The organism is Paenibacillus cymbidii, assembly GCF_004764705.1.
Lineage (GTDB): Bacteria > Bacillota > Bacilli > Paenibacillales > NBRC-103111 > Paenibacillus_AN > Paenibacillus_AN cymbidii.
This window is the reverse complement of sequence record NZ_SHLX01000001.1, coordinates 115,344-576,716: the sequence shown is the minus strand read 5'-3', so window position 1 is coordinate 576,716 and position 461,373 is coordinate 115,344. Positions and strand designations below refer to the sequence as shown.

The following is a 461,373-nucleotide window of genomic DNA, read 5'->3' as shown; positions in this document are numbered from 1 at the left end:
GCGGATGCGGCCGACGAACGTTTCGGTTCGGCCCGCCGCTTCGGTTGCCAGCGGGTAGCGCTGTTCGGACGGATCGTCGACCAGCACGATACCCGGTGCCTCGGCGAGCAGCCGTTTCACTTCTTCGACGTCGAAATCGCGCTTCAGCTCGACATAAACGGACTCGGAGTGGCCGTAAACGACCGGAATCCGCACGCACGTAGCCGTCACTTCGATCGTGTCGTCGCCCATAATTTTTTTCGTTTCGTTGATCATTTTCATTTCTTCATTCGTGAACCCGTTATCGAGGAACTTGTCGATTTGCGGGATCGCGTTGAACGCGATCGGATGTTTCACCGGCAACGACGAAACCGGCAACAGATCCGGCTTCACCTCCCGACCTGCGAGCACATCGGCGGTTTGCCGCTTCATCTCCTCGATCGCGCGGCTGCCGGCGCCGGACACGGCCTGGTACGTGGAGACGATAATACGCGACATGCCGAAACGGTCGTAAAGCGGTTTAAGCGCGGCGACCATCTGGATCGTCGAGCAGTTCGGGTTGGCGATGATGCCTTTGTTCTCATTGATGCCGTCCACGTTGACTTCGGGCACGACGAGCGGCACGTCCGGGTCCATCCGGTACGCGCTCGTGTTGTCGATACAGATCGCACCGGCAGCGACCGCATGCGGCACAAGCGCCTTGCTCACGTCTCCGCCCGCGCTGAAGAAGGCGATCTCCACGCCTTCGAAGCTTGCCGGCGTCGCTTCCTCGACGGTAATGTCCTCGCCGCGGAAACGCACTTTCCGTCCGGCCGAACGCGCTGAAGCCAGCAGCTTCAACTGCCGGATCGGAAACCCTCGTTCATCCAGCAAACGGACGATCTGTTCTCCTACCGCTCCCGTTACGCCGACAACCGCCACATGAAACTGCTTCTGATTCGGCAACACGAGTCTCTCCCTTGCTCAGGTGAAATGAAGAAGAAAGCTTCTTGCGAAGCTTGGGGCCGTATTACGGATGCCCTTAACCGATTCGGCATGCTGCCTGCGCCAAATCGTATCAGTACTGAAACCGCTCGATAATCATCGGCTGCAGTTGTCTGCCTTCCAGCGACGCTTCGCACGTTTCCATAATCAGGTCCATACGCGCCACAAGCGAGTTGGGCTTGGCGAACGGCGCATCCTGACCGTAGGGAACGAAGTAAATGTTCTTCGCGGTCTGCAGCCTGGCGATGTTGAATGCGTTCAAGCCGAGCCCGTCATTGGTGGAAATCGCCAGCACCAGCGGCCGGCCGTTGCGCATTTGCGCTTTGGCCGCCATCAGCACGGCGCTTTCCGTCAATGCGTTGGCAAGCTTGCTTGTCGTATTGCCCGTGCACGGAGCAATCACGAGCACGTTGAAACGTTTGGAAGGGCCGAGCGGCTCCGCATCCACGATTGAAGAAATAATATCATTCCCGGTTATATCTTTCAACTGTTTTTGCCAACTTTCCGATGTGCCGAACCGCGTGTCGGTCGTCATCAGCGTCTGCGACGCAACCGGCACGACGGTAGCTCCCGCGTCGACGAACCGCTTGATTTGCGGCATTACTTCCTCGAACGTGCAATGCGACCCCGTTAGCGCAAAGCCGACTGTCACCCCATGCCAATCCATTACGGATTCCTCCCGTTTCGTTCGTCTTCCTGCAACAATTCGGCCAAAGTCTGCGCGATGATGCGTCCTGCCGTTTTGGGAGCGACGATACCGGGCAACCCGGGGGCCAGCAGCGCCTTGACGCCCCGCTTCTCGGCGAACCGGAAATCCGTCCCCCCGGGCTTCGAAGCGAGATCGATGATCAGGGCGCGATGCGGGATGTTCGCAATGATTTGCGCCGTTACGACCATGGCGGGAATCGTATTGAACAGCAGATCCACCCCCGCCGCGTGTTCTTGCAAATCGCGCAGGTAGAACGGCGTGAACCCCATCTCCGCCGCCCGGGCGTAGTGTTCCGGCTTTCGCACTCCCGTCTTCACCTTCGCGCCGAGCCCTTGCAGCGTGCGGGCCAGCGTCAGCCCTGTCCGTCCAATCCCGAGCACCATGCTTTGCGAACCGTGTATCGTAAAATCGGTGTTCTGGATCGCCATCATAATGGCGCCCTCCGCGGTAGGGATCGAATTGTAAATTGCTACGTCGTCGCGCTCGAACAGCTCGATTAGCGTAATGGCGTGGTTCGCGCAAATTGACTTCAAATACGCTTTGGCCATCCCGGTATATACTTTGGCGTGCTTCGGGAGCGCTGCGATATGGTCATCCGTCAACACGAGCTCTTCGGACGTGAAGATCGACTCCACCTTCCCGCTGTCATCGCTGCCGACGGCCGGCAAAATGACGGCGTCCGCCTGGCTGAACCCTTCGGGCGAAAACGCGGTTTTGACGACACCGCCGAGCGGATGCTGCAAGTTGTCGAAACCCATTAACCGAACGGCGGCATCGAGCTCGGACAATTTCTGGATGACTTCCAGTTGCCGCGCGTCCCCGCCGACGAATGCAATTTGAATGCCGGTCAGCACAAGACTCCCCTCCTTTCCAAGCTTGCGTTTGGGATATTATATGCATCTGCCCAAGGGGGGGTTCCAGCCCCGGGCACGGGCGGATGCCACGGCCGGCGACAGTTGGTTGGATAAGCGGAGGGGCATAATCGACGAGGCTGGGACGCATAAAAAAAGCCCCGCTCTTAGCCCGCGGGGCACAACAAACCATATTTACTTCGAACCCGTATGTCCAAACCCGCCGCCGCCGCGCTCCGTATCGGACAGCTCGTCCACTTCCGTCAGCGCGATTTCCGGCACAAGCTGGAACACCATTTGCGCAATCCGTTCGCCGCGCTCGATCGTAAACGGCGCTTGTCCGTGATTGATGAGCAGCACCTTCACTTCGCCGCGGTAGTCGGCGTCAATCGTGCCCGGCGTGTTCAGCGACGTGATGCCGTGCTTGAGCGCCAGCCCGCTGCGCGGGCGAATCTGCGCTTCCAGCCCGGCCGGCATACTCATCGCGAAGCCGGTCGGGATCAGCATTCGTTCCCCCGGATGCAGCACTACCGGCCCCTCCACAGCCGCGTGAATATCGAAGCCGCTGGCAAGTAGCGACATTTTTCGCGGCAACGGCACATCCTCATTGCCCGGCAGTCGTTTCAGTTGAACGCCGTACGACAAGCTGATCCCTCCCAAACGATTGAATGGCTTTGTCCGATTGCCCGACCATGGCGAGAGCAAACGGCTGTGCGAACAGCTCGTTCGTTAATGCCTTGATGTCTTCCATGCGAATCGCCTCGATGCGTTCGATAATTTCGTCCATCGTGTTGTGCTTGCCGAGCATCAGCTCGTTTTTGCCGATGCGGTTCATCCGGCTGCTCGTGCTTTCCAGGCCGAGGATCAAGCTGCCTTTCAGTTGCTCCTTGCCCCGGCGCAGTTCGGCGTCCAGCACGCCCTGGCCGATCACATCGCCGATGACGTCCATCGACACCTTGAGCACTTCCTCCGTTTGTTTCGGCGCCGTGCCGATGTAGACGGTGAACAGACCGCTGTCGAGATGGGCCGAATGATACGAATAAACCGAATACGCCATGCCGCGCTTCTCGCGAATTTCCTGGAACAGACGCGAGCTCATTCCGCCGCCGATGACGTTGTTGAGCAGAATCATTCCGTATAACCGCTCGTCGCCGATCGAACAGCCCGGCCACGAAAAACAAATATGGTTTTGCTCCGTCTTCTTCGAATGGAACAACGAGTCGCCGACGAAGCCCGGCGGGTCGCAGGAGAACGGCTCGCCGACATTGGCGAATCCGGAGAAATGCCGCTCCAGCAGCTCGAGCAAATCGTCGCCGTAATTGCCGGCCACGCCGATGACGAAATTGCCGACCGAATAATGGCGGTCCATGTAGTCGCGCAGCTCGTAAGCAGAGAGCGAGCGCAAATTCGGTTCCGTGCCGAGAATCGTCAAGCCGAGCGGATGGTCGCCGTAAGCCGCTTTGGCCAACAAATCGTGAACGAGGTCGTCGGGTGTATCGTCATACATCGCGATTTCCTCGAGAATGACGTTGCGTTCCTTCTCCAGTTCTTCCGTATCCAGCCGCGAATGAAACACCATGTCGGCCAGCACGTCGACGGCGATATGCAAATGTTCGTCCAGCACCTTGGCGTAGTAGCACGTATACTCCTTCGTCGTGAACGCGTTGACGTTGCCGCCGATCCCGTCGAAGACGTCGGCGATATCTTTGGCCGAATAACGGTCCGTTCCCTTAAACAGCATGTGTTCGATAAAATGGGAAACGCCGTTCAGCGGAAGCGGCTCGTTGCGCGAGCCCGTCTTTACCCAAATGCCGAATGAAACCGAGCGGCAGGTTGGAATTTTCTCCATCACAACGCGCATGCCGTTGGATAAGTGGTGTTTGATCAAGTCAGGTCCTCCTAAACGGGTTGCCGCAGCTTCGGCACTTTTGGGCAACCGTTACAGATGAATGTAGCACGAACACAAGCTAAATTCAAATAGACGGCGCCTACTCCGCCGCATTCATCTATATGAGCCGGGCGTCCGGAATAGACCGATTGGCGACTTTCGCCAGAAAAAGCAAAAAGAGTCAGACATTCGCTGGCTCTTTCGGTAAAATGGATTTATACGGCTCGCTTCGCTACTCTTCGAACCGGGCCGGAAAACCGGTCAACATCCGTTAGGAAGTGACCGGCTTCTGCTCCAGCGTCGCTTTGCGGGACAGGTTGACTCTGCCTTGCTGATCGATTTCGGTCACTTTGACCGTAATTTTGTCGCCCAGGCTGACGACATCCTCCACTTTCGCTACCCGTTCGTTAGCCAGCTGCGAAATGTGGACGAGCCCTTCCTTGCCCGGCAGCACTTCGACAAAAGCGCCGAATTTTTCGATCCGTTTGACGGTGCCAAGGTATACTTCGCCGACGACCACTTCGCGCACGATGCCTTCGATGATCGAACGGGCCTTTTCGTTCATCGTTTCGTCGGAAGAGGCGATAAACACCTTGCCGTCCTGTTCGATATCGATTTTGACGCCGGTTTCGTCGATGATTTTGTTGATGATTTTGCCGCCGGCGCCGATGACGTCGCGGATTTTGTCCGGATGGATTTGCATGATGATGATCTTTGGCGCGTAAGGAGAAAGCGACTTCTTCGGCGCGGCGATGTGGGCCAGCATTTTGCCCAGAATGAACATGCGGCCTTCCTTCGCCTGCTGCAGCGCCTCAGCCAAAATTTCGCGGCTGATGCCGGCGATTTTGATGTCCATCTGAATGGCCGTTACGCCCGTTGCGGTTCCCGCCACTTTGAAGTCCATATCGCCGAGATGGTCTTCCATCCCTTGAATGTCGGTCAGAATCGACACGTGGTCGCCGTCCTTGATCAGCCCCATCGCGATGCCCGCTACCGGCGCCTTAATCGGCACGCCCGCGTCCATCAGCGCCATCGTGCCCGCGCAAATGCTCGCCTGCGAAGTCGAACCGTTCGATTCCAGCACCTCGGAGACGACGCGAATCGTATACGGAAACACGGATTCGTCCGGGATAACCATCTCGAGCGCCCGTTCGCCAAGCGCACCGTGGCCGATTTCGCGGCGTCCCGGCGGACGAAGCGGCCGCGCTTCCCCGACGCTGAACGGCGGGAAATTGTAATGGTGCATGAACCGTTTGCTTTCCTCGAGATCGATGCCGTCCAAAATTTGCACGTCGCCGAGCGCGCCAAGCGTACAAACGCTAAGCGCCTGCGTTTGCCCGCGGGTGAACAGCCCCGTGCCGTGCGTACGCGCAAGCAGTCCCGTGTCGCATTCGATCGGGCGAATTTCGTTCAAGGCGCGGCCGTCCGGACGAACCTTGTCGTGCGTAATCAGGCGGCGCACTTCTTCCTTGACGATATCGTGCAGCACTTCCTTCACATCGGCGATGCGGCCCGGCGTTTCGGCATATTGCTGCTTGAACAGTTCGACCGTTTCGCTTTCGATCGCGTCGATTGCATCCTGCCGCGCATGCTTCTCTGCGATGCGCACCGCTTCGACGAGACGGGCTTCCGCATAGTCGCGCACGGCGCGGTTCACTTCGGCATCGACCGTATGCAGCTGTACTTCCATCTTCGGCTTGCCGACTTCCGCGACGAATTGTTCGATGGCGGCGACGATCGTTTTGATCGCTTCGTGGCCGAACATGATCGCTTCGAGCATGATTTCTTCCGGCACCTCGTGCGCTTCCGCTTCAACCATCATGATCGCGTCTTTCGTGCCCGCCACCACGAGATACAGTTCGCTGACGGCCGCTTGCGCCACCGTCGGGTTGATGACGAACTGCCCGTCCACCCGGCCGACGACAACGCCGCCGATCGGACCGTCGAACGGCACGTCGGAAATGGCGAGCGACGCGGAAGTGCCGATCATGGCCGTAATTTCCGGCGAGTTGTCCTGCTCCACGCTCATGACCAGGTTCACGATCTGCACGTCGTTGCGGAACCCTTCCGCGAACAGCGGCCGGATCGGACGGTCAGTCAGCCGGCTGGCGAGAATCGCCTTCTGCGAAGGACGCCCTTCGCGTTTCACGTACCCGCCGGGAATTTTGCCGACGGCGTACATCCGTTCCTCATAGTTCACGGTCAGCGGAAAAAAATCAAGGTCCTTCGGATCCTTCGATGCCGTTACGGTGCAAAGTACGGCGGTGTCGCCGTAACGGGCCATTACCGCCCCGTTCGCCTGTTTGGCCAAACGCCCGCTTTCGAGAATAAGCGGCCGGCCGCCTAGGTCGATTTGTATCTTCTTCTCCATCGTTTCCCTCCTTAAAGTGGTCGTTCAAATACAAGTGAACGACCTTACGACGTTATGTAAATCTCATATATGTTCAACATGCTTACTAGTATTTCCTGCTTTGATCGTGAAATAAACGGGGAGAGCGGGAACAAAAATAAAAGCAACCCGGTTCCCGCAGCCGGCTGTCCGGTACGGTAACACGCGGTTGCTTAATGTCATTAGCGGCGAAGCCCGAGTTTCTCGATCAGCGCGCTGTAACGTCTCACGTCTTTGTTCTTCAAGTACGCGAGCAGTTTGCGGCGTTGTCCGACCATCTTGAGCAATCCGCGGCGCGAATGATGATCCTTCTTGTGCGTGCGCAAATGATCCGTCAGGTTGACAATGTTTTCGGTCAGAATCGCGATCTGAACTTCGGGAGAACCGGTGTCCGTTTCGTGGACCTTGTGCTCCTGAATCAGCTGCTGTTTACGACCTTCAGCAAGTGCCATACCGTTCACCTCCTTCATCGATTGAATGATCCCCTTCAGCCCAGAAGCCGCCGGTGAGAGCGCGCATCCATGCCGAGGTTTAGCGGAGCGAATCCGCCCATGGTCTTGTTCTTGCACGACCGAACAACAGTATAGCATGAATGATAGCGGTGAAGCAACCGGCATTTCCGCGCGGCTCGCCGGAGCGCGGTCTATCCGATGTTGATGCCCGGCGGCCGTTCGGCCAGCAGCCGCCTCGCCTCGTCGGAATCCCGGCCGATCTGGGCGATCAGGTCGCTGACGGCAGGAAATTTGCGTTCGCCGCGCAGCATGCGCACGAACGAAACGGCTATCGTTTCGCCGTAAATATCACGGTCAAAATCGAACAAGTGCGCCTCGAGCGACACGCTGCTGTCGCCGTCCTTGAATGTCGGCCGCAAGCCGATGTTCATGACGCCGCCATATGTGTGGCCGCCTACGTGCGCATGAACGGCGTACACGCCGTTTGGCGGCATCACGTACAGTTCATGCGGCGCGATGTTGGCGGTCGGAAAACCGATGGTGCGCCCTCTGGCATGACCGTGAACAACCGTCCCCTGGATGCAGTACGGTCGCCCGAGCAACTCGGCCGCCCGGTCCACCTGGCCGGATTCCACGTATTCGCGGATGACCGTGCTGCCGACCTTGATCTCGTGCAGGTGATACGGCCGCACCACTTCGACCGTAAACCGGCCGTGCGCCAGATCGGTCAACGAATCGGCGGTGCCGGCGCCCAAATGGCCGAACGTGAAGTCGAAGCCGACGATCGCCGTATTGACGCCGAGCGGCGTTAATACTTCCTCGACGAATTGCGCCGGGCTCAGCGCGGCGAACGTACGGTCGAACGTCACGACGTAGATGCAGTCGATCCCCATGTCCCGCAGCAGCTCCAGCTTGTCCGGCAGCGGCGTCAGCGACTGCTCGTATTTGCTCTGACCGAGCACGGCGCGCGGATGCGGATCGAAGGTCATGACCGTCGCCGGCAAACCAAGCGAACGCGCGGTCCGAAGCGCGCGGCCGATCACCTCGCGGTGGCCGAGATGCATGCCGTCGAAGTCGCCAAGCGCCACGACGTGCGCTGACGGCATCCCCGGCTGCGGCAACGGCTGCGGCCACGTCAGTTCGTAAATATGCATGCAATGCGACCCCCTGGCTTCAATCTGCGAGGCAACTTAATTCCATACCTTCACCGGCACGAGCAGGCCGCGCGCAAGATCCGGCGCGAACAGCCCGACGAAGTCGCCCTTCGCCGCATAGACGCGCCAAACCGGCTGCGTTTCGCCCGGTTCCGCGGCGTCTTCGCCGAATGCCGGAACCTCCGATCGGGCCGATACCGGCAGGTTGATTTTTTGCCCTTGCTGCGCACGCAACGCGTCGGCATCGGCGACCGTGCACGCAGGCAAATGACCGATCGCCCGATCGGCCGGTATGAGCCGCGGCGCCAGATCGCCGGTTTGCGCCAGCCGCTCGATCTCCTCGAGCGTCAGACACATCGGCAGCGTCATCGAACCCGAAGACGTGCGCACCAGCGACGCCATCGCAGCGGGAACGCCCAGCTTGCGGCCGATATCCGCGCACAGCGTGCGGATGTATGTTCCCTTGGAGCAATCAACGGCAAAACGAATCAGCGGATAATCCCGCTCCAATTCCAGTTGAGTGATTTCGATCCGATAAATCGTGACGGAGCGAGGCTTGCGTTCGACTTCCCGTCCTTGACGGGCAAGCTCGTACAACCGTTTGCCGTCCACCTTGACCGCCGAATACATCGGCGGGATCTGATCGATCGTGCCGACAAACGACAACACGGCTTCCCGGACCTGCGCCTCCGTCAGCTTTACGCCCGGCAAACGCATCACCGGTTCGCCAGTCAAATCTTCCGTGTCGGTGGCGATGCCGATCGCCAGTTCCGCCTCGTACGATTTCGGCAAGTCCTGGATATACTCGACGACGCGCGTCGCTTTGCCGATGCAAAGCGGCAGCACGCCGGTCACTTTCGGATCGAGCGTGCCCGTATGGCCGATCCGCTTGACGCCGATCAGGCGCCGCACTTTGGCCACCACGTCGTGCGAGGTGAAGTCGACCGGTTTCAGCACCGGCAGTACACCGTCAAGCGTCATGACAGCTCCTTGGCGACTGCCGTCACGACCCGCTCGACGATTTCCGGCAGTTCGCCGACAAGCGTGCAGCCGGCTGCCCGGACATGGCCGCCGCCGCCAAACGACTTCGCAATCGCCGAAACGTCAACAAGCCCGGCCGAACGCATGCTCACCTTGTAGCGGTCGGGGACGACCTGCTTGAACAGCAGTCCGACCTCCACCCCTTCGATATTGCGCGGATAATTGACGAGTCCTTCCAAATCTTCGTTCGACGCCTGCGCTTCTTCAATATCCGCCGCCGAAACCCGAACCCAGGCGATCCGCTTGTCGTCCGTAAATGCCAGACTCGTCAGTGCCTTGCGCAGCAAAGCGACGTGCGAGTAGCTGAGCTTCTCCAGCAGATGATCGGCCAGTTCGTTGCCGTTGACGCCGTACTGCAGCATTTCCGAAGCGATCTGCAGCACTTTCGGCGTCGTGTTCGCGTATCGGAAGCCTCCGGTATCCGTGAGCAGGCCGGTATAAATGCAATCGCTCAATTCCTTTGTCCAACGGGCGCCGATAACGCACGCCAGATCGTACAAAATTTCTGCCGTGGCCGCCGCGTCGAACCGAAGCAGGTTCGCCGAGCCGAACGCGTCGTTCGTCGGATGGTGGTCGATGTTCAGCAGCGACACTTCGTCCGCGAACAGCTTGCTGACGGTGCCGACGCGCTTGAAGTCCGCGCAATCGACGCTGATAACGTTTGCGAACGTTCGATCCACGGCGGTCGCGCTGTAATTCACGATCGATTCGTAACCGGACAAATAGTCGAATTTGCGCGGCGAATTTCCTTCGTTGATCATCACGTACCGCTTGCCGAGCTGCTGCAGCATCAGCCCCGCGGCAAGCGTCGAGCTGACGGCGTCGCCGTCCGGCGTCACGTGCGACACGACGAGATAATCGTCGTGATCGCGCAAGAACCGTGCCGCTTCCGCCAGCTGCTCGCGATAAGGCGTCGTAGCTTCCGAACTCATAGCTCCGCTTTCCCCTCGTTCAATTGCGCAAGCAGCGCTTCGATTTTACTTCCGTAAGCGATCGAGCTGTCGAACACGAAAATTAGCTTCGGCACGACCCGCAGACGAATCCGCTTGCCAAGCTCGGAGCGCAAATAGCCGTTTCCTTTGGCAAGCGCCTTGAGCGTGTCTTTCTTCTGCTGATCCGTACCTAGCACGCTCAAATACACTTTCGCCTGGGACAAATCGTTGGTCGCTTCCACGCCGGTTATCGTCAGGAATCCAAGACGCGGATCCTTGAATTCGAATTGCAAAATTTGGCTCAATTCTTTTTTGATCTGCTCGCCTACGCGGCCGGTTCGCACTTTGGCCAATTCAATCACCTCTCAACCGATTCCATGACAAACGCTTCAATAATATCCCCTTCTTTGAGATCATTGAACCGTTCGAGCGTGATGCCGCACTCGTAGCCTTGCGCGACTTCCTTCGCGTCGTCCTTGAACCGTTTGAGCGAATCGATCTTGCCCTCGTGCACAACGATACCGCTGCGAATGACGCGCGCTTCGGCGTTGCGGCTGACTTTGCCGGAAATGACCATACAGCCTGCGATCGTGCCGACTTTCGTCACTTTGAACAGGTTGCGCACTTCCGCCTGGCCGATGACGACTTCCTTGAACACCGGATCCAGCATGCCCTTCATCGCCTGTTCGATTTCCTCGATGGCGCTGTAAATGACGCGGTGCAGACGGATGTCCACCTTCTCCTGCTCGGCGGTCGTTTTGGCGGTCGGTTCCGGCCGCACGTTGAAGCCGATGACGATCGCATTCGAAGCGGTCGCCAGCGTAACGTCGGATTCCGTAATGGCGCCGACGCCGGCATGCAGGATTTTGACCCGCGCGCCTTCGACCTCGATCTTCTCGAGCGAGCCTTTAAGCGCTTCGACGGAGCCCTGCACGTCGCCCTTGATGATGACGAACAGGTCTTTGATGTCGCCTTCCTTGATGTGTTTGTACAAATCGTCCAGCGTGACGCGGGTGTTCGCGGTAATCTCCGATTGACGCAGCGTCGTGGCGCGGCGGTCGGCGATTTCGCGCGCCTTGCGCTCGTCCTCGTACACGAGGAACGGATCGCCGGCGAGCGGCACTTCCGTCAAACCGGTAATTTCGACCGGAGTCGACGGCCCCGCTTCCTTGAGCCGTTTGCCCTTGTCGCTGACCATGGCGCGCACGCGTCCGAAACAGACGCCCGCCACGAAGCTGTCGCCCACCCGCAGTGTCCCATGCTGGATCAGCACGCGGGCTACCGGGCCTTTGCCTTTGTCGAGCTCGGCTTCGAGCACCGTGCCTCTGGCGCGTTTGTTCGGGTTCGCCTTCAGCTCCTGCACTTCCGCCACCAGCAAAATCATATCGAGCAGCTGATCGAGGTTGATGCGCTGCTTCGCCGACACATTGACGAAAATCGTATCGCCGCCCCATTCTTCCGGTACGAGCGCGTATTCGGTCAATTCCTGCTTGATGCGGTCCGGATTGGCGTCCGGTTTGTCAATTTTGTTGACGGCAATAATAATCGGCACGTTCGCCGCTTTGGCATGGTTGATCGCTTCCACCGTTTGCGGCATGACGCCGTCGTCGGCCGCCACCACGATAATCGTAATGTCGGTCACTTGCGCGCCGCGGGCACGCATCGAAGTAAACGCTTCGTGGCCCGGCGTATCGAGGAAAGTGATCTTCTTGCCGTGCGTTTCGACCTGGTAAGCGCCGATATGCTGGGTGATGCCGCCCGCTTCGCCTTCCGAAACGTTCGTGGAACGGATGGCGTCGAGCAGCGTCGTTTTGCCATGGTCGACGTGACCCATAATCGTCACCACCGGCGCGCGCTCCAGCAAATCTTCCGCTTCGTCTTTCTCTTCGATCAATTCGAAATTGTCCTCGTCGACACGGATCTTAAGCTCGATCTCCACGCCAAACTCCGTTGCGACCAACTGGATCGCATCCAGATCAAGCTCCTGGTTGATCGTTGCCATCGTGCCGAGGAACAACAGTTTTTTGATAACTTCCGATACGTCCTTATGCAGCAGCTTCGACAGTTCGCCGACGGTCATCGCGCCGCGCACGATAATTTTTTTCGGCGTGTTGTCGATTTTTTCCTTGCGCACCTGCACCTGCTGCCTGCCGCCTCTGCCTTTGCCGCCGCGTCCGCCTCTGTTGTCGTCAAATCGTTTGGCGCCGCCGGGCTTTCTGGCGCTGCGGCGATTCTCGTCGTCACCGTCATTGATGGACGGTACCGGAGCAGCCGGACGCGAAGGACGGGAATCGGCATACCGGTTCTGGCCTTGTTGGCCCGGCCCGCGGCCGCCTGCCGCACCGCCGCCTCTGTTGCCTCCGAAGCCGCCACCCTGGCCGCCGCCGCTGAACCCGCCGCCGGCACCGCCTGGGCCACCCGGACGCGCCTGGCCGCCCGGACGACCCGCGGCGCCGCCTGCGGGACGCTGTCCGCCCATGGCCGGACGGTCGCCTTGCGGACGGTTGAATCCGCCCTGACCTTGCGGACGGTTAAACCCGCCGCCCTGGCCTTGCGGACGATCGCCTTGCGGACGATTGAACCCGCCGCCTTGGCCCTGCGGACGGTCGCCTTGCGGACGATTGCCTTGATAGCCGCCGCCTTGACCTTGCGGACGGTCGCCACGGTTGCCTTGGTAGCCGCCGCCTTGGCCTTGCGGACGGTCGCCTTGCGGACGATTGCCTTGATAGCCGCCGCCTTGACCTTGCGGACGATCGCCGCGGTTGCCTTGGTAGCCGCCGCCTTGACCTTGCGGACGGTCGCCGCGGTTGCCTTGGTAGCCGCCGCCTTGACCTTGCGGACGGTCGCCGCGGTTGCCCTGGTAGCCGCCGCCTTGACCTTGCGGACGGTCGCCGCGGTTGCCTTGGTAGCCGCCGCCTTGACCTTGCGGACGGTCGCCCTGCGGACGATCCCCTTGCGGGCGGTCGCCGCGATCGCGGTTGCCTTGATACCCGCCTTGGCCTTGCGGACGGTCACCTTGCGGGCGGTCGCCTTGCGGGCGGTCGCCCTGCGGACGATCCCCTTGCGGGCGGTCGCCGCGGTTGCCCTGGAACCCGCCTTGGCCTTGCGGGCGGTCGCCTTGCGGACGATCCCCTTGGCGCTGCGATTCGCCGCCGTGTCCGCCTTGGCCCGATTGGCCTTGCGGGCGCTGGCCGCCGCTTTGCTGCTGCGGGCGCGGTTGCGTGCCCGTCGCCGATTGGCCGCCACGGTTCGACGCCGCTCCCGAGTTGGCCGCATTTTCCGCCGCTGCCCGCTTCGCCGCCGCATTTGCCTTCACGTCGCGGAAAAACTTCTCGACCGATTCGACCGCATCGTTTTCCATGACGCTCATATGGTTATTGACCGGCTTATCCAACCGTTTCAAAATCGTAATGATCTCTTTGCTGCTCATATTGAGCGACTTCGCGTATTCATACACGCGCAGTTTATCCTTATTGTCTTGTTTATCCAAAATTACTCCACCTCCGCAGGGATTACCTGGCACCTTGCAATCAGCTTCGCGAATCCCGAATCCGTGACCGCGAAAACGACACGCTCCTCTTTGCCGGTGCTGGCGCCAAGTTCGCTTCGGCTGCCGAATACGAGCAGCGGTACGTCATAATGATTGCATTTGTCTGTTATTTTTTTGCGTGTATTGTCCGAGGCGTCTTCCGCCAGCACGACCAGCTTCGCTTCGCCGCCGCGAATCGCGTCAAGCACCGCGCCGTCGCCGCTGGCCAGTTTGCCGGCCCTCGTCGCCAATCCGAGATAAGAAAACAGTTTCGCTTTATTGTCCATGGGCATCGTCCGCATCGTCGTAGAGCTCGTCGCGCGTCGCCAAATACTCGTCCTCCACGCGAACGAAATCGGCTTCCAGCCGATCGTATATGTCAATGCCGACCGGCAGCTTGAGCGCGCGGTCAAGCGCTTTGCTCTTCTTGGCCAGCTTGAAACAGGACAACTTGCCGCACAGGTAGGCGCCACGTCCCGACTTCTTGCCGGAAAGATCGATCGCGATTTGGCCGTCGGGCGTCCTAACGACGCGGATCAGCTCCCGTTTGGCCATCATTTGCTGGCAGGCAACGCATTTCCGAAGCGGCACCTTGCGCTGTTTCATCCTGTTCACCCACTTTATCGGCAGTCCCGTTAAAACCCGGGCGCCGTTATTCGATGCTGACCGAATCCTGCTGCATTTCGCCGGTCGACGACTTCGGCCGGCCGTATTCCTGCTCGGCTTGCGTTTCGCTTTTGATGTCGATTTTCCAGCCGGTCAGCTTGGCGGCGAGTCGCGCATTTTGACCCTTGATGCCGATCGCAAGCGACAGCTGGTAATCCGGCACGATAACGCGGCACATCTTTTCGCTTTCGAATACGTTCACTTCGAGCACCTTCGACGGGCTGAGCGCATTGGCCACATACTCGTCGACCTGCTCTGACCAGCTGACAATATCGATCTTCTCGCCGCGCAGCTCGCTGACAATCGTCTGCACGCGCATCCCTTTCGGACCGACGCACGAACCGACAGGGTCGACTTCCGGATTGCGCGAGTGGACGGCGATTTTCGAGCGGAACCCGGCTTCGCGCGCGACGGAGCGAATTTCGACGACACCGTCGAAAATTTCCGGCACTTCCAGCTCGAACAATCGCTTGAGCAGCCCCGGATGCGTCCGGGACAAAATGATCTGCGGCCCCTTCGTCGTATTCTCCACCTTGGTGATGTAAGCTTTGACGCGATCGCCGTGCTTGAACTTCTCGTTCGGCATCAGCTCGGCGAGCGGCAGCACCGCCTCGACCTTGCCCAGATCGATAAAGATGCTGCGCGTGTCCTGGCGCTGAACGATGCCGGTGACGATATCTTCTTCTTTCTCGATAAACGCGTTGTAAATGAGCCCGCGCTCCGCCTCGCGAATGCGCTGCGTGACGACCTGCTTCGCCGTCTGGGCGGCGATGCGGCCGAAGTCGCGCGGCGTCACTTCGATTTCGACGATGTCGCCTTCCTGGTAAAGCGCGTTGATTTGGCGCGCCGCTTCAATCGATATGTCGAGCCGCGGATCGAGCACTTCCTCCGTCACCGTCTTGCGCGCATATACTTTGATCAGGCCGGTTTGCCGGTTGATGTCGACGCGAACGTTCTGCGCGGTGTTGAAATTGCGCTTATACCCGGAAATCAGGGCGGCTTCGATCGCTTCGAGCAAAATATCCTTGCTGATTCCTTTCGTCGATTCGATTTCGTGCAGCGCTTCAATAAAATCTGTATTCATTTGCCTGGGGCTCCCCCTTTCATTATTACCGTACTTATTTGGTTAAAACACGATGGCAAGCCGCGCGCCGGCTACTTTATCGGTTGGCAGCGTATGCGTCTTTTTGCCGATAGCGATAGACAAGCTGGCTTCGTCATACGAGACCAGCTTGCCTTCGAACTCTTTCAATCCGCCGATCGGCTCGTAGGTTGTGATCAGCACCTGCTTGCCGACGGCCTTGCGGAAATCGTCCGCCTTCTTCAGCGGCCGCTCGGCGCCGGGCGAAGACACTTCAAGAAAATAAGCGTCCGGCACCGGGTCGTTCTCGTCCAGCTTCGCACTTAAATATTCGCTGATCCTGCTGCAATCGTCGATATCGATGCCGCCTTCCTTGTCGACATATACGCGAAGAAACCAGTTGCTGCCTTCCTTGACGTATTCGACATCGACGAGTTCGAACTGATGCTCCGCCAGAAACGGCGTCACCATCGCTTCGACGACGGATTTGATTTTAACGCTCACGAATGTTGTTACCCCCTTGCCGCGTAACCGCAATTGACTCCAGACAAAACGTAAAGAGTGGGTTTCCCCACTCTCCTCAGCATCATCGTATCACAAGCTTACCAAAAGAATTATAGCACAGGTAATTGTTGCTGCGCAAGCGGTAAATTCGTCGTTCGGGTTCATTCCGGTGATGTCCGCACGCGCCGTCGCAAGCGGCAAAAACTTGCGCATTCGCCCTGAAACCGGGCGGATGTGCAGGTCAATTCGCCCGCATCGCCATATACTGGTACTGTATTCATTCCCAAAGGAGATGATCTCGAGTGTCCAGTCTGTCTCATGCGCACCATCATCAGGAACAATGTCCGCAATGCCCGACCGAAACGGTCTATGATCCGCCTGCGCGCGTATACGAGGATTACTTCCACCCGCAAGTTGTGCAGATCGTGCATCATGTCGAGGTCGTCCGCAGGCATCACTGCGTGCCGGTGCCGTGCCACATCTACACGTATTCGTCGCGCGACGAATATTGCCCGCCGTTCCCGCAGGCGCGGAAGTAGCGGACGGTTCAAGCGAAAGCCTTCCTGAGTCGCAAAGCGGCGCTGGAAGGCTTGTTCGCATGACGGCTATTGTGAATCCCCTTGAAAAATATGGTGCAGTACATAAATTTTCTCCTTCAGTTCTGCCGCGACTTCCCCGGATTTGACTTCGTTTTCCGTAAAACCAAATGCATCGTTGTCGCACGATTTGCAGTAACGTTGCGACGATTTGTTCGTTTTGCCGCACGCACAGGTCCATTTTTCGCCGTCATTGGCCTGTGACTTGTCGGGAAACATCGTCCGGCGGGGAGGTCGGTTCGACGGACAACGAGCTTGCGGTGGCTGCCGTACCTGTCGCGGTGACGAAAAACATTTGTTTGTTGCGACCCGATATTTCATTATGATCGACCTTCAGTCCGAGCACCAGGTTGGCGCCAAGTTTTGCCGCTTCCTCGGAAAGCAATACGATCGCTTCGTCGTATATGCTTTTTAATTGTTTCTGGTAGGTCACGGACTTTCCGCCAAACACATCGCTGAAATCCGCCATAATATCGGAAAAAATATTCGTCGCGGCAACGACCCGCGCAGAAACGACCCCATGATAGCGTTCGATGTCGATTCCATCGACGATGGATGTCGTCGTGATCAATTTAACCTTCGATTGCACAAGCTTACCTCCGATACCGGTATGTACGGCACAAAGAATCGTTTTGGTTTTCCAGTATGAGGATGGCCGCCTAAAACACATCGTACCGGTCCGGTCGCCGGCGGTCAAGATAAAGTTTGTCTGAATTTGTCAACAAAAAGCACCCTTGACCAATCAGTTCAACAACATAATTTTCAGCTCAAATGGCAAAACAAGTCGCTTAACACATAATCGGATGATACACTTTGGCCAGGAGGTACTTCCGATGAAAAAACTCGTGTTACCCGTTGCATCGATGTTTTTGGCACTCTCCATCTTGACTGCCTGCAAACATAAGCAGAAAGAACTCATTGATTCCAGCATCGACATCGTTTCCTTAAGCAAAAACCAACTCGTGAATATCGCGGATGCAATCATCGAGGGAATAGTGATATCGCAGGAAGTACAAAACGACTTTCGCGGGCTGCCTGCAACCGATACGACGATAAAAGTGACCAAGGTGTATAAAGGCAATCCGGGGGAACAAATTAAAGTTCGCGTAGACGGCGGGGAAACGGACGATAAGATCTATACCTCCGATGAAACCATGCTGCCGAAATTCACCAAAAAGGAATCGGTCGTATTATTTGTTACCGCCAACAAAGGGCAGCGTCCGGATAAAAACGATTTTGACTATTATGTCGTGGGGCAGTTTCAAGGAAAATTCGAGATCAAAGACGGGAAAATAATCAACCGCACCTTTTCCTTCGATCGAAACAACTTCGTCAATGAACTTCAGACCATCGAAAACGAAAATAAGATGAACCCGCCGGCGAAACTATAAATATAGGCCATTAAAAATGGCTTATTCACCTCATTTCGCCCGCCTCATTAAAAATAGCCAGTGAAATCACTGGTTATTTCGGCCAAACCGCCTCAATTCGGGCAGATAAACACGAATAGCCAGTGAAATCACTGGCTATTTTGAGGCGACGGCCCGTTTTAGAGGGAATAGGCCATTAAACATGGCCTATTTGACAACATCCCGCGCCCCCACTACAAAAAATCCCCCATGCCGCCTGACAGCGACACGGGGGATTTGCACCTTAAAACAACGACAACTGATTCGACTCCGGCAACCCGCGGAAGCAGCCGAGCTGCGCCAGCAGCTCGATGACGGTCTTCGACGCCTTGGCGCGCTGCTGGAAATCTTCGACGGAGAGGAAGTCCCCCTCATCCTTAGCGGCGGCGATTTGCTTCGCTGCGTTTTCGCCGATGCCGGCCAGCGCCGAAAACGGCGGGATGAGCGCATCGCCGTCGACCTGGAACTTCGTCGCATGCGAGCGGTACAAGTCGATCGGCTTGAACGTGAAGCCTCGTGCCGTCATTTCGAGCGCCATCTCGAGGATGGAAATCATCGCCTTCTCCTTCGGCAGCGCCTGGAAGCCTTTCTCCTCGATTTCAATCAGCTTGCGCAAGATGGCGTCGTAGCCTTGGCAGAACAACTCGACGTCGAAATCTTCGGCACGAACGGTAAAATAAGTCGCGTAATAAGCGATCGGATGATACACCTTGAAATATGCGGTGCGGACGGCCGAGGTGACGTAGGCGGCGGCATGCGCCCGCGGAAACATGTATTCGATCTTCTCGCACGAGTCGATGTACCACGCCGGCACCCCGTGCTCCTTCATCACTTGTTTCCAATCGTCGGTCAACCCTTTGCCCTTCCGCACGCTCTCCGTAATTTTGAACGCCAGCGCCTTGTCCAGCCCCGCCTTGTAAATCAAATACAGCATGATGTCGTCGCGGCAACCGATGACCGTTTTGATCGTGCAAATGTTTTTGCGAATCAGCTCCTGCGCGTTGCCAAGCCAAACGCCGGTGCCGTGCGACAAGCCGGAAATTTGCAGCAGGTCGGCGAAGCTCGACGGCCGCGTCTCTTCGAGCATCTGGCGCACGAACTTCGTGCCCATCTCCGGCACGCCGTACGTGGCGACAGGCGTTCGAATCTGATCCGGCCTTACGCCCAGCGCGTCGGTCGAGCTGAAGATGCTCATCGCCTTCGTGTCGTTCATCGGGATTTGGCCCGGCTCGACGCCGGTCAAATCCTGCAGCATCCGCATCATCGTCGGATCGTCGTGCCCGAGAATATCGAGCTTGAGCAGATTCTCGTCGAAGGCGTGATAATCGAAGTGCGTCGTTTTCCATTCGGCGCTCGTATCGTCGGCCGGATACTGCACCGGCGTAATGTCTTCGACGTCGATGTAGTCCGGCACAACGACGATGCCGCCCGGGTGCTGGCCGGTGCTGCGCTTGACGCCGGTGCAGCCGGCGGCGAGCCGGCCGACTTCGGCGCCGCGCCATGTCTTTCCTTTTTCTTCCTCGAACTTTTTGACGAAGCCGTAGGCCGTCTTCTCGGCGACCGTGCCGATCGTGCCGGCACGGAACACGTTCTCCGGCCCGAACATCACTTTCGTGAAATTATGTGCCTGCGGCTGGTATTCGCCGGAGAAGTTCAAGTCGATATCGGGCACCTTCTCGCCGGTGAAGCCCATGAACGTTTCCGCCGGAATGTCCTGTCCTTCGCCGCGCATCGTTGCGCCACAATTCGGACACGGCTTGTCCTGCAAGTCAAAGCCCGAACCGATCGAGCCGTCGGTGAAAAATTCGCTATGCTGGCACGACAGGCACAAGTAATGCGGCGGCAGCGGATTTACTTCGGAAATGCCCAGCATGTTGGCGACGAACAGCGATCCGACCGATCCCCGCGAACCGACGATATAGCCGTCCGAATTCGACTTTTTGACCAGCCGCTCGGAAATAAGCACGTTCGCCGAAAAGCCGTTTTCAATGATCGGCTTCAGCTCCCGCTTCAGTCTTTCTTCGATCAGCTCCGGCATCGGATCGCCGTAAAGCTCTTTCGCCCGCGCATAACACTTCGTTTCGATCTCTTCTTCCGCGCCTTCGATAATCGGCGAATACAGCTTCTTCGGAAACAGCTGGATTTCCTCGAACCGGTCGGCCAACTCGTTCGTGGCTGTGACGACGACTTCAAACGCCTTCTCTTCGCCGAGGAAACGGAACTCGTGCAGCATTTCGTCGGTCGTGCGGAAATGCACGTCCGGCTTGCGCTGTTCCTTGAGCGGGCTAAAGCCGGTGATGCCGTGGATCGTGATGTCGCGGCATATTTTGTCGCGCGGCTGCAAGTAGTGCACGTTGCCGGTGGCGATGACCGGTTTGCCCAGCTTCGCGCCGATCGCACATATGCGGCGAACCGCCTGCTCCAGTTCGTCGCGGCTGCCGACGAGTCCTTTCTCCACCAGGTGCATGTAACAGTCGAGCGGCTGGATTTCGAGCGCGTCGTAAAACTCGGCTACCTGCTCGGCCTCCTCCTGCGACTTGTTCAGCACGGTTTCGAAAAACTCGCCTTTTTCGCAGCCGGATACGAGCAGCAGCCCTTCGCGCAGAAGGACCACCTTGCTTCGCGGCATGCAGGCGACACGTTTATAGTATTCCGTATGCGATAGCGAAATCAGCTTGTACAAGTTTTTTTTGCCGACCTGGTTCAGCGCGTAGATGTTGCAGTGGAACGGCCGCGCATTGGACAAGTCTTTCCCGGAAAAGCTGTCCAGCTTCGCCAAACTATCAATCTCTCTACCGGCTGCTTCATTAATAAGGCCATAGAGCACATGGCCGAGCGCCACGGAGTCGTCGATCGCGCGGTGATGGTTTTCGAGGCTGACTTTGAATTTATCGGCCAATGTGTTCAGCCGGTGGTTCTTGAGCGACGGGAACAACAGCCGCGCCATCTCCAGCGTATCGAGCACCGTATTGGGCACGGGCGGCAAGCCAAGCCGCTTGGCATTCTCCTGAATGAAGCCGATATCGAATCTTGCATTATGCGCTACCAGCACCGCATCGCCGACAAAAGCGAGAAATTCCGGCAGCTTCTCGGCAAGCTCCGGCGCCCCTCTCACCATGTCGTCGGTAATATTCGTCAATTGGCTGATGTGGTACGGAATCCGTTCGTGCGGGTCGATAAATGTGGCGAACCGGTCGATTTCTTTGCCGTCCTTCATTTTGACGCCGGCCAGCTCGATAATTTTGTTGTTCAGCACCGAAAGCCCCGTCGTTTCGATGTCGAACACGACGTAAGTCGCATCTTTCATGATTCGCTCATCCGGGTGAATTACAATCGGCACCCCGTCGTCGACCACGTTCGCTTCGACGCCGTAAATCATTTTGATCCCGTTCTTTTTGGCCGCCTTGCCCGCATCCGGGAAACATTGCACATTGCCGTGGTCGGATACCGCAATCGCCTTGTGCCCCCATTTGGCTGCCATTTTGACATACTGGTCGATCGGCGTAATGCCGTCCATCGTGCTCATCGCCGTATGCAGATGGAACTCGACCCGCTTCTCCGCCGCCTTGTCGTTGCGTTCCGGTGGTGCCGATACTTCGCTGACGTCCTGCGGGACGAACATCAGTTCCGGCGGATTCGTGAACCGGTCGTATTCGACTTTGCCTCGGGCGCGGATCCATTTGCCGTTCTCGAGCAGGCCGTATGTTTTGATGTCTTCCTTGTTTTTGGCGAACGCCTTGACCATGAGCGAATCGGTAAAATCGGTAATGTTGAACAGAAACAAGGTGGAGCCGTTTTTCAGTTCCTTCGATTCAAGGCCGAACACGGTGCCCTGGATCGTCACGCGCTTCTCTTCTTCGCGAATTTCCTGCAGCGGCACGGGCGCGTCCTTGATGTCGATGCCGATGAACAGCTTGGTCGGCGCTTCGCCCGAATCGGCGACGGCTACTTCTTCTTTTTCGATGGCGACCATCATTTCCTGCGTAACCGATTTGCCTTCCTGCTCGATCAGCTTGGCGAACTGCTCGTACGCCTCGTCGCGCGTTTCGCGCGATTCGCTGACGGTAAACCGGATTTGCAGCTCCAGCGCAAACCGCTCGCGGAAAAATCGCTGCACATAACCGTCCACCTGTTTCTTCTTCGCCATATCAAGGCCAATCTGGTCCAGCATCTTCAGCGTTACCGTACGATCGGTCACTTCCACCTGCGCTTTGCTCATCCAGCCGTTGATCGAAGCGACTTCGCGCTGCAGCCACTCCAGCATCAATCCCCAATATGCGTCAACGACGGCGGCAGCGCTGACCGCTGCCGGATCGTAGCGAAACACGAATTTGACGTCGGCCAAATGGGCCAGCCGGTCGCGCACGATTTTGCAGAACGAGAGGAAAATATCGCGCGGCACCAGCGTTTGTTTCGCCAGCGTAATCGTCCAACTGCGGTTCGCCCGGCTAACCTCTACCTGCTCGATATACCCGTCGCCGAAAAAAGCGGCTATCGTCTCGACGGGCACGTCAACTTGTTTCATCAACAGTTCAAACCGTTGTCTTCGTTCGTCCAAATAAGCCACTTCCTTTCCAAAGTAACCCCACAAACGGGGCCGCGGAAAAAAGAAAGAGCAAAGCCGCGTACTCTCTTTGCTCTTCTATCTTCTGCGCATGGAACCAACCCAATTAGTATGCCCGACCGAATACGACCGTATGTTCCGCTCCCTCGCCGCATACGAGGCAAGTCGTCTTGCGAACGGTCGGCTCGAACGGAATGTTCCGGCTCGTGGCGCCGGTTTCTTCCTTCACTTGAGCTTCGCAAGCGGCGGAGCCGCACCAGCCGGCGAGTACGAAGCCGCGCTGCTGCTCGAGGAACGCCTGCATCTCCGCCATCGTGTCGACAGCCGTCAAATGTTCGTCGCGGAACGTTTTGGCCCTTTCGTACATCATCCGGTGCGTATCCGTCAACAGCTGCTGTACTTCCTCGACAATCCGCTCCAGCGGCACCGGCTTCTTTTCGCCGCTGACGCGCGAAACGAGCACGACTTGCCCGTTCTCCATGTCGCGCGGTCCCAGTTCGATGCGGATCGGAATGCCGCGCATTTCGTATTCGTTGAACTTCCAGCCGGGGCTCTGGTTCGGGTCGTCGTCGACCTTCACTCGTACCCCCGCCGCCTTCAGCTGCGCCTGCAGTTCGTACACTTTGGCCACAACCGGCTCGCGCGACTTCGGCGGCCCGATCGGGATGATGACCGCTTGCGTCGGTGCTACTTTCGGCGGAACGACAAGGCCGCGGTCGTCGCCATGCACCATGATCAGCGCGCCGATCAGCCGGGTGCTGACGCCCCACGACGTTGTATGCGCAAAGGTATGCGTATTCTCCCGGTCCAGATACTTGATATCGAACGCTACGGCGAAGTTCGTGCCGAGGTAATGCGACGTCCCGGCTTGCACCGCTTTGCCGTCTTTCATCATCGCTTCGATCGAATACGTATCGACCGCTCCGGCAAACTTCTCCGAAGGCGTCTTCTGCCCGACAATAACCGGAATCGCCAGCACCTCTTCGGCAAATTCGCGGTAAATGTCAAGCATCTGCATCGTTTCGCGGCGGGCGTCCGCCTCATCCTCATGCGCCGTATGGCCTTCCTGCCACAAAAACTCGCTCGTCCGCAGAAACGGCTGCGTCCGTTTCTCCCAGCGGACGACGTTGGCCCACTGGTTGATAAGCAGCGGCAGGTCGCGGTACGAATTGATCCATTCCGCGTACATGTGGCCGATCATCGTTTCCGACGTCGGACGAATCGCCAGCCGTTCCTCCAGCTTCTCGCCGCCCGCTTCGGTCACCCACGGCAGCTCCGGATTGAAGCCTTCGACGTGCTCCTTCTCCTTCTGGAAGAAGCTCTCGGGGATGAACAGCGGGAAGTAGGCGTTGCGGTGGCCCGTCTCCTTGAATCGGGCGTCCAGCTGCCGCTGGATCAGCTCCCAAATTTCGTAGCTGTCCGGCTTGAACACGATGCAGCCGCGCACCGGCGAATAACTCATCAAGTCCGCCTTGCGAATGACATCCAGGTACCACTTGGAGAAGTCAACGCTTTGCGGCGTAATTTCTTTCACGAACTGCTTGTCCTGCTTGTCCTGCTTGTCCTGCTTGTCGCCCGCCATCGCCTGATCTCTACCCCTTTACGAGTCGTAAAATATCGTTGTACGTCACCGCAAGCATGACCAGCATAAGCAGCGCGAAGCCGATGAAATGCACCATGCTCTCCCGCTGCGGATCGACCGGCCGGCCGCGAACCGCCTCGTAGCCGAGAAACACGAGCCGGCTGCCGTCAAGCGCCGGAATCGGCAACAAGTTGAAGATGCCCAGATACAAGCTGAGCGAGCCGGAAAATGCGATCATGTATTTCAGCCCAAGATCGGCAAATTCGTTGGACACTTCGACAATCCGGATCGGTCCGCCGAGATCGTCAAGCTTGAAGTTGCCGGTGACGATCATCTTGAACCCGAGAAAAATGTTCTTCGTCGTGCCGACCATGCTGTCCCACGCGCCGGTTACTCCTTCGCCGAACGTGGCTTTGCGGTTGATCGAATCCATCCGGATCCCGACAATCAGCGCGCCGTCTTTCAACATCGGCGTCATTTGCACCTGGCGCTGTTCGCCGCCGCGTTCGATGATCCAGCGCATCGACCGGTCGGCCGATTTCTGGATTTCGGTGACGATTTTGCCGGAGTCGGCGCCGATCTCGACATCGTTGATTTCCTTGATGATATCGCCTGCCTTCAGCCCCGCCTGCTCCGCTGGCGATCCGGCCGACACGCTGTCCAGCTTGATCTGCTGCGGAATGCCGTGCATGAACATGGCGATCAGGAACAGCACAAAGGCGAGCAGGAAATTCATCACCGGACCGGCAAATATCGCCAGCGCTCGCTGACCGACCGTCTTGCTGCCGAACTGGCGGTCGAGCGGCGCAATTTGCGTTTCGCGCCCTTTGGTCACCATCAGCGCCTGCGGATGAACCGGGTAACGAATCGCTTCGCCGTCGACGTCGAGGCTGACGTGAAGCTCGCGTTCCAGATCAAGCTGGCGCACTTCGCCGATGACGACATTCGAGCGCAAGTCGAGCTGATCGAGATACAGATGCGACACGACGCCCGAACGGTCGAGCTGCAGCGCTACCGTCTGACCGGGCGACACTTGCACGATTTCCGGGTCTTCGCCGGCCATGCGCACGAACCCGCCGATCGGCAGCAGGCGCAGCGTGTAGCGGGTTTCCCCTTTTTTATACGAAAACAGCTTCGGCCCGAAGCCGATCGCAAATTCGCGAACCAATATCCCCGCCCGTTTGGCGAAGTAATAATGTCCCCACTCGTGCAACGTTACGAGCACGAAAAACATGAGCACAATCTGAATCACATTTTGCAGCGAAAACAAGGGCTGTACCTCCTAAACCGGATGAGCATGCTTTTTCGCCGGTAGCGAAAACTCGGGGACGGTCATCATTAAGCTTACCATTTTTTCGGCTCCTTGCACAAGCAAGCCTGACCCGACCTCATGCCGATGCTAGTATGAAGGTATATGCCACGCAGCGCCGATTATGCCGTATACAGCGACGCGGCCAGCTCGCGCGCCCAATTGTCGGCGTACGCGATCTGCTCGAGGTCCGGATCGGCCAGCCGCTCGTGCCGCTCCAGCGCCGTTTCGATGATCGCTTCGATCGCCAGAAACTCGATCTCTCCGCCCAGGAATCGCGCCACCGCCACTTCGTTCGCCGCGCTGTAAACGGTCGGCAGCGTGCCGCCGCCCTTGCCGCATTCGAACGCGAGGCGCAGGCAAGGAAACCGCACCATATCCATCGGGGCAAAATGAAGCCGGCCCGCAGCGGCCAAATCGAGCCGTTTCGTCGGCGTCGGGAATCGCTGCGGATAGGTGAGCGCGTATTGGATCGGCACCCGCATGTCGGGGTTGCCAAGCTGCGCGATGACGCTGTTGTCGACAAACTCGACCATGGAGTGAATGATGCTTTCGGGGTGCAGCAGCACGTCGATTTGTTCGTACGGCATATCGAAGAGCCAGTGCGCTTCGATCACTTCCAGCCCTTTGTTGACCATCGTGGCGGAATCGATCGTAATTTTGGCGCCCATCGACCAGTTCGGGTGGCGCAGCGCCTCCGCTACCGTTACACCGGCGAGCTGCTCCCGCGTGCGGTCGCGGAACGAACCGCCGGAAGCGGTGATCGTAAGGCGGGCCACATCGTCGCGCGATTCGCCGTTCAAACATTGAAATATCGCCGAATGCTCGCTGTCGATCGGCAGCAGGCAAACGCCGCGGCGCTTGGCCGCCGCCGTGACCAGATGACCGGCGCTGATGAGCGTTTCCTTGTTCGCCAGGCCGATCGTAATGCCCGCTTCGATGGCCGCCAGCGCCGGCTTCAATCCGCGGCTGCCCATCACCGCCGTCACTACCATATCGGCGCCGGTACCGGCCGCCACTTCGGCGGCTCCTTCGTCGCCGTACAACACGCGCGTGCCGGCGGGAAGCAACGGCCGCAGCTCATCGGCCAGCTCCTTCGTTGCCACCGACACAACACCCGGGCGGAACTGTTTGACCTGCTCCAGCAGCAGCGCTACGTTTGTGCCTGCGGACAAGCCAACGACGTCGTACCGCTCCGGGTCGTGCGCAATCACATCCAGCGTTTGGGTGCCGATCGAGCCCGTCGAGCCGAGCAGCGCAATGCGTTTCGCCATCCCCGTAACCTCCGTTTGCCGCAGCCGGCCCATCAGTGGGGCAGCAGCGCAACCATATGTAAAAACGGAAACACAATAATCCAACTATCCGTCCGGTCCAGGACGCCGCCGTGGCCGGGCATGAGGCTGCCGGAATCTTTGATGCCTTTGACCCGCTTGTAAGCCGATTGCATCAAATCGCCGAACTGCCCGACAATGCCGATCGCGCCGCCAAGCACAATCGCCTGCGGGATCGACAGCAGATCGTCCCGGGTAATGGCGAAAATGAGCGCCACAACGATCGACAGCACCAGCCCGCCGATGGCGCCTTCCACCGTTTTGTTCGGGCTGATCGCCGGCCACAGCTTCGTTCTGCCGAACGCGTAGCCGGTGAAGTAGGCGCCCGAATCGGTAATCCAGATGCAAAAAAACACGAGCAGCGTCCAGAACAGCCCGTCCGGCTCCAGCACACGCGTCTCGGCCATATAGTGAAAGCCGAACCCGACGTACAGGATGCCCAGCAGCACATAACCGGCCTGGTCGATCGTGACCGCATTTTTGGTGATGACCGTCAGCGCCAGCAGCACAAACAGCGCCAGCCAAACAAACGCCATGACGGATAATTCGTCCCACAGCGGAATGACAGGCGCCGTGAGCATGATGACGCCGGCAAAGCCGGCCAGCGAAACGAGCGAGCCGCGGGCAAGTCCGTTCATTTTGCGGTATTCGTCGAAGCCGATGACCGCGAGCGCGAACATGAGCCACTCAAACCAGGCGCCGCCCAGTATGAGCAGCGTAATAAAAACCGCCGCCGCAATAACACCCGATACAATGCGCTGCTTCAAATCCGCTTCCTCCCAACTACAAACCGCCGTAGCGCCGCGCGCGGCGCTGGTACTCGCGAACCGCGTCGTAGAACATTTCTTCGCTGAATTCCGGCCAATATTTTTCCGTAAACCAAAACTCCGAATAAGCGAGCTGCCACAGCATAAAATTGCTCAGCCGAAGCTCGCCGCTCGTGCGAATCAGCAGATCGGGATCGGGAAGCCCCGCCGTCTGCAAATAGCTGTCGAACAGCCGTTCGTCGATCGCGTTCGGATCGAGCGAACCGCGCTGCACATCGGCCATCATCGCTTTGATGCCGTCGATCATCTCTTTGCGGCTGCCATAATTGAGCGCAAAATTGAGAATAAGTCCGGTATTGTGCTTCGTCTTCTCGACGGCCTGTTCGACCGCCCGCAGCGTATGCTCGGGCAGCTCTTCGCGCCAGCCGGTCATCCGCACCTGGACGTTTTTTTCGATCAACTCGTCGAGCTCGATCGACAGAAACTCCTGCGGCAGCTTCATCAGGAAATCGACTTCTTCGCGCGGCCGCTTCCAATTTTCCGTCGAGAACGCATACATGGTTAACACGTCGACGCCGATCCGGTCGGCGGCGATCGTAATTTTTTTCACTGTTTTCATGCCGGCATGGTGGCCGGCGATGCGCGGCAACCCGCGCTTCTTAGCCCAGCGGCCGTTGCCGTCCATAATGATGGCGATATGCTTCGGCACATTATCCGCAATCGGCAGCCCGGGAGCTACCTTTGCCCTGTTCCCAAACCATTTCATCGTACGCTCATCCCACAATCCCCCACATCCGATTCGTCTGTCGGAAAAAGATAAGCCCCCTTGCGCGCAAGCCTTCGGCCGTCCGGCAAAGGGTCGCAGCTTAAACACCGCACCCGCTGCCGAACGGCCCATGCGCCCTCGGGGGCTGCCGGGACCGTTATACTTCCATAATCTCTTTCTCTTTGGCGGCCAGCGTCTTGTCCACTTCCGCAATAAATTTGTCCGTCGCCTTCTGGATGTCGTCCTGATGGCGGCGCGACTCGTCTTCGGACAAGCCGGCGGATTTCTCCAGCTTCTTGATTTCGTCGTTGGCGTCGCGGCGAACGTTGCGCACGGCAACCTTCGCTTCTTCGCCAAACTTGCGCGTCATCTTCACCAGATCGGAACGGCGCTCTTCGGTGAGCGCAGGAATGACAATCCGGATCGTGCTGCCGTCGTTCGAAGGCGTCAGCCCGAGATCGGATTTCATAATCGCCTTTTCGATCGCGCTCATCGACGATTTGTCCCATGGCTGAATCATCAGCGTGCGCGAGTCGGGCGTGTTGATATTGGCGAGCTGGTTGACCGGCGTCATCGCGCCGTAGTATTCCACTTGCACCCGATCGAGCAACGACGGCGTCGCACGGCCGGCGCGCAGCGTCGCCAGCTCCCTCTTCAGTGCGGACAACGCTTTGTCCATCCGGTCTTCTGCACTTCGTTTCACCGATTGCGGCATCGCTTACGCTCCTCCTTTGACGACGATCGTGCCGATTTTTTCACCAAGCACGGCGCGTTTGATATTGCCTTGCTCTGTAATCGAAAATACAAGCAGCGGGATATTGTTGTCCATGCAAAGCGACGATGCGGTCGAATCCATCACGCCGAGGTTTTTATTGAGCACGTCCATATACGTGAGCGTTTCATACTTGACGGCGGTTGCGTCTTTGAACGGATCGGCGGAATACACGCCGTCGACTTTGTTCTTCGCCATCAGGATCACTTCCGCTTCGATTTCCGCGGCGCGCAGCGCAGCGGTCGTATCCGTCGAGAAGTAAGGATTGCCCGTTCCCGCGGCGAAAATGACGACGCGCCCTTTCTCCAGATGGCGAATGGCGCGGCGGCGAATGTACGGCTCGGCCACTTGCTGCATCGTGATCGACGACTGCACGCGAGTCGGCACGCCGACGTTCTCCAACGCATCCTGAAGCGCAAGCGAATTCATTACGGTTGCGAGCATGCCCATATAATCGGCGGTTGCCCGATCGATCCCTTTGGCGCTGCCGGCGATGCCGCGCCAAATGTTGCCGCCGCCGACTACGATCGCCACCTCGACATTCAGTTCGTGCACCGCCTTCACTTGCTCGGCGATCGAAACGATCGTTTGCGAATCGATGCCGTATCCAACCGCGCCCGACAACGCTTCCCCGCTTAACTTGAGTACGATGCGCTTATAGCGTGGCTGCTCCAATGATAACCCTCCCGGATGATGCGAGTCATGATCTAAAAAAGAGGGAACACATAGGTGTTCCCGGCTGTTCGTATGGGGCGATTTACATTTTGGCTTGCGCCATAACTTCTTCGACGAAGTTGTCGACTTTCTTCTCCAACCCTTCGCCAAGCTCGAAACGAACGAAGCGGCGGATCGAAATGTTTTCGCCGATGGTGGCGATTTTTTCATTCACAAGCTGGGCGATCGTTTTGTCCGGATCCTTGATGAACGGCTGCTCCAGCAAACAGAACTCTTCGTAATATTTGCCGAGGCGGCCTTCGACCATCTTCTCGACGATTTTCTCCGGTTTGCCTTCGGCCAGCGCTTGCGCCTTCAAAATTTCGCGCTCGTGGTCGAGCTCGGCTTGCGGCACTTCCTCGCGGCGCACGTATTTCGGGCTGGAAGCCGAAATTTGCATCGCGATGTCTTTCACGAAATCTTTGAATTGATCCGTTTTGGCCACGAAGTCGGTTTCGCAGTTGACTTCCACCAGCACGCCGATTCGTCCGCCTGCATGGATGTAAGAGCCAACCGCACCTTCCGTTGCGATGCGGCCCGCTTTATTCGCGGCTGCCGCCAACCCTTTTTCCCGCAAAATGTCGGTTGCTTTCGCCAGATCGCCGTCCGCGGACTCCAGCGCTTTTTTGCAATCGAGCATGCCGGCACCCGTTTTTTCGCGCAATTCTTTAACCATACCTGCCGTTACTGCTGCCATATTCGCATTCCTCCTCGGAAATATTGTCCTTTTCGCCGCTTAAGTAAAGGTCGTAAACTTCAAAAAAAGGGCGGGAGGATCGGTAATCAACCCTTCCACCCACCCTTTGGACTAGCAAGCATTAAGCTGTCGTTTGTTCGCCCTGATGAGCTTCCACGATAGCGTCGGCCATCTTGGCAGTGAGCAATTTAACGGCGCGGATGGCGTCATCGTTGCCGGGAATGACGTAGTCGATTTCGTCCGGATCGCAGTTCGTGTCGACGATGCCGACGATCGGGATGTTCAGCTTGCGCGCTTCGGCGACGGCGATGCGTTCTTTGCGCGGATCGATGACGAACAGCGCGCTCGGGAGACGCTTCATGTTTTTGATGCCGCCGAGGAATTTCTCCAGACGCTCCTTCTCCTTGCGGAGAATGATGACTTCTTTCTTCGGGAGAACGGCGAATGTGCCGTCTTCTTCCCAACGCTCCAGCGTGTGGAGACGATCGATCCGCTTCTGGATCGTTTGGAAGTTGGTCAGCGTACCGCCGAGCCAGCGTTGGTTGATGTAGTGCATGCCGCAGCGCGCTGCTTCTTCGGCTACGGAATCTTGCGCTTGTTTCTTCGTGCCGACGAACAGGAACGTGCCGTTCTCTGCCGCGACCGATTTCACGAAGTTGTACGCCTCTTCGACCTTCTTCACAGTCTTCTGCAGGTCGATAATGTAAATGCCGTTTCTTTCGGTGAAGATGTATTTGTCCATTTTCGGGTTCCAGCGGCGGGTTTGGTGACCGAAGTGCACCCCTGCCTCGAGCAACTGTTTCATGGAAATAACTGCCATCTTCACACACCTCCTCTACCGTTGTGGTTTTTGTGTTACCCTCCGCCGTTCGCATCTTCAAACGCGAAACTTGCCGAACGGCAAGCACCCTCGCGCGAATTAAACGGTCGTGTGTTTTTAACACCGTCATCTACTATACCACATCTGCCTTTTGCCGCGCAACTGCCGTCAGCGACAAGAAATACAAAAAACGAACAGTCTCTGGAAAAGACTGTCCGTTCAGCGGGTCGTCAGCATGTCGACGATTTGTTCGACGCTGGTGTTCGGCGCAAAAGAGTAGGTGCCGCTGTAAATTTTGGTCGTCAGCTCCCGCTTGCGAATCGCTTCGTCAAGCTGCGCGCCGTCGACGACGACGCCGGCCTGCTGCAGCAGCGCGACGATTTCGGCCGAGATCAGCCCCTCCCGAATCGTTACCGAAATGGGCGTCGGCGACGCTTGTGCGGTTGCCGGTGCGGACGGCGCGCTTATGCCAGGCGTTGCTGCAACCGATCCGGCGGGCGTTGCCGCAGGAGCGGGGCTCGCGGCAACCGCTGTTGCTCCGGCGGCTGGCGCGGACGGTTTCGCCGCGGCGACGGCGCTTGGCGAAGCGGCCGAGCTTGGCGCGGCCGCTGCCGATGCGTTTGGCGTAGCGGGCGTTGACGCTTTGGGCGTGGCCGTGGGAGTAGAAGCGGGGGAAGCCGCAGGAGACGAAGACGGCAATACGGTCGGTGCAGCCGATGCTTTCGTCCCGTCGCCGGTTTTGCGCATCGCTTCCACTTCGGCCTCGGTAAACAACTTGTCGCTGGCCTGATGCACCTGCAAGCCGTGCGCTTCCGCCTGCCGCATAAATTCCTTCTCGTCCCAATCGGCGCTGCTGCCTGCCCCAACCTCGAATAGCTTCAGCAAGATGGCGCCGGCCATCAGCCCGATGCCAACGCCGGTCATCAGCGTGCGGTTTTTAAACACGTCCTTGCTCCTCCTGCTTCGCCAGTTGCACGATCAAGCTGACTTCGCCTTTGTTCAGGCCCAGCTTCTTGGCAATGTACTCCGTCGATTTGCCTTGGTCGTACATATCGAACAAGCCGCGGAACCGGTCCCTCAGATTCGACGAAACAGCCGCTTCATGCTCCGGCGACGTTGGCGCGGCGGGCACATTCGCCTGAACCGGCGCCGCAGGCGCTTCCGGCTTCGGCTGCGGCCGTTCCGACTGGACTGCTGCCGCTTGCATCGCGGCGGCAACCGGTGCTTCGTTCAGTTTGCTGATCATCAGGTTTTTCCATTCCTGCGACAGATCGTAACTCATCTTCTCTAGTTGCTCGATTTTGCCGCTGAGCTTGCTTACTTGTTGTTCGTGCTCCTGCTTCATCTTCGCGACAGAGTGCAGCAGCTGCTTGTTTTCTTCTTCCAACTCCGCGGCGAAATGCTCCATCGTTTCTTCGATTTCTTTCACCATGCCGGTGGAAGCCGAACGATCCCGGGCCGGCAGCAATCGCGCGTACACGATGAACACGAGGCCAAGCACAACCACATATACCCAGGGCTGCAAACGAATCACCCACTCGCTTTCCATTTCGCCAATCGGCGGGTTACCCCGCCCATCACAACGACAAATCGATATGTCGGCCTTTGTACGGATGGTCGGCGGGCAGTTCCGTCTTGTCCGCCGCTTTCGCCGGGGTTCCGGCTTTACCGCGCGGCTTCCCGTCCCGGCCTTGGCCGTTATTGGAAGAACCGTCCTCGCGCACCTTCAGTCCGGTGAGATCGCCCACCTTGGCGCTGCGCTGGCGGCTGCGCTCCGCCTGCTTGGCGCTTGCTTCCCCGGCCATTTCCTGGTCGAGCACCGGCTTGTGCAGAAGCTGGCTTTGGCGAATCGAAGCTTCATTATTCTTTTGCACCGCCAGCTGCATGTCAATCGATTTGAGGCTCATCGTATCACTCCCTTGCTTACTCTACATTACAGCGTAAACATAGTGATATCGCCTTCGAACAAACGGAATTTAACGCGCGGCGTCGTATCCTTGATGAAACGGGTATAACGGCCGATCACGATTTTCGTGCCGCCGTAAATGACCGAATGAATTTCGACCGAAGCTTTCTCCGTATCCTCCAGCGATTTTTCAATTTCGAGGATGCGTTCCTTCATTAACGTTTGCTCTTCCTGCGCCTGTTTTTTCGTATGCGACAGTTTGATGCGCATCGCGATTTTGTCCGGCGTCAGTTGGCCCGCCGCGGCCAACTGGTCGAGCAGCGTCAGCGCCTTCTCCGTCTTGTCGAGGCTCTCCATCTGGGCGCGCATTTGCTGGCGCAGCTGCTGCAGCTCGATGCGCAGGTTCGGCAGCACGCCGACTTCAATGACCGTATTCGTGGACATCGAGTTGCCGCATGTGCGTGCCGTTACTTTTTCCCCGGCCTGCACGACGCCGCCGACAATAAGCCCTTTCGTTCCGTAACAGGTGACATTGCGGCCGGCGCGAATGCTCGAATGCATAATGCTTTGCGTGACGATCACGTCTTCGCCCGCTTCGACATTGGCGTCCTGAATGAACGAGCTTCTTACATTTTGCCCCGCCTTGACGAGCCCTTTGTTCTGCCCGAGAATGCCGGCGCTGATGTCGATCGAGCCGCCGGCGTCGAGTTCGGCCGCCTCCACGCTGCCGGTCACGCGAATGTCGCCGGACGCTTTGATTTTGAACCCGCTCAGCACACTTCCGCGCACGATGACACTGCCGATAAAGTCGATATTGCCGACATTAAAATCGATGTCGCCATTCACTTCGAAGATCGGAAACACATTGATTTTATCGCGGTCCGTCTTCACGATCATGCCGTCAATCGCCGCGTACAGCTTCATCCCGTCGCCGTCGGTCACTACGTTTTTGCCGATCTTGAACCGCGCTTCCTTGCCCGCTTTGGCCGGAAGATCTTCTCCGGTGACGGCTTTGCCCGACGTCCCGGCTTCGGCGAGGAAACGCTCCGCAATCATTTCGCCTTTGCGAACATTGCTGAGCGACGTGACTTCCTTGTAGTCGACCGTACCGTCCTCCAGCTCCATCGGCCGTTTGCCGTCCTTGCGGTCCAGATCGAAGATGAGCCGGATGGCGCCGTTTGCGCCGTCCGCCGGCTTGTCGCCGCTCGCAACCAACGTGACGGAGGCGAAATAGTCTTTCGGATTTGTGGCAATTTGGGCCAGCTTGTCATGGTGAATGCCGTATACGATTCGCTGCGCTTTCAATACGGCTTCCAGTTGTTCGACCGTGCATGAAAACGTATCCTCAATGTTCGCGAAGCTGATATGGGCCATCAGTTTATCACTGGAGACGGTTACTTTGACAAAATGGTCGATCGTATGCAGCGACTCGTTCATCATAATCCCTCCTTCATGGCTACTCGTGAAACAGCTGCGATTTGAATCGGCCCAAAGAACCGCGCAGCCGCAGTATCGCTTTGGAATGAAGCTGGGAAATGCGGGATGGCGACAACGACATCACCTCCGCGATTTCGCTGAGCGACAAGTCGTCGTAATAAAATAGCGAAACCACTGTCCGTTCTTTTTCCGTCAACCGTTCGATCGCTTTGGCCAGCGATTCTTTCAGAAAAAATTCGTTTACTTTGTATTCCGGGTTTTTTGCTTTTTCATCTATGAGCAGTGAAAGACGCGTTTCCGAATCTTCTTCGCGGATCGGATCGTCGATCGAACAAATCGACGTGACGGCGATATCCTGCAGCATTTGCTGAAATTCGTTTTCGGAAATCTGCAGGTAGGAGCTGATTTCGCTGTCGGTCACCGAGCGCAAATAGTGTTGTTCGAGCTTCTGGTAGGCGTCTTCAATTTTTTTCGCTTTTTCGCGGACCGACCGGGGAACCCAGTCGCCCTGTCTCAAACCGTCGATGATGGCGCCACGAATGCGCCAGGATGCATATGTTTCAAACTGCAAACCGCGCTTGTAATCAAACTTGTCGATGGCGTCGATCAAGCCCATAATGCCGAAGCTGCTCAAATCGTCCTTGGCGACGTTTTTCGGCAGTCCGATCGCCAGCCGTCCCGTCACGAAATCGACCAGCGGCAAATAAAACTCGATCAGCTCTTTTTTGGCCTGGACCAGCTGGTCTTCTTTCCATTGCTTCCATAGCTCCACATTGGACAGATGCGATTCTTTATGCTCGATCATGATGCGCGTTCACCACCCTTACTTTTCAGACATTTGACGAAGCGCGCGGGTAAGTTCCTCCGGCGTGCCGTTTTTGACTTTGCTGACCAATTTCGGCGGGTTGAGCGGAGTAAACGGCGAATCGTCCGAATCGTCGAGGGTGCCTTTGGACAAGCCGCCCCGCAATTCCGTGTCCGCCGGCGTCGTCAAATCGATTGTCGTGCCTTTGGCCGGCTCCTGTTGTTCCTCCCCCTGCATGTCCTCCTTCTGCTTGCCCGGGTCCATCAGTACGCCGAGCACAAAGCGGAAGCCGAACATGCAAACGAACATAATGATCATGCTGTAGAAACTGTTCTTGAGCGTGACCGACAGCACATTGTTCGGGTACGAGATGAGAAACGTCAAGATGAATCCGATGATGCCCGTTGCGATGTTCCAGCGAATCGTACCGAGCATCATAGGTTACAGTTCCTTGATCCCTTGCTGCACGCTGCGGATGAGCAGCTTGCCGGTTGCGCAGTCAAACTCGATCGTTCTCCCGTAGTTGCCACCGGTATCCTCTCCTTTGATCGGGATCGCATATTTTCCCAGCATCGCCTTGCACGAATCGACGTTGCGCGGCCCGATGCGCATCGTGTCGGAAGCCTGCGAGAAGGCAAACATCTGCGCGCCGCCCGCCAGCTTCGCCTCCATCCGGGCCACGCTGGCGCCAAGCGCTTCCATGCGGCGAATCATATCCGGCAGCGCGGTGTCCGCATATTTGGATATGTTCAGATTGCCCTCCTTGGCAATTTCGGAAGACGGCAGCATCACGTGCGCCATGCCGGCCACCTTCGTCCTCGCATCGAACAGCGTCACGCCAACGCAGGAACCAAGACCGGTCGTCTTCAGCAACCCTACCAACTGCGCTACTTTAAGATCGGCCATGCCGACTTTGATCACAAGCTCTTCCGTCATCATTCCGCTACCCCTAGCGCCGCAAAAATTTTGTCGAACGATTCGGGATCGGGAATGAGAAAGAAGTGCCCTTCAATCGCGTCGCCGCCGTCCAAAAACGTTGTATCGATGAGCAGCGCATGATCGCCCATTTGGCCGTATTGCAGCAAACCGTAGCTGAGAATGGCGCCCGCCATGTCGATGGCGAGTCCCGGAACGGTCGGCACCATGTGCAGATGGGTAAAATCGGCCAGCGACGTCAAATAGGAGCCTGCCAAAATGTTGCCGATCTCGTTCAGGGCGGAGAGTTCCATTTCCGTGTAGCTTTCGTCATTTTCCACTTCGATGCCGACCAGGCTGTGGAGCAGCATTTTGGCCGAACGCTGGGACAGAATGAAAAACATATTGCCCGGCGTTTCCCCTTCCACGCGCAGGAAGATGGCCACGACCACATTTTCCGATCCGCCGACGCTTGCGGAAATTTCTTCGAATTCCACCATGCGGACTTTGGGCACCAGCATGTCGACCGGCTTGTCCAGAAGCCGGGACAATGCGGTGGCGGCGTGTCCCGCCCCGATGTTTCCTACTTCCTTGAGTACGTCCATATGAAAATCGGGAAACGGTTGAAATTCGCTCACGTGATCGTTACTCCTCCATTTGCTCTAATTGCACGATTTCGCTTTTGTTCAGCACTTCTTCCAGGTTCAGCAAAACGAGCAGTCGGCTGTCGCCGATCTGGGCGATGCCGCGCAAATATTTGGCTTTGATGCCGCCGACGATTTCCGGCGGGTTCTCAATGTTGTCCGTATCGACATCGATGACGTCATTGGCGGAGTCGACGATCATGCCGACTTCGATCGCGCCGACGGCAACGATGATGATGCGCGTGTTATCGGTATAGGCCGCCGTTTCCAGGCTGAACCGGCCGCGCAGGTCGATTACCGGAATGACGACGCCGCGCAAATTGATGACTCCCTTGACGAACGGAGGCGTTTTCGGCACGCGCGTCATCGGCATCATCCGTTCGATCGTGCGCACCTTTTCCACTTCGACGCCGTATTCCTCGTTCGCGAGCGCAAACACGATGACTTTCACTTCTTCTCCCATGGCAATCCCTCCAACAAGGTTATTTGATGAGCGCGTTCGTATCGATGATCAGCGCGACCTGGCCGTCGCCGAGAATGGTGGCGCCAGAGATGGCGAATGTGTGTTGCAAATATTTGCCCAGCGTCTTGAGCACGATTTCTTGTTGGCCGATAAATTCGTCGACGGCGAGCGCCGCAAGTTTGTCGCCTTTGCGGATGACCACGATTTCGGTTTCGCCCCGCAGCGCCGAATCGCCGGTCGGCGGCACCTCGAACACTTTGGCCAGCGTCACGAGCGGGATCACATTTTTGCGGAATTCGATCATTTTGTTGCCGTGCACATGGCGGATTTTGTCCGTCGAGACGGCTGCCGTTTCCACGATGGAGGAAAGCGGAATCGCATATTTCTCCGCGCCGACGCGCACCAGCATGGCGGAAATGATCGACAGCGTAAGCGGCAGCTGCACGGAAAACTTCGTGCCGCGCCCCAGCTTCGATTCGACGTTGACGTGGCCTCCAAGCGATTCGATTTTCGTTTTGACGACGTCAAGTCCAACGCCGCGGCCGGAAATGTCGGAAATTTTATCGGCGGTGCTGAATCCGGATGCGAACAGCAGCTGGTACACTTGCTCGTCGGTCATTTTGGCGGCCGCTTCCTGCGTAACGACGCTGTTCTTGATCGCGGTCTTGAGCACTTTGTCGCGGTTGATGCCGCGGCCGTCGTCTTCGATTTCGATGAAGACGTGGTTGCCGCTATGGAAGGCGCGCAAGTACACGGTGCCGTTCTCGCTTTTTCCTTCCGCCAGCCGGTCGGCAACGGGCTCAATGCCGTGGTCGGCCGAGTTGCGAAGCAGGTGGACGAGCGGATCGCCAATCTCTTCGATGACGGTGCGGTCCAGTTCGGTATCGGCGCCGGAGATCACAAGATCGACTTTTTTGCCGAGCGACTTGGCAATGTCGCGGATCATGCGCGGGAACCGGTTGAACACCGTATCGACCGGCACCATCCGCAGCTTCAGCACGATATTCTGCAAGTCGCTGCTGACGCGCGCCATATGCTCGACCGTTTCGATCAAGTCGCTGCGGCGCACTTCGCTGGCAAGCTGCTCGAGACGGACGCGGTCAATGAGCAGTTCGCTGAATAAATTCATCAGCGTATCGAGCCGTTCGATGTCGACGCGAATCGTTCGGCTCGCCGTCGCGGCCGTCGCTGCCGGGGCTGCTGCCGCCGGCTTGTCGCCCGCCGCCGGAGCCGGCGCTGCCGGTGCCGGAGCGGATGCGGCCGCTGCGGTTTGGGCGTGGGCTTCCTGGATCGACTCGTGGCGCGGACGGCCGATTTGGGCCAGCGTCTCGCTGTCGAGCACGATGATGCGGGCCGATTCGATTTCGGAAACGCCGGTGACGAGCGCTTCGAGTTCATTTGCTTTTACTTTCGATATGTAAAATACGGAGAAGCTTCGGTCGAATTTCTCCTGCTCCAGCTCTTGGACGGAAGGCGTCGATTTGACGACTTCGCCGTTATGTTCGAAGATGTCGAATACCATGTACGCCCGGGCGGCTTTCAGCACGCAGTCGCTGCGCAGCGTCACTTCGACGTAGAAGACGTCGTGACCGGCCGCGATCGAATGCTCCAGCACGGAATATTGGTACTGATCGATTTGCATGGATGCGGAAACGCCAGCGGTCGCATCTGCACCGCTCGGCCCGGAACTGCCGGACGCCGCTTGCTGCTGCGAAAAGTCGCCCTTGACGATGGCGCCGAGCGTCGCGACGATCTGTTTGACATCGGCTTGTCCGGTGCCGCCCTGGATAATATCCTGCACCATCGACTCCAGCGCGTCCGCGCTCTTGAACAGGCAGTCGAAAATCGCGGCGTTCATGTCCAGCTTGGCGTTGCGCACGAGATCGAGCACATTCTCCATCTCGTGCGTCAACGAAGCGATGTCCTCGAAGCCCATCGTCGCCGACATGCCTTTCAGCGTATGCGCGGAGCGGAAAATGACGTGCACGATGCTGATATCGTTCGGGCGTTGTTCCAAGCTGAGCAAATTATCGTTTAACGCTTGCAGATGCTCTTTCGCTTCGTCGATAAAAACCGACAAATACTGGTTCAATTCCACATCCATCCACCTCCATGGGGTTGTTCGGAGCCGCCCTGCTATTTCATGATTTGCTCGATCAGCTTTTCGGATATTTCCTGCTGCGGCAGCACATATCCGGCGCATCCCAGCTCAACCGCGGACCGGGGCATGCCGTATACGACGCACGTCTCTTCCGCTTCCGCAATCGTCGTTGCCGCGCCGGCTTCCCGCAGCGACTTCATCCCTTTGGCGCCGTCGCTGCCCATGCCGGTCATCAGCACGATGTGCCGCTTCAGTTCGCCGAACGGAACCAGCGAATCGAACAGCGTATCGACCGAAGGGCGATGGCCCGAACGCGGTTCGTCCTTGGACAAGCGAATCCGGTACCCGTCGCCGGCTTTGGCCGCAAGCGTCATGTGATACCCTCCCGGTGCTATGTACGCCGTTCCTTTCATCAGCGGCATCGCCTCTTCGGCTTCTACGACGCGGATGCTGCATAGCGAGTCGAGCCGATTTGCCAACGATTTGGTAAAATTCGGCGGCATGTGCTGCACGACCAGAATCGGTGCCGGAAACGTCGCCGGCAGCTGGCGCAGCACTTGTTGCAGCGCTTTCGGCCCCCCGGTGGAAGTGCCGATGGCTACGATATGTTCAAACCTCATCAGGGACGAGGCGACGTTTCGATCGGTAACGCTCGGCAGCGGTTGTCTGGCTGCCGGAAGCGGTATGGGGGCCGGCGGCGGTGTCGGCTTCGGAACCGGCGGCGGCGGGGCCGCCTTGGAAAGGCGCGATTTGGCCGCGATGGTCAGCTTCTCGTGGAGCAGCAGCTTCACCTTGTACAAGTCGAGCGAGATGGAGCCCGACGGCTTGCGAACGAAGTCGATCGCGCCGGCTTCCAGCGCCTGAATCGTTACTTCGGCGCCTTCCACAGTCAAACTGCTGAGCATGATGACGGGTGTCGGCTGTTCCGCCATAATCCGCACCAAAGCGTCAAGGCCGTTCATTTCCGGCATCTCGACGTCCATCGTAATGACATCCGGCTTCAGTTGCTTCGTTAGAGCGATCGCTTCTTTCCCGTTCTTGGCGGTGCCGATGACGGCAAACGCCGGATTGTCGACTATCAAGTCGGTAATGATTCTGCGCATAAACATGGAGTCGTCGACGACCAGCACTTGAACCGGACGCATGCGAATCCCTCCAATCGGTTGGCTTTTGATCACGAAGCTTATCAGGAAGCGTATTCGGCATCGAATCTTGCGTTCACCCTCGAAATCCGTTGCTCATTTAGGTTTTGCCTAAACTCCGCTACTCCTTCTTCAGGTTCTCGCAACCTTCTCGGTGCTGAAAAGCCAACTCTTTGAACTTGCATTGTAAAGATCAATTATTTCAGCAATTGGATCATTTTGTTCAGGAACCCTTTGACTCCGCTGGCCGTTTGCTCCTTCGCCGTCTGACCGGACAAAAACTGGTCGGCTAAAATATGAATGCTTTTGGAAGCGCTGCAATACGGATATGCGATCGTAAACGGCACTTGCCGTTTGACCGCTTTCGATACGTTGGCGTCGTCGTAGACATAGCCAAGCGTCGGGATGTCGAGATGCAGAAATTGTTTGGCCACGAGACTGATTTTGTCGGCCGTTTGTTTGCCTTCGCGGTCGTCGGCGACACGATTGACGACGAGCCGGAATCGCACGTCATGCTCCATGTTGTAAACCATCTTGATGATGGCGTAAGCGTCGGTGATCGAAGTAGGCTCGGGCGTTGTCACGACGATCGCCTCGTGTGCGGCCAAAATGAATTTGAGCGTTTCCTTGGACAAGCCGGCCCCCGTGTCAAAGATGATGAAGTCGGTATGGCCGCTTAGCTCTCCGATCTGCTGGGCGAAATAATCCAGATCCTGCTCGGACAGCCGGATCAAATCGCTGAACCCCGAACCGCCGGCGATAAATTGCAAATCGCGGTAGCCGCGGTGGACAATTTCCCAAATCGTTTTTTCCTTTTTCAGCAGATGGTACAAATTGTATTTCGGCGAAATGCCCATCAGCACATCGATGTTGGCCAGACCGATGTCGGCGTCGAACACGAGCACCCGGTACCCTTTCGCCTGCAGCGTCAGCGCAAAGTTGAGCGTAAAATTGGACTTGCCCACGCCGCCCTTGCCGCTGGTGACGGTAATGACTTTCGTATCGGCGACCCGTTCCGCGGTTTCGCGGGATCGCATCAGGTTGCGCAAGCTTTGCGCCTGGTCACTCATCGTCCGTCTCCTCCAATAAGCGCTCGATGATGAGTCGTTCTTCGGCCAAGCGCAAATCGTCGGGCACGTTTTGGCCGTTCGTGACATAAGACAAGCGCAGCGGGAACTCGGACAGCAGATTGACGATCGATCCGTAGGAATCGGTTTCGTCCAGCTTCGTAAACAGCACCTTGTCCAGCTTGAACCGGCTGAAGTTGCCGGTGATCGCCTTCATGTCCTTGTACTTTGTCGTCAGGCTGAGCACAAGGAACGTTTCGCTCTTGCCTTTCGTCTGCAGCAGGGCGTTCAGCTCGGACACGTACATCTCGTTGCGAAAGTTGCGGCCGGCCGTGTCCATGAAGATGATATCCCGGTCGCCGAGCTGCTCGAACGCTTTGGTCAGATCGAGCGGCGAAAACACTACTTCCAGCGGGATATTCAATATAGTCGCATATGTCTTCAATTGTTCGACAGCGGCTATCCGGTAGGTGTCCGACGTAATCAGCCCGACCTTGCGGTGGTATTTGAGCGTTTGCTCGGCGGCCAGCTTGGCGATCGTCGTCGTTTTGCCGACGCCGGTCGGACCGACGAAGTGGGCGATTTTCGTATCGGCGGCGATTTGTTTGTCCGCGTGTTCGCCCAGCAGCCCGCCAAGCTCGCGGCGCAGCACTTCCTTCACGCGGCCGGGCGCGAGCGGCGTTTCCGCTGTTTCGGCGTCTTCGCTTACTTTGGCCAGCAGCTCGGCGATCAAGTCCGGATGCAGCTCCTGATCGGCCAGCCGCCGCTGCCAGCGGGCCAGCAGCGGGTCGGGTTCCGGCGCCTGCGCGGCGGCTCCGGCGTTCGACAACCGCAACATCATCGCCTTCATCTGGCGAATTTCCTCGAACAGCTTCTCTTCGTTCGACTTCGTCGCCGCTTGCGCGGGCGCTGTCCGCGTCGGCTCCGCGGCAGGCAACGCCACGCGCGGCGGCGGGGCCGACTCGGCGCTGCGCGACGCTGCCGCTTCTTCGAGCGGCGGCTGCATCTTCGCGGCGCCTCCGGTCAGGCTGGCAGCGCCGGCATACGCTTCTCGCTGCTGAGGCAGCACGAAGCGCGCTTGCGCGCGCGCTGTTGGCGAATCCGCCGCGGCCGGCTGCTCCGGCGGCGCGCTCTTGTCGAAGATGACGTCCGGCACATGCGGCATCGGTTCGTCAAGCACGGCTGTCTTGCCCGTGCGCTGCTGATGTTTGGCCGCGGCTGCCGCCACTTGCGACAGCGCCGCCTTCAGCTCTGTCTGGCCGCCTGCCTTGGCGGCCGGAGCCGCCGACTGATCGGTGGCGGCGATCACTTCAATCTTCTTCTTGCCGAACAAGCCGAGGAAACCGCCGGAGCGAACTTCCTTCGTGTTCAAGATGATGGCGTCCTTGCCGAGGTCCGAGCGGATTCGTTCCAAAGCGGCGGGCATCGAATCGACGACGTATCGTTTCACTCTCATAAGTTCACGACCCCCATACTCTGGATTTCCACGCTCGGTTCAAGCTCGCTGTAGGACAGCACCGGAATATCCTGCATCGTGCGCTCGAGCAGCTGGCGCAAGTACATGCGGATCGTCGGCGACGTCAGAATGACGGGCTGCTGCCCGGACTGGATCGCCTTCGTCACCTGCTCGCTGACGCGGGAATAGATCGCTTGCGAAGAATTCGGGTCGAGCGCCAAATACGAGCCTTGCTCCGTCTGCTGGACGGCTTCGGCAATTTTTTTCTCGACGGCGGGGCCGACGGTGATGACTTTAAGCAACGAGTCGGACGATGTCGAATATTGGTGCGTAATTTGCCGCGACAGCGCCTGACGGACATATTCCGTCAAAATATCCGGATCTTTCGTATAAGACCCGTAGTCGGCCAACGTTTCGAGAATCGTCACGAGGTCGCGCACCGAAATTTTTTCCCGCAACAGCTTGGACAGCACTTTCTGCACGTCGCCATACGACAGCACGCTCGGGATCAAATCGTCCACAAGCGCCGGATACGATTCCTTGACGTTTTCGATCAGCAGCTTCGTCTCCTGGCGGCCGACCAGTTCGTGCGCGTGGCGCTTGATAATTTCGGTCAAATGCGTGGCGACGACGGATGGCGGGTCAACGACCGTATAACCGGCGATTTCCGCCCGTTCCTTCGTCGTTTCGTCGATCCAGATGGCCGGCAAGCCGAACGCCGGTTCCGTCGTTTCGATGCCGGATACCGATTCGTCTTCAATGCCGGGACTCATCGCCAAGTAGTGATTTAATAATAATTCACCGCGAGCGACGTGATTTCCTTTAATTTTAATGACGTATTCGTTCGGTTTTAGTTGAATATTGTCGCGAATGCGAATAACTGGCACCACAATGCCGAGCTCCAATGCGCATTGGCGACGGATCAGGATGATCCGGTCAAGCAAATCCCCGCCTTGCTGCGTGTCGGCAAGCGGAATAAGCCCATAGCCGAATTCGAACTCGATCGGATCGACCTGGAGCAGGCTGATGACGCTTTCGGGCGAACGCACTTCCTCGATCTGCTGTTCTTCTTCGATTTGTTGCTCCTGGGCTTGCTGCTTCTCCATGTTCTTCTGCATGCGATAGGCGGCAAACGTCAGCACCAGCGCAATCGGGAACGTCGTGATGAGCGGGATCGGCGTAAAGATGCCAAGCATCAGAATCGTGCCGCTGACAATATAGAGCAATCGGGGATGTTTGGCGATTTGGCCGGAAATGTCGGAAGCCAGATTGCCTTCGGAGTTGGCTCTGGTGACAATAAGGCCGGCTGCGGTAGAAATGAGCAGCGCCGGAATTTGGCTGACGAGTCCGTCGCCGATCGTCAGGCGCGAGAACGTGGCCGCCGATTCCGCGAACGACATGTCGTGGTAAACCATACCGATGATAAGTCCGCCGATGATGTTGATGAGCAAAATAATAATGCCTGCGATCGCATCGCCTTTGACGAACTTGCTGGCGCCGTCCATCGCGCCGTAGAAGTCGGCTTCCGCTTCAATCTTGCGGCGGCGTTCCCTCGCCTGCTGCTCGTTGATCATGCCGGCGTTGAGGTCGGCGTCGATGCTCATCTGTTTGCCGGGCATCGCGTCGAGCGTAAACCGTGCCGCCACTTCCGCCACGCGCTCGGAGCCTTTGGTGATGACGATGAACTGAACGACGACCAAAATGAGGAAAACGACGAAGCCAACCACCAGATTGCCTTGGGCGACGAACCCGCCGAACGTATCGACAACGTGCCCGGCTTCCGCATGCGCCAAAATGTTGCGCGTGGTGGAGACGTTGAGCGCCAGCCGGAATAACGTCGTGACAAGCAGCATGGAAGGGAAAATCGCGAACTGCAGCGCTTCCTGCGTATTCATCGAGATCAGCAAAATCATCAGCGCGACCGATATATTTACAATGAGGAGCACGTCCAGCAGCCAGATCGGAATCGGCACGACCATCATCAGAACGATGCCGATAATGCCGATCAGAATGAACAAATCGCGCATTTTTTTCAATCTCATGTTTACTGGCGCCTCCTTTCGTCGTTACTTCACCTTCGTTTTGCCTTTCAGCTTGTATACATATGCCAATACTTCAGCCACAGCCTGGAACAGCTCCGCGGGAATCGTCTGCCCGATTTCCACTTGCGCGTACAGCGCTCTGGCGAGCGGTTTGTTTTCCATCGTCATGACTCCATGCTCTTTGGCGATTTCCCGAATACGCAGCGCGACATAGTCGGTGCCCTTCGCCAGCACTTTCGGCGCTTCCATCTTGGTGCCGTCGTACTGTACCGCTACCGCAAAGTGCGTCGGGTTCGTAATGATGACGTCCGCCTTCGGTACATCCTGCATCATCCGCTGCAAGGCCAGCCGCCGCTGCCTCTCCTTGATTTTCCCTTTGATGAGCGGATCGCCTTCCATCTTCTTGTACTCGTCCTTGATGTCCTGCTTGGACATCCGCAGCCCTTTCTCATGCTCGTAGCGTTGATAGAAATAATCCAGCACGGCCAAAACGACCAGCACGGCCCCGATGCTGAGACCAAGTCGCAACGTAATTTGACACACGTAGACAAATGCGCTTTCGAGCGGCACGTGCGCCAGGCTGAGCAGCTTTTCTTTCTGCCCGATGAGAATGATGTAGACGACGACGCCAACGACGGTCACTTTCAGCAGCGTCTTCGCAAATTCCACCAGCGCGCGCAGCGCAAATACCCGCTTGGCGCCTTCGATCGGATTCAGCTTGCTGAATTTCATCTTCAGCGGTTCGCCGGTAAACAGCAGACCAAATTGCAAATAGTTGCCGAGAAACGCGATCAGAACCGAAGTTGCAAAAATCGGCAACAGCAGCACAAGCGAATCGACCATCAGTTTGCCGAACATATTCGTCACATTGGCGATGGTTACGTCCATCAGCATGTAGCTATAGAACGTTTCCGAAAAGACGCCTATGATACGCGCTTTGTAAAATCCCCCCAGCATCGCAAAAGATAAAAAACCGAACAGCAAAATAAAAGAGCTAGGAATTTCTCCGCTTTTGGCGACTTGCCCTTTCTTGCGGGCTTCCGATCGTTTCTTCGGTGTAGCGGGTTCGGTTTTCTCCTGGGCGAACAATTGCAGATCGAGCGACAAACGAAAGCGGGACACGCTCCTCTTGCACCTCCGTCGGTTCGTGTTGCAGCGGGCTCAAGGCGCCGCGGCAGATCCGGCCAGTATGTTCAAGACGTCCTCGATATGCCCGAACATCGTCTCGAACAGGTCGAAAAAGAGCGAGATGAAGCCCGGAAACAGCAACGTCAGCATCAGCAAGCCAAGCAGCACTTTGAGCGGCAAGCCGATGACGAACAAGTTGAATTGCGGCGCCGTTTTGGCCAGAATGCCAAGTCCGATGTCGACCAGAAACAACGCGGCCACAATCGGGGCAGCCATCTGGAACGCAAGCACGAACGACGTTGCAAACGACTTCACCAGAAATTCGGTCAATTGCCCGTCCGCGATGCGGGCGAACCAGTCATAAGACAACGGCACCCACTCGTAGCTGTCCATGACGGCGCGAATGAGCATCTGATGACCGCCGAACGTGACGAACAGCAGCGTCGCAAGCACGAATTTCAAGTTGCCGATGATCGGACTTTGCGTGCCGGTCATCGGGTCGATAATGTTGGCCATGCTGAACCCGATTTGCATATCGATGAACGAACCGGCCACTTGCACGATCGTAAAAAAAATGTAGGCGACAAATCCGAGCACTAGCCCTACCAACGTTTCGCGCACGATCAACAGCACATAAGGACCGTCGAACGACACCGGATCGCCCGGCACGACGCCGAATACGAGCAGCGCCACACAGAAGGAAAACCCGATTTTGAAATGCGCCGGTACGTTTCGCGCCGAAAAGACAGGCGCCACGACAAAAAAAGCGGTAATCCGACAAAAAATGAGCAGCAGGTTAGGAAAGTTCAGCAGCAAGAACTCCATATGGACGTCCTAACCGATGTACTTGTACATATTTTCGAGCATATTGCGGGTAAAATCGACCAAGGTCGTTAATATCCACGGCCCGAAAAACAAAACGGCGAGCAGCACGGCAACGATTTTCGGAACGAACGCCAACGTTTGCTCCTGAATTTGGGTCGTGGCCTGAAAGATGCTGACGACCAGACCGACGACGAGTGCGATAATCAGCATCGGAGCGCTCGCTTTCAGCACGGTGTACACTGCTTCTCCGGCGAGCTGTATGATGAAATCCGAACTCATCGGTTGTCTTTCTCCTTTCGCCGATCGCGGGCTTGTCACGTGTTGAAACTGAGCAACAGCGACTTGACGACCAAATACCAACCGTCCACCAATACGAACAATAATATTTTGAACGGCAGCGAAATCATGACCGGCGGCAGCATCATCATCCCCATGGCCATCAGCGTACTGGAAATAATCATGTCGATGACGAGAAACGGAATGAAGATCATGAAGCCCATCTTGAACGCTGTCACCAGTTCGCTGATGGCATAGGCGGGAATAAGCACCGTAAGCGGCGTATCCTCGATGCCTGTCGGTTTCGGAGCGTTGGAATAATCAAGAAACAGCTTCAAATCTTTTTCGCGCGTCTGTTTGCCCATGAACTGTTTCATCGGAATCGCCGCCTGCTCCAGCGCTTGCGTCTGGGTCAGCTCGCCTTTCAAATACGGCTGCAGCGCCACTTGGTTGATTTCGCCGATCGTCGGCGACATGACAAACAACGTCAGGAACAAGGCGAGACCGATCAGCACCTGGTTTGGCGGCATCTGCTGCGTCGCCAGCGACGTTCTTACGAAGCCGAGCACGATGACGATTCGGGTGAACGACGTCATCAGCACCAGGATGGCGGGCGCCAAGCTCAGGACGGTAATGAGCAGTATAATCGAAATCGTGCTCGATCCGCCCGTTGTCGCATCTTCTCCGCCAATGGTGATCCCGATGTTCGGAATCGGATCGGCGGCAAACGCCCCGGCAGCCGGCAGCAAAGACAACCCAAGCAGCAACACGAAAACGAAGGGCAGCTTTCTTATCATCACTTATCATTCAACCGATCATCAAGATTTTGTTCCCCGATTAAATCGTCGATCTGCTTCTTCCGACCGGTTACGCCTTGCATCTTCTGCTGGAACACATGCTGGAACGAGGCGGACAGTTCCTCCTCTTCATCCGGCTTGCTTCGCAGCGATTTCACCCATTTGCCGAGCGAGCCCAGCTTGGCGAAATCCGCCGTTACCCTCGCATGAATATTTTCTTTGATATAAGCAATTTCTTCGGGGTCTTCGATTTTGCCAAGCAATTGCACGTCGTTGCCGACACCCAGCACAAACAAGTGGCTGCCGATTTCGACGACCTGCACCGACTTGTTCTGCCCGAGCGGCACGCCGCCGATCGATTTGACCGACCGTGCCGACAAATACGTTTTGTTTTTTTGCGAAATTACCTTCACGATCAGAAAGAAGATACCGATAATAAGGATAAGATAAAAGGCGACTTGTCCGAATATTTTGAATCCGCTATAGCTGAATTGGCTTTCCATCTCTCCCGAATCGGCGAAACAACTGGGGATCCAGGGCCACAGGGCGGAACAAACGAGCGCCGTCCCAAGTGCGAATCCGCTTTTGCCAGTACGCAAATCTCCCCGTCCCTTCCCCTTGCGTTCGACCATCTCAATGCCGATTAGCCGAGCGTCTTCTTGATCGCTTCAATAACGCGGTCCGCCTGGAACGGCTTGACGATAAAGTCTTTCGCTCCCGCCTGAATCGCATCGATTACCATGGCTTGCTGCCCCATTGCGGAACACATGATGACTTTGGCGTTCGGATCGAGTTTCTTGATTTCCTTCAGGGCATGGATGCCGTCCATCTCCGGCATGGTGATGTCCATCGTAATCAGATCGGGTCTGACTTCCTTGAATTTCTCGATCGCTTGCGCGCCATCGTTCGCTTCGCCACACACCTCATAGCCGTTTTTGATCAGAATATCACGAATCATCATGCGCATGAATGCTGCGTCGTCTACGATCAAAATGCGGTTAGCCATTGGAACAAATCCTCCCAGTATATGTTATTGTAACTTTTGAATGCGATCCCATTGGTTGATAATATCTGTTACACGCACACCGAAGTTTTCATCGATAACGACGACTTCCCCTTTGGCGATCAGCTTGTTATTGACCAAGATGTCGACCGGTTCGCCGGCGAGCTTGTCGAGCTCGATGATCGAGCCTTGCGACAAGTCGAGAATATCCTTGATCACCTTCTGCGTTCTTCCAAGCTCGACCGTCACTTTAAGCGGGATATCCAGCAGCAGGTTCAAATTAGTATCGTCGGTCTGCATCATCGCGCCTTGGCCGAAGCTGGCGAATTGCGCCGGCTGCACATTGACGTTGCGGTTCGGCATCGAGCCGTACGTGGCCGGAGCCTGCGGCATCATCGGCGGCTGCTGATACATCGGTTGCTGATACATCGGCTGTTGGTACATCGGTTGCTCATACATTGGTTGTTGCGGCATCATGGGCTGCTGCGGCATCATCGGCGGCTGCTGATACATCGGCTGCTGCACAGGCGGAGCCGGTGGAGCGGACGGTGCCGGTGGTGCCGGCGGCGCGGACGGTGCCGGCGGTTCGGTAAGGAAGCTGAGTTCGTCCTGCTGCATGCCCATATCGTCTCCGCCCATCAGGATGGAAACCATATCTTTGGCGAAGCTGACCGTCAGCAGCTGCATAATCGACGAATCGATCAAATCGCCGATCGTTAATCGGAACGAAATTTTGACGAAGACGGAATCGGGGGGAATATTCTCTGTCCCTGTGCCGTCGGCCAAACTCATAATGTCGATGCCCGGCGGCGAAATGTTGACCATCCGGTTGAAAATCGTGGACATCGATGTCGCCGACGAACCCATCATCTGGTTCATGGCTTCCTGAACGGCGCTGATATGTATGTCGCTCAGATCGGAGAACGGGCCGGTCCCCGTCCCGCCCATCATCAGATCGGCGATGACCTGGGCGTCCGACGTCTTGATCACGAGCAGGTTGATGCCGTGAAACCCGTCCACGTAATTGACATGTACGGCAACATGCGGCTTCGGAAATTGTTGCTTCAGCTCTTCGCGGGTAATCATCGACACTTGCGGCGTCGTGATGTCGACTTTCTTGCCGAGCAGCGTGGAAAGAGCCGTCGCCGCACTGCCGAACGTAATGTTGCCGATTTCCCCCAGCGCATCCTGTTCCAGCGACGACAAGTACTGGTCGACGGTTGGAGTCGAGAGCGATTCCCCGGCATCGTCGGAAGTTTGCCTGAGCAGCGCGTCGATCTCCTCTTGCGACAAATAATCCTTGTTATTCGTCATACTCTTCCACCCCTTCATTGACGATATCCGTAATTTGCACCGCTACTTTCCCTTTGACCGTGCCCGGGCTGCCGATATATTTGAGCTTTTCGCCCACTTTGATTTGCAGTCCTTCGTCCACCTGCTTCGTGAGCGCAATCACGTCGCCGACGGCAAGTCCCAGAAATTCGCGAACGGATATTTGCGATTCGCCCAACTCGGCGATGATCGGCAGCTTCGCTTTGCTGACCCTTGCTTGCAGCGCCTCGGATTCTTCGGACGACTTCATCCGCTTGTGCGTCACGAACATGTGATGCACCGACAGCCTCGGCATTACCGGCTCGATAACAACGTGCGGAATACACAAGTTGATCATCCCGGTCGTGTCGCCGATCTTCGTGCTGAGCGAGATCAGCGCGATCGTATCGTTGGCCGAAGCGATCTGCATAAACTGCGGATTCGTTTCGAGCGCTTCGAGTCGCGGATACAAGTCGAGCACCGTTTTCCACGCTTCTTGCAGCGTATCGAGCGCCCGGCTGAATATTTTCTCCATGATAATCGTTTCAATTTCCGTCAAGGCGTTGATTTTGGCCGGCGAAGCGCCGACACCTCCGAGCAGTCGGTCCAGCATCGCATACGCGACGTTCGGATGCACTTCCAGCACCATGCGTCCTTCGAGCGGCTCCGCTTCGAAAATGTTCAAAATCGTCATCTTCGGAATCGAACGAATGAATTCGTCGTAAGGCAATTGCTCCACTTGAACGACCGTGATCTGGACGAATGTGCGCAATTGCGTTGAAAAATAAGTGGTCAGAAAACGCGCGAAGTTCTCATGGATGCGCGTCAAGCTGCGCAGGTGATCTTTGGAAAAACGTGTCGCCCGCTTGAAATCGTACGATCTGACCCGTTTCTGCGTCTCTTCCTTCTTGAGTTCCTCGGCATCCATTTCGCCGGAGGACAAGGCGGCAAGCAACGCATCTATCTCGTTCTGCGAGAGAACGTCAACCATAGAGTCACCTCCTTATTGCAGGATCCAGTCGGTTATGTAGATTTGTTTCAATTTTCCTTCCGATAAGATCGGGTTGATCTTGTTCATCAGCGTGGCCAGCATGGCATCCTGCCCTTTGGCGCCCTTGATTTGGTCGACCGTGCTGTCGGCCAGCGTTTGGATAATGATGTTTTTCACTTTAAAGGAAAGATGCTCGAACTCTTTTTTCGTTTTGGAATTTTCCAACTCGAAGCTGAAGCTTACCCGGACCACCTTGTCCTTGTCGGCCAAATTCGTGGTCAATTCCTTTACTTCGACAGTAAGCGCCTCGATTTGTTCGGCGGTTTTCTTCTTCTCTTTGACATCGGCTACCGAGCTTTGCGCTTTCTGGTTCGGATCGGTCGACGCGTTATCTTTCTCCCCCATATAATTCCACAGGAGCAACGATGCGGACAAGATCAATGCAATGACGATCAACATCGAAATCGAGATCAAAAACAGCTTGTTCTTGAGCAACTAAAACCCCTCCGACTCCACACTTTTAATGGATCCCCCAAGCGTTCCGATCTGCTGGAGATAGGTTTGCACTAAGCTTACCACATCCGGGACCTTTTCGAGAACCATAATTTTTTTCCCCGTCGTCAGCGAGATGACGGTATCCGGAGTCTCTTCAATGGTTTCGATCAGCAGTGCGTTGAGCGTTATCCGACTGCCGTTCAGACGAGTCACCGTTATCACTGCAATCCCTCCGTCAGCGGAACCGCCGGGGGCGAAGTTAGTCGCCCCCTAGCGCTCCGAGCTTAAACTACCGTTTCAGGTTGACAATTTCCTGCAGCACTTCGTCGGAAGTCGTAATGATTTTGGAGTTCGCCTGGAAACCGCGCTGGGCCACGATCATTTCGGTAAATTCCGACGTCAAATCGACATTCGACATTTCCAACTGGCCGGCAACGATGGCGCCCGAACCGGCTTCAAGGCTGTTCGGCGCCACCAGATTAAAGGCTCCTTCCGGATTCGCGTTCTGCGTCATCCGGTACAGGTTGCCGCCAATCTTCTCCAGGCCCGCCGGGTTGGTCACTTTGATCAGCCCGATCTGCGTGTCGGAATCGATCGTGCCGTCGTTCAGCTTCTTGTTGATCCGGCCGTCCAGGCCAACGCTGAATTGCACGACAGTCGTCGTATCGATGACGATCGGCTCGCCGCCGACGTCGCAAACGAGCATGCCGTCGGAATTGACGAGATTGCCGCTCGCGTCAAGCTTGAAATCGCCGGCGCGGGTCATGTACCAGTCGGCCTGATCGGCGCCGTTCTTCACGGCGAAAAATCCGTCGCCGTCAACGCGCAAATCCGTCGGCACATTCGTCGTCATGGCGCTGCCTGTCGTATGAATCGTATCGATGGCGCCAAGCGCCACGCCGAGACCGACTTGTTTGGCATTGACGCCGCCGTTGTCGTTGCCGTTCGGCGCCGTTTCGCCGGCTACCGTCTGGCTGAGAATATCTTTGAACATCACGCGTCCGGCTTTGAACCCGGCCGTATTGACGTTGGCAATATTATTGCCGATCACGTCGAGCTTCGTTTGAAAGCCGCGCATCCCGGAAACGCCCGAATAAAGCGATCTAAGCATAGGTGGTGCTCCTCCTTTGTCTTATGGACGATTGCAGGCGTTCGGCTGCTTCATGCGATCCGCAGCCGGGGCTTCCTGATCGGGCCGGCCCTTGACACCTAGTGGTTTACGAAATGATGACCGCACTGTCGATCTGCGTAAAGACGTTGTCTTTCATCGCGTTGCCGTCCATAGCGGTAACGATCGTCCGGTTCTTGACATTGACAATCAATGCCATATCGCCAAGCAGCATAAGCGAATCTTTGGCTCCTTTGGCCGATGCGTTGTCGATTGCGGTCTTTATTTTGGCCAACTGCTCGGGTTTCAGTTCGATCCCCCGCTGCTGCAGCCGGACTTCGGCATGATGGCTGAATTTCACCATCTGCTGGCCTAACACATCCTGAAACGTTGCCTTGTTTGCCGTTCCCGCCGCGCTGCCGGCCGACTGATGCGACTGCCGCATCCGGACCGACGGATGCACCGCTCCCGGAAACAATTGCCCCGCTGTTACATGATCCGCCATAGGGCTCGGTTACTCCGGACGTTCGATGCTTGTGATCTGATCCAGAGTAATCTCCGCTCCTCCCTCCACGCGGGCGTATTGTTTGCCGTCCTTGAAGGTGAGCGCCGAGACGATGCCGCTGTTTTCGATTTGGTTGCCGGCGTCGTCAAACGCGGTCCAGGTGACCGATTGTCCGAGCAATCCCGGCGCCATGCCGAGCGATTGGCGCAGCAGCTTCATTTCGCCGGCCATGTTGGTCATTTGCTCGACCGATGAAAACTGCGCCATCTGAGCGATAAAATCTTTATCCTCGAGCGGCTGCGTCGGATCCTGATTGCTGAGCTGGGTCATCAGGATTTTGAGAAAGTCATCCTTGCCCAGCGTATTGCCGGCTTTGGTGCTCGCCGCGCTCGTATTGCCTTGCGCATAATAAGGCCACACATTTTTCGTACCGACGATATTCGAATCGGCCATTTCCGTTCCCTCCCTTCGGACCCTTCCTGATGATCTCGCTTAAGCCGTTACGTCAAACACGCTTCCATTCGATTCGCCGTTGCGCGCCTCCGCCACTTGCGTCAGTTCCTGCGCAAATTCGGCCGCTCCCGTGTCGATCTCGGAATGGGAAGATTTGCTCTGGCCGCCCGGCTGCTGCGACGATTGCTGGCGCTGTTGATCCTGGAACATGCCCGACTGCAGATTGTTCTGCTGCATCACTTCCAGCCGCTCTACGTGAATGCCCTGATTCTGCAGCGTTGTTCGGAGCTGTGCGAGCTGGCCTTCGATCATCTCCTTGCCAAGCGCCGTCTGCGCATGGAATTGGGCGACGAGTTGGCCGGCCTGCATCGTGATCTTCACTTCGACGTGGCCGAGGCTTTCCGGCGTCAGCGACAATCTCGCTTCCGAGAAGCCGTTCAGCGGATTGACCTTGATCGCCTTGATCATGAATTGACTCATGTCTTGCACGAACGATTGGCTGCCGATCGTCTCTCCCGCCGGCTTCGCTGCGAAACCTTGCTGCAAGGAGCGAATCAGGTCGCCGGTTTGAAGCGGCATCAACGTGGGTAAAGATGCTGCATCGGCATTCGATTCCGCTGCTGCAGATTCGGTTGGCGCCTGCGCCGCCAGCATCATGCGCTGCATCGCGTGTTTGGCCGACAGCAAGTCGAGCTTGGTCGTTTGCACGTGAGCGACAAGCTGCTGCAGCTGTTGCGGAAGCTCCGCTTTCTCTGCACCCGCGTGTTGCTGCGATACGATTTGGACCGGTGCTGATGACAGCGCGTTCGCCTTGGCCGTTTCTTTCGTTCGACCGTTCGCAACGGGCGGGTTAGCTGTGCTGGTTGCCGCGGCGTTATTCGCCGTGGCGGTGCCGATCGCAGCTTCTTGCTGCAACAGCGATTGCGCGAACGTTTCGCCGAAGCTTTGCGCGAGCTGCTGGAACAAGATGCTGTCCGGGTGCTGCTTCATCGCGCCGGCGAATGCCGCCATAATTTGCTGCGCCTGCGCACTGTTCAAAGCGGCTGCGCCCGCGTTGCCCGCAGCGCCGGACTCGCCTTGCAAAGCGGCGACGCCGGTATCGACTCCGGAAGCTTGCAGCAATTCGTTCGCCTGTTGCAACCACTGCTGGAAGCCGGGGTTTGCCAGCAATTGCGCCAGAAGCTCGGGATTCGCGGCAATGGCGTCGAGCAACTGAGCCGTCGCCGATTCGCTGCCGGTGTCCTGAAGCTGTGGCAGCAACAAGGCGAGCAGCGCCGGCGACAATCCTTGCAGCAGCGCGTTCAGCGACAAGCTCGTTTCGTCCGCCTTGGCGCCGTTCTGCCCTTGACCGCCGATGATCGCCACCAGCGCGCCGGCAAAGTTCGATTTGCCCGTTTCACCGGATGTTTGGCCGCCGTTCCCGGTCGCTTGTCCCGCTCCCGCCGTCGTTACAGCAGCTTTCACAGTCATCATTGGGATCTCCATTTGTTTTCACCTCCTTTCAAAGGTAGTTCAAAGGCTGACATACGTTTACTGACTGAGCCGGGCTGCAATTTTGGCTGCGGCTGCCGCACCTTCCTTGGACAATCCGGCCATTGCCGCCAAAATGCCGGATCTCGCCGAACTATCCATACTGCTCAAAATTTCGTTTACCTTCGTCGCGTTGAAGCCTTCCATGTCGAGAAGGATTTGCGCCGCGCTTTTTGGCGTCATGGTGGAGAAGGTGGTGCCGATATCGGTTTTGCTGATTTTTTGCGCCGACTTGGCATCTTCCACCAGGGCGGCGCGTTCCTGCAACGCCGCGATTTCGCGGTCTTTTGCCGGGGAGATGTCCTTCAAATAAATCGACGCTTCCGCCGCTTTCTTCGGGTCCATCTTCTCCAGCACTTTCACCCGCGCGTCGTTTTTCATCTCGCTCAAGATCAGCACGCGCTCCATCGTCGTGAAATTTTCCATGATCGGCGCCGCTTTGCTTGGGCTCATGCCGGCGAACATCGCCGCCGTTTGCTGCACTTGCGCCAAATATTCTTCATCGGTTTTCGTTTTTGTTTTGAGCTGGTCTTCCAGCGCGGATACTTTGGCCTGCAAGTCCTTGATCGTCGCATCCTTCTGCTGGGATCCCGCGTCCGTCTGCTTCAGCTGCGCGTCCTTGTCGCTCAGCTTCTTGTTGAAATCGGCCGTCAGTTGCTCGAACGCCTTCTTGTCGAACACGCCTTCGGCGTCGTCCGTTTTGGGCGTTGTCGTCGTTTCCTTCGGATCCGGGACGACGCTGCCGACAAGCGGAATTTTGTTCGCGGCCTTGAGCAGCTCGTTCTTCACGTCGTAATCGAACAACGACAGGAAAACGAGCGTACAGACGATCGTAAACACGATGGGAATAAAAAACCAATACAGGAAGCGTTCAAAGGTGCTCAGTTCGGCTCTTTCCAACTCTGCGTTCACCGCTTCCCCTCCTTTCCCGTTCCGTTCCGCTCTTCTGCGCCTGCCCGCGGTCGCGGTCGCGCCATGCTCCGCTTCCTATTAATAAGACAGCCGCTTGCTCCGCATCGTCGCCATTTCGTCAATGGCGCCTTGCTCCTTGCGCTGCTCCGCATGAACGAACAACCGTTTCGCCTTGTCCCGGGCCGTCGTCCACACTTTCTCTTCCACCATCTTTGCGGTGAGCTGCTGCCGCTCGTGGTTGACGCGCTGCTGCGCGCTGCGCACATCGGCGTCTTTCTGCGAAATGCGCCGGTCGATGTGGTTCAGATACGTCTGGTAGTGCATCAGATCGGATACCGTGACCGTCTCCTGCGTGGCGCTCGACAAGTTCGTCTGCAACTCCGACTTTTCGGAATGCAGCCCGGACAACATCTGCTCCTCCACCTGCAGTTTGCCTACCGCGTGCGACAGTTCCCATTCCGCCTGCGTTTTTTCGCTGGCCTTCAAATCGACGATTTTCTGGAACGCATACCGAAACCGCATGTTTCGCTCAGCCTCCGTGGAATTGTTCGATCAATTGCTGCTGCGCTTCTTCGTAGTTGACTTTTTCGTTTACCTTCTGCCGGGTAAAAGCCGTGATCTGGTCGATGTATTGCAGCGACAAGTCAATTTGCGGGTTTGAGCCGCGCTGGTACGCCCCGATATTGATCAAGTCTTCCGAATCTTTATAAATAGCCAGCAGCCGTTTCAGCATATCGGCGGCTTCCTGCTGCTCATCCGGCACAATTTCCTTCATGACGCGACTGACGCTGGCCAGCACGTCGATTGCCGGATAGTGCCCGCGATGGGCCAGGTTTCGGTCGAGCACGATGTGGCCGTCCAGAATGCCGCGAACCGCATCCGCAATCGGCTCGTTCATATCGTCGCCATCGACAAGCACTGTATAGAACGCGGTAATCGAGCCTTTCGTGCCGGTGCCCGAACGTTCCAGCAGCTTCGGCAGCGCAGCGAACACCGATGGCGTGTAGCCTCTTGTTGCCGGCGGCTCGCCAACGGCAAGGCCAACCTCACGCTGCGCCATTGCGAAGCGGGTGACGGAGTCCATCATCAACATCACGTTCAGCCCTTTATCGCGAAAATATTCGGCGATGCTCGTCGCGATCATGGCTCCCTTGATCCGGATGAGCGCCGGCTGATCGCTGGTCGCCACGATGACGACCGAACGCGCCAGCCCTTCCGGGCCCAAATCGCGTTCGATAAAATCGAGCACCTCGCGGCCGCGTTCGCCGATCAGCGCGATCACATTGACATCGGCCGCCGTATTGCGGGCAACCATGCCGAGCAGCGTGCTTTTGCCGACGCCGGATCCGGCGAAGATGCCGACGCGCTGGCCATTGCCGATCGTCAGCAGCCCGTCGATGCAGCGGACGCCGACACTGATCGGCTGTAATACGCGCGGCCGGCGAAGCGGATTGTTCGGCGCGTTGTGCGTCGAGTAGTGAGTCATGCGCGAAGGCAGGAACGATCCGTCGAGCGGCTGTCCAAGACCGTCCAGCACTTTGCCCAGCAGCTCGTGGCCGACTTGCACCGTAAGCGGCCGTCCGGTACTGACGACTTCGCAGCCGGGACCGATGGAATGCAAGTCGCCGAGCGGCATCAGAATGACCCGGTTGTTGCGGAAGCCGACGACCTCCGCCTTCAGCGGCGTATTCGACTTGAACGGGTAAATGAGGCACACGTCGCCGACGCTGGCATCGGGCCCTTCGGACTCGACGGTCAGGCCGATGACCTGGATCACTTTGCCGTTGACGAGCACCGGATCGATCTGGCGCAAATGTTCAATATACTTGCCTGCCGTCGGCACCTTCATCATGTCGCGTCCGCCTCCTCGCCCCGCAAGGCGATTTGTCGCAGCGCCGCTTTAATTTCGGTGAGCTGGGTATCGATGCGGGCGTCGATGCTGCCAAAAGCGGAACGAACGACACAACCGTGATCGGTGACCGAAGCGTCCGGAATAATTTGCAATTCGGCTTGCGAATCGATCGAGAGCAAAAATTCCTCGCGAGCGTCCTGCAAATAAGCGAAATGAGCCGGCGCTACGCAAAGGGTAATCGTGCCTTTCTCCCGCCTGCGCGCAAGCACGTCTTGCGTCATCTTGACAATCCATTCGGGATCTATGGTCAGTTGGCGATCGATAATTTTTTCGGCGATGGCGGTGCTTAATTCAATCAGGAACGGCTCCGCTTCCAGAATGATCCGCTGCTTGAGCTCGTAGGCTTGCTCCAGCACCGCCTGCGCTTCCTTCAGCGTATCGTGATACTGCTCCCGGACCGCGGTTTCCGCCTGCACAGCGCCTTCACGAAACCCTTGCTCCAGGCCGGACAGCCTTGCTTCTTCGGTTACCTGTTCGTCTTGCAGCCTGCGTTCGCTCCACCATTGGTCGATTTCCTGCTGCGTTTGTTCGCGTATGGCGTTCGTTTCGGCCACCGTATCGTGCAGCATCTGATCGGCGGATTGTTCGGCATCGAGCAGGATCCGCTCTTTCATCGCTTTCAGTTCCAGCAGCTCGAGTTTTTCCTCTTCGTCGACTCCGTCTTCCGGAGCCGCTCCCGGCGCTTGCGGGAGACGAGCGCCTTCCACCGTCTTGAAATCGTCAAGCGTCGTGTAGAACAGCGGCTTGATTACGTTAGACAATGATATCATCCCCTCCGCCGCGAGCGATGATGATTTCTCCGGATTCTTCCAGACGGCGGATCGTTGCTACGATGCGCGTTTGCGCTTCTTCGACGTCGCGCAGCCGCACGGGGCCCATATACTCCATTTCCTCGCGGAACGTCTCGGACATCCGTTTCGACATGTTGCGAAAAATCGCTTCGCGCACTTCTTCGCTCGCCACCTTGAGGGCAAGCTGCAAATCGGCGTTTTCGATGTCGCGGATAATACGCTGGATCGAACGATTGTCGATATTGACGATGTCTTCGAACACGAACATCCGCTTCTTGATTTCTTCGGCCAACTCCGGATCCTGAATTTCGAGCGCATCGAGAATGGTACGTTCCGTACCGCGATCGACGCCGTTCAAAATTTGCACGATCGCTTCGATGCCGCCCGCCGACGAATAGTCCTGCGTGACGGTGGCCGACAGCTTCTGCTCGAGCACGCGCTCCACCTGGCTGATGACTTCCGGCGACGTGCTGTCCATCAGAGCGATCCGTTTGGCTACTTCCGCCTGCTTGTCTTGCGGCAACGCGGACAAAATCATCGACGATTGTTCGGCCTGCAAATACGACAGCACGAGCGCGATCGTCTGCGAATTCTCGTTCTGAATAAAGTTCAAAATTTGCGCGGGGTCCGCCTTGCGGGCAAAATCGAACGGCCTGACCTGAAGCGTGGCCGTCAATCGATTGATAATGTCAAGTGCCTTCTGCGATCCGAGCGCCTTCTCCAGAATATCTTTGGCGTACGAAATACCGCCCTGCGTTATGTATTCCTGCGCCATGCAGATTTGATGGAATTCGGACAAAATCGCTTCCTTCTCCGTCGTGTCCACCTTGCGTACATTGGCGATCTCCAGCGTCAACTGCTCTATCTCTTCATCGCGCAAATGCTTGAAAATTTGCGCCGAAACTTCTGGTCCCAGACTGATCAGCAGGATTGCCGCTTTTTGTCTGCCCGTTAAACCGTGTTGAACTCCCTTTGCCACTGATTTACACCTCTATTCATCTACGAGCCATGTACGAAGCAGGTTGACGAAATCTTCGGGCTTTCGTTTCGCCAACGTTTCCAATTGCTTGCGCGCCTGGTTCTCGTTCGTGACATTATCGAAATCGATTGTCGGGAATTCAACTTTCGTAGCTGCGGCTGCCGCCGCTTCCTCCATCGCCAGCTGCGCTTTCCGCCTGCGGCGGGAAATTGCGTATCCTGTCGCCCCGGCAAGCAGCAAGGCAAGCGCGCCTCCGCCGTAAAGCAGCCAGTTCGTTTTGTTCGTGGCGCCTGCAACGTCTTTCTGGGCAAAGTTGTGATCGAACACGATAACTTTGCTCGTCAGTTCATCGGCGGTGAACGTTCTGCCGCTATTCGCCAAAGCGGCGGTAACGACATTCACCAGAATGCGCTGAATCGCATCTTTCGTTTGCTGCGTCAGCGTCGTCGGATCGTTAGTATCCGGCGGCTCGACGCCGACGCTGATCGTCAAATCGGTGACGGTATACGGGCTCGATACGATTTCGTTCGTAATCCGGTTGATTTCGCTATTGACCGTTTTTTGCACTTCTTCGGACGTCGTTTTGCCGCTGCCGGTGCTACCCGGATAACCGGGAACGTCGGTGTCGCCGGTTCCGGCTACCCCGCCGGCTGCCGATCCGCTGTCGGACGTGTACGACTTGCTGATTTCCTGCATGCTGATAGCGATGCCCTGATTGTCGACGACCGGCGTAACGAGCTGCTGGTTCGACTTCTTCTGGTCGAAATTCATCGTCGACATGACCATCGGGATGACTTTGTCCGTCCCGAGCACACCGCCGAGAATCGTCATGACTTTTTTCTGAATATCCTGTTCGAACGCCTTCTGGATTTGGAATTGCTGCGTCACCGCATTGGCCGTATTAAGCTGCGAGCTTCCCGATTTGGAATAAGGAAGTTCGTCGCCGTTCTGATCGGAAATCGTAATGTTGTCGAGCGTCAAATTCGGTACGCTGTGCGCAACGGAACGGTAAAGCGTGTCGATCTGCTGCTGGTCGGGACGGTATCCCGGCTTCAGCTTGACGACAACCGCCGCGGAAGCTTGCTCCCTTACCCCGTTTTTCGGCAGAAATACCGATTGTTCCGGCAGCGTAATAAGCACTTTCGAGCTGAGCACGGATTCGTTCGCGTTAATGAGTTGCTGGATTTCGCCTTGCAGCGCGTCAAGATGTTTGATCTGAAATTCCGCGTCTGTCGTGCCGAAAGCGCTGCTGTCGCGGAATGCGCTGTAACCGATCGATCCGTTCTTGTTGAGACCTTGCGATTCCACGTCCAGCTTGACGTTGGTCGCTTCTTTCGTCGGCACTTCGATCACTTTGCCGTCGGCGCTGATCCGGTACGGAATTTTGGCGCCGTCCAAATATTGTTTGATGGCGGCGGCATCGCTGGGCTGCAAATCGCGATAGGCAACCGAATATTGCGTTTTGGACAAATTATAAGAGACCAAGGTAACGGTGAGAACGAGTATGGCTACTGTTGCGATTAGTGTAATTTTTTGTGTTCTGGTATATTTGTTCCAATATTGCTTGGCCCGATTCCAATATTGGAGTACTGTTTCGTTCACTTTGTCACCCCATCCGATTGCTGTTGCCTATGAGATTACAGTTGCATTCTCATAATGTCTTGATAAGCCTCGATCACTTTATTGCGCACTTGCACGGTGAGTTCGAGCCCTAACGAAGCTTTCTCGGCAGCAATCATCACTTGGTGCGTGTCGGCCAATTCGCCCATGACAAATTGCTCGCCCAGCTTGTCGACTTCCACTTGCTGAGCGTTCAGTTTGGCAAGCGAGTCATTGAGCAACGAGCTGAAGGATTGGGTGACATCTACGGCTCCCGTTTCCGTTTTCGATTTTTGCAGCTGCAGGACTGCAGCCGGCTTTAACGAAATATTGTCGATCAATCCCAATTCCCCCTCAAAATGTTAAGCCGGCATTATTTGCCGATTTCAAGCGCCTTCGTCACAAATGCCTTCGAAGCGTTAAGCGCCGTTACGTTCGCTTCGTATGATCGTGTGGCCGATATCATGTCGACCATTTCTTTAAGGATGTCGACGTTCGGCATCATCACGAAGCCGTTCTCGTCCGCATCGGGATGAGTCGGATTGTACACTTGCTTGAACGGCGCCGAATCTTCGCCGATCTTCGTCACTTTGACCCCTTCGCCGAACCCGCCGCTTGCGCCGTTCATGGCGCCTTGCAGCACGCTGGAGAATGGAGCCTGCTCCTTCGGTTCGATGGTAACGATTTTGCGTGTGTACGGCACCCACTTGCCGTTTACCATCTTCGTGCGCGTCGTATCGGCATTGGCGATATTCGAAGATATGACATCCATCCGCAGCCGCTGCGCGGTTAATGCCGAAGAGCTAATATCGAAGCCGTTGGTCAACCTCATCTGTTATTTCCCTCCATTGATGGCGGTTCTCATCATCTTGATGTCGTGGTTCACTTCTTGCACCATGACATTATAGCGCAGCTGGTTTTTGGCCAAAAGCGACATTTCGGAATCGATATCGACGTTGTTCAAATTGTTGTTCATGACCGCACGCTCGTCCGTCTGAATTTGCGGTCCCGACTGGCTGCCGCTGCTTATGTAAAAATGTCTGCGATCCGACCGGCTGCCGACAATGCCTCGCGGAGAGGACATTTCATTCTGCAGCAATTCCTCGAAGACGACGTCGGATCGTTTGAATTTGGGCGTGTCGACATTGGCGATATTGTTGGCGACAACTTTTTGCCTCAGTGCGGCAGCGTCCAGTGAACGAGAGAGCAGGTTGAAGCTCGGTTTATCTAGTAAGGACATGCGGCTACCACCTTTTTATAGCAATATTGAATACTAATATTCAACAATCGAAAGCCAAACTCCTTCTTGATTCGACATTAATATTTCGAAAAATATTGCGAACCCTGTACGGATTCCCCCGAAAAATGTCGGATCTTGCAGAATTTCAAACTATCATTTATCTTGTAGATAATTACATTAATGCACAATATGAAAAAAGCCCTATCTTTTTCAGAAAGGGACTTTTCGCCTGTTTATTTTGTGAACTGCGTCACACTTTTGGAGGGAATTACAGCTTGACTTGCTCCAAGCCGACGAACAGCTGCTCGTTTAATATTTTGATGTAGGTGCCTTTCATGCCGAGCGACCTCGTTTCGATGACGCCAGCGCTCTCCAGCTTGCGCAGCGCGTTGACGATGACGGAGCGGGTGATGCCGACACGATCGGCGATTTTGCTGGCGACGAGCAGCCCTTCCTTGCCTTTCAACTCTTCAAAAATATGCTCAAGCGCTTCCAGCTCGCTGAATGAAAGCGACCCGACGGCCACTTGCACGATCGCCTTGCTGCGCGATTCCTCTTCGCTTTCTTCGGCGCGGACGCGCAATATTTCCATGCCGACAATCGTGGCGCCGTATTCGGCGAGAATCAGGTCGTCGTCGACGAATGCCAGCGCATCCCGCGTCAGTACAAGCGTGCCAAGCCGATTGCCGCCCCCGAGAATCGGGACAAGCGTCGTTTGCGCCTGGCCGAACGCCTCTTCCCAGCCGCCGGTCCCCCCTGCCGCCGATTGCGACGACGTCTCTTCAATGCTCAGCAGCAGCGCATTCGTTTCTTCGGAAAGCCGCCTATCCTCCAGCAGCTGTCGGTTGCCGCGATCCGGCCAGGCCGCATCGGCGAACGCAAATCCAAGCAGCTTGCCTTTGCGGCTGACGACGTAGACGCTCGCATCAATCGTCTCCCGCAGCACTTCGGCCATCTCCATAAAATTGACTGCATTTCCGGCTGCCTGTTGCAGCAATTTGTTCAATCTTCTTGTCTTGGCTAGCAAAGCCATCTTGTATGAAACCTCCTGTTACCCCATCCGGCCGCCGCCATTGCCTGGCGACCCGCCGGATCATAAAATATAATGGCTCAAATCGCGATTCTGCGCGATATCGGCCAGCTTCTCCCGGACGTATTCCGGCGTAATCGGAAATTCGTCCAGCGTAATGTCGGGCGCCTCGAATGACAAGTCTTCCAGCAGCTTCTCCAGAATCGTATGCAGACGGCGGGCGCCGATATTGTCGGTATTTTGGTTGACCGTAACGGCGATGCGGGCGATCTCTTCGATCGCAGCGTCCGTAAACGTCACTTCGATGCCCTCGGTTTGCAGCAGGGCCGTATACTGCTTCGTCAGCGCGTTGCGCGGTTCTTTCAGGATGCGCACGAAATCGTCGTGGGTCAAACTGCCAAGCTCGACGCGGATCGGGAATCTTCCCTGCAGTTCGGGAATCAAATCCGACGGCTTCGACATATGAAACGCTCCGGCGGCGATGAACAGCATGTAATCGGTTTTGACCGGACCGTACTTGGTCATCACCGTCGAACCTTCGACAATGGGCAGGATGTCGCGCTGCACGCCTTCCCGCGAAACGTCGGGACCGCCGCTGCCGCTGCCGCGGCCGCCGCCGGCAATTTTATCGATTTCGTCGAGAAAAATAATGCCGGACTGCTCCGCGCGCCGAACGGATTCCTGGATCACTTCGTCCATATCCATCAGCTTGTTCGCTTCTTCCTGCACGAGCACCTTGCGCGCGTCCTTCACGGGAAGCTTGCGTTTCTTCGAACGCTTCGGCAGCATGTTGCCGAGCATTTCCTGGAAGTTCATGCCCATCTGTTCGTTGCCCGGCTGCCCGCCGCCCAGCATGTCGAGCATCGAAGGCGAGTTGTCTTCGACTTCGATTTCGATCGTTTCGTTCTCGAGCTCGCCCTTGGCCAGCTTCGAACGAATCGCGATCCGCTTCTCGGCGATATCCGAGGACGGCTCATCGTCGTCGTCGTCGCTTTGCTGGTTCTGCTGGCCGAACAGCATCTCCAGCGGATTGCGCGTCTGCTTGCGGCGGCTCGGACCGGGAGCCAGAATCGATACGATGCGTTCGTCCGCAAGCTTGGTGGCGCGGTCCTGCAGTTGCTCCGTACGCTCCTGCTTCACCATGCGGATCGACGTTTCGACGAGGTCGCGCACCATCGATTCGACGTCGCGGCCGACGTAGCCGACTTCGGTGAACTTGGTCGCTTCAAGCTTCACGAACGGCGCCTGCACGAGCTTGGCGAGCCGGCGCGCGATTTCCGTTTTGCCGACGCCGGTCGGACCGATCATCAGGATGTTTTTCGGGATGATTTCATCCCGCATCGTGTCGTCCAGCCGGCTGCGCCGGTACCGGTTGCGCAGGGCGACGGCGACCGACTTCTTCGCTTTGTTCTGGCCGATGATATATTTATCAAGCTCGGCGACAATTTGCCGCGGCGTGAGGGCTTGGGACATAAGGTGCCTCCTTAAAGTTAATGCGAAACTTCGTGTTACGCTTCCCGCGAGCATTAACTCGCTTCGGAAGCATCTGCTAAGTTAATGCGAAACTTCGTGATACGCTTCCCGCGAGCATTAACTCGCTTCGGAAGCATCTGCTAAGTTAATGCGAAACTTCGTGATATGCTTCCCGCGAGCATTAACTTGCTTCGGAAGCATCCGCCAATTAATGGAAAATTTACGGATATGCTAAAAAAGCCGGATAAGCTGACGTCCGCCCCGTCTATTCGATGACTTCCACAATAATGTTGCGGTTCGTGAACACGCAGATATCCGCCGCCGTCTCCAGCGCGGCGCGGGCAATGTCCGGCGCGCTCATATGCGCCGCATGGCGGTGCAAGGCGCGGCCCGCCGCCAGCGCGAAGCTGCCGCCCGAGCCGATGGCAAGAATGCCGTCGTCCGGCTCGATTATTTCGCCGTTGCCCGAGATCAGCAGCAAGCCGCTCGCATCCATCACGATCATCATCGCTTCGAGCCGACGCAAGACGCGGTCGGAGCGCCAATCTTTGGCCAGTTCGACAGCGGCCCGGGTCAAATTGCCGTGATGCTCCTCCAGCTTGCCTTCGAACTTCTCGAACAGCGTCACCGCATCGGCGACCGAGCCGGCGAACCCGGCGGCAACCTGGCCGCGGTACAACCGCCTCACTTTTTTGGCCTGACTCTTCATCACCATGCTGTTGCCGAAGGTGACCTGGCCGTCGCCGGCGATCGCCCCTTTGCCTTGATGGCGAATGCCGAATATCGTCGTAGCGTGAAAATCGCCCATGCTTTCACTCCTTGAGATAACCCCGCCGAGCGGGGCTTATGCTTCGTTGCCTCGGCCGCAAACGGCCGCTTATGGGGACTAGGCGCGCGGATGCGCCTTGTTGTAGATCGATTGCAAGTGATCTTTCGTCACATGCGTATAAATTTGCGTCGTCGACAGGTCGACATGCCCGAGCAGTTCCTGCACGACGCGCAGGTCGGCGCCGGCTTCGAGCATGTGAGTGGCGAACGTGTGGCGGAACGTGTGCGGACTGACGTCGCTGGCCAGCGCCAGCTGTTCGACGTACTTGTCGACGATGCGCCGGACGCTTCGGTCGGAAAGCCGCGTACCGCGGTAGTTAAGGAACAGCGGGAGCGCCTCCTTGCCTTCCAGCAGCTCGTTGCGGGCGTCGTCCATGTAGCTGCGAAGCGCATCGACCGCCAGCTCGCCCAGCGGCACGTACCGCTCCTTGGCGCCTTTGCCGAACACAAGCGCAATGCCGTTGTCGAGGTCGATCGACGACACGTCAAGTCCGACCAACTCGCTGACGCGCATGCCGCTGGCGTACAGGCACTCCATCAGCGCCCGGTCGCGCACGCCGAGCGGCGTCGACAGGTCGGGCGCCTCCAGCAGCGCCAGCGTCTGCTCCAGATACAGAAACCGCGGCAGCTTCTTCTCCAGCTTCGGCGTGCGGACATAGCTGAGCGGGCTGACGGCGACAGCGCCCTCCCTCAGCAAATACTGATAGAACGAGCGCAGTGCCGACAGCTTGCGCGAAATCGAACGTTTGGCGTAATCGTCGGCCCCCAGCTTGGCAAGAAACATGCGGACGTGCAAATACGTCACCGTTTCGAAGCCGTCGATCCGCTGCTCTTCCAGATGTGCGGTAAATTGCTGCAAATCGGACGCATAATGCCGGACTGTATACACCGAGGCGTTTTTTTCGATTTCCAGATAACGCAGAAAGTCGTCAATATAGTGGCCGTTTTTCATCCGGTTCTCCTCATGGTACCATAGCGAAGCTTTTACATACAAGAAAACAAGCTTTCATTTTGCGAAAAATTCTGAATTGCGTGAATTGCGCGTTCAGCAAGCTTTTCGTTTTTCAGCTTCTTTCCTTTTAATCGTTCGTCCAGCGGCGGGAACAAGCCAAAATTGGCGTTCATCGGTTGAAAATGTTTGGCATCGGCCGACGTAATGTAATTCGCCATACTGCCGAGCGTCGTATCCGCAGGCAATGTCACGCAGGCCAGCCCGCGCGCCAGCCGTCCGGCATTGAGGCCCGCAATCAGGCCGGAAGCCGCCGACTCCACGTACCCTTCCACCCCGGTCATCTGCCCGGCAAAAAACAGCGACTCGCGCCCTTTGAACTGGTACGTCGGCAGCAGCAGCTTCGGCGAATTGATGAACGTGTTGCGGTGCATGACGCCAAAGCGGACGAATTCCGCCTGCTCCAGCCCCGGGATGAGCGAAAATACCCGCTTCTGCTCGCCCCACTTGAGATGCGTCTGGAAGCCGACCAAATTGTACAGCGTACCTGCCGCGTTGTCCTGCCGCAGTTGAACGACCGCGTACGGCAGCTTGCCTGTGCGCGGATCGATCAGCCCTACCGGCTTCATCGGGCCGAACAACACCGTCTGCCGGCCGCGCTGGGCCATCACTTCGATCGGCATGCAGCCTTCGAAATAAATTTCTTTCTCAAACTCCTTGACGGGTGCCGTTTCGGCGGTCGTAAGCGCTTCATAAAACGTTTGAAACTCGGCTTCCGACATCGGACAGTTCAGGTAAGCCGCTTCGCCCTTGTCGTACCGGGAGGCGAGGTACACCTTGTCCATGTCGATGGAGTCTTTCTCCACAATCGGCGCCGCGGCGTCGTAGAAGTACAAATATTCTTCGCCGAACAACGTTTGCAGCTGCGCCGACAACTCCGGCGACGTGAGCGGGCCGGTAGCGACGACCGTAATTCCTTCCTCCGGAAGCTTCGTCACTTCTTCATTGCGCACGTCGATCAGCGGATGGCTGCGCAGCGTGTCGGTCACTTCCCCCGCAAACAAATCGCGATCGACCGCAAGCGCCCCGCCCGCCGGTACCGCATGTTTGTCCGCCGCCGCCAGAATGAGCGACTGCAGCTGCCGCATCTCTTCTTTCAGCACGCCTACCGCATTGGTCAAGCCGTTCGCCCGCAGCGAATTGCTGCAGACGAGTTCGGCGAATTTGTCGCTGATGTGGGCGGGCGTCTTGCGCACCGGACGCATTTCGTACAGCGTAACCGGCACGCCTTGCCTGGCAATTTGCCAAGCTGCTTCACTCCCGGCCAGCCCCGCGCCGATGACGGTTACTTTCATTGGTGTCGTCAATCCGTTCCCCTCCTATAAACCGGCCCCGCCTTCCCGGCGTCACGCCGCAAATCGTCCAATCGCGACGAAAGTCCCGGCGGCGAATGCCGCGGAACTTCGTCTTGTCCTTGTATGGAACGTCAGAGCCGCTTGCGCCGCGCCTGACGTAATGGTCAGCTTTCAGTCGGCGATTTCGGTTTCGGTTTCCGCCGCTTCTTCCTTGAATTCGCACTGCGTGCATTGCACCGTCTGGCCGCTGCGGCTGTTCTTGATCACGAGCAGCGAGCCGCAAGCCGGGCAGGGTTCTTCCACCGGTCGGTCCCACGACACGAAATCGCACTCCGGATACTTGTCGCAGCCGAAAAAGACGCGGCCCTTCTTGCTTCTCCGTTCGACAACCCGCCCTTCCTTGCACTTCGGACAGGTGACGCCGATATCCTTGACGATCGGCTTCGTATTGCGGCAGTCCGGGAAGCCCGAGCAAGCGAGGAACTTGCCGAAGCGGCCCATCTTGTACACCATCGGGCTCCCGCACTTCTCGCACACTTCGTCGGACACTTCGTCCTGGATTTCGACTTCCTTCATCTCTTCTTCGGCGAATTCCAGCCGCTTCTCGAACGAAGTGTAGAACGAGTCGAGCACCTTGACCCAATCTTCCTTGCCTTCTTCGACGTTGTCGAGCTCTTCTTCCATCTGCGCCGTAAATTCGATATTGAGAATTTCCGGGAAAAATTCCTCCATCAGCTGGATGACCAACTCGCCAAGCTCGGTCGGGATGAACTTCTTCTCCTCAAGCGCCACGTAACCGCGCTTCTGCACCGTCTCCAGCGTCGGCGCGTACGTGCTTGGCCGTCCGATGCCAAGTTCCTCCAGCGCCCGCACGAGTCGCGACTCGCTGTAGCGCGGCGGCGGCTGGGTGAAATGCTGCTTCGGCTCGATTTCCTCCGCCTTCAGCTTGTCGCCCTGCGCCAGCGGCGGCAGCATCTTCTCTTCTTCGGTCGTGCCGTCGTCGTTGCCTTCCACGTATACTTTCGTGAAGCCGGCGAACTTCATTTTCTGTCCGGTTGCACGGAACGTCGCATCGCCGGCGGCAATATCGACGGACATCGTATCCAGCACCGCGGACGACATCTGGCTGGCGACGAAACGCTCCCAGATCAGCTTGTACAACCGCAGTTGGTCGCGGCTGAGAAATTCCTTCAGGCTGTCCGGCTCGCGCTGCACCGAACTCGGACGAACCGCTTCGTGCGCATCCTGCGCGTTCGTCGCTTTCTTCGTATAGACGCGCGGCGTTTCCGGCACGTAATCGGCGCCGTATTTGCCGAGAATGTATTCTTTCGCTTCGTCCTGCGCGACCGGCGAGATGCGCGTCGAGTCCGTTCTCATGTACGTGATGAGACCGACGGTGCCCTCGCTGCCGATATCGATGCCTTCGTACAGCTGCTGCGCGACGGACATCGTCTTGGAAGCGCGGAAATTGAGCTTGCGCGCCGCTTCCTGCTGCAGCGTACTGGTGATGAACGGCGCGGACGGATTGCGCTGGCGTTCCTTCTCCTTCACGTCCGCCACGATAAACGCGGTCTTCGCCCCGATTGCCGCCAACACTTCGTTCACTTCGGCTTCGTTCTTAAGCTCGCGTTTGTCGCCGCCGCTGCCGTAATACTTCGCTTCGAACGTCGATTTGCCGGACGTCAGCCGGACCGTGATCGACCAGTATTCCTCCGGCACGAATTCCTTGATTTCGTTCTCGCGGTCGTTGATCAGCTTGACGGCTACCGATTGCACGCGCCCGGCGGACAAGCCTTTCTTCACTTTCTTCCACAGCAGCGGACTGATCTTGTAGCCGACCAGCCGGTCGAGAATACGCCGGGCCTGCTGCGCGTTGACCAGATCGAGATTGATCGGCCGCGGCGTCTTGAACGCGTCCTTGACCGCCTGCTTCGTAATTTCGTTGAAGACGACGCGGCAAGGCTCGGTTTGCTCCAGCTCCAGATAATGCGCCAAATGCCAGGCGATCGCTTCCCCTTCGCGGTCAGGGTCAGCCGCCAGATAAATATGTTTGACGCGTTTGCTGGCGTCCTTCAGTTCCTTGAGCACGGAACCTTTGCCGCGGATCGTAATATATTTCGGTTCGAAATTATGTTTGACTTCAACGCCGATCTGGCTTTTCGGGAGGTCCCGAATATGGCCCATGGACGCTTTTACAATATACTTGTTGCCGAGATATTTGCCGATCGTTTTCGCTTTTGCAGGTGATTCCACGATGACGAGCGAGTCTGCCATAGCGTACATTCCCCCTTCCAAACAATCATGGGCTAACCGATTGCTCTATATCACGATATAGGATGAACCGGGTAACTGGGCGATCCTTTTTTTCAAAGTTAAAGATAACAGAATTGCATGCAAATGTCCAAAATTTGTTTGACTCGCTTCCAGCAGCCGGTCGATGGTCGTCGGTTCAAACGAAAGCAGCCGGTAAATGCGCGCTTCGTCCGGACTCAGCGGCATCCGCTCCAGCTCGGCGATTTCGCTGTCCTTCTCCCCTGCCGGACCGTTCTTGTCCTCCCTATCGTTTACCGCCGGCCGCCGTTTGTATACGCTTATAATGTCTACCGCCGAAATGGCGATCATCGCTTCCCCGTCACGCAGCAGCTGCAACGTGCCCTTGCTCTTCGGCGACGTAATCGGACCGGGCACGGCGTACACTTCCCGTCCTTCTTCGACCGCCTTGCGCGCCGTAATCAACGAACCGCTTTTTTCGGAGCCTTCAATCACAAGCGTTGCCGGGCACAGGCCGGCGATAATGCGGTTGCGGAGCGGGAATAATCCGGCCTGCGGCGGCGTGCCGTACGGGTATTCCGACACAATCAACCCGCGCTGCTCCACTTCGCGGTAGAGCGACGCGTTCTCCGGCGGATAAATGCGGTCGATGCCGCAGCCCAGCACGGCGATCGTGCCGCCGTCTTCCTGCAGCGCGCTGCGATGCGCCGAACTGTCAATGCCGCGCGCGATGCCGCTGACGATGCAAAGCCCGGCCGCGGAAAATTGCCGCGCCATGTCGCCGGCCACCTTGTGGCCGTACACCGTTGGCGTTCGCGTACCGACGACGCCGACAAGCGGTCGGGCAAGCAATTCCCGGCGGCCTTTCAAATAAAGCACCCAGGGAGGCGTCGTCGTCCGCTCGAGCAAAAACGGATAATCGTCGTCGGCAATCGTCATAATGTCTACCCCGGCGGCGCGGTAACGTTCCAGCTTTGGCGCCAGCCACCCGGCGTTCAGGCAAGATCGAATCGTTGCCGCCGTATCGGCACGTACGCCGAGTTGCACCAATTGTTCCGCCGATTGATCCTGCACGGTCGCCCAATCGGTCAAATGGCCAAGCACCCGCAGCAACGTCATCCAGCCTACTCCCTCCATCTCGTGCAAAGCAATCAGCACACTGCGCGCATCCAAACGTTCCATCATCAATCTCTCCTTTGTTTTATAAAATAAAAACAACCTCCCAGCTCCAAAGTGGAGTTGAAAGGTTGCTTACCTTTTCGGGCCTTGCTTATGCGATTACTTCTTGGTAATGCACTTTTCGAGCAAGCCTTTGTCTTCGAGTACGCTGACGAGCGTCGAGCCCATTTCCGACGGGGTTGGCGCAACTTTGACGCCGCAAGCCTCAAGCGTTGCCACTTTCTCTGCCGCCGTGCCTTTGCCGCCGGAGATGATCGCGCCGGCATGGCCCATGCGTTTGCCCGGAGGCGCCGTTTGGCCGCCGATGAAACCGACGACAGGCTTCGTCATGTTCGCCTTGATCCACTCTGCCGCTTCTTCTTCGGCCGAACCGCCGATTTCGCCGATCATAATGACCGCGTACGTATCCGGATCTTCGTTAAACAGCTTCAAAATATCGATAAATTCCGAGCCCTTGACCGGGTCGCCGCCGATGCCGACTGCCGACGATTGGCCGATGCCGCGTGTCGAAAGCTGGTGAACCGCCTCGTACGTGAGCGTTCCGCTGCGCGAAACGACGCCGACATGGCCCGGCATATGGATGTAGCCCGGCATGATGCCGATTTTGCACTCGCCCGGCGTTATGACGCCCGGACAGTTCGGTCCGATCAGCACGGTACGTTTGCCTTCCATGTAGCGCGACACTTTCACCATATCGAGCACCGGAATGCCTTCCGTGATACAAATGACAAGATCGAGGTCGGCGTCGACCGCCTCCATGATCGAGTCTGCAGCCGCTGCCGGCGGAACGTAAATGACCGATGCCGTCGCGCCTGTCGCTTTGACGGCTTCCACTACCGTATTGTAAACGGGAAGCGTCTTGGTCGTGCCGTCCTCGAGCTGAAAGTCGACGTTCATGCCGCCTTTGCCCGGCGTCACGCCCGCTACCATTTGCGTGCCGTAGTCGAGCCCGCCTTTTGTATGAAACATGCCGGTTTTGCCGGTCATATTTTGTGTGATGACTTTCGTATCCTTGTTGACCAAAATACTCATCGTTTATTCACACCCTTATCTGGTTTAGGCTTGTTTTACTTTCGCGACGATTTTTTGCGCGCCGTCCGCCATCGAATCGGCGGCGATGATATCGAGGCCGGATTCGTTCAATATTTTTTTGCCGAGCTCCACGTTCGTGCCTTCCAGACGAACCACCAGCGGACGGGTCAGGCCGAGCTGACGGGCCGCTTCGACAACGCCGTTGGCAATAACGTCGCAGCGCATGATACCGCCGAAAATGTTGACAAAAATGCCTTTGACCGCTTCGTCGGACAAAATGATTTTGAACGCTTCGGTTACTTTCTCCGTCGTCGCGCCGCCGCCTACGTCAAGGAAGTTGGCCGGTTCGCCGCCGTAATATTTGATGATGTCCATCGTCGCCATCGCCAGACCTGCGCCGTTGACCATGCAACCGATGTTGCCGTCGAGCGCGATGTAGCTGAGGTCGAATTTGGATGCCGCAATTTCCTTCTCGTCTTCTTCGTCCAGGTCGCGCAGCGCGACAATATCTTTATGGCGGAACAGCGCATTGGAATCGAAATTGAGCTTGGCGTCAAGCGCCATTACATTGCCGTCGCCGGTAACGACGAGCGGATTGATTTCGGCAATGGAGCAGTCCTTGTCAACGAAAGCCGTGTACAGCGCGGTCATGAACTGAACCGCCTTGTTTACGAGCTCGCCTGGAATGTTAATGGCATAAGCAAGCTTGCGCGCCTGAAATGGCTGCAGCCCGATTGCCGGGTCGATCACTTCTTTGAAAATTTTCTCCGGCGTATGAGCGGCCACTTCTTCGATTTCCGTGCCGCCTTCTTCCGAAGCCATCATGACGACCCGGCCCGTGCCGCGGTCCACGACGACGCCGACATAATATTCCTTCTTGATATCGCAGCCTTGTTCGATCAGCAGCCGTTTCACTTCTTTGCCTTCCGGACCGGTTTGGTGCGTGACGAGCGTTTTGCCGAGGATGTCGCTGGCGTATGTACGCACCTCGTCCAAACTTTTCGCCACTTTCACGCCGCCCGCTTTGCCGCGGCCGCCGGCATGAATTTGCGCTTTGACTACCACTACCTTCGTTCCGAGCTCCTTCGCCGCTTCTACTGCTTCCTCCACGGTGAAAGCGACTTTCCCTTCCGGTACCGCAACGCCGTATTGACGCAGAACTTCCTTGCCTTGATATTCATGGATGTTCATTGAATGTGCTTCCTCCTATCTTCATGTACGAACCGATCCGAAATACCGCAACGCCGGTGGGGCTGACCGCCAGCCAACCGGTTGCGCCGCGTATGGACGAGTCCACGTCGAATCGTGGCCCGAACGTACCGCCCATGCAAACCTTCATCATTGTACCACTTTTTTTCGCCCGTTTCCTCCCTTTTTCGTCGAAAACGAACATCAATTTTAGCAGAAATCGTTCGAAAATCGAGAACGATGGCGACTAATCTCATTGTCCGGGAAATGAATTTGAACGGAGGGCCGCCCGTTGCGCGGAGCGCGTTCGTTCGCATGCAACCTGCGCAACGGACGGTGGCGGGTCAAAACAACGTTGACGTCGTAGGCGTCTGTACGCGCGGTTCCTTCTCCGCCTGCTTCAAAAACCGCTGCTCATTTCCGGCAAACCCGCACACCCGGCATTGAATCGTCGGCTCCGCATCGCTGACGGGGACGGTGTCGCCCGTTTCCACGATCGCTCCCGTGATGGCATTTTTCATCAGCGGTTGCGTGTACGTGGTCACGAGTTGAAACTTGACCCGGTTCGACCGGCAATTCGGGCAAAAATACGGCTGCTCCAGCATACGATCACCTCGAACATCAGTATTGCCAAATTCGGCCACATTCAACAGCGCGGCAAGCGGAAACGAGCCTATATATAATGAAGCAACACGTCGAAATGGGGCCAAATTTCCGGCGCGTTTCACGGATCCGTTCGGCGGCAAACGACCGAATCGACCCGCCCGGTTGCCGCTTCAAAACGAATCGAGACGGTGACGCCGAACTCTTTCCCGCCTTGCCGCATCCAGAAATGGAACGATTCCTGCGTTACCGTTGCCGAAACTTGCTCCGCACCCAGGTGCCGGTAGTCAATCAACTCGCCGGCATAACACTTCTGCGCTTCCGCCATGGCCATCCGCCCCCCACTTGGCGTATGCCGGTTCGGCAGCATGAGAGTATGCCCCCGGCGCGAGCGCAAGCAGCAAGGCGAGAACCAACCATTTTCGGATCATGATAAGCCTCCCGTGTCGCTTTATGTCGTTGTTTCCGTAACATTTGCCTTCCTGTTTCCGTTTATACGGCTTTATGCGGCAGGAATTCGGGGACGGATGGCGAAGAATAAGGACATGGGCAAAAAATAATACTGATTCGAATCGGTTTGGTCATAAGGAAGCACCTTTTTCCAAGCGAACGGAACAGACGGTGAAGCCGTTTGTTTACGATGCGGAAGGAGCGTGTTTTTTTGTGTTCGGAAAAGTGTACAGCGCATGTGTGCAAGGAATCGAAGGCAGGCTGATTACCGTCGAAGTCGATATCGCCAGCGGGCTGCCGCAGTTCGCCATCGTCGGTTTGCCCGACTCGGCCATCCGCGAATCGATGGAGCGGGTACGCGCCGCAATCAAAAATTGCGGCTTCTCCTTCCCGATGCAGCGCATCACGGTCAATTTGGCACCGGCCGATGTGCGCAAGGAAGGAGCTTCGTTCGATTTGGCGATTGCAGCCGCCATTCTGGTCACGAGCGGACAAGTGCCGGCGGAGGCGATAGCGGAGACGCTGCTGATCGGCGAGCTGGCGCTGGACGGTGCGCTGCGGCCGGTCGCGGGGGTGTTGTCGATGGTTGACGAAGCGCGACGCTCGGCGCTGTCCAGCGTCACGCTGCCGGCGCTTAACGCGCGGGAGGCGTCGCTGATCGGCGGCATTCGCGTGCGGCCGCTGCGCCATTTGCTCGAGCTGACCGGCGAAGAGGCGGTGCCGGCTGACGAACGCGCTTTCCGCGCGGCGGACGGGGATGTCGCGGCCGCGGCGGCGTCGGGAGCCGGATTCGGCGAAGCTGCGCTCGATTACGCCGACGTGTTCGGCCAACTGCATGCGAAGCGCGCATTGACGATCGCGGCTGCCGGCATGCACAATATCATGCTCGTCGGCCCGCCGGGCACGGGCAAAACGATGCTCGTCCGCCGGCTGCCGACCATTCTGCCGGAACTCGATGATGAGGAGGCGCTTGAAGTAACGAAGCTGTACAGCGTTGCCGGCAAGCTCGGCGGCCGTTCGGGTTTGCTTCGGCAGCGCCCGTTCCGCGCGCCGCATCATACGATATCGGCGGCGGGGCTTGTCGGCGGCGGTTCCGTGCCGAAGCCAGGGGAATGCAGCCTGGCGCATCGCGGCGTGCTGTTTCTTGATGAAATGCCAGAGTTTTCGCGGCAGTCGCTCGAAGTGCTGCGCCAGCCGCTCGAGGATCGCCATATCACGATCGGGCGGGCGCGAGCCGTGTTCACCTTCCCGTCGCACGTGCTGCTTGCCGCTTCGATGAATCCGTGTCCCTGCGGTTATTACGGCGCCGAAACGCCGGAACGAAGCTGCAGCTGCAGCCCGCATAAAGTGGCTCACTATTTGTCTCGCTTGTCCGGTCCGCTGCTCGACCGCATCGACATGCAGGTCGATGTGCCGCGCATCGGCTTGGACGATTTGGCTGCCGTTTCGCACGGGCATACGTCGCTGTCTTCGGCGGAGATGCGCGCACGCGTCGAGGCGGCCCGCGCCATGCAGCGCATGCGCTATGGCAGCGGCTTGCTGCCGTTCAACGGCGAGCTCGGCGGCCGTCAGTTGCGTCGCCATTGCAAGCTGGAGCCGGGCGTGGAGAAAATGCTGCAGTTGGCGTTCCAGACGCTGGCGCTGAGCGTTCGGGCACACGAGCGCATTCTCAAAATCGCCCGCACGATCGCCGATTTGGAAGGCAGCGACATCATTCGAATGCCGCATGTGGCGGAAGCGCTGCAATACCGCAGCCTGGATCGCAAGCCGCTGCTGTGAATGAGGCGCGCGTAAGCGCGTGGTAATCAGAACGCCATCTTCACATGGCGCAGCTCGGCCACCTCGCCGTTGTCGCCAAGCGTGACGGCAATGACGTCGAAACGGACCGCACATCCGTGCTTGCCGTTAAGATGAAGATACGCAAGCGCCGTATCCCGCACCTGCCTGATTTTGCGCGCGTCGACGGACTCCAGCGGCGTGCCGAATGTACCTATCCGCCGCCGCGTGCGCACCTCGACGAACACAAGCGTATCGCCGTCCTCCGCCACGATATCGATTTCGCCGGTGCGGCAGCGCCAGTTGCGATGCAGCGTCTTGTAACCGAGCCGCTCGAGATGGCGCGCCGCCGCCGCTTCGCCGCTCGCGCCGGTGCGCTTGCGGGCATCGCGAACCGCCGGTTTGGCGGTGCGTCCGCGTTCGTTCATGGTTCGTTCCTCCTCGCCGACAAGCGTTGATCGGAACGGTAAATGAACGATAAAATTTCCGCCACCAGGTTGTACAGCTCCGGCGGAATTTCCTGATCGATGTCAAGCTTGGACAACACTTCGACCAGCGATGCGTCCTCTTGCACCGGGATGCCGTGTTCTTGCGCCTTTTTGACGATGGCGTCGGCGACGATTCCTTTGCCTTTGGCGACGACGACCGGCGCCGTGTTGCGTTCCGGCGTATAGCGCAGCGCTACAGCCTGTTTTGGCGTCTGGTGCTGCGGTTGCGACTGCTGCGTCGGCAGCGATGCGGTCGGTGAAATGGACGGAGCAGCCTCGGTCTTGCGGGAGCTGCCGCGACGGTCGCGATCGTTCATATGCGCATATCCACACCTTTATAAGGCTTTGAACGGTACAAGGAGCGATCGACGACCGGCGGAACGGCGACGGTATCAGCATCGACATCGGTGGGGTCCGGTTCCGGAAACGGCGAACATTTCAGCGACAAAAATTGAAACCCCGCTCCGGCCAATCCGCTCGTAATTTCTTGGCGATGCGATTCGAGCAGCTCGCCGGCAAGCGGATGGTCATTATGCACGTGCAAGGTGACGATCCGATTGTACACATGGACGTCGACGAGCGTTTGGCCGAGCGCCTTCATCCGCAGGTCGAACAACAGCCGGCAATTGTCGGCGTCAAGCTCGCCGCGTTTTCCTTTGCGCGTCTGGATGTGCACCGCTGCCGCCTGTTCTCCCGTCGCCGTATCGTAGAACGGGATCGACAGCGTTACATGCGCCAGCATGCCGTTGCGGTCGCCGGTCAGCAGCAGCTGCTGGCCGGTGATGTGCTGCAGCGCCTGCTGGGCGCTCTCCTTGATCGTCTCCGGCACGCCGTCGGTTGCGGCCAACACGAGCAGCGCCGATTTCAGCGAATCGCTTGCGGCCTGGGCATGCTGCGGCGTGCTGCCGGAGGCTTGCTGCGCTTGCGGTGATTGCGGCGCATCCTGTTCGCCGGGCGCGCCCGGCAGCAGCGACTGCGGCAATCGTGCGGCCGGCGCGTCGTCCGGCAGGCGCACGAGCTGCCGCTCATGGCCAACGCCAAGCGCCTTCAGCAGCTTGCCGATCCACGCGCCGCCCGCTTCCGCTTCGGCGGGAGCCGCCGGCAGCGCAGCAGGTGCCGCTTGCGGCGGCGCTTCGCCGCTGCGCTGCGCGACTGCCGCCCCCGGCTCCGCCTGCGGTGCCGTTGCCGGCGATGCCGGCGCTTGCGGCATGCCAGCGGCCCCTGCCGCAGGAGCCCCCTGCGGCAGTTGCGCCGGAGACGTGCCTGACTGCAGCGGCTGTGCGGCGACCGCCGGAGAAGCGGCCCCGGCTGCCGTTGCTTGTGGCGCAGCCGCTGTCGCAGGAGCCGGCGACTGCGACGGCTCGTTCGGCTGCGCCGCCGCCGTGAGCTGCTGCTGCGCTTGCGCTGTCAGGCGCAGCACGCCTTGTGCCTGCTGCGCCGCTTGCTGCAGCGCTTCGCGCGCTTGTTGCGGCAGCTGCGGCGCCGTTTCGTCCTGGCGGAGGGCGTTTGCCGCCAGCTGAACGAATTCGCCGAGCTGCTTGGGCAGCGGCTCGCCGAACAAGACGCGGTGCAGCGCCGCCGTCGTTTCGGCCGTGAGCGGCAGCCCCCGGCGAACCGCGGTAAGTGCAGACTCCCGCCAAGCGGCCGGATCAATGCCGGCAGGTGCTCCTGCCGCAAGCTTGACGAAGCTTTCTACCGTTTCCTTCGTGGGCGCGACACCTTCCCGGTGCAGCTGCTGCAGAAGCTGGCGGTGCTCCGGTTGGTCTTTCATCCCGAAGCTTCGCAGCAACTGGGTGACGGTATCGCCATCGATCGGCGTATCGGCCGCATCCAGCGGCTTCATCACGATATGCTCGGGCGAAGATTGCGGCTGCACTTGCAGCAGTGTCGACTGCCCTTGCCGCAGCGGCGTCTCCAGCTTCGCTTTTACGTGCACGCCGCCGATGTTCAGCAATGCCTCCTGATCGCTTAGCAGCTGCAGCACGATGCCTTTGACAATTTGCCCCACTTTCAGCTCCAGCGCTTTCCCTTCGTCAAGCGGCTTGGTTTCGCCGACCAATCCGCGCAGCAGTTGCCCGATATTCATCGCTATTTCCCTCCTTTGCGGTCAATCTCTTCCATATCTTAGAAGAGTTCCTGCTGTTCGTACACGATGTTGCCCAGAAACGAACGCCGGTGCATCGGCGACGGGCCGAGCGAAGCGATGCGTTCGCGGTGCAGTTTGGTTGCGTAGCCTTTATGTATCGCAATGCCGTATTCCGGATAAGTGAGATCCCATTCCAGACATTTGCGGTCGCGCGTCACTTTGGCGACGATGGATGCCGCTGCAATCGACTGGCTGAGCGCATCGCCATGAATAACAGCCAACTGCGGCAGCGGACTGTCCACCTTCTCGGCGTCGACAAGCAAGTAGTCCGGCTGCGGCGACAATTGCGCCAGCGCCTGCTTCATCGCCAGCCGCGCCGCTTGTTTGATATTGATCCGGTCAATGGTTGCGCTGTCGACAAAGGCAATGCCAACGCCGAGTGCAACTTCCATGATTTCATCGTACAGCCTGTCCCGCTTCTTCTCCGATAGCTTCTTGGAGTCGTCGATCTCCTCCATCACAAGCCCCTGCGGCATAATAACCGCTGCGGCCACCACATCGCCGAACAAACAGCCGCGGCCGACTTCGTCGATTCCGGCGATGCTGCACACACCTTGTTCCCATAACTTGCTTTCGTAATCCAGCATCCTGTCCCTTCCTCTCGTGCCCCCATTATACCCCACCTCCGACAAACGGAGCCAGCACAAAATGGCCGGGGCCCTCGCGAAGTGTATTCGAGACAGTCAAGTCGCCAACCGGAATAAAAAAACACATCAATTTGAACGTTCCCGTAATGATGGTTTATATCTCGAGCCAGCGAACCGCAGAAGCTAATGTGGAGATCGCACGAACAGGAAAAAATAGGCCATAAAAAATGGCTTATTCCCCCTATTTCAGGAACTGCAACGAAAATAGCCAGTGAAAACACTGGTTATTTCGCGCAAATAACCCCAATCGGGGCAGGTGGACGCGAATACCCAGTGAAATCACTGGCTATTTTCCGGCGGCGGCCCATTTTAGAGCAGATAGGCAATAAAAAATGGCCTATTTCGCAATCTCCTTCCCGTTCCGCGTTTTCCGCCCTGAAACTTACCATCAAACAAAAACAAAAAACGCCCGCCCGACTTAACGGGAGGACGCCTGTACCCTACTATCCTTCACTCGCCCGGACGCTCGAAGCTGATCCGGCCCAACTTGCCGGCTCGAAGCTCGCGCAGCAGCAGCGTCGACGTTTTGCCCAAATCGACTCGCCCGCCCGACAACAAGCAGCCGCGCTTGCGCCCGATCGCCTCCATAACGGCAACGACCTCTTCGGCGCCCCTGTCAGGCCCCGGCAGCTCTTCCAGCGCGAACCGCTCCTTCATCGTTGCACCGTAATGCAGCGACATGTACTTCACGGCATAAAAAGCGATCTCTTCGATTTGCAAAATTTCTTCCTTGATCGCCCCTGTCGCCGCCAGCCGGTAACCGACCATCTGGTCCTCGAACTTCGGCCACAGAATGCCCGGCGTATCCAGCAGCTCGGCTTCACCGCCGATTTTGATCCACTGCTGCGCTTTAGTCACGCCCGGTTTGTCGCCGGTTGCGGCAATTTTGCGCCCGGCCAGCCGATTGATTAACGTCGACTTGCCGACGTTGGGGATGCCGACAATCAGCGCGCGAATCGCCCGTGGCGTAATACCCTTGCGCACCTGGGCGGCGATTTTGTCCTCAAGCAGCGTGCGGCACTGGGGTACGATCTGGTTGATCTGATGTCCGCTTACCGCATCGATCGGCAAGGCAGCCAGCCCTTGCTCGCGAAAAAAAGCGACCCAAGCGGCAGTCGCGCCCGGATCGGCCAGATCGGATTTATTGAGCAGCACGAGCCGCGGCTTGTGCCGGAGGATGTCGTCGATCATCGGGTTGCGGCTGGATAGTGGGATACGTGCATCGAGCAATTCGATCGTCACATCGATCAGCTTCAGCTTCTCTTCGATTTGCCGGCGGGCTTTGGTCATGTGCCCGGGAAACCATTGAATGCTCATCCGTACCACCTCATGCATGGCGCCGCATCCAATTGCAACGTATGCTAACTGTGATGCTTCACCAATTTTATTTTGTCGAGCGGCCAGAAAATCAGATCGGCGCGGCCGACGATTTTGCCGTACGGGACCGGACCTACCGTATCGAGCACACGGCTGTCCGAACTGTCCGGCCGGTTGTCGCCCATCGCGAAGATGGTGCCTTCCGGCACTTTGTAATCGCTGAACGGACCGTTGTACACGCCGCCGCCCTTCTTGCTGTATTCCTCGACGGCTTCCTTTATGTAGGGCTCATCCAACTCTTGGTTGTTGATATACACTTTGTTGCCCGCGATTTTGATCGTTTCGCCAGGCAGCGCAATGACGCGCTTGATATAGTCTTTCCCTGTTTTGGCGTGGAATACGATCACTTCGCCGCGGTGCGGCTTGCGGAATTCGTACACGAGTTTATTGACGATGAGTCGTTCGCCCGTATAAAAGTTCGGCTGCATCGACGGTCCGTCTACGATGAACGGCGCAAACACGAAATAGCGGATAATGAATACCAGCGCGGCCGCAATGGCGATCGCTTTGACCCATTCCCAAATTTCGTTCTGCGCAGAGCTTTTTGGCGTCACGGATTGATCTTGTTCCATAAACTTCGTCATCGCCTTTCTGTTCCTAGGACGAACCGACCCGAATAAACCAGTACGAAAAAGGGGCTTGATACGCAAGCCCCTCGCTGATGCTTATCGAATTTCTTGAATTCTTGCCGCTTTGCCGCGCAAGTTGCGCAGGTAGTAGAGCTTCGCACGGCGAACTTTACCTCGGCGAGCCACTTCGATTTTATCGATTTTCGGCGAATGCAGCGGGAACGTTCTTTCCACGCCGACGCCGTATGAAATTTTACGAACGGTGAACGTTTCGCTGATTCCGCCGCCACGACGCTTGATAACTACGCCTTCGAACAACTGAATCCGTTCGCGCGAACCCTCGATAACTTTCACGTAAACTTTCAGCGTGTCGCCTGGGCGAAAACTCGGAATGTCTTGGCGAAGCTGTTCCTTCGTAATTTCTTGAATGATATTCATCGGGACTCCCTCCTTCCACTCGGGTGTTCATGCGCGTAATGGGCCGCGTGCGTGCGGGCCGGATGCGTAGAGGACCACCGAAATAACATAAAATGAACACAACAGAAAGAACTATACCATATCTCGCCTGCAAAAACAAGAGTCGGTTACTCGGAGTCCGACCCGGCATCCTGTTCGCGCAGGCGGTCCCATTCCGCGATCAGCTTGCGTTCCTTGTCGGTAAGCGGCGCATCTTTCAGCAGCTCCGGCCGGCGCGAATGCGTGCGGGCCAGCGACTCCTGACGACGCCACTTCTCGATATTGTCGTGATGCCCCGAAAGCAAGATGTCCGGCACGGGCCAGTCACGGAATATGGCGGGGCGCGTGTAGTGCGGATGCTCCAGCAAGCCGGTGCTGAACGAGTCCGCAACGGCCGATTGCTCGTTGCCGAGCACGCCGGGCAACAGCCGCACAACGCTGTCGATGACGACCATGGCCGGCAGCTCGCCGCCGGTCAGCACGTAATCGCCGATCGACAGCTCGTCGGTCACGAGAAACTGGCGAATCCGCTCGTCGTAGCCTTCATAATGCCCGCAAATGAACACCAGATGCTCGGCGCCGGCCAGTTCCTCCGCTTTGCGCTGCGTGAACGGTTCGCCTTGCGGGCACATCAGGATGACGCGCCTGCCGCCATCCGCCGAATGTTCCGCGGCCAAGTCGCCCGCACCCGCTGTTTCCGGCTTTTCTCGCTCGTCCCGGGACGTTTCAGCCTGCTCCAGCACATGCTCCACCGCGGCAAAAATCGGTTCCGGCTTCAGCACCATGCCGCCTCCGCCGCCGTAAGGCGCATCGTCGACCGTGTTGTGCTTGCCCACCGCAAACTCGCGGAAATTGAGCGTATGCAGCGACACGATGCCTTTGTCGCGGGCTTTGCCGAGAATGCTGGCGGCGAACACGCCGTCGAACATGTCCGGAAACAGCGTCAGCACATCAATCCTCATCCGTCGATCAAACCTTCCATCAACCGAACCGTCACCGTTTTGGCCGCGATGTCGACCGAAATCAGCACGTCGTCAATGACGGGCAGCAGCACCGGTTTGCCTTTCGGCCGCTCGACGACCCAGACGTCGTTGGCGCCCGGGGACAATATTTCCGTAATCGTGCCCAGCTTCTCGCCGTCTTCGGTGACAACGTCGCAGCCAACGATCTCGTGATAGTAATACTCGTCTTCTTCAAGCTCGAGCAAATCTTCTTCCTTCACCTTGAGCAGCCAGCCTTTGTAAGGCTCCACCAAATTAATGTCGTCGATCCCGGCGAAATGCACAAAAAACATGTCCTTGTGCTCGCGCGCCGTCTCCACCGTCACTTCCACCTGGCGGGTCAACGATGGATCCACCAGCACGAGGCGACTGCCTTTGGCGAAGCGCACATCCGGGAAATCCGTCTGCGAAATGATTTTGACATCGCCGCGAACCCCGTGCGTATTGACGAGTTTGCCGACGTTGTACAATTTGCCGCTCATTATGTACCTCCTCCTGACAAACAAGACAACCCCACATCGTGGGGCAAACCTGAGCAACGTGCACAAAAGGGCCAGGATTCCTCCCGCCCCTTGTGCTTGTTCGTTCCGTTACGACATGATGTCGACGGAGACGCGTTTACTTTCGTTCTTGACGGCAGCAGACGTGACGACCGTGCGCAGCGCCTTGGCGATGCGGCCCTGTTTGCCGATGACTTTGCCGACATCCGACGGATGTACGGTAAGCTCATAGGTCACGACCTGTTCATCTTCCCTGACGTTCACGCGGACGTCTTCCGGATGATCGACCAACGCTTTCGCAATAACGGTTACGAGATCTTTCATACCTACCTCCGCTCACAGAAATTACTTCTGTTGTCTGAGCTCATGGAATTTCGTCATGATGCCGGCTTTGCTGAACAAACTGCGAACCGTGTCGGAAGCTTGCGCTCCCGTTTGCAGCCATTTCAACGCTTTCTCTTCGTCGATGCGTACTTCAGCCGGTTGTGCAACCGGGTTGTACGTGCCGATTTCCTCGATAAAACGCCCGTCGCGCGGGGAACGGGAATCGGAAACGACCAGACGGTAAAATGGAGCTTTGTGAGCGCCCATACGTTTCAAACGAATGCGAACTGCCATTGATTTCACCTCCCGTATCGAATTTCAGCTTGAGGACCGCTGTTTCATGAGGCTAATGCTGCCGCGGTCCGACCCCAACTCAGCCGAACGGAAACTTGAAGCCTTTGCCCATTTTGCCGAGCAGGCCTTTGCCGCCGCCCTTGAGCCCTTTCGGACCAAGCATGCCGGAAAATTGCTTCATCATCTTGCGCATTTCCTCGAACTGCTTGATCAGCCGGTTCACTTCCTGCAGATTCGTGCCGCTGCCCGCCGCGATCCGCTTCCGCCGGCTCTGGTTGATGATTTCCGGCTTGCGCTTCTCTTCGATCGTCATCGACTTGATGATCGCCGTCACGCGGCCCATCTGCTTGTCGTCGACCTTCATGTCCTTGACGCCCTTCATCTTGTTCATGCCGGGCATCATGTCGAGCAGTTGGTCGAGCGGACCGAGCTTCTTCACCTGCTCCATCTGCTCAAGGAAATCCTCGAACGTAAACTCCGCCGTGCGCAGCTTGCGCTCCATCTCTTTCGCCTTGTCGGCGTCAATCGTTTCCTGCGCCTTCTCAATCAGCGTCAGCATGTCGCCCATACCGAGAATGCGCGATGCCATCCGCTCCGGATGGAACGGCTCCAGCGCGTCGGTCTTCTCGCCGGTCGCCGCGAACTTGATCGGGCAGCCGGTGACCGCCTTGACCGACAGCGCGGCGCCGCCGCGGGTGTCGCCGTCGAGCTTCGTCAGCACGACGCCGGTCAGCTCCATCTGCTTGTTGAAGCTGTCGGCTACGTTGACCGCATCTTGGCCGGTCATCGCGTCGACGACAAGCAGCACTTCGTCCGGATCCGTTTCGGCACGAATCCTCTTCAGTTCGTCCATCAGCGCTTCGTCGATATGCAGCCGGCCCGCCGTATCGATGATGACGTAGTCGTTGCCATGCTCCTTGGCGTGCGCCAGCCCTTGCTTCGCGATGTCGACGGGATTCACCTTGTCGCCAAGGGCGAACACCGGCGCCTTGATTTGCTCGCCGAGCACCTGCAGCTGCTTGATCGCCGCCGGCCGGTAAATGTCGCAGGCGACGAGCAGCGGGCGGTGATTTTGCTTGAGCAGCATCTTCGCGAGTTTGCCGGATGTCGTCGTTTTGCCCGCGCCTTGCAAACCGACCATCATGATGACCGTCGGCGGCCGGTTCGAGCGCGCCAGCTTGCTCTGCGTGCCGCCCATGAGCGCCGTCAGCTCTTTGTTGACGATGTCGACGACGACCATGCCGGGGGTGAAGCTCTTCATGACTTCCTGCCCGATCGCGCGCTCCTTGATCTTGGCGACGAAATCCTTCACGACCTTAAAGTTTACGTCCGCCTCCAGCAGCGCGAGCCGCACTTCACGCAGCGCCTCGTTTACGTCGTCTTCGGACAGCTTGCCTTTGCCGCGCAGCTTGCCGAACACATTCTGCAGCCGATTGGCCAAACTTTCGAACGCCGCCATATCCGCTTCACCTCCGGTGGAATTACTCGATGCCGCGAAGCTGCACGATCCACTCCCGGACCTTGGCCGGCAGCGTCGTCGCGTCCGCCGACTCCATCTCCCGATAAATATGCCCGCGCCGTTCATGCTTCTGCAGCAGCTGCAGCTTCGTTTCGTATTCTTCGAGCGCTTGTTCCGCTCGTTTGATATGCTCGGAAACCGCCTGCCGGCTGATGCCGAACACGTCCGCGATTTCGCCGAGCGAGAAGTCGTCGTGAAAGTAGTACGTCAGAAACGTCATTTGTTTATCTGTCAGCAGCTTCCCGTAAAAATCGTACAACAAGTTGATCCGATTCGTCTTGGCGAGCACCAGATCGTGTTCTGCTTGTTCCGCCACGATTCTCACATCCCTGTAAGAGGTCGTTCAAAAAGTCGTCTTTTGATCACGAAGCTTAATCGGGAAGCGTATTCGGCATCGAATCTTGCGTTCACCTTCGAAGTCCGTTGCTCATTTAGGATCTGCCTAAACTCCGCTACTCCTTCTTCAGGTTCTCGCAACCTTCTCGGTGCTGAAAAGCCAACTTTTTGAACACACACTGTAAAGGAAAAATGCTTGACACTCGCATTAGTCTAGAACAGTTTACCCGATCGAATCGGGGATGTCAAGCGTCGGAGGTTGACAGCTGTTGCCCGGACTTCTTTCCCCATTCGACGAAAATCCGTCCCGCGACCTCCGCCGCTATCGGCCTGGACGCCAATCGCAGCTTACTCCGTGCCCGAAGGCTGCTCCGATTCTTCCGTGATGAGCCCGGCGAACAATGCGTGCACGAACTGCTCCGAATCGAACACTTCGAGATCGTCCATCTTCTCGCCCAAACCTACGAACTTGACCGGCAAGTTCAGCTCCTGGCGAATCGCCACGACAATGCCGCCTTTGGCCGTGCCGTCAAGCTTCGTCAGTACAATGCCGGTCAAACCCGCCTTGTCGCCGAACAGCTTCGCTTGGCTGAGCGCATTCTGGCCGGTCGTCGCATCGAGCACGAGCAGCGCTTCGTGCGGCGCGTCGGGAATTTCGCGGCGAATGACGCGGTATATTTTGTTCAGCTCTTCCATCAGATTCACTTTGTTCTGCAGCCGGCCCGCCGTGTCGCACAGCAGCACGTCGACGCCGCGCGTCTTCGCCGCTTGCAGCGCGTCGTACATGACCGCCGCCGGATCGGAGCCCGCTTGCTGCTTGATCACGTCGACGCCGACGCGCTGGCCCCATACCTCAAGCTGCTCGATTGCGCCCGCGCGGAACGTATCCCCCGCCGCCATCAACACCGACTTGCCCTGCTGCTTGAAGCGGTGCGCCATTTTGCCGATCGTCGTCGTTTTGCCGACGCCGTTGACGCCGACGAACAGAATCACGGTCAACCCTTCCGGCGCCAGACGCAGCCCGTTGTTTTCGTCGCTCTTCAGCAGCAGCGTCAGCTTCTCGGACAACACCGGCCGCAGCTCGGCGGCGTCCTCGATCCGACGCTTGCGCACCTCCGCGCGTAAATCTTCGATCAGCTTCATAACCGTCGTCACGCCGACGTCCGAAGCGATCAAAATTTCTTCCAACTCCTCGTAAAACTCGTCGTCGATTTTTTTGCGCCGCAGAATGAGCGACTCGACCCGTTCGACGAGCGCGTCGCGTGTTTTGCTCAGCCCGTCCTTGAACTTGTTCGTCACCGCCTCGGTCTTGCTGGCGATGCTATCTTTCAGCCGTTTGAAAAAACTCATGGGCCCCTCCGACTCGTTCTATAATTAACCACGCGAATAATTAACCTTATGCAGAAACGGGCTCGTTCTCCTCCGCTTCGTCCAACCGCACCGACACCAGCTTCGATACGCCGCCTTCCTCCATCGTGACCCCGTACAGCACATCGGCTTCTTCCATCGTACCTTTGCGGTGCGTAACGACGATGAACTGCGTCTGATGCGAAAATTCGCGCAAATATTCGGCGAACCGCGACACGTTCGCTTCGTCCAGCGCCGCTTCGACTTCGTCGAGGACGCAGAACGGCACCGGCTTGACGAGCAGAATCGCGAACAGCAGCGCGATCGCCGTCAGCGCCCGTTCGCCGCCGGAGAGCAGCTGCAGGTTTTGCAGCTTCTTGCCGGGCGGCTGGGCGACGATGTCGATGCCCGTCTCGAGCGGGATGTCCGGCTCGGACATGATCAGATCGGCGCGCCCGCCGCCGAACAGCTTGGCGAATACAACGACGAAGTGCGAACGGATGGCGTCGAACGTCGTTTTGAACCGGCGCGACATCTCGTCGTCCATCTCGCGGATAACTTGATACAACGAAGCCTTGGCCTCGAGCAAATCCTGCTTCTGCGTCGACAGAAACTCGAAGCGTTCGCTGACGCGGGCGAACTCCTCGATGGCGCCGAGATTGACGCTGCCAAGCGAAGCGATTTCGCGCCTCAGCTCGCGTACCGACGCCTGCGCCGCCGGCACGTCCTCCGGCACCGGATACCTCTCCTTCGCCAGCTCGAAGCTGAGCTCGTACTCTTCCCCCAGCTTGCGCAGCACGTTGTCGAGCTCGACGTCGAGCCGGCCGAGCCGCACTTCCGTCTGGTGCAGCGCCTCCTCGACCGCCTTCAGCGCCACGCGCTGCTCGCGGGTTTCGTTCTCTTCCTCTTCGAGCTTGCGCACCCATTGCGCCCGTTCGGCGCGTTTCAGCTCCGTTTGTTCGGCGCAGCTCGCCTTTTTCAGCTTCAAATCGTTCAGTTGCTCGATTTGTTTCACCGTGTCGCGTTCATTGGCGGCCGCTTCCCGCTCCAGCTGCGCGTACAGGCGTTCGCTCGCCGTCAACTCCTCGACCAGCACGCCGTGCTCCGCGCGGAACCGCTCCTGCTGCTCGGCAAGCGACGCTTTCTCCTGGGCGGCGGCGGCGATTTTCACCTTGAGGCCGGTGAGCTGCTCCTGCAGCTCGTCCCGCGCCGCTTCGCTCGCCTTGCGCGCGTTTTCCGCCGCGCGGATGGCGCGCTGCTGCTCCTTCTCCTCGGCGGCAAGCCGTTCCAGCGTTTCCGCCGCCGCCGCCTTTTTCGCTGCCAGCGCTTCCGCTTCCCGCTTCAGCTCGTCGCCGTCCTGCGAAGCGAGCTCAAGCTGTTCGCGCATCGTGTTCATCTCGCTCTCGAGCGGTGCGAGCGACGCCGCATACTGCTGCTCCTCGATACGCTTGCGTTCGCCTTCCTGGCGCAGCTCCTCCTGCTTCGCCTGAATCGCGATCAGTTCTTCCTTGAGAGCGGCAAGTGTCTTCCGCAGTTCGCCCAGCTGCTGCTTCGACGAAGCGATCTCCTTGTCCAGCTCCTCGATTTGCCGCTGCCGGCCAAGCAGGTTGGCCGACTTCTTCGTCTGGCTGCCGCCGGTCATCGAACCGCCGGCATTGACGATATCGCCTTCGAGCGTAACGACGCGATATCGGTATTGGCACTTGGCCGCGATCCGGTTCGCGTCTTCGAGCGTCTTTGCCACGATGACGTTGCCGAGCAAACTGCCGGCAATGTCGCGATACCGCGAGTCGAAGCGAATGAGATCGACCGCTACGCCGACGAACCCTTCCGCGGACGACACCGACCTGCGTTCGCTTTCGGACAAGCTGCGGCCGCGAATGACGTCGAGCGGCAGGAACGTCGCCCGTCCCAGTTGCCGCTTCTTGAGGAACGCGATCGCCGCCCGGCCGTCGGCTTCGTTCTCGACGACGACGTGCTGCAGCGCGCCGCCAAGCGCTGTCTCCAGCGCCGTTTCCACTTCGGCCGGCACCTGGATCAGCTCGGCAACCGCGCCGTGAATGCCGCGCAAGCCGTCGGCGCGGTTTTTGGCCTTCAGCACTTCGCGTACGCCGAATTGAAAGCCTTCGTAATCGTTCTGCAAATCTTTCATCGTATCGCGCCGCGACACCGTCGCTTCCAACTTCTGCTCCCAGCGGCGAACAGCAGCGCTCGTATCTTCCAGCAGCGCCTGCTTATCCTTCGCTTTTGCCGACAGCGCGATATACGCTTCGCGCACTTGCTCGATGTCGCGTGCGGCTTGCTTAAGCTTGCGATCGAGCTCGACTTTTCGCTTCTCCAGCTTGTCCCGCTGCTCGTCCCACTTGATATGCTCGTCGCGCACCCGCTCGCCGCGCCGCTGCAGCGTCTCCAGCTGCTGCTCGGCATACCGGATCTCGTTGCGGCTTTGCGCCATCTTGCTCAGCGTTTCCAGCAGGTCGCCGCGCAGTCGTTCCTCCGCTTCTGCGCTGATGCCGCCGCTGACACCGAGGAGCCGCTCCTCCTCCGCGCGCAGCTCGCGCTCGAACGCCGCAAGCTGCTCGGCCACGGCCGCCATTTTGCCGATGAACGCTTCCCTGTCGTTTTCCTTGTCCGCCACCCGCTTTCGCTGCGCCGCGATCGTCGTCTCGAGTTGGGCGATGTTGGCCGTCGTATTGCGGCTGCGCTCCTTCAGCACTTCGCCCAGGCCTTCGCATTTCTCGAACTCTTCGCTAAACGTCAGCAGCAGTTGCTGCAGCTTCTCAAGCTCGTCCTCGAGCCGGCGCGTCTCCCAGCGGTGCGTCTCGAGCTGGGCGTCGTGCTGGCCGACGATCGTCGCCAGCTCCAGCTGCCGCTGCTTTTGCGTCTCCGACAGCGTCGTCGCATCCGTCCATTGCCGATGAAACTGCTCGATCTGGTGCACATACATCGAAATTTCGACGCGCTTGAGCTGCTCTTTGAGCTCCTTGAATCGATGCGCCTTGTCGGCTTGCTCGCGCAGCGGCTCGACCTGGTCTTCCAGCTCGGAGACTAGGTCGTGGATTCGCAGCAAATTTTGCTCCGTTTCGGCGAGCCGCTTCTCCGCTTCCTTCTTGCGCGACTTGTATTTGACGATGCCGGAAGCTTCCTCAAAAATGCCGCGCCTGTCCTCCGACTTCGTACTGAGAATTTCCTCGATGCGTCCTTGCCCGATGATCGAATACGCTTCCTTGCCGATCCCGGTGTCCATGAACAGTTCGGTAATATCTTTCAGGCGGCATGCCTGTTTATTGATGAAATATTCGCTCTCTCCGCTTCGGTGCACACGGCGGGTGACGGTTACTTCATGAAAATCAAGCGGCAGCGATTGCGACGTATTGTCGAGCGTCAGCGACACTTCGCCGAAGTTGACCGGCTTGCGCGCGTCGCTCCCGGCAAAAATAACGTCCTGCATGTTGCCGCCGCGCAGCGACTTTGCGCTCTGCTCGCCAAGCACCCAACGGATGCCGTCGGAAATATTGCTCTTGCCGCTGCCGTTCGGACCGACGACCGCCGTAATGCCTTTGACGAACTCGAGCTCCGTCCGATCCGCAAACGATTTAAATCCCGCCAGTTCGATACGCTTCAGAAACAACCGTCTCACCTCCCCGCTATTGTAACATATTTTCATGGACAAGTTGAGACGGCCCCAAGTCGCCTTTTTGCCCCGCCCCGAGGCGGAAAAAGCGTGAATTCGCTCGAATGCCGGCTCCGCTCCCGCCCCTCGCCCTGTTTGAAACATCGCCAATCGCGGCATTCTCCTCTTCACAGCTAACCCATTTCCTTCCGTGCCACTCCGATCAATCGTCTTGAAAAATAGGCCATGTTTTATTGCCTATTTCGCCTTAAACGGGAAAATAAGCCATTTTTCATGGGCTATTACGTTGCGGCGGTGCCCTCGAAAAAAAGCGGCCGCCGGGTCGATAGCCAATCCCCCCGACAGCCGCCGTAACAAACTTACTGCGCCTTCGCCGCCGCCAGCCACTTGGCAACGACTTCAGCCAACTTCTCCCTGCTGTCCTCCACCTCGCGCCGGCTCGCAAATGCGATGGTCGCCCGGTCCGCGGCTGCCCACTGCAGCAGCCCGGTTTCGTCCTTGAACAGCGGTTGCTTCCCTGCCCGCTTGGCCGCCTTGGCGCCGCAATGAAACACAAGCCGGAACATCCCGGCTCCATGCAAGTTGAACGTCACCCGGTCGTCGTCTTCATACCGAAAGCTCGGCGCATTCCATTTGATATGTTCCGTAATGGCCGGGTCGACGCTCAGAATGATGCGCCGCACTTCTTCGATTTCTTCCTTTAAAGGATGCTCCAGCCGACGCAAAAATTCGAGTACTTGATCTTGACCGGTTGTTGGCGACGGTTTGCCGGCCGACGCCGCCGGCTTTTTGCTTGCTGCCACCTTGGCCACTCCTTTCGCAGGTTATTGCGGCGTGTGACACTTTGCGGCCACTAGGAAAAATCGGTGTCCCCGGCTTGTAACGACTCCGTCCCGATCGACTTTCGCCTGCAGCTTATACAACTTGTCCAAACACGTCTGCACCGAAAAACCGGGAAACTCCCACTCCATCACTTTGGCAAAATAGACCAGTGCGCCAACATCATAAAACGACAGCGTCGGGTAGTATTCTTGCGCTTCCGTCAGCTGGAAACCGGCGCTCCGCAGCTGCCCGCCCACCTTGGCGAGATTGAAGTCGAGATCGACAACGGCCGGTTCGCGGCCCAACAGCCAGGCTGCCAATTCCCGATTGTTTTGCCCGCCTACTTGCTGCGTAATCAGCGTGCCTCCCGGCTTGAGGATGCGAAATACTTCCCGCGGCGCAAACGCCCCGTGACGATTGAAGACCAGATCGAAATAGCGATCCTCGAAAGGCAGCTCGTCGTCGCAACCTACTTGCCGTACGTCGATGCCGTGCGGGGGAAGTGTCCTGAGGCATCGTTCGACGTTGGGAGGGTACGACTCCGTAGCGTACGTTCGTCCCCGGGGCGGATCCAGCGACAAGAGGAATTCCCCGCCTCCCGTGCACATATCCAATACAATGGACGACGGTTGCATATAACGTTTCACGGTCGACCGGTAGTCCCACGGAAGCGGTTCCTCCGCGGTTCGTTTGGCGATGGCGGAAAAATCCCATCCGGCGAACGTTTTCGCCTGTTCCTCCAACCATATTTCTTTCCACTGTTCGAAGCTCATCCTGCATCCTTCTCCCCATGAATAGTAACCGGGCGTTCAGGCGCAGTTGACCGATAACAAATTACGAATCAAGAGCCCGGTACAATCTGTTATTCGATGCTGTCAACCGCACCGGGCCGATACCGAATTGCGTCATACGCCACCTCGCAATGGGAAAGGGGAAATTTTCTTTCATTATACATGGTATCTTGCAAAAAAACGGCTCTTTCCCCTGGATAGGGAAAGAACCGTGTCGTCGACTACGGCTGCAGCCGGTTCAGCGCATCCGCCGCCGCTTGCTGCTCCGCTTCCTTCTTCGAACGTCCGCTGCCGCTGCCAAGCTGCCGGTCGTCGAGCCACACTTCCGCCGCGAACTCCTTGTCGTGCGCAGGCCCGCTTTCGGCGACGATCCGGTATTCCGGCGTTCCAACGCTCGCCTGTTGAATGTACTCCTGCAGCTGCGTCTTGAAGTCGGTGACCGGCTTCTTGCCTTCGCGCGGAATGTGCGGGAAGAAGTGCCGGTCCATAAACGCCTGCACCGCTTCCAGCCCACAGTCGAGGTACAGCGCGCCGATGAACGATTCGAACACGTCCGCGAGCAGCGCCGGACGCGTGCGGCCGCCGGTCATCTCTTCGCCGCGGCCGAGCAGCACGTACGAGCCGAAGTCGAGCCGTTCGGCGAACGTCACGAGCGACGGCTCGCACACAATCGAGGCGCGCAGCTTCGTCAGTTCGCCTTCGGCGTAGTCCGGATAGAGCGCATACAAGTAATCGGAAACCGTAAGCTCCAGCACCGCATCGCCCAAAAATTCAAGCCGCTCGTTGTCGCTGCCGCCGGCGCCCCGGTTTTCGTTGACGTAGGAGGAGTGGGTGAACGCTTGCCGCAGCAGATTCGATTCGCGGAACGACACGCCGAGCAGCGTCTGCAGTTGCTTGAAATTCGGGGTCCCTTTGCTCACGGCAGCCTACGCCTCGTATTTCCGCAAAATGATCGTCGCGTTATGGCCGCCGAAGCCAAACGAATTGGACATGGCCACGTTCACATTGGCTTGACGCGCCACGTTCGGCACATAGTCGAGATCGCATTCCGGATCCTGGTTGTCAAGATTGATCGTCGGCGCAATCATGCCGTTCTGCAGCGTCAAAGCGCAAATGATCGCTTCCACGCCGCCGGCGGCGCCGAGCATGTGTCCGGTCATCGATTTCGTCGAACTGACCGCCACTTTGTACGCGTGGTCGCCGAGCGCCTTCTTGATTGCGATCGTCTCCGACTTGTCGCCGACCGGGGTCGACGTTCCGTGCGTGTTGATGTAATCGATCGCTTCCGGCTCGATTGCCGCGTCTTTCATCGCCCGGGCCATGCAGCGCGCCGCGCCGTCCGGATCGGGGTCGGTCATGTGATGCGCGTCGCCGCTGCGGCCGTAACCGATCACTTCGGCGTAAATATGAGCGCCGCGCTTCTGCGCATGCTCAAGCGATTCCAGGATGAGCACGCCTGCGCCTTCGCCCATGACGAAGCCGTCGCGGTCGATATCGTACGGGCGGCTCGCCTTCTCCGGCTCTTCGTTGCGCGTCGACATCGCACGCATGGCGCAGAAGCCGGCCAAGCCGATCGGGTAAATCGTCGATTCCGCGCCGCCGCAAATCATCACGTCGGCTTCGCCGTGCATAATGAGCCGCATCGAATCGCCGATCGTGTGCGAACCGGTTGCGCAAGCGGTAACCGTCGTGCTGTTCGGCCCCTTGGCGCCGGTCAGAATCGACAGCTGGCCCGAGGCCATGTTCGCGATCATCATCGGGATAAAAAACGGGCTGACACGGCGCGGCCCCTTCTCCAGGAGGATGGTATGCTGCTCTTCCCAGGTGCCGAGCCCGCCGATGCCGGACCCTATGTAGACGCCGATCGATTCCGGGTCCACGTTCTCGCCGATCGTAATCCCCGCATCCTTAAGCGCCATCAATCCTGCCGCGCAGCCGAACTGCACGAACCGGTCCATCCGGCGCGCTTCCTTGCGGTCAAAATAGTCTTCCGGATTAAAATCTTTTATCGAAGCCGCTATGCGGGTCGTATATTCGCTTACATCAAAACTTTCGATCACGGAAACGCCAGACTTGCCCGCCATCAGATTGGACCAGAATGTGTCCAAATCTTTGCCGAGCGACGTCATGACGCCCATGCCAGTAATCACGACTCGTTGTGACATCCGTCCACCTCTATCGATAACAGCGTTAAAGTTGATGTTCCCGTGTGTTAATGAGGAGAAGTCCCGTTATGGGAGTAACGGGACTTGCCTTTCGCTTTACGTATGAGATTGTATATAAGAAACAACTTCTCCTACGGTCGTAATCTTCTCAGCATCCTCATCGGATATTTCAAGATCGAATTCGTCTTCAAGCTCCATCACTAATTCCACCACATCAAGAGAATCAGCGCCTAGGTCATCTTTAAACGATGCTTCCAGGGTAACTTCCGCTTCCTCAACCCCCAAGCGATCGATGACAATTCGTTTTACACGTTCCAAAACGTCGGACATCCGGTTCACCTCCTCTTTGGTATTATACGAGAATTGTTTTCAAATTACCAGTCTGTCCTGACGCCTTTACATGACCATGCCGCCGTCCACGTGAATCGTCTGTCCGGTCATATAAGAAGCGTCGTCGGACGCGAGAAAACGGACCGCTTTGGCGATGTCTTCCGGCTGACCTAGACGGGCGAGCGGAATTTGCTCCATGAGCTTGCCCTTCATTTCTTCGGGCAATTGCTCCGTCATATCAGTGACGATATAACCCGGCGCCACCGCGTTGACGGTGATGCCGCGCGAGGCCAATTCGCGCGCCGCCGACTTCGTCAGGCCGATGACGCCCGCCTTGGCGGCGACGTAGTTCGCCTGGCCGGCGTTGCCAAGCACGCCGACGACGGACGAAATGTTGATGATCCGCCCGGAACGCTGCTTCATCATCGGACGCGTCACCGCCTTCAGGCAGTTGAACACGCCTTTCAGATTCGTCTGGATGACCTGGTCGAACTCCTCTTCCTTCATGCGCATAAGTAGATTATCTCTTGTAATGCCGGCATTATTCACCAAAATGTCAACCTTGCCGAACGCTTCCAGCGTCGTCTTCACCAGCTCTTCCGCCTCTGCGGCAACGCCGATATTGGCGCGTTGCTTGATCGCCCGGCGGCCGAGCGCTTCGATGGCGGCGACGACGTCGGCCGCCGCCTGCTCGCTGCCGGCGTAATTGACGACAACGTCGGCGCCGGCTTGCGCCAGCTCGAGCGCAATCGCCCGGCCGATGCCGCGGGATGCGCCGGTCACGATCGCCACTTTACCGTTAAGCATAGATCAGCTCTCCTTTGCGTTAACATTGCGCTTTGCTCCACCGGCCGAATCGGCAGCCTCTTACGCCTGGCCGCCCGCCAAATAAGCGTCAACCGCCGCCATGCTGTTGATGGAAACGACGTTGACCGATTTGTCGATTTTGCGAATCAGCCCGGCCAGCACCGTACCCGAACCGATCTCGATAAACGTGTCGACGCCTAGCGCGATCAGCGCGGCGATGCTGTCTTCCCACAGCACCGGCGAATACACCTGGCGGACGAGCAGGTCGCGAACAACCGCCGGATCCTGCACCGTCTCCGCGGTAACGTTCGCCACTACCGGCACCACAGCCGGCTGCATGGCTACCTCCGCCAGCGCAGCGGCCAGCCGTTCGGCGGCAGGCTTCATCAGCGAAGAGTGGAACGGTCCGCTCACCTCGAGCGGAATGACCCGCTTCGCCCCCGCTTCCTTGCCGCGCTCCGCCAGCGCCGCGACACCTTCCTTGCTGCCGGAGACGACGATCTGGCCCGGGCAATTCAGGTTGGCCGGCTCCACGACGCCGACGCTTGCGCTGATGTCCGCGCAAAGCGCCGTCAGCTGGCCGCGGTCCGCGCCGAGCGTCGCCGCCATTGCGCCGCGCCCGCCCGGCACCGCTTGCTCCATATATTCGCCGCGCAGGCGAACCGTGCGCACCGCATCCTCGAACCCGAGCACGCCGGCGACGACAAGCGCGCTGTATTCGCCCAGGCTGTGGCCGGCGACATAGTCCGGCTGCACGCCCGCAGCGCGAAACGCCTCGAACAGCGCGATGCTTGTCGTCAGCAGCGCCGGTTGGGTGTGGTACGTTTTTTTCAGTTCCTCTTCGGGGCCTTCGAACACGATTTGCGACAGCGCAAACCCGAGCGCCGCGTCCGCTTGCTCGAACCGTTCGCGCGAAGCGTCCACCCGGTCGCAAGCGTCCTTGCCCATGCCGACCGCCTGGGAGCCCTGGCCGGGAAATACAAAAGCGATTTTGCCCACGTTCGTTGCCCTCTCCTTCCGTCCCTCGCTCCGGCCGATAAGCGCGCCGTCCGAAGGAAACCTTTTACCAGATCAATACCGATGCTCCCCAAGTGAGGCCGCCGCCGAAGCCGACCAGCACAACACAGTCGCCTTCCTTGAGTCGGCCTTCTTCGGCCGCTTCCGCCAGCGCAATCGGGATCGACGCCGCGGAGACGTTGCCGTACTTGTGCAGGTTAATCATGCACTTCTCTTCCGGCAGATCGAGCCGGTTCAGCGCCGATTGGATAATGCGGATATTCGCCTGGTGCGGCACGAGCAAATCGATTCGCTCCTTGCCCATGCCGGCTTTGCGCAGTGCCTCTTCGGCCGCGCCGCCCATGATGCGCACCGCGAATTTGAACACTTCCGCGCCGGCCATGTAGATGTAGTGGCGCTTCTGTTCGATGCTGGAAGGCGATGACGGGTGGCGCGAGCCGCCGCCTTCGATTTTGAGCAGCTCGCCGCCCGAACCGTCCGCACCCAGCTCGAACGAGCGGAAGCCCCGTCCTTCGGCCACCGGGCCGAGCACGACGGCTCCCGCGCCGTCGCCGAACAGGATGCACGTGTTGCGGTCGGTATAATCCGTGATGCGGGATAAACATTCCGCGCCGATAACGAGCGCGTATTTATAAGTGCCGAGCGCAATAAAATTGGACACGTTCGCCAGTCCGTAAATAAAGCCCGAACAAGCCGCCGACAAGTCGAACGCCGCCGCTTTGCGCGCGCCGAGCTTGTGCTGCAGCACGCAAGCCGTCGAAGGGAACGACATGTCCGGCGTGATCGTGGCGACGACAATCAGGTCGAGGTCTTCCGCCGCAATGCCGGCGTTCCGTAGGGCGATCAGCGACGCTTCATAGGCCAGATCGGAAGAAGCTTGCTCCGGAGCCGCGATGCGCCGTTCCTTCATGCCGGTGCGCGTGACGATCCACTCGTCGTTCGTTTCGACCATTTGCTCCAAATCATGATTCGTCAAAATTCGTTCGGGCACGTATTTGCCCGTACCCAGAATGCCAACCGGCTGCACGTTCATGCCACACACTCACTTCCCGCTGCTGATTTCGCTTGCGATCGATCGGATCAAATCGTTTTTAATGTCGTTTCTCGCCTGGCGCACCGCGTTTTTGATCGCGTTGGCGTCGGAGGAGCCGTGGCTTTTCAGGCACAGGCCGTCAAGCCCGAGAAGCGGCGTGCCGCCCGCCTCCGAATAGTCCATCTTTTTGCGGAAATTGCGCAAGCCGGGGCGAAGCACGGCGCCGGCCAGCTTCGTAATCAGCGAGCTCGAGAACTCCTTGCGCAGCTGACTGAAAATCGCCCCCGCCGCTCCTTCCAGCGACTTCAGCATAATATTGCCGGCGAAGCCGTCGCACACGAGCACGTCGCAGTTGCCGTACAGCACGTCGCGCGCTTCCACATTGCCGATAAAATGAATCGGCGCCTGCTGCAGCAGCGGAAACGCCGCCTTCGTCAGCTCGTTGCCCTTATTCTCTTCGGTGCCGACGTTGAGCAAACCGACGCGCGGCTGCGCCAGGCCGTGCACCTTCTTGCGGTATATGCTGCCCATGAGGGCATATTGCAATAAGTTTTCCGGCGTCGCATCCGGATTCGCGCCCAGATCGAGGCCCAGCACGCCGTGCCCTTCCATCGTCGGCAGCATCGGCGCCAGCGCCGGCCGTTCGATGCCGGCCAGCCGGCCGACGACGAGCAAGCCGGTCACGACGAGCGCCCCCGTATTGCCGGCGGAAATCATCGCGTCCGCCTGTTTCTCGCGCACAAGCCGGCCGGCGACGACCATCGACGCATCCTTCTTCCGTCGCACCGCCTTCACGGGCTCGTCGTCCGGGAGGATGACGTCCTCTGCATGATGGACGCTCAGGTTCGCCGGCCGCTGCGGAAGCAGCGGTTCCAGCTTGTCTTGGTGGCCGACGAGCACGATTTCGGTATCCGGCCATTCCTTGGCCGCCTGCAGCGCGCCTTCCACGTTGATTCCCGGCGCTTTGTCGCCGCCCATCGCGTCAATCGCTATTCGCATGAGCGCTCCCTCCTTCGCCGCGCAGTTCTTTTTTGGAATGGTAGATCAGAAAATTGCCTTGAAACACCAGTTCATCGTTTACATATGTAAACACTTCGACCTTCGCCTTGCCGCGCGAAAGCGAACGAACATAGGCTTTGGCGATGCACTTCTCGCCGAGCTTGATCGAACGGATGAACCGGATATCGGCCGACGCCGTGAGGGCGACGGGATCGTTGATGACCGCAACGGCGAGCGAATTCGCCTGGGAGAAGACGTGGTGGCCGCGGGCGATTTTCGTGCGCGAGAAGACGTGTTCGGCGGCGATTTCGAACATGGAGATGCCGCTTTTGTCCAGTTGGAGGTCGATGACGTCGCCGATGACTTCGTGCAGCGGCAGCGAGCGCACCTGGTCGTAGCTTTTTTCCGCCATCATTTTGATGCGTTCGCGCAGCTCCGGAATGCCCAGCTCCAGCCGGTCCAGCCGGATCGTCTGGATGCTGACCTGGAACGTGCGCATCAGCTCTTCGTCCGTGACGAACGGATTGTCGTCGATCACTTTGGCCAGTTGCTGCTGGCGTTGACGTTTAGGCAGCTTGTCGATCGTTTGCACCCCCGTTCGCCCCTTGTCGGTTCGATTGGCTCATTTGCTTGGCTATTTCCGACGAGATGAGCAATGCGGTCGCCCATCCTCGATAGTAGTTATTCATATTACCTAGTACTAAATTGTAGTATATAAAATAATCGCCGAAAAAGAAAGCGCCGTTCCGCCGAATGACCTCGCCATCCGCCGCCGCGCAAAAAAATAGCACCTCACAGAACCCGTGAAGTGCGTGCGGACGAAGCCGGAAACTATTGCTTGACGATTTCTCTTCCTTTGTAGTTGCCGCAAACTTTGCATACGTGGTGCGAAAGCTTCAATTCGCCGCATTGGTCGCATTTTACCATGCCCGGTACTGTCAATTTAAAGTGAGTACGGCGCTTATCGCGACGAGTTTTGGACGTTCTTCTTTGTGGTACTGCCATATTCCCACCTCCTTAACCTAATTCACCCGACTACTCTTTGAAAAAATCGGCCAACCCCGCCAGCCGGGGATCGCGCTTCTGTTCGTGGCACGCGCACGGCCGCTCGTTGCGGTTCGTCCCGCAATCGGGACACAAGCCCAGGCAATCCTCGCGGCAAACCGGCGCGTACGGAAGCGCAAGCCATACGGCTTCCTCCAAGTACGGCGTCAGTTCGACCTTCGCGTCGGCGACGATGTGCGTGTTCTCTTCGTCTTCCTCGCGAACAAGTTCGGCCTGCTGGGTGAACCGTTCGTGGAACGGGATGACCAGTTCCTCTTCCAGCGGCGTCAGACAACGCGAACACAACAACTGCAGCGGAAGTTTCAGCTCTCCGTCAATCCGGGCAATGCCAGAAACGCCGCGAGCCTCAAGCTTCACGTCAAGCGGCCCGCTCCCGGTTACGTCCTGATGACCGGCCAACATATTCGACAAATCAACACGCATTGAAATCGCCATTTGCCGTTCCTTTGCGGTCAACTCTTTGATGTTCAGCTGCATCCTACCATCACCCCAAACACACAAATTCTATTATAGCGACAACGTTTCTATTTTGTCAACATTTTGGCATTTGATTCCGGCCCTCGCGCCATCCTTCCCGTAACGTCGAGAAAACCCCGTTTCACTCGGAAACTTATCCTTCTTATGTGGTAAAATAAGCCGTACCGGCAAGGAGGCACCTTCATGAAAACCGTCGGCGTCATCGTCGAATACAATCCATTGCATAACGGTCACGTTTATCACTTCGAGCAGTCCCGGCGCGCGGCCGGCGCGGATGCCGTCGTTGCCGTCATGAGCGGCCATTTCCTGCAGCGGGGCGAGCCCGCCGTCGCCGGCAAATGGGCGCGCGCCGAAATGGCGCTGCACATGGGCGCCGACATCGTGATCGAGCTTCCCGTCGCCTACTCATCGCACGCCGCGGAATGGTTCGCCTACGGCGCCGTTTCGCTGCTTGACGCCACCGGCGTCGTCGACAGCGTCTGCTTCGGCAGCGAAAGCGGCGACATCGCCAAGCTGTCGGCCGCCGCGCAGCTCGTCTGGCGCGAAGACGACGCCTTTCGCGCGCTCGTTCGCCGCGAGCTTGCCGGCGGCGGCAACTACCCGGCGGCTTACAGCGCCGCCGCCGAACGAACGTTGGCCGCCGCCGGCATCGACGGCATCGATATGCGCCAGCCGAACAATACGCTCGGCCTGTTTTATTTGATCGCGCTGCTCCGGCTCGGCAGCACGATCGAACCGCTGACGATCGCCCGCACCAAAGCGGGCTACAACGATCAAACGATTACCGACCGGCGCATCGCCAGCGCCACCGCCTTGCGCGGACTCATCTTCGGCGATACGCCGGACTCTGGCCAGTTGCAGAACATCGCGCCTTATGTACCGCCCTATACGCTGAGCATCTTGCAGCGCGAAGCGCAAGCCGGGCGCGCGCCGGTCAGTTGGGCAAACTATTCGCGCCCGCTGCTGCATCGGCTGCTCGTCGAGCCGGCGACGGAGCTCGCGCAATACGCGGAAGTGACCGAAGGGCTGGAGCACCGGATCAAACGCGCGCTGCCCGAGCTGCGGCTCGCGGAAGGCGAAGCGGCGGCGGAAGCGCTGCTGCTGCTGCTGAAGACAAAGCGCTACACGCGCACGAAGCTGCAGCGCACCTTGTTGCGGCTGCTTCTCGGCCACCGCAAGGATGAGCTTGCGCCTGAGCTGCTGCGCAGCGGCGCCGCCTACTTGCGTGTGCTCGGCTTTTCGCCGCGAGGACGGCAGTTGCTCGCCCGCATGCGCACCGCCGCCAAAGTGCCGGTCGTCACCAAAGTGACGGATGCCGACTGGCCCTATTTGGCCATGGACATCCGCGCCACTTCCGCATACGCGCTCGGCTTTGCCCGCTGCGATTCGCGCGAGCTGTTCCGCGACTACTACGAGCCGCCCATCCAGCGGTCGGAAGAGGCGCGCTCCGACACTTAAGACGCTTTCGAGGGCAATGCCTTCAAATAGGCGAGCGCATCCTCCATCGTGTCGACCGGAACGATTTTCATCTTCGTATGGATTTCTTCGGCTCGTTTCTGCGCATCGGGGGCATTGCCTTTCGGAGCAAAGAAATATTCCGCCTTCTCCCGGTCGGCCGCCACAATCTTATGCTGGATGCCGCCAATATCGCCGACATGCCCCGCCGCGTCGATCGTTCCGGTGCCGGCCACGCGGTACCCTTTGGTCAAATCGTCGCTCGACAACTGATTGTAGATTTCCAGCGAAAACATCAGTCCGGCCGAAGGGCCGCCGATTTCGCCCGCTTTGATTTCCACTTGTTTGGCAGTGTCATCCGGCTTGACGGAAATGTACTCCGCCAGCGAAATGCCAAGACCGGCCCTTGCGGGCTGCCCGCCTTCCGCCGGCAGCTCGGCCAACGTTATCGTTTCGCTCCGCTTCTCCGCCCCGCGTTCGAAATCGATCGTTACCGTGTCGTTCGGCTTTTTGCTCTGCAGCTTGGCGCGCAGCTCGTCGCTCGTCGCGACCGCCTGCCCATCCACCGCCTTGATCTTGTCGCCCGAGCGCAATACAGCCGCAGCCGGAACCCCGGTGTTCACGTGAATGACCACAATGGCGTCGGTCGCCATTTGAAACTTGATGCCGAGTTTATTATAAGCCGCCTGGATAGCGCTGCTCTGCGAAGACATCATATTGTACGTTTGCCGCTCCGAATATTCCTTCTCCGATTCGTCCGGCTGACGAATCGCCGCCTTGTCGATCAGCTCGTAGTTTTTGCTGAATTGCGCCGCGATATAGCTGGCGACATTGGCGCTGCTGACGCCTACCGTCGTCAGCATGAAGGTGCCGGCTTCCGCCTTTTTGCCTTGCTGGACGCTGACCATCGGCCGAAGCTCTTCCGCCGAACCGGGCATATATACGTAATAGGGCAATTGCAGAAAAAAGAGTACATACCCGATAAAAGCGGCCAGCAGCACCGCAAGCCCAACTCGCGTGCCCAGCCTCAGCCGGTTGCGCATGGGAGCGATGCTTCTGTTTCCGAATCGATTGTTCATCCCGATCTCCCTTTCGGACGTTGGCTGACTTGCCTGCAGCCTTTTGACAGCCGGAACCGCTCTTGCATCCTGTTGGTTTGCCCCGATCCTTCTCCGCCTATACCGCTTCAGACCGTGCTCCGCCGATCCGCCGCCCGCTGGTCTAATCGCTTCCGGCGGCGCGTACACTGTACAAGCTGGTAGGAACGGTTCCATCGATATTCGAACGGGGTGGTCGGAATGGGTTCCCGCACTTTGTCGCGCCGGGCGGGCAGCCGCGGCTTTACGCTGCTGCTTGGTTTGGCTTCCGCGCTGCTGGTCGGCGCGATCATCGTTTTTCCCGATCGGGCGTTTGCCGCTTCGCTCGGCGGATTGCGGCTGTGGTGGACGTTTGTGTTTCCGGCGCTGCTGCCGTTTCTTATCGTCTCCGAGCTCGCTTTCGGCTTCGGGCTTATTCACGGCGCCGGCCGGCTGATGGAGCCGTTCATGCGGCTGCTGCTTCGCGTGCCCGGTATCGGCGGTTGGCCGCTCGCCGCCGCTTTCGCCGGCGGTTACCCGGCGGCCGGCGATTTCGTCGGCAAACTGCGCCGGCAAGGGCTTCTGCGCCGCGGCGAGGCCGAACGGCTGGCTGCCGCCACTCATCTGTGCAACCCGATGACGATGATCGCCGTGATCGGGGCCGGCTTTTTGCATAGCGTGAAGCTCGGTTTCATTATCGCAACGGCGCATTACTTGGCCGCCGTCCTGGTCATGCTGCTGATGCGCGGCCATGAAGCGCCGGAAGCCGAGGAGTCGCAGACGCCGGCGCCACTTGTCGAGAGTGCTCCGCGCACTTCGATCGGCCTGCTCGCCCAGTCGCTCGCCGACATTCGCGCCGCACGCGCGGCGGACGGGCGCAGCTTCGGCAAGCTGCTTGGTGATGCCGTTTCCTCCGCGATTCAGAAGCTGATGCTGATCGGCGGCTTCATTATGCTGTTTGCCGTTATTCAGGCGCTTGCCGAGCTTGCGTTTCCCCTGGCTTTGGACACCGTTTCCGCGTCGTTCGCGCTTCCGGCGCTGCTGGAGCCGCACCTGGGCGCTTTTGCCGCCGCCCGCATCCCCGGCGCCGCCGACATGTGGCGCGCCGCCTGGATCGGCGCCTTGCTCGGCTGGAGCGGACTGTCGCTGCACGCGCAAGTGCGCGGCTTGCTGTTCGGCACCGATGTTCGTTATGCGCCGTTCCTGCGCGCCCGGCTGTGGCATGCCTGCCTTGCGTTCGGCATCACGCTGATGGCATGGAAGCCGCTGACCGCACTTGCCTCCCGTTTGCCCGTTGCGCCCCTGCCTTCGCTGCCGCAGCCGCAATTTCCCGCAAAAGCAACGGACGCTTCGTTACCCGCAGGCGCGCTGCCGCAATGGGCGGCCGATGCAGGCGGCATGGACGGCTGGCCGCTGGCCTTTGCCCAGTTCGCACTGCTCGGCGGTGCCGCCATGGCAGCTTTACTGCTGCTGTCGCTGCTGCTGCGCGGGTTGAAACAAGCCCGCCGGTGACATGCGGCAGGTTTTCCGTTATTCCGGTGTCGCCAGCACCGTATACTTGCGGTGCAGCGCACGTTCCACTTCCTCCGGGACCAAATCGCCGATCGGTCCGTGGAAACGGGCGATCTGCTTGACGATGCTGGAGCTGAGATAAGAGTATTGCGTGCTCGACATCATAAAAAACGTTTCGATCTCGTCGCTCAGTTTGCGGTTAAGCGACGCCATTTGCAGTTCGTATTCGAAGTCGGACACCGCGCGCAAGCCTTTTACGATCACATGCGCCTTTTTCTTATTAATGTAGTTCACCAACAAATCGTCGAAACTGTCCACTTCCACATTCGGGATATCGGCCGTCACCTTAAGCAGCAGCTCTTTCCGCTCCTCGATCGTAAACAGCGGCTGTTTATTCGTATTGAGCAGGACCGCCACAATGACACGATCGAATATTTTGGCGGCGCGGTGAATAATGTCCAAATGCCCGTATGTGACCGGGTCGAAACTGCCCGGACAAACGGCGATCGTCGAACGATGACTGCTTTCCTTCACTCGGTTTCCATCCCTTCTGTCATGGCAACGGCAGGCGCGGCTTCGGCAAGCGTCGAGGCGCCTTGCAGCCGATAGACCGTGATTGCCGTTTCCCCGTATACGCTTCGGCGCACGCAAACGAGCCCGCCTACCGTATCGCTGTATGTCGTTTCCGTATCGTGCTCCGCCACCACGCAGGCGTTAGTCGCCAGAAGATCCGCTTCTTGCAGCTTCTGCATCAGTTGGTCGAGCGTTCTCAGCTTATAGGGCGGGTCGAGAAACACCAGGTCGAACCGGATTTCGCGCTTGGCCAGCGCGGCAATGGCGCGGGACGCCTCGTTGCGGTATACTTCCGCCCGCTGCTCCAGCCCCGTCGCTTGCAAATTATGGCGGATGACCCCGATGCTCGTTTTTTCGATGTCGATGAACACGGCCCGCTCCATGCCTCTGCTGAGCGCCTCGATGCCAAGCCCGCCGGTCCCCGCGAACAAATCGAGCGTTTGGCCGCCATCGAAATACGGCCCAATCATGCTGAAGACGGCCTCCTTCACCTTGTCGGTCGTCGGCCGTGTGCCCATGCCGGGAACCGCTTTCAGCGGCCTGCCCTTCGCTGTGCCGGATATTACCCTCATGCTGCTCACCTGTTTCCCTTACTCGTCGTTGCTATCGTACCACAAGTGACAAGTTTTTCACACTTTTTGCTAGTTGCTCTCGATTGACCCCGTCGGCGATTCAGCGCCCCATGGAAAAATTTTTTCCGCTGCATGTATATTTTTCCGTTTGCCTGCCCATTATAAAAGTATCGACATCACGTATGTCGTAGACAACCGCGGAGAAGGCTTACGTTTCCCCATAAGCTCTTCGTCCGGTTTCTCCTCTCCCATGAGAGCGTCCCGAAAGGGGCGCTCGAAGCAAACAACACCGCGATCCCTTGGGGGACGCGGTTTTTTTATGTTGTCTCCTTGTTGCTTTTGCTACAGTAGATGGCCGAAATGCAAGCACATAGAACGGCTTGCAAGGGCGGTCGGCTAATCTCCCGGAAGGGAGGTGATGCCTGTGGAGGTTAAAGACGCTTTGACGCTTATGATCGGATTCGGCACGTCGCTGATTGCGCTGCTGGCGCTGGTTGTGACTATCGTCTTGGCGAATAACCGCGACACAAAGAAATAGACCGCCCTGGTCAAAGGTGACGGTCTATCTCTACCGGAAATCTTTCCAACAAGCCAACCGCCCTTAAAAGCGGCTATCGTGCCGGGGAGACGTGTTAGCGCACGGCTCCTCTTTATTTTTAAGTATAAACGCATCCAACTATCCATGCAACACCGAAAAAAACCACCTTCCCCGTGCGTCGCAGTTGCTCAGTCCCCTCACCCGCTCCGCTTCCGCTGCACGGCCAAAATTTGCTCCGCCCGAAGCAGTCGCGGCGCACGCCGCTCAAGGCAATAGACGGCGAGCACGCCGTCTTTCACCGATTGAATGCGCACCGTACGCTGCGTCATTCTCCCTTGGCGGTCCATATAAATCACTTCCACGATGTTGCCGACATATCGGCTCCAGTCCGTCACACTCCCGCCTCCTTATCATCCGCACGCCAAAATAAGAACGTTTGTTCTTATTATATAGCAAACATATGTTCGCAATCCATAGCAAAAGAGGCGCTTTTTCCTGCCAATTTATACTTGTCCGGGTATCGGTTCTTGCATGCGGCATCCATTTTCTTTTGGCGATCGATTGGCTATACTGGAAAGAAAGGCGGAGGCGCTTGGGAAGAGGGGCCGAATATGTGCGGACGCTACACGATTATCGTGTCGATCGACGAGTTGATCATGCGGTATTTTATCGAAGAGGAAATGTCGGTTCCGTTCCACAGACCGCGCTATAACGTAGCGCCGGGGCAAATGGTAATGGCGGTGATCAACGACGGAAGCCGCAACCGGATCGGCGAGTTGAAATGGGGACTCGTGCCCTCGTGGGCCAAGGACGAAAAGATCGGCTACATGATGATTAACGCGCGCGCCGAAACGCTGACCGAAAAACCGGCGTTCCGCAAGCTGATCGCGCGCAAGCGGGCGATCATTCCGGCGGACAGCTTCTACGAGTGGAAGCGCGCCGCGGACGGCAGCAAACAACCGATGCGCATCATGCTGAAGAACGAAACGACGTTCTCCATGGCGGCGTTGTATGATACCTGGCAAAGTCCGGATGGTCGCAAAATCAGCACATGCACGATTATCACCACGTCGCCGAACGAGTTGATGCAAAACATCCATGACCGGATGCCGGTCATTTTGAAGCCGGAGGACGAGGCAGCATGGCTGAACCGGAACGAACCGGAAATCGGCGATTTGCTCGAGATGCTGAAGGCCTATCCGGCCGAAGAAATGAAAGCCTACCCGGTCTCGCCCCTGGTCGGCAATGTCAAAAACGATAACGAAGCGTGCATCGCCGACGTTTCGCTTGAATGACGCAACAACCCGCAGACCGGTCGAACGGCCTACGGGTTGCTCTTGTTCTCTGCCCGCCTTACGCCTTGGACCGAGTAAGCAAGTACAGAAAATACGGCGCGCCTAGCACGGCGACGACGATCCCCGTCGGAATTTCGGAAGGCTGCACGATCCAGCGCCCTACCGTGTCGGACGCAATAACAAGCAGCGATCCGGTCAGCGCAGACGCCGGCAGCAGCAACTGGTGCTTGGAGCCGACAAGCCGCCGCGCCAAATGCGGGCAGATCAGTCCGATGAAGCCGATGCCTCCGCTCACCGCAACGCAGCTGCCGGCAAGGCCAACCGCGGCGGCGAGCAGCAGCAGCTGTTCCCGCTGCACAGGAGCGCCAAGCCCCGTCGCCGTCTGATCGCCCAGATTGAGCACGTTCAACACCGACGCTTTGTAAAAAACGAACGGCAGCAGCACCACCAGGAACGGCAGCAGCGCCAGCACGAAGCTCCAGTTCGAACCCCAAATGCTCCCCGCCAGCCAAGTCGCCACAAATTGATACTTTTCCGGACTTAAGCGGATCGTCACCACGATCATCGCCGCGCTGATCCCCGCCGCAACGGCGACGCCGGTCAGCAGCAGCCGCGTCGGCGACAGTCCGACATGACGCTTGTAGGAAAGCGCGAATATAAGCGCCGCGGTCAACCCCGCGCCGACCCAGGCCAGAATCGGCAGCAGAAATACCGGGGCGGCGCCGGTCGTCGGGTAGAAGGAAATGAACAGCATCACGACAAGCCCCGCCCCCGCGTTGATGCCGAGAATGCCGGGGTCGGCCAGCGCATTGCGTGAAATGCCCTGCATGATGCAGCCCGATACGGCGAGTCCGGTGCCGATCAGCAGCGAAATGACGATGCGCGGCAGCCGGAAGTCGAACAGAATGAGATGTTCCTTGTGCGTCCCCATGCCGAACAGCGTGCGCAGCACGTCCAGGGGAGCCAGGCGGATCACGCCGATATTCATGCTGACAAGAAAACAAATCACGATCAGTGCGGCAAGCACTGCAATCACCAGCGTGTTGCGGCTGCGTCTACGCGCTTGGGGCTGCATAGCGGCATGTTGGCTTTCCACCTACAGCTCCCTCCTTTCTTTGCGCGCCAAATAAAGGAAGAACGGGACGCCGATCAACGCGACGATGGCGCCAAGCGGCGTTTCGCTCGGCGGGTTCACCATTCGGGCGGCCAAGTCCGCCAGCACGACCAGCAAACTGCCGAGTATGGCAGAGCACGGAATGATCCAGCGGTAATCGACACCGACGAGACGCCGGGTGACGTGCGGAATAAGCAGGCCGACGAAACCGACGGCGCCGACGACAGCAACGGCAGATCCGGCCAACACAAGCACAACGATCGTTCCTGTCAGCTTGACAAGCCCCGACCGTTGGCCGAGCCCCCTGGCAACATCTTCGCCCAGACTCAGCATGGTGATCGAACGCGACAGCACTTCGGCGACGAGCAATGCAGCACCTACAAACGGCAGCATGATCTTCAATTGCACCCACTTCGTCCCGGCTACTCCCCCGGCGTACCAGAACGCAAGGTCCTGGCCGACGCGAAAATAGAGGGCAATGCCTTCGCTGAGTGCGACCAGCAGCGCGCTCAGTGCCGCACCGGCCAGCACCAGGCGCACCGGCGTCAACCCGCCCTTGGCCAGCGAGCCGAGGCCGTAGACGAGTCCCGCTCCGATCCCGGCGCCGATGAAGGAAAACAGGATGATGTACAGGAAAGGCAGGCCCGGCCAAAAGGCGAACAGCATGGCCAACACGAAGCCCGAGCCGGCATTGATGCCAAGCAGGCCGGAATCGACGAGCGGGTTGCGCGTCATCCCCTGCATAATCGCGCCGGCAACGGCGAAACAAGCGCCGACCATCGCGCCGCCAAGAATACGCGGAAGCCGGATTTCGTGGATGATTTGATGCGCCGTTACGTCAGCCTGAAAATGAAAAATCGCTTGCCACACAACGGCAATGCCGATGTCCGCCGCTCCGAACGAAGCCGAAACGGCCACGCCGAGCGCCAGCGCCGCTACGCCAAGCGTCAGCACAAGCGTTGCCGCCAGCGGACGCGAACGCAGCTGCACGGAGCCTGCCGCATTGGATTTAACTGCCAACTCTTCTTGCTTCATACCCAAACTCCTCTGTCATGGCTTTGTTGCCTTCCAACCCGCCCTCGGCGAACAACTGCGGCGCGTCCTGCATGAAACGCCCAAACGGATAAGCCGAATAATTGTTCCACGGCGCTTCCAGCCCGTCATATCCGAACGTCGCATGCACCCGCTGCTGCCGGACGGCGGGCATTTGCCCCCATTCCTCCGAACGAAGCAGCTTGCGCCATGTCGACATGGACGCCGAGTCCGCGGAAACGTTCAACAACACCCGGTCCGCTTGAAAATCGGCCAACTGACCGGCCGTTGCCGGCCGCGTCCAGTCGAAGCTCGCGACTCCTTCCGGAGGCGCCAGGCGCAAGTCGTCGTACAGCGCAGTCCCGGCTCTGCGGCCCCACACGAGAAGCTGGTCGCGGAACACATTCACGATGAGCACGGTATCGTCCTTGACGATTCGCCGAACCGCTTCCCGCGTTTCCGCCGCCTTCTGTTCGTATTCGTGCAGCCAGCTTTCGGCGGCATCCGTTCGGCTCAGGAAACTCGCCGTCATGCGCAAATGCTCGCGCCAGTCGGCCTCCCACGGCAAAAACAGCGTCGGCGCGATCCCACGCAAGCGCATCTGCTCCTGCTCGTCGATCAGCAGGTCGATCGCCACGATAAAATTCGGCTGCGCCTTGCGCAGCGCCTCGCGGTTGAACTCGTATTGGTGGCTCAGCGGAACCGCCACATCACGCCCGAATTTGCTGCGGTAGTAGTCGGTCCAGTAATGATCCATCGGAGCGGCATACGGAATCGTTTGGAGCGCAAGCAGTTGGCCGATATTGACCCAACTGTAGGCGGCCACTTTAATCCGGCTGTTCTTCACATAAATGGCGGGGGCCATGCCGGTTTGTTTCTTGAAGAGGCGGCTGAAATACGTTTCGTTCTTGTAGCCGACCTGGAAAGCGATATCGCGCAGCGACAGGTTTGCCTGCTCCGTCATCAGCCGTTTGGCATCCGCCAGCCGGAGCTCGGTGATGTACTCCGTCACCCCTTTGCCGAACTTCAGCTTAAACAGCCGCATGAAATGGAAGCGGCTCAGCCCCGCCGTCTCCGCCAGCTGTTCGACGGTCATTTCTTCGCGGTACTGGCGGTCGAGCATCGCTTTCACTTCGTCGATCGCTTGCTCCGTACGATGCTCCGGGTTGTCGAGCGCCATGCCGAGCAGCTCGAGCAGCCCGGCTTCGCACCGCAACCGGGCGGAAGCGGTGCGCTGCAGCCAGCGTTCGCGCATCGCTTCGCACAGCGGAACGACAACGGACGGCGGCAGCTCCCGTTTGCCGGACAGCCCGGGCGACGATTGCGCTTCCCGCTCATCCGCATCCGCCGGCGAATCGCCGGCATCCGGCGCTGCTACCTTGAATCGCAGCACATACAGCCCTTTGGCCCGACTGCTTAATCCGGGCTCGATCAGCTGACCGGGCGTGCAGACGACCGTGGTCCCGGGGCGAAGCGCAACAAACCGGCCATCCACAACCAAATGGCCGTCGCCTGTCGCCGACACGATCAAAACGTGCGTATCGGAAACGATAAAATCCCGATCCTTCGGCCAACTCAACTGTGCGGCGAGCAGTTGCCCCACGTCCGTCAGCTTGAACCATCGATCGGCAAGGGAATCGCCGTCCTTGGCGGCTTTTTCCCGATCCCGCACTTCCAACCCGCTCACCATCCCCGCCGTTCGTGATACGCACAGCCAAAGGACGGGGGCGCTCCCCGTCCTTTGCAGTACTATTTGGCCACAAATTTCATGATATCGTCCAAAATCAATTGGTTCGCCGTCACGTTCTGGTTGAACCAGTGCCCGGAATCGACTTCGAACACATTGCCTTTCTTGACGGCGGGCAGCGCCTGCCACAGCGGATTGTCGACCGGCGGCTTCGGCCGTCCCGTCCCGGACAATACGAAGATGTAGTCAACGTCGTCCAGTTGGGCCAGCGTTTCGAGCGAATACGTTTCATAGTCGCCTTTCAGCAATTTCGGCTGCTTGAACCCGATGCCCTGGTACAGCATGACGCCGCTGTAGAAATTCGGGCCGAACAGCTTGAAGCCTTTCTCCGCCGCCGACTGGAACAATACCGCCGACTTGTCGCCAACCTTCGCCTTCACGCTCGCCTTCACCGACGCCACTTTGTCGTCGTAGCTTTTCAGCGCCTGCTCCGCTTCCGCGGTCTTGCCGAGCACCTGGCCGAGCTTGGTAAAATTGCCGCGCCAATCGTTTTCGTCGTTCGACAGGATGTAGGTCGGCGCGATTTTGGCAAAATCCTCGTACTTGCCGGCGCTAAGGTAAGTAGGCGCCATCAGGATAATCAAGTCGGGCGTGTAGCTCAGCGTTTCTTCCGGCTTGAGTCCGCCCATCATGTTCAGTGCGGGAATGCCGTTCAGCTTGTTTTGCAAATATTGCTGCGGCACGCCGTTCGCGGCCCATTGCGCCACCGGCTTCACGCCGAGCGCCGCCATCCCGTCCTCGAGGAACGGGGCAATGATGCGTTGTGGGTTGGCCGGAATTTTCACACTGTGTCCGGCGGCGTCGGTCAGCGTTCGTTCGGTTGCCGGCTTCGCGGAAGCGGCAGGGCTTGGACTTGCGCTGGCGGACGGACTTGCGGCTGCGGACGGACTCGCCGAGCCGGCAGCGCCTTCCTTCTTCCCGTCCTTCGCACCACAAGCGGCAAGCAGGAGCGAAAGCAGCAGGACAGCAATCAACGTGACATAAAACGGTTTCGAAGCATAACGCACAACCATTCCCCCATCTTCATAAATGATATTGATTCTCATTATTGATAGATTGAGTATAGTGGATCATGCTTCGCTTGTGAATGAACAATGATGCTGATTTTGCCGGAATCAACCGCACTATTGTGTCACCCGGTTATTGACGCCGGAAAATCGGTTTTGGCTCCTGCTGTCCTGCGGCTCTTCTGTAGTTCTCGCCGAGACTCGGCCGTGAAGCTCCAGCAAGGATGGCGGCTGGCAAGCCGAGCCGTCTTCGTCCGGCCCGCCAACAGCGACGATGTGCCCCGCCTCGTGCCTTTCGGCATATTTTTCCTGAAGCGACTGGCATATTTCATATAAGAGTCCCGTTGCGATCACCTCGTTAGCTTATGTACGACGAATCGGTCAGGCAACATACTCATTCTATTTGATAATAATTATCATTGTCAATGTACAATTTTTGTAGCAGCTGCGAGTTCGTCTCATCGGCGATTCTGCTCCATCCAGCGCACGGCAAAATCGATCAGTTCCCGCTGAGGCATCAACCGGATCGTCGCTTCGCCGATCTTGACCGAACGCACGGCGCCGCTTTCCCGTTCGAACGCCTCCCCGACGGCAAGGAAATCGTCGGTACAAAAATCGACATCGTCAAACGTCGCCCATTGCCTGCCGGTTGCCGTGACAATCGGAGCGCCGCAGACGATCTGCCGCTTGCCGGGGTACGCCGCCCGGTATTCCGCCAAATGCAGGGACGTGTTGCGATCGTAGCCGACGCCGACTAGCAATACCCATGCCCCACAGTCGTACAGTCTGGCGAGCGGCGAACGTTCCCCGAGACAGTCGGCCAACGAATGGTTGTCCGTTATCGCGGCCGCGCCGGGCCCTTTGGCGGCGAAGGAAACTTGCGGATGCCCGCTGCGAAGCGCGCCGCTACGCTTGCGGAAGCATTCCGCTACTGCCCCCATCGACCGCGTCGGCGTTAAATCCGGCTCGTATGCGGGCATCCGCTCCCGAATTGCCGGCCACCATGCTTCCGGCACTGGCGGATTCGACCACATCGCCGGGTCTGACAAGTCGCCGCTGTGCGCCGGCATGACCAGTGTGCCCGTTTCGCCAAGCGTCTGTTCGAGCGCAAGCACAACGGCGGCCGGACCGCCGATGATCCAGCGGCCGAACGATTTCAGCGAGGAATGGACGAGCATCGTCATCCCCGGCTCCACCCCCGCCTTCGTCAATCCCACCGTCAAATCGTCGATCGAAAGCGGCCAATCCGCATCCTGGAACGCCATATCCCCACATCCCCACTTCGCTTATCATTACTCCCCTCTACCATATACCCGCTTCGTGCCGTGGAACAGGGGCAATATCATTTTCGGTCATTTTTTCTCTCCGACCTCCAGACGCCCCCTTCCGATGCCCCAACTCACTCCTTTTCCAAATGCCCCCTTTTACGCGCCCGCTTCTTCTGCCCGCTATCCCTTTGAGTCAGGCTCGAACGCTAGTTTGAAGGAGCTATCTTCGCTGGCTCGCCATATCCTCTCTGCCACGTATCCCTTTGACTCGGACCTGAACGAAATGTCTTCCCCGGAATCCTCTTCTGCCCGCTATCCCCCCTACTCAGACTGGAACGGGGCTGTCCTCTCCGTAAATTCCTTTCTGTCGGGTATCCCCTCGACTCAATCTCAAGCTTCAACAACCTTTATCCCCTTTCAAGAGAACGGTTGACTTATGGCCACTTCCCCCCTCTCTGCGCACGCTCACCGCCGAACCCTGTCTGAGCCGACGGGATAACCAACAGACACGTGCTGCCGATGACTACTCACCTGTTCCCTCTCTCCCTGCACGCTCACCGCCGAACCCTGTCTGAGCCGACGGGATAACCAGCAGACACGTGCTGCTACCGAATCATCGCTACGCCAACTCGCGACAATGAGATAACAAGCAAACACATACTGCGGTTGACTTATGGTCACTACGCCCTCTCCCTGCGCACCGCACCAGTCTGAGCCAATGGGATAACCAGCAGACGCGTGCTGCCGATAACCACTCACTCGTTCTCTCTCCCTACACTTTCACCGCCGAACTCGTCTGAGCCGACGGGATAACCAGCAGACACGAACTGCTACCGATTATATGCACGCACGCCGCCACGCCAGCCTGAATCAATGGGATAACCAGCAAACACGTGGAGACTGGACGAAGGCTGGGTGGAAAGTGGTGAATGAAGCTGGGTGAAGGCTGGGTGAAAGCTAGTTTAAAATTGTTTGAGACAACTAGTTTGAGGCCAATTTCGAAGCTAGCTGGGAGGCCGGATAGAGGCTGAGTGAAGACTAAATTGGAGGCTGTTGGGAGGCTGTTGGGAGACTGCTGGGAGGCTGAGCGAAGACTGGGTGACATCCACTTGCGGCGGTTGGGCAGTGTGGAATGAGAGAAAGCCATACAATCGACGGCCAGATCAGCCCCGGCATTCCAAAATAAGCAATAAAAATTGGCTTATTGGCAGTAAATTCCCCCTTCGATTGAAAATAGCCTGTGTTTTCGCTGGTTATTTGGACCAGACTACCCTCAAATCGACCAATTCCAAGAAATAGCCAGTGATTTCACTGGTTATTTCGTTGCGCCCGTCCATTTAGGGCGAAATAGCCAACTAAACATGGCTTATTTCGCCAGAAGCCCGCGGCTGACCCGCGGTCAGGCCCCCCCTCTGCCAGCAACAAAGCAGGCTGCCGTAACCGGCAGCCTGCTTGGCGTTCACCCGGCGGTTCTCAGGAACCGAAGCGGATGAGGTAGTAGTTCTTTTTGCCGCGGCGAAGCACGACGTATTTGCCGTGCAGCCGGTGCTCCGCCGTGATGGCGGCATCGATCGCGGTTTGCTTCTGCCCGTTGACGGACACCGCGCCGCTTTCGATATCCTGCTTTGCCTGGCGGCGCGATGGCGCCGCGCCGGCGGCGACAAGCAGATCGATCAGCCCGCTCTCCGCCGCTTCGTCGACGACGGCGCTCGGCATATCCTGCAGCGCTTCAACCAGTTCCGCTTCGCTCAGCTGAGTGACATCGCCCGAGAACAGCGCTTGCGTGATGTTCTCCGCGCTGTCGACGGCTTCCTGCCCGTGCACGAGCCGGGTCACTTCGCGGGCAAGCTCGCGCTGAGCGGCGCGTTTCTCCGGGCTGGCGGCCAACTCGGCTTCCAGTGCGGCGATTTGCTCCCGCGACAGGAACGTGAAGTATTTCAGGAACTTGACGACATCGTTGTCGTCGGTGTTGATCCAGAACTGGTAAAACGCGTACGCTCCCGTTTTGTTCCGGTCGAGCCAGACGGCGCCCGATTCGGACTTGCCGAACTTTTTGCCGTCGCTCTTCGTGACAAGCGGCATCGTCAAGCCGAATGCGCCGCTGCCGCCCATTTTGCCGATCAGGTCGAGTCCGGCCGTAATGTTGCCCCACTGGTCGCTGCCGCCGATCTGCAGCGTGCAGCCGTGCGACCGGTTCAGCTCGTAGAAGTCGTACGACTGCAAAATCATGTAGCTGAACTCGGTGAACGAAATGCCGTTCGCCAGTCGCGAGTCGACGGAATCTTTGGCCAGCATGTAGTTGACGGTAAAATGTTTGCCGACATCGCGCAGGAACGTGATGACGTCGAGCGGCGCCAGCCAGTCGTAATTGCTGACGAGCCTGGCCGGATTCGCGCTTGTCTCAAAGTCGAGGAAGCGGGACAACTGCCCTTTCAAGCTTTCCGTCCAAAGCGCAACTGTGTCCGACGTGTTGAGCGAACGTTCCGTCGACCGGCCGCTCGGGTCGCCGATCAGGCCGGTGCCGCCGCCGACAAGCGCAATCGAGTTGTGGCCGGCCAGTTGGAACCGGCGGAGCAGCAGCACCGGCAGCAAATGGCCGATGTGCAGGCTGTCGGCGGTCGGGTCGAAGCCGCTGTACAGCGTGACGCTTCCTTCATTCAGCTTCTTCGCCAGCCCTTCGCGGTCGGTCACTTGATGAATCAGGCCGCGGTATTCGAGATCGTCCAGCAATTCATTGATCGTATGCGGTGCTGCCGTTTCCGTCATTCGGTATCGCTCCTTCATTTGGATTGGGATGGAACAAAAAAGACCCGTCCTGTCTGCAGACAGGGACGAGTCATCGCGGTACCACCCTAGTTGAAGACGCCTTGCGGCATCCTCCTCTTCAATCGGATAACGGCCGATCGCCGTCTTGCCCTTCTGCGCCGGCGCAGGTTTGAGTCAAGATGCTCCGGGACGTAATTCGCATTCGGTTGCGTACCGGCTTGCACCACCCGCCGGCTCTCTGCATCGCATCTCTCGAACGCTACTGATTCCCATCTTCGCTTTCATGCATGAGGTTTGATACTGTTTATACCACTTTCGCAAACAGGTGTCAACCCTGCGCAGCGGCCGCCATTTCCAGTACGAACTGCAAGTAAACGCCGGCGGACTTCTCGAGTTCGGCGGTTTCGACGTATTCGACGCTGGCGTGAGCCGTCTTCTGGTCCGGGCCGTGACACAGCACCGGCACACCAAGCGCGCCCGCAAGTATGCCGGCGTCCGTCACCAGCTTCTTGCCCGCCGTCGGCAGCTTGATGCCGCGCACCTTGCCCGCTGCGCGTTGCAACGCGGCAACGGCAGCGCTATCCTTGGCGATGCGGTAGCCGTCGCGCACCTTGCGCAGGTCGAGTTCGATGCGCACGCAGTGTGAGGCGGCGAGCGCCGCCAGCCCTTCCCGCATGAACCGCTCCACTTCGGCGAACGGCTCCGCCGGATCGTAGCGGCGAACGCCGGTCAATGTCGCCCGGTTGGTCAGTTGGTTGTAAAACTCCCCGCTCTGCACCGCTCCAATAAAATAAGACCCGTACCCGATATCCTCGATAAACTTCGTTTCCAATTCCGCGTTCCATTCGTCCAGCTGGCGAACGACGTCAGCGAGCACCGTGATCGGATGAGGCGTGCCCGGCGGCGTATACAGCTGATGGCTCGGCTCGCCGTCGCGTTCGATCGTAATGTCGAACGTCGCCGAACCGAGTTGGGCGATCGTGCAGTCGGTCACCGCGCCTTCCATGACGATCGCGGCATCGACCTTGAGCGGCACTTGCTCCGTCAAGGCGATCAAATCTTCGCCGCGGCCTCCGGGGCTTTCGTGCAAACTGTTGGCCACAACGACGATCGTGCCGTCGAACGCGGCGGTCGCTCTCAGCACGCGAAGCACCTCAAGGATGCAGGCGAGCGAGCCTTTCATGTCGTTCGCGCCGCGGGCGTACAAGCGGCCGTCCTTGATTTCCGGCGCGGCATGGCCAAGCGTCACGACGTCCATATGGCCGTTGAACAACAGCGTCGTCGCGTTGTCCCCAAATCGGAATGTGGCGACCAGCGTCGGATTGTCCGGAATAAATTCATAACGCGTCACTTCGCCACCGGCTTCGCGCAGCAAACGCTCATAAGCCGCCGCCATCGCCACCGTGTTGCCCGTTGCGCTCGGGATGCTCACCAGCGCCAGCGCATCCTGAACAATACGGTTCGTATCGATTCGTTTCCACAGCTCGGTCATGTTCGTTCCTTCTCCTCGTTTTACTCTGGATGAATCAACGTGTTATCCCCTGCCGACGATCGGCGGCACGAACGCCGCTTCCTCCTTGTTCGCCGGGCGCAGTACGTCCAGATCGCAGCCTTCGTGCGCCTGCTGCGCATGTTCGGCGAACAGCCGCGGATAGCCGCGTTTGTGCCGCGACGCGGGACGCCGCCAGGCGGCCAGCCGGTTTGCCAGCTCGTTCTCGTCCAAGTCCAGATGGAGCGTGCCCGCTTCCATGTCCACTTCGATCCAGTCGCCGTCCCGCACGACGGCAAGCGGACCGCCAACGGCCGCTTCCGGCGACACATGCAGAATAACGGCGCCATAACTCGTGCCGCTCATACGCCCGTCGCTGATGCGAACCATGTCGCGTACGCCCTGGCGCAGCAGCTTGGCCGGAATCGGAATCGAGCCCCATTCCGGCATGCCCATGGCTACCGGGCCGCAATGTTTTAGCACGAGCACGCTCGAGGCATCGGCTTCCAGCTCGTCCGTGTCGATGCGCGCCAGCATGTCCTCGTAGTCCTCGAACACGACAGCCTTGCCGCGATGCCGCATCAGATCGGGCGACAGCGCCGACGGCTTGACGACGGCGCCGTTCGGCGCCAGGTTGCCGCGAAGTACCGCCAAGCCGGAGCGCCGCTTGAACGGTTCGGCCAATGTGCCGATCACATCGTCCTCATAAGCGGCGTACAAGTCGCCGCCGTAGATGCGTCCGATCGTTTCGCCGGTAGCGCCGAGGCAATCAGTTTCGAGCTGCGGCAACAAGTTGTGGATGACGCGGCGCAAGCCCCCGGCTTTGTGAAAATCGTCCATGCTGTGCGTTCCGCTCGGCTGCAGATTGACGATGAGCGGCACCTCGCGCGACAGATCGTCGTACCGCTGCAGCGGGATGTCGATGCCGAGCCGGCCGGCGATTGCGGTAAGATGGATCGCCGCATTCGTCGAGCCGCCGATTGCGGCAAGCAGCCGGATCGTGTTGCGGAAAGCCGCTTCCGTCATCAGCTTCGACGGCGTCAGCTCCTCCCGCACCATTTCGACAATACGCTTGCCCGTGTGCTCCGCCGCCAGCTTGCGGCGCGCGTCAGTCGCCGGAATGCTCGACGTGCCGGGCAGCATCATGCCAAGCATCTCCGACATGCTCTTCATCGTCGATGCCGTACCCATGACCGGGCAGCCGCCCAGGCTGCACGAAATCGACTTCTCCAGCTCCTGCCACTCTTCTTCGGTCAGCAGGCCGGCCTTGTAGTCGTCCGAGTATTTCCACAGATCGGTGCCGTAATTGACCGTGCGGCCGCGGAAGCTGCCCGAGCTGCGGTGGCCGGCAGCCAGCTGCAGCGTCGGCAAATCGCAGCTGGCGGCGCCCATCAGTTGGCCAGGCACCGACTTGTCGCATTCGCACAGCAAAACGACGCCGTCGATCGGCTGCGAACGGACGCTTTCCTCGACGTCCATCGAGAGCAGGTTGCGATACGGCAAGTCGGACGGCTTCATAAAATCGGCAGGCGTCGAAATCGTATTCATTTCGATCGGATAACCGCCGGCAAGCAGCACGCCCCGTTTGACATACTCGACCAATTCCTTGTGCGGAGCGTTGCAGCTGTTGAAATCATTAAGTGCATTAAATATGCCGATAATCGGCTTGCCGACGAACGAATTCGGGTCGTGGCCCATCGCCCGCATCGCCGTGCGGTGTTGGAACCGCAGCTCCGCATTGTCGTTTTCGAACCATTCGCTGCTGCGCAGTTTCACGTCCATGCCCCCATATCGTTCGTCCCTTTAATTGGTTCAATTTGTTGAATATGAATCACTATATTGATTCTATCACGATTTTATCCCAATCACACTCGGGGGTCAATTCGTTTTTCCAAAGCAAAAAAGAAAAAAGTCCCTTCACAAGGAAGGGACTTCAACAGGCAAACTATTATTCCATCCATTGAAAATGGAACGTACCCTCGCGGTCGACACGCTGGAACGTATGCGCGCCGAAGTAATCGCGCTGTGCCTGCAGCAGGTTCGCCGGCAGCCGTTCGGTGCGATAGCTGTCGTAATACGCCAGCGCCGAAGCGAAGCACGGCACCGGGACACCGCGGGAAACGGCGACGGACACGACTTCGCGCCAGGCGTCCTGATAGCCGGTGACTACGTTCTTGAAATAGTCGTCAAGCAGCAGGTTGCGCAGCTCCGGGTTGCGGTCGTAAGCGTCCTTGATGTTCTGCAGGAAGCGGGCGCGGATGATGCAGCCGCCGCGGAAAATCATCGCGATATTGCCGTACTTGAGATCCCAGCCGTACTGCACCGAAGCCGCGCGCATTTGCGCGAAGCCTTGCGCGTATGAGCAAATTTTGCTCGCGTACAGCGCCTTGCGCACCGCTTCGATGAACGCCGCGCGGTCGCCGTCAAACGGCTTCGCCTGCGGGCCGCCGAGCAGCTTGCTCGCTTGCACGCGTTCTTCCTTCATCGCCGAGATGAAGCGCGCGAATACCGACTCCGTAATGATCGACAGCGGCACGCCGAGATCGAGCGCGCTTTGGCTTGTCCACTTGCCGGTGCCCTTCTGGCCGGCCGAATCGAGAATGACGTCGACCATCGGCTTGCCGGTTTCCGGATCTTTTTTGGCGAAAATGTCGGTGGTGATTTCGATCAGGTAGCTGTCAAGCTCGCCCTTGTTCCATTCGCCGAATATTTGATGCAGCTCTTCGCTGTCCACGCCGAGCACGTCTTTCAGCAGTTGGTACGCTTCGCAGATGAGCTGCATGTCGCCGTATTCGATGCCGTTGTGCACCATCTTCACGTAGTGGCCGGCGCCGTCCGGTCCGATGTACGTGCAGCACGGATCGTCGCCGACTTTGGCGGAAATCGCCGTCAGCATCGGCTCGACCAGCTTGTAGGCGTCTTCCTGGCCGCCCGGCATGATCGCCGGCCCTTTCAGCGCGCCTTCTTCGCCGCCGGAAACGCCGGTGCCGATGAAGCGGATGCCCTTATCCTCGAGCGCCTTGTTGCGGCGCTGCGTATCCGGGAAATAGGCGTTGCCGCCGTCGATCAGAATGTCGCCCTTCGCCAGATGCGGCACGATTTGATCGATCATCGCGTCGGTAGGTTCGCCCGCCTTGACCATAATCAAAATTTTGCGCGGCACTTCCAGGGAACCGACAAACTCTTCCATACTGAACGTGCCGATCAGCCGTTTGCCCGGATTTTCATTCAAAATTTCATGCGTTTTCTCCGGCGAACGGTTGAACACCGATACGTGGAAACCTCTGCTTTCCAAGTTGAGCGCCAAGTTTTTGCCCATTACCGCAAGCCCGACGACACCGATTTGCCCTTTAGCCATGTTGCTGAACTCCACTCCTTCGAACGAATTCATTTGTCCATAACGACCATTACCGCATTGGGCCGCTTCCCAGGTCCAATCGGCATTGATTTTCACCGCTTGCGCCGAGCCTTCCTCGCTGATTTGCTTCGAAAATAAAATCATTATAACGCGATTGCGGCGTTTCTGCCAAATGAAACCTGATGCGGCGATTAGATGGTGATCGAGCCAAAACCGCCGTCGACGCGCAGCAGCGTGCCGGTCACGAAGCCGGAAGCGCGGCCGGAGGCCAAATAAACCGCCGCCCCTTGCAGCTCCGACGCTTCGCCGAACCGCCCCATCGGGGTGTGGCGCATGATGCTTTCCACCCGCTCCGGCGACAAAATTTTGCGGTTCTGCTCCGCCGGGAAGAAACCCGGAATGATCGCGTTGACGCGCACCCGGTCGGGAGCAAATTCGCGCGCAAGGTATTTGGTCACGTTGTTGACCGCGGCCTTCGACGCCGAATACGTAAACACGCGGGACAGCGGCGGGTCGGACGACACCGACGAAATGTTGATGATGCTGCCGCCTTCGCCCTGCTCGATCATCCGTTTGCCGAATACCTGGCAGGCGAGCACAACGCTCTTCAGGTTGACGTCCATGATGCGGTCCCATTCTTCCATTGTCAGCTCGAAGAACGGCGTGGCGCTGTTTGTGCCCGGGCAGTTCATCAGAATATCGACGCGTCCGGTCCAGGTGAGCACGTCGGCCAGCAGCGCGCGCAAATCTTCCTCTTTCGTCGCCTCGGCAAAAAACGCTTTGGCCGTCCCCCCTGCCTGCGCGATTTCCGCTACGACCGCTTCGCATTTCTCCATGTTGCGGCCGACGATCGCCACGCTGGCGCCGTAAGCGCCGAGCGCCGCCGCCATCGAACCGCCCAGCGTGCTGTTGCCGCCGATGACGACTGCCGTTTGACCGGTCAAATCGAATAAATTGTGCATCCGTTTCTCCTCCATGATCGTCAAAAATGTCAATGCCGCTGCTGAAACGCCGCAATGGCGTCAAAATCGCCGCGCAACTGCTGATAGACGTTCGCATAAATCGCGGTAAGCTCCGTATACACCGCATGGTTGGCCGTGTCCGGCTCATGCCTCGTGCCCGTGCGTACCCAATCGTGCACGCCGGCAAAATCGGCGATTTCGCCCATGGCGAGCAGCCCGAGCTGGGCCGCGCCGAGCCCCGAGCTTTCGATTGCGTCCGGCACCGTCACCGGCGTGCCGGTCACGTCCGCCATCATCTGGCGCCACAGCACCGAACGGGCAAAGCCGCCGGAAGCGCGAATTTCCCGCGCCGATCCGGACAGTTCCGCCAGCGCCGCGGCAACTGAATGGATGCGGTACACGACGCCTTCGAGCACGGCGCGGATCATGTGCCGCTTCTCGTGCACGAGCGACAGCCCGAAAAACACGCCGCGCGCATTGGCGTTCCAATAAGGCGCCCGTTCGCCGGCCAGCAGCGGCATAAAAATGAGCCCGTTCGATCCCGCGTCGACGCCGGCAGCAATTTGCGCCAGATGGTCGTACGGATCGACGCCCATCCGCCGCGCTTCTTCGGCTTCCAGCGTCGCCAGCTGGTCGCGCACCCAGCGGAACATGATGCCGCCGTTGTTGATCGCGCCGCCGATCACCCAGAACTTGTCCGTCAGCGCATAGCAGAACAGCCGGCCCTGCGGGTCGGTGAGCGGCTTGTCCACCACGCCGCGCACGGCGCCGCTCGTGCCGATCGACACGGCGAACACGCCCGGCTCGAAGGCGCCGGAGCCGAGGCTCGCCAGCACGCCGTCAGAGGCGCCGAGCACGAACGGCGTGTCCGCAGCCAGCCCCATCGCCGCAGCGAGGTCCGGACGCAGCCCTGCCATCCGGTGCGTCGTCGGCACCGGGCGCGACAACCGCTCGGCGTCGATGCCGGCAAGCGCCAGCGCGTTCGCGTCCCAGTCAAGCGCCTGAAGGTTGAACAAGCCGGTGCAGCTGGCCAGCGAATAATCGATCGCGTATTCGCCGAACAGCTTGGCAAAAACAAATTCCTTAATGCCGATAAATTTATATGCCGCTAAGAAAATTGCCGGATCGTGCTCTTTCATCCACATCAGCTTGAGCAGCGGCGACATCGGATGAATCGGCGTGCCGGTCGCCATGTAGATCGCCCGACCGTTCCGCTCGCGGTTGACGAGGTCGGCGTACGCCGCGCTGCGGTTGTCCGCCCACGTGATGCACGGCGTCAGCGGTTCGCCGGCCGCGTCAACCGCGATCAGGCTGTGCATCGCCGAGCTGAACGATACGCACAGCACCTGGGACGGCAGCACCGCCGCTTTGCGCACGACGGCGCCGATGCCTTCCACGACAGCCTCGTACAGCTGCCGCGGGTCCTGCTCGGCGCGGTCCGGCTTCGGCGTATGCAGCGGGTATTCGATCGCATGCGAGGCGAGCACGCGGCCTTCGCGATCGATGACAAGCGTTTTCGTGCTGGTCGTGCCGATATCGGCGGCAACGACGTATGGCTTGCTTCCGTTCATGCAAACAAATTCCCTTCGCTGTCGAATGGTAAGTCGTACGGCTCCGTCAAAATCTCGATCTGCCCGTGCTGCCGGGCTTCCTCCAGCATGTTGACGGAAATTTCGATTTCGCCGAGATGCAGCGTGTCCTTGATCCGCACCAGCCGGCATTTCGTATAGTCGAGAATGTTGCACGTCTTGATAGCCGCTTGGAACGCGTATTGCTGGTTTTCGAGCACGGTGGCCAGCTTCGTCGGCGCGCAGACGGTCGATGTCAGGCCGTTGGCGTACATGACCGCGAAGTCGGTTTTGTCCGCCAGCCGCTGCGTCGTAAAATCGGCGGTGCCGACGCCGTTGGCGTTGCCTTTCGTTTCTTTGGTCAAGTCGAGCACGACCATCTTGGACACGTCGGGTCCGCCGTGCGCGTAAGGCGTCGGAAAGCGGCCGGTAATGTTCGGATCCATGCCGTCGCCGCTGATGTTTTTGCCGATGTAATCGATCACGAGCACGTCGATTTGCGGGAACAAAATTTGCGGCAGCCGCGCTTTCGCTTCATCCAGCAGCTCGCGCTCCCTCGCCTCGATGCGGTCCGGCAGCAACACTTCTACGCGACACGTTTCGTCGTAGGCGTTTTCGACCAGCGCGATGCCGTAGACGATCGGCAGCTTCGCCAGCATAATGCGCGCCATCGCCGGCACGTTTTCGGCCATGTATTTGAAACCGAGCTGGTGGCACGCTTCCGCGCCCTTCTGTTTGCCGAGGCCGATGGCGATCATTTTCATCACGCCGCTTTCGACCGGCCCGCGAAATGCCGTATGCGGCTTGACGCGGTTGATTACGACGATCGCGTCGGCTTCCGACGCGAGCTTGTCGACGTATACCGGCAGCCCGTTCGGCAGTTCGTCAAGCTTCACCACTTCCATGGAAGAGCGAATCGGCGCGCCAACCGTTTCTTCCGTTACGCCCAGATGGTGCAGCACCTCGCGCTGCCCTTCCGCTGTCGCTCCGCCATGGCTGCCCATGCAAGGCACGATGAACGGCTCGCCGCCGGCCGCCTTCACCGCATCGACCGTCGTTTTCGTGAAGGCGGCGATATTCGCCACGCCCCGACTGCCGACGGCAATCGCCACGCTTTGGCCCGGCTTGATGCTGCCGGCCACTTCCGGCTTCCGCAGCTCCTTCGCCAGTTCGCCTGCCGGATCAGCCAATTTGTCCGCGTCGAACCGCTGGCGGATGCGCACCATCTGCGGGATCGGAATGTCCTGCAGCAATGTCCGCAAAATGCTCATTACGATTGCCTCCCTGTTCTCTTGTTATCGCCCGCTGTAAGTCTTTACCGACTCGCGGAGCACCAGTTCCGTCTCCAAATAAATCGCCGTATCGGCCGCATGCTTGCGCTCGATCAGCTCCAACAGACAAGCGGCGCCCTGCTGGCTGATGGCGCGGATCGGGCGGCGCACCGTCGTCAGCGCCGGCGACAGGTAGCCGGAGAAGACATTATCGTCAAAGCCCGCGACCGACATGTCGTCCGGCAGCTTAAGCCCCGCTTCCTGCGCCGCGCGCATCGCCCCGACGGCCATTTCGTCGTTGGCGCAGAACACGGCCGTCGGCAGCGGGCTGGCCGCCAGCAGCTTGCGCATCGCCAAGTAGCCGCTTTCCGGATCGTACCGGCCCTGCTGGCGGTAGTCCGGCGGCGCGGTCAAGCCATGGGCGGCAAGCGCCTGCAAATAGCCGGCTTTCCGCTCCTGCGACGATTGGAAGCCTTCGCGGCCTTCAATAATAGCGATGCGCTTGTGCCCGCAGCCGATCAGATGCTCGACCAGGCGAAACGCTCCTTCCTTGTCGTCGGAAAGCACGTTGACCGTGCCTTTCGCCCGGCCAAGCCGGCGGTTGAGCACCGCATGCGGGATGTGCGCTTCGCGCAAATAGCGAATGAAAGCGTCGTCCGCCGCGCTTTGGCTCATGATGATGACGCCGTCGAAGCTTTTTTTCGTGATCGCGCCGTAATCGCCGTAATCGTCGATCGCCCGCACGACCAGGTTGTAGCTGTCCTTGATGACCGCGTTTACGCCGCCGACCGTCTCATAGAAAAAAGCCGGCGACGTCGAATTGCCGAGCGTCGTAAAAAACAGGCCGATGTTGTACGTGCGGCCTTTCACCAAACTTTTGGCGCGAATGTTCGGGATGTAGTGCAAACTGCTGGCGATCGAGCGGATGCGTTCCTTCGTTTCCGGATTGATCAGCGGACTATCGTTCAGCGCCCGCGACACCGTCGTATGCGACACGTTCGCCTGGCGGGCAATATCTTTGATCGTCACGCTCATCTCGTTCACCTCGGCATCATCATACCACAGCTTTGCACACGTTAACAATGCAGCTTTCTCCGAATGATCCCCTTCTATTTCGCCGCCGGCAACAAAAAAACCTCCCCGGCCGAGGAGGTCCGCATGTTCAATTATTCGGCACGCTACAGTTCGAGCTTGAGCATTTCCTGGCGCAGTTCTTCGAGCTTCGCCTTGCTGGCCGCGATGTCGGCCGCGCTTCCGCTGCGCATCGCTTCATGCAGCGTGGCCAGCTCGTAGTCCAGCTCCATCCGCAGCACCGGAATCCGCTCTTCGATCCGCTTCGCCTTCAGCGCGCGCATAATTTCTTCCGTCGTAAAAACCGGCTCCCGCTGGAACAATATTTTGTGCTCGACGCCGGAAATTTCCACCATGCGGATAATTTCGCCGAACATAATGTTTTCGATCAGAATCTGTCTGTCGCGAAACCTCTTGACGACGGCGTGGCCGCGCGTGTCGCCGATCATCTTCTCCATCAGCTCTGCCAGCTTCTCGTCCTTGAAGGAGTAATTGCCGATAATTTTGAACCGGTCGCCGATCCGTTGAAACTTTAATTTCACCAGCTTGCGGCCGGTGCGCACGGAAATGATGAATTGTTGGTCGCTTTCATTCCAATAAAGGGAAAAGCCTTCCTGAATCAAAATTTTGATGAATTGTCGGATTAGCCGGCGGTCGAACCGCAGCTCCAGGTTGCAATATTCCACTTCATGACTTTTGCTCACGGCGATCCCTCCTTGAAACATGTGACCGGGCATATTTACTGAATGTTCAGACAACTTATTTTACTCCTATCTTATTATGAATCATATGTTTTCGCAACTTGGATTATGGATTATTTTTAGCAAATTGTGCTCCCGCGGCCGCCTGCAGGTCAAGCGTTCGTCCGACAGCCCGGCTTGTCTGCGCCAACCTCCCGCAACTGCTTGCAGACGGCTTATTCCCATGGTTAAACTATGTTATAATTCGGTAATCGAAGTCAAAATAATGTTGCAATCCCCCTGCGAAACAGGGAACAGGAAAGAGGAACGTTGGCATGAGCGTACAAGGATTTGCCCCGCAGGATTTTGCCGTTTTTACGATCGACGGCCTGGCGCCCCGCATGGAAGCGTTGCGCGAACGGATCCAGCCGAAATTCCGCCTGCTCGGCGACGAGCTGCGCGCCGATCTGTCCGCCCAGGCCGGCCACGAGCTGCATGTCCATATCGCGCAGCATTTGCGCCGCACGACGAATCCGCCGAAAGACACCTGGATGGCATTCGCCCCCGGCAAACGCGGCTACAAGATGCTGCCCCACTTCCAGATCGGTTTGTTCGACGACCACTTGTTCCTCTGGTTCGCGCTCATTTACGAGCTGCCGGAGAAAGCGGCGATCGCCGGACGCCTGCTGCGCGGCGTGCGCAAGCTGAAGGCGCTTGTGCCGGACGATTACGTCATTTCGCTTGACCATACGAAAAAAGACCATTATCGAGCCGGCGACTGGAAAGAGCGCGACTGGCGCGCCGCGCTGGAACGACTGCGCGATGTGCGCAGCGCCGAATTTCTCGTCGGCCGTCATCTGCAGCCGGACGATCCGCGCGTTGCCGACGGGCAGTCGCTGGCCGAGCTTGCGCGGGAGACATTTGCCGTGCTGATGCCGTTCTACGAAACGGCCGTTGCCGCCCGTTAATTTCTAATCTCTTTTTAAGGAAACAATTACTAAAAATCGTTGTTGCGGTGCACACTAAACGGGACTCTTGGAAAAGGATGGTGTTTCCGTTGAAATCCCGCACGTACCGTACATTGGCCACGCTTTACCTCGCCGCATCGCTTGCGATCGGCATCCCGTCCGCTATCGGCTCCGTATTTGCAGATGACGCGGCGCAAGGCCCAAGCGTTGGCAAGGAAAAAACGAAAGAAGTGCGCCGCTTCACCTTTATTGAAGACGCTGCCGGCATTATCGGCGTCAAGCCGGGCGAACTGCGCGCGGCGCTGGACGCCGGCAAAAGCGTCGGCGAAGTGGCGGAAAGCAAAGGCGTGAAACAAGCCGATCTTGTCGCCAAGCTCGTCGCGATGAAAGAGAAACGGCTTGATGCCGCCGTCTCCAAAGGCAAGCTCGACGCGGACAAGGCAGCCCGCATCAAGAAGCATTTGCCGGAGCGGCTCGCGAAGCTGGTCGCGCACCAAGGACCGCTGCCGGACGTCAAGCCGGGCGACAAGTTCGGCCACCACTACGGCGCGGCGATGCTGCCGCCGCAAAGACTGGCCGAGCTGATCGGCATCAGCCAGGAGCAGCTGCAAAGCGAACTCAAGTCCGGCAAGTCGCTGGCCGAAATCGCCGCCGCGCGCGGCATCGACAAGCAGCAGCTGGTCGCCAAGCTGAAGGACGAGCTCACGCCCATGCTGGAGAAAGCGGTCGAACGCAAGCGCGACTTGCGGGAATCGTAAGCCGGCCGCTCGGACCGAAGATTTGCATCACGTGTCGACAGGCTGCTTCGCCAAGGCGAAGCAGCTTTGTCGCGAAATGCGGAGGGGAAACGCATGATGGAGCCGAACCGGATCTTGATTATCGAAGACGAAGCGCCTCTGGCGCGCTTCCTGCAGTTGGAGCTGGAGCACGAAGGCTTCCATGTGACGGTTGTCCATGACGGCGAACGAGGCCTGGAGCTGGCGCTGGCCGAACGGTTCGACACGATCGTACTTGACCGGATGCTGCCGCGCATGGATGGTGTCGAAGTATGCCGGCGGCTGCGCCGCGACAAAACGACGCCGGTCATTATGCTGACCGCGCGCGCGTCCGTGAGAGATCGCGTCGAAGGGCTCGATTGCGGCGCCGACGACTACGTGACCAAACCTTTTGCAATCGAGGAAGTGATCGCGCGCATTCGATCGATCCAGCGGCGGACCGCGGAAACGGTCAAAACCGTGTTCCGCATTCACGACCTCGAGTTGGACCCGGATGCGCATCTCGTCACGCGTGCCGGCCAAACGATCGAACTGTCGACCCGGGAATACGATTTGCTGAAATATATGTTCGAGCACCGCGAAGTGGTATTGAACCGGGAGACGCTGCTGCAGCATGTTTGGGGCTTTTCGTTTGCCGGCGGCACGAACGTCGTCGACGTATACATCCGTTATTTGCGCGCCAAAATCGACGATCCGCACGAGGTCAAGCTGATCCACACCGTGCGCGGATACGGTTATGTGCTGCGTGACAAGTCATGATCCGCTTCTCCCGGCAATCGTTCAAATGGCGGACAACGCTGCTGATCGCGGCGGCAATTTCGATCATCTTGCTGCTGGCGCTCAGTTTTGTTTACTTTACGTTCAAGGGCATGGAAGAACGCAACGAGAAACAGCTGCTCAAGCTGCGCATCGAGCAATTCGTCGACAGCCTGCGCAAAGACCCGCGGCGGGCGATCGCCTCCTTCGCCGAAGACCTCGAACGCGACCAATATATCCGCATCCGCGACGGCACAGGCCGCATCCTGTACGAGAAAGGGTTTCATTTTCCTGCCGAATGGCTGCCGACCGTCGATCCGACAACGCTGCGCAAGGAAGACGGCTCCCAGGAGGACGAGTACCGCTCCAATGGCAAACGCATCTTTTTTGCCGTCGTCCAGGGGAAGAACGTCAGCCAGGGCCAGCCGATGCTGATGATCGAGCTATACGAAAATGCGCAGAAGCTGATGCAATTGACCAAATTTATGCGCAACCTGCTGTTGTTCAGCGGCATTGGCGGCATCGTGTTTGCGGCGGCGATCTCGTATTTTGTGGCGAGCGCGTCGATTCGGCCGGTTGGCAACATTACCCGGCGCATTCGCGAAATGGACGTGAATGCCTTGCACCAGCGCATCCCGCTGCCCAAATCGAAAGACGAGCTGTTCGAAATGACGGTAACGCTGAACGGCTTGCTGAACCGGATCGATCACGGCTTCCAGCAGCAGAAGCAGTTCGTCGCCGACGCTTCGCACGAGCTGCGAACGCCGCTGACGATCATCGAAGGCCATGCCAACATGATTCGTCGCTGGGGCCGCACGTCGCCGGCTGTCATCGACGAGTCGCTGGCCTATATTTTGCAGGAATCGAATCGGCTCCGCCTGCTTACCGACCAATTGCTGCAGGTGGCGATGCTCGATGAAGGCGACAATCCTTCCGATCCGGGCGAAATCGAACCGCCGGTTGCCGACGCCGTCGAGGTCGTCCAATCGGTCACCAAGCAGGCCGGCTTGCTGCACAGCGGCATCCCGGTGCGCGAGCTTTTCGGCGATACGCCGGTGCCGGTGCGCATTTCCGAAGCGGATCTGCGCCAAGCCGTGCTGAACGTCGTGCATAATGCGATCAAATTTACGCCGGTAGGCGGCGAAGTGCTGGTGACGCTTGCCGTCGATGCGGACCATGCGAATCTGGAAGTTCGCGATACCGGCATCGGCATTGCGGAGGACGAACTGCCGCATTTGTTCGAACGCTTCTACCGCGCGGACCGATCGCGCAACCGCGAATCCGGAGGCTCCGGGCTTGGCCTTGCGATCACGAAACAACTTGTCGAACGAGCCGGCGGCACCATCAACATCGACAGCGAGCCAGGCGTCGGCACGACGGTCACGATCCGTTTGCTGCTCTCCCCCGCTTCGGACTTACCCAACGCTTGACCGCATGCGCAAGAAAAACCTCTTTCCGGCGAAACCGGCTCCCGCTGCGCGCGAGGGTTGGTATTCCGATCGCTTCTTGTTTTCCGGATTCCTTTAAACAATCAAGATCGGGAAGGGAATCCGGAAAACAAAGGCGAACGCTGCATAGGTTTCCGAAGCCGCTTTCTTGCAGAAATCGCTCAGCTTCTCCCTCCCCCTCCGCCCCAATGTTATCAGGATACGCGACAGTAACTGCCCCCCTTCTGACCTTCCAGGCCATGCTAAAGCGGCCATCTGAATTACGTGTTTGCAGGTTGTCCTAATGACTCTGGTTGGCGCGGCGGCGAATGTGCATATATTCGGCAGCATGGGGAGAAAAGAGGAGTGAGGGGACGGTAGTCAACTGAAGGATGTGTTTGCTGGCTATCCCGTCGGCTCAAGTTGGAGTTTATATGCATCGAGTTAGTTTGATGCTATACCTGAATGGTGTCCGTGCATAGTAGAGGATACCTTGCTTAGGATGGGAGAAAAGTTGTTGATGCTTAAGATTGAGTCAAGGGGATAACGGGCAGAAAGGAAGTTCCGGGGAGGGCCACCCCCGTTCCAGTCTGAGCGAAGGGGATAGCGAGCAGAAAGGGATTCCGGAGAAGACATTTCCTTCAGGCTGAGTCAAAGGGATAGTGGGCAGAAGAGGCAGACACGTTGCACAAAGCGCAGCATCCATCACTCTCCTCCACCTACTAACAAATTCGCTTTTGTGCCGCTCCGACGAAGCATCTTGTAAAAATAGGCCATGTTTTCACTGGCTATTTCCGACGAGGTACCCCAAATCCAGCAAATAAACCATTTTTTATGGGCTATATTCATTTTTCGGCCCCATTCAGCTTGCCGTTTGTCCTCCGCTTGCTTGCACATGATGACGATCGAGTGCCGCAAAACGCTGCACAAGCCATACCGCCGCCACGCACAGCGCGCCCCCGGCGATAAACGGCCAGGAATGGCCGCCTTTGAACAACGCCATGCCGAGCAGCGGCCCAAGAATGCGGCCGAGGCTGTCCATCGACGAGCTCAGCCCCGACGCTACCCCTTGCCCTACCGTAGTGCGCGTCGTAATCAGCGACGTGACGCAAGGACGAATCAGCGCGTTGCCGGCGCCGAAGACGGCCAAATAAATCGCCGCGGTCCAGACGCTGCTCGAAAACAAAATAAGGATGAAGCCCGCCGCCGACAGCGCCAGCCCGAGCATGACCGCACGCGCTTCGCCGCCCTTTTTGATCCGCTTGCGCACGACGCTGCCCTGGATCCAGGCGCCAACGACGCCGCTTACGAGAAACATCATGCCGATGTCGAACGGCTTGGCGCCGATTTTGTCCATTTGGTAATATTGGAACGTTGTTTCCAGCCCCGCGAGTGTAAACGATACGAAGAAGCTGAGCACGTACAAATATTTCAGCCGGCCGGCAAACGCCTTCCAGCGCGACTGCTTGACCGTCGTTCGTCTCTCCGCCCGTTTGGCAGGCGTGAGCGATTCCGTCAGCATGCTGCCGGCGAGCAGCAAAGCGATCAGGGCCAGAATCGATGCCGCGAAGAACGGCGCGCCATTGCTGATAAGGCTGAGCAAGCCGCCGACGCCCGGCCCGATGATGAAGCCGCCGCCGATGGCCATGCCGACGAGCCCCATGCCTTTGGTCCGCGTTTCTTCCGTCGTAATGTCAGCCACGTACGCAACCGCACAAGCCGTCACCGCGCCGGAGAACAGACCGCCGACGATGCGCGCCACATACATGAGCCACAAGTGATGCTCCGCCATCCCGAAAACGAAAAAGCTGACGCAGAAGCCGGCCAGACCGGTCAAAATAATCGGCTTGCGGCCGATGCGGTCGGACAGCGCCCCCCAGAACGGCGACATCAGAAACGAAGCGGCCGAATACAACGAAAGCAGCAGGGCGAGGTGGAACTCTTCGCCGCCGCTGTCGACAACGATGGCAGGCAATGCGGGAATAATGATGCCGAAACCGATAAATACCGTCATGATGAGCATAACGATGATGCCGAGCTGCTTGTTCATTTCTTTTCCTCCAAACCTGGTGGCCGGTTGCCCGGCATTCGTGTCTTGGCGCGGGAGCGGCCGTCACGCGGCCGCCCGCCGGCGATGATTGTCGATTGTCATGAACCAGTGGGCAAAAAACAGCAGCCCCAGCACGATGCCGCTCGTCACGAACGGCGCGTGCGGATTGATCCGGTCCCAGAGCAGGCCCGAGCAGATCGGACCGATCGTCGTTCCCGCTCCTTCGATCGTCAGGAAGAACCCCCACACTGCGCCGCGTTTATCCGGCGGAATCGCCTGGGCGATCAGCGCATTCCACGCCGGAATGAGCAATGCGTAACCGATGCCGAGCAAGCCGACGAGTACGAACAGCGTCTCAAGCGAACGGGCGTGGGTGAACAGCACGAGCACAACGGAGCTGAGCGCGAAGCCGACGTGCAGAAACCATGTCGTCCCCCAGCGGTCGACGAGTCGGCCGACCGGGATCATGAACAGCACTGTCACGGCGCCGCCCGCGAGCAGGAACAGCCGAAACTGGCTGCCGGTGAGCATCAGCTCTTTCGTCGCATACAACGTCAACACCGGCGTCAGCAAGCCAAGCGCAAACGTCTGTGCGAACATGGCCGGAAACAGCACCGGACTGACCGTTAGCGATTGCCGCACTTCGGCCAAATAACGGCGTGTCCGTTGCGCCACCGTAAGGGCGACGGTTTGCGCCTTGCGGCTCGCCCGCTCGTGCGCCGGTCGGCTCGCCTCGCGCGTCCGTTCGGCATGGCGACGGCCGGGCAATAAGAAGGCGACGGCGACGACGGCAATCATCAAAACGGTCAGCAGGCGAAACGCCGAATCGAAGGCGCCGTGCATGAAATACGTCGTCACGAACGGCCCGAGTCCGACACCCGTCAACCACGCCATATAGACCACGCTCATGACGGTGCCGCTCGACTTCTCGCCGGCCCTCTCGGTCGCGCCGGTGATGACACACGGCCATAGCGGCGCAGTCCCGGCGCCAAGCAGCGCACAGGCGACGATAATCCAGATCATGTCGGTCGAAATCGAGATGACTACGACCGCGAGCAGCGTCATCAGGACTCCCGTCAGCATCGTCAGCCGGTAGCCGATGCGATCGATCACCCAGCCGATCGGCGTGCGCAGCGCGTTGTCGCCGATATACTGCACCGCCATCGTCCATCCGATGACGAACTTCGTCGCATGCAGCGCCGAGTCCATATACACCGGCAGGAAAGTGATGAGCAGCCCGCCTTTTACGAACTGCACGACGAACATGATGAACAGCAATTGGATGACGAAGGGGGACAGCACATGTCTCCCCAGCACCGCGGATAAGACGTTCGAACGCATGTTTCACCGCCATCTGTTGTGGAAAAAAAAGCTGCCGAGCATGCGTAGGAACGGCCGGAGATGCAAAAAATTAACTTGCATCCCCCCCTTTTTCTGCTATACTCAGCTTGTTTGCGAATTTTGCCTATTCTGGTCGATTTCAGGCCAAACGCGAGTAAAGGAGAGATGTCTGATGGATCACAGACAAGCCCCGCTGTTCGATGCGCTTGTCCGGCACGCGAATGCGAGCCCTGTCCAGTTTCATATCCCGGGCCACAAGAAAGGCGTGGGCATGGATCCGGAATTTCGCCGCTTCGTCGGCGACAACGTGTTGTCCATCGATCTTATCAATATAGCACCGCTCGACGATCTGCACCAGCCGACCGGCGTGATCGCCGAAGCGCAGAAGCTGGCGGCGGACGCATTCCATGCCGATTATACCTTTTTTTCCATTCAGGGAACAAGCGGCGGAATTATGACAATGATCCTGTCCGTCGTATCCGAAGGCGACAAGATCATCGTGCCGCGAAACGTGCACAAGTCGATCATGTCCGCGATCATTTTCGCCGGCGCCAAGCCGGTATTCCTGTCGCCGGTGCGGGACATGAACCTCGGCATCGACCACGGCGTGACGACCAGCTCGGTCCGCCGCGCGCTGGAGAAGCACCCCGACGCCAAGGCCGTGCTCGTCATTAACCCGACGTATTACGGCGTATGCGCCCATTTGCAGGAAATCGTCGAGCTCGTCCACAGCTACGACATTCCCGTGCTCGTCGACGAAGCGCATGGCGTGCTCATCCACTTCCACGACCGGTTGCCGATGTCGGCGATGGCGGCCGGCGCCGATATGGCGGCGACCAGCGTGCACAAGCTCGGCGGCTCGATGACGCAGAGCTCGGTGCTGAACGTGCAGGGTCCGCGCATCAACATGAAGCGCATCCAGACGATCCAGAGCATGCTGACGACAACCTCGACGTCGTATCCGCTGCTCGCTTCGCTCGATGCCGCGCGCCGGCATCTCAAGCTGAATGGCTACGAGCTGGCGCAAACCGCCATCGACCTTGCCCAGCACGCGCGCCGCAGCATCAACGCCATTCCCGGGCTGTATTCGTTTGGCGAAGACATCCTCGGCACGGAAGCGACGTACGACTACGATCCGACCAAGGTGTGCATCCATGTGCGCAAGCTTGGCCTGACCGGCTACGACGCCGAAAACTGGCTGCGCGACCGCTACAACCTGGAAGTCGAGCTCAGCGACATGTACAACATCCTGTGCCTGGTGACGCCCGGCGATACCCGCGAGTCGATAGAGACGCTGATCGAAGCGCTGCGCGCGCTCGCCGCCGAGCATCACAACGTGCGTGAGGAGAACGAACTGGTCATCACGATTCCGGACATTCCGCAGCTGTCGCTTTCGCCGCGGGACGCCTTCTACGGCGATACGGAAGTGATTCCGTTCAAGCAGTCGGCCGGACGCATCATCGCCGAATTCATTTACGTCTACCCTCCGGGCATTCCGATTCTGCTGCCGGGCGAAGTGATTTCGCAGCACAACATCGACTACATTACCGACCATGTCGAAGTCGGTTTGCCGGTCAAAGGTCCGGAAGACCGTACCGTGCAGCAAGTGAAAGTGATCGTCGAAACGACCGCCATTTCGTGACCGGCCCTTGCGCCGGTCTCTTGATTAGTATGGTCCGTTTTGCCAGCGCCCAGACATCCGGCGAACCTTTCCACGTTGTAATCCCCCATTGATAGTGCTATGATTGGAAAAGAATAACGATATCGGGGCAGGTGTCGCATCGATGGCGCAAAGCGCTTTCATCAAATTCGTAGAAGGCTCCTCCGTCGCTTCCATGACGCTGGAGGAATTGCAGGACCGGCTTCATCATTACCAGGAGCAGCTCGCGCTTACCGGCAAACAGCTGTCGTGGGAGTACGACGACGCAGGCTTTCCGTATTCGTTCGAATCGAAGCCGGAAGGCAAGGATCGCTGGTTTTATTTGAAGGGAACGAATCCGCTTTACAACTATATTTTGTTCGGCGTCGGCACCGACGACGGCCAGGAGCCCTCGCGGCACTATATCCAGGTCGTGCTGCCGGATGGCTCCACACACGGCGACAAGGCGAAGGCCAACGAGTATTGCAAACACCTCGGCAAACAGCTGCAAGCCGAGCTTCATCTGTTCAACGGCCGGGTCATGTACTTCAACCCGCGCAAATAACGCTCGCGTTTCCCCCGGTCCCCCGCCGCCTGCGGTGGTGCCGGGGGTTTTTTATTCGCCAGCCGCTCGCACCGCTTGCATGTGGCGTTCTCCCCGTTATTTGCGCATCAGCACGAACAGGAAATACGGCGCGCCGATGGCCGCCACTACAACGCCGACCGGAATTTCCACCGGCTGTGCGATCGTTCGGCCGATCGTGTCGGCCAGCAGCACCAGAATCGCGCCGGCCAGCGCGGATGCCGGCAGCAACGCCCGATAGTCGGCGCGGCACGCCATGCGCGCCCAATGGGGAGCGAGCAGACCAACGAAGCCGATGCTTCCGGCGACAGCGACGCAGGAACCGGCCAAACCGACGGCAATTGCCAACAGGAGCACCCGTTCGCGCCGTACGGGCATGCCCAGACCGGCGGCAGTTTGTTCTCCGAGCGTCAGCAGGTTGATCCGGTACCCGCGAAGCACGGCCAGCGGCAGCAGCACGGCAATCCAGACGGCGATGGCTCGCACGTACGTCCAGTTGGTGCCCCAAATGCTGCCCGTCATCCATACTTTGACAAAGGTATAATTATAGGCATTCATGCGATAAGTCAAAAACAGCATGGCCGCGCCGATTCCGGCCGTCAAGGCGATGCCGACCAGCAGCAGCCGCATCGGCACGACCGCGCCATTGCGATGGGCCAGCGCAACGACCAGCGCAGCCGCAAACGCCGCGCCGACGAACGCCACTGCGGGCAATGCGTAGACGGGCGCGTATTGCAGCTTGCCGTAGAAATACGCGACATAAAGCACAACCGCAAGGCCGGCGCCGGCGTTGACGCCAAGAATGCCGGGATCGGCCAGTGCGTTGCGCGAGATGCCTTGCATGATCGCGCCCGCCACGGCCAAACCGGCGCCGACCAACATGGCAAGAACGATCCGGGGCAGACGGATATCGAACAGGATAAGCTCCGCATCGGGCGAACCGTAGCCAAACAAGGTGCGCATCGTCTCGGCAGGACGCAAGCCGACCGGCCCCGAATGGACGGCGAACAGTCCGTCGGCAACCAGCAGCAGCCCCAGCACCACCCATAACCGATGCTTAGGTAACCGTCTCATAACAGCCCCTTCCCCTCCCTCCTGGCCAAATACAGAAAGAAGGGCACGCCGATCAGCGCGGTCAACACGCCGACCGGAGTTTCTTGCGGCGGATTGACCAGCCTGGCCGCAGTATCGGCGGCAAGCAGCAGCAAGCCGCCAAGCACCGCGGAGCAGGGTATGACCCAACGATAGTCGATGCCGACAAGGAATCGCGTCAAATGCGGCACGACAAGGCCGATGAAGCCGATCGGACCGGCAATCGCCACGGCCGATCCGGTCAGCGCAAATACGGCCAGCGCGCCGAGCAGCTTCGTTCGCCTCACCCGCAAGCCGAGGCCTGCCGCGGTGTCTTCGCCCAAACCAAGCAGCGTAATGCTCCCGGACAGCAGCATGGCAACCGCCATCCCGGCCGCCAACCAGGGCAGTATCGTTTGCACCTGCGCCCATTTGACGCCGGATATGCCGGCCGCGTACCAGAACATCGTGTCCTGGGCGATCCCGAAGTAAAGCTGGATGCCTTCCGACAAGGCGCCGAACAATGCGCTTACCGCCGCCCCTGCAAGCGCCAGCTTCACCCGCGCATATTGGGCCGACCCAAGGTGCGCCGCCAGCGCCCCCGCTCCGTAAACGATGGCGGCCCCAATGGCCGCACCGCTCATCGAAACGACGATCATCGCGTGATACGATAACACCGGCCACCAGACAAAGGCAACCACAACCGCAAAGGCCGATCCGGCGGATACGCCCATAATGCCCGGACTGGCCAGCGGATTGCGCGTAATCCCCTGCATGATGGCGCCGGAGACGGCCAGTGCGCTGCCGACGGCAATGGCAACGATCGCGCGGGGCAGCCGCACCGACAGGATGGTGTAATGCTGAACCGATGCGCCATCGTAGTCGAACAACGCGTCGATTACAGTCGACAGCGGAATGGATGCGGCGCCGGTGGAAACGGATACGGCCAAGAGGACAAGCGTTCCGGCCAAAGCCAGGCAAAGCAAAAAGGATGGGCGCAGCCTTCCTTTGCGGGATTGCGCGGCCGCGGGCCGCGCTGTTGGCATCAGGGGAGAACCTGTCATTGTCCGAGCAAAGCTTTCTGCACTTCGTCGACGAACAAACCATGCATCACAAGCCCAAAGCCGGTTTTCGTCGCGCGCAGCGGCACCATGTAGACGTGCTTGTTTTTAACGGCGTTCAGGCTTTGCCAGATTGGCGTCTTCATTGCCTCATTCAATTTGTCGACGTAATCCGGTACGTTCACATCCATCACGAAAATATGATCCGGGTTCATTTCCGGCAGCTTTTCGATCGCAATCTTGATTTCGCCTTCGCCGTCAGGCAATCCTTGCGGCGCCTTCAGGCCGAGTTGCTCATACGCGATTTTGCCGAGCGGGCTGTTCTTGCTCAGCACCCGCGCGTCTTTGTCGGTCATTTTGAAGAAAACGACTGTCTCGTTGCCCAGCTTGGCGGCCAGCTTCTCCTTCAGCGCCTTCGTGCGATCTTCGAACGCCTTCAGCTTCGCTTTGCCTTCGTCTTTTTTGCCGACGGCGGCCGCTACTTTAAGGAATACTCCCGCCCAGTCCTGCTCCATCTCCTTGTCCGTAAAAATCAGAGTCGGCGCCGTCTTCTGCAGCGTTTCATACGCCTTCGAATGGTCCTTCTCAACGGCCAGAATCAAATCCGGCTTGAGTGTGACCAGCTTCTCCAGGCTCGGGGCGGACTGCTGGCCAAGCGATTCGGTCCCTTTCAGCTGTGCCGCCAAATACGGTTCGAAGTCGCCCGCTTCGCGCGATACGGAGGCGATCGGCGTAATGCCGAGCGCTACGAGATGGTCGGCAAAATGCGGCGTCAACGACGCCACGCGGCTCACTTTGGCAGGAACCTCCGTTTGGCCCAGCGCGTGAGTGATCGTTCGTTTCGCCGGAGCGGCCGATGCGCTGGCGCTTGGCTGAACCGACGGCGAAGCGGTTGGCGCAACGCTGGCGGAAGGGATTGCCGCAGCCGGGGAGGCGCCTTGTGCCGCCTGATTGTTGTTCGATCCGCATGCGCTGATCGCCAAAACGATCAAGCCTGCGAACAGCGAAACGAATACAGTGCGAATACGGGTCATTTCTTGACTCTCCTTATATATGCATTATTTGATAATGATTATCATTGTCATTATAGAAACGTTTTCCATCTCCGTCAACCTTTTTTTTTCGCGCAAAAAAACCGAGCGCATTCCTTGGCGGGAACGCTCTCGGTTATCGCTTGCAATAAACCGGGAATTATGCTTTTGCTTCCGAATCCGTTTCCGATGCCGCAATTTCGTTGTAAATCGCTACGACGCGGTCCCACTCTTCATCGTCTTCGATCGTCACCAGATACGCTTCGTCGTTCTCTTCCTCGATGCGGAAAATAACGCCGTCCGCCTCCGGATCGTTGCGGTCGATCAGCACCGCATATCCTTGTTCCTTCGACTCAAACGTATATACCATCACCATCTCGCGTTCGATGCCGTCCGCATCCGTCACCAGAAATACGTCGTCTTCGTGCTCATGATCGTGATCGTGGTCATGTCCGCAGCCGCAGCCGTCGTCGTGATTATGCACGTTTACCCCTCTTTTCTTTCGCTTCATAGTAGTGCCGTTCCCTCGTATGGTATCATGCCGCGCGTGGGAGGTCAATCAGCCGAAGCGAATCACAAAACAACCCCACAAAGTGGGGTTTCTGCATCGAAGTCAGGAGCCTTGCGTCATGATAAGCGTGTCAATCTTCTGCAGCCGGATGTATTCCGTTTTCTTCAGGTCTTTGCGGAAGTAGGCGTATAAATAAGCTGCTTCGATGAACGACAGCGACGGATAACAGGAAATGCCTTCGTTCGTAAACGGGTTGTCCATAATAATCTGCCATTCCCCGTCTCTGCGCTCCGGCGCAATTTCCCGCAGCACTTCTTCTTTCACTCGCAATACCGCATCGTATTCGTCCCAAATCCGCTCCCACGACGGACTGATGAGCACGGGTTCGGGTACAAGTTCGCGAGCTTGGCGCAGCAAGATCCGTACGTATTCCAACCGATTCTCTTCGCAACTCATGATTTCCTGCTTCAAATCCGTCAGCAGCGAGCTGAACTGGGAATAACCGCCGTTCAACAACCGGGATGCCAATTCCTGTCTTTCGTCCGGCGTTTGCTCCGCCGTGAGCAACTCGATGGTGCGTTGCTGCAACTTCATGCCACTCCACCTATTCGTCTTATTCCGAAATGATTGTTTTTGTCGCGATCGGCGTGTAATTGCCGTCATCGCCGGGCAAACAAAATTTTACTACGTAATTGCCCGCATAGGCAAACTTTACTTTAAACGATGCGGTGAACCAGAAGTTGTCCGCCGCGTCGCCCATCGGCACGTCGATCGAATCGACCGGCTCGCCGAACGGATCGTTGACCGAAATGCGGAAATTCGTGAAGCCGCCTTTGAAATTGTCGACCTGCACGTTGGCGGCGAACGAAATCGTATCTCCTTTCGTCACCTTGCTGAAGGTGCCGTCGATCGACTTGCCGTCTTTGCTTACTTTCGTTGCCGTAATGATATGTACGTTGGGCTTGTACAAGCTCGCGGTCTTGGTGGCACTGTCCCACTTGATCGCGGCGCCCATGGCATCGGCAATCGGACGAATCGGCAGCACCGTGCTGCCGTTGATGACGAATGCCGGGGCGGAACTGCCTTCTATAGTAACATCGCTGTCGTTCGCTTTTACTTTGACGATGGGATACCCCTCATATGACCCCCAGAGCGAATCCGCGTATACAGACGCGGCAAACACCGTGGAGAAAATCGTTATGAGCAGCAGCAATCGTTTGGCTTTCATCGTCAACTGACCTCCAGTAAGGTTTCGAATGTTTATGTCTCTTTATACTCGAAACCGTTTCAAGAGTTGCGACAGCCGTTTGCATTATTTATAGGCTTTGCCGCGCGTTAGCACACAGGGCACGCCAAACCCGATTGCGCCTTGCCCGCTCATCTTGTCCATGTAGGCGATACCGCGTTTGCACTGTTGTTTGCACACTTCGCAAACGTCCGACGTAACGATTTTCATATTGAATTGATTGCGGTCGAGCTGCGACAAATGATTTTTTTTCGCGTTCGCTTTCCCTTTTCCCGCCACTGTAGTTTCCCCGCTTCCGCCGATTCCGAGATACGATACCTTATGTCGTTCGAACGGTTGCGGCTACCGGAAAAAGAAATTTATTTTGATTTGATGAAATTTTGATCGCAATTTTTGACAATATTCTTTTCAATTTGTCATCAGGATGATAGATTAATAGAAGGTTCGTCTTTCTATGGCTATTATCGTCTTCGTTATTATAGGGGGAAAGCATGGAGCTATCGTTGATGATGTTGGGCACGGGCAGCGCCTTTGCCAAAAAGTACTACAATACGAGCGCCCTGATTGCGTGCGGCGATTACAACCTGATGCTCGATTGCGGCCATACGGTGCCGCGGTCGCTGTACGACATGAACATTTCGCTTGGCGCGATTAACGGCATTTTTATTTCGCATTTGCATGAGGATCATATCGGCGGCCTGGAAGAAGTCGCCTTCCGCATGATGTACGAGTTCCGCCGCAAAATGCCGCTGTTTGTTCCGGAGGCGCTCATGCCGATATTGTGGGAGAACAGCTTGCGCGGCAATTTGGAGAATACGGCGGATGGCATTCATTCGCTGGACGATTATTTCGATGTTGTGGTCCTGCAAGATGGGATGCGCACGCCAATTATCCCCGGCCTGACGATCGAAACGCTGCATACGATCCACGTCAAGGGCAAACCGAGCTACGGCGCGATCATCAATGATTTCCTTTATTTCAGCGCCGATTCCGTGTTCGACCGCAAACGGATCGAAGCCGTGCTGGACCGCGGCTGCACCGTCATCCTGCACGATTGCCAGCTAAACGGACCCGGCATCATTCACGCGACGCTCAGCGAATTGCTCACGCTGCCGGACGATATACAACGGAACATTCGGCTGATGCATTACGGGGACGCCATGGAAGATTATATCGGCAAGTCGGGCCACATGGAGTTTTTGCAGCAACACCATTCCTACCAATTCCGACCATAGCCTGGCGCCGAAGCCCCGTTCGGGTTTCGGCGCTTTTCTTCTCATCGCCGCAGAGGCATCGGAAGTATCGCCAAATAGAATTTACCTTTCCCGTTGCAACCGGAAACTTTTAAATTCTATTGTGGTAAAATGAATCTGGGAAAGGACCACCAACAAAGGAGCTTTCGACATGAATATCGCTTTTTTCCTGCTGCCCAAGCACGAGGTTGCCAGCGTCACCTTGCATTCCACCCTCAGGCAAACACTCGAAAAAATGGAGTTTCACCGGTATACCTCCATACCTATCGTCAAAGAAGACGGCACTTACGCCGGCACCGTTACGGAAGGAGATTTGCTCTGGTTTTTCAAGAACAACGAAGAACTCAGCTTCGATAACGCCCATCGGCGGCTGCTGGCGGAAATCCCGCTGCGCCTGCAAATCAAGCCGGTGCGCATCGATGCCGACATGAACGATTTAATCAGCTTGGCGAAAGCGCAAAACTTTGTACCGGTCGTGGACGACACGGAAAAATTCATCGGCATCGTACGCAGAAGCGACATCATCGAATATTGCACCCGGCAATTGTTTCGCGCGGAAGCCAAATAAGGGTTCCGCTTCCCGGCTGCGGCCGGCAACTTTGACAGTGAGGTGAGCACTTGAAAGACAATAATGTATTGTATCAACGCAATAAATTGATGGTCAATGTCATCATTGGCATGCTGATTCTTGGCATCGCCGTCCAATTTTTGACCGCGGCCGCGATGGATTCCATCGTGATGCTCATCATCGTCGGCGCGATTACCTGCGGTATTGCCGCTGCGATGACATACGCCCATTTTCTCGAACAATACACCATGTATGTCATCAGCGCTTCCATAACGGTGCTGACCTATTTGCTCGTCACGACAGGCACCGAACCGGTAATAACGACGTATTTGCTCGTGTATGTCAATCTTGCCGTCATGACGCTGTACAACAACTACCGCCCGATTCTGTTCTCGGGCTTGCTTTCGATCGGACTTACCGTCTATCTCGTTTCCGATCCGTACTACCGCGAGCCGATGTTTGGCAAGAACGACCCGATGACGCTTTATTTGTTCATCGTGCTGGTGACTGGCGCCTTGATCGCTTCCATGCGTTTCGGCGAACGTTTGCAGCGCGACGTCTTCGAGAAGCAGAAAGCAGCCGAACAAGCGCGGCAGCGGGCGGAATCGCTGTTGGAGCACATTTCCTCCACGGTTCAGGTGCTTACCCGGTTCAGCGAACAAATGAAAGTGAACGTCACCGATACCGGCAGCATTTCGCGCGAAGTGACGTATGCCTTCCAGGACATTTCATCCAGCATCGAAACCCAGACGCGCAGCGTGGGCGATATTAGCGAATCGACGCGTACGGTTGACGAATCGGTCGCCTCCGTTGCCGAAGGTGCTGCACTCATGCAAGGGTTGTCTTCGCGGACAGCCGAGCTGACCCATACGGCTCGTGAGCAAGCGTTGCTGCTCGGGGGCGGCATGGAGAACGTACATACGATCGTGCAATCGACAGTTGCCTTGATGGAAGAACTGAATGCGAGCAACCAGCGTATCGGCGACATGGTGTCGACCATTGGCGATATCGCCAACCAAACGAACCTGCTCGCGCTGAATGCGGCGATCGAAGCTGCGCGCGCCGGCGAACACGGCCGCGGCTTCGCTGTCGTCTCCGGCGAAGTGCGCAAGCTGGCGGAGCATTCCGGCGAAGCGGCCGTGCACATTACGACGATGCTGGAATCCATCCAGTCGAAAACAGCGGAAATGGGCGGCCAGATCGAACTGGGCCGGGATGCGATCGAAAAGAGCCGCCAAGCCGCCATCCGGCTGGATGCGATGATCGCGGAGATGGCCGGCAACGCCGATGCGGTCGACCGGCAATCCCGGCTGATGGCCGGCTCATCCTCGGGCCTGCGTACCGCTTATGGAACCATCTCCGATGAGATGCTCACCATCGCCGGCATCACGGAGCAGAATATGGCTTCGGTGCAGGAAGTCGCCGCCAGTCTGGAAACGCAGGACAGCAAAATCAAACACATCGAACAAGGCTTTGAAGAACTGGACGCGCTTGTGCTCAAACTGAAACAAATGACGACCGAGTCTTGAGCGATGGGCAGGCTGCGCTTCCGTTTGAATGGATGCGAGGAGCGGATAATGAGCACCTCCGACGGGCATATTACCCGCCAAGGAGGTGCTTTTTCATGGATCGCGAAGAAATCGAAGCGCTGGAGCCCAAATATACCGGCAACGAGAAGCATTTGACGGAAGGCGAGGCGGCCGGCATCGTCAACGATCCGGCCAACCAGCTGGCTGACGAAGAAGACAATGCATTCGGCGTGTTGGCCGCGGCGGGACTGTACGTCGCCAATTGGAAAGACGTGCCGAACAAGCCATAACGCATGGCAGCTAAACCGACACCGCCCCTCGCCCCTGTTTGCACCATCGCCAAGCAGACACGTTGCACGAAGAGCGGCATTCTCTCCTCTGCCAACTAACCAAATTGCTTTTTGTGCCGCTTCGATCAAGCAGCTTTACAGAATAGGCCATGCTTTATTGCCTATTTCGTCTTAAACGGGCAGCAGCACTGAAATAGCCAGTGAAATCACTGGCTATTTCAGCTAAAAAGCCAAATTCGGGCTCTGTCGAAGCATATAAGCCATGTTTTCACTGGCTATTTCCGACGAGGCGGGCCAAATCGGGCAAATAAGCCATTTTTCATGGGCTATTTCCGTTACCCGGACCGGCATGATGCCGTGGACGCAGTGTGAAGCGATACTTCCTATAGCGTTTGGTTGCAGCGAAGCGGCATGGAAGTCTGATATACAAAAAAGCTCCCTGGCGGGAGCTTTCCTTTATGACCCGACGTTGTCGGGGAATGGATGATGAAATGGTGCCGACGAGAGGACTTGAACCCCCAACCTGCTGATTACGATTCAGCTGCTCTACCTGTTGAGCTACGGCGGCATAGTATCGATTGTTGTCTGTCAGACCGCTCATTCAGCGGCGACAAAAACGATTATACCACCGCTATAGCCGGATTTGCAATCCCTTTTTTCAACTTTTTTCGGATTGTTGTTACGTTGTCGCTCCGGCCTGGCAGCTCCCGCAAATACCGTAAATTTCGAAGCGATGGTTGACGATTTTATAGTCGCCCGGCAATTCGCTCAGCTTATCCATCGGGCAATATTCGAACGTAAGCGTTTTTTCGCACTGGATGCAGATCAGATGGTGATGGTGGTGCGACAGACAGTTCGCTTTAAATTTCAGCCCGCCCTCCATAAAATAAAACTGCTCCAAAATGCCCATTTCGCTCAGCATGCGCAAATTGCGATAAACGGTATCGAAGCTGACGCCCGGATAGTGGACGCACATCTGGTCATAGACGTCCTTGGGGGACAAATAACCGTCATGACTGGCGAAAATATGGGCCAATGTCTTGCGCTGGTCGGTAATGCGCCAGCCGTTGTTCGCCATCATGGTCAGCATCTCGTGGACCGTGCCGCTCTCTCCCACCAATAATCGCTTCCTTTCCGCCCGCACCTTGTGTCGGATCCCCTGCTTATTTGTAACCACTTTATCAAAAATTGACGTCGCCGCCAAGTCGATGTCGGCCGCTCTTCTATCATCGCTGCTGAGCCGCCATCTTTTTTATAAAAAATAGGTTTGACAACATGTCCGAATCTTGGTATTATAACACTTGTCGCTGCAAACAAGACCTGATAGCTCAGCCGGGAGAGCGCCATCTTGACAGGGTGGAGGTCGTGGGTTCGATCCCCGCTCAGGTCACCATTAAACAAGCATGAAACCCTTGATTATCAAGGGTTTTTCTTATTTTCATTATCACTTTGACATACTCAAATGTGGTCGCTCTGGTCTGTTGTTGACGGATTGTTGACGAAATTCTTCGTGATACTTCCTATTAATTCGGATTGGATCAAAAAGAGTACGGTTTTCATTTGTTATCGCGGAATACTTGAACAGCATATTGCCCCAACTTAACACCGATCCTCGCTCGCATGATGTCACGGGTCATCCCAAACCGCTCATTATAACCGCGGGCGTATATGCGATAATAGATAACGAAATCCTCGCTCTCTTCTTCTTTCATGCTAATATTCCGCTGTCGCATGTTGCGCTTGACCTCATTCCAGTGCGTGGATATATTCTGAAGCAAAAGGTTCAGCGCGGATGACAATAGATGCTGAAGAAACTTGTTTCGAACCGTCGCATTCACTTCCCCGATATACTTCTCCATCATTTCTATCATGTGCTTGTGCAGGATAGCATCGAGTGCAATCTCAATCTCCTCATTAGTCACTGGCTGCGCAGGCTTTGTCTGACGCTCTTGGTTGTATTGCTCAACATGCTCGCCCAAAATAAATTTGGATTTCCAGCGCTCGTTTCCGTCGAGTTTGCTCAACGCCAGTGCCCTCCAATCTGTGCTGCCCGTTCGTGTGCTTGTGCTGTGTCCAACAATGACGATGCCCGGATCAACGCCGTGGCACCGAATCGGTCCCGGATCGAATCCGTTGTTTTGGCTAAGGTAATTTGCTTGTGGCGATCCTCAAACAGATCAAGCTGCACCACGTCTTCACCTGTTAGGCCGGTCAACGTGACAAAGATACGCGAAAGCGGCCGTTGTTGCCAGTATGTCGTAAATAGAGTAAGCACACCCGGCATCATTTCATGTTCAAGATAGGTTGGCCGGTACAGTGTTAGCTGTCGGCCGAATCCAGATGATCCGGCCTCGTCTTCTTCGTATGCTCCAACTCCGACTACGCGGCCTTGCTTATTGATTCGCCGCGCATAATAGCAAACCTCGATGACAAGCTCAATCAACAAAGGCTCGATCTGCTCAAGCGTCCGGTAACGCCCCCACTTCAAGGCGCGGCCGCGGTTGATCGCTTTAACCTCCGTTCGGATCCCCGGCACAACGGGGCTCGGGTCGATGCCGTTTGCCGTTTGCCAATAATACTCCGCTTGGATATCGCTTTGTTTGCCCATTCGCGCACGTAACCGTCGTTTGAAGTCGACAAGCTCAAGGCGAGCGATGTCGCCGATCGTGAGCAGTCCCATGCGAACAAAATGTGCGGTCATTCGTCCGGCGACCATGAACATTTTGTTTACGGGCAGCGGCCACAGGTCACGTTCGATATTTTCCTCGTTCAAAGTAAAAATTCCGTCGGGGCGTTTTTTTGCAAAATTGTCCGTGGCTGTTTTAGCCAGTATCTTAGTCGGCCCTATCCCTACTCGGACTCGCACTCCGGTCGCGAGCATGACGCGCTGCTGGATGGTCTGTGCGATCTTCTCCGGGCCACCATATAAAGCCATTGACCCCGAGATGTCCAAGAACTGTTCATCGCACGAATAGGGTTCGACGAGTGGCGTAAACGCCTCATACAACGACGTGATGAGCAATGACACCGTTATATAGGTCTGCATGCGCGGGCGTATAATAACCAGGTCAGGGCATATCGCCATTGCTTCGGATGCTCGGCTTGCCGTCGTAACGCCGCGCGCCTTAGCTATTGGACATGCGGCCAGTACGATGCTCGAGCGGCGCTCTGGATCAGATACAACAACAGGGCGATCCTTAAGATCAGGGCGTCCTGCTTTTTCAACCGAAGCGTAAAAAGACTGGCAGTCGATGAGCATGATTGTGCGTTTCTTCTCCGTCATGAAAAGCCGCCTCCAGACAAATAAGCCCTCAAGGTTGCTGCCGCTCGAGCGCGGGCATAAGCCCATGTCATTGGGCACTGGCAAACACGCCCGCGGCAAGAATAAATGGTTTCGACGCCGTCTGCAGTCCGTGTCTGTTTGGTAATATGAATCCCCGCCAACAATAATTGATCACGGAGCACTTCGGTATCCGCTACGATTTGCTTTCGTATTGCATTAAATTGTCCCAAATATACTTCGGATAGCTTCAACCTAATCGATTCGATTCGCGTAATATCCCTGTCCAACGCATCATAGGTGAGCTGCAGAACAGTATGATCCTTAACCGACTCCATATCGATCATGTCCTGCAAGCCAGCAACTGTTGACACACCCTCACCCCATAAACAAGAACGTTCGTTCGTAATTATATCCATTTTACGAACATATATTCGTTTTTGTCTATAGGCGGTCACTGGAAAAGAAAAAAATCCTCCCATAGTAGGAGGATTCCGTTCGACGAATTTACCGCAATGATGCTCTAAAACCGGCAGCATCGGCTTCCTGAGCAATACAAAACATTTGCTCGGCAAAGAAAAAGCACCGGCTAAGGTGCTTTTGAATAATCCTTATATAAAACTATAACGGTTGTGTAACCGTCAGACCTGGCAGCTTTCATATCCACATATTGTCCGATTGGTAGGCTGATTAAGAACTCATTAACTTTATCTTCAAGAGCGCTGATGTTATTACTTTGGAGCACTTTTACTTGCAGGTTACCGTTTTCCACTTTCCCACCTCCTCCCACGCTAACACATTTCGACAATATGCAGGATTCCCCTGCAATACCGTCGAATTCGGGAACCACAAAAAAAGCACCGGCTTCTCTTCCGGTTCCATTGTGCTCCTCCAGTTCGGGGAGCTTAGCCCCATGAATAATTCGAATTATTTCCAGCCAAGCTACGGAAAAAGGAGTGATACCGATGAAAGAAAAAAATGAAAATCACGATGAGCCCACGATTGCCGTTGGTATGAACACGCATGACCCGCTGGAAGAAAAAGCAACCGACGATGAGGTCGAAGAAGGCGAATCGACCACCGTAACCCGGCTTTATGTTGACCGAACGCCGGAGGATTGAACCGACTTCATCCAGCGTACTTTCGGTCCGGTCGCAAAACGCAAAAAAACGCCCCTCGGCAACCGGGACACCCGGCCGCTTCGAGAAGGCGTTTGTGGGAACATCAGCGAAGCGCCAGCGGAGTAGTTTCGCTCTTCAGGTCGAGCCAGGCGACTTCTTCCGGCGTTAGCTTGATGCGGATCGCTTCCATGCTGGAATGCATTTCGTCGATCGTCTGCGGGCCGATGAGGGCACATGCCGGGAACGATTGGTGCAGCACGTAGGCACAGGCGATCTGGATCGCCGATACGCCCTTCTGCTCGGCCAAAGCAACCGCGCGGTCATATCGTTTCCAGTTGGCTTCGCTATAGTAGACGCGCACCGTTTCCGGATCGTCCAGCTTGTCGGGAGCGAAACGGCCGGAGAAAAAACCTCCCGCTTGCGACGACCACGACAGCAGCGGCATTTGCGTGCGCTCATGCCATTCGATCATCGCATCGTCCGCCGATACGCAGCCCGGCCAGCGCGGCTCGTTCGGCTTGGCCAGGCTCAGGTTCGGGCTGTTGAACGTAAAGCCGACGAGGCCGTGCGCGGCTGCGTATTCATTCGCTTCCTGCAGGCGCTCGTGCGTCCAGTTGGAGCCGCCGATCGTACGGATCCGGCCCGCTGCAATATGTTCGTTCAACGCCTCGATAATGACGCTCACCGGTGTATTCGGATCGTCGCGATGGAGCGCATACATATCGATCGTATCGACTTTGAGCCGTTCGAGGCTGTCTTTCAGATCGCTTGCAATGCAAGCCGGCGTCACGCGCGGCCCGTCCTTGTCATGATGAGCGCCCTTGGTCAAAATGACGACATCGTCGCTTCTCCCCCGCTTCTCCAGCCACAAGCCGATCGCCTGCTCGCTTTCGCCGCCGCAATAAATATGCGCCGTATCGAGCGTGTTGCCGCCGGCTGCCACGTATGCATCCAGCATGTCGCACGTAAAATCGATGTTCGAAGGGCGAAAATAAATCGTGCCCATGACGAGCTCGGATACCTGTTTGTCCAGACCTGGAATGGAAATGTGTTTCATCTGCGTTCTCCTCCTGTACTAGTTCGGAATGACGATTCTGGTATGCTCGCGTGCCGACTGCAGCACCGCATCGATGACTCGCATATTGCGGATGGCATCTTCCGGCTCGAAAGCCGGTTTCTGGCCGTGCAGCACCGTCCGGGCGAACGCATCCGCTTGCAGTGCGTATTGATTGCGGATCGGAACCTCGACTTTGCGTCGTTCGGTTTTGGTAAACACTTCGAAATGGGAATTGTCCGGCGGCGCGACAAATGCAGACGGCACTTCGATCCGGCCGAGCGTCCCGACAACCTCCAGATTGTTGCGTCCCGCCGCCCACATGCCGCAATCGAACGTCAGCGCCACGCCGTTCGCGAATTCCAGCAAACCGGCCGCCATCATGTCGACGTTGTCATGCGCCGCGGAGAAAAAGGCATGGGCCGTCGCAGCCGTCGGCTCATCGCCAAGCAGCAGCCGCGCCGCGCTGATCGGGTAGCAGCCGACGTCGTATACCGAGCCGCCGCCCCAATCGTTGCGGTAGCGCACATTGTTCGCATCCGCTGCATTATTGAAGGAAAACGCGCCGCGGATGCCGCGAATGTCGCCGATTTCGCCGGAACGGATCACGTCTGCGATCAGCCCGTAGCGCGGATGGTGCCGATACATGAACGCTTCCGCCAAGTGGACGCCGGCCTTGCGGCAAGCCGCCGCCATTTCTTCGGCTTCCGCGGCATTCAGCGCAATCGGCTTCTCGCATAACACATGTTTGCCAGCTTCGGCGGCGCGAATCGTCCACTCCTTATGCAGATGATTCGGCAGCGGAATGTAGACGGCATCGATCTGCGGATCGGCAAGCAGTGCCTCGTAACTGCCGTAAGCGAACGGAATGTCCAGCTCTTGTGCTTTTTCCTTCGCCTTCTCAACATCCCGACTGGCAATCGCAACCACCTCGCCGAGTTCGGACAGCTTGATTCCCGGAATCACGGCACGAACGGCAATGTTCGCGCATCCCATGATCCCCCATCGCAATTTGGAGCCGCTCATGATTTCTTCTCCTTGTGATAGATATGACTCAATATTGCCAGTATAGTGCACGATGAATAAAATGAATATAACAACATTTTGATGAGGATAACATGATATTGCGATAAGGGAGAATGGCGAAATGATCCAGCAATACTTGCTGCCAAGGCTGACCGACTACCCGTTTATGTGTTTGCCCGAAGCTGTCGGCAATTTGCATGATGATCCGAACCACAGCGTTTATCGCGCCGTCCATTCGCTGGACAACTTCAACATGCATGTCGTCATCGCAGGCAAAGGCTTCGTGGAAATGGACGACGGCGTCTATACGCTGCAGAAGGGCGACGCCTTCCTCTATTTTCCGATGGAGCAACAGCGGTATTACAGCAGCACAAACGATCCGTGGCAAATGCGGTTCATGCATTTTTACGGGCACCGGTTGAAGGAATATTTTACGGAACGGGGGTTTCATCGCGCTACGCTGTGGACGTTAAAGCAGCTGAAACCGATCGAAACGGCCTTCCAGGAACTGCAGGACGAAGCGGAAAACAACAAAATCGTGCAACTGCCCCGCTTGTCCACGCTCACGTACAGTGTGCTCGCCGAGTTCATGGCACATGCAATGCCGCTTACGGCGAACAAGGGCCAGGAAGCGACTGAGCGGCTTGCGGCGCTGTTGCCGCTGATCCAGCAGCGGGCCAGCGAGCCGTTCGTGCTCGAGGAATGGGCCAGAACGGCTGAGGTCAGTCCTTACTATTTTTGTCGTCTGTTCCGCAAGGCGGCACAAATGACGCCGATGGAATTCGTTACCTTGTGCCGAATTCAAGCCGCCAAGCAGTTGCTGCTGGAGAAGCCGGAATGGACCGTCAAACAAGTGGCGCTCGAATCGGGGTACCAAAGCGCGAGCTATTTTAACAAACGATTTCTGGAACAGGAAGGGCTGACGCCAACCGAATACAGGGAGCGGATGGGACGAACGGCGAACGGCTAGTCGATGCACAAGGAATTTGATGCAACCTTTGGAGGATGGATAACGTTAGTAAAGACGAGGTGATCGACGATGAAAAGAAGAGGATTTCTGACGACGCTTGTAGTACTGCTTGTCCTGCTGCTCGCTCCGAATGTATGGGCATTTTCCGATACGAAGGGGCATCCGGCAGAAACTGCAATCGACCAACTGCGTCAAGCAGGTGTTGTCAGCGGATATGACGGCGACTCGTTCCAGCCGGAGGGAACGCTTACTTACGCGCAAGCGGTGCATCTGATGGTCAAAGGATTCGGACTCAACATCGACAACATTCGGTTCATCAAAGAACCGAAAGCAAGCGATTCGTTCGCGAATGTCAAAGACGATGCCTGGTATGCCGGCGACTTTATCATCGCGCCGCTGAACGGTCTCGACATTCCGCGCGACATTGACCCGGAACGGGCCATAACGCGAGAGGAATTTACCTCATTGCTTCATGCCGGCGTGTCGGCGAAAGGCGATTTCCCCATCATCGAGCTGTGGGTCATAATAGCGGACGAGCAAGACATCGACGCGGCCAAAATGAACAGCGTACAATTCGCGCTTATCACCAAGCTGGCGCAATTGGACGAGAAACAGCGGTTCCTGCCGAAAGCGGCGCTCAAGCGCGGCGAAGCGGCCGACATGCTGTGGAAAGCGATGCAGTTCGTCGCCTCGCATTCGACTGCCGAAACGCCACAGCCGTCGGCGGATCCGGGTTACCCGGCGGGCGGCACGGCGTCGACGAACGATGTTGTTGCCGTTACGGTGGAGAAGGTGGACGACGAAGTGAACCGGGTGACCTTGTCGTGGGGCGAAAAGCCGAATCCCGGCTACCGGCTGACAATCGACGGCATCTCCTTCACGGATCAAGGTGAAGCGCGTATCTCCTATACGCTGCATAAGCCGGTGCCGGGACAAATGTACGCCCAAGTGATTACGGAAGCCAAAGCGTCAACCTATGTAGCCGCAACCTACAAATCGGTTGCCGTACCTTCCGGCCGTTAAGCCGCACACCGAACACGAAAAACCGGCTCCGCCGCTCTTTGCGGGGGCCGGTTTTTTTGTCGCGCTGGCCACATAGTTTCCGGTTCGCCGCTCACAATAAGACGGTTGACATCACCCGGTCAGTCGCCATCCTATGCGAAGAAGGAGCTCGGTACGATGCATTCGTTCATCATGCTGCCACTAGCCGCCGCGCTGCTGCTGGCTCCGGACCAGGCTGCTGTAGGTGCGCCTCCCCCAAGCCGTATCGCGGACGCCGGCATCGCCGATGAAGAGCAAAACGGCTTGCGAGCGAAACCGCGGCCCCCTGGCGCCATCCGGATCATCGTCACCACCTCGCCGGAATCGGAGCTGCAGTCGGTGTTGGACATATTCGACGAATCGCTGGTGCGCGGCCTGGAATCGGCAGGGGTGCGCTCCTGGAGCGAAACCGAGGGCGCCGCGGCGCAAGACGACGTGGCGGTGGCGATCGTCCGCGGCGAGACCGTTCGTACGTTCCGACTGGCCGCAAACGGCTGGCTTGTCGATGCCCCCAATCGGCAAATGCTGTTGCTGCCGGAGCGTATTGCGCGCCAGCTGAACGAATGGGCCGATTATGTCCGCGTCAACCACTATGCCAAGCTGGTGCCGTGGGATGAGGCCAAAACGCTCGTACCGCGCAAAGCGGTGGTGACGGTAGTCGATTTGGAAACGGGCCAACGCTTTCGCGCCCAGCGCCGCGCCGGCAGCGATCATGCGGACATGCAGCCGGTCACCAAGGAAGATTCGCATGTCATGCATCAAATTTATGGAGGAACCTGGAGCTGGGACCGGCGCGCAGTCGTCGTCATCGCCGGCCGCCACCGGCTGGCCGCATCGATGAACGGCATGCCGCATGGGGGCGACGGCATCCCGGACAACGATTTCAGCGGCCATTTCTGTATCCACTTCCTCGGCAGCCGCACGCACGGCAGCCATTCGCTCGATCTCGCCCATCAGACGATGGTGCACAAGGCGGCCGGCAAACTCGGGCCGCATTTGCTAACCTTGACGCCCGAGCAACTAGCCGAGCTGTACATCGTCGCCATCGATCAGAAAGACGGCAAGCTGCGGCGACTGATCGATCCGCACCCGGAGCCGGCGCCCGGAGCGCTTGACTGGCGCGACTCGCAAGTGGAATCGCTTCGCCTGCTCTCTCCGCCCCGCGTCGTCGGCGACGATTCGCCGCAGGAACGTCATGTGCAACTGGCGGTTAGCGTGCAGCGGCAAGGCGGAATTCCCGTGAAGCGCAAGCTTGCGATCGTTTTCCGGCGGGAAGCGGAAACGGCGCCTTGGCGGATCGATACGGTTCAGGTCCAGGAATGACAACAAGCCGCGAATCTTGATCGCGGCTTTGTTTGTTGTATCGAGGCAGGCAAGCTCAGGTGCCGAGCACCTTTTTGCCGCGTGGTTCGTTGCCGTTCGGGTCCGGCTCGAGCGTAATGCCGATCGCTTCGAATGCCGGCAGTTCGCCCTTCTTCGCCCGGAAAGTTAGGACGCCGTTCCCTTGCGCATCCACATTAAACGTGCCGGCATTGCTTCGTTCGCCATTGTTCAGCAACCATACCTGGTACGTTTGTTTGCCTTCGTTGCGGGGCATGTGGTAGAAGCACATCACCAGATTGGATTCGTCGCCGTGCGTGGCAACCCAGGCTTTGCCGTTTGCTTCCGGACTCGACACGTCCACCGAACGCAAGCTGTACATTTGTTCGACTTGAGATGGAACGGCGTACGACTGAGTGCCCGCTGCTTGCCGGGCCGTCAATTCGGGCATCCGCCCAATCACGATTCCGGCGAGAAACGCAACAGCCAATGCAACGATCCATTTGCCGCGCGCCCTGCTCTTTCGGGGTAAAATAACTTCCCGTCGTATTGCCGGTTTGCCGGCATCTTCAGTTGTGCCGAAGATCTCGTTCATCACATCGGACTTGAGCGTGGCCGGAGGCTCCGCTTCGTCCGCCGCATAAGGAAGCTGCCGCCACACCTCGCGAATGTCGGATAATTCGCGCATACATTCGCCGCAGGTTGACAAATGCTGTTCAAACCTTATTTTCTCCGCATCGTCAAGATCGCCGGTTACATATTCGATCACACGTTCGCAGGGATTGAATTGCGGTTCGTTCATGCCTCATCGCCCCCCTCCGGTCCAAGGTATCGCCGCAATCGCTTCAACGTCTGGTGCAGCCGACTCTTGATCGTACCGAGCGGCTCCCGCTTCATTTCGGCAATTTGACCCAATGTGTAGCCTTGCCAATATACTTGTTCGATCAACTCGATCTGGTTCTCCGATAAATGCGCGTACGCCATCTCGATCTTCTCTTTGAACATCCGGCGGTCAACCAACGTTTCCGGATCGTCCTTCGGATCGGGGATCATTTCCCACATCTGCGGCTCGATCGACACCGATGCGCCGTGCTTGCGTTCGCGCCGGATATAGTCAATCGTAATATTCCGCGTCACCGTCAGCAGCCAGCTGACGAACCGGCCTTTCTGCGCATTATAGCCGCGTTCCGTTGTCCACAATCGTGCAAAAACAAGCTGCACCACATCGCGCGCGGCTTGTTCGTCCCGAGTCGACTTGAGGGCATACGAATAGACGAGCCGTACGTATCGGTCGTAGAGCTGCTCGAATGCCGCGCGGTTCTTGCCGACAATGTCCTGCATCAATTGTTCGTCTGACACCATGTGCACGTTCCGACTCTCCCGCGTCGTTGCCCGAACGACTTCAATCTATATCAACGCAGCCAATGGCAATTCGGATTGAGGATTCATTGAAAAACTCCTCGCCCATATGCAACATAAAGCAGCAGATAGGCGGGAGTCGTTCGTTTCCGTCGCTTCCGCGATCCGTATTCCCATTGTAAACGAAAAATAGAGGGACGCACAAGATGCCTCCTGCGCCTCGCCGGCTATTGGACCGGCTGCCCGCTTGCCTTGCGCAGCTCGTTGGCGAGCCGATTAAACTCGGTCTGCGCAGCCGGAATGTCGGTAGCCGACCGGGCGGCCGACAAGAAGCCGATCACGGAATTCGCATCTTTCACCGATAGCGGGTATTCCGTCTCTTGTTTCAAGCTCCACCAGCCTTCGGAGCCGTACGATTCGTTGCGGTCGATCTTGATGCCGTTGCTATCGACGTCGTTCTGGTATTGGTAAATTTGCGCCCTTGCCGATCGCTTGCCGCCGCTCCAGGCGTACGTTTGCCAGCCGCGCGAGCAGGCGCCGGCCTGAATAACCGCTTCGACAACGGAATAAGAACCGTACACGCCGGTCGTATACGCCGGAGTCGCTTCGCTCGCCGCGGCGATATAAGCAATGATGCTGGGCATTTGCGCTGCCGTGGCGTCGAAGTCGACGGCGAAATAAATGCAGCTGCCTTCCGGCTGCCCCACCGCAGCCGCCACTTTCAGCGCCGTCGCCGCATCGGCCAACCCGGCGGCGCGCCCCCCCAACGCCCGGTCGGCCGTTGTTTCGAACACGCTGACCAATTGCAGCCCGGCATCGCCGATCAGCTTGGCTTCCGCCGGGGTCAACGCCTTCCATCCAGACGGCACGAGATATCGGCACACAAACTCCATCCCGTCCCGGCGAAACGCAGCGGCTGTCGCCGACGTAAGCGGAGTCGCACAGTCAAATCCTTTTGCCATCCTGCCTCATCCTTTCCTGGGTAATATGGAATGGAAAGCCGATCTATTATCGCGGGAATTCTTTTGTTCTCTTAAATAAACCAGATCCGCGTCGTGTCGTTTGAGTCGCAGCCTTCCACTTTCATTGTATGCGCTTAAGGCGCAAACGGCCGCGGCTAGTAAACCGCTCTATGAGAATATCATAACGGCGGAGGCGCAAGCGGCCGGTTTACGGTCATTTCGGAACGCGGACAAACAGGAATAAGCCTTCCCATGGTCGAATAATCGAAGAAGGGAGGCGAATTGAAATGGCTATGCATCAAACGCAAGTTGCTCTGAATCTCACTGTTGCCATTATTGGTAAAATAGAAATGCCCGCTGACCCGGAAGCTGCGGCCAAACAAGCGGTTACTATGTACCGCATCATCTTGGAAGGGTTGCCGGAACCGCCGGAGAAACCGATTCGAAGGCTGCCGTTATAATAGAACGATTATTGGGACCGATTGCTCAGCCGCGATAAGATTTCCGTTACGCATGCCGCCGCTCCAGCACCTGTTCGAGCTGCATCATGTAGTTGCTTATAATCGCGGCAGTCTCCGATTGCGCCGTTGTGGCCGGCAACTGGATGGCCCGCTCCGCCCCGTTCCGACGGATGCGGTAAACGGAATGCGTGGCCGCCTTCGGGCCCGACTCGACCGAAAAGCCGCGGCGGCGGAGCTCGTGCGACACATCGGCAAAATCAAGCACGAGCCGGTCATGCATGACCTCCGACGCCTTGATAAACAGCGTCTTGACTGGCCCGGCACTCTTGATTTGCTGCAAGCTTTGACGCACGACGTTGATCGCGGCCGGCAACAAGATGTACACCCGAATCAGCTCTTTATTCGGAAGGCTTGCCACGTTATCCATTCCCCACACCTACTTTACGAACGTTTGTTCTTATTATACAATTGTTGGTTGCATAAATCAAGCCCTGCTCCCGAAGAAAATCCGGAAGCTGACATCTGCGACCACGTCCGGAACTTTGGCTGGTATGCCACAGGAAAGCCGCGGTTACAATCTTTTGTCGTCCGCCTCATCCTTGACTTGCAATTGCGTCAATCGTTTCTCGAGTTCCTGGGGAATCTTCACGCCGAGCGAGCCGAAATTTTCAACGACGCTTAAGCCCTCGCGACCGATATAATAGTATAGCGCCAACGTTCGGAAGATCGGCGCCTCGTTGCCGCTTAACTGATCGAATTGGATCGCCAGCAGAATGACCGCCAACACGACCCCTTTGCGTACGCCTCCCCAGAACATGACGTCGCTGTTGATCGATTTCTTTTTTAAAGCGCTCATGATCCCACTGACGTAATCCAGCAGCATCAAAGTCAACAACAGCTTGATCGCGATGTCCCATCCTCCAAAACATACGCTTATTGCTGTTCCCGCCGCAGCAATGAGGCTGCCGTATCCGGCTTCTTTACCGGTTTCTCCGGCAATCGCCTGCAGCAACAACGTACCGATAATTCTGGCCTGCATGTGTTCCCCCTTCTTTCGCTATGAAATTGAAAACGGAGCCTTCCGTATAAAACACGGAAGGCCCCGCACGAATGAACATCAAATTCGATGTCGGGACACGACATAGGTAGCGCCGGCGAACTTGGGGGGAGTTGAACCCTCAACCGCATTCTGATTAACAATGCCGTCGGCTGAATAGAGGCTCGAAGATTCGCAAACTCGGAATTTGGCCTCTTCCAGTACTTCGTACCCTTTACTGATCAGGACATTGCGAATAATTTCATTCACATCGTCCGCCGACAGCTTCAGCGTGATTTTTTCCTTATCGGTCATCCCCTTCTCCCCGCCGGTCCATTTCTCCCGGACAACTTCCGAGCGCTCCAAACATTTCACCAGTTCGTATAAAACCAGAAACTCGTCTTTCTCCAGCACAACGTCATGCTTCGTACTATAACTCAGTTCCAGTACACGCATAATCGCCTGATACAACGCATCGGCTTGTTCAAGATCCAAACTCATGTGACATTTCGTTTGTTTCGTCAAAGTCAACAATCGGCCCGCTCTCTCCTTTCGTTACGCTTCGATCAGTTGGACGAATTTCACTTGGCGCGAGTCGCCATAAAATCGGTTCTTCTCCCAAATTGCCAACCACATGACATGGGCATCAGCATAATAACGGGTCACCACACGATCCGTTCGTTTATCAGCCAACTGCTCTTTGATCGGGCGAATCACAGCCTCAACCCGCTCCATCTGACCGAAGTAATATTCCTGCCTCTCCCTGGTCGAAACGAACCCGATCGCATAAGCATCCTTCATTGTTCATTCACCTTGTCTACCTTATTCCGTCCGACAAAATACGAACTTTTGTTCGCTTTTTGTTCTTTTATTATATATCGACGTACAAAATTAGACAAGAAAAACTTTCCAAACATATGGCATCACAAAATACCTTCAATCGGTAAAGGAAGCTATGGGCTGTTGCGGGTATGAACATCAGAATTCATTTCCTTACTATTCAAGATGTAACTGGTCGTTGTAGGTCATGTAGCAGCACCAAATTTGTGCAACACACAACCGAATCAAATAATTGAACGGACATGACCAGCACGAGCAGTCGGATGATCGTCCTCGCTGTCGGCTTGTCGATGTAGTTGACGCGCTCCGGTTACAGCCGGGTCTTCGCTTGTTTGAGCATCACTCGCATACGATTCTCCATGATCATGCAACGAAGGACGCGAAATACAGCAGGCAACTGAGCGCTTCGATACATTTCGACATTTTCAAGAACAGTGCTTCTTGAGGAATTAAAGGTGCAATTTCAGGTAGCTTTGCTCCTTGTACTCCTAGAGCACCTCCAAAGTAAAGAATTACGCCGTATCTCTCACATTTGTCGCCAGCAAACAAAATAACCCAGCCGCTATACATGCACCGCGATCTGCTCGGGCGGGATGTTCCGGACTTCAATGCTGGGCCGGTAACCCATCTCCATCACTACTTCTTCCTCTTTGTCGGGACGGCCGTGCTGCTAGCGTATGACTTGCCTTGTGATCGCTTCGCCTGCTCGGTATCTTTTTGGAAGGAATATGTTTCCATTGGCTTCCTTTGCCACTCCTGCTACTGACGGTGCGACGAAGGACAACACTAAGACGCAAGTTGTGCTCATGGAACGATTGACACACTTCGCAGATACGATACATGTTGGCCTTCTTCTGCATGCTGAAGGAGCCGGCATTGATAAAGTGGTTATGCCTCAGCGCCGCTTCGATCGCCAGTCCAATTATGTTCTGGCTTCATTCTAGTTTCTTTTTTCTTCTGTTCATGAACAGTAGGAAGCCTGTTTGATCTGGCTTCTCTACGTTATTCTTGGATTTATTTTTTCAACAGAAGATGGTACTTGCCAATTTACTTTTGAAACCATGATGTGTTTCCGCTGATGATCCGTTACACTGGAAGGATTCCATGTCACAGTTATAGGGACTTCAATCTTCTTCAAAGATATCTCCCCCTAATTAGCCGAGTTTCTGATAGTTCTGTGCGGCTACTGTAAGGACATTCCGATAATCAGCACCATAATTATTTGCTTTATTAACATCATCCATCGCTCTAGCAATCTTTTCACATAGTCCTGCCATATAAATTCATTGATATTCGCTTGGTGCATCTGGACTAGCATTAAGTGTTCCACTTACAAATGTTGTTATACCAATACTATAATACCGAACAATACCTGTAATCCCTGCTTGTGTTGGTGCTGGAGTCAATGTAATGACTTGTGTGGAATCATTAAACGTAAAATAATTTTGACTAGGTTGTACAGGATCAAAGAGAAGTGATTTATATATTGCGTGGCGTAAATGTTGCTGCTTTCGGAATCTTCACAATATCGAAAAACTCCTGATTGATCATATTCAGCCATGTTACCTTGTCCGCGTTTGAATATGGATTCGGGACTAGAACTCCGCTTCGTTTATGATTTCTTGTAGTGTTAATGCCATTGTAATTCCTCCTGTTAATAATATTATTTTGTTTATTTGCTAGTTTTCAGATGTAACCTATAACCGAAATGCTGGTCTTAAAAACCCTCATATGCGTTAGTTAGACAATTGCGGAGGAAGTCATCACTCTATTTCCTGATCCAGAAGTTGCTACTGCTACATACATCCAATTACCATAACAAACTGAGTTCCAGTTGACACTAGCCCCCGTAGGTGTTGATCGGATAGTCCAGTTGATTCCATCTGAAGATGTCATTGCGGGCCCATCATAAGCGACTGCGACAAACAGACCATTGGCATAACAAACAGAGTACCAATAGAATCCCCCTGCACTTCGGATAGTCCAGTTTATTCCATCAGGGCTTGTCATAGCCCTATTAGTCCCATTGACAGATACCGCTACAAACAGGCCATAGCCATAACAAACAGAGGCCCATTGATTATCTGCTGCGCTTGTTCTTATAGTCCAGTTAATGCCGTCAGGACTTGTCATGACTCTGTTGTTTGTTCCAGAAACAGATACAGCTACAAATAATCCATTACCATAACAAACTGACATCCATTGATTATCTGCAGCACTACTTCTTATAGTCCAGTTAATACCTTCTGGACTCGTCATAACGCGGTTTCCCGTACCATCAGAGGATACGGCTACGAACAACCCATTGCCGTAACAAAGTGATTGCCATGTATTATCTGCTGCGCTTGTTCTTATAGTCCAGTTAATGCCGTCAGGACTTGTCATGACACGGTTTCCTGTTCCAGAAGTTGCTACCGCTACAAATAACCCATTGCCATAACAAACTGAGTTCCAATTGTTATCAGCAGCACTACTTCTTATGGTCCAGTTTATACCGTCTGGACTCGTCATAACGCGGTTTCCCGTACCAGATTGAGCTACAGCTACGAACAATCCATTACCGTAACAGATTGAACGCCATGTATTATCTGCTGCGCTTGTACGATTTGTCCACATCACTCCCGCACGTAAGGCAGGTAATGCATTAATCTTCTCCGCTAATGTTTGTAATGTATCTCCCTGAGATGCAGATGAACCGCCACGTGCAATAATTGATTGTATGATAGCGTCTTTTTCACTACTTACTGTACCTAGATAAGTGCCAAGCTGTCCTGATATACCCGAAGTCATCACGAGGTTCCCTGGTCCATTTGTAGCTACCGCGACGAATGTACCATTACCATAACAGACTGAATTCCAGTTATTATCCGCAGTACTTGTTTGTATAGTCCACGTCTCACCATCGGGGCTTGTCATAACGCGATTGCCTGTTCCCGATGCACCTACAGCTACATGCAGACCATTCCCATAGCCAATTCCATACCAGCTATTATTAGCAGCACTTGTACGGATTGTCCAGTTAATACCATCTGGTGAAGTCATAACTCGATTTCCAGTTCCATTGGTTGAAACGGCAACGAACAAGCCATTCCCATAACATACAGAGACCCAAGCATTGTCAGCAGCACTTGTTCTGCTTGTCCAGTTAATACCATCCGTACTTGTCATAACTCTATTTCCAGTTCCTGTACCTGACACGGCAACAAATAGCCCATTTCCATAACAAACGGAGAGCCAGTAATTATTAGCAGCACTCGTTCGAGAAGTCCAGTTGATGCCATCCGGTGAAGTCATGACTCTATTACCACTGCCTGTACCTGCTACAGCGACAAATAAACCATTGCCGTAACAAACGGACTGCCACCAGTTGTCATTTGCGCTTGTTCTGGCAGTCCAAGTAGTTCCATTTGGACTTGTCATTACTTGGTTGTTAGAACTATCAAAGGAAACAGCAACGAACAAACCATTGCCGTAACAAATTGAATTCCAATAATTGTTTACTGGGGTAGTTCTTTCTGTCCAAGTGATTCCGTCAGGTGAAGTCATCACTTGATTTCCTGTACCTGAATTTGCTATAGCTACAAAGAGTCCATTACCGTAGCACACTGATTGCCAATTATTATTATTGGCCTGTGTTCTAGAAGTCCACTTTATTCCTGGTAGTACTGCGGTTTCAATTGTTCCAATTTTTGTTGCCATCGTAGTAAGGGAGTCCGAGGAAGAAGTTGAAACTCCTTGATTCGTAATGGCCGCGGCAATGAGAGACTTTCCATCAGTATAGTCTTCGAATAAGACAGGTAGTTCTGGGGCTAACATTTCACCTGAGGTTATAACACTATTTTCGCTAACGTCGCTAGTCTTTGTCGCTACAAAGATACCATTTCCGTAACAAACAGAACTCCAGTTTTTACTTGCTATACCTGCCCTTAGAGTCCAGCTCATGCCATCTAAACTTGTCATCACTCGGTCTGTACCAGAGCGTCCTACTGCCACAAATAATCCATTTCCATAACAAACGGAATACCAACTTAATGACACATCAAAAGTGATTAGCTCCCAGTCAATACCATCTGGAGAAATCATTACGGATTCATTGGTCAGTACTGGGAATTTACCGCCTGTATGGGAAGGGTTCACAGCAACGAATAGACCATTCCCGTAGCAAACGGAGTTCCACATATGGTCAGCAGCACTTGTTCGGCTAGTCCAGTTGATACCATCTGGAGAGGTCATGACTCTATTGCCTGTTCCAGTAGATGCAACAGCTACAAATAGTCCATTGCCATGACAGACAGACTGCCACGATTGAATGGGACTCGTTCTAGAAGTCCAGTTAACGCCATCGGGAGAGGTTATCACGCGAGTTTCTACACCGCTAGTTGCATCTGATACTGCAACGAAGAGCCCATCACCATAACAAACTGATTGCCATATAGTATCAGCATCACTACTTCTTGCAGTCCAATTAATACCATCAGGTGAAGTCATGATCCGAGCACCTGTACCGACAGTATTTGATACTGCTACAAATAAGCCGTTTCCATAGCAGACAGAGTTCCAAGAGTTACTATCCGCAGGTGTTCTAGCAGTCCAGCTTATTCCGTCAGGAGAGGTCGCTACAAGGCTTCCAGTAAGAGTACTAGTAGGAGCTGCCACGGCTACAAATAAACCATTCCCGTAGCAAACACACCTACAATCATAGTTTATTACACTTGTCCGTGAAGTCCAATTTATACCTGGCATAACCTTTGTATCAGCGATATCTGAAGCCAAGGTAGCAAAGGAATCTATACTAGTCGCTGGTACTCCAGCGCCAGTTAGAGCATTAGCGATCAATCCTTTGCCTATATCCGTATCATTCTTCGTCTTACGATTGTTTATCTTTAGATCATTGATATTCGGCATAATTAGCTTACCTCTTTACCACTGATGTAGTACGTGATCGCAGATCCTGCGCTAGCAAGTCCTTCAATCAATTCCGTTGCATTTAAAATCTGATCAAAGAAAACAGCAAGGCTATTGTTCGCTTCAATAGCTTGACCATTTAGAATCTCGGTTCCTGCAAATTTTAACGTAACCGTTGCACTACTGCCCGATATGTTGCAGATATTGACTGCCTTAATGTACGTCGTTGTACTGTTTGGTACAGTGTAAAGTGTTGCATTACTCGTTGTTAGTGTACCCTTGCCCAAACGCTTATCTACCACTCCCATTAGAACGCCCCCCAATTTGATTTCATTGAATTAAGATCATTTGCCAGCGTGCTCAATCTATTTTTAAGAAGTAAATTATTTGTCATCACGCGATTACCAGTACCAGATTGCGCAACGGCGACAAACATTCCATTGCCATAACAAACTGAACGCCATTGGTTATCAGCAGCACTAGAACGACTCGTCCAGTTAATGCCATCAGGAGAACTCATAACATACTTGCCATTAGTACCAGTCCATGCTACCGCTACGAATAATCCATTAGCATAACAAACTGAAAGCCAGCCGTTATCAATAGGATACGTCCTTGCAGTCCAAGTAATTCCATCAGCAGATGTCATTACTCGATTACCAGTGCCAGTAGCTGCTACGGCCACAAATAATCCATTGCCATAGCATACCGACTGCCATTCATTGTCAGCAGCACTGGTTCTAGAGGTCCAAGTAATTCCATCAGGGGATGTCATTACCCGATTACCAGTACCAGTCCATGATACTGCCACAAACAATCCATTTCCGTAGCAAACCGAAAGCCAGTCATTATTGGCAGCACTACTTCTAATAGTCCAGTTAATACCATTGGTAGATGTCATTACTCGATTACCAGTACCAGTATATGCTACGGCTACAAACATTCCATTGCCATAGCAAACCGAACGCCATGCATTATCTGCTGCACTAGAACGACTCGTCCAGTTAATTCCATCAGGAGATGTCATAACATACTTGCCACTAGTACCTGATTGCGCAACGGCGACAAACATTCCATTACCATAACAAACTGAATTCCAGCTATTATCAGCAGCAGGAATTCTAGTAGTCCAGTTAATACCATCAGGAGATGTCATAACGCGGTTGCCACTAGTACCTGATTGCGCAACGGCGACAAACATTCCATTACCATAACAAACTGACATCCATGCATTATCAGCAGCACTACTTCTAATAGTCCAAGTATCTTCTAATCCAATATTAACATCTCCAGAAAGGCTCATAATTCCTTCCCATGATAGCTCCAACGCATTAGAACGAGCAGAATCACTTGTACCCTTGCCAACAATCAATGCCAAATCCGAAGATGAAAGTGATTCTGAATGTCCTTGAGGGCTATTAAATTTACCGATAACAGTCTGGCTTTTACCAGCTGCAATAGTTCTTTCATTTTGGGCATGTGAATAATCGCCAGATGCAGTTGTTTGATATCCTTCAGCATGGGAATAGTCACCAGATGCCTCTGTTCCTAGTCCCTCAGCATGAGAAGAAGAACCAGATGCAGTTGTGTTACTACCCTCAGCATGGGAACTCTCTCCAGATGCAATTGTGTAACTACCTTCAGAATGGGCGTAATTATTAGATGCAGTTGTGCCAGATCCTTCAGCATGAGACGCAGAACCTGATGCTTCTGTGGACCATCCCTCAGCGTGTGCAGCTATAAAAGTAGCTTTTGTATGCATCCCTTCAGCATGACCACCCATTCCCGTCACTAGGGTATCGTATCCCTCAGCATGGCCTGCATAAGGAATCATTTCATCGTAATTTTCGAGTGTTAAGTCAGGGTTTATACTTAGATTTCCACCCTCAACGTCGGTGTAAGTTATATTGACTCTGGTGAATTGACCTTCAGTGTGGGCACCGCGACTTTCTGCAACTGTATATCCTCCCTCTGCATGGGCGTAATACCCAGTTGCAACCGTCCCACGTCCGCCAAGAGTGTCTTGAACATAACGTTTCGAAGCGAATTCGCTCAAGTCCGTAACTGTTTTTCCAGACGTCATGATACTTCCTTCTGCACCATTTTGAGCTGTGGCTACGAATACACCATTCCCATAGCAGACTCCATACCATTCATCCGTTTCTGTCGTCCTACCAGTCCAATTAATTCCATCTGGGGAAGTCATGACTAGATTGGTTGCAGAGGAACCCGAGTATCCAACAGCAACGAACAGCCCATCCCCGTAATAAACTGATTGCCAGTAATGATCAGCCGCACTATTACGAAGTGTCCATGTCTCGCCATCGGGGCTTGTCATAACACGGTCGCCTGTTCCACTCGTACCTACGACGACAAACAGACCATCTCCATAGCAGACAGCCTCCCAGTGTCTATCAGATGTCGTGTAATCAGTCCAAGTGATTCCGTCAGGGGAGGTCATCACATATTTGCCCCCTGAGTCATAATCAGATACAGCTACAAATATCCCATTGCCATAACAAATGGATCTCCAATCACTGGATGGTGTCGAATGCGTAGTCCAGTTAATTCCATCTGGTGAAGTCATGACCTGATTGATACTACTATTATTATTCACAGCTACAAAAAGACCATTGCCATAACATATCGAAGTGTAATCACCAGGAGCCGAACTTCGTTTTGTCCAGCTTATTCCGTCTGAGGATGAAAGAACGTATCCTGTTCCATTTTCAGTTGGAACAACTACAAACATACCATTGCCAAAACAAATAGCATTCCATCCCGTTCCATCGGGAGCTACCCTACCAGTCCAATTGATACCGTCTGGACTAGTGATAACAGACCATAGGCCATTTATACTTCCACCAATAGCAACGAATAGACCATTGCCATAGCAGACAGAGTTCCACCAGCCGATAATCTCATTTGAACTGTGTGTCCACACTTTTCCTGTAGTATCCGAGTCAGCCAACTGATTTAATTGTGTTTGAATCGGACTAGAAACACCATCGAGATATCCCAATTCAGTCGCTGATACATTTCCAATTGATGTTGTGCTTGGTAGTACAACTGTCCCAGTGAAATTTGGAGATGCCAAAGGAGCAGCGCCAGATACATCTCCAACGGTTATTGATGTCCAAGATTCACTTCCGGCAGTTGCTCCAGCTTTCAGAAACTTTCCATTATTGCTTGTTCCAGTTGCAGGGACATGATGATTTCCCTCACCCGCCGGATGTGAGTAAACATTCTTGGTTACACCATCGATCTCAATATTTCCACTACCTACTGATGTAACAGTTGTCTTCGTTGCTTGAGATGATATCCCGTCTATCTTTGATTTATAAGTAGTCGTAAAACTCTCCGTGGTCGCATCTAATACAGCTTTATTGGAATGAGAATGTTTTTTGCTAACCGCATCATCGATATCAGATACAATTGAGGTTGGCTTATTGGTTACATTCGACCAGTCAGGAGTAATACTTGTTGGGATCGCTGTTAGCGGTAGTTTCCCACTGCCATCTAATTTGACAATCTGATTTGCCCCTGTACCTGAATTGAGTGTTAGCGTAGGAGTGCTCGTACCATTCGCAACAGTAATATCGCTATTTGCTGATGTTACATTTGTAACTGTTCCTGATCCTGCCCCATCTGCACCTTTGGCAGCGACTATGGACCAATAAGTTGTGTTAGTTGGTGCGTTACCAGTAGAAGCTAGGATACATATGTATGAACTACCATTAAAAGAAACAACATCATCAACTAAATAAGCCGTTGCCCCGTTGTATGCGCCTCTCCATTGGCTACCTTTCGGTCCCTGTACCCCCTGATTACCTTGAATTCCCTGATCGCCTTTTTGGGAGACCAACTGCCATTTTGAAGTATCTGTTGGTAAGATTCCAGTACAGGCGACGATGTTCATATAAGAAGATCCATTGTAGGAAACAACATTATTGGGTACATAAGCGATTGAACCATTATAGGCTCCTAAATGTTTTGTGGCATTAGCAACCGCATTGACATTATTTATTGCATTCGTTGTATTTGTTTGACGTGTGGTTTCCTGCGACTGTCTAGTCGATTCATTTGACTGCCTTGCCGTTTCGTTACTCCCTCTAGTTGTTTCAGCCGAAACTCGACCACTTTCCGCTGTGACTCTTCCTGACTCAGCAGATGCTCTTACCGTTTCTGCGTTTCCACGATTGGTTTCATTTGTTTGCCTTGTTGATTCATTGGATTGTCGAGTAGTTTCATTCGTACCACGTGTTGTTTCTGCCGAGTCTCTGCCAGATTCAGCGGTCACCCTGCTCGATTCTGCTGATACCCGCCCACTTTCCGCAGTTACACGAGACGTCTCTGCATTCACACGGCCCGTCTCTGCTGTTACACGCCCACTTTCTGCTGTAACTCGGGCAGACTCTGCATTTGTAACATTGGTATTAGTAGTATTGAGTGTTGCAATAGTACTTGCAGCAGAAACAAGAAGTTGCCATTTTGCAGTAATCGATAGTGCATTATTCAAATTGGAATCTGCAATCGAGATATAAACATTCTGATTAATACTATCAACAACACAGTCACCATACATGTATGTCGTCGAAGTTGAATATGTGCCGAGCCAGTTAAAGTTATTCAGCTTCTTCCAATACGCGGAAGCCGAGCCTGGCGCATTGCCCGTCGTATTGGCCACACACATGTACGCGGTGCCGTTGTACTGGACGATATTGTTCGGCACGTACGCCGTCGCGGCACTGTACAACCCTTTATGCGCCAGCGCTGCAGCCGCATTGTTGGCGCTGGTGATGGCAGCTGCCGTATTCGTCTGGCGCGCCGTTTCTTGCGTTTGGCGAGTCGACTCGTTCGACTGCCGGGTCGTTTCGTTGCCGGCTCTAGCCGTTTCCGCGTTCGCCCTGCTTGTTTCTGCCGTTACCCGGCCCGATTCGGCCGTCACCCGGGCGCTTTCCGCTGTCGACCTGGTCGTTTCGGCGGTCCCCCGGTTCGTTTCATTCGTTTGCCGGTTCGTTTCATTCGTTTGCCTTGTTGTTTCCGCCGATCCGCGAGCGGTTTCCGCACTGGCACGCCCGCCCTCTGCCGTGCTGCGGCTTGTTTCCGCAGTGGCACGCGCCGATTCCGCGTTGACTCGGCCCGTCTCTGCCGTAACGCGTGCAGTTTCGGCCGCTACCCGCCCGGACTCGGCGCTGGAAATGTTCGTATTCGTCGTTGTGAGTGATGCAATCGCGTTCGCCGCCGAAACGAGCAATTGCCATTTTGCCGTCACCGTCAGCGCATTGTTCAGATTCGCGTCGGCAATGGACATATACACATTCTGGTTGACGCTGTCGACGACACAATCGCCGAACATGTATGTCGTAGCGGACGAGTAGGTGCCGAGCCAGTTGAAGTTGTTCAGCTTCTTCCAATACGCGGAAGCGGAGCTTGGCGTATTGCCCGTCGTGTTGGCCACGCACATATACGCGGTGCCGTTGTACTGGACGATATTGTTCGGGACGTAGGCCGTCGCGGCACTGTACGTCCCTTTATGCGCCAGCGCTGCAGCCGCATTGTTGGCGCTGTTGATGGCTGCCGTCGTATTCGTCTGGCGCGCCGTCTCTTGCGTTTGGCGTATCGACTCGTTCGACTGCCGGGTCGTTTCGTTGCCGGCTCTCGTCGTTTCCGCGCTCACCCTGCTTGTTTCTGCCGTTACCCGGCCCGATTCGGCCGTAGCCCGACCGGTCTCCGCAGTCGCCCGCGATGTTTCAGCTGCTGTGCGCGACGTCTCGGCAGTCGCTCTTGTTGTCTCCGCTGCCTGGATGGCAGCGTTCGCGCTCTCCAGATCCGTCAAAGCCGATTGCGCATCATTCACCGCTTCCTGTGCCTCGGCCACCGCTTCCGTCAATTCGGCCATACCTTCCAAGGCCTCGGTTCCTGCAACGATCATATCCTCCAACGTTTGCGTCACTTCGCCATTCTCGTACTGCGTCCAGACACGCGCCGCGGAAACATAATGATTGCCCCGCCCTTTGTAGACGAAAGAGCGGGTACTACCTTCCGCATTCTCATGAAAATGAACGATGCCTTCCTGATAATCGACCAGGAATTGAGTCGGTTCCAGTTCACCGTCCAATTCCGAAACTTCCGTAAATCCCTCTACGACAACACGGTGGAAATGGTTCGGAATTTCGCTGAGCTGGGCCCGATTGCGAATGATTTTTTGAGTTTCGTTGATGTCGATGTACGGATCGTCAATCGTACCCGCTCGATATTTCGTAATCGTACTGAGCTTATAGTCAAAAGCCGACATGTTGGAAACGCTCCTTTCGAGAACAGATTAGGGGATAGAATTGAGAGACAGCACCATATTTGTGAACAAAGAGGCTTGAATCGAATCGCCGGTATTCTTTTCGGGCGGAATGGCGTTCGTCCCCATATAACCGGCCAAACCGCTCAAACCGTTCACCGCTTGATTAAAAATCCATGCATAAACGGGCGTATTCGGCGTAATTGTAGTAAATCCGTAAGCATTCAACCCTTTATATTGCCGAAACAAATCAATCCGCGCTGTAAATTGATTCCATTCATAAGCGGTCAAACTGAAGCTTTCGCCCGACGTTTTCGGCGATAACCATTCAAAATTTTGCGGTCTTGCATACTTGGTTTTCCCGTAAATTTTGGTGATGCCCGTTTCGGGGGAAAGGAGATTCACCTGATCGACTGCTCGGACGTCAAGTGTATATGTATGGTTGGGCGTTAAATCTTTGTACGTAAAATAGACCCCGCCGGATCCTACGGTTTTGCCCCGATAACTGCCGTCTTGGTAAAACCGATATTCTGCAATCCCCGAACCCGAATCGTTTCCGCTTGAGTAAACAGTTATTTCATTAGCTAATTCTTCCGTAACAAAAAAAGTGTTGATGCTCGGAGCAGTTTCATCCAACGACCAAACGGTTTTGCTGTCAGGTGTGCCCGAGCCACTGCTATTCTGTGGCGTCACTTTGATCGTATATTGCTTGTATTCGGCATCGACCTGGAAGCTTACGCTCGTGCTGGCCGTGTTGTCGGCCGTTGTTTCGGTTATACCGGTTCTTTGGTAAGTAACCTTGTAATTGGTGGCATACGTAACGGCCGTCCATGACGCATTGATTGTTCGATTGGAAGATGCGGATAACGAGACAAATGGCGTTCCACTCGGAAGCGGAATGCTAACGAAAATTCCATTCGTCGTTTGACTGCCGCCGCTTCCGCTTGCGTTAATGGGAGTAACCGTAAAATAGTAGGTACCGCCGAAAACAATCGTATCTACAATATCCGCGCTCGATTGCGCACCGACAGAAGCGCTTCCGCTATACGTTCCTGTCCAAGTAATAGAATATTGGGTGGCGCCGTTCGCTTGCGCCCAACTTAATCGAACATACGGGTTGCCATTCGAGACTCCGCTATAACCGCTTAATCCCGTCAGGTTGGGAGGCTTCGTGCGAAATGAAACGGAACCGGCATTGTACCACGAACCGTTCGCCGCTTGTGCATACCCGTAACCATTGTAAAGGTTGCCCGCAGTAAATCCCGTCGCATCGCCCCAACTGGTCGTGTAAGAAGTGCCAAGAGTCGGCGGATAGACAGCAGCAGCTCCCCCGCTGTAAATCGGAGGATCGTTTGTTTGCCCATTCGTTATCATGCTGCTGCCCATTGCAGCTTTTTTATAGTTACTGCTATTCCACGGCGAGCCAAGATCGGAAATATAAAATTGTACCGCCGTCTGCCCGATACTGGTCACATTAAGCGTCGCCAAACTAGCCACCTCCTGTTCGCTTGGGATTGGCGCATATTTATTATTTACCTACTGAAGCATGAATGGTACAATATGGATCGAAATGAAAATCGGAGGAACGCAAACATGCGAAAATATTTGATTGGTGCTCTTGCAGGCGCCGCATTAATGGTTTCTGTTCAAGTGATGGCCGAAGATGGTTTACAAAAAATCGAGGCTTACTTACGGCCTGGTTTGCCCATCACTTTGGATGGACAGAAAGTGACTTTCGAAAGCTCACCTGTTATGGTGGATGGCAGTACTTATTTGAAGCTGCGCGATGTTGCCACAATAACCGGTTTGGGTGTGGAATGGAACGACACCACTCAAACGGTGGAAATGTCGACAACACCAAAGGTAGATTCGAAAAACGAAAATACGACCAAGGATGAATCTGAAGTTACAAGAGAATCTCCAGAGTTCGTCGCGTTTGTAAATTCCAGAGAGCATCATGTTGTTTATGATCGCGATAAGAATGTTGCTTTCTATTACATGACCGACAATGATTACGATTTGTACAAGAGGATAAAACAGAAAGATATGCAACTTACTTTTTGTAATTCTGTTGAAAAATCTGCTGCCGATTTATTGCTTCAATTAACAACTGAAGAGATGCTTCGATTGCGATTTGATTTCATCTATAACCAATCTGTCGTCATGACATTCAGAGATTTGGGAATCAACACCGAAAATCAAGATCTGAACCTAAGGACTCCCTAATCTATGCAAACATTGCTGTTATACCGCTTACAGAACCTGTAAACTCCCAACGACCGTTAGCTTTAACTGAAGCAGCAGTACCCGGTGTAATTTCAATTGCACCGTATGCATTTGAAGATTCTGCCCTAATGATCAGATCCGCACCGCTTGTTGGAGTTCCTTTTGTTGTAAGAAATACTGCATTCGCTGCCTGGGAAATTCCGCCTCTGTTTGTTCCTCGATAATAAAAATCGATGTTGGTGAAATTTCCGCTGCTGATGACCAGACCATTCAGTTCCTCAAATTCGTTAAAAGAACGTATCCCGTTAGTGTCAAGCTGCATCCTTTTTCCGGAGGATGCAGTTTTTATGGTTCCACCAACGAACGTACCACCGGTAATAGTTGCTTCACTCAAAATACTACCGGTGAATTTGCCTGAAGTTGCGTTGATTTCCCCGCTAATCGTGGCCTGACTTGCAAATAATCTGCCGTCCTGCAAGACTCTAAACGGAGCAGTTGAGGAACTGGCAAACGTATTTCCCGCCCAGAATCGAACGCTCGTTGAGGCCGTGCCGGAACCGTTGATCCCCGCATTCACCGAACCATATGCGCCTGTGCCAACCTCCAGTCTGCCGGTCGTTACCAAACCATTATTAATCGTCGTTTCCGTCCGATCCGCATTATCGGCCGGTTTTCCCGATCCGGAAATATCCGCGCTCCAATTTACGGCACTCTTCGTGGCCAAACTGCCCAGTCCATTCACCTGCGTGGTCGAAATCTTTAAGTTGGTTGCCGTTACCGCACCCGCTAATGAAACGGAGAATGGCGCGGTTGCAAACGAATTGCTTCCCAGCCAAATGCCGTTCGTTTTATCGATTTTCAGAACGGAGCCGTTGCTTCCCACCGTAATATCCGGATCGGTCAGCGTAATCGAATTGGCTACCGCATCGCCACTCAAATTCACCTTGAATTTTGCCGTGGCAGGAGTGCTCCCCCCCATGTACAACCCGTCGCCGTCAACCTTGAACAGGCTGGCGCCGCTGCCGGTTTGAAAATGGCCGGTCATGAGCAAATTGCCTTCTGAATCGGCGGCGAGACGATCGGTCCAGATCGGACTCACAGTACCGGTGTTGGCCTGCAGCCGCAAGCCGTTAAGCGGGTCGAGCAAAATCCGGCTCTTGTTGCCGCTTCTTGTAATCGACAAGCTCATGTCTTGGATGACAACGCCGTCGCTGTCGACTGTAAAGTTGCCGGCGGCGTTGGTGATGGTCAACTGGGTAGAAGCTGTCAAGGTGCCGAACAGCTTCTCCGCCACTATCCCTCTTCCCGTAATGCCGGTCTTGAAGCTGTTGCCGCCGTCGCTGCTCATGGCGATCACGCCGTTGGTCATGCGCAGGATGTTGTTCACCGTCTGCGGATCGGTCAGCGTAATGCCGCGCTTGTCGATGACAACGCTATTGTCGGCGTCGCCGGTAACGGCCCGTTTGGCGGCATCCCACTCCCGGTTCAATACTTGGCTTACCGCATCATTGGCCTCTTTGGCCAGGCCCCATACATCTTTGTTAAAATCGACTGTCGCGCTGGTGGAAGCAATCGATTTGACAAGATCGCCGAATTTGAGAAACCCGCTTTTGATTTGTTTGTAATTGGCGATTGTGAGTGTTATCTCATAACCGTCCAAATCATGCTCGATCGTGATGACCTTCGCCTTCAGCTGCTTGGCCGGCGTTTGATTTCTCTTCTGTTTGGCTTTCACTTTTGCGTTGATGCCGAAGGGCGCATACTGGACAGTAACGACGGAGCCGATCGGCAACCGATCCCAATCGTGCGGCGTATTGATTGCACTCAGAAAGTCAACGGAAGATATACTGTATGTCAGAATCGGCTGCGACACGGATGCCAGACGCCGAATTCCTTCTTCGTACAAATCTTGTGCATCGATATACTTGCTGTCTGACCATACTTTTTCTTTGATGAACCGGTTGCGCTCGACAATCTGTTCGGCGGTAAAGTTATTCGGAACGGCAAGCTGACGCTTGATCGCCGCCATCTGATTATCAACGCCGCGATCGGAAACGGTGCTGGTCACAGCTACGCCTGTCGCTGCAGCATCGGTAAACAGAACCGGACAATCGTTTGCCTCCGCCGCCGTAAAATAAGTGATAGCAACTACGGCGCCGCTGATCGTCGCCGTGAACGTAGGCCGCAGCAGCACATAACGTTCATTGGCATACGTCGGATACAAGGCGGCAACAGCGGCGTACAGCTTGCCGGCTACAACGGCGACCGAATCGCCGGCCGATACCGTCGCTTCAATTGGCAGTTCGCTGCCAATATGCAAGCGAATCGTTCCCGCCGCGGTCGCCGCATGTGTAATCGTAATGTCAATCGTGACGGAACCGATGTCCGCTGTCGCTTCGTCGATTTCGCGCTGCTTGGCTTTAAGCGCATCCAGTTTGACGACCTTCTGCGCATTCAAGACGGTCAAATCGAGATTGCTGCGAATGTTTACATTGATATTGGCATTGATCGTGTCAAGATCCGCAGTCAAGGAAAACAACTGGACATTCAGCGGGCCCTGTTGTTCGACCAGCCCTGCCCTTGCTACTAACAGATTGTGCAAACTGTTACGGTGAGATTCTACCGTTTCCCGGTAAGCAAGCAACGCCCGGCACAAACTATCGCTCATAAACTGCGAATGGCGCAGTACATTTCCTTCGTCGTCTTGTTCGAACGGATACATGTAATAGGAAAAATCTTCGATATACTCCGCACCGGTGGGATTGACCGCTGCGAATGAGAGCCGTTCCTTGCCGTACCCGTACAACCGGGTGACGATGTCTTCGTGGTTTTCCTGCTCTTCGATGCTTTTCAAATACCGTTCGTCGATAACAAGCCCCTTATCGGAGCCGTAATCTTCTTCCCGGTAAAAGGAGACGCGGCGCTGGATCGTATCAAAAACGGGAATCACATTGTACGTCTCCGCCACCTGGAACAAAAAATCGAGCATCGTCATTTGCGACACATCGAATTGACGCTGCTTCACCGCCGCCTGCGCATCGCAATAATCTACCGTCCATTCGGTCAACCGCAGAAGCGTATCATGCAAAACACTGTTGGTGCCGATGAAATCGTACAGCATTTTCTGCTCGGCGTAGATCGGAACAATTTTGTTGCGCAACTCGTACGGCAATGACTGGCATTCCACTTCCATTGCCTGTTTGCCGTCGCTCAACGTATTGTGGTATTTGGAGATGACGAAATACGTCGGGTCGCCGTTCTGCTCCAGCCGAATCAAATAATCGCCGTTGATCAGATCGACATCCGGATTGCGCACAAACTTCATGTCCGCTTTCACCCGGTATGGCAGTGAAAAGACGAGCTGATCGATCCCCCCATAATGCTTCGTATGAGTGCGGCGATACGCCGACTGCAATTCCGCGATCGTCGTTTGGTCCGGCAAACAGAGGAACAGCCGTACCTGCTCCGGCGTTTGCTGGAAATTTACGCTGTTCAGCATGTTAGATTTCCTCCGTTACCCTTTGAATGCATAACGATAATGCCACTCCAGGCTGCAAGAACCCGTGATAAGCAAATGATTGACACCGTAAACGAGTTTTAAATAATTGCCGTTGAATGCATCGTATCGGTACGTATTCGGCAACGAAGTGACAATACGGCGAACGTCGTTCTCGACAACGAGCGTCTCCCCGTCGGTCAAACCCGTAAATTTGAATTCCCTGCCGCCGTCGCTATTATTCAGAACGGACACGTTGCCGGCGCCGAACTTCCGGATGGTCAACGATTGTGGATACAACTCCGCATTCCCTTTGTTATCGAACGTAAATGCCACGGGTGACGAAATCGCGGAAAAATCGTTGAATCGATACTGCACCGGCGAATACGTATAAGGAGAAATGTTGCGGAACTGCACTTCGACATAACCTTCCTGCGAGCCGTTGGTCGTCAAGTCGATGCCGCCTTCGTAGAGCAGGAAGAAGCGCTTGTCCTCTTGATCCGCTGTATAAAATTCGGCGAACGCCCCGCTGTCAAGCCAAGCCGCAACTTCCCGTCGTTTCTCGAACGTCCAGAACGCAGAATCGACGCTTGCCAGCACAAGCGACAGCTTCAGCGGCGTCCGCTTCAAGCCGTAAAAATACGGCGTATCGACGCCAGGCACAGTTTCACCGATAATTTCCTGTTCGGCGAGAAACGGCGACTTGTACATGCCCCCTCCCAACTTGACCAAATAGACGCCCATCGTTTCCGAATGAATCCCATTGTAGGTAAAATGAATCGAATCGATGCTGCACACCTGCTTTCCGTAATAGATTAAAACGTAACCGTGCCGATTTTGGCTCAAACCACGGCGCATGACGTGGAACGTTTACCGCCGTCGTTTGAGACAAAATGTCGGAATCAGGGCGGGAGCAATGCTCCTGCCCTTCCGATTCTTGATTCGTGCGCAAATCAGGAAAGCTGCGATTCGTCGTAGACGGTGATCGTCCACATATCGTTGCCGCTGATCGGCTTCAAAACATCCAGTTCAATGTCGAGCATTGTCGGATCGCCCGTGGAGGCCATGCTGAATTTGAAATTGTCGAGCAGCTTGGCGTTATTGATGACGATTTGCGCGGCATAGTCCTGCTTCGTGTAAGCATCGCGCACGAGGCAATCGAGCACGATTTTGAACGAGCCGGCGAATTTGTCGGACGAAACGGTGATCGAACTGGCGTCTTGGCCGGTTTCGGTCTTATAGTAGGCGACCACTTTCGCCCCGTCGGCGATTTCGCTGGCGAAGAAGCTAAGCGTCTTGCCGCTGATGGCATATTTGCCGGACGAAACCGTCAAGGCTGTATAAGTGAGTTCCGTGCCATGAGTACCGTCGGCATTCAGCTTGTACACGCTGATTAGGCTGCCGGTTGCCGCAGGGGTGAATTTCAACGAAGCCGCATTGGTATGAACGACCAATTCGTCGCGTTGGTAAATATTTGCCGAAGCGACGGCAACGTTGCTCGACGTCAGCATGGCCAGCACTTCGTTTGTAATCAGCGCATCCTGCAGCTTTACCTTCGTTTCGCGGTTGGAAGAAAACCCGACAATTTTGGCATTGCCGCGGCCGCCGCGGGCATAAACCGTTTCGGCGCTGTTCTCCAAACCCGACGTTTTCAGATTTTGCAGTTGAACGCGGGCCTTGCCCGTTTTGATATCGTAGAAAGTGGCGAGTGCAACCTCGCGAACGGCATATTGTTGTGGTGCTGCCATAATTCATCATCTCCTGTTTGTTTTTAATAGGATTCAAGGTTCCATCCGGCTTGTTGACGCCTATTCATCGGAATTCAATTCCTGCGGCGGACTCGATAGCCCTTATGTATTTCTTATTTATTTTATTTATATTCTGGTCAAAAAAATAGGATCGCTCGTCGATTCGAAAACAGAGGATCCGATCCATAACGGCCCGATTCGTCCAATCCGCCGCAGGAGACGAAACGTCATGGAGCGAAGGAGGTTTGCTTCCGCCATACGCCGCACGCCGTTCCGCAGCGACGCTTCCGTTCCATTTGTCGGATACCCGGTAGCGCCTGAGCTTGGGCGATATGGTATACCGGGTCCCATGAAACGTAAAACAGCCTTCGGTATCGATCACGCACCACTGGGCAACGTAAGGTTGCCGGATTCCGACGATGCCTTTGTGACCGCCGACGGTGACAGTTCTGACATCGACGACCGGTTGGCTGAATACGTTCCGTTCTTCCCCCACCTGATCGACAACATAGGTTGTCGTTTTCGGCGTCGAATAAAGCTTGGCCATGCGCCATGCGCGCGATTGGACGTATCGTCTGCGCTGATTTTGGGAAGCATGGCGTTGCCTGTCTTGCTCCTGTTTCCTCAGATGATAGATGGACCGTTGAAACCGGTCGCCCGCATCCCCTTGAGCCGCATGGCGGGCATTGTCCGCATGGACGCCGTCGTTGTCGCCGAAGCTGTCCGAGGCTTGATCGCTGCTGCGCAACGAGCTCAGTGTCAGCTCTCGCATGCGTACTTGTTCGATTTTGCGGGGAGTTAGGGTTGTACCGCCGTTCGTATCCTTGATCAAGTAATTGGCGCAATCGCTCAAGAGCCTGCGAGCCAATGACGAATGCTTATGCTGCAGCAGCCATTCCTCGAAGGGTTGGTAGATGACCGTCAACCAAAGCTCCATTCGCTCTTCCTCGGACATGAATCGATTCGTGACCAGCGTTTTGTTGCCGGCCGGCGTTCGAAACGTATAGCGCATTAGTTTCACCTCCTTCACTTTCTCCAATATACTGCGCGCTCCCCCGAATTTGTGCCGCTGATTGCGTCACCGCCCGCACCTCCTGCATTTGCCGTAATAACCGTCCCCTTTGCCGTCCGAACGTTTGCGGTAGAAATCTTCATGCCTTGGCCATTCGTTCCCGCAGCCGGAGCAGCGTTTTGTCCCCGAATTCATCCTTACATAGTGAATGAACACAAATTCGTGTTTCCACATCAAATCGTTCTCCCGCTTGATCTTGTCGCAAGCCGTATCGAGCATGGCATAAATACGATTGACCCTTTGCCTGAAAAGCGTTGCGATCTCATCTTCATGCCAGCCATCCATCAATCGTTCGAGAATGAATTGCTGCTTGTTCGACAATCGGCTTCTGGCAATCAGCTTGTCCAGATCGGCATACAGGCACACAAGCTCCGTATTGAACGCTGACGCCGATGCAGCGTCCCATGGCGAGTCGTTCCTGCTCTCACGAAGAATATCCAGCGAGCTGCGCAGCTTGATCAAGCCTTTGATGCAATCCGTATCGCTGAACGTCGCGTTTCGATACTTGCCTTCGGCGCGTTGCAGTTCGGCATAAGGATCGGACATTAGGATCACCTCGTTTATTTTATTTTTAATATTGACGTAGGGCCGATTCAAAATTATACTATGGCTATCAACGGGCAATACGATTGCGAATTCGTATGCCCGAAATTTGTGCGACCTTTCCCGTAAGGCAATAACTTGACAATCGGAGCGTGCCAACTTATGGCAAATGTCATTTATCAGCACGGATTTTACAACGAAACGGTGAAGAACGACTATCTGCTTTCCTTTCAACCTGCCACAAGCCGAACCTTCTCGCGCTTGTTTAAGGCATCTCAAGCGCTTGAAGCCGAAATTGGCAAAGACTTGTATGATTTCGACGAGGAACAACTATGCCGTCTGCTACGCTCGCTTGCTCCGGCCAAGCGGAACGCCAGCAGGCAAAACGGATCCACTTTGGCCAACTATCTCGATTGGGCGTTGCAACGCAACCTTCGCCGCACGAACAATCCGCTGCATCATGTTGCGCCCGCCTGGTACGATCAATTCGTCGACGGCAGCCGGAAACAATATTTTACCGAAGACGAATTGGAAACGATCGTAGCCGGCTGCCGCAACGCGCAAGACGCCGTACTGATCAAGCTGCTGATGGAAGGCGTCGGCGGCGACGGCAACAGCGAATTGCTGAACTTGACGATTCACGACATTCATCCGTCCACGAACGAACTGACGCTGCGAAGCGCCGACGGTTGCACCCGCAAGCTGACGGTAAGCAAGGCATGCATTGCGCTCTGTTTGCGAGCCCATGCACAGTCGACTTATTTGCGCCGCAACGGCCAAGTGAGCAAACGGGCGAAAGTCACGACCGCCAACCTGGTGGTGAACGATTTTATCATTCGTTCCTCCGTAACACAGACCGGCCATCTGCAGCATGCGCAGAAAAATATCGTGCATCGGCGCATGAGCGTACTGGCAGAATTGTTCGGCTTCCCGGGACTCATTCCGAAAAATATCGCCTATTCCGGCATGCTGATTCTGGCCAGAGATTTGCTCGAGCGCGACGGCAAGCTGGAGAAGCCGCAGTACGACACGATTTGCGAAGTGTTTAACGTTAGCCAGTCCCACGCAGAAGGCAAAGCAGGGTATCAATACTACCGCCTGAAAAACGAGTTTCTCCATCGGGACAAAGTCATCGAACTGTACGGCGACGTCATAACCAAACGAATGGAATCTCGCAAGAATGACTGAACTGCATCACCTGTTATCGCGATCTTCGAGCCTGCTTCCATCATACCCAATCCGTCGGCAAACGATCTGCCTTTTTCCGGCCAATGTTCTGCCAATGGGCCTAGTGATCGACGTACAGTCCGTGCGATCGTCCCGATGAGTAACCCGTTCCGCTACAATAGAGAATTCATGCTGACTCGCAATCTAATAACCATCCCCATCAGGGTCGATGGCTCCCCTTCCCTTGTTGTATTAGCACAAACTTGCTACGGCGGCAACAGTTGCCATATTGGCAATTGTAAATCCATATTAAATTACCATTTTGGTATTTGTCAACAGCTACTTGCCAATTCGGCAATATAAGTTGATAATAGAATCGGCAATGCTATGATGAATCCATCCGAAACTTTCGTCGAAACGAGGAGTCCTATGTCTCAACTGGGAGAAAGAATCCGCCAGCTCCGCGAGCGAAAACAAATGACACAGAAAGAATTGGCCTCCGAATCGAAGCTTACCATTGTTCAATTGTCACGTTACGAAACCAACCATCGCAAACCGGATCCGGACGCCTTATCCAAAATCGCCGATGCTCTGGAAACAACGACTGACTATTTGCTGGGGAGATCTTCCAGTCCGATTCAGGAGGGAGACACCGGCCGCGCTTATTATGGGGGCTCCGAACAGTTGACTCCGGAAGAAATTATGGTAGCGGAAGCTGCTATTGACGCGTATCGAAAAGCATTAAAGGTGCAGCGAAATCAATAAGCGTCGCCAGATCCCGCGAAGAAAGGAGGGAATTGCTGGATGAATCTTGGCTTCTATCAGCCGAACGGCTTGGAGCGCCGGATCGAAAGCCATTACCGCGAATGCGGTTTTCGTTTCGCTTCCGATCTCGATGTCGAAACCGTCGCCGCCAGCTTTGGCATTGATGTGCGGTACTACGAAGGTCCGCCGTTTGCGGAGTGGTGCGAAGAATATGCCGTCATCTTTTTAAACGCACTCGATTCGAAAGAACAGCGCAGGGCGACATTCTTTCATGAAATTTGCCATCCGCTGCTGCACGTGGGGTTTCAAGGGCGCAACGTGCCGAAGCAGTTCGAGTATAATCAGGAAAGGCAAGCGGGACGATTCCAGCTATACGCTGCGCTCCCTGTTTATATGCTCCTTGAATTGGAAGAGCTTTCGAATGCGAACAACGCCGAAAAAATGATTGCGGAAGAGTTTTGTTTGCCGCGCGCTCTCGTGGCAAAACGATTGGAGCAGATTGCTGCCCGGTTGCAGCAACTTAAACTGGACGCACGATTGCGACGATGGCCCCGTTCGGCCCTGCTCCCGTAACAGCACTTCCACCTGCTAAAACTCCCCTTAAAATGCAAAAAAACCTTGCCAGTAGCAGGTTTTCCAGTGGTGGGCCCTGAGGGACTCGAACCCCCGACCAATCGGTTATGAGCCGACCGCTCTAACCAACTGAGCTAAGGGCCCGGCATGTACGGTAGTAAAATTGGTTGCGGGGGCAGGATTTGAACCTGCGGCCTTCGGGTTATGAGCCCGACGAGCTACCGGGCTGCTCCACCCCGCGATAGCGTTAACGCTCGAATTGAATTCGATAGCGACAAAAACTAATATACACCACGAACAAGTATCTTGTCAACCCATGTTTTTCCGAAATGCGGATTTCAGCCTAAAGAATATAACGAACGCCGAATTTACCTTTTTTGGAGCGGTACACTTCTACCGTTTGCGGGCATTCGTAGCCGTAGATCCACCAGTCCTCCTCCATCCGTTTGGCGAGGCAACCGGCTTGAAATTTGCTGTCGTATAATTTGGCCCAATACACATAGCTCATTTCGAGATCACCTCCTTGCGGTTGGTCGGTCGATTCCTTTCCCCTTTAGCATAACCAGTTTCGTTCATTTTGTTACCATCTCGCACGGAACCGGCAGCCGAATCGATGGGCCTGCACGCAAAAAAAGCTCCCAACATTAGGGAGCTCCTGATACCGAAACGTCAACTTGCGCTTTCTTCCATGCGATCCGCTTCCGCTTCATCAACGTCGCGCTGCCGATGGGCGAGCCGGCTCGATGCCGCCGCGGCGATGCTGGCCACCAAATCGTCAAGAAACGTGTGGACCATGCCGCTCGTTTTGTTGTCCAGCTTCTGGATGATACCGATTTTGTGCTTGTCCAGATGGCCGAAAGTAGTAACGCCTATGCTGCCGTAACCGAGCACGGACCCTAACGCCAACGTTTCGTCGCAGCCGAACAGCCCTTCGTCCGCTTGAACGATCGATTGCAGCGGTTCGGACAGCATTCCCTTCTCTGCCAGCACATCGAGCTCGATGCCGACCAGGAGGGCATGCTGCAGTTCGCGCTTTCGCAGAACGGCGTGAACGCTTTCCATGCAAGTTTGCATCTGCAGACGCGGATTATAAGGGGACTGCATTTCATAAACGATAGCGGCGACATCCTCGAGCGTAACACCGCGTTCGCCGAGTTTGCGCAAGACGGCCGATTTGACTTCGTCGCTATGAACCTGACGCACCATGGCACTCTCTCCTTCCGGATGTAGAACCATTATAGCACGTGCGTCAAGAGGAAACCTCTAGCCGAATGGCGTCAAAATACAGCTGCAGCGCTTCCTCGTAACGGCCCTGCGATTCCGCTGCCACCGCCTGCTCGATCAATGCCCGATCCAGCTCCGGCGCCAGCTTCATCGCCGTCTTCATATGCGCCATGGCGGAGGGTACATCCATCTTGTGCAGTTGGAACCAGCCAAGCTGCTGATGCGTCTTGGCCAACATCGTCGCCCCGGCGTCGATCGCCTGCAGCTTCCGCAGCACTTCGTCCGCCCGGTCGATCGCTTCCTGCACGAAGCCTTGACCGAAGCGGCACTGCGCGATCAAGAGCGAAATATCTTCCCGCAGGTAATCGTCCTGCGGCGCTTCCCGGTATTGCTCGCGCACTTGCCAGAGCAGCGGTTCCGCTTCATCGTACTTGTACTGGTCCATGTACAAATCGGCCAATTCGATCTTCGCGCGTTGCCGCGCCGATTCGCGCTCGGCCGCCTCTCCGGCAACCGGCGGCGAACCGGCCATGCTGGCCAGCAGCGCCTGCGCCGGCTGCTCGTGTCCGGAATCGCGCAACGCTGCGGCGATGGCAAGCCGCGCCGCCCAATCGTGCCTGGCCGAATCGACCAAAAACATTGTATCGCGATCGAACCAGGGGCGAATGTAGGTCAACAGTTCTTGAATATCGTTCTCGTCAGGCGTAGCGTTCGACATGCTGCATCTTCTCCCTTGGCATTTCTACTGCACCTATTATACCAGAGAAGATCGCGACGTGCCGGTTCAGTTGCCTAGGTTGTACCAGGAGAAGCTTTGCGCGGCCAGCGCTCGCCGGTAGCCTTGCAGTTCGTCGTAAACGGTCAGCGTATACTGTTGCGCCAGACTGACTTTGTTGTAGAAGAGCGGATCGAGATCGGTTTTGGAAAAGCTGTACGTCCCGTTGCCAAGCACCAGCCCGTCTGCCGGCACAGTCGTGTCGAGACTGATTTTTTGTTCGTACTTGTGGCCCTGCGAATCGGTGAGAACAAGCACCAGCTTATGCTGCTTATCGGCCGGAAGCTCCGGTACGAGCGCCGTCCCTTTGGACAACGTATAATCGAACGAGAACGTAAATCCATTGGCGATGCCGCCGGGAAGCGACTTGATATTGGAAATAACGAGCGAGTACGGCGACAGCGTAAGCGTCGAAAACGACTGCGATGCAGGCGCAGCGGGGGTCAGCCCCATCTCGACCGCACGAATATAGGCATCCGGCTGCGCTCCTGCCGCGGCGCCAATAATCGCTTCGCCTGCGAGCAGTTCCATACCGGCCGTCTGGGTTCCTTTGGGCACGGTTCCCCAAACGGCCAACACAGCTTCGGCCCCCGGATTGAGTTTGCCGGACAACGTAGAAATCGTTACCGGATAATAAGTGCCATCGGGCGCCTTCCAATAACCGACCAGCTTGCCGGCGGATACGATCCGCTTCTCCAGATTGCGTTGCTTCAGTTCCGTATAAAGCAGGTCGTCGTTCGCTCCTTCATAGACGCGAATGTCCGAAGCGCTCCATTCGGACTGTTTGCCCACGCTGGCTACCCGGTACGGCTCGCCCGGGGCGGTGACGGGAATCGCCATCAGATCGGCATTGTGCCGGAATTCCGCCAATGTTGTCGGCGCGGCAGCCGTTGCCTGCTCCTGCAGCACAAGCTTGATATCGGCGAATGCCGTCGTATAAGGCACTTTCGCATACAGCATCGTATGGATGCTTCCGCCGGTAGGAACGGCAATGCTGTTGTCGAGTTGCTTCAGCTGCGCATCGACGCGAATGCTGCCGTCAAGCAGGAAGTAACCGCTCAAGGAAGGCACCTGCAAGGCAGCCGCACCCGGATTGGCGACAGTAAGCTCGGCGGCAATAATATCCTGATCGTCCCAGGGCAAACGCTGAATCCCGTTCAATGTAGCGGCATACGAATCTCCCGCTTGCGAGGTGAAAGGATACGGCGTCCCGATCGACACCAGGCTGGCGTTCGCCTGCGGAACCGCAAATACGGCAACCGGGTAGCCGAAGCCGTTTCCGCCGCCGCTGCCGTTTCCGTTGCCGGCGTTCCCATCCGCGGGCTGGCGCATGCTGAGCTGCAAGTCGGCGACCGAAACGGCAAGCGGCATCGTCACGGTCAATTGCACTTCCTTGCTCATCTGCGGCTGCAGAACCAATCCGTTCATCCCGGCGGCTGTCGCCGGATAGGCAAACCCTTCCTTCGTCAGCATGGCGAACGAATACGAAGGGACGGTAACGGGCTTCGCCCCTTTGTTCGCAAAAGTCAGGAACACGTTGACGATCGACTCGGTATCGTTGCGGCTGACCGAGGACCGTTTCACGGCAGCTTCGATCGTGCCGCCGGCCACTTCGATGCGCTCCGCGGCTGCGCCTGTTGTCCCCGTTCCGCTTGCAAACGCGGGCAGCCCGTAAGCGGCTACCGGCAGCGCCGTTTGTCCGCCGGCCCCTGATGGCAGCGTGACGACGAGCGACCAGCCGTCCAGGGGCTGCTTGAGCGGAACCGTGCCCGTCAGTTGCAACTCTTTCGTCTCGCGCGGCGCAATCGTCACTTCTTTGGCTCCTGCGGCGACAAGCGGATAAGTATAACCGTCCGGCGTTTGCAGCGCATAGGAATAGTTCGGCAGGACCGCACTTTTAAAACCGGTATTTTCGACGGCAAACACGATTGTGGCCGCGTAAGCGTCGGCGTTCTCCTGCACGGCGGCCAGCTTGACCGATGTGTCGATCGACGTGCCCGATTGTTTCAGTTGAATTGCGCGGTGCACGTTAGCCGGCGCGGCGGCGGTCGGCTTCGTCGCTTCCGGCAGCGTCAGCGCAACAATCGGTACGTCGGCTTTCAGCGACTCGTCGCGCTGCGACGCGACCAACTGCGCGCCTTGCAGCGCGGCGTCGTTCGGCAGCGTGCCGCTCAGCTGCAGCACATTGCCGATGCGCGGGCCAAGCTCGATTTCGGAGGCGTTGAGCACTGCCAGCGGATAACTCAGCCCGTCGGCAGTCACTAGCGTATAGCTGTAACCGGGCAGTGCGATACTGCGCATGCCCGTATTGGCAAGCGAAACCGATACGAGCGCCGTCGTCTTGTCTCCGCTGCTGCCTACCTGCAGTCCCCCGGGCGATAGGGACCACTGCAGGTTCGTGCCGGAAACGAACGTCGTCCGGGCCGAACCGACTGCCACCGCAGCGCCGTAATCGGACGGGATCGCAATCGTTCCGAGCCTCCGTTCGTAATCCGGCGCGCCAAAATCCCATTGGATGAACTGAACGGCCAAGTCGGACAACGCCTGGCTTTCGTCGATGGAGGCGTATACATGCTGCGTCAATTGGCCGTACGCCGGAATCCTCGTCTTGTCCTTGTCCTGCGCCATCGTTTTGACGGTGAGCCGCTCTCCCCCGCTTCCCGTCACCCGCACCCAGTAATCGAGCATGGATCGATCGGTGCCGCCGTCATTATGGAACGTCAACGTAAAAAAAGCCAATCTCCCGTTATCGGACGGGCCGATAGCCGCCTCATCCAGCGTAACGTACATGCCGTTCCCGATCGTTACCGATCCGATCGGGCCCGATAGATCGATCGTAGCCTGGGCATATGCCGAACCGCCGTCATCGGCGAATGCCGTTGCCGGCACGATCGTACCGGCCGTGCTGATCGCCAGCCATAACGCGGCGGCCAACCGTTTGTTTGAGCGCATGGTCATGGAACCGCTCCTTCCGCAATTTGAACGCATCCTGCCAAAAACAGGCGAAAGAATACGCCGTTAGGCTACATCGTAACCGATCTTCCAGTTGCCGGAAAGACAAGTTTTGTTGGCCCTTGGTGTTCATTTGTTCGGTTGGCATTAGCGTAACAGCCGATCGTTAGAATTGTTTTTGAAGGGAGCGGGGGGCGAGCGCAAAAAAGCCCCCTGCCAGCCGTTGCCGAAGCAACAACAGACAAGGGGCGGTTCCCGATTCGCGATCAGTTGCCGTAAGCCGACGGATTCGCCCGCCACGCTTGAAGCAGCTCCACCTGCTCCGGCGCAATGCGGCCGGTGCGGGCTGCCACTTCGAGCAGCGACGTGTAACCGGACAACGTGCGCAGCGGAATATTCTGCTCGGCGAAGGCGGCTGCCGCCTTTTCGAACTCGTAGCTGAAGATCGCCAGCACGCCGAGCATTTCGCCGCCCGCTTCGCGCACGGCCATCGCCGCTTTAAGCGAACTGCCGCCGGTGGAGATCAGATCTTCGATCGCCACCACTTTTTGCCCCGGCCGCAGCACGCCTTCGATCTGATTCTGCTTGCCATGGCCCTTCGGCTTATCGCGTATGTACACCATCGGCAAGCCCAGCTTCTGCGCCACCCAGGCGCCATGCGGAATGCCGCCGGTTGCGATGCCGGCGATCACCTCGGCGTCCGGATGAAGCTCGCGCACGAGCGCGGCGAAGCCTTCGGCGATCATTTCCCGCACGTCCGGATGCGAAATCGTAATCCGGTTATCGCAATAAATCGGCGACTTGATGCCCGACGTCCACGTGAACGGCTCGTCCGGCCGCAGCGCAACGGCCTCCACGCGCAGCAGCGCTTCGGCAATTTGGGCGGATAATGGAGTCGTCGTACTCATGCTTCGCTCATCTCCTCGAGTATATGTTCCAGCGCTTCGCGCGGGTCGGGCGCAGCCGTAATGGGCCGGCCGATCACCAAGTAATCGGTGCCGATCGCCAGCGCCTCCTTCGGTGTCATGACGCGAGACTGGTCGCCAATGGCGCTACCCGCCGGGCGAATGCCGGGCGTTACGGTTACAAAGCCCGCGCCGTTCGCTGCTTTCAGGCCCGTCACTTCGCGTGCCGAGGCGACTACGCCGTCAAGCCCGGCTTGTTTGGTCAGCGCGGCGTACCGCAGTACCGCATCGTCGATCGCGCCGGGGATGCCGATTTCGTCGTTCAGCACCGACTGGCTCGTGCTTGTCAGCTGCGTCACGCCAATGACGAGCGGCCGTTTCTGACCGGGGGCGAGCGCCTTGTCAACGCCCTCCAGCCCCGCTTCCAGCATGGCCTTTCCGCCGGCAGCGTGCAAATTGAACATGTCGACCCCAAGCCGGGTGACGGAAGCCGAACCGCCTTTGACGGTATTCGGAATGTCGTGCAGTTTCAGGTCAAGGAATACATGGAAGCCGCGTTCCTTCAAATACACCACGAACGCCGGTCCGGCAGCGTAAAACAATTCCATCCCGACTTTCATCCAGACGGGAATGCCGTCCAGCCGGTTCAGCAACTGGCGTGCCGCCGTTTCGTCCGGGTAATCGAGCGCCACGATGACGCGTTCGGCCGTTTGCGTTGGATTTACCATTGCCCCAAATGCCCCCCTTCCCGCAAGAACACCTCACTCCGGCCCTCCACGAGAGCGGGAATGAAGTGTTCCCGGGTCATTTTACAATTTGCTGCTTGCCAGTGTCGGCATCGGCCGCGAAGAGAAGTTGATCGCTTCAAGCATCCGCAGCAGCGCGCGGACCGTATCGAGCGACGTCATGCAGACGACGCCGTTCTCGACCGCCTCGCGGCGGATGCGGAAGCCGTCGCGTTCCGGCGTTTTGCCTTTCGTCAGCGTGTTGACGACGAAGTGCGCTTCGCCGCCGCGGATCAGATCGAGAATATTCGGCGAGCCTTCGCTCAGCTTGTTCACCGTCTGCACCCGCAGGCCGGCGTTTTGCAGCGCCTTGGCCGTGCCGCCGGTGGCGATGATCTTGTAGCCAAGCTCGTCGAAGCCGCGCAAAATATCGATCGCTTCGTCCTTGTCCTTGTCGGCAACAGTGGCGATAATCGCGCCGGCCGGCGGAATTTTCATGCCCGAGCCGATCAGCCCTTTATACAGCGCCTTGGCATAGTTCATGTCGCGGCCCATTACTTCGCCGGTCGATTTCATTTCCGGGCCGAGCGTCGTGTCGACGCGGCGCAGCTTGGCGAAGGAGAATACCGGCACTTTGACCGACACATAATCGTCTTCCGGCCACAGGCCTTCCGTATAGCCCATATCTTTCAGCGTTTCGCCCATGATGATGCGGGTCGCGACGTTCGCCATCGGGATGTTGGTCACCTTGCTGAGGAACGGCACCGTCCGCGACGAACGCGGGTTCACTTCGATCACGTACACCTGGTCCTGATGGATGACGAACTGGATGTTGACGAGACCGACCACATTCAGCCCTTTGGCGATTTTGATCGTAATGTCGATCAGTTGCTGCTTGATGTCTTCACTGAGCGATTGCGGCGGATATACCGCAATCGAGTCGCCGGAGTGGACGCCGGCGCGCTCGACATGCTCCATGATGCCCGGAATGAGCACCGTTTCCTTATCGCAGATCGCGTCGACTTCGACTTCTTTGCCTAGCATGTAGCGATCGATCAGCACCGGATGCTCCGGATTGATTTTCACCGCGTATTCCATGTAACTCAGCAGCTCCGAATCGGAGTAGACGATTTCCATCGCCCGGCCGCCAAGTACGTACGAAGGACGCACGAGCACCGGATAGCCGAACTGCGCCGCGGTTCCGACGGCGTCGTCAACCGATGTCACCGTGCCGCCCGGCGGCTGCGCGATCGACAGGCTCCGCAGCAGCGCTTCGAACTTCTTGCGGTCTTCCGCCGCATCGATGCTCGCCAGGTCGGTGCCGAGAATGCGCACGCCCGCCTTCGCCAGCGGCGCCGCAAGGTTGATTGCCGTTTGGCCGCCGAATTGCACGATGACGCCGATCGGCTGCTCGCGTTCGATGACGTTCATGACATCCTCGAAGAACAGCGGCTCGAAGTACAGGCGATCCGACGTATTGAAGTCCGTCGACACCGTCTCCGGGTTGTTGTTGATGATGACCGCCTCGTAGCCGGCCGCTTGAATCGCCCATACCGCGTGAACGGTCGAGTAGTCGAACTCGATGCCTTGGCCGATGCGGATCGGACCGGAGCCGAGCACGACAACTTTCTGCTTGTCCGTCGCCATCACTTCGTCTTCGGTTTCGTACGTCGAGTAGTAGTAAGGCGTTGTCGCTTCGAACTCGGCCGCGCACGTGTCGACCATTTTGTACACCGGCTTCAGGTTCTGGCTCAGGCGCAGCTTGCGGACGTCCGCTTCGTGCGTATACGCCCAATCCGGCCCGACGCCTCGGCGCAGCTCGGCGATCGCGCGATCGGTGAAGCCTTTGCGCTTCGCTTCGTAGAGCAACTCCGGCGTCAGCTCCGGCTGCTGCAGCTTCGCTTCGAACTGGACCATCCCTTGCAGCTTCGTAAGAAACCACCAGTCGATGCGCGTCAGCTCCTGCACCCGCTCCACCGTATACCCGCGGCGGTACGCTTCGGCGATCAGGAACATGCGCTCGTCGTCGGGCTTGGCCAGACGCAATTCGAGGGTGTCGGCGTCGAGCAGCTCGGCATCTTTCAAATAAAGCCGGTGCGCGCCGATCTCGAGCGAACGGATCGCCTTGTGGATCGACTCTTCGAACGTGCGGCCGATCGCCATCACTTCGCCGGTCGCTTTCATCTGTGTGCCGAGCTTGCGGTTCGCCGCCGTGAACTTGTCGAACGGCCAGCGCGGAATTTTGGAAACGATGTAGTCGAGCGTCGGCTCGAAGCAGGCATATGTTTGGCCCGTTACCGGGTTGACGATTTCGTCGAGCGTGTAGCCGATGGCGATTTTGGCCGCCATCTTGGCGATCGGATAGCCGGTCGCCTTCGAAGCGAGCGCCGAGGAGCGGCTGACCCGCGGGTTTACTTCGATGACATAATATTGATAGCTGTAAGGATCAAGCGCGAATTGCACGTTGCAGCCGCCTTCGATGTTGAGGGCGCGGATAATTTTGAGCGAAGCCGAACGAAGCATCTGGTACTCGCGGTCGGACAGCGTCTGGCTCGGTGCGACGACGATCGAATCGCCGGTGTGCACGCCGACCGGGTCGAAGTTTTCCATGTTGCAGACAACGATACAGTTGTCGTTCGCGTCGCGCATGACTTCGTATTCGACTTCCTTCATGCCGGCGATGCTTTTTTCGACCAGGCATTGCCCGATCGGGCTATAACGAATGCCCGAGCTTACCGTTTCGAGCAGTTCGTCAAGGTTGGCGCAAATGCCGCCGCCCGTTCCGCCGAGCGTATAGGCAGGACGAACGATGATCGGGAAGCCGATCTCTTCGGAGAACGTCACCGCTTCCGCCACCGACGTAACGATGACGCTGTCCGGCACCGGCTGCTCCAGCTCGCGCATCAGCTCGCGGAACAAGTCGCGGTCTTCCGCCTTTTCGATCGCCGTCAGCTGCGTGCCGAGCAGCTTCACGTTTTCGCGCTCCAGCACGCCGTGGCGCGCCAGTTCGACGGCCATGTTCAGGCCGGTTTGGCCGCCAAGCGTCGGCAGCAAGCCGTCCGGACGTTCCTGGCGAATGATTTGCGTGACGAAATCAAGTGTGATCGGCTCGATGTACACTTTGTCCGCCATGTTCGTGTCGGTCATGATCGTCGCCGGGTTGCTGTTGATCAGCACGACTTCCATGCCTTCTTCTTTCAGCGCCTGGCACGCTTGCGTACCGGCATAGTCGAACTCCGCCGCCTGGCCGATTACGATCGGGCCGGAGCCGATGACGAGAATTTTGCGCAGCGATTTATTTTTGGGCATAGGTCAAATCTCCTTTCGGCGCCGCATCGGAAGCGGAAGCTTGCTTCTTCTGCTTGGCCTCGGCAAACATAACCGCCTGCCGCGACGGCTGCGGACGGTCTTCCTTGAACTTGCGGATCGAGGCGATGAAATCGTCGAACAAGTAGCTGGAGTCGAACGGCCCCGGCGCCGCTTCCGGATGGTATTGCACCGAAAAAGCAGGCAGCGTGCGGTGGCGCAGTCCTTCGATCGTGCGGTCGTTGTTGTTGATGTGCGTCACTTCGAGCGGCGTGCCGGCGATCGATTCTTCGGTCACCGTGTAGCCGTGGTTTTGCGAGGTGATGTAGCAGCGGCCGGTGAGCAAATCTTTCACCGGATGGTTGCCGCCGCGGTGGCCGAATTTCAGCCGCGTCGTGTCTGCGCCGCAAGCAAGCGCCAGCAGCTGATGACCGAGGCAGATGCCGAATATCGGGAATTCGCCGAGCAGCGCCTCGATCGTACGCACCGCGTGAGGCACGTCCTTCGGATCCCCGGGGCCGTTCGACAGCATGATGCCGTCCGGCGCCAGTCGGCGAATCGTGTCGGCGGTCGTGTCGTGCGGCACGACGATGACGTCGCAGCCGCGTTTGGCGAGGTCGCGGATAATGCCGCCCTTGGAGCCGTAGTCGAGCACTACGACGCGCTCCCGGTCCCCCGGGCAAACGAACACGCTGCGCGTCGACACGCGGGCGACCTGGTCGCGCATGAGCGTCATGGCGCCAAGCTGCTCCTGCAATTCGCCGAGCGGCTTGTTCGACGTAGTCAGCAAGCCTTTCATCGTGCCGTGGTGGCGCAGGATGCGCGTCAGCATGCGCGTGTCGATGTCGCTGATGCCGACGATGCCGTATTCCTTGAGCAAGCTGTCGATCGTATATTGCGCGCGCCAGTTGCTTGGCACTTCTTCATGATGGCGCACGACGAAACCGTGGATGTACGGGCGCACCGACTCGAAGTCGTCGCGCGTAATGCCGTAGTTGCCGATGAGCGGGTAAGTCATCGTGACGATTTGCCCGCAGTAGGACGGATCGGAGAGCACCTCCTGATAGCCTGTGATGCCTGTGTTGAACACGACCTCGCCGGTAGATTCGCCGTCGCTGCCGAACGCTTTCCCCGTAAACAGCGTGCCGTCTTCGAGCAGTAGTCTCGCCTGCATGCTCTTCGCTCCTTTTCTCTTCCCGTTTATTCCTTGCTGGCCTGGGGCGTGTCAGAAAACCCACTCACGGGCATCTTTCACCGCCTTTTCGCTCCCTGCGGCGTTACTTTTGCTTGACGTACCCCCGGTACGCCTGCACAAAACTGCCTTGCATGGAACGAAAATTCGGCAAAATCTGCTACCCTCGGAGTTTTCAGACACGCCCAGGCGTCAGTCCGCCCAAACGACCTTGCCCGCCACCATCGTCAGCACCGGCCAGCCTTGCAGCTTCCAGCCGATGAACGGCGTGTTATGGCTCTTGGACAAAAACTTCGCCGGATCGACTTCCTTCTCCGTATCCAGATCGATAACCGTCAGATCCGCTTCCGCGCCTTCTTCCACTGTTCCCCACGGCAGTCCGAACACTTCTGCCGGTTTGACCGTCATCTTGTCGAGCAGGAAACGCAGCGTCCACCTGCCGGTTTTGACGAACTTCGTATAGAGCAGCGGGAACGCGGTCTCGAAGCCGACGATGCCGAACGGCGCGAGCTGCATGCCCTTCGCCTTCTCCTCCGCGCTGTGCGGGGCATGGTCGGTGACGATCATGTCGATCGTGCCGTCCTCCAGCCCTTCGATCACCGCTTGCACGTCGCGCGGCGTACGCAGCGGCGGGTTCATTTTCCAGTTGGCGTCGAGGCCCGGAATGTCTTCGTCCGACAGCAGCAGGTGATGCGGACACACTTCCGAGGTGACGTTGACGCCGATCTGTTTGCCGTGGCGGATGAGCCGCACCGACATTTCCGTGCTGACGTGGCACACGTGGTAGTGAACTCCCGTCGCCTCCGCCAGCAAAATATCGCGCCCGACATGAATCGCTTCGGACTCGTTCGGGATGCCTTTCAAGCCGTGTTTCTTCGCGAATTCGCCTTCCGACACCGGTGCGCCTTCGACCAGCGTGTTGTCTTCGCAGTGAGCGATGATCGGCAACCCGATCGACTTGGCCAGCGCCATGGCGTCTTTCATCATTTGCGCGCTTTGCACCCCGACACCGTCGTCCGTGTAGCCGATGACGCCCGCTTTCTTCAGCGCGGCGAAATCGGTCAACTCGCGGCCGAGCTCGTTCTTCGTGATGCAGCCGTAAGGCAGCACGCGCGAGCGGCCGGCCGCTTCGGCCTTGTCCAGCACATAGCGAACCGTGTCCGCGGTGTCAATTACCGGGCGCGTGTTCGGCATGCACGCGATCGTCGTGAAGCCGCCGCGCGCTGCCGACGCGGTGCCGGTCGCTATCGTTTCCTTGTGCTCGAAGCCCGGCTCGCGGAGATGCACGTGCATGTCGATCAAACCGGCGGAAACGAGCTTGCCGCTCGCGTCGATTACCTCGTGGCCGGTCGTGTCCGGCGCCGTATCGCCTTTGACGATGCGGGCGATCCGCCCGTTGTCGATGAAAAGATGCGCCGTTTCCAAAGTGTTGTTAGCATTCGCGAGAATGCCGCCTGTCATCCAAATCCCCACTGTACGGCCTCCCCTTGGGCAGTTGACGTACTTGCCCGGATTGCTGTTTGATCAACGTGTGCCCGCTAGGCCAGCGCCCGTTCCACGACAGCCATGCGAATCGGCACGCCGTTGGCCATTTGCGCGAAAATCCGCGACTTCTCGTGCTCGACGAGCTCGTCGTCGATTTCGACGCCGCGGTTGATCGGCGCCGGATGCATGATGATCGTGTGCGGCGCAAGCTTGAGCGCGCGCTCCACAGTCATCCCGTAATGCTCGCGGTATTCCTCCGGCGTGCTGATCAGCCCGTGCTCGTGGCGCTCCAGCTGCACGCGCAGCATCATGACGACGTCGGCGTCCAGCGCCTCGTCGATCGACACGTAAGGCGCGTAATCCGCGAGTTCCGGCGCCCGCATGTTCTCCGGCGCACACAGCCGCACCTTGGCGCCCATCGCCTGCAGCGCCCACAAGTTCGAGCGCGCCACCCGGCTGTGTTCGATGTCGCCGATGATCGACACCGACAGGCCGCGAATCGCGCCAAACTGTTTGCGCATCGTGTACAGGTCGAGCAGCGCCTGCGTCGGGTGCTCGTTGCTGCCGTCGCCCGCATTGATCAGCGGGATGCGGACATGGTTCGCCAGGTGCTGCAGCACCCCGTTCGGCTTGAGCCGGATGATGCCGGCGTCGATGCCCATCGACTCCAGCGTTTTGACCGTATCGTATATGGATTCGCCCTTCTGCACGCTCGATACGGCGGCCGCGAAGTTCAGCACCTGCGCGCCCAGCCGTTTCTCCGCCACTTCGAACGAGAAGCGCGTTCGCGTGCTGTTCTCGAAGAACATGTTTGCAATGAATTTGCCTGTCAAGAGCGGCGTCACTTTCTCGGGAGCATGCTCCCAATAGGCGGCCCGGTCCAGAATCGACGCGAGTTCCGTTTCGCTCATGCCTTTCAGTCCGAGCAGATGTTTGCCTGTTTGCACCGTCGCTTGCGTCATTGCGCACTCCCCCTCGTTTGGGCTATGACGACCCGGTCTGTTCCATCCACTTCGTCCAGCGACACTTGAATTTCTTCCGCCTTCGACGTTGGCACGTTCTTGCCGACGTAATCCGGCCGGATCGGCAGCTCGCGGTGGCCGCGGTCGACCAGCACCGCCAGTTGAATCATTTGCGGCCGGCCGAGATCCATCAGCGCATCCATCGCCGCCCTCACCGTGCGTCCCGTGTACAGCACGTCGTCGCACAAAATCAGCTTGCGCCCCTGCACCGGCAGCGGCTTCGTCTGCCGCTTGTCATCCGACCGGTTGACGACATCGTCGCGATAACACGTGACGTCGATTTCTTCCACGGCGATCGGCGTCTGCTCGATTTCGTGAATCCGCTCTGCAATGCGTCTGGCGATGTAGATGCCGCGCGTGCGAATGCCGACCAGCATGCAGTTTTCGACGCCTTTATTTTTTTCCAGAATCTCGTGGGCGATGCGCGTCAGCGCCCGCCGCATGGCCGTTTCGTCCATAATCATGTGCACGTCCCGGGTTACCATCACGCCAGCTGCCTCCTCCGATTCCGCTTTCGCGTTTGCGCGGACATCCGGATGAACTTGGTGATTCCAAAGCGCTCCAATCGACAAAAAAAAACCTTTGCCCATGCGGCAAAGGTCAGGATGCGGCGAATCGGCGCACACAACAACGGTCATCTTGTCCGGATCACGTTCAAGATGCCCTTCGGCTGCGGTACCATTCGTTTGTTATCGCTCACCTTGCCAGTCTCACGGGACTGCCAATTAAAGGTGCTGCACAATTACAAGCATTATCCCATTTTCGACACGCGCTGTCAAGCGAACGGAACAAAAAACGAATCGTGGTCCGAGCCGCGGCTTGTCGCTCTTTTGTTGCCCGATAGCCCCCTTGTATGCTATAAAGATTGTAGTTTATTTATCCGCGTGAAGGAGCTGGGATTCGACAATGTCTGACATGAATACCATGGAAATCATCAACTTTATCAAAAACAGCACCAAAAAAACGCCGGTGAAAGTATACGTCAAAGGCGACCTCACCGGCATCGATTTCGGCGCGGACATCCAGACGTTCCTCTCCGGCGACAGCGGCGTCATTTTCGGCGACTGGGCGGTCGTGCAAGCGGCGCTCGACGCGAACAAAAGCCGCATCGCCGACTTCGTAGTCGAAGCGGACCGCCGCAACTCGGCCGTGCCGCTGCTTGACCTGAAAGGCATCAACGCACGCATCGAGCCGGGCGCGACCATTCGCGACAAAGTGACGATCGGCGACAACGCCATCATCATGATGGGCGCGGTCATCAACATCGGCGCTTCGATTGGCAAAGGCACGATGATCGATATGGGCGTCGTCATCGGCGGCCGCGTGCAAGTCGGCGAAATGTGCCACATCGGCGCAGGCGCCGTCCTTGCCGGCGTCATCGAACCGCCATCGGCGCAGCCGGTCGTCATCGAAGACAACGTGCTTGTCGGCGCCAACGCCGTTATTCTCGAAGGCGTGCGCATCGGCCAAGGCTCCGTGGTGGCTGCAGGAGCCGTCGTCACGCAGGACGTGGCGGAGTATACGGTCGTTGCCGGAACGCCCGCGCGAGTCATTAAGAAAGTCGACGACAAAACGAAGTCGAAGACGGAAATTTTGCAAGAACTGCGCCAACTTTAATAACCATTGCGTCTTACCGAAACAAGGCCCAGCGATTCGTTCGCCGGGCCTTGCCTCGCGAAACGGGACCGATTCGAAAGGAGTTATCGCCCCATGTCCACCTCCATGGCCGCTGCCGACACGTTCGTCGACATTCGCCGCCGGCTCCACCGCATTCCCGAGCCCGGCTTCCAGGAGTTCAAAACACAGCGCCTCCTGCTCGACTATATCGCTGCGCTGCCGCAGGACCGGCTGGAAGTGCGCACCTGGCGCACCGGCATCCTCGCGAGCGTCAAAGGAACACAGCCAAGCCGCCGTTTCGGCTACCGCGCCGATATGGACGGCCTGCCGATCGAAGAAAATACGTCGTACCCGTTCCGTTCGGAGCATCCCGGGTACATGCATGCTTGCGGGCACGACATGCATATGGCGATCGGCCTCGGCGTGCTGACCCATTTTGCGCTGCATCCGATTGCCGACGATGTGACGATCATATTCCAGCCGGCCGAAGAAGGGCCCGGCGGCGCGCTGCCGATGCTGGCCAGCGACGAGCTCCGCGAGTGGCTGCCGGACTCGATCGTGGCGCTGCACGTGGCGCCCGAATACCCGGTCGGCACGATCGCCACCCGGCCCGGCATTTTGTTTGCCAACACGTCCGAGCTGTTCATCGACTTGACCGGCACCGGGGGCCATGCGGCTTATCCGCACCGGGCGAACGACATGGTTGTCGCGGCCGCCAATCTCGTCGGGCAGCTGCAGTCGATCGTCGCCCGCAACGTTAATCCGCTCGACGCCGCCGTAGTGACGATCGGCAAAATCGAAGGCGGCACGAAACAAAACATCATCGCCGAAACGGCGCGGCTCGAAGGCACGATCCGCACGTTGTCGGCCGAAACGATGGCGCTGGTCAAGTCGCGCATCGAAGCGCTCGTGGCCGGGCTGGAAACGGCGTATGGCTGCAAGGCGGCGATCGATTACGGCGCCAACTACCGCTGCGTGAACAACGATGCGGCGCTGGCCGCCGCTTTCATGGAACGCGTACGCAGCCAGGGCAGCGCCACGGTGATCGAATGCGGCGAAGCGATGACCGGCGAAGATTTTGGCTACTTTCTGGAGCGCATCCCCGGCTTCATGTTCTGGCTTGGCGTCGATACGCCTTACGGGCTGCATCATGCGAAGATCGAACCGAACGACGCCGCCATCGAACCGGCGATCCGGATCGTTACCGATTATATCGCCTGGCAATCGGGGCAATAGCCGCCCTTTCAGCAAACAAGGTGCCGCCGGGAATCCCCGACGACACCTTGTTTCATTCGTTCAGCTTGCCCAGCATTTTCGTCAGCATCTCCTGCCAGCTTGCGGACAGCGCATCGACTGCCAGCAGCCGGCGAATGCCCGCCGCATCGCCGCGGCCGCGATGGACAATGCCAATCCCGTAAGCGACCGTCACTTCCAGCGGGTGACGTTCGATCAGCTCAACCGAATCGCCCGCCTGCAGGTGTCCCGGCTCGACCACGCGAAAGTAAAAGCCGGAATAGCCGGTGTCCAGCACCATTTCCGGCAAATCCGGCACGCCGTGCTTGTTGCCGAGCTTGAAGCACGGGTAGCGCGGCTGGCTGATCTGCACGACGGCCGTGCCGATCCGGTAAATGTCGCCGATGCATGCCTGCGTTTCGATCAAACCGGCGATCGTCGCATTTTCGCCGAAGGCGGCGTACCCGAGCTTGCGCTGCAGCTCCCGCTCCCAGTACGGATAGTGGTCGAACGGATAAGCGCAGACGGCTTTGTCCGGCCCGCCGTGGTTTTTCAAGTCGGCCTGGCCGTCGCCGTCCAGTTGTTCGGCCCCCAGATACACCGGTCCGGTTGCGGCCGCCTTGTTGATGCCCGTCATCAGCTCGCGGCCCTGGTACGGCACGGCTGCCGGTTTGCCCACATTGATCGAAACGACCGTCGCGCTCATCCGGTTCCCTCCTTCTCCCTTTACAACGAAGCGGCGAAATCCGCCAATCGTTCCATCGCCTGCTCCAGCACCGGCATCGCATAGGCGTACGAGAGGCGAATGTATCCTTCGCCCAGACTGGAGAAGGCATCGCCCGGCACAACGGCGACCCGCTTCTCCTCCAGCAGCCTCATCGTAAACTCCTGCGACGACAAACCGAACCGCCGAATCGACGGAAACACATAAAACGCCCCGTCCGGCTTGACGAATTCGAACCCGGCGGCTCCCAGCCGCTCGCAGACGAAATCGCGCCGCTTCGCGTATTCCCGCTTCATCGGCTCCGCGTCGTCGCTGCCGTTCGTCAGCGCTTCGAGCGCCGCGTATTGGCTGATCGAGCTGGCGCACGTCACATTGTATTGATGCACCTTGACCATATGCCTCGCAATCGCCGCCGGCGCAAAAGCGAAACCGATGCGCCAGCCGGTCATCGAATGCGATTTGGACAACCCGTTGATGACGATCGTTTGCTCGCGCATATTTCCGATCGTTGCGATGGAGCGGTGGGACGCGCCGAATACGAGTTCGCTGTAGATTTCGTCGGAAATGACGAAGATCGGTTTGCCCTCCAGCAGCGCCGCTACCGCCTCCAGTTCCTCCTGCGTCATGACGCAGCCGGTCGGATTGGACGGGTAACACAGGATGACGCAGCGGGTGCGCGGCGTGATATACCGTTCAAGCATTGCCGCGGTCAGCTTGAAGCCGGTCGCGGTCGTATCGGCATACACCGGCGTCATGCCGCACATGCGAATCAGAGGCTCGTATCCCGGGTAAATCGGTCCCGGCAAGATCACTTCCGAACCAACGTCTGCAATCGTACGCAGCGTAATGTCGAGCGCTTCGCTGGCGCCGCAAGTGACGATCGTTTCGTCCGCGGCATTGTAGGCCAAACCGTATTTGTTCCGAACAAAATCGCAAGCCGCCTGCCGGAGCTCCAGCAGCCCCGGATTCGGGGTATACACCGTTCTATGCTGTGCCAGCGCCCGTTGCCCCGCTTCGACGATGTGCGCCGGCGTGGGAAAGTCGGGCTGGCCGATCGTCAGCGTCAGCGCGTCCGGGTAGCCTGCGACAAGGTTGGCGATTTTGCGAATGCCTGAAATTTCGATTTGTCTGACGCTTGCGTTGAGTAAATGCTCCATGGCCCGATTCCGTCCTCGTCCTTATCGATTTCTGATCGCATGCAGCACATGCTCCATATCGGCCGGCAGCGCTGCGCGAAACTCCAAATATTCGTTTGTCCGCGGATGCTGAAAGCCTAGCACTGCCGCATGCAGCGCCTGACCGGCCATTTCCAGATTTCCTTTGCTGCGCCCGTATGCGGGATCGCCGACAATCGGGTGGCCGATAAATTTGAGATGAACGCGGATTTGGTGGGTGCGTCCGGTTTCCAGCTTCAGCTCGAGCAGCGAATAATCGTCCCACCGCTCCAGCATGGCAAAATGAGTCACGGCATGTTTGCTGTTGCGTTCGGTAACGGCGAACAGCTTGCGGTCGTGCACGTCGCGGCCGATCGGCGCGTCGATCGTGCCGTTGTCGTGAGCCAGCTTGCCGTGCGCGAGCGCGATATAGCGGCGCGTCACCGTGTGCGCCTTCAGCTGCGCGGCGAGCGACGCATGGGCGCCGTCGTTTTTGGCCGCCATCAGCAGGCCGGACGTATCTTTATCGATGCGGTGCACGATGCCCGGCCGTTTGACGCCGCCGATGCCGGCAAGATCGCCGCAATGATGCAGCAGCGCGCCGACCAGCGTGCCGGTTCTGTGCCCCGGAGCGGGGTGAACGACCATGCCGCGAGGTTTGTTGACGACAATGACATCGCCGTCCTCGTATATGATATCGAGCGGAATGTTTTCCGGCTCGATCGCAAGCGGCTCCGGCTCCGGCACAACGGCCAACACGTTGTCGCCTTCCTGCACTTTATAACTGGCTTTGACGGGGGCTCCTCCCACCGTCACATCGCCGTTTTTGAGCCATGTCTGAATTTGCGAACGCGAATAGGCTTCTTCGCATTTATCGGCGATCACCTTGTCGATGCGCTGGCCGGCATCCGCCGCGCCGATCGTCCATTCGAGCGGCTCCGCCAGCTCTTCTGTCGCCATGTCCACGGGATCGTCTCTCCTTCTGCCCGGTTTATTCCCTGCCGCCCGAAGTGTCATGCTCGGCAGGCACTGTGGCCGGTTCGGCGGCTGCCGCGGCAGCTGCCTTCTTCTCTTTGGCCCAAACGATAATGGAATCGAGGAAAATGAGCGCGACGCCAATGCTTATGGCCGCGTCTGCGACATTAAAAATGGCAAACGTATAGTCGACCGGGTGGCCGAACCAATCGAAACGAAAGCGGAATTTCAGGAAGTCGACGACTTCGCCGGTCCGCGCCCGATCGAGGAAGTTGCCAAGCGCTCCGCCAAGCACAAGCCCAAGCGCGCTGGAGAGCAGCGCCTGCCGGCGGCCGATCGTTTTGCGCATGTACCAGAGCAGGCCGGATACGACAATAACGGTAATGATGATAAAAAAGATCCGCTGTTCCTGCAAAATGCTGAACGCCGCGCCGCGGTTGCGATGCGACGTAATTTCGAAAAAGCCGCCGATCACCGAGTGGGATTCGCCGATTTCCAAACTGTTCGCGACAAGCCGTTTCGTCACTTGATCGATCGCGATCACAATGAGCGCAATCAGGTAATAAATCATCGAAATTCCTCCTGGCAGCAAACGCATGGGTAAGTGTCGAAAAGAGGCCATACAAACAATTTCCTAAGTAAAGGGCCCTGATCTTGCAAACAATACCGAACAGGGACGCAGCGGCGCATGCGCTGTGCGGTCGACAAGGAAGGGGTTTCGCCATGAACTCGGAACAAACCGCAGCGCTCAGGCAGCTGCTGCTCAGCGAGAAGACGGCTTTGCAAAACCGCATTGAACAAAGCGGTCATTTCGGCTTGCACGATTCGCTTCGCGAATCGTCGGGCGACTTGTCCGCACTCGACAACCACCCCGCCGACAGCGCCACCGAAACGTATGAACGCGGCAAGGACGTTGCCTTGAACGAACAAGCCGAGCATGCGCTGCTGGATGTCGAAGCGGCGCTGTCGCGGCTGGAGCAGGGCGAAGGCTACGGCATCTGTGAAACGTGCGGAACGGAAATCCCGTTCGAACGGCTGCTCGTAGTGCCGGCGACACGGTTCTGCGTTCATCATGTGCCCGATGCCCATGTATCGGAGCGCCGACCGGTCGAAGAATCGTTCCTCGCCCCGCCGTTCGGTCGCACCAGTCTGGACGAGCGTCAGGATCAGAACGGCTTCGATGGCGAAGACGCCTGGCAAATCGTCGAAAGCTGGGGCAGCTCGAACACTCCGGCGATGGCCGAGGATCCGGATATCGACTCCTACAACAATATGCAAATCGAAGCCGACGAGCATGACGGCTACGTCGAGCCGTTCGAAAGCTTCGTCGCCACCGACCTGTACGGCCGCGAGTTCTACATCGTGCGCAACCGGGCGTACGACGATTATATGCATGGAGCGGAAGGCGAACCGCTGCTCGAGCCGAATCCGTCCGAGGAAGACGGAGCGGTTTAATACCGCTTCGTTTCCAGTTGGTACTGCACATGCTCGACCAGGTCGGCAATAAAATCGCCAACGATCGGCAAGTTCAAGGCGCCGAGCGCTTTCAGCAAATAGACGATGACGGACGTAAAAATCGTCAACCCGATGGCGATGCCTACGCCGCGCGCGATGCCGCCGACCATGTTCCGCCAGATCAGCTTGCGCGGATTGGCCAGCAGCTGCACATAATCGGCAATATGCGCCCGTTCCATATTGACGGACAACTCGGCGACCTGCCGCTGAATATCCGCGAGCAGACCATACTCCACTGTCGCAGCTTGCCCCTGCTTCTGCTTCGAACCGCTCATCTGAGATTTCCTCCCGTTCGGCTAAACCGCACCACCTTAAGTTTGGCCGGATGAACGGGTTCTCATACTGCCGTCGCCGCTTGCAAGCTTGGCGGGGGCCCGGAAACTTTGAAGCCTCCCGTCCCCGAAGGACGAGAGGCTTTGCCATGGGCGGGTCGCCCTACACGACTCTTTCCTTGCGATCCGGCTCGTTTCCTTCGAGCGTATCCCAGCTGTCGTTCTTGAGCAGTTCCAGTTGCGCTTCGAGCAGCGTGCGGAACCGCGTGCGATAAATCGACGCCTGTTTTTTCAGCTCGTCGATTTCGAGCGAAATTTTGCCGGTCTTGACTAGCGCCTCGTTCACGATCCGGTCGGCGTTTTTCTCTGCCTCGCGAATAATCAGCTGCGCTTCCTTCTTCGCATTGCCTTTCACTTCGTCAGCCGCTTCCTGGGCCACGATAATCGTCTTGCTGAGCGTTTCTTCGATCGAAGCGAAATGCCCCAGCTTCTCTTGCATCGTTTCCATCTGGTGCTGCATTTCCTTGTTCTCGCGAATCAACGCTTCGTAGTCCTTGATCACCTGATCGAGAAACTCGTTCACTTCATCTTCGTCGTAACCGCGAAAGCCGCGGCGAAATTCTTTGTTATGTATGTCGAGCGGTGTTAAAGCCATTCCGGCACCTCCACAAAAAGTTCGTCTCTCCTCACCGTATGCCCGATGAATTCGACATCGATCCCGGGAATTCCTGCAAACGGCGACAGTTCCGCTCAATATTTGCCGATACGCACGCGCAACCGGTCTTTTTTGGAGACGCCGATCAGTTCCAGCACCTTGAATCGGCCGAAGCCCTGCATCGAGACGATATCGCCTTCGCGCAGCGGCGTACTCGGATCGTCTTCCGCCTTCCAGTTGACCCGACACTTGCCGGCCTTGATCGGCAAAAGCACTTTCGCCCGGCTCAGGCGAAACACATCGCTGGCAATGCCGTCCAGCCGCATGGAAGCGACGGATAACGTCATCTCTTCAAGCGTTTCTGCGGATCGGACGAGCCGGTCCGGCGGGAGGATGTCCGCACTTACCGCAACGCGGTGCACCTGCGTCAGCTGCAAACGAAAAAAATCGGCAATTTCCGCCGCGACGAGTGTATGACAGCCCCCCGCGTCGTGGACATGAATGTCGCCGATCTTCTCCCGTTTCACGCCAAGGCCGAGAATGGCGCCCATGTAGTCGCCGTGTTCGAGCGACGAAATTCTGCTGTCATCCGATGTCACAGCCAACACCTGCACGGCGAAATCTTCCGGCTGCGGATCCCGGTAAGCCGGGGCAATGATCGCCCGCTTCCGCTCCGCTTCGTCGTAACCGCCGAATTGGCGGACGACGACGCTGTCGTCCTTGGCCGCCAGTGTGGCCACGATAAATTGCTGCCTCGGGTCGAGGAAGTCGGTCAGCTTCACGGCATGCTGCTGCCCGGCCCGTTCCATCCACTCCAGCGCTTTATCGACGAACCGATGCTCATCCGGATGAAAATGCGCATAGACGGAAGCTTTCATCGTCAGAACCATCCGGCTACGTATGCGATCACTTCTTTAATCCCGAGGACAACGAAGCGAAGCGCAAACAGCGCAATGATCGGCGAAATATCAAGCATTCCGCCGATCGGCGGTATAATTTTGCGGAAGGGCGTCAAGTACGGCTCCACCACTTTGCCCAGCAGTTCGCCGATAAAGCTTTCGCGCACGTTGGGCAGCCAGGACAACAGGACGTAGGCGATGATCAGCAAGTAGTAAATATATTGCAGCGTGTCGATTAGCGCGAAAACAGCGTCCAAACTTTTCACCTCGATGTGTTGTAATCCGCCTCGTCGTGGAGCAGCTCCGAAATGGTGCCTTGCAGTTCAACCGATTCCGGCGTGCAGATGAAAATGTTCGGCCCGATCTTCGATATCGATCCTCCGAGCGCATATACGGTGCCGCTCAGAAAATCGACGATGCGCATCGCCTGATCGTTCCTGACCCGCTGCAGGTTGACGACGACCGGCCGGCGGGAGCGAAGATGATCGGCGATATCCTGCGTTTCGTCGTAGGAGCGCGGTTCGCACAGGACGACACGAACATTTTTCTGCGAATGGATGCTGACGACATTGCTTCTAGTTTTACGTTGCTCGAACGGATTGGTTTCAGCTTCCTCCGCCGGTTCGCGCCCTTCCGTCGGACGCTCGCGTTCCAATATTTCTTCCTCTTCGTTCAAACCGATAAAGTTCATGAATTTGTTCATCACGCTCATTGTGGTGTTCCTCCTTGGTCTCGTGTGAGTTCTTGTATCTTATTGATGCCCGACCAGAACCGAGCCTAACCGGATCCAGGTCGCGCCTTCTTCGACGGCCACCTCGAAATCGTTCGACATGCCCATCGACAATTCGCTCGCTATGTAAGGCAAAATGTTGCGCGCATTCAGTTCGTCCCGCAGCCGGCGCAGCTCGCGAAAGACGGGTCTTGTCGCTTCGGCTTGCGCTTCGTGGGGGGCCATCGTCATCAAACCGACGACACGAATCCCGGGCTTGTCCGCCAATCGTTCGGCGAAGCGGAACAGCTCGTCCGGCGGCAGGCCGTACTTGCTTTCTTCGCCCGACACGTTGACCTGGACGAACGCATTGACGCAGATGCCAAGCGCTACCGCCTTGCGATTCATTTCGTCCGCCAGCGAATCCCGGTCCAGCGAATGGATGTAAGGGAATTTCCCGATGACATCTTTGACTTTGTTCGTTTGCAAGTGACCGATGAAATGCCAGACGGCGTCGCCGATCGTTTCCCACTTGAGCTTCGCATCCTGCCAGCGATTCTCGCCCAGATGGCGCAAGCCGCTATCGAACGCTTCGCGCGCCGTTCCAATCTCGACATATTTCGTCACGGCCACCAAGTTGACTTCTTCCGGCCGCCGGCCGGCGCGCTGGCAAGCCGCCTCGATTCGCCGATTGACTTCCAGCAGGCGATCCTTGATGGACATTGCGCGGTCTCCCTTCCTTCGCCGGCGCACAGGCGCGGTTCCGGGCCGCAATGCCCGCGCTATCGTTCCCAGCCGATCCAGGCGATCATTCTGCCGGTTCGGCCTTGCTCCTTGCGGTGCGAGAAGAACCGATCGACGTTGCAGCTTGTGCACCATTTGCTTATTTCGATACGATGCGGCAAAATTCCTGCTTTTATCATAATTTGTCGATTGCATTCTTGCAAGTTCAGCTTGTATTTGCCGGATCCGAGCGTTATGAAGGCGGCGCTATCGTCGCTCAAACCGAACGATTCGATCAGCGGCACCATGTTCTCCATCACGGCGTCGTCCACTTCGTAACAGCAGACGCCGACCGACGGCCCGATGGCGGCATACAGATCGCCCGGCACCGAGCCGAACGCGCCTGACATTGCCTGCACCGTCGCTTCCGCGATGCGTTGCATCGTTCCTTTCCAGCCGGCATGGGCAAGCCCAACCGCATGATGCACCGGATCGACAAAATAAAGCGGCACGCAGTCCGCATACATCGCGGCCAAACCCAATCCCCGTTCGTTCGTTGCGAACGCGTCCGTGTCCGCCAGCGCATCCTCGCGCGACACCGTGCCTTTGCCCCGGTCCGCCGAGGTCACGACAGCGACGCTGCGGCCGTGCACCTGTTCGCCGTATACCCAGTCGGCAAACGGAATGCCCGTTTGTTCGGCGACGAGCCTGCGGTTGGCGATGACGACATTCGTTTCGTCATTAACGTGCAGGCCGCAATTCAGCTGCGCGAACGGTTCCGCGCTGAAGCCGCCGCGCCGAGTCGTAAAGCCGGCCGTCAGTTCGGGAAACCGCTGCGGCCAATCGGCAATCGTCAGCGTTTGCGCAGGCCCGCGCTTGTCCGGTCGAAACGGTTCCATTCGGTCCTCTCCCCGCTTCACTATTACATACCCCGTTGTCGCTTAGTTTACCACAGGTCCGGCGGCGGTTCCAATCGGCTTCCGATTCACCGGCGTGCGGCCGTCTACCGCTCCCGATAAGATCGGTTGCCGTTTGCGGCCGCACCATAGTCCTGCTCCTCCTCCGGAGCCCGGTAAACCCGCGCATCGTCCAGCTTCACCAGCACGACGTCCATGCCGATTTTGACGATATTGCGCCACGGTATGACGACATCGGCGCCGCCGCCGGAGAACCAGCCGAACAGCCGCTGCGCGCTCGGCACGACGATCGATTCGATTCTTCCCTGCCGCAGGTCCAGCTCCAGGTCGCTGATTTGCCCCAGCTTTTTGCCGTCCACGATATTGATGACGTCCTTGGATTGGAAATCGGAAATTTTCATGGCTTCCTCCGCCTGGCCATCGAATGGTAAACCCGCATCATCCCTCTCCTAACTATATGTCCGCCCCGGGCAAAATGTCCTCCGATGAGAAAAAGAAAAGGCCCCGGAGCATTCCGGAGCCGCAGCCGATTCCCTCATTACGTTTTGACGTGCTTCTGCATCTGCTGAATCGCCGATTTTTCGAGCCGGGACACCTGGGCTTGCGAAATGCCGATTTCATCGGCCACTTCCATCTGCGTTTTGCCTTCGAAGAAGCGCATCGACAGAATCATTTTCTCCCGATCGTTCAGCTTGCGCATTCCTTCCCGCAGCGCGATGCCTTCGATCCAGGAGATGTCCTTGTTGCGGTCGTCGCTGATCTGGTCCATCACATAGATCGGATCGCCGCCGTCATGGTAGATCGGCTCGAACAGCGACACCGGATCCTGGATCGCGTCAAGCGCGAACACGACGTCTTCCTTCGGCACGCCGAGCACTTCGGAAATTTCATAGATCGTCGGCTCGCGCGAGTTTTTGTTCGTCAGGCTGTCTCTGACCTGCAACGCCCGGTACGCGATGTCGCGCAAGGAGCGCGAGACCCGGATCGGGTTGTTGTCGCGCAAGTAACGGCGTATTTCGCCGATAATCATCGGTACCGCATAAGTGGAAAATTTCACGTTCTGACTGAGATCGAAATTGTCGATCGCTTTCATTAACCCGATACAACCGACTTGAAACAGGTCGTCGACGAACTCCCCGCGATTGTTGAACCGTTGAATGACGCTAAGCACGAGTCTCAAATTGCCGTTGACGAGCTTCTCTCTCGCCGATCGTTCCCCTTTGGTCTGCAGTTCCACGAACAGCTCGCGCATTTCCGCGTTGGTTAGGACAGGCAGTTTTGCGGTATCGACACCACAAATTTCGACTTTGTTCCGGGTCACCGTGAATCCCTCCTGTTACCCTCCATTATCTCCGCGGACCCGGTTTTTATGCGTACCGCTCCCCTGCCGGTTTCGCCTCAAAAACGCGCAAAACGGCTTGTCTCAAGGACAAAGCCGTCTGCCGCGTGCGCAAATTTTTTTTGTGAAACCGCTGTCTAAGGCTCATACCATTTTGTTGAATTCCTTGCGCAGCCGTTTGATGATGCGTTTCTCCAGCCGGGATATGTACGATTGCGAAATGCCGAGCATGTCGGCGACGTCTTTCTGCGTTTTCTCCTGCCCGTCCTGCAGCCCGAATCGGAGCTCCATGATGACGCGCTCGCGATCGGACAGCTTGTCGAGCGCCTTGTGCAGCAGCTTGCGGTCCACTTGCTCCTCGATGTTGCGGTAAATCGTGTCGTTCTCCGTGCCGAGCACATCGGAGAGCAGCAGCTCGTTGCCGTCCCAGTCGATGTTAAGCGGTTCGTCGAACGATACTTCGGTGCGGATTTTGCTGTTGCGGCGCAAATGCATCAAAATTTCGTTTTCGATGCAGCGCGATGCGTAGGTGGCGAGTTTGATTTTTTTGTCCGGATCGAACGTGTTTACCGCCTTGATCAGGCCGATCGCGCCGATCGATACGAGATCCTCGATGTTGATCCCCGTATTCTCGAACTTGCGGGCGATGTACACGACAAGCCGCAAATTGCGTTCGATCAGCACGGCGCGGATGGCGGCGTCGCCGCTTGGCAGCTTCTGCAGCAAATACTCTTCCTCTTCGCGGGTAAGCGGCGGAGGCAGCGCTTCGCTGCCGCCGATATAATGAATCTCATCTCCCTTGACTCCGATCAGCATCAGCAGCCTGTAGTAAGTAAGTTGCATCGATAACCTCCACTTGACCAACATGTCCAGTCCCCCTCCCACCGAAAGTCCCGCATCCCGTGGCGATGTTCGGGCAGGCGAAATTCGTTGATAATTAGGTTTCCATCAGCATAGGATGGATTATGGCTTGATACGAACCGTCGGAGCTAAGCGCGCCGGCGTCGAAACCGATCAGTACGCGATCCGAGGCGATCGTCCGGTCCGCTTGCGTCACGATCACTTCGTCGGGCCGGATGGCCAGCATGAACTGCATCGAACGACCTACGCCGCGATAAGGCACAAGCCTCAGCCGATCTCTCCAGCGGAACGCTTCCGTTTCCGGTGCGCTCAGGATCAGATCGGGCTCCGCCCGGCGAATGAGCGGCAGCCACGACGCCGGCACCCATTCCTTCCACAGCGACGTTTCCATTACCATAACCGGCGTTTTCGTCAGCGGGTCATACAGATGGTTGCCCGTGTCGACCAGCCCGGTGCACGATAGCTTGCAATCGCCGAGCGTGACGCTTACTTGCGCCGTATGGCGGAGCAGCCGCTCGCGTTCCTTGACACTGCGCGCGCTTCTGACGACGGCAAAGAGCACGGCCGCCATTGCGGCCAGCACGAACACGATGCCAACCGGAAGCGAGTAGGCAATCCCTCCGGAATGGGTAAGCCAAATGCCGTTCATGATCCCGCCTGACGAAAAGAAAGCATGCAGCCCGTAGATGCCGCCGGCGGCAACAAAGCCGATCAAATAAAACGAACCCAGGTTTCGCCAAAATGTTTTGCGCCCGCCGTAACCGAATGCCGTCAGCAGCATGAGCGCCGAAAAGGCAAACTTGAACACGAACGTTTGCATGCCGGACAAAGCGGGGAGAAGCAGCATAACGACGTAGGCGCCACCGATTGCGGCTGCCGCGCATAACCGCCACAGGCGGAAGCGAATGCGGCGAATGCGGGCTGTCGCGTAAAGCAAAGCCCCGTCAATCAGCACATTGACGAGGAACAGCAGATCGACATAGACGATCACATCCTCGTCCTCCCGCAGCCGGATGAACCCAGTATAGCGGTTTCGATTTTCGATGTCTGTCAAACCGAGTCGCCGCCGGCGTTGTTTTTTTGTCGAATCGGCCGCTGTTGGCGCACATGGGATAAGCCTCTTTCTTTCCCGGCAAATAAAAGCCCTGCCAAAGCACATGACGCGTGCCTTCGCAGGGCTGATTCTTGTTCTTCATTCAGTTCACATGAGCGAGCAGCCCATCGTAATCGTCCGCCTGCAGCGAATACGCCGTTTGCGACTCCTTCAGCAAGCCGGTCAATTCCGCGGTGGAGCGTCCTTCGAACACGCGATTCAGGCTGGCCTTGACGAGTTCGGCTTTGCCTTCGTCTTTCAGCTGCTGCATGATTTCGAAATCGCGGATGCCCCGCTGCAGCCATTTGTACCGCAGCGACAGGAGCGGCTTGCCCGTTCGGCCCGGGTAGACGAAGTTCGTGTCGCCCGCTTTCCAATGGGGGCTGCGGTAGCTCACCGTGCGCAGCGGGTCGTCCGGCCAGACGGTGTAGTTCCAGCGGAGAAAGCCGTCGAAGCCGAGCCGTTCGGCCAGCCAGGCGATCAGCCGGCTCTCCAGCGCCGGCGAGTCGATGAACGTATTCGGCCGATCGGGATGACAGCAGACGTAGTACAGCAGCTTGCCGGCGATCGTCGGCCGCAGTTCCTCAAGGCGCTCGTGCTCGGACGCTGCGCCGGTGAGAATCGGCACATAGTCGTACATGCCTTCGACCTGTTCGCGAATAAACTCGACGTGGTTGATCGCGACCTTGTATTTGAACTTTGGCGCCATATCGCGCAGCGCTTCCAGCCGGCGGGCGAACAGCACCGTGTCGCTCGGCTCGTCGGCGATGATGCGGACGCGGTCGATCCAGCCGCGCTCGACAAAGTGTCGCTCCAGCGCCGAAACGTAGGCCGTCAGGTCTTCCTGGCTGCGGATGAATTTATAAGCCGCGTCCGCTTCGTCGTAATAGCGCACCCGTACGCCGTCCGGCGAACCTTCCACGATGGCGCCGTAGCCGGCGACAGGGTCTTGCCAAATGTTCAGCAAGCCGAACACTTCGATTTCCTCGCGAATGCCGTGTTTCTCCGCCAGCTCGATATAGCGGTCGAGCGCGTCAAAATCGTAAGCGAACCCGCCCTCCTTCGATTTGACGACGCCGACGATGCTGTATTCGAACAAGTCGGACGGCTCGCGGTCGCGGTGTGTAAATTGCCCCGACCAAGGACATTCCGAAACGATGACGGTCGCCGCTTTTTGCCCGAGCTGTCCAAGGCTCGCCAAATAAGCATCGAGGATTCGGAAATGCTCGTCCGTCCACAACGCGACATCGTATTTGCGCGCAATGTTCGAGCTGTGCTGCCACAAGTCGAGGTAGAAGCGGTAGTCGCCCGGTTCGGGCAGCGTATGGTGCTTCACTTCGAGCGCAAACGTCAACACCTTCAGCAGTGTTTCGTCCTCGAACAACGTATGCGCATACACACGAACCGTGCCCGTATAACGTCCCGGCGCCGCGTTTGCCGCTGCGGTGAATTCCACCCACACCGGCTGCACCATACGCTCCGGCACATATAACGCCGTTTGGTCGAGCAGCAGATCCGCCTTTTCCCTGCCATCGTCGTCTTTCGTGAAACCAACAAGGTTGATCTGCAGCGTCAGCCCTGGGAGCGACTCGTTCAACTTCGCTTCGACGCGCACCATGTTCGCCGGCCCTTTTTTCCATAACTGCGGGTCTTGCCCTGTCGACAGCACAAACTCCGTTCGATCGCTCAGCACGATCTGGAAAGCCGCACTGTCCCTGCGGCAGGCGGCCAGTTCCAGATGGCTGACGCGGGCCGCCTCTTCTCCTTCCGTCCAGGAGTTATTGCCGCGTATTGCCTTGTAGCTCATTGCCTGCAAGCCGATATTCATTGGTTTCAAGCACCTCCGCGATTGGTTCGCCGGGCCCTGTGCAAAGCCCGGTGCGCCGTTTGCTTCCCTATGCTACAATGGGTCGCAAGGGCTTATTCCTTTTCACTATACGATGTGCCGCACCGGAAGGAAATGAACGATATGGCCACCTTCATGGATTATACAATCAGTCCGCTGCCGCTGCGCATCGTCGATTTGCTGGCCGACGAATCGCAGCTTCGCGTTCGCAGCCTGCGCGTCACGCAGGTCGGCCATTTGCCTGGACGCACGCTGCAGCGCGAACGAATTGCCTTCGGCCATTGGGCGGTGCTCTATATCGTCGGTGGCGAAGGCGGCTACCGCGTCGACGACGGCGGCTTGCAGCCGGTCGGCTCCGGCGATCTGATGACGATGCGGCCGGGCGCTCACTTTTCGTTCGGGCCGACGCCCGGACGGTATTGGGACGAATATTACATCAGCTTCGCGGGCGAACGAATCGAGGAATGGCTGGCGGCGGGACTGCTGCAGCCGGATATCGTGCGCCGCGTGGGTGTTGACGACACGTGGGTGCAGCGCATCGAACGCATGATGAAGCTGCTCGAGAACGGCATCCCGGCAGACGCCGACCGGGCGGCGCTGGCGTTCGAGTCGCTGCTGTATGAGTTTGCGCAAGCCGGCGACGGCGGGGCCGAAGGGGCGCGGAACGGGTTGTTTCACAAGCTGTACGAGATGCTTGCCGGCGATTTGTACCGCGAGCATGACGCGGCGGCGGTGGCGGCGTTGTTTCATATCTCCGAATCGACGCTGCGGAGGCTGGTGAAGAAGACGACCGGCTATTCGTTCGGCGAGTACGTGCACCGGCTGAAGATGGCGGAAGCGAAGAAGCTGCTGCTGAACACCGAGATGAAAAGCAAAGAAATCGCCGGCCTGCTCGGCTACAGCGACGAGTTTTATTTCTCGCGCACATTCAAGCGCATCGCCGGCATGGCGCCGGGCCGGCTGCGCAGCGAATACGAGCCCGGCCGCGCCCCGGGGGCGGAATTCACGTGATCGCTGGCTGCCAACTCCCTCGTTGCAAAACACACGCGCGAAAAGTGGGAATTGTTGTACTATGTACAACAATAAGCCTGCCAATCACGATGAACCAGTGAATTGTTGTATTTCTTGCAACATTTTGCGCACCACTCCCGCCAAAACAGCGTTTTAGTGAAAAAATTGTTGCAGAAAATACAACAAGTAAGAATTTCAGCCCATTTATCATTCAAATTGTTGTAGAAAATGCAACAATTTGCGATAAGGATCTGGTCGGCTCATGTTCGTCCTATAGCAGCTTGTGCAAACCTTCCGTCGGCTCGTAATAACACATATAAGCCCCCTGCTTTCCACTCGCGACCCCGCGCATCATGCCTTTTTCGACCAAACTTTGCAGCCATTTGCGCGCCGTACGAAAATTGACGGCATAATGCTCGGCGATATCTTTTGGCCGAACCGGTTTCCCCCATTGCCAAGCCAACCGCAGTACATCTTTTTCCGTCGGTGAAACCGTCAAGCCGGACGGTTGGCGCATCAACGTCGGTCCAATCGCCAGTTGCTGCAGCATACGGCACACTTCCGGACGATGCTGAATATCGTCGAATGAAAAATGAAGCATTTTCCATCCGAGCCCGGTCAAGAACGTATCCCGATTGAGCGCATAGCTGAATGATTCTCTGTCCATATCTTTCACGTGACTTTGAAATCCGTCGCATTCAATCCCGAAACGATCGCCCGTTAAAGGGAGGGGGATAAACACATAGTCGATAAACTGCGATTTGCGATTCCAATCATAGATTTCGTACTCCGGGTGCAAGTTGTCCAACGTACCGCATAACGGCCACCAGACTTGCTGCGCAAACAACGTTTCGGCGTAGCGATTCCCCCGCAGCAGCCTTCCTCTCCGCTCACCCGATCGCGCCGCCACATGCCGCTCCATAAATTGTTGATAAGCTTGTTGAAACTCCATATATGCTCCCACCCCTCCGTTCATTTGTTTGAAACGTTGTCGGTCTGCAACTTCTCGCTGCTTCCGACTCTTCCCCTCCAAAACGCAAAAACGCCCCAATGCCCCAAGGGGCAACAGGACGTTCTTCGTCTGAAGGCATCGCCAACGCGCTGAAATCAGTCATTGTTGTTGTTCTTGCGATTGCGCAGAAATGCAGGAATGTCGAGATGATCGCTGCCGGAAGACGGCATGTTCTGAGGAGCGTTGCCGGTGTTGCCGCCGCTGAACGGGCGCAAGTTCGGCACTCGCGGCTCCTGCGGCTCCGGATGATGCGACGTCGGCTGCGTTCTGCGGATCGGCGGCGCCTGCACCAGCGGACGGTGCTCGAAACCGGTGGCGATAACCGTCACTTTGATTTCTTCTTTCAGCGACTCGTCGATAATGGCGCCGAAAATGACTTCCACTTCCGGGTCGGAGGCCGCAGTGACGATTTCCGCCGCTTCGTTGACTTCGTACAAGCTGAGGTTGACTCCGCCGGTAATGTTCATGATGACGCCGCGCGCCCCATCGATCGACGTTTCCAGCAGCGGGCTCTGGATCGCCTTGCGCGCCGCTTCGGCCGCACGATTCTCGCCGGTGCCCGTACCGATGCCCATCAGCGCGGATCCGCGCTGGGACATGATCGTTTTGATGTCGGCGAAGTCGAGGTTAATCAACCCCGGCACCATAATCAAGTCGGAAATGCCTTGCACCCCTTGGCGCAGCACGTTGTCCGCTTCGCGGAACGCTTCCACCATCGGCGTCTTTTTGTCGACGATTTCGAGCAAGCGGTCATTCGGGATCACGATGAGCGTATCGACTTTTTCTTTAAGCGCCGCAATGCCCTGCTCGGCTTGCGCGGCCCGCTTGCGCCCTTCGAACGTGAACGGGCGAGTGACGACGCCAACCGTCAGCGCTCCGCATTCTTTGGCAATCTCGGCGATGACCGGCGCGGCTCCCGTGCCGGTGCCGCCGCCCATGCCCGCCGTAACGAACACGAGATCGGCCCCTTTGATATGCTGAATGATCGCTTCGCGCGATTCTTCCGCCGCCTTCTTGCCCACTTCCGGATTGGCGCCCGCCCCGAGACCGCGGGTCAGCTTTTCCCCGATCTTGAGCTTCGTTTCCGATTTGGCCAAATTGAGCGCCTGCGCATCCGTATTGACCGTCATGAAATCGACGCCCAGAATGCCGTTGGCGATCATTCGATTCACGGCATTGCTGCCGCCGCCGCCGACACCGATTACTTTTATCGTTGCCAACTGGTCTGTGTCCAGATCAAATTCCATCATCGACTGTAATCCCCCTCGCACCTGTGCGCGTTAAATGAATTCGCTGAAAAAGTTTTTCACTTTTTCGAACCAGCCCGTTTTCTCCGCGGCTACTGCCGCCGTTTGCTTGACTGCCGCTTGCTTGGGGCGGGCGTTCGTAACGCGACCGCGAAGCGACTTGGAAACGAACTGGATAATGCCGACGCCGCCGACGAACGACGGGTCTCTGACGCCGATATAATCAGGTGTCGCGGTGCGAACCGACACGCCTAGCTCAAGCTGGGCAATCGTCAGCATGCCGGGCAGCGACATGGAACCGCCGGCAAGCACGTAGCCGCCCGGAGCGTCGCCATAGCCCATCCGGTACACTTCCGCGCGCACAAGCTGAAAAATTTCCTGCACCCGAGGCTCGATAATGTTGGCCAAATCGACCTGGGAAAATTGCTTCTCCACGTTGCTGCCGATGCGCGGCACGCGGAACTGCTGCTCTTCCGCCGCATCCTCGATGACCGCGCAGCCGTACTTGAGCTTCACTTTCTCCGCGTTGTCCGACTGCGTATGCAGCCCGTACGCGATGTCGCTGGTGATAAAATCGCCGCCGATCGGCAGCGTGGAAGTCGCCGCGATCGTACCGTTCTCGAAGACGGAAATCGTCGTTGCGCCGGCGCCGATGTCGACCAGAATCGTGCCGATCGACTTCTCGTCCTTGGAGAGCGCCATATGACCGGATGCCAGCGACATAAGCACAAGATCGGCGCAACGCAAACCGGCCTTGTCCACCACGCGGCGCAAATTATGTATCCCCGTCTTCGCCCCAGTGATGATGATCGCTTCCACTTCCAGCCTGACGCCGATCATGCCCCGCGGATCGTGAATGCCTTCCAGCCCGTCCACCACATATTGCTTCGGCACAACGTCGATAATTTCCCGTTCCGGCGGAAGTGCGATCACTTTGGCCGCCTGCAGCACGCGCACGATGTCGTCTTCCCCGATTTCCCTGTCTTCGTTCGATACCGCAACAACGCCATGGCTGGATTGCAAGGAAATGTGATTGCCCGAGATGCCGACGTAAACATCGGAAATTTGAATGCCGACCATGCGTTCCGCATGATCGATCGCACTGCGGATGGACTGCACCGTCTGGTCGATATCGACGATGGAGCCTTTGCGAATCCCTTCGGAATCGGCCGAACCGACGCCGATTATATTAATGGTACCACCTGACAGTTCGCCGATAATCGCACGAACCTTGGACGTACCGATGTCGAGACTAACTATGGTGTCACTACTGCTCAACCGATGGCACCCCCTGCAACTTAATCGCTTATTGAAACCGTATGCGTTCAAAAAGAAACGGTCGACGGCGCCATGATCCGTTCCGCTGCCGTTTCGCTGTGCGTTCCGTAGGCCGCCCATCGCGGCTGTTGTACTTATTCCACATGCGGGCGGTTTTCCCTCTTTTTTTTCATCATATTTTCATATAGAAAAATATGCCACGATCCGCAAGATAACATAACAAACATTTTAACATTTCTTTCTACTTTTGAGTAGTCTCTTTTGACCTATCCATGACTTATCCGTGGCGATGCAGCCTTTCATCCGATGGCGTTCGGCTTGCCTCCGGGCGTCGGCGTAGGCGTCGCTTTAGTGCCTGAAGTCGGGGTCGACGTCGGCTTCTTCGTCGGGGTTGGCGCCTTGTTCTGGCTTGTCTTCGACGACTGGCCGGCCGTCGATTTCGGCGACGTTCCGGCGCCTGCGCCCGACTTGGCCGCTTCGCCGTCCTGCGTATCCGTCCCGGCGCTCAACTCCGTCGCAAAATCGCCGGCACGCGTCTGCTCCATCATGCGAATGACGCCTTCGTTCGTATCCTTCTCTTTCATCTGATTCACGATGACGCCGAGGTACGGAATCCGGTCGGGCAGCCAGCCGATCGTGGTGATCACTTCGAAGTGCGAGCGGGTGAACATCCGGATCTTGTCCTCGTAAGCGGCGCTCGGCTCCGGTTTGATTTCGGAAATGTCCGACAGCAGCGCCGGAGCGATCGTTGCCAGCGTCCGACACAGCTTCAGCTTGAGCGGGTCGTCGTCCCGCCAGCCGGTCAAGATCGGCCGGTCGAGCGGCACGCTGCGCCCGTCTGCCGGCACGACGCTGCCGTCCGCCAGCACGATGCTGTTGCTGCCGTCGTCGCCGAGCTGGAAGGCGACGCGTTTGTACTCTTCGACGGCAATCGTGATTTGACCGGGAAAATGTTTGCTCACCTTGACCGTATCGACAATGCCGAGTTCTTTGATGCGTGCGGCCGCCTTGCCGGGATCGACGCCAAAAAACTGGTCGCCGGCAGCGATGCCGGAAGCTTGTCCGATCCGTTCGGCCGGCATCAAGTCATTGCCGACGATGCGGATTTCGTTTACTTTGCTAAGGGAAGAACGGAAAAAGACGACGGCCAGCACAACGAGAAAAAAAACGACGAGCAATGCGATAATTTTGCGGCTTACCCGTCTCTTCTTCTCCGGTGTCGGTTCGGGAGCCAAAACCGGCATCTGCATATCCGCGGACAAATAAACACCTTCTTCGCAATCGGTATGTATACGCGAGAACCCTTCCCGGACGGGAAGGGACGCGTGGATTACGGCTTTCGTTACCTCTTTCACAACGTTACCGCTCTGGCGCCGTTAAACGCATGACGTTCGACTTTGGCGCCCAGCCGGGCCAGCATCGTTTCTATTCTATCATACCCTCTGTCAATATGATGAATCTGCTCGACCACCGTCGTGCCGCGCGCCGCCAAACCGGCAATGACCAGCGCCGCTCCTGCCCGGAGGTCGGTCGCTTCCACCGTCGCTCCATACAGTCTCGGCACGCCGCGTATAAAGGCGGAGCTGAGATCGACGCGAATGTCGGCGCCCATGCGCACCAATTCGTCGACGTGCTTGAACCGGCCTTCGAACACGGTTTCTTTCATTATACTAAATCCGTCCGCGAGCGATAAGAGCACCATGACCTGCGCCTGAAGGTCGGTCGGGAACGCCGGGTGCGGCGAGGTGACGACTCGTTCCACCGGTTTCGGCCGCCCGTGGCAGCTGACGTGAATGACGTCTCCGTCCACTACAACTTGCACGCCGGCGCGCCGCAGCACATGGATGACGGAGGTCAGATGGGCCGGACACACGCGCTCCAGCGTTACATTCCCGCGCGTCGCCGCCGCCGCCACCATAAAGGTGCCGGTGACGATCCGGTCGGGGATGATCCGGTACGTGCAGGGAGCAAGCTCGGCTACGCCTTCGATCGTGATCGTATCGGTGCCGGCGCCATAGATGCGGGCGCCCATGGCGCACAGGAAATGCTGCAGATCCTGAATTTCCGGCTCGCGCGCGGCATTGTGGATCGTTGTCGAGCCTTCCGCCTTGACGGCGGCCATCATAATGTTTTCCGTGGCGCCAACGCTCGGAAAATCGAGATAAATGTCGGCCCCGGTCAGCTTCTCCGCGCGGCAGGCGAGCATATTGCCCGATTCCTCAAACTTCGCGCCAAGCGCTTCAAGCCCGAGCAAGTGCAAATTGATTCTGCGTTCGCCGATCGCGCAGCCCCCCGGCTGGTAGATGTGGGCGCTGCCGCATCGCGCCAGCAGCGGCCCCATCAGAAAAATCGACGAACGCATCTGGGTCATCAGTTCTTCCGGAATGTGCGAGGAAAACAGGCTCGTCGTATTCACCGTCACGGTCTCGCCCCGGTGCTCGGCCGTACAGCCGAGCGCGCGCAATATGTGGAGCATGACCTGAATGTCGAGCAGGTCGGGTACGTTGTGAATGACATGAGTGCCTTTCGCCAGCACGCTGGCGGCGAGGATCGGCAAGGCTGCGTTTTTTGCGCCGTGGATGCGAATGGTTCCCGAGAGTGGTTTCCCGCCTTCGATCACCAACTTCTCCAAACTTCCACCTCAATTCTGAACATCCGTCAAGTTGTCTCCATGCCGCTTTCCGCGGGAAAACCGGCGTCCCACGCCCCCGATCACCGTTCTCCCGCCATCAGCACCTCCGGAACGAGCGATATGCCGGTCCGTTCGCGAATCGTCGCCTGCACGCGTTCGATCAGCGCCAGCACGTCGGCCGCCTTCGCAGCGCCGGTATTGACGATGAAATTGGCATGCTGCGCGGACACTTCCGCCCCGCCGACGCGTAAGCCCTTCAGCCCCGCTTCTTCGATGAGCTTCGCCGCAAACGTTCCTTCCGGATTGCGAAACACGCTTCCCGCGCAAGGCAGCTGCAGCGGCTGCGTCCGCTGGCGGCGATCCTGGTAAGCGGCCATCGCCGCCGCAATTTCGCCCCTGTCGCCGTATGCCAGTTCGAACGTCGCCTCCAGCACGATCCCTTTGTCCTCGTGCAGCACGGAATGGCGGTATGCATAGTGCAGCTCATCATTCCGCAGCATGGCCGTTTCGCCCGAAGGCAGCAAAATTTCGGCCGCCTTCAGCACGCGCGATACATCCGAACCGTGCGCTCCTGCGTTCATATACACAGCGCCGCCGACGCTGCCCGGAATGCCCCCCGCAAATTCCAGGCCGGTCAGCCCTTCTTTGCTGGCGCGCCGCGACAGCTTCATGAACGAGCAGGCCCCCCCTGCCACGCAGCCGGTACCTTCGAAACGGATGTAATCGAGCGCAGGCCCTAGCTTGAGCACAACGCCGCGAATGCCCTTGTCGGTCACGAGCAAGTTTGAGCCGCGTCCGATGACGAACCAGGGCGTCCCGTGCCGGGCAAGCAAACGAATCGTTTCCTGCAATTGCTCCTTCGAGTGCGGGATCACAAGCGCATCCGCAGGACCGCCGATTTTCCACGTCGTATAAGGAGCCATCGGTTCGTTCGCAAGAACGTCGCCGATTCCGGCCGTCTGCAATTCGGCAATGACCTGCAGCATGCTTTTTTCCTCCTTCGCGTGTTTCGCGCCGTATGAGCGGAAATCGGTCACGGATATAGTGTAGTCTATGTAAATCGGCCGGGAGTGTGACAAACGCCCAGCTACTTTTGCAAGCTTCCGATCCTCGCGGCGCTGATTCATAGAGTTTACACCGGCACAAAACAAGGCGTTATTGCCGCGCCGTCCGCACGATCAGCTCGACGATCGTTTGCGTCGCGTCCGCCTGCGCCTGGGCGGTCAACGCGCGCGCATGCGCCTCCCGATCCGCCCACAGCGCCGCAAGCTCGCGCGCCAGCGACGCCGCGTCAAGCTGTTCGTCGGGCAGCTTGCGGGCGAAGCCGGCCTTGACGAACGAGTCGGCGTTCAGCAGCTGATCGCCCCGGCTCTGCGCCAGCGACAGCGGTACAAGCAGCATCGGCTTGCGCAGCGCGAGAAATTCGTAAATCGACGTCGCCCCCGCGCGCGATACGACCATGTCGGCCGCCGCCAGCAGATCCGGCAGCTCCTTCGACACGTATTCGTATTGCCTATACCCTTGAATCCCGTTCAGCGAATCGTCGAGATTGCCTTTGCCGCACAAATGTACGATCTGGTACGAGGTGAGCAGCCCGCGCAAGTTGGCGCGAACGGCGTCGTTGATCGTGCGCGCGCCGAGGCTGCCGCCCATGACGAGCACGACCGGCCGCGTGCCGGCGAAGTCGCACAGCGCCCGCCCCCGCTCCGGCTTGCCGGCGAGCAGGCCGCTGCGGATCGGCAGCCCGGTTACGACCGCCTTGCCGCCCGGCACGTGCGGCGCCGTTTCCGGGAACGTGACGCATACGTGGCGAGCGAACGGAACGGACAGCTTGTTGGCCAGGCCCGGGGTATAATCGGATTCGTGAATGAGCACGGGAATGCGGCGCAGCCAGGCGGCGATAACAACGGGAACCGAAACGAAACCGCCCTTGGAAAAGACGACGTCCGGCTTCAGCCTGCGCAGAAGCCGGAACGCGTCGAACACGCCCTTGACCACCTTGAACGGGTCTTTGGCGTTCTTCAAATCAAAATAACGGCGCAGCTTGCCGGAGGAGATGGCATGAAACGGGACGCCCGTTTCGGCGATAATCCCTTTTTCGATGCCGGCGGCGGAGCCGATGTAATGCATGGTCCAGTTCTGGCGGCGGAAGGCGTCGATCAGCGCGACGTTGGGCGTCACGTGCCCCGCCGAACCGCCGCCGGTAAATACGATCGTGCGCACGGGCGATTCACCTCGCGTATCGCGATATGTTGAGCAGGATGCCGATGGCGGTCAGCATCAGCGTCAGCGACGAGCCGCCGGCGCTGATAAGCGGCAGCGTAATGCCCGTTACCGGGAACATGCCGATGACGACGCCGATGTTGATGATGACCTGCACCGCTATGATGCCGACGATGCCGGCGGCGAGCAGGCCGCCGAATGCGTCCGGCGCCGTAATCGCCGTGCGCATGCCGCGCCAGACGACAAGCGCGAACAGCCCCAGCACGAAGGCGCCGCCGATAAAGCCGAGCTCCTCGCCGACGATGGCGAAGATAAAATCGGTTTGCGGTTCGGGCAAATAGCTGTATTTCTGCCGGCTCATGCCGAGCCCCAGGCCGACAAGCCCGCCGGGACCGATGGCGTATAACGATTGAATGATTTGATAGCCGGTGCCGAGCGGGTCGGACCACGGATTGAGGAAACCGGTAATGCGCTGCAGCCGGTACGGCGCCGCCGCAATCAGCCCCACGAAGCCGGCAAGCCCAAGGGCGCCGAGTCCGGCCAAATGCGGCAGCCTGGCGCCGGCGGCGAACAGGATCAGCATGGCGGCGCCGACCATCACGACGCCGGTGCCGAGATCCGGCTGCAGCATAATCAGCCCAAACGCGGCGCCGACGATCCCGAGCGGCGGCAGCAACCCTTTGAAAAACCGGCTTAAGCTCCACTCCTCGGACAAGAGCTTGGCCAAATAAACGACAATCCCCATCTTCATGAACTCCGACGGCTGAATGCCGAACGAGCCAATGCCAAGCCAGCTGCGCGCGCCCCCGCGGACGACGCCGATGCCGGGGATCAGCACGATGACCAGCAGGGCGAAGCAGACGATCAGGGCCAGTTTGGCGTATTTCTTCCATACCCAATAGTCGACGTTCATCGTCGTGATCATCGCGGCGACGCCGAGACCGGCGAACAGCAGCTGGCGTTTCAGGTAATAAAAATAATCGCCGAAATCGTGATAAGCCAGCACCGCGCTGGCGCTGTACACCATCACCACGCCGATGGCCAGCAGCATCAGCGTCGCCGCCATCAGCACGAAATCGGGCGCGGAACGCGCTTTGCCCATAAGTCCGTCACCTCGAGCCCCGATAGTGGGCAAGCTTGGGTGTGTCTGGAAACCCGCTCAGGTGCATCTTGCACCGCCTTTTCGCCCCCTGCTGCGTCACTTTTGCTTGACTTACCCCCGGTAAGCCTGCGCAAAACTTCCTTGCATGGAACGAAAATTCGGCACAATCTGCTGTCTTCGGGGCTTCCAGACACACCCCAGGAGCGGGCAATGAGCCGCCGCTTGTCCCCTATTTACAGGTTATGCACGGACTGTTTAAACATGCTACCCCGCTCCTCGTAAGAGGCGAACATGTCCCAGCTGGCACATGCGGGGGAGAACAGCACAACGTCGCCCGGGCCCGCGGCTTCGCGAGCCGATCGCACGGCGATCGCCATCGTGTCGCGCGGACTGTTAGCATTATCGACCAGGACTACCGATCTGATTCCTGCATCCCGGGCGACGCGGGCGATTTTTTCCTTCGTTTCGCCGATGGCGATAACGGCTTTCACCCGCGAGCGGAAATACGGCAGCAAATCGTCGTACTCCATACGCCGCTCCTGCCCGCCGGCGATCAATACGATCGGCTGCGCGTACGACTCGATATCCTTGATCGTCGCCGCCGGATTGGTCGCCTTCGAACCGTTGATGAACGTGACGCCGCCTTGCTGCGCCACGAATTCGAGCCGGTGCTCGACGCCGTGAAATTCGCGCAGCGCCTTGGCGATCGCCGTGACCGGCGCTCCGACGGCGAGCGCTGCCGCAGTGGCGGCCAGCGCATTCTCAATGTTGTGCGCACCGGGAATTCCAATTTCTTCCACCGGCAGTACCGGATGAGCGAAGCCGACGGCGTCGCGATAAACGATGCGGCCGTCCGCGACGAAAACGCCGAACTCCAGCTGCTGCGTGCGCGAGAACGGCAGCTTGCGCGCCGCCAATCCCGGCGCTATGGCGCGGCAGACGGCATCGTCGGCGTTCAGCACGGCAAAGTCGTCCTCCGTCTGGTTCGCAAACAGCTTCAGCTTGGAAGCGACGTAATCGTCCATGCCGTCGTGATAGTCCAGATGCGTCTCATATACATTGAGCAGGCAAGCGATATGCGGCCGGAACGACGACGTGCCTTTCAATTGAAAGCTGCTCAGTTCGACGACCATCCGGTTCTGTTCCGTCGCGTCGCGGGCGGCGTCGCAAAACGCGCGGCCGATGTTGCCGGCGACGATCGGAGCCATCTCCGCTTCCTCGAGCATGCGGCCGATCCACGTCGTGGTTGTCGTTTTGCCATTCGAGCCGGTGATGCCGATGATCGGCGCGGCGCAAATATGCGACGCCACTTCCACTTCGGTCACCACTTCGATGCCAAGCTCGAGCGCCCGGGCTACAGGCGGCGACGAATAAAAAATGCCGGGGTTTTTCACCACCAGCGCTACTTGTTCATCGATCAAAGACAACGGATGCCCGCCGCACACGACGTCGATGCCAAGCGCTTCCAGTTCGCCGGCTTCCGGGCACGCGTCCCGTTCTTTCCTGTCGTTGACGGTGACGATCGCGCCGCACTCGTGAAACAGCTTGGCCACCGCGATGCCGCTGCGCGCCAGGCCGAGCACGACGACCCGCTTGCCTTTGTAGCGATCAGGATGCAACATGGATTAAAACACCTCGTTTATATAAAGTCCGATGCCCGCAAGCACGATGCCCGCCGCCCAGAACGTCGTGACGACACGCCACTCCGACCAGCCGACCAGCTCGAAATGATGGTGGATCGGGCTCATTTTGAATATGCGTTTGCCCCGCGTCTTGAACGATGTCACCTGAATCATGACCGACAGCACTTCAACGACGAACACGCCGCCAATAATGACGAGCAGCAGTTCCGCCTTCGTCAGCACGGCGACGGCAGCCAATCCGCCGCCGATGCCGAGCGAACCGGTGTCGCCCATGAACACTTTGGCCGGATGGGCGTTAAAGACGAGGAAGCCGAGCACCGCGCCGACCATCGCTGCCGAGAACACGGCCGATTCCGGCTGGTGCGCCTGCATGGCGATAATGATGTAGGCGCCGAACGCGATGGCGCTCGTCCCCGACAGCAGCCCGTCGAGCCCGTCGGTGAAATTGACGCCGTTCGTCGTCGCCAGCATCATGAACACCACAAACGGGTAATAAAACCAGCCGAGCGACAGCGACACGTCCGTGAACGGGATGGCGATATCGGTCGAATGCCCCATCTGGTGCAAATAATAACAGACGACAGCGGAAATGATCAGCTGTCCGAGCAGCTTCTGCCGGGCGGTCAGCCCCAGCGAGCGTTTGAACAATATCTTGATGTAATCGTCGAGAAAGCCGATCAGGCCAAAACCGAGCGCGGCGACCAGCAGCACCGTCAGCGACTCGTTCTTGTCGGCGAAGCGGAGCGTTGCGACCGCCAGCGCCAGCATGATGATTGTGCCGCCCATCGTCGGCGTGCCGGCTTTCTTCAAATGTCCTTGCGGCCCGTCCGTGCGGATCTGCTGCCCGAACTTGAGCCGGCGCAGCAGCGGAATGAGCAGCGGCGCGGCGATGATCGCAAGCAAAAACGCCGCCCCCAGCGGAAACAAAATCTCTTTATAGCCGATCATCGATTATTCCCCCATCTCCTCAAGCGGCCAGGAGCGCCTGCACGACTTCTTCCAGTTTCATGCCGCGCGAAGCCTTGACGAGCACTGCGTCTCCCGCGCCGACCGTTTCGCGCAACTGCGCGATCAGCCGCACCTTGTCCGCGAAAACGTGCACGCGCGACGCGGGGTATCGCGTCAGCGCCGCTTCGCCGATCTGCCGGCCTAGCGTGCCGTACACGTACACTTCCTGCACTTCCGCCGGATCGATCAGTTCGCCGATTTCGCGGTGGAATTCGACTTCGTCCGGGCCGAGTTCAAGCATGTCGCCAAGCACGGCGATTTTGCGGTGATAGCCGCGCAGTTCGTTCAGCAGCGTCACCGCCGCGCGCATCGAAGTCGGACTGGCATTGTACGCGTCGTTCAAAATCGTGGCGCCGCTGGCGGCCGCAAGCTTCTCGATGCGCATGCTTGTCGCCTCGAAGGAACGCAGTCCCCGGGCGATGTCTGCGCTCGTCACGCCCATGTATTTGCCGGCGGCGATGGCGGCCAGCGCATTGATGACGTTGTGGCGGCCCAGCAGCGGAATGTAGTAATTCGGCGAATCGGGCAAATTCGTCTGAAAAAACGTGCCGTTTTCGTCCTGGATCATCGCGGTCGGATACAGGTCGTTGTCCGCTCCCGCCCCGAACCGCAGCGTCAGCATCGATTCCGGGCGCTCCGCCGTTGCCAGCGCGGCTTCAAGCAAAGGCTCGTCGCCGTTGTAGATGAACAAGCCCCCGATCGTGAGACCGGACAAGATTTCCGTCTTCGCTTCCGCTATTGCCTGCCGGGAGCCAAGCTGCATCAGGTGCGATTCGCCGATATTCGTGACGATCGCCGTTTCCGGCCGCGCCAGCTTCGTCAGCAGCTCGATTTCGCCCCGTCCGCTCATGCCCATTTCGATCACGGCCATCTCCGTATCTTCCGCCAGTTGCAGCAGCGTCAGCGGCAATCCGATATGGTTGTTCAAATTGCCTTTCGTTTTGTGCACTTTGTAGGTCGTTTCCAGAATCGAAGCGATCATGTCCTTCGTTGTCGTTTTGCCGTTGCTGCCCGTGACGCCGACGATGCGCACGCCCAGTTCGCTGCGGTAAGATCGGGCCAACTGCTGCAGCGCAGCCAGCGTGTCGCGCACCAGAATAAGCGGCACGCCTGCCGGCGCGTTCGGCCGGTCCTCCTGCCACAGCGCTGCCGCCGCTCCTTTGGCGAAGGCGCCGGCGACATAATCGTGGCCGTCGTATCGTTCGCCGACGAGCGGCACGAACAAATTGCCGGCGCGCAATGTGCGGGTGTCTGTCGACACGCCGGTTATGACAACGCCTTCCGGGCCTTTGCCGCCGGTTTCGCCGGCGACGGCCGTCAAGCCGCCCGCCATTGCGGCCGCTTGCTCCCATGTTTTATTAATCAACCGATTCGTCCCCTTAACGCGATTCTCGCTTCTTCCCGATCGTCGAAATGATGCGTGGTGCCTTGCACGATCTGTACCGTTTCATGACCTTTTCCCGCAATCAATACTACATCGCCGGGGCTTGCCATTTCAACTGCTTTTTCAATCGCGGCTCGCCGGTCGGCAACAAGCGTGTAACGGTCCGGCGTTTCGCCGCCGCCTCTGCGCACGCCCGGCTCGATCTCGCGCAATATCGCTTCCGGGTCTTCCGTGCGCGGATTGTCCGACGTCACAATGACGTAATCGCTGTAGGAAGCGGCGATGGCGCCCATGATCGGCCGCTTCGCCCGGTCGCGGTCGCCGCCGCAGCCAAACACCGTAATGATGCGTCGGTCGGCGAAGCCGCGAATGGTGGCGAGCGCATTCTCCAGGCTGTCCGGCGTATGGCTGTAATCGACGAGAACGGCAAACGGCTGGCCTTCGTCCACCGGCTCCATCCGGCCCTCGACGATCGCCATCCGCTCCAGGCTCTTCGCGATCTGTGCCAGCGGCACGCCTTCCAGCCAGACGGCCGCAACCGCCGCAAGCGCGTTGGAAACGTTAAAAGCGCCGACCAGCGGAAGCTTCACTTCCGCTTCGCCGGCAACGCCGCTGATGTGAAACGTCGTCCCGCGCGACGTGATGGCGATGTCGGTTGCGCGGATATCGGCTTGCTCCCTGATCCCGTAGGTGACGACTTGCGCTGCTGTCAGCTCGCGATATTCGCGCGACGCGTCGTCATCCGCGTTGAGCACGGCGTACTTGGCGTCGCCGGAGGTCGGCCCGAACGCGTTGCCAAGGCGCGAGAAGAGCAACCCTTTGGCGGCGCGGTAACGCTCCATCGTCAGATGGAAATCAAGATGGTCCTGCGTCAGGTTCGTAAACACGCCGGTGCCGAAGTTCGTGCCCAGCACGCGCCCGAGCGCCAGCCCGTGCGACGACACTTCCATGATGCAGTAATCGGCGCCGGCGTCGGCGATGCTCCGGAAACTGCGCTGCAGCTCGCAGCTTTCCTGCGTGTTCCAATCCGATGCGCTCGTGACGCCGCCGATTTTGAGCCCAAAATTGCCCATCATGCCTGCCCTGCGTCCGCTGCTTTCGAGCAAATGCTCGATGATATGCGACGTTGTCGTTTTGCCGTTCGTGCCCGTCACCCCGATGACGCGAAGCGACAGGCTCGGATAACCGTACAACCGGCAAGCGGCGTACGCCATCGCATATCGCGCGTCGCGCACGAGCAGCGTCGGCGCCGCGACATCGAGCTCGCGCTCGGCGAGGACTGCGGACGCCCCGCGTCTTACCGCGTCGGCGGCAAACTGATGGCTGTCCCTGAATTTCAAATGCGGCACTTCCGGCACACAGACGAACAGCTCGCCGGGTCCCACCTGACGCGAATCCATGCGCAGCCGCCCGATTTCGGTATCGCCGTCGCCGATCATTCGGTGCCCGATCAGCCCTTCCGCCAGCTCCCGCAGCTTCATCCGATCGCCTCCCGTTAATGTGTGAAATGTGGATTTCAAATCCGGTTATTTCCATTATAGACGGAGAACCGATTAATTATCGCTTTCCGCAAGCGCCGCATCCGCCTCGGCCTCGGCCGCCGCCACCGCGCCGGGCGCGTCCGAAAGAAAAATGCGGATCGTCGACCCTTTTTCCAGCCGTGTCCCCGGCCGCGGCGCCTGGCTGACGACGGTATTGCCGCTGCCGGCTTTGGCCAGCACGAAGTCGCTGCTCATGTCTTCGTAAATATCCGCCACCGTGCGTCCGACAAGCTGCGGCACTTCCACGATTTGGGTTTCGCCGTAGCGGTATTCTTTTTCGATCTGCTCCTTGCTCTGCGGCACGTTCATGTAGCGCAGCACGTCGCCCATGATGTTCTTGACGATCGGCGCGGCGATCAAGCCGCCGAACTGAATGCCTTGCGGATTGTCGACCGCAATGTAAATGACGATCCGCGGCCGGTCCGCCGGCGCAAAGCCGACAAACGACACGATGTGCTCGTTCGGCGAATAACGACCGCCGACCACTTTCTGCGCGGTGCCCGTTTTGCCGCCGACTCGGTAGCCGTCGAGGAAAGCGTTGCGCCCCGTGCCTTTGGCGACGACGCTTTCGAGCGCTTCGCGCACCTGGCGAGACGTGTTTTCGCTGATGACGGTTCGCACCAGCTTCGGCTCGACCGAATCGACGCGTTCGCCGGTGTCGGGGTTGTACCACGCCCGCGCTACGTGCGGCTCGAACAGCTTGCCGCCGTTGACGGCGGCCGAAACGGCGGCGATCTGCTGAATCGGCGTCACCGACACCCCTTGGCCGAACGACGTCGTCGCCAACTCTACCGGCCCCACCTTGGACGGCTTGAACAAGATGCCGTTTTCTTCGCCGCCGATGTCGATGCCGGTCTTTTTGCCGAAACCGAATTTGTTGATGAACTCGAACAGCTTGTCTTTGCCGAGCCGCTGCCCCATCACGACGAAACCGGGATTGCACGAGTTTTCCACGACCTGCAGGAACGTTTCGCTGCCGTGGCCGCCTTTTTTCCAGCAGCGCAGCCGCGCCCCCGCCACCTCGATCGCGCCCGGATCGTGAAAATATTCGCCGGTCAGGTTCACTTTCTTTTCTTCCAGCGCGGCGGCGAGCGTAATGATTTTGAACGTTGAGCCCGGCTCGTATGTCATCCAGATCGGCAAATTGCGGTTGAATACTTCGGATGGATAATCGCGGAAATGCGACGGGTCGAATGTCGGCCGGCCGGCCATCGCCAGCACTTCGCCGGTGTTCGGGTCCATCGCGATGCCGATGACGTGATCCGCCTGATATTGCGCCATGGCGAGATCGAGCTCGCGCTCCATGACCGATTGGATATAGCTGTCGATCGTCAGCTGCAGCGTCATGCCGTCCGTCGGCTTGCGGTATTCGTCGGTCGAGTTCGGCATTTCCCTGCCCGCCCCGTCAGCCAGAAACGAGATGCTGCCGGCGAGCCCCGTCAGTTGCTTGTCGTACTTCGCCTCCACGCCGGTGAGTCCCTGGTTGTCGATCCCGGTGACGCCGAGAATGTGCGAAGCAAGCGAACCGAACGGGTAATAACGCTTGTTGTCTTCGGTGACGACGATGCCGGGCAAATTCATTTGGCGAATTTCCTCCGCCTTTTCGGCCGTAATTTTGCGGCCGGACGGTTTGATGTAGACGATTATTTCGCGCTGCGTGATCTGCTTGTACACCGTTTCTTCCGAAGCTTGCAGCGCGGCGGCCAGTTTGGCGGCCGTTTCTTGCGGGTTTTTCACTTGCGCGGGGATCGCCATCACGGTAGGCGAACTGATATTGTAAGCGAGCTTGACGCCGCCGCGATCCCAAATTTCGCCCCGCTTCGGCGCGAACGGAATGTTGCGCCGCCACGAGTCCTCCGCCCGCGCAGCCAGCTCGGACCCTTTCCACAGCTGCAAATACCCGAGCCTTGCAATCATCGCGCCAAACAGGATGCCCGCGGCAAGCATGGCGTACCACAGCCTGCGGCGAACGGTCGCACCCGACATTCTCATGCCCTATCCCTCCAAGCCGGCACCTTCGTCCAGATCGTTTCATATCCAGACTATTCGCCGGTCTTGCCGGTTAGAACAAGCTCCCCTCCGCATGTCCGAAGGGGAGGCTTGTTAAGGCTTTTTCGCGTTCGACGGTGTGTCCGTCTTGTTGCCGGTCGTTTTCGCCGCATTGCCGGCCGGCGCGTTGTACGTTTCGCTGAGCGGCTGCAGCGTGAGTTCGACCGATTTGCCGCCGTCGCCGTCCGTCGCCGTTTGGCCGGTGACATAGCCGGTGCCGTTCGTTTTGCAGGCAAGCTGCAGGAAGGAGCACACTTCCAGCGCCTCGCGCAGCGATTTGCCGGCGAGCTCCGGCAGCGGGATCGTGTCGTTATCCGCTAGCGTCGCATACACGCGCTGCGTCATCGACACTTCTGTGCCTGGAGCGGGATATTGCCGCAGCACGGCGTTTCCTTTGCCGTACGTTTCCAGCTGCAGCCCGGCCTGAGCCAGTTTCGTTTTGGCCGTTGCGGACGTCATCGTCTGCACGTCGGGCACAACCGTCATCGATTCGGCGGTTGTCGACTTGACTTGCGCGGCGCTCGCCTTGACTTCGAGGTGGCGCAGCGTCTGCTGCATGATTTCTTTGAACGGCGGACCCGTTACGTTGCCGCCTTCATGATAATCGCCTTTCAAATCGGGCTGGTCGGCGACGATCGCCACCAGCACGCGCGGATTGTCGACCGGCGCGTAGCCGATGAACGAGACTACCCACGTGTCGGTGGAATACGTCTTTTCGCCCGCCCTGACGACTTGCGCCGTACCGGTTTTGCCTGCCACGCGATAACCGTCGATGTAGGCGCGCCAGCCGGTGCCGCCGCCTTCCTTGTTGGCGACGACTTGCTCCAGGTCGAGCCCCGCTTGTTTGGCCGTATCTTCCGTCACGACCTGGCGAACGAATTTCGGCTCGAACTTCTGGATCGCTTCGCCCGTCTCCGAGTCGCTGATCTGTTTGAGAACGTGCGGCCACATCAGCTTGCCGCCGTTGGCGATGGCGCCGTATGCCGCCACCTGCTGGATGACCGTCGCCGTCAAGCCCTGGCCGTACGTGGCGGTTGCGTACTCGACCGGGTATCTCATGCCCACTTGCCCGGCTGCTTCCTGCGGCAAATCGATGCCCGTTTTAGCGCCGAAACCGAACTTGTCGATGTAGCTTCGCAGCTTCTCCATGCCCAGCTTTTCGTACCCCAGTTTAACAAAAGCGACGTTACTGGATCTAAGCAAACCTTCCAAAAAAGTAATTTTACCCCATCCACCGATTTGATGGTCGTTTAACCGTTGGCCGGTTACCATAATTTGTCCCGACTGATACGTATCGTTCGGATTAAACAATCCTTCTTCGATCGTGCCGGCCAGCGTGACCAGCTTGAACGTCGAACCGGGCTCGTATTGCGACGAAATCGCATCGTTCTTAAAATCTTCCGGACCGCCTATTTCCCAATACCGGTTCGGGTTAAAATCGGGCGCGTTCGCCATGGCGAGAATTTCCATCGTTTTCGGATCTGCGACGACCGCCGTCATCGATTTCGGATGATACTTGTCCATCATCTTCTGAATGGCCTGCTCGGTAATATACTGGATCTCTTCGTCGATCGTCAGCATGATGTCGTTGCCGTTGACGGCCGGCGTCAGCGACACTTTGGAATCCGGCAGCTCGATTCCCATCCGATCCTGCTGGCGACTCAACTTGCCCGGCGTCCCTTTGAGCAAGTCGTTGTACATCGACTCGACGCCGTATTTCGCGTTGCCTTCCTTGTCCACATAACCAAGCACTTGCGAAGCAAGACGGCTGTACGGATAGTAGCGCATCGACGTTTCTTTCAAATAGATGCCGGTGGCGCTTTTTTTTCGCAGCGATTTCGATTTGGCCAGTTCTTCAATGAACGCGTCGACCTTCTGCTTCGTTTCCCCGTCGATTTTCCAGCCTTCGTTGCGCACTTCCACTTCCTGCAGCAGCTTGTCGCTGTCGGCCCGTTTTTTCGTGGCCATGGCGTAAATTTTGTTTTCGAGCTCCCCGACATTCCCGCCCGCTCCGGCCAAAATTTGCGCCAGCCCGCGCGCCACTTCGCGCTCCACATGGGACTCGGCGATGATCGTCGGGTTCAGCGCAACCGTGTAGGCGACCGTATCTTCCGCCAGAGGCCTGCCGTCGCGGTCGGTAATCGTTCCTCGTTTGGCGCGAATGATTTCGTTGTCCTGCCAGCGAACTTCCGCCTTCCCCTGCAGCCACGCGGCATCCACCACCTGCACCCAATACATGCGGGCGATGAGCGCCCCGAACAGCAGGCTGAACACGACCCCGATCAGCAGCGACCGCAGCTTCATTTTTTTATGCATTCGTTCATCCGCTCCGTTACGGCTTCACCGCCAGTTTCTCGCTCCCCTTGAGCGTCGCTTTGTCCGGCACGATGACGGTTTGCCCCTCGCCCACTTGCGACAGCCCGCTCTTCTGGGCGTCGTTCTTCAGCTTCTCGGGGTCGTTGATTTTGTTGACCATCTGTTTGAGCGTGCTGTTCTCCGCTTCCAATTGTTTGATCGTTTGCTGGATTTGTTCGATCTTCGCATTCATTTCGTAAATTTGCGCATAACGCCAAATGATGACGCCGGCGACAATGACGCACAGGAAGACGGTGAACAAATAGATCAGCTTCTCCTGCACCGGCATCACGCGCTTGCGCCGTACTGTCCGTTGTTGTTGCTGCTGCTTCTGCTTCTGTTGAACCGCAGATTCGACCATGCGCCTTTCTTCAACCGCCAAACTCCCGTGCATGTAAGCTGCCATCCTCGTCTCCACTCCCTTTTTCGTCGTTCGTGCCCGGCGTGTTGTACCGTTAGTAACGCTGGCTCAACCTTTTTCCGCCACCCTCAGCTTGGCCGAACGGGCCCGCGGGTTCGCCTCGATTTCCGCTGCGCTTGGCTCGGTCGGCTTGCGGCCGATCAGGCGCAAAACCGACTTCTTCTGACAGACGCAGACCGGAAAATCGGGCGGACATGTGCAGGTTTCAACAAATTTCGAGAACAAACGCTTGCAAAGCCTGTCCTCCAGCGAATGAAACGTGATGACCGCAATTCGTCCGCCGGAAGCGAGGCAATCGATCGATTGCAGCAAAGCGTCTTCCATTGCGCCAAGCTCGTCGTTGACCGCGATGCGCAGCGCCTGGAACGACCTTCGCGCCGGATGCGGGCCGGTTCTGCGCGCCGCCGCCGGGATGCCTTCCTTGACGAGCTCGGCCAGTTGGCCGGTCGTTTCGATCGGCGCCTTCGCTCTTGCTTCCACGATGCGCGAGGCGATGCGCCGGGCAAACTTCTCTTCGCCGTATTCGAACAGGATGCGTGCGAGCTCCTGCTCGGACCAGGTGTTGACGATATCGCGTCCGCTCATGCCGGTCGTGCGGTCCATCCGCATGTCGATCGGGGCGTCGTGGTTGTAGCTGAACCCGCGCTCCGCCTCGTCGAATTGCGGCGACGACACGCCAAGATCGAACAGGATGCCGTCTACCTGCGGCTTGCCATCCGCCATCGGCACGTCCAGCTCGGCGAGCCGGCTTGACAAGTGGCGGAAGTTGCTGCGCACCAGCGTCACGCGATCCCCGTACGGGGCGAGCTTCGCTTTGGCATTGTCGAGCGCGGCATCGTCCTGGTCGAAAGCGATCAGCCGGCCGCCGGCGCCGAGCCGCGACGCGATCAGCGCGCTGTGCCCGGCGCCGCCGAGCGTGCAGTCGACGTAGATGCCGTCCGGCTTGACGGCGAGGCCGTTTACCGCTTCTTCCTTCAAAACTGTGATATGCTCAAACATGCTGCATACATTCCTTTTTACAAATCGAAATTAAAATCGACCAGCTTCTCGGCAATTTCGTTAAAGGACGATTCCGATTGTAGCGAATAGTCGCTCCACGCTTCCTTGCTCCATATTTCCACGCGGTTCGAAACGCCGATGACGACACAATCCTTCTGCAGCTTGGCATGTTCCACCAAATTATTGGGTATGTTTACCCTTCCCTGTTTGTCCAGCTCGCATTCCGTCGCCCCGGAGAAAAAAAAGCGCGTAAACGCCCGCGCATCCGCCTTCATGAGCGGCAGCGATTTGAGCTTCTGCTCCAGCACGCTCCATTCCTGCAGCGGATAAACGAACAAACATTGGTCAAGACCGCGGGTAACAACAAAAGTGGAGCCCAGCGCGTCGCGGAATTTGGCGGGAACGATCATACGACCTTTGTCGTCGATGCTGTGTTGATATTCCCCCATAAACATCCCGCTGCTCGCCCCTTTCCCCCACTTCGCCCCACTTTTCACCACTCCAGTATACTAATTCTCCACCACAAAAAAAAGTCCTGCCGCAAGGGCAAGACTTTTTGAAAATAGGTTGTCGGTCCTAGTTCATTCCGGGGGATAGGCATTATCCGACCGGAAGCGGGTATTGCACGTTGTTGTATCCGAGTTGAATCACGTTATGGTCCGTGTCTTCGACCCCGGTTACGGAGAGCACGATCGTTTCGCCAGACATCAGCGTCTCGTACCAGCCGCCGACGTCGAGCTCCACTTCGGTCCCGGACGACAGCAGCGTCGCCGTCGTTGGCGTGTGGGGCGGAGCCATCATATTGAGCATCAGGCTAAGCGAATAATTCGCAGCCGTTTCCGCCGTCGTTTCGTCCACCGGCATGTTGAACGTTACCTTCAATGCGTTGTTTGCATACACCAGCCCGGTTACGGTCAGCGCCTGGATCGGCGTCGCAACGTCAACCTTGGCGGGCGACGACGCATTGCCGGCCGTATCCTTTACAACGACATACACATCGTATGCGGTATTGTGCGCCGGAAGCGCCGCCGTAACGAAGCTCTTCTCCACATTGGCAACGATTGTGTCGTTGCCGGATGCGAGCGCCGGCAAGTCGTCGCTGCCATGCCCCGCCATCACCTGAAGCTCGCTCGGCGCCGGCGCATTGTCGGCAACGACGACATAGTAGGCGGTGCCCGCTTCATCGGCCTGCACGAGGACCTGCACCGTTTTGCTGTTTGCCGTCTGCGTCGTGCCTGCCATTGGATAAGTAGCGGCAAAGCTCGGCGCCGTCGTATCTGCAATCGTGTACGTTTCGCTCATTACCGGGCTATCGATCATACCCAGCTTCGTTGCGATCGCTTTGACCGTCGTCGTTTGCGTCAGCACAAGCGGCGTATAATTATAGTACACGGCACTGCTGACAGTAGGCGTGCTGCCGTCGATCGTGTAATGGATCGTGGCGCCCACAGTCGAGGTGGCCAGCGAAACTTGCGTGCCGACCGCTACGGTGCCGCCCGGCGGATTGGCCGAAGGGGCCGCCGCTGTTGGCGTCGGTGTCGGCGTCGGGTCGTACGACGGCGGCGGGGTCGATGGCGATGCAGTCGGCGTTGGCGTTGGCGCAACCGTCGGCTTCGGCGTTGCCGTTGGCGACGGCGATGGCGTCACATTCGGCGAGGCCGAAGGCGATGGGGACGGCGATGACGAGGAAGCGATCTTCTCATAGACTTGCTGCCCGCCATAAGAGCCAATCACCAAATCCGATCTTGTCGCCAATTTAGCGCCGTCCGTATCTTCCGGCAACACCTTTTTGTCAATCGCTTGTTTGACGGCATCCGCGTACCAAGGGGTGCCCGTCATATCCGGTTTCACGCCGAGTCCTTTGACAATTGCGGTAGCAAACTCTCCCAAGGTAGTATTGGCGCCCGGATCGAAAGTGGTGTCCGACTTGCCGTCGATCAGCCCGGCTTTTTTTGCCGCTTCGATGTACTTGATCGCCCACCCGTTCGCGGCATCGTCGGCGCGCACGTCGGCAAACGACGAAGTAGTCACGGAGTCGTCGACCTTCACCCCGTATATGAGCGTCAATACTTTGGCGAACTGGGCGCGGGTCGCATTTTCGTCAATGCCGAAACTGTCGTCGCTGACGCCTTCGAAAACGCCCTTGGACAGCAGGGCGTCGATTTTGGTTTTCAACGCCGCGTCAATGCCCTGCAAATCTTGAAAATCAGCCGAAGTTTTCGTTGCCGGCACCTCCGCCGCGGCTAAACCGGGCAGCATTAAGTGCGTACCGATTGCAACAATGGCGAGCAATCGGGCAATTCGACTTCTCATTCGCACACACCTCCCGATGAATCTGGTCAAGCCACCTTTTATTTTAGTGGGGGCGACCAGCGGAGGATAGTGACATTTGTCATAAATTGTCCCGTCGACGTGAATTTCTAATGCTCCGTCCAGCTGTCGAGATACGACTTTTGCTCGTCCGACAGCTTGTCGATGCCGAGGCCAAGCGATTCCAGCTTGAAGCGGGCAACTTGTTCGTCAAGCTCGTAAGGGACGTTGACGACTTGGTTGCCGATCGACTGGTAGTTGTCGTTCACATACTTGAGCGACAGCGCCTGCAGCGCAAACGTCATGTCCATGATTTCCGCCGGATGGCCGTCGCCTGCGGCCAGATTGACGAGGCGTCCTTCCGCCAGCAAATAAAACTTCCGTCCGTCCGCCAATTGGTATTCCTCGATATTGCGGCGCACCGTACGTTTGGATACGGCCAACGCTTCCAACTCCGGCTTATTGACTTCCACGTCGAAGTGGCCGGCGTTGGACAGCACGGCGCCGTCCTTCATCACTTTGTAGTGTTCGCCGCGGATGACGTCGCGGTTGCCGGTAACGGTGACGAAGAAATCGCCGACTTTGGCCGCTTCCAGCATCGGCATCACGGCGAACCCGTCCATGTACGCTTCGACCGCCTTGATCGCGTCGATTTCGGTTACGATGACGTTGGCGCCGAGCCCTTTGGCCCTCATCGCCACCCCTTTGCCGCACCAGCCGTAGCCGACGACGACGACGGTTTTGCCGGCAACGACCAGGTTGGTCGTGCGGTTGATGCCGTCCCACACCGATTGGCCGGTGCCGTAGCGGTTGTCGAACAAATATTTGCAGAATGCGTCGTTGACAGCCACCATCGGAAACTTCAGTTCGCCTTCCTTCTCCATCGCTTTCAGACGAAGAATGCCGGTCGTCGTTTCTTCGGCGCCGCCGCGCACGTTTTTGCGCAGGTCGGGACGTTCGGAATGAAGCAGCGACACGAGGTCGCCGCCGTCGTCGATGATCAGATCCGGTTCGGTTTCCAGCGTCTTGATCAGCAGCGCCTTGTATTCTTCCGGCGACGGATTGTATTTGGCAAATACCGTAATGCCGTCTTCAACAAGCGCGGCGCAAACGTCGTCCTGTGTCGACAGCGGATTGCTGCCGGTAATCGCCACGTCCGCCCCGCCGGCCGCCACCACTTTGGCGAGATAGGCGGTTTTGGCCTCAAGATGCAGCGAAATGGCCACTTTCAACCCTTTAAACGGCTGTTCCTTGGCAAATTGCTCCTTGATCCGGTTCAGCACCGGCATATGCGCGTCCACCCAATCGATCTTCAAATGCCCTTCCGGCGCCAGCGCCATATCCGTAACGATGCTTTTGACAGTGCTCGAACTTGTCATTAAGAAATCGCCTCCTGATTCTAATCGATGAACCATGTTATTGATGAATCGTGTAATGCCGTGCCGGCTCTACGGTTGCGGCAGTAAGCGCGTCAAGCCAATCCGGCCCGTATTTGGTCAAATAGGCGAATACGTTGTACACCCGTTCCTGCGGCTTGCCATGCGGCAGCAGCGACTGGCGAATACGCTCCCAGTGGCGGTGCGCCGCCTCAACTTGCGACAATTGGGCTTCCAGCGCGCGCGTCTTCAGAAAGTCGATCTGCTCGGCGATTTTGCCGGCGTTCGTTTCGCCCAGCTTGCCAAGCCCCGGATTGATGCCGGCGATCGTGCGCAGCAGCGGATCGTACATCGCCCGGAATTGCTCCCGCACGGCGTCGAACCGTTCCTCGAGCCCGAGTTTGTCTTGCTCGTGCTGCCAGGCGGTCTTGCGCTCCTCGAACCGATCGGCCACGTCTTCCAGCGTCAACGCGAATTTCTCCATCTGTCTGCCGATCGTGCCTTCCACGATTGTATACCCGCAACGCGGCAGCACGATCGGCTGCTGCAGCCCCGCCGCGGCAAACGCCGCTTTCGTCAGCGCCCAGTAGTTGATTTCGCCCGGCCCCAGCACTACATACAGCACAGGCAGCAAAAAATCCTGCATCAGCGGCCGCGTCATCACGTTATTGCTGAACCGCTCCGGGTTCGTCTCCGCCAGCGCGAGCAGTTCGTCCCTAGCGTATGTACGCGAACCTTTCTTGTCGCTGAGCATATCGCCTTTTCCGTGGAGCAGCTTCCGTTCCCCGTCTTCGCCGAACAGAAATAAATTGGCGGCATCGTCCGGCGCATCGGCCTGCGGCCTGGTCCCGAGCGAAGCCACTTCGGCATGCGCGGCGACAACGGCGGCGTTGATCGTTTCGTAACGCTCCAGCAGCAGCCGGAACATGCCGCTTTCCAGCCGGCGCACCTCCGGGTCGTCGGCATCGATCAGAATGAGACCGTGTTTGCCGAACAACCACGCCATGATGCGGCCGAACAACTCCGTCAGCGTCACCGACTGCCCAGCGAACGAACGCAGCCGTTCCATCAGCGCCGGCTTGAATTCCGTCGGCATCAGCAAGTCGTCGAGCTGCTGCAGCGCCTCGCTCCAGTCGGCAATCGCCGTACGGCTGACGGCGCCGCGCGCCCCGCCCGGATGATCGACTTTGATTTTGCGAATCGCCAGTTGCCCATCCAGCACATGAATATGGTTCGCTTCTTCAAAATCGTGATCCTCGCCCGCAATCCAGAACACCGGCACCACCGGCCGGCCCAGGCGACGTTCGGCTTGCTGCGCGGCTTGCACGATCGAAATCGCCTTATAGACCACTAGCAGCGGGCCGGTAAACAACACTGCCTGTTGGCCGCCCGCTACGCATAACGTCCGATTGTCCCGCAGCCGTTCGATCGTGGCGAGCGTCTCCGGCGAACCGCCCAGCTTCTCATTATAAGAGCGAAGCGCATCCGCCAGCCGTCCGCGATCGGCTGCGGTGCGAGGACCGTCGAGCCAGCGGGCGCGTATTTCCAGAGCCGAGTCGTCGGCATAATGATACTCGAACATGGAGCGAACTGCCGTTTCCCCTGCGTCATAGCGCGCGGCTACGGACGGTTTCGCCGCCGCGTCGTAATGTTCCAATCTCATCTGCCAGCCCTCCCCGTTCCTGTTGCGCACAAGCAAATGCTGTAATTGATTGTACACACCGGGAGAAGCGGAGTCAAAAGAAACGGGCAGTCGGATCGCAAGTCCGGCGGCACGGAAAGGAGCGGCCGCAACAGCAGGCGGTCGCAAGGCAGCAGGGAATCGGCCTGCATCAGGTGGAGGCAACGACCGACTGGACGATGCCGACGAGCAGCAGCAGCACGTAGAGCAGCGCCAGCACAAAAAAACCAAAACGGACGACCACGGTCAACAGCCGGCGGACATTCACCTGCCCGCGCACCTTGTTCTGCTGTCGGCCGATGAAACCGGCAAATAGCAAAAGCAGCAGCACAACGACCCAGAATCCGGCCGTCGAACCGGTTACTTTGCGGAACAATATCGATACCGAACCGATCAAAAACAGCGTCGTCACGTCCATCGCGAGCCGCATGGCGCGGCGTTTGTCCCGCTTGCGCCAATAAACGATCGCATAAACCGCGATAAAAGGCACAAAAGGCAACAAGGCCATCGCCGCATAAACGTGCGCCAATCCGTTCCAAAGTGCGTGCAACCCGTTCACCGCTTTCCGTCCGCTTCGGGTGCCGGTTCAAGGCGTGTCCGAGAACCCCGAGGACAGCAGATTTGGCCGAATTTTCGTTCCATGCAGGCAGTTTTGCAGGCGTACCGGAGGTGCATCAAACCAAAGCAACGAAGCTGGGGGCAAAAAGGCGGTGAAAGATGCCACTAAGCGGGTTTTCTGTCACTCCCTGGGCGCCGGCCGCGCTTCCAACGCCTTGACGAGCCGGTATATCGTGCGCAGCGCCGGGACGGCTTCGCCGCGCGCCTCCGCTTCGCGGAGCAATTCGCCGACGATCCAATCGATTTCCGTCGCTCTTCCTTCCTCTATGTCGCGCAGCATCGACGAACGGTTGTCCGCCGTACGCCGGCATACGTCCAGCAGCCGCTCCCACGCATCGGGAGCCGGCTCGTAGCCGCAAGCCCGCATTACTGCCGAAGCTTCGGCATGCAGCGTTCGCATCAGTTCCTCCGCATGCGGCAGTTGCGGCAATTGCCCGTTGGTGACGCCGAGTATGGCGGTAAGCGGATTGATAACGGCGCTGACAAGCAATTTATTCCATAGGATAACATGAATAGGGTTCGACACGGCGGCGTCGAATCCTGCCGAATGCAGCGCGGAAACAAGCTTTTTTTCCGCCTCTTCCGCTTGTGGCGCCCCGTCCGCAGCCGGCGTTTCGGCAGCCGCACGACCGAACAGCGTCACGCCGCTGCCGGTATGCCGCACCTCCGTCGCCGACAGCCGGCGCGCGCCTTCCGTTGTCGTAGCGGCGTACAGCCGCGATGGCGGCACGCTGGCGGACAACCGCTCCAGATGGCCGATGCCGTTCTGCAGGCAGAGCACCCGCGTCTGTGCGCCGAGCATACCGCCAATCAACGCGGCAAACGCGGCGTCGATATCGCCTTGTTTAACGGCCAGCAGCAGCCAGTCCGGCTTGTCCGCTTGCGCCGCCGCTTCTTCCGGCGTCAGAGCCGCCAGTCCGGCGGGTCCGCCGCCTTGAACGGTAATGCCGGCTTGCGCCAACGCATCGCGCTGCTCCCGCGATCGCGCAACAATCGCGCAGCGCAAGCCGTCGCTCACTGCCGCCAGCTTGCCGGCAAACAGCAGGCCGATCGAACCGCCGCCGACGATTTGGATGAACAAGCCGCTTCCTCCTCCGTTGCCAACGTTTGGATCAATAAAAAGCATTATAACATACCGCGCAACGTAAAAACCCGAGTCGGATCGCTCCGCGCTCGGGTTTTGCCTTTTGCAGCTATTCGATTCGCTCCAAATTGCCGTTCGCATCCATTTTGAACCGCGACCGCGTTTCCTCATCCTCTTCTACCAGAAACGCCAATTTGCGGGCACGATCCATAATTTGAATCAGCGCCTTGTAATCGTCATTGACGACACGGTAGTCCGTTTCCACGTCGTTCACCTGGCGGCTCAGCCGCTCGTTTTCCCGCCGTGCCCGCTCCAGATCCTCGCGCGTCTCCGTCAGTTCCCGTTCGAGGTTGCGCGACTGCCGCGACAAGTCTTGTACCGTCATTTTCCATTGTCTTAAATACCGGATCACGCCGTCGATGGACAGCGCGTCTTCCATAACGCTGTCGCCGCGGAACGCGCCATTCTCGCCGAGATCGACCGTCGCCACCGACGCGATGCCTTGGCCTGACGATGCGGTCGTTTTTTTCAACTGGCTCCGCTTCTGCCGCTGTGCCTTGGCAATCTGAATCGCCGCTTCGTACCGCTTGCGCACGCAGCTGTTCCAGCGGAATCCGCAAGCCGCGGCGGTTCTCCCTATTCTTTCCCCTACCTCTTCGAAAGCGGATAACTGCGTGCTCCCATCGCGAATATGCCGAAGCGTAACCTCCGCCAAAATGAGATCATCATCGTCCGTCCAAGCGTCTTGCCTTACTGCCGACATTGCATTACCTCCCGCTACATAATGGAAAAGTTGGACATACGATTATGGGGCGCCCTGCGCGCGTACGTGTATGGTCGCCTTTTCTTCATTTTTATGCCCATACTAGAGTTCATAGAATATATTGGCTACTAATCGGTATTGCCATTTTTTCATGCGCTCATACATGTTCGAACCGGTTTCGGGAAAAACTAGCGTGCGAGGGGCAGCGAGCGGGAAAAGTTTTCGATTTCGTCACAAGTTGCACCGTTTACATGCCTTTCGCCAGACGGTATAATGAACGTTATAATGCAAGGTGGAAGATAAAAGCAACATTCGAGAGAGGGGGACACGGCCATGGCGCGTATGTATCGCGTGCTCGGGTTCTGGACGTTAATGATCGGCTTGATGGCGCTTGCGGGCGGCTTTGTGCCGATGGCGCTGTTATTCTTCTTCCAGACGGCGCTGTTCGGGCTGCTCGGTTACATGAAATTGTCGGAACGCACGTATATCGTGATGTTCTGGGGTTATATGCTGCTGGCGTTTACCGGCTTCACGTACTGGTCCTTCTTCCAGATGGACATCGTGTAAGCAACACAGAAGAGCCGTCCCGACTTCCGTCGGGGCGGCTTTTTTTCGTACTAAAACATTCATATAGGCGAAAAATCATACAGAATGAGTAGCTTCCGCACCCCATCCATCGTTTATGCTCGAAAAATCATCCATAATGAGTAGCCCCTGCCCCCAACCCAACGATTATGTTCGAAAAATTATATAGAATGAGTCGCGCCGCACCCATAAGCGCGTCATTCCCCCCGCTTCTTTTGAATCAGCACCTTAAACGATTCGCTCATCCGGTCGCTGAGCAGCAATTGCCGGATCGCACGATTGCGCCGCGCCGCCGGGCTGAACGGGTCGCGCCCGTCGTGATCCCGCAGTAAGTCGAGCAGTCCGCCGCCTTCGAGGAACGCGCGCTGCGTCTGCAGCGTCCACTCGTCAACGCCGGCGTCGATGCCGGCGGCAACGCACGCCGTAAAATCGACATGGGCGGTCATGTCCTGTTCACCAGGCGCAACATAAGGATCGTCGTGCGCCAGATGCCGGCGATAGCAAAGCAGCGTGCCGTTCATCCGGTGCGGCGCGTACAGCTCGTCCGCCGTATCGCCGTAATCGATCGTCACGAGATGGCCGCAGGCGATGCGCCCGAGCACCGCCTCGATCCATGCCGGCGCCGCCAGGTTGATGTCGGCCGTCTGGCCGTCGGCCAGCGCGATACCGTGACGCTCGAGATAACGCGGCAGCCGCTCGTCCTCGCACGGCAACTCGCGCTCCGCGAAGCGGCCGTCCGCTTCGTCCCAACCGACATACAGCTCGCAGAGCGTGTCGCCGCGGCGGCGGACGCGATGCACGGGGAACGCGTCCAGCAATTCGTTGGCGTATACGATCGTGCGCATGCCGTCGCGCTCCCGTTGCCACTCGCCGCCGTCCGCAAAACGCAGCTTGGCCGCATGGCGCTCAAGCTGTGCCAACATCACGCTGCGATGCGTAGGGCTCGACTCGATCGCCGTAAACGATAGCCGCCCATACACATCGCCATAACCGGTTTGCAGCGCATCCAGCGTCTGTGCCGCCAGCGCGCCGGTGCCGCCTCCCCATTCCACGAGCGACAGCGGCTCGTTTCCGTCGCCGGCCAGCCGGGCGATCCAGGCGGCCAACGCCAGCCCCATCACCCCGCCGACCGAAGCGCTCGTATAAAAATCGCCCTCTTTGCCGATCTTGACGGCGGGTCGATTGTAGTAGCCAATCTCCGGCTCGTACAAACAGCGCTGCATATAGTCGCGAAATGGTATCGCTTGCCGCGGGCTGTCTGCCATTTCTCGCTTCAACAAAGCCGTTAGCGGCGCTTCCGCCGCATGCCCACTGCGCATGGTACCCTCCCTTTCCCATGAAAACGCGCTTGAAAACGCGTCGAAACGCGGAAGACAAACAACGGGGAACACGTTATAATAGAGCATACGCCATTGACATGTCGGAACGCAATAAAGGAGCTTCGAGTATCTTATGAACAAATCGATCGTGCTTGCCGCCGTTTTGGCCGTTTCTTTGCTGGCCGGCTGCCGGAACGGCGATGGAACCGCCAAGCAGGATGTGTTGTCGGCGCTTGGCCGCCAAGCGGAAATGAACAACTATCGCTTCTCCGGCGATGCCGAGTTGAAACTGGGCAACCTGCCGCAGCAAAACGGGCTGAACGCGGTAACGACGAGCCTGATGACCATGTTTCTCGGCGGCAAGCTGGAATGGAACGGGGTAACCGGCGATTCGCCGCTGCGCCTCGAAGCGACCGTCAAATCGACTCCGGCCGGAAGTTCGACCGCCTTGGAGCTGCCGATCCTTTTTCAGGACAACAAGCTTTATGTCAACATACCGCTGTTGAACAAAAAGGACGAATACTACGTCCTTGGGGCCGATCAGCTTGGCTCCGCGGGGGCGGGCGCGCTGCAAAGCTTGCCGAGAATCGCCGCCGACGCCTCGCGCCTGCTCGCGGACGCCATCGACGCGAAGTCGTTCAAGGAAGCGAAGGAACAGGTCACGCTTAAGGATGGCACGCAAGCGAAACGGGTAACGCTCGACATCACCGCCAAAAACAAGGACGCCGTATCGACGGCCGTTTCCGCCAAGTGGCCGGCGTTCGTCGATTCGCTGAAGAGCGGAGGGCTGCTGACAAACGCGCAGGCCGATCAGCTCAAGGCGGAAGCGAACGTGCAATTGGCCGCGGGCGATCAACTGGCGGCAACCATCGATGCGGACGGTTTTATTCGCGAACTGCTCGTGAAGGTCGCCTTTTCGACGGCTCAGGCGGGCGGAACGCCGCAATCGCGCGAAATTAACCTGCATGCCTACTACGATCAAATCAACCGGAACCCGGCGTTCGAAAAAGAGGTCCCGAAAACGACGAAACCGTTTGACGATGTGCTGAAGGCGCTGAAGCCGCAAGCCAAATGACGGCAACCGGCCATCATCCGTTCGCGGGACAGTCATGTTCGCTTTTGTTGTCCCATATGCTTAGCATAGACGAATTTTCCATACAAGGAGCAGGCCGATCATGAAAAGAGTCGCGCGTGTTGCGCTCGTTTGCCTGTCCGCATGCCTGCTTCTAATCGCCGGAGCGTCATGGGGGGCGGCGGACTCCTCCCTAGAAGAAACGAAACAGCTGCTGCAAAAAGGGCTTACGCTCGCGCAAATCGATCAGGAAATCGACCGGCTGACCCAGCAGGAAACGCAAGTCGCCGCCCAACTGGATCGCGCCGGTACACAAATCGCCGAAAAGGACGTTCAGGTCGCGGACACCCGCGAACACGCCGGCAAAGTGCTTCGCGCCTATTACATGGGCGACCGCCCGTCGATGTGGACGCTCGTCTTCTCTTCCAAATCGTTTGCCGACGCGATCGCCGTCATCCAGTACATGAGCATGGTCATCGAAAACGACCAGCGCACGTTGGGGGCTTATCAGACTTCTTATCAGGAGCTGAAGCAACTGCAGGCGAAACTGCTCGCCACGCAAACCGAGCTGAAGAGCGTCAAAGCCGAATTTATCGCCCAGCGCGACCGCCAAGTCGCGTTGCAGCAGGAGTTGGAAGCCCAACTGGCGGCGCAGCCGGAAGTGAAGGAGCAGATCGACAAGCTGACGAACGATTGGAAAACGATCGGCGTCCCGATGTTCCGCAAATACTTTCAGGGCATTTCGGAAGCGATGGGGAGCTTGCCGGTCTTGAACTACTTGAAACTGAATTCGCTGACGAAGTATACCTTCCAAATTACCGATCAGCAGTTGGGCGACTTTTTCCGCTCGCAGAACGCGATTTTCAACAATGTTGCGTTCCGCTTCGACCACAACCGGTTTATCGTTTCCGGGGCGGACAACGGCACGAAACTGGCAATCGAAGGCCATTACGAAGTGATTGAATCGCCGAACCGGCTCAAGTTCGTTGTCGACCAACTCGGCTTCAACGACCTGACGCTCGACTATACGTTCAACCGTTCGCTTGAAGAAGAATTCGATCTCGGTTTCAATCCGGAGAAATATTTGGCCGGCGCCAAAGCGACCGCCGTGACTATGCAGGACGGCAAGCTGACGATCGACATCGAGTATTCGAAACCCAAACCGACCCCAACGCCAAGCGTCACACTAAATACTCCCAACAAGCCTTGACCGGCTTGTCGGGCGTTTTATTGTTGCTGACTCTTGATTGAAATATATATTCATGCTCACCGCTCCGCATCCAAACGGCCGATTTGCTCCAGCGTCAATCCGGTCATCTCCGCCACAAAATCGTGGTTCATCCCGCTTTTCAGCAGCTTGACGGCGATTTCCGTTTTGCCTTCCTCCCGGCCTTCCTTCCGGCTGCCTGCCATCGAAGAATTCCAATCGCGGATCGCCCGCTCCCGCGCCTCCGCCAGCTCCCTTGCCAGCGGATCGTCGCTCAGTTGCTCCAGCCTCGCTTCCGTCTTTTCGATCATGCTGTCCATTGCCATCAGCTCCTTCAACTCGTCTTCGCCCAACTGGTCATCCATGAACATCAGCCAGCGATGGAGCGGGTTGCGCTTGTCCTTCGGCGTCTGTTCAAACTTCGGAAATTCGATGAAATGCAGCTCCATGACGTCAGTCAACAGCGCATGCGGCGTCACGTCGTCCCGCAAATGAAACGTATGATGAAAACGATCCGATGATGCGAGCAGCCGGAAATTAAGCAAATTGATCGCGATCGTTTTGCGCAGCACCTCGTAGTCCTGGCCCGCTTTGATGGAGCGGGTAAATAGCTTAGCTGCATAAAAGATCGTCCGCGGAATCATGTTGTACGGGTTCGCTACCTGCATTTCGACGTTCACCTGCTCGCCGCTTGCAAGCTCGGCCAAAATATCGAGACTGCCCAGCTTATCCTCCGGCCGCCAGCGATCCAGCGTCCGGTTCTCGATCACGACAATCTCCGCAATCGGTTCCCGGCCGTCCTGCCGCAGAATCGCGTTGAGCAAAGCTTTCAAGCTGTCGCGGGAATCGGGTTCCCCGAACAACTTGCCAAATACAAAATCGTTTTTCGGTTTTAAACTTCCTCTCGCCGACAGCTACTTGACGCTCGGCTTCGCACTGGCGCTGGCGCCAACGCCGGGCAGCTTTCCCGGCGTGCTGCCGGCCGATGGCGTAGGCGTCGGCGACGCCGACGATCCGGACGGCTCTGAACTGCCGCCGGGAGTAGGCGTGGCCGTGTTTTTGTCCACTGCCGCCGTCCACAGCTTGGCCGCGCGCTCGCCGAACGTTTTGACGTCCGTTTCGCCCTTGTGCAGCCGCTCCAGCTCCGATTGCAGGGTGCTCAGCTTCTTCGCGTTTTCGGTATCGAACGGCAGCGATTTGCCGTTGCTGATTAGCCAATCGTACGAATGGAAATGCTCGTCGCCTCGCATGAGCGGCGTATTGTACACGGACAGTTGCGTCGGCAGCTTCTTCGTTTCGGTCCAGAGTTTCAGCTCGGCATCCGGCGACGTCACTTCCTTGATCCATTCGATCGCCGCCTTGGCGTCCGTGGAACGCGCGGCAATCGAGTAGCTGCGGCCGCCTAGCCAGACGCCTTTCAGCGGTCCTCCGCCTTGCGGCAGAGACGCGATCGCCACGCCGACGTTCTTGTGGCGGCCGTACTCGGAAATGGTCGTCACCATCGCGGCCATTTTGCCCGTCGCGAGCAAATCCCATGGCTGCCACACCGGTCCGTTCGCTGCCTGTGGAGCCGCTTGAAGCGCGGGATAATTCAGCGCATACTGCTTGGCGTCCCAGGCCGCATCCTGAGGCTCGAAGAACGACTCCATCGTCTTGACCGAAGCCGCTTCGCCCGCCTTCATCGTCGGCATCGCCGCTTCGCCCATCGTGCCGCCGAGCGCCGACAGCAGCGCCAGCATGGCGTTCGGATCGGTCGGATCGACGTAAATCCCGTACGTTCCCTGCTCCGGCTTCATCCAGCGCTTGTTCCAGCTCAGCATCTCCTCCGCCGTTGCCGGACCGCTGTCCGTCTTCAGCTCTTCGGCCGCCTTCTTGTTCCAAACGAGTATGTATGGGTCGACATCCTTCGGCACCCCCCACATATAACCGTTCCATTTCACCTGATTCATCACTTTTTCGATGCGCTGCGACGATTTTTCGCCGGTATAATATTCGTCTACGGGCTGCAGGAACCCGAGCGCCGCAAACTCGCTGATCCACGCGTTGTCGAGCAGCATCAGGTCGGGCGCCTCGCCGAGTTGGCTCGCCTTCTTCAGCCGCGCGTACGCTTCCTTCGCCGGCAGATTGTTCATTTGAACGGTGATGTCCGTGTGCGTTTCCATATATTTATCCGACAGCCTCTGCAGCGTGGCGAATTCGTCCGCCGCCATCGAAACGGCGATCGTCAGCGACTGGCCGGTGCTGCCCGGCGAGCGTTCGTTCGTCTTCTGCGTGCCTGCCGTTTTGTCCTCGCCGTCACCCGCTACTTGCTGGCTGCCCGATCCGGTGCATTGCGAGAGCAAAATCAGAGACAAGCCCAATATCGAAAAAAGCGCCAAAAAGCTTTTTTTCCTCGTCACGATCATGAGCACTCCTCTGTCCCCATATCGGCCCAGTCCAAAGAACCTCTTCCTACTATACCAAATATGAAGCGCTTTCGTCCTGCTATTTTTGTGAAATAACACACAAAATTGGCGAAACCCGCTTCCGCGCCGGGACGCGAAACGGGTTTCCACATGTCGTTACAAGATAATGCCAACCATGGCCAGCTGGAAGCGGGTGCCCTTGCTGTTGTCGCGGTTGCCGTGTACCACTTCGAGCTCCAAACGATGCTCGCCCGGGGCAAGCTGTTCGTTCAGCGTGCGCATCACGAACCAGCCGGAGTCGCCGCACCAGGCCGGCCTGTCGCTTTCGTACAAGGTCCATTCGCCGCCGTCGATGCGGTAGCGAAAATCGGCGGCAGTGTGGCCGAAATCGAGCCCGAGCGTAACGCCGCGTCCGGTAAAGGAGAAAGCGAGCCGAGCTCCGAGCGCCGACGTATCCAGACACTGATCGATCCATTCCAAATGCGGCCAGCGTCGCAGCACCCACGGTCCCTGGCGTTCCAGCCGCGCCAAATCGAGCCATTCCGTCCGCTCCCACGCTCCTTCGTGAAGCGGCGCGGGCAAGCGATCCGGCCATTCCCCGCCGACACTGTCCCGGTCGAGCTCGTCCGCCAAATAGCCGATCACGCTTTGGCCGTAGCTCAAGCTGCCGCGGCTTGTCGGGTGGAGGCCGTCGGGCAGCCATTCCTCCCAGCGCATCAATCCGCGCTGCACTTCGCGCAGCGCATGCATCCCCATCCAGACGGAACCGATGCCGTAATGGTCCGCAAGCAGTTCGAAATCGGCGATCGACTGCGGCACACGGCCATTCGTCATATCGTCGTACATCGGCTGGTTGTACGTATAAACGATCACGACGTCACGCTTGCCTTCCGCCAGCAGCTTGCGCAGCAAACCTTCGCGGGTACGCGCCCTTCGCCCGGCTTCCACACCGTAATCATTCACAGCATATTCCACGAAAACGAGGTCGCAGTCCCGGGCCATAATGTCGCGCTCCACCCGATACACGGCGGATTCGCTGCCGGTAGCGCCGATAGCGGCGTTCTCCACTTGAATAAGCGCGTCCGGGTAACGGTCCGCTAGCCAGGCGATAACCGGCTCGGGCCAGTTGTGGCGAGGGCGCGCGTCCGTAATCGAGCCGCCGAGGAATCCGACGGTAAGCTTGCCTTGCGCCAGCTTGCGGCACGTGACCGACAATGGGGTACGATGGTTGACGATATCCAAGCGAATGGACACTCCTTCATGGGAAATTAGAGGCTCTCCCGCTACTTTAACCGATCCGGTACGACCTGCCAATACCCTGCGCCGCAATTGACGCGCATTAGCCCCGCGCTTGCAACGGCCGGCCGGTTGGCGTAAGCTGGATTCGAATGGAATGGGAAAAAGGGAAAGGACGTCCTCACATGGAACGCAAAATCGGACTCGACATGCAGCTGCCGGAAGGCAAACAACCGGGCTTCTACGCCCAGATCGTCAAGGGACTGGCCGACAAAACGATGCTGTTCGACCGCGACAAGGAGTTGCTCGTCGTAGGCGACGAGCGGGAATACGATGCTGCGCTTGAGGTGCTGCAGCATTACAAGGTACCGGCGGATCGCCTTGAACTGCTGCTGTTGCCGGAGGGAGCGCAGCTGTACGGCTTGTTCGCCGATTACGGCTTCTCCAGCCGCTCCGAACGCCACTACCTGTACGAACACCTCGTATGGCCGTTTGCACTCGTGGTGCCGGATCGCGCCGCTTCCGCGGAGCCGAAACAGGCGCTCCTCCAGATGGAAGAGCACCTGATCGCTTCCTATGACGGCAGCAACGGCCAAACGGTGCTGGTGACGGATCGCGAATTCACCGAGTTGATGGAACGAATCGCCCGCGCTTACGGCTGCGGCGTCGCGACGCCGGCCTAATCGGCCAGGGGAAACGCCGCACCCGCCGCAAGCCTTTACAGCAGATCGGCCGCCAATTGCGCCAGCTTCGACCGTTCCCCTTTCTCCAGCGTAATGTGCCCGCTAATGCCTTGCTCCTTGAACCGCTCGACAACATACGTCAATCCGTTGCTCGAGGCGTCCAGATACGGATGATCGATTTGCTCCGGATCGCCCATCAGCACAATTTTGCTTCCTTCGCCGACGCGAGAAACGATCGTTTTAACTTCATGGCGAGACAAGTTTTGCGCTTCGTCGATAATGATGAATTGGCCCGGGATCGACCGCCCGCGAATATAAGTGAGCGCCTCGACTTGAATGCTGCCGAGACCGGCCAATATTTTATCGATGTCGCCCGGCTTTTTCGTATCGAAGAGGAACTCAAGGTTGTCGTAGATCGGCTGCATCCACGGCCGCAGCTTCTCCTCCTTCTCCCCCGGCAAATAACCGATATCTTTGCCCATCGGCACGACAGGTCTTGCAATCAGCAGCTTTTTGTACTTGTGCTCGTCTTCGATTTTCATCAGACCTGCCGCCAGCGCCAGCAGAGTTTTGCCCGTGCCCGCTTTGCCCGTCATGGTCACGAGCGGAATATCGTCGTTCAGCAGCAGCTCCAGCGCCATCCGCTGCTGTGCGTTGCGCGCTCCGATGCCCCAAATCGGTTCGTTGCTGAGGAAGAGCGGCTCCAGCCGTTTGCCGTCCGCGCTCACCTTGAGCAGCGCCGACTTGGAGGTGCCAAGCTCGTCGCGCAGAATCACGAACTCGTGCGGGTGCAGCTTGTAGCCGAGATGCAGGCTGTTCGTGCCGAGAAAGCGGTACGAATAAAATTCGTCGATGATGCCCGGGTGCACCTGCAGCGTTACGCAGCCCCCGTACAGATCCGGGAGCGACACGACCCGGTCGTTCATATAGTCTTGCGCCGTAATACCGAGCACGTCGGCCTTGATGCGGACCAGCGTATCTTTGCTGACCAGGATGACAGGTCTCGGCTCCGGTTTGTCCTGCTCTTCGTTGACATAATTAAGCGCCACCGCCAGGATCCGGTTGTCGTTCGTCATTTCCCCGAACACGTCCTGCATGCGGACGAAACTGCGATGGTTGAGCTCCACCTTGATATGCCCGCCATTTTCCAGCTCCACGCCGTCCTGCAGCTTGCCTTGCGCGCGGAAGCCGTCCAGCAGCCGCGAGACGTAACGGGCGTTGCGGCCGATTTCGTCCGCCAGCCGTTTTTTCGAATCGATCTCCTCCAGCACAATCGCCGGAATGACCACGTCATTGTCTTCAAACGCATAAACGGCATTCGGGTCCTGCAGCAGCACATTCGTATCCAGCACATATATTTTTTTCATCCCAAGGTCCCCTCCACGTCAGATGTCGCTTGCGCAGCGGCTATACATAGCGAATGAAATGTCAGGATAAACTAGGGTCATGCCACGGTTCGGTTCCGCAGCAACGGAACGGACCGGAAAGGAGAGTCGCGATGAAGCTTCTTGTTTGGATCGCCGCCGCCGCGCTGCTGTTAGCCTCATGCGGCAAATCGGCTCATAACGGCACTTCTCCCTCCACTCGCGCCCAGCAATACGGAGGGCAAGTCAAAGTGCAGCAAACGATGCCCGATACGAGCGGCCGGCCGGATCAAGTCGCCGCGCATCTGGAGGCGCTCGCCGCCAGCATTCCGCAAGTGGAAAGCGCGCATTGCGTAATGTTCGGCAACTACGCCGTCGTTGGCATCAACGTTGCGCCGAACGCGGATCGCGCACGCGTCGACACGATCAAATATTCCGTCGCCGAGGCGCTGCGCAAAGATCCCGACGGCGCGAACGCCATCGTCACCGCAGACATGGACCTGGATCGCCGGATCGCGCAAATCGCCGAACATGTTCGCGCCGGGCATCCCGTTTCGGGTTTTGCCGACGAAATGGGCAAAATCATCGGCCGCATCATCCCGCAGCTGCCGAAAGACGTCGTACCGCGCAACGAGCAGGCGCCGGCGCAGACGGAGAATCAACAAAATTACACCAGCCAGAACCTGTGAGATCCGGCGAGATCCGGCGAGGCGAATCGCCCGCAAAAAACGGCAAAAGCCTAATCTGCATCGCAGACTTAGGCTTTTTTCATCGCTTCGAACACTTGTCCGTCCAATTTCTCGGCGGCGCGTTTGTCGTATGTCTTCTCATATTCGGGGGTGACGCTGATGCGCGAACCGTAGAACATGGCGTCGCGTACCGCATCCACTTCAATGTCGACGCATGCGAGCTTGAACGGCACGCCGTCCATCGCATCGGTTACGATCGAAGCACGGCCGTACACGGCATGTACGGAGCCGGCGCCGAAGAACGCCACGTTGACGAGCGGATTGTTGCGGACGTTCGTCAAAATCCGCGAACGCTGGTCGATTGCAAACCGCAGCTTGGACGGGCTGTCCGCATACACCCACGAAATCGCGCTCGTGCTCGGAGAGCCGGATTCCGCGTCGACGGTGCTCAGCAGCACGAACGCTTCCTTCTGCAAAACCGCGATGAGCTGCTCAGGTAAAGCTGTTATGGTTTCCGCCATCCAACCTTGGCCTCCTCGCCTTGATGACCTGCTTGCTCTTTCATTACCGCATTGGGCCGTTCTCAGGTCCAATCGGCAATGAAGTTTACCTCTTGCGTCGAGCCTGCTACGCTGATTTGCATCGATCATAACTTCATTATACCATACGCTCGCAACCGGATAAAGGCCGGGCCTTCATTTGAGCGTGGCGGCCAGCGCCTTCTGCGCTTCGGCAAGCTCGCCTGCCGGCACGTAAATGTACGGGCTGCGCCAGTCCCCGCCCAAATGAATATATTGTATGTTATCGCTGGAAATGCCCGCATATGTCTTCAGGAAATTGACGAGCTGCGATTTGGGAATGTCCGTCTCGACGTTGTCCCCCGCCGCGTCGATGACGCCGCCCAGCCGCATAATGCCCGACGCCGACTGCAGCTTGCCGATGATGGCGGAAACAATCGCTTGCTGACGGCTGTTGCGTTCCAGATCGCTCGACTCGGCCGTGCCTTGGTTCGACTTGCGGTAACGAACGAAATCGAGCGCCTGTTTGCCGCTAAGCTTCTGTTCGCCCGGCTGCAGGTCGATGTTCGTGCCGTCGGCTTTGTCCACGTAGCGCATTGCCATATCGACATTCGCACGGACGCCGCCGAGCGCGTCGACCACATCTTCGAACCCGCGGAAATCGATCGTCGCCATATAAGCGATCGGAATGTTCAGCCAGGCGCCGAACGCGCCTTTGACCGCTTCGCCCGACGTTTTGCCGCCCTTGGTCGCCGCGGCGTACCAGGCGTTAGCTTTGCCGGCGGGCAGCCCTTTGGCCGCCTTGACGTACGTATCCCGCGGCACGGAAACGACAACGGCCGATTTGCGCTGCGGGTTGAGCGCCGCGACCATGATCACGTCCGTGTTCAAGCTGCCCGTTTCCGGCCGCGTATCGAGGCCGAGCAGCAGCAGCGCGTATGGCTTGCGGCTCGCCTGATCGGCGGAAGCGACGGTCTGGTCCGTGCCGATTCGATCCAGCATCGGATCCAGCTTGAAGAAATATAAATAGGCCGCATAGGCGGCCGAAGCGACAAGCAACAGCAGCACGATCCACAGCAGCGGCTTGACGAACCGCCGCCATACAACCGACCTGGAACGGCTGCGCCCCGTCCGGCCCGACTGCGGCTGCAGCCCCGGCGGGGTCAATCCCGGCTCCGTCATGTTCGCTCACCTGGTTTCACTCGTTGTATTTGGGATTGCTGCGAATATCCGCAAGCAGTTGTTCCGCCGCTTCGCGGGGAAACTGCCTGGACACCGCCTGACCTTCCTGCATGAATTGCACCGTAATGAGCGATTCGTCCAAGCCGGCGATACGGACATTGCTCAAGTGATGGTCTTCCTCCAAAATTTGCGCAAAAAAAGCAAGCGTGTCTTTCGCCGCGTTATCGTCCGGCCGCCCTTCGGCGACGATCCTGATTTGCAGCCAGTTGTACAGCGCGTCCTGCAGATTCATTCCGCTTCCTCCTGCCGACTAGTCTTGTAACACGATGACGGCGCTGCCCGCTTTCAGCCACTCTACAATCGTCTGCGCCAGATGCCGCTCGTCAGATGAGGCGCCGGACGACTCGAGCCGCTCCAGCACCTGCAGCGACTGCGCGGGCGAAAGCAGCCGGTCGAAGAAAGACAGCGCGCAATGGGAAGCCGGAAGGCCGCCAGCGCCGAGCAGGATCGATTCGCCGTCGTCCAGCCGCAAATCGATGGCAGCAGCGCCGCAGCTGTCGTCGGCGTCCGCTTCATCGCCAAGCAGCATGTTCGCTTTGAACAGCGGCACGAGCCGCGGATGCAGCTGCTGCAGCTTGCCGCGCAGCGTCCCCCACGGTTCGCCGCCGCCCAGCCGGATGCGCTCGCCTCCGAGCGAAATCGTGCCCGCAGCCCCCGTTTCCTTGACCGGCGTCAGCCATAAATCCGCCACCCGCGTCCCCTCCCGCTTACGGCTTCGATTTCGTTTGGCCCCGCTTTTCATTATAATAGCGAATCCGCACGAGCAGCATCAGAAATACCGCCACCGCCAGACAATAGACGATCGGCAAGCCAAGGTCGTGCTGGAACAGCAGCAGGATGAAGGCGCCGACGCCAACAAGCAAATAAATGAGCGCATCCTTGAGCAGAGGCAGCTTGCGGACGCGAAACACGTTGTTATACACATAGACAAGAAAAATGTAAATGATGAGATACGTAATCACCGGATGTCGGTACAACCAGTCGGTAATATGCTGCATGGCCGAGCCTCCCGAAATACGCTTGATAGATCCGTGATACGACTAAGCCCCTCCCGGCCGGGGAGGGGCGATTAGCCGGGATCGATTTATTGAACGCCCGCTTCCGCCGTTTTGCGGTGCTTTTCGCTCCGTTCGCGTTCGCTTTTGTTCAAAATTTTCTTCCGCAGCCGAATCGACTTCGGCGTTATTTCGCAATATTCGTCGTCGTTCAAATATTCCAGCGCCTGCTCGAGGCTGAACAGCCGCGGCACTTTCATTTTGACCGTGTCGTCCTTGCCCGCCGAACGAATGTTGGTCAATTGCTTCTCCTTGCAGATGTTGACGACAATGTCGTTGTCGCGCGTATGTTCGCCGACGATCATGCCTTCGTACACTTCCGTTTGCGGCTGCACGAACAGGATGCCGCGGTCTTCGACGGAAAGAATGCCGTACAGCGTCGAAACGCCGTTCTCCATCGAAACAAGCACGCCCTGGTGACGGCCGCCGACGCCGGCGCCGTAATACGGGCCGTAGCTGTCGAAGGCGTGGTTCATGACGCCGTAACCGCGCGTCAGCGTCAGGAAGTGCGTGCGGTAGCCGATCAGGCCGCGCGCCGGAATAAGAAACTCAAGCCGTACCTGGCCGGTGCCGTTGTTGATCATATTGACCATTTCCGCCTTGCGCGTGCCAAGGCTTTCCATGACGGCGCCCATGGTTTCTTCCGGCACGTCGATGAGCAGCCGCTCCACCGGCTCCATCTTCTGCCCGTCGATATGGCGGATGATGACTTCCGGCTTCGACACTTGCATTTCGAAGCCTTCCCGGCGCATATTTTCGATCAGGATGCCAAGATGAAGTTCGCCGCGTCCGGAGACGACAAAAGCGTCAGGGCTGTCCGTATCTTCCACTCGCAAACTAACATCGGTTTCCAGTTCGTTGTACAGCCGCTCGCGCAGCTTGCGCGAGGTGACCCACTTGCCTTCGCGTCCGGCGAACGGGCTGTTGTTGACGAGGAACGTCATCTGCAGCGTCGGCTCGTCGATCTTCAGTACCGGCAGCGCCTCCGGCTTCGCCGGATCGGCGATCGTTTCGCCGATATTGATTTCCTTGATGCCGGCAATGGCGATAATGTCGCCGCCGCCCGCTTGTTCAATTTCGATCCGCTTGAGACCCTGGAAGCCGAACAGCTTCTCGATGCGCGCCTGCTTGACGCCGCCTTCGCGGGTCATAACCGCCACAGGCTGGCCTTGGCGAATAATGCCGCGGTTGACGCGGCCGATGGCAATGCGGCCCATATATTCATTGTAGTCCATCAGCGTAACGAGGAACTGCAACGGCAGCGACGTATCTTCCGTCGGATGCGGGATGTGCGCCACGATCGTTTCGTACAGCGCGTGCATACTGCTGTCCTGCTGTTCGGGGTCGAGGCTCGACGTGCCTTGCAGCGCCGATGCGTAAACGACTTGAAAATCGAGCTGCTCGTCGCTCGCGCCGAGCTCGATGAACAGATCGAGCACTTCGTCGACGACTTCCGCCGGACGCGCGTTCGGCCGATCGATTTTGTTCAGCACGACAATCGGTTTCAGGTTCTGTTCCAGCGCCTTGCGCAGCACGAATTTCGTCTGCGGCATGCAGCCTTCGAACGCATCAACGACGAGCAGCACGCCGTCGACCATTTTCATGATCCGTTCCACTTCGCCGCCAAAGTCGGCATGGCCCGGGGTATCGACGATATTGATCAAATAATCCTTGTAGTTGATCGCCGTATTTTTTGCCAAAATGGTAATGCCGCGTTCCCGTTCCAAATCGTTCGAGTCCATCGCCCGCTCCTGCACCGCCTCGTTGTCGCGGAACGTGCCGGATTGCTGCAGCAGCTTGTCGACGAGCGTCGTTTTGCCGTGGTCGACGTGCGCGATGATCGCGATATTGCGAATTTTATCTCTGGAATGCATGGTTTCCTACCTCTCCTATGGCTCTCTCATCACAAAATAAGCGCCGGCTGAATTCCGACGCTTGACACATACATTCTATTGTAACCGAGAGACAGGCAAAAATCAAGTGAGAAAACCTCTATCGAAGCCATTCGAAGATGAGCGACCGCGTTCAGAGGTAGGTTTTATCGCCAATTAGAATTTGACATTCCGCCTCATCCGGAAACTAATAAATTCTAATGTGGTAAAATCACCACGAACGCGGCCGTCTGCGCAGCACCATAACAACGCCGATCGCGACGAGCAGCAGGACAATGACATAAATCGAAAGCGAGAACAGCAGAGACAGCGCAAACAACGCGGCAGCTACAATGCCGATGACGAGCGCGGCGGTAATCGTGCCTCTCGGCGCATTGCGGTCGAACAGTTGAAGCTCGTACAACCCTACCGCAACACCGAACAGGAAACCGGGCCATAAGTACGACATCGAATGCCAGCCGAACAAATTGCAATAAAAGAACATCACGGAATACGTCACCAGAATGCCGCCCGGCACAAGCACACCCGAAGGAAGAATACGGCCGAAATAAAGAAAATGAAGCAGAAGCCCCGGCGCCAAAACGAGAAGCGGCCACAGCATTTTGCCCAGGAAGGCAAACACGCCGAGCTTGCCAAGCAGCAGCACGATCGCGATGCCGATCAACACGATGCCAATCGAATACCGGTTTCTTGCCATTACCGAACCCTCCCCCACCCAAAATACGACAATCGTTACCTTTAGTTTAGCCCAATTCGACGGAAAATACTAGCGGCTCGAAGCGCCTGCGTATGCCGACAAAAAACGCCGCAATGGCGTTTGCGGCGGCGGTTTCGGCAGGATCAACCCATTTTGGCGCGTTTGACCAGCTTGTTCAGCAGTCCGGCGGCTATGACGACAATCGTCAACGCGATCGGAATCATCCAATGGATGGCGTCCCCGTGCAGGTATTGGCTCATTTTTTCGTCCTTGAGGAACATCTCGCCCGCGGTATAACCGAGGATGCCGGCTCCCAAGTAGACGAGAATCGGGAAACGTTGCAGCAGGTTCATGACCATCGTGCTGCCCCAGATGATGATCGGGATGCTGAGGCCAATCCCGAGAATGATGACGGTGATGTCGTTCTGCGCTTTGGCCGCGATCGCCAGCACATTGTCCAGACTCATGACGAAGTCGGCCAATATGATCGTCCAGATCGCTTTGCCGAGCGTCGACGCTTCCTTCACATGCGTTTCGCCCGAATCGTCGATAAGCAGCTTGATGGCGATGTAGAGCAGCAGCAGCGAGCCGATCGCCTGAATGTAGGCGACTTGCAGCACGCTCACCGCCACGATGGTGAGAACAAGCCGCAGCCCGATGGCGCCGAACGCCCCCCACCAGATCGCCTGTTTCCGCTGGGAAACCGGCAGGTTTTTGCTGGCGAGGGCGATTACAACGGCATTGTCCCCGCTGAGCACGATGTTGATCAGCATAATTTGCAAAAATAGCAAAAACCAGTCCATCACGATTGTCCCCCAATTGGCGGCTTGCCCGCGACCGGAAATAATCCGCACGCATGTAAGCCCTTTCTGATACAATACATATAGATTCATCCAGTACAATCATTCGAACGAAAGGTGGTTAGGAAGATGAGCAAATTGTCTCCGGAACAGGTTGCCGTCTATTTGCACAAGCTCCCGAATTGGCGCTTTGAAAGCGATGCCTTGCACCGAACGTACCGGCTTGACGGATTCCAGGGGGCGATTGCCTTCGTGAATCGGATCGCCGAGTTGGCGAATGCCGCCAATCATCATCCCGACATCGCAATCAAATATAATCAGGTGACCGTATCGCTGACGACCCACGACAGCCGCGGCGTGACGGGCAAAGATTTCTCCCTGGCGCAGTCCATCGAAAGCGACGCGTTAAGGGCCAAAGCGTAATACGTACGACAACCCGATCCGGTTTCAATCCATCGTCTAAAAATAAGCGTCAAACGCCGTCTGCGATTCGGCTCCCGGCTGCATCGATTCGGTCGCGCCAACCGCCCGGTCCAACGCTTCGTCCAGCCAATCGAGCCGGCTTGCCACACTTTCGATCAGGCGCAGGCTCGGATTCGTGCTCGGCGACTTCGGCATGAACAGCGTGCAGCAATCTTCGTACGGCAGGATCGACGTTTCGTAGGTGCCGATCGCAAGCGCCTTGTCGATGATTTCCTGCTTGTCGCTCGTAATCAGCGGTCGGAGGATGGGCAACGAGCCGGCGCTGCCGATGACATGCAAGTTCGACAGCGTCTGGCTCGCCACTTGTCCCAGGCTTTCGCCGGTCACGACGGCCAGCGCGCGGTTTCGTTCGGCCAACCGCTCGGTCAGTTGCAGCATCGCCCGTTTCATGAACGTAATCAGCAGGTTGTCCGGCACGTCGTCCCGCAGCCGCACCTGAATGTCGGTGAACGGTACGAGGTGAAGCTTCATGCCGTCCGGCGTAAAGTCGGACAACCGGCGAACGAGCTCGATCACTTTAAGTTTGGCCCTTTCGCTTGTATAAGGATAGCTGTGAAAGTGCACCGCCTCCAGCGCAAGCCCGCGCCGCATCGCCATCCAGCCGGCCACCGGCGAATCGATGCCGCCGGACAGCATCAGCATCGCTTTGCCGTTGCTGCCGTGCGGGAAGCCGCCGGACGACGCGATCGTCTCGGCGAATACGTAGGTGCCTTGTCCCCGCACGTCGACACGAATGTCCGCATCGGGCCGGCGAACGTCCACAACCAGTGGCGTCTCGCCGGTCTTCTCGCGTTCGGCGTTGATCGCTTGCAGCACGTAGCCGCCGATGTCGCCGGCCAGCTGCTGGGAATCGAGCGGAAACGATTTGTCGGCGCGTTTGGCCGTTATGCGGAACGAGCGCGGCGGCACGGCCAGTCCCTTGAAGACAGCAAGCGCCGTTTCCCGCATCAGCGCCATTTCGCTTGCAATCGCCGCCGCCGGACTGTAAGAGGAAATGCCGAAGACGGTGCGCAGGCTTGCCGCTATCTGCCCGTAGTTTTCCCCGTTCAATGCGATATACACGCGGGCGAATTCCGTCGTCACCGCCACTTGGCGATAAGGCGCCAATGCTTTATGGATATGCCTCATGATCGATTTTTCGAACTTGTGGCGATTTTTCCCTTTGAGCGTCAATTCTCCCAACCTTACAATAACCGCGTCCGGTTTCACGATTCGCCCCCCTTCCTCCGTGCCATTGCGCCGGCCACTTGTTCGATCGCATCGCCTGCCGCATCGATATCGGCCTCGGTATGCGCTTCGCCGAAGCTGACGCGCAAGCCCGATTCCGCCAGTTCGCGCGTCAGCCCCATCGCAAGCAGCACCCGGCTCGGCTCCGGCTTGCCCGACGAGCAAGCCGAACGGCTCGAGATGCAGATGCCGCGCTGTTCGAGCGCATGCAGCGCCGCCTCCGCCGGCATGCCGGGGAACAGGAAGTGCACCATGTGCGGCGCCACGCCGTCCAGCTCCTCCGGCAACGTCAGCCGCAGCGCCGGGATGCCGGCGATGCGGCGGGCTAGCCGGCGGCGCAGCCGGTGGAGGTGCGCCGCCGCTTGCTCGCTCCGCTCGAACGCGATGCGCACCGCCTTGGCCATGCCGACGGCGAGCGGCACGTTGGGCGTGCCGGAGCGCAAGCCGAACTCCTGGCCGCCGCCGACGAACAGCGGCTTCAGCGCCAGTCCGCGGCGCCGGTACAGGAAGCCGGCGCCTTTCGGTCCGCGCAGCTTGTGCGCGGAGACGCTGAGCAAGTCGATCCCGTGCGCGGCCGGGTCGAGCGGAAGTTTGCCGGCGCTTTGCACGGCGTCGACGTGGAAGACGATGCGCGGATAGGCGCGCAGCAATTCGCCCGCTTCTTCTACCGGCTGAATGCGGCCGGTTTCATTGTTGACATGCATGAGACTGACCAGAATCGTCTCGCTCGTGATGGCTTCGCGCAATTCGTCCACGCTCACCCGGCCGGTCGCGTCGACCGGCAGTACGGTCACGCGAAAGCCTTCGCTTTCGAGCGCGCGGAAGCATTCCAGTACGGACGGGTGCTCCACCGCGCTGGTAATCAGATGGTTGCCGCGGCTGGCGAATTGACCGGCAACGCCGCGAATGGCCAACTGGTTGCTTTCCGTGCCACCCGACGTCAGAATGATTTCGTCCGGCTTCGCCGACAGCGTGGCGGCGATGACCGCGCGGGCTTGCCCGAGCAGCCGCTCGGCGTCCAGCCCGAACCGATGCAGCGACGACGGATTGCCGTAATGTTTCTTCATCACGTCGGCAATCGTATCGACCACTTCGTCCAGAGGCGGCGTTGTGGCGCAATAATCCAAATAAAGCATAGCCTGCCTCCCATTTGCTTCAAAAAAAGAAAAAGACCGGCATCGATCTTTTCCCGAATGTGAATATGTAGCTTACGGCAGTTCGGTTTCGTAGCGGTTTTTCAGCGCTTGCACTTTGGCGACGTAGTTGCGCGTCTCCTGCGGCAACGAGTCGAGCTTCGCATTCAACTGCTCGTCGGTTGCGATGCCGAGCCGGTCGATCCGGTTCGAGCCCGCATTGTACGCGGCCAGCGCCACCGCTTCATTGCCTTTGTACTTGCGCAGCAGATCGGACAGGTACCGGGTGCCGCCATTGACATTCTGCTCCGGATCGAAGGAGTTCAGCACGCCGAGACTGGCCGCCGTGCCGTCCATCAGCTGCATCAACCCTTTCGCCCCGGCCGACGATACGGCATTGGACTGAAACGACGATTCGGCATTGATGACCGCCTTGATGAGCGAATCGTCGACGCCGTTGCGGGCAGCCGCACGATCGATCAGGGCATCGTAAGCAGAGGCATCGCCGCCGGAACTACCCGCATAAGCGCTGTAGGACCGAAGCGCCATCATCGTCGCCAACGACGTGTTCGACATGGAAGCGGAAATCGCCGCATCGGCGTCATCCGTTTCCGAATCTCCGCCGAGCAGGACGCCGAGCAAATCGGCGAACGTCGAATCGCTGCCGGGCTGGTTGTTCGCGACCTTGGACAACAAATCGATTTTGCTGCGGAACTGCATTTGCAGCAGTTGCTGCAAGATGCGCGGATCGATACTCATCAAAAGTCACCTCGTGCGCTGGACATGCTCTTTCGCTATTGTACACGTTTTTGGCGGAATCATCCAGAGGGAATTGCCTGGCATCCTCAAATCTCCGTCTCGGGCGAAGCAAAACGCGCCAACCGGCCACAAGCTCCGATCGGGCGCGCCGCTTTTTCCCGCTGAATCAACGTTCTTTAACTGTAATAAGGGATAATGAAAAAATGCGCCACAACGGCAAGCAAACCGAGTCCGGTCGCCCACCCGCCCAACGCCCGACTGCCGCCGACGAACGCCAGAACGCCGAATAATACGGCCGCCGCTCCGAACAACAGCGGAAAATAAAACATCGCCACGACCGAAAGCGCAAGCGCCGTCCAGCCGACAATGCGGCTGAGCGAACCATAAGAATCGAAGGAATAGTCTTCCTCCCCCGCGTTACGCCGAAGCTCATGCGTGCGAAACGATGCCGGATGAGGGGCAAGTTCGGCCGCCGCCTCGGTGTCGGCAACGCGATCCGGTGCAGGGTCGCCCGCTTCCTGACGAAACTCCTGCTGCTGGAACAGGGCGGCGGTTTCCTTCACATCGTGACGAGGCACAGGCTCAAGCTTCGGCTGGAACGTATGGCAGCATGTGCCCGCGACGGAAGACGCCTGGTCTTCGTGGCTGGAGCCGAAATCGGAAGCGAATTCGGCATCGCCCGATGTCGCTTTGGCATGCTCGTCGATGTCGATCTGAATTGAATTGGCGCTGCATTCATTTCCTTCTGCCCAGAAGCTGCAATTGGCTACGCTGCATTTTACCGCTGGCATAATGATCGCCACCTCCGCACTCATTTTGCCCCGGGCGGCGGCCTGTATCCGAGCAAATTAAAGGGATGCCGTATCGCTTGCGGCACCCCTGGCATTCATGTATTAAACTTTTTCGCCTTGCATCCGGCGCTGGGTAATATAGTCGGTTTCGTAATAAGCCAGTTCCTCGCGCAGTTCTTCGAAAATTTTGGACAGGGTGATCGTCAAATCGCGCGCGTCGCGGGTCGGCTTCTTGCGGAACCGGATCGCGTCCTGGCCGGTGTAAGCGTAACGTCCGTCTTCGGAGTAACATTCGTTTTTCGGGTAAAAGAAGCTGTTGACGCAATTGTGATAAGTTTCGTAAAGCGCCTTCTCCGCATATTCTGCGTTGAACGTCGGGCGGCGCAGGGCGACGCCGAGTTTCTCGTAGGCCACTTCGCAGTGGACCAGCAGAAATCTCATATCGGACAAATAAGCGCGGTAAAATTCATCCATCGCCGCATCGCCTTCGCTGCTCAGCTGGGCCAATGCATGCGTATTCAAAAATAGTTCCAACTGGGCTATCGCATCGGATAAGGCCGCTTTCGACGTTTCGCACAGTTCTTTTACATTTTTCACTGTCATGGGCGCAATCTCCTCCATACGTTGACGATCATCCGCGATCGTTTGCACATATTCTTCTTCATCGTACCACAAATCGGCCATGTTAGGCTATATCCAAAAAGCTGCAAAACCCGCCCCAGCAACTCCCGTTCATAATCGCCGCTTCGGTTCCACACGCTAAACTATCGACTCGCGCGGGATTGCCGTGCGCCAATCGGACTCGATCTCAAGGAGGATGCCACATGAAACGAAGCGTCGTTGCCGGAGCCGCGATCGCCGGACTTGTTTTGCTGCTGCTGCCCTCGAATTCGCACCGCGGCGGCGGAGGCGCGGAACAATCGTCCGATCAGCCTTCGGAGCGTACATTGACCGCCGCGCAGGAGCTGGCCGCCAAACAATCGCTCGTAAGCGGCGATGTGGAGCGGACCGACGGGTTATGCCGCAACCAGTGCCGGCTCGACTTGCGCCAGACGCTGGCCGCGATCCGGACATCGGGGGACCCGGCGACGGCGGTGCGGCAGCTGCGGAGCGAACGCGCCCATATGGCGCACGTCATGTACTTGCGCAGCGGCGAAACGCCGAATGCCGGCGTTGTGGCGGGCGAGCTGTCGCCGGAAGCGCAAGCGGCGGCGGCGCCTTATATCGCTGAAGCGCGCCAGAAGGCGGCGGCCGCCCAAGCTTACGAGTCGCCCAAGCTTGACGTGCGCGGCGACGCCCTGTTCGTGCTTGCCGAACCGGCGGAAGGCGGCAACGAAGCGCTGATTGCCGTCGTCAGGCAAGATATTTTGCGCCAGGTGCATGCGCACCAAATGAAAAATTTGCGTGTCGTCCCCTATCCGCCCGACAACAACTGGACAATTGAATCGGTCGATTCCGATACGCTGAGAGACGTCAAGGTCGAACATCCGGAGGAAAACGAGGGCACGAGCCATTATCACAAAAACGAGGTCGTGGTCAAATTCAGAACCGCGCCTACAGATGCCGAACTGCGCCAGATGCAGGCCGACACCGGCGCTTCTTCGGTGCGCAAATTGGGCTACACGTATGTGTTCCGGTCGGGCACGATGGAAGCGAAGCAACTGATGGCGTATTTTCAAACCAAAAACGTCGAATACGCCGAACCGCATTTTTTGTACATGACGAACAGCCTCGGTTCGGGCTCCGGCCGAGCCGCCGCCGGGTCGTCCCCTTCGCCCGCGGCGGACAAAGCGTCCGGCCCGAACGACGTGCTGTATGCGAAATACCAATGGAACTTGCCGATCATCGATACGCTGTCGGGCTGGGATGTCGGCAAAGGCAGCTCCGAAGTGACCGTGGCGGTCATCGATACCGGCGTCGATCTGGCGCATCCGGATTTGCAAGGCCATCTGGCATCCGGACTGAATGTCATCCATGAGGATGCCGATCCGATCGACGATGTCGGGCACGGCACGCATGTCGCGGGCGTCATCTCCGCGCTCGTCAACAACGGCGAAGGCGTTGCCGGCATGACGTGGTACAATCCGGTGATGCCGGTCAAGGTGCTTGACGAAACCGGCGCGGGCAATACGTACGCCGTGTCGCAAGGCATCATTTGGGCGGCGGATCACGGGGCCAAGGTGATTAACCTGAGCCTCGGCAATTACGCCGAAGCAAGCTTCCTTCACGACGCGATCAAATACGCCTACGACAAGGACGTGGTCATCGTGGCGGCCAGCGGCAACGACAATACCGACGAGCCGGGTTATCCGGCCGCGTATCCGGAAGTGCTCGCCGTTGCGGCGATCGACGCCAACCAGCGCAAAGCCGCCTTCTCCAACTACGGCGATTATATCGACGTTGCGGCTCCCGGCGTCAGCATTGCCAGCACGTACATGCACAAGCAATATGCGGCGCTCTCCGGCACTTCGATGGCAAGCCCGCACGCAGCGGCACTTGCGGCGCTGATCCGCTCCGTCAATCCTCAGCTGAAAAACACGGAAGTGATGGACATCATGAAACAAACCGCCATCGACCTCGGTCCGGCGGGCAAGGACGATTATTTCGGCTATGGCCAGATCGACGTCGCCAAGGCGCTCGAATGGGCCAAAAACGGCACAACGGCAAGCAGCGCCCGTTCGGCCGACAAGCCGGCGGATGCGGCGCCGACATGGTGGCGGCGGCTTGTCGGCGGTGCGGTGGAGTGAAGGAACGAAATCAACTGCCAGCCGCCAGCCCGTGCAGCAAAGCCCCGAGCGCCCCCGAATATTCACCTTGCCGGGCAAACACGGGTTCGGCGCCGCGCAGTACCGTATAGCGGCTGATGACTGTTCGTAGCCACTCGTTGCCGACCAGCGTCGAACCGATGTACACGACAACCGGCACCTGATGGCTGCGGGCGGCAAGCACGCTGCAGGTGGCGACAGTTTCCCCCACCAGCCCGGCTACGGAAGCCAGACGATCCTCGGTCGATACATCGTCCAGGCTGTGCAGCGCCGAAGCGGCACGGCCGTAATTGCTGGCCGTCAAATCGCCCGGAATCGGCGGCACCGCCCCTTCGTAAATATGGCCGACCTGCAGATCGATCCGGTCGCGCGAGCCTTGCGCCGCGAGACGGACGATCGTGTCGTATTCCGCAATGCCGGTCAACAGCCGCGATAAGCCGATCAGTGTGCCGCCTCCGACCCCGGTGCCGCCGATGCGCTCGTGTTTGTCGCCGTCGACGTTATGGATGGACGTGCCCGTACCGACATTGGTCAAAATATAGCGTCGCAGATGCGGCTGCCGATCGGCGAGCAAATGCTGGACGCCGCGGCAGGTCGCATCGAATTCGGGGATGACGGACGGCTCCCGCGTCAACTGCGCGGCGAACATCGCGGCTTTGCCGCCGGTAATCCATAACTCGGCGCCGTTAGCCGCATTCATCTCCGCCGCTACCTCCTGCAAGGAGGCTACGGGATATTTGCGGCAAACGATCGTTCCTTGCTCCATGACGGCTACTTTGATCAAGCTGCCGCCGGCGTCGATTCCGACGATCATGCGTATGTACTCCCTTCGATCTGCAGCCGATCCGGACGGACCGGCGGCGATGCAAATGCGGCTGCCCCAAGGACAGCCGCAACAAGTCAGCAACTATAAAGGTAGTTCAAAGGAAGGAAAGTTTGCCGTAAGCCGGGTTCTGTTCTTCCGGTGGTGCGAACGGACGCTCAAGCGCCCTCCCACCATTGAAGCGACAATCATCTATCTAGGCCGAACATTACTGAACGGCTCCAGCGACCAACCCGAACGCACCTCGGGCTAAGGCTGCGGACTCTGGGTCCGCTGCGTTCCATTAGGTCTTGCTCCAGATGGGGTTTACCAGGAACGAAGTCGCCAGCGCTCCTCGTGGTCTCTTACACCACGGTTCCATCCTTGCCTGTGCGTCCCATGCGGCGGGTTGCCCGTACCGCACTTCACGAACGCCATCGGCGGTCCATTTCTGTGGCCCTATCCTTCGGCTCGCGCCGACTGGACGTTATCCAGCATCCTGCCCTGTGGAGCCCGGACTTTCCTCTCGCGGCGGTTTGACCCGCGCGCCAGCGATTGTCTGTCAAACTTTCGATACCTGCACTAGTATAACGAACAAACACGCGAAACACAACTACGGAAATCTGGATTCTGCCGGCTCGTACCGAACTCGCCGGATAAGTCCGCCGCCCTTACCTCACGCGAAACACTTCCGTATCGATTTGCGAAGCCGCGGCGACTGTCAACGCTTTGCGCTCCTGCAGTTTGCACTGCAAAAAGCCGGCGACATGCTCTTTGAGCAGCTTCTCGGCATTGTGGCCGGGATCGATCAGCAGGAGCCCCGCGGCGAGCGCGTCGTGCGCCGTATGGTAGTCGATATCCCCGGTGATGTAAACGTCCGCGCCGGCGAATTGGGCGCTCTTCCAGAACCGGCCTCCCGAGCCGCCAAGCACCGCAACCTTGACCACCTTGCGCTGCGGGTCGCCAACCGTTCGTACGAAAGGAACGCCGAACGCCGTTTTGACTTGCTCCGCAAGCTCCGCCATTGTGACCGGCTCCGGAAGCGCGCCAACGCGGCCAAACCCGAACGTGCGGCCCTTCAAATCCATCGTATACAGATCGTAAGCCACTTCTTCGTACGGATGCGACCTCAGCATCGCCTGTACGACGGCCCGTTCTTTGCTTGCGGGCACGACGGTTTCCAGCCGGATTTCTTCCGCCTGCTCCAGCTTGCCCGCCTCGCCGATGAACGGCTTAGCGCCTTCCTCGCCGCGAAACGTGCCGATCCCGGCAATATTGAAGCTGCAGTGGCTGTAATTGCCGATCCAGCCGGCGCCGGCCGCGAACACGGCATCGCGCACCGCTTCGTGATGCGTCTTCGGCACGAAGACGACAAGCTTCTTCAGTTGCTCCGAATGCGCATTCGTGAGCGGCTTGCGGGCGGCCAGCCCCAGCGCGTCCGCCATCATGTCGCCCACGCCGCCTTCCGCCGTATCCAGGTTCGTATGGGCGATATAAACGGCGATATCGTGTTTAATCAGCTTCTCGTACAGCCGCCCGGCGGGAGTGTCCGTCACGATGCCGGTCAGCGGCCGATAAATGATTGCATGATGCGCGATGATGAGTCCGGCCTCTTCGCGAATCGCTTCGTCGACCACTTCCGGCGTCACGTCGAGCGCGACGAGCACCTTCGTCAGCGGCTTCGCCAGCGAGCCGAGCTGCAGCCCGATCTTGTCGTCCTGTTCGGCCAAATGTTTTGGCGCCAGCTGCTCCATCAGTTGCACGACCGTATGCCCGTTAGCCAGCATCCGCTTCACTTCCCTTTCTCCATGATGACCGCAACCAATCGCCGCAAGCGGTCGATATCCGCCAGCATCGCGCCGCGTTTGGCCGCTGCCTGCTCGTGCTGCGATTCCGCCATTTGTTTCGCGATCGACTCGAGTTTGGCGATTTCGCCCTGCCACTTGCGCACGAAAGGCTCTGCCGGCTGACGGACAAGACGCGGTCCGAACCGCAGCAAATCGTCGGCGCCAAGCTCCAGATCGCCGATCCGGCAAGGCCGGTACAGCTCTTCGTTCCATCGTTCCGCATCCGCGAGTCGTACCGCACACAGCACTTCGTATATTTTGCCGTCTTCCTCGAGAATATCCTCTTCCCGCAGCAGCCAGCCTTCCTGAAGCAGCCAGCGCCGCACGAGCTCTTCGCCGACGTTCGGCTGCAGCACGAGCCAATTGACGCCCGCCAGCTGCGGTTTGCCCGCCGTCAAAATGTTGACGATCAAACCGCCGCCCATGCCGGCGATCGTCACCGTATCCGCTTCGCCCGGCTTCAGCACGGACAAGCCGTCCCCCCGGCGCACGTCGATCCGGCGCTCAAGCCCGGCTTCCCGCACTTGCTTGCGCGCCGCTTCGAACGGTCCCGGGTTCAGCTCGCCGGCAATCGCCGTCCGCACTACTCCCTGCTGCGCCAAAAAAACGGGGAGCAGCGCATGGTCGGAGCCGATGTCCGCCAATCTGCTTCCCCGCTCGATTTTATTGGCAATTGTTTGCAATCTGCTCGACAATCGAATCATCAGGCTACCCACTCAATCCAATTTTTTCGCCAGACGAACAGCGCAATGCCGGCTGCCGCCATTTTGGCGAGAAATAACAACTGCAGCGATTCCGCCGCGATATCCGTCAGTATCATACCATAAATTTCGGGCACGAACCAAACGAGAAGCCCCACAACCAGCATGACGAGCCCCACCTGCTTGTTGTTGTGGTGAAACAGCCAGCCAAGCCACAGCAGCACGGCGGACAGCGGAATCCAGCTCATCTCCACGCCGATCCAGTCGAAATTCGAGATGTGCTCGTGCAGAAACCAGGCGTAAAGCAGCATCAGCACGATCCACCCGGCCAAATGGAACAGCGGCAGCCGCGCAAGCACGCCGGTCACCATCCAGACCACACTGCAGCCGGCAATGTAGAGCGCGATGAACGATGAGCCATGCGTCCCGTGCGCCTGCCAATAAATGCCGAGGTAAAGCAGCAGCAACGAGCCTACCCCGAACGTCAGTTGCGACACGAGCGGCTGCTTGTTGCGCTGCACGGCGCCCAGCATGTAGCATGTCGCCACGAACAGCAGCGAGACGCCGATTTGCATCGGCGGCGAAAAAGCGTTAAAATTGAGAAGGAACATGGAAATAAGCCCAACGCTTCCAAATATAAACACCCATATGCGCCAATGGCTGTTCAAGATGGACGAGGACGAGAAGCCGTTCCAGGAGAATTTCTCCCGCGGGGTATCTTCATCCAGATACAAGTTCAGCAGAAAGTCGCAATACTGTTCGGGCAGCAGCTTGCTTCTGCGCCAACGATCGATTTCTTGCACAATGACTTTGCGTTTATCCGCGTCCAATTGATTCACCTCGGTGTAGCGTCACGAACGGTATTCCTTATACATCATTATCGGCTGCGTCCATGGATTCATTTAGCGCTTTCAGACGCGCACGAAAGAAAAGGACCTACCGCATTAAAGAAGTAGGTCCGCCCATTCGTTATTCAAGAAAGTCTTTGAGTCGTTTGCTGCGGCTCGGATGGCGGAGTTTGCGCAGCGCCTTCGCCTCGATTTGGCGGATGCGTTCGCGTGTGACTCCGAACACTTTGCCCACTTCTTCGAGGGTACGCGTTCTGCCGTCATCCAGACCGAAACGCAGCCGAAGCACATTTTCCTCCCGCTCGGTGAGCGTATCGAGCACGTCTTCCAGCTGCTCCTTCAGCAGCTCGTAAGCAGCCGCGTCGGCGGGGGCGAGCGCTTCCTGATCTTCGATGAAGTCGCCCAAGTGCGAATCGTCTTCTTCGCCGATCGGCGTTTCCAGCGATACAGGCTCCTGAGCAATTTTCATAATCTCGCGCACTTTTTCGGTGCTGAGGTCCATCTCCTTGGCAATTTCCTCCGGGCTCGGCTCGCGGCCCAGCTCCTGGAGCAGCTGACGGGAGACACGAATCAGCTTGTTGATCGTCTCCACCATGTGCACCGGAATCCGGATCGTTCTTGCCTGGTCGGCGATCGCCCGCGTAATCGCTTGGCGAATCCACCAGGTAGCGTATGTGCTGAACTTGTAGCCTTTCGTGTGGTCGAACTTCTCGACCGCCTTGATCAATCCCATGTTGCCTTCCTGGATCAAATCGAGGAACAGCATGCCGCGGCCGACATACCGCTTGGCGATGCTGACCACAAGCCGCAAGTTCGCTTCCGCCAGCCGACGCTTCGCTTCTTCGTCGCCGAGCTCGATCCGCTTCGCCAGACCGACTTCGTCTTCCGCCGAAAGCAGCGGCACGCGGCCGATTTCCTTCAAATACATGCGGACCGGATCGTTGATCTTGATGCCGGGCGGCAGCGCCAGGTCATCGTCGAAATGGAACTCGTCGCCGTCCTGATCGTCTCCTCCGCCGTGACGCATGCGCATATCGTCATCTTCGGATTCATTGTTCACGTCTATGCCAAGCTCGGACAGTTGTTCGAAAAATTCGTCGATCTGTTCCGGATCCTGATCAAACGGAGCGAGGCGCTCCATGATATCTTTGTAGGTAAGGGACAGCCTTTTTTTGCCGAGATCGATCAGCTGCTGCCTCACCTGTTCAAGAGTCAGTTCGGTCTCGATTTCCGTATGTTGATCATTCGCCATCGTTCCTGCTCCCTCCTCCCTGAATCCGCTCCGTTCCTATCGGCTGCTAGATCGACTTGAGCTGCTTCTCCAGGGTAATAATCTCAATCGCGATCTGCGCGGCCAAAATAACTTCTCCCGACCGTTCAGCGCGTACTCTCTCTTCGTTCTTCCGCTTGATTTCCTGTTGCAGCGGGTGCGACTGCTTGCGAATTTCGCGGATGCAATCGCCTATCGCCTGGTTGTTGACGGCTTCGCTTGTTTCAAGCATCAGAATGGAGCTGGCCGCCCTCTCCAGCTTCTCGTCGTGCAGCGTGGCGATGTACTTGCTGGCGTCCGGCTCGTATCCGTGCGCATAATAAGCATATAAATAAGCAGCCAGCGCTGCATGAGCTTCCACGTTGAACGCATCCCCGATTTGCTTCTCGACCTCTTGCGCGACTTCGCGGTCGTGCATCATGGCGGCGAGCAGCATCCGCTCGGCCTTGTGATAGGCCGGGTAGTGCACGGTGGGCATGGCTTCGCTTGTTCCCTCATTATTCATTACATTATTCCACGAATTGGGTTTATTATCCCCGACCGATCGTTTTTTTAGATGCTGCTGGCGAAATTCATTCATCTGCTGCCGAATCGGCTCCGCCGTCATCGAAAATTCCGCCGCCAGTTCGCGGATATAATGATCCCGGTCAACCGGCGAGGCCAGTTGGCCGATTATTTTGACCGCGGTATCGATATACCGCAGCCGATCGTCCACATCCTGCAGCTGAAAATTCCGCTTCGCGTACAGCAGGCGGAATTGCACGGCAGGTATAGCTTCTTGCAGCACTTCGCTCCGAAACCGTTCCCCCCCGTATGTCTTCACATAATCGTCCGGATCCATTCCCGCCGGCAACACGGCCAACTTCACATGCATACCGGCTTGTTCCAGTATGGCGATGCTTTTGTAAGCGGCGGCCTGGCCTGCATTGTCCCCGTCATAACACACGGTAATATGTTCGGCGTTGCGCCGCAGCACTTCGGCGTGCTGTTCGGTCAGCGCCGTTCCCATTGTTGCGACGCCGTTCGAAACGCCCGCTTCCCATGTCTGTACCACATCGACGTACCCTTCAAACAACACGGCATGCTGCGCTTTGCGAATGGATGCGCGGGCGCGATGGAAATTGTACAGCAGCCTGCTTTTGTTGAAGATCGGCGATTCCGGGCTGTTTAAATATTTCGGCTGCACGTCGCCCATCGCACGGCCGCCGAACGCTACTACGCGGCCTTTCCAGTCGTGGATCGGGAACATGATCCGGTCGCGAAACTTGTCGAAATAGCCGCCATCCGAACGTGCCGAGAGCAGTCCCCCCTGCTCCAAGAGCGCAAGCGGCATTTCCCGCTTCTCCATAAATTGGGCCAGCTTCTCCCACATCGGCGGGGCATATCCGATCTGAAACGCGTCGATCATCTTGTCGTTCACGCCGCGCGTGCGCAAGTATTGCATCGCCGCCTTGCCTTGCTCCGTGTTGCGCAAGACGTAATGATACCATTTGGCCGACAGCTCGTAAGCTTCCAGCAGTTTGTTTGCCGTCCGTTGCTGCTCCGTTTGCTCCGGACTCGCCGCTTCGAGATCGACGGCGATCCCCGCTTCCTCCGCCATATGCCGAACCGCTTCGCCAAAATGATAGCCTTCGATCTCCATCAAGAAGTGAATGGCATTGCCTCCGGCATGGCAGCCGTAGCAATAATAAATTTGCTTCTCCGGCGTAACGGTGAAGGAGGGCGATTTCTCGGAGTGAAACGGACACAGCCCTTTCATGTAATGCCCCGACTTGGTCAAATGCACGTACTTGCCCACCGTATCGACGATATCGTGAGCTTTCAGCACGGCCTCGATGACTTCATCCGGTATGCGTCCATGTTTCATGAAGGCCACCCATTCCTGACACGTATAACCTAATTCGCTGCATGCTCCATTATTCCTGCATGGAGGCCAAAACTTTTGTCAAACGGTGTAGAAAATTCGCACGGTCTTCCTCGGTGAACGCCCGCGGCCCTTTGCCGTATTTGCCGCTGCGGCGCTGCTTCGCCTGCTCGTGCCGGCGTTCGAGCAGGAAGTCGATCGTCCGGTCGGTGTACATTTGCCCCCGGACCGACAAGGCGATCGCGCGCCTGGCGAGTACGATCGTAGCCAGTCCGAAATCCTGTGTGACCACAATATCGCCGGGCGCCGCTTTGTTGGCGATATACAGATCGACCGACTGGTCGGAGCGGTCCACCTGAACGACGATAACCCCTTCCCGGGGCTGCAGGCGGTGGTCGTACGAGGCGACCATCAGCACCGGGACGCGGAATTCCGTCGCCGCTTGGACGATTTCGGACTTCACCGGACAGGCGTCCGCATCCACGATGATTTTCGGCTTATCGGTATTGGCGGTCATCCGTATCTCCCGTACCGCTTACGCGCGGTTAGCTCGTAGTATTATATACGCGGGCCGAGCAAAAAATCCTGCTTACCGCTCGGCAAAAAGCTATTCCCTGCGCCCGAATGTGGCGAGTATGTGGCTTGCGGTTTCTTCGACGGCCTTGTTGGACACGTCGATTACCATGCAGCCGAGACGGGCGTGAATCGATGCCGCGTATACCAGCTCTTGTTCGATGCGCTGCACGTTGGCGTACGACGCGTTGTCGGGAAGCCCGATCGCCTTGACCCGTTCCACCCGGATCTCGTTCAGCTTGGACACGCTGATCTTGAGGCCTACGATTTTGGCGGCGGATATGGCAAACAACTCCCGAGGCGGGGACAGTTCGGGCACAAGCGGCACATTCGCCACCTTGAACCCTTTATGCGCCAAATACATCGACAGCGGCGTCTTCGATGTCCGCGAAACGCCGACTAGCACGATATCCGCCTTCAATAACCCGCGCGCGTCTTTGCCGTCGTCGTATTTGACCGCAAACTCCACTGCCTCTACCTTGCGGAAATATTCGTCGTCGAGCTTGTGGATCAAGCCCGGTTCGTGACGGGACGGTTTGTTCAGCGCCTTCTCGAGGCTGGCGATGACAGGGCCAAGCAAGTCGATAGTAACGACCTGATGCCGAAACGCCATCTCGATCAAATAATCGCGCAGCTCGGGCACAACGAACGTAAAGACGATCACGCCGCCGTCGGCATGCGCCGCTTCGACCGCCTCGTCGATGCGCGAACGCTCATGGATGAACGGCAAGCGGCGAACTTCGACGACGTTCGGATAGAACTGGATCGCTGCCGCCCGGACGACGGCTTCGCCCGTTTCTCCGGCGGCGTCGGATAACATGTAAACGATCGGCGTGCGAATGCCGGGTTCCATGGATCGGCCTCCTTATCGGTACGGTCACTCATAAAATATGGCCTATTTCACATCGAGCCTGTTCTTGCTCGAAAAAAACTCTCGTCCCCGTCGTTTCAACACAGGGCGAGAGCGATTGGCAAAAGTGGGGCTTCGAGCCGCATAATTCTTCCTGCATCATGACAAGTGTTCCATATCATAACAAACGGGACGTTCAAAGTCAAACTCGACCCGATTCAGTCGCGAATGGCAAAAGTGCCGGCGCTACAAATCGTACTTGGCCATCTGGTCCAGAAAGCTGCGCGATTTCCAGCGCACGTCAATATATGTGTCCATAAAGCTGCGCATCGTTCGCGCCAGCTGCCCTTTCGTTTCCTCGCCGACATTCACATCGCCGAGCCGGCGCAGGTCGATGCGGCGAAACAGCCTCAGCAGCTTGAGCGCCGGCTGGCCGAGCGGCACGGCCGCCGGATCCTTGCGCCGGCAGTCGGCGCAAAGCAGGCCGCCCTGGCCGGCACTCGCCGCCATCGGCCCGTCTTGCCGACCGCAGGAGACGCAGCTTTCCGTCTCCGGCATATAACCGGCGGCCGCTAGCATCTTCATCTCCATGATGTGGGTGACGATGACGGCATCCTTGCCTTCCTCCAGCGCGGTGAACGCCGCAAGCAGCTGCTCGAACGCCATGCCGCCGCCCTCCCCGTCCGCAAACAGCCTATCCGTCATTTCGGCGATGTAAGCGGCGTACGCGGCCGCATGCAGCTGCTCGCGCACATGGCGATGGGACGCGATCAGCTCCGCGCTGTTCAGCGTCCCCATTTGGCCGGATTTATAAATGCTGTAGTCGCCGTAAGTAAACGGCTGGGTCGCCGCCGCGTGGCGGCTCTGCACCTTGCGGGCGCCGCGGGCCATCACGCTCAGCTTGCCCATTTGCCTCGTCGCCAAGGTGACGATTTTGTTGCCTTCCCCGTAGTCCGCGGCGCGGATAACAATTCCTTCCACACGGGCGATCATCGCCTTGCTCCCTCTTCCCGGGCGGTGCCGGACCATACGCCCTCAGCCGACTCCCGTCAGTTCAAGGCGCTGCCGTACGTTTCCTCCGCCTCGTCTTCATCCCAATAATCGTCCTCGTATTCCGCCTGCATTGGTTTGGTTTCCATCTGTTTGAACAGCATATAAGCATCGACATCACCGGTCATTGAAAAATAGTTCCACGAGAAGTCTCTCATCTGTACCATCCTCTCCGAGTCAAGATGATTGATGCTATTGTTAGCATGCACGCCGGACAAGCCGCATATCCCTTGCAATTACTGGTCGCTGCGCCTTCATGCCATTATATACCCTTCCTCCGGATTGTTGAAACCTCCACCCTCTTTGCGGACCGTCCTATTCGAGCCGGAAGCCGAAGTCTTTCAGCATCCGGTCCTGGTTGCGCCAATCCTTCTTCACCTTCACCCACAGCTCGAGAAACGTCTTCGAACCGAGCAGCGCCTCGATATCGGCTCGCGCCAGCCGGCCGACTTCCTTCAACAACGCGCCTTGCTTGCCGATCACGATCCCTTTCTGCGAGTCGCGCTCCACATAAATGACTGCCGACACATGAACGACGCCGTTCGGTTCGGCTTTCATGTCCTCGATGACAACGGCGATCGAATGCGGAATTTCCTCGCGCGTCAGATGCAATATTTTCTCCCGGATGAGTTCGGCGATAACGAATTGCTCCGGATGGTCGGTCACCTGATCGGCCGGGTAATACTGCGGACCTTCCGGCAAATAACGTACCGTCTGCTCCAGCAGCGTGGTCACGTTATTGCCGTTTTTGGCGGAAATCGGCACGATTTCGGCGAATGGATACAAATCCTTGTACGCGACAATCACGGGAAGCAGCGCTTCCGGGTGAACGAGGTCGATTTTGTTCAGCACGAGGATGACGGGCGTGTCGATGCCTTTCAGCCGCTCGATAATGAAGCGGTCGCCGCCGCCGATGCCGGCTTCCACATCGACCAGCAGCAGGATTGCGTCCACTTCGCGGAACGTGCTCTCCGACACTTTGAGCATGTAGTCGCCGAGCTTCGATTGCGGCTTGTGTATGCCGGGTGTGTCGAGGAACACAATTTGCGCTTGTTCCGTCGTATAAACGCCGTGTATTTTGTTTCGGGTCGTTTGAGGCTTGTCCGACATGATCGCCACCTTCTGGCCGATCACTTCGTTCATCAGCGTCGACTTGCCGACATTCGGCCGGCCGATGATGGCGACGAAGCCGGAACGGTATTTGTTGTTCATCGAATTCCTCCGTATGGGTCTTGCTATGTAGTATGCCCGCCGGGCAAATGAAATGCACCGGGGAGCAGCGCGGCGACGGTCGTCTGCCGCATCTCGCCGGACACGTTAGCCAGGATGACCGGCATGTCCGGCGCGCACAGCTCCAGCATCACTTGGCGGCAGACGCCGCAAGGCGCGATCGGCTCCGGCGTTTCGCCGACGATGGCCAGCGCCGCGAACGATCCCGGCGCATGACCGTCGCTGATGGCGCGAAACAGCGCCGTCCGTTCGGCGCAATTCGTCGGGCCGTACGCTGCGTTCTCGACGTTGCATCCGTACAGCACGCTGCCATCCGCAGCTAGCAGCGCACTGCCGACGCGAAACGACGAATACGGCGCATAAGCCCGCTCGCGCGCCGCAAGCGCGTGGCGGATCAAGTCTTCAGCATCAATCGCGGGCATCGGCATCGGCTTCCTCCTGTATGTACCGATTTATTGGTTTAAATAAAAAGCGAGCAGCGTGATAACGATGCCGACAACGGCGCCGAACAGCAGCATCAACAGCGATCGATTGCGGCGCTCGTACAGGATGAACAGAAACACGACCGACAGACTGTAAGCGAGCAGCGCAACGATCGTCACCGGCACGATCATCGCAATCAACGTCGACATGGAGAAGGCAATCGCCATCCATAGGCTTGGCTTGACCACCTTGCTGTGGGAAAAACGCGTCTGCATCACGATCACCGTCAGCGCGACAAGCGCAAAATACAACCAGAGCGAATCCGGCGTAATCGGATTCGCCGCCTGCTGCTCGCGCCGCAGCCAGCGGTCGATCGGCTCGTAAAAAATGATCGCGCCGACCACCACGGCGTAAGCGGCTGCGACAAGCACCGCGGCGGCGGCCGTATCTTTGGCGATTTTGGCGATCGGATGCCGCTCCGGCATTGCCAGATCGACCGCCTTTTCGATCGCCGTGTTAATCAACTCGGTAACGATGACCAGCGCCACGGCGGAGAAGATAAATAAAATATCCGACTTGGGCAGATGGAAAAACAGCGCCGAGACGAGCACGACGATCGAAGCAAAAAAGTGGAACTTCATGTTCGGCTGCGTCGAAAGCGCGTACTTGATGCCTTCGTAGGCGAAGCGGAAGCTGCGAAGCCACCTCAGCCACGGGTTCACCGCGTCAGTCCCGCCTGATGCAAAATAAGCTCCTGACGGCTGAACATTTCCTTCTCTTCCTCCGCTGTGCCGTGATCGTAGCCGATCAGATGCAGGAAGCCGTGCACGAACAGGAAACCGAGCTCGCGTTCGGCGGAATGGCCGTATTCCTCGCTCTGCGCGATCGCCCGCTCGACGGAAATGACGATATCGCCAAGGGGCTCGCCATCTTCCTCTTCCGCGTCATCTTCCTGATCCGCTTCGCCTTCCCAATCGGCGTCCTCCGCTTCTTCCAGATCGCCGTAATCGATGTCCGGCTCGCCTTCGCCGTCTTCCTGCATGGCAAACGACAGCACATCCGTCGCCCTGTCGATGCTCCGGTATTGCCGGTTCAACTCGCGAATGGCCGCGTCGTCGACAAAGCTGAGCGCCACAACCCCATCCGTCACGTCCTCGTGTTCCCCTGCCAGTTGCAACAGCTGCTCCAATCTGGCGATTAGCGTATCGCCGATTGCCATCTTTTCCTGCTCGTTGTTCCAGTAAAGGCGCAATGCCATAATCGTTCCGACCTCCGCTTGTTCAGTTCGGACTACTTCGCTCCCGGGCCGTTCTTCAGCCGGAGCGGCTTGCCTCCGTCCTGTACTTCCTCCGCCGGCTTCGGCTGCACATCGGCGGGATACTCGATGCGGGAGTGAAAAATGCCAAGCAGCGATTCCTTCAACGCTTTGCCAACTGTGTCCAGCTCCCGCAGCGTCAAGTCGCATTCGTTGTACTGCCCGTCGTCCAGCCGGTTTTTGATAATCGACTTCACCATCGAATCGATCTGCGCGACCGTCGGGTTGCGCATCGAGCGGACGGCCGCCTCCACGCAGTCGGCGATGCCGACAATCGCCGCTTCCTTGGACTGCGCCTTCGGACCGGGATAACGAAACTCCTCTTCCGTCGGCGGCTCCTTGCCTTCCTCTTCGGCCATCTTGGCCGCCTTGTGGTAAAAAAACTTGAGCAGCGTCGAGCCGTGATGCTGTTCGGCGATATCGCGAATTTGCTTCGGCAGCCCGGCGTCCTTCAGCATTTCGACGCCTTCGCGCACATGCGCGACGATAATCGACTTGCTCAGCGCCGGTTCGATTTCGTCGTGCGGATTTTCCATGTTCATCTGGTTCTCGATAAAATAGCTCGGCCTGCGCGTCTTGCCGATATCGTGGTAATACGAACCGACGCGGCAAAGCAGGCCGTTGGCGCCGATCGATTCGGCGGCCGCCTCGGATAAATTGCCGACCATGACGCTGTGATGGTACGTGCCCGGCGTCTCTGTCAGCAGCTTGCGCAGCAGCGGCAAGTTCGGGTTGGACAGCTCGACGAGCTTGAGCGGCGACAAAATGCCGAACGCCGTTTCGAAGAACGGCATCAGCCCGATGACGAACACGGCCGACAGCAAGCCGCTCGCCAGCACGAAGCCGAGCGCAAACGCCGTGGTGTGCAAGTCGGGATGGTCCTCCAGCAGCTCCAACGCCACAATCGCCGCCGCTCCGAGAAGGGCGGACATGATCCCGGCTTTCAGAATCGTCGAACGCTGGCTCGCTTGTCCGAGCGCGAAAACGGCGGCGAAACAAGCGAAGAAGCCAACCAATCCATAGCGGAAATCGAACAATTGGTCGCTACCGGCATTAAAAATAATGCTGGATGCGATCCCGAACAACAGCGATGAAATATAGGCAAGCTGCGTATGCAGCAAAATCGCGATCAACACGCTGCCCATCGCCACCGGCGCAAGGAAGCCGATTTGCGGATAATCGAGCCCTTGGCCGAGCGCAACGATGCGCATCGCCAGCATTGTCACCACGAAGATGGCGACAAGCATCAGCAGCTGCGCGTTATTGGCCATCAGCGTCAGCCGGCTTTGGCGGATGAAGACGAACAGCAGCAGGACGAATAGGCACGACAGCAGCGCCAGCCCGGCCTGCGGCCGGTACGTGGCCTTGTCCTTGAGCAAGTCGAGCGAGCCCAGCCGCTTGTACAGCTCGTCGGTAATCATTTCGCCTTGCGTCACGACGACGTCGCCTTTGCTGATGACGACCGGCTTCGTATTTTCCTTGGCCGCGGCACGCGCTTCGTCCGTCCCTTTGACGTCGGCGAACTTGTTCGGCGTAATCGCGAACCGGGCGATTTCCTGGACGAGCTCGCGGTTCGTGCTTTTGGCCAGATTGGACGAGTTGACCAGCTCCGTCACTTTCGCCCGCGCCGACTGCGCGTCGATGATCTGCTCGTTCATCAGCTTGGAGACGATATCTTTCGTCACCTGTTCCATCTCGGCGATGTCTTCCTTGGTCAGCCTTGGCAGCTTGTAGTAAGCTTCTTCCGGCAGCTTGTACTGCTGGTCGAGCAGCTGCTTGCGCATTTCCGTGAGCAGCGTGTCGTTGAATTGCCCTGTCGTTCTGGCCGAGCCCACAAGCCGATCGACCTGTTCGGCGAAAACGGACGGGAACAAGTTGCGGTACAAGCTCACTTTGACGTCGAACGACATTTCCTGATCGGCGTTGTTTTGCTCCAGCTTGTCGTACAGCGTTTCGATCAGCAGCTCGTTTTTGGCCGACATGATTTTGTAAACGGGCTGCACTTTGGCGGCCGCTTCCTCGCGCGCCTGCTCCGTTGCGATGAAATTTTCGATCTGGCGTGGCGCGAGAATCGTCTTTTCACTCGGCGCGTTCGGCCGGATGTCGTATGTTTTGGGGACGAGTTTAAACGCCAGAGAAAAATAAAAAAGCAGCGCCAGAGCCGCAAAAAGCACGAATCTCACCCAGGCGCTGCTCCTCCAGTTCGGCAGCTGGTAACGGTTTTTCCCTTTGTCGTCGGTTGTGTAACCAGTCATGTAATCCCAGCCTCTCCGTTATTCGCGTTTCTCCGAATCTGCGGTATAGGCGACGATGATCTTCTGCACCAAGGAATGACGGACGACGTCCTGCTCGGAAAAATGAATAAAGCCGATTTCGTCGATGCCGCGCAAAATGCGCAGCGACTCGACAAGACCGCTCGACTTGCCGCGGGGCAGATCGATTTGCGTAATGTCGCCGGTAATGACCATCTTCGAGCCGAAGCCCATGCGGGTCAAAAACATTTTCATTTGCTCGGGCGTTGTGTTCTGCGCCTCGTCGAGAATGACGAACGAGTCTTCCAGCGTGCGGCCGCGCATGTAAGCGAGCGGCGCGATTTCGATCAGGCCGCGTTCCAGCGATTTGGCCACTTGTTCGGGGCCGAGGACGTCATTAAGAGCATCATACAACGGCCGCAAATAGGGGTCAACTTTTTCCTGCAGGTCGCCGGGCAGGAAGCCCAGGCTTTCCCCCGCTTCGACGGCGGGCCGCGTCAGCACGATGCGCCGCACCTTCGCTTCCTTGAGCGCAGCCACCGCCAGCACGACGGCAAGGTACGTTTTGCCGGTTCCCGCGGGTCCGATGCCGAAGACGATGTCCTTCTTGCGGATTTCGCTAACGTACTGCTTCTGGCCGATCGTTTTGACCTTGATCGGCTTGCCGCGGAACGTGACGGCAATTTCCCCCTTGAACAGGTCAAGCAGCTGGTCGGCTTTCATCTGCCCGGCCAGCTCCAACGCGTATGCGATATCACGCTCCGAGAGCGGGTACGATTTGCGGATCAGCTCCAGCAGAACGGTAAACAGCTGGTGCAGCTGCGCGACTTCCTGGGCGTTGCCCTGGATGACGAGCTCCTCTTCGCGCGAATAAATGCGGGCTTCCGTCCGCTCTTCGATATAGTGGAGAAACTTATCCTGCGGACCGAACAAGGACAATGCCTCGGCGGTGTTGTGCAGCGGAATTTTTGCCATATTCGCGTTTTCGATCAAACGGCCTCAGTCTCCTCATGTCGAACAGGATCGGAATATAACTTATCCAGCCGTGCGAACGGCCTATAGTTCGAATTGTATCCTACTTCGGCCCTCTTTCGCAAACGCCGGTTATGGCGCAGGCGCCAACGATTGTTCGATGCCGATCGACTGCTCGACTTCAAACAGCACGTTAAGCGTCACCTCGCCGTTCTCCGCCGACCGCTTTAACACCGACTTGCCGATCACGGCCGCCTCCGCCCCGGCGCCTTTCAGCACCTGCTCCTCCGCATAACGCAAACCCGCTTGTTCGGCCTCTGCGGCCGCAACCTCGCGTGTCGTCGTTTCGGTTTCGCGGACCGTGTCCTTCAGCCATCCGATCGGCAGCATAATGCCGTGAAATTGCACGATTTTGCGCTCCTGCTCCACGGTTTGCTGTTCGTAGACGGGGCTGCCGTAGCCGGCAGTCTTCATCGCCCGTCCGCCCATCACCAGATAACGCCGGGTAAACGATTCCCCCGTGTAGGTTCGATAAGTCGTCTGCAGCGGCACGCTGGCCGTCGTGCGGTACCAGACGATCCCTTTCACTTTCCCGGTCGCCGCAACCAGATCGGTGCCAATGACGCCGGAGATGAGCACGTCGCCTTTGCGCACGTATTTGTTCGGCTGGGCGAGCGGTTTGCCTTTCTCCGCGTAAATCGCCGTGACCAGCGCGTCGTGCGCCGCCACAATATCGCGCGGCCCGCGCAGCTCGCGCGCATCCGGCTTGGTCGTTTCGACGATTTTGATGACGACCCGGGTGCCGTACACTTCGATCGTCACCCACGATGCTTCCGGCAGCTTGCTTTGCAGCTCGCGGGACAACGTATCGGCATCGCGCAACCGAAACTTCCATTGCATCCGGTAAATGCCTTCGTCCTTCGCGATCTGCAGCACGCGGTCCTTGTCGATCGCTGTGGCGCCTTCCACCTTGACGTCCCATACGAGCGAAGACAGCATGTACAATCCGATGACAAACAAAAGCCCGCCCAGCACAAACGCCTTGCGGCGCCACAGCTTGGCCAGCAGGAACGGCAGCCCGTGCCGGCCTGTCGTCCGCATCCGGCAGCCTGTCCGCTTCAGCAGCGGGCGCAGCCGGAAATAATCGCGCAGGGAAACATTCATGCGCGTCACGCCTTGCGCATTGCGGCGGATGTCCCACGCATCCATGCGTTTCCCGTACGCGGCATTGATCAGCGCTTCAATGCCGGCGCCGCGCACGTCGATTGCGGCGTACCCTCGAATCCATCGTAACCAGAGCGGCTGCACAGCGCCCTCCTCCTTACCCGTTGATGTATTTGATCTCGCGAATGACGCCTTCGATAAACACTTCCTCGTTCCAGATGGCGCGGATCGTCAGCTCCTGGCCCATCACTTCGAGCTTGCCGTTCGTCAGCGCCAGCAGCAGCCGATCATCGGAGAAATGGAGCACGCCGTTATGATTTTCGATATACAGCTGCCGATTGCCGATCATCGTCGTCCTGGGCAGATCGAGCGTGACATCCTGCGGCAATTCGAGCAGTTTGGCGGTATAAGCGCCCATTTTGCGTCGTAAGCGGCGCATGCCGTCCCTCCCCTTCGCGGCAACGGGGTGCGTTGCGGCATCCCTATGGCCGCACGATGCTTCTACCACCCTATGCGGCGGCGGGCGCAATTATGCTGGGGCGGCGCGGGAGCGAAAGACTTGCGCGCAATGCAAAAAGAACCGTTCGATCCCGCTTGACGGGGATTGAACGGTCCTTTATGTGCAGCGGCGGCGCGCCTCACTCCCAAGGCAGCTTCGTGCCGAACAACTCGGCCAGGCGCTTGCTCTCTTGCCGCCGCGCCCGCCGCGCATCCGCACGGGCCGGCGCGGAATCGTGCAGCAGCTTCTCCTCCGGCGACTCCGGCGTCACCTTCGGCACCAGCGCCGGCTTGCCGTCGTCGCCAATAGCCACGAACGTCAAAAACGCTGTCGCGCAGACGATCCGTTCGCCGGTCAGCAAATCTTCCGATACCACCTTGACGAACACTTCCATCGACGTTTTGTGCGTCCAAGTGACGTACGATTCCAGGCTGACTTCGTAATTCGGCCGGATCGGGTGCAGGAAGTCGACCGAGTCGGTCGACGCGGTGACGACCAGGCTGCGCGCATGGCGCATCGCCGACAGCGCGGCATTGTCGTCGATGTAGGCCATCAGCTTGCCGCCGAACAGCGTGTTGTGGTTGTTCGTATCCTGCGGCATCACATGGCTCGATTTGATAACGCGGGAATCCCTTACGGTTTTGGACCCCGGAGCCGACCATTCGGCGCCTGCGTTGGACTCGTTCATGACTACAACCCTCTCAAAGCGCGAACTTGAAAAAACACTCCGCAAGCGGAGTGTTTTTTCTGTATGCGATCAGGTCAACGATTGTTGTACAAGCCGGTTGACCAGCTTGCCATCTGCGCGCCCTTTTACTTTCGGCATCAATGCCGCCATCACTTTGCCCATGTCCGCTTTGGAAGAAGCGCCGGTTTCTTGGATAGTCGATTGTACGATGGCTGTCACTTCTTCTTCAGTCAGTTGCTGCGGCAAATATTCGCCGATGATGGCAATTTCCGCCTTTACGGACTCCGCAAGATCGTCCCGACCGGCTTTTTCGAAATCCTGGAGGGAATCCCTGCGCTGTTTGATCTCACGACTTAGAATATCAAGCACTTCGTTGTCATCCAATGTTTTCCGTTGATCGATTTCTATATTCTTAATCGCCGAACGAACCATTCGGATTACAGAGAGTCGGAATTTGTCCTGGCTTTTCATTGCCTGCTTCATATCTTCGTTCAATCGTTCGCTTAAACTCATCAGACGAGGGACCTCCTAGAACTTCCGCTTGCGGGCTGCCTCAGACTTCTTCTTGCGTTTCACGCTCGGTTTCTCATAGTGCTTGCGCTTCTTGACCTCCGCAAGAACACCATCCTTCGCAATGGAACGCTTAAAACGACGAAGCGCAGCATCAATGGTTTCATTTTTACGAACTTTTGTTTCCGACACCAGATTTCCCTCCCTCCGAACAAACCGTCCAAGACGAATAACTCGAGGTTATCAAACTTCATTATAGGCGAAAACGAAAGTTGGTGTCAACTGCCCGAAACAATCGTTGGTCGCCACAAGCAATGTCATTGCATTTCCCGCGCATTGAGCGGTCCCAGCTTGCCGCCGCCCAGCAGATGGTAATGAATGTGAAACACCACTTGCCCGCCGTCCGCCCCGCAGTTGTTGATCAGCCGGTAGCCGGTTCCTTCCACGCCAAGCTCGCGGGCCACCAGCTGCGCAGCACGATGAACTTCGCCAATCAGCGCCCAGTCCTCCGGTCCGGCGTCGTTCATGGTTGGGATATGCTTTTTGGGAATGATAAGGGCATGAACGGGCGCAAGAGGCTGAATGTCGTGAAACGCGAGCACATGTTCGTCTTCGTAAATTTTGCGGGACGGTATGGTGCCTTGAACGATGCGGCAAAAAATGCAATCCATTACAGCGATCCTCCCTCAAGGTTGTTCGAAAAGCCGGCCTTTTTTGAACGCGACATAATCGGAATTTCACAATAATTACGAACTTGTGAAGACTGCACGAAGGAATATTGTGGTACAATCCATCATATCGAAAAATCACGATCAAGTCCAATCGCACATCGAACCGGCATTGGAAGAAGGGGGACTTATGCAGGAAACCAAATCGCTTGGAGGCAAAAGCTTCATCGTCCGCGTCGAGCTGCAGACGGCCGTCATCAAATTTGGCCAAGTAGCCGCGGCCATCTCGGAATCGGGCGGCGACATGATCGCAATCGACGTCATCCAGACGAGCCGCGACCATACGGTACGCGACTTGACCGTTACGGTAGCCGATGCGGTGCAAATCGACGATATCGTCAAAGCGCTTCGGCAATTGGCCGGCATCCGTGTCGTCAATGTGTCCGACCGTACATTCCTTCTCCACCTCGGCGGCAAAATTGAAATGAAGCCAAAAACGCCCATCCAAAATCGCGACGACTTGTCGCGCGTCTATACGCCCGATGTGGCGCGCGTTTGTATGGCGATCCACGATCAGCCGGAAAAGGCGTTTACGTTGACCATCAAGCGCAATACGGTCGCCGTTGTCTCCGACGGTTCCGCGGTGCTCGGGCTAGGCAATATCGGCTCGCGAGCGGCAATGCCGGTAATGGAAGGCAAGGCAATGCTGTTCAAGCAGTTTGCCGAAGTCGACGCGTTCCCGATTTGCCTGGACACACAAGATACGGAAGAAATCATACGTACGGTCAAAGCGATTGCGCCGGCATTCGGCGGCATCAACCTCGAGGACATTTCGTCGCCGCGCTGCTTCGAAATCGAGCAGCGGCTGCGGGACGAGCTCGACATCCCGGTATTCCACGACGATCAGCACGGGACTGCCGTCGTCATGTACGCCGGACTGATCAGCGCGCTGAAAGTGGTGGGCAAATCGCTGCCGGAATCCAAGGTAGTCATCTGCGGCATCGGCGCGGCCGGCATGGCCTGCAGCAAAATATTGCTTGCCGCCGGGGTCAAAAACTTGATCGGCGTCGACCGGGAAGGCGCTTTGGTGGCAGGCAATCGCTACGACAACCCGTCCTGGCAATGGTTTGCCGACAACACCAACCCGGAGCGGATCGGCGGTTCGTTATCCGACGCACTGGTCGGCGCCGACGTGTTTATCGGCGTTTCCAAAGGCAATATTCTTACTCGGGCGGATATCGAGCGGATGAATCCCGACCCGATCGTATTCGCGATGGCCAATCCGACGCCGGAAATCGCGCCGGAGCTGATCGAGGACATCGTCGGCGTCATGGCGACCGGGCGCTCCGACTATCCGAACCAGATCAACAACGTGCTCTGCTTCCCCGGGATGTTCCGCGGCGCGCTCGACTGCCGGGCGACGACGATCAACGAAGAGATGAAGCTTGCCGCCGCCGAAGCGATCGCCGAAACGATCAGCGACGAGGAGCGCAGCCGCATTTATATTATTCCCAGCGTGTTCAACCAGCAGATCGTGCCGACCATCCGCAACAAAGTCGTCGAAGCGGCCGTGCGCACCGGCGTCGCGCGCAGAATTCCGCGCGAATTCCGGCAGTAACTGCATGGAATGAACCATGATAAAGGCCGGGCCTTCGTGCACGAAGGCCCGGCCTTTTGATTTACCCAATGCGGAACCTTGCCGCGGATTCGCGCAGTTCGCGCGACATGCCGCTCAAGTCGACGGCCGCGCGGGCTATCGTTTCAACGTCCGTACGCTGCCGGTCCGTGTTCTCCGCCACCTGGCGGGCGATGGCGGACGATTGCGCGGCGACGTTCGCCGACTCGACGACCGATGCCGTCACTTCCTCCGAGCCGGCCGACATCTCCTCCGCTACCGCCGATACCTCCTGAATCTGGTCGGCGACACGCTCCACCGAACGGACAATATGGCGGAACCGCTCTCCCGCCTCCCGCATCACGGCTTTGCCTTTGTCGACCTCCACCGTACCCGCTTCCATCGCGGCTGTCGCTTCCTTCATATCGTGCTGGATTTGCCCGATCATACCGGCAATTTGGCCGGCAGAAACGCGCGACTGCTCCGCCAGCTTGCGAACCTGCGACGCCACAACGGCGAAGCCGCGGCCCGATTCGCCGGCGCGCGCCGCCTCGATTGCGGCGTTCAGCGCGAGCAAATTCGTTTGCTCGGCAATTTCCGTAATTGTGGCGACAATGCCGCCTATCTCCGCCGACTGCGCTTCGAGACGCAACAGCGCCTGCGCCACCCGCTCGGCCGAAGCGCCGATCGCTTCCATTTGCCGGGCCGCTTCGCCGATCGTACGCTCGCCGCCCTGCGCCTGCAACGACGTGTCGTGCGACAGCTCGGCAACCACGGTCGACGTCTCCGCGATGCGGCCGATGCCGACCGCCATCTCTTCCATCGCCCGGGCGCTATCCTGCGATGCTTGCCCTTGCGCTTCCGCGCCTGCGGCCACCTTGCGCACCGCAGCGGCAATTTCTTCGGTTGCCGTCAGCGTCGTCCCGGCCACCGCCGACAGCCGCTCCGACGAAACGGCCACTTCGCCGGCGTTGCCGCTTACGCTGCCGATGACGCGGCGCAGCTGCTCCGTCATCGCCGCGAAGCTGGAAGTGAGCCGGCCGATTTCGTCGCGGCTGTCGCTTTCCGTCACCCGCGTCAAATCGCCTCGCGCGATCGTTTCGGCGGCATCCATAAGCCGTCTGACCGGCCGCGACATGTAAGCGCCCAGCGCATAGGCGATTGCCAGTCCGATGAGAACGGCGAACAAGCTGGACCAGATGATAAGCCGCAAATTCCGGTCGATCGTAGCCGTCAGTTCGCTGCGGTCGGCGGTCAGCTCTTCGTCGACGGAATGCAGGAACGAATCGGCAAGCTCAAAGATGCGCAATTTGAACTGATCGCTGTTGCCGTCAAGTGTTTTGTATTGCTGGCGCAATTGCTCCGCGGGCAACGTTTGCCGCTTGTTCCAGGCTTCAACGACCGCATCGAAGGCAGCGACGTAGCTTTGCGCCTGCTGCTTCAGTTCGTCGGCGAATCGGCGTTCATCGTCCGATCGGGCGAATCCCGCCATGGCATTCACCTTTTCCAGAAAAGGCACCGATTCTTTCTTGAATTCATTGATCCCTTCCGCGCTGTCATTAATGATAAGATCGGCCTGGCTGCTGTAGAGAACGCCAACAGACGCCTTTATATCGTAGGCCGTTTTTTCGGCTTCGACGCGCTCCGACTCCCGGTCATTAATGGAACGAACGACCGTAAGCTCGGAGTAAATAAACGTCAGCGCGGCGATAAAAATCAGCATGACGACGCACATGCCGGCCATCAGCTTCGTACGAAGCGACCAATGTCTCATAATCCCGGCCCCCTATAATGCGTATAATGTTACCTATATATCGACATTTCTCGTGTCGGAATTAAGATGCCAACGGCTTGTAAATACTGTCAGACTCCGTGGTACAAGCCGGATTTGGCAATTGCAAGCTGCCAATAAAGTTGCTCGCATTAAAAATGTTGTTGCGCAGGCAACATTCCTGTGTTAGCATCATAATATAATTTTAGCGAGGACAATTTTTTTTTGCACAATTGTTGCCCATAGGAAAAACTATTTACCCCGTGAAAAAGGGAGGTCCACCTCATGAACGTTACACCGCAGGAGCGCCAGGCGACACAGCCATACGCCAATGGCTGGAGGCGCCAAAGCGAGCAGCCGAGCTTGCCCGAAGTGCACCGCACGATCGCGGTGCCCGGCAAAGGCAGTTGGATGCGCAAGATGCTGGCGTTCGTCGGTCCCGGCTATTTGGTTGCCGTCGGCTACATGGATCCCGGCAACTGGGCGACCGATCTGGCCGGCGGTGCGCAGTTTGGCTACACGCTGCTGTCAGTCATTCTCATTTCCAACATCATGGCCATCCTGCTGCAATCGTTGACCGCCCGGCTCGGCATCGCTACCGGCCGCGATTTGGCCCAGGCTTGCCGCGATCATTACAGCAAGCCGGTCAGCTTCGCGCTGTGGATCCTGTGCGAGCTCGCTATCGCCGCCTGCGACCTGGCGGAAGTGATCGGCTCGGCGATTGCGCTCAATTTGCTCTTCGGCATCCCGCTCATATACGGCGTGCTGCTTACATCGCTCGACGTCATGCTCGTGCTGCTGCTGCAAAACCGCGGCTTCCGGTACATCGAAGCGATCGTCATTTCGCTGATTACCGTCATCGGCATCTGCTTCGCGGTCGAGATGGTGCTGTCCCGGCCCGAACTGGCCGGCATTGCGCAAGGCTTCGTGCCGAACAAGCAAATTCTCGCCAATCCGGAGATGCTCTACATCTCGCTTGGCATACTGGGCGCAACGGTGATGCCGCATAATTTGTATTTGCACTCCTCCATCGTGCAGACGCGCCAGTACGATCGGTCGATCGAAGGCAAACGGTCGGCCATCCGTTTCGCCACGATCGACTCGACGGTTGCGCTGATGCTGGCGCTGTTCGTCAACGCGGCCATCCTGATTTTGTCCGCGGCGGCGTTCCACGGCACCGCCAACGAAGGCGTGGCGGAAATCCAGGACGCTTACCATCTGCTTGCGCCGGCGCTCGGCACCGGGGTCGCCAGCATCCTGTTCGGCGTCGCCCTGCTCGCCTCGGGGCAGAACTCGACCTTGACCGGCACGCTCGCCGGCCAGATCGTCATGGAAGGCTTTCTGAACATTCGGCTCAAGCCGTGGCTGCGGCGTTTGATCACGCGGCTGATCGCCATCATCCCCGCCGTCATCGTCATTGGACTATACGGCGAAAAAGGCACAACGGATTTATTGATTTTGAGCCAAGTTATTTTGTCGCTGCAGTTGTCGTTCGCCGTCATCCCGCTCGTCCTGTTCGTCGGCGACAAACGCAAGCTGGGAACGCTCGCCGCGCCCAAATGGATGCTGGCGCTGTCGTGGATCGTCGCCATCGTCATCGCCTGCTTGAACGGCTACTTGCTGTATGGCACCATTTTCGGCTGATGCGCCTATTTTAGACCGGCAGTCTACATTCATTGTAGACCGTCGGTCTATTTTATTTTATAATGGGAGCAGAAACGATCCGGAGCGAAAGAGGTTGCCGACCATGCGTGACGCGACGCGCAAGAAGCGGGAATATGTAAGCGAAGTGGCGCTGCAGCTGTTCGTCGAACGAGGCTACGAGCACGTGTCGGTGGACGACATCATCAAAGCGACCCACACGTCGAAAGGAACATTTTACCATTATTTTAGCGGAAAAGACGAAATTGTGCTCGAGCTGAACCGCAAGCAGCTCTACGTCATCGAACGATGGGCGCAAACGACGCCCGCGCGCGTGCTGTCGCTCGAGGCGCACGTCAATCGGCTGTTTCTCGACTTGGCTGCGGCGCTCGCTCCCTACCGCAAGCTGGCGCAAAGCTTGATGACGCTGGCCGGCCAACAGCCGACGCTGCAGGAAGGCGAACGCGAGCTGCTGCGCAAGCTGACGGAGGCCCTGCTCGTCTGGATGCCCGACCCGCGCAAAGTCGAGCTGCTGGTGACCGCCTACCTGGGCACGTTATGGGTTTGGCGCACTCGGGACAGTACGGCGCTGGCGGACTTGATGCGCGCTAATTTGCGTTTGCTCTGGGCTGGGCTTCGCGCGGATGACGGTTATGACGACTTGGAGTTGCCTGCCGGATTGAAGGAGGAACCGAAAATGAAAGTGGCGATTATCGGAGGCGGATTGGCCGGATTGACGGCTGCCGCTTATTTGTCGGAGCAGCCCGGCATCGAGGGCGTGCTGTTCGAACGCAGTCCCCAGCTCGGCGGCCGGGCGTTTACGTACGAGAAACAAGGCTTTACGCTCAATTACGGCGCGCATGCGATCTACGGCATCGACCGCCACGAAATCAGCGAGCTGGAACGCGAGCTTGGCTTGTCGTTCAGCAGCAAGCAAGTGGACAAACGGCGCGTCATGTACGCCAAAAACGGGCAACTGACGCCGGCTCCGCTCGATTTTGTCAACCTGCTGCGCACCGATCTGCTGAGCGCCATGCAGAAAGTAAGATTCGCCGGCGAAATTACCGCCATCATCGCCAATATCCATCAGTTGAAGCACCATGCGACGCTCGGCGACTACCTCGCCCATTCGAACGCCGGCGAAGACGTCAAAGAACTGTGGGAGCATCTCGTCTGCTCCAACTTCTTCATTGCGCCCGAAGACGCGCGGCAAGTGCCGGGAGCGGTCATCAGCGAATATTACCACAACCTGTTCCGGTCCGGCCGGCCGGTCAACTATGTGCTCGGCAGTTGGGCGGTCATCACGAACCAGCTGCGCACGAAGGTCGAATTGCCGGGCCGCTGGACGATCGCCTTGCAGGAAGGCGTCGACGGCATCCGCTACCAGGACCGCAAGTACGTGCTGCGCACGAAAAACCGCGAGGAAGCGTTCGATCGCGTCATCTTTGCGATGCCGGTGCAGCAGGTCGTCAAGCTGCTCAAGGATACGCCGTGGGAGCCGTTCCTTGCGCCGTACGAAGGCAACACCGCCACCGAAGTCATGGTGTACGACATCGGACTCAGCCGCGTCGTCGCCCGGCCGTTCAGTTACATCAGCGACATGGACAACAAACTGTTCATCTCCGACGTATCGGCGACGGACCATACGCTCGTGCCGGAAAGCGGCCAGCTGCTGCAGGGCATCGCTTATTTGAGCGACAAATTCGACGACGAAGCCGAACGCAAAGCGTACCTCGACGACAAAACGGCGCAAATGGAGCGGCTGTTCGACCTCCACTACCCCGGTTGGCGCGATGCCATTCTGGTGAAACGTATTTCCAAGAAGGCGATGGTGTCCAGCGTCAAAAACATCGCCGGCAACTCACTGCTGCCGACCCGCGTCGAAAGCGTGCCGTTCCTGTTCTGCGGCGACGGCTGCGAAGGCAAGGGCGAGTTGGCGGAGCGCGCCTTCTCCAGCGCGCGGCGAGCGGCGAAGGCGGTCATCGAGGAAGCGCGCGTGGCGGTGCCGGTTTAGACGGGCGGTTCGGCGAGCGACGGGCGGCGGGCGGCGGCGCAAAAATAACCAATAAAAAATGGCCTATTCGCCCGTTTTCCCAAGGTTCCGCGGAAATAACCAGCGAAAACACTGGTTATTATGTCTGGACCGCTTCGAAAATGAACATTTTGCCCAAATAGCCAGTGAAATCACTGACTATTTTCGCGTTGCCATTCATTTATGACGGAATAGCCAGTAAAACCTGGACGTTGCCGTGAATCCGGGCGGGTTCCTGGCTATGCACGTACGTTCCGTGTGCCCGCTATCCCCTTCGCTCAGAATGGAACATGCGCGGCTCGAAGCGTATTTGCAGCAGCATGTGCGCTCTGCCCGGTATCCCCTTGGCTCAGATTCGATGGAGCCGTCCTCTCCGGAATTTCCCTTCTGGCGGGTATCCCCTTGACTCAATTTCAAGAACGCCAATGAGCTAACTATCATTTTTAAGAAAAATGCTCGCCATCGTCCTGTGATTGCACTGTCCAAGCATACTTCAAATACGAAACATACAAACTAAATACATGCAAACTCAATCTCGAGCCAACGGGATGACCAGCAGACAGAAACTACCGCCGACCGACTCGCCCCCACTCCTACGCATGACCGCCAACGCACGAATCTGAGCCAACGGGATAACCGGCAGACACGAAGTGCCGCCGACCAACTCCCCACTCCTACGCATGACCGCCATCGCACGAATCTGAGCCAACGGGATAACCGGCAGACACGAACTGCCGCCGACCAACTCGTCCCCCACTCCTACGCATGACTGCAACCGCACCAATCTGAGCTAACGGGATAAACCAGCAGATACAAACTGCCGCCACTGACTAACTCCCCACTCCCACGCGCGCTCGCCAATGCACCAGTCTGAGCCAATGGGATAACCAGCAGACACAAAATGTCACCTTTAGGGACGCCTTGCTCCTTGCACTTTCGTACAGTCAGATCGCGTTAATGAGGAAGGTCGGGATTCGCCTTTGTGTCGTTTCATCCCCCTCGTAGCAGGCTCCCTTTCAATGCCTCCGGCGCACAACATCCTGTTGCCGCACGGTCAGGGCCAGGTAGGCGTCCGTTTCGGCCGCGCCGAAGCGGGCCGGGGAGAACGCGGCAATGTCGACGCTCGTCGGTTCGCCGGCGGCGAGTTCGGCCAGCACCAGGCCGGTGGCCGGATTGTAGGCGAAGCCGCCGGAGTGGAAAGCGACGCCGACGAACAAGCCCGGAATGCCGGCGATCGGCCCCACAATCGGCTCGCCGTCCAGAGAGAAGGTAAGCAGGCCGATCCGGTCGGCCGCGTCGTCCCAATCCGCTTGCGCAAGCGCCGGCACCAGCGGCTCGAAACTCGTCCGCAGCTCCCGCTTGAGCGACGCCGGCGCGGTCAGCTCGCGCAGGTGAAAGTCCGCTCGCGTCACGCGGTACTCTTCGCGCGCGCCGGTTTCGATACCGAGCAGCAGTCTCCCGTTCGCCGCAGGCCGCACATAACCGCCGTACGGGTCGGCGTTGACCGCCGGAATCGACGCCGGCACTTCCAGCGGCCGGGTAAGGTAACGCTGGTGAACGACTGTTTTGACCGGCAGCCGAATGCCCGCCTTGGCCAGCAACAGGTTCGTCCACGAATATAGCGTGCAAACGACCGCATCCGCCGGAATCAGGCCGCGCAAAGTCCGCACGCCAACAACCGCTCCGGCGCCGTCCAGCGCCAGTTCCTCCGCCGCCTCGCCCTCGCGGATCGTGACGCCAAGCTCGCGGCACTTGCGCGCCAGCGCGGGCACGTAATCGTCCGGCTCGCTGTAGCCGCCGAGCGGATCGAACAGGCCGATCGCGCCTTCGCGCGGGCGCAGCTCCGGCCAGCGGGCGCGCATGTCGGACGCGCTCATGATTTCGTACGGCGCGCCGCAGCGATCGTATAACGGCAGCAGCTTCTCCCTTTCGCCCCAAGAGTCGTCGTCGAACAAATTAAGCGCCCCGACTGCCTGAAACTTGTAGCCGTCCAGCTCTTCCGACAGCTCGCGGAAGCGGCGGAGACTGAGCTTGCGCGCCAGCACGCCGGTTTCGCTCCAGAGCAGTCCGGTAATGATGCCCGCCGCCCGGCTGCTGGAGCCGTCGCCGACAGGGCCTTTGTCGAGCACCGTCACTTCCCCCGCCCCCATGCGCGCCAAATGGTAAGCCGTGCTCAGACCTGTAACGCCGCCGCCCAAAATGACAAAGGAACGTTTCATTGCACATCCTCCTTGTATGCTCTCCTTATGAGTCCCGGTTCCCATTCATTGTAAGAAATGCCCCGGCCGGAAACAATGGCCGAACCGGACGTTATCCCGCCGTCGACGGCCGATTGCAATAGGATTCATCCGGCCGCAAATGGCGACGCAAGTCTCTTTACGCGCACAAATCGGGGATGGTAGAATGGCATCACCAAAATACGTCAACATGCGACAACGAGCCGGAGGCGACGCCGATGCGTGAGCGCAACAACCCAATGGAAAAACGAACTGCAACGCCCCCGGCTCCAGCCCCATTTGATACGGAAATCGCCCCGCTGCGCTGCCGCGTTTATACGAATGAATCGTTCTACGAAACCGACACGAGCATGCGGGTGACGGCGCACGCGCATCTGGCATTCGAATTCCAGTTCGTGAACGAAGGCACGATGGCGCTCAGCCTCGAGCAGGGACGTTTCGAAATCGGGGCCGGCGGCTTTTGCGTCATTCCCCCGAACACGGTTCACGCGCAGCTGCCCGGCCATCAAGGCGGCGTAAGCAAAACGTGCTTTTTCTTCCGCTGTGCCCATGCGCGCCCGGATTCGGACCGGGAAGCTACCGGCCTGCCGCAGTTGCTGGCCGCACTGCCTTTTTTTACGGTGCCGGACCACCCGATCATTCCCGCACTGCTCGCCGCCATCGAAACCGAACTGCAACGCCGCCGCACCGGCCATGTCGTGGCGGTTGGCAGCCTGTTTGCGCAGTTGCTCGTCGAAGTGATCCGCAGCTCGCCGCTGCAGGCGGCGGAATGCCGCGATGATCGCCAGCCGCAGACCTCAGGCAACGATTCCGGCGATCGGGAACGGACGATCGAGCTTTTTTTCTCCGAGCGGTTCGGTTCCAAATTGAGGGAAAGCGATCTTTCGGCCGAGTTGTTCGTCAGCACCCGGCAATTGAACCGCATTCTGCACGACATGTACGGCATGTCGTTTCGCCAGAAGCTGCTCGACACGCGGATGAAAGAAGCCCAGGACCTGCTCCGCAACAGCAAACGGACCGTTCGCGACATTGCCGAAAATGTCGGTTACCCGTTCGCGGAACATTTCCACGCCGATTTTAAAGCTTATGCGGGCCTGACGCCGGCTGCATTTCGCAAACAATATTTTTCGACATAATCATACATAATTCGACATAATCCCCAAAAATTTATGTTTTCTTTGCAATATTTTTAAGCAAGCGAATCGATTCTGTACTATAATATGGATATCCATTTTGCCTGAGCGATTGACAGAACCTATTTTAGAGGTGCACCTGATGAACAAGAACAGCCAAATGTTTTCGCTCGGCCATCTGCTTATTCCATTCGTGCTGTTCAGCCTCTACTTGTTCGAAACGGCGCAGCCTGTCCTTCTGCTTCTTGTACTGCTGTCATCGGTGTGGACATTTTATTTGTTCTGGCGCGCGTTCATCACGAAGGACCTGGACAGCATTCTCCGCCGTCACACGTTCTGGTGGTTTCTGATCGTCGACATGCTGCTGCTGTATGCCATGTTCATCTTTCCCGATTGGAACCATCATTTGAATACGACCTGGCTCAACCTGCTGATCGTTCCGCTCTACGCCTTCGAGCTTGGCGTTGTCGCCGGCATATACGCCAGCATGTTCGGTCTCGGCGGCATCGTGCTGTATCATGTCGTGCAAGGCGGCAGCTTCGGTTCGTTCGACACGCTGCTCAACGTCATTGGCATTTTCATCGTCATCATGTTCGTCGGGCGCAGTACCGACCGGCTCAATACGCTGGCGTTTTTCGATGCGCTGACGCTGCTGCCGAACCGGCAAATGTTCAAGGACCGGCTGGGAGCGGCGATGCGGATCGCTTCGCGCAAAGGCTGGCGCCTGGCGATTCTGTTCGTCGACCTCGACAATTTCAAATACGTCAACGACACGATGGGACTTGCCGCCGGTGACGAACTGCTGCGCACGGTGGCCGAGCGGATCAAAAAATGTTTGCCCAAGCAGGCCTTCCTTGCCCGCATGGGCGGCGACGAATTTATGATTCTGCTGAACGGCATCGGCGGCACGAACGCCGTCGACATCGTTGCGGACGCGATCATCAAGGCGCAGAAGGAAATTATAAAGCTGGAGCCGCAGGACGTGTTCATAACGACGAGCATCGGCATCGCGATGTTTCCCGAGCATGGGCTCGATCCCGACACGTTGATGAAAAACGCGGATTCCGCGATGTACCGGGCGAAGCAGGAAGGCCGCAACAACCACCAGTACTACACGACTCCGGCCGACGCCGACGGCATCGAACGCATCCGGATGGAAACGATGCTGCGGCAGGCGATCGAACGCCAGCAGTTCGTCGTGTATTACCAGCCGCGACTGGCAACGCAAACCGACGAGTTGGTATGCGTCGAGGCGCTTGTGCGCTGGCAGCATCCCGAGCTCGGCATGATACCGCCGAACGATTTTATCCCGCTGGCGGAAGAAACCGGGCTGATTGTACCGATCGGCGAGCAGGTGCTGCGCATGGCGTGCGAGCAGCGGATGCGCTGGACGGAGATGGGGGTGCCGCTGTTTCGGATCAGCGTCAATCTATCCGGCCGCCAGTTCCAGCAGCCGAACTTGCCGGGCATTATCGCCAAGGTGCTGCGCAAGTCGGGCATGCCGCCCTCGCTGCTTGAGCTCGAAGTGACGGAAACGGCGGCGATGCGCGAAGTGAACACCTCGATCAAAATGCTGCACGAGCTCAAGGAAATGGGCTTGTCGCTGGCGATCGACGACTTCGGCACCGGTTACTCGTCGCTAAGCTATTTGAAACGGTTCCCGATCGACGTTATCAAAATCGACCGTTCGTTCATGGGCGGCATCCGGCTCGATTCCGACGATGCGGCCATCGTTCGGGCCATCATCGTGCTCGCGCACACGCTGAAGCTGAAAGTGACGGCGGAAGGCGTGGAGACATCCGAGCAGTACGAATATTTGCGCCGGCTCAATTGCAACGAAATCCAGGGTTATCTGATCGGCAAACCGATGCACCACGAAACGCTGGAAGGCTGGGTCGCGCTGCGGGAATCGGAAGGCAAAAAGGCGGCATACGCCTGAACATGATGAAAAAGAAGCCCCTGCTCACGGAAGCGAGCAGGGGTTTTGTTCATCCGCCCATCCGGATCGTAACGGCGCCGTCGAAAAAGAAGACATACGATTCGGTAACCGGCCGTTTCCAAATCTGCTGTACCGCACGGGTGTACAAGCCGATCTGCAGGCGGTACCTTGCCGTCAAATCGTCAAGATTCGGCTCGGGGCGGCCGCGCGACGTTGTGGCATCGGTTTTGTAGTCGAGCAGCACCAGCCCCCCGTCCTCCTCCTCGAACAAACAGTCGATAACCCCTTGCACGAGCACGGTTTCGCCGGCGATGGACGCCTCCGCTTCCGCGTATGCTTCCTCGGCGCTCATGCCGTAGCTGAACGGCGTTTCGCGCAGCACACGTTTGGCGCGGAGCAGCCGGCTGCCGATCGCACCAGCGAAAAATCCGGCGATGACGCCGGTATCGACGGCATCGTGCTGCTCCTGGGTCAGCAGCCGTTTCTCGCGCATGGCCGCGAGCGTCTTCCGCACGTCCTCCTCGTTCACGCCCGGCCGCAGCGGAATGTTCTGCATGACGGCATGGTACACGGTGCCGCGTTCGGCGGCGGTCATTCGTTTCTGCTGCACGAACCGCGGCCGGCTCCAGGCAGGCGCTGCTTGCGGCGCCAGCGCCGGAAGCAGCGGACCGGCGCCGCCTCCGCCTTCGTCGCCGCGCGCCTCCGCCTCCGCTTCCGCCCATTGGCTGAGCCGCTTCAGCTCCGTTACCGACGTTTTGGCCGGCAGCCGCGACGCCAGCTCCAACGGATACTTCCACGCCAACTGTTCGGCCAACTGCCGGCCGGCTTCTGACGCCGGCTGCGGCACTTGTCGCAGCGCGTGCAGCCGATCCAGCGCCTGGTTCGCTTCCGCTGCGGACTCGGCAAACGCCGATTGGGCGTCGGCGCTGTCGGCCGACGAAACCGCAGCGGCCTCGGCCGGCGTCACAACCGCAAACCGCCAGCGCGACGGATCGTCCGCCACCGCCGCGGGCAAACGCGCCGCCTCCGGCAATCCGCCCAGACGGCGCAGCGGCAGCGCGTCCGGATGGCGGATCAGCGCCGGCCCGATCCAGTCGAGGTAGCTGATCGCTTGCGACAGCTCATGGCCCGGCAACATCAACGCGCCGCATTCCATGTGCCTGCCCCAAGCGGCCAGCTGCTTCTGCAGCGGGTTGACCGTGCCGATCAGGATGAGCCGCTCGCGCGCCCGGGTGAGGGCAACGTACAATACGCGCAGCTCTTCGGCCAACATTTCGCGGCGCATCGCTCCCTTGATCGCGAGCAGCGGCAGCGACGGGTAGCTGACCCGCTGCTCGGTGTCGACTACCTTCGGTCCGAAACCGAGGTCTTTGTGCAGCAGGAAGCTGCCGTCCAGGTCGCGGCGATTGAACCGTTTGGCGAGGCCGGCGACGAAAACGACCGGGAACTCGAGCCCTTTGCTTTTGTGAATCGACATGATCCGGACGACGTCTTCCTGCTCGCCAAGCGCCCGGGCGGCCCCGAGATCGCCGCCGCTGTCGCGCATTCGTTCGACGAACCGCAGGAATCGAAACAGGCCGCGCAGCGATGTCGCTTCATATTGCCGGGCGCGATCGTAAAGCGAGCGCAAATTCGCCTGCCGCTGCGCGCCGCCCGGCATGCCGCCGACGAAGTCGTAGTAGCCGGTTTCGCCGTAAATGCGCCAGATCAAATCGGCAAGCGAACCGCTGCGAGCCGCGTCGCGCCAAACATCGAGCCGCGCCAGGAAGCGGCGCAGCTTGGCCGACAGCTCGCGCTGCTCCGGCTCCGGCGCTGCCGGAATGAAGGCGCCGGCCGGCGCGCGCGCGGCCAGCGCCGAGGCGGCGGCCGCCTCGGCTTGACCCGCGTCGGCAGCTTCGTCCAGCCGGACGAGCGCCAGCACGGCGGCGTAGTAGCTGCCCGACTTGCGCGCCAGCCGGATGCGCGCCAACTCGTCGGCCACAAGCCCGACCAGCGGCGACCGCAGCACCGCGGCAAGCGGAATGTCCTGAAACGGGTTGTCGATGACGCCGAGCAAGGCGAACATCACTTCGATTTCCGTCGCTTCGAAATAGCCGGAGCTGATGTCCGCGTAAGCCGGAATGCCGCAAGCGCGCAGCTCCTCGACAAATACGGGCGACCACATCTGCGTGGCGCGCAGCAGGATGACGAAGTCGCGGTAAGTGGCCGGCCGCATGCCGCCGGCCTTCTTGTCGAAGACGAGCGTGCTTCCGGCCATTTCGCGGATGCGCGACGCGATCAGCCGCGCCTCCAGCTGCGCCGTTTCGAGCTCCGGCTCGTCGCCGCCGGACGAGCCGGAAGCGGGCGCCTCCTCTTTTGCCGCTTCGTCCGCTCCGCTTGGCGCGTCTTCTCCTTCTCCGGCGCCGCGATCGATCAGCAGCAGCTCCGCCGCCCATTCTCCCTCCGCTGCCGCTGCCGCTTCCGCTTCCGGATAGTACGTGGCGCCATGCACGAGCTCCGCACCCTTGTCATAAGCGATTTCGAACACGTCCTCCTGCATCAGCTGGCGAAACAGGAAGTTGACGCCGTCCACCACTTCCCGGCGGCTGCGGAAATTGCTTGCCAGGTCGATGCGCCGGCCGCCGCCCGAACCGTCGCTGCCGTACGTCCGGTACTTGCCCAGGAACAGCCCCGGCTCGGCCAGCCGGAACCGGTATATGCTCTGCTTCACGTCGCCGACCATGAACCGGTTGCCGGGCGTGTCGCGCGAAATGAGCGCAACGATCGCTTCCTGCACCCGGTTCGTATCCTGGTATTCGTCAAGCAGCACTTCGGCGAATTGCTCCCGGTAAGCGAGCGCCGCGAACGACGGCTGGCGCTCATCGCTTTCACCGGCGTTTGCGCTGTCAGCTTCATCGTTTGCCGGCCGATCGGTCAGCACCTGCAAACAGAAATGCTCCAGATCGGCAAAATCGACGAGCCCCTTGTCCATCTTCGTCTGCAAGAAGCGACGTCCAAACTCGCTCACCAACCCGGTCAGCTCGCGCATCAGCGGCGCCATCGCCGCCAGCTCCGCCGCAAACTGCTGCGGCGTGCGCCCGAGCAGCTCTTCTCGGAGCGCGTAAAGCCGCTCCTTGGCCGCATCGCGCAGCGCCTTCGCCTGCTCCTGCAGCGCCTTGTCGTAGCTGTCGCCCTTGCACGGCTTCAGCCGGCCGAAGGAGATCGCCGCGCCGGCATCGTGCAGCCGCGCCCACGACTGCTCGGCGCAGCCGCGCACGTACGCGATCATCGCCAGCTCGTCCTCCAGCGTCTCCGCATACGGCTTCGGGCCGCCGGGTTCGTTCGCGACGGCGAGCGCATCGCTTAGCAGCGAAGCCGCGCCATCGAGCGCAAGCCTCACGTCCGCCAGCAGCCCTTGCGTCCAGAACGCTATCGCATCTTCCGCAACGCCTGCCGACGCCGCACCTTCGAATCGCGTGGCCACCCCGTCCAGCCAACCGTCCGGATCGGGATGGCTGCGCGACGCGTCGTACAGCTGCAGCACCAACGCGAACAACGCGTCGTCGCTGCGCTGGCCGCCGTACCATTCCGTCAGCTGCCAGAAGGAGCTGCCTTCCGGCGATCGTTCGTAGTTCTCCTCCATCAGCCGCTCCAGCGTCTCCATGCGCAGCAACTCGGCTTCGGTTTCGTCGGCGATGCGGAAGCGCGGGTCGATCGGGATCGCCTGAAAATGCCGGCGCACGACATCGAGGCAAAACGAGTGAAGCGTTGTAATCGCCGCCCGCCCCATGAGCGCAAGCTGCTTGCGCAGGTGCGGCGAATCCGGCTGCCGCAGCAGCTCCTTCGCCAGCGCGTCGCGGATGCGCTCGCGCATTTCGTCGGCGGCGGCTTTCGTGAACGTGGCGACGAGCAAGCGGTCAACATCGACGCCGTCCGTCGGATCGGCGATGCGGCGGATGATCCGCTCGACGAGCACCGCCGTTTTGCCCGAGCCGGCCGCTGCGGCTACCAGCACGTGTTCGCCGGTGCGCGCTATCGCTTCCCATTGTTTGTCCGTCCAGGTGCTGCCTTCCGGCTTGCGCTGGGGATCAATCATCGCTGCCTTCGCCTCCTTTCGTGCCGGTGCCCGGGCCAGTGTCGGCAGCTTCGCCTTCCGCGAACAGCCGCCACGTCTCATCCTTGCCTCGCTCCTCCAACAGCCGATAATGGTTGCCGGCAAACGCCGGTTCGAACTGGCATACCGGCTTGTACGAGCAGAACGTGCAAGGCAGGCGGCTGCCGATCCGGTGCGGTTCGATCGCCACGTTCCCTTCGGTCAGCTCGGTGCCGATCCGCCGGATCGTGCGGCGCACATGGCGGCGCAGCTGGCTCCACTGCTCGTCCGTGGCGACGGACGCGCTCTTGTAGAAGCTGCCGTCCGCCTTGAGAGCCACCGGCAGCAGCTGCGAATGGCCGCTGGTCGCTTGCAGACCGCCATCCATCAGCTCGATCGTTTGCCGGTCGGCGAGAAGCAGCCCGCGCATTTTGAACCGTTTGCGCAGCTCGCTTGCCGCCTGCTCCGGCGCCAGCGCGTTGGCGCTTTGGATGAGCGGATTATGCACGTGAAAATACAACACGCCCGCCGGCCGCGCCGCTTCCCCCAGCCATCTGCGGGCATGGGTCAGCACGACGTCGAGATACGTCACCATCTGCAGCGAAAGGCCGTGATACAGCTCGGCCAACCTCAGCGCAGTCGGGCTCGACTTGTAGTCGATGATGCGCAGCAGCGCGCCGTCAGCGCCGTCGGCCCGGTCGATGCGGTCGATGCGGCCGACCATCTCCAGCGTGCGCCCGTTCGGCAGCGGCAGCATGAGCGGCGGCAGCGTTTCACCGGGGCCGAAGCCGAGCTCGAGCCCGACAGGCACGAACGCGCCGCGCCGCGCATGTTCGACGAGCATCAGCGACGTTTGCCCGATAATTGTCTGCAGCTTGCGGGCGATGTGGCGGAAGCGGGACGAGCTGAGCAGGATTTCGCCTTGCAAAATCGGCGCCAGCTTGTCGACCAGCCGGTCGGCGCGGGAGCGAATTTGCCCCTCGTCGAGACCTTCCCACGTTTCCCGGTCGGCCTGCATCTCGCGCATGAAGCCGCTGAGCGCCGCATGGAACAGCTGCCCGATATCGGGCGCCTCCAGCCGGTAAATGCGGCGCTCCTTCAGCCGCAGCCCGTGCGAAACGAACTGCGAAAACGGGCACCAGGCAAAACGCTCCAGCCGGGAAACGCTAGCCTTTACACGTTCGCCGTACAGCTGCAGGCTCGTCTGTGCCGACAGCGGCGCCTCTTCGTTCGTATAAACAAGCGAACGCAGCATGGCAGAGAGTCTGGCTTGCCACTCCGGACGCGCCGCAAACCAGTTGTACGCTTCCCACCAAACCGCCGCCATGCCGCGCCCTTCCGTCCACGCTTTGAGCCGCGACGTCAAATACGTCAGCGTGCGATCCGGCACGGCGGCATAAGCAATCTGCTCGGCTTCGTGCAGATCGGCGGGCGGCTCGACGAGCAGCAGCTTCTCGCGCAGCTGCGGGAACAGCCGCTTCAACTGGCCGACCAGCTCCGACGGAAGCAGCGACTTGCCTTCTTCGTCGGCGAGCGGGTAGCTGAGCCACAGCCGGTGCGACGGCGCGCACAGCACGGTATAAATCAGAAACTGCTCGTCCAGCAGCTTCCGCCTGCTGCTGTCGGCCAGCGGAACGCCTTCGTCCAGCAACGTTTCGCGCTCCTGCTCCGTCAGTACGCCGTCCTCGTTGATGCGCGCCGGCAGCACGCCGTCGCCGACGCCGAGCACGAAAGCGATTTTCACTTGCGCCGAACGCGTGCGGTCGATGCTGCCGATCAGCACCTGGTCGAGCGCCGGCGGCACGAGGCCGAGCCGGATGCCGGACAAGCCGGCTTCGATCAAATCGCCGAACAGTTCAAAGGGGAGCGGCTCTTCGCCCATCATCTGCGCCAACTGGTCCAGCATGGCGATCGTGCTGTCCCATACTTGCTTGTGCTCGCGCGCCAGCTCGGGTTTGCCTTCGTGCAGCGCGCGTTCGCCCAGCGCCGCCAGCTTGCCGTCGACGCCGCATTCCTCAAGCAGTATGTACAGCGCCTCCGCCAACGCCAGCGCGTTGTCCGCGTTCTCGACACGCTGCTGGAACCGCCCAAGCGGCCCGACAATCGCCTGCCGGCAAGCGGCAATCCGCCGCTCGAACGCCGGATCGTGCCACGGCCGCTGCGGCGGCGCATCCGCCTCCGCCGCTTCGTCGCCGTTTGCGGCTGCCGCCGCTTCTTCCAGCGTCAGCTCCCGCCGCATCGCCCAGCTGCGGTCGTCCCGCCAGCGCCAGCCGTGAATGCCGCGCGCCAGCACGACGTTTTCCAGTTCGTCCATCGCGTGCCGGAATGCGGTCAGCCGTCCGTCTTCGTCAAGCTCCTTGGCCGAAGCGGCCACATCCAACCAGATCGCCGCATCGGCATCGTCCGGCAGCAAGAAATCGGTTTTGACGCAGCGGAACACCGCATCGTAGCGCCAATCGAAACGGACAACCTCAATCGCCGAACGGATGAATTCGGCCAGCGGGTGATGCAGCACCGAACGCTTCTGGTCGAAAAAGTACGGGATGCCGTAATCGTTAAGCACGGACGACAGCAGTTCGCCGTACGCCTCGATGTTGCGCACGCGCACGGCCATATCGCGCCAGCGATAGCCGCGGTCGCGGACCAGCCGGATCATTTCGCGCGCCGCGCCTTCCGTTTCGGCCCGCCGGTTCGCGGCCGCGCGCAGCGAAATGCCGGCGTCCTCCGCGCCCGGCTGCGAAACGTACGGCTCCGCGCGGCCGGAAAGCCGGTAGGCGTAATTCCGTTCCAGATGCGCCAGCATCGGACTGGCCTCAAAACGCGGTAGCCGATTGCCCTCCCGCCCGAGTATAATAGACGACACCGGCCCCGCCCCAAGCGATTCGGCCAGTTCAAGCAAACGAATCATCGTCATCGCCGGCGGATGAAACAGATCGAGCTCATGCGGCCGTTCGCCGGCGGCATACTCCCGATCCAGACATAACGCCACCGTAACGCTGCGGCTAACGTTCATCAAGGCGCCGAGCACGGCAAATTCCTGCGGCGTAAAGCCGTGGAACCCGTCGATCCACACTTCGGCGCCGTCCAGCGCCGCACTGTCCGCCAGCCGCGAAGCCAGATGCGTCAAGTACGATTCCCCGTCCAAATATTGCTGTGCCAGCCGCTCCTCGAACAAACGGTACACGAGCGTCACGTCATGCAGCTTGTCGCGCAGCTGCGCCGCCTGCCGCCCCTTCTCCGGCTCCAGCCGCAACGCGTGATGCTCCAGCAAGTCCGCTGAGAGGCAATACCGCTTCAGTTCGCTGAACAAGGAGAGCAGCCGTTCCGTGAACCCGATCTTCTCCGACGTGCCGCGAAATACGCGCAGTTCGTCGCGCCGCTCATGCAGAATGCGCTGCAGCAGCAGCGCCTTTCCCGTTTCGTCGACCGGCACGCCCGCGGTATCGCCGGTTTCCTGCATCACCCGCCAGGCAAGCCGGCGGAAGCTGAGCACCTGGGCGCGCAGCAGCCCGGCCAGCCCCGGCGTCGACACCAGCGCAAGCTCCGCCTGGAACGTTGCCTGTTCCGGCACGAGCAGCACGAGCGGATGGCCGTCCGGCGACTGTTGCAGACGTTGCCGGATTTCCCCCAGCACGGCTGCACTTTTGCCGCTGCCCGCCCGGCCGAGCACGAATCGGATTGCCATGAGCGTTCCTCCCAATCTAGCGTTTTGTTCATTCTATCATAATTTCCTTGCAGATGGGAGCGCATGTTCGCTCGTTGCTGCAGTTTTGCAGCTTGTAAGCGTCTGCCGCTCATCATATAATGAGGCCATCAGGATGAGGATCGAGGAGGAATGTCCATGTTGCCGAATCACGTTCCCCGGTAATGCCGAGGCCCGCCTTTTCGGATGAATGCTCGTATCGCAAAAGAACATACCGAGCAAACATTCGAGGGGGCAATCACATGTGGCCGCTTTTAATTGATTGGCGGAACATCCGCTTCGGCGCGGAAATCGAATTTATTGGCGGGGACCCGGAACGGACGCCGCTTCTGCCCGGCTGGGTCATGTCGCTTGACGAGCGGCAAATCGACGAAGCCGGCGAACCCTCGGGCAGCGAATTGAAGACGCCGCCGCTCCTGTGGGCGGAACGCGGGCAAATCCGCACGATGCTGGGACGGCTGCTGCGCTCGGGAGCGACGGCGAACTGGAGCTGCGGGCTGCACGTCCATGTCGATTTGGCGGCGTGGGGAGAACCGGTCATCGCTCCGCTGCTGGCGGCGGCGCTCCGGACGCAAGATGCGCTGCAGGCACTGCTGCAAACGAGCGCCGACCGGCTTATCTACTGCCCGCCGACGACAGAGGAGATGGCGAAGCTTTATGCCGCGAAGCCGTCGCAAGAAGCTTTACGCCGCCAAGGCCGCCCGCAGTCGCACCGCTGCGGGATCAATGCGGCCGCATGGTTCGACATCGGCACCGTGGAGATTCGTTACGCCAACGGCTCGCTCGATTACGACGAAATCGCGAACACCGTCGAGCTATGCCTGCGTTTTGTCGCCGCCGTAGGGGCAGGCGCGGAACTGCCAGCCGACCCGGCGCGGCTGGCCGCCGAGTTGGGCGCGCCGCCGGGCGGGTACCCGCCCGCGCTGGAAGCGCCGCGATGGTATCGGGAGCGCATGTGGCTGGAGGAAACGATGCTGCCGGTATTGGCGCCGCACCTCGAACGCTTTCACCCCGGAGCCGAGCTGTTGCATCTGTTTCCCGTCGCGAGCGGACTGCTCGTCGTCGCCGAGCGGCCGGACGAAGGAACGCTCCGGCTGATCGCCCGGCCGACGGAAGCGGGCTGGGAGTTGGCCGAAATGAGGGTAACGGTGCCTGCATCGGTTTCGAAATAAGCCATGTTTTATGGGCTATTTCACCAAAAATGGTCGATAATAACAAGGAAATAGCCAGTGATTTCACTGGCTATTTCCTTCTAAAACCTTATTTTGAGGCTAGTTACTCAAAATAACCAGTGTTTCACTGGCTATTTCAGGCGAAGCAGGTAAAGTGCGCCGAATAGGCCGTTTTTCATTGCTTATTTCGCAAGGTTACCGACTTTGCGCCTTCCCTCACCCTTTGACCGCCCCGGCCGTAACGCCTTCGATAAATTTCTCCCGGGCGAACAGGAACACGATGAACAGCGGAATGAAGGACAAAAACGTCGCGGCCATTATCGTGCCCGACGTGTTCGACTCGAACGTTTTCATCCCCGCGATGCCTACTGGCAGCGTTTGCATTTTCGCTTCTGTCGTAATGACCAGCGGCCAGATAAGACTCCCCCAGTTGCCGATAAAATGAAAAATCGCCAGTACGCCAAGCGACGGCGCCGTCATCGGCAAAATGATTTTGAAAAAAGCGCCGTAATCGCTGCACCCGTCAAGCCGGGCCGATTCCTCCAATTCGCTCGGCAGCACCTGAATAAACTGGCGCATCAGGAATACGCCGAAAGTGCTCGCCACCGTAGGTACAACAAGCCCCCAATATGAGTTCGTCCAGCCGAGCCGGTCGACGATCAGGAAGCCCGGAATAAGCGTCACAATGCCGGGCACCATCATCGTCGACAAGATGAGCGCAAAAATCGTTTTTTTGCCGGGAAACGTCCTTCGTGCAAAAGCATAACCGGCCATCGCGCTGACAAGCAGGCAAAATGCCGTGCTGACGCCCGCAACCAAGGCGCTGTTCAGAAACCAGCGGCCGAACTGGTACCGAGTCCCGGCGAACAGTTCCCGGTAATTGGCGAAGTCGCCGTCGTCGGGCCACAGCTTGGGCGGATACGTCAGGACATTGGTCGTCTGGCGAAACGAGGACACGAAGAGCAGCCAGATCGGCAGCACAACGGCGCAGGACGCGACGATCAGCAGCAAAAATTTCAACGCGGTCAGCAGTTTGTTCGTGGCCAAATGTTTTCCCTCCCGTGGCGTTCAGCCTCAGTATTCCGTGTCGGACTTCAGCAGCTTCATCTGCAGCAGCGAAATGAGCATCACGAACAGCATGAACACGATGGAAATCGCCGCCCCGAGCCCGATCTGATCGTCCTGTATCGTCACCCGGTAAATGAAAAACACGACGCTTTCGCTTCCCCGCAGCGGCCCGCCGCCGGTCAAAATATAGATCGAATCGTAGATTTGAAACACAAAAATCGTCGTCATGACGACACTGAGCAAAATCGCGTTTTTGATCAGCGGCAGCGACAGGTGCCAAATTTCGTGCCATAAGCCGGCGCCGTCGATTTTGGCGGCGTCGAAATAATCGGCCGGAATGTTGCGCAAAGCGGCGATATAGATGAACGTGTAGAACGTCGCCCCTTTCCAGATTTCCAGAATGCCGACCCCGAGCTTGGCCATAACCGGATCGCCGAACCAGTTGATCCCGGCGATGCCGAACAGCGACAGCACATAATTAAGCGGCCCCGTCTTGGCCAGAACGTAAGCGAGAATGACGCCCGCCGCCGTCATCGAAATGATGATCGGGCTGAAAAATACCGTTTCGAACACCGCGTTCGCCTTGCTTTTGCGACGGATGAGAAAGGCCAGCGCCAGCGCGGTCAGTTGCCCGGCAGGGATAATGACGGCGGCGTAAAACAGCGAGTTGAGAAACGCTTTGGCGTACGTGGACAAATTGGCGAACAGCTTCGTGTAGTTGCCGAAGCCGATCCATTTCAGGCTGTCGATGTCGAGCAGCGTGCCCTGCGTAAAACTGAGGATAATGATGACGGCAAATGGCAAAAAGGCGAATACGGCCGCCAGCAGCAAATAAGGAAACAAAAACGAATACGAAATCAAATGTCGGGTCAGATTGGCTTTGCGCGAAGTCATGGGCGCCCCCCTCCTGTTGTTGCCGCTGTTTCCGCACCGCAGGGCCGGGCTTGCGCCCGACCCTGAAAAACGGACATTCCTGCCCTGGAGCGAAGCGAACGTTGCCGTTTGGCATTCGCCCCGGCACGGTCAATTCGCGTTGTCGTACTCTTTGACGGCGTCCTTGATCGCCTGCTCCGGCGTTTTTGCCCCGCGGAAAGCCGCCTCCCGCATTTGCCTGACGATGTCGAGCACTTTGCCGAATTTTTCGTTCGGCGTCCAGATGACCATCGATTTGATCGATTCTTTGGCTACGTCCATAATTTCGTCGCCCTTGTACATGTCATTGTTCGCTTCCGCCAGCGGCGACAGGAAGCCGGCGGCTTCGAGATACATTTTGGCATTGGCCGGCGAGGTAACGAACTGGATGAATTTCCATGCCTCGTCCTTGTGCTTGGACGCTTCGGCGATCGCCAGCGTGCCGATGCCGGCGTACGCTTCCCGCTTCTTGTTCGGATCGGCCGCCGGTCCGGCCGGATTGAGGAAGGCGCCGTAGCGCAAATTCGGAGCGTTCGTTTTGATCGTGCCGGTGAAGCTGACCTGGGCGTAGTACATGGCGATTTTGCCGTCGAAGAATGCCTGGTTTTCCTGCTCCGGTTTGCTGAAGAAATCGATCGGCGGCGACACCTTCTCCTTGCGCACGAGATCGGTGTAGAACTGCAGCCCTTTGATCCCTTCCGGCGTATCGAGGCCGAGCTTGGCGATGTTTTTGTTGTTGTCCGCGTACAGGTTGGCCCCCGCCTGGCCCATGAAAGCGACCGTATTCAGCGCGTCGAGTCCGCCGATCCCCCATTGCTCCTGCCCTTTGGTCAGCTGTTTGGCCGTCGTCACCAGTTCGTCCCACGTCGTCGGAATTTTGGCGTTCGCTTTTTCGAAGATGTCCTTGTTGTACAGCACGACCGACGTGCCGGCGAGAAACGGCTTCGTGTAAATTTTTCCGTTCACCGTCAAGTAGTCGATGACGCTCGGCGAATATTTGCCCCGCTCCTCCTTGGTGAAATAATTCGACAGATCGGCGAGCTTGCCGTTCTGGGCGAATTTGACGAAATACTCGGACATGTACGAAACGTCGGGCGGGCTGCTGCCGGCGAAAGCCGCCGTATATTTCTGGTCCCAGCCGTCCCACGGCGTTTCCAGAAACTCGACCTTGATGTTCGGATTTTCCGCTTCGAATTTTTCGATGATTTTCGCCCAGACGTCTTTTTCCGTCTTGATGTGCGGCGCCTTCCAGAACGTCAGGGTCACTTTTTTGTCGCTTGTTTTGGCGGATGCCGCCGCGCTGTCCGCCGGTTTGGCCGACGCCCTCGTTCCGCCCGAGGCGCCCCCGCCCCCGCCGCATCCCGCAACGGCCGCCGCCAGTACCGCGCATCCCGCTGCCATCATTGCTCTGCGTTTGAACATATCGATTCCCCCTGTAGGAAATGTTATATCAAACTATCGCAAGCGATAGTCGGATAACGCTAACGGCGGCCGTCCTCCGCGACGCCCCGAACCCGGATGCCAAGCTGCTGTTCGACAAAATCGCGGCAAATGCGCAAGCTGTTGTACGGCGTGCTCGTCGAACGGTCGATTTCGACCGTCAGCCAGCCGTCGTAGCCGATCTCGTTCAGCGCCCCGATAATCGGCGGGAAGTCGATCGGGCCAAGACCCAGCTCGCAAAAAACCGGCAGCGCCTCGTTGCCCATCAGCATCGGAAAATCTTCGATGCGCGCCTCGGCCGGCATCAAATCCTTCAAGTGCACATAGGCGACGCGGTCGCGGTAACGCCGGACAATGGCGGGCACATCCATGCCCGCACCGGCCAAATGCGCCGTGTCGGGGGCAAAATACACCTCCGGGCCGCACAGCTCCATCAGCGCGTCGAGCTCGTTTTCGTCCTGCAGCTCCGTCCACAGATGCGGGTGCACGCAAGCTTTCACGCCGTACTCGAGCGTACGTTTGGCCGCTTCGTTGATCGTGATCGCCGCTTGTTTCGTCTCTTCGGGGGAAGCCGGCGCGTTGCGCGGTCCGCCCGGTCCGAAGACGATATGCGAGGCGCCGCAGCGCGCGGCAATACGCGCCAGCTTCTCGTTGTGCAACACAATATCGCTGCGCTTCGCCGGATCGGCGAACCGCCGGCCCGACTCGCCGGACGCGCCGCCGTACACGCCGGACATGCGCAGCCCGTAGCGATCCAGCGTCTCCTGCAGCTCGTTCTCGCGGTTCTCGAACTGCAGCACGAACGTCGGCCACGGTTCGATCGCCGTGTAGCCGAGCGCCGCCGCCTCCTCGAAGCCGAGCAAATAATCGTGGCCCCATGTGATCGCGTGAACCGCCACTTTTCCTTTGAATGCCGTCAACTTGCGTCACCTCCCCAGCAAATGGCTCAGCACGTATTCGTCCAAGCCTTCATAGTCGCGCGCTTCGATAAATCGCCGCTCCTTGGCCCTGTCGTAGGTGCGCACTTTGTCCTCGAGCAGTTCGTACATTTTTTTGCTGTTGGCCAAATGCTTGAACGACAGCTCGCGCGGCTGGGTGCGCATCGCCTTGACGTCCAGCCCGACGAATTCGCCGTTCTTGCCGTAGCCGTTGTCCACGAGCACGCGCACCTGGTTGAACGCCCGGCGCAGATTGTCCGACGCAAACGATTTGTCCTGGTCGTATTTCAGCCCGTTCTGGTCGTTCAGATGGACGCTCCACAGCTTGCCGAGGGCGAGCGCGTAGCCCATCTCGTCGGAAGGGTCGAGCCCGGCGAGGATGCAGTGGGCCGATTCGATCAGCCCGCCGACCCGGTCGGAATCGGACGTGTGCCAGGCGAGCGACAAAGCGTGGCCGATCGTCGGGATGTACGCCTGGTCCATCGGCTCATTAGGCTTCGGTTCGATCAGGATGCGGATGTGCTTGTCATAGGCGAGCAGTTGGTCGATCGCTTCGACGATGCGGTGGACGGCGTCGACCGGGTTTTTCGCTTCGCGTATGTACGTGCCTTCCCGGGCGAGCCATAACACGAGCCGGTCCGTGCCCATTTCCCGGGCGATGTCGATCGTCCGTTTCGACCGTTCGATGGCGGCTGCTCGCTCGCGGGCGTCGTTCGACGTGAAGCCGCCGTCGATCGTGCCGGCGCTGTCCCACAGGCGAGGCGCGACGATTTCCGTCACGAGGCCGTGCGCCTCCAGCATGCCGCGCACGTCGGCGGCCCGCTTCATCGTTTCAGCATACGTTTTGGCCTCGATGTCCGGCACAATATCGTCGTCGTGAAGCTGCACACCCTCAAAGCCGAGCTCGCGGTACGCCGCCAGCTTCTCCTGAAATGCGTACGATAACCGGACCGGCGCGCCGAACGGATCGGCGCCTTCGTGGATGTTCCACGGTCCGAAGGAAAACCGGGTTGTCATGTCGTTTGCTCCTGTCCCTATGTCGTGTTGTCGGGCGTATCCGTCAGGACCCGACCGTTATCCAATTCCTGCCGCTCGCCGAACGTTCCACCGCGTCCAGCACAAGCTGGTTGCGATAGCCGTCCTCAAAATTGGGAGCCGGGGAGCGATCGCCGGCAATACCTTCCATCAGCTCGTGCATGAGGTTGATGAACGTATGCTCGTAGCCGATGATGTGTCCGGCCGGCCAATACGCCCCGGCGTACGGGTGAACGGCCTCCGTGCACTGGATCGTTCGAAAGCCCTGCATGCCTTGCGGGTCGTCTTCCAAATAAAGCTGCAGGTGGTTCATGTTCTCCATATCCCAGCGCACCGAACCTTGGGAGCCGTTGATTTCGAACCGGTTGCCGTTGCGGTTGCCTTTGGCGAAGCGCGACGCCTCGAATACGCCGAGCGCTCCGCAGGCGAACCGGCCGAGAAACGCCACCGCATCGTCCACGTCGACTGCGCCCGTACGCTCCCCGAACGCTTCGGCATTCAAGCCGCCGGTCATTTCGCCGAGCGGGCGGCGCTTGACGAACGTCTCCATCATCCCCGTCACTTCGGTAAGTTCCCCGACGAGATAACGGGCCAGATCGATCGAATGCGCCATCAGGTCGCCGTGCGTTCCCGATCCGCACAATTCCTTGCGCAGCCGCCAGACAAGCGGAAACTGCGGGTCCATGATCCAGTCCTGCAAATAAGTCGCTCGCATGTGGTAAATGCGGCCTAATCGGCCTTCGTCGATCAGCCGCTTGACGTAACGGATCGCCGGTACGAAGCGATAATTGTGGCAAATCATATGGACGACGCCCGCCTTGCGCACGGCTTCCAGCATGCGTCCCGCTTCGTCCGCCGTCATCGCCAGCGGCTTCTCGCACAGAATGTGCTTGCCCGCTTCGGCGGCGGCGATCGCCATTTCGGCATGCGCGTTGTTCGGCGCGCCGATGTCGATCAGGTCGATGTCGTCGCGTTCGATCAGTTTGCGCCAGTCGGTTTCGTACGACCGCCAGCCCAGTTTAGCCGCCGCTCCGCGCACTTGCGCCTCGTCGCGCCCGGAGATCGCCTGCATCACGGGAACGGCGGCGGGGTCGAAGTAAAACGACAAATCCCGGTAAGCGTGGCTGTGCGCCTTGCCCATAAACCGATAGCCGATCATGCCGATGCGCACGTGCCGTTTATCCGTCATTCGTATGCCTCCCATCCGGTTCGCTGCGCCTGTATGAGCCGGTCTTCCCACGTTTCGCCGTCGCTGTCGGGTACGCGGCCTTCACGATCGAGCGCCTCAAGCACTTGGCGCATTCCGGCCGCCAGCGACACTTCCGGCCGGAACTCCGGCACGTCGCGGTACAGCTTCGCCGCATCGTAGTAGCAATGGTGAGCGAAAATGTCGTGGCAGATGGCGAACCGCTTCGCGTCGGCCCGCATCAGCTCGCGGAACGGAATGCCGATCTGCTCCGTTTCGCGGCCGATGACGTCCATCGCCGTCCGGTGGTAATCTTTCCAGGTGATGCAGCCTTCCCGGACCGTATTGTAAATTTCGCCGACGCAATGGGTTTTGCCGATGACGCCGACGAACGCCTTGGCCGCATCGTCAACGTGCAGAAATTGATGCAGCGCATTGCCGTCGCCGCACATGACGATCGGCTTGCCGCGCCGAATCCGGTCCAGCCACGAAAAGTCGCGCGCGATCTGGCGCAGCAGCCCCATGCGCGGCCCGTACGTGGTCGACGGCCTCAAGACGGTGACCGGGAAGCGCGCCGACCGCCAGGCGCCCTGCAGAACGCGTTCGCCTGCGGCCTTGCCGGCGCCGTAAGCCGTAATCGGCTGCAGCGGATGGTCCTCGCGTACCGGATAACCGGCGAAGGCGACGCCGTATGTGCACGTCGTCGAACAATGCACGAAATGGCCGACATCGGCAAAAGCGCGCACGCTGCTCGCCGCGTCCTCCGGCGTGAAGCTGATCATGTCGATCACGGCGTCCGGCCGCAGCCGGCGCATCGCGCTTTCGAACGCGTCGCGGTCGCGCCGGTCGCCGTGCAGCCGCCGCACGTCCGGCGGCAGGTCGTCCTCCGTTTCCCCACGGTTGAATACCGCAACTTCGTGCCCCTGGCGCAGCAGCAGCGCCACGATGCTGCGGCTGATATTGCCCGTGCCGCCCAATACGAGTACGTTCATGCGTTGGCGTTCCTCCTTGGTAAGCGCTTACGATAAGACGCCGGCCGTCTTGCGAATGGCGCGGACGACGTCGCCGCAATCTTCCTCCGTCATATGCTGGTGCAAGCCGATCGCAATCGCCCGGCCGAGCCAGTCCAGCGTCTTCGGACACATGTCCGGCGAATATTGCACATTGCCTTTGTAGCTCTCGCAGTTCCACGGCGTGTCGCGTTCGGACGCCCCGCGCTTTTCCATCACGTAGGTCCAGTTTTTGTAAATGTGCCGGTCGGCGAAGCCGTTGTTGTTGATCGTGCCGTTCGGAATGCCTTCGTCCGACAGCTTGCGCGAGAAGCGCTGCGACATCTCCACCGTCGGCAAATAAAACACGAGGCTGTACGAAACGTCGCCTTGCGGATCGGGAATTGTCTGCAGCCGGATGTCCGGCAAATCGGCGATGCCTTGCGAGATGGCCGACTTGATGCTCTGCAGCCGCGCGACAATCGTGTTGATCCGCTGCGACTGGGCGAGCGCGAGCGCGGCGTTGATTTCGCTCAGCCGGTAATTTTCTCCGGGAAACGTCGGCTCGCGGTTCTCCTCGTTCATGTCCCAATAGACAAAAGCCGAGTCGTGATAAATGTTCGCGCGTTCGTACAGCTTTTCGTCGCTCGTGACGATCATGCCGCCTTCCCCGGCGGTAATCAGCTTGTATTGCTGGAAGCTGAAGCAGCCGGCGAGCCCGAACGAGCCGAGCGCCTGCCCCCGGTAGGAACCGCCGTTTGCCTGGGCCACGTCCTCGATGACGAGCAGGCCGTGCCGGCTGGCTACCTCCATGATCGCATCCATCCGGCAGGGCACGCCGCGCATGTGCACCGGGATGACCGCCTTCGTGTGCGGCGTGATCGCATCTTCGAACGCTTGCGGATCGATTGTCAGCGAGTCGTCGACTTCGACGATAACCGGCACCGCCCGCGCGATCAGTACGGCTGCCGCCGTGGCGATGTAAGTATAGGCGGGCACGATCACTTCGTCGCCCGGCCCGATGCCGGCGCCGATCAAGGCGGCGACAAGCGCCGACGTGCCGGCGTTGACGGCCAGCGCATACTTCGCGCCGGTGCGCTCGCGGTACAGCTGCTCCAGCCGGTACGCTTCGGACTGCTCCTTGTCTTTGCCGTAATAGCGGAACACTCGTTTCTTCTCCAGCACGCCAAGCACAAGTTCTTTCTCCTGCTGGCCGAACTCCTCCGTGCTGAGCATGCCGAAATTCCACGGTTTCGTGCGAACGGGGGTATGGTTGTTGCCGGTTTGCATGTCGTATGCTCCTCTCTCCTGTTGTTTGCTGATTGAAGCGGCCGGCCGCTAAGTGCGGTCGAATTGCCCGAGCAGCCGTTTCGCAGCTTCGGCGAACAAGCCGCTAGCTTCTTCCCGGTAAGGGGTCGTGTTCATCTCGTAGCCGCCGAGCCCGTCGTTGAATGCCTGCGCAGTCGGCAAGTAGCCGCAATAGCCGTTGCTGATTCCCGCGCACATCGTGAAAGGGAGCGGCGAGAACGAACGGACAAAACCGGTGTAGCCGTTAAACACTTCGGCGGGAACGGAGAACAGCAGCAGCTCGCCGATGCGCAGCGCGTGAAGGGAAACGGCGATCTCAGGCTTGAAATAACCGGCCTTCGTCGGCAGCCGCACGCTGCTTGACGCACAAACGAGCGGAACGGCGGCGGCCCTTTCGGCACGGGCGGCCAGCCGGTCGATTTCCGCGTAAAACTGCTCGCCGAGCCGCTGTACCCACGGATAAGAATCGCCGGGTTCGCTGCGGTTATGGCCGTAAGGGCCGACGTCGCCGGAAAATCCCTGGACGAACAGCGCTGCGAACCCGCCGCCAACCGCTTCTTCCCAGCGCTTGACCGCCAAGCCGACGAATTCGGCGGAGACGCGATGGAACGGGTTGACCAGCAGCGTCGGATGCACCGCGCAGTTGACGATGCCGCCGACCGGGCATCCCGCTTCGTCTTCGAATACGGCAACCGTCAACGTCTTGTCGATCGGCAGCGCTTCGTTGTGCGACAGCCGCGGACGGCGGTTCGACGAAACCGCCGTATCCCCCGCCGCAATCCTCAACCGCAGCGGTTTCAGATCCGCGGCCGCTTCACGGATCGCGCCGGCGATCCGGTTGGTGTACTTGGCGGCAAAATGCTCCGGCGCGCTGTGCGTATGCGTGGCGTGCACGGATACGTCCAGCTCGTCAATTCCCGCTTCCGCCGCCCATTGCCGCCGCGTCCCTTCCGGGAACGTCATCAGCAGATGGCGGTAAATCAGCGGCTTGCCGCCCGGATCGGCTGCCTGGAACGTCGTTTCGTTCGTCAGGCAGCAGTCGACGCTGACCAGCACATTCCGCCGCGCGCCGTCGTCCAGCACGATCACGCGGGCGTAAAGATCGTCCAGCACATCCGTCGCCGGATCCGCGATATAAGCATTCGGATCGTACCCTTGCAGCGGCGTCGGTTCTTCCGGCGTCATCTTCACCTTGCGAAAGGCGCCATAAAGCGTAGACATGTCGTCGCGTCCTCCCCGATTCTTTTATCACGTTATAAATTATATAGTCATATTATCGAATATATAATTTATTAAGTAAAATATATTACAGAAAGAACGATTTGTAAACCACTTTTTTGCACGAAAAAACCACCCCGTTGGCGAGGTGGCGCAAAAGTACGGTCAGTCGGCATTGCGGGAGAAGGCGATTCATTCAAATGCCGAAATAAACGACGAACCGGCGAGCGTAAGCGCCCCCATGATCCCTTGCCTGTCTCCGAAGGAGCTTTTGTCCAGCGTCATGCCGAGGGTCGCGAACCGGTTCGCGCGCAGCAGCACGGTGCGTTTCACTTCTTCCAGCACAAGCGGAAACCGCTCGAACACCGAGCCGCCCAAATAGATGGTTTGCGGATTAAACAAATTGACGACGTTGCTCAGGACGATGCCAATCGCTTTGCCGGCTTCGATGCAGACGTCGAGCGCGACTTTGTCGTTGACCGCATACGCTTCGGCCAGCGTGCCTGGCGTTTGCATTCGTTCCGCAAACTGCTTCTCGAGCATCGGAAACGTGACGATGTTTTCCAGACAGCCGAAGTTGCCGCAGCGGCAGCGGCCCGCCTTTTCGTCGACGGTAATGTGGCCAAGCAGCCCGCCGACGTTATTCACCCCGCGCAGCGGCTCGCCGTTGATGAAAATGCCGGCGACGACGCCGTACGCGACGTGGACGACGATAAAATCCTCCACGTCCTTCGCTTTCCCGACCAGCTTCTCGGCGAAAGCCATCGTGCGGCCGCTCTCTTCCAAATACACCGGCGTTGCAAACCGTTCGTGCAGCGAAGCGACGATGTCCACATTATCCCATCGCAGCAAATTGGGGATGTTCATGATCTTTCGTTTCGCTTTGTCGATGATGCCGGTGACGCTGACGCCGATCGCATCGACGGATGCCGCGCCGGCTGCCGCGAGGAATAGTTCGATTTTGCCGAACAGTTCCTCCAGCACGTTGTCCTTCTCTTCGAAATCTTCGATCAGAAACTCCTCGTACCGTTTGATCTCGAACCGGTAGTCGGCCAGCGCAAGGCGCAGCCGGTAGCCGCCGATATCGATGCCGAGAAACGTAAACTTGTCCGGGTCCGGGTACAACAACACCTCTTTGCGGCCCAGACCGCTGCCGATGCGCTCTCCCTCCACAATGTACCGTTCGGAAGCCAGCTTCTGCGTAATTTTCGTAATCGATGCCTGGGAAAGACCGGTTTTTTCCGCCAGCGTTTTGCGCGAAATGCCTTCCCCCTGCTGAATGAACTTCAACACCAACACTTCCGATTCGTTCAACATCCAACCGCCAATCCTTTCAAGCCTTTTGCCTCATTGTACCACATTTAATTAACTTTGTGAAATAATTGGCGCCACGCCAGCGAAACCAGGCCCGTTCTAACGCAGCGAGACCGTCCCCCGCCTAAATAACCCATAAAAAATGGCCTATTCGCCCAATTTCCTTCCCTACGACAAAAATAACCAGCGAAAACACGGGCTATTCGGGTCAAACCGCCGCAAAATCGAACGGTTTCCCAAAATAGCCAACGATTTCACTGGTTATTTCGCAACCACCCGCCATTTTCGGTGAAATAGCCCATAAATCATGGCCTATTTCTAACCCCGTCGCCGGCTGGCTCGCCGCGATAACCCGACTCACCGCGCCGCGGCGGCATTCGCCAACCAACTACCGGCTGCGCACTTCGAATATCGCAAATTTGAGGTAGTCGCTTTCGCTGGCGCCGAGCAGCTGCGGATGATCCTTGCCCGCGCCGCGCCATTCGACGAGCCGCAGCAGCTTGCCGGCATCGACCGCCGCCGACTGGATCGTCTCGAGAAACAGCTCCGGCCGTACATGATACGAGCAGCTCGCCGTAACGAGAAAACCGCCTTCGTTCACCAGCTTCATGCCGTGCAGGTTGATGTCCTTGTAGCCGCGGCACGCTTGCGCTACCGCGCCTTTGGTCTTCGCGAACGCCGGAGGGTCGAGAATGACGACGTCCCAGGTGCGCCCGTCGCTTTCCAGCTTCTGCGACGTGTCGACCTTCTTGCCGATGCCGCCCTGGGCGCGCTCGCGGCGCTGGTCCAGCCCGCGCGACTGCGAGCGCAAATAATCGAACGCGTCGGCGACGACGAATTCCACGCGGTCCTCGAAGCCGTTCAGACCGACATTGCGTTTGGCGCTTTCGATCGCGTGGGCGGAAATGTCGAGGCACGTCACTTTCTTCGCGCCGTACTTGCATGCATGCAGCGTAAAGCTGCCGGTATGGGAGAAACATTCCAGCACGGTGGCGCCATCCCAATACGGGAACGTGACGGCGTTGCCTTTGGCGTTCGTCGGCACCGGCGGCTCGCCGGGCGCAGCCGAAGGCTGCAGTGTAATGCCGCTGCGCTGGCCGTAGCCGAGCATGAGCGGCGCAAGCGCCGCACGATTTTCCCGCTGGTCGAAAAAGTAGCCGGTCTTCTGCCCTTCCCAAATGTCGATCTCCAGCCGCAGGCCGTTTTCGACGATCGTCACATGCTGCGGGCATTCGCCGTACAGCGGCCCTTTGCGCGGCTCGAGCCCTTCGAGCGATCGTACGCCAACGTCGCTGCGCTCGTAGATGCCGGTCGGCTGCAAAATTTTCGCGAGCGCCTTGACAATGGCGCCCCTACGCTTGTCCATGCCGAGCGACAGCAGCTGCACGACAAGCACGTCGCCGAACTTGTCGATGACGAGGCCGGGCAAATAATCGGCTTCGCCGTACACGAGCCGATACGAATCGCCGACCCCGGAAGCGAATCGGCGGCGGTACGCGGCGCACGCCTCGAACCGCTCGGCGAACCATTCCGTCGTCATCTCCTCCAGCGGCTGATACGAAACGATGCGCACAACCAATTGCGACTGTTCGTTGTAATAGCCTGTGGCAAGATATTGCCCGTTATGGGCGTGAACGCTTACGATGGCGCCCGGTTCGGGCGAGCCGTCGATCCGCTCGATTTCGTTCCGATAAATCCACGGATGGCCTTCTTCCAACCGTTTCTTCCTGCCTCGCTGCAAATAAATCGCTGCCATATTAGGTGCTCCTTAACCGTCATTCATCGTTAACGCGCCAACGCGCCGCCTGAAGCGCGGGAACTTCCATTCATCGCTGCACCGGGCTTGTCATATAGTGTGAGGAACGGCGGCCAAGCCGCCGGCAACCTTCCCCGATGGTTGCAAATGAAGGATGTAAATGCCAATAGACGGAGGCGATCCGCCCATGTTTGCCGCGATCATTGCCCCTCTGGGCGCCGGGCTGGCGATGTTTCTTTTCGGTATGAAAATCATGGAGATGGCGCTCGATAGGCTCGCCGGTCCGCGGCTGGCCGCCGCGCTGGCGCGGTTCACGCGCACGCCGGCGCGCGGGATGGCCGCTTCGGCAGCGGTGACGGCAGCGCTGCAAAGCAGCACCGCCGTCACCGTCGCCACCATCGGCCTCGTCAACGCCGGCCTGATCCGTTTCCGCCAAACGCTCGGCGTCATTCTCGGCGCCAACATCGGCACCTGCCTGACGACAACGCTGCTCGGCGGCGGCCTCGACCGGTTGGCAGTGCCGCTGCTGCTCACGGCTTCGGCTGTCTGCGCCGCAAGCTGGCTGCCGCTGCCGCTCGGCGCCCGGCGCGCCGCTTCGGCGACGGCCCCCGCTCCCGTGCGGCCGCACCGGCCGCTGGCGCTGCGTTACGGCGCGCTTGCCGCCGCCGGCTTCGCTTGCGTGCTGCTGGCGATGCAAGTGCTGCAAAGCATCGCTCCGGCACTGCGCGAACGCGGCACGCTGGACGCCTTCATCGCGCTGGCGCAAACGAGCCTGCTCTGGGGCGTGCTCGCGGGCGCCGCGCTGACGGCGCTTATCCACAGCAGCGCCGCCTGCATCGCCATGGCGATGAGCCTCGCCGCGACGCAGGCGATATCGCCGACCCTCGGCATCGCCATCGTCATCGGCGCCAATATCGGCACTTGCGCCACCGCGCTGATCGCAAGCGCAAGCGGTAGCCGCTACGGCCGCTGGGTCGCCTGGACGCACATCGCGCTGAACGCGGGCGGCGCATTGCTCTTTTACCCGTTGATCGGGCTGCTGGAACAAACGGCGGCGCTGCTGAGCGCCACGCCCGCCGGCCAAATCGCGCAAGCGCAAACGCTGTTCAACGTCTCCTGCTCGCTGCTTGCATTGCCGATTTGTTACCTTCCGTCGCGGCGCAAACCCGCATGAACCAAGTTACTTCACGTCGAAGCCGAGCCGCTCCAGCGCCTTGCGCAGCACACTCGCGTTGTTGCCGTAGCCGAACTGCTTCTGCTTCTTCCACGCCGTCATCGGCTTCATCCATTCGACGCCGCGGATTTCCTCGATTTGGGCCTGGAGCGAACCGCCGATCGCTTCGACCAAATAATAATGCACCTCTTTGTCGACGGGACCGGCTTCCGGATGCATATATTGGTAAATCACCGTTTCCAATTGCTCGACAATCCGCCCTTCGATGCCCGTCTCTTCGACGATTTCCCTGAGCGCGGTTTGTTCGATCGTTTCGCCCGGCTCCATCTTGCCTTTAGGCAGCGTAATTTTGCCGTAGCGGTCCTGAATGAGCTGCACTTCCAGTTCGCCGGACGCTACGCGATACACGACGCCGCCTGCCGAAATTTCTTTCATCCGTTATCTCCCCTTTCCGCGCGGAGCTTGCGTGGGCCGTTCCTAAACGATGGCCGCCTGCAGCGGGAGCGCTGCCGAATCAAGCGTCCGCACGAAGCTGCCTCGGCACTCGTTCACGCCGGGGGCGACAATTTTCACTTTGACGAGCTTGCGCAGCATATCCTCGCTGCCCGGAAACACCACTTGCAAATAATTGTCCGAATAACCGGCGATCAGCCCGCTGCCCGGTTCTTCCTTAACGATGCGCTCCGGAATAACGTCCAGCACCTGGCCGACGAAACGCATCGAATACGCCAGCTGCTGCCGTTCGGACAAATCGATCAGCTCGTGCACTCGTTCGTTTTTCGTTTCTTCGTCGATCTGGTCCTCCATCCGCGCCGCCGGCGTGCCGGTCCGTTTGGAGTAAGGGAACACGTGCATTTCCGCAAATTGCATCCGCTCCATAAAAGCAAACCCGTCGCGGAACATCGCTTCCGTTTCGCCGGGGAAACCGACGATCACGTCCGTTGTAATCGCCACGTCCGGCATGATGTCGTGGATGAGCTCGATCTTGCGTCCGTATTCCGCCGTGGTGTACTTACGCCGCATCCGCTTCAGCACGTCGTCGTTGCCGGCTTGCAGCGGGATGTGGAAATGACGGCACATTTTCTCCGAGCCGCGCAGCACGTCGAGCACTTCGTTCGTAATTTGGCTCGCTTCGATCGAGCTGACGCGGATGCGTTTCAGCCCGTCCACCTTGTCGAGCTCCCACAGCAGCTTCGCCAGGCTGTAATGATCCAAATCCTCGCCGTAACCGCCGGTGTGTATGCCGGTCAGCACGATTTCCTGGTAGCCGCCGTCCACAAGCTGCCGCGCCTGCTGCAGCACGCTTTCCGGCTTGCGGCTGCGCAGCAGGCCGCGCGACCACGGAATGATGCAGAAGGTGCAGAAATTGTTGCAGCCTTCCTGGATCTTGAGGAAGCCGCGCGTGCGGTCGGCGAATTCCGGCACGTTCAGCTCTTCGAATTCGCGCGCCTTCATAATGTTGCGCACCGCATTGATCGGCTCGCGCTCCTGACGGAACCGGTTGACGAGCGGTATGATGCGGTCGCGATCCTGCGTGCCGATGACGATGTCGACGCCGGGGATGGCCGCCACTTCGGCGGGCGACGTCTGGGCGTAGCAGCCGGTCACGGCGACGATCGCTTCCGGATTGCGCCGGATCGCGCGGCGGATCACTTGACGGCTCTTCTTGTCGCCGGTATTCGTGACGGTGCACGTATTAATCAAATAAACATCGGCAGGCGATTCGAAATCGACCTGCTCGTAGCCTTCGTTTTTGAACAGCTGCCAAATGCCTTCGGTTTCATAAAAGTTCACTTTGCAGCCAAGGGTGTGAAACGCAACGCGCGGCATAGGTCAACCTCCCATTTCTCCGGTTTCGTATAGTATGCACGAGAGTGCGACCAATGCCGCCGTTTCCGTGCGCAGAATGCGTCTGCCCAAGCTGACCGGCCGGCAGTCCGCTTCCGCCGCTTCGCGGATTTCGCGCTCGGCGAAGCCGCCTTCGGGGCCGACGATGACCAGCACCGTCCCGGTCTGTGCGGCTCCCTCGGTTTGCGCCCATTCCCGCAGCAGCGATCGCAGCGACTTTTCGTCCTGCTTCTCGTAGCAAATGAGCGCAAGATCCGCTTGACCTGCCGCTTCGAGCAGCCGTTTCCAGCCGCACGGCGCTTCGATTACCGGCAAGCGGCTGCGGTGCGCCTGCTCTGCCGCTTCTTTGGCGATTTTGCGCCAGCGTTCGAGCTTCTTCTCTTCCTTCTTGCCGTCGTAGTAAGCGACCGTCCGTTCGGATTCGAACGGAATGAACCGGCTCGCGCCGAGCTCCGTGCCTTTCTGAATGACCGTTTCCAGCTTGTCGCCTTTCGGCAAGCTCTGGGCGATCCATATGTCAACGTCCGCTTCGCGGCTTTCTTCCACTTCCCGCACGATGTCCGCCACCACTTCCGTTTTGGCGAGACTCGCGATCGATGCCAGCGCCGTCCGGCCGTTCCCGTCGCAGACGATCAGCTGATCGCCCGGCTCCGCCCGCATGACGCGTTGCAAATGATGGGCATCGTCGCCGCCGATCGTCACCCGCTGGCCGACAAACTGCTCAGGTGCTACAAAATAACGCTGCATAACCGTCATCCTTTTAGAGGTTGTTCAAAAAGCCGGCTTTTGATCACGAAGCTTAGTCGAGAAGCGTATTCGGCATCGAATCTTGCGTTCACCTTCGAAGTCCGTTGCTCATTTCGTTAGCGGGGAGAGTTTAGCGAAGCTAAACTCCCTGTATCGGGTTTTGCCTAAACTCCGCTACTCCTTTTTCAGGTTCTCGCAACCTTCTCGGTGCTGAAAACCCGACTTTTTGAACTCTCATCCTATACAAAATGTCCACACCCCATCATACAACAAAACAAACCCGCCGCGCCACTGCCGGCATTTTTAACCGGCGGGGCGCTGGCGGGTTCGTCATCTTTTACTTACCAATTAATCCGAATGTCGAAAAAAGGCCTGATGATGCTGTCGAGAAAATCGAGAATCGGATCCTGCAAGCCAAAAACCGGTCCGAGCACCGCCCTGTAAAGCGGCGGCAAAAACACGAACAGCAAAAAGATATAAACGAACCATTGCTCGTATTGCTGCACCTTAAGCCGCGTCCGCAGCGGCAAAAATTCCGACACGATGCGGTATCCGTCGAGCGGAGGCAGCGGCAGCAGGTTAAAGATGAACAAGATCACATTGATGCCGACCATATAGGACAGAAAGACGTGAACCGCCTGAAACGTGCCGCCGGACATCGATTCGAAGCCGACGGAACTGGCAACGATGTACAAGGTCAGCATGCTGATAAAGACGAGCAGCAGGTTGGAAAGCGGCCCGACCAGCGCCACGACGATGCTCATCGTGCGCGGATGCCGGAAGTTGCTGCGCTTGATCCACACCGGCTTGGCCCAGCCGAAGCCGAGCAGCAAAATCATGATCGAGCCGAGCAAATCGAGGTGCGCCCGCGGGTCGAGCGTCACCCGGCCCATCGAACGCGGCGTCGGATCGCCGAACTTGTCGGCGGAATAGGCGTGCGCAAATTCATGCAGCGTAAACGCGATGACCAGGGTCAAAATGACGAACGGCAGCTCGTCCAGCGGAAATCGCAGCAACCCACCCAAATTATCCACGCGTCACTTCCTTTTCCGGGCGACGATGGCCACCCAGTCGGTTTCGGTATACCGTTCCTCTATGATGAAACCCGCCGCAACAAGGCCTTGCTCGACATCCTGCTGCTTGGCGTGAATGATGCCGGAGGCGATATACGTGCCGCCCGGCTGCAGCGCTTCGTAAACGTCGTCCATAAACAGCAGCAAAATTTCGGCCAAAATGTTGGCGACGACGACTTGCACCGGTATGGTGACGCCCGTATCGGCGCCAGTGCCGGTGCGGATCGCTTGCAGCAAATCGCTAAGGCGCACCGTAATGTGCCGCTCCAGCCCGTTCAGCCGCGTGTTCTCCTGCGCGCTGGATACGGCGACCGGATCGAGATCGAGCGCAAGCACATGCTTCGCGCCCAGCTTCGCCGCCGCAATCGCCAGCACGCCGGAGCCGGTGCCGACGTCGATTACATCGTCGCCCGGTTGAATCACTTTCTCCAGCGTGCGCAAGCAAAGCGCCGTCGTTGCATGCGTGCCGGTGCCGAACGCCATGCCCGGGTCCAGCTCGATGATGAGTTCGTCTTGCCCCGCTTCGTAATTTTCCCACGTCGGTTTGATCGTCAGCCGGTCCGAGATGCGCAGCGGCTTGAAATATTGCTTCCACGAATCGGCCCAGTCTTCGTCGTCCACGTCGCAAACAGAAAACGTCGGATCGCCGGTATCGATATCGTAATCGGCCAATTCGGCCGTACGCCGCTCGAGCTCCGACATGACGCCTTCCATGGCGGTGCCTTCAGCGAAGTAGCCTTTGATGACGGCGCGTCCTTCCGGGATGTCGTTCAGCGGCAGCTCGTACCACTGGCCAAGCGACGTATCGCGCGGTTTATTCAGCGTGCCCGACTCTTCAATCGAAACGCCGCCGGCGCCCAGCTCATGCAAAAAATTGGAAATCATTTCGACGGCTTCTTCCGTCGTATGTACGGTCACTTCATGCCAACGCATCGTTATCCTCCTGCACGTTCCCATCCTTGCCCGCCTGGCGGGCGTGCTACGGCTATTGTACTACATGCCGCGCCGCGGAGCAAAAACGGCCGGCTGGATAACGCCCGCCGATCAAAGGCTATTCGGACAGCTTGGCGAAATTGCGTTCAAACCGTTCCTTCAACTGCCGCGCGTTGACGTCGTAATCGTTTTTGTTCCCCCAGGAATGGCGGGGATCCAGCAGTTCGTCCGGAACTCCCGGCACATGATCGGGGCGCGCAAGGCCGAAGATCGGATCCGCCGAATACGACGCCTGTTCGATCGTTCCTTCTATAGCCGCCGTAACCATCGCTCTTGTATACCGCAGTTCCATCCGCTTCCCGACGCCGGCTGCGCCGCCGCGCCAACCGGTGTTGACCAGATACACACGGCACCCGTGCCGGGCAATGTTGCGCCCCAGCATTTCGGCGTATTTCTTTGGCGCCAGCGGCATAAACGGCGCCCCGAAGCAAGCGGAGAAAGTTGCCGCCGGCTCCGTTACGCCTCGTTCCGTTCCGGCCAGTTTGGAGGTATAGCCGGACAGGAAGTAGTAGATGGCCTGTTCGCTCGTCAATTTGGCGATCGGAGGCAGCACGCCGAATGCATCGGCGGCCAAAAAAAGGATGATGCCCGGATGGCCCGCCATACCCGGAACGACGGCATTGGAAATACGATCGATCGCGTAAGCCGCCCGCGTGTTCTCCGTTATTTCCGCGCTGGCATAGTCGGCCTCTCCGGTCAAGGCGTCCAGTTTTACATTTTCCAGCACCGTTCCGTAGCCAATGGCATCCCATATTTGCGGCTCCTTCTCCCTCGAAAGCCCGATGCATTTGGCATAACACCCGCCTTCAAAATTGTAGACGCCGGTATCGGACCAGCCGTGTTCGTCGTCGCCAATAAGCCGGCGGGTCGGATCGGCGGAAAGCGTTGTTTTGCCTGTGCCCGACAGACCGAAAAAAAGCGCGACGTCGCCGTCCGCCCCAACATTGGCCGAACAGTGCATGGGCAAAATGCCTTCGAAGGGCAGCTTGTAATTCAGCACGCTGAAGAGCGATTTTTTGATTTCACCCGCATAGTGGGTGCCTCCGATCAAAATGATGTTCTTCTCGAACGAAATGACGATAAATGTTTCCGAACGAGTGCCGTCCGTCTCCGGCTCCGCCAGCAGATCGGGCAGTGCAATGACCGTAAACTCGGGCGCAAACGGATTCGTTTCTCCTTCGGGACGAGGAAGAAACAACTGGCGGACGAACAGGTTTTGCCATGCGAATTCATTCACGACGCGAACCGGAACGCGGTGCAGCGGATCGGCGCCGGCATACCCTTCGAATACATACACTTCCCGTCCGGACATATATTGCCGCGCTTTATCGTACAGCCGATCGAACCGGTTCGGAGCCAGCGGCCTATTGACGTCTCCCCACGCAATGAAATCGGCGACGGAGGGGTCCGTCACGATATATTTGTCCCCGGGCGAACGGCCGGTGAAAGAACCGGTGCTCACTTGTAATGCGCCCGAAGAAGCCAGCTTGGCTTCGCGGCCGGCAATTGCCTGTTCATACAGGCGCGAAACCGATAAATTGCGATGAACCGTTTGCGCGTCGACCAAAAGATCGTCCTTGCTGCCGGCAACCCGTTCGTTGTTCATGATTTTCTTCCACTCCCCCTATAGACGAACAGACCACCGAAGTGGTCTGTCATCCGAAAGATTCGGTTTCGTTAAAGTACGCCGTACTTCTCGTAAACTTCCTTCAGCAGCTTTCCTTCGAGCAGCTCTTTTCTCGTATGATTTTCGCGTTCCACTTTTTCGATCGCTCTTCGAACGGTTTCCTGAACGATTCCGGAAGGAATGACGGCTACGCCATCCCGATCCGCAAACACCAGATCCCCCGGATGGACAACGATGCCGCCCGCTTCAACCGGGCAATCGTAATCGACGACAAGCCCTCTCCCGCGCGAATCGACAGGCTTGAACCCCGTGCAAAAAACGGGGAAGCCCAGTTCGACGATTCTGGAAGTGTCGCGAATCAGACCGTCGACAATAGCGCCCCGAGCCCCGCGCATATGGGCCGCGGTGGAAAGCAGTTCTCCCCAGATGCCGTTATTCGATGACCGATTCGTAGACACGACAGCGACTTCACCCGGCTTGATGCTGTCCAACGCTTCTATTTCCAGATCGTACGGGTTGTCATGCACGTAATACACGTCTACCGCCAAAATCGTTTTGGCCCTGCCTACGATGGTTTTGTCGTTTTCGAGCGGCCGCAGCCGTTCGTTCATCGCCTGATTGCGATACCCCAGTTCGTCCATGGTATCGCATATGACACCGGAATACAGCTTTTGCACCATCAGTTCAAACAGCCGGTCGTCGCCGAGTTTGTCTCCGTTCATCGCCAAGCCTCCCAGTTTGCGTCGTGTTGCCTAGACGGGCCGTTCTTTCGGCCCGCCAATGGCACTTTCGATTTGTTTCGTTAACGTCAGGCTGTATATGCCTTCGCGCGTACCGGGTACGAGCGGTTGTTCCGAACGAATGCCAACGATGAATTTGTCCAATTGAATGCGAAAGCAAGTGTCCCACCAATCGTCGTCGTGATTGACCCGTTCCACTCCGTCGGTTGTGCGCAGCTCCACCGACCGGTTGAGCCTGTCGAATACGGCGATTCCTTCGGGGCCGACGATCTCGAATTCGCCGGCGGGAAATTGCGGATAAAACCAGCCGATTTCCAGCCTTGCCCGGTCTCCGTTTGCAAAATCGATGATGGAAGTATCGAAGTTGGATGCCGGAAACTCGCTGCGGCTTTTGTAGCCGAATGCGTGCACCTGCTTGACGGGAGAATCCGTCAGCATGTGCAGGAAGTCCGCGATATGGGCCCCATCATGGACAGACGGCACCCCGTATTCCATCGTCTTGAAAATGCGGCGGTAATGTTCGGGGTTGCCGACCGGGTCCCATACTTCGTCGAAAATGCCGATTCTGAAGTAGCGCGGGCTTCCCAGCCTGCCCTCCCTGATCCAGTCCCTCAGCTGCTCCAGCAACGGATCGTGCCTGTACGTAAACCCGACTTGCACTTTTTTTCCCGTTTCCCGCTCCGTCCGGGCGACTTCCTCCGCTTTCTCCGGGAGAATCGCCATCGGTTTTTCGCAAAGCACATGTTTGCCCGCGCGCAGCAAGTCGATTGTAATATCGGGCGTCACCCAGGGAGGCGTGGCCACAATGGCGGCGTCGACAGAACCGTCGCGCATAAGCTTGCGGTAATCGGTTGTATGGGCGCGAATTCCGTATCGCTCCGCAGCCGCTGCCGCCCGCTCCCCGTCCGTATCGCAAATCGCGACAAGATCGACGTCTTTATTGGCAAGCAGCGCCGGAATATGCCGCGAAACCGCAATATCGCCGCACCCGACCACGATCAAACGAATCTTTTCCCCAGACAAATGAACTTCATCTCCCTCCGCGCAAGCCGGCTACCCTTTGATCGCCGTACATTCGATTTCAATCATGAAGCCGTTCAATTGGCATGCGACCACGCAGCGGGCGGGATACGGCGCCGTAAAATAAGCGCCGTAAATATCGTTAAACGCGGCCCAATTCGCAATATCGCTTAAATAAACCGTCGAACGCACAATATCGTCCATGCAGAAATCGTTATGCTCCAGCACGTGGCGAATGTTCTGCATCGTCTTCTCCGCCTGCGCGGCAAAGTCTCCTTCGCCGACCAATTGCTGGTTTTCGTCGAACGGTCCGTGGCCGGATAAAAACATCATGTTCCCTTTGCGCACCGCTGTCGAATAATAACCGAACGCCTTGGCGACATAAGGGGCATCGATCGCGATTTTCGTCATCCTTTTCACTCCGTCCCGATTGCATTCACTTCCTGAAGGAACCGTTCGATGCGGTCCGATATGGCCGTGAACAATGTTTCGCCCTTGCGGGCAGTGGCGAGCGTCGGCCGGCCGTAAACGCCCGAGCGCGTCAACTCGTCAAAATTCATCACTCTTGACGCCGCGCTGCCGTGCATCATCTCCGAGCGAAAAAATGAATCGTCCGGCCAACCGGCGCCGTCATCGCAAATTCGGTCCTTGCGGACCTCCGGTTCGTTCAAATAAAGATAAAGCGACGTTTCCAGTTCGCACGCATGGCCAAGTCCGCCGAAGCCGGATTCGCGCGCGGCGTTGATCGCGGCAGAGGCGAGTCCCCAATATTCGGCCGATACGACGAGCGTATCCCGGCATTCGTTTTTCAGCTCTTGCAGCGCGATGGCCAGCGGAGCGCGATTCCCGCCGTGGCCGTTCAGGAGGCAAATCCGGCGAGCGCCCATGCCGACGAGCGACCGGCAAATCCCGATCAGCATCTGAATGTAGGATGGATGAAATAGAGATAAGGTACCGCCAAAAGACAGATGGTGGGGCGAGTGCCCGAGCCAGACGGTCGGCGTCAACAGCACGCGCTCCGGGCTTCTTTGTTCCGCCTCTTCCGCCAGACGCGTGACGATGAGCGTATCGGTATCTACGGGCAGATGCGGTCCGTGCTGCTCCATGGCGCCTGTCGGGACGAGCGCAACCGTATGCGCCCAATCGACGTCGCCCAACTCCTGCCAGGTCATCCGGCGATAAATCATCGGGTGGTGCCCCTTTCCTCGCTCCGGCCTCGCCGGAGCGAACCGTTATGCGCGCATCGCGCGCAGCTTGTCCCAATCGATCGTGACGCCGAGTCCGGCGCGATCGGGTACGATAAGCGAGCCTTCGGCAATGTCGAGTTCCTCGCTTACGACATCTTCGGCGTACGCGGTGAAGCCGCGAATGTCCGAAGGCCGATGGGACAAATTGCCCATGGCGGCGGCCACATGCGCCGAAGCCGCCGCTCCGATGCGCCCTTCCGGCATCGAGCCGATCGTGCAGTCTTTGCCGTACAGAGCCGCCAATTCGAAAATGCGCTTCGCCCCGCCGATCCCCCCGGCTTCCGAAATGTATACGTGAAGCATATCGGCCGCTTCCCGCTCCAGATGCCGTTTGGCGTCGTGGACGTCCCAGACGCCTTCGTCGATCAAAATCATGGCGTCGGTGCGGCTCCTGAGCCAGGCCAGTTCGTCGAGCTGCGTGTCGGGAAGCGGCTGTTCGACAATATCGACGCCGTATGCTGTCATTTCGTCGATGACGGTTTTCGCCCGCTTGGCGTCCTTCCACGCCATATTGGCATCGACGCGCATGCGCACCGAGTCCGGTATGGCGTTCCGAACGGCTCTGACCGCCGCCAAATCTTTGGCCTCGTCCAGTCCGACCTTCAGCTTCAGCTCCGTATAGCCTTCCTTCACTCGCTTGACGGCCGTTTCGGTCATCCGCTCCACGGCGTCCATCGGCATCCCGCCCGTCAGCGCAATGCGATCGCGTTGCTTGCCTCCGAGCAGTTGATACACCGGTACGCCCAACGTCTTGCCGAGCAGATCCCATACGGCCATTTCGACGCCGGCTTTGGCGAGCAGATGCCGTTTGGAGAAGCTGCATAAATAGTCGAGCGTCTGCACGATTCGCGTCATATCGCCGATGTCAAGCCCAACGAGCTTGTCACTCCAATGGCGGTTCACGTCCTGGCACAATGTGTGCGCCCCTCCGAACCAGGCGAGGGCGATTTCGCCCGCTCCATATTCGCCCGATTCCCCGCGCACGATGACGATGCCGTGCCTGGAAGCCGCGTATACGCCCCAGCTGTCGCTGACCGGCTCGCGGAAATTCAGCGTAACCGGCACCGCTTCGACCGATACGATTTTCATCGGTTCAACCGCCTTCCTAAACCAAACCCAGCACTTCGGGGACGTTCTTGTGCAGAATCTTGTCGATGACGCGATCCGGCACGCGGGGAAGATTCGTTCCTTCCACAAGCCGGTTGATGCCGGTCAACGCATCGATGGTCTCTTGTACGGTGAAGTTCGGATAGTCCGTGCCGAACAGCAGCTTGTCTTCGATGCCGTACTCCACCGCTTCGATCAGCGCATTGTACATTTGCCATGGACGTTTGCCCAGCGCGGAAATATCGGCGAACAGATGCGGATGCTTGCGCACGGTCGCCGTCGCTTCTCCCATCCAGGGGTGCCCCATGTGGGCAATGATCATCAACAAGTCCGGAAACGCGCGCGCGACCGGGTCCAGGAACACGGGACGCGAAATATCGAGCGGGCCTTGGGCGGGATACGACGTACCCTGGTGCCACATGACGGGCAGACCGAGCTCCTGCGCCTTGGCGTACACCGGAAAAGCGAGCTTGTCGGTCGGATGGAAATTTTGGTAAATCGGCGCCAGCTTCAGCCCTACCAGCCCGAGCTCCCGAACCGCGCTTTCAAGAAGGCGGTCCGCCCCGGCCCGGTTCGGATCGACGCTGGCGAAGCCGAACATACGCGTGCGATGCCTGGCCACATACTCGGCGACGTATTCATTCGGTACGTTGAAGCCGATGTACGGCGCATCCACGGCAAGTACGATTGCGCCGGTCGTATCCTTCATCGCTTCCAGATGCTGCTCCGGTGTGCTGGTCATGTTGTAATCTTGCCCCCATACCCGGAGCGCATCGCTCAGGAAAGATCCGGTAAGATGACGGCTTTCCATCAAGTGCGTATGACAGTCAAATACCACGATGTCCACCTCTTTCTACGCTATTCGAAGCGTACCTCTATCTCATGCACGCCTTGCGGCACTTGGCAGAACAACCACGGGATGCCGTTCTGACGCTTCACGACTGCGTTCCGCTTCCGGCCATCCACGGTATAGACCGCTTCGCCGGACGATCCCGCGTTCAGCGGGAATTTCACGAACACGCCGTCCGCATGGTCCGCCTTCACGCTGACGGAAGCCGAAGAGCCTTTTGCCCCGAACGTTCCGAACGCCCCGTTCAGTTTCACCGTCGAAGCGGCGCGGTCAAACCACCAGTCGCACACCTGATTGGTGGAATGCAGCGCGACGTTATACTTTTTCTCCGCCGTGTAGCGAAGCATTTCATCTACTGCCGGCCAGCAGAACGGCGTATGCTGTTCGTCCACTACATAGATCGGATGAATGAACAGATTAAGCGTCCAGCCGAAATGAGCGGCCCGATCGAGAGCGCCGCGAATGCGCGCCAGATCCTGCTCCTCGGTCTCCATGTAAATCCGCGGCTCGAAGAACACGATCGGAATATTGACATAATCCAGCCGTTTGTTGTCGTGCTTGTAGTCGTCGTAGACGAAATGCGGGTAACACGTGCCGAAGCCGAAGCCCATCAGGTTAATTCCGTTATCCGGCGGAACGAACGAATGGACGCGGGTATTGTCCCCTCTCATGCCCAGCGCCGAAGCCCAGCGGGCTTGCTCCGCCCACCCCGTAGCCATCGAGCAATGGTTGACCGTGGCGACGGGAACTTCGCCGAACGCCTCGAGATACTGATCGAGCTGCCGCTTCATATCGGCCTCGTTGTAATGACGGTACTGCCCGACGAAGTCGAAGTGAAGCGATGGATCGTGGCCGTTCTGTTTGATCGCCTCGTACTCTTCCTTGTCGATCGCAAACTTCCCGCTTCGGTCCGGCATCAGGTTGATCTGATACGGCAATCCCTTTTCCTTGAAATAGTCGGACGATTTCACCTGGATGCCCGGCGTACACTCATCGTCGCCGCCGATATGGAAGAGCATATCCGGCAGCGTGCCGTCCTTCAGCGGCGGAAGCTGGTGTAGAAACGGCTGCGGCGTCTGAATGAGAATCGTCTCCAGAAATTGCAGCCAGTAGTCGGCAACCGGCAAATCGAGCCCGATCGAGCGGCTGAACACGACAGCATCGTTGAACCGGTACAGCCCGTCGCCGTCATAATCCCGATCGACCGGCCGGCCTTGATGCATCGCCCAGATCGAATGGGGCAGATTGAAGCCAAAATAGTACGTCTGCCCGTTCCCGAGCGTTCGGCGGGCAATCGCCTCGTGCCCCGTATCCCTGCGCCACGCCACTTGAAGAAGCGAACCGAACGCCCCGTTCTCCTCTTTGCCGAGCAGGATCACTTCCGGGGACAGAATCGGCACCATGGCGCCGTGGAATCCGTACTGCGGATCGGCCGGAACGCCAGCCGCATTGAAACGATAATAGGCCGCGATCGTAAACGGGCCATCCGCCTGCTTCCACCGGCCCACCGGCTCGATCGCGAACAGGTCGTCGGCACCGATCGTGGCAAAGCCGATCAGCGTGCCGCCTGCTTGCACCCATTCGCGCAGCGCGGCTTTCTCCTTGACCGAGAGCGTGAAATCGCCGATAAACAAATAACGCAAAGCCGCGATTCGGCCCGGATCGCTCAGATCGCCGCGCGTCAGCTTCGCCGCACGCAAGCCCATCTCGTCCATAATCTCTTCCATATAGGCATACCAGTAGTTCTCCCCGATACGGTTGGCTTCCGACCGAAGCGAATCCTCGTAAATATAACCTGTTAGCGTCCCGTAATTGATCGACATCCCGCCTGTCATCCCCTTCTTCTGAAATTCGGTACGGTTTTGAGCACGCCGCCTTCACGCGACGATTCCGCCGCAAGTATGGCGGGCGCCGCCGTCTCGACGGCAGCGTATACATCCATGTCCAGCGGAGCATCCTCGGCGACGGCCCGGATGAAGTTGTCCACCGGCCATCCGTCCGCACTGCCGTGAGCGGTTTCCGCAGACAAACCGGGAGCGAGTCCCGCATCCGTCTTCCAGTCCATCTCGCGCCAGTCCGCGTCTTGGTCGAGCCACATCCGCGGGCGATCCCTTTTGGAACGCGCCCATTCTACCGCTCCCGAAGCTCCTTTCACCTGATACCAGTGATAACCGGTGTCCCGCCGCGGGCCGCTTGGCGACGTGAAGCCGGCGGCTGCGCGAATAACAGTCCCTTCCGTCGTTTGCATGAGCGCCACCTCCACATCGCGGGCCGCGGCCCCGCTTACATAATGACTCGCAGGCCTCGTTCCCATGCAGCTTACGCTCGTCACGCGCCCTCCGACAATCTTGAGCAGCGGACTGAGCGTATGCGGCAAATAGTAGATCGGATGAAGGAAACGGCGATTGCGCCAGGTAGCTTCAACTTCCCTTCCCGCCGGCGGTTTCGGGTCCCCGAAGAAGGTTTCGCCGGTGCGGGCGTCGATGTAATAATCCCACTCGGCGTAATGCAAGTACTCGCCCTCGGCGAACAATACGGGGCCGAGCTCGCCGCTTCGCACCATTTCCGCCCATTGACGAATAAATCCCCAATAGCGCGTCTGCTCGGACAGCAAGTATTTCGCGCCCGTCCGTTCCACGGTGCGGACAAGCTTCCAGCAGTCCTCGATCGTATAGGCGGCCGGTACTTCCGTGGCGACGTGCACCCCTTTGTTCATCGCATGGCAAGCCATGTCCACCTGAATATCCGGCGGGGCCGCAATGAACACGGCGTCCAGCGGCACTGTCGCCAGCATCTCTTCGAAGTCGGCAAACAGTCGAATCGACGGATTGCCCAGTTCCGCCGCCATCGATTCGGCTTTTGTCACAAACCGGTCGCACAGCGCAACCACCTCGCAGGAAGGATGAGCATGGTACAATTTCCCGACGTAACGGCCGCGCGGACCGAGACCGACAACTCCCAATCTGACCTTTTTCATGGCGCTATCCTCTCCTGACGCTGCTTCAGCCCTTGATCGAGCCTACGAGCAAGCCTTTGATAAAATATTTTTGAAGCAACGGGTAGACGATCATAATCGGGACCACGGTAAGCACCGTCATCGCCAGCTTCAAGCTTTGCGGCGTCAAATGGACGATCACCTGCGCGGAATCGTGGAAGAACGCGTCCACCGACGTGATGGATTGCAAAGCGTTATAAAGCACGTATTGCAGCGGGAACAAATTCGGGTTCATGGCGTTATAGAACTGGGTATCGATGAACGCGTTCCATTGTCCGATCCCCGAAAACAGCGAAACCGCAGCCAGAACCGGAACGCTTAACGGGAAGACGATCCGGAAAAACAGGAAGACGTCGTTCGCTCCGTCCATGCGCGCCGATTCCTCCAGTTCCTTCGGGATCGACTCCATGTACGTTTTGATCAGAATCATGTTGAACACGCTTACCGCTCCGGGAACGATATACACCCAGAACGTCCCGGCCAGCCCGAGCGACCGGATGAGCAAGTAAACCGGTATGATGCCGCCTGAAAAATAAAGCGTAAAAACGAAATATTTGCGCCAAAATTTGGCGCCGAACAAATCGTCCCGCGATATCGCGTATGCGCCCATCGAGGTAATGAACGCCATCAAGGCGGTGCCCGACACCGTTCTGGCGACCGAAATCCATATGCTGTGCAGAATGGACTTGTTGGTGAAGACGGCTTTGTACGCATCGAGCGTAAACCCTTTCGGGACGAGCAGCAGTTGTCCGGTCGCTTTCGTCGGCAAACTGAGCGAGTAATTAACGATGTGAAGAAACGGCGTAACCATCACCGCGAATATGACGAGCATACACGCGTAAATCAGCCAATCGAACAAACGTTCTCCCCAAGATTGCTTGTAGAACAACGGCCCTCCCCCTTTCTAAAAAATTCCTTTGCCCGCCACCCGCTTCGAGAATGCGTTGATGGACATGACGATCACCAGACTGACGATGGTTTTGACGATCCCGACCGCCGTGGCGTACGAATAATTGTTCTGCTTCAATCCGAAATCGTAAATATAGATGTCCAGCACCTGCATCTTTTCCCAGTTCGTCGGATTCGTAAAGATGAAGAAGAACTCGAAGTTGGAGCTAAGCACCCAACCGCTGTTCAGAATCAGAATGACGACCAGAGTGGGAACCAGGTTCGGAATTGTTATCAATCGTATTTTTTGAAACCGGCTCGCCCCGTCGATATCCGCCGCTTCGTATTGATCCGTCGGGATCGCCGATATGGCCGCAATAAAAATGATGCTCGTGTAGCCCATGGATTTCCACGCTTCAAGCCCCACCGCCAGCGGCCAGGCATAATCCGGATTGCCGAGGAAGTTGATGCCCGTCGAGACAAAGCCCCATTTTGTCAGCCATTCGTTGATAACCCCTGCCGATTGCGAGAGAAACGTATAGGAAATCGAATACGTAATGACCCACGAAATAAAGAAAGGGAAAAACGATACCGTCTGCATCGCCTTCAGCACGAGCCTGGAGCGCAGCTCGTTGAGCAGAACGGCGAATATCAAGCCGAGTCCCAGGTTCGTGACGATAATCAGGATGTTGATGACCAGCGTGTTCCGCAACAAATAAATATAATCCGAGCCTTCGACGAAAAAACGGCGGAAATGCTCGAGCCCCACCCATTCCGACGACCAGAGTCCCAGGCCGGGCTGATACCGGGTAAAAGCAATGATCCACCCGAAGAGCGGAATATAGTGAAAGATGAGCACAAACACGACTGCCGGAATCAGGAGCATGTACAAGTATTTTTGCTTGTGAACTATTTCGAGCAAACGAAAGCTCCTTTCTTTCCCCGATAGGGGGATCGGCAGCTGCAACTGCCGACCCTTGCGTTCCCATCCCGTATCGAAACCCGTAACGAAATTACTTCACTTTTTTGCTTAACTCGTCATACAGCTTGTTGTATTCGTTGATGACGCGTTCCGGATTGAGCTTCTTGTACTCCTCCGTCAGGTCCTTCTGAATTTTGTAGAATTCGTCTTCCGACTTGGCCAAGACGAGCTTCGACGTGTTTTTGACGCGGAATTCCGTCATCTTCTGATGAAGCTGGCCGAGCTCCGACGTCGGCTCGATCCGCACCGTCGTGATGATCCCGGACGGAGCGCCGGTCGTCGTCGCCTTCCAGTAGTCGACCGATGTTTTCCAGCCGAGCTTCCCGAATGCCTCCATCGTCTCCGGCGTTTGCACCAGCTTGTCTTTGAAGTCCCAATCGTTCGTGAAGCTGTATGGCTGACCGTTGCCGCCAAGCCGCAAGTCGTTGCCAAGGAACGTGAAATATCCGAAGCCGACTGTACTCTGCGGATCCTGAACTTCCTTATAATACAGGTCCGTCGGTACGCGCTTGCCGTTCTGCACGTTGTAATGTTTGCCTTCGATTCCCGCTTGCAGCAGCGTCATGCCTTCCTCGGACGAAGCCCAGTCGACGAGCTCCATCAGCCGCTTCGGATCTTTGGCGTTTTTCGTAATGACCAGGTTCAGGAACGTGCCGGTATCCAGCTCCATGATCAGACGCTTCTTGTTCTCCTGCACCTGTGTATTCGTACGTACCGGCTGCGCAATATATTGCATCTCCGGATGACCCGCTTCCTTGATCTTCACGTTGTCGGAGTATCCCGGAATGGAATACCACGTGCTGATCGCCCGCCCGCTCAACACCTTCTCTTTCATCTGGGCCGACTTGTCGGTGAAAATTTCCGGATCGAGCAAACCTTCGCGATGCAAACGATTGAAGAAGTGGTACGACTCCTGCACGTATCGGTTCAGGAAATAGTCCTCGTATTTCATCGTTTCGCTGTTGAAAATAACGCCTTCGTTGCCGGCCAATCCGGTATACGTGCCGCCCTTTTCGTGCATCGCGCCTGCGATGCCGGCGACGCCCCACGATTCGCCCCACGGCGACACCATGCCAATCGTCTTCTGTCCGTTCGGCGCCGTCGGGAAGTCTTTCACCGCCTGCTTCAGGAAGCCCACCCAATCGTCTTCGGAAAGCAGCTTCGGATACCCCTGCTTCGCCAGCGCGTCGATGCGTACACCGATGTCGTTGCCGCGCACGTTCGTGTTCAGGTCGCTTTGGTCCTTCTGCCAGTTGTACAGCTTGCCGTCATTCGAGGCGAGCCGCCACAATGGAATCATCTTCTCGTACCGCTTCGTGAAGTTCGGCGAATCGGCCAAATACGGGTCGAGCTCCGCGAGCGCGCCGGCTTTTATATATTTGTCCAACGTGGTGTTCGACTGGATCCACAAAATTTCGGGATAGTCGCGCGCCGCCAGCATCAGGTTCGCCTTCTCCTCCCAGCTGCCCGGATAAGGAACGTATTCGAACACGATATTGAACTTGTCCTTGATGATTTTGCCGATTTCCGTCTGGTCGGACTTGGTGATGTTCGGGTTGCCGAGCGCTCCCGGATTCAAATATTTCACCGTGTAAAGCGGCTTTTCGGCTTTAGCCGTGTTCGTCGCGCTCGGACTTGCGCTTTTCTGGGCGGGCGTCGCGCTGCTCGCTGCATCGTTTCCTTTGCTGCAGGCTGCGACGACGGTCATCGCTAAAACAATGGCTAATGCGACGGACAAGCTTTTCGACTTCACTTTAACCAAACCCCATCTCTCCCTTATCCATGAACTTGGCGTGCTCGGATGATGTCGTTACCGGGTGTCCGTGTTGCCTTTTCGGCGGCCCCACCTCCCTTGCGTCGCCAACCAGCACCTGCCGGGCGTTTCCACCCGGAACGTTTCGATATTGCCCCGGTCCGCCACGGTGACGTAACACGTTCGTCCGTCGATTCCGCCGAAGGTCAGATTGGTGCAGTTTTTCCCAATAAGCTCGATTTCGGCGATAACGGCACCTTCCGGCGACAGTTTGACGACCGTGCCTTTGCCCCATCTCGTCACATACAGATTGCCGTCCAGGTCGCAACGCATGCCGTCGAGTCCATAGTCGGGAAACTCGATGACCAGTTTCTTGTGAAGCAGCTTGTGATCCGGCGTGAGCTCGTACTTGTAAATGCGGCGTTGCACGGACTCGTTCACATAAAGCGTCTTGCCGTCCGGCGTCACTTCGATCCCGTTCGTCGTCCCCATGTCCGCTTCCATCAGCGTAACAACGCCATCCCGATCGATTCGCCATAGCCGCCCCGTCGCGGTTTGCCAGTCGGGGTCGCTGGCGAACACCACATCGTCCGGCGTGATGCAGATATCATTCGGCTGGCTCATCGACGGCTCATGCGCAAAAACGCTGATTTGCCTTGTCTGCATGTCGACCTGCAAAATATTATGGTTCGTATAATCCGCAATCAGCATCTCGCCCTTGCTTGTAAAACGAATTCCGTTGCCGATGCTGCCGTTAGGCAGTTCCACGAATACGGAGCACTCGCCTTCGGGAGTGACGCGCCCGATCGTATGCTCGCTCGCGAAATTAACCGCGTAAAGATTGCCTTGCGCATCTGTGGCCGGTCCTTCGATCCCGGAGGTGAACCCGTGTTCCGCCGTAAAATCGCGACTTCTGTAATAAGGCTCTCTGCTTATGTTGTCCGACTCCTTCATCGCTTATTGGAGCAACTCGCGGATGAACCGGCGAAACCACTCCGCTTCCTTCGGATAGTTGGCGTAATCGACGATCGCCTCCAGCCGTTCGTCCTTGGGATCGATGCCTAACGTTTGAAGCAACGCGTAGTCCTGCATCGCTTCCGCGAACACTTCCCACCGGATCGAATCGATCGGACCGTTCTCGCCGGGGTAAACGACGAATGGATCGCCATAGGGAAACACCCGTCCCGCAGAAGCGTCCGAGAACAGGTCGGCCATCGTTTGCGCATCCTGTCCGTATTCCTGCTCCGCCGAGCTTCTCTTTTGCGTATACCAATAGTTGTAGCCCCAGTGCAGAAAACCCAAGGTGCCCAGCTTGTAGAACACCATGCCTTGCGGACGAATTTTGGCGAGCGGGGTATCGAAAAAACGATTCATATACGGACCGGTCGGACCGCAGCAGTAGTAGGCCCAATGCGGTTCCCCCCTTTTCATGAAATCGACTGCGCGATCGACCAAAGGAACGGGATAGTCGGTCAAGCGCTGGTTCAAATATTCGTTGCCCGAAATCGCATCCATCACTTTTACGGACGGGTCGATTTGCAATAAAAACTCGCGCGCTTTTTTATAATTGGCTACATCTTCCGGTCGATCGGTCGGTTCATCGCAAATATGGAACAGCGAGTCGTGCAAAATTCCTTCCTCGATCATAAACTGCTTGAACTCCCCGATGAACTGCTCCATATACCGTCTGAACACTTCGCCTGTAGCATCCGTATGTTCGGGAAAGAGCGTATCCAGCTGCCCGTTCCGCTCCGTATAGATGCGAGTCGGTTCGCTTGCGGAGGCGGAATGTTCTTTTGCGTGGCTGTATGCCCAGAAATGCGACCATTCGAAATAACCGAATCCGATCTCCTTGGCCATGCGCACAATTTGCCGCACGTATGTCCAATCGAATTGGTAAACGCCTTCGCTGACTTCCCAAACTTTCAGGAGCTGCGGGGGCCGCTTCATGAACTCCTTGCGATAATTGAGCAGCGGGACGTAAAGGACGTCGGTGCCATGGTCAAACAGATTTTGCAAATAAGGTTTTGCTGTTTGCATGAAAGCTTCGCCTAACGGCTCCTGCCCGTACCAATCGAAAATACATTCCGGGTACCACCAATGAGTGACCGGAAAGTTTTTTCGCGGCTGAATGACCGCCGAATGAACGTTGACTCGTACCGACAGCTCGGCCAATTCGTCCATAACCGGGCTTGTAAACTTGACCTTGAGTGTATGTACGCCAGGTTTCGCATCCGCAGGAACGTGAACGCTTACCCAAAACGACTGGTTCGCGAGCGGACCGACTTCGGCAGTCGTCTCGGGGAATAGCGGATCGGGAACGAGGCCCGGCACGTTCTGCACGCCGTCAAGCTCCGACGGCAACGTGTGAAGCGTGAGATAATCTTGCTGAACCCAGCCCACCCGGCGGACGGTTGCGGTCCATTCGTCCTCGCCGCTTACTTCGCAGTTGACGTTGACGCGGAAAAGCCCGTTGTTGTTCAAGCATGCCTGGAATGACAATCGGGCGTTTCGCGCGGTGTAAAGCTCCAGGCTCGTTCCCCCTTCCGGAGCGGAATGCGGGTACACGCGCTGAAGCGTATCCTGCACCCAGAACAAAACCTCGGCTTGTTCCGGCAATCCGTATCGGTATTTCAGATTTGCTTTTTTCGCCAACACCTGCGCCTTGATTTGCTCTTGTTTGATCATCGTTCACTCTCCTCGCTTTACCCGCGGTTTTCCTGCAACTCAGTTATACCATAGGAAATCGAGGGGGAGTCACGACAAAGTAAACGCTTTCTTGCGATAAACTATACTTGATGCTTGGAGGCGGTATATTCGCCCGGCGTAAAACCTGTTATTTTTTTAAATATTTTACAAAAATAATTAAAATCCTTGTATCCGACCTTTTCGGATACTTCGTACAGCTTGTATTTGCCTTCGCAGATCAGCTTCTCCGCTTTTTTCACCCGGACTTGATTCAGGTAGTTTCGGAAGCTTTCGCCTTTCGCTCTGAAGAACAACCGGCCCAGATAGACGTGATTGTAATTGAACTGCTTCGCGACTTCGATCAACGTAATATTGCCGCCGCAGTTTTGCTGCACGTAATATTCGATATGCCGGACGATCTCGGGGTCGCCGGCCGCCGTCGCTGCGCCGTATTCTTCGCCGGGCAACCCGTCCTCGCCGTTTTTCGCGCTCTCATACTGCTTCCTGATCTTGGTTAACGCGCGGATCAGAATCTCTTCGTTGATCGGCTTCAATACGTAGTTGGCCACGCCGAACTCGATCGCCGTTCTCGCGTATTCAAAGTCCCGGTAACCGCTTACGAGAATTACCTTCGTGTCCAGCCCCATCTCGTATATTTGCTGCGACAGCTCCAGACCGTTCATGAGCGGCATGCGAATATCGCTGACGAGCACGTCGTACCGCTCCTTCTGAATCATGCGCAGCGCTTCCAGGCCGTTCGCCGCCTCGCCGGCAACCTGAAAACCGTAATCGTTCCAATCGATTAAAATCCCCAGACCTTTCCGTATGGACGTTTCGTCGTCGACGATCAATACCCGGTACATGTGTCAACCCTCCAATGGCAAATAAATGTCAACCACGGTACCCGCTTCGTTGGTGCTTCCGATTCGCAGCTTCGCCTTGTCGCCGTACAGCAAATTCAACCTCCTGTGAATGTTGCGCAACGCCAGATAGTTGCCTTTTACCGTGTCGTCGCCGAGCGATTGCAGCAGTTCGTCCAACTGCCAGGGATCCATGCCGACCCCGTCGTCCGCCACGCGAATATGAATGGTTTCGCCGCTCTTCGCTATGGACAGGCTGACGGAACCGGCCCCCTCCTTCATCTCCAGCCCGTGGTAAATCGCATTTTCGATCAGCGGCTGAATGATCAGCTTCGGAATCGGCCGGTTCTCCAGCCCCTCGTCCACGTGCACGACAAGCTTCAGTTTATCCGGGTAACGGAACTGCTGAATGGTGAAATACTGGGCAATAAACGTGAGTTCGTACCCGATCTCGATCATTTCGTCCGTCTCTTCGTGCATATGACGGAAGCTCTCCGCGAACAACCGGACGATTCCCGATGTTTCCCGATCCCCCTTGATAAGCAGGTGCATGCGGATGCTTTCGAGCGTATTGAACAGGTAGTGCGGGTTGATCTGGCTCTGCAGCGCCAGCAGCTGCGATTCGTGCGTCGCGTTCTCGAGCGCCTGCTTCTGAATTTCCGCATCCTTGATTTGCAGCTTCACATCGATGATTTCATGAATCAGTTCTTCCAGTTCCCGCACCATGATATTAAAATGCTCTCCCAATTGGGCAATTTCATCGTGCCCGCTCACTTTAACGGTCGTTTTCAGGTTTCCTTTGCGGACTTGCCTCATCTTTGCGATCAAACTGTCGATCCGATAGGTGATGCTGCGGGAAAGAAAGAAGATCAGGACGACAGATACGCCGATGCACAACAAACTCAACCAGACGCTCGTAATCCAGGTCGTCTTCGTGATCGCCCGCATTTGCTCAAGCGGAATCAAATAATCGATATGCCAGCCGGCGATATTCAACTTCTCGTCGTCTACCGCTTTGCGGATAAACAAATAATGCTCCCCGTTAAACACGACCTTCGAATCCGAACGCCAATTCGCCCAATCGTCCGCATTCCTGTTGTCCAATAGCTCCGAATTGGAAGCAAGCGTATTCGACTTGTCATCTTGCAGAAGCACAAGCGCATCTTTGGAATCGCCGATCGTAAACAAGGCGCCGAGCTCGCTCTGGTCGATCAACAATTCCAGAACGCCGATGGTACGATTGGAATACTGGTAATCGCGGATCGGAACCAGACAGCTCAAATAGGTTCTGTCCTGGTACGTCACGAGTCCGTTCCATCTTAAATTGCCGCGCATATCGCGGGTTTGCTCCAGCTTGTCCCACACCGTCACCGTGTCGTTGATGAAATGGCCGGAAAATTTGACGTTCGGGTTGTCGACATATAGTTTGATCTGCAAGCTGCTTTCCTTGATGAACGCCCGCTTGAAAAGCGGATCGATGAAATCCGCATAAAATTGGTATACATCGTAATCGTCTTCCGAATGGACATTCAAATGCTGAAGCAGCTTGTTGTCGTACACGATACTGCTGGCGATATCGCCAAAGCTGTTCAACCGGTTGATCAGATTGTGGTTCAAAATCGCGGCGGAATTGGCGTAGTGGCTTTTGCTGTTGTCGAGGATGGTATTGCTCAAGTGGTTCGTCAAATAGTAGCCAAGGATGAAAATGGGGATGATAAGGATGCATCCGTACACCATGATCAGTTTCTTCTTGAGGCTTAAATGCGGTGCGATTCTTGCCAACGATACGCCTCCTTCGTCATTCGCCATGCGGAAAATGAGAAAACCTCTATCGCGGCCATTCAGAATGAACGGCCGGTTTCAGAGGCAGGTTTTATCGCCAATCGGAACTGCGCTCGTGCTGCGCTGCATAAAAAGTATAGCATATCGGGCGGATTGGGGGCACGACAAAATAAACTTGTTAACATGACACAATAAACTTCCCAAAAAACACAAACGTTTCCTTTCGTCGACGGACGAGCGGCAATCGGCACTGCTCCCGACCGCCGCATCCTCCGGTCCACGCGCGGGACGCCGTTCATTCGTCTTGCCGGTGTTCTGCGAGCCTGTCCTCCAGCAAGCGCTGGATCAGGAAATCTTCCCTGCTCTGCCGGATATGGTTGGCGCGGCTTTCGCTCCATTCGTAAAACCCTTTGCCGCTTTTTATGCCGTAGTGTCCCTTCTCCACCAAATCGTTCATTGTTTGAAGCGGTTGCCGCTGAACGGCAAGATCCGGATACAGATGGGAGGAAACGGCGTGAAACACATCAAGTCCGCCCATATCCGCGCTTTCGAGCCTTCCCGTTACCGCATACCTCCTGCCGATGCTGTACGTGACCGCCGCGTCTATATCTTCCTTGCCGGCAATGCCATGCTGCAGCAAGTATTCCGCTTCCCTCAGCATGGCATATTGCAGCCGGTTGCCGATAAAGCCCGGTATGCTACGGGCCAGCGCAATCGGCTTTTTGCGCATGCGCAGCATGAGGCTTGACGCACGTTCGACCGCTTCCGCGCCCGTCCGATCCCCCGGCACAATCTCGACCAGAGGGATCAGATGAGCGGGATTCCAGAAATGGGTGATCAGCATCCGCTCCGGATGCTTCATGTCCTTGGCGATTTCCGTCGGGTCAAGCGCCGATGTATTGCTCGCAAGCACAACACTCGGGTCGCATAAAGCATCCAACGTTTGAAAAAAGCGTTGCTTCAATTGCAATTGTTCAGGTATCGCTTCAATGACGAAAGTACGATCCTTCACGGCTTATTCGACGGATTCTACGAATTGAATATGGCTCATGATCCGATCCGTTTCGGAATCATGGATGACATCCTTGGCCGCGAATCGGCGAAGCGTCTGCCCGATCTCCCGCTTCGCCCGCTGCAGTTCGTCCAGGCTCAAGCCTTGCAAAGCAACCGGGATCCCGCACCATGCCGCATTCAACGCGATGCTGCTCCCCATCAGACCCGCTCCCGTTACCGCCAACCGCTCTTCCGTTTCAGCCAAGACACATCTCTCCTTATCTCCATCTGAATTCGCTAGGGCGTGTCTGAATACTCCGAGGGGAACAGATTGTGCCGAATTTTCGTCCCATGCAAGGAAGTTTTGCGCAGGCTTACCGGGGGTAAGTCAAGCAAAACTGACGCAGCAGGGGGCGAAAAGGCGGTGCAAGATGACCTCGAGCGGGTTTTCAGACACGCCCTAAATAGCCGTCCATCCGCCGTCCACCCGCAGCGTTTCGCCGGTTACGAATCTGGCCATGTCCGAAGCAAGGAATACAACAGCGCTTGCGATATCGGACGGAGCCGGCGTTGCGCCAAGAGGAATTCGACTGAGAACTTCCTGCTTGAACGCCGGGTTGCCGAGCATGCCGGAAGTCATTTCCGTCTCGATAAAAGTCGGCGCCACCGCGTTCACCCTGACTTGATGCTCAGCCCACTCGACCGCCAGCGCTTTCGTCAACTGAACCGCGCCGCCTTTGCTTGAACAATAGGCAGCCCGATCGTAAAAGCCGACAAAGGCCATTTGCGACACGATGTTGACGATTGTCCCTTCCCGCTGCCGAATCATATATTTGCCCGCTTGCTGGGAGCAGAAAAACATTCCTTTCAGGTTGGTGTCGACGACTTGGTCCCAATCATGCTCCGTTACGTCAAGCGAAGGTTTGGCTATATTGATTCCTGCATTGTTGACCAGCACGTCGACCCCGCCCATTCGAGCAAACGCTTCATCAATCAAAGCATGACAGCTCGCCGCCTGGCGAATATCGCTGACGATGTAGCTGCAACCGGGATGGAAAACCTGCAGCTCGTCCGCCGTCCGCAGCAAGTCCTGCTCGTTTCGTCCGGAAATCGTAACCACGGCGCCCAGCCTTGCAAACGCCATCGCGATCTCGCGCCCGATTCCTTTGCTCCCGCCCGTCACAATTACCCGCTGTTGCCCGAGCTCGGTAAAATAAGTCAACCCTTTCACCTGCTTCCCATTATGTATACGTATTCATATCTGTTGACGCGCTTCCCCTGCGATTATGTATCTCGGCTAAAATCGCACTTTATGAATACGTATTCATTACCTAGTATAGCGAGCGTTAATCGTTTCTGTCAATTGCGGAAAAACGGGAGAAATCCGGTGCACTGCCGCCCAGACGAACTCCGAGGCCTCCGCTCCCGAGTCCCGCTCCTGCACCGCATCAACAACCGTCCGTTCCGCTGATCGCGCGGAAACGCACGGTTGCGACGCTGCCGCTTTGCTGCTACAGCTTGCCCCCGGCTTGCGCGACAAGCCGCAGCGCACGTTCGTGAACCGTCGCGTCCACGACCGCGGCCAGCACGATGTCGCGGCCGATTTCCTCGCCGCCGTCGCCTAGCCCGCTTGCCGCAGGATCGGCGGCGAGCAGCACACCCGCCCCCGGCGTCAGCGCTTCCGTGTCCAGCACCAGCTCGGCCAGGCCGTCGAAGCTGCCTCCGGCCGGGTTAAGCGTACGATGCAGCGGACCGCCCGAGTACGGCGACACGCGGTCGACCGACACGCTGGTCGCGCGCATCGCCCGCAGCTTTGCCGCGGCGTCCTCGGCGGCTTCCGGCGTGCGGAAATAGGCGATAACGTTTTTTTCGCCCGCCGTTTCCATTACCGCTGCCGCCTTTCGGCCGCGTCCGCCCGTTTCTGCGCCTCCAGATCGTCCCGGTCCGCCGCTTCGGCGGAAAATTCGACGTCTTCGCTGCGCACGACAGGCAGGCGGCGTTTGTATGACTCGCCCGCCTTCTTGTGCTCCATCGGATTCATCCTCGTTCGCCCCTTTCGCTGGTTCTTTCCGCACTAGTATGCCACTGCCGCCGGATGCTATGCCCGCTCCCGAACAGCGCAAAATTGAATTTACTTAATGATTAATTTAATGATATGATGAAGAGGAACCGCTCCTATTTCCCGCACCGATGGAGGCTTTGCCATGACCATAATCCCTGATTCTACAGACGAACGATTCCGCCCGATCGATCTGGCGAAAGCTTACAATCGCACCGCCGCCGACTTGCGGGAAGGCGACTGTTCGCCCGACATTATCGCCGCAAAAAACGAACTTCTCACCGGCGAAGCGGTCTTGTGGGGCATCCCGTTCCGCCTCGGCCCGACCGACGGCGGGCCCAATATGATCATCGCCGGCAGCGATGAAGTGAACGTGCCTTTCCCGGCGCCGGTCACCGCGCGCCAGCTTGTTTTCCTGCACGCCGCCGATTTCAAAACGTCGCCGACCGGTGAAGACGGCATCACCAGTCCGATGCTTGGCTCCCCTCGCCTCGGCGAAACGGTGTGCCGCTATACACTGCTGTACGCGGACGGCACGGAAGCGGCGTTTCCGATGCGCCGGCGCTATCAAATCAGCGAATTCCGCGTCAAATGGGGCGAAAACAGCTTCGAAGCAGTCAAACACAGGAAGCCGCGCACGATGCCGGGCAACAGCGATTTGCCGCGCGGCCGGGCGCCGGAAATTCCGTGGGGCCAAAGCCAGCTGCGCACGACATTTCAGGGCTTCGGCGAAGGCTTGCACCACTGGCTGCACGCATTGGTCAATCCGCACCCGGACAAGCAATTGACCGGGCTGCGTGTGACGCCGGCGGACGGCGTCGCTTTTTTGTTCGGCATTACCGCAACCAGCCTCGAAGGCAATCCGCTGCGCTGGGATAGCCGGCGCCAAATCCGGCTGCGCACCGCGCCGGATTTCCGGCCGAACCCGTTCGGCAGCGACGCCAACATCGGCATCGACCTTGGCGAAGTGATCGCCGTTGCCCCCGTGCTCGATTACGGCCACGAGTCGTGGCTGAACGCCGCGAATCCGCCGCTGCCGACGCCGAAGCCGGGCGAATGGATCGTCGATTACGCCGCCCATCCGGACGGGCGCCTGTTCCTCGAACGCGCCGACGGCCGGCAAACCGTATCGCTCCGCGAGTTGGAAACCGCCGGCATCGAACGGCTGCGCCAAGCCGAACGGCCGGTGACGCTGCGCATCGTCGATCGGGCGACAAGGGCCAAAACAGCCGCCAAAATCCATCTTCACAACGAACACGGCGGTTATTTGGCCCCTGTTGCCGGGCATCGGCTGCCGAACGCGCACTGGTTCGAGGACTACGGTGCGGAGCATGTCGAAGGGTTCCACTACAGCTGCTATGTGGATGGAGAAACAGAATTCCGGCTGCCGCTCGGAACCGTCTATATGGAAGTAACGAAAGGCTTCGAAATCCGGCCCGTGCGCAAAAAGCTCGAGATCGCCGCCGACACGGAAACGATCGAAATCGAGCTCGACCATGTGCTCGGCTGGCGCCGGAGCGGCTGGGTGACAGCCGACACGCACGTGCATTTCCTGTCGCCGCAGACGGCATTATTGGAAGGCGAAGCCGAAGGGGTCAACGTGGTCAACCTGCTGGCCAGCCAGTGGGGGGAAATGTTCAGCAACCTCGGCGATTTTGACGGCAGGACGACGATCGGCAGCGTCGAAAATGGCGGCTCCGGCGAATACCTCGTGCGCATCGGCACCGAAAATCGGCAGCACGTGCTTGGCCATATTTCGCTGCTAGGCTACGAAGGCCGGATGATCGTGCCGCTGTGCGCCGGCGCACCCGACGAGTCCGGCATCGGCGACCCGGCGTCCGTTACGATTACGCAGTGGGCGAAGCAATGCCGCGAGCAGAACGGCATTGTCGTGCTGCCTCACCTACCGAATCCGCGCGCTGAAGGCGCCGCCACGATCGTGCTGGGCGAAGTGGACGCGATCGAGCTGTGCTCGTTCGAAAATACCGGCATCAGTCCCTATTCGCTGTCGGACTGGTATCGATATCTCAATTGCGGCTATAGGACGCCGGCCGTCGGCGGCACGGACAAAATGTCGCAAATCACCGCCGTCGGCACGATCCGCACGTATGCGCTGATCAAGGATAAGCCGTTTACGTACGCGAGCTGGATGGAGGCGATTCGCTCCGGCAACACGTTCGCCACCTTCGGGCCGCTGCTCGAATTTCGCGTGAACGGCAGCGAAATGGGCTCTCAGCTGCAGCTGACGTCTTCCGGCGGCACGCTAGACGTCGTCTGGCAGGTGTCGTCCGTCACCGTGCCGGTCACGCAAATCGAGCTTGTCGTCAACGGCGAGCTGCGCGAGGCGAGCGCCGTCGAACCGGCGGGCGGCAGCTACGCCGGCCATTGGTCGGTGCCGGTTGCGGGCAGCTGCTGGCTGGCGCTGCGCGTGCGCGGCCGTTATCAGGGCGCTAGCGAAATCATCGCCGCGCATTCCAGCGCCGTTATGGTCGTCGTGGACGGCAAGCCGCTGTTCCGCGCCGCCGACGCCGTTACGATTCTCGAGCAGATCGAAGGCTCGACCGCTTACATCGAAACGTTGGCGACGCCGGCCGACGAACGGCTGGTCAAACAAATGCTGCTGACGCTTACCGGCGCCTACCGGGCGCTGCACAACCGGATGCACCAGCAGGGCGTCATGCACCGCCATACGGCGGCGGACGACCACGCCGGCCATCCGGAACGGAAGTTGCCGCGCAGCGTGAAGCGCCGCTGACAACATCCTTTGTCCCTAAACGTTGTCAGGTTAGCAGCCACTCCGGCGAAATAAGCCGGAATAGTCGGCCTATTCCGCCGGCGGGACCTGGTTCGCGCGAAATAAGCCGGAAAAGCCGGCTTATTTCAGCGGCTGAGGCCAGTTCGGGCAAAATAAGCCCGAAAACCCGGCTTAAATCGGCAGCGGGGCTCAGTTCGCATGAAATAAGTCGGGAAAGCCTGCTTATTCCAGCGGCGTAGCTCAGTTCGAGCGAAATAAGCCGGAAAAACCGGCTTATTCCGGCGGCGTGGCCCGGTTCAGGGCGCCGATCAGTCTTTGTCATGAATCCGGGCCGGCCCCTGCCCGAGATAGGTTTTATCGCTAATCAGAGAGTCGACCAAGCAAAACCAACTCCCCCCCGGGGGGGGGGGTTGAACCCCACTTGTCTATAAAAAACCAATATTGTAATGTTAAAGAATATAAAGTTTGCATTGCTTGGAATGTTAGCGAAATAAGGCTGATTTCAGCCTTACAGCGACGTTTCGGCGAGTGTCGGATGAAATAAGGCTGATTCCGGCCTTACAGCGACGTTTCGGCGAGCGACGGATGAAATAAGGCTGATTCCGGCCTTAAAGTAGGCCGGGACAGCTACCATCGCTTAACCTGACAACATTGCCCCCTACTCTCCGCTCCCATCCCCTTGCGAAGCAGACACGTTGCACTACGCGCGGCATTCTCCCCTCCGCCAACTAACAAATTCGCTTTTTGTGCCGCTACGATGAAGCCACTTGGGAAAAATAGGCCATGTTTTATTGCCTATTTCGTCTTAACCGGGCAGCCTCGTCGAAATAGCCAGTGAAATCGCTGGCTATTTCGGCTAAAATGCCCGATTTGAGGCCTGGCGGAGCAAATAAGCCATATTTTCACTGGCTATTTCCGACGAGGAGGGGAAAATCGGACAAATAAGCCATTTTTCATGGGCTATTTTCGTTTCCCGGTCGGCCCGTCGTGCCGGGCGCACCAAAACAGACGCCGCCCCTCGCCAGGGGCGGCGTCTTCAAGCTGCTACCATGTCACAACCGTCTTCACCGGATAATGGTCCGACGGCCACTTGCCGCCGTAGCGGTTGCGGTTGACGGCCGTGCCGCTTACGCTTACTTCCGGCGAAACGAAAATATAATCGATCGGCTCGCCCGACTCGCCGCCTTTAAAATGATGAAACGTCAGCCCCGGTTCGCCGTCCAGCGCGCTGTAAGCGTCCTTCAGCGCGCAGCGCGTTTCCGGTTCGTGCGGCAGCTCGCCGCCGCCGCGCAGAAACGTCACCACCGCCGTGTCCGGCTCCGAGTTCAAATCGCCGGTCAACACGAGCGGCAGCGGCTTTCGCTCGCGGAACTGCCGCATCGCATCCCACACGAGCCCGATGCCGCGCTCGCGCGCTTCCTGGCTGCGGTAGTCCAGATGCGTGTTGAACACGGCGAACTCCCCGCCGTCTCCCGCAATCGCCCGAAAATGCGCCCACGTGCAGATACGCGAGTGGGACGATCCCCAACTGCGGCTGGCCGGAACGTCCGGCTCCTCGGACAGCCAGAACTGGCCCTGCTCCACCACTTCCAGCAAATCGCGGCGATAAAAAATCGCATTGTGCTCGTTCCGGTTGCCGCCGTGCCGGCCGCTGCCAAGCCAGCTGAAATAAGGAAGCTCGCGTTCCATATACCGCAGCATTTCGCTATAACCTTCCTGCGTGCCGACGATCCACGGGTCCGCCTCGCGAATCGCCTTGACGGTCGCCTGCTTGCGCAGCATCCACATGTCCAGCCCGTCATCGAGCCCTTCGCGCCGCAAATTGAACGTCATCACGGTCAGCTTCAATCCGCTTCCCCCTCCGTGAACATCGCGGGCTTCAGCGTCCACGCCTGCAGCTTCGACAACCGCACCAGGTTCGGCGCCCGGAAGTCCAGCGGGAATATCGACCAGCGCGGACCCCACAAGTCGTTGTCGCCGGCGTAATCGGCCGCCGTCAATCGTCCCCGCACCAGTGGAACGGCATCGCCGTCGCCTGCTCCTTGCGCAATCGCCGCCGCCATCGTACACGTCAGATCGACCGGGTTGATCCGCCGGCCGTCGACGACGTACGCATCCGGCAGCTGCGGATAGCCGCACACCGACGGACCTTCTTCGGCAATCGCCCGCTTAATCCCGGCGACCGTCAGCGGACCGTCGCCCTCGCTGACGAAGTCCCGCTCCGGCCCGTACACCGTCTCCGCCGTCAACTCGCGGCCCAGCATGTACTGCCGGAACAAGGAAAACTGTTCCGACGCCGACAGCGCCCGATCCGCCAGGCGCACGAACCCGAGCTCGCTGCCGACCGCCGCTGCCAGGCCGCGAACATTGGCCGCGGCAATCGCGCCGGAGGCCGAGCTTTCCAGACCAAGCGCTTCTTTCGATGTGATGTACGCAACGTCGCCGGCAGCAAGCGTATAGTCGATGAACTGGCCGAGCCGCTCGACATACAGCTCCATCTCGCCCTCCGGCCGCAGCGGCGACGGCTGCCACTGTTCGCGCGGCGTCGACTTGCCGCGGCCGAAATTATGTTTGTCCCAGAAGGACGTGCAAGCGAACTCGCACGGATGGTAATAAATGCTGACGAACGCGATCGGCTCGCCGGCAAAATCGGCCAGCAGCCGGTCGAAGTCCGCCTTCGCCCGCTCCAGTCCGTCCGGCTTCAAGTCCATGCGCATCGTGCCTTTCAGATCGGTGAAGCTGAGCAGCCCGCCGTACCAGAACGGTTTGCCTTCGAGCGACAGATGGTCGTGATCGTCGACATAAACGGGTACGCCCCACCGGCGCAGCACCGGGTACGCATGCGGCGCCCACGAGTAACCCGGCTGGCCGAACGTCATGCTCGCCTTCCCGGTGAACCGGGCGACATCGTCCAGGCCGACCCGTTCCTTGGCGTCGAACAGCGCCGCCCCTTCCGCGAAGCCCACCGGTTCCAAATATTCGCTCATCACCGGATGTTGGCTGTGCAAATTCGTGTGGTAGCCGATTTCATGCGGCGCAAGCGCCTCCGCAATGTCGGTGCGGCCATGCTCCAGCAGGACGCGCGCTTTTTCCCCGACGATCTTGAAAATGCCTTTGACGCCCCGTTCGTTCAGCATGCGAAGCACCGCAAGAAACGATTCCCGCGACTGCGGCGTAATGTAGTCCTCGACGTCGAACCAGAGCAATACTTTCACTTTCGTCATTCGTCCATCACCACCAGAGGTTAAACTTTGATGCCGGAAAAGGCGATGCCTTTAATAATGAAACGCTGCATCAGCAGGAAAAACAACAGCAGCGGCACGGTCGCCATCACCGATGCGGCCATCATCAAGGGCTGCTCCGACACGTACAAGCCTTGCAGCGAGTTGATGCCGACCGACAGCACCTTCATGCTGTCGCTGTTCGTGACGACAAGCGGCCACATGAAATCGTTCCAGCTCGAGAGGATGCAGAAGAACGTCAGCGCGGCCAGCCCCGGCATCGTCAGCGGCAGCATGATCCGCCAGAAAATCGTCCAGTAGCTGCAGCCGTCGATTTTGGCCGAATCTTCCAGCTCCTTCGGCAGCGACAGGAAAAACTGGCGCAGCAGGAACGTGCCGTACGCGGAGAAAATGCCGGGAATAATGAGCGCTTTATACGTATCAACCCAATGAAACAGCACCGCCTGGTAATAGTGCGGAATGAGCAGTACCTGCGACGGCACCATCAGAATCGCCAGAATGCAAACGAATATAATATCCCTTCCGGGAAATTTCAACCGCGCAAAGCCGAACGCCGCCATGGCGCACAGAAACACTTGCGGGAACGTGCGGCCGACGGTGACGAAGATCGTGTTCATGTAGTAATGGCCGAACGGAATTTGCGCGAATATTTTCGAATACCAGTCGAACTGCGGTTTGGCCGGAAACCAGACGGGCGGAATGTGCTCCGCCTCCACATTCGTTTTGATCGAGGTCATGATCATCCAGAAAAACGGGAACAGCATGCTTGCCGCGCCAATCAGCAGAAACAAATGGATGCACATGCGGGACCAGATGCCGGTGTGTTTTTCGCTCACTTCGTACTCCCCCTTCGCCCCGTGGATCGCTTATTCATAATGCACCCATTTTTTCTGCAAATACAGTTGCCCCATCGTCACGAGAAAAATAACGACAAACATCATCCAGGCTTGCGCCGAAGCGTAGCCGATCTTGAACGATTTGAACCCGTTCTGGTAAATCGAATACACCGCCGTGCGCGTCGCGCTTTGCAGCACGCCCCCCGAACCGCCGCCCGCCGTTACCGGCGTCAGCATGTACACGAGGTCGAACACCTGGAAGGCGCCGATCAGGCTCGTCACCATGACGAAGAAGATGGCCGGCGTCAGCAGCGGCACCGTAATGTACCAGAACCGGCGCATCCCGGTCGCGCCGTCGATCGCCGCGGCTTCGTAATACGATTCGGGAATGCCCTGCAGCCCGGACAGCAAAATAATCATATGATGCCCGATGGCCGTCCAGATGGCGATAATCATGACGCTCCACAACACGACGCGCTCGTCGGCCAGCCAGTGGGGACCTTGAATCCCCACCAGGCTGAGCGCGTAGTTGATCATGCCGCTGTTGTAATTGTAGAGCCACTTCCAGACGACGGCGATCGCGACGGGCATCGTCACCGACGGCAGGAAGAAGATGAGGCGATACGCCAAGTTGCCTCGCATCTTGCGGTTCAACAGCACGGCCACGATAATCGACAGGCTGATCGAGGCGGGCACGGTGACGATGGCATAGATGGTGCTGACCCGGACCGATTTTAAATAAACCTGATCGTGGAACAGCTTCGTGAAGTTGTCGAACCACACCCACTTGATCGCATCCGAGCCGTCCCAGTTCGTAAAGCTGAGCGCAAGCGACGCGATGAGCGGGAGGATACTGAATACGATCAACCCGATGCTGACGGGCGCGATGAAGAAGTAGCCCCAGAACTTCTCGTTCTGCATCAGCCGCGACCAGCGGGAATCACGCAGCGGGACCGGCAACGCCCCTGTTTGTACCCGTCTCATGGCAAATCCCTCCGAACGTCTATTTTGCTTCCGCCATAATTTTGTTCGCTTCGTCTTGTGCGGCTTTCATGCCGTCCGCCACCTTCTCCTTGTCGATCCAGATGTTCGAGATGTGCGCGGCGATCGGATCTTCCCACTCGACGTTGTTCGAAATCGGATACGGCGTCGACGTTTTCGTCATATCGATGAACACTTTCAGGTTGTACGGCAGCGATTTCACCCACGTATCCTGCGTGCCGTTGAACGCCGGAATAACTGCGCCGACTTCCGCCTGCATCATCGCGACGTCTTTGGAGCCGAGCCATTTGACGAACTCCCACGCTTCGTTCTGGTTTTTCGACTTGGCGTTCATCACCCAGCCGATGCCGTGGATGATGTTGCCTTCCTGCTTCATCTTCGGCAGCACGGCGACGTCGAGCTTCTCCTTCAGCGCGTCGTAGTAGCCGCGGGCGTTCCACGAGCCGCCGGTCATCATCGCCACTTTCCCCGATTTAAACAGCGCGCCGGGCTTGTTGTCAATCATATATTTGCCGTCCGGGGACACTTTATCCTTGTACATCATGTCGTACAGCACTTGAATAGCGGCAACTCCGTCGGCCGAACCGACATCGGTCGTCTTCTTGTCGGCACTGACCAGCTTGACGCCGTTCTGCACCAGAATCGGATAAATCGACTCCTGCGTGCCGCTTGTCGCCGCGAAGCCCCACTGCGTCGTATTGCCGCCGGAAGTGATCGTCAGCTTCTTCGCCGCATCGCGCAAGGTGTCCCACGTCCAGGTCGCGTCCGGATATTTGACGTTCGCCTTGTCGAACATTTCCTTGTTGTAATAAAGGCCGATCGTGTCAAAATCTTTGGGCATCCCGTACATTTTGCCGTCCATCGAGTACAGATCGACCATCGACTTCGGATAATTGTCCATGCTGAAATTGTCTTTTTTGATCAGGTCGTTGTACGGTTGAAGGAAGCCTTTGGACTGGAATTTCGGGAAATCCGGGCCGTCCATCCACATGATGTCCGGGCCGCTGTTCGCCGCCAGCACGGTTTGCAGCTTCGTGTAATACTGATCGCCCGCCGTCAGCTCCGGCGTTACTTTGATATTCGGGTGCGTTTCGGTGAATTTGGCCGCGATCTTGTTCATGACATCCGTTTGTTTGCCGTCCGAATACCACCAGACGAGCTCGACTTTTTTGCCTGCCGCCGCCGATGCGGACGGCGACGCCGACGCGCCGGCCGAAGCCGACGGAGCGGGACTGGACGAGCTTCCCGATTTTGAATCTCCCGACGACCCGCATGCCGCCAAACTGCCGGCCAAACAGGATGCGACAACTACTCCAAGCACCTTTTTCCCTTTCACCTGAACCCCTCCATGAGTGTAATGAGAATATGAGAATGGCTGCCGGCCAAATGCCGATGCGGGCGGTTGCCGCTTGCGTAGCCGATTCGGCCGGGCGCCAGTTCTGCCAGCGGGCGGTACGTTACGAGAAGCCGACGAGCGGCGAGCGGGATTCGCCCAAATAATGCAGCACCGTTCGTTCGGACGTAAATTCGATGTGATAGATGCAGCCGTTGCTTTGGTGAAAATAAACCGGGCTGTCGGCCGGCAGACCGAGAATCGCCAGCAGCAGATGGCGGTTGAAGCCGCCGTGGGCTACCAGCGCAACGCGCTGGCCGGCGAACTGCTCATGCAGCTCCCGCAGCACCAGGTGCGCGCGGTCATGCGCCGTCTCCGGCGTTTCGTCGCCCGAGCAGAACCAGCCTTCGACGTCCATGTCGCCGCGAAACGCCGCTTCCGGGAACAGCTGGCCGAGCTGCTCGGCGGTTGGGCCCCGGTACGGCCCTTTGTTGCGCACCTCGTAGGTGTGGCTCCATACCTGGATCGGCAGGCCAAGCGCCCGCGCCAGCGGCTGCGCCGTTTCGATCGCCCGCGTCAGCGGGCTTGCGATCAGTTGCTGCGGCTGCCAAGGAGCCACGGCCGCCGCTACGCGCAGCGCCTGCGTGCGGCCGAGCTCGGTCAATTCGCCGTCCGGCATGTCGTGGGGCACCGTGTTGCCGATCGATTGTCCATGGCGGATCAAATACAACTCCATGCGTGTTACGCCTCCTCGCCCAGTTCCGTCGCCGCGTAGCTCAGCCAAACGTCGAGCGCCTTGGCGCGCGCTTCGCTGACTTGCTTGCCGCTCCGGGTCGTCGTCGTCATCGGCGCGCCTTGACGCGCGGCCATATACTTGCCGGATGCGGTAAATTCGGGGCCGAGCACGCCGTCCAGCAGGACGAGCCGCTCATGCGCCCGCTCCGCTAGGCCGCTTCCGGCCTCCTCTTCCGCCCACATCCGCTGCAGCAGCTTCGCCGCCACCGTCGACACCGTCGACATGACGCCGCCCGCGCCGGAGCGCAGTGCTTCGAGCAGAAGCGGCGTGTTCGCCTGGTAAACGACGCTTTCCGCAGCGGCGGCGATTTTGGCTTGAATGCCTGCCATCGTGCACGTCGTGTCCTTCACGCCGATGATGCCGGCCTGTTGCACCAGCCTTCCGTACATGGCCGGGTCGATGTCCTTAGGCTTCCAATGCGGCCACTCGTACAGCAGCGCCGGTACGGGACTTGCCGCGGCGAGCCCGGCGAAGTACGCCTCGAGCCGCTCCGTGTCCGCGCCCAAACCTTGCGGCACAACGAGCACGACGCCGGAGACGCCCGTCTCCGCCATTCGCAGCAGCTCCTCGCGGTGCGCCGCCGGGTCGGGCCCGACATTCGCCGTCGCCACGACGGGCACGCTGCCGGCCCGCCCCACGGCCCGCTTCGCCAGCGCCAGCCGTTCGTCCGGTTCGAGAAACGCCATTTCGCTGCTGCCGCAAACGGCGAACAAGCCGTTCGTGCGCGCTTCAAGCTGCCAGTCGACATAACGGTCGTACGCTTGCCAATCGATCCGGCCGTCCGCTTCGAACGGCGTCAGCAGCAGCGCGTATACGCCGCGGAACGATGCTGCCTGTTTCATGCCGATCTGCCCCCGTTCGTTTGCCGTTTCGCCAGCGCCTCGAATTGCTGCAGCAGCTCTGCCGGCGTCGCCGTGCCGGTGCGGCCCAGCTTCTGGATGCTCACCGACGAGCCAAGATGGGCGAACGCCGCCGCTTCCGGTCCGCCGCTTCCGGTGCCGAGCGCGGAGATGAGGCAAGTGGCAAACGTGTCGCCGGCGCCGACGATATCGATCGGCCCCGTTTGCGGAACCGTCGGGACGAATGTGCATTCGCCGTCTTCGAGCCACAAGGCTCCTTGTTCGCCGAGCGTGATGCAGCACGGCGCTCCCGCCTTGCGGGCGAGCTGCAGGCCGGCGCGCACCAGCTCATCCGGCTTCGGCTGGCCAAAATCCTGGTTGCCGTTGAACCAGCGCAGCGCTTCGATTTCGTTCGGCTTCAGAATCATGCCGTTGTACGAGCCGATCCGGTTGCGGCTGTCGACGACGATCATTTTGCCCGCGTTCGCCCAATAGCGCAGCCGCTCGCGCACCGCGTCGTTGATGACGCCGCCGCGTAGCTGATCGGTGACGCAGATGACGTCGACTTCCTGCGCCATGCTGTCGAGCAGCCGGAGGAACCGTTCGGTAGCCTCCGCCGGCAGCTCCGTGCCGTTGACGAAGTCGAGCCGGGCATCTTCCTGCTGCACGTCCTGCAGCCCGTGGCGGATCGTTTTGCAATAAGCCGGCGTTACGCGCCCCCGTTCGGCCATCACCGCGTCGACGTTGATGCCGGCGGCGAGCAGCGCGTCCAGCAGCACACGTCCCCGCCAATCTTCGCCGATGACGGTGCAGAAGCGCACTTCGGCGCAGCCGAGATCGCGGAAGTTCATCGCCACATTGGCCGCCGCGCCCGGGAAACATGACTCGCGAACGACCGGCAAGTTATGGTGGGGCGTTTCGCGGGACAGCTCGCTTAGCGTCATGTCGACGTGCCAATAAACGTCCAGGCAGCCGTCGCCGATGACGCCGGCCTTCAGCGAGCCGATGCCGGCGAGAATCGCGTCCACCCGTTCCTTCGTTAGTGCTGTGTATTGCGCGACGGATGACCAGTCGGCGCGATTGTTCGTCATGATCGCTCTTCCTTTCCTGTAACCTGACCTTGATACGGCCAGTTGTGCCGATCAGCGCAAGGTCAAGCGGAACGTCTTCAGCTCGAACGGTTTGAAGAACGTTTCGAATTCATGCAGTTGATGCGCGACGGAAACGGGCTCGCGCTCCGCCAGATTGACTTCCTCCACGGCCGCCAGCGCATGATGGCAACGAAGCTTCGCCACGCCGCGGCGGCCGGTATATTCGTAGCAGCGGACGATCCAGTCGTCGGAATCTTCCGCTTTTTTGACCGTGTCGACGATGACGTGGCTGCCCTCCGCGGCGAGGAAGCCAAGCGATGCCGGCAGCGCATCCGTTGCGGCTGCCGCCGTTTGCGGGAGAGCCGCAACGGCAACCGGCGTATTCAGCCGGTACGCCTGCCGTGCCGTGCCCGCGGCCGCCCAGTCGCCGTTATGCGGCAGCAGCGCATACGTAAACGTGTGTTCGCCGCGATCCATTTCCGGATCGGGTTCGTTCGACGACTTGAGCAAGGTCAGCCGGATCACGTTGTCCTTGATGTCGTGCCCGTATTTGCAATCGTTCAGCAGGCTGACGCCGCAGCCGCGCTCCGACAGATCGACCCACTTCTGCGCGCACGTTTCGAACCGGGCGTAGTCCCAGCTCGTGTTCCAGTGCGTCGGCCGCTGCACGCTGCCGAACTGGATTTCGTACGTCGCCGCCGTCGCCCGCACATCGACCGGGAACGCGACCTTGAGCAGCATTTCCCGCTCCTGCCAGTCGACGCGCGTGGCGAATTCGATCCGCGGATCGTGCGGGTACAGAATCAGGTCTTGCTCGAACGTCGACGCAAAAAACGTCCACTTGAACCGGATCACCGTGCGCACCGCGTTGTTTTCCACCGTTTCGACCGTTTGCAGATCGGTGACGTGACGCACTTTTTCGCTGTAAAAGATGTCGATTTCCCAGTTGTCGTGCAGCACCGGTTTGTCTTCGTGCACGTCGAACCGGTTGGCGACTTCCCCCGGCGCAAGAATCTCGCGGTTCAGCCGCTTGTCGTAAAGGCGCGTCAGTTGACCGCTGCCGTTCCATTCGAGCTCGTAGAACGGTGTGTTCGCTCCGTTCGCGTGTACGGCGATGCCGCCGTTGTCCGCAGCTGGCGTTGCAGCGGCTTGCGCCGCTGCACGGCGGACCGTCGTGTAACCGAGCGCGGGGATATCCTCCACCGCAAGCCGCAGCTTGCTGCCGTCAGCCGAACGGGCGGCGACGACGGGGCGTCCGGCCGCGTCTTCCCAGGCGGCGTCGGCGTAACCGTCTTTCCACGGCAGCTCGACGGCTTCGGAACGCGCCCACGACAAGGAGTTGAAGACGAGCCAGCCTTCCGCTTCGCCGCCGACGCGAGAAGCGAGCGTTTGCAAGCCGGCGGTCAACGTGTCTTGCGCCAGCCCCTCCGCTTCGGCGTACTCGACATGGCAATCCTCGTACACCTGCCGGATCGAAGAGCCGGGCAGGATGTCATGGAACTGGTTGCGCAGCACGATGCGCCAGCTGTCGTACAGCGCTTGCCGCGGATAAGACGCGGCGCCCGCCAGCGGCATATTGAACGCCGAAATCGCTTCCGCATCGTGAAGCAGCGTCTCCAGACGGCGGTTCATCTTCTTCACGTAGCCTTGCGACGTATAGGTGCCGCGGTGCAGCTCCAGGTACAGCTCGCCGTCCCAGCGGTGCACGTAACGATCGGTGCTGTCGACTTTGCGCTCCAGTTCGTTGAAGAATTCGCTCGCCCGTCCCGTTGTCGTGCGCGGCAAGCCCGGCATGTTTTCCAGCCGGCGGCGCAGCTCGAGCATTTCCCGCGTCGGCCCGCCGCCCCCGTCGCCCCAGCCGTACGACAGCAGCAGCTCGCTGTCGTTGATTTCCTTGTCCCGGTAGTTGTTCCAGATGCCCGACACGGTCGCCGGCAGCACCTGGCCGTTGTAGGTGTAGAACTTGGTGAACTTGTCGCCTTTGGCGCCCGGGTCCGGGGTCGTGATGTAATGAGTCAAAATTTCCGTGCCGTCGATGCCGCGCCAGAGGAACGTGTCGTGCGGGAACCGGTTGTACACGTTCCAGCTGATTTTGGTCGTCATGAAATAACGCAGCCCGCTCTTGCGCAAAATTTGCGGCAGCGCCCAGCTGTAGCCGAACACGTCGGGCAGCCACAAGTATTCGCATTGGACGCCGAATTTATCTTCGAAGTAACGCATGCCGTACACGAGCTGGCGCACGAGCGATTCGCCCGACGGGATGTTGCAGTCCGACTCGAGCCACATCGCGCCGCCCGCCTCCCAGCGGCCTTCGCGCACGCGCTCCTTGATGCCGGCGAAAATGTCCGGGTAATCGTGCTCGATGTATTCGTACAGCTGCGGCATCGTCTGCAGGAACACATACTCCGGGAACTGCTCCATCAGCTTCAGCACGGTCGAAAACGAACGCGCCGCCTTCTCGCGCGTATGCTTCAGCCGCCACAGCCAGGCGACGTCGATATGGGTGTGGCCGATCGTGCGTACGGTCAGCGGATGGTGCTTCGGCAGCGAGTCGAGCTCCTCGTGCAGCTTGCGGCACGCTTCGCGGACGCTGGCGTAGAACGATTCGTCGCCGCGGATGTGCCAGTCGAGCGGCAGGAACGCGCGGTCGAGCGCCTTGAGCAGCGCCTGGTGCTCCCAGGCGTTTTCGCCGAGCACGCCGATCGTTTGCCAGACGGCGAGCGCCGTATAGTACAAGTCGTCCGTTTCCTTGTCGAGCAACGCCAGCGCCGACGTTTCCAGCTTGTGCTCGAGCGGCGTTCTGGCGCCGGACTGGCCGTTCAGCCCGGTCCACACCTTGAACAGCAGCTTGACGGTGCGCCCGGCGAACGACTCGGGAAAAAACACTTCCTTATGGTTGCTGCCGACTCCCTGGTAAGGCGCCCCGTCGACGTACAGCAGCGATTCGAAGCCGGAGTTGTGGCCGGCGCCGGTTTTGCCGAAATCGAACAGCCCCAGCACCGTTTGGCCGCTCCATTCCGCCGGAATCGTCGCTTCCGTCTGCAGCCAGGCGGTCAAATCGTATCCGCTCCAGCGGTCGCCGACCGACAGCTCGCTCCAAACGGCGTCTGCCGGCGGCATGGCGGCCACTTCAGCCGCTTCGTCTACCCAGAATCGATAAGTCGGTATGGCGATCGGATTGCGGTAGCGCAGCGGCTCGAGCTCGCGGATGCGGCGGCCGAGTTTTTCGTAGGTCAGCAGCATGTGGACCCTCCTGTATGCCGGCGCGGGTTGCTTGGCGCGCGCTTGCGGCATTTCCCTTATTCATTAAGTAAAAATGGCAAAATCGTTAATCGATGGATGGGTTTGTTATCGCTTCGAATTCCAGCCATGCCGACACGCTGCCGTTCGGCGGCACGACGAGCGCCAGCCCTTGCGCCGCCGCTTCCGCCAGCGTCAGCTTCGGCGGAACGTTGAACATTTCCAGCCCGATGTTGTAATCGCGCCCGAAGAACGGAGCATCGCTGTCGTGGCCAAAATTTTGCCAGTACCACAAGTATGGCCAAACTTCCTGGTCCCAACGCACCTCGAGCGATACGCCCCGGCGCCTGTTCGTCAGCCGGTATTTGCCGTCCGCGGCGCGCACATACAGCAGATCGCGCGGCGTGCCCGGCTCCGGCAAACGCGACAGGTCGACCTCCGCGCCGTTCTGCCGCGCCGCCGGCCAAGGCCAGCTTTCGCCGGTTGCCGGGTGATGGACGGTCGCGCCTTCCGTCAGCTCGGCGACCGTGTCGCGATCGAGGAATGGCGCGCCGTATGCCAGATGGTGCCCCCAGTTCGCTTCGAGCGCCGTGGCAGATGACAAATTGACGATCGTTTCTTCGATCCGGACGACAGCGCTTCCGGAAGTAAGCGCAATCTTTTTTTCGGTGCGGAAGGGCATCGAACGAATGCGGTTGACGAGCTGCACTTCGATTCGCTCCGGATCGTCCTGCAAGATCGTATAATCCCACGGCGTAATCGCCGATTCGCCGCGGTGCACGGTTGTATTCCGGTAAACGGACGTATAGCTGACTTCCGGGAACATTTCCTGCCAGCCGCCGAGGTAGCTGATTTCATAGTCGTTGCTGTAGAGCGGATGGGGGCGGTCGATGCCGCGCTGCGACAGCCAGATGAAATCGGTGTCCGTCGGCTTGTGTTGCCAGCGGACCGGCTCGCCGCCCCGGTCCAGCAGCAGATGAATGAGCAGGCTTTCATTTTCGAGCAGCAGCGAGCGATAGCCTTTGAACGTCAAATCGTCGACGATTCTGCAGCCGGCGTTGCGCAGCGGGCGGTATAGTTGGCTTGCCATGATGGATGCCCCCCTTCGGACGATTGTTCGCTTGCCGGCGTCAAACCAGCAGCTTGACCGGTTCGCTCAGCAGCTCGCGGAACAGCATCGCCGCTCCGCCGATCGCGCTTTGCGAAGCGCCGAAGCTGGACGGCTCGAGCCGCAACCGGTCTTTGGCAAAGGCGTACAGCCGGGCTTGCAGCCGCTCCTGCACGGTAGCGCGGTATTCCGCGATGTACGGATACAATTGGCCGCCGAGCACGACTACTTCCGGGTCGTACAGGTTGAATACATTAATCAGCGCCGTTTCGAGGAACGCAAGCGTGTCCTCCATGCATTTGAGCGCATGGGAGTCGCCTGCGCGCACGGCCGCCTTGAAGTCGTCCATCGTGCCGCCGCCGCCCCAGCGTCCGAGGATGCCGGGAATGGAGCCGATCGGCTCCCAACAGCCGCGGTTGCCGCAGTCGCACACTTTGCCGTCCATGACGATCGTCATGTGACCGACCTGGCCGCACAGGCCGTTCGTGCCGCGCACGATTTCGCCCTGCGAAATGACGCCGCCGCCGATACCGCCGCCCATCGTGATGAATACAAGATCGTCGACGTTGCGGCCGATGCCGTACCAGCGTTCGGCCAGCGCCGATGTCCGCGCGTTGTCCTCGATCATGACGCGCCCGCCGGTTCGTTTCTCCAGCTCCGCCTGCAGCGGGAAGCCGCTCCACCCGGGAAAATTCGGCGGATTCAGCAGCGCTCCCCGGCTGTAATCAATCGGACCCGGGACGCCGACGCCGATGCCGAGCACCGGATGGCCGGCTTTTTCCGCCTCCTGCCGCATGTCCGTCAACGCCGGCATGATGCGGGCGAAAAATCCTTCCGGACCGGCTTCCCGGTCGACATCGCCGCCAACCGAACGAAGCACGCGACCGCACAAGTCCATCAGCACGATTTCAAAATTGTTGCGTCCGATATCGAGCCCGATGATGCGGTAATGCCCCGGGTCGAAGCCGAGCATAACCCGCTTGCGGCCCACGCTGCCGGACACCGCTTCGTATTCGCGGATCACCTTGTGCCCGATCAGTTCCCCCGTCAAATTCGTAATCGTGCCCGATGTCAGATCGGCGCTCGACACTAGCTCAACGCGCGACACTTGTTCCTTCTTCCAGATCTGGCGCAGGATCGTCGCCATATTCATCTGTTTGACTTGCTGCAGGTAAGCGATTTTATTGGAGTCGATCGGTGAGCCCCCCATTAACTTAATGATTGAACCGCAATACGAGTGTACCACATCGGAAGCGATTGCGGCCGCACAATGTTCGTGTTGGGTCGACAGCCGGATCTACATGGTCAGCGGAATGCCGGCAACCAGTCGCCGTGCGCTTCGATCATATCGTCGCACAGCGATACGATATCGTCGATCGACAATTCCGCCGACGTGTGCGGGTCGAGCATCGCCGCGTGGTAAATGTGCTCTTTCTTTCGCGTGATCGCCGCTTCAAGCGTCAGCAGCTGGGTGTTGATGTTCGTCCGGTTCAGCGCAGCCAGCTGCGGCGGCAAGTTGCCGACAACGGTCGGCTGCACGCCGTTCGCGTCGACCAGGCACGGCACTTCGACGCACGCCTCTTTCGGCAAATTGGCGATCAGGCCGTTGTTCATCACGTTGCCGCCGATCTTGATCGGCACATTCGTCTCCATCGCTTCGAGAATACGCGAGGCGTATTCGCGCGTCCGTTCGTGCGTCAGACTTTTATTGTTCACCAGCTCTTCGCGCATCGTTTTCCACTTTTCGATCTGGCGCTGGCAGCTGTGCAAATAGTTGTCGAGCGGGATGTCGTAACGTTCGATCAGCTCGGGGTATAAGTTTTTGATGAAGTACGGATAGTATTCCGACGAATGCCGCGACGATTCCGTCACGTAGTAGCCGAAACGCAGCAAAATTTCGAACCGCACCATGTCGTCGTGCTTTTCCTTCTGCTTCTCGGCGGCGCGCCGTCTGATCTCCGGATACAGGTCGACGCCGTCGCGGGTCGCTTCGAGCAGCCAGCCCATATGGTTGATGCCGGCGATTTTCGTTTGCACGCCTGCGGGGTCCATGTCCAGCCGTTCGAACAGCCGCGGCAAACACACCTGCACGCTGTGGCACAAGCCAACCGTGTTGATGCCGCCGTGCGTAATCATCGCGTTCGTCAGCACCGCCATCGGGTTCGTGTAGTTGAGGAACAACGCGTCCGGGCAAACCTCGTGCATATCGGCGGCAAAATCGAGCATCACCGGAATCGTGCGCAAGTTGCGGAAAATGCCGCCGATGCCGAGCGTATCGGCGACCGTCTGGCGCAAGCCGTACCGCTTCGGCACTTCGAAATCGGTGATCGTGCACGGGTCGTAGCCGCCGACCTGGATGGCGTTCACCACGTATTTGGCGCCGCGCAGCGCTTCCTTGCGGTCCGTGTAAGGCTTGACGCGGCAAGTGCTGCCGAGCGTCTCGCGCAGGTTCAGCAGCATTTGCTCGGAATCGCGCAGCCGCTCGGGATCGATATCGAACAGCGCCAGCTCGAAATCCTGCAGCGCCGGCGACAGCATGCAATCGCCGAGCACGTTTTTGGCAAATACGGAGCTTCCTGCGCCGAGAAACGTTAGTTTATTCATCTTGTGTCCTCTCCCGTTCCGTTCATTAACTTAATTATTAAGTTAAATATACAACGACTGTCGATGGTTTGGCAACTATTTTATTTAATGATTAAGGTAAAATGTTTGACGGCAGTGGCGGAGCCGTTGCCATGCCCCCGCCCCACCGGAATAGCCAATGAAAAATGGCTTATTCACCGGATTTCGTCCGGTTCACTGGAAATAGCCAGTGAAACCACTGGTTATTTTCACTGAAAAGGCCCCTGACGAGCCGATTCGGCTAAATAGCCAGTGAAATCACTGGCTATTTTGTTGCAGCCGGTCGTTTTTTGCCAAATAGCCAATAAAATCGGGCTTATTTCGAGACGGGCAACTACTTCTCCCCACTCGCGCTGTTTACCTCGAGCAAATAACGATGCAGCGCCGGAATCGTTTGCTGGTGTTGCCCTTCGAAGTGGTACCCTTTGCCGCCGAGACTCGTCGGGCGGTGAATAATATTTTTGCGCGGCCGGTAGTAGTAGTCCCAGTCCTCGTATCCGACTTTGCGATGATAGTCGCCAAGCTTCACAATATCGAAATTGGCCGTCGTAATGCGATGCACCGGGTGGCCCAGGTTGCGGGCGATCGACAGCGCTTTGAGGAACACTTCCGGCCCCGTTACCGTCGAGCCGAAATTGGCAAACACGCCGCCGTCGAGGCGCGACACCGTATGGGCGTACACATGGAAATCGCGGCCGCTGGCGCCGCCTTGCACCGTAAAATCGGTATCCGGATGCTGCTGAATCGCGTCGGTGCCGATGGTCACATGCACTGTGCACGGAATTCCCCTGTCGGCGCAAGCTTGCAACAAACTGATATGCCGGTACTGGAACGCTTCCGGCTCCCGGCGCATGCGTTCGATCAAGCTTTCGCCGTAGCCGAGGCCGCGCGCATAACCTTCGCGCAGCGCGGCATGCAGCAGCTCGCCCGGCTCGCGCCACATGCCGAATTTGCCTTGCGCCAGTGCGTCGTCGTCCGCTTCCTCCGTTTGGCCGAAGGCGGCCAGCTCAAAGTCCTGAAAAGCGCTCGCGCCGTTCAGCGCCACATGAGTAACCCAGCCTTGCGCGATCAGATCGCACAGCAGCGGCGTAACGCCGGTGCCGACCACATTGCCGCCGAGCGAAACGAGCACCTCTTTGCCTTGCTCCCGCGCCATGCGCACCCGCCCGGCGAAGTCGGCAAAGTCGTCTCCGGCGGCCGGCCAAACCGGCACGGACCCGTCACCCGGTGCCGTGTCCAACAACTTGCGCGCGTACGCCGCGTCGCCGCCGTCCGCGCGAAGCAGCGCCTTCCGCTCCCGCACCGGGTGCAGCTTAACGGCCGTGCCGGCCGCACGCGGCTTGCGCTCGTATGCCGGGAAGCTGACGCCAAGCTCTTCGCGCCGCGCCAGCACGCGATGGAACAGCTGCGGAATCGTCGCCTGGTGAAGGCCGTGGAACAAGTAGCCTTGCCCGCCGATGCCGGCCAGCCGCTCGACAAAATTGCGCCGCGGCCGGTAATAATAGTCCGGCTCCGCTTCCGTTGGCTGCGGCGCCGCGAATACCGGCACGATATCGAAATTGGCGGCCGCAATCGGCGCCATACCGAGGCCGAGGTTGCGGCCGATGCTTACCGCCTTCAGAAACAGCTCCGGTCCGGAAATGGCCGAACCGAAATTGAGAAACACGCCGCCGTCCGCCATCTCCTCCACCGACTGCCGCAGCGCGGCAAAATCGCGGCCGCTGGCCGTGCCAAGCGCGGCAAAATCGACAATCGGATGCTGATGGATAATATCCGTGCCGATTGAAATATGGCATGTGTACGGCACGCCGGAGCGCTGGCATTGCACAAACACGCAATCGTCGTATTGCGGGAACCGTTCAGGATTGCGGTCCAGGTAGCGGTACAAGCTTTCGCCGTAGCCGAGCCCTTCCGCCGCCCCTTGCTGAATCGCTTCGTTCATGAAGCGGCCGGTTTCCTCCCACATGCCGAACGAGCCGTCTTCGATCGCCCGCGCCACATCCTCCGACGTTTCCCCGAGAAACGCGAGCTCGAAGTCATGGATGCTTGTCGCCCCATTGCCGGAAACATGCGTCAACATGCCGTTTCGCACCATTTCGATTACGTAGCGGGACATCCCGTTTTTGATCACGTGGGCGCCCATTGACCAAATGACCGGCTTGCCGGCGGCTCTCGTCCGGACGATCCGGTCGACCAGCTCGTCGAATTGCCGTGCCTCCTCCGGCGCTGCCGGCCACGGTTCCAGCGAGTCGTCATACGGCCTGGCCATGTTGCGAATCGTCACAAGATTCGTTCTCGTATAGACGGAGTTGGTGCGAATCGAATCGAACGATAGCCGCGGATGCTGCTGCATCGGCTCTTCTCCCCTTTCGCTGCGGTTTATTGCAAGCCAAGCTTCTCCAACCATTCCGCCTCATTGGCAAAATCGCCCACGATCCATTGCGCTCCCGCAGCAATGAGCCGCTTCTCCTTCACCGGATTGATGCCTCCCCGGCGTTCTTCGTCGCTGGCAAGACCGATCGCAAACCCGCCGGCTTCGCAGCCGAGTCGAATTTCCACCTTGCCGTCGCCGACGACAGCCAGCTCGCTTCCGGCCAACCCTTTGGCATGGATCAGGTCCTGCAGCACCTTCTCCTTCGAGCAGGCCGTTTGCCCGACCGGCGCGCCGGCAATCTCCTTGAAGCAGTCGGCTACGCCGAGCACCCCGGCTTCCCGCACAACGTCGGGATGGTCGGTGCCGCTGGCCACATACAGCGCAACTCCCCGATCCCGCAGCGTCCTCAAAAAAGAAGCCGCCCCTTTGATCAAATAATCGTCCGCATCAGCTTGTCCCGACGCCAGCCGTTCGACGCGGTCTTTGACCCGCTCGAGCAAACGGCGGTTATACTCCGCCTTGTACGCCCATTCGTCGAGCGCTTCGCCGTTCCAGCCTTTCTCCTTTACTAGACCCGCCAGCCACTGCATTTGGTAAATCGTCTGAATGCCGGTCGATTGGTCGATATAGTCGGCAATCTCGCGATCGAGCGCTTCGTTCTCCGCAGCAGACAATTGCCGCCCCCCGGCGATTGCCTCCTTCATGAACGGAGCCATCACTTCTTCCCAACCGGCTCGCAACGTCGAAATCGTCCCGTCAAAATCAAACAGCACCGCTTTAATCGTCATGTCGCGATTTCCTTTCATTTATAAACTTAAACATTAAGATAAAATGGCGCAACGAACCGCTTTGGCTGCCCTCGCACACATAACCGAGCTGCAGACAAACAACTTCCTCCGTATTACCGCATTGGGCCGCTCCTGGTCCAATCGGCATTGATTTTCACCACTTGCGCCGGGCCTGCTTCGCTGATTTACTTCGATCCAGAAATCATTACCGCGTTGGGCCGCTCCTGGTCCAATCGGCATTGATTTTCACCACTTGCGCCGGGCCTGCTTCGCTGATTTACTTCGATCCAGAAATCATTACCGCATTGGGCCGCTCCTGGTCCAATCGGCATTGATTTTCACCACTTGCGCCGGGCCTGCTTCGCTGATTTACTTCGATCCAGAAATCATTATACCCCGCTGCGGCAAACCGCACAATAGTTTTCTTAATGATTTAGTTAAATGAAAATGGCTTATACTCCACTTCGCCTGCCTCTCACTTCTCCATACCGCCCACGCCTCTCGTCCTGGCTTAAACATCGCGAAGCGCGCCGCTGACGCATGCACAAATCGCGGTGTCCCCTCTCCGCCTGCTCCCCCATTTGCTACACTACCGCTCCGTCCGATGGATCGTTTTGCAAATAGGCCATGTTTTATTGCCTATTTCGCCCAAAACGGGCAGTCGCCACGAAATAGCCAGTGAAATCACTGGCTATTTTCCTCAAATATGCTCGATTTGTGGCCTGGCGGAGCAAATAGGCCATGTTTTCACTGGCTATTTCCGACGAGACGGTCGAAAAGAGACAAATAAGCCATTTTTCATTGGCTATTGTGATTACCCGACCCGGTAAGATGCCGTGGCGGCCAATCGGGCGGTACGCATGGTATTTGCTTCTTGAGGCAGCGTCCCCGGGTGAGTGCCCTCGTTTATGGGTGTTGTGGGAGCGTCTCCTCTTCAACTTCGCCGTACTAGCGGTTCTCAGCGAGCTTATTCGGGCATTTTGAACGATTTTCTGGCGCTAACGGTTTCTGGCTAGCCTATTTGCTTATTCCCCTACGATTTTGGCGGTTTTTCTGCGAATAGCGACGCTGGAAACCGTTAGAGTGTCAATAAAACCAAAATCGGCCCAATAAGCGCTGCAGGAACCGTTAGACGACTGAGCCATACGCCCTCGTGTGGGAAAACATGCACTACCGCCGGGCTGACGTTGCTTAAGCGCAAAAATGCGCTTAAATGGAACCCTGGATACTCGTCTACTACTTTTAAGCGCAGAAATACGCTTAAATCCGGCTAATACGCTGATTACCGGAAAACAGGTAGAGGTTAAGCGCACTTTTGCAGTTAAGTTGTCTCCATCAGCCGTTTGAGTGGAAGTTAAACATTATTGCACTTAAAGTTCTGATTCGGGGTTCGGGGTTACGCCACCCGTCAGGCAATAAAAAGCCCCTCCGGCTGCCGCCGGTTCGTGTGAACCGCGGCAAAGCCGAGGGGGCCTGCCTGTCTTGCCAGCCTCGCTATCGCGCCTGTCTACTTATCGCGCCTACTGTCTACTCCCCGAGAAACGCCTTCTTCATCCGCTCGAAAATCGAGCCGCCGCCGCTTTCGTGCGTATGCTCGCCGTCGATGCCGGCGAACTGGCGCAGCAGTTCTTTTTGCTCGTCGCTCAGCTTCGTTGGCGTCATGACGGTCACCTTCACATGCTGGTCGCCTTGGCCGATGCCGCGCAGCCGTGGCACGCCTTTGCCCTTCAGCCGGAAGAACGTGCCCGTTTGCGTGCCGCTCGGAATTTTCAGCTTCACTTTTTCCGTCAGCGTCGGAATTTCGATTTCGTCGCCAAGCGCCGCCTGCGCAAACGTCAGCGGCACCTCGCAATAAATGTCGTCGCCGTCGCGCTCGAAATAATCGTGCGCCTTGACGCGGATGACGATATACAGGTCGCCGGCCGGGCCGCCCTTCGAACCCGATTCGCCTTCGCCGGAAACGCGCAGTTGTGCGCCTTCGTCGACGCCGGCGGGAATTTTCACATGAATTTTGCGCTGTTTCTTCACTTTGCCCGCGCCGTGGCAATCGCCGCAACGTTCCTTGATCAGCACGCCCTGGCCGTTGCACTGCGAACAAACGCGACGGTTGACGATCCGTCCGAACGCGGTGTTCTGGATCACTTCCTGCTGCCCGGTGCCGCGGCAAACGCCGCACGTTTCCGGCTTCGTTCCCGGCTTGGCGCCCGAGCCGTGGCAGCGATCGCACGTTTCCGTGCGCGGAATCGTAATGTCCATCTCTTTGCCAAAAATCGCTTCCTTGAACTCGATCGTCATGGAATATTGCAGGTCATTGCCGCGCTGCGGCGCATTCGGATTGCGCCGACCGCCGCCGCCGCCACCGCCGAAGAACATGTCGAAAATATCGCCAAACCCGCCAAAATCGGCTCCGCCCGCACCGCCGCCCATCCCCATGTTCGGGTCGACGTGGCCGAATTGGTCGTACTGCGCGCGCTTCTGGTCGTCGCTCAGCACATCGTACGCTTCTTTCACTTCTTTAAACTGCTCTTCCGCATTCGCCGCCTTGTTGACGTCGGGATGGTACTGGCGAGCCAGCTTTCGAAACGATTTTTTGATTTCATCCTGCGAAGCGCCCTTGTCAACCCCAAGCACCTCGTAATAGTCCCGCTTACTCAATTGTCCCACTCCCACCCCGGAATCCTGCCGAATCCTCGAATCCTCATAAACCCAGAAGAGAAACGGCGCCGCACGGCCGTCGCCCGCACCACCCGGCATCCGCAGATGCCAAGAGCGCAAGCGGCCTGCCCCGCGGCCCGTTTCCCTATTTCATGCGTATGGCCGCACTTTCGTGCTTGCCTTATTTCTTCTGGTCGTCCACCACTTCATAATCGGCGTCGACGACATTATCCTTCGCTCTGGCTCCGCCGTCCGCCGCGCCGCCTTCCGCGCCTTCGCCGGCTTGCTGCTGCGCCATTTGCTCGTACATTTTCACCGACAGCTGCTGCACCACTTCCGTCAGCTCTTCCGTCGCCGCACGAATGGCATCGACGTCGTCGCCTTCGAGCGCCTTCTTCACTTTCTCCTTGGCCGCTTCCGCTTTGGCTACTTCTGCCGCATCCGCTTTGTCGCCGAGGTCCTTGATCGTCTTGTCGACGGTGTAAACGAGTTGGTCGGCGTTGTTGCGCGCCTCGACCGTTTCCTTGCGCTTGCGGTCTTCGTCGGCATGCAGCTCGGCGTCCTTGACCATTTTGTCGATTTCCTCGTCGCTCAGGCCGCTGGACGAAGTAATCGTAATCTTCTGGCTTTTGCCCGTTCCTTTATCCGTCGCCGAAACGTTGACGATACCGTTCGAGTCAATATTGAACGCGACTTCGATTTGCGGCACGCCGCGCGGCGCCGGCGGAATGTCGCCGAGCATGAACCGGCCGAGCGTCTTGTTGCCAGACGCCATCTGGCGTTCGCCTTGCAGCACGTGAATTTCCACGCTCGTCTGCATGTCGGCGTATGTGCTGTATACTTGCGACTTGCTCGTCGGAATCGTCGTGTTTCGGTCGATCATCTTCGTGAAGACGCCGCCCGCGGTTTCGATGCCTAGCGACAGCGGCGTTACGTCGAGCAGTACGACGTCCTTGACGTCGCCCGTCAGCACGCCCGCCTGAATCGCCGCGCCAAGTGCCACGACTTCATCCGGATTGACGCCTTTATGCGGCTCTTTGCCGGTCAGCTTCTTGATCGCTTCCTGTACGGCCGGAATACGGGTCGATCCGCCGACAAGCACCACTTTGTCGATTTGGCTCGTTGACAAGCCCGAATCGCTCAGCGCCTGGCGCGTCGGTCCGAGCGTACGCTCGACCAGCGGCGCGGACAGCTCTTCGAATTTGGCGCGGGTCAGGTTGATTTCCAAGTGCTGCGGCACGCCGTCGACCATCGTGATGAACGGCAAAGAAATCGTCGTCGTCAATACGCCGGAAAGCTCTTTTTTCGCTTTCTCCGCCGCATCCTTCAAACGCTGCGTCGCCGCTTTGTCCTTCGTCAGGTCGATGCCGTGTTCTTTTTTGAATTCTGCCGCCAAATAGTCGATGATCACCTGGTCAAAATCGTCGCCGCCCAGACGGTTGTCGCCGCTTGTCGCTTTCACTTCGAACGTGCCGTCGCCCAGCTCGAGAATCGAAACGTCGAACGTGCCGCCGCCAAGGTCATAGACAAGGATCGTTTCCTCTTCCTTGTCAAGGCCGTAAGCAAGCGCCGCGGCCGTCGGCTCGTTGACGATGCGAAGCACGTCGAGGCCGGCGATTTTGCCAGCGTCCTTCGTCGCCTGACGCTGGCTGTCGTTGAAATAGGCCGGAACGGTAATAACCGCCTGCGTGACGGTGGAACCGAGATACGCTTCCGCATCCGCCTTCAGCTTCTGCAAAATCATCGCCGAAATTTCTTGCGGCGTATATTCCTTCCCTTCGATTATCTCCTTGTGGTTCGTGCCCATTTGACGCTTGATCGAAATGACGGTGCGATCCGGGTTCGTGATCGCCTGGCGCTTCGCGCTTTCGCCGACGATGCGTTCGCCGTCCTTCTTGAAGCCAACGACGGACGGCGTCGTCCGGTTGCCTTCCGGATTCGGAATAACGACGGCTTCGCCGCCTTCCATAACCGCTACGCACGAGTTTGTCGTTCCAAGGTCAATACCGATTACTTTGCTCATCGCAAGTTACCTCCTTGATTTGATGGTTGGCCGAATGATTGGCCGGGTCGAATCGCGTGCATACTAGGGAACTTTGACGACCGACGCTACATGCTCACTTTCACCATAGCCGGCCGAAGCACTTTCTCCTTCAGCATGTAGCCCTTCTGTATTTCCTCCACAATAATGCCTTCTTCATGCTCGTCGGATTCCACTTGCATGATCGCCTGATGATGCTCCGGATTAAACGGCTGGCCCACCGCCTGCATGACGGACAGCCCTTCCTGCGCCATCACCTGCTCCATTTGCCGGAAAGTCATTTCAATTCCTTTCACCAGCGAATCGAAATCTTTCGTTTCTTTGCTCGATTGGAGCGCGCGTTCGAAATTATCGAAAATCGGCAGCAGCTGTTCAATCAGCTTCGCCGAGGCATATTTCGCGAATTCTTCCTTCTCGAGACGGGATCTCCTGCGGAAATTGTCAAAATCGGCCTGCGCCCGCAAAAACCGCTGCTGGTTGTCGTCCGCTTCCTTGCGGAGCGCTTCGATCAGCAATTGCTCGGGTGCGGCTTCCGCCTGCTCCGTCGTCCCGTCTGCCTCGGCCGTTTCGGCTTCGCTTGCTTCCGCGGCACCTTCGGCTTGCCCGCCGTATGTACCCGCTTCCGCAGCTTCCGCGGCTTGCTGCCGTTCCGTTTGCTGCTCCTGCTGCTCTTGTTCGCCTTTTGCGTTCACGGGATGATTCACCTCCTTGTCGTCATCTTCGGTCGGTTATATTTTTGCCCGGCGGGCGCGGATTAGCCGTCAAGACTTATACCAGCGCCCGAGGAGCACCGCCATGTCTCTGGACAAATGATCGAGCAAGCCGATCACCTTGCCGTACTCCATCCTCGTCGGGCCGAGAATGCCGATCGTGCCGAGATGCTGGCCGTCGACGGAATAACTGGCCGTGATCAGGCTGCAGGAATTGATCGCCTGGTTGCTGTTCTCACGGCCGATCCGCACCTGGATGCCTTCCGGCAGCGCCGCGAACATGCGCAGCAGCGTCGGCGTCTCGTGCAGCAGGTCGAGCACGTTCTTCACCTTGTCGACGTCCTTGAATTCCGGCTGGTTCAGCATATTCGTCGCGCCGCCCAAATAAATGCGGTCTTCCTCGTCGTGCTCAAGCGCCGTCTCCAGCGATTGCAGCAGTTCCTCGCAGCCCGCCACGTACTGGCTCAGCTCCGCGCCGATCGCGCTGTACAGCTTCGAGCGCAGCTGGATCAGCGGCGTGTTCACCAGCTTGGCGTTCAGCATATTGACGACCTTCTCGATCTCGCCGACGCTTACGCCTTCGGGGATCGGGAACGTCTTGTTCTCGACATGGCCGGTGTTCGTGACGATGATCGCCACTGCCGAACGGCTGGAGAGCGGCACAATTTGCAAATGCTTGAGCGAAGCGCTGAACACTTCCGGCCCGAGCACGATCGACGTATAATTCGTGATGGTCGACAACATGCCGGCGACGTGCTGAATGACCTGTTCCAGCTCATTGATCTTTTCGGCGAAAAACTGCTTCATCAACTCGAGCTCCTGGGTCGTCAGGCTGGATTGCCGCACCAGGTGGTCGACGTAGTAGCGATACCCCTTCTCCGAAGGGATGCGCCCGGCCGACGTATGCGGCTGCTCCAGAAAGCCAAGCTCCTCGAGATCGGACATTTCGTTGCGAATGGTGGCCGGACTGAATCCGACGTCGGCCCGCTTGGAGATGCTGCGGGAGCCGACCGGCTCGGCCGAACGGATGTAGTCGTCAATAATAGCCGTCAAAATCATGCGTTGCCGTTCCGTCAGCACAAGCAGCACCCTTTCGCCGATTTGTCCGTCGTTAGCACTCACATCGAACGAGTGCTAATTACTACTACAAAAATACCAAACCGCAAGGCTCGTTGTCAAGAGAAATTGCTTGCCCATGAGCGGATTAGAACCGATTTTCCCGAAAAAATGGCGCAAAAAGCCCGGACGGGCGTCCCGCCGCGGGCTTGAGCTTCGTTTCCTCATGCAGCCGCTCATACGAGCGGCTTGTTTGGCTCCATTTTGTCGAGCAGCACGCCATCGACACCCAATCGCTTCCATGCCGCGATCCGCGTCGCCAAGGCGTCGTTGCACCAGGACAGCGGAGAGTGATTCCCATATCCGGCATCGGCTGGCTTGTGCCAATGCGCCCTAACCAAATCATAGAAATAGGCCATTAAAAATGGCCTGTTCGTGTCATTTCCTGCGGTTCGGCGAAAATAGCCAGTAAAACATGGCGGGTATCCCCTCGGCTCAATCTCATGAACGTCAATGAACCAATTTCCATTTTTATAGAAAAACTCGCCACCGCCCAGTGGCAGCACCATCCAGGCACACACTTCAAACTCGCAACATACAAACTCCATACATACAAACTCAAACTTGAGCCAACGGGATAACCAACAGACACAAACGGCCGCTGACCCACTCCCGCATTTCTACACATGCCCACCGCCGCGGCCGAAGCCTATCCTTTCTTTTCCCACAAAAAAGAACCCCTGTCTCCGCCAGACGGCGGGACTTGAGGTCCTTTATCGATATGTCAGGGTCAAGCCCGCCGCGACATTCCTGCCGCCACGGGCATCGCTTCCGCCTTCGGTTCCGCGTCGAGCCGCTTCAGCACGGCGATTTCGTCGCAGCAGTGCTGCTTCTTGCAGTTCATGCAATCGCGCCACACTTTCTCCGGAAAAATTTCCTTCGGCACGACCGTAAAGCCGTTCCGCTCGAAAAACGCCACCTCGTACGTGAGCGCCATCACTTTGACAATGCCCATCGCGCGCGCTTCCTCGATCAGCAGGTTGACCAGGCGCTTGCCGATGCCTTGGCCCTTATAGCCGTCGGAAACGCCAAGCGAGCGAATTTCCACCAGATCTTTGCCAAGCTGGGAAAGCGAGCCGCAACCGATCAATACGCCGTCGTCCTCGGCGATCACAAACATGTCGATGGCATGCCGCAGCGCCTCTCGGGATCGCGGAAGCATAATTCCTTGCTCCGCATAGTTCGTAATAATGGCATAAAGCCCGTCGACGTCGTCAGCCGCTGCTTTCCGGCATTGTATCGTCATGGTGGTCACCGCCTTGCGCGTAATGTTCGATACGATATGAATAAATATACAGTATATCGTATAAAATGATCAAGCGAAATATCCCACAAACGCGCCAAAAATTTCGTTGCCGACCATAATGCCGCCCTCCGACAGCCGGTAACCGCCGCTATCGCTCCGCACCAGCAACCCGCGTTCGGTCAAAGAGCTGAGCACCGGAGCAAAAACCTCCTCCAGCGCCGCCCCGTCAAACTGGCGAGCGAACTCCGCGGCGTCCACGCCGTCCAGCATTCGCAGGCCGACCATCATAAAATCTTCCATCGCTTCTTCGCGGCTGACCGCAAACTGCTCCATCCGCGGCAAGCCGTTTTGCGTCGCGTCGATATACGGCTGAATGCCTTTGATGTTGACGTGGCGCTCGCCGCCATGATAGCCGTGCGCACCGGCGCCGAGTCCGTAGTAGCTGCGGTTGCGCCAATAGGTGATGTTGTGCCGGCTTTCGCAGCCGGGGCGGGCGAAGTTGCTGATTTCGTACTGCCCGTAGCCGGCTTCGCGCAGCCTGCGCATGATGAGCGCGTACATCTCCACTTCGTCGTCCTCGCTTGGCAGCGGCAGCTCATTGCGTTGGTAAAGCTTGTGGAACAGCGTGTTCTCCTCCACCTTCAAGCCATAGATGGAATAGTGCTGCAAATCGAGCGCCAGCGCGGCGTCAATCGAACGGTTCAGCGTTTCGACCGTCTGGCCGGGCAAACCGAACATCAGGTCGATCGACAAATTGCCGAAACCGGCGGCGCGCGCGTTGGCAATACTGCGGTACACATCGTCGACATCGTGGATGCGGCCGATCGCCGTCAGCAGCGACGGGTCGAACGACTGCACGCCGAAGCTGATCCGGTTGACACCGCCTTCCTTCATCGCAGCCAGCTTCTCCGCATCGGTTGTGCCCGGGTTCGCTTCCATTGTAAATTCGAAGGCCTCGCTGCGATTGGGAAAATAAGTCTCCACCATGCGCAGGAACACGGCCATTTGCTCGGGCAGCAGCACCGTCGGCGTCCCGCCGCCGACGAATATCGTGTCGATCTCGCCGGGCGGCGTCACCAGAGCCGTACGCTCCATCTCGCGCTCAAGCGCGGCCAAATAGTCCATCACCGGCTGCCCCTTCAGCACGTAAGAGTTGAAGTCGCAGTAATGGCATTTGTTCGTACAGAACGGAATATGAATATAAACCGCTTCGGGGGAAGCGGTTTGGATTCGGGTCATGTTCATTTGAATCATCCTTCGATTGGCGTAATGCCCGCTTATTCGTCGATCTTCAGCACCGCCATGAACGCTTCCTGCGGTACCTCAACGCTGCCGACCTGCTTCATCCGCTTCTTGCCTTCCTTCTGCTTCTCCAGCAACTTGCGCTTCCGCGAAATGTCGCCGCCGTAGCACTTGGCAAGCACGTTCTTGCGCATCGCCTTGACCGTCTCGCGTGCGATAACCTTGTGGCCGATCGTTGCCTGAATCGGAACCTCGAACATTTGCCGCGGGATGAGCTCGCGCAGCTTCTCGCAGATGATGCGGCCGCGGTCGTAAGCGCGATCGCGGTGCACGATGAACGACAAGGCGTCCACCTGCTCGTTGTTCAGCAAGATGTCCATTTTTACCAGATTCGACCGTTTGTAGCCGGACACTTCGTAATCGAACGAAGCGTAGCCCTTCGTCCGCGACTTAAGCTGATCGAAAAAGTCGTAGACGATTTCCGACAGCGGCATGTCGTACGTGAGCGTCACCCGATTCGTATCGAGGTACTCCATATTGATAAAATCGCCGCGCTTGGTCTGGCACAAATCCATGATGACGCCGACATAATCGTTCGGCACGATGATCGACGCCTTGACGTAAGGCTCTTCGACGTATTCGATCCGGCCGACTTCCGGATAATGCGACGGGTTGTCGATCGAAATCGTTTCGCCGTTGGTCAGCGTCACCTTGAACACCACGCTCGGCGCCGTCGTAATAAGCGGAATGTTGAACTCGCGTTCGATCCGCTCCTGGATGATCTCCATGTGCAGCAGGCCGAGGAACCCGCAGCGGAAGCCGAAGCCAAGCGCCGTCGACGATTCCGCTTCGTAGCGCAGCGACGCGTCGTTCAGCTCCAGCTTCTCCAGCGCGTCGCGCAAGTCGTTGTAGTCGGACGATTCGATCGGATACAGGCCGCAGAACACCATCGGGTTGATCCGGCGGTAGCCGGGCAGCGCCTCGGCCGCCGGATTCTTCGCATCGGTGACCGTATCGCCGACGCGCGTATCCTTCACGTTCTTGATGCCGGCCACGATGAAACCGACGTCGCCGACGGCGAGCTCGTCGATGATCGACATGCGCGGCATGAACGCGCCGACTTCAATCACTTCGAACGTTTTGTTCGTGGCCATAAAATGAATTTTCGAACCGGCGCGAATCGAGCCATCAATGACACGAACGTAGACGATGACGCCTTTGTACGGATCGTAATGAGAATCGAAAATAAGCGCCTTCAGCGGTTTGTCCGGATCGCCTTGCGGCGCCGGCACCTTGCTCGCCACCTGCTCGAGAATTTCCTTGATGCCGATGCCGGCCTTGGCCGACGCAAGCACCGCTTCGCTGGCGTCGAGGCCGATGACGTCCTCGATTTCCTGCTTGACCCGCTCCGGTTCGGCACTCGGCAAGTCGATCTTGTTCACGACCGGCAAAATTTCAAGGTTGTTGTCCAAAGCCAAATAGACGTTGGCCAGCGTCTGCGCCTCGATGCCCTGCGCCGCGTCGACGACGAGCAGCGCGCCCTCGCAGGCGGCCAGGCTGCGCGATACTTCATACGTAAAGTCGACATGCCCCGGCGTGTCGATCAGGTTCAAAATATACGTTTCGCCGTTGTCGGCGCGATATTGAAGGCGCACGGCCTGCAGCTTGATCGTAATGCCGCGCTCGCGCTCCAGATCCATCTGGTCCAGCACCTGCTCTTGCATTTCCCGCGAAGACAGGGCGCCCGTGAACTCCAGAATGCGGTCGGCCAACGTCGATTTGCCGTGGTCGATATGCGCGATGATGGAGAAATTGCGTATTTGCTTTTGCCGTGCTCGATAATCTGTCATTCGTTCCAATTAACCCCCCGGCCGATGTCGCCATAATGCAATACCTTACATTATAGCATTTGCACGGCAGACGGGCAACGGACGACAGCCGCCCGGGAGGCGATCGTTCAGCCGAGCAAGCTGTCGAACAAGGCGGCAATGGCTTGCAGCACGAACGTCGCCAAGCTCTGCAGCAGTTTGCCGATGGCGCTGAACAAGCTGCCGAGCGCGGTGCCGCCGCCGTCGGCGCCTGTTGCAGCCGGCTGCGCGGCGGCGGAACGCGATGCGGCGGCGCTTTCCGCGGCAAGCTGCCTGGCCGTCGCCGCGTTCAGCGCCTTGCCGCCGGGCGCCAGCGTCTCCTGGCCGCCGCGCGCCGCCGGGGAGGCGGTTGGCTTCGCGCTTGCGTCTTTGGACGCAGGCGCCCCCGAAGGCGAATGAATCGCCTGCATGCCGTTCGTCGCCACCTCCAGCCCGTAGAACACGCCGAACCCGAGCGCAAACCCGAACAACACCAGCTTCAGCCAACCCCGCCCCATACGATCAGCTCCTTGCGTTCACTTTTTCCGCATCGCGATAAATGTCGGCAATCACGTCCGCCAGCAGGTCGGCCGTCCGGTTGCATTCCTCCAAGGTGTTGTAAGGCCCCCCGATTTCGATCAAAATGTTGTTCGGCGACATCGACTGGTTGTACTCCGCATTGCCGTCATGCAGCGATTTGGCCCAAATGCCGCGGGAAATGCCCGGCTTCTTCGCTTCCAGCAGCTCGCTCACCTTCGTGGCGAACTGTTCGTTCTTTTTCCAGTTCGGGTTTTTCTGGCCGATAATGAAATAAATTTGCGCGTAATCTTTGCCGTCGATCGTAATCGTCGTTTTGTCGCGTGTGCTCGAGTCGCGATGAATGTCGAACAAGTAGGTCAGGTCGGGATTGGCGGCGAACGCTTCCTTGACCGTTTTTTGCGAATATTTGTAGGAGTAGGCGAAATTGTAGTCTTTCTCCGTCGTCGCATAATCGGGACTATAGTCGACCGCGCCGATGCCGAGCGCGTTCAGCTTCTCCGCCATCCGTTTGCCGACGAGCGTGATATTTTTCTTGTCGTCGTAAGCGAGGGCGGGATCTTTGATGCCGAGCTCCGGCACCCACGATTCGCGGTTGTGCGAATGGTAGAACATGACCACGTTGCGGCCGTTCGACGCCGGCTTGCCGGCTGCCGCTTGCGAGGACGGAGCCGGGCTCGCGGACGGACTTGCTGTCGCTTGCGCCTGCGTGGCGCCCGGCGCGGCAGCCTGTGTCGCTCCCGGCGTGGCCGACAGCTTGGCGCTTGCCCCGCCGCCCCAATAATCGACCGGCGCTTCCGCGATGTCGGTCCCTTTGCCTTTGCGCAGCAGCACGGCATCATCGTTGCCGAGCCCGGGCAGCTCGCGCGCCAGCAGCGTTTTCGGATCGCCGGGATTGATGTCCGTCAGCATCCGGAAGAGAAAGCCGAACACGCTTTTCTGCGTCAGCGCGGACGGCGCGTCATCGTCGTGAAAATGCGGCACTTCGAGCCCGATCAGCTCGAGGAAAAAGTTGTCCGACACTTGCGCCGCCAAATCTTTCATCGAAGCGGCGGGCTTGGCCCCCGCTTGCGACTGGGCGAATCCAATCAGAAAGGCGCCGACAAAAAACATCAGCGTCACGCTCGTCATCACGACAAATAAGCGGGCCATCGTCCGCAGGCTCTGCAGCCATTTCCGAATTTTGCTCAAATCAACCGTCAGCGATGTCCATTTCACGCTTCGTTCCTCCTCCAATAAATAACGTTCAAGGCGGCTTCTAGTAATCAATCTATGAACCTCGGGGACGCGCTAGAACAAGAATTGCGTCATAGATCGATAGGATGAGAGGAACGAAGGCGACATACAAAAAAAGCCGCCCCTCGAAGGGCAGCTTTGTACATTTCCATATGGATGGGCGCACTGTGCTCAACTATTCGGCTGTCGCCGATAGCTCGCAATGGCGTTCGGCACTTCGGACAAGGAGCGCAGCGTCAGAAACGCTCCCTTCGGCTTGATCGTCACTTCGATCATATTGTACGACCATTCCAGCACTGCGGGAATGTAGACGGCGTGAATGCCCGTCTCCAGCGCGGGCACGATGTCGGTGCGCAGCGAGTTGCCGATCATCCACGTGCGGCCGCGGTCCCGCTTCTCCCGGCGCAAAATCGTTTCCAACGACGACGCCGTCTTATGGAGGCTAACGTGCACACGACTGCCGAAGTAAGCTTCAAGCGAAAGCGCCTTTACTTTTTTGCGCTGGATGGCCGCGACGCCGCCGGTGTACAAGATCAGCTCGTGGCCTTGCGCGCGCAGTTTGTCCAGCGTTTCTACCATATAGGGGTACGGCTCCACTTCATAGTCGTAGACGGAGCTGCCGAGCTTGATCAGCCATTCGCGCTCGCCTTCGCTCTCTTCGCGGCCGGTCAGCGCGGCATAATGGCGATACGTGTCAACCAGCGATTGCGGGAAATGCTTCGGCGTAAATCCGTGGCGGGATACGCCGCTCGTATCGATTTCCAGCTGAGTGGCGCGGATCGACTCCGCACTGAGCTCATCGGATGCGTACCAGGTTTGCATTTGATCAACGAACTGCTCCAGCACCAACTCGAAATATTTGTTGCAGTGCACCAGCGTATCGTCGAGATCGAACAAAATCGTTTGCTGCTCCATGACGTCCTCCCGTTCCCGCCCTCGTTCCCGGGCGAATCACAAGGACCAGTATACCATTTAGTGGGTAAACGCGGCTACATTGTCGGTATCGACGGCTTCGTGCAAGGCGGCGTTCAGCCCGCTGGCGATAATATTGGCGATGTCCTCGATGAACTGGTCGATTTCTTTCGGCGTTACAAGCAGGTCGTGTCCGAGCGGATTCAGCACTTCCTTGACCAGCGCCAGCCGTTCCGTTTCCTGCATGCCGTCGAGCATGCCGAGGATATGCCCGGTATTGTCCGTCTGTTTCTTGAAATGAGCGTGCATCATGTCAATGCTGTTGTTGACGATCGTCGAAGCATACACGACGGTCGGCACGCCGATGGCAATAACGGGGATGCCGAGTGTTTCCTGCGTCAGCCCTTTGCGCTTGTTGCCGATGCCGGAGCCCGGATGGATGCCGGAGTCGGCGATTTGAATCGTCGTATTCACCCGTTCCAGCGATTTCGACGCCAGTGCGTCGATCGCGATCACGAGGTCCGGACGCGACCGCTCCACGATGCCGAGCACAATTTCGCTGCTTTCGATGCCTGTCGTGCCCAGCACGCCCGGGGCGACGGCGCTGACCGGCCGGTAGCCGGGGTGAACCTCGTTTGGCATCAGTTCAAAATAGTGCCGCGTCACCATGATGTTCTCGACGACGAGCGGGCCGAGCGCGTCCGGCGTTACATGATGGTTGCCGAGTCCGATCACGAGCGCTTTGGCATCCTTTGCCACGCCGATCCGGGTCAGAAACGATTCGAACGCTTGCGCGAACGCCGTCGTCACCCGGTCCTGCAGCTGCGAATCCTTGTTTCGCAGTTCCGGCACGTCGATGGTCACATAGTGACCCGGCAATTTGCCGATCGAGCGGCCCGCTTCCGCCGTCAGCACGTCGATCGTCGTTACCGTGATGCCTTCGTCCTCTTCTACCGCAGATTGTACCCCGGGAATCGCCCCGCCCTGGCGCTGCGCCGCGAGCTCGTTCGCCTCCAGCGCCAGATCGGTCCGTACGGCATACATGCTTAGATCCATCGGTTAAACCTCTTTTCCTTGAGACGTTATGTTCTAGTGTGACGCGAACGCAGTAGGGTTATGCATCGGCGGCGGGCGGGCGGTGGACGGATGGCAAGCGCTATTGCAATTTCACAGGCACCGTGATAGAATATCAAGAGTTGTCAACAAAATGACACGGAGTTTGTCGGGATTGATTCGCGCATGCGAGGAAGTCCTGTTGTACCTGCAATTCGCTCTGGGAGGTGAAAGAAATGCCAAACATCAAATCCGCCATCAAGCGCGTGAAAACAAACGATGCCCGTCGTCTTCGCAATGCGTCGCAGAAATCCGCGTTGCGCACCGCCGTGAAATCGTTCGAGAACGCAGCCCAAGGCAGCAATGCTGAAGCCGCTAAAGAAACTTTGGCGAACGCCCTGAAGAAGCTTGACAAGGCCGTAACCAAAGGTTTGATCCATAAGAATACGGCGAACCGCAAGAAATCCCGTCTCGCGAAACAATACAATGCACTCAGCGCGGCCAAAGCGTAAGCTTGCGCCCTCTTACGAAACGGTAAAGTCCATCCGGCTTTCGATTCCGAAAGCGCGAATGGACTTTTTTCATTTGCCGTTCATGAGCCGGAGCATCGTCATTTCCAGGCCGAGCGTCTTGTCGGTGCGCCCGCTCTTCATGCCGTAGTCGAGGTCCGCAAGCATGCGGATAATATCGCCGAGCCGCCCGGCGGTGTACGATCTTCCTTGCTCCGAGGCGATTTTGACCGCGTACGGATGGGCGCCGATCTGGCCGGCGATATGCTGCTGCGAATGGCCCTGCTTTTCCAGTTCCTTCGTCTGCATAATCATCCGGAACTGGCGCGCCATAAGAGCAACGAGCTTGATCGGCTCCTCGCGCTGCTTCAGCAGCTCGTTCAGAATGGCAAAAGCGCGATTCATATTGCGGCGCACGATATCGTCGATCAGGATGAAGACATTCTGTTCGGTCGTCGGCACGACAAGCCGCTCGATCGCTTCGGCGGTAATTGTGCCCCCCGTTCCGGCGAACAGGGACAGCTTCTCGATTTCCTGCGCCAGCACGGCAAGATCGGTGCCGGCGTACATGACCAGCTGTACGGCGCTTGCTTCGGACAGCTCCGCCTTGCGCCGCTGCGCCTGACGAATCGCCCAGCGCTGCAGCTCATCCGCCTGCAGCGGCGCAAACGCCAGCGCTCCTCCGGCGTCCTTGAACGCTTTTACCAGCTTCTTGCGTTCGTCGAGCTTGTCAGCCGCAGCGATAAAAACGATCACCGTCTCCGGCGAAGGCGACTTGAGATAAGCAACCAGCCGCTCCGTACGATGCTCCACCTTGCCGCTTTCTTTCGCTCCGGTAAAAAACGCGGCATTGGCCGCGACTATCACTTTGCGCTCCGACATGAACGGCAGCGTGCCCGCGTCGTCCAGCACCGTGTCGAGCGGCGTCTCCGCCAAGTCGTAGCGGGTGACGGCAAACTCGGCGTAAGCGGGATCGACGGTAAGGCGGATGACGCTGTCGATAAATTGCTGCAGCAAATAGCGTTCCGCTCCGTAGCATATGTAGCACGGCAGCCCGGCTCCCTTTTCAATCGCCTGTAGGGCCGTTTTGTAGCTCATCGGCAGTTTCACCTCAGTACCATCTTAGGCACAATGGCCACGCTTGTCCAGCCGTAACCTTCGCAGGGCACAAAAAGAAAGCCCGCCAATTAGCGTGTGTCTGAGACCTCCGAGGGCAGCAGATTGTGCCGAATTTTCGTTCCATGCAAGGAAGTTTTGCGCAGGCTTACCGGGGTAAGTCAAGCAAAACTGACGCCGCAGGGGGCGAAAAGGCGGTGCAAGATGCGTCAGAGCGGGGTCTCAGACATACGCCTAGCGGGCCATCCAGCCGCCGTCCACACAAAGGACGTGGCCGTGCATATACGAGGAAGCTTCCGACGCCAGGAATATGGCCGCCCCCTTCAAATCTTCCGGCGTTCCCCAGCGTCCCGCGGGGATGCGCTCGAGAATTTGCCGGCTGCGGTCCGGATCCGAGCGCAGCGCCGACGTATTGTCGGTCACCATGTAGCCCGGCGCAATCCCGTTGACGTTGACGCCCTTGCTTGACCATTCGTTGGCGAGCGCCTTCGTCAGTCCGGCGACGGCGTGTTTGCTTGCCGTGTAGCCCGGCACATTGATGCCGCCCTGAAATGAAAGCAGCGACGCGATGTTGATGATTTTGCCGGAGCCTTGCGCGATCATTTCGCGGCCGGCGAGCTGGCTCAGGAAGAAGACGGCGTTCAGGTTGACGTTCAGCACGTCCTGCCAGTCCTGGCCCGCGTGATCGGCCGCCGGTTTGCGGCGAATGATGCCGGCATTGTTGACCAGGATGTCGATGCGCCCGAACGCTTCTTTCGTCTTGGCTACGATGCCGGGCAACTGGCTTTCGTCGCTCAGGTTGGCAATGATCGAAATCGCCTTGCGGCCGTGAGCCTCCACTGCGGCAATCGTTTCCTGCGGGCTGCTGCTGTTCGTGACAAGCGCCACGTCCGCGCCCGCTTCGGCCAACCCTTCGGCCAGGCCGCGGCCAAGGCCGACACCCGCTCCCGTCACGATGGCGACTTTGCCGGTCAAATCGAATAAACGCATGCTGATCCTCCTTGTAATCCTTATATCCCCTCGGATGAAGATTGAATTCGAATGCCTGCCGCGGCATATTTGGCCGCGATGTCCGGCGGCAAGCCGGGATCGGTGACGAACAAGCCGATTTCGTCGCAGCGCGCGAACGTAATGAGCGCACTCTTGTCGAATTTGCCGTGGTCGGCCACGCAATACACGGAACGGGCGCATTCGATCAGCACCCGCTTCGGCTCCGCAAGCGCACTCGTATAGATGGACAAGCCGTATTCGAGATGAATGCCGCTCGTGCTGACGAACGACTTGCCGACATTCAGCTTGCGAATGAAAGCGGCCGTCGATTCGCCGACGAGCAGGTTGCGGCTGCGATAGCCGCCCGGAACGACAAGCCGGATATTATCCTTATGCACCAGTTCGCTGATGATGAACAGATCGTTCGTAATGACCGTCAGCGGCATATTGCTTAGTTGGCGCGCCATTTCCAGCGTCGTGCCGCCGCCGTCGAGGGCGATGACGTCGCCTTCTTCCACATGCGTCAACGCCAGTTTGGCGACGCGCGCCTTCTCCGCCAGCGCCTTCGTGTTCGGCGCGCGCGACGGCAGCAAGCCGGCGTCGCTTTCGCGTGCCAGCACGGCGCCGCCATGCACGCGTGCAAGCAGCCCTTTTGCCTCAAGCTCGCCGAGATCGTCGCGAATCGTTTTTCCCGTTACGCCGAGCAGCGCGCTCAGTTCATTAACGGTAACGCTGCGGCGCAGCAGCAGTTGTTCCATAATCATTTCGTGTCGTCTGATAGCCGACATGCGAATCAAGCCTTTCCGAATGCGGCGATCGTTCCGCCGCGGCTTAGCGCAATTCCTGCATCGCTACCGGATCCATGTCGGCGAACACTTGATTCTCGCCAGCCATGCCCCAGATGAACGTATAGTTGCTTGTGCCGACGCCGCTGTGAATCGACCAGCTTGGCGAAATGACGGCTTGTTCGTTGCGCACGACAAGATGGCGCGTTTCTTGCGGCTCGCCCATCATGTGGAACACAACGCCGTCTTCCGGCATTTCAAAATAGAAGTATACTTCCGCGCGGCGGTTATGCGTATGGCAAGGCATCGTGTTCCACATATTGCCCGGCTTCAGCAGCGTCATGCCCATGACGAGCTGGCAGCTCTGGATGCCGGCTTCGTGAATGTATTTGTAAATCGTCCGTTCGTTCGATGTGTTGATGCTGCCGAGATGCTGCGGCGTCGCTTCGCTGATCGGCGATTTCGCCGTCGGGTATTGCTTGTGCGCCGGCGTAGAGTTCAAATAGAAGCGGGCCGGGCTTGCCGCATCGGCGCTTGCAAACGTGACTTCCTTGTTGCCGAGGCCAACATACAAACAGTCGCGGAAGTCCATCTCGTATACGGTGCCGTCAACAGTGACGGAGCCTTTCGGACCGACGTTGATAATGCCGATTTCGCGGCGTTCGAGGAAAAAGGCGGCACCCATTTCTTTCGCGTCGGCGACAAGCGCAACCGGCTCGTTCGTAGGAATTACGCCGCCGGTAATGATGCGGTCAACGTGGCTGTACACGAGCTTCAGTTCGCCGGGCACAAACAAGTCTTCGATCAAATATTCGCTGCGCAGGCGCGTCGTGTCGTACGATTTGGCTTCTGTCGGGTTGGTCGCATAACGGATTTCCATCGGTTCGGTTCCTCCTTGTGGAGCGGCTCGTAGCATGGCCGCTGCTCTCACCCGCTATTGTAGCATTCACGTTTGAAAATGTACACATCGGTTTATTTGGTTCATTTGCGTTCATTTACCGACAAAAACAAAGAGACTGCTTCCTCCCCCTCGCGGGTTCGTAAGCAATCCCTTTGTCCCAAGTAGCATTCCAGCCATTTATATAAACATCCGCAAGGAAGCCCTAGAAACTTCCCGCCCGAATGGTCATACCTGCATGCGGAACGTCTCTTGGATGATGCTGCAGTTGCTTCATGATATGCACCACAATGGCGAATGGTGCAGGCGCTGCCGAAACTTATGGCCCCGATGCTGCCCGGTCCGTCAGCTGGCGCAAATCCAACATCCGCGTGCGGCTTGCGCCGTCTTGCGCCACGATGCGGTAGCTCAGCAAATCGCCTTCCCAGCCAAGCATCTCGGCAAATTCGCCGCCGGCCCAGACGGCGGAACGCAGCTTCTCTTCGCCGCTGGCAGCCGATACGATGACGATGCGCCGCTGGGGATCGATCCGCGCGATGTAGGTGCCGTCCATCGACACCAGCTCCTGCGGCGGAGGCAAATACGCCGGCGCGGCCATCATCATGTTGCCGCCGCCCTCCGCTCCCGGATGCGGAGCAGGAGCCGGAAGCGGCGTCGGCGTGCCATCCCGCTTGGCCGACTTGTCGTTCGCGCCGCCTGCGCCCTTGGCCGATTGTTCCGTGCTGCGCATCACATCGAAGCTGTCGGCGCCGGCAAGCGGAGGCGTTTCGGCCGAAGGCGAATCGGCCGGCGGTTCCCGTTCCGGCTTCGCCGCCGTTGCGTCTTCCGGAGACGGCGTCACGGACGAACTGAAGGTGACCTCGATTTTGCGGTCGGGCGTTTCGATCGCCGCGGGCGTCGGCGTTGCGGCACTCGCTGCCGCCGTGCCGGTCACCGACGTAGACGAAACGGCAGCCGGCGTACTGTTGTTGCTCATATCCGTCATGGCTGAATTGTACGTGATTTCCTGCCGCGTATCGGACGAAGGTTCCTTCGACTTGGCGGCGGGCGCGGCTCCCGAACCGGCTTGCGCTTGCGGCGCAGACGCTTTCTCCGCGTTTGTCGCCATATCGTTCGCGGTATGCTGCGGCAACGTGAGCTGGAACAGCACGATGCCCAGCACGACGGCCGCGGCGGTCAAGCTGCCGGCCAACCGCCACGAAGGCAGAAAGGAGCGGAATCCGCCGGAAGTTGCCGGCTTCCTGCGCACTCCTTCCCCGCCGGCGGGAACGTCCAGTTGTTCAAGCTTCGGCAAAATGGAGTCGACGATGCTGATCGGCGGCACGACTTTGGGCAGCTGCTCCAAATCGTGCGACAGGCGGAGCAAACGTCCGTACAATGCGGCGCATTCGGGGCATGAAGCCAAATGGGCATCCAGCACGGACTGCTCATCTTCCGCCAATTCGCGATCGACCGACAGCTGCATCAGCGTCAGAATAGTTTCGCAAGTCATCCCCGAACACCACCTTTCTGATAATCTTGGAGCAGTTGCTGCAATTGGTGCCGCGCCCGGAACAAATACGATTTGACCGTGTTCAGCGGCAATCCGAGCGAATCGGCAATTTCGTTGTAGGAGAAATCGTGCAAATACCTGAGCACAACGACCGAACGGTGATGCGCCGGCAGTTTGTCGATCGCCTCCTGAATATCTTTGGCGACAAACGTCGAAAGCACTTCATCCTCCACATCGTGAGCTGATGTAAACACCATCTCGTGCTCTTCGATGGACACGCTCGGGCGCTTCTTGCGGAACTTGTCGATGCAGATGTTCGTGACGATCCGCTGCACCCACGTTTTGAACAGCGCCTTCTCCTCATAGGTTTGAATCTTCGTATAAATGCGAATGAGCGCTTCCTGTGCAACGTCGAGCGCATCCTGCTCGTTGCCGAGCATATAGTAAGCGGTTCGGTACACATGCGGTTCGATTTCGCGCAAAAGAGTAACCAAGGCGTCGCGATCGCCCGCCTGGGCAGCTTTGATTAATTCCGTAGCTACCACGGGATCCTCCCCTCTTGCAACTCTATAGACGGCCCCCGGTCCATGAATGTTGCAATTTATGTAGGAAACTAGAATTTCCAATTATTATCAAATCAAATAAATCGCTTCAACTGCAGAAATGAAATGTTGCCCCAGTCTAGCATAGCAAAAATCAGGCAAACAAGTATACCTAAATATAGGCGGGAAAATTAGCATGTTGATGACATTTTCCGCCGCCGTCCCGACTAACGGCGCCTGACCGCATGGCAGGCGTGTAATAGTTGAAAATTCGTCACGGCATACTAATGGAAACCAAGAAAAGAAAGGGCCCAAAACCGATGCTCGATATGCAGTTGATACGGCCAAACACGGTGAAACGTTCCGTAGCGCAAGCGATCCTGGAGCAGCTTGCGTTATGGGGAGTCACACGAATATACGGCGTAGTGGGCGACGCCGTCTTTGGCTTGGCGGACGCTCTTGCGAAACAACAATCGATATCGTTCATTACGGTGAAGCACGAATCGGTTGCCGCCTTGATGGCGTCGGCGGAAGCGAAATGTACGGGACGCCTGGCCGTTTGCCTGTCGCAAATGGGGCCGGGGCTGACCAATCTGCTCACCGGCCTGGGCGATGCCTATATGGATCGAGCGCCTGTGCTGGCGATCACCGGTCAAGCGCCGCTCGACAAGATCGGCACTTCCTATAAACAGAACATCCAGCAGCAGCAACTGGTCCGGGCCGTAGCCGGCTTCACGGAACTGGTCGCTCATCCGGATGCCGCGATGGAAGTTTTGGCACAAGCCATGTATACCTCATTGGTATCCCGTACGGTTTCGCATCTTTCCATCCCGTCGGATCTATTCGCCGCGGAAACGTTGCGACTGCCTGTAGAGCCTCCCCGTCTGCCCGTTTTTGCCGCCAATCCCGAACAGATGCACAAAGCACTTCACATCATGCGTGCCGCCAAACGGCCGATTCTGCTGGTTGGCCGCGGCGCCCGTTCAATGCGGGAACCGGTGCTGAAGCTGGCGGAAATATGGGGAGCCGGTATTGTGAACAGCTACGGTGCGGTTGCGGTCGTACCGGATTCGCACCCTTTCGCATTGAACGGACTCGGTGAAGGCGGGAATCCCCTTGTGCCTGCTTTGCTGCAACAAGCCGATGTCATATTGTCCGTCGAAGCGGATTTGCTGTCGGATTCGTTTATTCCCGCTTCTTCCGTCATCGTGCAGTTGGCCGGGTCGACGAACGAGCTTGCCATCACCCTCCCGACCGCCGCTCCGGTCATCGGCGACATCCATGCCGTCATCGCGTATTGGCTGAAAGGGCTGTCCGGTTTCGCGCCCGATCCGGCCTGGGTCCGACAAATCCAGTCGTGCAAACAAGCATGGCGGACCCGACAAAATACGGAACGGCAATCGTCCGCTTCGCCGCTTGAACCTGCCGCCATCATTCGCATGCTGGAGCGGCAGATCGCCGACGACGCCGTCATCGCGCTCGACGAAGGGGATTCGACCCTTTGGTTTTTGCGCCATTTTCGGGCGGAACAGCAGAACGTTCTGCTTTCGGCGCGCTGGCGGACGATGGGCTTCGGTTTGCCGGCGGCAATGGCGGCCAAATTGATTTTTCCCGATCGGCAAGTCGTTTGCATAACCGGAGACGGCGGCTTGGCCATGGTTATGGCCGATTTGTTGACGGCCGCACGCTGCGGGCTGGCTGTTACCGTCATCGTTTTTCGCAACGATGCGCTGCAGATGGAACGCGACAAAATGATAGCGAAAGGGCAACGCCCGGAAGGGACGGCGTTGACGAATCCCGATTGGGCCAAAGTGGCCGAAGCTTGCGGCTGGAATGGCCTCCGCATCGAACATGCGGAGCAATTGGAGCATGCGCTGGAAGTGGCGCGTGCGTCCGGCCAACCGGCGCTGCTGGACGTATGTACGGCCAACACCCCTCATCCCGACTTGCAAGCCCACTAAACAAGAACAAGGAGATTCCTCCCGATGACCACAACGACAACAAAACCGAACCCTTTGCAACCCGCGCCTCCCTATCCGCTGCAGCACCAGGACCGGCAGCCCGGCGTCGAAACGCTGATGAGCCCCGCGCCCGTTTTTGACAATCCCGCCTATGCCGGAAGCGGCAAACTGAAGGATAAAGTGGCGATCGTCACCGGCGGCGACAGCGGGCAAGGACGCGCTATTGCCGTTGCTTTCGCCAAAGAAGGCGCGGATGTCGTCATCGTCTACTTGGACGAGCACGCGGATGCGGCAGCAACGAAGAACATCGTCGAGCATAAAGGCCGCCGCTGTCTGACGCTCGCCGGCGATATCGGCGGCGAGCCGTTTTGCCGGGAGGCGGTAGAACAGACGGTCCGCCAATTCGGCAAATTGGACATCCTCGTCAACAACGCCGCGGAACAACATGTGCAGCCAAGCTTGGAAACGATAACGTCGGAGCAAATGGAGCGAACGTTCCGGACCAATTTTTTCTCCGTATTCTATATGACGAAAGCGGCGCTGCCTCACATGAAGCCGGGCGGTACGATCGTCAATGCCGCCTCGTTGACGGCCTACGAAGGGAACGAGCAGTTGATCGACTATGCCGCAACCAAGGGGGCGATCGTCGCGTTCACCCGGTCGTTGTCCAAATCGCTGCACCCGCGCGGCATCCGCGTTAACGGCGTCGTCCCCGGCACGATCTGGACACCGCTTATCCCCGCTTCTTTCCCGGCTGAACAAGTGTCCAACTGGGGGACAAAGACGCCGATGAAACGGGCCGGCCAGCCTTACGAAATCGCTCCCGCCTACGTGTATTTGGCCTCCGACGACTCATCCTACGTTTCGGGTCAATTTATTCATGTGACGGGGGGAGTGGTCATGAACGGGTGAACGTCGCCATCTCATACATGTTGATGCTGGCGCACCGGCGGCGGATCGGTTAAAATGAAACATAGGTTTCACAGTCAATTTTTCATCCATTGACCGGCTTTCGACTTGTATGCTACGATGAGGGAGACGGATTTTATAAACCAAGTTTATTTAGGAAAACCAAAGGAATAAAAGGCCGGTGATTCGTTGGACAAAAAATATGCGGTCCCCGCGCTGGAGCGGGCCGATACGATTGTGCAGACGGTCGCGGCCGAGCCGGGCAAGCTGCGCCTGATCGATCTGTCGCGGCGGCTTGGCGTGCACAAAAGCTCGATGTTTTCGCTGCTGCATACGATGGAGGCTCTCGGCTGGCTCGTTCGCGATCCTGGCGATACATACAGCCTCGGGCCTGCAATCGTTCGGTACGGAAGCGCATTCCTCAAGCAGTTTACGCTGCCGGAATGGTTCTACAAGGAGGCGCCGCACTCGATTGCGGCGATCGGGGAAACGCTGCAGCTGGCCCGTCTGGACGGCCGCGACGTGCTGTATTTGGCCAAGCTGGAGGCGCCGTCGCCAATCCGCATCGTGTCCGAGCCGGGCATGCGTTACCCGGCGCATGCGACCGGGCTCGGCAAGGCGTTGCTCGCGGAGCTTGACGAATCGGAGCTTGCGCGACTGTACCCCGAGGAGCGGCTGCCGGCGCTGACGCCATATACGCTCGTCGACCAGGCGGCGTTTCGGCACGATTTGCGGCGCATTCGCGAGACGGGCATCAGCCTCGACTTGCAGGAATCGATCGTCGGCTTCAGTTGTGTCGCCGCCGTCGTGCGCGGCAAGGACGGCGCCGCGGAAGCGGCGGTAAGCTTCACGATGCCGCTGCACCAGTGGGAAGTCAAGCAGGAGGCGGCCAAGGCGGAGATCGCCGATCTTGCTGCGCGATTGTCCGCGCTGATCGGCAACGCCTGACCGGCTCGCAAAATTTTTCAAGGAGGAATTACCATGCGTTTGGCTGACAAAATTATTCTCATCACCGGTTCCGGTTCGGGAATCGGCAAAGCGACGGCGCTGCTGTTCGCCAGCGAAGGAGCGACCGTCATCGTCAACGACCTCTCGGAGGACAACGGCAAAGGAACGGTGCAGGAAATCGAAGCCGCCGGCGGCAAAGCCCGCTTCATCCGCGCCGACGTGACGAACCCGCAGGACGTCGACGCGATGGTGCAGGAAATTATCGGCGCCTACGGCCGCATCGACGTGTTGTTCAACAACGCCGGCATCAGCGGCGTCGGCGCGCTGCACGAGCTGGAAGTCGAACAATGGGACCGCATCATGAGCGTCAACATCAAAGGCGTATTCCTGCCGAGCAAATATGTTGTCAAACACATGATGGAAGCGAAAAGCGGTTCGATCATCAACATGTCGTCCTGCATCGCCGAAATCGGTTTGGGCCGCCGCGCTTCTTACGCCGCGACCAAAGGCGCCGTGCTGGCGCTGACGAAATCGATGCAAGTCGACTACGCGCCGTACGGCATTCGTGTCAATGCGCTGCTGCCGGGCACCATTCTGACCCCGTTCGTCGAAGACTATTTGCGCAAATCTTACGCCGACCCGGAAGCTGGCTACGCCTCGCTTAAGACGCGCCAGCTGAGCGGCGATCTCGGCCGTCCGGAGGACGTGGCCAAAGCGGCGCTGTTCCTCGCTTCCGACGACTCGAAATTTATGATGGGTTCGCCGCTTTATATCGACGGCGGCGTCGTATTCGGCAAAAACGCGTAATGCCCGACTTCCGTTTACCTTACCATTTTCCATACATTGGAGGCCTATTCGCATGAAATTGCTCACATTTATCCAAGGCAACGAATCCCGTCTCGGGATCAAAACGGAACAAGGCGTGCTCGACGTCGCCGCTGCCGCCGCCAAAACCGGCGCAACCGGCGTAGCGACGGAAGTCATGCAAGTGATCGCAGGCGGCGACGCTGCGGTTGCTGCGCTGCAGGCGCTCGCCGACAAGGCGCTGGCGTCCGGCGACTCCTCCCTGCTGCTCGACGAAGCGAAGCTGACCTTCGGCCCAAGCGTCACCGCGCCGAACAAAATCATTTGCGTCGGCCTGAACTACCGCAAGCATGCGGAAGAAACGAATGCGCCGATTCCGCAAACGCCGATTTTGTTCAACAAATTCAACAACACGCTAACCGGCCACGGCGACGATATCCCGCTGCCGCGCACGTCGAACGAAGTCGATTACGAAGTCGAGCTGGTAATCGTAATCGGCAAGACGGCCAAGTATGTCAAAAAAGAAGATGCGCTTGACCACGTCTTCGGCTACGCGACCGTCAACGACGTGTCCGCCCGCGATTTGCAATTGCGCACCCAGCAATGGCTGCTCGGCAAAAGCTGCGACAAATTCAGCCCGCTCGGCCCGTACCTCGTCACCGCCGACGAAGTCGGCAACCCGAACGAGCTGGAGCTGAAATGCACCGTTAACGGCGAAGTGCGCCAGCATTCCAACACGTCGGACATGATCTTCTACTGCGACGAAATCGTCAGCTACATCTCCGACCATATGACACTGGTGCCGGGGGACATCATTTTGACCGGTACGCCGTTCGGCGTTATCCTCGGTTATCCGAAGGAACAACGCGTCTGGCTGAAAGATGGCGACGTCGTCACTGTCGAAGTCGAGAAGCTCGGCGCCTGCACGAACCGCTTCGTGAGCGAAGCGTAATCGGGTATGTTGCCCAAACAGTTCATCAAGCCGATTCGGGCAAGCGATTGCCCGGGTCGGCTTTTTGCTGCGAGGCTGGTTGCTTGTTGGGATGCCGCGGAAATTCCCCATCGTTGTTGCACTCATCAGCCTGGGAGATTGTCAAATAGGCCATCTTTTATTGCCTATTTCGCCTAAACGGGGCAGTCGCCCGGAAATAGCCAATGATTTCACTGGTTATTTGCGAAAAATCCGCTCGAATGGAAGCATTTAGCCCAAATAGCCAGTGTTTTCACTGGCTATTTCCGACGAAAGGGGAAAAATGGCATTAATAAGCAACTTTTTGAGGCCTATTTGGTCGATGTCATTCCCCATCCGAACGTTGGGGCATGATATGCAGCATCGCGTCGCCTCCCTAATAAGAGAAGCAACCAATAATAACGAATTGCCTGCCTTCGCCTAACCCGACACCAACACTTCCGCCTCTGTCCTGCTGCTCCGCCCAGCTCCGCTGACCTGCTCCACTCCACTGTCCAGCTCATTTACCTTGCCACTTTGCCCTGCTCCACTAAACTCTCCTGCCTCTCTGTCCTGCTGCTCCGCCCTGCTCTCTTGCCCCGCTCATCCGTCCTGCCACTATGCCTGCCTCTCTGTCCTATTCCCCGGATCACCCCTTTGTCATGCTCGGCTTTTATTGTCCACGTGCTCCGGCTTCTTCACCCATTGCACAACATTAACGCTTGCAGAGATAAAAACAGCACGGTTCCAGACAAATCCGCTTTCGATCCCGGGGCGTTATACTGGAATGGAAACGAATCGCCAGAGAAGGGAACCGAGGCCATGATCATTCACTCCAGCTTTCCGCGTTACACCGCATACGAACCGCAAGTTCCGGTCTGGTGCATCACGCCGCATGAAGGCCGAAACTTGCACCGCTTCTTCGACACGTCGCCAGTCAGCCCGTCCGGCCGATATATCGCCTTGCTTCGTATGCCGCAGGAGCAGCGGCTGAACGCGCCCGGAGAACAAGCCGACATCGTGCTTGTCGACCTGGCCGCCGGGAAAGAACGCATCGTCGCCCGCACACACGGTTGGGAACCGCAGCTCGGCGCCAATCTCAACTGGGGAACAACCGACAACCAGTTGTATTTCAACGATGTCGAACCCGGCGAATGGGAACCGTTCTGCGTCGAGCTCGACCCGCTCACCGGCAGCCGCAGGCGGCTGGAAGGCGGCATTTACCGCATTTCGCCAGACGGCCGAACGATCATTTCCGCCTGCATGAAACGGATGCGCCGCACCCAATACGGCTACGGCGTGCTCGTCCCGGACGAACTTGTGCCGCGCAATGCCGGGTTCCGCGAAGACGACGGCTTGTACGCGACCGATATCGCCACGGGCCGGCGCAAGCTGCTCGTCTCGATCCGCGACGTGATGGAGCGGGCGCTTTCGGCGATCGATAGAGACGCACACGCGCATAAGGAAATTTACGGCTTCCATTGCAAGTTCAATCCGCAAGGGAACCGGCTGCTGTTTACGATGCGCGGATTCGTTCCCGATGGCGGGGAGCCATGGAACAAGCTGTCGCCGCAAATGGACTTCTGGGTCGTCACGATGCGTCCGGACGGCACGGATATTCGCGTCGCCGTCGGACCGGAGCTGTGGCGCCTGGGCGGCCACCATATCAACTGGTTTCCGGACGGCGAGCATTTGTCGATGAACCTCGGCATCGACGGCGATCGTGTCATGAAGCTGGTCCGCGTGCGCTGCGACGGCACGGACTTGCGCAAAATGACCGACGCGGCGCTCGGCTCCGGCCATCCGACCGTGCACCCGGACGGACGGCATGTGCTCACCGACGCCTACGAACACGAGCCGGTCACGCCGAAGGACGGCACGGTGCCGCTGCGGCTCATCGATCTTGCTGCCGGCACCGAACGGACGCTGGTGCGGATCAATGTCGCCAACCCGGGCACCGCCGTGGCGTCGGCGCTGCGCGTCGACCCGCATCCCGCATGGGCGCCCGACCAGCGCCATATCGTGTTCAACGGCTTCGTGGACGGCACGCGCCGCGTGTTTCTGGCCGATCTGGGCGAAGCGCTGCAAGCGCCGTTTCGCTGAGATCGACGCCAAGTATACTTACGGCGGCAATTTCGTCCGCACGCCAAGCTGCCCGCTGCGGCTGACGCGAATTTGCACTTCCCCGTCAAGGTCCGTCCGTTTCGTTGGGACTTGGTGCAGCGCCAGCCGCTCCGTGACGATCGGCGAAGGATGGCCGTAGCTGTTGCGTGCGCCGACGGAAATGACGGCAAGGCGCGGCTGCCAAAACGACAGCCAGTCGTCGCCGGTCGACGTTTTGCTGCCGTGATGGGCTACTTTGAGCACGTCTACGTCATGTCCCGCAGCGGCGTTGTCATCTTTCAAGCGGCGCAGCACCTCCTGCTCCGCGGCTTGCTCCATATCGCCGGTAAACAGCAAACGCGCGCCCGACATGACAAGCAGAAACACTACCGAAACCCCGTTCTGCTTCGCCTCCCGCTCGATGACCGGCTGCTGCCCGACAAGGGAATCGGCCCGAACCGGATACAGCACTTGCAGTTCGGTGTCGCGATCGAGACGGATCACATCGCCGGCCTGCACCGTATGCAGCGATACGCCTCGCCCGATAGCAGTGCGGAACAGCCGCTCCGCCGTTCCCCCCGGCTTCAGCGTACCGTTGTACAGCAGGCGCGATACCGGCAGTTGCTCGACAACCGCCTGCAGCCCGCCGATATGGTCGGCGTCCTCATGCGAAACGACAACAAAATCGAGCCGGTGTACGCCGCGCTGTTTCAGCAGCGGAACGAGCAGCTTCGCGCCTACCTCGTATTCGTTCGCGCGGCGCTTCCACTCCTCTCCCGGCTTGCGGAAGCTGAGCGTGCCGCCGCCGTCCACCAACACGTGTTTGCCTTCCGGCGTGCGGATCAGAATCGCGTCGCCTTGTCCGACGTCGATCACCTGCACCAGTCCTTCTCCCCGCTGCAGCAAGGCCGGCTTATAAGCGTACAACAGCAGCAGCACGGCTGCCGCAACGCAGCAGGCGACGGACCGGCCGCCTTTGCGCCGCTGCGGCAGCGGAGGCGCGCCCGCTTCCGCAGGCGGAAGCATGGCCAATTCGGCGGCGGTTGGCGCGGCATGACGCCGCTCCAGCAAGCGCAGCAGCAGCGCCAGCAAACCGAAATACGCCAACAGCCACCAGAGCGGCGGTGTCGGCCACACCATTTGGAACTTTCGCCAGCTCTCCATCGTTTCGACGGTGCCAAACGTCAGCCCGTTCAGCCATACGACCGGCCATGCCAGAGCGCCGCCGAGCGCAGGAGACAGGGCGCCCAGCAGCAGCGCGGCCGATCCGACCGGCGTGACGATGAAGCTGATGAGCGGCACGAGCAGCAAATTGGCCGGCCATGACAGGATGGAGTATTGGTTGAAATAATAAATCGTCAGCGGAAATGAAACGAGCTGCGAGACAATCGTTACCGCCAGCGCGCCGCGCCAAACCGCACTGCGAACCGGCAGCAAGCTGCCGACGCGGGAGACGCCGACGATCAGGCCGATTGTGACCAGGAACGACAACTGGAAACCGACATCGAGCAAATAGTACGGATTCCAAAGCAGCATCGCCCAACCGACGATGCAGACAAGATGCAAGCCGTCGCTCAGCAGCTGCTTGCGCGCGGCCCACAGCGCCAGCATCGTCATCAGCCCGGCACGGACGACCGAAGGCGACGCCCCCGTCAGCAAAATATAAAACGGCAGCGTCCACATCGCCGTCAGCAATACCGTTTCGCGCACGAGACCGAACCGGCGCAGCACCCACACGAAGCAGCCGACGAATACGGCGACGTGCAAGCCGGAAATGGCCAGCACGTGCGTCAACCCAAGCCGTGAGAAACGCGCGTACTGCTCCGGATCGAAATCGTCGCGCAAGCCAAGCAGCAAGCCTTTCATATAGCCCGCTTGCGAGGGCGGGAACAGCACGTCGATACGGTCGCCGAGCCAGGCGCGGAGCCGGTCGGCCGTCCGCAGCAAGCCCGCAGCATCCCATCGATGCCCCTTTACTGCATCGACCGACACCACGCCTTTGGCCGTCAATTGCCAATGGATATGCTGCCGGTGCAAATAGGCGCGATAATCGAATGCGCCAAAATTGCGCGCTTCGGACGGCAGCAGCAGCGTCCCGGCGACGACCGCCGCATCTCCGCGTTCCCAGCCGGCGACGATGGCCTGATCGTCCTGCTCCAGCAGCCGGATCGAAACTTGCAGCTTCTCGACGCCGGCAAGCGGCACGCTCGCCCCTTCCGTCTCCAGCCGCTTCGCCTTCAGGACGAACGTGGCCCGGTCGCCGTCCACTTCGACCGGCGACACGATCGTGCCGGCAACTACGGCCGCGCTGCCGTCGGCCACAAAATCCGGAATGACGGATCGGTTCGTTCCGTCGCCATAGCGGAAATACGCGCAAGCGGCACAACCGATCAACACGATCGTCAGCGCGTGCCGACCGCGAAACGGCACAAGCAAACGGCCGACCGCAAGCCCGATCAGCACAAGCACAAGCGCAAGCGTCGCCCGCCAGTCCGGCAGCGCATAAGCCACTGCCGAACCGGCTGTCCAGGCCGCCGCTCCCCAAACGATCGGGCGCTTCATCCGTCTCTCTCCTTTCGCTTCCGGCCCAACAAAAAAAAGAACCTCATTCCCGTTAACGGGTCATGAGGTTCTTCCTCCTGGTAAAACCGATCAATTGACGACTTCCTCGGCAGCCCCCGGCGGCGGCTCGTAGGCAGGCAGCCTCCGGAACACGATGCCGCGCTCCTGCATCAGCACTTCCACCTTGTCCTGATCCTTGGGGTATGCCCGGTGATAAACGATTTCCGCAACGCCGCTGTTGGCAAGCATGTTGGCGCATGTCCAGCAAGGCTGGTCGGTCACGTACACCGTCGAACCTTCCCGGTCGCTGCGGTCGGTGAACAGCAGCAGGTTCTGCTCCGCATGGATCGTGCGGATGCACCGCTCCTTCTTCACCATGCGCTCCTCGCCGTCGTCCGACTGCAGCTCATACTCCAGGGCCAGCATGCAGCCCGCTTCGCTGCAATCCGGCACGCCCATCGGCGCCCCGTTATAGGCGGTGCCGAGCAGCTTCTTGCCCTGCACGAGCACCGCGCCCACATGGCGGCGGGGGCACTGCGACCGCGTCGACGCCATATAAGCGATGTCGAGAAAATACGTATCCCAATCTTTGCGGACTGTCATGCCCATTCCCACCTGCAATCAATTCTGGCTGGCCGCAATCGCTTGCCCCAGATCGAATAAAATATCGCCGATACCTTCCGTGCCGACCGACAGACGAACCATGCCCGGCGTCACGCCTGCCGACAATTGCTCGTCGTCGCTCAATTGCGAATGCGTGGTGCTGGCCGGATGAATAATCAGCGACTTCGAATCGCCGACGTTGGCCAGATGCGAGAACAGTTTAACCGCGTCGATCAGCTTGCGGCCGGCCTCCACGCCGCCCTTGATGCCGAAGGTGAGCATCGCTCCTTGCCCGTGCGGCATGTATTTTTGAGCCAATTCATAGGACGGATGGCTGGCCAAACCTGGATAGTTGACCCATTCGACGGCATCGTGGCTCTCCAGGAATTGCGCAACGGCCATAGCGTTCGAGCTGTGACGCTCCATCCGCAGATGCAGCGTCTCCAGCCCTTGCAGCAGTTGGAACGAATTGAACGGCGAAATTGCGGCGCCCATGTCGCGAAGCAATTGGACGCGCGCTTTGATGATATAGGCGATCGGTCCGACGGCTTCCGTGTAGACGACGCCGTGGTAGCTCGGGTCCGGTTCGGTCAAGCCCGGGAACTTGCCGCTCGACTTCCAGTCGAACGTGCCGCCGTCGACGATGATGCCGCCGATCGACGTGCCGTGGCCGCCGATGAACTTGGTCGCGGAGTGAACGACGACGTCGGCGCCGTGTTCGATCGGGCGAAGCAGGTACGGGCTCGGGAATGTATTGTCAACGATGAGCGGAATGCCGTTGTCGTGGGCGATGGCGGCAACGGCGGCAATATCGAGCACGTCGCCTTTCGGGTTGCCTACGGTTTCCGCGTACAGGGCCTTCGTTTTGTCCGTGATGGCGCGGCGGAAGTTTTCCGGGTCGGCCGGATCGACGAACTTGACCGTCAAGCCGAGTTTCGGCAGCGTCGTCGAGAACAAGTTGTAAGTGCCGCCGTACAAGCTCGAGGCGGACACGATCTCGTCGCCGGAACCCGCGATATTGAGCAGCGAATAGGTAATGGCGGCTTGTCCGGACGCGGTAGCCAGCGCGGCGGCTCCGCCTTCCAGCGCGGCGACCCGCTTCTCGAACACGTCCGTCGTAGGGTTCATCAATCGTGTATAAATGTTGCCGAATTCCTTCAGCGCAAACAGGTTCGCGGCATGTTCCGAGTCGCGGAACCCGTAGGAAGTCGTCTGGTACAGCGGAACGGCACGCGACATCGTCGTCGGGTCGATTTCCTGCCCGGCGTGCACGGCCAACGTATCGAGTGAAAGCTTGCGGGATTCAGTCATGAGTACAATCAATCCTCCATTATTGGATTCGTTTTCTTGTCTATTGTCGCATATTTGCCGGGATTAGAAAAGGCGGACATGCCCGATTCACAAGGCGATCAACGGCTGCAGCCTTTCGTATGTTTTGGGGCCGATGCCCTTGACCTTCATCAGGTCGTCCGGCTTCTTGAAGCCGCCGTTTTTCGTGCGGTAGTCGACGATCGCCTGCGCCTTGCTCGGGCCGATCCCCGGCAAGCTCATAAGCGCCTGCAAGGAGGCGCTGTTGAGCCGCACTTTGCCGGCAGCGGCAGCGGCCGAATCGGATGCCGCCGGTACAGGCGTCGTTTCCGGCGGCGTCTCCGTCAACGCGCCTGCCGCCGGGTCCGGCACGGCAGAGGCGGCAGCCGAAGCTGTCGCCTCCTGTCCCTCTGCCGGTGTCGGCGTCGCCGGTTTGACGGCGGCAGTTGGCGCAGCGGCCGATTGGCCGTCAAGCAGCTGCCGCATCTGCGCATTGTCCGGCGCAAGCTTGTCCCAGCCGCTCCTGGACGGAAGCGGCGCATGTACGGACACGAACCAGAGCAAACCTGCGACAATCGCCGCTCCCGCCCACATCAGCACGCTTTTGCGATGGAATCCCCATTCCAGCAGCCTTTTCAACCGATCTTCGATCGTCGACAGCAACAATCCTGCTCCTTTCCCTGACGAGCGGGCGCAATGCCCGCAAGAATGCAAAAAAACCGCCAAGCATCCACAAACCGTGGATGAAGGCGGTGCTTCCGCATTTCCAAATGTTTCCGTCATTATAACACGGCAGCATCCGTTAATCAAGCCGCCCTTTTCCCGCTCTTTTTCCGCTCCTCCTCGCCCTTTCCCTTAATCTCAGCACATAATCGGACGGGTCGACGCATATAGTGGGAAGAAGCCGGGTTCCGTTTTGACGAATTTCGCGACAAGAAGGGCGTATTCCCCATGTCAACTTCCGCCCTTTTCAATAGAATGGAATGCAGGAGCGGCAATGCGTTCAAGCCGCTTGGGCAAGTAGCTCGCATGAGCAGGAGGTGGCCGGCATGCAGGTCGGGTTTATCGGAACAGGAAGCATGGGGACGATCTTGATCGAATCGCTGCTCAAAGCCGGCGTGCTTGCCCCTCGTCACATTACGGCCGCCAACCGGACGGCGCGCAAAGCGGAGCAGCTCGCCGAGCGGTACCCCGGCATGCGCGTCGCTTATTCGAACGCCGAAGCGGCGGAAGGCAACGATATCGTCTTCCTGTGCATCAAGCCTCATGAGTTCCGGACTGTGCTGAAAGAAATCAAACGCACGGTGAACGACCGGCAAATCGTCGTGTCGATTACGAGCCCGGTGACGATCGGCAGCCTGGAAAGCTGGCTGCCGGCAAAAATCGCCAAAGTCATTCCCAGCATTACGAACTACATGCTGAGCGGCGCCCTGCTCTGCATGTACGGCGAACGTTTGTCGCCGGCCGACATCGCCGGCCTGGAGCGGCTGCTGTCCGCCATCGGACGTCCCGTGCAGGTGAACGAACGCTTTACCCGGGTCAGTTCCGACATTTCGAGCTGCGGACCGGCCTTCTTCTCCTTCCTGCTGCAGAAATTTATCGATGCCGCCGCAGTGGAAACGGGCATTCCCCGCGCCGAGGCGGAGCGGCTCGCCTGCGAAATGCTGCGCGGCACCGGCACGCTGCTGACGGAGGGCGGCTTGTCGCCGGAAGACGTGCAGTACCGCGTCGCCGTACCGGGCGGCATCACGGCCAAGGGGCTCAAGCTGATGGAGGAAAGCGTCGGCGACTTGTTTCACCGGCTAATCGGCATTACCCATGCCAAATATTACGATGAAATGGAAAGAGCGGCTTCCAGTCTGGACTCGTCATCCGACTGAAAGCCGCTTTTTTTTGGTTTAGCCGACGACCAGGTTCACCAGCTTGCCCTTGACCGCAATCGTCTTGCGGATCGTCTTTCCCGCAATCGCATCCTTCACTTTATCGAGCGACAACGCCTGCTCCTGCATCGCCGCTTCTTCCAAATCTTTCGGAATGGACAAGCGGTCGACAATTTTGCCGTTCACTTGCACGACGATTTCGACCTCGTTGTCCACCGTCCACGCCACATCGTAAACCGGCCACGGCTCGTAAGAGACGGACTCGCCGTTGCCGAGCCGCTCCCACAGCTCTTCGGCGATGTGCGGGGCAATCGGCGACAGCATCTGCACGAAATGGCGCATCGCCGCCTTCGGCAGCACATCCGTTTTGTACGCCTCGTTGACGAAAATCATCAGTTGGCTGATCGCCGTGTTGAACCGCAGCGCTTCGTAATCTTCGGTCAGCTTCTTGATCGTTTTGTGCCAGGTGCGCTTGAACGACTCGCTGACGCCTTGCTCGCTGTCCGCGATTTTGCCCTGCAGCGCGCCTTCACCGTCGACGAACAGGCGCCAGACGCGGTTCAGGAACCGGTAAATGCCTTCCACGCCGCTAACGTTCCACGGCTTCGTCGCCTCCAGCGGTCCCATGAACATTTCGTACATGCGCAGCGTGTCGGCCCCGAATTCGCCGACGATTTCGTCCGGATTGATGACGTTGCCGCGCGACTTGCTCATCTTTTCGTTGTTTTCGCCGAGAATCATGCCCTGGTTGACCAGCTTGTGGAACGGCTCCTTCGTCGACACGACGCCCAGGTCGTACAGCACCTTGTGCCAGAAGCGCGCGTACAGCAAGTGCAGCACGGCATGTTCGGCGCCGCCGATGTACAAGTCGACCGGCAGCCACTTCTTCTGCAGCTCGGGCGAACACAGCGCTTCGTCGTTGTGCGGATCGATGAACCGCAGATAATACCAGCAGCTTCCCGCCCATTGCGGCATCGTGTTCGTTTCGCGCCGCGCCTTGTTGCCTGTCTCCGGATCAATGGTATTGACCCACTCCGGCACGGTGGCCAGCGGCGATTCGCCCGTTCCCGAAGGGGTGATGTGCTCCACTTCCGGCAGCACGAGCGGCAGCTGATCGATCGGCACCGGCTTCATCGTGCCGTCTTCCAGATGCAGGATCGGGATCGGTTCGCCCCAATAGCGCTGACGGCTGAACAACCAATCGCGCAGCCGGTACGTCACCTTGCCTTCGCCTTTGCCGTTCTGCTCCAGCCAGTCGATCATCGTTGCGATCGCCTGCTCGTTGCGCTGCCCGTCGAGGAAGCTCGAATTGACGTGTTCGCCGTCGCCGGCATACGCTTCCTTGGACAAGTCGCCGCCTTTGACCACTTCGACAATCGGCAGCTCATATTGCTTCGCGAACGCGTAGTCGCGCTCGTCGTGGCCCGGAACCGCCATAATCGCGCCCGTGCCGTAGCCGGCCAGCACGTAATCGGCAATCCATACCGGCACTTTGCCGCCGCCCACCGGATTGACCGCGTACGCGCCGGTGAAGACGCCGGACTTCTCCTTGGCGAGGTCGGTGCGCTCCAGATCGCTCTTGCGCGAAGCCCGCTCGCGGTACTCCTCGACCGCCTGGCGCTGCGCGTCCGTGGTGATGCGCGCGACCAGCTCATGCTCCGGAGCCAGCACGCAATACGTCGCCCCGAACAACGTGTCGGGCCGTGTCGTGAAGACCGTGATCGCGTCGCCCGCCGCGCCGCCGTCGATCGCAAACGTCACTTCGGCGCCCTTCGACTTGCCGATCCAGTTGCGCTGCATGTCCTTGATGCTTTCCGACCAGTCCAGCTCCTCCAAGTCCTCGAGCAGCCGCTCGGCGTACGCCGTAATTTTCAGAATCCACTGGCGCATCGGCTTGCGGATAACCGGATGGTTGCCGCGTTCGCTCAGGCCGTTGATGACTTCTTCGTTCGCCAGCACCGTGCCGAGCGCCGGGCACCAGTTGACCGGCACTTCGTCGACATAAGCAAGTCCCTTGTTGTACAGCTGGATAAAAATCCACTGCGTCCACTTGTAGTAATCGGGGTCGGTCGTGCTGAATTCGCGGTCCCAATCGTACGAAAAACCGAGCGACTTGATCTGGCGGCGGAAATTGTTGATGTTCTCCGCGGTAATTTCGCGCGGATGCCGCCCCGTCTGCAGCGCATATTGTTCGGCCGGCAAGCCGAACGCGTCCCAGCCCATCGGATGCAGCACGTTGTAGCCGCGCATCCGCTTGAAGCGCGACACGATGTCCGTCGCCGTATATCCTTCCGGATGGCCGACATGCAGGCCGGCGCCCGATGGATACGGGAACATGTCGAGCGCGTAAAACTTCGGCAGCGCGTCGTTGTCCAGCACGCGGAACGTTTTCTTCTCATCCCAATGCCGCTGCCACTTCGGTTCGATCGCAAGCGGATTGTATCCTTGCTCTTTCGTCTCCTGACTCATCGGTAACCCTCCTAAAAAATTAAAAACCTCCGTCCTCCAGCCGCAACGGCTAGGGACGAGAGGTTATATTCCCGTGGTACCACCCTAGTTAACGCCCCGCATCGACAAAATCGACCATGGGCTTGCGCCCATCGAACGGGATCGTTCACTCTGAAGCCCTTAACGCGGGCCAATCGATCCGGCTGGACCGGTGTGCGCGACTTGTTTCGTCGCCGACCGGCATTCACCATCATCGCTCCAAGGCGAGTTCGCGCCATCCGTCTGCCGGCTTCCACCCGTTCACCGGCTCTCTGCGAAACGCAGCGGGCACTACTGCTCCTTATCATCACGTAACATAATATGACGTTCGTAATGCTTATGATTATAAAAATGATCGCCTGATGTGTCAAGTTTTTCCGAAATGGGACCGCTTCATACGCCGGAATTCGCCTCCCCCGATCCGTCCGTTCCCTCCCGGCTCGTCAAGAGAATGAATTGCTTGAGCAATTCGTCGTATTCGTCCGTAACAAAATCAAGCGCGTCAAGCAAATCGTTGCGCTCCAGCTCCAGCTTCCCCCACTTCTCGACAATGTCGGGCATCCAGCGGAACGCAAGCTCATTGGCAATCGTGTGGGACAAACAATCGTGCTCCAGCACCTGCAGCGACTCCTGAATCGCCGGCAGCTTGGCGGCATATCCCCGGATCGTTTCCGACATCGGCAAGTTCCTCCCCTGACGGTGCGCGTGGTATAATTTAAACGATAACCTAATCAAATTGTAACACATGGTTTACATATTGTAAACCGAAACTTTCCATTCTGGGATGTGGGTCGAATGAGCGGAAGCAAGGAACTCGGACATCTGCTTCGCGAGCTGAGGGGCAAACAATCGCTGCGGCAGGCAAGCGCCAAAACGGGGATCAGCCATACATACCTGGGGATCATCGAAAAAGGAGCCGACGCCCGCTCGGGCAACCCGGTCAAGCCGACGCCGGAAACGCTGAAATCGCTTTCCGACGCTTACGGCTATCCCTATGCTTCGCTGCTGGAAGCGGCCGGTTACCTCCGCGAACCGGGGGCCGGCTACGAGGCCGGGACGACTCCGCCGGCGGAGCGGGAGAATTTGGCGCTGGAGCAGCTGCCCGCGCGAACGAACGTAACGTTCCGCGGGCGGCAGCTGACGGCGGCGGAGAAACGCAAAATCGTCGACATGCTCGACGTCATGTTCGGCAGCTGAGTTATTTGCGGGCGACGAAAAACGCCCGTTCCGTACGTTCGTTCGCCGGCCGGAACGTAAAATCGGCAAACGTCTCGACGTCGCGAAACCCGGCTCGCGCCAGTTCGCGGGCCAGCCAATCGGGCGGGTAGGCGCGCTGCACGTGCATTTCTTCGATTCGGCTAAACCGGCCGTCGGCGCCGTCGCGGACGAATATGCTGAGCTGATGCTCCAGCTCGAGGCGCGTCTCGTCCAGCTCGCATGTCCATATGTAAGCGATATCGTCTTCGTCGAGCACGAACGGCTGATGCAGCGCGTACTCCTGCAGCTTGCGCGGCGTATGCGCGTCGAACAGAAACGACCCGCCCGGCCCGAGCGCCTCGTACGCCCGCGCGAAAGCTTGGCGAATATCGTCCTCTTCGAGCAAATAGTTCAGGCAATCGCAGAAGCAGATCACGGCATCCGCCGGCTGCGCGGCTTCCCAATCGCGCATATCCTGCTGCTGCCACGCCACCGAACCGCCGGCTGCCGCCATACGCTCCTTGACGGCCGGCGAAGACGCCTTGTCGTGCGCCACGGCCAGCATATGCTCCGACAGGTCGATGCCGGTTACCGCATAGCCGTACTCGGCCAGCGGAATCGCCACATTCCCGGTGCCGCAGCCAAGATCGACGACCGTACGCGGCTTGCCCGTCCGGCTCCATACCGCTTCGGCCCATTGCCGCCACTCGCCGTACGGCATGTCCTCCATCAGCCGGTCGTACCAATACGCAAATTGGCCGTAAGCCATAAGATTTCCTCCTTGCATAACCGGATTAACGACAAAAGCGGCCCTGCAGGCCGCCAGCTTGCCCGTTCCCCCTTCCGGCGCGGGGCCGGAAAGGTCACAACGGTAGTGTACACTTTTTTCCCGCGACCGACCAGATCGGATTCGGAGCTACAAAGCAACCCGTTGAAAAAAATCGTCGTCGATTGCCGCCAATTTGGCCCGCAACGCCAGATCCATCTCCTCCTTGACCGCGGCATAGTTCGGGTCGTCGATCAAATTGCGCATCTGATAAGGATCCGACTTCATGTGAAACAACTGCGCCGGCCCCTCGAGCAAAAAATACGTATAAAACCACTCGCCTTGCACAAGCGTACGGAACGAATATTCCGGTTCTTCCGCCCAGAAACGTTTTTCGAACTGGAGCAGAACCTGATCCGCTCCCCCCACTTGTTCCCCGTACACGGTTCTGCTCAGATCGGTTCCTTCCGTCTCTTCCGGAATCGGCGAGCCGATCATGCCAAGCAGCGTCGGCATCAGATCGACAGCGCTGATCAACGCCTCCGAAACGGTCCCCGCCGGAATCCGCCGCGGGTATCGAATCAGCAGCGGGATTTGACTGGACTCGACTTCCGGACGGCTTTTGCCCCTCCGGCCGTGGCTGCCCATCAGATCGCCGTGATCGGAGAAATAGAAAATGATCGTATCCTCCAGTTGACCGGTTTCTTCAAGAGTTTGCAGCATCCGTCCGATGTTGAAATCGAGATTGGCAATTTGCGCGTAGTAAGCCCGCAAATAGGCCCGAAACTCCTCCAACTGCGGGTGGTCCAAAGGGACGTTGGGCCGAAGCTTTACCGGCTTATCCCGGAACATGTCCATATATGCTTCCGGCGCCGTATGCGGCGGATGCGGCGGCTCGATCGACACGACATGAAACCACGGCTTGTCGTGCGTCTGCCGTTTGATCCAGTCGACGGTCATATCCGTCAATACATCCGTCTGGTAGCCGTTCATCTTTTGCAGCGGAAACGGAGCGGTGCCTGTCGAATATTTGGTTTCCCACGGTTGATTGGAGCATTCCCAGCCCAGCCAGTCATCCCAACCGGGGCGAAAATAAGGCGACACGAAATGCGACGGCGCAGCGCCGCCGGAAATGTGCCATTTGCCCATATGCGAGGTATGATAACCGGTATCCTGCAGCTCCTGCGCCAGCATGCGCTGCCCTTGACGGGGCGGCACATGCAGCGAAACGGCGCCATGGGTCGTGCAATACTTCCCGGTGTATACCGAAGCCCGAACCGGGGTGCAGATCGGCGTGTTGGAGTAAGCATTAACGAAGCGGATGCCTTCCGACGCCAAGCGATCCAGGTTGGGCGTATCCACGTTATCGTCTCCGTAACAGCCGATGGCGTGCGGTCTGTGCTGATCGGAGAAGATCCACAAAACATTCGGCTGCATCGTTGCCATCGGCTTCACTCCCCTTCTTCGCGAATGCGCTTCCCGACTTGCTGCAATACCGCCACATCCGTCGGATCAAGACTGCCGTCTCCCCTGACCCCGATGTTCAGAAGCAAATGGTGCTTGTTGCTGCGGGCATCGTTCCACTTCGCCCACACCTCGTCTGCAGTAAGATGTACGGCTTTTGCCTTGTACCCCCACGAAACCGGGCTTTTGATCATCGTGGTGCAAACCTCGACTATTTTGTCCTTGTGCGCCGCGATTTGCCCCAAACGGTTTTGCCCCTTCTGATACTCCTCTCCAGCTTCATCGCTTTTTTGCGGCAGCTTGTGTTCCGGGGCAAAAAAGTCCTCCGTGCCCAGCAGCCCCTGCTTGTAGGAGACAAGCGCATGGGGCGACGCCTCGCGGATCGCCGCATACAGCTCCTCGCATTTGAATGCGGCTGCATCGCCCGACTGCAGCACGCCAAGTCCGTCAAGCCAAATGCCCGCCGCCGAAGGATATTGCGCCAGCAGTTCTTTTACCTGCGCTTTCATGAAATCCAGATACAGCTCGAGGTTATGCTCTTCGCCATAACGATAAGCAGGCTCCGGCGGGTCGTAAGCCGGCCGCGCCGCCCCTCCCCACTCGTCGTTGTTCGGCGCATGCGGATGCTTCCAGTCCCGGCCGTGCGAATAGTACAAAAACAACCCCAGGCCATGCTTCTCGCAAGCTTCGGCCAATTCGTGGACCAGATCGCGCCCGGCGGGCGAGTTCACGCTGTTGAAATCGGTTTGTTCGGTCGCGAACAGGCAGAAGCTGTCGTGATGGCGGGTCGTCAGGTTGATGTAACGCATGCCGCACGACTTGGCAAACACGGCAATCGCTTCGGCATCGAAGCTCGCCGCGGTGAATCGATCCTTGAGCTTGGCGTATTCGCTCACCGGAATGATTCGGTTGTACTGCACCCATTCCATAATTTTTTCGTCTTCGCGGCTTTCTTCGCCCATGATCGAATACAGGCCGTAATGCAGGAACAAACCGTAGCCCGCCTGCCGGAACCAATCAAGATTCGCCTGCCGCGGATTCGTTTCGTACAGCTCCCGATATTCGTGCAAGTAAGCCGGAATGGCGGTCATCGTTTTCGTTCCTCTCTTTTTTATAAAGTAAGCTTACGGAACAAGCGGAGCGAGCGGAATATGGTTGAGCTCCTTGATTTCCCTTTCGCTCATCGCGCGCTGCAAGATGCTGACATCGTCGATTTGCCCGGCAAAATATAGATCAGCAGCGCCGTCATTTGCGTATCGGCCGATTTCGACAGGCTCCGTACTGCTGTAATCGCGAGTCCAGGAAGCGGTGCTGCTTTCGAGCAGCTGGCCGTCCGCGTAGAGCTTGTGCGACGAGGCGCTTTCGTTGACGAAGGCAATATGGTGCCATTTCCCGTCGTTCAGCGGCAAACTGTCGTTCGCAATCCGTTCCGCGTCTTCCGGATCCGCATTCCAGCGCGACAGCTGCAAGTACCCGGCGGCATCCAGCCCGAATTGATAATCGATCGGGGACGAACCGCTGTTTGTCCTTGCTTTGGCCACAATAGCCTGAATGCCGGAGGCGGAAGTGTTGATCCAGGCCGAAATGGTAAACGGCTGCGCCGGATCGCCGAACGTCAGCGCGCTGTCGTGGGCGATCCCGACGTAACCTGTCGTGCCGTCCAGACTGAGCCCGCTCGTCGTTTTCCCGAATCGGTCGGTCGTATAGGTCGCCCCTCCATGGGACGTTCCATCCCTGCCGCTCATGGAAACATCTGCCGCGTTGCCGCCGAACACCCATTGCCCTTTCGTTCCGGGATAAACGAATTCGGACTTCAATCCGATCGAACGCTGATCGATTTGCTGGAAGCCGAGGGCGGTCAGCGCCGGCGAAGTCGCTTCCAGCGTATAATCGCCGTTCGCCCGATCGACAAACTTCGGATCCCCCGTCAGCGAATGCTGATCGTACCGTTTGCTGCGCAGCGTCTTCCAATTCGTCAACGTATCGTCGCCGGGAATGCCGATCATTTGATGCGAGCCGGAAGCCTGTTTGTAAAATAAATTATTGTCCGATTGATCCACTCTGTCGCTGGAGTAATTAACGAAATTGAAGTGTCTCCGCTGCGAGCCGAAGCTGGCAAAAATATTGTGATCAAACTTGTGCAGATTCACGGTGTAGCCGTTGAACGCCAGGCTGCGAATGGCGGCATAACTGGTGGAATAATCGAAAATATTGTTGGAGAACGCCGTTTTTTCTCCCTTGGCGATCACCGATGTATTCAGATTGTTCGTTTCGGAAGCGAGAATGCTGTAGACGATGTTGTTGCTGAGTGTGCTGTAGTTGGAATTGTCCTCGACGTAAATCCCCGTTTGCCCGCGCCCGAATTTCCCGCTGTGGTGCACCCGGTTGTTGTCGACCACGATACCCTCGGACTGCCCGTAATAAATCGCCCCCGTATCCTGGGAATTTCGATTCATATCGGAAATTTCGTTGAACTTGATCGTGTTGTCATTCGAGCTTCGCAGCGTAACCCCGTGCCGGGCGGACGTGGAAAGCTGATTGTAGGACACTTCCATGTGATCCGAAGCTTTCAGCGCGATGCTTCCGCCCCAATCCGCAAACGCTTGCCCCGTATTGTTCACGCGGTTGTTGGTCACTTTGTTGTCGGTCGACGCTTTGCCGCTGCGGCTCACGAGAATGCCGGCCATTCCCATGTCGAACACATCGTTGCCTTCAATCGTGATCGAATCAGAGGCGTCAACATAAACGCCCGAACCGCCGCCCCGGGCAAACTCGTTGTTGCGGATCGTGATGTTTTTGGCCGCCGTTACGCTGACTTGCCCTTGCCGTATGCCGATCTCATCGGCATGATTCAGGTTGGTCGCCTCGAAGCTGAGGCCTTCGACTACGATATTCTGCAAGGCGGGCGGAGGCACAATTTCTTTCCCGTCGTACAGGTCTTGGATTTCTCCCGCTTGCAGAGCCGAGCGAACGATGCGCACATCATCGATATCTCCGGCAAAATAGTACGTAAACGCGGAAGCATTCTTGTAGCGTCCGATGTTCACTTCCTGATTGTTGGTGTCGTTGTATTGCCATGCAGCGGTGCTGCTTTCGGCCAACTGACCGTCCACATACAGCTTGTGCGAAGAAGCGCTTTCATTGACGAACGCGATATGATGCCACTCGCCGTCGTTCAACGCGGCTCCGTCGCTGTCCAGCACCGCTTCCCGGCCTCCGCTCGAGCTCTGATTCCAGCGATGCATCTCCAGCTTGCCGTGATCGTCAAGGCCGAAGCGATAATCGATATTGGCCGTATTTACGTCCCGCGCCTTGCTCAGCACCGGTTGAAAGCCGGTTCCCGTCGTTCGGATCCACGCAGACATCGTCATCGCCGTTGCCGGGGCCCCGAAGGTCAGGGAAGCGTCATACGCAACGCTCGCATAGTCGTCCGTGCCGTCCAGGCGAAGCGCGTTCCCGAGTTCGGCCGTTTTGCCCGACGTATAGGTGGCGCCGTGCACCGTCGCGTGATTTTGTTTCACGGACTCGTCATCGGTCGTGTTGGTCTCATCGTCGATATGCTCGAACTTCCAATACCCGACAAGCTGATCGAGCGAATTTCCGCTGTCCCCGTAAAAGTCCAGCAGGCTCACGACACGGGGAACGATAACTTCCTTATTCGCCATCGATCTGTCGCTGGGCATATAGTATAAGTCGCCGTTCGCGCTGTCGTAATAAAATTCCCCCGGTTGATCCAGAAGCTCAAGAGCCCCCATCAAACGAAACCTCGATCCCGCGACCAGCCCGCCCAAATAACCGTTCGGAATCGGCGTGGAAAGGGTGATCTGGCGATTGCCGTAATTCATCGAGGCCACGCCGCGATAAAGATTGGACCAATCGTGGTTTCCGGGCCACACTTCCACCTCGAGATCGGTTTTATTGGCGATAGTCGGGAACGAATCGGTCGATTTCCAGCGAAACTGCTTGTAAAGCTGATCGTTGGAATCGATCCGGTAAAAGCCGTTGTTGGGCTGGCGCGCCGGCACGCCGCGGACGCCGTTCTCGTAGATGTATTTTATATTCAGCCCCGTTCCCACGGAGGCTTTGTAAACGCTGCCGCTCACCGTCGTCCAGCCGGTTACCGTTTGCCCGCCGATCAGCTTGGCGCTTCCCTTCTCCCCGTAGTTGCGCCAGATGATAGTTTTCCCGCCGGAGCCGGAATCCCTGCCGTCAAACGCAATCGTATTGGTAATCCAATAATTGCCCGGCATCAAATAGACGACAATATCGTCCGTCATCGTGCCGTTGACCAATCGAACGGCATCCCGCGCCGCCTCAATCGTCAAGAAAGCGCTTCCGGGCGACGTACCGCTATTGGCATCGTTCCCGTTAACCGGATCGACGTAGTAATTTGTCGTTGCGGCATCAACTTGCCGAATCCCGGTATTCCATACCGCGTTTCCCCAAATCAGACAAAAAGCAAGCAGCAAGCGGGTACACTTGACGAGCCCGTCTTTCATCAAATCACTTCCTTTCGAGGAATGAAGTGCCCGAGACGGCGGAGCCCCGGGCCCCACCGTCTGCGGCAACTTATTTGGTCGCTTTCCAGGCGTCGATTTGACTTTGCAATTCCTTGATATAATTTTGCATGCCGGCAGCGTTCAAATCTTTGATTTCCTGTTCGAACGTAGCCGCATAGTCGTCCGCCATGCCAAAATTGAATATTTTGTCGTACTTGTCAAGCACGGTAGTCATGTTGGCGATTTCCGTTTTCACCTTCGTATTGTCGAAGGCGAAGCCGATCGTCGGCGCCGGGACCGCGGAAGCATTCAATTTTTTGGTTTGCTCCCACACGTCGGCGGCCTGCCCGGGAAGCAGATAAGCGAGGAATTGGTTGCCGATCGCCCATGCTTTGCCGGAATAAGCCGGTTTGGCGATGACTTCGATGCTGTTGTCGCCGGTTTTTTTGTAATCGACGCCTTCGAGCCCGAACGTGAGCAAGTTAAGCAGCTCTTTGTCCGTATTCATCAGCTCGATCAGCATCATCGCCCGTTCCGGATTTTCCGACGTCCGGCTGACGGCGGTTAACGCAGCGTTGATGGAACCGGTGGAAAGCACCGGGAATGACATCGGGACGGCATAGGTGTCGAAGCCCCATTTGTTTTTCGTATCCGCTTCTACGCCCGGCTTGTAATTATCCGCATGCACAAAAAACTTGCCAGCCTTCTGTTCGGCGCTCAAATCTTTGGCCAAGGCGGCATCGGGGTGGAAATAGCCGGCTTTCTGCCATTCTCTTGCCAATTTGTAGTCGGCCAGCGCAAGCTCCTTGAATTGCCCTTGCGTCATATCGACCACTTTCAGATCGTAGTTCACCCCGACCGGCACCCTTAACACGATCTGCTCGTTGTATTGCTCTTTGGAAGGGACATCGTAGCCTGCATAACCGGGCGAAATAAAGGTCGGATAAATGCCCGGCTCATTTTTTTTGATCACGTCGAGAATCGGCGTCAAATCGGCCATTTTTTTCACTGCAAAAATTTTGTCTTTCAAATTGTACTTATCCACGAGCGCCTTGTTGAACAGCAGCGCCTTCTGTCTGCTCTGCACCTGGGAATTGGGCACCGCATAAATTTTCCCGTTCACTTTGGCCGCTGCCCAGATGTTGTCCGAGATCAGCTTTTTCGTTTGCGGGGCATATTTGGCAATCAAGTCGTCCAACGGAAGGAGCGCGCCTTTGGCGACGTTATCGCGGTACGTGAAGATGTAGTCGGCCGTATACGTCAGATCGAACTTCTCTCCGGCAGCAACCTTCAACGGCATCTTGGCTTTAAAATCGGCATTGGACATCGGCTGGAAATCGACCGTCGCATTGATCTTCGCCTGGATGATTTTGTTCGCCGCATCGTAAACCTGCTGATAATCCCCCGTATTGTCGCCCAAATAATACCAGGTCAATTTGACCGGCTTGAGCGGCTGAGCCGACGCCGTTGCCGAAGGTGCCGTTGTTGGCGCCGTCGATGCCGCGCCCGTTGCGGCCGGCGACTTGCCGTCGCTTGAAGATCCTCCCCCGCACCCCGCCAGTGCCAGCGGTAAGGCAACGATCAGCGCGCCTGCCATCCCCATCCGTTTGCCTGCTTTCCTTGCCATCGGAAACCCCTCCCAATTTTCGTGTGAAATCGATATGTCAAGCGATACCGGGCGGGAACGTCGTCCCGTCCGGATCAGCCTTTGACCGAACCAACGGTTAAGCCGCGCACAAAATATTTTTGGAAAAACGGCATAATGAACAGCATCGGACCCGACGCCATAATCGCCAGCGCCATTCGCACCGATTCGCTCGGAATATTCGACGCGTCAGTCATATCCGAAGGGATATGGTTCATATTTTCCAAAATTTCCTGCAAATTTTGCAGCACCCGTTGCAGCAAATACTGCAGCGGATAAAGCTTCGGATTGGAAATGTAGATGAGCGGCGTCATCCAGTCGTTCCAGTAATGCAGCAGGACAAACAAGCCAATCGTGGCAATGGCCGGCTTGCTCAGCGGTACGATCAGATGGCCGAAAATGCGAAATTCGCTCGCGCCGTCCATAACCGCCGATTCCAGCATTTCCTCGGGAATTTGCTGGATGAACGTGCGGAGAATGAAGATGTACCAGACCGTCACCAAACCGTTCAAAAACAAAATGCCCAGCGTGTTGCCCAGGTGCAGATATTGGGTCACGAGAATATAACGGGGAATCAGGCCGCCATTAAAAAGCATCGTGAAAAAAAGGAAAAAGGCAACGGCAGAACGAAAACGAAATATTTTGCGGGAAAGGGTGTAGGCAATCATCAGCATCATCATTACGCTTACCGCAGGTCCGATGGCCGCAAGCAAAATCGTCACCAGGTACGAATCGAAAATTTGCTGCGGGTTGGCGAAAATGTATCGGTAGGCCGAAAAGTCCAGATTCCGGGGAATGATCGGATAGCCGAAATGGACGATGTCGGACTCTTCGGACAGTGAAATGGAAACTACCGTCAAAATCGGGACCGTAAACAACAAACTAAGCGCAACAAAAAAGGCGTGAATGACGAAGCGGGTTGCATCGAATCTTCTGTTCATAACCATCCTCCGCGACTATAGTCAGAACAAGGAACTGTCCGAACGAATCTTTTTCACAATGGCATTCGCGCAGATTACAATCACAAACCCGACAACAGCCTGAAACAACCCTACGGCCGCTCCCATGCCGATATCGCTCGTTTGCATCAGCGCCCGGAAGACATAGGTATCGATGACGCTCGTCGTATTATAAAGAATGGGCGAATTTTGCGGCACTTGATAGAACAGCCCGAAGTCCGAATGGAAAATATGCCCTACCGCCATAATGAACAGGATCAAGTTGATCGGAATCAGGAACGGAAGCGAAACGAACCTCGCCATTTGCCATTTGCTTGCGCCGTCCAATTGGGCGGCTTCATAATAGGAGTGGTCCACGCCAACCAATACCGCATAATTGATCAGCACGCTGACCCCCATTGACTTCCAGATCCCGACCAGCACAATGATATACGGCCATAAACCGGGCTTGAAATACCACTGGATTTTGTCCGATCCGAACGCCGCGATCAACTGATTCAACAAGCCGTTCGTCGTGCTCAGAAACGCAAACGTGATGAAGGCCACGACAACCCATGACAGGAAATGGGGGAAAAACATCGCGGTTTGATAAAATTTCATTGCGGTTTTGTTGCGCACTTCGTTGAGCAGCAAAGCGACAAATACGCTGACGATTGTCCCCAGGACGATAAAGGCGAGATTGTAGGAAATGGTATTGAACGTCACCATAAAAGCGTCCTGGGATTTGAAGAAAAATTTGAAATTGGAAAACCCTATCCAATCGCTGCCGAAAATCCCCTTGTCGTAGCGATAATCCTTGAACGCCACGATCACGCCGCCCATGGGCAAGTAGGCAAAAATCAGCAGGTACAGCAAGACGGGCAACGCCAGGATGAACAGCTGGATGCTTCGGGAGGATCGCCTCCACCAACTGCTTTTCGTTCGGATCGACGCGGTCATCGTTGTCATTGTCTTCATCCCATACACTCCAGCCTCGTAATTTGTAGCGCTTTCATGGCTGTATTATTTCATCCGAAAGGAGGAAAAGAAACTATAAAATGCGGATACGGCGCTGCAAAAAACGGGACTGCACCGAGGATCAGGGGGATTTTTTCGCTGCATCGATGCGGGTCGTGCGATATTCCGTCGGCGTAACGCCGAATTGATCCTTGAACAGCTTATAAAAATAGTTTTTGTTGTCCCAGCCCATTTCACCCAGCAGCGTGTCGATGGTTTCTTCGCTGGTCAAGAGCCGCTCGGCCAACACGTTGACACGCTGCTGGTTGATATAGCCCGCTATGGAAATGGCCGTTTCTTTCTTGAACTGCTTCCGGACATAGTCGGTCGACATGTTCAGCCGGGAAGCGATATGGCTGGGCGAAAGGTTAAAATCGGTCAGATGCTCGTCGATATATGATTTGATCTGATCGGCCCATTGACTGGATTTCTCGTCCTTGCGCTCCTGCATTCTCGCGATGACCCGGGTCAACACCCGTTCGAAAACCTGCGAAATCTCCTCCAATGTTTCGCTGTCGTTCAATCGCTGGTTGATTCGAATCAAATCGAAGTTAAACGTGATGTTCGAATTCGATTCCAGGATGCTGATCGTTTCATACACCTGATGGAGCAAATAAAAAACGCCAAATTTGACGTTTGGAATGGAATACGCGGCAAAATAAGCGAAAATTTCGCTTAACACCTGCGCTATGGCCTCTTGCTCGCCATGGACGAGTTTATCCTTCAATTGTTTGACCAGCAGCGCAGGGAACGGCATATTGTCTTCGACGATGCCGTATATATGATCTTCGGTCAGCATGCAGCCGCTGCCAAAATGCAGCCGATATTGCGACAAGTAAGCTACTTCCTTATACAGCTCCCCAATGGAGACGAGCCCGTCTCCCTTCGGACTGATAAAGAGCGAAACCGAACCGTCCAGCTGGCGATTCAACTGTTTCTGAAGGTGCGCCAATGATTGCGACAAGGAGATGGCGGCCGTTTTTGCGGATGGATGCTGCGTCGTTTCCAGCACGGCCACCCATTGGTCCTCCCAGTGGATGACCTCGCAGCAGTAAGCTGTCGAGAGGCTTTCCGTTATGCCGGATGCGATGTCCGTCTGGATCGATTCCCATTGCTCGATCATCATCTTGTTTTTGATTTCGATCCATTGGTCGACTTTGAATAAAACGACGACGAATTGACCTTTAGCGGGCAGATCGATATTCAGTTGTTTCAAAATATGCTCCAGCTGCCGGGCGTCGTTGGCAGGTTGAAACAGCAGTTTTTTCAATAAATCATGTTTCAGGGTCAGCAGATGGTTGCTTTTAAACGATTGCAGCAGCAGTAAATCTTCTTTCATCGTTTTCAACGTTTGATTGACATAGGTAAACTCATTGCGGTATTTGACCGTGCCCAATTTCCCGTCAAACAGTGCCGATACGTTTCTTTCCAACCGGCGAATCGGAAAATGCAGCCATTTGGCCGTGAGCAACGTCAACAACAACCCAATCGCGATGAGCGAGCCGGAAATGACGAAAATTCCCGTCCGCCATTCATGGATTTTGTTGTTCATGAACTGGTTGGTGGACAGCACCAATAACCGCCACTGCATCGACGGTATGGATTGATAGGAAGCGATATAATCCGTGCCGTTCGCCGTGCAGGAATAACGCCCCTCCGGACTTGCGTTCGGATTGGCAATCGTTTGGACACAGGTGTTCTCCAGCGGAACGGCAAACAAACGATCCTTCGACTGGCTCGCATCCACGATCTGCCCGGTAGAATCCTGGATATACACCACGCTGTTCGGCCCGAACTGATTGCGGCTCATCGTTTGAATATTGTTCATAATCCAGTCCGCTTTGACATTAATCACAATCACTCGGGGGTAAATATCGTTGTCGTACAACACGTAGGTAAATACTTCTTTCGTCGCGCCATTCCCGGCTTGTCCGATTTGGCGATACACCGGTTTGGACAAGGGCACGTTGTCGGGGTGCTCGATCCAGTTCACCACTTCCCGGTCGCCGAAATCGGCTTGCTCCCGCGTATACCGGGAAGCCCCCACGACATAAAACCGTTTGAGCTCCCCGTTGTAAATATAGAGCGAATCGATAAACGGAACGCTTACCAGCGTTTCATCCAGGTCCAGCATGCTTGAAACCATAAGCAAATTGTCGTTTTTGATCGCATACAACAACCGGGTCGTTTCCTGCCGGCTGTACAGATGCAACAACAATTGATTGATATACGTGCTGGTGTATTGGATGTTGTAGCTCATTTGCTGGATAATGTTTTCATTGCCCGCCTGCAGCGATTGTTCCGAATAATCCCTGAACTTCCCGAATACGATGTACGCCATCAAAACGATCAGGAGCAGGAGCATGAAGCTCATTAAACCGAACAATTTAAAAAAGTAGCTTCGGGGAGCGTATTTGTCTTTGAGGCTTATGACGCTCTTGAACATGAAACCATTCCCCCCATCAAGAACGGACGCGTGGGGTGCTTCTTCCGCTCTGCACATACTGCTCCAATAACTGCTCCAGCTGCTTGACGATTTGCGGATGGGCCAAGGCTACGTTTTCCCTTTCGCCGATATCGGCCGACAAATCGTATAGTTGGATCGGAAGCGAACCTTCCGGCTCTTCGCCCGGCTTCGGATAACTCCAGCCCCCCGAGCCCGGACAAAGCTCCAGCTTCCATTGCCCTTGCCGGATGGAAAAGGAACCGTTGATCGAATGATGCACCGTAGCCTCCCGCAACGGGCTGGCAAACTGGCCAAGCCAAACGCCAAGATTGCTTACGCTGTCCTCCCCCGCGTCTTCCGGCAGCGGTACATCCAACAGATCGGCTACCGTCGCCAGAAGATCGGTCAAACAAACCGGTTCATCCACGATCGTGCCCGCCTTGATCCGCTCCGGCCACTGGACGAGAAGCGGGATGCGGTGGCCGCCTTCGTAAATATCCGCCTTGTGCCCGCGGAACACATAACTGGGATTATGGCCGAACGATGCGAGCTCCGGGAAATTCGCCTGATTCGAACAACCGTTGTCGCTGGTGAAAATAAGAATGGTTTGCTCCGCAATGCCCTTGTCCTCCAGCTTGCGCATGATTTGACCGACCAAATCGTCCACCATGAGCACAAAATCGCCGTACAGGTTCGTACCCGACTTGCCGGCAAATGGCTCGCTTGGCAAGATGGGCGTATGTGGCGCCGTAATAGGGAAATAAAGGAAAAAAGATCGATCGGCGTATTCGTCAATTTTTTCCAGCGTTTTCGCCGTCAGGTTGGACAACACCTCGTCATGGCGAAAATCGGCGCCTGTCGGCCCTTTGCGCCACCACCCCATCGGTTTTTCCTCTCTTGTGCTTACGGTTTCCCGATCCGGTTGCGCGGTCACCCGGGAATTCTCGATATACACATAAGGCGGCATATCCAAGGATGCGGAGATCCCGTAATAGTAATCAAAGCCGTGCTGCAGCGGCCCGTCGAGAATCGGTTTGGCGAAATCGACATCTGTCGGATCGTCGCTTCCGGTTTGCCACTCCAAACCGAGGTGCCATTTGCCGATGCATGCGGTGCGATATCCTTCCGCTTGCAGCAAGGAAGCAACGGTCATGCGTCCATTCTCAATGAGCGGCTTGGAATACCCGTTCAGAACGCCCTGTTTCAAAGCGGATCGCCAGTTGTATCGCCCGGTCAAAATACTGTAGCGCGAAGGAGTGCAGACGGCGGACGAGGAGTGTCCGTCCGTAAACGCCGCCCCTTGCCTCGCCATTCGGTCCAGATTCGGGGTGAACAGCTTCGACTGTTCGTTGAGATACGAAATGTCCCCATATCCCATATCGTCGGCAAGAATGTAGATCAGATTCGGTTTTTGTTTGGACATGGCGGTTCCTCCTCGTAAACGATGGACTTACATGGGATTTTTTTGCGAGAGATGGGCTTCCACTTGCGCGGCTTTTTCCTTCAACACTTGGACAACATGCTGCACAACGGCTTCATCCCACCTTGCATCGGGCATGCCGACCGCAATGGCGCAAACGAGTCGGCCCTCGAAGCGGACGCCGGCGGCAATTCGGCGATTGCCGCGGTATATGGAGCCGCGATCGTCCACCCAGCCTTGCCGCGCTGCATCGGCCATGAACTGCTCCATCTTTTCCTCCGTGGGCATATCTCCTCCGAAGTTGCCTAAAGCGGCATGTTCGATCAGAAACTTTCTGTCCTGATCCGGCTGCTCGGCAAGCCACAAATAGCCCCAGGGATGGAGAATATAATCCGTCCGAACCGCTCCGACTTGTTGCATTACAACTCCCTCGGGGGCGATATGTTTGTCGCGGCAGCGCAGCCGGCCGTGCCAATAGTCGATCCACAGCGCAGTAAAGCCGGTGCTTCTGCTGATCTGCTCCAGGATGACAGCGGAAATGGCGCCGATTTCGCCAAATTCCTTGACGGAATTCGACAACCTCAGCAGCTTGGCGCCGGGAACATACAATTGATTATCGGCTTTGCCTAAAAATTGCGATTCCAACAGCACCCGCAAATAGCGGGTCAAACTCGCTGCGTTCAAATCCAGCTCCTGCTTCATTTGGCTGAAGCTGATTCCGTCCGCTCCGTTCGATTTGATCACCAATTCCAATATTTTCAATCCACTTTCCAATCCCGGTGCGGATGACATCTCCATGCTCCTTCGTGCGATTGCTATCGCTATATAATCGGGTCTGGCATCAGCTTCACTTGCTTCTGGTTGCGCAGCACGTCGAAGCTCAATGGGCCCGTTTTTTCCGTTGCTGCCTTGAACTCTTTTACCGTGTCGATCGGTTTTCCGTTCACGCCCAGGATGACGTCTCCCATTTGCAAGTCCGAACAGAAAGACGGGCAGGCGGGCTGGAGCGCCGTAACCATAATGCCTGTTTCTTTGGCAAGCCCGGTGAAGGTGACCTCGTCTTCGCCAAGCACATTTTTCAACGTGACGCCGCGCCAATCCAGCGATTCGTTCGTGCGCACGACGAAGGTGTACAAGGAATTGGCAGCTTGCTGCCTGGTAAACAAGGTTCTGGCCAACGCCGGCAAAAACGAGGCCAACGCCGCTTGCAGATCGGGATATTGCGCTGCGTCGAACACCCCGAAGCCCTCTGTCTTGAACGGCTCAAATCCCAAGCAAAACGCCGGCGAATCGTCATGCAGCCTAAAATCAAGCTGTTCCGGGTCGATAAATCGGGGATCTTCCACAAGCGAATGAAGGTCATGGCCCCTAGCTTGCCATTCCGTCCAGGTCATCGTCGGCTTGATACCGGCTTCCCGCGGAGAACGAAAGCAAAAAACGGGCTCGGAACCGTCGTAGACGTAATACAGTTGTTCGTCGATTCGAGCCGCTTCGCCGGGCGAGCCCATAGCACTGTTCCATACGTCCGACTCATGCAGGCGAACGACAATGTTGCGCGCGATCACATCTCCGTTGTCCGCGTAGCATACCCCTTTGCGGAACGGGCGTCCGAACAGAATGTTGTTGGTTACGTTGCGTTCGTACCCTTCGCGGAGCTTGATCCCCGTGCCGATGCACAAATTGCGCGTCACCGTGTAATGGGAGCAGCCGTCGTCCAGATCGATTCCGAAGCTGGAATGGATTTCGCGGAACCGGTTGTTGTTGATGACGGTCTTTTGGTGCGGGTCCAATCGCGACAATAACCTGGGGTTCGCGTGCGCCTCGGGGGCAACGTTCCAATGCCGGTCCCGTCCCCACCCGTTAATCGGCCCGTGGTCATTGGTTTCGCGCACCGTGTCGAACAAGTCGTTGTATTCGATCCGGTGCCCTCCCCAGCATCCATCGTTGATGCAGATGGCGGCGCGGGGGACATGGAAAATCGTATTGTGCCGCACCGCAATATGCTCCGCCATCGAAAGGAATACACCCGCCGTTTGTTTTCCCGATTCCCCGATATGGTGGATCAAATTGTTCTCGATCGTGCTATGGGAAGGGTAATCGGCATTGGCCGGACCGGGTTCCAGGTCCAGCGGCCTGTCGCCGTTCTTCCACGAAACCGGCCCCCGTACAGCCGACAGGTCGCCGACGATCGCCACCCCGCTGTCGCCGCAGTGGCGGATGAGATTATCGGCAAATCGATTGCGGCGATTGTAACGATTCAGGAAATAGGCGTTCCCCCCGAGCGCCTCAAACCGGCAGTTCGTCACGTTGCAATCTTCCGTGCCTTCCATCAGGACGGCTGCTTTGCGCACAATCGACCAGTCGCCGCGCAGCAGCGGCTCGTAAGGCTCCAGGATCGTCCGGGCGGTATGGGCAAAGGTCAACCCGGAAAGGTGGACGTGGCGAACCGGATCCGTCATCGAGCCTTTCACCTCGAGCAATTGCTGCTGATTTGCGGCGATGAAGGTTGCGTCGTGCACGTTGATCCCGGCCGGCGGATAGTAATACAGCAAACCCGCTTCCCGATCGAGATACCATTCGTTCGGGTGATCCAGCTCTTCAAAAATATTTTCCACAAACCGGTACTGCTCATGCAGCCTGCTTTCCCGGTTGATTTGATCGCCGCCGCTCAACAGGCATTGTCCTTCCGGATCGACTCCCGTGATCCGGTAATGCACGCTTCCCCAGCGATGATGGGAAAGCCCGTGAACGAACCCCCCGACCGGATTGGACCAGCGCCCGACTCGTTCGGGCGACAAACAATCCGCGGCGAAGCCGCCCAATACTTCCTCTTCCGCATAGTTCGGATACCGGGCCAGGCAAGCACGTGCGCCATCCACATACAGCTCGGTAAACGAAAGGCCCGCGGGAATTTCCGCAACGAACAAACGGTCGTTGTACGGCTTCCACGCAACCTGGAGCCGGATACCGCCGCTGATGACCGGGGCTGCCTGCTCCTCCGCGCAAATGATCGTCGGCGCCCCGCTTTGCCCGCCCAAGTCGGGTGTGATGACAAGCGGCTCTTGCAAAAAATGCGTGCCGTCGGCGACGAATAACGTTAAGGTTCCAACATGTTCGGTTCTCCGGCTTTTCAATTGCCGCAAGGCAACCTCCAGACTGCGGAAGGGCTTCTCCTTCGTCCCCGGATTGGCGTCATCTCCGCTGACGGAGACGTAAAGACAACTTGGCTCCATCTGTTGCTCCCCTCCCCTATGTTCCTGCTGAAGATATTTGTTTAGTTTCACATATGTAACTATGTAGTATCATATATAACTACAACTATAAAGGAACGCCGCGCATTCGTCAATTTCCCTTTGCTTGCGCGCGGCGGGAATGACGGCACACATCCGGCGAAACCGGCTCCCGCTCTCCGCCCGAATGCTGTCAGGCCCGCATCACCCTCGTTCCCCTATGCACCTGCCCCTTATGCGCCTGCTTCTTCTGCTCGTTATCCCTTTGACTCAGACCTGATCGGCATATCTTCTCGAGCCCCCTTCTGCACACTATCCCCTTCGCTCAGACTGGAACGGGGTTGTCCTCTCCGTAACTTCCTTTCTGCCCGTTATCCCCTTGACTCAATCGCAAGCATCAACAACTTGTATCCCATTTAAGAAAAGTACCCCTACGGTGCAGTGACACCATTCGGGTATCCCCTTCAAACTTGATATATCCAAACGTCAACTTGAGCCAACGGGATAATCGGCAGACGCATCCTTCGCCTCGCTCCCTTCTCTCCCCATACACTCGCTGCCGCACCAGCCTGAGCCAACGGGATAATCGGCAGACGCATCCTTCCGTCGACCACCGCCGATACCTCGCTCCCTCCTCTCCCCATACACTCGCTGCCGCACCAGCCTGAGCCGACGGGATAACCGGCAGACGCGAACCGCTACCGAATCTATGCACGCTCGCCGACATGCCCCTGCTCAAACCATCGCCAAACGCGGCATTCTCTCTCCCGCCAACCAACAAACTCGCTTTTGTTTCGCTCCGACGAAGCCTCTTGCAAAATAGGCCATGTTTCATTGCCTATTCCGCCAAAAACGAGCCGCCTAACCGAAATAGCCAGTGAAATCACTGGCTATTTCTTTAAAAAGCTCGATTTTGAGGCTCCAGAGGTGAGATAGCCAGTGTTTTCACTGGCTATTTTCGACGAGGTGGGCGAAATCGGGCCAATAAGCCATTTTTCATGGGCTATTTTCGTTACCCGGCCCGGCCCGCCACGACGCAAAAGGACCGAAGGCAAATCGCCTTCGGTCCTTTCCATTTTTGCTCACTCGCTGCTCTCTTCCCGCTTGGTGGCCAGGTGCGTCCAGTTCTCCCGCTGCTCGACCTCGCCTTGTTTCATCAGCTTGCCGAGCGCCCGCTTAAACGCCGCTTTGCTGATGCCGAACTTCTGCATGATGACGTCTGCCGCCGTCGCGTCGGAATACGGCATCGCACCGTTCGGCCGCTCGCGCAGGAACGCGAGGATGCGCTCCGCGTCTTCGTCCCGGCCGACTTCCTTCGGCGGCCGCGTCGACGCGTTCACTCGTCCGTCGGGACGCACGAAAGCGACGCGCACGCGGACCGTTTCGCCGACCCGCAGCAGCCGCGTCCGTTCCGTCGTGTGAATGAAGCCGAGGACGCCAAAGCCAAGCACACCGCCGTCGATGACGACGAAGGTGCCTTCCTGCAGCGGCTTGTACACGCGCGCCTCGCGCCATTCGGCGCCCTTCCACGATTCCGGCGCCCGCACCGCAAGCGGAACCAGTTGCTCTTCGCCGGCCAGCCGGGCAATCAGCCGTCCCTGGCGGTCGTGGTCCATATAAACGAACACACGATCGCCCACCTGCGGCCGCAGTTCCTTCATCTCCGGCTGTTCGGCGAACGGAAGCAGCAGATTGCGGCCTAGCCCCATGTCGAGGAACAGGCCGAAGCGGGCGTGCCGGTCCACGACTTCGAGCAGCGCCGTTTCGCCGAGCGCGAGATGCGGCTCCTTCATCGTCGCCGCCAGCCGGTCCTGCGTATCGTAGAACAGGAAAACGTCGACCCGTTGGCCGGGAGCGACGTCCCCTTTCTTTTCGCTGTAGTGCAGCAGCACTTCCTCCGTCTGCCCCCGGTCGGTCAGGAAATAGCCGTAAGGCGGCACTTCGCGCGCCACCTCAAGCGTCCGGTACGTGCCGGCCACCAGCTTCATACGCGTTCAACCACCTTGGCGTCGGACCACAGCCGCTCCAAATTGTAATAGTCGCGCTCGTCGCGATGGAACACATGGGCGACCACGTCGCCAAGGTCGATCAGCACCCAGCGCGCCGTATCCATGCCTTCCAGGCCGCGCACGTGCACGCCGTGCTCGCCCGCCTTCTTGCGGATTTCCGTGGCGATCGCCTGCACCTGCGTTTCCGAATTGCCGTGCACGATGACGAAATAATCGGCAATCAGCGAAATATTCTGCAAGTCAAGCGTTACCACGTTCATGCCTTTTTTATCTTCCGCCGCATCGACGACGAGGTTCATCAATTGTTCGGGTGACAAAACCAACGAATCGTCCTCCTTCAGGTCATTTCTGTTTTTGTTTTGGGCGTGTTTGGAAACCCGCTCAGGTGCATCTTGCACCGCCTTTTCGCCCCCTGCTGCGTCACTTTTGCTTGACTTACCCCCGGTAAGCCTGCGCAAAACTTCCTTGCATGGAACGAAAATTCGGCCCAATCTACTACCCTCGGAGTTTCCAAACACGCCCTAGCTCCCGCACCAGCGAGTTGCGCGCGATGACGGTGAGCGGGTAAATGATTTGCTGCTTGGCGATCAAATAGGTCAGCGTTGAATCGAAGCCGGCGATAAGCGCTTTTTCCAGACTATTGTCGGCTAATTCGCGAATCGTATGCACGCCCGGGAAGTCGCGGCCCGGCTCGATGTAATCGGCCAGGCAAACAATCTTGTCGAGCTTCGTCATGCCGGCCCGGCCCGACGTGTGGTAGCGGATCGCGTCGAGCACTTCCTCGTCCGTGATGCCGTAATGCTCGCGGGCGATCCACGCCGCGGCAGGCGCGTGCAGCAGCGCCTTGTCGTATTCGAGCAAGTCGCCGGCCAGCCCGTTGTCGGCAATGAGCCGCTCCTGGCGATCGATCGGCCAAAACTTGCAATAGTCGTGCAGCAGAGCGGCAAGATCGGCTTTCGTTTCGTCGCCGCCGAAGCGGCGGGCCAGCTGCACTGCCGACTCCATGACGCCGAGCGTATGCGCCCAGCGTTTGGCCGGCATCTGCCGCTTCACTTCCTCCATCAGCCAGTCACGATTCATACAACCGGTTCCTTTCGATATACTCGCGCACCCGCTCCGGCACCAGATAACGAATCGAACCGCCGCTGGCGCGTTTAGCACGGATTGCCGTCGACGAAATATCGATCTGCGGCATCACCGCCAGCCGCACGCTGCGCCGGATGCGTTCCGGCAGCTCGCCCAGGCGAATCTCGTAGCCGGGACGATGCAAGCCGATAAAACCGATCGCCGCTGTCAAGTCGTCGATGCGGTGCCACTTGGGCAAATACATGACCATATCGGCGCCGATGATGTATTGGAACCGGTGCTCCGGATGCAGCTCCCGCAGCAGATCGACCGTTTCCGCCGTATACGAGGTGCCGCCTTTCCGGAGCTCAATGTCCGTCGCGCGAAACTGCGGATTGCCTTCCACCGCCAGCTCCGCCATCACAAACCGCTGCTCGGCGGACGCGAGCGGAGCATTTTTTTTGTGCGGCGGGGCGCTCGCCGGCATGAACCATACTTCGTCCAGCCCCGCCTGTTCGAGCGCGCACAACGCCGCCAACAGATGACCCGTGTGCACGGGATCGAAAGTGCCGCCCATGATGCCGATGTTCATCCGTAATTCCCCTATCCGAGCCAGCCGGGGTCCCTTCCAGGCAGGCCGCTTGCCGGCGACTGCCTGGCCCGAGCTTACGGCAGCTCGATCGTTTTGTGCTCCTTCGATTCCTTGTAGAGCACGATGATTTTGCCGATGACTTGCACGAGTTCGGCTTCCGCCCCTTCCGCCAGGCGGACGGCGACGTCTTCGCGATCGTCCGTGCAGTTGTTCAGCACGCTCACTTTAATCAGCTCGCGCGTTTCGAGCGCCTCCACGATGTGCCGGATCAAATGCTCGTTGACGCCGCCTTTGCCGACTTGAAAGATCGGGGTCAAATGATGCGCCTGCGAGCGCAAATACCGTTTCTGTTTGCCTGTTAGCATGAACAAGTCCTCGATTCCGCCAAAGCCGCTACAGCACCCGTTCGACGGCATCGCGCATCGCCGTCACGGGAGCCGGCTGCCCCGTCCAATATTCGTACGCATAGGCGCCTTGATAAATAAACATGCCGAGCCCGCTATGAATGCGCGCTCCCCTTGCTTGCGCTTCGGCAAGCAGCTTCGTCACGCGCGGGTTGTAAATCAGATCGCTGACGAGCAACTCGCCGTGCAGCAGCTCCGGATTGATCGGCGTTTCGTCGACGTTCGGATACATGCCGACCGGCGTGTTGTTGACGACCAAATCGACTTGGCCAACCACATGGTCAAGCGCGTCGAAGCCGATGACGTTCGTATGCGTATACGCCTGAATCGACGCCGCCAGCGCCCGCGCCTTCTCCCGCGTCCGGTTGGCGAACCAGATCGTCGCCACCCCTTCTTTGGCCAGCGCGTACGCAATCGCCCGGGCCGCTCCGCCGGCGCCAAGCAGCAGCACCCGCTTGCCGCGCAGCGCGACGCCGGTTTCTTCCTTCAAGGAACGAACGTAACCGATGCCGTCCGTATTGTAGCCGACCAGCTTGCCGTCCCGATTGGCGATCGTATTGACCGCGCCGATCGCCCGCGCGTCTTCGTCGATTTCGTCGAGAAACGGCATCACTTCCAGCTTGTGCGGAATCGTCACGTTGACGCCGCGGATACCGAGCGCCCGCACGCCGCGCACCGCGTCGCCGAGCCCTTCCGGTTTGACGTGAAAGGCGACGTAAGCGGCGTTGCGCTCCGCCGCGGCGAACGCCCGGTTCAGCATCAGCGGCGACTTGGAATGGCCGATCGGATCGCCGAAGACGGCATACAGCTCGGTTGCCGTATCGATCGCTCGAATGGATTCATAACTCATGGAACGTTCCCCCACACTCCATAGTACGTACGATCATTAAATCAGCGAGGGCCTCAGAACGATTTTGACGCCTTTCGGCGCGTATACGTCCAGTTCGGCTCCCGTCTCCCCGTTCACCTTGATCCAGCCGATGCCAGAGACGAGCACATCCACCTTGCTGCCCGGCTTGACCCGCAGCGCGTGGCGCACGAACGGCGGCAGTTCGGCCGCCTCTTCCTTGCCCGGCGGCTGCAGCAGCTCGCCGAGATGATTCGCGTACAGCTCGTCCGCCCGCTCCCGCTTCGTGCGGTGAATGTGCAGCGCATTCGAAACGAAGCAGGTAAACGACTGCCGCTCCCCTTTGACAAAATCGAACCGCGCCAGCCCGCCGAAAAACAGCGTCTGCCCTTCGTTCAACTGGAAAACCATCGGTTTGATCGGCTTGTCCGGCATGATCGTATGAATATCCTGGCGCGACACAAGCTCGCTCAGCCGGTGCTTGTAGACGATGCCCGGCGTGTCGATGATCGCCTGCCCGTCGTCAAGCGGAATGCGCACCAGATCGAGCGTGGTGCCCGGGTACGCGGAAACGGTAAGCTCCGCTTCGAGATCGCTGTGGTCGCGGATAAGCCGGTTGATCAGCGTCGACTTGCCGGCGTTCGTGGCGCCGACGACATACACGTCGCCCCCGGCGCGGTGGCGGCCGATCGCTTCCAGCAGCCGATCGAATCCGGTATGCTTGCGCGCGCTGACCAGCACGATGTCGGCGACCTTCAGCCCTTCTTCCTTGAGCTGCCGCTGCACCCAGCCGACGATCCTGTTGGCGTTCGTCACCTTCGGCAGCAGATCGATCTTGTTCACCGCCAGCACCACCTTGTTGGCGCCGACGAACCGCTGCAGCCCGCTGATCAGGCTGCCTTCAAAATCGAACAGGTCGACAATGTGCACGACCAGACTTCGCGTGTTGCCGATGTGGCCGAGAATACGCAGAAAGTCGTCCTGCTGCAAGGCCGTCGTCGACACTTCATTATAATGCTTGATGCGAAAACAGCGCTGGCAAATGACCGGACTGCGCGCCAGCGCCTGTTCCGGCACATAGCCAAGCGCGGCGATGTCCGTTGTCTGCAGCCGAACGCCGCAGCCTTCGCATGCGGCGGCGCCCGTTTGTTGCCCTTGCGTCATGCCGTTCCTCCTCAATTCAAGCGGTTTACCGCTTGTTCGCCATGCGGCGCACCTTCTTCTCGATGCGGCGATTGATGCGGGTAAAGAAGCCTTCCTCGTCGATTGCGATCGGCTTCACCAGAATCGTGTACAACCCGATCCGGTTGCCGCCGAACACGTCGGTGAGCAGTTGATCGCCCACCATCGCCGCCTGCTGCGGGCCAAGCTCCATCATCGCCAGCGCCCGTTTGAACGCGGCCATCGTCGGCTTCTTGGCGCGCCAGATGAACGGCAGCTTCAACGGTTCGGCGAAGGAGCTCACCCTCGCGTGATGATTGTTCGACACGATGACGAGCTTGAACCCTTGTTGCGACACACGCGCCAGCCAGTCGTGCAGCTCCGGCGTCGCCAGCGCCACGCCGGCCCCGACGAGCGTGTTGTCGAGATCGGTGATAATGCCGCGAATGCCGGCATTCCATAAACGGTCCAAATCGATGTCGTATACGGTGTCCGCCTGCTCGCGCGGAAACAGTTTGGCCAGCATTCGAGTTTCTCCTCAGAACGATGCGAACGGAAATCGTACCGCCATTATTTGTAGAAAACTATACCACATCCCGGCAATTCGTTGCAAAGACAAGCCGGAGGTTGCGGCCTCCGGCTTCGGCATCACTTTCTTATAACTCTTCGCGCAGCTTGCGCACGATGGTCGCAGCCCGCGTCGCCTCCTCGGGCGTCACGGCGCGATTGCTGTACTTCGCCTTCTCGAACAGGGCCAGCAGCAGCTCGATGTCTTTGGCGAGCCACGCGTCCTTGCGTTTCCAGCGGCCGACCGTTTCGCGCGCCGTTTCGTGCTCCAGCACGGCGTACCCTTTGCGCCGGGTGTATTTGACCAACCGGTTGTAATCCGCCACGACCCGCGCGTTAAGGTTGCTTCCTTCGTCCTTGCCGAAGCGGATGTTGTACCATCTGCGCAGCGGGCGGCGATACAGGAACAGCAGCACGGCAGCAACGACGACGGCAACGGCTGCAACTCCCCAGCCGACGCGTCCGGCCGTAACGATCGGCGTCGACGCTTCGGCAACCGGCGTGGTTTCCACCGGATCGACCGTCGATTCGACGATCGGCTCGGGCGTCACGACTTCCTGCGCCGACGGCATCGCGAAGCCGGATGTCGGCTCGAACGGGATCCAGCCGTATCCGGGGTAGAACACCTCTACCCAGGAATGGGCATCGGAGTTGCGCACCGAATACACGCCTGCGCCGTCCGGGTTGATTTCATCGATCGGCACCCCCGAACGGGCGAGATCCTCCTCGACGGGCGCCACACCCGGCGCATAACCTTTGACCCACCTTGCCGGAATGCCCACCGCGCGGGCCAGCACGACCATGGCTGACGAATAGTAGTCGCAGTAGCCCATCTTCGTCTCAAACAGGAACCGGTCGACGAAATCTTTGCTCCTCGCCTTGCTTTCGTCCGGCTTGTTCGTATACGTGTAGTTCATTTGCAAATATTGTTCGATCGCCTTCGCCTTGTCATACATCGTGGCGGCTTGCTGGGTAATTTGCTGGGCGAGCTGGCGCACCCGCAGCGGCGTTGTGTTCGGCAGCTGCAAATACGCGCCGAGCTGCGCCCGCTCCTCCGGCTGTACCGTTACATCGCGCAATTGCGCTTCGTCGACGATCGGCATTTTCGAAACGATCGTGTACGATTGCGGATATTTCGCCGTTCTCGTCTCCGTGAACCGCAGCTCCGCCTGGCGGGAAGACCATTGCAGCCGATCGAAGCCGCTTTTTTCGCCGTTGACGTTTTCCACCCTGGCGATGGCGAAGGCGCCGAACAGCACCGGAAAAGAATCCTTGCGCACCATCGTCACCGTTTGGGTAACGTCAATCGTTTTCAACTGCGATTCCCGCATCAATACGTCGCCGGCCAGCTCTTTGTCCTGCTGGACGGGCGTGATCGGATTCTGCTTGTCGACGTCGCTGAGCTCCCAGCCCGTTCCGTTGTAGAACGAACGCGTCTCGCCGCGCCAGTAGCTGCGATGCGTCGTATCGACGGTCATCACTTCGGTCGAATCGAAATCGAAGCCGCCGCCGAGCGAATCGTCGTCCCGGCTGTAGCCGGACGTCGCATTCGCTTCGATGCCGAACAGGTTAACGCCGCCGCCGTCGCGCACTTTGCCGGGGAGCAGCACCGCCTCGCCTTTATGATGCTTCCAAAGCGTGTACGGATCGGTCAATATATTGTTGACGTCCGGCGCCAGCGAGCCGAGCAGCGTCGTCCCGGCAAGCAGCAGCACGATCGGCACGGCGATTTCCGCCGGATAGTCGGCGAGCCTTCCCCAGCCGGTCGGATTCTTTTTCTTCAGGTCGGCGAAGTGGCGCACCACCAACATGCTCAGTCCGCAAAAAATGACGACCGCCGCCTGGTTCCACAACACCACAACGCTGAACGAGTCGCGAAACGCCAGCACGAGCACGGACGCGATCACGACGACATAAATACGCCACTTGACCTGCACCGCCCACAGCGTTGTCAGGTAAACGAGCCAGGCGCCGAGCGTAAACCAGATGAACGGCGTAAACTGCACCGCATTGTCGTAAAGCAGTTGACGGAAAGCGGCAAATGTTTTGACGCGGTGCAGGATCGGGTCGTAATGCATGACAACCGCATTGTAAACGAACAGCACAGCGAACTGGAGCAAGCCGTGCAGCAGCCGATTGCGCAGCGGAACGAATTGCAGGACGGCCATCACGACCAGCGTGACCTCAACCATCGTAACGGTTTGCTGCAGCCAGACGCCGTCTTCCTTTTCGATCCAGAACACGAACTGCAGCAGGAACAGCGCCGTCAGCAAGGATGTGAGCCGATACTGCCAGTCGTACAACACGATTCGCTTGAACAAGGACGGAGACAGGTTCATCAGCCTCTCCCTCCCAACACGTGCGGAAGCTCCGACAATGTAGCGATCGGGTAGCCGACATAGCCGGACACGCGCAGCTGCTGCATCCACTTGTCGCGCCCGTCGTCCTGCTGGCCGATCCACATGTGGCAAGGATTCAGCTGCCGGTGCTCCAGCCAGGCAAGCGTCTGCAGCATCGCTTCGCCGCGCTGGGGCGATACGACGGCAACGAACGAGCCCGAAGCGAACAGCCGCGAACGATCGGTCATCGCCTTCATCAGCGTTTGCTGCCCGTTCGCTTCGACTTCCACCAAGTGCTTCAGCATGCTTTTCAGATGGGAGTGGCCGCTTCTCGGTTCAAAATAAGTCGATTCGCCGCCCACGGACAACAGGCCGACCGCCAGCTCGCGCTGCGTGCCGTATTGCAGCAGCGAAGCGGCGATGGACACCGCCAGCTCGAACTGTTCGGCGTCTTTGTAATGCTTGAGTTCCCGGTCGAGCACGATAATCGTTTTCGGCAACGATTCGCGCTCGAACTCCTTCGATTTCCACGTGCCGGTTTTGGCGGTGGCGTTCCAGTGGATGCGCGACAGCCGGTCTCCGTAAATGTACTCGCGCACGCCGTTGATTTGCGTCGTTTCGCGCAGCGCGCGCGTCGTCGTGGAATGATGATGCAGCCCCTTCAGCATCTGATGAAGCTGCTTCCATTCCTTGATCGGCACCGTGCGAGGGTAAACGATAAAATTTTGCTTCAGTTCGACGCGTCCGGTATGTTCAAAAATGCCGAAGACGTCTTCGGTGGAGCAGTCTGTCGTACGGAACGAATAAAATCCGCGGCGCAGCGGCGGAGTCTGGTATTCGACGATGCCGCGCCGCTTCCAGTCGGGCACGAACGACGCTTCGAACAGATGCTCGCCGCCGCTCCGGCGCTGCAGCCGATCTTTGATCAGCACATACGGAATCGGCCAGAAGCCGGGAATTTGCGCCGAAATCGCAATCGTCAGCGTCGTACCGGCCTCGGTTGACGCGTCGGGCGCGAGGCCGGATATTTTGCGGCTGCCTTCCGTCCGGGCGATGCCGCTCCATTTGCCAAGCGTCAAGTAGACGGTGAGCACGAACATGATGATGAACATCATAAAGGCCAGTTTGCCGCCCTGGAACAACAGGAACAGCAAGCTTCCGGCGAAACAGCTGGCGACGATCCAAAACCGCCAATGCGCATTGGACGACCGTTCCATTATGCGTGCGGCAAATTCGCTCATGGCGTCACTTCTCCAATCGGACCGGAACTCTCACCTGTTCGAACACCGATTTCAGCACGGACTCGATCGTTTGCCCTTCCATCCGCGCATCTGCATGCAGAATGATCCGGTGCCCGAGCACATAAGGGGCCAAATGCTTCAAGTCGTCCGGCACCACGTAATCGCGCCCGTTCAGCAAGGCGTACGCTTTGGCCGCCTGCACGAGCGCAAGCGTCGCCCGCGGGCTGGCGCCGAGGAACACGGAAGCGTGCTCCCGCGTCTTGCGCGTCAGCGAAACGGCGTATTGGCCGACGGCGTCGTCCATATGCACCTCGCGAGCCTTCTCCTGCAGCGCCGAAATTTCCTCGACGGAGGCAACCGCCTTGATCTGCTCGATCGGATGCAGCTTCGCCTGGGCGGCGACCATGCGATTCTCCGTTTCTTCGTCCGGATAACCGAGGCTGAATTTCATCATGAATCGGTCCAGCTGCGCTTCGGGAAGCACGTAAGTGCCTTCGAAATCAATCGGGTTCTGCGTGGCGAGCAGCATGAATGGGATCGGCAGTTCGTAAATTTCGCCGTCCACCGTCACATGGCGCTCTTCCATCGCCTCCAGCAGCGCGGATTGCGTCTTCGTCGTCGCGCGGTTGATTTCGTCGGTGAGCAGTATATTCGTCATGACCGGGCCCGGCCGGAACAGGAACTCTTCCTTCTTCGGATGGTAGATGGCCACGCCGGTAATATCGGTCGGGAGCAAATCGGGGTTGCACTGGATGCGGCGAAACTGGCCGCGAATCGATTTGGCAAGCGCTTTAATCAACACGGTTTTGCCTGTACCCGGTACGTCCTCGAGCAGCACGTGCCCGCCCGCGAGCAGTGCGGTCAGCAGCAGGACAATTTCGTTGCTCTTGCCGAGAATGCAGCCTTCCAAATTCGCCTTCAGTTGCTTCAACAATTCTTGTTGCTCTTGTACGACGGCCTCCATATGGCTCATCCTCCCTAAACAATCGTGAATCGGCGGCACAGATCGGGCTTGCGGCATAATTTGCTGGTTTGTTGCGATGGATGCGGCTGTGTGGACCTGCCTGGGTCGGCGATGGATCGAACAAGCAAAAACGCGGTGAACACGAAGCGGATAAAAACCTGCAAAGGTTGAAAAATGCTGGAAGAGAAGTTCGTACTCCCATTTTACAGGAATAAAAAACGGGCGTATACGAGCAAAAATGATGAAATTGTTTGTCAATTTTGTACATCGCCGATTGCCGCTATCGGACTTGTCCGCGCCTAGGCGCGCACCTATGTGTATGTACGCCAAAAAAGCCAAAAAGGTTCTCCGGTTTGGGACCGATTTTGGCTTGTAATCAAAATGTCATATAACGCGATGGCAGGATGCAAAGGAAATAACTTCCGCAGAATAAGCCGTGTTTTGTTGGCTATATCGCAAAAAAGAGCCTATAGCAAAGAAATAACCAGTGAAATCACTGGTTATTTCTTTGAAAAGGTCGAATTTGGGGCTTCCGCGTTGAGATAACCAGTTTTTTCGCTGGCTATTTTCGATGAGCCGGGCGATTTGGGGCAAATAGGCCATTTTTGATGGGCTATTTTTTGTGGAAGGTCACCCTTTCGGCCGCGTGGCGATCGCGGCGAGAAACGAAAAGATGATCGCCGCGGAAATGCCGGCGCTCGTGATCGTAAAGATGCCGGTGATGATTCCGATCCAGCCGTGTTCGTTCAGCTCGGTGAGCGCGCCGTGCACAAGCGCGTTGCCGAAGCTGGTGATCGGCACCGTCGCCCCCGCCCCTGCAAACTTGACGAGCGGATCGTACAGACCGAGCCCGTCGACGATCGCGCCGATGACGACAAGCGCGCTCATCGTATGCGCCGGTGTCAGCTTGCCGATGTCCATCATCAATTGACCCAGCACGCAGATGGCGCCGCCGATGACGAACGCCCAAACGAAATCCATGAACATCGTATCAATCCCCTCCGTATTCGATGGCCACCGCATGGGCGATGCAGGGAATGCTTTCGCCCTGCTGGAACGACAGCGGCGACAGCAGCGCGCCGGTCGCAACCGCCAGCAGCCGCCTGATTTCGCCGGTGCGCACCTTTTTCAGCAAATGGCCGTACACGACCGACGCCGAACAGCCGCAGCCGCTGCCGCCCGATTGCACCGGCTGCTTGTCGCGGTCGTAAATCATCAGCCCGCAATCGCCGTAAGTCGTTTGTTCGATCGGGATGCGGTGCTTGGCCATCAGCTCCAGCGCGATGTGGTAGCCGACGTTCGACAGATCGCCGGTGACGATCATGTCGTAATGCCCCGGCTCGATGCCGAAATCGCGGAAATGCGCCGCAATCGTGTCGACCGCCGCCGGCGCCATCGCCGCTCCCATATTAAACGGGTCCTTGATCCCCATGTCGATCACGCGGCCGATGGTCGCCTTCGTCACGACCGGGGCCTTCGGTCCGCCGCCGCGCAGCGTCACGACCGCCGCTCCCGCCCCCGTTACCGTGTACTGCGCGGTCGGCGGCTTCTGCGAGCCGTACTCGATCGGATAACGAAACTGTTTCTCCGCCGTGCAGTTATGGCTGCACGTGCCGGCCAGCGCGTAATCGGCGTGGCGGGCGTTGACCATCATCGACGCGACCGCCAGCCCTTCCATCGAAGTCGAACACGCCCCGAAGATGCCGATATACGGAATCGCCATCGTCCGCGCGGCGAAGCTGTTGCTGATGATCTGGTTCATCAGGTCGCCGCCGACGTAGAAATTGATTTTTTCCTTCGTGACGCCGGCGTTTTCGATCGCAAGCTTGGCCGCTTCTTCCATCAGCTTCTTCTCCGCTTTCTCCCATGTCTTCTCCTCCAGCGACAGGTCGCCGTGCACGATGTCGAAGTCGTTGCCCAGCGGGCCGCGTCCTTCCTCGGGGCCGACGACCGCAGCCGTGCCGGCGATCGCCGGACGGCTGTCGAATTTCCAGCTTTGGTATCCTTGCAGCATCGTCAATGCACCCCCATGCCGAAAATCATTTTGATCAGTCCAACGACGAATGCCGCCACCGTGCCAAAGACGATTACCGAGCCGGCCAGCTTGAACATGTTGCCGCCGATGCCAAGCACAATGCCTTCGGAGCGATGCTCGAGCGCCGCGGAGCAAAGCGAGTTGGCGAAGCCGGTAACCGGCACCGACGTGCCGGCGCCGGCCCATTGCGCGATTTTGTCATAAATGCCGAAGCTCGTCATCAGCACCGAAATCAAAATAAGCACGGCGACGGTCGGATTGCCCGCCGTCTTTTCGTCGAAGCCGAACGCGTGCTGAAACAGCTTCATGAGCCCTTCGCCAAGCGTACAGATGAAGCCGCCGACGACAAAAGCCCGCACGCAATTGACCGCAACGGGCCGCGGCGGTTCGATCGTTTTGGCCAGCGCCTGGTATTCCTGCATCGTCATGGTCAGCTTCTTGTTTTTGGCATCAGCCACCTGGATCCCTCCTCGCTTCCTCGTTCGTTATCGTTTCAGCACCGGCGTCAGGGCGGCAACGCTGTCGTTCAGCTTGGCCGCGCACGCCTCGTACATGAGCTTGGCGTCGGGCCGGTTGGTCGCCAAGGCGAACAGCTCCACATCGGCGGCGCATTTTTTCATCGTGGCCAGCAGCAGCGCCCGCGTCTGCGGAACCGGCACCTGCAGCACATCGTCGTACAGATCGACGTACAGCTGCTGGTAGCTGTCGACTTGCGCGAGAAAGACGTTATTGGCGGGGATGCCGATTTTGTCCAGCTCCGTCTGCAGCCAGCCGCGGCTAAGACCAATCGTCGACAGCGGCTCGTCCAGAATGTTGCCGTCGAGAATGACCGTTTGCGGCTCTTGCTCCGGCGCAACCGTGATGCCAAGATGCGCCGGCGTCAGCGGTTGGTGCTCTTTCTTCAGCAGCACGCTCAAGTCGCCGCTCGCCTCCAGCACGGCAAATTCGACGTCCGCCACCCGAAACACATTTTTCGTCCGCAGCGACTCGAGCAGTTCGTCGCCGGTAAACCGTTCCTTTTTCAAATTGTCTTCCAGCACTTTGCCCTCTTTGATCAGCACGGTCCCTTTGCCTTCGAACCATTCCCGCAGCTTCTTGCTCTTCAGCGTGAGCAGCTCCAGCACGAACGGAACGCTGAACCAGACGAGCAGCGAAACGATACCGTGCCAGTACACGCCTTCCATATCGGTGGACATGAAGCCCGCCAACTCGCCGAGCGTAATGCCGGTCACGTATTCGAAAAACGTCAGCTGCGAAATTTGCTTCTTGCCGAGAATGCGCGTCAGCGCAAACAGCATGATGATGGCGCCCAGCGATCGCGCCACGAGGTGCAGCCAATCCGGCACGGACGACGCCTCCTTTCAGAACCGCCAAATAAGATCACATGTTAATGATTCGCAGAACAGTGAATCGTTATGAATTTACATTTGATTACATTTAATCGCCGGACGATGGGCATAGTAGTGTTGACTCTGTGAAGGAAAAGAGGTGATGGCAGATGACGGTGGCCTCTCAGGTAAAAACATGCCTCGCTTCATTGAAGAGCGCGCAGGCGAGCCTGGAACAATTTGCGCTGAGCACGCAAAACCAGGAAGCAAAAACGACCTTCTCCAACGCGGCGACGCAAACGCAGCAAGTCGTCGACCAAATCAGCGTCCGCGTTCAGCAGTTGGAAAACGAAGAGCCGCAATACAAAGGCTTCTGATGATTTCATGACGCTCCGCACGGCAAAACAAAACAAACAGCCGGATCTCCCGCGAAGGAAATCCGGCTGTTTGTTTTGCCGCGGCCCGCGGCTGATTCAGAAAAACAGGAACAACAAGACCAGCACAAGCAGGACGAACAGCAGCACGATCAGCGTAGTGTCGAACGTTTTCTTCATAACGGCGGCTCCTCGTTAGCCGGCGGCGGACGACCGGTTGGTATATATCAGCCTATGCCGGCGGACGACGAGCGGAGCCGGACAGGAGCCTATCCGTGCGGGATTTGGGCTCAGCCGGCGCTGTAAACGAGCGGGTTGAGCGGGCTGGCCGCAGGCCCGCCGGGCACGCAGCCGGGAAGCCAGCGCTTCAGATCGTTCTGCCGGGCATTGGTGTCCGGCTCGGCCACCTGGACGCCGTCCGCAACGTAAATGACCGTCATCACCTCACGCATCGTCTCCGTCGGATTGCCCGGCGCGCTGTGCAGCGTCCAGCCCGCATGGAACGTGGCGTCGCCGGCGCTCAGCGCGCCATAGTTGACGAGCGGGAACCCTTTGCCGTCGATATACTGCTGCAGCGTGCGATGCGACTCGTCGGAGATGACGACTTTGTTGATCATCCCCACAGCATTCGAGCCGCTGGCGAACGTCATCGAGCCGACTTGCTCCGAAATCGGCACGAGCGGCATCCACATCGTAATCGTATTGGGCGAGTCGATCGGCCAATAAATTTGATCCTGGTGCCACGGCGTATGGCCGCCGCCCGGCTCCTTGAACAGCGCCTGGTCGTGATAGATGCGCACCCCTTGCACGCCCATCAGGTCGGCGGCGATTTTGGCGAAACGGCGCGCCAGAACGAACCGCGCGGCCAGCTCGCTCGACTCCCACAAGTTGCCGATCTGAATGAACGCCTTCCCGTACGTATCGCGCTCGTGAACCGGCTTGTTGTGATAGTTCAGCCGCTGCACCAGTTCGCCGATCACCGGCCGGTAAGCGGCGATTTCTTCCGCGTTTGCCACCGCGCGCAAGCGTACATGGCCGTCGCGCCGGTAGTTGGCGACATCCTCTGCGGTCAAGGCATACTCGTCCGCCAATAGCGGCAGCTGTTCCAATTGTGTGTTCTGACTCATCGCTCTCCACCTCGTCTTCGTTTGCTTGCTTTCATTACCGCATTGGGCCGCACCTCAGGTCCAATCGGCATTGATTTTCACCACTTGCGTCGGGCCTGCCTCGCTGATTTGCTTCGATCAATATAATCATTATAAGGGGAGCGCTTTCGTCCGGCATTGTTCAAAACACCCGAGTTTATTGTCAAAAACGACTGTTCATCTAGGGCTTCATTTGGTACAGTTAAAGGAAAATGGCGCCGGGAGGGGCTTGTCCGATGCTGGAGCTTGCGGAATGGAAGTCGCGTTATCCGATCGTGCCGTATGTCCGGGGAGGCGGTTACGCGGTCAGAAAGCCTTGGTTCATCCCGGAACGAAGGCTGCTCGATTACTTGCTTATTTACGTGCAGGAGGGAGAATGCCTGTTTCAGGTCGACGGGAAGCCATATTCGCTGACATCCGGCGACTTTTGTCTGATTCAACCGGGAAGCGTCGTTTCGCTGCGCGGCATCACGGATACGATTACGCCGTATTTCCACTTCGATGTGTTCTACAATCCGCAGCGCGAAGCCAGCTTTCAGACCAGAGCGGGCCAGTTGGACTTGTCGGCCTACGCCCATCTGATGCAGCCGCGGCTGAACGACTTTCGCGGCGTCGCCGTTCCCGTAAGCTTCCGGCTAAACGATCCGCTGCAATGCCGCGACGACATGCTGCGCATCGTCGCCTGCTGCAGCCACGACGAACCGCTCGCCCAGTTGGAAGCGCAGAATCTCGCTTCCGCCTTCGTCCTGCGGCTGTTGACGCAGTTCGCCGACGCGTCGAGGATCAAGGGGGCAACGCCTGCCACGTTCAACTGGATCACGTCGTACGTATCGTTCCGGCTCGACGAACCGCTCACCGTCGCCGATCTGGCGGAGCGGGCGAACTTGTCGCCGTCGCGCTTCAGCGCGCTGTTCAAGCGCGAATTCGGTTTGCCGCCGCATCGCTACTTGCTTCGGCTGCGCATCGACCATGCCTGCGAGCTGCTGTCCGCCGGCGACTTGCCGCTCGATCGGATCGCCGCTTATTGCGGCTTCGCCGACATCCACCATTTCTCCAAGGCGTTCAAACGGGCGGTCGGCCGCTCGCCGGGGGCGTACCGGGCGGAATGCCGCAGCGGCGCGCCCGCCGGGAAGCTGCACGCCGGCATCACAACCGGCATCGACGGCGAGAACCCGCCCTTGCCCAGGTAAGCGAACGATGCAAAAAAACAGGCAACGATCCGCCATTCTTAGAATGACGGGAACGTTGCCCTCCGCGAGCCTCCTTATTTGACCCCGTAAGTCCGTTTATAGGCGGTGTTGTACATGGCGACAATGTCGTCGGCGCCCTGCTTTTTCGACTCCGACTGGAAGGCGGCGATCGTTTCGTCGTTGATCGGCGTTTTGCCGACGACGAATTCGGCCAGCTTCTGGTCGACATATTTGGTCAGATTCGTCAGCTTCGATTTTTCCAGTTCCTGCTCCTCCTTCGTTTTGACGAAAGAACGCGGCGCGGCGATGACGGTCGGCTCGTAAGCGGCATTGACCTTTTTGGTCTTGTCGTCGAGCGCGTTCTCCCAGGCGATCCGCGGCAGCGCAAATTCGAAGCCGATCATCGGGTACCAGACGCCGTAGTCCTTGCGCAAAGCGTTGTAAGGCGCCGAGCCGAATTCCTCCATGAACCGCGGCTGACCGTTTGCCATCTTGTACGTTTTGCCTTCGATGCCGAGGTTGAGCAGCTTCGTGCCTTCGTCGCCTTTCAAATAATCCATCAGCTTGACGGCAGCTTGCTTATCCTTGACGTTCGCGGAAATGGCCATGCCATTCGCGCCAACGACCGAGCGGGCGAAATTGTAGTTTTTGACGCCCGGTGCGGCGAACGTCAGGAAGCCGTCCATGTCGAACTGCTGGTTGCCGCTGGCCGTACGCGCCTTGCTTTGCAGCAGCTCGATGTCCGCTTTCCAATAGAAGGTAACGAACGATTTGTTCGAAATGAGCTTCTCGTCGTACTGCGCCCGCGTCAGCAGCGAATATTCCGGGTCGAGCAGCTTCTCCGCGTACAGCTTGTTCATGTATTGCAGCGCTTCCTTGAACCCTTTGGCGTAGCCGGCGAATTCGTACTTGTCCGTGTCCGGATTCAGGTTGATGTAGCCCTGGATGCCGGTGAACGCTTTCAGAAAAACACGGTACAGGTCCATCGGATTGACGGCGTTCGGCGCCATCGTCAGCGGGTAAGAGTCCGGGTATTGCTGCTTGAACGCTTTCAGGAAGGGATACAATTCATCCAGGCTTGTCGGCGCCTTCAGACCGAGTTTGTCCATCAGGTCCTTGCGTGCATACCATGCCTCGTCGAACCCTTTGCCGCCGATATAGCTTTCGATCGTCGGAATCGTGTACAGCCCGCCGTCGGCCGCCGTCGCCTGCGCCTTCGCTTCGGGATTGGAGTCATAAAACTTTTTCAGATTGGGCGCCTGGTCGAGATAATCCTTCAAATTAAGGAAAACCTTCTCCGGCCCGTTCTCGCGGCCTTCCTGATTCGTCACCTGGATGATGTCGGTAACCGAATTGGTGGCGATCATGATGTTTTTCTTCTCCGCCAGCGAGGTGCTCGGCACGGCTTGCAGCTCGATTTTGGCGCCGGTTCGTTGCTCCAGCATCTTGAAAATTTCCCAATCCTGCTTCACCGGTCCTTCGACGCGGTCCGCCACCAGCCAAGTGAATGTCGCCGCCTTCGGCTTTGCCGACGCTGACGCTGACGCCGACGATGACGCCGCAGCCGTCGAACCGGAATCGGCCGGCTTGCCCGAAGACCCGTTTCCTCCCCCGCTGCACGCCGCCAGAGCGACGGACAATACGATCGGGGCGACGACCGCCCCCGTTTTCCTCCACTTCATGCCGCTTACCTCCCCATCATATTGTACACCTGTATAGAGAACGGAATCTTTCGAATTCCGCATCTACCCTTTGACCCCGCCGACCATGCTTCCCTGGGCAAAATACTTCTGGATGAACGGGTACACGCACAGGATCGGTACCGTGGCGATCATAATGAGCGCATATTTGACCGTCTCCATCGTGTTCAGATCGCCTTCGCCTTGCGGCGGATCCATGCCGGCGATCAAATAGCTGCGCAGCATGATCTGCAGCGGGTACAGCTTGTTGGCGTTCAAATAAAGCAGCGCGTCGAAGAACGAATTCCATTGCCCTACCGCGGTGAACAGCGCGATCGTGGCGATGACCGGCATCGACAGCGGCACGACGATGCGCGCCAGCACCTGCATCGGGCCGCAGCCGTCGATCGTGGCGGCGTCTTCGAGCTCCTGCGGCAGCGCCTCGAAAAACGTGCGCATGATGAACAGATACCAGGTGCTGATTAGCGACGGAAGTACGATCGCCCAGATCGAATCGAGCAAGTGCAGCTGCTTGACGACGAGAAACGTAGGGATAAGCCCGCCGCCAAACAGAAGCGTAAACGCCGCAAGCAGCAGGATCGTCCGCCGGCCCGGCAGCCACTTCTTCGCCAGCGGGTACGCCATCGCCGATGTAGCGGCGAGCGTAAGCGCCGTATGGACGACGGTGTAGCGGATCGTATTCCAGTAGCTGTTCCACAGCAGCGTATCGCCGATCAGCCGCCGGTATGCGGCGAACGTCACCATTTTCGGCCACAATACGACTTTGCCGGCCGCCACCATTGCATTGTTGCTGATCGAGGCAGCAAGCACGAACCACATCGGATACAGCATGACAACGATCAGCAGCAGCAGCAGCAAGATGTTGAACGCGTCGAACAGCTTCGAACCGAGACTCGATTTGATGCGCACGGTCCCCTTCCCCCTTCCTACCATAGACTCGTTTCGGAATGCCGGCGGGCGATCCGGTTGGCCAGCACGACCAGGATCAGGCCGATCGCCGATTGGAACAGCCCTACTGCTGCGGCAAAACTGAAGTCGGCGTCAAGAATGCCGCGCCTGTAAACGAATGTATTGATGACGTCCGACGTTTCGTAATTGCGCGGGTTGTACAGCAGGATGATCTTTTGAAATCCGATTTCCATAATGTGTCCCAGATTGAGCGTGAACAAAATAATCATGACCGGGACCATGCCGACGAATGTAATGTGGCGCATCTGGCGGAACCGGTTGGCGCCGTCCATGCGCGCCGCTTCGTACAACGAGGGATCGATGCCCGCAATTGCCGCCAAATACAGAATCGTGCCCCAGCCGAGCTTCTGCCAGATCTCCGAACCGATATAGATCGTGCGGAACCATCCCGGCTCTCCGAGGAACAGGATCGGTTCCTTGCCGACCGCCTTCAACAGCACGCCGGCAATGCCGGTTGACGGCGACAGGAACACAACGAGAATGCCGGCGATGACAACCGTGGACAGGAAATGCGGCATATAGCTGATCGTTTGCGCCAAACGCCGGAACGATTTGCTCTTCAGCTCGTGAAACAAGAGCGCCAGCACGATCGGAGCCGGAAAATGAAACAGCAGATCGTACGCGTTCAGCACCAGCGTATTGCGGATGAGCTTCCAGGCATCCGGCGTATGGTAAAAAAATTCGACGAAATGCTTCAGCCCGACGAACTTGCTGCCCAGAATGCCGCGCCCCATCGAATAGTCCTGGAAGGCGATCAGCACGCCGTACATCGGCACATATTTGAAAATCAGGTAATACGCGATGCCCGGCAGCATAAGCGCATAAAGCATCTTGTTCTTGCGGGCGATGTGCCAACCCGCTCTCCATCTGCCGAAATCCATGGCTCGACCACGCTCCCGCCCTGAGTCCGGCCGTTTTTGACGCCGGTTTTGCATCCCTAACGATACGGACCCGGGACGAAGCTGTAAATCGTGCATATTTTCGCCGTCGTCCTTTTTTGCGCCAGGCGCGGCATACGTCAAATAACCGCGCCAGCGCGAGGCTTTGCGCAAAAAAATACCGGCCTTGTCGGCCGGTTTGACGAAAACTCGATTGGTCCGGAGCAAAAAACGCACATGGCGCAAATGAAGGCGATTTCAACGGATGCCGCGATATTTGCCCGGGGTAATGCCTTCATACTTGCGGAAAATGCGGATGAACGCGTTGCTGCCCAAATAGCCGACCGCTTCGGCGATTTCTTCGATCTTCATGTCCGTTTCGCCCAGCAGCCGCTTCGCCTCCGCAAGCCGCAGCTTCGTCACGTACTCCACATACTTCTCGCCGACCGCTTCCTTGAACGTGCGGCTGAAATGGCTGACCGACATGCTCAGTCGCCCGGCCAACTGCTCGATCGACAACTCTTCCCGGTAATGCCCGCGAATGTAATCGACGACTTCCGCAAATTGCTCGCGCCTCCCAGCGGGCGTCGGCGGACGGAACAGCGTCCCGTGGATTTTCGTCAGGCCGAGCTTCAACTCCTCCCATGACTGGCAGCGGTTCAGCGCCTCGAACAACTCGGCGTAGTAAGCGAAGCTGAAATCGTTCCGCTCGGCCTCCACTTCGCGAATCCACGCGTTCAGCACGTCCGCTCCCAGACTTTTCGTCTGGAAGGCGGTCGCCCCTTTGCGGATGCCCGCCTCCAGCAGCTCCAGGGCCGTCTGCAGCAGCAGCTCGTACTGCCCGGACCGGTATTGGTTGGCGATCCGGTTGACGTCCTCCGCGGACAAATAGCCGTCGATCGCTTCCCGCTCGACCGCCGCTTCTTCGTCGGCGAACACTTCCACATCCGCGCGCAAGCTTTTTTGCTTCAGCAGCGCCGCGCCGTAGCGGTAGGAAAGATGCAGCTCGCCCATGGCATGCGCCGTTTTGCCGACGCCGACGGCTGCCTTGAAGAACGAGGCGTACGTCCCCAGCACTTCCTTGATCCGGCTCGCGGCTTCCGGGCGTCCGTCCGGCTCCCCTTTCGGCAGACGGACGACGCAGGCGAGCTCGCCGGCACCGGTCTGGCACAGCCATATGGCGCCTTCCAGCCGTTTGGCCAGCTTCTCTTTCAGCTCGGCCAGCAGGAACGACTTCGACGTTTCCGACAGCTGGGCCAGCGTTTGCTCGTAGTAGCGGTACTCGATCACGAATACGGCACGGGCAGCTTCGGGCTCGTAAGCAAAGGCAATCTCTTTGGCGTAAAAGGCGATGGCCAGCTCGTCGCGGTACTCGCCGCTCAGGATGCGCGTGACGAAATCTTCCTGCACCATCGGCAGGATGCCTTTCACAAGCTGCGACAGCTCCTTGTGCTCGGCGAGCAGCAGCTGCGAGAACCGCCGGATCACGTCGAAGTCGTTGTCCTGCGGCGCGATGTCGACGCTGCCGGCCGCAAGCAGCGAACGGTGCGACTGCAGCCGGTTGCGAATTTCCGCGATCGGATTATGCAGCCGTCGGCTCAAATAATAGGAGACGCAAGCTCCGACCAGTATGAAGAAGCCAAAAAAGCCCACGCTCAGCAGCTTCAGCGTGCGCGCCGGCTGCAGCAGCGTGCCCAGATCGACCCATGTGACATAATACCAGTCCGGATTGAACGCCGAACGGACATACGAAACCGCCTGGCCGGCGCCGAAGCCGTTCAGCGTATTTTCCGTGCCGCCTTCCATCGCGCCGCGAAGCGCTTTCCTGTCGAACGCCGCTTCGTCCGACTGGGTAACGATGGCGGCGGCGCCGTCGACGATCGCCGTCCGCGCGATCCAGTCCTCCTGCGTGCGAATCAGCCGCTGCAGCTGTTCCCGCCGGATCTGCACCGACAGGAACACGTCCGGGTCGCTTTCGTTGAAAGGATAGCCGGTGATTACGGACAAGTAGGCGCCTTCCTGGTAATCCGGGTTGCGCACGTGGTACGGCTGCGTAAACCGCATCATTTGTTTGCCCGCGAACGCGCGCTGCAGCATGTCCCGATCGGCCGGCTCCAGCGCAAACGTCTGCTTGAAATAATACGATTTGTTCGTGTAAATATTGTTGTCGATGACGAGATCGGCGCTGGCAAAATAAAGGAACGCGCCGGACACGATCGGTTCCGTGCGAATGGCGTTCATTTGCGCCATGAGCGCATAAATTTTTTCCAGCCGTTCCATATCGTACGGTTCGTTGCCGCCGCCGGTCAGCAGACTTTGCAAATTGGCCGCGCCAAGCAGTTGGATCATGCCCGCCTGCAGCGCCTGCAGCTGCTTGTCGGTCTGCTGCGCGTAGTCGCGCATGATGCGGGCGCTGGATTGTTCGGCGCCCCGCTCGATCAAACGAACGACGAACACGTTCGTAAAGGTGCTCGCCGCAATGACGGGCACCAGGATCAGCACAAAATATTTCGCAAAAAATTGCCAAAACAGCGCGCTTCGCAACGTTTGCGGCTTGAACCGACCCGCCATGCGCCACCCACCTTTCCCGACTTTCTCTATTGTACAGGCAACGGGCGCATTTGGCATGCCCCAGGTAATGGCGGCTCCGGCGTCAACCGCCGCGCCCGTTCGTCGCGCTCCTTCACCACACGATGCCGATCCGGCCGTCGTCCACTTGCACCTTGTAGCTGCGGGTCCGCACTTTTTCGTCGAATACCGATTTGCCGGATTTGATCTCGAATTCCCAGCCGTGCCACGGGCAGCGCACCAGTTCGCCGCGACGGCCGAACTCGTATTCGTACACGTTCGACGGCAGTGTTGTCCCGCACACCGGGCCTTTGCATAACGGAGCCCCTTCGTGCGGACAGCGGTTGTGCAGCGCATAATAGGCGCCGTCGACATTGTAGACCCCGATCGAGCGGCCTTCGACGGTGACGATTCTACTCTGCCCCGCCGGTATTTCTTCGGTCATGGCAACATAATGGACAGGCATCGGATTCCCTCCCTTTACCCAAGCCGGTACAGCTTGGCCGCGTTGGCGTAAAATATTTTGTCGCGCGCTTCGGGACGAAGCTTCTTCAAAATTTCCGTCGGCATGTCGTTGTCCCAATGCGGGTAATCGCTGGAGAACATCAGCACGTTCTCCGCGTCGAACATGTCGAAGATGGACAGCAGCTGCTTTGGATCGTCCGGCTCCTCGATCGGCTGCGTCGAGAAAAGGCAATGGTCGCGGATGTATTCGCTCGGCAATCGTTTCAGCCACGGCACCGATGAGCGCAGCCCTTTGTAATTTTTGTCGAGCCGCCACATCAGGTGAGGCAGCCAGGCGACGCCGCCTTCGAGCAGCACGAACTTCAGCCGCGGAAACTTTTCGAACACGCCTTCGCAGACAAGGCTGACAAGATGGGCCATAAAATTTTGCGACAGGCACGTATGCCACTCGAGATAACGGGTCGGATATCCCGCCGGCGTCGGCGGCGGCGTTCCTCCCGCACCTTCGCCCCCGGGATGGATCGTCACCGGCAAGCCGTGCCGCTGCGCCGCTTCATAAATCGGGTGAAACTGGCGCTGGCCGAGCGGCGCCCGCTGCGCGCTGCCCATCAGCACCTGCACCATCTGCGGATGGCCCGCCAGCCGTTCGATTTCGCGCACAGCCAGCTGCGGATCCTGCGGTGCCACCGTAATCGAGCCGCGAAACGATTCGTGCTTCGGCAGCCAGTCGGCGACGATGTGGTCGTTGTAGGCCGTGGCGATCGCCGCGGCGTAATCGGGGTCGTGCATCGTTGTGATGTTCGTCATGTTGCCGGTCAGGATGGCATACTTGATGCCGAACGGCTCGACCAGATCCTGCACGAGGTAATCCGGGTCGGAAGCGGACGGTCCGCCGCCCGGCGGCAGGCAGTCCTTGCGCATGACGCCGACCGGCGACCAGTAGCCGTGGCCGGGCATGCCCACGCCCGCACTCTGTACCCGCGATTTCCACGGCTCCGGCAAATATTGCGCCAGCTCCAGCGTGCTTTTCAAATCGTTGTGCACGTCGACGTCGATCACATGGTTCCTTTCGTTCATGCCTTGTTCCCCCTTCGGTTGGTTAATTCCATTGTAAGATCGGCCGGAAAGGTTTACGATTGGTAATCATACGACTTTTGAAGCGATTCTACGATTATGGATCGCAAGAGCTTGTGGGAAGCGGCTGGGAGGCTCCTGATGGAAATCGCGCATATTCTGTTCGACCAGGCGGCGGGCTCGAATTGGAAGGTGCCGCTGGCGCAGACGCGGCATCATATTTTGCTGCTGGTGGTCAAAGGGAAAGTGACGTATACGGTTGGCGGAGAGAAGCTGCGACTGCAGCGGGGCGACGGGCTGTTTATGCCGCAAGGAGTTTGGCGGGAGGCGCATTGCGACGAATCCGATCCGCAGACGATGTATTCCGCACATTTTAACGATTTACCGCAAGAGGAGCTGGGCGTGCTGCTGGAAAGGTCGTACCGGCGCTTTCGTCCGCTTGGCTTTGAGTATGTCAAGCAGCGCTTTTCCGTGCTGAACGAAGTGTGGATCGGACAAATGCCCTGTTACGACATGATCGCCCGCGGCATCCTGACCGAAATCATCGGCCTGATCCGCCGCGAGCTGGGCGCGGACGGACTGCCGTCGACGCGCCGCAGCCTGGCGCAACGCATCCAGCAGTATATTGTGCAGCATTACCGGGAGCAGATTCGGCTGGACGATCTGGCCCGCCATGTCGACCGCAGCCCGAATTACGTATCCAATGTGTTCAAGGAAGTGACCGGACGGACACCGGTCGGGTACATGCATGAGGTGCGCGTCGCCGCGGCGCGGGAGCTGCTGCTGACGACGAACATGACAATCGGGGAAATATCCGAATCGCTCGGCTATTGCGATCAAACGTATTTCAATTATATATACAAAAAAATTGTCGGCCATCCGCCTTCCCGGTCGCTCAAGCTCGGACGCGCCAAACCGTAAACAAACGGCGGGCGCGCAAAGGAGCCGGCGAAGCGGCTCACTCCGCCGGCTTCGCCGCTGCGATCAGCGCCTTGTACTTGTGCGGCGCCCGGGCCAAATACGCGTCGCCGATCGTGGCGGCGATGTCCGTCCACCGGGCGTGGCGATCGAGGCGCAAGCCGACCCAGCCGAGATACCCGACGTAGGCCGGGACATAATACAGCTCCGGCTCCGCTTCGACAAGCGTTGCCTGCATGCCCGGAGCGGCGGCGCACCAGAGGGCGAGTTTCCCGTCGCCGTGATGGTTGTTGTGGTATTGCACGAACGACAGCTTGCTCCCGATGAAAAATGTCGGCGCCCCGTGGCTGATCCGTTCGCTCGTGCCGGGGAATGACTGGATCAAAGTGCGGATTTCGTCCAGATACAGGTTTTCAAACATGTGGCGCGTCCTCCGTTTCGGATGAATTCGGATTGCGACGAACGGTACCTGCTTCGCCGCCGGGGAGCGGAACTCCTGCTTCCTTCCCCCTCGACCGCCAATGTTCGGGCCGGAATTAAAGACGATTTATCGTCCTTTCTGAAAGCCGGCGGAAGATGCTATCGTTTGGACATGACAGGGTCTTTACCGAAGGGAGAATTTGCAATGCAAGATCGTACAACCTTGCTTGGCCGTTGGCTTCATTCCTGGATCCGTCCGGACGGATCGATTAACGGCTTTAACAACCATTCCGTCTGGGGCGGCAACCCGTATCGCTGGATCGACTTTCATGCCGGCCACAGCACCTGGAGCAGCCCGCTGCTTCCGGCGCTGGCCGGAGCGCTGAACGCGTTTCCCGACAAGGCGGCTGCGGAGCTGCTGGACCGGATGTGCGCTTTCCAGGCATCGTCGCTCCAGGAAAGCGGCCAATACCGCTTCATCGGCTTTGAATCCGGCGAAACGTCGCGCAATGCGCTCATTCATAACGCCATCACGAACGTTGCGCTGGCGATGACCGTACGCGACGGCCGCCAGTGGCTTTCGGAACAAACGGTCGAACGCATCCGCACCGTGTTCCTGTCCAATCTGCAGGCCTGCCTGCATTTCAGCGGCGGCCGGGCCGGCGAAACGACCACCTGCAACCAGGAATACGCCCGCATCTGGTCCAAGCTGTTATATCGCGAAGCGTACGGCGACACAAGCAGGGACGATGAGCTGGTCGAAGACCTCGATTACATGATCGCCCATTTCCATACCCGGGGCACGCCCGACGGCGAAAGCGGCGGCACGCTCCGCTACTTGGGCGATGCAGAAGCGCTGGAGCCGGCGGAATATTACGGGCTAATGATTGCGCCGCTCACGCTGGCGGCCCGGATTTTTGGCAACAAGCGTTACGCCGATGAAGCGAAAGCGATCGCCCTGCACGTCGCCCGCTCCGCCTGGACGGACGAGGCCGGGCAGAAACGGTTTCACCGGCTCTGGTATCGCCGCGACAACCGCTGGTTCCTGATGAAGGAACCGATGCTTGTGGCCGGCATGGGCTTGACGCTGTACGGCATTCACCAGTACCTGCAGCTGGACCGTGTTGCCGAATTGGAGCAATTTCTGGCCGATTGCGACCGCACGTACGCGCATTACCAGACGGAAGGCGGCTACTTCGTGTCGGCAAGCGGCTGGAACCACGAAGCCAATGTGGCGCCAAGCACTTCCTGGCATACGCACGACTTGCTGTATTTGCTCGCCCGGCACGGAGCGCCGGCGAATTTCTGGGACGAGTGGAACAAGCCCGTCGCCAGAACGGTGCTGCTCGGCGATGACGCGATCTGGATCGAAAACGGCGAGCACTGGTCGATCGGCGACTACTACTGGCAAGATATTTACGGCCTGCTGGGCAAAAAGACGGCGCCGGTATTTTATCGCAACATCCCGGCCTGGACCATGTCGGACAAGGTGCCGCCGGCGGACTTCGCCTTTCCCGACAAACCCGTGTTTCTGAAAACGGAGGATGGCATTTATCTCCGCTCCCGGCACGAGCTGCCGTACGCGATCGTTTCCGCCTGCGGCAAACCTTATCTGGGCGAAGGGTGACGCTCGGGCCTCGAAATAGCCAATGAAAGATGGCTTATTCGCCGGTTTTCGCCGGGCCCGACAAAAATAGCCAATGAAAACGCTGGCTATTTCAATGAAAGACTCCACTAAAAGGCCATTTGAGCAAAATAGCCAGTGAAATCACTGGCTATTTTCTATGAACCCGATAAAAAAGAGAAAATAAGCCATTTTTGATGGCCTATTTTCGACATACACCTTTTCCCCGCGCCTTCAAGGCGGCTTTCTTGCGCCCTCCCGCCGGCAACAGCGCCGATCGGATGCAGCCGCTTCGGCGGTTGCCCGCCACCCTCCTCTAAACTCCCGCCCTGCCAATCAGCGCGTCTACCTTGCGTTTCATTTCTTCGTTGAATATTGCGCTGCCGTCCGCGCGGACTTCGATCAGGCCGACCCACGGATTGTGCGCGTATGGATTGTGTCCCACTTCGTACAGCAGCATGCCGGTAACCCGATCGTCGCGAGCAACGCCGTTCACGAACGATTCGTTCCAATCGCCGCCCTGCGCGACGTAGGCATGCACCCACAGCGGCTTGCCGAGGGCGGCGGCCCGATCCTTGATCCGGCCGGCGGTATCCGGGTCGTAGACGGCCCAGTTGTAATCCTTGACCGTCACTTCGTCCGCCAGCTCCAGCAGCCGCTCCCAATCGGGCAGCACCTTCGGCATCGCCCAGAACCCGGCTTCGCCGAACTCGGCCGACAGCTTCGGCGTCAGCAGGCTGTGGCGCAAATGCACCTGAAGCGTTTTGCCGGCGGCATGCAGCGCGTTTGCAGCCTCTTCGACGAATTGCGTATAGAAACGGCCGCGAACCTGCATCAGCTTGATCGGATCCGCCTCTTCGCGCAGGATGTCGATCCCGTGCTCCGTCCGATATGCCGCAACGAGCGGTTCGTTGTAGCCGTATGCCGCATAATCGCTCACCATGCCGGAATGATTCTGCAGCCGCAAGTCGACGCCGTCGATGCCCATCGCGATCAGCCGGCGCACCTCGTCCAGCCAGTATGCGCGCACTTCCGGATACGCCTCGCAATGCGTTCCCTTCATATACTCCATCTTGCCGCGGGCGATGCCGTACAGCGGACAAGCCATCCAGCCTTGCCCCCAGGCGCCGGTGCCGTACCATTCGAACTCGAATCCGCAACGCATGAAAGAATCCAGCGCCGCCGGCGCCTGGTCGGCACGCTTCGGATACGTGGCGTCGAACCAGGCGCCGCCGGCGTGCGGCTCCGTCGCCTGCGCCGTTCGTTCCGCGCTTTCCGCGCTCATGCGCACATACGGCCCTACCGTAATCGGCACTTCGCCCAGCTCGCCGAATGCCCGAATCATCGAAAACGGCAGCATTGTCAATTGCTCCGACTGCGCCTTGATCGATACGGCGATATAGGGGCATTCCGGGGCGATCGCCAGTCCCGACAGTTCAACGACACGGCATCGCTTCGGTCCTCCTTCAAGCGGGTATCCGTTGGCATCGGACAGCTCGCATATCGCAAGCGTTTCGCTCACGGTCATGGCGCCTTCGTACGGCCGGTATGCGCCGTTGTCGGCGCTGATCCAAAGCTGCAGCCGTTCCAGCGGCCGTTCCGCCGCATTTTCATCCGTCAGCGCCGCAAATGTCTCCGTCCGGTCGCGGTGCGCGCGCTGCTCGATACGATCCAGGCAGAACGTCAGCGTCAGCTTGGTGATCGTTTGCGCGACGAGCTCGTCATAGCGCGCGATCTTCTTGCGCCGGACCCGCATATCGCCATGGTCGAGCAGGAACGAGTCGAAGCCGGCCCGTTCGCCGCCGATGCAAGGCAGCGTCCGGCCGCGGAATGTCGCCGTCCGGCCGTGCGGTACGGTGTAGCCTCCGCCGCCTTCATACGGCTTGACGACGGCAAACGCTTCCATGCCGGCGCGATGCGCTTCATAAATATGCTCGAATACCGGATCGCCGATATTGGCGATCGATTCCAGCGCATAATTGCCCGCTTCCGTATCCGGACGCATCAGGCTCAGCCAGGGATTGCTGTACATCGGCTGGCCCGGAAGCGACACGACCAGATACACCCGGCGGAACCCCATGCCGGCGAGCAGCTCCATCTTGCGGCGAATCGTCCCGTACCGGTACGCCACCCCGCACAAGTCGGGGAAAATATCGATAACCGGCGCTACCTGTTTGGCAAATGCTCTCTCCATCCTTCTCTCGCCTCTCTTTACAACCATATTATCGCTGCTTCGCTTCATCGCCCGCACGTTCCCGTACGCCAGCCTTTACCGCTGACCGTTAGTTGCCGTGCCGGAATGTCGCTTCGCGCAAGCGGGCCGAACCGTCGCGCGCCGCCTGCAGCAGCATGCCTGCCTCGCTGTTCCAGCTCAATACCCGCATGCCTGCCTGAACGCCGCTTGCGATCAGCTCCTGACGCGCGGTGATGACGCCGGAGCAGCGGCCCGCCTTCCGCGCCGCCTCCGCGATGAGGGCAACGGCGGCGGCCAGCCGCGGATCGTCGAACCGCCCGGGCGCGCCAAGCTCCAGCAACAGGTCGTTCGGGCCGAGCAGCAAGCCGTCCGTTCCCGGCGTTGCGGCAATCGCCCCGGCGTTCTCCAGTCCTTCCGCCGTTTCGATCTGCGCGAACACGACCGTGGCATCGTTCGCCTCCTGCAGGTAAGCGGGCAGGTCGTCGACGCGGTAGTTCGCATGGGCCCGCTGCGTCGACACGCCGCGCCGGCCGAGCGGCGCATACTTCGCGTGCCGCACCGCCTGCGCGATTGTGTCCGGATGCGACACCATCGGCACCACGATGCCTGCCGCGCCCATATCCATATATTTCAGAATGTATTCCCTGTCGACGCCGGGAACGCGTACGAGCACCGCCAGCCCTTCCCCCCGTCCGACAGCGATCAGTTGGGCAACTGCCGTATAATCGAAAGGACCGTGCTCGCAGTCGACGATGACAAATTCGAAGCCGCCCGCCGCCAGCATCCGGATCACATTCGGCGTGTGCAGCTCGGAAAGCATCGTACCGATCAACGTCCCGCCGGCGTCAAGCTTTTTCTTCAGCCCTCCGCTCATCGTACCGCCTCTCCTTTCGTTCCGGTGCTATTGTCCCGAGGCGCATAATGCCGGGTTTCCTCCGGCGTCCGGCAGACGCCGGCGCATAGGAGGGCCAGTCGGAACAGCCCGGCCAGCGCTTCGTCTGCATAAGGCGGCAGATCGCAGGCGAGGCCGGTAACGGCGGCGAGGCGCTCGCGCAGCAGGGCGCTACGCCGTGCGACGCCTCCCGACAGCAACAGCCGCTTTAACCCGCCGTCCCCGGGCGTAACGGCCTCACCGCCGTCAAGCCGCTCGAGCATGTCCCGGTATACGCCGGCCATATGATCGAAGGCGCCGAGAAACAAGGGCCCCAGCCGCAAATTGGCGGCGTCGGCCGGACCGATGACGCCGTGCCCGGAACCGAGTTGGCCGGGGAAAAAGCCGAGCTCGACCGGCAGCCGGGCGCCTGTCGGTGCCGCCCTCGCCGCCGCTTCCGCTTCGCGCAGCGCCGCCCGCCAGACGCGGGCCGAACTCGGCTCGCGGCCGGTTACCGCGGCTGTCGCCGTGCGGACGAACGCGATCAGCACGTCCAGGCTGCGGCCTCCCGGCAAACGCGACACCGTGCGCAAATAACTTCCGCCGATAGAAGGCCGCATTTCCCAGCCGTCCGCGGCGTCCGCCCAGGCGGCCGTCTCCCGCGCCAGCAGCCCCGCCGTGCCGATCGTGGCAACCGCTTCCTCGCCCGGTAAGGCAAAGCAGCCGAACACAGTCGCCTGGTGATCGCCGATGTCCGGGAAGACGGGGATGTCGCGATAACGGCCGCGGAATGCGCCTACGCATTCGGTTTCGCCGCGAATGGCGGGAAAGCGCAGAAACCCGAAGCCGCAAGAAGCGATCGTACGTTCGTTCCAACGGCCGCACGCAACGTCCGCGAGCCCGGTGGCGGCCGCGCTGGACAAGTGAGTGGCGTACGCGCCCGTCAACCGGCGCAGCACAAAGGAACCCAGCGTATGAAACTCGCGCGCCCGCTCGCGTTCTCCGCCTGGCGGATGCTCCTCCAGCCAGCGGTACAAGTTGCAAAGCGCAAGCCCCGGCTTCAGCCGCAGCCCCGCCCGCGCCGGAGCGCCCGGACCGAGCAGCCGCTCCAGCGTATCGGCGGCGCTTTCGCCGCTGCCGTCCGGCCGCGGTTCGTGGCCGCGCCGGTCTTGCCACGAAATGTACGGCGTCACTGCCCGGCCGTATTCGTCCGCGAGCACGAAGCCGTGCATCTGCGTCGCCAGCACGATGCCGGCGACCGCCTCGCGATGCAGCCGGACGAATCGCAGCACGTGCTTGCGCACAATCGCCGCAATCGCATCCGCATCCACCTCGTATCGCCCGCCGATTGCGGCAAGCTCGCCGGCCAGCTGCGGCGGCGCGGGCTCGAGCCGCACATCGTCGACCGTAGCTTTGTCCAGATCGAACAGTCCGATCTTGACGAAGCTGCTGCCGATATCGAATCCGATATACTTCATCGCTGTTGTGCCCCTACTTGTTCCAGCGGTCGAACGCGGTTTGATAGATGGCGACAAGCTCGTTGACGCCGATTTTTTGCACGGTGGCGATATATTCGTCCCACTTCGACAACGGCGTGTCGCCGACGATAAACTTCGCTTCCATCTGATCGACGTACGTTTTCAGATCCGTCTGGACTTTGTTTACCTTGTCCTGCTCTTCTTTTGTCAGGAACACGTTCGGATACACGGGCTTGCCGTAAGGGAGCATGTTCTCCACCAGGTTTTTGGTCAACGACGCCTGTTCCGGCACTTCCTTGTTTTTCAGATAGAACGCATCCGATACAGGCAAGCTCATGTTGGTGACCGATTTCATCCGGTAATCGTTGCTCGACAAGCCTTGAGGCGTCTTGATTTCCCAGGTGCCGTCGGGGTTCGTCACGATGCCCGCTCCCGGCACGACCGTATCGAGCTTCGGGCCGAAGCGGATGGCGCTGCCGCCTTCTTCGGTGAATCCGTAGTCGAGCAGCCGGATCGACGCTTCCGGATTTTTGTTCTTGGACGTAATCGCGATCGAATTCAGGCCGCCGAGCGTCGCCACCCGCTGCAAAGGCCAGATCCGCTCCGGGTTCTGCGGACTCGTGAGCGGCGGGAAGCTGGCGTAGTTCGTATACTTGTCGAGCCCGACCGCCACGAAATGGGCGGCGTCAAAGTAGAAGCCGACCTGGTCCTTCTGAGCCTTGCCGCGGAACGTCGTGATGTTCTGCGTGTAATATTCCGGATCGAGAAGCCCTTCCTTGTACAGCTTGTTCATGAACGCCAAATAGTCCTTGAATTCCGCCTGAGCCTGGGTATACACCACTTTTTTGCCGGTTTTGTCCAGAGTGATGTACTTCTCCAGATAACCGACCGCCGTCAACACGATCGAATCGATCGGATTCGAAGCGCTCGCGCCGGAAGCCGGGATTTCGTCGGCCTTGCCGTTGCCGTTCGGGTCCTTCTCTTTAAACGCTTTCAACACGTTGTAGAACTCGTCGAGCGTCGTCGGCACCTTCAGCCCCAGCTTGTTCATCCACTGCATGTTGAGCCAGTACCGGCCGATGACCGGTTCCCGCTTCGGATAAGTCGGCGCAGCCAGCGCGTAGATTTTGCCATCGAGCGAAGTGACCGTCTTGCGCAGGTCGGGATTGTCCTGCAGCGTCTTTTTGATATTCGGCGCGTACTTGTCGATCAATTCGTTCAGTGGAATCAGCAGCCCCTGCGAGCCGTAGTTCGTCACATCGCTCGACGTCAGCGCGCCGCCGGACCAGATGATGTCAGGCAGTTCGCCGGTTGCGAACGCCAGGTTTTTCTTTTCGTTCCATGCGTTTTCGTCGATTTCGACCGCCGTCGTTTTGCCGCCAAGCTTTTCGTCCAAATATTTCGAAATCCATAGCTCGTTCCAGGACGACTGGTTAGCCGGCTTCTTCATCATGATCGACAGCTGGATCGACTGCTTCGCGATCGGAAATCCGGTCGGATTGATTTTGTCGTTCGTTTGCGCCGCCGCGCTTGGCGCGGGCGATGCTCCCTTGTCGGCGCCGCTTTCGCCGGCGTTGCCGCTATTTCCCGTACAAGCCGTCAGCATCGCGATCGATACGAATGCGGGCGTCAGCCAGCGATACCCCTTTGTCATGCTTTTCACGCTCCGTCGCATTTTTTGGCCAAGCATGTACTGCCATTGTACTGCCTCGTTTGCCGGAAATCGATCACCTCCCCAAAAGACGGGCGCAACGGGCCCGGTCGCCGTCAGCCCTTGATCGCGCCGATCAGGACGCCTTTCATGAAATATTTCTGCAGGAACGGATACGCCGCCAGCACCGGCAGCGACGAGACAATAACCAGCCCGTATTTCATGATTTCCGCCATGTACATCCGCTTCACCATGCTCTCCATCTCATCGGTCGACATCTGCAGCATGTCGGTCACCTGGTTCATGATTAAGATTTCCCTCAAAATGAGCTGCAAGGGATACAGGTTCCGGTCGGACAAATAAATCAGCGCGTTGAAAAACGCATTCCAATGCGATACGCCGTAAAACAGCGCCATGACGGCGATAATCGGCTTCGACAGCGGAAGCACAACGGACACGAACAGCCGCGTGTTCGTGCAGCCGTCGATTTGCGCCGATTCCTGCAGCTCTACCGGGATGCTCGTCTGGAAAAAGGTGCGGCAGATGATAATGTTCCACATAGCCGCCGCGTTCGGCAGCACCATCGCCCAGATCGTATTGACGAGCCCCAGCTGCTTGACGACGAGAAACGTCGGAATAAGGCCGCCGGAGAAAAACATCGTCACCAGAAACAGCAGCATGATGCCGCTGCGGC

Annotated in this window: 418 protein-coding genes, 4 tRNA genes, 1 other RNA gene, 1 pseudogene and 1 other annotated feature (2 of these 425 running past the window's edge); of the genes and pseudogenes, 60 read left to right on the top strand and 364 right to left on the bottom strand. The window is 58.1% G+C overall.

Features of this window, described 5'->3' with window-relative positions; all coding sequences use genetic code 11:
- From EXY20_RS02545 to rimP, 16 genes are all read right to left on the bottom strand, one after another.
- On the bottom strand, positions 1–924 hold the 5' portion of the coding sequence (locus tag EXY20_RS02545; protein WP_135547691.1) for an aspartate-semialdehyde dehydrogenase. The gene continues 117 nt to the left of window position 1, outside the view; only the first 924 of its 1,041 coding nucleotides appear in the window; the start codon lies at positions 922–924; its stop codon lies off the left edge, out of view.
- Between the two features lie 112 nt (positions 925–1,036).
- Positions 1,037–1,630, bottom strand: a complete 594-nt coding sequence (locus EXY20_RS02540; protein ID WP_135547261.1) for a dipicolinate synthase subunit B — start codon at positions 1,628–1,630, stop codon at positions 1,037–1,039.
- Positions 1,630–2,526: a dipicolinate synthase subunit DpsA gene (dpsA, locus tag EXY20_RS02535; RefSeq protein ID WP_135547258.1), complete on the bottom strand. Its 897-nt coding sequence runs from the start codon at positions 2,524–2,526 to the stop codon at positions 1,630–1,632. The genes EXY20_RS02540 and dpsA overlap by 1 nt, the downstream gene beginning before the upstream one ends.
- Before the next feature lie 192 nt (positions 2,527–2,718).
- Positions 2,719–3,168, bottom strand: coding sequence for a dUTP diphosphatase (gene dut / locus EXY20_RS02530; RefSeq protein WP_135547256.1), 450 nt, complete (start codon positions 3,166–3,168; stop codon positions 2,719–2,721).
- Positions 3,128–4,411, bottom strand: a complete 1,284-nt coding sequence (locus EXY20_RS02525) for a M16 family metallopeptidase (protein ID WP_135547254.1) — start codon at positions 4,409–4,411, stop codon at positions 3,128–3,130. The genes dut and EXY20_RS02525 overlap by 41 nt, the downstream gene beginning before the upstream one ends.
- A 271-nt stretch (positions 4,412–4,682) precedes the next feature.
- Positions 4,683–6,782: a polyribonucleotide nucleotidyltransferase gene (pnp, locus tag EXY20_RS02520; protein ID WP_135547251.1), complete on the bottom strand. Its 2,100-nt coding sequence runs from the start codon at positions 6,780–6,782 to the stop codon at positions 4,683–4,685.
- A gap of 200 nt (positions 6,783–6,982) precedes the next feature.
- On the bottom strand, positions 6,983–7,252 hold the full coding sequence (rpsO, locus tag EXY20_RS02515) for a 30S ribosomal protein S15 (protein WP_135547249.1): 270 nt from the start codon (positions 7,250–7,252) through the stop codon (positions 6,983–6,985).
- Between the two features lie 191 nt (positions 7,253–7,443).
- Positions 7,444–8,406 (bottom strand): bifunctional riboflavin kinase/FAD synthetase, encoded by a 963-nt coding sequence (locus EXY20_RS02510; RefSeq protein WP_135547246.1) that lies wholly within the window; start codon positions 8,404–8,406, stop codon positions 7,444–7,446.
- A gap of 36 nt (positions 8,407–8,442) precedes the next feature.
- Complete coding sequence (gene truB, locus EXY20_RS02505; RefSeq protein ID WP_135547244.1) at positions 8,443–9,387, bottom strand: tRNA pseudouridine(55) synthase TruB; 945 nt, start codon at positions 9,385–9,387, stop codon at positions 8,443–8,445.
- The gene (locus EXY20_RS02500) at positions 9,384–10,379 is read right to left on the bottom strand and encodes a DHH family phosphoesterase (RefSeq protein WP_135547242.1); all 996 of its coding nucleotides are present in this window, start codon (positions 10,377–10,379) and stop codon (positions 9,384–9,386) included. The genes truB and EXY20_RS02500 overlap by 4 nt, the downstream gene beginning before the upstream one ends.
- Complete coding sequence (gene rbfA, locus EXY20_RS02495) at positions 10,376–10,732, bottom strand: 30S ribosome-binding factor RbfA (RefSeq protein ID WP_135547240.1); 357 nt, start codon at positions 10,730–10,732, stop codon at positions 10,376–10,378. Before rbfA ends, EXY20_RS02500 begins: the two co-directional genes overlap by 4 nt.
- A gap of 5 nt (positions 10,733–10,737) precedes the next feature.
- Complete coding sequence (gene infB, locus EXY20_RS02490; protein WP_135547238.1) at positions 10,738–13,869, bottom strand: translation initiation factor IF-2; 3,132 nt, start codon at positions 13,867–13,869, stop codon at positions 10,738–10,740.
- 2 nt (positions 13,870–13,871) lie between these two features.
- Positions 13,872–14,210: a YlxQ family RNA-binding protein gene (locus EXY20_RS02485; RefSeq protein WP_235885312.1), complete on the bottom strand. Its 339-nt coding sequence runs from the start codon at positions 14,208–14,210 to the stop codon at positions 13,872–13,874.
- Complete coding sequence (gene rnpM, locus EXY20_RS02480) at positions 14,185–14,514, bottom strand: RNase P modulator RnpM (protein WP_135547236.1); 330 nt, start codon at positions 14,512–14,514, stop codon at positions 14,185–14,187. Before rnpM ends, EXY20_RS02485 begins: the two co-directional genes overlap by 26 nt.
- A 46-nt stretch (positions 14,515–14,560) precedes the next feature.
- Positions 14,561–15,658 carry a transcription termination factor NusA gene (gene nusA / locus EXY20_RS02475; RefSeq protein ID WP_135547234.1) on the bottom strand — a complete coding sequence of 366 codons (1,098 nt, stop codon included), beginning with the start codon at positions 15,656–15,658 and terminating at the stop codon, positions 14,561–14,563.
- A 42-nt stretch (positions 15,659–15,700) separates the two neighbouring features.
- Positions 15,701–16,159: a ribosome maturation factor RimP gene (gene rimP / locus EXY20_RS02470; RefSeq protein WP_135547232.1), complete on the bottom strand. Its 459-nt coding sequence runs from the start codon at positions 16,157–16,159 to the stop codon at positions 15,701–15,703.
- 302 nt (positions 16,160–16,461) lie between these two features.
- On the opposite strand from rimP, the gene EXY20_RS02465 reads away from it, so the two are divergent.
- Entirely contained in the window at positions 16,462–16,698 is a 237-nt protein-coding gene (locus EXY20_RS02465) for a hypothetical protein (RefSeq protein WP_235885311.1), read from the top strand.
- Between the two features lie 247 nt (positions 16,699–16,945).
- Here the strand turns inward: EXY20_RS02465 and EXY20_RS02460 are convergent, their stop codons facing one another.
- A complete protein-coding gene (locus EXY20_RS02460; RefSeq protein ID WP_167858941.1) occupies positions 16,946–17,344 on the bottom strand; it encodes a YbjQ family protein in 399 nt (132 codons plus the stop codon).
- 244 nt (positions 17,345–17,588) lie between these two features.
- Here EXY20_RS02460 and EXY20_RS02455 point away from each other — a divergent pair, with 244 nt between their 5' ends.
- The gene (locus EXY20_RS02455) at positions 17,589–18,146 is read left to right on the top strand and encodes a hypothetical protein (RefSeq protein WP_135547228.1); all 558 of its coding nucleotides are present in this window, start codon (positions 17,589–17,591) and stop codon (positions 18,144–18,146) included.
- A gap of 262 nt (positions 18,147–18,408) precedes the next feature.
- Here EXY20_RS02455 and EXY20_RS02450 read toward each other — a convergent pair whose 3' ends face one another.
- From EXY20_RS02450 to EXY20_RS02165, 58 genes are all read right to left on the bottom strand, one after another.
- On the bottom strand, positions 18,409–22,731 hold the full coding sequence (locus EXY20_RS02450) for a PolC-type DNA polymerase III (protein WP_135547226.1): 4,323 nt from the start codon (positions 22,729–22,731) through the stop codon (positions 18,409–18,411).
- A 103-nt stretch (positions 22,732–22,834) separates the two neighbouring features.
- Positions 22,835–24,310, bottom strand: coding sequence for a proline--tRNA ligase (gene proS, locus EXY20_RS02445; RefSeq protein ID WP_135547224.1), 1,476 nt, complete (start codon positions 24,308–24,310; stop codon positions 22,835–22,837).
- Positions 24,311–24,320: 10 nt separating this feature from the next.
- A complete protein-coding gene (gene rseP, locus EXY20_RS02440) occupies positions 24,321–25,580 on the bottom strand; it encodes an RIP metalloprotease RseP (RefSeq protein WP_135547222.1) in 1,260 nt (419 codons plus the stop codon).
- A 161-nt stretch (positions 25,581–25,741) separates the two neighbouring features.
- Positions 25,742–26,893 (bottom strand): 1-deoxy-D-xylulose-5-phosphate reductoisomerase, encoded by a 1,152-nt coding sequence (locus EXY20_RS02435; RefSeq protein WP_135547220.1) that lies wholly within the window; start codon positions 26,891–26,893, stop codon positions 25,742–25,744.
- Between the two features lie 32 nt (positions 26,894–26,925).
- Positions 26,926–27,717, bottom strand: a complete 792-nt coding sequence (locus EXY20_RS02430) for a phosphatidate cytidylyltransferase (RefSeq protein WP_135547218.1) — start codon at positions 27,715–27,717, stop codon at positions 26,926–26,928.
- Positions 27,718–27,733: 16 nt separating this feature from the next.
- Positions 27,734–28,483 (bottom strand): isoprenyl transferase, encoded by a 750-nt coding sequence (locus EXY20_RS02425; RefSeq protein ID WP_135547216.1) that lies wholly within the window; start codon positions 28,481–28,483, stop codon positions 27,734–27,736.
- 157 nt (positions 28,484–28,640) lie between these two features.
- Positions 28,641–29,198, bottom strand: a complete 558-nt coding sequence (frr, locus tag EXY20_RS02420; protein WP_135547214.1) for a ribosome recycling factor — start codon at positions 29,196–29,198, stop codon at positions 28,641–28,643.
- 3 nt (positions 29,199–29,201) lie between these two features.
- Entirely contained in the window at positions 29,202–29,930 is a 729-nt protein-coding gene (pyrH, locus tag EXY20_RS02415; protein WP_135547212.1) for a UMP kinase, read from the bottom strand.
- A gap of 82 nt (positions 29,931–30,012) precedes the next feature.
- Positions 30,013–30,666, bottom strand: coding sequence for a translation elongation factor Ts (tsf, locus tag EXY20_RS02410; RefSeq protein ID WP_135547210.1), 654 nt, complete (start codon positions 30,664–30,666; stop codon positions 30,013–30,015).
- 121 nt (positions 30,667–30,787) lie between these two features.
- Complete coding sequence (rpsB, locus tag EXY20_RS02405) at positions 30,788–31,486, bottom strand: 30S ribosomal protein S2 (RefSeq protein ID WP_135547208.1); 699 nt, start codon at positions 31,484–31,486, stop codon at positions 30,788–30,790.
- A gap of 219 nt (positions 31,487–31,705) precedes the next feature.
- Positions 31,706–32,431 carry an MltG/YceG/YrrL family protein gene (locus tag EXY20_RS02400; RefSeq protein WP_135547206.1) on the bottom strand — a complete coding sequence of 242 codons (726 nt, stop codon included), beginning with the start codon at positions 32,429–32,431 and terminating at the stop codon, positions 31,706–31,708.
- Positions 32,424–33,020 carry a DUF6115 domain-containing protein gene (locus EXY20_RS02395; RefSeq protein WP_135547204.1) on the bottom strand — a complete coding sequence of 199 codons (597 nt, stop codon included), beginning with the start codon at positions 33,018–33,020 and terminating at the stop codon, positions 32,424–32,426. The genes EXY20_RS02400 and EXY20_RS02395 overlap by 8 nt, the downstream gene beginning before the upstream one ends.
- 43 nt (positions 33,021–33,063) lie before the next feature.
- On the bottom strand, positions 33,064–33,393 hold the full coding sequence (locus tag EXY20_RS02390; RefSeq protein ID WP_135547202.1) for a hypothetical protein: 330 nt from the start codon (positions 33,391–33,393) through the stop codon (positions 33,064–33,066).
- 26 nt (positions 33,394–33,419) lie between these two features.
- On the bottom strand, positions 33,420–34,829 hold the full coding sequence (locus tag EXY20_RS02385) for a DUF342 domain-containing protein (RefSeq protein WP_135547199.1): 1,410 nt from the start codon (positions 34,827–34,829) through the stop codon (positions 33,420–33,422).
- Between the two features lie 19 nt (positions 34,830–34,848).
- Positions 34,849–35,634 carry a FliA/WhiG family RNA polymerase sigma factor gene (locus tag EXY20_RS02380; protein WP_135547197.1) on the bottom strand — a complete coding sequence of 262 codons (786 nt, stop codon included), beginning with the start codon at positions 35,632–35,634 and terminating at the stop codon, positions 34,849–34,851.
- An 18-nt stretch (positions 35,635–35,652) separates the two neighbouring features.
- On the bottom strand, positions 35,653–36,072 hold the full coding sequence (locus EXY20_RS02375; RefSeq protein WP_135547195.1) for a hypothetical protein: 420 nt from the start codon (positions 36,070–36,072) through the stop codon (positions 35,653–35,655).
- Between the two features lie 3 nt (positions 36,073–36,075).
- Positions 36,076–36,573, bottom strand: a complete 498-nt coding sequence (locus EXY20_RS02370) for a chemotaxis protein CheD (protein WP_207671204.1) — start codon at positions 36,571–36,573, stop codon at positions 36,076–36,078.
- Positions 36,570–37,154, bottom strand: a complete 585-nt coding sequence (locus EXY20_RS02365) for a chemotaxis protein CheC (RefSeq protein WP_135547686.1) — start codon at positions 37,152–37,154, stop codon at positions 36,570–36,572. The genes EXY20_RS02370 and EXY20_RS02365 overlap by 4 nt, the downstream gene beginning before the upstream one ends.
- A 40-nt stretch (positions 37,155–37,194) precedes the next feature.
- On the bottom strand, positions 37,195–37,656 hold the full coding sequence (locus EXY20_RS02360; RefSeq protein ID WP_135547191.1) for a chemotaxis protein CheW: 462 nt from the start codon (positions 37,654–37,656) through the stop codon (positions 37,195–37,197).
- A gap of 19 nt (positions 37,657–37,675) precedes the next feature.
- Positions 37,676–39,754, bottom strand: a complete 2,079-nt coding sequence (locus EXY20_RS02355) for a chemotaxis protein CheA (RefSeq protein WP_135547189.1) — start codon at positions 39,752–39,754, stop codon at positions 37,676–37,678.
- Between the two features lie 38 nt (positions 39,755–39,792).
- Positions 39,793–40,902 carry a protein-glutamate methylesterase/protein-glutamine glutaminase gene (locus EXY20_RS02350; protein ID WP_135547187.1) on the bottom strand — a complete coding sequence of 370 codons (1,110 nt, stop codon included), beginning with the start codon at positions 40,900–40,902 and terminating at the stop codon, positions 39,793–39,795.
- Between the two features lie 194 nt (positions 40,903–41,096).
- Positions 41,097–41,969, bottom strand: coding sequence for a MinD/ParA family protein (locus EXY20_RS02345; RefSeq protein ID WP_135547185.1), 873 nt, complete (start codon positions 41,967–41,969; stop codon positions 41,097–41,099).
- Positions 41,962–43,422 (bottom strand): flagellar biosynthesis protein FlhF, encoded by a 1,461-nt coding sequence (gene flhF, locus EXY20_RS02340; RefSeq protein WP_135547183.1) that lies wholly within the window; start codon positions 43,420–43,422, stop codon positions 41,962–41,964. The genes EXY20_RS02345 and flhF overlap by 8 nt, the downstream gene beginning before the upstream one ends.
- Entirely contained in the window at positions 43,419–45,464 is a 2,046-nt protein-coding gene (flhA, locus tag EXY20_RS02335; RefSeq protein ID WP_135547181.1) for a flagellar biosynthesis protein FlhA, read from the bottom strand. The genes flhF and flhA overlap by 4 nt, the downstream gene beginning before the upstream one ends.
- 24 nt (positions 45,465–45,488) lie before the next feature.
- Positions 45,489–46,586, bottom strand: a complete 1,098-nt coding sequence (flhB, locus tag EXY20_RS02330) for a flagellar biosynthesis protein FlhB (protein ID WP_135547179.1) — start codon at positions 46,584–46,586, stop codon at positions 45,489–45,491.
- A 39-nt stretch (positions 46,587–46,625) separates the two neighbouring features.
- Positions 46,626–47,417, bottom strand: coding sequence for a flagellar biosynthetic protein FliR (fliR, locus tag EXY20_RS02325; RefSeq protein WP_135547178.1), 792 nt, complete (start codon positions 47,415–47,417; stop codon positions 46,626–46,628).
- Positions 47,418–47,426: 9 nt separating this feature from the next.
- A complete protein-coding gene (gene fliQ / locus EXY20_RS02320; protein WP_135547176.1) occupies positions 47,427–47,696 on the bottom strand; it encodes a flagellar biosynthesis protein FliQ in 270 nt (89 codons plus the stop codon).
- A gap of 35 nt (positions 47,697–47,731) precedes the next feature.
- Positions 47,732–48,490 (bottom strand): flagellar type III secretion system pore protein FliP, encoded by a 759-nt coding sequence (fliP, locus tag EXY20_RS02315; RefSeq protein ID WP_135547175.1) that lies wholly within the window; start codon positions 48,488–48,490, stop codon positions 47,732–47,734.
- The gene (locus EXY20_RS02310; protein ID WP_167858940.1) at positions 48,490–49,089 is read right to left on the bottom strand and encodes a flagellar biosynthetic protein FliO; all 600 of its coding nucleotides are present in this window, start codon (positions 49,087–49,089) and stop codon (positions 48,490–48,492) included. Before EXY20_RS02310 ends, fliP begins: the two co-directional genes overlap by 1 nt.
- A 44-nt stretch (positions 49,090–49,133) precedes the next feature.
- Complete coding sequence (locus tag EXY20_RS02305) at positions 49,134–49,496, bottom strand: response regulator (RefSeq protein WP_135547172.1); 363 nt, start codon at positions 49,494–49,496, stop codon at positions 49,134–49,136.
- Positions 49,497–49,520: 24 nt separating this feature from the next.
- Positions 49,521–50,807, bottom strand: a complete 1,287-nt coding sequence (fliY, locus tag EXY20_RS02300) for a flagellar motor switch phosphatase FliY (RefSeq protein ID WP_135547170.1) — start codon at positions 50,805–50,807, stop codon at positions 49,521–49,523.
- On the bottom strand, positions 50,797–51,795 hold the full coding sequence (fliM, locus tag EXY20_RS02295) for a flagellar motor switch protein FliM (RefSeq protein ID WP_135547169.1): 999 nt from the start codon (positions 51,793–51,795) through the stop codon (positions 50,797–50,799). Before fliM ends, fliY begins: the two co-directional genes overlap by 11 nt.
- 12 nt (positions 51,796–51,807) lie before the next feature.
- Positions 51,808–52,290, bottom strand: a complete 483-nt coding sequence (locus tag EXY20_RS02290) for a flagellar basal body-associated FliL family protein (protein ID WP_235885310.1) — start codon at positions 52,288–52,290, stop codon at positions 51,808–51,810.
- The gene (locus tag EXY20_RS02285; RefSeq protein WP_135547168.1) at positions 52,291–52,512 is read right to left on the bottom strand and encodes a flagellar FlbD family protein; all 222 of its coding nucleotides are present in this window, start codon (positions 52,510–52,512) and stop codon (positions 52,291–52,293) included. It lies immediately after the preceding gene.
- Positions 52,513–52,579: 67 nt separating this feature from the next.
- Positions 52,580–53,401 carry a flagellar basal body rod protein FlgG gene (gene flgG / locus EXY20_RS02280; RefSeq protein WP_135547166.1) on the bottom strand — a complete coding sequence of 274 codons (822 nt, stop codon included), beginning with the start codon at positions 53,399–53,401 and terminating at the stop codon, positions 52,580–52,582.
- Between the two features lie 106 nt (positions 53,402–53,507).
- Positions 53,508–53,903: a TIGR02530 family flagellar biosynthesis protein gene (locus EXY20_RS02275; protein WP_135547164.1), complete on the bottom strand. Its 396-nt coding sequence runs from the start codon at positions 53,901–53,903 to the stop codon at positions 53,508–53,510.
- 9 nt (positions 53,904–53,912) lie between these two features.
- Complete coding sequence (flgD, locus tag EXY20_RS02270; protein WP_135547163.1) at positions 53,913–54,356, bottom strand: flagellar hook assembly protein FlgD; 444 nt, start codon at positions 54,354–54,356, stop codon at positions 53,913–53,915.
- Between the two features lie 39 nt (positions 54,357–54,395).
- Positions 54,396–55,841, bottom strand: coding sequence for a flagellar hook-length control protein FliK (locus EXY20_RS02265; RefSeq protein ID WP_135547161.1), 1,446 nt, complete (start codon positions 55,839–55,841; stop codon positions 54,396–54,398).
- A 45-nt stretch (positions 55,842–55,886) separates the two neighbouring features.
- Positions 55,887–56,798, bottom strand: coding sequence for a magnesium transporter MgtE N-terminal domain-containing protein (locus EXY20_RS02260; RefSeq protein ID WP_135547160.1), 912 nt, complete (start codon positions 56,796–56,798; stop codon positions 55,887–55,889).
- A 78-nt stretch (positions 56,799–56,876) separates the two neighbouring features.
- Complete coding sequence (fliJ, locus tag EXY20_RS02255; RefSeq protein ID WP_135547158.1) at positions 56,877–57,320, bottom strand: flagellar export protein FliJ; 444 nt, start codon at positions 57,318–57,320, stop codon at positions 56,877–56,879.
- Positions 57,321–57,327: 7 nt separating this feature from the next.
- Positions 57,328–58,650 (bottom strand): flagellar protein export ATPase FliI, encoded by a 1,323-nt coding sequence (fliI, locus tag EXY20_RS02250; protein ID WP_135547156.1) that lies wholly within the window; start codon positions 58,648–58,650, stop codon positions 57,328–57,330.
- The gene (locus tag EXY20_RS02245; RefSeq protein WP_167858939.1) at positions 58,647–59,471 is read right to left on the bottom strand and encodes a FliH/SctL family protein; all 825 of its coding nucleotides are present in this window, start codon (positions 59,469–59,471) and stop codon (positions 58,647–58,649) included. Before EXY20_RS02245 ends, fliI begins: the two co-directional genes overlap by 4 nt.
- The gene (gene fliG, locus EXY20_RS02240; RefSeq protein WP_135547152.1) at positions 59,464–60,480 is read right to left on the bottom strand and encodes a flagellar motor switch protein FliG; all 1,017 of its coding nucleotides are present in this window, start codon (positions 60,478–60,480) and stop codon (positions 59,464–59,466) included. The genes EXY20_RS02245 and fliG overlap by 8 nt, the downstream gene beginning before the upstream one ends.
- Before the next feature lie 12 nt (positions 60,481–60,492).
- Complete coding sequence (gene fliF, locus EXY20_RS02235) at positions 60,493–62,082, bottom strand: flagellar basal-body MS-ring/collar protein FliF (protein WP_135547151.1); 1,590 nt, start codon at positions 62,080–62,082, stop codon at positions 60,493–60,495.
- A gap of 35 nt (positions 62,083–62,117) precedes the next feature.
- Entirely contained in the window at positions 62,118–62,420 is a 303-nt protein-coding gene (fliE, locus tag EXY20_RS02230) for a flagellar hook-basal body complex protein FliE (RefSeq protein WP_135547149.1), read from the bottom strand.
- Positions 62,421–62,452: 32 nt separating this feature from the next.
- Positions 62,453–62,911 (bottom strand): flagellar basal body rod protein FlgC, encoded by a 459-nt coding sequence (gene flgC, locus EXY20_RS02225; RefSeq protein WP_135547147.1) that lies wholly within the window; start codon positions 62,909–62,911, stop codon positions 62,453–62,455.
- Between the two features lie 3 nt (positions 62,912–62,914).
- Positions 62,915–63,319 carry a flagellar basal body rod protein FlgB gene (flgB, locus tag EXY20_RS02220; protein WP_135547145.1) on the bottom strand — a complete coding sequence of 135 codons (405 nt, stop codon included), beginning with the start codon at positions 63,317–63,319 and terminating at the stop codon, positions 62,915–62,917.
- Positions 63,320–63,587: 268 nt separating this feature from the next.
- A complete protein-coding gene (gene codY, locus EXY20_RS02215) occupies positions 63,588–64,352 on the bottom strand; it encodes a GTP-sensing pleiotropic transcriptional regulator CodY (RefSeq protein WP_135547143.1) in 765 nt (254 codons plus the stop codon).
- A gap of 60 nt (positions 64,353–64,412) precedes the next feature.
- Complete coding sequence (hslU, locus tag EXY20_RS02210; RefSeq protein ID WP_207671203.1) at positions 64,413–65,822, bottom strand: ATP-dependent protease ATPase subunit HslU; 1,410 nt, start codon at positions 65,820–65,822, stop codon at positions 64,413–64,415.
- 265 nt (positions 65,823–66,087) lie between these two features.
- Positions 66,088–66,630, bottom strand: coding sequence for an ATP-dependent protease subunit HslV (gene hslV / locus EXY20_RS02205; protein WP_135547138.1), 543 nt, complete (start codon positions 66,628–66,630; stop codon positions 66,088–66,090).
- Between the two features lie 78 nt (positions 66,631–66,708).
- Positions 66,709–67,602 (bottom strand): tyrosine recombinase XerC, encoded by an 894-nt coding sequence (gene xerC, locus EXY20_RS02200; RefSeq protein ID WP_135547136.1) that lies wholly within the window; start codon positions 67,600–67,602, stop codon positions 66,709–66,711.
- 32 nt (positions 67,603–67,634) lie between these two features.
- Positions 67,635–68,954, bottom strand: coding sequence for an FADH(2)-oxidizing methylenetetrahydrofolate--tRNA-(uracil(54)-C(5))-methyltransferase TrmFO (gene trmFO / locus EXY20_RS02195; RefSeq protein WP_407944887.1), 1,320 nt, complete (start codon positions 68,952–68,954; stop codon positions 67,635–67,637).
- A 171-nt stretch (positions 68,955–69,125) separates the two neighbouring features.
- On the bottom strand, positions 69,126–71,228 hold the full coding sequence (gene topA, locus EXY20_RS02190) for a type I DNA topoisomerase (RefSeq protein ID WP_135547132.1): 2,103 nt from the start codon (positions 71,226–71,228) through the stop codon (positions 69,126–69,128).
- Between the two features lie 45 nt (positions 71,229–71,273).
- Positions 71,274–72,407, bottom strand: a complete 1,134-nt coding sequence (dprA, locus tag EXY20_RS02185; protein ID WP_135547130.1) for a DNA-processing protein DprA — start codon at positions 72,405–72,407, stop codon at positions 71,274–71,276.
- Positions 72,408–72,503: 96 nt separating this feature from the next.
- Positions 72,504–73,436 (bottom strand): succinate--CoA ligase subunit alpha, encoded by a 933-nt coding sequence (gene sucD / locus EXY20_RS02180; protein ID WP_135547128.1) that lies wholly within the window; start codon positions 73,434–73,436, stop codon positions 72,504–72,506.
- Between the two features lie 24 nt (positions 73,437–73,460).
- A complete protein-coding gene (gene sucC / locus EXY20_RS02175) occupies positions 73,461–74,627 on the bottom strand; it encodes an ADP-forming succinate--CoA ligase subunit beta (protein WP_135547126.1) in 1,167 nt (388 codons plus the stop codon).
- Between the two features lie 341 nt (positions 74,628–74,968).
- The gene (locus EXY20_RS02170) at positions 74,969–75,229 is read right to left on the bottom strand and encodes a hypothetical protein (protein WP_135547124.1); all 261 of its coding nucleotides are present in this window, start codon (positions 75,227–75,229) and stop codon (positions 74,969–74,971) included.
- A gap of 119 nt (positions 75,230–75,348) precedes the next feature.
- Positions 75,349–75,597, bottom strand: coding sequence for a DUF3889 domain-containing protein (locus EXY20_RS02165; protein WP_135547122.1), 249 nt, complete (start codon positions 75,595–75,597; stop codon positions 75,349–75,351).
- A 293-nt stretch (positions 75,598–75,890) separates the two neighbouring features.
- On the opposite strand from EXY20_RS02165, the gene EXY20_RS02160 reads away from it, so the two are divergent.
- On the top strand, positions 75,891–77,456 hold the full coding sequence (locus EXY20_RS02160) for a YifB family Mg chelatase-like AAA ATPase (protein ID WP_135547120.1): 1,566 nt from the start codon (positions 75,891–75,893) through the stop codon (positions 77,454–77,456).
- Between the two features lie 26 nt (positions 77,457–77,482).
- Here the strand turns inward: EXY20_RS02160 and EXY20_RS02155 are convergent, their stop codons facing one another.
- From EXY20_RS02155 to EXY20_RS02025, 27 genes are all read right to left on the bottom strand, one after another.
- The gene (locus EXY20_RS02155) at positions 77,483–77,881 is read right to left on the bottom strand and encodes a YraN family protein (protein WP_135547118.1); all 399 of its coding nucleotides are present in this window, start codon (positions 77,879–77,881) and stop codon (positions 77,483–77,485) included.
- Positions 77,878–78,258, bottom strand: coding sequence for an EscU/YscU/HrcU family type III secretion system export apparatus switch protein (locus EXY20_RS02150; RefSeq protein WP_135547116.1), 381 nt, complete (start codon positions 78,256–78,258; stop codon positions 77,878–77,880). The genes EXY20_RS02155 and EXY20_RS02150 overlap by 4 nt, the downstream gene beginning before the upstream one ends.
- On the bottom strand, positions 78,255–80,027 hold the full coding sequence (locus EXY20_RS02145; RefSeq protein WP_135547114.1) for a hypothetical protein: 1,773 nt from the start codon (positions 80,025–80,027) through the stop codon (positions 78,255–78,257). The genes EXY20_RS02150 and EXY20_RS02145 overlap by 4 nt, the downstream gene beginning before the upstream one ends.
- Before the next feature lie 38 nt (positions 80,028–80,065).
- Positions 80,066–80,674, bottom strand: a complete 609-nt coding sequence (locus EXY20_RS02140; protein WP_135547112.1) for a ribonuclease HII — start codon at positions 80,672–80,674, stop codon at positions 80,066–80,068.
- Positions 80,675–81,184: 510 nt separating this feature from the next.
- On the bottom strand, positions 81,185–82,051 hold the full coding sequence (ylqF, locus tag EXY20_RS02135) for a ribosome biogenesis GTPase YlqF (protein WP_135547110.1): 867 nt from the start codon (positions 82,049–82,051) through the stop codon (positions 81,185–81,187).
- 44 nt (positions 82,052–82,095) lie between these two features.
- Positions 82,096–82,695, bottom strand: a complete 600-nt coding sequence (gene lepB / locus EXY20_RS02130) for a signal peptidase I (protein ID WP_407944884.1) — start codon at positions 82,693–82,695, stop codon at positions 82,096–82,098.
- A gap of 81 nt (positions 82,696–82,776) precedes the next feature.
- Positions 82,777–83,118 (bottom strand): 50S ribosomal protein L19, encoded by a 342-nt coding sequence (gene rplS, locus EXY20_RS02125; protein ID WP_135547108.1) that lies wholly within the window; start codon positions 83,116–83,118, stop codon positions 82,777–82,779.
- Positions 83,119–83,264: 146 nt separating this feature from the next.
- Positions 83,265–84,098, bottom strand: a complete 834-nt coding sequence (gene trmD / locus EXY20_RS02120) for a tRNA (guanosine(37)-N1)-methyltransferase TrmD (RefSeq protein WP_135547106.1) — start codon at positions 84,096–84,098, stop codon at positions 83,265–83,267.
- Complete coding sequence (rimM, locus tag EXY20_RS02115) at positions 84,095–84,619, bottom strand: ribosome maturation factor RimM (protein ID WP_135547104.1); 525 nt, start codon at positions 84,617–84,619, stop codon at positions 84,095–84,097. Before rimM ends, trmD begins: the two co-directional genes overlap by 4 nt.
- 108 nt (positions 84,620–84,727) lie before the next feature.
- Positions 84,728–84,961 (bottom strand): KH domain-containing protein, encoded by a 234-nt coding sequence (locus EXY20_RS02110; protein WP_135547102.1) that lies wholly within the window; start codon positions 84,959–84,961, stop codon positions 84,728–84,730.
- 21 nt (positions 84,962–84,982) lie between these two features.
- Positions 84,983–85,255, bottom strand: a complete 273-nt coding sequence (rpsP, locus tag EXY20_RS02105; protein ID WP_135547100.1) for a 30S ribosomal protein S16 — start codon at positions 85,253–85,255, stop codon at positions 84,983–84,985.
- 79 nt (positions 85,256–85,334) lie between these two features.
- Positions 85,335–86,714: a signal recognition particle protein gene (gene ffh, locus EXY20_RS02100; protein ID WP_135547098.1), complete on the bottom strand. Its 1,380-nt coding sequence runs from the start codon at positions 86,712–86,714 to the stop codon at positions 85,335–85,337.
- A gap of 22 nt (positions 86,715–86,736) precedes the next feature.
- Positions 86,737–87,090 (bottom strand): YlxM family DNA-binding protein, encoded by a 354-nt coding sequence (gene ylxM / locus EXY20_RS02095; RefSeq protein ID WP_135547096.1) that lies wholly within the window; start codon positions 87,088–87,090, stop codon positions 86,737–86,739.
- 368 nt (positions 87,091–87,458) lie between these two features.
- Positions 87,459–88,460: a signal recognition particle-docking protein FtsY gene (ftsY, locus tag EXY20_RS02090; RefSeq protein WP_135547094.1), complete on the bottom strand. Its 1,002-nt coding sequence runs from the start codon at positions 88,458–88,460 to the stop codon at positions 87,459–87,461.
- A gap of 46 nt (positions 88,461–88,506) precedes the next feature.
- Complete coding sequence (gene smc / locus EXY20_RS02085; RefSeq protein ID WP_135547092.1) at positions 88,507–92,088, bottom strand: chromosome segregation protein SMC; 3,582 nt, start codon at positions 92,086–92,088, stop codon at positions 88,507–88,509.
- Between the two features lie 362 nt (positions 92,089–92,450).
- Positions 92,451–92,894, bottom strand: coding sequence for a DUF1801 domain-containing protein (locus EXY20_RS02080; protein WP_135547090.1), 444 nt, complete (start codon positions 92,892–92,894; stop codon positions 92,451–92,453).
- A gap of 21 nt (positions 92,895–92,915) precedes the next feature.
- Entirely contained in the window at positions 92,916–93,686 is a 771-nt protein-coding gene (locus tag EXY20_RS02075) for a class I SAM-dependent methyltransferase (RefSeq protein ID WP_135547088.1), read from the bottom strand.
- A gap of 239 nt (positions 93,687–93,925) precedes the next feature.
- A complete protein-coding gene (rnc, locus tag EXY20_RS02070) occupies positions 93,926–94,624 on the bottom strand; it encodes a ribonuclease III (RefSeq protein WP_135547086.1) in 699 nt (232 codons plus the stop codon).
- A 6-nt stretch (positions 94,625–94,630) separates the two neighbouring features.
- Entirely contained in the window at positions 94,631–95,869 is a 1,239-nt protein-coding gene (fabF, locus tag EXY20_RS02065; protein ID WP_135547084.1) for a beta-ketoacyl-ACP synthase II, read from the bottom strand.
- A gap of 96 nt (positions 95,870–95,965) precedes the next feature.
- Positions 95,966–96,199: an acyl carrier protein gene (gene acpP, locus EXY20_RS02060; RefSeq protein WP_135547081.1), complete on the bottom strand. Its 234-nt coding sequence runs from the start codon at positions 96,197–96,199 to the stop codon at positions 95,966–95,968.
- Between the two features lie 66 nt (positions 96,200–96,265).
- Positions 96,266–97,006, bottom strand: coding sequence for a 3-oxoacyl-[acyl-carrier-protein] reductase (gene fabG, locus EXY20_RS02055; protein ID WP_135547079.1), 741 nt, complete (start codon positions 97,004–97,006; stop codon positions 96,266–96,268).
- 60 nt (positions 97,007–97,066) lie between these two features.
- The gene (gene fabD / locus EXY20_RS02050) at positions 97,067–98,005 is read right to left on the bottom strand and encodes an ACP S-malonyltransferase (RefSeq protein WP_135547077.1); all 939 of its coding nucleotides are present in this window, start codon (positions 98,003–98,005) and stop codon (positions 97,067–97,069) included.
- Between the two features lie 64 nt (positions 98,006–98,069).
- Complete coding sequence (locus tag EXY20_RS02045; RefSeq protein WP_135547075.1) at positions 98,070–99,056, bottom strand: beta-ketoacyl-ACP synthase III; 987 nt, start codon at positions 99,054–99,056, stop codon at positions 98,070–98,072.
- Positions 99,057–99,065: 9 nt separating this feature from the next.
- On the bottom strand, positions 99,066–100,055 hold the full coding sequence (plsX, locus tag EXY20_RS02040) for a phosphate acyltransferase PlsX (RefSeq protein ID WP_135547073.1): 990 nt from the start codon (positions 100,053–100,055) through the stop codon (positions 99,066–99,068).
- A complete protein-coding gene (fapR, locus tag EXY20_RS02035) occupies positions 100,039–100,629 on the bottom strand; it encodes a transcription factor FapR (protein ID WP_207671211.1) in 591 nt (196 codons plus the stop codon). Before fapR ends, plsX begins: the two co-directional genes overlap by 17 nt.
- A gap of 257 nt (positions 100,630–100,886) precedes the next feature.
- Complete coding sequence (gene rpmF, locus EXY20_RS02030) at positions 100,887–101,060, bottom strand: 50S ribosomal protein L32 (protein ID WP_135547069.1); 174 nt, start codon at positions 101,058–101,060, stop codon at positions 100,887–100,889.
- A gap of 30 nt (positions 101,061–101,090) precedes the next feature.
- Positions 101,091–101,597 carry a YceD family protein gene (locus EXY20_RS02025; protein ID WP_135547067.1) on the bottom strand — a complete coding sequence of 169 codons (507 nt, stop codon included), beginning with the start codon at positions 101,595–101,597 and terminating at the stop codon, positions 101,091–101,093.
- 183 nt (positions 101,598–101,780) lie between these two features.
- Here EXY20_RS02025 and EXY20_RS02020 point away from each other — a divergent pair, with 183 nt between their 5' ends.
- Complete coding sequence (locus EXY20_RS02020; RefSeq protein ID WP_135547065.1) at positions 101,781–103,055, top strand: nucleotidyltransferase; 1,275 nt, start codon at positions 101,781–101,783, stop codon at positions 103,053–103,055.
- Here EXY20_RS02020 and EXY20_RS02015 read toward each other — a convergent pair.
- Positions 103,052–104,131: a SepM family pheromone-processing serine protease gene (locus tag EXY20_RS02015; protein ID WP_235885309.1), complete on the bottom strand. Its 1,080-nt coding sequence runs from the start codon at positions 104,129–104,131 to the stop codon at positions 103,052–103,054. The two genes, EXY20_RS02020 and EXY20_RS02015, sit on opposite strands and share 4 nt — an antisense overlap.
- A gap of 219 nt (positions 104,132–104,350) precedes the next feature.
- Here EXY20_RS02015 and EXY20_RS02010 point away from each other — a divergent pair, with 219 nt between their 5' ends.
- Complete coding sequence (locus EXY20_RS02010) at positions 104,351–105,640, top strand: sporulation protein (RefSeq protein ID WP_135547062.1); 1,290 nt, start codon at positions 104,351–104,353, stop codon at positions 105,638–105,640.
- An 18-nt stretch (positions 105,641–105,658) separates the two neighbouring features.
- Here EXY20_RS02010 and coaD read toward each other — a convergent pair whose 3' ends face one another.
- On the bottom strand, positions 105,659–106,174 hold the full coding sequence (coaD, locus tag EXY20_RS02005) for a pantetheine-phosphate adenylyltransferase (protein WP_135547060.1): 516 nt from the start codon (positions 106,172–106,174) through the stop codon (positions 105,659–105,661).
- Entirely contained in the window at positions 106,171–106,785 is a 615-nt protein-coding gene (gene rsmD, locus EXY20_RS02000; RefSeq protein WP_135547058.1) for a 16S rRNA (guanine(966)-N(2))-methyltransferase RsmD, read from the bottom strand. The genes coaD and rsmD overlap by 4 nt, the downstream gene beginning before the upstream one ends.
- Before the next feature lie 424 nt (positions 106,786–107,209).
- On the opposite strand from rsmD, the gene EXY20_RS01995 reads away from it, so the two are divergent.
- Complete coding sequence (locus EXY20_RS01995; protein WP_135547056.1) at positions 107,210–107,323, top strand: putative holin-like toxin; 114 nt, start codon at positions 107,210–107,212, stop codon at positions 107,321–107,323.
- Between the two features lie 197 nt (positions 107,324–107,520).
- Here the strand turns inward: EXY20_RS01995 and EXY20_RS01990 are convergent, their stop codons facing one another.
- Positions 107,521–107,718 carry a hypothetical protein gene (locus EXY20_RS01990; protein ID WP_135547054.1) on the bottom strand — a complete coding sequence of 66 codons (198 nt, stop codon included), beginning with the start codon at positions 107,716–107,718 and terminating at the stop codon, positions 107,521–107,523.
- 216 nt (positions 107,719–107,934) lie between these two features.
- Here EXY20_RS01990 and EXY20_RS01985 point away from each other — a divergent pair, with 216 nt between their 5' ends.
- Positions 107,935–108,618, top strand: coding sequence for an SOS response-associated peptidase (locus EXY20_RS01985; RefSeq protein ID WP_135547052.1), 684 nt, complete (start codon positions 107,935–107,937; stop codon positions 108,616–108,618).
- A gap of 58 nt (positions 108,619–108,676) precedes the next feature.
- Here EXY20_RS01985 and EXY20_RS01980 read toward each other — a convergent pair whose 3' ends face one another.
- From EXY20_RS01980 to EXY20_RS01915, 14 genes are all read right to left on the bottom strand, one after another.
- Positions 108,677–109,693 (bottom strand): FecCD family ABC transporter permease, encoded by a 1,017-nt coding sequence (locus EXY20_RS01980; RefSeq protein ID WP_135547678.1) that lies wholly within the window; start codon positions 109,691–109,693, stop codon positions 108,677–108,679.
- Positions 109,694–109,714: 21 nt separating this feature from the next.
- Positions 109,715–110,767 (bottom strand): FecCD family ABC transporter permease, encoded by a 1,053-nt coding sequence (locus EXY20_RS01975; protein ID WP_135547050.1) that lies wholly within the window; start codon positions 110,765–110,767, stop codon positions 109,715–109,717.
- On the bottom strand, positions 110,742–112,451 hold the full coding sequence (locus EXY20_RS01970) for an AraC family transcriptional regulator (protein ID WP_167858938.1): 1,710 nt from the start codon (positions 112,449–112,451) through the stop codon (positions 110,742–110,744). The genes EXY20_RS01975 and EXY20_RS01970 overlap by 26 nt, the downstream gene beginning before the upstream one ends.
- A gap of 62 nt (positions 112,452–112,513) precedes the next feature.
- A complete protein-coding gene (locus tag EXY20_RS01965) occupies positions 112,514–113,518 on the bottom strand; it encodes an ABC transporter substrate-binding protein (RefSeq protein WP_167858937.1) in 1,005 nt (334 codons plus the stop codon).
- A 458-nt stretch (positions 113,519–113,976) separates the two neighbouring features.
- Complete coding sequence (locus tag EXY20_RS01960; RefSeq protein ID WP_135547045.1) at positions 113,977–114,783, bottom strand: aminoglycoside N(3)-acetyltransferase; 807 nt, start codon at positions 114,781–114,783, stop codon at positions 113,977–113,979.
- Positions 114,784–116,259: 1,476 nt separating this feature from the next.
- Positions 116,260–117,552 carry a tyrosine--tRNA ligase gene (gene tyrS / locus EXY20_RS01955; protein ID WP_135547043.1) on the bottom strand — a complete coding sequence of 431 codons (1,293 nt, stop codon included), beginning with the start codon at positions 117,550–117,552 and terminating at the stop codon, positions 116,260–116,262.
- A gap of 58 nt (positions 117,553–117,610) precedes the next feature.
- Positions 117,611–117,837: a binding site (T-box leader), on the bottom strand.
- Between the two features lie 43 nt (positions 117,838–117,880).
- Positions 117,881–119,044, bottom strand: coding sequence for a M20 family metallopeptidase (locus tag EXY20_RS01950; protein WP_135547041.1), 1,164 nt, complete (start codon positions 119,042–119,044; stop codon positions 117,881–117,883).
- Between the two features lie 42 nt (positions 119,045–119,086).
- Positions 119,087–120,817 (bottom strand): dihydroxy-acid dehydratase, encoded by a 1,731-nt coding sequence (locus EXY20_RS01945; RefSeq protein ID WP_235885308.1) that lies wholly within the window; start codon positions 120,815–120,817, stop codon positions 119,087–119,089.
- 172 nt (positions 120,818–120,989) lie between these two features.
- Positions 120,990–122,399 (bottom strand): NADP-dependent phosphogluconate dehydrogenase, encoded by a 1,410-nt coding sequence (gene gndA, locus EXY20_RS01940; protein WP_135547037.1) that lies wholly within the window; start codon positions 122,397–122,399, stop codon positions 120,990–120,992.
- Between the two features lie 191 nt (positions 122,400–122,590).
- Positions 122,591–123,361, bottom strand: coding sequence for an SDR family oxidoreductase (locus EXY20_RS01935; protein WP_135547035.1), 771 nt, complete (start codon positions 123,359–123,361; stop codon positions 122,591–122,593).
- Between the two features lie 29 nt (positions 123,362–123,390).
- The gene (locus tag EXY20_RS01930) at positions 123,391–124,932 is read right to left on the bottom strand and encodes a gluconokinase (RefSeq protein ID WP_135547033.1); all 1,542 of its coding nucleotides are present in this window, start codon (positions 124,930–124,932) and stop codon (positions 123,391–123,393) included.
- Positions 124,929–126,200 carry a nickel pincer cofactor-dependent isomerase, group 22 gene (locus tag EXY20_RS01925; RefSeq protein WP_135547031.1) on the bottom strand — a complete coding sequence of 424 codons (1,272 nt, stop codon included), beginning with the start codon at positions 126,198–126,200 and terminating at the stop codon, positions 124,929–124,931. Before EXY20_RS01925 ends, EXY20_RS01930 begins: the two co-directional genes overlap by 4 nt.
- A 24-nt stretch (positions 126,201–126,224) precedes the next feature.
- The gene (locus EXY20_RS01920; protein ID WP_135547676.1) at positions 126,225–127,235 is read right to left on the bottom strand and encodes a LacI family DNA-binding transcriptional regulator; all 1,011 of its coding nucleotides are present in this window, start codon (positions 127,233–127,235) and stop codon (positions 126,225–126,227) included.
- 143 nt (positions 127,236–127,378) lie between these two features.
- Positions 127,379–127,975 carry a hypothetical protein gene (locus EXY20_RS01915; RefSeq protein ID WP_135547029.1) on the bottom strand — a complete coding sequence of 199 codons (597 nt, stop codon included), beginning with the start codon at positions 127,973–127,975 and terminating at the stop codon, positions 127,379–127,381.
- A gap of 311 nt (positions 127,976–128,286) precedes the next feature.
- On the opposite strand from EXY20_RS01915, the gene EXY20_RS01910 reads away from it, so the two are divergent.
- The 4 genes from EXY20_RS01910 to EXY20_RS01895 all read left to right on the top strand — a co-directional run bounded on the left by EXY20_RS01910 (position 128,287) and on the right by EXY20_RS01895 (position 131,881).
- Entirely contained in the window at positions 128,287–128,919 is a 633-nt protein-coding gene (locus tag EXY20_RS01910) for a YktB family protein (RefSeq protein WP_135547027.1), read from the top strand.
- Between the two features lie 89 nt (positions 128,920–129,008).
- Complete coding sequence (locus tag EXY20_RS01905) at positions 129,009–129,677, top strand: hypothetical protein (protein ID WP_135547025.1); 669 nt, start codon at positions 129,009–129,011, stop codon at positions 129,675–129,677.
- Between the two features lie 96 nt (positions 129,678–129,773).
- The gene (locus EXY20_RS01900) at positions 129,774–130,454 is read left to right on the top strand and encodes a response regulator transcription factor (protein ID WP_135547674.1); all 681 of its coding nucleotides are present in this window, start codon (positions 129,774–129,776) and stop codon (positions 130,452–130,454) included.
- Positions 130,451–131,881 carry a sensor histidine kinase gene (locus tag EXY20_RS01895; protein ID WP_135547022.1) on the top strand — a complete coding sequence of 477 codons (1,431 nt, stop codon included), beginning with the start codon at positions 130,451–130,453 and terminating at the stop codon, positions 131,879–131,881. Before EXY20_RS01900 ends, EXY20_RS01895 begins: the two co-directional genes overlap by 4 nt.
- A gap of 859 nt (positions 131,882–132,740) precedes the next feature.
- On the opposite strand, the gene EXY20_RS01890 is transcribed toward EXY20_RS01895, so the two are convergent.
- Both EXY20_RS01890 and EXY20_RS01885 read right to left on the bottom strand, forming a co-directional pair.
- Complete coding sequence (locus EXY20_RS01890; RefSeq protein ID WP_135547020.1) at positions 132,741–133,928, bottom strand: MFS transporter; 1,188 nt, start codon at positions 133,926–133,928, stop codon at positions 132,741–132,743.
- A gap of 63 nt (positions 133,929–133,991) precedes the next feature.
- On the bottom strand, positions 133,992–135,269 hold the full coding sequence (locus EXY20_RS01885; protein WP_135547018.1) for an MFS transporter: 1,278 nt from the start codon (positions 135,267–135,269) through the stop codon (positions 133,992–133,994).
- A 172-nt stretch (positions 135,270–135,441) separates the two neighbouring features.
- Between EXY20_RS01885 and EXY20_RS01880 the strand changes: the two genes are divergently transcribed.
- Positions 135,442–136,911 (top strand): aminotransferase class I/II-fold pyridoxal phosphate-dependent enzyme, encoded by a 1,470-nt coding sequence (locus tag EXY20_RS01880; protein WP_135547016.1) that lies wholly within the window; start codon positions 135,442–135,444, stop codon positions 136,909–136,911.
- 142 nt (positions 136,912–137,053) lie between these two features.
- On the top strand, positions 137,054–137,473 hold the full coding sequence (locus tag EXY20_RS01875; RefSeq protein WP_135547014.1) for a DUF1885 family protein: 420 nt from the start codon (positions 137,054–137,056) through the stop codon (positions 137,471–137,473).
- A gap of 96 nt (positions 137,474–137,569) precedes the next feature.
- Here the strand turns inward: EXY20_RS01875 and EXY20_RS01870 are convergent, their stop codons facing one another.
- The 7 genes from EXY20_RS01870 to EXY20_RS01840 all read right to left on the bottom strand — a co-directional run bounded on the left by EXY20_RS01870 (position 137,570) and on the right by EXY20_RS01840 (position 142,690).
- Complete coding sequence (locus EXY20_RS01870) at positions 137,570–138,565, bottom strand: FecCD family ABC transporter permease (RefSeq protein ID WP_135547012.1); 996 nt, start codon at positions 138,563–138,565, stop codon at positions 137,570–137,572.
- Positions 138,562–139,608: a FecCD family ABC transporter permease gene (locus EXY20_RS01865; RefSeq protein ID WP_135547010.1), complete on the bottom strand. Its 1,047-nt coding sequence runs from the start codon at positions 139,606–139,608 to the stop codon at positions 138,562–138,564. The genes EXY20_RS01870 and EXY20_RS01865 overlap by 4 nt, the downstream gene beginning before the upstream one ends.
- A gap of 14 nt (positions 139,609–139,622) precedes the next feature.
- A complete protein-coding gene (locus EXY20_RS01860) occupies positions 139,623–140,657 on the bottom strand; it encodes an ABC transporter substrate-binding protein (RefSeq protein WP_135547008.1) in 1,035 nt (344 codons plus the stop codon).
- 157 nt (positions 140,658–140,814) lie between these two features.
- Positions 140,815–141,165, bottom strand: a complete 351-nt coding sequence (locus EXY20_RS01855) for a DUF1292 domain-containing protein (protein ID WP_135547005.1) — start codon at positions 141,163–141,165, stop codon at positions 140,815–140,817.
- 102 nt (positions 141,166–141,267) lie between these two features.
- Positions 141,268–141,759 carry a hypothetical protein gene (locus EXY20_RS01850; RefSeq protein ID WP_135547003.1) on the bottom strand — a complete coding sequence of 164 codons (492 nt, stop codon included), beginning with the start codon at positions 141,757–141,759 and terminating at the stop codon, positions 141,268–141,270.
- A gap of 19 nt (positions 141,760–141,778) precedes the next feature.
- Positions 141,779–142,393, bottom strand: coding sequence for a stalk domain-containing protein (locus tag EXY20_RS01845; RefSeq protein WP_135547001.1), 615 nt, complete (start codon positions 142,391–142,393; stop codon positions 141,779–141,781).
- Positions 142,394–142,477: 84 nt separating this feature from the next.
- The gene (locus EXY20_RS01840) at positions 142,478–142,690 is read right to left on the bottom strand and encodes a hypothetical protein (RefSeq protein ID WP_135546999.1); all 213 of its coding nucleotides are present in this window, start codon (positions 142,688–142,690) and stop codon (positions 142,478–142,480) included.
- 212 nt (positions 142,691–142,902) lie between these two features.
- On the opposite strand from EXY20_RS01840, the gene EXY20_RS01835 reads away from it, so the two are divergent.
- From EXY20_RS01835 to EXY20_RS01820, 4 genes are all read left to right on the top strand, one after another.
- Positions 142,903–143,646: an MBL fold metallo-hydrolase gene (locus EXY20_RS01835; protein WP_135546997.1), complete on the top strand. Its 744-nt coding sequence runs from the start codon at positions 142,903–142,905 to the stop codon at positions 143,644–143,646.
- Positions 143,647–143,815: 169 nt separating this feature from the next.
- A complete protein-coding gene (locus EXY20_RS01830) occupies positions 143,816–144,232 on the top strand; it encodes a CBS domain-containing protein (protein WP_135546995.1) in 417 nt (138 codons plus the stop codon).
- A 50-nt stretch (positions 144,233–144,282) separates the two neighbouring features.
- A complete protein-coding gene (locus EXY20_RS01825) occupies positions 144,283–145,761 on the top strand; it encodes a methyl-accepting chemotaxis protein (RefSeq protein ID WP_135546994.1) in 1,479 nt (492 codons plus the stop codon).
- A gap of 95 nt (positions 145,762–145,856) precedes the next feature.
- Complete coding sequence (locus tag EXY20_RS01820; RefSeq protein WP_135546993.1) at positions 145,857–146,051, top strand: hypothetical protein; 195 nt, start codon at positions 145,857–145,859, stop codon at positions 146,049–146,051.
- 492 nt (positions 146,052–146,543) lie between these two features.
- On the opposite strand, the gene EXY20_RS01815 is transcribed toward EXY20_RS01820, so the two are convergent.
- A tRNA-Thr gene (locus EXY20_RS01815) sits at positions 146,544–146,619 on the bottom strand.
- Between the two features lie 111 nt (positions 146,620–146,730).
- Positions 146,731–147,141 (bottom strand): Fur family transcriptional regulator, encoded by a 411-nt coding sequence (locus tag EXY20_RS01810; protein WP_135547672.1) that lies wholly within the window; start codon positions 147,139–147,141, stop codon positions 146,731–146,733.
- Positions 147,142–147,368: 227 nt separating this feature from the next.
- On the opposite strand from EXY20_RS01810, the gene EXY20_RS01805 reads away from it, so the two are divergent.
- Positions 147,369–147,444 (top strand) — tRNA-Val (locus EXY20_RS01805).
- A gap of 163 nt (positions 147,445–147,607) precedes the next feature.
- Here EXY20_RS01805 and EXY20_RS01800 read toward each other — a convergent pair.
- Genes EXY20_RS01800 through EXY20_RS01785 form a run of 4 tightly spaced genes read right to left on the bottom strand, consistent with a single transcriptional unit; the run spans position 147,608 to position 150,103 of the window.
- A complete protein-coding gene (locus EXY20_RS01800) occupies positions 147,608–148,075 on the bottom strand; it encodes a hypothetical protein (RefSeq protein ID WP_135546991.1) in 468 nt (155 codons plus the stop codon).
- Complete coding sequence (locus EXY20_RS01795; RefSeq protein ID WP_135546989.1) at positions 148,072–149,334, bottom strand: DNA polymerase IV; 1,263 nt, start codon at positions 149,332–149,334, stop codon at positions 148,072–148,074. The genes EXY20_RS01800 and EXY20_RS01795 overlap by 4 nt, the downstream gene beginning before the upstream one ends.
- Positions 149,331–149,906: a hypothetical protein gene (locus tag EXY20_RS01790; RefSeq protein WP_167858936.1), complete on the bottom strand. Its 576-nt coding sequence runs from the start codon at positions 149,904–149,906 to the stop codon at positions 149,331–149,333. The genes EXY20_RS01795 and EXY20_RS01790 overlap by 4 nt, the downstream gene beginning before the upstream one ends.
- A 14-nt stretch (positions 149,907–149,920) precedes the next feature.
- A complete protein-coding gene (locus EXY20_RS01785) occupies positions 149,921–150,103 on the bottom strand; it encodes a hypothetical protein (protein ID WP_135546985.1) in 183 nt (60 codons plus the stop codon).
- Between the two features lie 193 nt (positions 150,104–150,296).
- On the opposite strand from EXY20_RS01785, the gene EXY20_RS38760 reads away from it, so the two are divergent.
- A complete protein-coding gene (locus tag EXY20_RS38760) occupies positions 150,297–150,452 on the top strand; it encodes a hypothetical protein (protein ID WP_167858935.1) in 156 nt (51 codons plus the stop codon).
- A 103-nt stretch (positions 150,453–150,555) separates the two neighbouring features.
- Here the strand turns inward: EXY20_RS38760 and EXY20_RS01780 are convergent, their stop codons facing one another.
- Both EXY20_RS01780 and EXY20_RS01775 read right to left on the bottom strand, forming a co-directional pair.
- Positions 150,556–151,509, bottom strand: coding sequence for an aldo/keto reductase (locus tag EXY20_RS01780; RefSeq protein WP_135546982.1), 954 nt, complete (start codon positions 151,507–151,509; stop codon positions 150,556–150,558).
- Between the two features lie 18 nt (positions 151,510–151,527).
- Positions 151,528–152,532, bottom strand: a complete 1,005-nt coding sequence (locus tag EXY20_RS01775; RefSeq protein WP_135546980.1) for a Gfo/Idh/MocA family protein — start codon at positions 152,530–152,532, stop codon at positions 151,528–151,530.
- Between the two features lie 121 nt (positions 152,533–152,653).
- Between EXY20_RS01775 and EXY20_RS01770 the strand changes: the two genes are divergently transcribed.
- From EXY20_RS01770 to EXY20_RS01760, 3 genes are all read left to right on the top strand, one after another.
- Positions 152,654–153,502, top strand: a complete 849-nt coding sequence (locus tag EXY20_RS01770) for an AraC family transcriptional regulator (RefSeq protein ID WP_135546977.1) — start codon at positions 152,654–152,656, stop codon at positions 153,500–153,502.
- Positions 153,503–153,571: 69 nt separating this feature from the next.
- Positions 153,572–154,525: an S-layer homology domain-containing protein gene (locus EXY20_RS01765; protein ID WP_135546975.1), complete on the top strand. Its 954-nt coding sequence runs from the start codon at positions 153,572–153,574 to the stop codon at positions 154,523–154,525.
- Between the two features lie 156 nt (positions 154,526–154,681).
- Positions 154,682–155,866, top strand: a complete 1,185-nt coding sequence (locus tag EXY20_RS01760) for a hypothetical protein (protein WP_135546973.1) — start codon at positions 154,682–154,684, stop codon at positions 155,864–155,866.
- A 55-nt stretch (positions 155,867–155,921) separates the two neighbouring features.
- On the opposite strand, the gene EXY20_RS01755 is transcribed toward EXY20_RS01760, so the two are convergent.
- The 3 genes from EXY20_RS01755 to EXY20_RS01745 form a co-directional block, all read right to left on the bottom strand.
- The gene (locus tag EXY20_RS01755) at positions 155,922–156,665 is read right to left on the bottom strand and encodes an anti-sigma factor (protein WP_135547670.1); all 744 of its coding nucleotides are present in this window, start codon (positions 156,663–156,665) and stop codon (positions 155,922–155,924) included.
- Positions 156,662–157,225 (bottom strand): RNA polymerase sigma factor, encoded by a 564-nt coding sequence (locus tag EXY20_RS01750; protein ID WP_235885326.1) that lies wholly within the window; start codon positions 157,223–157,225, stop codon positions 156,662–156,664. The genes EXY20_RS01755 and EXY20_RS01750 overlap by 4 nt, the downstream gene beginning before the upstream one ends.
- A 224-nt stretch (positions 157,226–157,449) precedes the next feature.
- Positions 157,450–158,184 carry a glycoside hydrolase domain-containing protein gene (locus tag EXY20_RS01745; RefSeq protein ID WP_135546969.1) on the bottom strand — a complete coding sequence of 245 codons (735 nt, stop codon included), beginning with the start codon at positions 158,182–158,184 and terminating at the stop codon, positions 157,450–157,452.
- Positions 158,185–158,471: 287 nt separating this feature from the next.
- Here EXY20_RS01745 and EXY20_RS38755 point away from each other — a divergent pair, with 287 nt between their 5' ends.
- A complete protein-coding gene (locus EXY20_RS38755) occupies positions 158,472–158,645 on the top strand; it encodes a hypothetical protein (RefSeq protein ID WP_167858934.1) in 174 nt (57 codons plus the stop codon).
- Between the two features lie 46 nt (positions 158,646–158,691).
- On the opposite strand, the gene EXY20_RS01740 is transcribed toward EXY20_RS38755, so the two are convergent.
- From EXY20_RS01740 to EXY20_RS01700, 8 genes are all read right to left on the bottom strand, one after another.
- Entirely contained in the window at positions 158,692–159,072 is a 381-nt protein-coding gene (locus EXY20_RS01740) for a hypothetical protein (RefSeq protein WP_135546967.1), read from the bottom strand.
- A 144-nt stretch (positions 159,073–159,216) separates the two neighbouring features.
- On the bottom strand, positions 159,217–159,684 hold the full coding sequence (locus EXY20_RS01735; RefSeq protein WP_135546965.1) for a phage holin family protein: 468 nt from the start codon (positions 159,682–159,684) through the stop codon (positions 159,217–159,219).
- A gap of 78 nt (positions 159,685–159,762) precedes the next feature.
- Entirely contained in the window at positions 159,763–160,215 is a 453-nt protein-coding gene (locus tag EXY20_RS01730; RefSeq protein WP_135546963.1) for a hypothetical protein, read from the bottom strand.
- Positions 160,216–160,236: 21 nt separating this feature from the next.
- On the bottom strand, positions 160,237–160,482 hold the full coding sequence (locus EXY20_RS01725; RefSeq protein ID WP_135546961.1) for a hypothetical protein: 246 nt from the start codon (positions 160,480–160,482) through the stop codon (positions 160,237–160,239).
- Positions 160,483–162,261: 1,779 nt separating this feature from the next.
- Entirely contained in the window at positions 162,262–165,426 is a 3,165-nt protein-coding gene (locus tag EXY20_RS01715) for a beta propeller repeat protein (RefSeq protein WP_135546959.1), read from the bottom strand.
- Positions 165,427–165,428: 2 nt separating this feature from the next.
- Positions 165,429–165,734 carry a hypothetical protein gene (locus EXY20_RS01710; RefSeq protein ID WP_135546957.1) on the bottom strand — a complete coding sequence of 102 codons (306 nt, stop codon included), beginning with the start codon at positions 165,732–165,734 and terminating at the stop codon, positions 165,429–165,431.
- Positions 165,734–171,724 (bottom strand): hypothetical protein, encoded by a 5,991-nt coding sequence (locus EXY20_RS01705; protein ID WP_135546955.1) that lies wholly within the window; start codon positions 171,722–171,724, stop codon positions 165,734–165,736. Before EXY20_RS01705 ends, EXY20_RS01710 begins: the two co-directional genes overlap by 1 nt.
- A gap of 27 nt (positions 171,725–171,751) precedes the next feature.
- Positions 171,752–173,209: a fibronectin type III domain-containing protein gene (locus EXY20_RS01700; RefSeq protein WP_135546953.1), complete on the bottom strand. Its 1,458-nt coding sequence runs from the start codon at positions 173,207–173,209 to the stop codon at positions 171,752–171,754.
- A gap of 105 nt (positions 173,210–173,314) precedes the next feature.
- Between EXY20_RS01700 and EXY20_RS01695 the strand changes: the two genes are divergently transcribed.
- Positions 173,315–173,947 (top strand): stalk domain-containing protein, encoded by a 633-nt coding sequence (locus EXY20_RS01695; protein WP_167858933.1) that lies wholly within the window; start codon positions 173,315–173,317, stop codon positions 173,945–173,947.
- A gap of 1 nt (position 173,948) precedes the next feature.
- On the opposite strand, the gene EXY20_RS01690 is transcribed toward EXY20_RS01695, so the two are convergent.
- The 5 genes from EXY20_RS01690 to EXY20_RS01670 all read right to left on the bottom strand — a co-directional run bounded on the left by EXY20_RS01690 (position 173,949) and on the right by EXY20_RS01670 (position 180,809).
- Positions 173,949–177,446, bottom strand: coding sequence for a phage tail protein (locus tag EXY20_RS01690; protein WP_135546949.1), 3,498 nt, complete (start codon positions 177,444–177,446; stop codon positions 173,949–173,951).
- 15 nt (positions 177,447–177,461) lie between these two features.
- Entirely contained in the window at positions 177,462–178,241 is a 780-nt protein-coding gene (locus tag EXY20_RS01685) for a phage tail family protein (RefSeq protein WP_167858932.1), read from the bottom strand.
- A gap of 155 nt (positions 178,242–178,396) precedes the next feature.
- On the bottom strand, positions 178,397–179,191 hold the full coding sequence (locus tag EXY20_RS01680; protein WP_135546945.1) for a hypothetical protein: 795 nt from the start codon (positions 179,189–179,191) through the stop codon (positions 178,397–178,399).
- A gap of 64 nt (positions 179,192–179,255) precedes the next feature.
- Positions 179,256–180,203 carry a hypothetical protein gene (locus tag EXY20_RS01675; protein ID WP_135546943.1) on the bottom strand — a complete coding sequence of 316 codons (948 nt, stop codon included), beginning with the start codon at positions 180,201–180,203 and terminating at the stop codon, positions 179,256–179,258.
- Between the two features lie 66 nt (positions 180,204–180,269).
- Entirely contained in the window at positions 180,270–180,809 is a 540-nt protein-coding gene (locus tag EXY20_RS01670; RefSeq protein WP_135546941.1) for a hypothetical protein, read from the bottom strand.
- Positions 180,810–180,968: 159 nt separating this feature from the next.
- On the opposite strand from EXY20_RS01670, the gene EXY20_RS01665 reads away from it, so the two are divergent.
- The 3 genes from EXY20_RS01665 to EXY20_RS01655 all read left to right on the top strand — a co-directional run bounded on the left by EXY20_RS01665 (position 180,969) and on the right by EXY20_RS01655 (position 183,311).
- Positions 180,969–181,994: a phage lytic cycle repressor MrpR family protein gene (locus EXY20_RS01665; protein ID WP_135546939.1), complete on the top strand. Its 1,026-nt coding sequence runs from the start codon at positions 180,969–180,971 to the stop codon at positions 181,992–181,994.
- A gap of 408 nt (positions 181,995–182,402) precedes the next feature.
- The gene (locus EXY20_RS01660; RefSeq protein ID WP_135546937.1) at positions 182,403–182,738 is read left to right on the top strand and encodes a helix-turn-helix domain-containing protein; all 336 of its coding nucleotides are present in this window, start codon (positions 182,403–182,405) and stop codon (positions 182,736–182,738) included.
- 39 nt (positions 182,739–182,777) lie between these two features.
- The gene (locus EXY20_RS01655) at positions 182,778–183,311 is read left to right on the top strand and encodes an ImmA/IrrE family metallo-endopeptidase (RefSeq protein WP_135546935.1); all 534 of its coding nucleotides are present in this window, start codon (positions 182,778–182,780) and stop codon (positions 183,309–183,311) included.
- Positions 183,312–183,378: 67 nt separating this feature from the next.
- Here EXY20_RS01655 and EXY20_RS01650 read toward each other — a convergent pair.
- From EXY20_RS01650 to pyrR, 13 genes are all read right to left on the bottom strand, one after another.
- Positions 183,379–183,455: transfer RNA gene (locus tag EXY20_RS01650), tRNA-Ile, on the bottom strand.
- A gap of 20 nt (positions 183,456–183,475) precedes the next feature.
- Positions 183,476–183,552: transfer RNA gene (locus EXY20_RS01645), tRNA-Met, on the bottom strand.
- A 102-nt stretch (positions 183,553–183,654) separates the two neighbouring features.
- Positions 183,655–183,819, bottom strand: coding sequence for a hypothetical protein (locus tag EXY20_RS38750; protein WP_167858931.1), 165 nt, complete (start codon positions 183,817–183,819; stop codon positions 183,655–183,657).
- Between the two features lie 161 nt (positions 183,820–183,980).
- A complete protein-coding gene (locus EXY20_RS01640) occupies positions 183,981–184,517 on the bottom strand; it encodes a phosphatidylglycerophosphatase A family protein (RefSeq protein WP_135546933.1) in 537 nt (178 codons plus the stop codon).
- A 43-nt stretch (positions 184,518–184,560) separates the two neighbouring features.
- Positions 184,561–185,253 (bottom strand): tetratricopeptide repeat protein, encoded by a 693-nt coding sequence (locus tag EXY20_RS01635; RefSeq protein ID WP_135546931.1) that lies wholly within the window; start codon positions 185,251–185,253, stop codon positions 184,561–184,563.
- A gap of 66 nt (positions 185,254–185,319) precedes the next feature.
- Positions 185,320–188,268, bottom strand: a complete 2,949-nt coding sequence (locus EXY20_RS01630) for a hypothetical protein (protein WP_135546929.1) — start codon at positions 188,266–188,268, stop codon at positions 185,320–185,322.
- Positions 188,269–188,528: 260 nt separating this feature from the next.
- Positions 188,529–189,170: an orotate phosphoribosyltransferase gene (gene pyrE / locus EXY20_RS01625; RefSeq protein ID WP_135546927.1), complete on the bottom strand. Its 642-nt coding sequence runs from the start codon at positions 189,168–189,170 to the stop codon at positions 188,529–188,531.
- Positions 189,167–189,895 carry an orotidine-5'-phosphate decarboxylase gene (gene pyrF / locus EXY20_RS01620; protein WP_135546925.1) on the bottom strand — a complete coding sequence of 243 codons (729 nt, stop codon included), beginning with the start codon at positions 189,893–189,895 and terminating at the stop codon, positions 189,167–189,169. Before pyrF ends, pyrE begins: the two co-directional genes overlap by 4 nt.
- Positions 189,896–189,976: 81 nt before the next feature.
- On the bottom strand, positions 189,977–193,201 hold the full coding sequence (gene carB / locus EXY20_RS01615; RefSeq protein ID WP_135546923.1) for a carbamoyl-phosphate synthase large subunit: 3,225 nt from the start codon (positions 193,199–193,201) through the stop codon (positions 189,977–189,979).
- On the bottom strand, positions 193,188–194,372 hold the full coding sequence (locus EXY20_RS01610; protein WP_135546920.1) for a carbamoyl phosphate synthase small subunit: 1,185 nt from the start codon (positions 194,370–194,372) through the stop codon (positions 193,188–193,190). The genes carB and EXY20_RS01610 overlap by 14 nt, the downstream gene beginning before the upstream one ends.
- A gap of 210 nt (positions 194,373–194,582) precedes the next feature.
- Complete coding sequence (locus EXY20_RS01605; RefSeq protein ID WP_407944883.1) at positions 194,583–195,863, bottom strand: dihydroorotase; 1,281 nt, start codon at positions 195,861–195,863, stop codon at positions 194,583–194,585.
- 65 nt (positions 195,864–195,928) lie between these two features.
- The gene (locus EXY20_RS01600) at positions 195,929–196,837 is read right to left on the bottom strand and encodes an aspartate carbamoyltransferase catalytic subunit (RefSeq protein WP_135546918.1); all 909 of its coding nucleotides are present in this window, start codon (positions 196,835–196,837) and stop codon (positions 195,929–195,931) included.
- Complete coding sequence (pyrR, locus tag EXY20_RS01595) at positions 196,834–197,382, bottom strand: bifunctional pyr operon transcriptional regulator/uracil phosphoribosyltransferase PyrR (RefSeq protein WP_135547666.1); 549 nt, start codon at positions 197,380–197,382, stop codon at positions 196,834–196,836. The genes EXY20_RS01600 and pyrR overlap by 4 nt, the downstream gene beginning before the upstream one ends.
- Positions 197,383–197,433: 51 nt before the next feature.
- On the opposite strand from pyrR, the gene EXY20_RS01590 reads away from it, so the two are divergent.
- The 3 genes from EXY20_RS01590 to EXY20_RS01580 all read left to right on the top strand — a co-directional run bounded on the left by EXY20_RS01590 (position 197,434) and on the right by EXY20_RS01580 (position 199,750).
- Positions 197,434–197,811 carry a hypothetical protein gene (locus EXY20_RS01590; protein ID WP_135546916.1) on the top strand — a complete coding sequence of 126 codons (378 nt, stop codon included), beginning with the start codon at positions 197,434–197,436 and terminating at the stop codon, positions 197,809–197,811.
- The gene (dapD, locus tag EXY20_RS01585) at positions 197,804–198,514 is read left to right on the top strand and encodes a 2,3,4,5-tetrahydropyridine-2,6-dicarboxylate N-acetyltransferase (RefSeq protein WP_135546914.1); all 711 of its coding nucleotides are present in this window, start codon (positions 197,804–197,806) and stop codon (positions 198,512–198,514) included. The genes EXY20_RS01590 and dapD overlap by 8 nt, the downstream gene beginning before the upstream one ends.
- Positions 198,515–198,619: 105 nt before the next feature.
- On the top strand, positions 198,620–199,750 hold the full coding sequence (locus EXY20_RS01580) for an N-acetyldiaminopimelate deacetylase (protein ID WP_135547664.1): 1,131 nt from the start codon (positions 198,620–198,622) through the stop codon (positions 199,748–199,750).
- Between the two features lie 52 nt (positions 199,751–199,802).
- Here EXY20_RS01580 and EXY20_RS01575 read toward each other — a convergent pair whose 3' ends face one another.
- From EXY20_RS01575 to lspA, 4 genes are read right to left on the bottom strand one after another with little or no spacing between them, the layout of a single operon-like run.
- On the bottom strand, positions 199,803–200,453 hold the full coding sequence (locus EXY20_RS01575; RefSeq protein WP_135546912.1) for an MOSC domain-containing protein: 651 nt from the start codon (positions 200,451–200,453) through the stop codon (positions 199,803–199,805).
- A 20-nt stretch (positions 200,454–200,473) separates the two neighbouring features.
- Positions 200,474–201,628, bottom strand: coding sequence for an aminotransferase A (locus EXY20_RS01570; protein ID WP_135546909.1), 1,155 nt, complete (start codon positions 201,626–201,628; stop codon positions 200,474–200,476).
- A gap of 21 nt (positions 201,629–201,649) precedes the next feature.
- Positions 201,650–202,585 (bottom strand): RluA family pseudouridine synthase, encoded by a 936-nt coding sequence (locus EXY20_RS01565; RefSeq protein WP_135547662.1) that lies wholly within the window; start codon positions 202,583–202,585, stop codon positions 201,650–201,652.
- Between the two features lie 31 nt (positions 202,586–202,616).
- Complete coding sequence (lspA, locus tag EXY20_RS01560; RefSeq protein WP_135546906.1) at positions 202,617–203,171, bottom strand: signal peptidase II; 555 nt, start codon at positions 203,169–203,171, stop codon at positions 202,617–202,619.
- Between the two features lie 152 nt (positions 203,172–203,323).
- Between lspA and EXY20_RS01555 the strand changes: the two genes are divergently transcribed.
- The gene (locus tag EXY20_RS01555; RefSeq protein ID WP_135546904.1) at positions 203,324–204,055 is read left to right on the top strand and encodes a TraR/DksA C4-type zinc finger protein; all 732 of its coding nucleotides are present in this window, start codon (positions 203,324–203,326) and stop codon (positions 204,053–204,055) included.
- On the opposite strand, the gene EXY20_RS01550 is transcribed toward EXY20_RS01555, so the two are convergent.
- The 12 genes from EXY20_RS01550 to EXY20_RS01495 all read right to left on the bottom strand — a co-directional run bounded on the left by EXY20_RS01550 (position 204,052) and on the right by EXY20_RS01495 (position 213,411).
- Positions 204,052–204,390, bottom strand: coding sequence for a DUF5665 domain-containing protein (locus EXY20_RS01550; RefSeq protein ID WP_235885306.1), 339 nt, complete (start codon positions 204,388–204,390; stop codon positions 204,052–204,054). The two genes, EXY20_RS01555 and EXY20_RS01550, sit on opposite strands and share 4 nt — an antisense overlap.
- A 160-nt stretch (positions 204,391–204,550) precedes the next feature.
- On the bottom strand, positions 204,551–205,042 hold the full coding sequence (locus tag EXY20_RS01545) for a DivIVA domain-containing protein (protein WP_135546902.1): 492 nt from the start codon (positions 205,040–205,042) through the stop codon (positions 204,551–204,553).
- A 95-nt stretch (positions 205,043–205,137) separates the two neighbouring features.
- Positions 205,138–205,920 (bottom strand): YlmH family RNA-binding protein, encoded by a 783-nt coding sequence (locus tag EXY20_RS01540; RefSeq protein ID WP_135546900.1) that lies wholly within the window; start codon positions 205,918–205,920, stop codon positions 205,138–205,140.
- 2 nt (positions 205,921–205,922) lie between these two features.
- A complete protein-coding gene (locus EXY20_RS01535) occupies positions 205,923–206,198 on the bottom strand; it encodes a YggT family protein (RefSeq protein WP_135546898.1) in 276 nt (91 codons plus the stop codon).
- A gap of 5 nt (positions 206,199–206,203) precedes the next feature.
- Complete coding sequence (locus EXY20_RS01530) at positions 206,204–206,653, bottom strand: cell division protein SepF (protein ID WP_135546896.1); 450 nt, start codon at positions 206,651–206,653, stop codon at positions 206,204–206,206.
- Positions 206,654–206,692: 39 nt separating this feature from the next.
- The gene (locus EXY20_RS01525; protein ID WP_135546894.1) at positions 206,693–207,373 is read right to left on the bottom strand and encodes a YggS family pyridoxal phosphate-dependent enzyme; all 681 of its coding nucleotides are present in this window, start codon (positions 207,371–207,373) and stop codon (positions 206,693–206,695) included.
- A 59-nt stretch (positions 207,374–207,432) separates the two neighbouring features.
- Positions 207,433–208,272, bottom strand: a complete 840-nt coding sequence (gene pgeF, locus EXY20_RS01520; protein ID WP_135546892.1) for a peptidoglycan editing factor PgeF — start codon at positions 208,270–208,272, stop codon at positions 207,433–207,435.
- Between the two features lie 104 nt (positions 208,273–208,376).
- A complete protein-coding gene (locus EXY20_RS01515; protein WP_135546890.1) occupies positions 208,377–208,691 on the bottom strand; it encodes a YlmC/YmxH family sporulation protein in 315 nt (104 codons plus the stop codon).
- 137 nt (positions 208,692–208,828) lie between these two features.
- The gene (sigG, locus tag EXY20_RS01510) at positions 208,829–209,611 is read right to left on the bottom strand and encodes an RNA polymerase sporulation sigma factor SigG (protein WP_135546888.1); all 783 of its coding nucleotides are present in this window, start codon (positions 209,609–209,611) and stop codon (positions 208,829–208,831) included.
- A gap of 162 nt (positions 209,612–209,773) precedes the next feature.
- A complete protein-coding gene (sigE, locus tag EXY20_RS01505; protein ID WP_135546886.1) occupies positions 209,774–210,496 on the bottom strand; it encodes an RNA polymerase sporulation sigma factor SigE in 723 nt (240 codons plus the stop codon).
- Between the two features lie 70 nt (positions 210,497–210,566).
- Complete coding sequence (spoIIGA, locus tag EXY20_RS01500) at positions 210,567–211,544, bottom strand: sigma-E processing peptidase SpoIIGA (RefSeq protein ID WP_235885305.1); 978 nt, start codon at positions 211,542–211,544, stop codon at positions 210,567–210,569.
- A gap of 142 nt (positions 211,545–211,686) precedes the next feature.
- On the bottom strand, positions 211,687–213,411 hold the full coding sequence (locus EXY20_RS01495; RefSeq protein WP_135546884.1) for a DUF4091 domain-containing protein: 1,725 nt from the start codon (positions 213,409–213,411) through the stop codon (positions 211,687–211,689).
- Between the two features lie 141 nt (positions 213,412–213,552).
- Between EXY20_RS01495 and EXY20_RS01490 the strand changes: the two genes are divergently transcribed.
- Positions 213,553–214,440, top strand: coding sequence for a helix-turn-helix transcriptional regulator (locus tag EXY20_RS01490; RefSeq protein WP_167858930.1), 888 nt, complete (start codon positions 213,553–213,555; stop codon positions 214,438–214,440).
- Between the two features lie 271 nt (positions 214,441–214,711).
- On the opposite strand, the gene EXY20_RS01485 is transcribed toward EXY20_RS01490, so the two are convergent.
- From EXY20_RS01485 to EXY20_RS01375, 23 genes are all read right to left on the bottom strand, one after another.
- Positions 214,712–215,392, bottom strand: a complete 681-nt coding sequence (locus tag EXY20_RS01485; protein ID WP_135546880.1) for a PDDEXK family nuclease — start codon at positions 215,390–215,392, stop codon at positions 214,712–214,714.
- A gap of 155 nt (positions 215,393–215,547) precedes the next feature.
- Positions 215,548–216,702: a cell division protein FtsZ gene (gene ftsZ, locus EXY20_RS01480; protein ID WP_135546877.1), complete on the bottom strand. Its 1,155-nt coding sequence runs from the start codon at positions 216,700–216,702 to the stop codon at positions 215,548–215,550.
- A gap of 30 nt (positions 216,703–216,732) precedes the next feature.
- A complete protein-coding gene (ftsA, locus tag EXY20_RS01475) occupies positions 216,733–217,977 on the bottom strand; it encodes a cell division protein FtsA (RefSeq protein WP_135546875.1) in 1,245 nt (414 codons plus the stop codon).
- Positions 217,978–218,276: 299 nt separating this feature from the next.
- Positions 218,277–219,239, bottom strand: a complete 963-nt coding sequence (locus EXY20_RS01470; RefSeq protein ID WP_135546873.1) for a cell division protein FtsQ/DivIB — start codon at positions 219,237–219,239, stop codon at positions 218,277–218,279.
- 89 nt (positions 219,240–219,328) lie between these two features.
- Complete coding sequence (gene murA, locus EXY20_RS01465) at positions 219,329–220,609, bottom strand: UDP-N-acetylglucosamine 1-carboxyvinyltransferase (protein ID WP_135546871.1); 1,281 nt, start codon at positions 220,607–220,609, stop codon at positions 219,329–219,331.
- 80 nt (positions 220,610–220,689) lie between these two features.
- Positions 220,690–221,595, bottom strand: coding sequence for a UDP-N-acetylmuramate dehydrogenase (gene murB / locus EXY20_RS01460; RefSeq protein WP_135546869.1), 906 nt, complete (start codon positions 221,593–221,595; stop codon positions 220,690–220,692).
- A gap of 169 nt (positions 221,596–221,764) precedes the next feature.
- The gene (locus EXY20_RS01455) at positions 221,765–222,832 is read right to left on the bottom strand and encodes an undecaprenyldiphospho-muramoylpentapeptide beta-N-acetylglucosaminyltransferase (protein WP_135546867.1); all 1,068 of its coding nucleotides are present in this window, start codon (positions 222,830–222,832) and stop codon (positions 221,765–221,767) included.
- A 7-nt stretch (positions 222,833–222,839) separates the two neighbouring features.
- Positions 222,840–223,934, bottom strand: coding sequence for a stage V sporulation protein E (gene spoVE / locus EXY20_RS01450; RefSeq protein ID WP_135546865.1), 1,095 nt, complete (start codon positions 223,932–223,934; stop codon positions 222,840–222,842).
- A 233-nt stretch (positions 223,935–224,167) separates the two neighbouring features.
- The gene (gene murD / locus EXY20_RS01445) at positions 224,168–225,556 is read right to left on the bottom strand and encodes a UDP-N-acetylmuramoyl-L-alanine--D-glutamate ligase (protein WP_135546863.1); all 1,389 of its coding nucleotides are present in this window, start codon (positions 225,554–225,556) and stop codon (positions 224,168–224,170) included.
- Positions 225,557–225,559: 3 nt separating this feature from the next.
- A complete protein-coding gene (gene mraY, locus EXY20_RS01440; RefSeq protein ID WP_207671201.1) occupies positions 225,560–226,525 on the bottom strand; it encodes a phospho-N-acetylmuramoyl-pentapeptide-transferase in 966 nt (321 codons plus the stop codon).
- A 19-nt stretch (positions 226,526–226,544) separates the two neighbouring features.
- Positions 226,545–227,951 (bottom strand): UDP-N-acetylmuramoyl-tripeptide--D-alanyl-D-alanine ligase, encoded by a 1,407-nt coding sequence (locus tag EXY20_RS01435; RefSeq protein ID WP_207671200.1) that lies wholly within the window; start codon positions 227,949–227,951, stop codon positions 226,545–226,547.
- Positions 227,948–229,450 carry a UDP-N-acetylmuramoyl-L-alanyl-D-glutamate--2,6-diaminopimelate ligase gene (locus EXY20_RS01430; RefSeq protein WP_135546861.1) on the bottom strand — a complete coding sequence of 501 codons (1,503 nt, stop codon included), beginning with the start codon at positions 229,448–229,450 and terminating at the stop codon, positions 227,948–227,950. The genes EXY20_RS01435 and EXY20_RS01430 overlap by 4 nt, the downstream gene beginning before the upstream one ends.
- Positions 229,451–229,522: 72 nt before the next feature.
- Positions 229,523–231,502, bottom strand: coding sequence for a stage V sporulation protein D (locus EXY20_RS01425; protein ID WP_135546859.1), 1,980 nt, complete (start codon positions 231,500–231,502; stop codon positions 229,523–229,525).
- Positions 231,503–231,613: 111 nt separating this feature from the next.
- Complete coding sequence (locus EXY20_RS01420; RefSeq protein WP_135546857.1) at positions 231,614–233,875, bottom strand: penicillin-binding transpeptidase domain-containing protein; 2,262 nt, start codon at positions 233,873–233,875, stop codon at positions 231,614–231,616.
- A 16-nt stretch (positions 233,876–233,891) separates the two neighbouring features.
- Positions 233,892–234,320 carry a cell division protein FtsL gene (gene ftsL / locus EXY20_RS01415; RefSeq protein ID WP_135546855.1) on the bottom strand — a complete coding sequence of 143 codons (429 nt, stop codon included), beginning with the start codon at positions 234,318–234,320 and terminating at the stop codon, positions 233,892–233,894.
- Positions 234,321–234,383: 63 nt separating this feature from the next.
- A complete protein-coding gene (gene rsmH, locus EXY20_RS01410) occupies positions 234,384–235,334 on the bottom strand; it encodes a 16S rRNA (cytosine(1402)-N(4))-methyltransferase RsmH (RefSeq protein WP_135546853.1) in 951 nt (316 codons plus the stop codon).
- 17 nt (positions 235,335–235,351) lie between these two features.
- The gene (gene mraZ, locus EXY20_RS01405) at positions 235,352–235,789 is read right to left on the bottom strand and encodes a division/cell wall cluster transcriptional repressor MraZ (protein WP_135546851.1); all 438 of its coding nucleotides are present in this window, start codon (positions 235,787–235,789) and stop codon (positions 235,352–235,354) included.
- A gap of 145 nt (positions 235,790–235,934) precedes the next feature.
- On the bottom strand, positions 235,935–237,647 hold the full coding sequence (locus EXY20_RS01400; protein WP_135546849.1) for an S-layer homology domain-containing protein: 1,713 nt from the start codon (positions 237,645–237,647) through the stop codon (positions 235,935–235,937).
- Positions 237,648–237,754: 107 nt separating this feature from the next.
- Positions 237,755–239,023, bottom strand: coding sequence for an adenosylhomocysteinase (locus EXY20_RS01395; RefSeq protein WP_135546846.1), 1,269 nt, complete (start codon positions 239,021–239,023; stop codon positions 237,755–237,757).
- A 37-nt stretch (positions 239,024–239,060) separates the two neighbouring features.
- Positions 239,061–240,683, bottom strand: coding sequence for a bacillithiol biosynthesis cysteine-adding enzyme BshC (gene bshC / locus EXY20_RS01390; RefSeq protein ID WP_135546844.1), 1,623 nt, complete (start codon positions 240,681–240,683; stop codon positions 239,061–239,063).
- Positions 240,684–240,852: 169 nt separating this feature from the next.
- Positions 240,853–241,260, bottom strand: coding sequence for a DUF3397 domain-containing protein (locus EXY20_RS01385; RefSeq protein ID WP_235885304.1), 408 nt, complete (start codon positions 241,258–241,260; stop codon positions 240,853–240,855).
- Positions 241,261–241,440: 180 nt separating this feature from the next.
- A complete protein-coding gene (locus EXY20_RS01380; protein WP_167858929.1) occupies positions 241,441–242,400 on the bottom strand; it encodes a ketopantoate reductase family protein in 960 nt (319 codons plus the stop codon).
- 112 nt (positions 242,401–242,512) lie between these two features.
- Positions 242,513–243,166, bottom strand: coding sequence for an RsfA family transcriptional regulator (locus EXY20_RS01375; protein WP_135546840.1), 654 nt, complete (start codon positions 243,164–243,166; stop codon positions 242,513–242,515).
- 333 nt (positions 243,167–243,499) lie between these two features.
- Between EXY20_RS01375 and EXY20_RS01370 the strand changes: the two genes are divergently transcribed.
- Positions 243,500–243,733, top strand: coding sequence for a DUF2626 family protein (locus tag EXY20_RS01370; protein WP_135546838.1), 234 nt, complete (start codon positions 243,500–243,502; stop codon positions 243,731–243,733).
- A 215-nt stretch (positions 243,734–243,948) separates the two neighbouring features.
- On the opposite strand, the gene EXY20_RS01365 is transcribed toward EXY20_RS01370, so the two are convergent.
- Positions 243,949–245,070, bottom strand: coding sequence for a class I SAM-dependent methyltransferase (locus tag EXY20_RS01365; RefSeq protein ID WP_135546836.1), 1,122 nt, complete (start codon positions 245,068–245,070; stop codon positions 243,949–243,951).
- 133 nt (positions 245,071–245,203) lie between these two features.
- On the opposite strand from EXY20_RS01365, the gene EXY20_RS01360 reads away from it, so the two are divergent.
- Together EXY20_RS01360 and EXY20_RS01355 are read left to right on the top strand one after the other, a co-directional pair.
- Positions 245,204–246,145 carry a hypothetical protein gene (locus EXY20_RS01360; RefSeq protein WP_135546834.1) on the top strand — a complete coding sequence of 314 codons (942 nt, stop codon included), beginning with the start codon at positions 245,204–245,206 and terminating at the stop codon, positions 246,143–246,145.
- Positions 246,146–246,245: 100 nt separating this feature from the next.
- Positions 246,246–247,352: a coiled-coil domain-containing protein gene (locus tag EXY20_RS01355; RefSeq protein ID WP_135546832.1), complete on the top strand. Its 1,107-nt coding sequence runs from the start codon at positions 246,246–246,248 to the stop codon at positions 247,350–247,352.
- A gap of 56 nt (positions 247,353–247,408) precedes the next feature.
- On the opposite strand, the gene EXY20_RS01350 is transcribed toward EXY20_RS01355, so the two are convergent.
- The 3 genes from EXY20_RS01350 to EXY20_RS01340 form a co-directional block, all read right to left on the bottom strand.
- Positions 247,409–248,263: an Rpn family recombination-promoting nuclease/putative transposase gene (locus EXY20_RS01350; protein ID WP_135546830.1), complete on the bottom strand. Its 855-nt coding sequence runs from the start codon at positions 248,261–248,263 to the stop codon at positions 247,409–247,411.
- The gene (locus tag EXY20_RS01345) at positions 248,264–249,748 is read right to left on the bottom strand and encodes an extracellular solute-binding protein (RefSeq protein WP_167858927.1); all 1,485 of its coding nucleotides are present in this window, start codon (positions 249,746–249,748) and stop codon (positions 248,264–248,266) included.
- Between the two features lie 162 nt (positions 249,749–249,910).
- The gene (locus tag EXY20_RS01340; RefSeq protein ID WP_167858926.1) at positions 249,911–250,996 is read right to left on the bottom strand and encodes an SGNH/GDSL hydrolase family protein; all 1,086 of its coding nucleotides are present in this window, start codon (positions 250,994–250,996) and stop codon (positions 249,911–249,913) included.
- A 179-nt stretch (positions 250,997–251,175) separates the two neighbouring features.
- Between EXY20_RS01340 and EXY20_RS01335 the strand changes: the two genes are divergently transcribed.
- The gene (locus tag EXY20_RS01335; protein WP_135546824.1) at positions 251,176–251,673 is read left to right on the top strand and encodes a hypothetical protein; all 498 of its coding nucleotides are present in this window, start codon (positions 251,176–251,178) and stop codon (positions 251,671–251,673) included.
- Between the two features lie 35 nt (positions 251,674–251,708).
- Here EXY20_RS01335 and EXY20_RS01330 read toward each other — a convergent pair whose 3' ends face one another.
- Entirely contained in the window at positions 251,709–253,040 is a 1,332-nt protein-coding gene (locus tag EXY20_RS01330; RefSeq protein ID WP_135546822.1) for a PhoH family protein, read from the bottom strand.
- A 131-nt stretch (positions 253,041–253,171) separates the two neighbouring features.
- Here EXY20_RS01330 and EXY20_RS01325 point away from each other — a divergent pair, with 131 nt between their 5' ends.
- Positions 253,172–253,726, top strand: a complete 555-nt coding sequence (locus EXY20_RS01325; protein WP_135546820.1) for a YhcN/YlaJ family sporulation lipoprotein — start codon at positions 253,172–253,174, stop codon at positions 253,724–253,726.
- Between the two features lie 68 nt (positions 253,727–253,794).
- Here EXY20_RS01325 and EXY20_RS01320 read toward each other — a convergent pair whose 3' ends face one another.
- The 8 genes from EXY20_RS01320 to EXY20_RS01285 all read right to left on the bottom strand — a co-directional run bounded on the left by EXY20_RS01320 (position 253,795) and on the right by EXY20_RS01285 (position 259,936).
- Positions 253,795–254,247, bottom strand: a complete 453-nt coding sequence (locus EXY20_RS01320; RefSeq protein WP_135546818.1) for a pyridoxamine 5'-phosphate oxidase family protein — start codon at positions 254,245–254,247, stop codon at positions 253,795–253,797.
- Between the two features lie 174 nt (positions 254,248–254,421).
- Entirely contained in the window at positions 254,422–255,426 is a 1,005-nt protein-coding gene (locus tag EXY20_RS01315) for an LCP family protein (protein ID WP_135546816.1), read from the bottom strand.
- Between the two features lie 16 nt (positions 255,427–255,442).
- On the bottom strand, positions 255,443–255,718 hold the full coding sequence (locus tag EXY20_RS01310; RefSeq protein WP_135546814.1) for a hypothetical protein: 276 nt from the start codon (positions 255,716–255,718) through the stop codon (positions 255,443–255,445).
- 18 nt (positions 255,719–255,736) lie between these two features.
- The gene (locus EXY20_RS01305) at positions 255,737–256,177 is read right to left on the bottom strand and encodes a hypothetical protein (RefSeq protein ID WP_135546812.1); all 441 of its coding nucleotides are present in this window, start codon (positions 256,175–256,177) and stop codon (positions 255,737–255,739) included.
- Positions 256,178–256,193: 16 nt separating this feature from the next.
- Positions 256,194–256,484 carry a YlaH-like family protein gene (locus EXY20_RS01300; RefSeq protein ID WP_135546810.1) on the bottom strand — a complete coding sequence of 97 codons (291 nt, stop codon included), beginning with the start codon at positions 256,482–256,484 and terminating at the stop codon, positions 256,194–256,196.
- A gap of 86 nt (positions 256,485–256,570) precedes the next feature.
- Entirely contained in the window at positions 256,571–258,415 is a 1,845-nt protein-coding gene (gene typA, locus EXY20_RS01295; protein ID WP_135546807.1) for a translational GTPase TypA, read from the bottom strand.
- A 229-nt stretch (positions 258,416–258,644) separates the two neighbouring features.
- Positions 258,645–259,130 (bottom strand): hypothetical protein, encoded by a 486-nt coding sequence (locus EXY20_RS01290; protein WP_135546805.1) that lies wholly within the window; start codon positions 259,128–259,130, stop codon positions 258,645–258,647.
- A gap of 143 nt (positions 259,131–259,273) precedes the next feature.
- On the bottom strand, positions 259,274–259,936 hold the full coding sequence (locus EXY20_RS01285) for a TerC family protein (protein WP_135546804.1): 663 nt from the start codon (positions 259,934–259,936) through the stop codon (positions 259,274–259,276).
- Between the two features lie 123 nt (positions 259,937–260,059).
- Between EXY20_RS01285 and EXY20_RS01280 the strand changes: the two genes are divergently transcribed.
- Positions 260,060–260,353: a 4a-hydroxytetrahydrobiopterin dehydratase gene (locus EXY20_RS01280; RefSeq protein ID WP_135546802.1), complete on the top strand. Its 294-nt coding sequence runs from the start codon at positions 260,060–260,062 to the stop codon at positions 260,351–260,353.
- Positions 260,354–260,389: 36 nt separating this feature from the next.
- Here the strand turns inward: EXY20_RS01280 and thiI are convergent, their stop codons facing one another.
- The 5 genes from thiI to EXY20_RS01255 form a co-directional block, all read right to left on the bottom strand.
- A complete protein-coding gene (gene thiI, locus EXY20_RS01275) occupies positions 260,390–261,622 on the bottom strand; it encodes a tRNA uracil 4-sulfurtransferase ThiI (protein WP_135546798.1) in 1,233 nt (410 codons plus the stop codon).
- A complete protein-coding gene (locus EXY20_RS01270; RefSeq protein WP_135546796.1) occupies positions 261,619–262,776 on the bottom strand; it encodes a cysteine desulfurase family protein in 1,158 nt (385 codons plus the stop codon). Before EXY20_RS01270 ends, thiI begins: the two co-directional genes overlap by 4 nt.
- 72 nt (positions 262,777–262,848) lie before the next feature.
- Complete coding sequence (locus EXY20_RS01265) at positions 262,849–263,532, bottom strand: lytic transglycosylase domain-containing protein (RefSeq protein ID WP_207671199.1); 684 nt, start codon at positions 263,530–263,532, stop codon at positions 262,849–262,851.
- A gap of 176 nt (positions 263,533–263,708) precedes the next feature.
- Positions 263,709–264,323 carry a DUF1540 domain-containing protein gene (locus tag EXY20_RS40385; RefSeq protein WP_135546792.1) on the bottom strand — a complete coding sequence of 205 codons (615 nt, stop codon included), beginning with the start codon at positions 264,321–264,323 and terminating at the stop codon, positions 263,709–263,711.
- 102 nt (positions 264,324–264,425) lie between these two features.
- Positions 264,426–264,926: a DUF3907 family protein gene (locus EXY20_RS01255; protein WP_135546790.1), complete on the bottom strand. Its 501-nt coding sequence runs from the start codon at positions 264,924–264,926 to the stop codon at positions 264,426–264,428.
- 221 nt (positions 264,927–265,147) lie between these two features.
- Between EXY20_RS01255 and EXY20_RS01250 the strand changes: the two genes are divergently transcribed.
- Positions 265,148–267,070, top strand: coding sequence for a S8 family peptidase (locus EXY20_RS01250; RefSeq protein ID WP_135546788.1), 1,923 nt, complete (start codon positions 265,148–265,150; stop codon positions 267,068–267,070).
- A 10-nt stretch (positions 267,071–267,080) separates the two neighbouring features.
- On the opposite strand, the gene coaW is transcribed toward EXY20_RS01250, so the two are convergent.
- The 23 genes from coaW to EXY20_RS01135 form a co-directional block, all read right to left on the bottom strand.
- Entirely contained in the window at positions 267,081–267,902 is an 822-nt protein-coding gene (gene coaW, locus EXY20_RS01245; RefSeq protein WP_135546786.1) for a type II pantothenate kinase, read from the bottom strand.
- A 113-nt stretch (positions 267,903–268,015) separates the two neighbouring features.
- Positions 268,016–268,461, bottom strand: an RNA gene (gene rnpB, locus EXY20_RS01240) — RNase P RNA component class A.
- Positions 268,462–268,561: 100 nt separating this feature from the next.
- Positions 268,562–269,677 (bottom strand): Nif3-like dinuclear metal center hexameric protein, encoded by a 1,116-nt coding sequence (locus EXY20_RS01235; protein ID WP_135547650.1) that lies wholly within the window; start codon positions 269,675–269,677, stop codon positions 268,562–268,564.
- A 5-nt stretch (positions 269,678–269,682) separates the two neighbouring features.
- Positions 269,683–270,441: a tRNA (adenine(22)-N(1))-methyltransferase gene (locus tag EXY20_RS01230; RefSeq protein WP_135546784.1), complete on the bottom strand. Its 759-nt coding sequence runs from the start codon at positions 270,439–270,441 to the stop codon at positions 269,683–269,685.
- Positions 270,441–271,268 carry a hypothetical protein gene (locus tag EXY20_RS01225; protein WP_135546781.1) on the bottom strand — a complete coding sequence of 276 codons (828 nt, stop codon included), beginning with the start codon at positions 271,266–271,268 and terminating at the stop codon, positions 270,441–270,443. The genes EXY20_RS01230 and EXY20_RS01225 overlap by 1 nt, the downstream gene beginning before the upstream one ends.
- 139 nt (positions 271,269–271,407) lie before the next feature.
- Positions 271,408–272,538, bottom strand: a complete 1,131-nt coding sequence (gene rpoD / locus EXY20_RS01220; protein ID WP_135546779.1) for an RNA polymerase sigma factor RpoD — start codon at positions 272,536–272,538, stop codon at positions 271,408–271,410.
- A gap of 46 nt (positions 272,539–272,584) precedes the next feature.
- Positions 272,585–274,423 (bottom strand): DNA primase, encoded by a 1,839-nt coding sequence (dnaG, locus tag EXY20_RS01215; protein ID WP_135546777.1) that lies wholly within the window; start codon positions 274,421–274,423, stop codon positions 272,585–272,587.
- Positions 274,424–274,472: 49 nt separating this feature from the next.
- The gene (locus tag EXY20_RS01210; protein WP_135546775.1) at positions 274,473–274,937 is read right to left on the bottom strand and encodes a YaiI/YqxD family protein; all 465 of its coding nucleotides are present in this window, start codon (positions 274,935–274,937) and stop codon (positions 274,473–274,475) included.
- 90 nt (positions 274,938–275,027) lie between these two features.
- Entirely contained in the window at positions 275,028–275,846 is an 819-nt protein-coding gene (locus EXY20_RS01205; protein ID WP_135546773.1) for a pyruvate, water dikinase regulatory protein, read from the bottom strand.
- A 243-nt stretch (positions 275,847–276,089) separates the two neighbouring features.
- Entirely contained in the window at positions 276,090–276,872 is a 783-nt protein-coding gene (gene recO / locus EXY20_RS01200; RefSeq protein ID WP_328592469.1) for a DNA repair protein RecO, read from the bottom strand.
- Between the two features lie 20 nt (positions 276,873–276,892).
- Positions 276,893–277,051, bottom strand: coding sequence for a YqzL family protein (locus EXY20_RS01195; protein WP_135546771.1), 159 nt, complete (start codon positions 277,049–277,051; stop codon positions 276,893–276,895).
- A 157-nt stretch (positions 277,052–277,208) separates the two neighbouring features.
- On the bottom strand, positions 277,209–278,105 hold the full coding sequence (era, locus tag EXY20_RS01190; RefSeq protein ID WP_135546769.1) for a GTPase Era: 897 nt from the start codon (positions 278,103–278,105) through the stop codon (positions 277,209–277,211).
- A 23-nt stretch (positions 278,106–278,128) separates the two neighbouring features.
- Positions 278,129–278,536: a cytidine deaminase gene (locus EXY20_RS01185; protein WP_135547646.1), complete on the bottom strand. Its 408-nt coding sequence runs from the start codon at positions 278,534–278,536 to the stop codon at positions 278,129–278,131.
- Between the two features lie 39 nt (positions 278,537–278,575).
- A complete protein-coding gene (locus tag EXY20_RS01180; RefSeq protein ID WP_135546767.1) occupies positions 278,576–279,268 on the bottom strand; it encodes a diacylglycerol kinase in 693 nt (230 codons plus the stop codon).
- On the bottom strand, positions 279,265–279,804 hold the full coding sequence (gene ybeY / locus EXY20_RS01175; protein WP_135546765.1) for an rRNA maturation RNase YbeY: 540 nt from the start codon (positions 279,802–279,804) through the stop codon (positions 279,265–279,267). Before ybeY ends, EXY20_RS01180 begins: the two co-directional genes overlap by 4 nt.
- Positions 279,805–279,836: 32 nt before the next feature.
- Positions 279,837–282,116, bottom strand: a complete 2,280-nt coding sequence (locus tag EXY20_RS01170; protein ID WP_135546763.1) for an HD family phosphohydrolase — start codon at positions 282,114–282,116, stop codon at positions 279,837–279,839.
- Between the two features lie 18 nt (positions 282,117–282,134).
- Positions 282,135–283,088 (bottom strand): PhoH family protein, encoded by a 954-nt coding sequence (locus EXY20_RS01165; protein WP_135547644.1) that lies wholly within the window; start codon positions 283,086–283,088, stop codon positions 282,135–282,137.
- A 129-nt stretch (positions 283,089–283,217) separates the two neighbouring features.
- Positions 283,218–284,393 carry a sporulation protein YqfD gene (yqfD, locus tag EXY20_RS01160; RefSeq protein WP_135546761.1) on the bottom strand — a complete coding sequence of 392 codons (1,176 nt, stop codon included), beginning with the start codon at positions 284,391–284,393 and terminating at the stop codon, positions 283,218–283,220.
- A 13-nt stretch (positions 284,394–284,406) separates the two neighbouring features.
- Positions 284,407–284,688, bottom strand: coding sequence for a sporulation protein YqfC (gene yqfC, locus EXY20_RS01155; protein ID WP_135546759.1), 282 nt, complete (start codon positions 284,686–284,688; stop codon positions 284,407–284,409).
- A gap of 199 nt (positions 284,689–284,887) precedes the next feature.
- The gene (locus tag EXY20_RS01150; RefSeq protein WP_135546757.1) at positions 284,888–285,436 is read right to left on the bottom strand and encodes an acyl-CoA thioesterase; all 549 of its coding nucleotides are present in this window, start codon (positions 285,434–285,436) and stop codon (positions 284,888–284,890) included.
- A 69-nt stretch (positions 285,437–285,505) separates the two neighbouring features.
- The gene (locus EXY20_RS01145) at positions 285,506–285,949 is read right to left on the bottom strand and encodes a GatB/YqeY domain-containing protein (RefSeq protein WP_135546755.1); all 444 of its coding nucleotides are present in this window, start codon (positions 285,947–285,949) and stop codon (positions 285,506–285,508) included.
- Positions 285,950–285,964: 15 nt separating this feature from the next.
- Positions 285,965–286,138: a 30S ribosomal protein S21 gene (gene rpsU / locus EXY20_RS01140; RefSeq protein WP_005547957.1), complete on the bottom strand. Its 174-nt coding sequence runs from the start codon at positions 286,136–286,138 to the stop codon at positions 285,965–285,967.
- A gap of 125 nt (positions 286,139–286,263) precedes the next feature.
- Positions 286,264–286,617, bottom strand: a complete 354-nt coding sequence (locus EXY20_RS01135; RefSeq protein WP_135546753.1) for a histidine triad nucleotide-binding protein — start codon at positions 286,615–286,617, stop codon at positions 286,264–286,266.
- 187 nt (positions 286,618–286,804) lie between these two features.
- Between EXY20_RS01135 and EXY20_RS01130 the strand changes: the two genes are divergently transcribed.
- Positions 286,805–288,232 (top strand): NAD-dependent malic enzyme, encoded by a 1,428-nt coding sequence (locus tag EXY20_RS01130; RefSeq protein ID WP_135546751.1) that lies wholly within the window; start codon positions 286,805–286,807, stop codon positions 288,230–288,232.
- 61 nt (positions 288,233–288,293) lie between these two features.
- Here the strand turns inward: EXY20_RS01130 and EXY20_RS01125 are convergent, their stop codons facing one another.
- On the bottom strand, positions 288,294–290,003 hold the full coding sequence (locus tag EXY20_RS01125; RefSeq protein ID WP_135546749.1) for a methyl-accepting chemotaxis protein: 1,710 nt from the start codon (positions 290,001–290,003) through the stop codon (positions 288,294–288,296).
- A gap of 282 nt (positions 290,004–290,285) precedes the next feature.
- Between EXY20_RS01125 and EXY20_RS01120 the strand changes: the two genes are divergently transcribed.
- Both EXY20_RS01120 and EXY20_RS01115 read left to right on the top strand, forming a co-directional pair.
- Positions 290,286–291,644 carry an Nramp family divalent metal transporter gene (locus tag EXY20_RS01120; RefSeq protein ID WP_135546746.1) on the top strand — a complete coding sequence of 453 codons (1,359 nt, stop codon included), beginning with the start codon at positions 290,286–290,288 and terminating at the stop codon, positions 291,642–291,644.
- Between the two features lie 103 nt (positions 291,645–291,747).
- Positions 291,748–293,655, top strand: a complete 1,908-nt coding sequence (locus EXY20_RS01115; RefSeq protein ID WP_135546744.1) for an FAD-dependent oxidoreductase — start codon at positions 291,748–291,750, stop codon at positions 293,653–293,655.
- Between the two features lie 1,034 nt (positions 293,656–294,689).
- Here EXY20_RS01115 and EXY20_RS01110 read toward each other — a convergent pair.
- Positions 294,690–295,892, bottom strand: a complete 1,203-nt coding sequence (locus EXY20_RS01110) for an NAD(P)/FAD-dependent oxidoreductase (RefSeq protein ID WP_167858925.1) — start codon at positions 295,890–295,892, stop codon at positions 294,690–294,692.
- 236 nt (positions 295,893–296,128) lie between these two features.
- On the opposite strand from EXY20_RS01110, the gene EXY20_RS01105 reads away from it, so the two are divergent.
- Both EXY20_RS01105 and EXY20_RS01100 read left to right on the top strand, forming a co-directional pair.
- The gene (locus tag EXY20_RS01105) at positions 296,129–297,046 is read left to right on the top strand and encodes a helix-turn-helix transcriptional regulator (protein WP_167858924.1); all 918 of its coding nucleotides are present in this window, start codon (positions 296,129–296,131) and stop codon (positions 297,044–297,046) included.
- 139 nt (positions 297,047–297,185) lie between these two features.
- The gene (locus EXY20_RS01100) at positions 297,186–298,982 is read left to right on the top strand and encodes a putative bifunctional diguanylate cyclase/phosphodiesterase (protein WP_135546737.1); all 1,797 of its coding nucleotides are present in this window, start codon (positions 297,186–297,188) and stop codon (positions 298,980–298,982) included.
- Positions 298,983–299,031: 49 nt separating this feature from the next.
- On the opposite strand, the gene addA is transcribed toward EXY20_RS01100, so the two are convergent.
- Together addA and addB are read right to left on the bottom strand one after the other, a co-directional pair.
- Positions 299,032–303,057 carry a helicase-exonuclease AddAB subunit AddA gene (addA, locus tag EXY20_RS01095; RefSeq protein WP_135546735.1) on the bottom strand — a complete coding sequence of 1,342 codons (4,026 nt, stop codon included), beginning with the start codon at positions 303,055–303,057 and terminating at the stop codon, positions 299,032–299,034.
- Positions 303,050–306,739, bottom strand: coding sequence for a helicase-exonuclease AddAB subunit AddB (gene addB, locus EXY20_RS01090; protein WP_135546732.1), 3,690 nt, complete (start codon positions 306,737–306,739; stop codon positions 303,050–303,052). The genes addA and addB overlap by 8 nt, the downstream gene beginning before the upstream one ends.
- 260 nt (positions 306,740–306,999) lie before the next feature.
- Here addB and EXY20_RS01085 point away from each other — a divergent pair, with 260 nt between their 5' ends.
- Positions 307,000–307,929: an amidoligase family protein gene (locus EXY20_RS01085; protein ID WP_167858923.1), complete on the top strand. Its 930-nt coding sequence runs from the start codon at positions 307,000–307,002 to the stop codon at positions 307,927–307,929.
- Between the two features lie 216 nt (positions 307,930–308,145).
- Here EXY20_RS01085 and EXY20_RS01080 read toward each other — a convergent pair whose 3' ends face one another.
- From EXY20_RS01080 to EXY20_RS01030, 11 genes are all read right to left on the bottom strand, one after another.
- Positions 308,146–308,976 carry a carbohydrate ABC transporter permease gene (locus EXY20_RS01080; protein WP_135546728.1) on the bottom strand — a complete coding sequence of 277 codons (831 nt, stop codon included), beginning with the start codon at positions 308,974–308,976 and terminating at the stop codon, positions 308,146–308,148.
- Positions 308,977–309,003: 27 nt separating this feature from the next.
- Positions 309,004–309,891: a carbohydrate ABC transporter permease gene (locus EXY20_RS01075; RefSeq protein ID WP_135546726.1), complete on the bottom strand. Its 888-nt coding sequence runs from the start codon at positions 309,889–309,891 to the stop codon at positions 309,004–309,006.
- A gap of 129 nt (positions 309,892–310,020) precedes the next feature.
- Positions 310,021–311,331 carry an ABC transporter substrate-binding protein gene (locus tag EXY20_RS01070; RefSeq protein ID WP_135546724.1) on the bottom strand — a complete coding sequence of 437 codons (1,311 nt, stop codon included), beginning with the start codon at positions 311,329–311,331 and terminating at the stop codon, positions 310,021–310,023.
- Positions 311,332–311,390: 59 nt separating this feature from the next.
- Positions 311,391–312,269, bottom strand: a complete 879-nt coding sequence (locus EXY20_RS01065; RefSeq protein ID WP_135546722.1) for a sugar phosphate isomerase/epimerase family protein — start codon at positions 312,267–312,269, stop codon at positions 311,391–311,393.
- Positions 312,270–312,275: 6 nt separating this feature from the next.
- Positions 312,276–313,304, bottom strand: a complete 1,029-nt coding sequence (locus EXY20_RS01060) for a TIM barrel protein (protein WP_135546719.1) — start codon at positions 313,302–313,304, stop codon at positions 312,276–312,278.
- 43 nt (positions 313,305–313,347) lie between these two features.
- Positions 313,348–314,511 carry a Gfo/Idh/MocA family protein gene (locus EXY20_RS01055; protein ID WP_135546717.1) on the bottom strand — a complete coding sequence of 388 codons (1,164 nt, stop codon included), beginning with the start codon at positions 314,509–314,511 and terminating at the stop codon, positions 313,348–313,350.
- On the bottom strand, positions 314,508–315,500 hold the full coding sequence (locus tag EXY20_RS01050) for an NAD-dependent epimerase/dehydratase family protein (protein WP_135546715.1): 993 nt from the start codon (positions 315,498–315,500) through the stop codon (positions 314,508–314,510). The genes EXY20_RS01055 and EXY20_RS01050 overlap by 4 nt, the downstream gene beginning before the upstream one ends.
- Positions 315,501–315,527: 27 nt before the next feature.
- Positions 315,528–316,787, bottom strand: coding sequence for a DegT/DnrJ/EryC1/StrS family aminotransferase (locus EXY20_RS01045; RefSeq protein WP_135546713.1), 1,260 nt, complete (start codon positions 316,785–316,787; stop codon positions 315,528–315,530).
- A gap of 48 nt (positions 316,788–316,835) precedes the next feature.
- A complete protein-coding gene (locus EXY20_RS01040; protein ID WP_135546711.1) occupies positions 316,836–318,026 on the bottom strand; it encodes a hypothetical protein in 1,191 nt (396 codons plus the stop codon).
- Between the two features lie 189 nt (positions 318,027–318,215).
- Positions 318,216–319,340, bottom strand: a complete 1,125-nt coding sequence (locus EXY20_RS01035) for an ROK family transcriptional regulator (RefSeq protein WP_135546709.1) — start codon at positions 319,338–319,340, stop codon at positions 318,216–318,218.
- Between the two features lie 385 nt (positions 319,341–319,725).
- Positions 319,726–321,093: a class I SAM-dependent rRNA methyltransferase gene (locus EXY20_RS01030; protein WP_135546707.1), complete on the bottom strand. Its 1,368-nt coding sequence runs from the start codon at positions 321,091–321,093 to the stop codon at positions 319,726–319,728.
- A gap of 187 nt (positions 321,094–321,280) precedes the next feature.
- Here EXY20_RS01030 and EXY20_RS01025 point away from each other — a divergent pair, with 187 nt between their 5' ends.
- Positions 321,281–322,267: a Na/Pi symporter gene (locus EXY20_RS01025; protein ID WP_135546705.1), complete on the top strand. Its 987-nt coding sequence runs from the start codon at positions 321,281–321,283 to the stop codon at positions 322,265–322,267.
- Positions 322,268–322,273: 6 nt separating this feature from the next.
- Here the strand turns inward: EXY20_RS01025 and EXY20_RS01020 are convergent, their stop codons facing one another.
- From EXY20_RS01020 to EXY20_RS00900, 26 genes and pseudogenes are all read right to left on the bottom strand, one after another.
- Positions 322,274–322,702, bottom strand: a complete 429-nt coding sequence (locus EXY20_RS01020; protein ID WP_135546703.1) for an NUDIX hydrolase — start codon at positions 322,700–322,702, stop codon at positions 322,274–322,276.
- Between the two features lie 42 nt (positions 322,703–322,744).
- The gene (mtaB, locus tag EXY20_RS01015; protein WP_135546701.1) at positions 322,745–324,097 is read right to left on the bottom strand and encodes a tRNA (N(6)-L-threonylcarbamoyladenosine(37)-C(2))-methylthiotransferase MtaB; all 1,353 of its coding nucleotides are present in this window, start codon (positions 324,095–324,097) and stop codon (positions 322,745–322,747) included.
- Positions 324,098–324,100: 3 nt separating this feature from the next.
- On the bottom strand, positions 324,101–324,862 hold the full coding sequence (locus EXY20_RS01010; RefSeq protein ID WP_135546699.1) for a 16S rRNA (uracil(1498)-N(3))-methyltransferase: 762 nt from the start codon (positions 324,860–324,862) through the stop codon (positions 324,101–324,103).
- 341 nt (positions 324,863–325,203) lie between these two features.
- Positions 325,204–325,896, bottom strand: a complete 693-nt coding sequence (locus EXY20_RS01005) for a site-2 protease family protein (protein WP_235885302.1) — start codon at positions 325,894–325,896, stop codon at positions 325,204–325,206.
- Between the two features lie 3 nt (positions 325,897–325,899).
- The gene (gene prmA / locus EXY20_RS01000; protein WP_135546697.1) at positions 325,900–326,868 is read right to left on the bottom strand and encodes a 50S ribosomal protein L11 methyltransferase; all 969 of its coding nucleotides are present in this window, start codon (positions 326,866–326,868) and stop codon (positions 325,900–325,902) included.
- 118 nt (positions 326,869–326,986) lie between these two features.
- Entirely contained in the window at positions 326,987–328,534 is a 1,548-nt protein-coding gene (gene pckA / locus EXY20_RS00995) for a phosphoenolpyruvate carboxykinase (ATP) (RefSeq protein WP_135546695.1), read from the bottom strand.
- Positions 328,535–328,605: 71 nt separating this feature from the next.
- Positions 328,606–329,277 (bottom strand): RraA family protein, encoded by a 672-nt coding sequence (locus EXY20_RS00990; RefSeq protein ID WP_135546693.1) that lies wholly within the window; start codon positions 329,275–329,277, stop codon positions 328,606–328,608.
- Positions 329,278–329,307: 30 nt separating this feature from the next.
- The gene (locus EXY20_RS00985) at positions 329,308–330,318 is read right to left on the bottom strand and encodes a Gfo/Idh/MocA family protein (RefSeq protein ID WP_135546691.1); all 1,011 of its coding nucleotides are present in this window, start codon (positions 330,316–330,318) and stop codon (positions 329,308–329,310) included.
- A gap of 30 nt (positions 330,319–330,348) precedes the next feature.
- Positions 330,349–330,726, bottom strand: coding sequence for a RidA family protein (locus EXY20_RS00980; RefSeq protein ID WP_135546688.1), 378 nt, complete (start codon positions 330,724–330,726; stop codon positions 330,349–330,351).
- Positions 330,727–330,731: 5 nt separating this feature from the next.
- Entirely contained in the window at positions 330,732–331,502 is a 771-nt protein-coding gene (locus EXY20_RS00975) for a creatininase family protein (protein ID WP_135546686.1), read from the bottom strand.
- 45 nt (positions 331,503–331,547) lie between these two features.
- Positions 331,548–332,651, bottom strand: a complete 1,104-nt coding sequence (locus EXY20_RS00970) for a mandelate racemase/muconate lactonizing enzyme family protein (protein WP_135546684.1) — start codon at positions 332,649–332,651, stop codon at positions 331,548–331,550.
- A 16-nt stretch (positions 332,652–332,667) separates the two neighbouring features.
- On the bottom strand, positions 332,668–333,507 hold the full coding sequence (locus EXY20_RS00965; protein ID WP_135546682.1) for an amidohydrolase family protein: 840 nt from the start codon (positions 333,505–333,507) through the stop codon (positions 332,668–332,670).
- 20 nt (positions 333,508–333,527) lie between these two features.
- On the bottom strand, positions 333,528–335,342 hold the full coding sequence (locus EXY20_RS00960) for a hypothetical protein (RefSeq protein WP_135546680.1): 1,815 nt from the start codon (positions 335,340–335,342) through the stop codon (positions 333,528–333,530).
- Between the two features lie 8 nt (positions 335,343–335,350).
- Entirely contained in the window at positions 335,351–336,496 is a 1,146-nt protein-coding gene (locus EXY20_RS00955; RefSeq protein ID WP_135546678.1) for a Gfo/Idh/MocA family protein, read from the bottom strand.
- A 25-nt stretch (positions 336,497–336,521) separates the two neighbouring features.
- Positions 336,522–337,403, bottom strand: coding sequence for a carbohydrate ABC transporter permease (locus tag EXY20_RS00950; protein WP_135546675.1), 882 nt, complete (start codon positions 337,401–337,403; stop codon positions 336,522–336,524).
- Between the two features lie 15 nt (positions 337,404–337,418).
- Positions 337,419–338,324, bottom strand: a complete 906-nt coding sequence (locus tag EXY20_RS00945; RefSeq protein ID WP_135546673.1) for an ABC transporter permease subunit — start codon at positions 338,322–338,324, stop codon at positions 337,419–337,421.
- Positions 338,325–338,415: 91 nt separating this feature from the next.
- Positions 338,416–340,137: an extracellular solute-binding protein gene (locus EXY20_RS00940; protein ID WP_235885325.1), complete on the bottom strand. Its 1,722-nt coding sequence runs from the start codon at positions 340,135–340,137 to the stop codon at positions 338,416–338,418.
- A 57-nt stretch (positions 340,138–340,194) separates the two neighbouring features.
- Positions 340,195–341,091, bottom strand: coding sequence for an SMP-30/gluconolactonase/LRE family protein (locus tag EXY20_RS00935; RefSeq protein WP_135546669.1), 897 nt, complete (start codon positions 341,089–341,091; stop codon positions 340,195–340,197).
- A gap of 3 nt (positions 341,092–341,094) precedes the next feature.
- On the bottom strand, positions 341,095–342,825 hold the full coding sequence (locus EXY20_RS00930) for a DUF4091 domain-containing protein (protein WP_135546667.1): 1,731 nt from the start codon (positions 342,823–342,825) through the stop codon (positions 341,095–341,097).
- A 101-nt stretch (positions 342,826–342,926) separates the two neighbouring features.
- The gene (locus EXY20_RS00925; protein ID WP_135546665.1) at positions 342,927–343,688 is read right to left on the bottom strand and encodes a response regulator transcription factor; all 762 of its coding nucleotides are present in this window, start codon (positions 343,686–343,688) and stop codon (positions 342,927–342,929) included.
- Between the two features lie 3 nt (positions 343,689–343,691).
- Positions 343,692–345,467 carry a sensor histidine kinase gene (locus EXY20_RS00920; protein WP_167858922.1) on the bottom strand — a complete coding sequence of 592 codons (1,776 nt, stop codon included), beginning with the start codon at positions 345,465–345,467 and terminating at the stop codon, positions 343,692–343,694.
- Positions 345,468–345,762: 295 nt separating this feature from the next.
- On the bottom strand, positions 345,763–346,197 hold the full coding sequence (locus tag EXY20_RS39660; protein ID WP_268965916.1) for a 3-hydroxyacyl-CoA dehydrogenase family protein: 435 nt from the start codon (positions 346,195–346,197) through the stop codon (positions 345,763–345,765).
- Positions 346,186–346,704, bottom strand: a pseudogene (locus EXY20_RS39655) (3-hydroxyacyl-CoA dehydrogenase family protein); the annotation flags it as partial. The pseudogene EXY20_RS39655 and the gene EXY20_RS39660, both read right to left, overlap by 12 nt.
- Before the next feature lie 216 nt (positions 346,705–346,920).
- Positions 346,921–347,691, bottom strand: a complete 771-nt coding sequence (locus EXY20_RS00910) for an SDR family NAD(P)-dependent oxidoreductase (protein ID WP_235885301.1) — start codon at positions 347,689–347,691, stop codon at positions 346,921–346,923.
- A gap of 280 nt (positions 347,692–347,971) precedes the next feature.
- Positions 347,972–348,346, bottom strand: coding sequence for a hypothetical protein (locus EXY20_RS00905; protein WP_135546659.1), 375 nt, complete (start codon positions 348,344–348,346; stop codon positions 347,972–347,974).
- Positions 348,346–348,501: a YfhD family protein gene (locus tag EXY20_RS00900; RefSeq protein ID WP_207671196.1), complete on the bottom strand. Its 156-nt coding sequence runs from the start codon at positions 348,499–348,501 to the stop codon at positions 348,346–348,348. The genes EXY20_RS00905 and EXY20_RS00900 overlap by 1 nt, the downstream gene beginning before the upstream one ends.
- 163 nt (positions 348,502–348,664) lie before the next feature.
- Here EXY20_RS00900 and EXY20_RS00895 point away from each other — a divergent pair, with 163 nt between their 5' ends.
- Entirely contained in the window at positions 348,665–351,274 is a 2,610-nt protein-coding gene (locus EXY20_RS00895; protein WP_207671195.1) for a CehA/McbA family metallohydrolase, read from the top strand.
- A gap of 1,044 nt (positions 351,275–352,318) precedes the next feature.
- Here the strand turns inward: EXY20_RS00895 and EXY20_RS00890 are convergent.
- From EXY20_RS00890 to gpr, 26 genes are all read right to left on the bottom strand, one after another.
- Complete coding sequence (locus EXY20_RS00890) at positions 352,319–353,122, bottom strand: endonuclease/exonuclease/phosphatase family protein (protein ID WP_135546656.1); 804 nt, start codon at positions 353,120–353,122, stop codon at positions 352,319–352,321.
- Entirely contained in the window at positions 353,119–354,498 is a 1,380-nt protein-coding gene (locus EXY20_RS00885) for a polysaccharide deacetylase family protein (protein ID WP_135546654.1), read from the bottom strand. Before EXY20_RS00885 ends, EXY20_RS00890 begins: the two co-directional genes overlap by 4 nt.
- A gap of 20 nt (positions 354,499–354,518) precedes the next feature.
- Positions 354,519–355,352 (bottom strand): carbohydrate ABC transporter permease, encoded by an 834-nt coding sequence (locus tag EXY20_RS00880; protein WP_407944882.1) that lies wholly within the window; start codon positions 355,350–355,352, stop codon positions 354,519–354,521.
- Positions 355,353–355,382: 30 nt separating this feature from the next.
- On the bottom strand, positions 355,383–356,336 hold the full coding sequence (locus EXY20_RS00875; protein ID WP_135546652.1) for a carbohydrate ABC transporter permease: 954 nt from the start codon (positions 356,334–356,336) through the stop codon (positions 355,383–355,385).
- A gap of 19 nt (positions 356,337–356,355) precedes the next feature.
- Positions 356,356–357,690 (bottom strand): ABC transporter substrate-binding protein, encoded by a 1,335-nt coding sequence (locus EXY20_RS00870; RefSeq protein WP_135546650.1) that lies wholly within the window; start codon positions 357,688–357,690, stop codon positions 356,356–356,358.
- A 121-nt stretch (positions 357,691–357,811) separates the two neighbouring features.
- A complete protein-coding gene (locus EXY20_RS00865) occupies positions 357,812–358,423 on the bottom strand; it encodes a histidine phosphatase family protein (RefSeq protein WP_135546648.1) in 612 nt (203 codons plus the stop codon).
- Between the two features lie 5 nt (positions 358,424–358,428).
- Positions 358,429–359,325: a dihydrodipicolinate synthase family protein gene (locus EXY20_RS00860; protein WP_135546646.1), complete on the bottom strand. Its 897-nt coding sequence runs from the start codon at positions 359,323–359,325 to the stop codon at positions 358,429–358,431.
- On the bottom strand, positions 359,322–360,413 hold the full coding sequence (locus EXY20_RS00855; protein WP_135546644.1) for a bifunctional heptose 7-phosphate kinase/heptose 1-phosphate adenyltransferase: 1,092 nt from the start codon (positions 360,411–360,413) through the stop codon (positions 359,322–359,324). Before EXY20_RS00855 ends, EXY20_RS00860 begins: the two co-directional genes overlap by 4 nt.
- 51 nt (positions 360,414–360,464) lie before the next feature.
- Positions 360,465–363,656, bottom strand: a complete 3,192-nt coding sequence (locus EXY20_RS00850) for an alpha-mannosidase (protein WP_135546642.1) — start codon at positions 363,654–363,656, stop codon at positions 360,465–360,467.
- An 85-nt stretch (positions 363,657–363,741) separates the two neighbouring features.
- A complete protein-coding gene (locus EXY20_RS00845) occupies positions 363,742–364,743 on the bottom strand; it encodes a DUF4432 family protein (RefSeq protein ID WP_135546640.1) in 1,002 nt (333 codons plus the stop codon).
- A 40-nt stretch (positions 364,744–364,783) separates the two neighbouring features.
- On the bottom strand, positions 364,784–365,971 hold the full coding sequence (locus EXY20_RS00840; RefSeq protein WP_135546637.1) for an ROK family protein: 1,188 nt from the start codon (positions 365,969–365,971) through the stop codon (positions 364,784–364,786).
- Between the two features lie 95 nt (positions 365,972–366,066).
- Positions 366,067–367,365 carry an alpha-glucosidase/alpha-galactosidase gene (melA, locus tag EXY20_RS00835; protein WP_135546635.1) on the bottom strand — a complete coding sequence of 433 codons (1,299 nt, stop codon included), beginning with the start codon at positions 367,363–367,365 and terminating at the stop codon, positions 366,067–366,069.
- 352 nt (positions 367,366–367,717) lie between these two features.
- Complete coding sequence (locus EXY20_RS39425; protein WP_207671194.1) at positions 367,718–369,736, bottom strand: hypothetical protein; 2,019 nt, start codon at positions 369,734–369,736, stop codon at positions 367,718–367,720.
- A gap of 26 nt (positions 369,737–369,762) precedes the next feature.
- Positions 369,763–370,545: an HAD family hydrolase gene (locus tag EXY20_RS00825; protein ID WP_167858921.1), complete on the bottom strand. Its 783-nt coding sequence runs from the start codon at positions 370,543–370,545 to the stop codon at positions 369,763–369,765.
- A gap of 1,527 nt (positions 370,546–372,072) precedes the next feature.
- Entirely contained in the window at positions 372,073–373,200 is a 1,128-nt protein-coding gene (gene dnaJ, locus EXY20_RS00820; protein ID WP_207671193.1) for a molecular chaperone DnaJ, read from the bottom strand.
- Between the two features lie 181 nt (positions 373,201–373,381).
- Positions 373,382–375,223, bottom strand: a complete 1,842-nt coding sequence (dnaK, locus tag EXY20_RS00815) for a molecular chaperone DnaK (protein WP_135546631.1) — start codon at positions 375,221–375,223, stop codon at positions 373,382–373,384.
- 86 nt (positions 375,224–375,309) lie between these two features.
- The gene (gene grpE, locus EXY20_RS00810; RefSeq protein WP_135546629.1) at positions 375,310–375,933 is read right to left on the bottom strand and encodes a nucleotide exchange factor GrpE; all 624 of its coding nucleotides are present in this window, start codon (positions 375,931–375,933) and stop codon (positions 375,310–375,312) included.
- A gap of 69 nt (positions 375,934–376,002) precedes the next feature.
- Positions 376,003–377,031, bottom strand: a complete 1,029-nt coding sequence (hrcA, locus tag EXY20_RS00805) for a heat-inducible transcriptional repressor HrcA (RefSeq protein WP_135547631.1) — start codon at positions 377,029–377,031, stop codon at positions 376,003–376,005.
- Between the two features lie 212 nt (positions 377,032–377,243).
- Complete coding sequence (locus EXY20_RS00800; protein ID WP_135546627.1) at positions 377,244–377,576, bottom strand: hypothetical protein; 333 nt, start codon at positions 377,574–377,576, stop codon at positions 377,244–377,246.
- A 221-nt stretch (positions 377,577–377,797) separates the two neighbouring features.
- Positions 377,798–378,313 carry an N-acetyltransferase gene (locus EXY20_RS00795; RefSeq protein WP_135546625.1) on the bottom strand — a complete coding sequence of 172 codons (516 nt, stop codon included), beginning with the start codon at positions 378,311–378,313 and terminating at the stop codon, positions 377,798–377,800.
- Between the two features lie 69 nt (positions 378,314–378,382).
- Positions 378,383–379,558 carry a radical SAM family heme chaperone HemW gene (gene hemW / locus EXY20_RS00790; protein WP_407944881.1) on the bottom strand — a complete coding sequence of 392 codons (1,176 nt, stop codon included), beginning with the start codon at positions 379,556–379,558 and terminating at the stop codon, positions 378,383–378,385.
- 32 nt (positions 379,559–379,590) lie between these two features.
- Positions 379,591–381,405, bottom strand: a complete 1,815-nt coding sequence (gene lepA, locus EXY20_RS00785) for a translation elongation factor 4 (protein WP_135546621.1) — start codon at positions 381,403–381,405, stop codon at positions 379,591–379,593.
- A 107-nt stretch (positions 381,406–381,512) separates the two neighbouring features.
- Positions 381,513–381,920 (bottom strand): hypothetical protein, encoded by a 408-nt coding sequence (locus tag EXY20_RS00780; protein ID WP_167858920.1) that lies wholly within the window; start codon positions 381,918–381,920, stop codon positions 381,513–381,515.
- 4 nt (positions 381,921–381,924) lie between these two features.
- Complete coding sequence (spoIIP, locus tag EXY20_RS00775; protein ID WP_235885300.1) at positions 381,925–383,157, bottom strand: stage II sporulation protein P; 1,233 nt, start codon at positions 383,155–383,157, stop codon at positions 381,925–381,927.
- 189 nt (positions 383,158–383,346) lie between these two features.
- Positions 383,347–384,090 carry an HAD family hydrolase gene (locus EXY20_RS00770; RefSeq protein WP_135546617.1) on the bottom strand — a complete coding sequence of 248 codons (744 nt, stop codon included), beginning with the start codon at positions 384,088–384,090 and terminating at the stop codon, positions 383,347–383,349.
- Positions 384,091–384,147: 57 nt separating this feature from the next.
- Positions 384,148–385,143: a GPR endopeptidase gene (gene gpr, locus EXY20_RS00765; RefSeq protein ID WP_135546615.1), complete on the bottom strand. Its 996-nt coding sequence runs from the start codon at positions 385,141–385,143 to the stop codon at positions 384,148–384,150.
- 233 nt (positions 385,144–385,376) lie between these two features.
- Here gpr and rpsT point away from each other — a divergent pair, with 233 nt between their 5' ends.
- The gene (gene rpsT, locus EXY20_RS00760; protein WP_135546613.1) at positions 385,377–385,652 is read left to right on the top strand and encodes a 30S ribosomal protein S20; all 276 of its coding nucleotides are present in this window, start codon (positions 385,377–385,379) and stop codon (positions 385,650–385,652) included.
- Between the two features lie 69 nt (positions 385,653–385,721).
- Here the strand turns inward: rpsT and holA are convergent, their stop codons facing one another.
- The 6 genes from holA to EXY20_RS00730 form a co-directional block, all read right to left on the bottom strand.
- Complete coding sequence (gene holA / locus EXY20_RS00755) at positions 385,722–386,747, bottom strand: DNA polymerase III subunit delta (protein ID WP_135546611.1); 1,026 nt, start codon at positions 386,745–386,747, stop codon at positions 385,722–385,724.
- A gap of 252 nt (positions 386,748–386,999) precedes the next feature.
- A complete protein-coding gene (gene kduD, locus EXY20_RS00750) occupies positions 387,000–387,755 on the bottom strand; it encodes a 2-dehydro-3-deoxy-D-gluconate 5-dehydrogenase KduD (RefSeq protein WP_135546608.1) in 756 nt (251 codons plus the stop codon).
- 20 nt (positions 387,756–387,775) lie between these two features.
- A complete protein-coding gene (locus EXY20_RS00745; protein WP_135546606.1) occupies positions 387,776–388,543 on the bottom strand; it encodes a DeoR/GlpR family DNA-binding transcription regulator in 768 nt (255 codons plus the stop codon).
- Between the two features lie 43 nt (positions 388,544–388,586).
- Positions 388,587–389,420: a 5-dehydro-4-deoxy-D-glucuronate isomerase gene (gene kduI / locus EXY20_RS00740; RefSeq protein WP_135546604.1), complete on the bottom strand. Its 834-nt coding sequence runs from the start codon at positions 389,418–389,420 to the stop codon at positions 388,587–388,589.
- A gap of 337 nt (positions 389,421–389,757) precedes the next feature.
- A complete protein-coding gene (locus EXY20_RS00735; RefSeq protein WP_135546602.1) occupies positions 389,758–390,930 on the bottom strand; it encodes a zf-HC2 domain-containing protein in 1,173 nt (390 codons plus the stop codon).
- A complete protein-coding gene (locus EXY20_RS00730; protein ID WP_135546600.1) occupies positions 390,927–391,475 on the bottom strand; it encodes an RNA polymerase sigma factor in 549 nt (182 codons plus the stop codon). Before EXY20_RS00730 ends, EXY20_RS00735 begins: the two co-directional genes overlap by 4 nt.
- A gap of 350 nt (positions 391,476–391,825) precedes the next feature.
- Between EXY20_RS00730 and EXY20_RS00725 the strand changes: the two genes are divergently transcribed.
- The 6 genes from EXY20_RS00725 (at position 391,826) to EXY20_RS00700 (ending at position 399,146) form a co-directional block, all read left to right on the top strand.
- A complete protein-coding gene (locus EXY20_RS00725; RefSeq protein ID WP_235885299.1) occupies positions 391,826–393,433 on the top strand; it encodes a thiamine pyrophosphate-binding protein in 1,608 nt (535 codons plus the stop codon).
- Positions 393,434–393,457: 24 nt separating this feature from the next.
- A complete protein-coding gene (locus EXY20_RS00720; protein WP_135546596.1) occupies positions 393,458–394,345 on the top strand; it encodes an SDR family oxidoreductase in 888 nt (295 codons plus the stop codon).
- A gap of 186 nt (positions 394,346–394,531) precedes the next feature.
- A complete protein-coding gene (locus EXY20_RS00715) occupies positions 394,532–395,290 on the top strand; it encodes an IclR family transcriptional regulator (RefSeq protein ID WP_135546594.1) in 759 nt (252 codons plus the stop codon).
- Between the two features lie 33 nt (positions 395,291–395,323).
- A complete protein-coding gene (locus EXY20_RS00710; protein ID WP_135546592.1) occupies positions 395,324–396,097 on the top strand; it encodes an SDR family NAD(P)-dependent oxidoreductase in 774 nt (257 codons plus the stop codon).
- 52 nt (positions 396,098–396,149) lie between these two features.
- Complete coding sequence (locus EXY20_RS00705; RefSeq protein ID WP_135546590.1) at positions 396,150–397,046, top strand: fumarylacetoacetate hydrolase family protein; 897 nt, start codon at positions 396,150–396,152, stop codon at positions 397,044–397,046.
- Positions 397,047–397,865: 819 nt separating this feature from the next.
- Entirely contained in the window at positions 397,866–399,146 is a 1,281-nt protein-coding gene (locus EXY20_RS00700) for a TolB-like translocation protein (protein WP_135546587.1), read from the top strand.
- An 18-nt stretch (positions 399,147–399,164) separates the two neighbouring features.
- Here EXY20_RS00700 and EXY20_RS00695 read toward each other — a convergent pair whose 3' ends face one another.
- From EXY20_RS00695 to EXY20_RS00680, 4 genes are all read right to left on the bottom strand, one after another.
- Positions 399,165–401,708, bottom strand: coding sequence for a ComEC/Rec2 family competence protein (locus EXY20_RS00695; RefSeq protein ID WP_135546585.1), 2,544 nt, complete (start codon positions 401,706–401,708; stop codon positions 399,165–399,167).
- Between the two features lie 90 nt (positions 401,709–401,798).
- Positions 401,799–402,311, bottom strand: a complete 513-nt coding sequence (locus EXY20_RS00690) for a deoxycytidylate deaminase (protein WP_135546583.1) — start codon at positions 402,309–402,311, stop codon at positions 401,799–401,801.
- Between the two features lie 18 nt (positions 402,312–402,329).
- The gene (locus EXY20_RS00685; RefSeq protein ID WP_135546581.1) at positions 402,330–403,622 is read right to left on the bottom strand and encodes a homocysteine synthase; all 1,293 of its coding nucleotides are present in this window, start codon (positions 403,620–403,622) and stop codon (positions 402,330–402,332) included.
- 87 nt (positions 403,623–403,709) lie between these two features.
- A complete protein-coding gene (locus EXY20_RS00680) occupies positions 403,710–404,282 on the bottom strand; it encodes a ComEA family DNA-binding protein (protein WP_167858919.1) in 573 nt (190 codons plus the stop codon).
- 320 nt (positions 404,283–404,602) lie between these two features.
- Here EXY20_RS00680 and comER point away from each other — a divergent pair, with 320 nt between their 5' ends.
- Positions 404,603–405,499 carry a late competence protein ComER gene (gene comER / locus EXY20_RS00675; RefSeq protein ID WP_268965872.1) on the top strand — a complete coding sequence of 299 codons (897 nt, stop codon included), beginning with the start codon at positions 404,603–404,605 and terminating at the stop codon, positions 405,497–405,499.
- Positions 405,500–405,517: 18 nt separating this feature from the next.
- Here comER and leuS read toward each other — a convergent pair whose 3' ends face one another.
- Together leuS and EXY20_RS00665 are read right to left on the bottom strand one after the other, a co-directional pair.
- A complete protein-coding gene (gene leuS / locus EXY20_RS00670) occupies positions 405,518–407,968 on the bottom strand; it encodes a leucine--tRNA ligase (protein ID WP_135546575.1) in 2,451 nt (816 codons plus the stop codon).
- 411 nt (positions 407,969–408,379) lie between these two features.
- The gene (locus tag EXY20_RS00665; RefSeq protein WP_135546573.1) at positions 408,380–408,664 is read right to left on the bottom strand and encodes a hypothetical protein; all 285 of its coding nucleotides are present in this window, start codon (positions 408,662–408,664) and stop codon (positions 408,380–408,382) included.
- A gap of 117 nt (positions 408,665–408,781) precedes the next feature.
- Here EXY20_RS00665 and EXY20_RS00660 point away from each other — a divergent pair, with 117 nt between their 5' ends.
- Positions 408,782–409,183, top strand: coding sequence for a helix-turn-helix domain-containing protein (locus tag EXY20_RS00660; protein WP_135546571.1), 402 nt, complete (start codon positions 408,782–408,784; stop codon positions 409,181–409,183).
- A 1-nt stretch (position 409,184) separates the two neighbouring features.
- On the opposite strand, the gene EXY20_RS00655 is transcribed toward EXY20_RS00660, so the two are convergent.
- From EXY20_RS00655 to EXY20_RS00530, 26 genes are all read right to left on the bottom strand, one after another.
- The gene (locus tag EXY20_RS00655) at positions 409,185–409,952 is read right to left on the bottom strand and encodes a class I SAM-dependent DNA methyltransferase (protein WP_135546569.1); all 768 of its coding nucleotides are present in this window, start codon (positions 409,950–409,952) and stop codon (positions 409,185–409,187) included.
- 147 nt (positions 409,953–410,099) lie between these two features.
- A complete protein-coding gene (locus EXY20_RS00650) occupies positions 410,100–411,395 on the bottom strand; it encodes a sulfatase family protein (protein ID WP_135546567.1) in 1,296 nt (431 codons plus the stop codon).
- A gap of 5 nt (positions 411,396–411,400) precedes the next feature.
- Positions 411,401–412,504: an alpha-L-fucosidase gene (locus EXY20_RS00645; RefSeq protein WP_135546565.1), complete on the bottom strand. Its 1,104-nt coding sequence runs from the start codon at positions 412,502–412,504 to the stop codon at positions 411,401–411,403.
- Positions 412,505–412,537: 33 nt separating this feature from the next.
- On the bottom strand, positions 412,538–415,912 hold the full coding sequence (locus EXY20_RS00640; protein WP_135546562.1) for a LamG-like jellyroll fold domain-containing protein: 3,375 nt from the start codon (positions 415,910–415,912) through the stop codon (positions 412,538–412,540).
- Between the two features lie 70 nt (positions 415,913–415,982).
- Positions 415,983–417,539, bottom strand: a complete 1,557-nt coding sequence (locus EXY20_RS00635; protein WP_135546560.1) for an ABC transporter substrate-binding protein — start codon at positions 417,537–417,539, stop codon at positions 415,983–415,985.
- A gap of 74 nt (positions 417,540–417,613) precedes the next feature.
- A complete protein-coding gene (locus EXY20_RS00630) occupies positions 417,614–418,498 on the bottom strand; it encodes a carbohydrate ABC transporter permease (RefSeq protein WP_135546558.1) in 885 nt (294 codons plus the stop codon).
- A gap of 21 nt (positions 418,499–418,519) precedes the next feature.
- Positions 418,520–419,473 (bottom strand): ABC transporter permease, encoded by a 954-nt coding sequence (locus EXY20_RS00625; protein ID WP_328592467.1) that lies wholly within the window; start codon positions 419,471–419,473, stop codon positions 418,520–418,522.
- A 121-nt stretch (positions 419,474–419,594) separates the two neighbouring features.
- The gene (locus EXY20_RS00620) at positions 419,595–421,958 is read right to left on the bottom strand and encodes an AraC family transcriptional regulator (protein WP_167858918.1); all 2,364 of its coding nucleotides are present in this window, start codon (positions 421,956–421,958) and stop codon (positions 419,595–419,597) included.
- A 16-nt stretch (positions 421,959–421,974) separates the two neighbouring features.
- The gene (locus EXY20_RS00615) at positions 421,975–423,381 is read right to left on the bottom strand and encodes a sulfatase family protein (protein WP_135546554.1); all 1,407 of its coding nucleotides are present in this window, start codon (positions 423,379–423,381) and stop codon (positions 421,975–421,977) included.
- Between the two features lie 27 nt (positions 423,382–423,408).
- Complete coding sequence (locus EXY20_RS00610; RefSeq protein ID WP_167858917.1) at positions 423,409–424,170, bottom strand: IclR family transcriptional regulator; 762 nt, start codon at positions 424,168–424,170, stop codon at positions 423,409–423,411.
- Positions 424,171–424,199: 29 nt separating this feature from the next.
- Complete coding sequence (locus EXY20_RS00605) at positions 424,200–426,611, bottom strand: PDZ domain-containing protein (RefSeq protein WP_135546548.1); 2,412 nt, start codon at positions 426,609–426,611, stop codon at positions 424,200–424,202.
- A gap of 1,079 nt (positions 426,612–427,690) precedes the next feature.
- Positions 427,691–428,596: a CvfB family protein gene (locus EXY20_RS00600; RefSeq protein WP_135546546.1), complete on the bottom strand. Its 906-nt coding sequence runs from the start codon at positions 428,594–428,596 to the stop codon at positions 427,691–427,693.
- Positions 428,593–428,916, bottom strand: a complete 324-nt coding sequence (gene rsfS / locus EXY20_RS00595; protein ID WP_407944886.1) for a ribosome silencing factor — start codon at positions 428,914–428,916, stop codon at positions 428,593–428,595. Before rsfS ends, EXY20_RS00600 begins: the two co-directional genes overlap by 4 nt.
- 196 nt (positions 428,917–429,112) lie before the next feature.
- Positions 429,113–429,697 carry a bis(5'-nucleosyl)-tetraphosphatase (symmetrical) YqeK gene (gene yqeK / locus EXY20_RS00590; protein WP_135546542.1) on the bottom strand — a complete coding sequence of 195 codons (585 nt, stop codon included), beginning with the start codon at positions 429,695–429,697 and terminating at the stop codon, positions 429,113–429,115.
- Entirely contained in the window at positions 429,687–430,274 is a 588-nt protein-coding gene (locus EXY20_RS00585; RefSeq protein ID WP_135546540.1) for a nicotinate-nucleotide adenylyltransferase, read from the bottom strand. Before EXY20_RS00585 ends, yqeK begins: the two co-directional genes overlap by 11 nt.
- 74 nt (positions 430,275–430,348) lie before the next feature.
- Entirely contained in the window at positions 430,349–430,639 is a 291-nt protein-coding gene (yhbY, locus tag EXY20_RS00580; protein WP_135546538.1) for a ribosome assembly RNA-binding protein YhbY, read from the bottom strand.
- 28 nt (positions 430,640–430,667) lie between these two features.
- Entirely contained in the window at positions 430,668–431,528 is an 861-nt protein-coding gene (aroE, locus tag EXY20_RS00575) for a shikimate dehydrogenase (protein ID WP_135546535.1), read from the bottom strand.
- A 36-nt stretch (positions 431,529–431,564) separates the two neighbouring features.
- Entirely contained in the window at positions 431,565–432,689 is a 1,125-nt protein-coding gene (yqeH, locus tag EXY20_RS00570) for a ribosome biogenesis GTPase YqeH (protein WP_135546533.1), read from the bottom strand.
- Positions 432,690–432,714: 25 nt separating this feature from the next.
- Positions 432,715–433,212, bottom strand: coding sequence for a YqeG family HAD IIIA-type phosphatase (locus EXY20_RS00565; protein WP_207671192.1), 498 nt, complete (start codon positions 433,210–433,212; stop codon positions 432,715–432,717).
- Between the two features lie 130 nt (positions 433,213–433,342).
- Positions 433,343–435,592 (bottom strand): DUF4129 domain-containing transglutaminase family protein, encoded by a 2,250-nt coding sequence (locus EXY20_RS00560; RefSeq protein ID WP_135546531.1) that lies wholly within the window; start codon positions 435,590–435,592, stop codon positions 433,343–433,345.
- Positions 435,592–436,833 (bottom strand): DUF58 domain-containing protein, encoded by a 1,242-nt coding sequence (locus EXY20_RS00555; protein ID WP_135546529.1) that lies wholly within the window; start codon positions 436,831–436,833, stop codon positions 435,592–435,594. Before EXY20_RS00555 ends, EXY20_RS00560 begins: the two co-directional genes overlap by 1 nt.
- A gap of 4 nt (positions 436,834–436,837) precedes the next feature.
- Positions 436,838–437,797 carry an AAA family ATPase gene (locus EXY20_RS00550; protein WP_135546527.1) on the bottom strand — a complete coding sequence of 320 codons (960 nt, stop codon included), beginning with the start codon at positions 437,795–437,797 and terminating at the stop codon, positions 436,838–436,840.
- Positions 437,798–438,427: 630 nt separating this feature from the next.
- Positions 438,428–438,778: a stage V sporulation protein AE gene (gene spoVAE / locus EXY20_RS00545; protein ID WP_135547623.1), complete on the bottom strand. Its 351-nt coding sequence runs from the start codon at positions 438,776–438,778 to the stop codon at positions 438,428–438,430.
- Between the two features lie 10 nt (positions 438,779–438,788).
- Positions 438,789–439,811 (bottom strand): stage V sporulation protein AD, encoded by a 1,023-nt coding sequence (spoVAD, locus tag EXY20_RS00540; RefSeq protein ID WP_135546525.1) that lies wholly within the window; start codon positions 439,809–439,811, stop codon positions 438,789–438,791.
- A 2-nt stretch (positions 439,812–439,813) separates the two neighbouring features.
- Positions 439,814–440,290 carry a stage V sporulation protein AC gene (spoVAC, locus tag EXY20_RS00535; RefSeq protein ID WP_207671191.1) on the bottom strand — a complete coding sequence of 159 codons (477 nt, stop codon included), beginning with the start codon at positions 440,288–440,290 and terminating at the stop codon, positions 439,814–439,816.
- Positions 440,291–440,317: 27 nt separating this feature from the next.
- Complete coding sequence (locus EXY20_RS00530; protein ID WP_135546523.1) at positions 440,318–441,178, bottom strand: DUF421 domain-containing protein; 861 nt, start codon at positions 441,176–441,178, stop codon at positions 440,318–440,320.
- Between the two features lie 152 nt (positions 441,179–441,330).
- Here EXY20_RS00530 and EXY20_RS00525 point away from each other — a divergent pair, with 152 nt between their 5' ends.
- A complete protein-coding gene (locus EXY20_RS00525) occupies positions 441,331–441,537 on the top strand; it encodes a DUF1657 domain-containing protein (protein WP_135546521.1) in 207 nt (68 codons plus the stop codon).
- 287 nt (positions 441,538–441,824) lie between these two features.
- On the opposite strand, the gene EXY20_RS00520 is transcribed toward EXY20_RS00525, so the two are convergent.
- Positions 441,825–442,661, bottom strand: coding sequence for a phytanoyl-CoA dioxygenase family protein (locus EXY20_RS00520; RefSeq protein ID WP_167858916.1), 837 nt, complete (start codon positions 442,659–442,661; stop codon positions 441,825–441,827).
- Positions 442,662–442,915: 254 nt separating this feature from the next.
- On the opposite strand from EXY20_RS00520, the gene EXY20_RS00515 reads away from it, so the two are divergent.
- Entirely contained in the window at positions 442,916–443,869 is a 954-nt protein-coding gene (locus EXY20_RS00515) for an AraC family transcriptional regulator (protein WP_135546518.1), read from the top strand.
- A 74-nt stretch (positions 443,870–443,943) separates the two neighbouring features.
- On the opposite strand, the gene EXY20_RS00510 is transcribed toward EXY20_RS00515, so the two are convergent.
- The 6 genes from EXY20_RS00510 to EXY20_RS00485 all read right to left on the bottom strand — a co-directional run bounded on the left by EXY20_RS00510 (position 443,944) and on the right by EXY20_RS00485 (position 451,526).
- Complete coding sequence (locus EXY20_RS00510; protein ID WP_135546516.1) at positions 443,944–445,551, bottom strand: extracellular solute-binding protein; 1,608 nt, start codon at positions 445,549–445,551, stop codon at positions 443,944–443,946.
- A gap of 63 nt (positions 445,552–445,614) precedes the next feature.
- Positions 445,615–446,478, bottom strand: coding sequence for a carbohydrate ABC transporter permease (locus EXY20_RS00505; protein WP_135546514.1), 864 nt, complete (start codon positions 446,476–446,478; stop codon positions 445,615–445,617).
- Positions 446,479–446,495: 17 nt separating this feature from the next.
- Positions 446,496–447,419 (bottom strand): ABC transporter permease, encoded by a 924-nt coding sequence (locus EXY20_RS00500; protein ID WP_235885298.1) that lies wholly within the window; start codon positions 447,417–447,419, stop codon positions 446,496–446,498.
- Positions 447,420–447,674: 255 nt separating this feature from the next.
- Complete coding sequence (locus EXY20_RS00495) at positions 447,675–449,987, bottom strand: helix-turn-helix domain-containing protein (RefSeq protein ID WP_167858915.1); 2,313 nt, start codon at positions 449,985–449,987, stop codon at positions 447,675–447,677.
- Positions 449,988–450,099: 112 nt separating this feature from the next.
- Positions 450,100–450,450, bottom strand: coding sequence for a Rieske (2Fe-2S) protein (locus tag EXY20_RS00490; RefSeq protein WP_135546511.1), 351 nt, complete (start codon positions 450,448–450,450; stop codon positions 450,100–450,102).
- A 14-nt stretch (positions 450,451–450,464) separates the two neighbouring features.
- Positions 450,465–451,526, bottom strand: coding sequence for an amidohydrolase family protein (locus EXY20_RS00485; protein ID WP_135546510.1), 1,062 nt, complete (start codon positions 451,524–451,526; stop codon positions 450,465–450,467).
- 138 nt (positions 451,527–451,664) lie between these two features.
- On the opposite strand from EXY20_RS00485, the gene EXY20_RS00480 reads away from it, so the two are divergent.
- Positions 451,665–452,444: an AraC family transcriptional regulator gene (locus EXY20_RS00480; protein WP_167858914.1), complete on the top strand. Its 780-nt coding sequence runs from the start codon at positions 451,665–451,667 to the stop codon at positions 452,442–452,444.
- A 37-nt stretch (positions 452,445–452,481) separates the two neighbouring features.
- Here the strand turns inward: EXY20_RS00480 and EXY20_RS00475 are convergent, their stop codons facing one another.
- Entirely contained in the window at positions 452,482–452,862 is a 381-nt protein-coding gene (locus tag EXY20_RS00475; protein WP_135546508.1) for an MmcQ/YjbR family DNA-binding protein, read from the bottom strand.
- A 204-nt stretch (positions 452,863–453,066) separates the two neighbouring features.
- On the opposite strand from EXY20_RS00475, the gene EXY20_RS00470 reads away from it, so the two are divergent.
- Positions 453,067–454,488: a hypothetical protein gene (locus EXY20_RS00470; RefSeq protein WP_135546507.1), complete on the top strand. Its 1,422-nt coding sequence runs from the start codon at positions 453,067–453,069 to the stop codon at positions 454,486–454,488.
- 313 nt (positions 454,489–454,801) lie between these two features.
- On the opposite strand, the gene EXY20_RS00465 is transcribed toward EXY20_RS00470, so the two are convergent.
- The 5 genes from EXY20_RS00465 to EXY20_RS00445 all read right to left on the bottom strand — a co-directional run.
- Positions 454,802–456,679 (bottom strand): hypothetical protein, encoded by a 1,878-nt coding sequence (locus EXY20_RS00465; RefSeq protein ID WP_135546506.1) that lies wholly within the window; start codon positions 456,677–456,679, stop codon positions 454,802–454,804.
- Positions 456,680–456,767: 88 nt separating this feature from the next.
- A complete protein-coding gene (locus EXY20_RS00460; protein WP_135546505.1) occupies positions 456,768–457,553 on the bottom strand; it encodes an HpcH/HpaI aldolase family protein in 786 nt (261 codons plus the stop codon).
- The gene (locus tag EXY20_RS00455) at positions 457,550–459,028 is read right to left on the bottom strand and encodes a sedoheptulokinase (RefSeq protein ID WP_135546503.1); all 1,479 of its coding nucleotides are present in this window, start codon (positions 459,026–459,028) and stop codon (positions 457,550–457,552) included. Before EXY20_RS00455 ends, EXY20_RS00460 begins: the two co-directional genes overlap by 4 nt.
- A 13-nt stretch (positions 459,029–459,041) precedes the next feature.
- On the bottom strand, positions 459,042–460,682 hold the full coding sequence (locus EXY20_RS00450; RefSeq protein ID WP_167858913.1) for a type 2 periplasmic-binding domain-containing protein: 1,641 nt from the start codon (positions 460,680–460,682) through the stop codon (positions 459,042–459,044).
- A gap of 113 nt (positions 460,683–460,795) precedes the next feature.
- On the bottom strand, positions 460,796–461,373 hold the 3' portion of the coding sequence (locus EXY20_RS00445; protein WP_135546499.1) for a carbohydrate ABC transporter permease. It continues 316 nt past the right edge of the window; only the last 578 of its 894 coding nucleotides appear in the window; its start codon lies beyond the right edge, outside the window; it ends in the stop codon at positions 460,796–460,798.

What these genes read in the sequence shown, in the direction of transcription:
- EXY20_RS02540 (WP_135547261.1), bottom strand. Translation starts at nt 1,630, where the DNA reads ATGGATTGGCATGGGGTGACAGTCGGCTTTGCGCTAACGGGGTCGCAT.
- pnp (WP_135547251.1), bottom strand. Translation starts at nt 6,782, where the DNA reads ATGGAGAAGAAGATACAAATCGACCTAGGCGGCCGGCCGCTTATTCTC.
- rpsO (WP_135547249.1), bottom strand. Translation starts at nt 7,252, where the DNA reads ATGGCACTTGCTGAAGGTCGTAAACAGCAGCTGATTCAGGAGCACAAG.
- EXY20_RS02510 (WP_135547246.1), bottom strand. Translation starts at nt 8,406, where the DNA reads ATGCATATTTACGAACTGACGTGGCCGCAGCCGTTGCCGCAGCCGGGG.
- truB (WP_135547244.1), bottom strand. Translation starts at nt 9,387, where the DNA reads ATGACGCTTGACGGTGTACTGCCGGTGCTGAAACCGGTCGACTTCACC.
- EXY20_RS02500 (WP_135547242.1), bottom strand. Translation starts at nt 10,379, where the DNA reads ATGAGTTCGGAAGCTACGACGCCTTATCGCGAGCAGCTGGCGGAAGCG.
- EXY20_RS02485 (WP_235885312.1), bottom strand. Translation starts at nt 14,210, where the DNA reads ATGCGGACGATGCCCATGGACAATAAAGCGAAACTGTTTTCTTATCTC.
- rnpM (WP_135547236.1), bottom strand. Translation starts at nt 14,514, where the DNA reads ATGAAACAGCGCAAGGTGCCGCTTCGGAAATGCGTTGCCTGCCAGCAA.
- nusA (WP_135547234.1), bottom strand. Translation starts at nt 15,658, where the DNA reads ATGAATACAGATTTTATTGAAGCGCTGCACGAAATCGAATCGACGAAA.
- EXY20_RS02455 (WP_135547228.1), top strand. Translation starts at nt 17,589, where the DNA reads ATGAAAAAACTCGTGTTACCCGTTGCATCGATGTTTTTGGCACTCTCC.
- proS (WP_135547224.1), bottom strand. Translation starts at nt 24,310, where the DNA reads ATGGCGGGCGACAAGCAGGACAAGCAGGACAAGCAGGACAAGCAGTTC.
- EXY20_RS02435 (WP_135547220.1), bottom strand. Translation starts at nt 26,893, where the DNA reads ATGGCGAAACGCATTGCGCTGCTCGGCTCGACGGGCTCGATCGGCACC.
- EXY20_RS02425 (WP_135547216.1), bottom strand. Translation starts at nt 28,483, where the DNA reads ATGAAATGGTTTGGGAACAGGGCAAAGGTAGCTCCCGGGCTGCCGATT.
- frr (WP_135547214.1), bottom strand. Translation starts at nt 29,198, where the DNA reads ATGCCGCAATCGGTGAAACGAAGTGCAGAAGACCGGATGGACAAAGCG.
- tsf (WP_135547210.1), bottom strand. Translation starts at nt 30,666, where the DNA reads ATGGCAGCAGTAACGGCAGGTATGGTTAAAGAATTGCGCGAAAAAACG.
- rpsB (WP_135547208.1), bottom strand. Translation starts at nt 31,486, where the DNA reads ATGGCAGTTATTTCCATGAAACAGTTGCTCGAGGCAGGGGTGCACTTC.
- EXY20_RS02390 (WP_135547202.1), bottom strand. Translation starts at nt 33,393, where the DNA reads ATGAGCCTCAAATCGATTGACATGCAGCTGGCGGTGCAAAAGAATAAT.
- EXY20_RS02385 (WP_135547199.1), bottom strand. Translation starts at nt 34,829, where the DNA reads ATGAACGAGTCGCTGCATACGATCGACCATTTTGTCAAAGTAACCGTC.
- EXY20_RS02380 (WP_135547197.1), bottom strand. Translation starts at nt 35,634, where the DNA reads ATGATCGAGCATAAAGAATCGCATCTGTCCAATGTGGAGCTATGGAAG.
- EXY20_RS02375 (WP_135547195.1), bottom strand. Translation starts at nt 36,072, where the DNA reads ATGATGCTCGGTACGATTCGCTGGAACATCGCAACGGGCATCATCGGA.
- EXY20_RS02370 (WP_207671204.1), bottom strand. Translation starts at nt 36,573, where the DNA reads ATGATGACGGAAGAGCTTGTGATCAAAGTCGGCATGGCCGATCTTAAA.
- EXY20_RS02365 (WP_135547686.1), bottom strand. Translation starts at nt 37,154, where the DNA reads ATGGACGTACTCAAGGAAGTAGGAAACATCGGGGCGGGACACGCCGCC.
- EXY20_RS02360 (WP_135547191.1), bottom strand. Translation starts at nt 37,656, where the DNA reads ATGGGAGAAGAAGTGAAAGTCATCGTGTTTGCGCTCGCGAACGAGGAA.
- EXY20_RS02350 (WP_135547187.1), bottom strand. Translation starts at nt 40,902, where the DNA reads ATGCGTCCGGTTCAAGTGCTGGTCGTCGACGACTCCATGTTTATGCGC.
- EXY20_RS02345 (WP_135547185.1), bottom strand. Translation starts at nt 41,969, where the DNA reads ATGAGTGACCAGGCGCAAAGCTTGCGCAACCTGATGCGATCCCGCGAA.
- flhF (WP_135547183.1), bottom strand. Translation starts at nt 43,422, where the DNA reads ATGAGAGTGAAACGATACGTCGTCGATTCGATGCCCGCCGCTTTGGAA.
- flhA (WP_135547181.1), bottom strand. Translation starts at nt 45,464, where the DNA reads ATGAGATTGAAAAAAATGCGCGATTTGTTCATTCTGATCGGCATTATC.
- fliR (WP_135547178.1), bottom strand. Translation starts at nt 47,417, where the DNA reads ATGGAGTTCTTGCTGCTGAACTTTCCTAACCTGCTGCTCATTTTTTGT.
- fliQ (WP_135547176.1), bottom strand. Translation starts at nt 47,696, where the DNA reads ATGAGTTCGGATTTCATCATACAGCTCGCCGGAGAAGCAGTGTACACC.
- fliP (WP_135547175.1), bottom strand. Translation starts at nt 48,490, where the DNA reads ATGATAAGAAAGCTGCCCTTCGTTTTCGTGTTGCTGCTTGGGTTGTCT.
- EXY20_RS02305 (WP_135547172.1), bottom strand. Translation starts at nt 49,496, where the DNA reads ATGGCTAACCGCATTTTGATCGTAGACGACGCAGCATTCATGCGCATG.
- fliY (WP_135547170.1), bottom strand. Translation starts at nt 50,807, where the DNA reads ATGACGAATAACAAGGATTATTTGTCGCAAGAGGAGATCGACGCGCTG.
- fliM (WP_135547169.1), bottom strand. Translation starts at nt 51,795, where the DNA reads ATGGTTGACGTTCTCTCGCAGAACGAGATAGATGCGTTGCTTGCCGCC.
- flgG (WP_135547166.1), bottom strand. Translation starts at nt 53,401, where the DNA reads ATGCTTAGATCGCTTTATTCGGGCGTTTCCGGGATGCGCGGCTTTCAA.
- EXY20_RS02275 (WP_135547164.1), bottom strand. Translation starts at nt 53,903, where the DNA reads ATGGCGGATCATGTAACAGCGGGGCAATTGTTTCCGGGAGCGGTGCAT.
- flgD (WP_135547163.1), bottom strand. Translation starts at nt 54,356, where the DNA reads ATGGCCGATTCGAATATCGTCGGTACGAAAAATGTGTGGCCTTATTAT.
- EXY20_RS02265 (WP_135547161.1), bottom strand. Translation starts at nt 55,841, where the DNA reads ATGGAGATCCCAATGATGACTGTGAAAGCTGCTGTAACGACGGCGGGA.
- fliJ (WP_135547158.1), bottom strand. Translation starts at nt 57,320, where the DNA reads ATGCGGTTTCGGTATGCGTTCCAGAAAATCGTCGATTTGAAGGCCAGC.
- fliI (WP_135547156.1), bottom strand. Translation starts at nt 58,650, where the DNA reads ATGATGAAGGTGCCGACGGCAGGCAAGTATATTGAACATTTGCGCCAG.
- flgC (WP_135547147.1), bottom strand. Translation starts at nt 62,911, where the DNA reads ATGAGGTTGACCAACGGCTTCGATATTAGCTCTTCGGCATTAACCGCG.
- flgB (WP_135547145.1), bottom strand. Translation starts at nt 63,319, where the DNA reads ATGTCCTTACTAGATAAACCGAGCTTCAACCTGCTCTCTCGTTCACTG.
- codY (WP_135547143.1), bottom strand. Translation starts at nt 64,352, where the DNA reads ATGGCTTTGCTAGCCAAGACAAGAAGATTGAACAAATTGCTGCAACAG.
- hslU (WP_207671203.1), bottom strand. Translation starts at nt 65,822, where the DNA reads ATGTCCCAAGCCCTCACGCCGCGGCAAATTGTCGCCGAGCTTGATAAA.
- hslV (WP_135547138.1), bottom strand. Translation starts at nt 66,630, where the DNA reads ATGGGCGATTTTCACGCTACGACGATATTCGGCATTCGCCATCAAGGC.
- xerC (WP_135547136.1), bottom strand. Translation starts at nt 67,602, where the DNA reads ATGAAAAACGGCCACTATATTGACGACTTTCTGCGTTATCTGGAAATC.
- trmFO (WP_407944887.1), bottom strand. Translation starts at nt 68,954, where the DNA reads ATGAAAGTAACCGTCATCGGCGCGGGGCTGGCCGGGAGTGAAGCAGCT.
- topA (WP_135547132.1), bottom strand. Translation starts at nt 71,228, where the DNA reads ATGGCAGACTCGCTCGTCATCGTGGAATCACCTGCAAAAGCGAAAACG.
- dprA (WP_135547130.1), bottom strand. Translation starts at nt 72,407, where the DNA reads ATGGAACGTTTGGATGCGCGCAGTGTGCTGATTGCTTTGCACGAGATG.
- sucD (WP_135547128.1), bottom strand. Translation starts at nt 73,436, where the DNA reads ATGAGTATTTTGGTCAACAAGGATACGAAAGTCATCACACAAAATATG.
- sucC (WP_135547126.1), bottom strand. Translation starts at nt 74,627, where the DNA reads ATGAACATCCATGAATATCAAGGCAAGGAAGTTCTGCGTCAATACGGC.
- EXY20_RS02170 (WP_135547124.1), bottom strand. Translation starts at nt 75,229, where the DNA reads ATGCTGGAGCAGCCGTATTTTTGCCCGAATTGCCGGTCGAACCGGGTC.
- EXY20_RS02165 (WP_135547122.1), bottom strand. Translation starts at nt 75,597, where the DNA reads ATGCTGCCGAACCGGCATACGCCAAGTGGGGGGCGGATGGCCATGGCG.
- EXY20_RS02155 (WP_135547118.1), bottom strand. Translation starts at nt 77,881, where the DNA reads ATGAACGAACGCGGACGCACCGCCAAACCGGCGGTTCGCGATGCCCGC.
- EXY20_RS02150 (WP_135547116.1), bottom strand. Translation starts at nt 78,258, where the DNA reads ATGAACGATCGCGACCGTCGCGGCAGCTCCCGCAAGACCGAGGCTGCT.
- EXY20_RS02145 (WP_135547114.1), bottom strand. Translation starts at nt 80,027, where the DNA reads ATGAATATCGGGCAACTGCTGCGCGGATTGGTCGGCGAAACCAAGCCG.
- EXY20_RS02140 (WP_135547112.1), bottom strand. Translation starts at nt 80,674, where the DNA reads ATGCTGGATTACGAAAGCAAGTTATGGGAACAAGGTGTGTGCAGCATC.
- ylqF (WP_135547110.1), bottom strand. Translation starts at nt 82,051, where the DNA reads ATGAGCATTCAATGGTTTCCCGGGCACATGACCAAAGCCCGCCGGCAA.
- lepB (WP_407944884.1), bottom strand. Translation starts at nt 82,695, where the DNA reads ATGACGAAGTTTATGGAACAAGATCAATCCGTGACGCCAAAAAGCTCT.
- rplS (WP_135547108.1), bottom strand. Translation starts at nt 83,118, where the DNA reads ATGAATATCATTCAAGAAATTACGAAGGAACAGCTTCGCCAAGACATT.
- trmD (WP_135547106.1), bottom strand. Translation starts at nt 84,098, where the DNA reads ATGAGGATTGATGTGCTGACGCTGTTTCCGGACATGTTCGACGGCGTG.
- rimM (WP_135547104.1), bottom strand. Translation starts at nt 84,619, where the DNA reads ATGAGCGGCAAATTGTACAACGTCGGCAAACTCGTCAATACGCACGGG.
- EXY20_RS02110 (WP_135547102.1), bottom strand. Translation starts at nt 84,961, where the DNA reads ATGAAAGATCTCGTAACCGTTATTGCGAAAGCGTTGGTCGATCATCCG.
- rpsP (WP_135547100.1), bottom strand. Translation starts at nt 85,255, where the DNA reads ATGGCAGTTCGCATTCGTTTGAAACGTATGGGCGCTCACAAAGCTCCA.
- ffh (WP_135547098.1), bottom strand. Translation starts at nt 86,714, where the DNA reads ATGGCGGCGTTCGAAAGTTTGGCCAATCGGCTGCAGAATGTGTTCGGC.
- ftsY (WP_135547094.1), bottom strand. Translation starts at nt 88,460, where the DNA reads ATGAGTTTTTTCAAACGGCTGAAAGATAGCATCGCCAGCAAGACCGAG.
- EXY20_RS02075 (WP_135547088.1), bottom strand. Translation starts at nt 93,686, where the DNA reads ATGAGCTTCGAACAGTGGAAAGAAATATGGTTGGAGGAACAGGCGAAA.
- fabF (WP_135547084.1), bottom strand. Translation starts at nt 95,869, where the DNA reads ATGTCACAACGAGTCGTGATTACTGGCATGGGCGTCATGACGTCGCTC.
- acpP (WP_135547081.1), bottom strand. Translation starts at nt 96,199, where the DNA reads ATGTCCGACGTTTTGGAACGTGTAAAACGAATTGTCATCGATCGCTTG.
- fabG (WP_135547079.1), bottom strand. Translation starts at nt 97,006, where the DNA reads ATGCTTAACGGTAAAGTGGCGATCGTGACCGGCGCATCCCGCGGCATC.
- EXY20_RS02045 (WP_135547075.1), bottom strand. Translation starts at nt 99,056, where the DNA reads ATGAACGTGCAGCCGGTTGGCATTCTGGGTACGGGCAAATACGTGCCC.
- plsX (WP_135547073.1), bottom strand. Translation starts at nt 100,055, where the DNA reads ATGCGAATAGCGATTGACGCGATGGGCGGCGACAAAGCGCCGGGAATC.
- rpmF (WP_135547069.1), bottom strand. Translation starts at nt 101,060, where the DNA reads ATGGCAGTACCACAAAGAAGAACGTCCAAAACTCGTCGCGATAAGCGC.
- EXY20_RS02025 (WP_135547067.1), bottom strand. Translation starts at nt 101,597, where the DNA reads ATGCAGCTGAACATCAAAGAGTTGACCGCAAAGGAACGGCAAATGGCG.
- EXY20_RS02020 (WP_135547065.1), top strand. Translation starts at nt 101,781, where the DNA reads ATGAAAACCGTCGGCGTCATCGTCGAATACAATCCATTGCATAACGGT.
- EXY20_RS02015 (WP_235885309.1), bottom strand. Translation starts at nt 104,131, where the DNA reads ATGAACAATCGATTCGGAAACAGAAGCATCGCTCCCATGCGCAACCGG.
- EXY20_RS02010 (WP_135547062.1), top strand. Translation starts at nt 104,351, where the DNA reads ATGGGTTCCCGCACTTTGTCGCGCCGGGCGGGCAGCCGCGGCTTTACG.
- rsmD (WP_135547058.1), bottom strand. Translation starts at nt 106,785, where the DNA reads ATGAGGGTAATATCCGGCACAGCGAAGGGCAGGCCGCTGAAAGCGGTT.
- EXY20_RS01985 (WP_135547052.1), top strand. Translation starts at nt 107,935, where the DNA reads ATGTGCGGACGCTACACGATTATCGTGTCGATCGACGAGTTGATCATG.
- EXY20_RS01980 (WP_135547678.1), bottom strand. Translation starts at nt 109,693, where the DNA reads ATGCAGCCCCAAGCGCGTAGACGCAGCCGCAACACGCTGGTGATTGCA.
- EXY20_RS01975 (WP_135547050.1), bottom strand. Translation starts at nt 110,767, where the DNA reads ATGAAGCAAGAAGAGTTGGCAGTTAAATCCAATGCGGCAGGCTCCGTG.
- EXY20_RS01960 (WP_135547045.1), bottom strand. Translation starts at nt 114,783, where the DNA reads ATGGCGTTCCAGGATGCGGATTGGCCGCTTTCGATCGACGATTTGACG.
- tyrS (WP_135547043.1), bottom strand. Translation starts at nt 117,552, where the DNA reads ATGACGGAAACGGCAGCACCGCATACGATCAATGAATTGCTGGACGAT.
- EXY20_RS01950 (WP_135547041.1), bottom strand. Translation starts at nt 119,044, where the DNA reads ATGACCGAGCTGTGGAAACGAATCGATACGAACCGTATTGTTCAGGAT.
- gndA (WP_135547037.1), bottom strand. Translation starts at nt 122,399, where the DNA reads ATGGCTAAAGGGCAAATCGGTGTCGTCGGGCTTGCGGTAATGGGCAAA.
- EXY20_RS01935 (WP_135547035.1), bottom strand. Translation starts at nt 123,361, where the DNA reads ATGCACAATTTATTCGATTTGACCGGTCAAACGGCAGTCGTCATCGGC.
- EXY20_RS01930 (WP_135547033.1), bottom strand. Translation starts at nt 124,932, where the DNA reads ATGAACGGAAGCAAGCCATACGTCGTTGCCGCCGATATCGGCACGACC.
- EXY20_RS01925 (WP_135547031.1), bottom strand. Translation starts at nt 126,200, where the DNA reads ATGAGCATTTTGCGGACATTGCTGCAGGACATTCCGATCCCGCAGATG.
- EXY20_RS01920 (WP_135547676.1), bottom strand. Translation starts at nt 127,235, where the DNA reads ATGAGCGTGACGATCAAAGATATTGCCCGCCAGGCGAACGTGTCGCAT.
- EXY20_RS01910 (WP_135547027.1), top strand. Translation starts at nt 128,287, where the DNA reads ATGAGCGTACAAGGATTTGCCCCGCAGGATTTTGCCGTTTTTACGATC.
- EXY20_RS01900 (WP_135547674.1), top strand. Translation starts at nt 129,774, where the DNA reads ATGGAGCCGAACCGGATCTTGATTATCGAAGACGAAGCGCCTCTGGCG.
- EXY20_RS01895 (WP_135547022.1), top strand. Translation starts at nt 130,451, where the DNA reads ATGATCCGCTTCTCCCGGCAATCGTTCAAATGGCGGACAACGCTGCTG.
- EXY20_RS01890 (WP_135547020.1), bottom strand. Translation starts at nt 133,928, where the DNA reads ATGAACAAGCAGCTCGGCATCATCGTTATGCTCATCATGACGGTATTT.
- EXY20_RS01885 (WP_135547018.1), bottom strand. Translation starts at nt 135,269, where the DNA reads ATGCGTTCGAACGTCTTATCCGCGGTGCTGGGGAGACATGTGCTGTCC.
- EXY20_RS01880 (WP_135547016.1), top strand. Translation starts at nt 135,442, where the DNA reads ATGGATCACAGACAAGCCCCGCTGTTCGATGCGCTTGTCCGGCACGCG.
- EXY20_RS01875 (WP_135547014.1), top strand. Translation starts at nt 137,054, where the DNA reads ATGGCGCAAAGCGCTTTCATCAAATTCGTAGAAGGCTCCTCCGTCGCT.
- EXY20_RS01870 (WP_135547012.1), bottom strand. Translation starts at nt 138,565, where the DNA reads ATGAGACGGTTACCTAAGCATCGGTTATGGGTGGTGCTGGGGCTGCTG.
- EXY20_RS01865 (WP_135547010.1), bottom strand. Translation starts at nt 139,608, where the DNA reads ATGCCAACAGCGCGGCCCGCGGCCGCGCAATCCCGCAAAGGAAGGCTG.
- EXY20_RS01860 (WP_135547008.1), bottom strand. Translation starts at nt 140,657, where the DNA reads ATGACCCGTATTCGCACTGTATTCGTTTCGCTGTTCGCAGGCTTGATC.
- EXY20_RS01855 (WP_135547005.1), bottom strand. Translation starts at nt 141,165, where the DNA reads ATGAAGCGAAAGAAAAGAGGGGTAAACGTGCATAATCACGACGACGGC.
- EXY20_RS01850 (WP_135547003.1), bottom strand. Translation starts at nt 141,759, where the DNA reads ATGAAGTTGCAGCAACGCACCATCGAGTTGCTCACGGCGGAGCAAACG.
- EXY20_RS01845 (WP_135547001.1), bottom strand. Translation starts at nt 142,393, where the DNA reads ATGAAAGCCAAACGATTGCTGCTGCTCATAACGATTTTCTCCACGGTG.
- EXY20_RS01835 (WP_135546997.1), top strand. Translation starts at nt 142,903, where the DNA reads ATGGAGCTATCGTTGATGATGTTGGGCACGGGCAGCGCCTTTGCCAAA.
- EXY20_RS01830 (WP_135546995.1), top strand. Translation starts at nt 143,816, where the DNA reads ATGAATATCGCTTTTTTCCTGCTGCCCAAGCACGAGGTTGCCAGCGTC.
- EXY20_RS01820 (WP_135546993.1), top strand. Translation starts at nt 145,857, where the DNA reads ATGGATCGCGAAGAAATCGAAGCGCTGGAGCCCAAATATACCGGCAAC.
- EXY20_RS01810 (WP_135547672.1), bottom strand. Translation starts at nt 147,141, where the DNA reads ATGCTGACCATGATGGCGAACAACGGCTGGCGCATTACCGACCAGCGC.
- EXY20_RS01795 (WP_135546989.1), bottom strand. Translation starts at nt 149,334, where the DNA reads ATGACGGAGAAGAAACGCACAATCATGCTCATCGACTGCCAGTCTTTT.
- EXY20_RS38760 (WP_167858935.1), top strand. Translation starts at nt 150,297, where the DNA reads ATGAAAGAAAAAAATGAAAATCACGATGAGCCCACGATTGCCGTTGGT.
- EXY20_RS01780 (WP_135546982.1), bottom strand. Translation starts at nt 151,509, where the DNA reads ATGAAACACATTTCCATTCCAGGTCTGGACAAACAGGTATCCGAGCTC.
- EXY20_RS01775 (WP_135546980.1), bottom strand. Translation starts at nt 152,532, where the DNA reads ATGAGCGGCTCCAAATTGCGATGGGGGATCATGGGATGCGCGAACATT.
- EXY20_RS01770 (WP_135546977.1), top strand. Translation starts at nt 152,654, where the DNA reads ATGATCCAGCAATACTTGCTGCCAAGGCTGACCGACTACCCGTTTATG.
- EXY20_RS01765 (WP_135546975.1), top strand. Translation starts at nt 153,572, where the DNA reads ATGAAAAGAAGAGGATTTCTGACGACGCTTGTAGTACTGCTTGTCCTG.
- EXY20_RS01760 (WP_135546973.1), top strand. Translation starts at nt 154,682, where the DNA reads ATGCATTCGTTCATCATGCTGCCACTAGCCGCCGCGCTGCTGCTGGCT.
- EXY20_RS01755 (WP_135547670.1), bottom strand. Translation starts at nt 156,665, where the DNA reads ATGAACGAACCGCAATTCAATCCCTGCGAACGTGTGATCGAATATGTA.
- EXY20_RS01750 (WP_235885326.1), bottom strand. Translation starts at nt 157,225, where the DNA reads ATGGTGTCAGACGAACAATTGATGCAGGACATTGTCGGCAAGAACCGC.
- EXY20_RS01745 (WP_135546969.1), bottom strand. Translation starts at nt 158,184, where the DNA reads ATGGCAAAAGGATTTGACTGTGCGACTCCGCTTACGTCGGCGACAGCC.
- EXY20_RS38755 (WP_167858934.1), top strand. Translation starts at nt 158,472, where the DNA reads ATGGCTATGCATCAAACGCAAGTTGCTCTGAATCTCACTGTTGCCATT.
- EXY20_RS01740 (WP_135546967.1), bottom strand. Translation starts at nt 159,072, where the DNA reads ATGGATAACGTGGCAAGCCTTCCGAATAAAGAGCTGATTCGGGTGTAC.
- EXY20_RS01735 (WP_135546965.1), bottom strand. Translation starts at nt 159,684, where the DNA reads ATGCAGGCCAGAATTATCGGTACGTTGTTGCTGCAGGCGATTGCCGGA.
- EXY20_RS01725 (WP_135546961.1), bottom strand. Translation starts at nt 160,482, where the DNA reads ATGAAGGATGCTTATGCGATCGGGTTCGTTTCGACCAGGGAGAGGCAG.
- EXY20_RS01715 (WP_135546959.1), bottom strand. Translation starts at nt 165,426, where the DNA reads ATGCCGAATATCAATGATCTAAAGATAAACAATCGTAAGACGAAGAAT.
- EXY20_RS01710 (WP_135546957.1), bottom strand. Translation starts at nt 165,734, where the DNA reads ATGGGAGTGGTAGATAAGCGTTTGGGCAAGGGTACACTAACAACGAGT.
- EXY20_RS01705 (WP_135546955.1), bottom strand. Translation starts at nt 171,724, where the DNA reads ATGTCGGCTTTTGACTATAAGCTCAGTACGATTACGAAATATCGAGCG.
- EXY20_RS01695 (WP_167858933.1), top strand. Translation starts at nt 173,315, where the DNA reads ATGCGAAAATATTTGATTGGTGCTCTTGCAGGCGCCGCATTAATGGTT.
- EXY20_RS01690 (WP_135546949.1), bottom strand. Translation starts at nt 177,446, where the DNA reads ATGCTGAACAGCGTAAATTTCCAGCAAACGCCGGAGCAGGTACGGCTG.
- EXY20_RS01680 (WP_135546945.1), bottom strand. Translation starts at nt 179,191, where the DNA reads ATGGCAGCACCACAACAATATGCCGTTCGCGAGGTTGCACTCGCCACT.
- EXY20_RS01675 (WP_135546943.1), bottom strand. Translation starts at nt 180,203, where the DNA reads ATGCGCTATACGTTTCGAACGCCGGCCGGCAACAAAACGCTGGTCACG.
- EXY20_RS01670 (WP_135546941.1), bottom strand. Translation starts at nt 180,809, where the DNA reads ATGTCCGATCCTTATGCCGAACTGCAACGCGCCGAAGGCAAGTATCGA.
- EXY20_RS01665 (WP_135546939.1), top strand. Translation starts at nt 180,969, where the DNA reads ATGGCAAATGTCATTTATCAGCACGGATTTTACAACGAAACGGTGAAG.
- EXY20_RS01660 (WP_135546937.1), top strand. Translation starts at nt 182,403, where the DNA reads ATGTCTCAACTGGGAGAAAGAATCCGCCAGCTCCGCGAGCGAAAACAA.
- EXY20_RS01655 (WP_135546935.1), top strand. Translation starts at nt 182,778, where the DNA reads ATGAATCTTGGCTTCTATCAGCCGAACGGCTTGGAGCGCCGGATCGAA.
- EXY20_RS38750 (WP_167858931.1), bottom strand. Translation starts at nt 183,819, where the DNA reads ATGAGCTATGTGTATTGGGCCAAATTATACGACAGCAAATTTCAAGCC.
- EXY20_RS01640 (WP_135546933.1), bottom strand. Translation starts at nt 184,517, where the DNA reads ATGGTGCGTCAGGTTCATAGCGACGAAGTCAAATCGGCCGTCTTGCGC.
- EXY20_RS01635 (WP_135546931.1), bottom strand. Translation starts at nt 185,253, where the DNA reads ATGTCGAACGCTACGCCTGACGAGAACGATATTCAAGAACTGTTGACC.
- EXY20_RS01630 (WP_135546929.1), bottom strand. Translation starts at nt 188,268, where the DNA reads ATGACCATGCGCTCAAACAAACGGTTGGCCGCCGCGTTATGGCTGGCG.
- pyrE (WP_135546927.1), bottom strand. Translation starts at nt 189,170, where the DNA reads ATGAGTACGACGACTCCATTATCCGCCCAAATTGCCGAAGCGCTGCTG.
- pyrF (WP_135546925.1), bottom strand. Translation starts at nt 189,895, where the DNA reads ATGGTAAATCCAACGCAAACGGCCGAACGCGTCATCGTGGCGCTCGAT.
- carB (WP_135546923.1), bottom strand. Translation starts at nt 193,201, where the DNA reads ATGCCCAAAAATAAATCGCTGCGCAAAATTCTCGTCATCGGCTCCGGC.
- EXY20_RS01610 (WP_135546920.1), bottom strand. Translation starts at nt 194,372, where the DNA reads ATGCAGGCGAGACTACTGCTCGAAGACGGCACGCTGTTTACGGGGAAA.
- EXY20_RS01600 (WP_135546918.1), bottom strand. Translation starts at nt 196,837, where the DNA reads ATGACGCAAGCGACGGTGCAAACAGGCAAACATCTGCTCGGACTGAAA.
- pyrR (WP_135547666.1), bottom strand. Translation starts at nt 197,382, where the DNA reads ATGGTAACCCGGGACGTGCACATGATTATGGACGAAACGGCCATGCGG.
- EXY20_RS01590 (WP_135546916.1), top strand. Translation starts at nt 197,434, where the DNA reads ATGAACTTGGTGATTCCAAAGCGCTCCAATCGACAAAAAAAAACCTTT.
- dapD (WP_135546914.1), top strand. Translation starts at nt 197,804, where the DNA reads ATGTCTGACATGAATACCATGGAAATCATCAACTTTATCAAAAACAGC.
- EXY20_RS01580 (WP_135547664.1), top strand. Translation starts at nt 198,620, where the DNA reads ATGGCCGCTGCCGACACGTTCGTCGACATTCGCCGCCGGCTCCACCGC.
- EXY20_RS01575 (WP_135546912.1), bottom strand. Translation starts at nt 200,453, where the DNA reads ATGAGCGCGACGGTCGTTTCGATCAATGTGGGCAAACCGGCAGCCGTG.
- EXY20_RS01570 (WP_135546909.1), bottom strand. Translation starts at nt 201,628, where the DNA reads ATGGAGCATTTACTCAACGCAAGCGTCAGACAAATCGAAATTTCAGGC.
- EXY20_RS01565 (WP_135547662.1), bottom strand. Translation starts at nt 202,585, where the DNA reads ATGGCGACAGAAGAGCTGGCGGAGCCGCTCGAATGGACGATCGGCGCG.
- lspA (WP_135546906.1), bottom strand. Translation starts at nt 203,171, where the DNA reads ATGATTTATTACCTGATTGCGCTCATTGTGATCGCGATCGATCAAGTG.
- EXY20_RS01555 (WP_135546904.1), top strand. Translation starts at nt 203,324, where the DNA reads ATGAACTCGGAACAAACCGCAGCGCTCAGGCAGCTGCTGCTCAGCGAG.
- EXY20_RS01550 (WP_235885306.1), bottom strand. Translation starts at nt 204,390, where the DNA reads ATGAGCGGTTCGAAGCAGAAGCAGGGGCAAGCTGCGACAGTGGAGTAT.
- EXY20_RS01545 (WP_135546902.1), bottom strand. Translation starts at nt 205,042, where the DNA reads ATGGCTTTAACACCGCTCGACATACATAACAAAGAATTTCGCCGCGGC.
- EXY20_RS01540 (WP_135546900.1), bottom strand. Translation starts at nt 205,920, where the DNA reads ATGAAAGCTTCCGTCTATGCGCATTTTCATCCGGATGAGCATCGGTTC.
- EXY20_RS01530 (WP_135546896.1), bottom strand. Translation starts at nt 206,653, where the DNA reads ATGAGCGTGATGAACAAATTCATGAACTTTATCGGTTTGAACGAAGAG.
- EXY20_RS01525 (WP_135546894.1), bottom strand. Translation starts at nt 207,373, where the DNA reads ATGTCCATCAAGGATCGCCTGCTGGAAGTCAATCGGCGAATCGAGGCG.
- pgeF (WP_135546892.1), bottom strand. Translation starts at nt 208,272, where the DNA reads ATGGAACCGTTTCGACCGGACAAGCGCGGGCCTGCGCAAACGCTGACG.
- EXY20_RS01515 (WP_135546890.1), bottom strand. Translation starts at nt 208,691, where the DNA reads ATGAAAATTTCCGATTTCCAATCCAAGGACGTCATCAATATCGTGGAC.
- sigE (WP_135546886.1), bottom strand. Translation starts at nt 210,496, where the DNA reads ATGTTGGTCAAGTGGAGGTTATCGATGCAACTTACTTACTACAGGCTG.
- EXY20_RS01495 (WP_135546884.1), bottom strand. Translation starts at nt 213,411, where the DNA reads ATGAATATCGGCTTGCAGGCAATGAGCTACAAGGCAATACGCGGCAAT.
- EXY20_RS01490 (WP_167858930.1), top strand. Translation starts at nt 213,553, where the DNA reads ATGGCCACCTTCATGGATTATACAATCAGTCCGCTGCCGCTGCGCATC.
- EXY20_RS01485 (WP_135546880.1), bottom strand. Translation starts at nt 215,392, where the DNA reads ATGGAGTTTCAACAAGCTTATCAACAATTTATGGAGCGGCATGTGGCG.
- ftsZ (WP_135546877.1), bottom strand. Translation starts at nt 216,702, where the DNA reads ATGATGGAATTTGATCTGGACACAGACCAGTTGGCAACGATAAAAGTA.
- murB (WP_135546869.1), bottom strand. Translation starts at nt 221,595, where the DNA reads ATGCTGCAGGTCATTGCCGAATTGCAGACGGCCGGAATCGGCGACGTT.
- spoVE (WP_135546865.1), bottom strand. Translation starts at nt 223,934, where the DNA reads ATGGGCAAAGCGCGTTCCGCGCCCGATTTCGTGCTGATGGCGGCGACG.
- murD (WP_135546863.1), bottom strand. Translation starts at nt 225,556, where the DNA reads ATGTTGCATCCTGATCGCTACAAAGGCAAGCGGGTCGTCGTGCTCGGC.
- mraY (WP_207671201.1), bottom strand. Translation starts at nt 226,525, where the DNA reads ATGATCGGCTATAAAGAGATTTTGTTTCCGCTGGGGGCGGCGTTTTTG.
- EXY20_RS01430 (WP_135546861.1), bottom strand. Translation starts at nt 229,450, where the DNA reads ATGAAGCTGCGGGAGCTGGCGGAAGGGCTGATCGGGCACCGAATGATC.
- EXY20_RS01425 (WP_135546859.1), bottom strand. Translation starts at nt 231,502, where the DNA reads ATGAGAATGTCGGGTGCGACCGTTCGCCGCAGGCTGTGGTACGCCATG.
- EXY20_RS01420 (WP_135546857.1), bottom strand. Translation starts at nt 233,875, where the DNA reads ATGCATAAAAAAATGAAGCTGCGGTCGCTGCTGATCGGGGTCGTGTTC.
- ftsL (WP_135546855.1), bottom strand. Translation starts at nt 234,320, where the DNA reads ATGGCAGCTTACATGCACGGGAGTTTGGCGGTTGAAGAAAGGCGCATG.
- rsmH (WP_135546853.1), bottom strand. Translation starts at nt 235,334, where the DNA reads ATGTTTGAGCATATCACAGTTTTGAAGGAAGAAGCGGTAAACGGCCTC.
- mraZ (WP_135546851.1), bottom strand. Translation starts at nt 235,789, where the DNA reads ATGTTTATGGGGGAATATCAACACAGCATCGACGACAAAGGTCGTATG.
- EXY20_RS01400 (WP_135546849.1), bottom strand. Translation starts at nt 237,647, where the DNA reads ATGAGAAGTCGAATTGCCCGATTGCTCGCCATTGTTGCAATCGGTACG.
- EXY20_RS01395 (WP_135546846.1), bottom strand. Translation starts at nt 239,023, where the DNA reads ATGACAAGTTCGAGCACTGTCAAAAGCATCGTTACGGATATGGCGCTG.
- bshC (WP_135546844.1), bottom strand. Translation starts at nt 240,683, where the DNA reads ATGAGATTGGAACATTACGACGCGGCGGCGAAACCGTCCGTAGCCGCG.
- EXY20_RS01375 (WP_135546840.1), bottom strand. Translation starts at nt 243,166, where the DNA reads ATGTCGGCAGTAAGGCAAGACGCTTGGACGGACGATGATGATCTCATT.
- EXY20_RS01370 (WP_135546838.1), top strand. Translation starts at nt 243,500, where the DNA reads ATGGCGCGTATGTATCGCGTGCTCGGGTTCTGGACGTTAATGATCGGC.
- EXY20_RS01365 (WP_135546836.1), bottom strand. Translation starts at nt 245,070, where the DNA reads ATGCGCAGTGGGCATGCGGCGGAAGCGCCGCTAACGGCTTTGTTGAAG.
- EXY20_RS01360 (WP_135546834.1), top strand. Translation starts at nt 245,204, where the DNA reads ATGAACAAATCGATCGTGCTTGCCGCCGTTTTGGCCGTTTCTTTGCTG.
- EXY20_RS01355 (WP_135546832.1), top strand. Translation starts at nt 246,246, where the DNA reads ATGAAAAGAGTCGCGCGTGTTGCGCTCGTTTGCCTGTCCGCATGCCTG.
- EXY20_RS01335 (WP_135546824.1), top strand. Translation starts at nt 251,176, where the DNA reads ATGGAACGCAAAATCGGACTCGACATGCAGCTGCCGGAAGGCAAACAA.
- EXY20_RS01330 (WP_135546822.1), bottom strand. Translation starts at nt 253,040, where the DNA reads ATGAAAAAAATATATGTGCTGGATACGAATGTGCTGCTGCAGGACCCG.
- EXY20_RS01325 (WP_135546820.1), top strand. Translation starts at nt 253,172, where the DNA reads ATGAAGCTTCTTGTTTGGATCGCCGCCGCCGCGCTGCTGTTAGCCTCA.
- EXY20_RS01320 (WP_135546818.1), bottom strand. Translation starts at nt 254,247, where the DNA reads ATGGCGGAAACCATAACAGCTTTACCTGAGCAGCTCATCGCGGTTTTG.
- EXY20_RS01315 (WP_135546816.1), bottom strand. Translation starts at nt 255,426, where the DNA reads ATGACGGAGCCGGGATTGACCCCGCCGGGGCTGCAGCCGCAGTCGGGC.
- EXY20_RS01310 (WP_135546814.1), bottom strand. Translation starts at nt 255,718, where the DNA reads ATGAATCTGCAGGACGCGCTGTACAACTGGCTGCAAATCAGGATCGTC.
- EXY20_RS01300 (WP_135546810.1), bottom strand. Translation starts at nt 256,484, where the DNA reads ATGCAGCATATTACCGACTGGTTGTACCGACATCCGGTGATTACGTAT.
- typA (WP_135546807.1), bottom strand. Translation starts at nt 258,415, where the DNA reads ATGCATTCCAGAGATAAAATTCGCAATATCGCGATCATCGCGCACGTC.
- EXY20_RS01290 (WP_135546805.1), bottom strand. Translation starts at nt 259,130, where the DNA reads ATGGCAAGAAACCGGTATTCGATTGGCATCGTGTTGATCGGCATCGCG.
- EXY20_RS01280 (WP_135546802.1), top strand. Translation starts at nt 260,060, where the DNA reads ATGAGCAAATTGTCTCCGGAACAGGTTGCCGTCTATTTGCACAAGCTC.
- EXY20_RS01270 (WP_135546796.1), bottom strand. Translation starts at nt 262,776, where the DNA reads ATGCTTTATTTGGATTATTGCGCCACAACGCCGCCTCTGGACGAAGTG.
- EXY20_RS01265 (WP_207671199.1), bottom strand. Translation starts at nt 263,532, where the DNA reads ATGAGTATCGATCCGCGCATCTTGCAGCAACTGCTGCAAATGCAGTTC.
- EXY20_RS40385 (WP_135546792.1), bottom strand. Translation starts at nt 264,323, where the DNA reads ATGCCAGCGGTAAAATGCAGCGTAGCCAATTGCAGCTTCTGGGCAGAA.
- EXY20_RS01255 (WP_135546790.1), bottom strand. Translation starts at nt 264,926, where the DNA reads ATGACAGTGAAAAATGTAAAAGAACTGTGCGAAACGTCGAAAGCGGCC.
- EXY20_RS01250 (WP_135546788.1), top strand. Translation starts at nt 265,148, where the DNA reads ATGAAACGAAGCGTCGTTGCCGGAGCCGCGATCGCCGGACTTGTTTTG.
- coaW (WP_135546786.1), bottom strand. Translation starts at nt 267,902, where the DNA reads ATGATCGTCGGAATCGACGCCGGCGGCAGCTTGATCAAAGTAGCCGTC.
- EXY20_RS01235 (WP_135547650.1), bottom strand. Translation starts at nt 269,677, where the DNA reads ATGCTGGCTAACGGGCATACGGTCGTGCAACTGATGGAGCAGCTGGCG.
- EXY20_RS01230 (WP_135546784.1), bottom strand. Translation starts at nt 270,441, where the DNA reads ATGATTCGATTGTCGAGCAGATTGCAAACAATTGCCAATAAAATCGAG.
- rpoD (WP_135546779.1), bottom strand. Translation starts at nt 272,538, where the DNA reads ATGGCGAATGATCAACATACGGAAATCGAGACCGAACTGACTCTTGAA.
- dnaG (WP_135546777.1), bottom strand. Translation starts at nt 274,423, where the DNA reads ATGAAACATGGACGCATACCGGATGAAGTCATCGAGGCCGTGCTGAAA.
- EXY20_RS01210 (WP_135546775.1), bottom strand. Translation starts at nt 274,937, where the DNA reads ATGACCGCCAATACCGATAAGCCGAAAATCATCGTGGATGCGGACGCC.
- EXY20_RS01205 (WP_135546773.1), bottom strand. Translation starts at nt 275,846, where the DNA reads ATGGAACCCGGCATTCGCACGCCGATCGTTTACATGTTATCCGACGCC.
- recO (WP_328592469.1), bottom strand. Translation starts at nt 276,872, where the DNA reads ATGGTCCGGCACCGCCCGGGAAGAGGGAGCAAGGCGATGATCGCCCGT.
- EXY20_RS01195 (WP_135546771.1), bottom strand. Translation starts at nt 277,051, where the DNA reads ATGAGAGACTTCTCGTGGAACTATTTTTCAATGACCGGTGATGTCGAT.
- era (WP_135546769.1), bottom strand. Translation starts at nt 278,105, where the DNA reads ATGAACAACAAATACCGTTCCGGCTTCGTCGCCATCATCGGCCGGCCG.
- ybeY (WP_135546765.1), bottom strand. Translation starts at nt 279,804, where the DNA reads ATGGCATTGCGCCTTTACTGGAACAACGAGCAGGAAAAGATGGCAATC.
- EXY20_RS01170 (WP_135546763.1), bottom strand. Translation starts at nt 282,116, where the DNA reads ATGACTGGTTACACAACCGACGACAAAGGGAAAAACCGTTACCAGCTG.
- EXY20_RS01165 (WP_135547644.1), bottom strand. Translation starts at nt 283,088, where the DNA reads ATGGCAAAAATTCCGCTGCACAACACCGCCGAGGCATTGTCCTTGTTC.
- yqfC (WP_135546759.1), bottom strand. Translation starts at nt 284,688, where the DNA reads ATGCGCCGCTTACGACGCAAAATGGGCGCTTATACCGCCAAACTGCTC.
- EXY20_RS01150 (WP_135546757.1), bottom strand. Translation starts at nt 285,436, where the DNA reads ATGAACGAGTCCAACGCAGGCGCCGAATGGTCGGCTCCGGGGTCCAAA.
- EXY20_RS01145 (WP_135546755.1), bottom strand. Translation starts at nt 285,949, where the DNA reads ATGAGTTTAAGCGAACGATTGAACGAAGATATGAAGCAGGCAATGAAA.
- EXY20_RS01135 (WP_135546753.1), bottom strand. Translation starts at nt 286,617, where the DNA reads ATGGATTGCATTTTTTGCCGCATCGTTCAAGGCACCATACCGTCCCGC.
- EXY20_RS01130 (WP_135546751.1), top strand. Translation starts at nt 286,805, where the DNA reads ATGCAGGAAACCAAATCGCTTGGAGGCAAAAGCTTCATCGTCCGCGTC.
- EXY20_RS01125 (WP_135546749.1), bottom strand. Translation starts at nt 290,003, where the DNA reads ATGAGACATTGGTCGCTTCGTACGAAGCTGATGGCCGGCATGTGCGTC.
- EXY20_RS01120 (WP_135546746.1), top strand. Translation starts at nt 290,286, where the DNA reads ATGAACGTTACACCGCAGGAGCGCCAGGCGACACAGCCATACGCCAAT.
- EXY20_RS01115 (WP_135546744.1), top strand. Translation starts at nt 291,748, where the DNA reads ATGCGTGACGCGACGCGCAAGAAGCGGGAATATGTAAGCGAAGTGGCG.
- EXY20_RS01110 (WP_167858925.1), bottom strand. Translation starts at nt 295,892, where the DNA reads ATGAAACGTTCCTTTGTCATTTTGGGCGGCGGCGTTACAGGTCTGAGC.
- EXY20_RS01105 (WP_167858924.1), top strand. Translation starts at nt 296,129, where the DNA reads ATGCGTGAGCGCAACAACCCAATGGAAAAACGAACTGCAACGCCCCCG.
- EXY20_RS01100 (WP_135546737.1), top strand. Translation starts at nt 297,186, where the DNA reads ATGAACAAGAACAGCCAAATGTTTTCGCTCGGCCATCTGCTTATTCCA.
- addA (WP_135546735.1), bottom strand. Translation starts at nt 303,057, where the DNA reads ATGATTGATCCCCAGCGCAAGCCGGAAGGCAGCACCTGGACGGACAAA.
- addB (WP_135546732.1), bottom strand. Translation starts at nt 306,739, where the DNA reads ATGGCAATCCGATTCGTGCTCGGCCGGGCGGGCAGCGGCAAAAGTGCA.
- EXY20_RS01085 (WP_167858923.1), top strand. Translation starts at nt 307,000, where the DNA reads ATGTGGCCGCTTTTAATTGATTGGCGGAACATCCGCTTCGGCGCGGAA.
- EXY20_RS01075 (WP_135546726.1), bottom strand. Translation starts at nt 309,891, where the DNA reads ATGACTTCGCGCAAAGCCAATCTGACCCGACATTTGATTTCGTATTCG.
- EXY20_RS01070 (WP_135546724.1), bottom strand. Translation starts at nt 311,331, where the DNA reads ATGTTCAAACGCAGAGCAATGATGGCAGCGGGATGCGCGGTACTGGCG.
- EXY20_RS01060 (WP_135546719.1), bottom strand. Translation starts at nt 313,304, where the DNA reads ATGACAACCCGGTTTTCCTTCGGACCGTGGAACATCCACGAAGGCGCC.
- EXY20_RS01055 (WP_135546717.1), bottom strand. Translation starts at nt 314,511, where the DNA reads ATGACGGATAAACGGCACGTGCGCATCGGCATGATCGGCTATCGGTTT.
- EXY20_RS01050 (WP_135546715.1), bottom strand. Translation starts at nt 315,500, where the DNA reads ATGAACGTACTCGTATTGGGCGGCACGGGCAATATCAGCCGCAGCATC.
- EXY20_RS01045 (WP_135546713.1), bottom strand. Translation starts at nt 316,787, where the DNA reads ATGCAAACCGGCAACAACCATACCCCCGTTCGCACGAAACCGTGGAAT.
- EXY20_RS01040 (WP_135546711.1), bottom strand. Translation starts at nt 318,026, where the DNA reads ATGTCTACGCTTTATGGCGCCTTTCGCAAGGTGAAGATGACGCCGGAA.
- EXY20_RS01035 (WP_135546709.1), bottom strand. Translation starts at nt 319,340, where the DNA reads ATGTTGAACGAATCGGAAGTGTTGGTGTTGAAGTTCATTCAGCAGGGG.
- EXY20_RS01030 (WP_135546707.1), bottom strand. Translation starts at nt 321,093, where the DNA reads ATGGCAGCGATTTATTTGCAGCGAGGCAGGAAGAAACGGTTGGAAGAA.
- EXY20_RS01025 (WP_135546705.1), top strand. Translation starts at nt 321,281, where the DNA reads ATGTTTGCCGCGATCATTGCCCCTCTGGGCGCCGGGCTGGCGATGTTT.
- EXY20_RS01020 (WP_135546703.1), bottom strand. Translation starts at nt 322,702, where the DNA reads ATGAAAGAAATTTCGGCAGGCGGCGTCGTGTATCGCGTAGCGTCCGGC.
- mtaB (WP_135546701.1), bottom strand. Translation starts at nt 324,097, where the DNA reads ATGCCGCGCGTTGCGTTTCACACCCTTGGCTGCAAAGTGAACTTTTAT.
- EXY20_RS01010 (WP_135546699.1), bottom strand. Translation starts at nt 324,862, where the DNA reads ATGCAGCGTTATTTTGTAGCACCTGAGCAGTTTGTCGGCCAGCGGGTG.
- prmA (WP_135546697.1), bottom strand. Translation starts at nt 326,868, where the DNA reads ATGCGTTGGCATGAAGTGACCGTACATACGACGGAAGAAGCCGTCGAA.
- pckA (WP_135546695.1), bottom strand. Translation starts at nt 328,534, where the DNA reads ATGAACAACGAACGGGTTGCCGGCAGCAAGGACGATCTTTTGGTCGAC.
- EXY20_RS00990 (WP_135546693.1), bottom strand. Translation starts at nt 329,277, where the DNA reads ATGAACGGAGACAAACTCGGCGACGACCGGCTGTTTGAACTGATGGTG.
- EXY20_RS00980 (WP_135546688.1), bottom strand. Translation starts at nt 330,726, where the DNA reads ATGACGAAAATCGCGATCGATGCCCCTTATGTCGCCAAGGCGTTCGGT.
- EXY20_RS00975 (WP_135546686.1), bottom strand. Translation starts at nt 331,502, where the DNA reads ATGATTTATCGCCGGATGACCTGGCAGGAGTTGGGCGACGTCGATTGG.
- EXY20_RS00970 (WP_135546684.1), bottom strand. Translation starts at nt 332,651, where the DNA reads ATGAAAATCGTATCGGTCGAAGCGGTGCCGGTTACGCTGAATTTCCGC.
- EXY20_RS00960 (WP_135546680.1), bottom strand. Translation starts at nt 335,342, where the DNA reads ATGTCGATCAATTACGGGACGCTAACAGGTTATATTTACGAGGATTCG.
- EXY20_RS00955 (WP_135546678.1), bottom strand. Translation starts at nt 336,496, where the DNA reads ATGAAAAAGGTCAGATTGGGAGTTGTCGGTCTCGGTCCGCGCGGCCGT.
- EXY20_RS00935 (WP_135546669.1), bottom strand. Translation starts at nt 341,091, where the DNA reads ATGAAGGAGTCGGACAACATAAGCAGAGAGCCTTATTACAGAAGTCGC.
- EXY20_RS00930 (WP_135546667.1), bottom strand. Translation starts at nt 342,825, where the DNA reads ATGATCAAACAAGAGCAAATCAAGGCGCAGGTGTTGGCGAAAAAAGCA.
- EXY20_RS00925 (WP_135546665.1), bottom strand. Translation starts at nt 343,688, where the DNA reads ATGTACCGGGTATTGATCGTCGACGACGAAACGTCCATACGGAAAGGT.
- EXY20_RS39660 (WP_268965916.1), bottom strand. Translation starts at nt 346,197, where the DNA reads ATGCGCAAAAAGCCGATTGCGCTGGCCCGTAGCATACCGGGCTTTATC.
- EXY20_RS00905 (WP_135546659.1), bottom strand. Translation starts at nt 348,346, where the DNA reads ATGGAAACGGCGGGCGAAAAAAACGTTATCGCCTATTTCCGCACGCCG.
- EXY20_RS00900 (WP_207671196.1), bottom strand. Translation starts at nt 348,501, where the DNA reads ATGAATCCGATGGAGCACAAGAAGGCGGGCGAGTCATACAAACGCCGC.
- EXY20_RS00895 (WP_207671195.1), top strand. Translation starts at nt 348,665, where the DNA reads ATGACCATAATCCCTGATTCTACAGACGAACGATTCCGCCCGATCGAT.
- EXY20_RS00885 (WP_135546654.1), bottom strand. Translation starts at nt 354,498, where the DNA reads ATGACGAAAGTGAAAGTATTGCTCTGGTTCGACGTCGAGGACTACATT.
- EXY20_RS00875 (WP_135546652.1), bottom strand. Translation starts at nt 356,336, where the DNA reads ATGAGACGGGTACAAACAGGGGCGTTGCCGGTCCCGCTGCGTGATTCC.
- EXY20_RS00865 (WP_135546648.1), bottom strand. Translation starts at nt 358,423, where the DNA reads ATGGAGTTGTATTTGATCCGCCATGGACAATCGATCGGCAACACGGTG.
- EXY20_RS00860 (WP_135546646.1), bottom strand. Translation starts at nt 359,325, where the DNA reads ATGAAACAGGCAGCATCGTTCCGCGGCGTATACGCGCTGCTGCTGACG.
- EXY20_RS00855 (WP_135546644.1), bottom strand. Translation starts at nt 360,413, where the DNA reads ATGACGAACAATCGCGCCGACTGGTCATCCGTCGCGCAATACACAGCA.
- EXY20_RS00850 (WP_135546642.1), bottom strand. Translation starts at nt 363,656, where the DNA reads ATGCTGCTGACCTACGAAAAACTCGGCCGCCGCATCCGCGAGCTCGAG.
- EXY20_RS00845 (WP_135546640.1), bottom strand. Translation starts at nt 364,743, where the DNA reads ATGGCAAGCCAACTATACCGCCCGCTGCGCAACGCCGGCTGCAGAATC.
- EXY20_RS00840 (WP_135546637.1), bottom strand. Translation starts at nt 365,971, where the DNA reads ATGGGGGGCTCACCGATCGACTCCAATAAAATCGCTTACCTGCAGCAA.
- melA (WP_135546635.1), bottom strand. Translation starts at nt 367,365, where the DNA reads ATGAATAAACTAACGTTTCTCGGCGCAGGAAGCTCCGTATTTGCCAAA.
- EXY20_RS39425 (WP_207671194.1), bottom strand. Translation starts at nt 369,736, where the DNA reads ATGCAGCAGCATCCGCGGCTATCGTTCGATTCGATTCGCACCAACTCC.
- EXY20_RS00825 (WP_167858921.1), bottom strand. Translation starts at nt 370,545, where the DNA reads ATGACGATTAAAGCGGTGCTGTTTGATTTTGACGGGACGATTTCGACG.
- dnaK (WP_135546631.1), bottom strand. Translation starts at nt 375,223, where the DNA reads ATGAGCAAAGTAATCGGTATTGACCTTGGAACGACAAACTCGTGCGTA.
- EXY20_RS00800 (WP_135546627.1), bottom strand. Translation starts at nt 377,576, where the DNA reads ATGGTGCTGCCACTGGGCGGTGGCGAGTTTTTCTATAAAAATGGAAAT.
- EXY20_RS00795 (WP_135546625.1), bottom strand. Translation starts at nt 378,313, where the DNA reads ATGACGATACAATGCCGGAAAGCAGCGGCTGACGACGTCGACGGGCTT.
- hemW (WP_407944881.1), bottom strand. Translation starts at nt 379,558, where the DNA reads ATGAACATGACCCGAATCCAAACCGCTTCCCCCGAAGCGGTTTATATT.
- lepA (WP_135546621.1), bottom strand. Translation starts at nt 381,405, where the DNA reads ATGACAGATTATCGAGCACGGCAAAAGCAAATACGCAATTTCTCCATC.
- EXY20_RS00780 (WP_167858920.1), bottom strand. Translation starts at nt 381,920, where the DNA reads ATGGGGCGGGGTTGGCTGAAGCTGGTGTTGTTCGGGTTTGCGCTCGGG.
- EXY20_RS00770 (WP_135546617.1), bottom strand. Translation starts at nt 384,090, where the DNA reads ATGGAGCAGCAAACGATTTTGTTCGATCTCGACGATACGCTGGTGCAC.
- gpr (WP_135546615.1), bottom strand. Translation starts at nt 385,143, where the DNA reads ATGGATCTAAGCATGTATGCCGTACGGACCGATCTGGCGCTGGAGGCG.
- rpsT (WP_135546613.1), top strand. Translation starts at nt 385,377, where the DNA reads ATGCCAAACATCAAATCCGCCATCAAGCGCGTGAAAACAAACGATGCC.
- holA (WP_135546611.1), bottom strand. Translation starts at nt 386,747, where the DNA reads ATGAGCTACAAAACGGCCCTACAGGCGATTGAAAAGGGAGCCGGGCTG.
- kduD (WP_135546608.1), bottom strand. Translation starts at nt 387,755, where the DNA reads ATGCGTTTATTCGATTTGACCGGCAAAGTCGCCATCGTGACGGGAGCG.
- EXY20_RS00745 (WP_135546606.1), bottom strand. Translation starts at nt 388,543, where the DNA reads ATGTCGGCTATCAGACGACACGAAATGATTATGGAACAACTGCTGCTG.
- kduI (WP_135546604.1), bottom strand. Translation starts at nt 389,420, where the DNA reads ATGGAAATCCGTTATGCGACCAACCCGACAGAAGCCAAATCGTACGAC.
- EXY20_RS00735 (WP_135546602.1), bottom strand. Translation starts at nt 390,930, where the DNA reads ATGACTTGCGAAACTATTCTGACGCTGATGCAGCTGTCGGTCGATCGC.
- EXY20_RS00720 (WP_135546596.1), top strand. Translation starts at nt 393,458, where the DNA reads ATGACCACAACGACAACAAAACCGAACCCTTTGCAACCCGCGCCTCCC.
- EXY20_RS00710 (WP_135546592.1), top strand. Translation starts at nt 395,324, where the DNA reads ATGCGTTTGGCTGACAAAATTATTCTCATCACCGGTTCCGGTTCGGGA.
- EXY20_RS00705 (WP_135546590.1), top strand. Translation starts at nt 396,150, where the DNA reads ATGAAATTGCTCACATTTATCCAAGGCAACGAATCCCGTCTCGGGATC.
- EXY20_RS00700 (WP_135546587.1), top strand. Translation starts at nt 397,866, where the DNA reads ATGATCATTCACTCCAGCTTTCCGCGTTACACCGCATACGAACCGCAA.
- EXY20_RS00695 (WP_135546585.1), bottom strand. Translation starts at nt 401,708, where the DNA reads ATGAAGCGCCCGATCGTTTGGGGAGCGGCGGCCTGGACAGCCGGTTCG.
- EXY20_RS00690 (WP_135546583.1), bottom strand. Translation starts at nt 402,311, where the DNA reads ATGACAGTCCGCAAAGATTGGGATACGTATTTTCTCGACATCGCTTAT.
- EXY20_RS00685 (WP_135546581.1), bottom strand. Translation starts at nt 403,622, where the DNA reads ATGACTGAATCCCGCAAGCTTTCACTCGATACGTTGGCCGTGCACGCC.
- comER (WP_268965872.1), top strand. Translation starts at nt 404,603, where the DNA reads ATGCAGGAGCGGCAATGCGTTCAAGCCGCTTGGGCAAGTAGCTCGCAT.
- leuS (WP_135546575.1), bottom strand. Translation starts at nt 407,968, where the DNA reads ATGAGTCAGGAGACGAAAGAGCAAGGATACAATCCGCTTGCGATCGAA.
- EXY20_RS00665 (WP_135546573.1), bottom strand. Translation starts at nt 408,664, where the DNA reads ATGTCGGAAACGATCCGGGGATATGCCGCCAAGCTGCCGGCGATTCAG.
- EXY20_RS00660 (WP_135546571.1), top strand. Translation starts at nt 408,782, where the DNA reads ATGAGCGGAAGCAAGGAACTCGGACATCTGCTTCGCGAGCTGAGGGGC.
- EXY20_RS00655 (WP_135546569.1), bottom strand. Translation starts at nt 409,952, where the DNA reads ATGGCTTACGGCCAATTTGCGTATTGGTACGACCGGCTGATGGAGGAC.
- EXY20_RS00650 (WP_135546567.1), bottom strand. Translation starts at nt 411,395, where the DNA reads ATGGCAACGATGCAGCCGAATGTTTTGTGGATCTTCTCCGATCAGCAC.
- EXY20_RS00645 (WP_135546565.1), bottom strand. Translation starts at nt 412,504, where the DNA reads ATGACCGCCATTCCGGCTTACTTGCACGAATATCGGGAGCTGTACGAA.
- EXY20_RS00640 (WP_135546562.1), bottom strand. Translation starts at nt 415,912, where the DNA reads ATGAAAGACGGGCTCGTCAAGTGTACCCGCTTGCTGCTTGCTTTTTGT.
- EXY20_RS00635 (WP_135546560.1), bottom strand. Translation starts at nt 417,539, where the DNA reads ATGGCAAGGAAAGCAGGCAAACGGATGGGGATGGCAGGCGCGCTGATC.
- EXY20_RS00630 (WP_135546558.1), bottom strand. Translation starts at nt 418,498, where the DNA reads ATGAACAGAAGATTCGATGCAACCCGCTTCGTCATTCACGCCTTTTTT.
- EXY20_RS00625 (WP_328592467.1), bottom strand. Translation starts at nt 419,473, where the DNA reads ATGAAGACAATGACAACGATGACCGCGTCGATCCGAACGAAAAGCAGT.
- EXY20_RS00620 (WP_167858918.1), bottom strand. Translation starts at nt 421,958, where the DNA reads ATGTTCAAGAGCGTCATAAGCCTCAAAGACAAATACGCTCCCCGAAGC.
- EXY20_RS00615 (WP_135546554.1), bottom strand. Translation starts at nt 423,381, where the DNA reads ATGTCCAAACAAAAACCGAATCTGATCTACATTCTTGCCGACGATATG.
- EXY20_RS00610 (WP_167858917.1), bottom strand. Translation starts at nt 424,170, where the DNA reads ATGTCATCCGCACCGGGATTGGAAAGTGGATTGAAAATATTGGAATTG.
- EXY20_RS00605 (WP_135546548.1), bottom strand. Translation starts at nt 426,611, where the DNA reads ATGGAGCCAAGTTGTCTTTACGTCTCCGTCAGCGGAGATGACGCCAAT.
- EXY20_RS00600 (WP_135546546.1), bottom strand. Translation starts at nt 428,596, where the DNA reads ATGAAGCTGGTGGCCGGCACGTACCGGACGCTTGAGGTGGCGCGCGAA.
- rsfS (WP_407944886.1), bottom strand. Translation starts at nt 428,916, where the DNA reads ATGAACCTCGTCGTCGATGCGGCGGAAGATAAAAAAGGCATGAACGTG.
- yqeK (WP_135546542.1), bottom strand. Translation starts at nt 429,697, where the DNA reads ATGAATCGTGACTGGCTGATGGAGGAAGTGAAGCGGCAGATGCCGGCC.
- EXY20_RS00585 (WP_135546540.1), bottom strand. Translation starts at nt 430,274, where the DNA reads ATGAACATCGGCATCATGGGCGGCACTTTCGATCCCGTGCACACGGGT.
- yhbY (WP_135546538.1), bottom strand. Translation starts at nt 430,639, where the DNA reads ATGCTAACAGGCAAACAGAAACGGTATTTGCGCTCGCAGGCGCATCAT.
- aroE (WP_135546535.1), bottom strand. Translation starts at nt 431,528, where the DNA reads ATGAGTTATGAATCCATTCGAGCGATCGATACGGCAACCGAGCTGTAT.
- yqeH (WP_135546533.1), bottom strand. Translation starts at nt 432,689, where the DNA reads ATGACGCAAGGGCAACAAACGGGCGCCGCCGCATGCGAAGGCTGCGGC.
- EXY20_RS00565 (WP_207671192.1), bottom strand. Translation starts at nt 433,212, where the DNA reads ATGCTGGCCAAACTGTTTCCGCGCGAGCAGGCGGACACCGTATACGAC.
- EXY20_RS00560 (WP_135546531.1), bottom strand. Translation starts at nt 435,592, where the DNA reads ATGAACCTGTCTCCGTCCTTGTTCAAGCGAATCGTGTTGTACGACTGG.
- EXY20_RS00555 (WP_135546529.1), bottom strand. Translation starts at nt 436,833, where the DNA reads ATGAGCGAATTTGCCGCACGCATAATGGAACGGTCGTCCAATGCGCAT.
- EXY20_RS00550 (WP_135546527.1), bottom strand. Translation starts at nt 437,797, where the DNA reads ATGGAGGCCGTCGTACAAGAGCAACAAGAATTGTTGAAGCAACTGAAG.
- spoVAE (WP_135547623.1), bottom strand. Translation starts at nt 438,778, where the DNA reads ATGGATTTCGTTTGGGCGTTCGTCATCGGCGGCGCCATCTGCGTGCTG.
- spoVAD (WP_135546525.1), bottom strand. Translation starts at nt 439,811, where the DNA reads ATGCTGCAAGGATACCAAAGCTGGAAATTCGACAGCCGTCCGGCGATC.
- EXY20_RS00525 (WP_135546521.1), top strand. Translation starts at nt 441,331, where the DNA reads ATGACGGTGGCCTCTCAGGTAAAAACATGCCTCGCTTCATTGAAGAGC.
- EXY20_RS00520 (WP_167858916.1), bottom strand. Translation starts at nt 442,661, where the DNA reads ATGAGTCAGAACACACAATTGGAACAGCTGCCGCTATTGGCGGACGAG.
- EXY20_RS00515 (WP_135546518.1), top strand. Translation starts at nt 442,916, where the DNA reads ATGCTGGAGCTTGCGGAATGGAAGTCGCGTTATCCGATCGTGCCGTAT.
- EXY20_RS00510 (WP_135546516.1), bottom strand. Translation starts at nt 445,551, where the DNA reads ATGAAGTGGAGGAAAACGGGGGCGGTCGTCGCCCCGATCGTATTGTCC.
- EXY20_RS00500 (WP_235885298.1), bottom strand. Translation starts at nt 447,419, where the DNA reads ATGGATTTCGGCAGATGGAGAGCGGGTTGGCACATCGCCCGCAAGAAC.
- EXY20_RS00495 (WP_167858915.1), bottom strand. Translation starts at nt 449,987, where the DNA reads ATGGCGGGTCGGTTCAAGCCGCAAACGTTGCGAAGCGCGCTGTTTTGG.
- EXY20_RS00490 (WP_135546511.1), bottom strand. Translation starts at nt 450,450, where the DNA reads ATGCCTGTCCATTATGTTGCCATGACCGAAGAAATACCGGCGGGGCAG.
- EXY20_RS00485 (WP_135546510.1), bottom strand. Translation starts at nt 451,526, where the DNA reads ATGAACGAAAGGAACCATGTGATCGACGTCGACGTGCACAACGATTTG.
- EXY20_RS00480 (WP_167858914.1), top strand. Translation starts at nt 451,665, where the DNA reads ATGGAAATCGCGCATATTCTGTTCGACCAGGCGGCGGGCTCGAATTGG.
- EXY20_RS00475 (WP_135546508.1), bottom strand. Translation starts at nt 452,862, where the DNA reads ATGTTTGAAAACCTGTATCTGGACGAAATCCGCACTTTGATCCAGTCA.
- EXY20_RS00470 (WP_135546507.1), top strand. Translation starts at nt 453,067, where the DNA reads ATGCAAGATCGTACAACCTTGCTTGGCCGTTGGCTTCATTCCTGGATC.
- EXY20_RS00465 (WP_135546506.1), bottom strand. Translation starts at nt 456,679, where the DNA reads ATGGAGAGAGCATTTGCCAAACAGGTAGCGCCGGTTATCGATATTTTC.
- EXY20_RS00460 (WP_135546505.1), bottom strand. Translation starts at nt 457,553, where the DNA reads ATGAGCGGAGGGCTGAAGAAAAAGCTTGACGCCGGCGGGACGTTGATC.
- EXY20_RS00455 (WP_135546503.1), bottom strand. Translation starts at nt 459,028, where the DNA reads ATGAAGTATATCGGATTCGATATCGGCAGCAGCTTCGTCAAGATCGGA.
- EXY20_RS00450 (WP_167858913.1), bottom strand. Translation starts at nt 460,682, where the DNA reads ATGACAAAGGGGTATCGCTGGCTGACGCCCGCATTCGTATCGATCGCG.